Source organism: Bradyrhizobium sp. SZCCHNS3052, assembly GCF_032484495.1.
GTDB lineage: Bacteria > Pseudomonadota > Alphaproteobacteria > Rhizobiales > Xanthobacteraceae > Bradyrhizobium.
The window spans coordinates 164,056-622,929 of sequence record NZ_JAUETB010000002.1; the positions used below are offsets into that span (position 1 = coordinate 164,056).

Consider the following 458,874-nt stretch of genomic DNA (forward strand, 5'->3'; position numbering starts at 1 on the left):
TGTATCGACCGTCCAAATTGCGCGACATCGCGTGAACTCCACCACTGCAAGGTCGAGCTATACAGGCGGTCCTCCGATGGCTTAAAGGACAATATGCCCTCGAATTCTGCCAACTCTCCCCGGCGTGCTGCGGTGCGTCGAGATAGTGCCGAAAGGCGGCTGGCCATCTTTGCCTTTCCCGGAGTGACGTTGCTCGACGTTTCCGGCCCGGCGCAGGTGTTCGCCGAACTCAGCGAGATCGAGCTGCCAGGGCCGGGCTATGCGCTGAGCTACGTGTCCAAGGAGGGCGGACTGGTGCCGACCGATGTCGGCCTGATGATCGACACTGCGCCACTCTCGTCCCTGAAGCCTGAGGAGGTCGATACGCTGCTGATCCCGGGGGGGCCCGGCATCTGGAAGCTGCGGCAGGACGAGATGGTGATGCAGTGGATCGGCCAGGTGCTCCCCGGTGCCCGGCGCATCGCATCCGTCTGCCTGGGCGCCTTTGCGCTGGCCTGGGTCGGCGCGCTGGAGGGCAGGCGGGCCGCGACACATTGGCGCTACTGCCCCCGTCTGCAGGACAGTTTTCCGAACGTGAAGGTCGAGCCCGACGCGATCTTTGTGCAGGATGGCCGGGTCTGGTCATCCGCAGGCGTGAGCGCCGGCATCGATCTCGCGCTGGCGATGATCGAGGAGGATTTCGGCCATACGATCGCGCTCGACGTGGCGCGCCGGCTCGTCGTCTTTCTGAAACGTCCTGGTGGCCAGAGTCAGTTTTCGACCGTCCTGGCGGCGCAGGCGTCCGACGTCGAGGGTCGGTTCAGTGCGCTGCATGCCTGGATCATCGAGAACATCGCCAGCGACTTGCGGGTCGAGGCGCTGGCCGCGCGAGCCGGCATGACGCCGCGCACCTTTGCGCGCACCTATGTCAGCCGCACCGGCATGACCCCGGCACAGGGAGTCGAGGCGCTCAGGGTCGAGACGGCGCGCCTCCTACTCGAAAGCCGCCAGATCGAAAACGTGGTCGAAATCGCCAAACGGGCGGGCTTTGGCGACGACGAGCGCATGCGGCGGGCGTTCCTGCGGCATCTCGGTGTGTCGCCGTCGGAGTATCGGCGCCGCTTCTCGGGCTGAGCGGCGCTTGCCGCAACCGGGGCTGACAAGACTCGCCGGACTCGGCGCCCTTTCCTTTGCTTTCGGGTCAATCCCGCCGCTCGCTTTGAGGCCGGTGCGGCCATGCCTTATGCGAGCGCTCAAAGCCTTCCGTAAAAGGCCACGTGTATAATGCTGAAAATTTGATGCAGATCCGCCTCCGCCGAGGGGAAAGGCCAATGACCAACATCGTTCCCTTTCGCACGAGGACACTCTCTCCTGAGGCCGCCTTTGCGAGCGCTGAGCAGAAGGCGGTGGTTGTGGTGGCCGGTGCTGGCCTCATGGACACCGTGCGAGTCGGTGCATTCAGCGTCAGGGAGGATGCGAGAAAAACTGTCCTCCTCCTCGATCTTGCCCTGCAGCATGCGCGAGAGCTCTCGGGCCTGTTGCGGACGAGCGCGCGCGACGGATCTATGATCGTCACCTCGCTTCGATCGAATACGCTTTGCAGATTGCGCGTCAACGTATAGCCGCATTCTGACAGCCGCTGGCGGCTTTCCTCCGCATCCATTTGTACGGCGACGCAGGGAGTCGGATGTGGTAGTTGGATCTGTCGTGGAGGAAGCAACGATGACCCAAACCAAACTGGAAGTGCCCGCTGAACTGCGGGACCTGGCCGAAAAGACCATCTCGCAGGCTGAAAAAGCATTCGAGATGTTCTTCGACGCAGCCGGCAAGTCGATCGGCACAGTTCCCGGGCCTGCCGCCGACATGTCCAAGCAGGCGCTCACTCTTACCGAGCAGAACATCAAGACGGCCTTCGAGCACGCTCGAAAGCTCGTTCACGCCACCGAGCTCGAGGAGGCGATGCGGATCCAGTCCGAGTTCCTGCGCAGCCAGTTCACCAACGCCGGTGAACACATGAAGACGATCACGGCGAGCATCATGTCGGCCGCGAGCAAGGCGACCGAGCCCAAGAGCTGAAGCGCGAGCCTCGCCGTCGCAGGAGCGACGGTCTGCATGGACGGAACTCGGCGGCAGTGCTGCCGCCGAATGGATGCGAGCGGACGAGACGGGCGAAAGAGCCCAGCCCTATTTTCGCAGGCTGCCGATATAGGCGGCGATGTCGGCTGCCTCCAGCCGGTTGAGCGGGAAGCTTGGCATCTTCGGATGCGGGTCGAGCAGGAAAAACGCGACCTTCTCCGGCGTGAAATCCGTTCTCTGAGCAATCTGGGCGAAGGAGGGAACGTCCGCGCTGGCCTGCTTCTGCGTCCCCTCGATGAGGTGGCACGAGGCGCACCAGCGACGGGCCAGATCTCCGCCGTGATCCGGATCGGCGGCCCAGGCCGGTGTCGATGCCGCAGCCGCGATCGCGATCGCCATAACTCTCATCACCGAGGCGTGCATCAAGGAACTCCTGATCTTTGTCTGTTGGGTGGTGGCATACCTCGCCGGAGTGACGGCGGGTGGCTCACGAAGGAATGTTTCGCCCCCGGAGAGGAGCGATCTTGGCGGCTCCGTCTCGCAGGCACGCGCGGCACGTCGATGAATCTCGACGTCAATTACAGCATGATTTGGGAAAGTGGGACAGGTCGATCCGGCTGACGATTGCCTTCAGGAGCGCGGTCGCGCGGCGCAGCCAAGACATATCGGCCGGGCGAGACACGTCGGTCGAGGCGGTGATCGTCAACTCTTCCGCAACGTAGGACATGTCGAGCCCTCCCTGTCGCTCAGCATCTTTCCGCTCAGCCTGTTGACGAGATGCGTACCGCCACATGCTGGGCATGCGGCCGCCTCATAGGCATCGAACTGGTCGGCAAGAACCGGTGCGGCCAAGTCGATCTGAACGTTCGATCCCGTCTGGGAGCAGCGAAAAACGAGAGTTTCCATCATCTAAACATGACAAATGCCCGCATCGATGCCTTGATCTGTCTCAACAGACGATGAGGCGACCGGCGCGTGCCGGACTGCCGGAGGACAGAATGTCAGGTCAGGCTATGCGATGCGGCCTTCGCCCTGCCGATCCGTTCGGCAACGTTTACCGTGGACACGGAACCCGTCTGGGCCGCACGGAGGGCCGCATCGATCTTCGACTTCACGCGCCGCGCTGCGAGCGCAGCGAGTCTGGTCTGGGTGCGTCCGGTCTTGATCTGATCGCCAAACTCGTACCGCCATTCCCAAATGTCCGGTTCAGCAGTCGCCACGACGGTATATTGAACACCTCGGTGGATCACGGAACCCCCCCTGTCAACACTTCCACTCAAAGTCAATGTCTAACCAATCTACAATCAATCCGGGCAAATACGGGACTGGAACAATTGCCAGCTCCGCGGTGGTTAGAGGGTTAACACCACCATGCCGACAATGTTCCGCAGGTGCCCGGCTTCCGTGCACACTTTTCCGGTGCGGATATCGGCCGTGCACAATCGGCGGAAATCGCGGGGCAGCCTGAAGACGCAGACGGGGGCTGCGTTCAAGGGCCCGAAATCTGCCAGAAGGGCGGACGACGCGTGTGGCGGATTCGAGTTCCGATCGATGGCCGGCAGGAGATATCAAGGCACGACATGCCGGAGTCGATGTTAGTCCGCCATCCCGAGACGAGGTCCATCTTGCTTGCCGATGATCAAGAACTGGCGAAGACAGATAGCGTGGCAGCCGGTAACGGCAACGGAGGTCGTGACCTCCGGGTCGACGCGTTCCGGGGGCTCGCCCTTTGGTTCATCTTCATCGATCATGTTCCGGACAATTCGCTGGCGTGGCTGACGCTGCGCAACTACGGCTTCAGCGACACCTCCGAGGTGTTCGTCTTCGTCTCCGGCTACACCTGCATGCTCGCCTATGGCGGAGCGCTGCCGAAGCAGGGCTGGGCGACCACGGTGGTGCGGGCGCTGCGGCGCGCCTGGGAGATCTATGCGGCGTTCCTGGTGCTGCTGCTCGCCTATGCGGCGCTGGTCTGGGTGATCGGCGGCGGCACGCGCTTCGTCGACGAGACCAACACCGGCTTCTTCTTTCGCGAGCCCGGGCCCACGCTGGTGCATGTGGCGCTGCTGCAATTCGCGCCCGTCAACACCGACATCCTGCTGACGTTCGCAATCCTGCACATCTGCTTTCCCGTCATCCTGTGGCTGATGATCACCAGCGCGACGTTAACGCTGGTGCTTTCATTCCTGCTCTACATGATGGTTCAGCTGTTCAGCTGGCAGGTGCCGGCGTGGCCGAGCGGCGAACTGTATTTCAATCCGTTCGCCTGGCAGTTCCTGTTCGTGATCGGCGCCTGGTACGGCTGTGCCGGCACCACGCGCCTGCGTCCGCTCCTCGACTCGCGAGCGCTGTTGATCGTGGCGATCACCTATCTCGCGTTCAGCCTGTTGATGGCGCTCAGCTGGGAGTTCAAGAGTCTCGAGAACCTGATCCCGTCGGCCATCAACGGCCTGATCTATCCGATCTACAAGAGCCACCTGGCGCCGGTGCGGCTCTTGCACTTCCTGGCGCTTGCCTTCGTGGTGTCGCGGCTGGCGCCGCGGGACTGGAAGGGGCCGATTCGTCCGCTGATGACGGCCATGATCAGGTGCGGCGAGAACTCGCTCCCGATCTATTGCCAGGGTGTGCTGCTGGCCTTCCTCGGCCAGGTCATTCTGACCGACGTGGCGAGCGGGTTGGCGATGCAGCTGCTGATCAGTGTCGCCGGGATCGCGATCATGACCATCGCGGCCACGCTGCTGACATGGGAATCACAGCTCGACCGGCGCGGGCCGCGGCTGTTCTGACCACCGCTCCTCAACGCCGGCGTGCGACGGTGACCCCGAGCAGGAAGGCGACGAACAGGCTCGCGAGCGGCGCCTCGCGGGTGATCGCGCTGATGGTCGACAGGGCGGTCCCCGGCCGCCGCGCGGCCCTTGCCGCTTCGCTCAGTCGGTCGACGGCCGCTCCCAGCGTGCCCACCACCTCGCCGAGTGTGTGTGACATGTCCGTCGCGGTGTCGAGCGCGCGTTCGGCAACGCCCGGCTGTGGAGGTGTTTCGAACGTTTCGCTGTTCACTGTCGTTGCCTTCTTGCCGCGGCTCGTCGGATTGGCACCCCCGTGCCGACGCGATTCGGCCGAGGGCGAATGTAATGCTCCTGAAAATGCCGGCTGATGCGATTGGTTCCCATGGACCGAGACGTCGCTGGCGAAGCATGCGGTGCAAAATCGCGCTACGCTGGGCGACCGGCCGTCGATGAAAGGATTCCGTCTTGGCTTCTCCAGACCTTACAGCGCCACATCGCATCGCCGTCCTTGGTGCGCCGATCGATCTCGGCGCGTCGGTCCGCGGTACGCTGATGGGGCCTGCTGCGCTGCGCACCGCAGGTCTCGTCACCGTGCTGGAAAGTCTCGGGCTCGACGTCACCGACTACGGCGATGTCGGCATCGCCGACATCACGGAGCAGGTTGACGAGCCGCCGATGAAGGCCAAGCACTATCGCCAGATCCAGCGCTGGTCGCTGGTGCTGGCGCGTCGCAGTCAAGAGCTGGCGCAGACCGGCGCCATCCCGGTGTTTCTCGGCGGCGACCATTCGCTGTCGATGGGGTCTGTGAACGGGATCGCGCGCCATTGCCACGAGATCGGGCGGGAGCTGTTCGTGCTCTGGCTCGACGCACATGCCGACTACAACACGCCTGAAACCACCATCACGGCGAACATGCACGGCATGTCCGCCGCGTTCTTGTGCGGCGAGCCGGGTCTCGATGGTCTGCTCGGCGACGAGGCACGCACGTCCATCACCCCAGATCAGTTGGAGCTGTTCGGCATCCGCTCGATCGACAGAGCGGAAAAGGAACTGCTGCGTCTCCGGCGTATCAGCATCGCCGACATGCGCGCCATCGACGAATTCGGCGTCGGCGTGCTGATGCGCCGGATCCTCGACAAGGTTCGTGCGCGGAACGGCGTCCTGCATGTGAGCTTCGATGTCGACTTCCTCGACCCCGAGGTCGCCCCCGGCGTCGGCACGACCGTACCGGGCGGCGCGACCTATCGCGAGGCGCATCTCATCATGGAGATGCTGCACGATTCCGGCCTGGTCCGTTCGGTCGACATCGTCGAGCTCAACCCGTTCCTCGACGAGCGCGGCAAGACCGCGCGCGTCGCCGTCGAACTGGTCGCCAGCCTGTTCGGTCAGCAGATCACGGACCGGCCGACGCCGAGCAATGCGATCGTTCCGGATCAATAGAGCGGATGCCTCCTCACTCGACCTCGGTGAGCCCGAGGCATCCGCAATCTCGGGCTCAGTAGCGTGCGTCGTACATCTTCGACTCGACGAAGCCGAGCAGATCGTTCGGCGCAGGCCCTGTGGCGAGCCCGTTCTGATAGGCAACGCCGGCTACCGCGGCGCCGATATAGGCAGACACCTCGCGGATGCGCGGCAGCGCCGGGTAAAGGCTGCCCTGCTCGAGATCGGCGCCGGTGACGCAGTTCGCCAGGGTATGCGCGGCGGCCATGAACATCTCGTCGGTCACCAGCCGCGCGCCGCTGGCGATGGCACCCAGGCCGACGCCGGGAAAGATGTAGGAGTTGTTGCCCTGGCGCGGCACGAAGGTCTTGCCGTCGAGCTTGACCGGATCGTAGGGGCTGCCGCAGGCGAACAGCGCGCGGCCCTGGGTATAGCGATAGGCCGACTCCGCGGAGCATTCCGCCTTCGAGGTCGGGTTGGAGAGCGCGAAGATGATGGGTCGCTCGTTCAGTTCGGCCATGGCCTGCAGCACTTCTGGCGTGAAGGCGCCGCCGACGGCCGCCACGCCGATGATCGCGGTCGGCTTCAGCGTCCTGATCGCGGTCAGGAAGTCTGCGATCGGCGCCTGGTCGTGCGCATAGCGCAGCTTGTGGCCGTGCAGGTTCTCTCGCCCCTTGATGACGAGGCCGCGCGAGTCCGTCAGCCAGTTGCGCCGCAGCGCCTCTGCTTCGGACAGGCCCTCGGCCATCATGGCGGAGACGACGAGATCCGCGATGCCGGTGGCCGCCTCGCCGGCCCCGAGGAACAGCACCGTCTGGTCGCGGAGCTTGCCGCCGGTGATGCGCAGCGCCGAAAACAGGCCGGCAAGCGCCACCGCCGCCGTGCCCTGGATGTCGTCGTTGAAGACGCAGGCGTCGTCGCGATATTTGTGCAGCAGCTTGAATGCGGCGTGGTTGGCGAAGTCCTCGAACTGGATCAGCACGCCCGGGAAGGCGGCGCGGGCCGCGGTCATGAACTCGTCGACGAACGTGTCGTAAGCTTCGCCCGTAAGGCGCTTCTGGCGCAGCCCAATGTAGTAGGGGTCGGCCAGAAGCTCTTCGTTGTTGGTGCCGACATCGAGCATGACGGGCAGGCACTCTTCCGGATGGATGCCGGCGCAGGCCGAGTACAGCGACAGCTTGCCGACCGGAATGCCCATGCCGTTGGCGCCGAGATCGCCGAGCCCGAGAATGCGCTCACCGTCGGTGACGACGATCAGCTTGGCGCGATATGGCCAGTTGGCGAGGATCTCCGCGATCCGGCCGCGGTCGTTGGCCGAGATGAACAGGCCGCGCGGACGCTGGAAGATCAGACCGTATTTCTGGCAGGCGAGGCCGACGGTCGGCGTGTAGATCAGCGGCTGGATCTCGTCGATGTTGTCGCAGACCACCCGGAAGAACAGCGCTTCGTTGCGGTCATGCAGTGCGTTCAGTGCGACGTACTTCTCGAGGTCGCTGGACAGGCTGCGAAGATTGACCAGGATCCGCTCGGCCTGGGCCTCCATCGACATGACCCCGGCGGGCAGGAAGCCGCGCAGGCCGAGCGCATCGCGCTCCTGCTCGGTAAAGCCGGTGCCCTTGTTGAGCAGCGGATCGCGCAGCAGCGCGAGTCCGCGCGGAGAATAGGGGGGTAGCGTCGATGCGCTCATGCGTTGCGGCTGGGTCAAGGCAGTCTCCGAGGTCCTTTGTTCGAGCACCGCCATACCGGAGCGCGCCCGGCGTTGATCGGCATCAATCGCGGCGGGATGGCGGGAACGGGACTGTTAACACAGTTTACGTTCCGCATTGCACCAATGACGTTGTGCAACTGCGTTGCAGCCCACGCAAAGGAAAATGCGATGGCCGCTAGGCGCGGCCCGTGACGAATGACCAAAGCAGCGCCAGCACGGCGATGGCCATGATACCTGTCCCCATCCACCCCAGGGCGATCAGCCAGGTCCGTCCGCGGAAGCGGCCCATCAGCCTGGGATTGGACACGATCACCATCATCATCGCCATGATCGGCACAGCGGCGATGCCGTTGAGCACGGCGCTCCACACCAGCATATGGATCGGGTCGATGCCGGTGAAGCCGAGCCCGAAGCCGATGATCGTGGCGGCAGCGATGATGCTGTAGAAGCCGACCGCCTCGTCCGGCTTGGCCTCCAGGGTCGCGTGCCAGCCGAAGATCTCGGCGACGGCGTATGCCGCCGAGCCCGCCAGCACCGGGATCGCCAGCATGCCGGTCCCGATGATGCCGAGCGCGAACAACAGGAAGGTGAAGTCGCCCGCGAGCGGGCGTAGGGCTTCGGCCGCCTGCGTCGCCGAGTCGATCCTGGTGATGCCATGCGCGTGCAGCACCGTGGCGGTCGTCACGATGATGAAGAACGCGATCGCGTTCGAGAAGATCATGCCGATCGTGGTGTCGATCCTGATCCGTCGGAGGTCGGGGTGGTCCTTCTTCGACAGCTCGCGCAAGGGACGGTCGACCTTGCCCTGGTTCATCTCCTCGACCTCCTGCGAGGCCTGCCAGAAGAACAGGTAGGGGCTGATGGTGGTGCCGAGCACAGCCACCACCGTCAGCAGATAGTTGGCCTCCGTCGAGAAGCTGGGCCAAACCGCCGCGAGCAGCGCCGTGCTCCAGGGCACTTTGACCATCAAGGCGGTCGCGACGTAGGCGAACAGGCTGAGGGTCAGCACCTTGATGAAGGGTGCGTAGCGGCGGTAGGGCAGGAATACTTGGAGCAGCGTCGAGCCGGCGGCGAAGATCAGCGCGTGCTCATGATTGAGACCGCCGATCACCAGCGACAGCGACTCCGCCATCGCCGCAATGTCGGCTGCGATGTTGAAGGTGTTGGCGCCGACCAGGAGCGCGACGAGGCCGAAGACGATGCCGCGTGGCGCAAGCGCGGTGATGTTGGCCGCCAGCCCTTTGCCGGTGACACGGCCAATGCGCGCGCTCACCAGCTGGATCGCGATCATGAAAGGCGCTGTCAGAAAGACCGTCCACAACAGCCCGTAGCCGAACTGCGCGCCGGCCTGGGAGTACGTCGCTATTCCCGACGGATCGTCGTCGGCGGCACCGGTCACGAGACCTGGACCCAACAGCCGGAATACGCTCCAGAGCGACCGTTTCGGCTTGTTCGGTTCAGATCCGATGGTCGTGGTCATGGCAGCGCTCCCCCGGCGGTGTATGTCTCTCGAAGTCGCACGACCCCTTTTTGTTCCCGGCTCCGGAACCGGAGGAGATTACCAGCGTTCCAGATCACGTCGGATTTCGACCAGGGGGAGCGCGTGCCGGACCAGCGACAAACAGGGCACGATCAGGAGCTCGGCATGGCCGAGCGCGAGAGGCTTTTTTCCGGAGGCAGTGAGCTGGCCGGACTGATGTTGCGGTTCGATTGGGAGAGCACCTCGATCGGACCGCCGGCGCGTTGGCCGCAGAGCCTGAAGACGGCCGTCAGGATCATGTTGACATCCCAACAGCCGATCTGGATCGGTTGGGGCAGGGAGCTGATCTATCTCTACAACGATGCTTACAAGACCATCATCGGCGGCAAACATCCGTGGGCTCTCGGCCGACCGATCTCTGCAGTCTGGCACGAGATCTGGGAGGACATCGGTCCGTTGCTGGCCAAGGCCGGCGGCGGTGATCAGGGCACCTATGTCGAGGCGCAACTCCTGATCATGGAGCGCAACGGCTTTCCCGAGGAGACGTACTACACATTTTCCTACAGTCCCATTCCGGACGACGATGGATCACCCGGAGGAATCTTCTGCGCGAACACCGATGACACTCAGCGCGTGATCAGCGAGCGCCAGCTCTCGTTGCTGCGCGAACTGGCAAATGCCGGGGCCGGGGCCCGCAGCATCGATCAGGCCTGCGCAAGCTGCGCGGACGCCTTGGCGCGGGAGTCGCGCGACCTGCCGTTCGCAATGATCTACATGACCGACCCGGACGGCGAGGCGGCGCGACTGGAGGCCCTGACCGGCATCGACCGCGATCATCCTGCCGTTCAGCCGAGGCTGAGAATTCAGCCGGAGGGAACGTGGCCTCTGGCTGAAGCGCTGAAGCTGCAGGATGCGGTGCTGGTTCGTGACCTTCCGCGGCGGTTCGGCCTCAGTTTTCCGACCGGCGGATGGCGTCAGCCGCCACAGCACGCCGTTGTGCTTCCGCTGCCCGCGTCGGGGGAAGCCGGACGGGGCGGATTCCTCATCGCAGGTCTCAATCCGTTCCGTCTCTACGACGAGAGCTATGCCCGCTTCCTGAACCTCGTCGCGGGGCAGATTGCAGCGGCCGTCAGCAATGGCGGGGCCTATCAGGCAGAGCGCCGTCGGGCGGAAGCGCTGGCCGAAATCGACCGCGCCAAGACGACGTTCTTTTCCAACATCAGCCACGAGTTTCGCACGCCGCTGACGCTGATGTTGAGCCCGCTGGAAGACCTGCTCGGCCGCGACGAGGCCCAACTCACCTCCGACGCGCGATCCGTCCTCAGCCTGATCCACCGCAACGGCATTCGCCTGTTGAAGCTCGTGAACACTCTGCTCGACTTTTCGCGCATCGAGGCCGGCCGCATGACCGCGCACTTCGAGCCGATCGATCTTGCGGTTTTCACGGCCGAGCTCGTGTCCAACTTCCGCTCGGCGACGGATCCTGCCGGCCTGCGCCTCACCATCGACCCAACGCCCCTGTCCGAGCCGGTGTATGTCGACCGCGACATGTGGGAGAAGATCGTTCTCAATCTGGTGTCGAATGCGTTCAAGTTCACCTTCGAAGGTGAAATCGCGGTGTCGATCGGCTTGTCCACTGACGGCAATCATGCCGAGCTCAGGGTTCGCGACACCGGCACCGGCATCCCGCCCAGTGAACTGCCGCACCTGTTCGAACGGTTCCGTCGCATCGAAGGCGCGCGCGGCCGATCCTTCGAGGGCAGCGGCATCGGTCTCGCTCTCGTGCAGGAGCTGGTGAGGCTTCATGGAGGGGAGATCGCTGTAGACAGCGAGCTCGGTCGCGGCTCGGTTTTCACCGTGCGAATTCCGCTAGGCTCGGCGCATCTGCCAGCGGGCCAGATCGGACCTTCCCGTGTCCTGGCCGTTACCAACGTCCGTGCCGAAGCCTACATCGAGGAGGCGCTCGGGTGGTTGAACGGCGGTGTGCCGTTCGAGCTTCCTCACCCGTCATCATCCGACGACCTGGGAGTTCGCTCCGCGACGGCATCGGCCCGTGATCGCGTGGTGCTCGCGGACGACAATCCTGATATGCGCGACTACGTCCGCCGTCTGCTCGGCGAGGATTATGACGTGGAGGCGGTCAGCGATGGCATGGCGGCCCTGGAGGCCGTCCGACAGCGCCGCCCCGATCTCGTGCTGACCGACGTCATGATGCCGGGGCTCGACGGCTTCGGCCTGCTGAAAGCGCTGCGTAGCGATGCGCAGCTTCGCGACATTCCTGTGGTCATGCTGTCGGCGCGCGCCGGAGAGGAGGCCAAGGTCGAGGGGCTTGATGCCGGGGCGAGCGACTATCTCACCAAGCCGTTCAGCGCGCGCGAGCTGCTGGCGCGGGTGCGCGCCAATATCGATCTGTCGCGGGTGCGGCACGAGGCCGAGATCGCGCTGCGTGAGCTGAACGAGCGTCTGGAAACGCAGGTCTCCGAGCGTACCGCGGAGCTGCAGGCCAAGGAGGCGCGGCTGCGGACGATCTTCGAGGCGAGCTACACGTTCCAAGCGCTGCTCTCGTCCGATGGGACGCTTCTGGACGCCAATGCGACCTCGCTCGAAGCGATCGCTGCGCCGCTGCACGAGGTCGCAGGGCTGCCATTCTGGGAGACGCCGTGGTTTGCGGGTACGCCCGGCATGCCCGAGGTGATCAGATCCCTGGTCGACGCCGTCGCTCGCGGCGACGGGGCGCGCCAGGAGCTGCAGCTCGAACTGCCGGTCGGCGGCTCGCGCTGGTTCGACTTCCAGATGCGGCCGGTGCGGGACGAGACCGGACAGGTGGCCGCCATCGTGCCCGAGGCGGTCGAGCTGACCGAACGGCGCACGGCGGAGGAGGCATTCCGCCAGGCCCAGAAGATGGAGGCGATCGGCCAGCTCACCGGCGGCGTCGCGCACGACTTCAACAATCTGCTGACCGTGATCCGGTCGTCGGCCGACCTGTTGCGCCGGCGCCAGCTGTCCCCGGAGCGCATGCGGCGCTACGTGGATGCGATCTCGGACACGGCGGATCGCGCCGCCAAGCTCACCGGACAGTTGCTCGCTTTCGCGCGGCGGACGCCGATGGAGCGCCGCGTCTTCGATGCCGCGGGGCATATCGAGCGGATCGAAGAGATGCTGCAGACCGTCCTCGGAGCGCCGGCCGTGATCGAACTCGACCTCGCATTGCGGCCGCTTCCGGTCGACGTCGACATCAATCAGTTCGAGACGGCGCTCGTGAACCTCGTCGCCAATGCGCGTGATGCGATGGAGGGGCAGGGCGTCCTGACCATTCGCGGCGAGATCGTCCGAGAGGACGGTCAGTCCGGGCAGTCGTCGTTCGTCTCCATCGCCGTCAGCGACACCGGATCCGGCATTCCTCCGGATCAGATCGACCGGATCTTCGAGCCGTTTTTCACCACCAAGGGCGTTGGGCGCGGCACCGGCCTCGGCCTGTCTCAGGTCTACGGCTTCGTTCATCAGTCCGGCGGACGGGTGCTGGTCGACAGTGAGCTCGGCAAGGGCACGAAGCTGACATTGTTGCTCCCGCTGACGCACAAGCCGCTGGGACCGCGCGAGCGGAGCGAGCAGGGTCCCGAACAGCTCGCCGCGCGCTGGAATGTGCTGGTCGTCGAGGACAATCCGGAAATCGGCGAGTTCTCCACGCAGTTGCTCGAGGATCTCGGCTACCGAACGGTGCTCGCGCGCAGCGGAACGGATGCGCTGCGGATGATCGACGAGGATCCCGAGAGCTTCGATCTCGTGCTCAGCGACGTCGTGATGCCCGGCATGGACGGGGTGACGCTCGGCCAGGAAATCCGCCGGCGGCTGCCGATGATCCCGATCGTGCTCAACAGCGGCTACAGCCATGTCCTCGCCGACGGCGACCGCCACGGATTCAGCCTGATCCAGAAGCCTTACTCGGTCGACGAGCTGTCGCGCGTGCTGCGGCAGGTCATGGCCGCGCGAGCCGCAGGCGCGAAGCCGGCGTCGTCGGCATGAGAACCGCGGCAGCTTTCCCCTGACCATGGTGGGCCTCGCGCGATCCGCACTTGAAGGATCGCGCCGGACCGGCGTATTTTCGGTCACCGGGGGAAGTCTCATGGCAGACGAGAAATGGCGGCTGCGTGGCGGTCGGGCGCAGCGGCGGATATTCGCTCTTGTCTCGGGCGCGGCGCTGGTGACGAGCGGCGGCGCCCTTGCCAAGGACGATGAGGCGGACGCGCCGGCGCCGGGCCTTGCCAACGTCTACATCGATTTCCGCACGAACTACGCCTATGTGCCCGGCGGAGCATTGTCGACGGGCCTTGGCGACACCTCCCTGTTCGGAACTCTGTCGCAGCTCGCGACCTTGCGCAAGCTGCTCGACCGTCCAGCCTTGCCAGGACGGCCGCAACTGTCGGCTCCGACCAACCAGGGCCTTGGCGTCGACGTTCCGCTCACGGTCGATCTCGGCGACGCGTTGTCGCTCTACGCGGGCTTCACCGGCAGCACGTCGTACAACGGCCTGTCCGGCTGGTCCGACGTGGCGGTCACGAGCTGGTTCCTCGGCTTCCAGGCCGATGTCTATCAGCAGAACGGCGGCGCGCTTCCGACGCTCACCTTGCAGTCGACGCTGACCCGGTCGGTGCCGGACGCGCCGTTGGCGACGACCTCGTTCAACACCGTCATCGAAGCCAAATACGCGCTCGATCCGGATGAGATGAAAGGCTGGCTCGCCGGCGTTCAATATACCCATGTCGAGGTCGACTCAGTGCTAGCGCATGTCGGCAGCACGACGGCGGGCTATGTCGGCGGCTTCTATCAGTGGGAGAACAACTGGAAGGTCTCCGCGCGCGTCGGCCTCCAGTCGTTCGGCGGTGCGCAGCTGCTTGCTGTCACGCCGATCGCGCCCTACACGCAGCCGCTGGTCAGGCTGGATCTCGACCGCATGGACGATGACGACAACCGGCTGTTCGGCATCACCGCGCAGATCGCCTGGGCGCCGAAGCCGGTCTACCAGCTGACGGTGAGAACGCCGCTCTACGCGATCAAGAACTGACGGGTTGATCGAAGCTTCGCGCCGGCTCGTGTCAGCGCATGCTCACGAACTTGCCCCAGAGGGCGGCCAGCAACGCGCCCGTCATCATGTAGTGCGGCTTGTCGCAGAACAGGCTGCCATATTGACAGACATCGGCGCCGACCGCTCCGAGCTGGTGCTGGCTCGCCACATAGAACAGGGCGGACAAGCCGGCGAGCACGACCGCAACGACATACATCGGAAGATCTCCTCCGCCGGCCGCGCCCGACGGGCTGAAGTTGCGTTGCCGGCCGGCGCAACTATCTGCGCTTGACACGTCGGGCAAATCAGGCGCATTTTGCCATCGTCGAAGAAATCATAGAGCCCGCGCCGCGAACTCGGCAGCGGGCTTTTTGTTCGCTCGGACCGGATTTGGAGCGGCGGTTATCGAAATCGCAAGGCCTGACTGCTGCATTTCGATCAAATTTGACACGTCGGGCAAATCACCGGCATAGTGTTATTATCGAATTTTCCGAAAATTTGATGCCGGGTTGTCCGCGGGCATTTGACGTGAGCAGCGCAGGCCGGCATCGGCTGTCGACCATGATCGCCGGCAATTCATCGCCGCGCCGGCGCGAAGACAACTTCGAACATCCGGTTACTCGCTGGCCCGCGCGAACGGGCCGGCGCGTGGGCGTGGCGACCGTCGCTCCGCCCGCAGCGGTCCCTTGCTTGAGCCGAGGGATAGGGTTCGCGCCTGAAACGATCGCGCGTTCGGCTGCGATCTGCCGCACTTTTCCTTCGCCCAGGAGAGAGAGGAAGATGACCGCCTATCTCATCGCGCTCGCCCTGATCGGCCTGGTGATGATCGCAGCCGCCGATGCGATCTCGTGACGATCACCAACCTCGCATTCACCATCCATGATACCGGACTTGACCATGTCGAAGACGATCACCGAACTGAGAGCCGATTTCCAGCACCTGCGGCGCTGGCGCAAGAGCGTGGAGCAGGCTCAGAGCTATACGTTCAAGGCCGTCATCACGGTCATCGCGACCGGTCTGATCGGTGCGATCTGGCTCGGCATCAAAGTCGTGCTCGGAAGGTGATGCCGTGCCAGCCAGGATCTCACGGCGAGGCCGCCGCTTCCGCATCAGGGAGGTCGACGCTTGCGAGCCTGACGTCCTCGACACCTTGAAGGAGCTCCATGCGCGCACATTCCTCGATTGCGCGCCTCTGCCCGATTTCGAGAGCGGACAATGGTGGATATCGACCGAGCTCGGACGGCCCGTCGCCTTTGCCGGAATGGTGCCGTCATCCCTCGGCAAAGGCATAGCCTATCTTTCGAGGGTTGGTGTTCTCCAAGAGCGCTGTGGTTACGGCCTGCAGCGGCGGCTGATGCGTGCGATCGAACTGCGCGCGCGTCGCTCGGGCCTGGATTGCATCGTTTCGGAGACGACCTGCAACATCGTCTCCGCGAACAATTTCATTCGGTGCGGATATGTGTTGTTCCAACCGGGCCGGCCCTGGGCCTGGGGGAACTCGCTCTATTGGCGCAAGATGATCGGCCGGTGAGCTGTCGACCGACGCCTCATGCAGATTGCATTGCGCTGCAGCAGAATTAAGCCGGTCCGACAGCTCCGACCCGCGCCTTTTTTTGCGGCTGTCGTTGAGCTAACCATGCGTTGTCGGACGTTGGAGACAAGCCGCGCCCGGCAGTTAACGGAAGATCGCTTCAGACGATCAAAGCAGCGGGAAGGACTCTGGGATGCCGGCCGAGGTCACCCTGCCAGAGCGTGCGCCACGGCCGCCTGACGCGCCAACCGCGCTGGCGGGTCTGCTGGTGATCGACTTCACGCGCGTTGTCGCAGGGCCGGCGTGCACACAGACGCTGGCCGATTTCGGCGCCGAGGTGATCAAGATCGAGCAGCCGCTCACGGGAGACGATACCCGCGCATACGAGCACGCCGAGCTCGGCGGAGAGAGCGCGGCGTTCCTCAGCCTCAATCGGAACAAGCGCGGCATGGTGTTGGATCTCACGATACCGCAGGCCAGAGACGTCGCTCGTGCGCTGATCGCCAAGGCCGACATCGTCGTGGAGAATTTCTCGTCGTCCGTCATGGAGAGGTTCGGGCTGGACTATCAAACGCTGTCCAGCACCAATCCCGGGCTGATCTATTGCTCGATCTCGGCCTACGGACGCTCAGGTCCATTCGCGTGGCGATCAGGGTTCGATCCAATCACCCAGGCGGAAAGCGGGTTCATGTCCCTCAACGGTTTCGCCGACGGTCCGCCGGTGCGGACCGGTCCTCCGATCGTTGATCTGGCCACCGGCATGTCCGCCTGCAATGCCATCCTGCTGGCACTTGCCGCCCGGCAGCGGCTCGGTCGCGGGCAGCACGTCGAAGTGGCGCTGTTCGACATCGCCTTGGCGATGACGGGCTTCTCCGGAATGGCGTATTTGATGAGCGGCGTGAACCCCACGCGAACGGGCAATTCGCCGAACGACTCTCCGACGGTCGGCGTCTTTGAAGCGTCAGATGGCCCGCTCTACATCGCATGTGCCAACGATCGACTCTACCGCCGGTTGGCAACGGAGGTACTTGGTCGTCCGGATCTCCTGAGCGATCCTCGCTTTGCCACGCGAAGAGCGAGATGGGTCAACCGTGCGCAACTGCGCGGCCTCATCGCCGACATCCTTGCCGCGGAACGGATGGATGTCTGGATATCTCGGATGAACCAGGCTGGAGTTCCGGTTGGACACGTTCGAACGGTCGAGCAGGCGTTCAACGCGGCCGAGGTCCGGATGCGCGACCGCACCTGTCGTATTCCGCACCCGACGGCAGGCTCGATACCCAACGTCGAGCCGGCAATCACCATGAAGCTCACACCGACCGTCGAGCCCACGGCGGCGCCGCGGCTGGGAGAGCATACGGCCGCAATTCTGCGCGACAGGCTTCGGTACACCGAGCAGGAGATCGAAGCCCTGCGTCAGGTAGGGGCGTTCGGACGCAACGATCCGGGAGCCTAAGGCATCGTCACTGGTGCCGGACACGGAAGAAGAGCGGCAGCGTCCTCAGCAGCCATCAGCCGGCTTTGGCCATCTCATCGTCTTCCGGTGAGTTCAGATACATGCCCGACATGGTGTCGACCCAGCACAGATGATCATGCACCTTCTTGACGCCAGAGATGTTCTCGGTGGCAACGATCGCCGCCTGCCGCGACCGCTCTTCGGTAATGACGCCGCTCAGATGAACGATACCGTCCTTGACGATGACGGACAATCCGAACGGGCACCAGTCGTTCTTCTCGAGGGCGTCGATCACGCGGTTGCGGATGTGATCGTCGTCGGCCGTTGGATCTGGAACCTGCCGCCCGAGCGCGGCAACCGCTTGCAGCAGGTTCGCCCGTGACACGATGCCGATCACCCGGTCTCCCTTGACCACGGGCAACCGCTTCACGTGGTTCTTTTCCATCAGTTCCACGATCTCAGCCAGCGCGGCGTCTTCGGTGATCGTCAAGGGAGACTTGGTCATCACCTCTGACACTTTGCGACCATGCTCGTGGACGAAGTCGGCGGCCGACTTTCCGGGCCCGAGAATGAATCGCAGCCAGCGGCCGCGCTTTCGCCCAGTGCCGATCTCCGTTCGGCGAATGAAATCGCCTTCCGAGACGACGCCCACCAGCTTCCCGCCGGGGTCGACCACTGGAAGGCCGCTGACGTGCCGTTGAAGCATGATATTTGCCGCATCCACGATGGAAGTGTCAGGGGTGACAGTGATGACGGGACGGGTCATGATCTGATGGGCGCGCATGGCGAACTCCAATGTCAAAAGCTAAGAAAAAGTAACCCGCTGCGACGGTCTTGAATTGACGCAGGTCAAAGGAGATGCCGCCGCCGTCATTGACGCAGCTCAAGGTCTTGGCATTGAATTGCAGCTATAAGGCAATCTGATCCAGCGCGAGGAGAGGTGCCTATGTCCGAGTTCTCCGGGACCAAGATCCTGGCCGACGAAACGGCCGAACTGTCCGAACGTGTCGCTCTCTCCAACAAGCACGCACTTGAGCTGCTAGTTGGTTCGCAGCAGATCGTCATGGAGGAGGTTCTGTTTGCCAGCAACGAAGTGCTGGATCGCGCGCGCACGGAGACGCATCTGCTGGCCGAGTTCGTGTCGAAGCTGGCTGGCGTGCATTCCGTGACGGGAATCCAGGCGATGGTTCAGGAATGTGGACGGCATCAGATTGATTTCGTCAGGCGGGATTGCGATCGACTCTTCAAGCACGGGCAACGCCTGATTGATGCCAGCGTGAATCTTATGGGGCAACGGTGGCGAAACTGAAGAGTGCGGGTGTGTCGCGTCTCGAGGCGCGGGAGCGTGAGAGAACAACCGACAACGACCGGAGCAAGGCCGTTGTCTCCGTAGAGACCTCTTTGAAGCCGGCGGGGGGGCTCGCTGCATCGAACGCAAGGTCGCTCTGTCAGGAAGCCGACGCGGGCTCCGGGGCATTTCGGCGCGAGGACCACGAGCTGGACAAGGCGTTCAGCGCGATGCTGGCTCGACTCACCGCGGGGATATCGCCGGCTGCTCTGTCGATGGCGTATCTGGATTGGGTTTGCCATCTGGCGGCTGCGCCTCAGCGTCAAATCGAGATCGTCCGAGACGCCTGGAACGGCGCGAAGCTGGTTGCCGAACGGTCATTGCATTTTGCGGATCCCAATCGCGGTCCTTGGGATCTGATCAGGCCGCAGGTCAACGATCATCGCTTTTCCAAGCCGCAATGGACGGCCCAACCGTTCAACTTGTTCGCCCAGGCGTTCCTGCTCGGAGAAGATTGGTGGCACAAGGCGACCACCGGCATTCGTGGTGTCGACCCCGCCAACGAAGCCGTCGTTGACTTTTCAATTCGTCAACTGCTCGACATTTTAGCGCCATCGAACTTTGCAGCGACCAACCCGGAAGTTCTGGAAAGGACGTTTCAAAGCGGTGGCGAGAACCTGATCTTCGGCTGGCAGAACTGGCTCGCCGATATCATGCAGGTGATGCAGCCGGGAAAGATATCGAGCAATGGTGAGTTCGTCGTCGGCAAGACTGTCGCGACCGCACCGGGCAAGGTTGTGCTTCGCAATCAGTTGATTGAGCTGATTCAATACATGCCGACGACCGAGAAGGTGCGACCAGAGCCGGTCCTGATCGTACCGGCTTGGATCATGAAGTATTACATCCTGGATCTGTCGCCGCACAATTCGCTGGTCCGATACCTGACCGACCAGGGCTTTACGGTTTTCATGATCTCCTGGCGAAACCCCGGAGCGGAAGACCGGGATCTTGCGTTTGACGACTACCGCTCGCTGGGCGTCATGGCTGCCCTGGACATGATCGGAACGATCATTCCGAATACGCCGGTCCATGCCGCAGGCTATTGTCTCGGGGGAACGCTTCTTTCGATCACGGCGGCAGCCATGGCACGGGATGGCGACCAGCGTCTGAAGACAATCACGCTGTTTGCGGCCCAGACCGATTTCACGGAAGCGGGAGAGCTGACGCTCTTCATCAATGAAAGCCAGGTCGCCTTTCTCGAAGACATGATGTGGGAGCGTGGATATCTCGATACCACCCAGATGGCGGGCGCATTTCAATTGCTGCGCTCCAACGATCTGATCTGGTCTCGTGTCTCGCGCGACTATCTTCTCGGCGAGCGCGCAAACCCGAGCGACTTGATGGCATGGAACGCAGATGCGACGCGGCTGCCGTATCGGATGCACTCCGAATATCTGCGCAAGCTCTTCCTGAACAACGATCTCGCCGAGGGGCGGTATCGGGTCGAGGGGAAGCCTGTTTCGCTCTCCGATATCCACACGCCGATGTTCGTCGTCGGGACGCTGCGTGATCACGTTGCGCCTTGGAAATCGACGTACAAGGTCCATTACGAGGTTGATGCTGACGTCACTTTCGTGCTCGCGAGCGGCGGCCACAATGCCGGCATCGTGTCGCCGCCGGGCGAGCAGGGGCGCTCCCATCAGATGCGGACCAAGGCTGCCGACGCTCCTTATCTCGGGCCGGACGAGTGGCAGAGCAGCTCTCCAAAGCTGGAGGGATCGTGGTGGCCGGCCTGGACAGCATGGCTCGGACAGCAGTCGGGAGCGCCGGGCGCGCCGCCGCAACTCGGGACAGATCGTTCGAATGATCTCGGAGACGCGCCGGGCGACTACGTGCACACGTGATCGCCGCATGTTGCGGCCAAGGAGCACCATCCCGTCGGGCTTAGGCGCTGGCCCGGAGCAATGAAAGGCTTCGGTCCAATGTCGTCTCAGCCGTGCCTGACGCATCGACCTGGAGCCAATCGAGACCGCCGATATCGTAGTGTTCCTGATCCTCGGCAACCCCGACCGTTGCATCGGACGCATCGGCGACTCGATGGTGAATCCGCTCCTGCCGGCTGCGCAAATCTGCAACGAGGAAGAGGCCGGCAAAGGGCACCTTCAGCCGTTTCGCGAGATCATGGATATCCTGCCGTTCATCCGAACGTGCAAACACGGCGTCGACGATCACCGTGAAACCTTGTGAGAGCACGCGGCTGGCCCGCGTCGTCAACTCTCGATAGACTCGTGCACTCGATTCCGGCGTATAGGCCTCAGCTGGGAGGCGTTCGGTTTCCTTCACGCCAGACAGTTGCTTGCGCAGCACATCGCTGCGCAACACGATTGCTCCCGGTGGAGGAACCAAGAGAGGAGCGAGAGCCCGGGCGAGCGCAGATTTCCCCGTTCCCGACAGGCCTCCGACCGCGATCATCCTCGGCTCCGCCGGCCGAATCAGGCTGCGCGCAAGTTGAAAGTAGCTCTCTGCGGTCTCGATCGTTGTGGAGCGATCTGCGTCCGAGTGTTCAGCATCAAGGCGGTCGAACCTTGCGACAAAGACTTGTGCACGGATGGCGGCCCGGATCGCCATGAACAGAGGCAGAGCAGCCAATCCTCCGGTCTGGTCGGGCGCCGCGGTCGAGAGGTAGCGGTTCAAGAGGTGGCTTGCAGCGACCGGCTGCGCGAAGTGCAAGAGGTCCATCAGTGGAAAGGCGAGGTCGTACAGGACGTCGATCGTGGCTATTCGGTCGTCGAACTCGATGGCGTCGAACAGCACCGGCTTGTCGTCAATGAGGACAATGTTGGCCAGATGGAGGTCGCCATGGCAGCGTTTCACGTGCCCGTCCTTTGCACGTTGCTCGAGCAGGGGGCGGAGCCGCGCGAAGGCCGAGTGGCAAAGGACGCGGAGTTCTTCGACCTCCGTTTCGCCAAATCGCGAGACTGTCCGAAAGCTGGCGACGAATGCGTCGATCCAGATTGGAATGGAGTCCGTCCACAGATTGGAGGAGCTCCGAACGGCGACTGCATGCGACGCCGCGATCGTCTCTGCCAGATGCTCGCCCAATCCGACGTCCAACTGCTGGCGGCGAGAAAGATGATCAAGCGTCTGGCTGTCATCGAAGCGACGCATCTCGACGGCATATTCGACCGGAGTGCCGGATCCACCGACATCGAATGACCCGTCTGGCGCCTTGGTGATGGCGACGACACGCAGATAGATGTCCGGAGCAAACGGGTGATTGATCTCCATTTCCTTTACGCACGCGGCCTTGCGCCGATCGAGCGTCGAATAGTCCAGAAATGGCAGCCGAACGGCGCGCTTGATCTTCAGGGCGCGGTCGCCGATCAGAAACACGGAAGCCGCGTGCGTGTCGATCCGGCGGACACCTGGATGTCGGGCGGTATTGCCCAAGAAGGAGAAGACCAGTTCCTGATCGGATGGTGATGCCATGGGCGGTGTTGCCGCGTTCAATTCAAAAGTCCGGGATGAGCACCGCCGCGCCGACGACGTCACCCCGCCTCAGGCGAGCCAGAACGTCATTTGCGTCGGACAGCGGATAGGGCGTCGTATGGGTCCGTATTTGAGCCTGCTGCGCGACTCGCAGGAAATCGAGACCGTCTTGCCGCGTCAGGTTGGCGACGGACACCACCTGGCGTTCTCCCCAGAGGAGGGAATACGGGAACGTCGGAATGTCGCTCATATGGATACCTGCGCAGACCACCCGGCCGCCCTTCCGAACAGCCCGCAGAGCGGCCGGAACAAGCTCGCCAGCCGGCGCGTAGATGACCGCCGCGTCCAGAGCAACATCGGGACGCTGGCCCGCCGCTCCGGCCCATGTGGCGCCAAGTTGGCGCGCCAAATCCTGCGCAGCCTCGTCGTGCTCGCGGGTGAACGCATAGATCTGGCGCCCCTGCCAGCGGGCCACCTGGGCAACGATGTGACCGGCCGCGCCGAATCCGTAGATGCCAAGCCTCTCGGCGTTCCCTGCCATGACCAGCGATCGCCAGCCGATCAGGCCGGCGCACAACAGCGGTGCGGTGGCGACGTCATCCTCCAGACCTCCGAGCGGGAACGCATAATTTGCGTCGACGACGGTGTGGGTCGCATAGCCGCCATCGCGCGTATAGCCGGTAAACGTCGGCTGGTCGCAGAGATTTTCCATACCACGTGCGCAGAACGTGCAGTGGCCGCATGTATGCCCCAGCCATGGAATTCCGACCCGCTCGCCGAGCCTGTGCGTCGTCACACCAGGACCAATCTGATCGACATGACCGACGATCTCGTGTCCGGGGATGATCGGATACCGGATGTTGGGAAGCTCACCGTCGAACACATGCAGGTCAGTGCGACACACACCGCATGCCCTGACCTTGACGCGGATCTCACCGGGACCAGGATCGGGGTCCGCGAGTGTCTCGGGCTGCAGAGGCGCTCCAGGCTTTCGCAGAACCATCGCTCGCATCGGAGATGCCTCCCGGACGAATTTGCAGGGTAATAAGATAATCAGCCCGGCAATCGTTTGATGCTCATCAAGGACTTGGTTCGAATACTGCGGCCTACCGAGCAGAGCCGGCAGGTGCGGTCGGGGAACGGAGCGGTATTGCATCCGTCACTATGCTGGGATGATAAGTCGCGCTAGACCCGCTGCGGATTGAAACTAAGATCAATCTCCGGGATTCACCCGCCTTTCACCAACTGATGTTGGACGTGCAAATGTCGACCTACCGATTGCGGAACCTGCTTTTGCCACGCTCCATCGCTCTGATCGGAGGGAGTCCGCGACCGAACTCGGTGGGGAAGGCCATTCTTGACAATATCGTCAAGGCGCGGTTCGAGGGCAAGCTTGGCCTGGTCAATTCTCGCTATCGGGAAATATCCAACATCGCAGCCGTTGGCAGTCTCGCCGAATTGGCGTTTGTGCCGGAACTGGTGGTGATCACGACGCCACCTCCTTCGATCCCGGATCTCATTCATCGCGCAGGCGCGTTGGGGACGGCAGGGGCTCTGATCATTACCTCGGGTCTCGGGCACGGAGAGGGATCGCTCGCCGATCAGGCAGAGAAGGCAGCGCAGAAATACGGCATGCGTCTCATTGGGCCGAACTGTCTCGGCATCATGATGCCGACCATCAAGCTCAATGCGAGCTTTTCGGCGCACATGCCGGTTGCAGGCAGCCTGGCGCTCATTTCACAGTCCGGCGCTATCGCGGCGGGGATGGTAGATTGGGCTGCTCAGCGCGGTGTTGGGTTTTCTGGAATCGTCTCGATCGGCGATCAGTTGGACGTCGATCTCGCAGATCTTCTGGACCACTTCGCGTTGGACGGTGGGACCCGCGCGATCCTGCTCTACATCGAAGCCGTCAAGGACGCTCGAAAGTTCATGTCCGCGGCGCGAGCGGCGGCAAGGGTCAAGCCGGTTGTGGTCGTGAAATCGGGCCGCGGTGCCGTCGGTGCGCAAGCTGCCGCGACACATACGGGCGCGCTGGCGGGAGCGGATGCCGTCTACGATGCGGCTTTTCGTCGGGCCGGCGTTCTGCGGGTCTCCGATCTGCGCGAGTTGTTCGACTGCGCCGAAACGCTGGGGCGGGTGGAGTCGCCCATGGGCAAGAGGCTCGCCATTCTCACGAATGGCGGCGGGATCGGCGTGCTCGCCGTGGATCGACTGGTCGAGCTCGGAGGCGTGCCTGCCGCACTCTCGCCGGTCGTCCACGACAAGCTCGATGCCATCTTGCCGCCGACCTGGTCCGGATCCAACCCGGTCGACATCGTCGGCGATGCCGATGCCGCACGCTACACGCTCGCGCTCGAGGCGCTGCTCGCCGATCGAGCCAACGATGCAATTCTCGTCATGAACGTTCAGACCGCGATTGCATCCGCGAGCGCCATTGCCACGGCTGTCACCGAGTTCGTCAGTACCTATCGAAAGCAGCACCGGCGCTGGGCAAAGCCGGTTATGGCGGCATGGGTCGGTGCGGAGCAGTCGGTCATCGAGACCTTGAGCGGGGCAGGAATTCCGAACTACCCAACGGAGGATGATGCCGTTCGCGGCTTCATGCATCTCGTTCGTCATCGGGAGGTGGTCGAATCGCTTGCCGCTGTGCCGCCGGCCATGCCGAGCTCTTTTGCGCCCGACGTCGATGCAGCCCGCAGAATTGTAGCGACAGCCCTCGCCGACGGGCGGACCTGGCTCGATCCGGTCGAGATCAGTCGCCTGCTGGAGGCCTATGATATTGCGATGGTGCCGACGTTCGCTGCGTCCTCGGTCGACGAGGCGGTCGGATATGCGGAGCAGTTGTTCGCTCAAGGCACAACTGTCGTGCTCAAGATCTTGTCGAGAGATATCATTCACAAATCCGACGTCGGCGGTGTCGTGCTCAATCTCACTACGGCCGAGGCCGTGCGTAACGCCGCGAACGAGATCATGGCCCGCGCGAAGGCCGTTCGGCCCGACGCACGGATTTCCGGCGTGATCGTGCAAGCCATGATCGTCCGCGCCAAGGCGAGGGAGCTGATCATGGGCATTGCCGACGATCCGACCTTTGGAACCGTGATCGTGTTCGGCAGGGGCGGTACCGCCGTCGAGATCATCAACGACAAAGCGCTCGGTCTGCCTCCGCTCGATCTCCATCTGGCGCGAAACCTCATCGAGCGGACGCGCGTCTCACGATTGCTGCGCGCCTATCGTGATGTCCCAGCGGTCAAGCCCGATGCAGTCGCACTGGTGCTGGTCAAGCTTGCGCAGCTTGCAGCAGACGTTCCCGAGATTCGCGAACTCGATATCAATCCGCTGCTCGCCGACGAGAGCGGCGTCATGGCCGTCGATGCGCGCGTCGCCGTCGGCAGGGTTCCGCCGAAATTCAAAGGCTCTGGTCCGTCGAATTTCGCCGTTCGGCCCTATCCGAGCCAATGGGAACGGCATCTCCAGGTCAAGGACGGCTGGCGGATCCTTGCGCGGCCGATCCGACCCGAGGATGAACCAACCATTCATGAGTTCCTCAAGCATGTCACTGCGGAAGACCTGCGTCTTCGATTCTTTGCCCCAATGAAGGAGTTCACGCACGAGTTCATCGCGCGCCTGACGCAGCTCGACTATGCGCGCGCGATGGCTTTTGTGGCTCTCGATGAAGCGACAAACGAACTGGTCGGCGTCGTGAGGATTCACTCCGACTCGGTCTACGAGAGCGGGGAATACGCGATCCTGTTGCGGTCGGATCTCAAGGGACGCGGACTCGGCTGGGCATTGATGCAACTGATCATCGAATACGCCAAGTCGGAGGGCCTGAAGATGATCTCCGGCGACGTCCTGCAGGAGAATGTCGTCATGCTGGAGATGTGTAGGAATCTCGGTTTCGAGGTCAAAACCGATCCAACCGAGCGCGACCTTTGCAATGTCAAACTCAGGCTCTAAGCTCAGATCTTCGGTGTCCTCTCACCCGGTCCATCGGTTCAGGTCGGATGGTGGTCGTCATTGGACGGCGGACTCGCCGCCTCGCCTTCGGAAGCGCCATGCGAGCGGAGAGTTCTGATGATCATCGTCGCAATGGGAACGATGAGCAGCGGAATGAGGCTGTTGAGCGGATGGTTGACCACGCTCGAGATTCGGGACTGCAAAGCTCGTGCTTCCAATTGCAGCGAGTCCATCGCCGAGGAGTGAATCTCGTTGGCTAGTTCGAGTTCCCGGCCGGACGGTGCACGGGATGCGATGATCAGCAGGATCGCCGCAATCGCGATATTGCAGGCTCCGAGTGCCGCGGCTGCCACGACCGCGGAGGTGACCTGGACCAATGCAAGATAGGCCGCCAGCTCGAACATCAGGAGGCCAAAGACGGCGATCAGCGCCGCAAAGGCCCGGAGGCCAAGCCCGACGAGCAAGTGCCGAAGCCTGATTTCGGCAATGACCCGGTCCGTCCGCCAGAGAAGGCGTAAATGTTTAACGACATTTTCGGTATCCACTTAAGTTCTCCGCAGCAGGAGGCCAACGGCAAGCCCGAGGGCGAAGGCCGAAGCCGTCGCCACGATCGGACGATCCCTGATCATTCGTTCCACCTGAACGTCTGTCTCGCTTAGACGCATGTCTAGCGCCTCGATCGCTGCAGCGAGCATTCCGGCGGCTGGTTGCGCGTCCGGGTTGTCACGCGGCGTACCCGCGCCCCGCAACAGCTGGCTTAGCTCTCGCGTCAGGCTCTCCAGCTCGGTCCGGAGGGGCGTCGGGTCGATGGCCATGTTTTGTCCTTGCGTCAAAATCACTGTAGAACGTAGCTCGGCACGATGCTTGATTTCGCTCAACCCGTTGCGCTGACGGGATTGACGCAGATCAAGCGAGGCAGATCGGCGCGATTTAGGAACGGGTGTGCCTCGGCACGCCGACTGAGGGAGACATCCAATTGCGTGCTCATCCGGGACTGACCGCGGCGACGACGGAGGATGTGCTCGAGCTTCGTCCGAGCGGATCATGGGTGTCCCTGAACGTGGCAGAGCTCGAGAGCTTGACCAGCTCTGTCGGCAACAGCATCAACAGCGCGACCGCCGTGAAGCTCGATCTTGGGGCCGTCAGCGAAATCGATACCGTCGGTGCTTGGTTGCTTGAGAAGCTCGGCCGCCGGGCTGCTGCGGGCGATCGTCGGGTCGAGATGATCGGGGTAGCAGAAAACTACATCGGCCTCGTCGAGGAGGTCCGGCAGGTCAATCGACGAGTCGTCGAGCCGGCACCGAGACTTAACCCGATCCTCGCCAAACTCACCGACCTCGGTCGTTCGAGTCTGGGGGCCGCCCAGGACATCAAGGTGTTTCTGGACATGTTGGCCGCGCTGTTCTTTGCGCTGCTGCGCACGCTGCGCCGGCCTCAATCTCTGCGCGTGACCTCCCTCGTCTATCAGATGTACCGCATCGGGTGGCAGGCCATTCCAATCGTGGTGTTGATCACATTCCTGATCGGCGCCATCATCGCCCAGCAGGGGATCTTCCATTTTCGACGTTTCGGTGCCGAGTCTTACGTCGTCGACATGGTCGGAATTCTGGTCCTGCGCGAGCTTGGCGTTCTGATCGTCGCGATCATGGTGGCAGGGCGGTCGGGAAGCGCCTACACGGCCGAGCTTGGATCGATGAAGATGCGCGAGGAGATCGACGCGCTGGTGACGATGGGACTTGATCCTGTCGAGGTGCTGATTCTGCCCCGTATCGTTGCGTTGATCTTGACCTTGCCAATTCTCGCCTTCATCGGCTCGATGGCTGGCCTGTATGGAGGAGGGCTGGTGGCCCAGCTCTATGGCGGCATGGGACCGGCAATCTTCATCGCCCGGCTACACGATGCCATCTCGGTGACGCACTTCGAAGTGGGAATATTGAAGGCGCCGTTCATGGCCCTGGTGATCGGCATTGTTGCCTGCAGTGAGGGACTTCGTGTGAAAGGTAGTGCCGAATCGCTGGGGCAACAGACTACGACATCCGTGGTGAAATCCATTTTCCTGGTCATCGTGCTCGATGGTCTTTTCGCCGTGTTTTTTGCGTCCATTGGAATGTAGCGATGGATGATCTTGGCGTGTCCAGCGCGATCCGCGTGACCGATCTCGTTGTCGGGTTCGGCCGGCAGCTCGTTCTGAACAATCTTTCGCTCGACGTTCGTCGCGGTGAGATTCTCGGGTTGGTTGGCGCGTCAGGCGGCGGAAAATCCGTCCTGATGCGGACGATCATCGGACTCATTCCTCGGCGCAGCGGGACCATTGAGGTCATGGGGACAACCGTTGGGGGCGCCGAGGAGCGGACGACGCAGGCTGCAGCGAAGCGCTGGGGAATTCTGTTTCAGCAGGGTGCTCTGTTCTCGTCACTGACGGTCAAACAGAACGTACAGTTTCCGCTGCGCGAGAGCCTGCAGATGTCGCAGGAGTTGATGGATGAGATCGCGATAGCCAAGCTCGAAATGGTCGGCCTTCGCGCAGAGGACGGTGATAAATTCCCAGCCGAGCTATCCGGCGGCATGACGAAGCGCGCCGCGCTGGCGCGCGCCCTCGCTCTCGATCCGGCGATCGTATTTCTTGATGAGCCGACCTCCGGCCTCGATCCGATCTCCGCCGGCGACTTCGACGCCCTGATCAAGACGCTCCAGCTGACGTTGGGATTGACGGTGTTCATGGTGACCCATGACCTCGCCAGCCTCAACACGGTCTGCGACCGTGTCGCTGCGTTGGCCGATGGCAGGATCGTGGCGATTGGTCCTATGAGCGACCTCCTCCGATCAGAACATCCATGGGTCAAAGCCTATTTTCACGGCAAGCGATCCCAGATGCTGCAACCAAAAGCGAGTTGAAAGATGGAAACCCGTGCGCCCTTCGCTGTCATCGGCGGCTTCGTGCTGGCGGCCATCGTCGCGATCTTTGGCTTCGTTTACTGGCTCAACAACACCGGAGGACTCGGGCCTCGCACGACCTATCACGTGCAGTTCGAGGGCTCGGTGCCCGGCCTGCTGGTCGGGGCTGCCGTTCTGTTCAACGGAATCCGGGTCGGCGAGGTGACTGAGCTCGGTCTGGCGCCGAACGATCCGCGTCGGGTCAACGCAACGATTTCCGTGGCGTCGACGACCCCGGTGCGCGCCGACACCAAAGTAGGGTTGGAATTTCAGGGGCTGACCGGAGTGCCGGTGATCGCGCTGGAGGGCGGCGCGTCTGCAGGAGCGGCGAGTGCCGTATCGACCTTGATTGCAGAACCAGGCGCCGGACAAAGCATGACGCAGGCCGCCCGGGACGCCCTGCGGCGTGTCGACGCAGTTCTTGCGGAGAATGCCGGGCCGCTCAAAGATACGATCGCCAACCTCAAGACATTCTCGGACGGCCTCGCGCGGAATACCGGCAAGCTCGATGGAATCGTCTCGGGTCTGGAGAAAATGACAGGAGGCGGTGCTCCAGCACAGAAAGTCACCTATGATCTGAGCGCGCCAAGAGAACTGGGGCCGGTCAACAAGACCATCAAGGGTCAGCTCTCGATACCTGAGCCCACGGCCGTGGCGATGCTGCAGACTCAGCGCATGCTGTTCACGCCCACAAAGGACTACCCCGGGTTCGGTGATTTCCTGTGGGCTGACAGCATCCCCAAGTTGTTGCAATCACGTCTGATCGATGCCTTCGAGAACTACGATGTGGCCCACGCTCCGCTGCGGACATCCGATCTGGGCCAGCCGGATTTTCAGCTGCTGATCGATGTCCGCCGTTTCCGGATCAATGGCGATACCGCCGCGGTGCAAATTGGCCTGTCGGCTCGCCTCGTCGACAAGAACGGCAAGGCCATCGCGTCTCGGCTGTTTGACGAAAGCCAGCCCGTTGCCCGGCTTGATCCTGCTGATGCCGTGTCCGCCTTCGATGAGGCCTTCGGCCGGATTGCCAAATCGATTCTGACCTGGACGATACAGGCGCTCTGAATCGATCGGGCTATTCCAAGCTCTTCAAATACGAGAGCAGATCGTGGATCTGCGGCGGCGCAAGCTGGAATTGGGGCATGGCCGGGTGACCAGTCATGATCCCCTCCGCGAGCGCTTCGCCCAAAGATTCGATCGGGTAGCGGAGATGGAGGCTTCGGAACGGAGGAGCCGGTTCGAACGGGCTATCTCCCGTTCGACCAATGGCGTGGCATCGTGCGCAGTGGGCCTTCGCGAAAGCCTGTCCGCGTTGCTGCGCCGTCGACGCCGCGTATGACGGGGTGGCTAACGCAATCGCGGCGAGAAGGTGGCACAGAACAAGCCGCTGCATTCACGATATCCATTGGTTGGGAGTGGCGGCCACGATAGGGCCCGGATTGTTGGTTCGTTTGATTTGAATCAATCGGAACTTCGAGCGTCCGTTAGAATGCAATCATTCTCTTTGCGCTTGGCCCACCGGAGCCCCCGTATGAAGACGTCTCTTGTTGCAATCGATTTCCACGGGCAGGCCTGTGCCGATTGTGCCGTGCGGGGATTCAGTGTCTGTGCGTCGCTCGACCAGTTCGAAATGCGCGAATTCGAGCACCTCAGCCGCCGAGCGCATTTTGCGACCTGCGAGACGGTTTTCGCGCAGGAAGACACGTCGTCCTGCTTCTACAATTTATTGGATGGAGTCATGAGGCTCTACAAGCTTCTCCCCGACGGACGCAGGCAGATCGTCGGATTTGCGCTCCCCGGTGACTTCGTCGGCATGACGACGGAGGAACGGCACGGATTTTCGGCTGACGCGATCGGTCCCGTCACCGTCTGCCAGTTCGCGAAGGGACCGTTCGGACGCTTTGCCGAGGACAAGCCGAATCTGCTGCGCCGGATGAACGAACTGGCCGTGCAGGAGCTGAATCAGGCGCGTGATCACATGGTACTTCTTGGGCGCCGATCAGCCGAGGAGAAGGTCGCGACATTCCTCGTTGGCTGGAGGGATCGGCTGGTGGAGCTTCGGGGGCCCTCTAACATGGTACCGTTGCCGATGAGTCGGCAGGATATCGCCGACTATCTCGGGCTCACCATCGAGACCGTCAGTCGAACGTTCACGAAGCTCGAACGGGAGGGCATCATCGCGATCCTGCCCGGGGGCGTCTCGCTTCGGGACTCGGCACGAGCCGAAGCAATGGCTGCTGCCTGACATCGTTGGCGAAATCCGCATTGCATTGATCTGGATCAAGGACTGTCGCGCAGCCGGTAGGGAACTGTATCTCAAGCTCGAACAGGGGAGAGAGACATGCCGCTCGACGCTATGTTGGTCAGCTTTGCAGTTGTGGGGGTCTTTGTCGGGTTCGCCGCGGTCCTGCTTTGGGCTGATTCACAGACAAGGCATCGGGTGTGAGGTACAGGCTGCCCTTGGACTGCGGCATCTTGCGCTCAGAAGAGTAGCGCTGCTGGTCCGACGGGCGGCTGGACGATTCCCACGCGCTGCACAATGTATGCCGGGCCCGTCTCGGCGGCGGAAACGCCTCCGGCGTCGATTGGCACATGGCTTCGCCGTTGAGCGTTCGCTGCATTTTCCTGGACAATCCGCCGATCTGCCGTATTCCGAGGTGCAATGAAATCGAGGATCGGTGGTCGCAAGTCTGAGGGATCGTCTTTGCTGGTGGCTGTAGGCGTGTCCATGGTCCCCTGATATTCGCGGGGCTTTGGCCACCGGCTTTGGACCTCTCCCTTGGGCGGCGGTATTCGGACGCCTGGGAGATGCGGTGTGGCTGAGGAAAAGCGGGCGAGCGTCCGACCTACCAACAACGGCAAGCTGTCGGTGCTGCGTCAGCATCCGATTTTTCGTGAACTCGAGGCTGATGCAGTCGATCAGCTCTGCCGCTACGCCAAGCCGACATCGCTCAAGCGCGGTGCAACCATCTTCTCAAAAGGCGATCCCGGCTCGAGCTTGTATGCCGTGATCAGTGGCACCGTCAAAATCAGTGTCTCGTCGCCCGACGGCCGCAATGCTATCCTGAACCTGATCAGCGCCGGCGAGATATTCGGCGAAGTCGCCGTGCTCGACGGACGAGAACGTACAGCCGATGCAACGGCCAATACGAACTGCGAGATCCTGGTCATCGATCGGCGCGAATTCCTGCCGTTCGTAAAGAGCCAGCCGGTGCTGGCAATGAAGTTCATCGAGCTGCTTTGCGATCGGCTGCGCTGGACCAGCGACCAGGTCGAGCAGGTCATCCTTCAGGATCTTCCCCGCCGCCTTGCCAGTGCGCTGCTCGGCCTGACCGACAAGCGCAAGCTGGATGCCGCGAGCCGCACCATTGCCATCACGCAGCAAGAGATCAGCGAAATGGTCGGCATGACGCGGGAGAGCATCAACAAGCAGTTGCGTGCATGGGCCGCGCGGGACTGGGTCCGCCTCGAGCACGGGGCGATCGTGCTTCTGAACCCCGAGCCGCTACGCGGATTGGCGGAGGCTGGTCAAGACGAAGACGAGTAGGGGCGGCGAGGCATTTTCCGGCGTCCTACCTAGCCGATGATGGCCGTATCTCGCCGGCGGCGAGCTGGATTTCGGGGGGCGGCGGACGACCAAATCCTTGGCCGGACCCGCTGGCCGTGGGGGATGGCCCTCGCGATAGGCGATCACGATGCAGAGCAGGATCAGCGAGAAGCCGAGCAGCGGCCCCGGGAATACACCCGCCATGAACAGCGCGCTGATCGAGATCGTCCCGCCGGTCGCGAGCGCGTGAAGGACGGCGTTAGGGCTTGGTGGCACCAGCACAACAGGACGGCCATCGCCTCGGGCCAGGAAGCGGCGCCGTTCAGGACGTCGCGGGTGAAGACCGCCCAAGGGATGACGGCTCAGATCAGCACGAGCGCCGTTACGCCCACGATGACGCAAGCGGGATACAGTGCATCCATCGCCCGGCGATAGAGTCCGGCCATCGTAAGCCTCCTGATCGTCCGAACCGAGCGTGCGGTCTATGCGATGTCCTGAATGCGCTTGATCATTTCTTGGTACTTCGGACCGTATTTGTCCCAGACCGGCTTCACGGCCTTCTGGAACGGCGCCTTGTTGGCGATTTCGACGATCTCGGAGCCACCGGCCTTGGCCTTCTCAATCGCTTCCCGCTCGTAGGCCTTCCAGAGTTCGCGCTCCTCCATCTGCGCTTCGCGCGCGAACTTCTTGATCAAGGTCTGGTCGTCGGTCGACAGGTTTGCCCAGGACCGCTTCGAGAACACGAGGATTTCCGGAATGACGAGATGCTGGGTGAGCGAATAGTACTTCGCGGCCGTGTAATGATTGCTGGAGACGTAGCTCGGCGGATTGTTTTCGGCCCCGTCGATCACGCCGGTCTGCAGCGCGCTGAAGACCTGATCGTAGCCCATCGCGACGCCGTTGCCGCCGAGCGCGTTCATCATGTCGATGAAGATGGGATTGCCGATCACGCGGATCTTCAGCCCCTTGACGTCCTCGACCGTCCTGATGGGCTTCTTGGTGTTGTAGATGCTGCGCGCGCCAGAATTCATCCAGCAGAGTGCGACGAGATTTGCGCTGGCATTGGCGCTGACGCGGTCCAGAAGGTCCTGACCGATCGGACCGTCCATCATCTTTTCAGAATGTTCGATGCTCTTGAACAGGAAGGGCATGTTGACGACGTTGACGTCGTCGACGATCGGGCCGAGCGCGCCGGCGCTGACCCGCAGTATCTGGATCGCCCCGATCTGGGTCTGCTCGATAGTCTCTTTCTCGCCGCCGAGCTGAGCGGAGGGATACATCTGGATCAACAGCCTGCCGTTGGTTGCCGCTGCAAGCTTCTTGCCGAGGTTTTCTGTTGCTGCAACCGTCGGATAACCCGGCGGCTGAACGTCGGATGCCTTGAACACCGCCTTCGATTGCGCAAGGGCGGCCGAGATCGGCGGCAGCGTTGCAACGCCCGCAAAGCCCACGCTCAGTCTGATGAAATCGCGTCTTTTCATGGCGTCTCTCCGACGGAATGATCGTGTCGCCGCAAGGTTCGATGCGATCATCTCGTTAGCCTGGTTGATCGAAATACTCTGGATTCTTGGTCTGAATTTCAGAGATGTCGTCGAGCAGGCGTTCCAGATGACTCGCCATGGCAGCCCTGGCACGATCCGGATCGCGCCGTTCGATGGCCTGGAGAATTGGTTCGTGCTCTGCGATCACTTCGGCCATCCGTCCGATCTGCGGCAGGGTCAGTCGACGATAGCGGTCGACGTGAACCTTGACCTGAACGATCAGCTTCCAGATCCCGGGATAGCCGGCGACCTCGGCGATGCCAGCGTGAAACATCTCGTCCGCCTGGTGGAAGGCTTCGCGATCCTTTGCGGCGCAGGCCTCGCGCTGACGTTCGAGGGTCGCATGCAGGTTGAGCAACTGGCTCGATGTCGCATGCTCGGCCGCCATCCGTGCGGTCGTCTCTTCGAGAGACTTTCGGATGATGATGGTCTCGGGGAGTGCTGCGACCGGAATGCGCGAGACGAAGATGCCGGACTGCGGAAAGATCTCGACCAGCCCTTCGTCCGCGAGTTTCAGAATGGCCTCGCGGACCGGTGTCCTGCTGACGCCATAGGCCGTCGCGATCTGCGCTTCCGAAATCGGTTCGCCCGGCAGGCGCACGAGCGACACGAGTTCGGACCTGAGATCGGTGTAGATGCGTGACGCTGCTGTCGCGCCGCGGGGGCGACCATTGCGGCGCATGCGGGCGACCACGGGCCGTGGCGCTGCGGCCAATTTCCTCGGGGGTCGACCGGACATCTTCGTTTCCTCAGCTGATATATTAATATATGAAACTGGCTTTGCAATCGAAATTGCCGTCAGCTGAGGACTCGCGATGGTGCACTGCGCTGTACGCAGGCAGCAACCACGAGCACGCAACAGAGCCTATCGTCTTTTCTTGCCGTCTTCATCTCGCCCCTAACGCCGGATCGGCCGTTGTCGGCGGCGACTTGTCCACATCCAGAAGCAAATCTGCGGTGGAGCAGACACGCACGAATCTCGTTCGTGCGAATGCCTCGCGAATGCTCTCGGCGGATGCATTCTTTGATGCTACCAATCGGGCATGAACCAGCAGACTCGGGTCGATATCCGCCATTCTACCTGCCCGCACGATTGTCCGTCGGCCTGCGCGCTCGACGTCGAAGTGCTCGATCGGAAGACGATCGGCCGCGTTCGCGGCTCGAAACGGCAGACCTATACGGCTGGCGTGGTTTGCGCCAAGGTCGCGAGATATGCCGAGCGGATTCATCATCCTGAAAGGCTGATGCATCCGATGCGTCGCATCGGTCCGAAGGGCTCAGGGCAATTCGCACGCATGTCCTGGGACGAGGCATTGGACGAGATCGCGGAGCGATTTCTCCAGGCGGAGCGCGACTTTGGCGCTCAGTCGGTCTGGCCGTATTATTACGCGGGCACGATGGGGCTCGTGATGCGCGATGGCCTCAACCGTCTCACCCATGTGAAGAAGTATTCGCGGTTCTACTCGACGATCTGCGCCAATGTCGCGCGTATCGGCTTTGCCATCGGCACTGGGAAGATCGCCGGCGTCGATCCGCGGGAGATGGCGCTCTCGGACCTGGTCGTGATTTGGGGCACGAACCCGGTGAACACGCAGGTCAATGTCATGACTCATGCCGCGCGCGCCCGGAAGGAACGAGGCGCCAAGATCGCGGCGATCGATGTCTACGACAATGAGACGATGAAGCAGGCCGACATCAAGATCATCCTGCGCCCGGGCACCGACGGCGCCTTTGCCTGCGGCGTGATGCACGTGCTGTTTCGCGATGGCTTTGCCGACCGCGCCTATATGGAGAAGTACACGGACTGTCCTGCGGAACTCGAAGCGCATCTGCAGACGCGGACGCCGCAATGGGCATCGCAAATCTCCGGCGTTCCCGTGGCCGAGATCGAGGCGTTCGCCCGTCTGGTCGGAGAGACGAAGCGGACCTTCTTCCGACTGGGTTATGGCTTCACCCGCAGCAGGAACGGCGCGACGCAGATGCATGCGGCATCCTGCATTCCCGCGGTGACGGGCGCCTGGCAATACGAAGGAGGCGGTGCCTTCTTCAACAACGCGGCGCTGTGGCATTTCGACGAGTCCATCATCGAGGGCCACGACGCCGTGGATCATTCCACTCGCTTTCTCGATCAGTCCCAGATCGGGCGCATCCTGACGGGAGACGCGGTGGCCCTCTGTGGCGGCCCGCCAGTCAAGGCGATGCTGATCCAGAACACCAATCCGATGACGGTGGCACCCGAGCAGGAGCTGGTTCGCAACGGATTTGCGCGCGAAGACCTTTTCGTCGCCGTCCACGAGCAGTTCATGACCGAGACGGCGCAGATGGCGGACATCGTGCTGCCCGCCACGATGTTCATGGAGCATGACGATCTCTATTACGGCGGCGGCCATCAGCACATTTCGATCGGACCGAAGCTGATCGACCCGCCCGGCGAGTGCCGGTCCAATCATGAGGTGCTGCAGGGCCTGGCGCGCCGGCTGCGGGCGGTGCATCCGGGCTTCGAGATGTCGCCGCGCGAGCTGATCGATGCGACGTTGAAGAAGAGCGGCCATGGCGATATCGCCGGGCTCGAGGCCGATGTCTGGCGCGACCTTCAGCCGGACTTCCGCACCTCGCACTATCTCGACGGCTTCGCGCACAGCGACGGGAAATTTCACTTCAAGGCCGACTGGGCGCATCCACCATTCGGCCGCGTCATGGGCAATCCTGAACGCATGCCGTCGTTGCCCGACCATTGGGCGGTGACCGAAGAGGTCGATCAGCAGCATCCGTTTCGGCTTGCGACCAGCCCCGCGCGCTCGTTCCTCAACACCTCCTTCAACGAGACGCCATCGTCGCAGGCGCGGGAAGGGGGACCCTCCGTCATGATCCATCCGCTCGATGCAGCCCCGCTCGGCATCGTCGACGGCGATATCGTCACGCTCGGCAACGAGCGTGGCCAGACCTCGCTTGCGGCCCGGCTGTTCGACGGAGTCCGGCGCGGGGTGCTGATCGCCGAATCCATCCATCCCAATCGCGCCCATGTCGGGGGGCGGGGCATCAACGTGCTCACCGCTGCCGACACCGTCGCGCCGATCGGGGGCGCGGCCTTTCACGACAACAAGGTCTGGCTGCGCAAATCGGCCGGGTGACGCCGACCTAGGCGGGTCATCGGAAATATTTTTTTATAATCAATGGCTTGATGCCCTGCTTGGTGTACTGGCCGCGGCCGGGAAGACTTCGTTTACCCAATCGCTCCGCCTTATCGAATTTTCTTGAGCGGCGCTCATTTTTGAGATATGAATTTTGAGCGTTGCTCAAAATTAGAGGAGTAATCCCATGCAGGTTCTCAGCTTTCGCGGTCCGCAGCTTTTTCCCGTCGTCGATCTCCAGCCGTTGCTGAACGGTTTGGCTCGGGCTGCGTCTCACCTTGTGGCGGCACGCGTTGAGCGCATCGCCAACGCCTGTGACGTTGCCGGCCTGCTGGCCGCGCGGCGCGCAAGGCGGGTGCCCGGAGACCGGCTTTTTCGCGCAGCTGCTCGCGAGGGACGCCGGCCTCGCCGCGGTGGCCTGTTCGGCCGCTTCCACTACCTGAGTGAGCTGAGTTGATCACGGCTCAAATCCCCGGCTCATACGCAAGGAAGCGGTCACCATGTCCTCGCGTCCCATAACCTCCGTCCAGCTGCCCTCGGTCTGGATAAGCCTTTTGCACACGACCTTCGGGCTACTCTTCGTGCTGGTCGGCGGCCGACAACAGAACGGCAGACCGCATGACCGCGTCTAACAGGGTGCATCACCGGCACCACCTCATTTCATCACCAACCTTCAAGACTCTTGCCATCCTTGCGGCCGAGCCGCCGCAGCACACCAGGAAACGACCATGATCAAGCAGTTGATGTCGTCGCGCCGTTTTGCCCCGCTGTTCTGGGCGCAATTCTCCTCGGCGCTGAACGACAACGTCCTGAAGAATGCGCTCGTCATCATGCTGCTCTATGGCGCCATGGCCGTGCATGGCGATGCGCTGGTGACCGTGGCCGGTGCGGTGTTCATCTTCCCATTCTTCATTCTTTCGGGACTCGGCGGCGAGTTGGCCGACAGGTACGTCAAGGGCATCGTCGCGCGCAGGCTGAAGTTCGCCGAGATATTCGCTGCCGGCTTCGCGGCGCTGGGTTTCTTCATGCATTCGATCCCGCTGCTGTTCGTCGCCCTCGGCATGTTCGGTGTCATCGCCGCGCTGTTCGGCCCGGTGAAATACGCCATGCTGCCGGACCAGCTGACGGTCGGCGAGCTCGCCACCGGCAATGCGCTAGTGGAAGGTGCGACCTTCATGGCCATCCTGATTGGCACCATCGCCGGCGGCCAGCTTGTCTCCGGCTCCTCGCACATGGGCTGGGTCGCTCTCGCGGTGATCGGCCTTGCCGTCATCTCCTGGGCCTCCGCCTCGCGCATCCCGCACACGGTGCCGTCCGCGCCGGATCTGCGGATCACAGCCAACCCCTGGACCTCGACCTTGCACCTTCTGAAGTCGTTACATGCCGCGCCCCGACTGTGGGACGGCATGGTGATCGTGTCCTGGTTCTGGCTGGTGGGTGCCGTCGTGCTGTCGCTGCTGCCGGCCCTGGTCAAGGACGTCGTCGGCGGTACCGAGGGCGTCGTCACCCTGTGTCTCGCCATCTTTGCGGTCGGCATCGCGATCGGCTCGCTGTTCGCCGCGCATCTTAGCCACGTCAGGCCGAACCTCGCGCTGGTGCCGATCGGCGCCATCATCATGGGCGTGCTCGGCCTCGACTTGTCCTGGGCGATCGGCACGACGGAGATCGCGAAGGGAATCACGCCGCTGGGATTCATCGGCTCCTGGTCAGGCTCGCGCATGCTGTTCGATTTCGCCTTGTTCGCCTTCGGCGGCGGCCTCTTCGTGGTTCCTGCGTTCGCCGCTGTGCAGGCGTGGTCGGAGCCCACCGAGCGCGCCCGGGTCATCGCCGCCGGCAACGTGCTGCAGGCCGCTTTCATGGTGGTCGGCTCGCTGGGCGTGGCTGGCCTGCAGGCTGCAGGCGTCTCGATCGCCTGGATCTTCTTCGGTCTGGCCTTGGCGAGCTTCGGCGCCGTCTGGTTCGTGCTCACCAAATGGGGCAGGGAGGGCGTGCGCGACTTCGGCGCGATGCTGTTCCGCGCGCTGTTCCGCACTGAGGTGCGTGGGCTGGAGAACCTGCCGCCGGTCGGCACCCGCATGCTGATCGCGCCGAACCATGTCAGCCTGATCGACGGTCCGCTGCTCCACGCGGTGCTGCCGATCGATACCACCTTTGCCGTCGACACCGGGATCTCCAAGGCCTGGTGGGCGAAGATCTTCCTGAAACTGGTGAGCCACATCACGATCGACCCGACCAAGCCGCTCGGCGCGCGCGACCTGATCAAGCTGGTCGCCAGCCAGGAACCGGTGGTGATCTTCCCGGAGGGCCGCATCACGGTGTCGGGCTCGCTGATGAAGGTCTATGACGGCACCGCGATGATCGCCGACAAGGCCGATGCCGTCGTGGTGCCCGTCCGCATCGAGGGCGCGCAGCGCTCGCATCTCAGCTATCTCAAGGATGGCCAGATCAAGCGCTCGTGGTTTCCCAAGGTGACGGTGACGATCCTGCCGCCGGTGAAGCTCACCATCGATGCAGCTCTCAAGGGCAAGACCCGCCGCAACGCGGCTGGCGCTGCGCTGCAGGACGTGATGATCGAAGCCATGGTCAAGAACGCCATGCTGGATCGGACACTGTTCGAGGCGCTCGCCCATGCCCATCGCGACCACGACACCGGCAAGGTGATGATCGAGGATCCGCTCGGCACCAAGCTGACCTATCGCAAGCTGCTGCTTGGCTCGCAGGTGCTCAGCCGCAAGCTCGAGCAGGGCACGATGGTGGGCGAGAACATCGGCCTGTTGCTGCCGAACTCCGCCGGCGTCGCCGTGGTCTTCATGGCGCTGCAGTCGATCGGCCGCGTGCCGGCAATGCTGAATTTCTCTGCCGGCCCGGTGAACGTGCTGGCGGCGATGAAGGCGGCGCAGGTCACGACCGTTCTGACGTCGCGGGCCTTCATCGAGAAGGGCAAGCTCGACAAGCTGATCGCGGCGATCGAGGGGCAGGCCCGTCTGGTCTATCTCGAGGACGTCAAGGCCTCGGTCAGCCTGGCCGACAAGATCAAGGGAATGATCGACGGCACCAGGCCGCGCGTCGCCCGCAATGCCGACCACCCCGCCGTGATTCTGTTCACGTCCGGCTCCGAAGGCACGCCAAAGGGCGTCGTCCTGTCCCATCGCAACATTCTCGCGAACGCCGCCCAGGCATTGGCGAGGGTCGATGCCAACGCTAACGATCTTGTGTTCAATGTTTTGCCGGTGTTCCACTCCTTCGGCCTCACCGGCGGCATGATGATGCCCATGTTGGCGGGCATTCCGATCTATATGTACCCGTCGCCGCTGCATTACCGGATCGTGCCCGAACTGATCTATCAGACTGGCGCCACGATCTTGTTCGGCACCGACACCTTCCTGACTGGTTACGCACGCTCCGCTCATGCCTATGATTTCCGCACGCTGCGGCTGGTCATCGCCGGCGCCGAGCCGGTCAAGGATCGGACACGGCAGATCTACATGGAGCGTTATGGCATCCGCCTGCTCGAAGGCTATGGCGTCACCGAGACCGCGCCGGTGCTGGCGATGAACACGCCGATGGCCAACCGGGTCGGCACCGTCGGGCGCCTGTCGCCGCTGATGGAGTACCGGCTCGACAAGGTGCCGGGCATCGAGGAGGGCGGGCGGCTTTCGGTCCGGGGGCCCAATGTCATGCTCGGCTATGTCAGGGCCGAAAATCCCGGCGTGCTCGAGGCGCTGCCGGAGGGCTGGCACGACACCGGCGACATCGTCACCATCGACGCGCAGGGCTTCATCACGATCAAGGGCCGCGCCAAGCGCTTTGCCAAGATCGCCGGTGAGATGGTGTCGCTGACGGTGGTCGAGCAGATCGCCGCGACCTTGTGGCCGCAGGCGGCTTCGGTCGCGGTGTCGATCCCCGATCAGCGCAAGGGCGAGCGCATCGTGCTGATCACGACGCAGAAGGATGCCGAACGCTCCGCGATGCAGCGCCAGGCCAAAGGCCAAGGTGCGCCGGAGCTTGCGGTGCCGGCCGTCGTGATGGTGGTCGACAAGATCCCGCTGCTCGGTTCCGGCAAGACCGACTATGTCGGCGCCAAGGCACTTGCCGAGGCGAGTGCGGCAACCGCTACGACGGAGCGTGAGCCGGAGGAGCGGGAAGTCGCGTGATCGCATCGCTGCGCCGGCGTTCTCAGCACAGTGGCCCCCGCGGCGCGGGGGTTGTGCTGCTGCATGGCATCGCCGGCCGATCATTGATGCTGCGTCCACTGGAAAAGCGGTTGCAGCGCGCAGGTTTTGCGACGCTGAACCTCGACTATGAAAGCCGCAAGAAACCGCTCGAGTTTCTTGCCGACGACATCCGCCCGGCGATCGCCGATTTCACAGCCAGGATCGACGGTCCGATCCACTTCGTCACCCACTCGATGGGCGGGCTGCTGGCACGGGTCGCGATTGCGAAGCATCGGCCGGCGCGGCTCGGCCGTGTCGTCATGTTGGGAACGCCCAATGGCGGCAGCGAGCTTGCCGACCGGCTGCAGAACGTCGGGCTCTATCGCGCTTATTTCGGTCCAGCCGGCCTGCAATTGGTGACCACGAAGGACGTCACGCTCGCCTCTCTGCCACCCGCCGACTACGAGATCGGCGTGATCGCCGGCAACCGCTTCCTCGATCCGATCGCCGGGCTGTTCCTGCTGCCGTGGCCGAACGACGGCCGCGTCTCCGTCGAGAGCTGCAAGCTCGCCGGGATGACGGACCACACCACCATCAAGGCGTCGCACATGGGCCTGCTGGTGCATCCGACGTCGTTCCGGCAGACCATCGCGTTCCTGCGCACTGGCCAGTTCGAGCCGGTGCGTCCGCTGCTGCACGGGGTCATCGCCGAGATCGGCCGCCGCGCGGCCTCTTGACGCAAGTTTTCCTTGCCCGCGGCAGCTATCCCGCGACAATCTCGCATCCGACATCAAGCGACAGGCAAGGCGATGACCGACGACAGCGTGATTCTCGACAAGCGCGGGCAGGCCCTCTGGATCACCATCAATCGTCCGGAGAAGCGCAACGCGCTGAATGGCGACGTGATCGCCGGGATCTCGCGCGGCTATCGCACGGCACATGACGATCCCGAGGTGCGCGTGATCGTGCTGACCGGCGCAGGAGACAAGGCGTTCTGCGCCGGCGCCGACCTGCAGAACTCCGGCGCGGCCTTCGCGATGGATTTCTCCCGCCCGAATGTCGATTACGCGGACTTGCTCCGGCTGTCGCAGAATTCCACCAAGCCGGCGATTGCGCGCGTCGGCGGCGTCTGTATGGCCGGCGGCATGGGCTTGCTGTGTATGACCGACATGGCGGTCGCAGCCGATCACGTCGTCTTCGGCCTGCCGGAGGTGAAGGTCGGCGTGTTCCCGATGCAGGTCCTGAGCCTCTTGCAGAGTATCGCGCCGCCGCGTCTCGTCAACGAATGGGCGCTCACGGGCGAGCCGTTCGACGCCAAGACTGCACAGGCTGCCGGGCTGCTCAACCATGTCGTTCCCGCCGCCGAGCTCGACGGCAAGATGGACTGGCTGATCGGCCGTCTCGTCGACAAGTCGCCGACCGCCATCCGCCGCGGCAAATACGCCATGCGCGCCATCGCCTCGATGTCGTTCGACGAGTCCATCGCCTATCTCGAAAGCCAGATCGCGCTGCTGGCGATGACCGAGGATGCCAAGGAGGGCCTGAGGGCGTTTGCCGAGAAGCGCAAGCCGGTGTGGCCGGGGAAGTAGCTCGCTGCGGGTAGAGTGTGTGACGGCGGCTCTGTTGTTGCCGCTGTCATGCTCCGCGAAGGCGGAGCATCCAGTACGCCGAGGCCTCCCGGTTCGATGACCACGGCCTCTGGAATACTGGATAGCCGGCTTTCGCGGGCGATGACAGTGGAGGGGTGGAAAGGTTCTTTGCTCCAACAATATTTGTCCACATAGGGTGATACATGGATCCGCGATCTCGCGACGCTTCGCGTCCGAGTCTTGCGTCAGATTTCGCCCTCTGAACGAAGAGGGCGCAGGGAAGGCCGGGCGCTCGCCGCCCCCATGCCCGCCTGCAGGAAGAAAAGCAGGCGGCAGTGACCACAGGTTTGGCCGCAACTACCGGCCTTCCCTGCGCGACGGGCTTACGGCTTATACGTGATCTCCCTGGTGCGCCGGGCTTTCTGGCCACCATCCCCGCGCGAAGCAAAGCCTCGTCGCGAGTTGACATCAGCGTCGGGATGTCAGGACCACACGATTTCGCCGTCCGCCACGCCACCAGTCGTCTTGCGCAAACGCGCCTGATGCCGCGACGGCCATCGCATCACCGGCCCAACGCTTGTGACGATCGCGAGGCGCCCCTCTCGTAAGCCGCGACGCCGTGAAATGTGCAGCTGATTTGCCCGACAAGACAACACCCACCGGGGTGCGACATAGTAACCCGACGGGCAAAGTCGTGTCAGGAGTGCGGCCGAAGCCGCATCGGCTGCAGCTTGTTGTACATCAGGCTGCGCCACAGCCATTCGATGGGGCCGAACTGAAACAGCCTCAGCCAGCACCAGCTCGCGATCACCTGGAGCACATAGACGACCACGCCGATGCCAAGTGCGAGCGAGACGCTGAGCCGGCCGAACAGGCCGAGGCCATAGCCGTAGAACACGACGCCGAAGATGACGGACTGCATGAGATAGTTGGTGAAGGCCATCCGGCCGACGAGAGCCGCCCAGCCGAGCAGGCGGGCGCCCCAGATGGTGCTTGCAGCCGAAAGGATCAGCGCACCATAGGCAAGCGCCAGGCTCACAGTCGCAAGCGATGCGCCGGCGTCGATCGTGACAGCGAGTGCGGCCAGGGCCGTCAGCAGCAGCATGACGCGGTGATGCGGCATATCGCGCAGAAGGCCGGATCGCCAGATGACGATGCCGGCGAGGAAAAGTCCGAGCGTGCGCGGAAAGATCCACAAATGCAGCGGCGCGATGGCGCTGATTTCGGACAGCCGGAACACCAGGATCTGCGAGAAGTTGCCGTTGGCATAGATGCGATTGGCATCGACAACATGCTGCATCATCCAGGAGGAGCTTAGTAGCGGCAGCACGGGAATAAGCCAGCTGGTGAAGTACAGCCCGAGCAGGGTGAGGCTGCTCGCGATCACCAGCCAGCTTGGCGCGAACAGGAACGGCAGCACGAGCAGTCCGGCAAGCGCATATTCGGTCAGGATGTCACCATTCCACAGCAGCGTCAGGTGCAAAATGCCGATCGCGAGCAGGACGAGCAGCCGCCGGAGCAGCAGGGGGATACGTCGCTCCGGAGCGATCCGGTCGAACTGCATGGCCAGCCCGATGCCGAACAGCAGCGAGAACAGGGCAAGCGCCTTCATGGAGACGGCGCGCGCGAGACCATCTTCGATGGCGCGATTGAAGGGCGAGTCTCCGACGATGGCCCACAAAAGCTTGACCGTCTCCGGTGATGACGATCCGGCGAAGAAGGTCGTGCCCGCTTCGTGCGCTCTCGGCGTCGGCAGAAATTGCTGGAAGATCGAGATACGGAACTCAAATACGACGTTGATGGCCATGACGCCAAAGAGGGCGAGGCCCCGGAGGATGTCGATGGCTGGCAGCCGGTCGCCACCAGAGGCAGGCCCCGTCGGATTAGCTGATCCGATCGTCGCAGTCATAGGGCTGAGAACTCATAAGCAGGGAATGGACTGACTTCCGCGTTCACAGGCAGGCGTCATGATGGCTTGCTGTCACCTCTGTGATCGCTCCTGCATCGTCTGACTTCCAGGTCACGTCGATCGTCTGCACACAGGCTGGATTGCCCCATCGATAGAAATGGACATTGGCGGTCTCGGACGTTCGGCATGGTGCATGAATCTCTCCCAGCCGCACCACGATATGTCCGTCGCGGACGCAATCCGGGAACGGTTCGAATCCTTGCTTCAGCAGCGTTGCTGTCAACATCGCGGCTGGTGTTCCGGATGGGAATTCCGCCTGAAGGTGGGCCGTGAGCCGTTTTCCGCTCTCCACTGATTTGAGCCAGGAGTCCGCAACGTCGTTCTCGAACATCGGAGGTGGCCGTGTATTCATGAACAGCGGCGAGGTGAGTATTGAAAGAAATAGAACGGCGGCCGGTGGATTGAAGATGGCGATGAAAGCTGACCCCGTCGCGAGCAATGCGGCACTGGCCATGAGGCCACGCAGCATCCATGTCAGCCACCGAGGGCGCATGCGATCGGTTTGTGCGTTTCGTCGTATCATGGGAGATGAACGTTAGCCCTGCGCAGCGTTGTGCGCAACGATCGCAATATTCCCGCCCAAGGGCATCTTTGTTGCTGCGAAGGACGGCAGTTGGCGCTAGCGTTGTGAGATGATGCAAAGTGGCCCAATTGCAACCGACGGTCTTCTCATCCGGCCGATGCGGCCGGAAGAGATTCCGCTGGCCATCGACTGGGCGGCGGCCGAGGGCTGGAATCCCGGCCTGTCCGATGCCGCGTGCTTTTCCGTGGTCGATCCGCAGGGATTTCTCATCGCCGAACGTGACGGTGTGCCGGTCGCGACGGTGTCCTGCGTCAACTACGACGGACGCTTCGCGTTTCTGGGCTTCTACATCGTACGTCCTGATCTGCGCGGGCATGGCTATGGCCTGCGGCTCTGGCAGGCTGCGATGGCGCATGCGGGATCGCGTGTCGTCGGCCTCGACGGTGTCGTCGCGCAGCAGGACAATTATCGAAAGTCCGGCTTCAAATATGCCTATGCCAATGTCCGCTACAGTGGGAAGGCCGCTACGGTGCTGCCCGCTGCTGCGCGATCGGACTTCGTTGCGCTGAGCGACGTGCCGCTGGCCGACATCGAGGCCTCCGACGCGGCTGTGTTTCCGGCGTCGCGCCGCGCGTTCCTGCAGGCCTGGATCGGAGCCCCCGGCCATGTCGGCCGCGCTGTCATCCGTGATGGCGCGCTTGCCGCCTGGGGCGTGATCCGGCCGTGCCGCACCGGCTCTAAGATCGGTCCGCTGGTCGCGCACAGCCGGGCCGATGCCGAGGCCATCGTCTCGGCGCTGCTGAGCGAGATCGGCGACTCCGAGGTCTTCCTCGATGTGCCGGCGATCAACCCGGAGGCGGTGGCGCTGGCGGAGAGTCTCGGGCTGAAGCCGGTGTTCGAGACCGCGCGCATGTACACCCGCCCGATCGCGCCACTACGCATCGAGCGGCTGTTCGGCGTCACCACTTTCGAGCTCGGCTAGCTCATTTGTCGAGCGGCCGCGCGAAGCTCAATTCGTGACCGTCGGGATCGGTGAGATGGAAGTAGCGCTCGCCCCATTCGGCGTCGCGCGGCGTGGTGGAGGGCGAGAAGCCGGCGGCCAGCGCCTTGGCGTAGACGGCGTCGACGTCCGAGACATGAAAGATGATGCGGCCCCACCAGCTCCACTGCTTGTCCTCCGGCATAGCGATCAGGTTGAGATAGCCCGCGCCGACTCGGAAGGTCGTGAACGGGGTGTCGGCGCCGCCATACGGGATGTCGTCGAAGCCGAGCGCGCGATAGAAGGCGACCGCGCGGGCCATGTCATGGGTGGCAACGGTGATCGCGCTGATGCTTTCGATGGTCATGCAGGCGCTCCGGACGGGAATGGATAGCGCGGAGCAGAAAAGCGCATCTCGCCGGTGTCACGCAAGCACCGCGTTGCAACGCGCGGCCTAGCGCCTCCCCCGCCGGCTCAGCGTCGCTCCCAGCGCAAAGAAGACAGCGGCCCCGATTGCGACGGTCGCGGCGCGGGCCACATCGCCGGGCACGAGCATCGCGTGCAGGGCCGCGCCACGGCTGAACGAGCCGCGGGTACGGTGCAGGCGTGTAACCGGGTGATCGAGATTGTCGGTGCGGTCGGGCACCAGCGGCACGTCGGTCTGCTGCCCGGCGATCGCCTTGGCGGCGAGGTAGCGGTCGAGCAAAGCCGGGGCGATGGCGTTGCCGAGGATGGTCAGCAGCGTCGGCCAGCCGATCCAATATTCGCGGAAGCCGCCATCGGCAACGCGATAGACGGCGTCAGCGATCACCTCAGGCTCCACCGGCCGGCCCATTGGCCGTGGCGTATGCGCAAGGTGCGCGCGAGCCCAGTCGAATTGCGGTGTGTTCACCGCGGGCAGATCGACGATGCAGAGCGTGATGCCTGAGCGCTCGTGCATCAGCTCGGCCCGCAGCGAGTCGGTGAAGCCCCGGATCGCATGTTTGGCGCCGCAATAGGCCGCCTGTAGCGGAATGCCGCGATAGGCGAGCGCCGAACCGATCTGGATGATGCGGCCTTCGCCGCGTCGGCGCATCGATCGCAGCGCCGCCATCGTGCCGTGCACGAAACCGAGATAGGTCACCTCGGTGACGCGGCGGAATTCCTCCGGTGTGATGTCGGCCACGGTCGAGAACACCGTTTCCATGGCGTCATTGATCCAGATGTCGACCGGACCCAGGCGCTGCTCGAGCCGCTCGGCAGCGTCGAACAGGGCCTGCGCATCGGCGACATCGACGGCCTCGTATTCGGCATGGGCAAACCGCGCCTGCAGCTCGCGCTGGACGTCGCGCAGCGCATGCTCATCGCGCGCGATCAGGCCGATGCGATCGCCGGCCTCGCCGAAGCGGTTCGCGATGGCACGGCCGACGCCGGCGGAGGCGCCAGTGATGATGATGGTGCGAGCTCGTCTGCGAGGCATGTCCGGTTCTCCACGCGCCCCGTCGTACAAACGTGCAGCAGCCGGCAATGTTTCGGGCCGGTCAAGCCGGCCGAATGAATTCTCCGTCAGCCGCGATCTGAGCCGTGGAATTCGACGCATGATCGATCAGGCTTCGAGAGGGCGGCCAGCCCCCTCGAGATTGTGGGACGGAAAAGCTCGCTGAGCTTTGCAGGTGCGACCGGAGCTCAGCCCGGATTGGCCTTGAGGCCGGCGGCCTCGATACCGGCGACGGCGCAGATCTCGTCATTGTCGGAGCTGTCGCCGGAGACGCCGACGGCGCCGACGAGCGTCGTGCCGTCCATGATCAGCACGCCGCCGGGCACCGGGACCATGCGGCCCTGGGCCAGCGTGTTCACGGCGTCGATGAAATAGGCCTGCTCCTGGGCGCGCTGGAACAGGGCGCGGGAGCCGAGGCCGAGCGCCAGCGCGCCATAAGCCTTGCCATGCGCGACCTCGGCCCGCATCAGGCTGGTGCCGTCCTGGGCGGCGGCCGCCTTCAGGCAGCCGCGGGCGTCGAGCACCATCACGGCGAGCGGCTTGAGCTTCTTCTCGATGCCCTTCGCGAGCGTGGCATCCAGAATCTTGCGAGCGGCGTCGAGCTTGAGATCGGCCATGTCGGTGTCCTTTGCGATTTGTGATGAAAAGTCGGCTCTATCATCCGTCATTGCGAGCGAAGCGAAGCAATCCAGGACGAAAGAAAAGGTCTGGATTGCTTCGTCGCTACGCTCCTCGCAATGACGAACATTGAGGTCGCGCTCCGCGGCGTCCGGTCTCTCGTGACCTACGTTGATGCTTGCGCCCGCTCCAGGCTCATCGCCAGGAGCTGCGCGGCGTGAACGGCACCGCGGGCGGCGCCGTCCTGGATCTGGTGGCGGCAGGAGGTGCCGTCGGCAACGATGAACGTTGCGGCGTCGGCGTTGCGCACGGCGGGCAGCAGCGACGCCTCCGCCATCTGCTGCGAGACCTCGTAGGTCTCCGCGCCATAGCCGAACGCGCCGGCCATGCCGCAGCAGGAGGATTCGATGGTCTCGACCGTGAGCTCCGGAATGAGTCGGAGCACCTGCTCGACAGGCTTGAAAGCGGCGAAGGATTTCTGATGGCAATGGCCGTGCAACAAGGCCTTACCGGGCAGGGGGGCGAGCGGCAGCGCCAGCCTGCCGCTCTCGGCCTCGCGCGCCAGAAACTCTTCCAGCAGCAGCGCGTGTGCGCTGATCGTTTTCGCGGTGGCGTCGTTGCGCAGCGACAGCAGTTCGTCGCGCAGCGTCAGCAGACAGCTTGGCTCGAGGCCAATGATCGGCACGCCGCGCGAGGCGAACGGCGCGTAGGTCTCGACCAGGCGCTGCAGCTCGGACTGGGCCTCGTCGACGAGGCCGGCGGAGAGGAAGGTGCGGCCGCAGCACAGGGCGCGGCCGCCATCGGCCGGCTTGGGCACGTAGACGCGATAGCCGCCGGCGATCAGCACGCGCAGCGCGGCGTCGAGATTTTCGCGCTCATAGACGCGGTTGAAGGTGTCGCCGAACAGCACGACCTCGCGGCCATCAGCCGGACCGAACGCGTCGGCGTCGACGCGGAAGGTGTCGGTGCGGAAGGCCGGAAGCTTGCGCTTGGCGCTGATGCCCGCAACGCGCTCCATCAGCACGCGCAGGGGCGCAACATGATTGCGCAGGTTCACGAGCGGCGCGATGCGGGCAGCCATATCGGCATAGCGCGGCAGATAGGCGACGAGCCGGTCGCGCAGCGTGAGGCCATGCGTCGTCGCCCGGGCCGCCAGCACCTCGATCTTCATCTTGGCCATGTCAACGCCGGTCGGGCACTCGCGGCGGCAGGCCTTGCAGGAGACGCAGAGCTTCAAGGTCTCCATCATCTCGTCGGACGACAGCGCGCCGGGACCGAGCTGGCCGGAGATCGCGAGCCGCAAGGTATTGGCACGGCCGCGCGTGACATCCTTCTCGTCGCGGGTGGCGCGATAGGACGGGCACATCACGCCGCCGTCGAGCTTGCGGCAGGCGCCGTTGTTGTTGCACATCTCGACCGCGCCCTGGAAGCCGCCGGCGGCACCCGGATAGGCCGACCAGTCGAGCACCGGCTTGATGTCGTCGACGATGCGGTAGTCCGGCGGATAGCGGAACAGCGAGCGGTCGTCCATCCTGGGTGGATCGACGATGCGGCCAGGATTGAGCACGTTCGCCGGATCGAAGCGCTGCTTGACCTCCTTGAAGTCGGCGACGATGCGGCTGCCAAACATCTGCTCGTGGAATTCCGAGCGCACGATGCCATCGCCATGCTCGCCGGAATGCGAGCCCTTGTACTCGCGCACCATGGCGAAAGCTTCCTCGGCGATTGCGCGCATCGCCTTGACGTCCTTCTCCAGCTTCAGGTTCAGCACCGGGCGCACATGCAGGCAGCCCTCGGAGGCGTGCGCGTACATCGTGCCGCGCGTGCCGTGCCTGGCGAACACCTCGTTGAGCCGCGCGGTGTAGTCGGCGAGGTGGGGCAGCGGCACGGCGCAGTCCTCGACGAACGACACCGGCTTGCCGGCCTCCTTCATCGACATCATCACGTTGAGGCCGGCGGCGCGGAAGTCGGCGACGGCGGTCTGAAGCGCAGGGTCTGATATCTCGACGACGCCGCCCCATTTGCAGATCTCGTTGCTCCAGGAGAAGCCGAGATCACCCATCAGCTCGGAGAGCTGCTTCAGCTTGGCGAGGTTCTCGTCCTTCGTCTCCTCCGCGAACTCGACCACCAGGATCGCGTCGGGATCGCCGCGCACCGCCGCCGCGATCACCGGCTGGAACATCGCGATGTCGCGGCCCAGCCCGATCATGGTGCGGTCGACCAGCTCGACCGCGATCGGCTTCAGCTTGACCAGATGCTGGGCCGCATCCATCGCCTGATAGAAGCTGCCGAAATGACAGACGCCGAGCACCTTGGTGCGGATCAGCGGCCACAGCTTGAGCTCGATCCGGGTGGAGAAGGCCAGCGTGCCCTCGGAGCCGACCAGCAGATGCGCCAGGTTGTTGGCGGCGTTGCGCGGCGTCAGTGCGTCGAGATTGTAGCCGCCGACGCGGCGCTGCACCTTGGGAAACCTGTCGGCGATCTCCGCGGCCTCGCGCTCGCCCAGCGCCAGCATGTCGCGAAACAGCGTGCGCGCGCTCTCCGGCGCGCTGACGTCACGAAGGTCTCGCGCCACCTCGCCGAAATGCGCCAGCGTGCCGTCGGCCAGCGCGGCGTCGATGGCGATGGTGTTGTCGCGCATCGTGCCGTAGCGCAGCGAGCGGCCGCCGCAGGAATTGTTGCCGGCCATGCCGCCGATCGTGGCGCGCGACGCCGTGGAGACGTCGACCGGAAACCACAGGCCGTGCTTCTTGAGCTGGCGATTGAGGTCGTCGAGCACGATGCCCGGCTCGACCACGCAGGTCCGCCCCTCGACATCGAGCGAGACGATGCGGTTCAGGTGCTTGGAGAAGTCGACGACGATCCCCTCGTTGACCGTCTGGCCGCATTGCGAGGTGCCGCCGCCGCGGGGCGTGACGATGCGGCCGTCGTCGCGGGCGATGGCGAGCGCACGCAGCGCCTCGTCCATCGTGCGCGGCACGACCACGCCCGCCGGAATGACTTGGTAGAACGAGGCGTCTGTGGCGTAGCGGCCGCGGTTGAAGCGGTCGAAGAAGACGTCGCCTGTCATCTCGGCGCGGAGCTTCTGTTCGAGCCTGGACGGACCGGCTTTGGCGTTCGGCATGGTGATCCCTGGTGGGGCCCGGCTGTCGTCCGGCGGGCGCTGTTCCGCCCGGTGTCATTCATTTCCGCAAATGCGTCAATCTGATTGCATGCAAATTTGCGCAATCCCCGGCGTTATTCGACCTTGTCTGGCTTGGCTGCCGCCAGCGGCGGCTGGCTCTCGGCGAAGTACGCGATCGCAGCCGCGCCCTTGTTGCGCAGATGCTGGAACAGGATGTCGGACAGCTCGCTTCCGGCGCGCCGGCGCAGGGCATCGAGGATCAGCTCATGCTCGCGCATGGCCTCGCTCCAGCGTTCGCGCTTGCGGGCGAAATTGGCCGAGAAGCGCACCCGGCGGATGCGGCCCGCCAGGCTCTCATAGGTCGCATGAAGGGTGGCGTTGGCGGCGGCGTCGACGATCGCCCGGTGGATCAACTGGTTCATGCGGAAATAGCCCTGCATGTCCTGCCGCATGTAGAATCCGTACATATCATGATGAAATTGCTCGATTTCCGCGATCGCTTCATCTGAAATCTTCTCGCAGGCGAGGCGTCCGGCGAGGCCTTCCAGGCCTCCCATCAGGTCGAACAGTTCGTGGATGTCGGCGGCGCTGAGCGGGCGCACCCGGGCGCCGCGATTGGGCAGCAGCTCGACCAGCCCCTCGGCTGCGAGCACCTTGAGCGCTTCGCGCAAGGGGGTGCGGGACACCCCCAGCATTTCGCAAAGCTGCCGCTCGGACAGGCGTCCGCCGTCGGCGACATGGCCCTCGACGATGTAGTCGCGCAGCCGCGCCAGGATTTCGTCATGCAGCGAGGTCTCGTCCCGCGCAGGCACGGATCGACCGCTTGGCCCTGCCAAGGGTGGCGTCTCGATATCGGGAATCGTGGAATTCATCTTACGCATTGTAGCGGTAGTTACAGATGTGGTCGACCTCGTGCGTGCATGCGATTGAGCTCTTGCATGCTGAAAGATTGAATGCAATCATGGGTGCCAGAATGCCGTCGTCGCCCGGAGCTCTGTCGTGACCCGTCCTCAAGGCCGTCATTTCTTGCATATTCCGGGCCCGAGTCCGGTGCCCGAGCGGGTGCTGCGGGCGATGGACATGCCGGTGATCGATCACCGCAGCGCCGAGTTCGCCGAACTCGGCAAGGCCGTGCTCGGCGGCTCGCAGGCGATCTTCAAGACCACGAGCCCGGTGATCATCTATCCGTCTTCGGGCACCGGCGCCTGGGAGGCTGCCATCGTCAACACGTTGTCGCCGGGCGACAAGGTGCTGATGGTCGAGACCGGCCACTTCGCCACGCTGTGGCGGCAGATGGCGGCGCGGTGGGGAATCGAGGTCGACTTCATTCCCGGCGACTGGCGCCGTGGCGTCGACCCTGCCGTCATCGAGGAGGCGTTGGTCGCCGACGCCGGTCATCGGCTCAAGGCGGTGATGGTCGTGCACAACGAAACCTCGACCGGCGCGACCAGCCGGATCGGTGAGGTGCGCGCCGCGATGGACCGCGCCAAGCATCCGGCGCTGCTGATGGTCGACACCATCTCCGGTCTCGCCTCGGCCGACTTCCGCTTCGACGAGTGGAAGGTCGATGTCGCCGTGTCCTGCTCGCAAAAGGGCTTCATGCTGCCGCCGGGGCTCGGCTTCAACGCCGTCTCGGACAAGGCGCGCCTTGTTGCCAAGGCCAACAAGATGCCGCGCTCGTTCTGGGATTGGGAGGACATGCTGAAGCTGAACGCGAACGGCTTCTTCCCCTATACCCCGGCGACGAACCTGCTCTATGGCCTGCGCGAAGCGATTGCCATGCTGCTCGAGGAGGGACTCGACCAGGTGTTCGCGCGCCACCAGCGGCTTGCGGCCGCGACCCGCGCCGCGGTCGAGCATTGGGGTCTCGAGGTGCTGTGCCAGGAGCCGAAGGATTTTTCCCCGGTGCTGACCGCCGTGCTGATGCCGCCGGGCCATGACGCCGATCAGTTCCGCCAGGTCGTGCTCGACAATTACAACATGTCGCTCGGCTCGGGCCTGTCCAAGGTCGCGGGCAAGGTGTTCCGCATCGGCCATCTCGGCGAGTGCAATGCGCTGACCCTGATGGCGGCGCTGAGCGGAGTCGAGATGGGGCTGCGTGCGGTCGGCGTGCCGCATCGCGCGGGCGGTGTCGATGCCGCGATGCTGCTGCTGGATGAGCCATCGCAGGGCAATGCGCCGCGCCAGCTTGCGGCGGTGAAATGAGGCTAAACCGCGTGCAGCAAGCTGGGGCGTCCCGCTATGCCGCACTGCACAGAAGAAGGGGATTTGTGTGCATCTGAGGGATGTCAGCCCGGAGCGATCGGTGCTTGCGTCTTCTTTATTGACGCCAGCGGTCTGGCGGGAGAAAAGCGCGGCCAGCGCGTGGGATGCCACGTCCGCGCACCAACCAAATGACCGGGGATGGACGCCAATGACTGTGCACACGGGACGGCATTTTCTTCAGATTCCGGGACCGACCAACGTGCCCGACCGCGTGCTGCGCGCGATGGACATGCCGACCTTGGACCATCGCGGTCCGGAGTTCGCGGAGCTCGGCTTCGCCGTGCTGGCGGCCAGCCAGCGCATCTTCCGCACCAAGCAGCCGGTGATCATCTATCCGTCGTCGGGCACCGGCGCGTGGGAAGCCGCGATCGTCAACGCGCTCGCGCCCGGCGACAGGGTGCTGATGGTTGAGACCGGCCAGTTCGCTGTGCTGTGGCGGGGCATCGCCGACAAGTTCAAGCTCGACGTCGACTTCATCCCCGGCGACTGGCGTCATGGCGCCGACATCGCGGCGATCGAGCAGCGTCTGGTCGACGACAAGGCGCACAAGATCAAGGCCGTCTGCGTCGTGCACAACGAGACCTCGACCGGCTGCCTAACGCCGCCGCTCGAGGTGCGCAAGGCGCTCGACCGGTCCGGCCACCCGGCACTCCTGATGGTCGACACCATCTCCGGCCTCGGCTCGATGGAGTATGAGCACGACGCGTGGGGCATCGACGTCTCCGTTGCGGGCTCGCAGAAGGGCCTGATGCTGCCGCCGGGCCTCGGCTTCAACGCCGTCTCGGAGAAGGCGCTCGCCGCCGCCAAGGCCAATCCCGGCATGCGCTCCTACTGGGACTGGCAGGAGATCATCACCTTCAACAAGCTCGGCACCTTCCCGTACACGCCGGCCTGCAATCTGCTGATGGGCCTCAACGAGGCGCTGAAGATGCTGGAGGAGGAGGGGCACGAGAACGTGTTCGCCCGCCACCGCCGCCACAGCCTTGCGACGCGCGCCGCCGTGAAGGCGTGGGGCCTCGACACGCAATGCGCCGATCCGCAGGCGCATTCGCCGGCGCTGACCGGCGTGGTCATGCCCGAAGGCCATGACGCCGATCAGTTCCGCAAGACCGTGCTGGAAAACTTCGACATGTCGCTCGGCACCGGCCTCAACAAGATCAAGGGCAAGGTGTTCCGCATCGGCCACATCGGTCATTTCAACGACCTGATGCTGATGGGGACGCTCGCCGGCGTCGAGATGGGCCTTGCGCTCGCCAATGTGCCGCATCGTGCCGGTGGCGTGCTCGCGGCAATGGACGTCCTGAAGGCGCGCGAGGCGGCGCCAATCCCGAAGGTGGCCTGATGACCGCGCCTGTGACCGGCTCCGACGATCTGATCTATGCCGTCGACGACGGCATCGCCAAGATCACCTTCAACCGGCCGCAGGCGCGCAACGCGATGACCTTCGCGATGTACGACCGGATGGCCTCGATCTGCGAGGCCATCAACGCCGATCGGTCGATCAAGGCGCTGATCCTGACCGGTGCGGGCGACAAGGCGTTTGCCTCCGGCACCGATATCTCGCAATTCCGCGCCTTCAAGACCGCGCAGGATGCGCTCGACTACGAGGCGCGGATCGACCGCGTGCTCGGCACGCTGGAGCTGTGCCGTGTGCCGGTGATTGCGGCGATTGCGGGCGCCTGCACCGGCGGCGGCGCCGGCATTGCCGCCTGCTGCGACATTCGCATCGGCACCGAGACGGCACGTATCGGTTTTCCGATCGCGCGCACGCTCGGCAACTGCCTGTCGATGTCGAACATCTCGCGCGTGGTCTCCTTGATCGGACCGGCGCGCACCAAGGATCTGATCTTCAAGGCACGGTTGGTCGAGGCGCCGGAGGCGCTCGCGCTCGGTCTGCTCAACGAGATCGTGCCTGACGTCGAGACGCTGCAGACACGCGCGCTGGAGACCGCGAGGCTCATCGCCTCGCACGCGCCGATCACCCTCGAGGTGACCAAGGAGGCGGTGCGCCGCATTCGCCGGACCCTGTCGCGGGACGAGGGCGAGGATTTGATCCTGCGCGCCTATATGAGTGAGGATTTCCGCGAGGGCATGGAGGCGTTCCTCAACAAGCGGACGCCGAACTGGAAAGGCAAGTAGTCCAATGCCGTGCTTGCGACCTTATGCCGAGGAACATGAGGCCGCATCATGCTTGTGTTCTTGAACTGACCACAATAAGCCAGCAGTATCCTGGTAGGATGCAAGCTGGCGCTTCGAACGGGGAAGAAAACACGTGCGCAAACTCATCAAGATCGCGGCCGCAACGGCGGCCTTTTTTGCAACTGCGCCCGCCTTTGCCGGCTGGGAGCCGACCAAGCCGGTCGAGATTGTCGTCGCCGCAGGCGCTGGCGGTGCATCAGACCAGATGGCGCGGATGATGCAGGCTGCCATTCAGAAGAACAATCTTCTGAAGCAGCCGGTTGTCGTGTCGCTGAAGGGCGGCGCGTCGGGCGCCGAAGCCCTGATGTACATGAAGTCCAGCGACGGCGATCCGAACAAGATCCTGATCGCCTATTCGCTGATCTACATGCTGCCGCTGTCGGCCAAGCTGCCGTTCGACTGGCACGAGCTGTCGCCGGTCGCGGTGATCGCACTCGATCAGTTCGTGCTGTGGGACAACGTCAACGGCCCCAAGACGGTGAAGGAGTTCATCGAGGCTGCCAAGGCGTCGAGCTCGCCGTTCAAGTTGGGCGGCACCGGCTCCAAGCGCGAAGATCACGTGCTCACGGTCTTCATGGAGAAGAAGACCGGAGCCAAGTTCTCCTATCTGCCCTACAAGTCGGGCGGCGAGGCTGCGACCCAACTGGTCGGCGGGCACACCGAAGCGAACGTCAACAATCCGTCCGAGAATCTCGAAGTCTGGCGCGCCGGCCAGGTGCGTCCGCTCTGCGTGTTCGACAAGGAGCGCATCTCCTACACGACCAAGGTCACGGAGACGCAGTCCTGGAACGACATTCCGACCTGCAAGGAGGAGGGGCTGGACGTGCAATACCTGATGCTGCGCGCGATGTTCCTGCCGGGCAAGGTGACGCAGGAACAGCAGGAGTTCTACGTCGACCTGTTCAGCAAGCTGGTGCAGACACCGGAGTACAAGGACTACATGGAGAAGCAGGCGCTGAAGCCGATCTTCCTCACCGGCAAGGACATGCTGCAGTTCCTCGAAGAGGACGGCTCGCTCAACAAGCAGCTGATGACGGAAGCCGGCTTCGTCGCCAAGTGAGGCCGGGCGGGGCGAGGGGATGAGGAGGATCGATGTCCAACGCTGAGCTCGAGATTGCCGTCGACGATCCGACCGCGCCGGAGGAGAATTCTCCGGCCGTCACCTCCACCCGGACCGTCGACGTCGCGGTCTCGCTGCTGCTGCTCGCGCTCGCGGCCGTACTCGCCTGGGACAATTGGCGGACCGGCGCGTCCTGGGACTCGACCGGTCCGGAGCCCGGCTACTTTCCGTTCTATCTGTCGGTGATCCTCGGCGGCGCCAGCCTTTACGGGATCGGCGCGGCGTTTCTGTCCAGCAAAGAAGCGGTCGAGACTTTCGTGACGCGCGCGCAGCTGCGCCGTGTGATGGCGGTGTTCGTGCCGACGCTGCTGTTCTGCATCGCCATGCAGTTTCTCGGCATCTATGTCGCGAGCTTCCTGCTCATCGCCGGGTTCATGCGTCTCGTCGGCAAGATCGCGATCTGGAAATCGCTGCTCACGGCGTTCCTGTTCAGCGCCGTGATGTTCGTGACGTTCGATGTCGTGTTCGACGTGATCATGCCGAAGGGCCCGCTCGAAGCGGCGTTCGGGTACTGACACCGGTCTCTCCGCCGTCATTGCGAGGAGCAACGCGACGACGCAATCCAGGGCTGCGCACTCGACTCTGGATTGCTTCGCTGTGCTCGCAATGACGAGGAAACAGTTGGAATGAAATCATGGAAGCCTTGGGTCTGCTGCTGCACGGGTTCGCGGTCCTCCTGACCTGGAAGACGCTGCTGCTGATGATGGTTGGGCTCGTGCTCGGCGTCTTCGTCGGCGTGCTGCCCGGGCTGGGGGGGCCCAACGGCGTCGCCATCCTGCTGCCGCTGACCTTCTCGATGGACCCGACCTCGGCCATCGTGATGCTGTCCTGCATCTACTGGGGCGCGCTGTTCGGCGGCGCCATCACCTCGATCCTGTTCAACATTCCCGGCGAGGCGTGGTCGGTGGCGACTACTTTCGACGGCTATCCCATGGCGCAGCAGGGCAAGGCAGCGGAGGCGCTGACGGCCGCCTTCACCTCGTCGTTCATCGGCTCGCTGGTCGCGGTGATGCTGATCACCTTCCTGGCGCCCTGGATCTCGTCGTTTGCGCTGAAGTTCGGTCCGCCTGAATTCTTCGCCGTGTATCTCCTGACCTTCTGCTCGTTCGTGGGCTTGGGACGCGAGGACAAGCACAAGACGGTCATTGCGATGGCGCTCGGCCTGCTGCTTGCCGGCGTCGGCATGGACACCGTGTCCGGTCAGTTGCGGATGACCTTCGGCTCGACCGATCTGTTGCGCGGCATCAACTTCCTGGTCGCGGTCATCGGCCTGTTCGGCATCAGCGAGATCCTGCTGACGATGGAGGAACGCCTGGCGCTGCGCGGTCACGCCGCAGCGATCTCCTTGCGCACGGTGCTCGCCGTCTGGAAGGACCTGCCGAAATACTGGATGACCCTGCTGCGCTCCTCGGTGATCGGCTGCTGGCTCGGCATCACGCCGGGCGGCGCGATCGCGGCCTCCTTCATGGGCTACAACCTCGCCAAGCGATTCTCCAAGAATCCGGACAGTTTTGGCAAGGGACGCATCGAGGGCGTGTTCGCGCCCGAGACGGCCGCGCATGCCTCGGGCACCGCGGCGCTGCTGCCGATGCTGGCGCTCGGCATCCCCGGCTCGGGCACCGCGGCGATCCTGCTCGGCGGCCTGATGGTGTGGGGCCTCAATCCCGGCCCGCTGCTGTTCGTGGAGCACAAGGACTTCGTCTGGGGCCTGATCGCCTCGATGTATCTCGGCAATGTCGTCGGCCTCGTGCTGGTGCTTTCCACCGTGCCGATCTTCGCCTCGATCCTGCGCGTGCCGTTCGCGGCCGTGGCGCCGATGATCGTGGTGTCCTGCGCGATCGGCGCCTACGCGATCCAGAACGCGATGTTCGACGTCTGGCTGATGCTCGGCTTCGGCGTCGTCGGCTATGTCTTCAAGAAGATCAAGATCCCGCTGGCGCCGTTCACCTTGGCGCTGGTGCTCGGCAGCCGTGCCGAGGACGCGTTCCGGCAGTCGATGATCATCTCCGGCGGCAACATGAAGGTGTTCTGGGCGAACGGGCTGGTGGGCACCATCACGACGCTGGCGATCGTGCTGCTGTTCTGGCCGCTGATCGATCGTGTGATCGCGAGCTTCAGCAAGTCGGGAGCGCCGGCCGCGAAGGCCGAGGCTTAGTACGGTTGTCGCTGATCACCCGTGCCCTGCCAGCTGGATGCCTGCGCTCGATCGGCTACGCCGTTCCTACCACGAGTAGCGCACGCTGCCCTTGCCGGCATAGGAACGGGTGACGCTCGAGAACTCGCCTTCGAACGTCGCCATGGCGCTCCAGCCGTTCTGCCAGCTCATCTCGACCGAGGTCGTCGTCAGCGCGGAGTCGCGCGCCTGCGCGGCGCCGTTGACGACGAAGCTTGCGCCCGGCAGCGTCTGGAACGTCGCCGCGACCGAACGATCGGGATTGAAGTCGTGCGCCCAGGCGAGGCGGCCGCGCAAGGTGAGGGCGCCGTCTGCCAGCGCATGGGACTTGTCGGTGCGCAGGCCGAACTCGGTGCGTGTGTCGGTGACGGTCTTGCCGGTGTAGCTCAGCGCGAAGGTCGACGTGCCGGAGATGGCCTGCTCCACATAGGCCGGTAGGCGCAGGCTCGTCACCTGCGCAGCCGCGTAAGGCGTCAGGCCGATGCCGCCGATGGGAGCGACGAAGCGCGTGCCGCCCTCGATGCGGCCGATCCAGGCATTGGCTTGATAGGTCGCGCGCAGCCGGTCGACACCGGAGATGGTGACGGTGCGATCCGCGGTGACGTCCTGCCAGCCATAGGCCAGGGCCGCTCTCAGATAGCTCGGGCCGATATGATGATGCAGATAGGCGCCGGCCTGGAACAGGTCGGAGCGGCCGGAGCCGAGGCCGTTGACGCTGAAGCTGGTGCCGCCGCCGCCGAGCGCGAAGCCCGCAATCGTGCGCGGTGCGATCCGGTAGTCGGCGCCGACGGCGGTGCCGGCGATGCGGCTGGTGGTATCGTTGGAGCCGACGACTGCATTGCCGCTGGTCGTTTGCGAGCCGCCGAAGCCCGCCGCCCAGACATTCCAGCGCTGCGCAAACTCGGCTGGCCTGTCGTCAGTCAGCATCGCGAAAGCATCGGTGCGCTTGCGGGATGTGTCAGCATAGCTGATCGCGCCCCCGCCGCTGGCTTGACGTTGTGCGAAGGGATCGGTCAGCAGGCTGGCGAACTGGCTCATGGCGTTGAACGTGGTCTGTTGCACGCCGGTGGCGCTCTCGCCGGACGCCTGCGTAAGGCCCGCCTGGTTCAACTTGCCGAACACGACGGGAATATCGCCGGTGCGATCGAAGAACGCCGACAGCGTATCGCCGACCGTCTTCTGATTGCCGTTGAGTCCGCCGGGCACGGCGAAGGCGAGGATCAGATCGAGATAGACGTTGTTGGCGTCGTAGCTCAGGCTGGTCTTGAAGCCGGAGGGCAGGTTGGTCTTCACCACCGATCCGAAGCCGCCCGAGATGCCGCCGCTCGTGGTCAGGATGGTGTAGCGCTTGTCGATATAACCGCCGCCGGTGCCGAACACGGCGTTGACGGTGGCGCCGCCGAGGGTGGCCGATCCGGTGACGCTCGCGAATGAGGCCGTGGTCGGATCGAGCTGCACCAGATAGTACGCACCGGACTGGAAGGCGAGATTGCCGACGATGGTCATCGACGAGCCGGCGGTGCCATTGCCCGGCGCCAGCGTGCCGCCGGCATTGATGCCGACCGTCATCGGCGGATCGACGAGACCCGCACCCGTCAGGGTGCCGCCGGCATTCACGGTCACCCCAGAGGTGTTCGTGATCGCACCTTCGACGTCGAGCACGCCGCCGTCGATGGTCGTCGCCCCGGTGTAGCTGCTGGTGCCTGACAAGGTCAGGATGCCTACGCCGACCTTGGTGAGCCCGCCCGTGCCCGAAATCGTCCCGCTGAGTGTCGCGTTGTTGCCGTTGGTATCGAACGTGCCGCCGCCGGCATTGAGGGTCACGGTCCGGCTGGAGCTGAAGCCGGCGAGATATTGCAGCGTGCCGCCACCGAACGACACGCCGCCGGAAGCATCGCCGAGATTGGCATCTGATGACACCGCGAGCGCGCCCTGGTTGATGCTCCACGGCGTAACCTCGGTCGTCGTGCCGGTCAGCGTCCAGGTCGCGGTGCCCGTCTTCACGAAACTCGAGAAGCCCTGGTATTGCGCGGTCGCGCCGATCGTGGAAACGTCGAAGCTGCCGTTCGCGGCGCCGCCGAGCCGGAACGTATCGGTGCCGGTGCCGACGACATTGCCATTGATGATCGAGCTCGCCCAGATCTCCAGCACGTTGCTGCCGCCGGTGAAGCTGATGGCGGCGGGGGCTACGAAAGATCCAAAGCCGTTACCGCGCGAGATCGTGCCGCTGTTGATGATCGCGAGATTGGCGCCGATGACGCCCGCACCGGCCCTTCCAGCCGTGCCGGAGTGACTTGTATCCGTCGCGCCGGCCACGCCTGCGTCGCCGCCGGTGATGGTGCCGGAGTTGATCAGCGTGCCGTCCGCGGCGAAGGCGACGCCGGCGGCACCACTACCACCGTCGCCACTCGCATTCGGTTGGGTGCTGGATGGCGCGTCACCACCATTTCCGCCGCCACCGCCTTTGATGGTGCCGGCGTTGGTCAGCACGACGCTGCTTCCCGTCAGAAAGATACCGTAACCGCCCTGGCCGCCATTGCCACCCCAGCCATTCACGACGACATTTAGCGAGGCAGCCGCGCCGCCATTGCCGCCCTTGCCTCCCGTGATGCTGCTGCCATTGCTGTAGGTGAGCCCGCTGCCATCGACGACCACCCCGTATCCGCCGGCGCCGCCGCCGCCACCGCCGAAATCCCCGGTGGTGGCGCCGCCACGTCCACCATTGCCGCCGGACACCGCTGCGGAGTTGCTCGTGTCCGTGGTTACGACGGCGCCATGTGCGCCACCGCCACCTCCGCCTCCGCTGTGAATCGAGAAGCCGCTTTGACCGCTTAGTCCGTTGGCGCCCGGACCGATCCCGCCGCTGCCACCCGGTGCGGCACCGGTCGAATCGCTGCCGCCGGCCCCGCCGAGTGTGCCGGCGCCGCCACCGCCGCCGCCTCGGGTAGGAATAGGTGCATTGGCGCCGACATTTCCAACGGCCGTGGCCGAGCTGGCACCGCCATTGGCGAAGGTGTCCTGGCTGCTGCCGCCGGCGCCGCCTCTGGTGGCCTGCGCAATGGCTGGCGCCGCCGCAAGCACCGGGGTGACCAGCGCGGCCGCTGACAACCAGCACAACCGCCTCGAGCGCGAGACCGTATGGGGACCGGATCGGTTTGCGATCAGCACGTCAGCCTTTGCATCTTCGCGATTGAATCCATGTCATGCAGGCGCCGTCAGGCGCCTCCAATCGTGCCAGACCGCATATCGCAGCCAAGATCGCCTCGGCGGGTACTGTGATTTTTTGGGTGGATTTCGAGATGGCCTAAGTTCGTCGCTGCCTGTGACCGTCGTGCAACATTCGATACGAACCAGCCTCCGCCTCCGGTTGTGCGTGGTCGTTCCGCAACCGAATGGCGCGCATGCGGCGGGCTTGTGCAGCATGGGCTGTGGCATCAGCGATCCTGCCTCAAACGCTGCGGATAGACCGCGACGAGCACCTGAATTGCCCAGATTCTCCCTGCGCGTCAGCCTCGCGGACCGAGCCGGCCAAACGCGGCGGGTGAACAGGCCACAGGCTGAGGCTCCCACGACCATCGGCATCAGTTGCGAGTTTCTGATTGGGACCATGCCGTAATTGGTTCACGGGTTGTGGTGGATAGGGCTTGGCTGGGGATACCAAAACAATCGTACCGATGTTCGAAGCCGTCCGGCGCTTCTCCAGAGGTTGTGTCTTTGCGATGACAGCATTTTAGGCAGAGCGGTGATAGGCTCCATTCATGGGCAGATATCGTTCTGCTCACGCGCGGTGCCTGATCTCTGGTCATCGCGCCCTGATGTTTCCTCCCGAGACGATCACCTTGCCCGGCGCGTGCGTCGGGCTTTTTTTTGCGTTCGGCGGATCAGAGTTCGCAGCTCATCCCGCCGCCCTCGAAAAGAAAAAGCCTCCGTCCGGCTTTCGGAACGAAGGCTTCGAGCAAAGATGATTCAGGTCAGCGAGCGCGCGGACCCGAGTTAAGTCAGCCTCAGTGGGCCTTCTCCGCAACCGGCATGTGGTACCAGTCGGACTCGTTGTCGAGCATCGTTTCGTCGAACGGCAGAACGCCGACGTGATTCAGAGCGGCCGCGTTGACGTCGCGCACCATGTCCATCGCCGTCAGAAACTCGTTCAATTCCGTCGCGCTCATGGAAGGCTACTCCTCACACGCGCGGGCCGAAGGGGTCCGCGATCAACTGATGCGAAGAGATTAACGCGGTCTCGCTCTGGCCTCAATCCCGCCCAGGTCGAAGTTCCAACGTGGTGACATCTGGGCCACAGCGGCGGGATGCCGCAGCTTGGTCATATTGCACCTGCTCACACGACGCGGTGCAGCCGCAGATCGGCGATCTCGCCATCGGTGAAGCCGAACTCGGAGAGGATCTCCTCGGTCTGCTCGCCGAACTCCGGCGGCCGTGCCGCCATCCGGCTCGGCGTGCGCGACAAGGTGAAGGGCTGCGCCACCAGCGTGATGTCGCGGCCGTCGTCGCTGGCGACCTGCTGCGCCATGCCGAGATGCTTCACCTGCGGGTCCTCGAACATCTGATCGATCGCGTAGATCGGCCCGCAGGGCACGCCGGCGGCATTGAGCTCGGCGACCCATTGCTCGCTCGTCTTCGCCAGCGTGCGCGCATTGATCTCGGCGTTGAGCGCATCGCGGTTCTTGGAGCGCGCCGGCGCGGTCGCGTAGTCCGGATTGTCGATCCATTCGGGCGCGCCGAGCGTCTGGCACAGCCGCTCCCAGATCCGCCCCCCCGTGGCGGCGATGTTGATGTAGCCGTCGGAAGTCTTGAACACGCCGGTCGGAATGCTGGTCGGATGGTTGTTGCCGGCTTGAGGGGCGACCTCCTTCTCCATCAGCCAGCGTGCGGCCTGGAAGTCGAGCATGAAGATCTGCGCCTGCAACAACGACGTCTGCACCCACTGGCCCTCACCGGAGACCTCGCGCTCGAGCAGCGCGGTGAGGATGCCCATCGCGCAGGACAGGCCTGCGGAGAGATCGGCGATCGGGATGCCCGCGCGCATCGGGCCCTCGCCGGGCGCGCCGGTGATCGACATCAGCCCGCCCATGCCCTGCGCGATCTGATCGAAGCCCGGCCGCTTCGCATAGGGGCCGTCCTGGCCGAAACCGGAGATGCTGCCATAGACGATGCGCGGATTGACGTTGCGCACGGCCTCGTAGTCGATGCCGAGCTTGGTCTTCACATCAGGGCGATAGTTCTCGATCACGACATCGGCCCGCTTGGCCAGTCGCATGAACACGTCGACGCCCTTTGGGTCTTTCAAGTTGAGCGTCATCGCGCGCTTGTTGCGATGCAGGTTTTGGAAGTCGGAACCGCGGCGCGGGCCGCCCAGGGCCTCGCCACCATCCTCCATCATGGCGTCGATCTTGATGACGTTGGCGCCCCAATCGGCGAACTGCCGCGCGCAGGTCGGGCCGGCGCGCACCCGCGTCAAATCGAGGACAGTGAAGCGGGACAGGGCTTTGGACGCGCGCGGAAAGGCCATGCGACGAACTCCGAGAGAACGTGACATGGCTGTATAGGAGAGCGCGCGGGAGGCGACAATTGCGTGCGGGTGGTGCGGGCCGCCCCGCTCATGCCGCTGGCGCAGGGCTTCCTGCTACGGGAACAACGCGAGGACTTCACCGCTCGTCGGCGATCACCTTGCCGTCGTTGGGCAGCGTGCCTGGTGCGATCAGCTCGATGCTGCCGCCGAGCTTGGTGATGTTGCGCAGGCTGGCGGCGAGCGCGTCCTGCAGGCCATCTGATGGCGAGGCGCATTCCGCCTTCAGCGTCATCGCATCGGTCTCGTCGGCGCGGGTGACGACCAGGCGGAGGCGGCCGAGCTCCGGGTGGCGCTTGCCGATCTCGGCGACCTGCTCGGGGCGCACGAACATGCCCTTGATCTTGGTCGTCTGGTCGGCGCGGCCCATCCAGCCCTTGATGCGCATGTTGGTGCGGCCGCAGGCGCTGGTGCCGGGCAGGGCGGCGGTGAGGTCGCCGAGGGCAAGGCGAATCCAGGGATGGTGGGGATCGAGCGAGGTGACGACGATCTCGCCGACATCGCCTGGCGCCACCGGATCGCCGGTGCCGGGGCGGACAATCTCCAAGATCAGGTCCTCGTTGACGACCATGCCGTCGCGCGCTGCGGTCTCATAGGCGACGATGCCGAGATCGGCGGTGCCGAACGCCTGATAGGCATCGATGCCGCGCGCCTTCATCTCGGCCTGCAGTGACGGCGGGAACGCCGCGCCCGACACCAGCGCGCGCTTGAGCGAGGACACGTCGCGGCCGGCGCTGGCGGCGCTGTCGAGCAGGATCTTCAGGAAGTCGGGCGTGCCGCTGTAGCCGATCGGGCGATAGGCCTCGATCAGCTCGAACTGCGCCTCGGTGTTGCCCGGGCCAGCCGGGATCACCGCGCAGCCGAGCGCGCGCGCTGAGGCGTCGAAGATGAAGCCGCCTGGCGTGAGGTGATAGCTGAAGGTATTGAGCACGATATCGCCGCTGCGGAAGCCCGAGGCGAACAGGGCGCGGGCGCCGCGCCAGGGATCGCTGTGCGCCGCCTCCGGTTCGAAGATCGGCCCCGGCGACGTGAACAGACGCGAGAACGCGCCGGGCGCCTGCGCGACGAAGCCGCCGAATGGCGGGGCCGCCTTGTGCAGGGCAGGCAGCTCGGATTTGCGCAGCACCGGCAGTTGCGCGAGCGCAGCGCGCGTCGTGATGTCCTGGGGATCGATGTCCTGCAGCAGCGCGGCATAGGCCGGCGCCTTCATCGCCGCGTGCAGCACGTCGGGCAGGCGGCCGAACAGATCCTGCTCGCGGGCTGCGGGATCACGGGTTTCGAGGGCGTCGTAGTGGGTCATCGTACCCAGTCCTTGAATCTTGCGGTCGTCATGCCCGGGCTTGTCCTGGGCATCCACGTCGTTCATCGTTGCGGCTCGTGCGTGGATGGCCGGGTCAAGCCCGGCCATGACGAGGAGAGAGTTCGGCTACAGCCACCGCTTCCGCCGCTTGAAGCTCTTCAGGTTCTTGAAGCTCTTGCGCTGGTCGCCGGCGCCGCCGAGGTAGAATTCCTTGACGTCCTCGTTGTCGCGCAAGCTGTCGGCGGTGCCGTCGAGCACCACCTTTCCCTGTTCCATGATGTAGCCGTGGCTGGCCACCGACAGCGCCGCGCGCGCATTCTGTTCGACCAGCAGGATGGTGACGCCGAGATCCCTGTTGATCTCCTTGATGATCGCGAACACTTCCTTCACCAGCAGCGGCGACAGGCCCATCGACGGCTCATCCATCAGGATCATCTTCGGCCGCGCCATCAGCGCCCGTCCGATCGCCAGCATCTGCTGTTCGCCGCCGGAAAGATAACCCGCAAGGCCGGTGCGTTCCTTCAGCCGCGGGAAATAGTTGAACACCATCTCGATGTCACTGTTGACCTCGCGATCGGATCGCGTGAACGCCCCGAGCTTGAGGTTCTCCAGCGACGTCATGTCGGAGACGATGCGGCGGCCCTCCATGACCTGGAAGATGCCGCGGCGGACGATCTTCTCCGGATCGATGCCGTCGATGCGCGTGCCGTCGAACATGATCTCGCCGCGCGTGACCTCGCCGTCCTCGGTCTTCAACAGGCCGGAGATCGCCTTCAGCGTCGTCGACTTGCCGGCGCCGTTGGCGCCGAGCAGCGCAACGATCGCGCCCTTGGGCACGTCGAGGCTGAGGCCGCGCAGCACCAGGATGACGTCGTCATAGACGACCTCGATGTTGCGGACGGAGAGCAGGGGGGCTGCGCTCGCGGTCGCATTTGCATTGGGCTTATCGAGGGTCTCAACCATATCCGTTCACCTCACTGTCGTCCCCCGCGGTAGGCGGGGGGCCCAGTATTCCAGAGCCGCCGATGCTCGGTGGAGAAGCCGCGGCGTACCGGATCCCCCGCTTTCGCGGGGGATGACGATGGCGTGCGGAGCGGCTGCTGAGTTGATTCAGCGGCCGCCTGGCAACCTACCAACCCGCCCATTCCGCCTTGCGCGGCAGCTCGATGGTCTTGACCTTCTCGAGCTTGATCGTGCCCTTGGCCATGAGATCGTTGAGGTCGCCATCGGTCGGGCCGGTCACCTTGGCGCGATAGAGGTCGACCTTCATCGTGCCGCGGTGATCCTTGTCGGTCCAGGTCGAGGGGCTGCAGACGCCTTCCATCCCTGCGGGCACCCAGTCCTTCTTCTGGTAGAAGCCCTTGGCGACGTTCTCGCCGGTGGCGCCGCCATTCTTCGCAGCCCACTCGATCGCCTCCTTCATGTAGAGCGACGAGCAGACCGCGGCGACATAGTGCACCGGTCGATAGACCTTGCCGGTCGGGTCGGACATCTTGGAGATCTCCTGCACCGTCTTCATGCCCGGCGCATCGCCGCCCCAGGCCACCGAGGTGCGCAGCGGAAAGACGACGCCGTCGGCGGCATCGCCCGCGGTCTTGGCGGCGTTCTCGTCCATGCCCCAGACGTTGGACAGGAATTGGACGTCGACGCCGGCATTCTTGCAGGCCTTCATCACCGAGATGTTGGAGGCCGCGGTGTTGCCCAGATAGGCGTAGTTGGCGCCGGAGCTCTTCAGGCTCAGGCACTGCGCGCTGTAGTCGCCGGGCGCCAGCGCGAACACCAGCGGCGGCAGCACCTCGAAGCCGAGCTCGGTGGCGAGCGCTTCGCCCGCGGCCTTCGGCGCGTTGGGATAGGGATGGTTGGCGCCCATGTGCACGAATTTCGGCTTGCCGGGCTTGCCCTTCGACTTCCAGTCCTCGGCCGCCCAGGTCAGCTCGGCGCGCAGTGCGTCCGAGTAGCTTGGGCCGTAGAAGAAGTTGTACGGCGCGGCCTTGGCCTTGCCGCTGGTGCCTTCAGGGTCGGTCAGCGCGGCGGCGTAGGAGCCGGACATGTCAGGGATCTTGTCGTTGGCGAGGAAGCCGGTCAGCGCCTCGGTGTCCGCGGTGCCCCAGCCCATGATCGCCGCGACCTTGTTGTCCGGGGCCGACCACTTCTTGTACAGCGCGATCGCGCGCGGCACCTGGTAGCCGTAGTCGTTGCTGTCGACCGCGAGCTGCTTGCCGCCGATGCCGCCGTTCTTGTTGACCCAGGCGAAGGTGTCCATCACGGCCTGGCCATAGGGCGTGCCGACGTCGGACGTGCCGCCCGAGAGATCCTGCAGATGTCCGATTGCGATCTGCTGCGCCTGCGCCGTTGAGGCGAAGGCGCCTGCGAGCAGCGCCAGCGCCGCCGAGCCGAGCAATGATTTCATCGTCATAGTGCTTCCTCCTGTGATGCGTTCGGGCCGGATTGTCGCCGGTCCCTGTTGGTTGAGTTCAATGTGAGAACGGATAGAGCTTCCAGTATGTCTTGATCTGGCGCCAGCGATGCGCCAGCCCGTCGGGCTCGAACATCAGGAAGGCGATGATGATCAGGCCGATCGCGATCTCGCGCAAAAAAGTGATGTTGTTGTTGAGCGCGAGCGCCTTGTCGATCGCGCCGCCCTTGAGGTGGTGGCTCAGCCATTCCATCGATTCCGGCAGCAGAACGACGAATGCTGTCCCCATCAGGGTGCCCATGATCGAACCGGTGCCGCCGATGATGATCATGGCGAGAAACAGGATCGAGCGCTCGATGCCAAAGCCTTCCTGCGAGATCACCAGCTGGTAGTGCGCGTAGAGCGCGCCGGCAATGCCGGCGAAGAACGCGGCGAGGCCGAACGACAGCGTCCGGTACTTCGTCAGGTTGATGCCCATGATCTCGGCCGAGAGATAGTGGTCGCGGATTGCGATCAGCGCGCGGCCGTCGCGGGTGCGCATCAGGTTGGTGACCAGGAGGTAGCACACCACGACATAGGCCAGCACGACGTAGAAATATTGCCGGTCGCCGCGCAGCGTATAGCCGAAGATCGAGAACGGATTGGCGGAGGCCGGCACCGAGCCGCCGGAGAACCACTCGGCGCGGGAGAAGAAGTCGAGCAGGATGTATTGCGCGGCGAGGGTGGCGATGACGAGATAGAGACCCTTCAGCCGCGCCGCCGGAAGTCCGAAAATCAGCCCGACGAGTGCTGTGATCACCCCGGCGAGCGGGATCGCGAAGAACACCGGGATCGCGTAGGTGTTGTTGATATAGGCCGAGGTGAAGGCGCCGAGCAGGAAGAAGCCGGCCTGTCCGATCGAGATCTGGCCGGTGAAGCCGACCAGGATGTTGAGGCCTAGTGCGGCGATGGCGAAGATGCCGATCTGGATCGAGACCGACAGCCAGTATTCGGAGAACACCTGCGGCGCGAAGCACAAGAGGATCACGCCGGCGATCGCGAAATTGCGGCTGGTTCTGGTCGGGAAGATCGTGGTGTCGGCCGCGTAGGAGGTGCGGAAGTCGCCGGCGGGTATCGTGGAGCGCGCAACCATGATTCAGATCCGCTCGATGTCTTTGGTGCCGAACAGGCCGTAGGGCTTGATCATCAGGATGATGATCAGCACGTAGAATGGCGCGATCTCGTACAGATTGCCCCAGTGCAGATACTGGCTGTCGACATACTGCGCGATGTTCTCGAGGAGGCCGATGATGATGCCGCCGAGCACGGCGCCACCGACCGAGTCGAGGCCGCCGAGGATCGCCGCCGGAAAAACCTTGATGCCGTAGGCCGACAGGCCGGAGGAGACGCCGTTGACCACGGCGACGACAACACCGGCCACGGCCGAGACCGTTGCCGAGATGGCCCAGGCCATCGCGAACACGTTCTTGACGGAGATGCCGAGCGATTGCGCGACCTGCTGGTTGAAGGCGGTCGCCCGCATCGCGAGGCCATATTTGGAGGCCTTGAAGAACCAAGCCATGCCGAGCATCATCAGGATCGATACCACGAGGCTCATGACGTAGACCGTCTGGATTTGAAGTCCGAACAGGTCGACGGACGTGCTGGCGAACACTGGCGGGAACGGCTGGGGGTTGACGCCGAACATCCATTTCAGCGCCGCCTGGAACACGGTCGACAGGCCGATCGTGACCATGATGACGGAGATGATGGGCTCCCCGATCATCGGACGGAGGATCACGACCTGGATCGCGATGCCGAACGCGAACATGAAGACCAGCGTGAGCGGCATGCCGACCCAGAACGGCACCTGATATTTCGTCAGCAATGCCCAGCACACCCAGGCGCCGATCAGCAGCAGCTCGCCTTGCGCGAAATTGACGACCTGGGTCGCCTTGTAGATCAGCACGAACGACATCGCGACCACGCCATAGAGCGTTCCGACGACGAGGCCGTTGACGAGGAGCTGGATGAGGAAGGCGGTGTTCATGATCGTTCTCACTCGTCACCGCCGGGCTCGACCCGGCGATCCATCGCGAAGGAGATTTTCGGAAGAGGATGGATGCGCGGGTCAAGCCCGCGCATGACGACCTCATGTGGCAGAAGGCGCATCACTCCGCGGCCTCCGCCATGGCGCCATGTCCACCCAGATCCACCACCTTCAGCGTCGTGCGGATGCGCTGGGTGGTGCCGTCCTGGAAGCGGATGACGGTATCGACGGGGATGGCAGGCTTGCCGCCATAGATGCCGTCGATGATATCGGCGTACTTCTCGTTGATGACGCTGCGACGCACCTTGCGCGTACGTGTGAGCTCGCCGTCGTCGGCGTCGAGCTCCTTGTAGAGCAGGAGGAAGCGGGCGATGCGCTGCGCCGGCGGCAGGTGGGCGTTGACGGTCTCGACCTCCTTCTGCAACAGCGCGTAGACCTCGTTGCGCGAGGCGAGATCGGAGTAGGTGGTGAACGCGATGCGGTTCTTCTCCGCCCATTTCGAGATGATCGAGTAGCGGATGCAGATCATCGCGGCGAGATGCTCGCGGCCGGCGCCGAGCACGACGGCCTCGGCAATATACGGCGAGAACTTCAGCTTGTTCTCGATATATTGCGGCGAGAAGCGTTCGCCGCGCGCGGTCTCGGCGAGATCCTTGATGCGGTCGATGACGACGAGCTGCTTCGCCTCGTTGAAATAGCCGGCGTCGCCCGAATGCATCCAGCCGTCCTTGACGTCGGCGGCCGAGGCTTCCGGGGCCTTGTAGTAGCCCAGGAACATGTTCGGATGGCGTACCAGGATCTCGCCGATCCCCTGGCTGTCGGGCTGGTCGATCTTGATCTCGATGTCCTCAGCCATCGGCACGCCCGTCGTGTCCGGATCGACCTTGTCGGCCGGGTGCAGCGTGTAGGCCCCGAGCAGCTCGGTCTGGCCGTAGAGCGTGCGCAAGGGCACGCCCATGGCGCGGAAGAACTTGAACGTGTCGGGCCCGAGCGCGGCGCCGCCGGTGGCGGCCGAGCGCAACCGGGTGAAGCCGAGCCGGTCGCGCAGTGCCCGGAACAGCAGCATGTCGGCAAGGCTCGAATGCTGGCCCCTCTCCAGCGCGGCAAGGCCGGTCGACATGCCCAGATGATACAGCCGCTGCTTCAGCGGCGAGGCGTCCATGACGGCGGCACGGACGTCGGCCGCGATCTGCTCCCACACCCTCGGTGCGAACAGCACGAAGGTCGGCGCGATCTCGCGGAAGTCGTTCATCATCGTATCGGGCTCTTCGACGAAGTTGACCTTCATCCGGCAGAGCAGACCTTTGCCGAGCACATAGACCTGTTCCATGATCCAGGGCAGCGGCAGCACCGAGACGTATTCGTCCTCCGGTCCCTTGGGATCGAAGGCGAGATAGGTGGCGCAATGCTTGAGCACGCGCGCGGCCGAGAGCATCGCGAGCTTTGGATGCGAGGTCGTGCCCGAGGTGGTGCAGAGGATGGCGACGTCGTCGCCGACGGTTGCATCGACCATGCGGTCGTAGAGATCGGGCTCGCGCGCCGCCCGGTTGCGGCCGAGCTCGGCGAGCTTGTCCGCCGGCAGCAGCCTGGGATCGTCATATTTGCGCATGCCGCGCGGATCGGAATAGACGATGTGCTTGAGCGCCGGCACGCGCTCGGCGAGGTTGAGCAGCTTGTCGACCTGCTCCTCATCCTCAGCGAACACCAGTCGCGCCTCGCCGTAATTGAGCAGGTAGGCGGCCTCGTCGTCGAGCACGTCCCGATAGAGCCCGAGGCTCATGGCCCGGATCGCATGCGTCGCGACCTCCGCGGCAACCCAGTCCGGCCGGTTGTCGCCGATGATGCCGATCACGTCGTCCTTGCCGAGGCCGAGCTCCACCATGCCGAGCGCGAAATCGCGCACGCGCGCCTGGTAGTCGGCCCAGGTGAAGGTGCGCCACAGCCCGAGATTCTTCTCGCGCAGCGCGATCTCCGTCCCGTGCTCTTTCGCGTTCAGCCGTAGCAGCTTCGGATAGGTGTCGGCCTGCTTGACGCGACCCGCATAGTCCATCATGCCGCGTCCTCCGCGATGGACGGCGCCTCGTCGGGATCGACCAGCAGTTCGTCCTCCTCGCCGAGATAGGCACGCTTGACGTGAGGATCGGCGAGCACGGCGGCCGGGTCGCCCTCGGCGATCTTGCGGCCGAAATCGAGCACCATGACGCGATGGGAGATGTCCATGACCACGCCCATGTCGTGTTCGATCATCACGACCGTCATGCCGAATTCCTCGTTGAGGTCGACGATGTAGCGCGCCATGTCCTCTTTCTCCTCGAAGTTCATGCCGGCCATCGGCTCGTCGAGGAGGATCAGATGCGGCTCCAGCGCCATGGCGCGCGCCAGTTCGACGCGCTTGCGCAAACCGTAGGAGAGGGTGCCGGCGGGCGCCTTGCGCACCGACTGCAGGTCGAGGAAGTCGATGATCTGCTCGACCTTCTCGCGATGCTTCAGCTCCTCGCGCCGCGCGCCGGTGAGCCAATACAGAGAGCCGGTGAGGAAATTGTTCTTCAGCAGGTGATGGCGCCCGACCATGATATTGTCGAGCACGCTCATGTGGTGGAACAGCGCGAGGTTCTGGAAGGTGCGGCCGATGCCGATGTTGGCGCGCGCGCTCGGTGGCAGGCCGGTGATGTCGCGGCCGCGATGGAACAGGCGGCCCTCGGTCGGCTTGTAGCGGCCGGAGATGCAGTTGACGATCGAGGTCTTGCCGGCGCCGTTCGGGCCGATGATCGAGAACAACTCGCCCTCGCGCACGCCGAAGCTGACGTCGGTCAGGGCTCGCACCCCACCGAAACGCAGCGACACTCCGCGCGCTTCCAACGTATAGTCCAAGTCGTCCTCCCGAACTGTCTTCGGCGCTTGGCGCGCTCTTCAAGGCATCGTGTCGCGCGACGTTGAGTTCGTCGCATTGGGTGCAATCCTATCCCGGGCATCGGTTCCGCGCCATCCGACGAATGACGGGCCACCCGGGCGGGCGCATTTTGCCGCATCTCGATGCGCCTCGTCCGTGTCCAGAGGCGCGAGTCGAAGACGGTGGTCCTCGATAGGGGAAAGCGCTATCAGGAATTGTCTTGCGCCTGACAATTCCCAGGCAATATTCACTGCAGGATTGTTGCGATGCAATATGGTCGCCGCGAGCTTCGACGAGACGAGATGCCGGCTTGATCTCTCCCGATACCCTTCTGCGCATCGCGCCCTGGTCCCGCCATCTGAAGCCCGAGGAAATCGACACGGCTGCGGCCGGCATCGTCGAGCGGTCGTTTGCGGCCAACGAGCACATCTTCCTTCGCGGCGATCAATTCGACTACTGGACCGGGATCGTCACCGGTCTCGCGCGGATGAGCACGGTGTCGCGCGGCGGCAAGGCGACGACATTCGCCGGCATGTCGGCGGGCGCCTGGTTCGGCGAGGGCAGCGTGCTGAAGAACGAGCTGCGCCGCTATGACGTCGTGGCGCTGCGCGATACGCGCGTCGCGCTGATGGAGCGGCCGACCTTCATGCGGCTGTTCGAGAACAGCGTCGGCTTCAACCGCTTCCTCGTCACCCAGCTCAACGAGCGGCTCGGCCAGTTCATTGGCCTCGTCGAGGTCGGCCGCACGCTGGATGCGACGGCGCGGCTCGCCCGCAGCATTGCCTCGCTGTTCAATCCGATCCTCTACCCGAATACGACCCGCCATCTGGAGATCACCCAGGAGGAGATCGGCGCGCTGTCGGGCCTGTCGCGGCAGAACGCCAATCAGTGTCTCAAGACGCTGGAGCGCGAGGGCCTGCTGCGGGTGGAGTATGGCGGGGTGACGGTGCTCGATCTCGACCGCCTGCGCTGCTACGGGGATTAGGTCCTGCTTTTCGTTGCGCCGATACGGGATTGATCCAACGCCTGTTTTCCGTTGAGCTTGACCGGCGGCTTCGGCTGTGGACTGCTCGCCGGGAACTTCGGCCCGAGGGGGCGCGACGGTGTTGGAGTGAGCATGGCGGGGAAGGATTGCAGCGGCCGCGTGGCGCTGATCACGGGCGTCACGGGCCAGGACGGCGCGTATCTGGCCGAATATCTGCTCGGTCTCGGCTACACCGTGCACGGGATCAAGCGGCGGTCATCGTCCTTCAATACCGCGCGGATCGACCATCTCTACCAGGATCCGCACGAAGGCAACGTGCCGTTCCTGCTGCACTACGGCGACATGACCGATTCCACCAACCTGATCCGGCTGGTGCAGCAGATCCGCCCCGACGAGATCTACAATCTCGCCGCCCAGAGCCACGTCGGCGTCAGCTTCGAGAGTCCGGAATACACCGCCAATGCCGACGCGCTCGGGGTCCTGCGCTTGTTGGAAGCCATTCGCATTCTCGGCATGGAGAAGCAGACGCGCTTCTACCAGGCCTCGACCTCGGAGCTGTACGGCCTGGTGCAGGAGATCCCGCAACGGGAGACCACGCCGTTCTATCCGCGCTCGCCCTATGGCTGCGCCAAGCTCTACGGCTACTGGATCACGGTGAACTATCGCGAGGCCTACGGGATGTTCGCCTGCAACGGCATCCTGTTCAACCACGAGAGCCCGATCCGTGGCGAGACCTTCGTGACCCGCAAGATCACCCGCGGCGTCGCCCGCATCGAAACCGGCCTGGAGGAGACGATCTATCTCGGCAATCTCGAGGCCAAACGCGACTGGGGCCATGCGCGCGACTATGTCGAGGGCATGCATCGCATCCTGCAGGCCGATACGCCCGACGATTTCGTGCTGGCGACCGGTGAGACCCATTCGGTGCGCGAACTGGTCGAACTCGCCTTCGCCGAGGTCGGTCGCCGCATCGAATGGCGCGGCGAGGGGGTCGAGGAGACCGGGATCGACGCCAAGTCCGGCAAGGCGGTGGTGCGGATCGACCCGACCTATTTCCGACCGACCGAGGTCGACCTCTTGATCGGCGATTGCAGCAAGGCGCGCGACAAGCTCGGATGGAAACCAAGGACGAGCTTCGCCCAACTGGTCAAGGAGATGGTCGCCAGCGATCTGTGCGCCGCGCGGCGGGAGGCGAGCAGTGGCCACGCCGTTTGATCTCCGCGGCAAGCGTGTCTTCGTCGCCGGCCATCGCGGGATGGTCGGCAGCGCGCTGGTGCGGCGGTTGGCGAGCGAAGGCGTCGAGTTGCTCACGGTGCCGCGTGGCGAGGTCGATCTGCGCGACCAGGCGGCGGTGTTCGCATGGTTCGCGCGCGCCAGGCCGCAGGTCGTGTTCCTTGCTGCGGCGAAGGTCGGCGGCATCGTCGCCAACAACACGCTGCGCGCCGAGTTCATCTACGACAACATTGCCATTGCTGCCAATGTCATCCACGCCGCGCATGTGAATGGCGCCGAGAAGCTGATGTTTCTCGGTTCCTCCTGCATCTATCCGAAGCTTGCCGCGCAGCCACTGCGCGAGGACGCCATGCTGACCGGGCCGCTGGAGCCGACCAACGAGCCCTATGCGATCGCCAAGATCGCCGGCATCAAGATGGTCGAGGCCTATCGCAGCCAGTACGGCGCCGACTTCATCAACGTGATGCCGACCAATCTCTACGGTCCCGGCGACAACTACCATCCTGAATACAGCCACGTCGTCGCGGCGCTGATCCGCCGTTTCCACGAGGCCCGGCTCGCCGATGCGCCCGAGGTGGTCGTCTGGGGCACGGGAACGCCGCGGCGCGAATTCCTCTATGTCGACGACATGGCGGATGCCTGCGTGCACCTGATGAAGACCTATTCCGACGCCGGGCTGGTCAACATCGGCACCGGCGAGGACATCACGATTGCCGATTTCGCCCGTGTGGTCGCGGCAACGGTCGGCTATCAGGGACGGATCAGCTTCGACACCTCGCGGCCAGACGGCACGCCGCGCAAGCTGCTCGACGTGTCGCGCCTCGCCGCGCTCGGCTGGCGCGCGACGACGTCGCTGAAGGACGGCATCGCGCGCGCGTATCAAGCGTTCCTGCAGGAGAGGGGGCACGCGCAAGCGTAACCCTCCGCTGTCGTCCCGGCCTTGAGCCGCGACCCATAACCACCGAATGCTGTGAGACGCGCGGAATGTGCCGTTTGCCCATGTCAGACATCACGCGGTACGGGTCCCGGCGTTCGCCGGGACGACACCATTAGTTTGGTGAAGCGCGTGGCACTTTCACGCCCAGCGCCGTGGCCATCGCCGAAATCAGCGGCTTCATGAAATAGGCCTCGCCCGCCGGCGTGATCGACGGCGCCAGCCCATGCGCAGCCAGCTCCTCCGTCACCACGGGCCCGACCGAGGCGATCTGCGTGCGTGCCAGCCCCTCGCGCAGGCGTGCCTCGACGCCGTGCGCCCTGGCCACGTCGAACAGCCGCCGCGGCTGGCCGGAGCTCGTCAGCGCGATCGCATCGACCTTGCCGGCGATCATCTCGTCGATCGCGGTGAGGATGTTCGCATCCGCCGCCTTGGCGTCATAGACGTAGGGCAGCACGGGATCGACCTCGGCGCCCGCGGCCTTGATGGCGCCGATCAGTGCCGAATGGTCCTTGTCGGGATAGAGCTGCAGGCCGAGCCGATGACCCTGGAGATCGTAGCGCGACAGCAGCTCAGCCACGCCTTCGGATGTCGGCTTCTCGGTCGTGACCTGCGGCTCGAGCCCGAGCTCGCGCAAAGCGCGACCCGGCTTCGGGCCACGGGTGAACTTGCGTGTTTTGCCGAGCGCGGCGATGAACTCCGCTTGGAGGCCGATCCGGCGCACCACGGTCATCAGCCGCCGCAGGCCTTCGCCGGTCATCAGCACCACGTCATCGAACGGCCGCTCGATGCAGCGGCGGATCCAGGCCTCGATCGGCACCGGGTCCGGCGCATCCTCGATCGTGAACATCGGACATTGCAGCACGTCGGCGCCCTGCTCGGCGAGCAGTCGCGAGAACTGCGCCTCCTCGCGGGTTTCCAGGATCAGGATGCGGTTGCCGGTCAGCCTGTCAGCCATGGCGATGCTCGAAGTTTGAGAGTTGATGTTTTGTTCATCCTGCCCCCGCGCCGGGCGTTGGCGCAAGCGCGCGGAGGGTGGTAGAGCAGGGCCCGAACGGGCGCCAAGCCTGCCGCATCATTCCCCTCATATCATCCGCCCGGTACGTCATCGCCATGTCCGACCACCAATATGTCCTGACCCTGTCCTGCCCGGATCGTCCCGGGATCGTCTCGGCCGTTTCGACCTTCCTCGCCCACAATGGCCAGAACATTCTCGATGCCCAGCAGTTCGGCGACTTCGAGACGGGTCACTTCTTCATGCGGGTGGTGTTCACGGCCGCCGATCTCGCCGTCAACCTGCCGGCGCTGCAGACCGGCTTCGCCGCGATCGCCGAGCGCTTTGCGATGGACTGGCAGATGCGCGACCGCGCCGGGCAGCGCCGGGTGATGCTGCTGGTGTCGAAGTTCGACCATTGTCTGGTCGACATCCTCTATCGCTGGCGCACCCGCGACCTCGCGATGATTCCGACCGCCATCGTCTCCAACCATCCGCGCGAGACCTATGCCGGGCTCGATTTCGGCGACATCCCGTTCCACCACATGCCGGTGACCAAGGACACCAAGCGCGACCAGGAACAGGCGATCCTGAAGCTGGTCGATGAGACGAAGACCGATCTCGTCGTGCTGGCGCGCTATATGCAGATCCTGTCGGACGAGATGTCGGCGAGCTTGTCGGGCCGCTGCATCAACATCCATCATTCGTTCCTGCCGGGCTTCAAGGGCGCAAAACCCTATCACCAGGCCTATGAGCGCGGCGTCAAGCTGATCGGCGCCACAGCTCATTACGTGACCCGGGATCTCGACGAGGGTCCGATCATCGACCAGGATGTCGAGCGCATCAGCCATCGCGACACGCCGGAGGACCTCGTGCGCAAGGGCCGCGACATCGAGCGGCGCGTGCTGGCGCGGGCGATCCGTTATCACCTCGAGGATCGCGTCATCCTCAACGGGCGCAAGACCGTCGTCTTCATGGATTGATGTCGCGACCGCCCGTCAGCGGCCGGGGACGGTCGCCTGCGCGTTGGCGTTCGACTGCGTCTCCTTGTCGCGTTCGGCGGCCGGCATCTGCCGCTGCCGCTCGCGCTCCTGCATGAAACGGTCGTATTCCGGGGTTCCTGGACGGGGCGGCGCACCGGCCGGCAGGCCGCCGGCCCATTGCGGCATCAGGTCGCCCATCCCCGCGCCGACCTTCTCATTGATCGACGAGCAGCCGGCGAGGATCGGCCCAGCCATGGCCAGAAGCATCATCGCGGCCGGAAACAGTCTGGTCCGGTGGGGGTGTCTGGCCGGCATTGACGGGGGACCTTTCGTGCTGCGGGAGATCCGCGGCCCGGACCCTAACGACTTGCCATCAATTGGCAAAATTTGGCCGTTCGATGATTGGGGTATTAATATACCTATCACGGATTGGTGGTCCGTTGCGGAAACCTACCGTTCACGAAGCCTCCCATGATCGCCATTGACAACGGGGTCCCGAGTCCGCAGCGATGCGCCCGCGATATCGCGAACGAGATCGCACGGTTAAGACAACAATGGCCGGGGGCTGCGGTCCTGATCCGACCAGGGAGGTAGTTTCAATGTTCGTGCGAAACAAGACACTGACGCTCGCCAGTGCGGCTCTTGCCGCGGCTGCGCTCGCGTCGGGTGCGGCGCGGGCCGAAGACGTGTTCAAGATCGGCCTGATCGTGCCGATGACCGGCGGCCAGGCGTCGACCGGCAAGCAGATCGACAATGCGATCAAGCTGTACATGCAGCAGAACGGCGACACCGTCGCCGGCAAGAAGATCCAGGTCATCCTCAAGGACGACGCGGCGCTGCCCGACAACACCAAGCGTCTGGCGCAGGAGCTGATCGTCAACGACAAGGTCAACGTGATCGCCGGCTTTGGCGTGACGCCGGCGGCCTTCGCCGCCGCGCCGCTCGCCACCCAGGGCAAGATCCCGGAAGTCGTCATGGCGGCCGGCACCTCCATCATCACCGAGAAGTCGCCCTACATCGTCCGCACCAGCTTCACGCTGCCGCAGTCCTCCACCATCATCGGCGACTGGGCGGTCAAGAACGGCATCAAGAAGGTCGCCACGCTGACCTCGGACTACGCGCCCGGCAACGACGCGCTGGCCTCGTTCAAGGAGCATTTCACCGCTGGCGGTGGCGAGATCGTCGAGGAAATCAAGGTTCCGCTGGCGAACCCCGACTTCGCTCCCTTCCTGCAGCGCATGAAGGACGCCAAGCCGGACGCCATGTTCGTGTTCGTGCCGGCCGGCCAGGGCGGCAACTTCATGAAACAATATGCCGAGCGCGGCCTCGACAAGAGCGGCATCAAGGTGATCGGACCGGGTGACGTCACCGACGACGACCTGCTCAACGACATGGGCGACGCCGTGCTCGGCGCCGTCACCGCGCACATCTATTCGGCGGCGCATCCGTCGGCGAAGAACAAGGAGTTCGTCGCGGCCTACAAGAAGGCGTTCAACAGCCGTCCAGGCTTCATGGCGGTCGGCGGCTATGACGGCATCCATCTGATCTACGAGGCGCTGAAGAAGACCGGTGGCAAGACCGACGGCGATTCCCTGATTGCTGCGATGAAGGGCATGGCGTGGGAGAGCCCGCGCGGTCCCATCTCGATCGATCCGGAGACGCGCGACATCGTTCAGAACGTCTACATCCGCAAGGTCGAGAAGGTCGACGGCGAGCTCTACAACGTCGAATTCCAGACCTTCGAGGCCGTCAAGGATCCGGGCAAGGCGAAGAAGTGACGCGATAGGCGTCATCGAGGGACGCGCAAGGACCGTGCGCTCCCTCCCCCGCCCGCGGGGGAGGGCTGGGGAGGGGGCACCCCACGGCACACGCGTCATGTGGAGAGATTTCCCCCACCCGGATCACATCGTTCCGATGCGATCCGACCTCCCCCGCAAGCGGGAGAGGCGCAGACCGAGCAAGCGTTGTATGCATGCCCTTCGGATGAAGGGATGACCGGGGACTGAAACTAGACTCCATGACCGCCATCCTCACCAACCTGTTCGACGGCGTCGCCTACGGCATGCTGCTGTTCGTGCTGGCCTGCGGGCTCGCCGTGACGCTCGGCCTGATGAACTTCGTCAACCTCGCCCATGGCGCCTTCGCCATGGCCGGCGGCTATGTCTGCGCCGTGCTCGTCAACCGGATGGGATGGCCGTTCTTCGCGGCGCTGCCGCTGGCCTTCGTCGCGAGCGCCATGATCGGCGCGCTGCTGGAGCGGACGCTCTATCAGCATCTCTATGCGCGCAGCCATCTCGACCAGGTGCTGTTCTCGATCGGGCTCGTCTTCATGACGGTGGCCGCGGTCGACTACATCATGGGCTCCTCGCGAATCTTCATCAATCTGCCCGACGTGCTGCAGGGCCAGTTCGACGTCTTCGGCGTCGGCATCGGCCGCTATCGGCTGATGATCATCGTGATCTGCGGGCTGCTCACGGTGGGGCTGCAGCTGGTGCTCTCCAAGACCCGGTTCGGCAGCCGACTGCGCGCCGCCGTCGATGATCCCCGCGCGGCGAGCGGCCTCGGCATCAACGTGCCGCAGGTGTTCGCCTTCACCTTCGCGTTCGGCTGCGGGCTCGCTGGCCTGGGCGGCGCGCTCAGCGCCGAGATCCTCGGCCTCGATCCGTACTTCCCGCTGAAGTTCATGATCTACTTCCTGATCGTGGTCACCGTGGGCGGCTCGTCCTCGATCACCGGGCCGTTCCTGGCCTCGCTGCTGCTCGGCATCGGCGACGTCGCCGGCAAATACTACGTGCCGAAGCTCGGCCCCTTCGTCATCTACACCATCATGATCGTGATCCTGATCTGGCGTCCGAACGGCCTGTTCGGTCGCACGGCGACGCGGTGAGGATCGCATGACCACGAACGCACAAGCCGAGGTCGGATTTCACGCCAGGCAGCATGGCCGCTGGCACTGGAGCGAGTTCGCCTTCTGGATCGTCGTGCTGGCGGTCGGACTGGCGTTTCCCTCGCGCTACCTGATCATGACCGAGATCCTGCGGCTGGCGCTGTTCGCGCTCTCGCTCGACCTGATCCTCGGCTATGCCGGCATCGTCTCGCTCGGCCACGCCGCCTTCTTCGGCGTCGGAGCCTATTGCGCGGGCCTGCTCTCGGTGCACGGCATCATCAACGAGCCGGTGCTGGCGCTGATCGTGGCCGGCCTCGCCGCCACCGTGCTTGGCTTCGCCACCAGCTTCCTGGTCATCCGCGGCGTCGACCTGACGCGGCTGATGGTGACGCTCGGCATCGCGCTGTTGATGGAGGCGCTGGCGGAGCGCTTCTCCAACATCACCGGCGGTACCGACGGTCTCCAGGGCATCGACATCCAGCCGATCTTCGGCGTGTTCGCCTTCGACATGTTCGGCAGGACCGGCTTCTTCTATTCGCTTGCGGTGCTGTTCGTGCTGTTCCTGTTGGCGCGGACCATCGTCCACTCGCCGTTCGGCCTGTCGCTGCGCGCGATCAAGAACAATCCTTTGCGCGCCGCCGCCGTCGGCATTCCCGTCAACAAGCGCCTGATCGCGATCTACACCGTCGCGGCGTTCTATGCCGGCATTGCGGGGGCACTGTTCACCCAGACCACGGCGCTCGCCTCGCTCGACGTGTTCGCGTTCGAGCGCTCTGCTGATCTGGTGCTGATGCTGGTCATCGGCGGCTCCGGCTATCTCTATGGCGGGCTGATCGGCGCCGCCGTGTTCCGGATGTTGCAGGAACTGTTCCAGTGGATCACGCCGCAGTACTGGATGTTCTGGATCGGCCTGGTGCTGGTCGTCATCGTGCTGGTCGGCCGCCACCGCATCCACGCCTATGCGCTGTGGTTGCCCAACCTCGTCCTGCGCCAGATCGCCGGCCGCAAGGCCGCGGTGGCCCTCACCGATAACGAGGCGCCATGACCTACGCATTGGAAACCCGCGGCCTCGACAAGCATTTCGGCGGCCTTCACGTCACCCGCGATCTGTCGCTGCAGATCGCGCCCGGCGCGCGCCACGCGCTGATCGGTCCGAACGGCGCCGGCAAGACCACGGTCATCAATCAGCTCACCGGCGTGCTGGAGCCGAGCGCCGGCCGCATCCTGCTCGAAGGCCAGGACATCACCGATCTGCCGGTGCACAAGCGCGTGCTGCGCGGCCTGTCGCGCACCTTCCAGATCAACCAGCTGTATCCCGACCTGACGCCGTTGGAGACCATCGGGCTTGCGGTCTCCGAGCGGCTCGGCGGCGGCGGCAATTGGTGGCGGCGCATGGGCACGCGCGACGACATCAATGCCGAGATCGCCGAGACGCTCGAGCGCTTCCGGCTGCTCGACGTGATGAACGACCGCACCTCGACCTTGCCCTATGGCAAGCAGCGCCTGCTGGAGATCGCGGTCGCGATCGCCGCGCGCCCGCGCGTGCTGCTGCTCGACGAGCCCGCCGCCGGCGTGCCCGAGGGCGAGCGCAAGGACATCCTCGCCGCCGTCGCCGCGCTGCCGCGCGACGTCACGGTGCTGCTGATCGAGCACGACATGGACCTCGTCTTCTCCTTTGCCGACCGCATCTCGGTCCTGGTCTCCGGCGCTCTGCTGGTTGAAGGCACGCCCGACGAGGTTGCGCGTGATCCGCAGGTCAAGGCGGTCTACCTCGGCGAGGCTGCGTGATGACCGATCTGCTCGCGATTGAAAATCTTCGCGCCGGCTACGGCCAGGCGGTCGTGCTGCCGAACATGTCGCTCAAGCTGCCCGAGGGCCAGGTGCTGGCGCTGCTCGGCCGCAACGGCACTGGCAAGACCACGTTGATCAACTCCATCGTCGGCGTCACCCGCCGCTTCTCCGGCAAGCTTGCGCTCGCCGGCACCGACATCACGGCTCTTCGCGCCGACCAGCGCGCCCGCGCCGGCATCGGCTGGGTGCCGCAGGAGCGCAACATCTTCCGCTCGCTCACGGTGGAGGAGAACATGACGGCGGTGGCGCAGCCGGGACCCTGGTCGATCGAGCGCGTCTACCAGATGTTTCCGCGGCTCAAGGAGCGACGCAACAATTTCGGCAATCAGCTCTCCGGCGGCGAGCAGCAGATGCTGGCGATCGGCCGCGCGCTCACCCTGAATCCCAAGGTGCTGCTGCTCGACGAGCCGACCGAGGGCCTCGCGCCGATCATCGTCGAGGAGCTGCTGGCCGCGATCGGCACCATCAGCCGCGCCGGCGGCCTGTGCTCCGTGATCGTCGAGCAGCACGCGCAGAAGCTGCTCGCGCTGGCTGACCGCGTCGTCATCCTGGAGCGTGGCACCATCGTGCATGACGCGCCGTCGAGCGCCTTGAAGGCCGATCCGGCGCCATTGGAGCGGCACCTCGGCGTCGCGAGCGCGGCCGCGCATTGACCTGATCGTCGGGCTTGAACGCTACGGGGCGAAGCGTCATCCTTGGTTGCAGGGACGGTGTGGCTCGCGCAGTCAGCGTGAAGGCCATGCCGGAAGATCCGGCGGTATGGTGCGGCCGCCGTGGACACCGGTATGCAGGATCCGGTCGTTACAGCAGGAAGGCTGGCCAGCGCCGTTGTCGCGATGGCACTTCACCTGGAGGCGGATTTGATGGGTTCACCTCAGGATGCCCCATTGAACGAGGTCAGGGTAGGTCAGCCCATTGCACGGGCCATGGATTGCGCCATGCCCCTCCACGATCTCTCCTCGATAGAATTGTATACCGACCGGATACGGGGTAGGGGATGGACCCAGTCCATCACGCTTTGCCCAGGTAACCAGCCAGGACAGATCGCAGCCGGTCCAACAACCCTATCCAACGAATCGACGCCTTCCAAGGAGTGAGCACATGCAACGCACCAAGCCCCCATTCCGCGCCGACGAAGTCGGCAGCCTCTTGCGGCCGCAGAAGATCAAGGAAGCCCGCGCCAAGCTCGAGAAGGGCGAGATCTCGGCCGACGATCTCCGAAAGATCGAGGACATGGAGATTGAGAAGGTCGTGCATCGCCAGGCCTCGACCGGTCTCAAGCTCGCCACCGACGGAGAGTTCCGTCGCTCCTGGTGGCACTTCGACTTTCTCGCCAAGCTGACCGGATGCGAGCTGTTTCACCCGGACACCGGCATCCAGTTCACCGGCGTGCAGACCCGTCATGACGCGGTGCGCGTGATCGGCAAGCTCGACTTCCCGGATAGTCATCCGATGCTCGACCACTTCCGCTTCCTCAAGAAGCACGCCGACACCGCGCATGTCACGGCGAAGATGACGATCCCGTCACCGGCGGTGCTGCACTTCCGTGGCGGCCGCAAGTCGATCTCCAAGGACGTCTATCCCGATCTCGACGCCTTCTACGAGGATCTCGGCAAGACCTATCGCAAGGCCGTGAAGGCCTTCTACGACGCCGGCTGCCGCTACCTGCAGTTCGACGATACGGTCTGGGCTTATCTGTGCTCGCAGGACGAGCTCAAGAAGGCGCGCGAGCGCGGCGACAATCCCGACGGTCTGCAGCAGATCTATTCGCGCATCATCAACTACGCGATCGCCGAGCGGCCCGCCGACATGACGATCACCACGCATGTCTGCCGCGGCAATTTCCGTTCGACCTGGATTTCCTCGGGCGGCTACGAGCCGGTCGCCGAGACCATGCTCGCCAATACCAATTACGACGGCTATTTCCTGGAGTATGACAGCGAGCGCGCTGGCGGCTTCGAGCCGCTGCGCTTCCTGCCCAAGGGCAACAAGGTCGTCGTCGTCGGTCTCGTGACCTCGAAGGTCGGCGAGCTCGAGAAGAAGGACGACATCAAGCGCCGCCTGGAAGAGGCCTCGAAGTTCGCCCCGCTCGACCAGCTCGCGCTGTCGCCGCAATGCGGCTTCGCCTCGACCGAGGAAGGCAACATCCTCTCCGAGGAAGAGCAGTGGGCCAAGCTGCGCCTCTGCGTCGAGCTTGCCGAGGAGATCTGGGGGAAGTAAGCGCGCCGTGAACACTGCACGCCTCGACATGGGGCGTGCTGATCAGTGATGCGGAAGCGGGGCCGGAGCAATCCGCTCCGCTTCTTTTTTGCGCAGCAGCGCGCGGCGGATCAGCCGCTGTGCCGGGGCCTCGAACCCGGAATAGGTGAGATACGCCGCGGTCAGGGTCAGCCCCATGAAGCCGACCCAGAACGAGGGGCTGCCGTAGGGGATCGCTCGTCCAAGCGCGCCGAAAGCCAGCGCGATCGTGAGCTGGATCGGGAAGTGCAACAGGTAGCACGAATAAGTCATGTTGCCGGCGGCCTGCAGCAGGACTTCGGTGCGCCGCGGCAGCGTGATGGGCGTCGCGCAGACGAACAAGAGGATGGGTGTATAAACGAGCAGGAGCGCTGCGGAGCGCTCGGCAAGCTCAACGCCGGAGAGCCAGAGGGCCGGCGGAATTGTAACGACGGCGCACGCGGCGAACGCTTCCAGCCGCGCGCGGTACGGGGCATCGGCGACGCTCTGCCGCACCATGGCGGCCAGTCCGCCGGCATAGAAGAACACGAAACACTTGCCGACCAGTGTCCCGCTCGCGATGCCGGCCAGGATCATCGCCAGGTTCAACAGCGGTGATGTGGTGACGAAACGCAGCGCCAGGAAGAAGGCCGCATAGACCAGAACCTCGATCGAGACCGACCAGATCGGGCCGTTGAAGCTGACCCCGGTCGGCGGCAGCCAGTCGCTCGCCATGAAAAGCTGGGTGACGAAATGAGCGAGATCGTTGCTCTGGTAGACGAAGAAGACGCCGTGCTGCGCGGCATAGAGGGCCTGCAGCCCCGCGACCAGCAGCAGCGTTGCGAGATGCAGCGGATAGAGCCGCGACACCCGGTTGACGAAGAAGGTCCAGCCATCGACCGTGCCATCCGGGATGATCGCGCTGTACTTCCAGAAGAAGATGAAGCCCGAGATGCACCAGAAGATCACCACGCCGTATTCGCCGAGCTCATAGAACGGAAACAGGACATTGTAGAACGGCAGCTCGCTGCGGACGAGATCGACAGGGGCATCGGCGATGTAGGCGAAGTGCGGGTAGTGCCACAGCAGCACCGAGATCGTGGCGAGGAAACGCAGCAGCTCCAGTCCGAGCAGCTTGTGAGTCCCAGGCGATGTCGATGTGTGAAGCGGGGCCATGCGGTGATCGTTAACCGTCTCGACGGGATGTGCGCCCCCATCCTAGCCGGCGCGAAGTGAAGGATTGTTTTCGCAGCCTGCGGGATCAGCGGCAGGCGAGCTCGGTTCCCTGCAGGATCGCCTGGTCCCAGGACCGATAGCCCATGGCATTCAGGTGGATGCCTTCGAGCGTGAACGGCGATTCCATCGGCGGCAGGGGCAGGAAGGTCGCGCCGGTGCGCCTCGCGAGGTCCGGCAGCATGGCGCGATAGCCGGTGATGTTCGCCATGGCGGCCTTCTCCATGGCCGGCGTGAATGGCCCGCGCGCCTCGACGGAGGGAAACTCGGTGACGAAGATGCGCGTGGTGAGGTTTGATAGCTCGCGCAGCAGGGCCTCGTAGCGCCCGGCGAAGGCCTCGCCGGAGTCGGACTTGGCGGTCAGCGCATCGTTCACGCCGAGGGAGACGATGATCGCGAACGGCCGTTTCGGGCCGAGTGCGGGCTTGAGCCAGCCGGCCAGGTCGCTGCGCGTCCCGGCGCCGGCGAGACCGGCGTTGACGATCGGATGTCCGCAGGCGCTGGCCGGCAGCGTCGCCGCCTCGACGATGCTGTCGCCGAGCACGACGATCGGGTCATCGGAGCGCGCCATCAGGTTGTAGTGGACGATGAGCTGGCGAACCGTGCGGTGGTCGCTGCCCGACGGCGTCGCGGAGCGGCGCGCCAGCACGAACGTCGCGGCTGCTGCGGCAATCACCGCAAACAGCACGAATCCCAGCCGCGCCTGCGTCTTTGCTGCCATATGGACGATCGATGCCTTGATGCGACCCGACCGTAGTCTGAATTCGCAAACGGAGCTCTAATTCGCCCGCGTCCAGGTCGAGGAACGGCAGATGACGCCGCCAAAGGCGCAACCGGCGGTCGTCAGGGTGCCGCCGGTGAGCGTCATCTTGGCATCATAGGTCTTGCCGTCATCGGGATTGCTGTAGCTGCCGGCCCAGGCATTGGGGCCGGTCGGCTTCATCCCGGAGAACAGCCGCTGTCCGACCTTGGCGGGAGTGTCGGTGCCTTCCTTGATCCAGACCAGCGTGCCGCAGACGGCGCCGCCGCAGGGCGCGAATTTGACCTTGGAGGCGCCGCTTTCGCGCAGCCAGACGCCGGTGACATCGTCGGCGAGCGCCGGGCCTGCGGCCAGCACGACTGACAGACCAAGTCCAACAACGAAACGACCGATCATGCGAGCCTCCCTGATCCTTCGAGACGAGCTTGTTGCCGGCGGATCGTGTCGGCGATTGGGCGGGCCGACGGCGATACGCTTCGTCTCCATTGTGCGGCAGCATATCAGGATTCGGGCATGCTGCACCTGACTCCCCGAGGGCCGTGACGGTCGGGCTGGAGCAGCGCCTGCCCAGCCGCAGATCTATCTCGCCGCCAGATAGACCTCACCGAGCAGCGAGGAGTTCGACCACGGCACCTGCTTGTTCTTGGTGCCGGCCACGACCTCGGCGCGAACGCGCGTCAGCATCTGCTGTACCTCGAGACCGGGCGTGCCGATGTGGCGGGTCAGCGCCGCCGAGAACGGGCTGTTGTCGCCGTCGCCGTCGAGCGCGACCTTGCCCGGCGCCGTCGCGAACGCGATCAGCGTGCCGGCCCCGGACGTCGCGCCGGTACCGAGCGACGTTGGTGCGGCGAGCCCGCTGGCGCTGAGACCCCGGCCGGGGCCGGCGCCTGCCGTCTCCGGCGGGGCGAACGGATTGTTGCGGCAGGCATCGAGGATCAGGATGTTGGTGCGGACCTGGTCGTCGAGCCCGGCCAGGATCTGGTCCATGTCGACCATCGCCGTGACCACGTCGCTGCCTGCAGACGGCGCAATGTCGGTGGGGACGAGATAGTTGCGGCCGTCGATCTGCACGCCGTGGCCGGCATAGAACACCACGGCGACCTGCGCCCGCGCCGCCTCGCGCAGGAAGTCGCGCGTCTTCGCCTGCATCGCCGCGCGGTCGAGATCGAGGCCCTCCGTCACCGTGAAGCCGATGTCGCGCAGGCTCCTGGCGATGGCTCGCGCGTCGCGCGGCGGATTGGGCAGCGGCTGCACGTGCGTGTAGGCGCCGTTGCCGATGACCAGCGCCATGCGCTGCCCGGTCGGCACCGCTGCGGCCGAGGAGGGGGCCGGGGATTCCGGCCGCTGCTGGGGGCGCGCCGCCGGCTCCGACAGCAGCGACAGCCGCACCCTGGCGGTGGCCTGGCTGGCCTTGCTGCCGGCATCGGATGCGGTGGGCTTCAGCGCCGCGGCGTAATCCGCCTTGGCCGCATCGAACTCGCCCTTGGCCTCATAGGCCAGCGCGCGATGCACGTGGGCTGAGATGACGACGCTGCCCGGCGGTGTCATCACGTTGGCCGGCGGATTCTGCGCCAGCCGGACCGCCTCGGAGGCGTCGGCAACGGCGCGGTCGAGATGGCCCTTGGCGCGCCAGATCACGCTGCGGTTGATCAGCGGCGAGGCCAGCGCCGGATCGAGCCGGATCGCCTCGTTGATGTCGCCGAGCGCGCCGTCGAGGTCGCCGGTCGCTTCCTTGGAGATGCCGCGATTCTGCCAGGACAGCGCGGATTTCGGCGTCAGCCTGATCGCCTGGTCATAGTCGGCAATCGCCCTGGCGTAGTCGCCGGTGCCGCGATAGGCGTTGCCGCGGTTGTGGAAGAGCGTGCCGCTCGGCGCGCCGCTCTTGATGGCGTCGTTGAAGTCGGCGATCGCGATCTCGTACTCGCCCTTGTCGTAATAGGCCGAGCCGCGCAGATTGTAGATCGCCTGCGCCGGCTGCAGCCGCAGCGCCTCGGTGGCATCGGCGATGACGTGGGTGTAGTCGCCCTTCTTGTTCCAGCCGACCGCGCGCCAGAAATAGATCGTGGCGAGCTGGCTGCCGGAGAACACCTTCAGCGCGATGATCTTGGTGCAGGCGGCGATCATCTGGTCGGCCGGCGTCGTCTCGGTGGTACAGAGGGGGCCAAGCTGGGACTTCGACTGGGCGAGGCCGGGAGACGCCCAGAGGGCAGCCAGCAGCGGTATCAGCAGCAGGAGGGAGCGGCGCATCGGCACGGACCGTGGGGGACGAGAGGCGGGAACCCATCCGGTTTGTTGCGTCCGGAAGGTTCCGGGTTCAGGCTCTTTCCAATGGTGGGCAGATGGTGCTAGGAGGTTGGGCCAAGGGCGCGTTGCCCACTCCTGTTTCCCACCCGTCGAGCCGAATGAAGAACGACCAGCTGCTCGCCCAGATCACGGAGTTCTGCCGCCAGTCGGACATGGCGGAATCGACGTTCGGCCGGCGCGCCGTGAACGACGGCAAGCTCGTGCAGCGGCTGCGCGAGGGCAAGCGCATCACCATCGACACGCTGGATCGCATCCAGGCCTATATCGCGGCCTCGACTGGCACGCTGCCGCCGCCGCGGCTCGACGTCGTGCCCGAAAAGCGCGATCCCAAGAGCAATTTCCGCTTCTTCGAGAACCGTCAGAAATACCTGCTTTTCGTGCACACCTGCAGCGAGAAGCGGGTGGTGGCCGAGCGCGTCGGTCTCGAACTCGCCAGCATCCATCCGCGGCCGCCGGCGCTGCGGCTGTTCGACGCCGGCGTCGGCGACGGCACCGTGCTGTCGAAGGTCCTGCGCACCATGCACGGCCGTTTTCCACACATTCCGTTCTATGTGGCCGGCAAGGAGCTGAGCCTCGAGGATGTCAGGCTGACACTGGAGAAGGTCCCGGACCGGCTGTTCGAGCATCCGGCCAGCGTGTTCGTGTTCACCAACATGAACTATGCCGAGGCGCCCTGGCTGACGCCGGCGTCGCCTTCGGTAGCCGCCTCGATGATCTGGCACGAGGTCGTGCTGCAGGGCGATTCGTCCGGGGATTTCGAGGCCCAGATCACGGCGCTGAAGCCGTTTCTGGAGCAGAACTGGCGCGCCAACGTCTCCCCGCGCACCGGCATGCCGGTCTATGAGCGGCCGATCGCCTTGGTGCTGTATCGCGAGGATCACCGCTTCCTGCTCGACGGCATCATCCCGCGGGCCGGTCGGGTCGAGGCCAATTTCGACCTGATCATCGCCTCGCAGCCCTACCGGGCCCGGTCCTCGGTCAATTTCCGCGCCAAGCGCATCATCGCACCGCTGGCGCGGGCGCTGAAGCCGGGCGGCCGGCTGATCGGAATCCACTCCCACGGCCAGGATCCGGGCCTGGACATCATCCAGGCGGTCTGGCCGGGAGAAAATCCTTTCTCGGTCAGCCGCCATGAGCTATTGCGCGCCGTGAAATACGAGCTCGGCTCCAGTGGGCGGGACTTAAATTTTAACGCCTATGCGGACAATCGCTCGATTTTCAGGTATGAGATGGAGGCTCTGCCCAACGAGGTCACCGGTGCGATCGGAACCTCGACGGCCTTTGCAGCCTGGAACGCGGCGGTGTATGTCGCGCAGATCGAGGAAGACCGCCTGACCGAGGTGGCCCACTCGTCCCGCGCGCTCGACGCCGCCAGAGAGGTTCTGCGAAAGCACAACGGGCTGTGGTTCTACGATGAATCCTACGTCATCTCGCGGCGTCGCGACTGACATTCCTTAGGGATCAATACAAACGACCGCCGTGGGCGGCGAAGAAGGGGTTGCTTGATGCGCGCGTCATATCTGTTCACCTCGGAGTCGGTGTCCGAAGGCCACCCGGACAAGGTCTGCGACCGTATTTCCGACGAGATCGTCGACCTGTTCTACCGTGAAGGGCCGAAGGCCGGCATCGACCCCTGGCAGATCCGCGCCGCCTGCGAGACGCTCGCCACCACCAACAAGGTCGTGATCGCCGGTGAGACCCGCGGCCCGGCTTCGGTCACCAACGAGCACATCGAGCACGTCGTCCGCGAGGCCATCAAGGACATCGGCTACGAGCAGGAAGGTTTTCACTGGAAGACCTGCGACATCGAGATCCTGCTGCATCCGCAGTCGGCCGACATCGCCCAGGGCGTCGACGCGCTGCAGCCCGGCGAAGTCAAGGAAGAGGGCGCCGGCGACCAGGGCATCATGTTCGGTTACGCGACCAATGAAACGCCGGATTTGATGCCGGCGCCGATCTTCTATGCCCACAAGATCCTGCGGCTGATCTCGGAAGCCCGCCACGCCGGTGTCGAGAAGGTGCTCGGTCCGGATTCCAAGAGCCAGGTCACCGTGCAGTATGAGAACGGCAAGCCGGTCGGCGTGCGCGAGATCGTGGTGTCGCACCAGCATCTGGTCGAGGACATGACTTCGGCGCAGGTCCGCGAGCGCGTCGAGCCCTATGTGCGCAAGGCGCTGCCGGAAGGCTGGATCACGCCGAAGACGATCTGGCACATCAACCCGACCGGCAAGTTCTACATCGGCGGTCCCGATGGCGACGCTGGTCTGACCGGCCGCAAGATCATCGTCGATACCTATGGCGGTGCTGCCCCGCATGGCGGCGGCGCGTTCTCCGGTAAGGATCCGACCAAGGTCGACCGCTCCGCCGCCTATGCCGCGCGCTACGTCGCAAAGAACATCGTCGCCGCTGGTCTCGCCGACCGCTGCACCCTGCAGCTCGCCTATGCGATCGGCGTGGCGCGGCCGCTGTCGATCTATATCGACACCCACGGCACCGGCAAGGTGCCGGAGGAGGTGCTCGAGAAGGCGGCCGCTCAGGCGATGGACCTGACGCCGCGCGGCATTCGCACCCACCTCGACCTCAATCGCCCGATCTATGCGCGCACCTCGTCCTACGGCCATTTCGGCCGTACGCCGGACAATGAGGGCGGCTTCTCCTGGGAGAAGACTGACCTCGTCGAGGCGCTCAAGCGTGCGGTGTAGCTCTTAGTGCCGTCATTCCGGGGCCGCGCGACAGCGCTGAACCCGGAATCTCGAAGTGATGGATTCCGGGTTCGCGCTGACGCGCGCCCGGAATGACGCCTTTTACAGACAGGAACCCCACATGACCGCCAAGCCAGGTTTCAACGACTACATCGTCAAGGACATTTCGCTCGCCGAGTTCGGACGCAAGGAGATCTCGCTCGCTGAGACCGAGATGCCCGGCCTGATGGCGACGCGCGAGGAGTATGGCCCGAAGCAGCCGCTGAAGGGCGCGCGCATCGCAGGCTCGCTGCACATGACCATCCAGACCGCGGTGCTGATCGAGACGCTGAAGGCGCTCGGCGCCGACATCCGCTGGGTCTCCTGCAACATCTATTCGACCCAGGACCACGCCGCCGCCGCGATCGCCGCCGCCGGCATTCCGGTGTTCGCCGTCAAGGGCGAGACGCTGGTCGACTATTGGGACTACACCGCCAAGCTGTTCGATTGGCACGGCGGCGGCCATCCCAACATGATCCTTGATGACGGCGGCGACGCCACTATGTACGTCCATCTCGGCCTGCGCGCCGAGAACGGCGACACGGCGTTCCTCGACAAGCCGGCATCCGAGGAAGAGGAGGTGTTCTTCGCGCTGCTGAAGAAGCAGCTCAAGGAAAAGCCGAAGGGCTACTTCGCCGAGATCGCCAAGTCGATCAAGGGCGTCTCGGAAGAGACCACCACGGGCGTGCACCGCCTGTACGACATGCAGAAGGCCGGCACGCTGCTGTGGCCCGCGATCAACGTCAACGACAGCGTCACCAAGTCGAAGTTCGACAACCTCTATGGCTGCCGCGAGTCGCTGGTCGACGGCATCCGCCGCGGTACCGACGTGATGATGTCGGGCAAGGTCGCGATGGTCGCCGGCTTCGGCGACGTCGGCAAGGGCTCGGCCGCCTCGCTGCGCCAGGCCGGCTGCCGCGTCATGGTGTCCGAGATCGACCCGATCTGCGCGCTGCAGGCGGCGATGGAGGGCTATGAGGTCGTCACGATGGAGGACGCCGCGCCGCGCGCCGACATCTTCGTGACCGCCACGGGCAACAAGGACATCATCACCATCGAGCACATGCGCGCGATGAAGGATCGCGCCATCGTCTGCAACATCGGCCACTTCGACAACGAGATCCAGGTCGCCTCGCTGAAGAACCTGAAGTGGACCAACATCAAGCCGCAGGTCGACGAGATCACCTTCCCTGACGGCAAGCGCATGATCCTGCTGTCCGAAGGCCGCCTCGTGAACCTCGGCAATGCGATGGGCCACCCGTCCTTCGTGATGTCGGCGTCCTTCACCAACCAGACCTTGGCCCAGATCGAGCTCTACGCCAACAACAAGGACGGCAAGTACAAGAAGGAAGTCTACGTGCTGCCGAAGTCGCTGGACGAGAAGGTGGCGATGCTGCATCTCGCCAAGATCGGCGTGAATCTCACCAAGCTGCGCCCCGACCAGGCCTCCTACATCGGCGTCAAGCCGGAAGGCCCGTTCAAGTCGGACCACTACCGCTACTGATATCCGGCGCACCGCGCGGCTGACATGGCGAAGGCCGGGGCATTGCCCCGGCCTTTTGCTTGCTTCGGCGTAGTTGTGAGTTGAATCTGCACCTGCCTCCGATCGTCATTGCGAGCCGCCGGGTCCCCGCGGGTGCGCGGCCCGATGACAAGCTCCGCGAAGCAATCCAGAGTCGTGGATGGGATTCTGGATTGCTTCGTCGCTTTGCTCCTCGCAATGACGGAGACCGCGGCGCACTCTATGAAATCAGCGGAACGCCGCGACCTGCGGTGAACGTGACAATCAGCTCGTTCGCCGCGAGGCCAGCGCCGACGCGCGGATCGCCTTCGTACGCTTCGCCGCATGATGCTCAGGCCGTGCCGCGATCCGCTTGTGCTTCTTCGTCTCCGCCGCTGCCACCTTCACGGCCGGCGCGCGATGCTTGGCATATTCCTCGCCGTCGACCGGGCCGACATGCGGCGGGTCGTGATCGAGATAGGGCCGGCCGATGCCGAACGTCTTGCCGTTGGCATCGACCCATTTCCACAGCGCCTCGGTCGCCACCCAGCGCTGTGCGCGCGTCGCGCCGTTGACGCTGACGATGTCGGCCGCGAGTCCGTGGCCGTAGCCGCCGCGCAGGCTGCCGCCGTGATAGGAGCGGTTGCTGGCGGCCTTCAGGCCGCTCGCGATCTCCTGCCGGTAGTCGTCGCGGAAGCCGCTGGTGATGCCGGGCGCGAGCCCTGCGGCCTCGGCGGCATGCAAGGTGTGAAACAGCTTCAGCTTGAAGCCGCGGTCCATGCCGCCGATCACATACTCCATCATGCTGCGGCCGACGCGCTCGGCCGCCTTCGGATCCTTCCAGGTGAAGTCGTTGTCGACGAGCTTGGTGAAGCTGCGCGTCACCTTCACCATGCGCCCCTTGCGCTTGACCGTGACGACGCGGCGCTCGGTCTCGCGGATCTTGTCGAGCTTCGGCGCGCGCTCGTACAGCGCCCACAGATAGCGGTCGATGCAGGCATCGATGTCGGGGCACTCGTCGAGGATCTCGATGCGGTCGGCGCTGGCGACGGTGGGCCGGGGCGGTTCGGTCGCCGCGCCGGGCGCGGCCTGTTCGTCCGCCGGCAGAACAGCCGATGGAGTGATCGACGCGGTCGTCAGCGCAGTCTCGGCTGCGGTCGGCTGCGGCGACGTCGCGATCGGCTCCGCGGCGACGGGCGGCGTCGCTGCCTCGATCTCGGCGGCGGACGCGGGCCAAGCCGCCGCACAAGCTACCAGGACAACGGACCGACACAACGCACGCGTCAGAAACTGCTGCGAGCTCATCATCCGGCCTCCCCAAAATCCGAGCCCCTGCTGGTGAGGGGCGGTCAGGCATCCGAGACCTGCGATTGTTCGGCGCAAGACGGCCCGGCGCAATAACACACCTCCGCACCCGTGCAGCTTTTGCGAGAACTGTGGCCTGCGTGCAACGATCGTGAGTTCCGTGTGTGGCGCGACTCGCTGCGAACGATCGTTCAGCGATGACAGGTGGCGGAGACCGCAGGGCCTTCGGCCGACGCTCGGTTGCCAACGACAGCCGCGCCGCGTACTCTCTTGGAACTCGTTCGTGGAGCTGGCTACATGAGCACCATCGAGATCATCGTCGGCGGCACGAGGTTGATCCGGGACTACGCGCCCGAGGACTCGATCTGGTCGCTGCCCGAGGAAAAGCGCGAACGCAAGGCGCTGGCCGATGCGCAGCGCGATCTCGCCGTGGGGGCCGACCATCTGGCGCAGACGCGCTACGCCGTGCGCGGCTGAGCCGCCCGGTCAGCGCGAGCCGCGCCGCAGCAGCTTGCGCCCCGTCAGCATGGCGCGGGCGAGATTCTCGCGCTGCAGGCGGCTCACCAGCACGACGCCGGCGACATGCAGCACCACCAGCGGGATCAGGAGATATGACGTCACCTCGTGGGTGTCCTCGACCCACCAGATGCCGAAGAAGCGCACGGTCACCTGCATCGCGCCGGTCATCGCGGAGACTATGAGCAGAAGCAGCAGTGCGAGCTGCATCGCCGTGCCCGCGGGATTCAGCCCGAGATAGCGCCCGGTCTTGCCGCGCCGCAGATTCCACAGGTAGGCCGGCGTCGCGCGCAGCCGGAGCTTGAGACTGCGGAAGCGCGAATGGCGGGTACCGATGATGCCCCAGATCAGGCGAAAGGCGAGCAAGCCGAGGATCGCGTAGCCCGCGATCCGGTGCAGGCCGTCATGGACGTTCGGCGTCACCCAGGCGATGAGCACCAGCACGACCAGCATCCAGTGCCACAGCCGCAGCGGCAGGTCCCAGACCTGCACGGTCTCGGCGGCGTCCTGGCGTTTCAGGCTGGCTCGAGGGGCTGTGCCGTGCATGGCTCTCACGTCACGTCGTCCAGCCCGCTGGGCGACGCTTGCGCCAACTACTTGGCGATCGTGTGCTTCAGGCTGAGATCCTCCGGGCTGTAGAACAGCTCATACAGCTTGCCGCCCTTAACGCCGTAGACCTCGTAGCAGGAGCCTTCGACCTTCGAGCGGCGCACCTCGTAGCCCGCTTCCTTGGCCTTGGCTTCCGCCTCGGCGGCCGGCTTCCACTGGGCCTTGTCGAGCTTGGTGCAGTCCTTGTAGCCGTCGGCCATGGCCGGCGAGATGGCAAAGCCGGCGAGTGCGGCACCGATCACGGCTGCGATGGTCAGTCTCATCAATCCCTCCAATGAGCAAATTCAAATACGATGCATCGTGGGAGCAGTGGAGACGGCAACCGCCCCGATGTGTCAACGGAGCGGCGGCTGGAATCGCTCTTAGAGCTTTTCCAAGTTCGTGAGAGCGGCGATTTTGGCCGAGAATCGCAGACGGCGTGATGCGCGACGTTACGTCTCGCTCGTGCCGCTCGTCGCGACGCCGTGTCGTCTGGCGCCCGCTCTCGCCCTGTCCCGCTGGCGGGACAGGGCGAGATGCGAATGCCGGCGTCAGAATTCCAGGTTCGCACCCAGATAGAACGAACGTCCGGGGCCGGGAACGGCGGTGCCCCACATCGTCGCGGTGCCCGATACGCCGCCGCCGGTGGCCGCGACGGTGCCGGCCTCCTTGTTGAACGACATCGATGCGCCCTCGCCGATATAGGCGCCGCCGAGCGGCAGGTAGTAGAGCTTGTTGAACAGGTTCTCGACGCCGAAGCTGATGCGCAGCCTCTGCCAGGTGTAGTTGCTGCGCAGGTTCACCAGGCTGTAGCCCGGGGTCTTGAGCTCGTTGCGCGCGACGGAGACGTCGGACTTGCGGCCCACCATCACCAGCTCGAGGCCGCTGTCCCAGCCGTCGAGCCGGTGCGTGAGCGTCAGCCTGCCGTTGATCGGCATGATGTTGTAGAGACCGCTTCCGGTGTCGAGATTCCGGCCATTGGTATAGCTCAACACTCCTTTCAGGCCGAAATCGCCGATCGACGTCGTGCCCAGCGGCACCTTGCCGGACAGATCGAACCCGTACAGCCGCGCCTGCTGGTTCATGTATTTCATGATCACGAACTGGTTGGCGACGGCAGGCACGGCGGCGGTGTTGGTGGTGGCCTTCCACTGCACCGCATCGATGTAGTCGCGTACATGGGTGTAGTAGGGCGTGAGCCGGATCTCGGCCTCATGGTCGGCGCTGTGCCAGGCGCCGGTGAAGCTCACGGTATGGGCGACCTCGGGTCTCAGATTGGGGTTTCCGAGATAGCCGTTGCCGTCGCCGACGAAGTTGTTCATCTCCAGCGCCATGGTGTTGCGCGACCAGGAATAGCGCTCGTAGAGATTCGGCGACCGGGTCTTCTGCATCGCGCCGAACTCGAAGGTGAGATGGGCGCTCGGCGTGTTCCGGAACAGCGCCGTCAGATCGACATTGTTGTCCTTTCGCGAGCGATCCATGGCGTTGAACGCCGCGCGGGAGCCGACCGAGCTCGTCTCGTACATGCCGGACATGAATCCCGATGTCAGCGGCGTGGTGCTGGTGTTGTAGCCGACGACCGGTCCGGTGTCGGTCTCGACGCGTTCGAACCGCACGCCCAGCAGCGACAGCCAGGACGGGCTCCACTTCGCCTCCCACTCGCTGAACACGCCGGCCCGGTCGCGCTTGCCGCCGTTGATGTTCCAGAACGTCAGCGGCGCCATGCCGCCGATGCAGTTGCCGACGCCGCAATCGGGGGCCGGCGGCCACCAGTCGTCGAGACGGTAGGTCTGCAGGTCGACGCCGACGCGGACCACGTCGCGGGGCGACAGCGTGATGTCGGCCTTGGAGGTCAGGCCGTTGGTCTTGGTGCGCGTATACATCGGCATGCCGTTGACCGGATAGCGCGCACCCGTCGTGTTCGGCGGGCTGAGCGTGCCATACGAGAACAGCCGATCACCGCCGAAGTTCATGTAGTGATCGACGGACTGGTGATAGAGGCGGGTGTCCAGATCGCCCCAGTCGAACCGGCCGAGATGGTGCAGGTTGAAGCTGTAGGCATCGTTGCCCAGCATGTCCATGCGCTGGTTCGGGTAGAGCTGATAGGGCACCTCCTGCACTCCCGCCTTCAGCTCGATGAGCTGGCCGTCCTTGCTCCAGGCGATGCCCATCAGATGATTCCTGGTCTCGTAGGCGGACGAGCCGACCTGATCGAGGGGAAGCACCGGCGTGATGGACCTCCTCAGGGTGAAGTTCTTGAAGTTGCCGCCGGCCGTATAGTTGTCGGCCTTGACCGCAGCGCCGCTGTAGCTGACGCTGTAGTTCTCGGTGGCCATGGTGGCCGACAGGTTGACGCCGCGCACGTTGCCGTTGCTGCGGTAGAAGGTGCCGATGCTGCCTTTGGTCAGCAGGCTCTGCCCCGGCGCCGCGAACAGAGCCGCCGGCGAGCTGACGGCGACGGTGCCGCCGATCGAATCGCCGCCGACGCTCACGGGCGTGATGCCCGCCCAGACCTTGGCCGCGGCGACCTGGGCCGGATCGATGTAGGACAGCGCCGGATTCATGTGATTGGGACATGAGGCGATGGTGTCCATGCCGTCGACCTTGACGCGCAGGCGGTCGTCGGCGAGGCCATGGATCGCCGGCAGGCTCGAGGCCCCGCCGGCCGAATAGAGGCTGACGCCGGGCACATCGGCAAACAGCGCAGCGGTGTCGTTCGTGATGGCGCGCTTCGCCAGGATGTCACCCGGCGCAACCGAAGTGGCGCCGGGAGGCGCGTCGACGCCGTCGGATGAGGCCGCCTGCGGCGGTGGCGCGCTGGCCGGATTGGTCGCCGCATGTGCGCCCCTGCGGCGGACTGCCGTTCGCGCGGCCGGGCGGGGCTTCGGGACAGCGACCGTCACCTGCGGCAGCGTGGCGGCGGAGCGAGCCTGCGATGGGTCCTGCGCGAGCACGGGACTCGAAAGGGCGAATGCCAGCAGCGCCGGCGATGTGAGCACAGTGGTTGAGCGGAGCAACCGCCGCCGGACGGGTGTCGAACAATGGTCCATGATGGATCTCGGAATAGGAATGGGAGAGGCGCCCGGCTGCGAGCGCGCCGTGGCCTCGTGAACATGTCGCGACGAGGCGGCTGCGGGCACGGCTGCGGCGACCGCCGGACGGCAGCCCACAGCGCGCGCGGACGAGACCGGCCGCATCGTGACGGGATGAGATGTCTGGAGTATCGGCCTAGAGGGCCGCCGGTGGTCCGCGAGCGACCGGCAGTTCGAGCGTAGGCCGAGGCGCCGCAACGAGGTCTGTCCGCTCGATCAGGATCGCCACGACCACCGGCATCGGCCGCGCCACGGCGGGGACGTGCGGGACAGTGACGCCGCGCCCGAGCGCACAGAACGGACAACTCGCGCATTGCTTGGCCGCAGTGCCGATGTCGTCCGACGTCGGACCGTCGACGGAGCTCTGACAGATGATGGCGACGGCATCGGGAGCCGCAACCGCAGCGCTCATCGCGGAGAGCGCCAGCGCGGACTGGAAGATCAGGGCCCATGCCGCGAACCAGACGAGAGCGCCGCCGAGCCGCGACAGCGCTGCGCGCCGCCGCGCCGAGCGCATGCGCGCCTCACGTCGTCCTGATGCGATGCCTTGTAGTTGACGCCCTTGACGAGCCACCGACTGACGCCCCCGTCCCTCGCAACTACCTACAGGAGCGGACATCCGGTTGGCAATGGACGACACGCGGCCGGCTCGACTCCCGTCGCAGTGGATCAATTCGGCCACAGTGAAGTGACTTCAACTCATTCGCGAGCGGCCGGTGCGACTGAAATGCGCGCGGGCCATTCTTGCGAGTCGAACTCAATCGCGGCGCGGTCTCGCGACGGATGACGGCCGGGCCTGGACGCCGTCAGCGACATCTGTCAAATATATCCTCATGACCTTCCGCATTCGCATCGCAGGCGCTGCCGTCAGCAGCCGAATTACCGACCCGGCCTGATCCGTCGGGCCGGGCGCTTCCGCCTGCGAGAATTGCCTGTGAATGCTCTTGGCGCCCGAAGATGCGCCGTATGCGAGGTCTGTATCCGTGTCTCCCAACCAACCGACGCTGCACCTCGTGTGCGGCAAGATCGCTGCCGGCAAATCGACGCTCACCGCGGAGCTCGGCCATCGCCCGGCCACCGTCGTGGTCGCCGAGGACGACTGGCTGTCGCGGCTCTATCCCGGCGAGCAGAGCAGCCTGGCGGACTACGTGCGCAATTCGTCACGGCTGCGCAGCGTGATGGGGCCGCACGTCGTCGCGTTGTTGCGAGCCGGCGTTTCGGTCGTGCTCGACTTCCCCGCCAACACGCCGGCGAGCCGCGCCTGGATGCGCGGTCTGTTCGAAGCCGCCGGCGTGCCGCACCAGTTGCATCACCTCGACGTCCCCGACGAGGTCTGCAAGGCACGGCTGCGCGCGCGCAACGCAGAAGGCCGCCACGCCTTCACCGTGACCGACGAGGAGTTCGACCTGTTCACTTCATACTTCGTGGCGCCGACCCCGGAGGAAGGATTCGACGTGATCTTGCATCGGCCGTGACCTTGCGGCGGCGACTGGGACTGCTGTCGTCCCGCTGGCTTGTTGGCGGCAATCCTGGCGGTGCGCGTCGCCGCGCAACCGTCAGCCGTGCCGCGGCGATCACCGCCTGGTCTCAGAAGATTGCGTCCAGCGCGCTTTCGGCAGCGGAGATGAGCTCGCGCACCTTTGCGCTCTCAGACAGTAGCGCGGCGAATGACGGGTCCGCGCCGATGTGCTGATCCAACTCATCCAAGGCGTTGCGCCACTGCTGCAACTCTTGCTGGAGGCGTTCGGTCTGGGGACGCAGGAGTGCCCGACAAGCCGCCACGGCGTGCTGTTCGACGAATCGCGAGGAATCGGGAGCAGGAAAATGAATGATGTCGGCCACGGTCTTCTCGTCAGCGCCTTCTTGTGAACGCCCCCATTCGATCGCTTATGGGGCGGCGGCCCGCCGGGCTCCGCCGCCCTGGTCGCGCGCAGCTAAGCCGCGGTCCGGGCGGCCAAGGCCTGAGCTTCGGCTGCGGCGCGGGCCATGCTGGACGACATCTCGTTCGTCACCGTGCTCTGCTCTTCCACCGCCGCCGCCGTCGAGGTGACGTATTCGCTGACGCTGTTGATCGCCTGCTTGATCGAGTTGAGCGCCGTCACGACGTCGCCCGAGATGCCGTTGAGGTTCTCGATTTCCTGGGCGATCTTGTCGGTGGCCTGCTTGGCCTGGTTGGCGAGGTTCTTGACCTCGGCGGCGACGACCGCAAAGCCACGCCCGGCTTCGCCGGCGCGGGCGGATTCGATGGTGGCGTTGAGCGCGAGCAGGTTGATCTGCCCGGTGATGTTGTTGATCATCTCGACGATGCCGCTCATCGCCTGCGTGGCTTCGGACAGCCGCTGCGCCTGGCCGTCGGCGGATGCTACCTGACCGACGGCGCCCATCGCCGTCTCGCGGGACTTGGTCATGGCTTCGGAAATCTCCCGCACAGACGCGTTCAACTCCTCGGAGCCTGCTGCGACGGATTCCATCATCGCACGGACGCGCTCGTTGCCTATGCGCACCAGCACCTGCCTGGTGACGTCGGTCGCATACTTCACGACCTTGAACGGCTTGCCGTTGAGATCGAGGATCGGATTGTACGAGGCCTGGATGTAGACCTCCTTGCCGCCCTTGCCGATGCGTTTGTATTCCGCCGCCTGATACTGCCCCCGGTTCAGGTCGGCCCAAAACTCGCGATATGCGGCACCATCGCGCTCCGAAGGCTCGACGAACATGCTATGATGTTTGCCTTTGACCTCGGCCAGGGTGTAGCCGAGCACATGCAGGAAATTGTCATTCGCGGTGATGATCGTGCCGTCCATGTTGAACTCGATCACAGCCTGCGACTTGCCGATGGCATCGATCTGGCCGGCCAGATCCGCGTTCCTGAGCTTCTGCGCGGTGACGTCGGTCGCGAACTTGACCACGCCGAACGGCTTGCCGGCGGTATCGAGCATGGGATTGTAGGTGGCGAGAATCCAGACCTCCTTGCCTCCCTTGCCGATGCGCTTGTATTCGCCGCCTTGATATTCGCCGCGATTGAGGGCCGTCCAGAACTCGCGATACGCCGCGCTGTCGCGCTGTGACGGCTCGACGAACATGCTGTGATGCCGGCCCTGGATCTCGTCGAGCCGATAACCCAGAACGTCGCAAAAGTTCTGGTTCGCCGTCACGACCGTTCCGTCCAGCTTGAACTCGATCACGGCCTGGGCGCGATCGATGGCAGCGATCTTGGAGCCGTCCGCCATGCTGCGCAGCTTTTTCGCGGTAACGTCGGTCGCGAACTTCACCACCTTCACCGGTCGGCGGTTGCCGTCGAGAACCGGATTGTAGGACGCCTCGATCCAGACCTCGCCGCCGCCTTTGGTGATCCGCTTGAATTCTGCGGCCTGGAATTCGCCGCGGTTGAGAGCCGCCCAGAATTCGCGATAGGCCGCGCTGTCCCGCTCGGCCGGCGCCACGAACATGCTGTGATGCTTGCCCTGGATCTCATCCAGCCGGTATCCGAGCGTATCGAGGAAGTTCTTGTTTGCCGTGATGATCGTGCCGTCCATGTTGAACTCGATCACGGCCTGCGAGCGGCTGATCGCGTCGAGCATGGCCTGTGCGTCACCCTTGGCGTGTCTGCGGCCGAACATTCTCTTTCCTCTCTAGGTCTGCTCTGCCGGGGTTTCGGCACATGCACGTCTGTCGATTTCCAGGACCTTGGTTCGCTGGGGCCAAACGCCGCCGCGAGGCCCGACTCTGGTCCAGAGTGAGCGGATCGTAGTTGAATCGAATTATCCAAGTATTTGTCCGATCCCCGACAGATCGGCCGTATGCTGCCGCTCCGATGACCCCGATACCCATCGCATTTGGCCGCTTGGTACGCCGTTGTTCCGAGCGAGCCATTGGACGACCCGGCGCAGACCACGGCCAGCCCCGCGAGGCAGCATTCTGTCCGTAACAATACGGGGTGTTCGGTTATCACCGCGAAAATCGTACGCCCCCTTGCGCCGGGACGTTGTCCGAACTGTGGAACTGAACGAAATTCGTGCTTGCCACGTGTCCTAACGCACGGCCTTGTGCTCACGCGCCTGACGATTGCACGAGGGTTGACCAGGTGGTGATGCCGATCGGGCGGAGGAGCTGTTTGGGTCAAATCTCATATCTCGATCGATATCCGCTGTTTCGCTCGCGTGATCGCGAGTTCGCGCGCGATCGCTTGTTCAGCATCTACGCCGTCGATCGTTTCGACAGCTCCGACTCCAGCTTCGGCATCGAGGCCAATCTTGCGCGGCTCAGCACCGCGGGGCTGGCGTTCTGCTCATATGCGGGCGCGGCGTCGGTGTCGTTTCCGGAATCGACGATCTACAGACAGTTCTTCTCGATCCAGGGCACTGCCGGATACAGGACTGCGCGAGGCCACCAGGCGATCGTCGCCTGGAGTCCCCTGATATCCGGGGATTCAAGACTGGATCTCGAATTTCCTGCCGGCTACTGCCAACTGGTGGTCAGGGTCGAAAGCGCGCCTTTGCACCAGCTGTTGAGAGCCATGCTCGGCGATGACAGAGATACGAATCTGACCTTTGACGAAGGCCCAACCGATCCTGCTGTCATGGCTCTCGTCCGCCAGGACGTTTTCAGGCTTGCCGGTGAGTTGCAGATGTTCGGAGCGGACTACTCGCCGATAGCCATCGCAGAGCTCGAGCGGAGCTTGATGATCCGGCTGCTGCTTGCAAATCGGCACAGCTTTAGCAGCCGCCTGCTGAATGCGCCCCAGCGAGTCAACCGTATGGTTGTCGATACCGTCGAGTCCTATATCGAGGCACATTGGGACGAGCCTCTGGACCTCGAGAAGATTGCCGCGATCGCGGGGGTCAGCGTCCGGTCGATTTTCCGCGAGTTCTCGGAGTCGGGACGCGGATCACCCGGCCAGTTTGCCAAGCGCGTCCGACTTCAGCGGGCATCTGAACTTCTGCGACGGCCCGATGCCAACACAAGCGTCGTGTCGATCGCCTTCAAATGCGGCTTTGGCAATCTGGGCCGCTTTGCCAGCGAGTACCGCCAGATGATGGGTGAGTTGCCCTCGGAGACGTTGCGGAACGCAAGGAAGACGTGAGCTTCCATGGGATCACGGACGCGCCTGCGTTACAATCGTATCGGACGTCGAGCGATGATATACGCGTTTGACAATGTGCATTGCGACGCCGGCCGTTTCATCGCGAGCCGCGCGATTCTCAAGCCGTGACGAATCCGATCCTCAACCGCCGGTTCTGCCGGCCCTTGTTGTCGACCTTGAGAATGCGGATCCGCCGCGCCTGCGCCGTCGAGACCAGGTGCGTGCCGCCGCAGGCCTGGCGGTCGAGGCCGTCGATGTCGACGATGCGGATCAGGCCGTCGGCCTGGCGCGGCGGGGCGACCGATTTGGCGCGAAACAGGCCCGCGGTCGCCTGCGCGTCGTCATAGGGCATGTCGAAGGCGCGTACCGGGCGATCGTCCGAGATCGCCGCGTTGACCGCGTCCTCCACCGCGCGCAGCTGCTCCGGCGCCAACTTGGGCAGGTCGAAGTCGACGCTGAACTCGTCGGTCTCGGTCATGCGGACGCCGGTCAGCAGCGCGCCGTCGAACAGGGTGTAGACGGCGCTGTTGACGAGATGCGCCACCGTGTGCTGCTCGCTCATGCGCTGCCGGAACGCCGGATCGACGTGCAGTTCGATCGCCCCGTCCGGGATGGCGTCATCACCGATCAGGTGCCAGATGCCGTCGGCGGTCGGCTCGAACCCGGTGACGACGCGGACGATCCCGTTCCACGTGATCGTGCCGCGGTCCGGCAATTGTCCGCCACCGCCGGGATAGAACGGCGAGCGCGCCACCAGCACCGCGCCGGGTCGCGCGTCGAGCGCGGTGATGTCGAGCTCCAGCACGTCGGGACGATCGACAGCGAAAGGGCGGGGCAGGAAGTCGGTCATGCAGAACGGCTCGCAATCGCATCGCCCGGATGAGCGGAGCGACGTCCGGGTTCATCGAGACGGCGCGTGAGGCCCCGCATATCGCTGCGCTCATGCGGGCCACGAAGCTACGACGATACGCAGCATCGCCGCGCTGCGCAAATGGCCGTTCCTGTCTCGGCCGCAGCGCCGGGTCTCAACGGCATGCGGCCACCGTGAACCACGCCATGCGAAACGCGCCATCGCCCAGGCGCAGGCACACGGTGTCGCCCGGCTGCAACCTTTCGTACAGCGCCTGCGCAACATGTGCATCGGTGGCTCGCGCGAACGGGCCCCACGGCTCGAGCGTCACCTGATGCGTGGCGAGCCGGCTGTGGCCGAGATGCTTGGCGAGCACACGGCTGCGCAGCAGCGCCGGCGCCGAGCGGTCGAGTGCGGTGTTGAACTGGCCAAGCGTCCCGAACGCATAGGCGGCGACGAAGAGAGCGGCGAGCAGCAGCCGCCAGCCGCGGCGGCGGAGCTGGGTTTCGAACCGCGCGGCGACGATGAGGAAAATGATCGCGACCGCGGTCGCGAAGGCTGTCAGCGGCAGCCAGTCGACGAGATTGATGTCCGACAGCGTGCGCGCGGCGAGCGTGCCGGCCGCCACGATGCAACCGGTGCCGAGATTGGCGCCGTAGCCGGAGCCGAGGCCGATGCGGAACCGCCCGGGAAAGCGCAAGGTGAGGATGAGCGCCACCAGCGGGATGACGGTGACGACCGCGATCAGCTGGCCGGCCGGAAAGCTCGGGAAGAGCGACCAGGCTGCGAGCCCGATTGCGAACAGCGAAAAGCCCAGGGCGATGCGCTGCGACGGCGCACCACTGCCGTCCCGGCTGTCGCTGTCGCCGGGCCTGTCGTCGCGCGGGTGGGGAGCGTTCATCACCAGATCCGTATCGAGGGTGTTTCCCGCTGATAGCGGAGGAGGGTTGACCGACGACGAATGCGCCGGCGATTTGACAGCGACGAGCCGGGTTGCGACTGTCCGCAGCCAGAGCAAGAAAGCCGCACCAGGAAACGCCAGGAACACCTCATGTCAACAGAGCATGTCGACGTGCTGATCGTCGGCGCCGGGCTGTCCGGCATCGCCGCCGCCTATCATCTGCAGCACAAGTGCCCGGGCAAGCGCTTCGCGATCCTGGAGGGGCGGGGCGCGATCGGCGGCACATGGGACCTGTTCCGCTATCCCGGCATCCGCTCCGACAGCGACATGTACACGCTGGGCTATTCGTTCAAGCCGTGGACCGATCCGAAGGCGATCGCCGACGGGCCGCAGATCCTGAAATACGTCCAGGACACCGCGACCGATAACGGCATCGACCGCCACATCCGGTTCAACCATCGGGTCCGGCGCGCGTCGTGGTCGAGCGCGGACGCACGCTGGACCGTCGAGGCCGAGCGCCGGACGGAGCAGGGCACGGTCGAGACCGTGCGGATGACCTGCGGCTTCCTGTTCATGTGCTCCGGCTACTACCGCTACGAGTCGGGCTATCTGCCGGACTTCAAGGGCATGGCCGATTTCAAGGGCCGCATCGTGCATCCGCAGGCGTGGCCGGAGGATCTCGACTATGCCGGCAAGCGCGTCGTCGTGATCGGCTCCGGCGCGACCGCGGTCACATTGGTGCCGGCGATGGCCAAGTCCGCCGCGCATGTGACGATGCTGCAGCGCTCACCGACCTATGTGGTGTCGCGCCCGGCGCAGGATGCGCTTGCCAACAAGCTGCGCCGGCATCTGCCCGCTGGCCTCGCCTATCACCTGATCCGCTGGCGCAACGTGCTGTTCGGGATGTACTTCTTCCAGCTCAGCCGGCGCAAGCCGCAGCGGGTCAAGCAGCTGATCCTGGGCGGGGTGCGCGCCGCGCTGGGTCCCGATTACGACGTCGCCACCCATTTCACGCCGCGCTACAACCCGTGGGACCAGCGGTTGTGCCTGGTGCCGGATGGCGACCTGTTCAAGACCATTCGCGAGCAGCGCGCCTCGGTGGTGACGGCCGGGATCGAGACCTTCACCGAGCGCGGCTTGCGCCTCACCGACGGCCGCGAAATCGAGGCCGATATCGTGGTCACCGCGACCGGGCTGGTGCTGCAGGTGCTCGGCGGCATCGAGGTCGTCGTGGATGGCCGCACCGTCGATTTCGCCAAGACGCTCAACTACAAGGGCATGATGTATTCCGACGTGCCGAATCTGGCGGCGACGCTCGGCTACACCAACGCGTCCTGGACGCTGAAATGCGACCTCACTTGCGAATATGTCTGCCGTCTCCTGAACTACATGGACCGGCACGGCTATCGCCAATGCGTGCCGCACAATGACGATTCCACCGTTACGCCGCTGCCGTCGCTGAGCTTCAGCTCCGGCTATGTGCAGCGCGCGGTCGCCGACCTGCCGAAGCAGGGCTCCAAGCGGCCGTGGCGGCTGTACCAGAACTACGCGCTGGATATCGTCTCGCTGCGCTTCGGCAAGGTCGACGACGGCGTGATGCGGTATTCATGAGGGCAGGGGGAATCGGCAACGTGGTGTGAGTCTGCGTCGAGATCTCTCCACGGCGTCATGGCCGGCCTTGTCCCGCCCATCCACGCCGACATGCCGGGCAACCACGAGATGGATGTCGGGGACAAGCCCGACCATGAGCAACTAGGTCGCAGTTCGCCCGGGGTGAAAGGCACTTTCGGCGTGCGCCCCCATGTCCGAATGCAATGCCCTCCATCACCGCTCCGCCGCCCCCTCCCGCAGCGGCGCGCGGCTGAGATCGTTGCCGGCGGCGATCGCCTTCTGCATGAGGCGGATCAACTCCTTCGCCTCGGCCTCGCTGAGGCCGCGCACCATCAGCCGCTGCGCCGCCTCGACCGCCGGCGTGATCGCCTCCAGCGTCCTTCTCCCCTCGTCGGTGATCAACAGCTCCCGTGACCGGCGGTCGCGCGCGCTCGCACGGCGGACGACGAGGCCCTTCTGTGCGAGCCGGTCGATCACGCCGGTGATCGTGGTGCGGTCATAGGCGATCAGGCCGGCCAGCGTGATCTGGTCGATGGCCGGGTTGGCCGCGATCGCCGCCAGTGCCGCATATTGCACCGGCGTCAGGTCGAAGCCGGCGGCTTCCACCTCCGCCAGGAACACCGCCACGGCGATCTGCTGAAACCGGCGCGCCAGGTGCCCCGGCATGTCCCGCATCTCGGTCAATTCGAATCTCCTGTCACCAGCTTGACAAGCATACTGATGATCAGCATACTGATCAATAAGAATGGCGAGGGAGGGTGGTCACGTGCAGTTTCATCTCAACGGCTTCCAGCCGGGCGATCCCGAGATCTTCGACGCGGCCGAACGTGTCGCGAGCGCCGGCGCGACCGGCCCGCTGCCGCCCGAGGCCGATGTCCTCATCGTCGGCTGTGGCCCCGCCGGGTTGAACCTCGCTGCCCAGCTTTCCGCTTTTCCGGACATCAGGACCTGCATCGTCGAGCAGAAGCCGGGCCGGCTGCTGCTCGGTCAGGCTGACGGCATCGCCTGCCGCACCATGGAGATGTTCCAGGCCTATGGTTTTGCCGAGAAAGTGCTGAGGGAAGCGTGCTGGATCAACGAGACCACGTTCTGGAAGCCGAGCGACCAAGACAGCAAGCATATCGCGCGCAGCGGTCGCGTGCAGGACGTCGAGGACGGCCTGTCGGAGATGCCGCATGTCGTGCTCAACCAGGCTCGGGTCCACGATTTCTTCCTGGACGTGATGCGCCGTTCGGCCGCGAAGCTCGAGCCGCACTACGCGCGGCGACTGCGTGATCTGCGGATCGATCCGGCCGCGGGCATCGACGCGCACGGCGTGACAGTCAGCTTCGATCGCATTGATCCGGAGCATGAAGGCCAGGTGGAGACGGTGCGCGCGCGCTACGTCGTCGGCTGTGATGGCGCGCGCAGCGTCGTGCGCAAGGCGATCGGCCGCGAGCTGCACGGGGATTCCGCCAACCACGCCTGGGGCGTCATGGACGTGCTCGCCGTGACCGACTTTCCCGACATCCGCTTCAAGTCGCTGATCCAGTCCGCCAAGGACGGCAGCCTGCTGGTGATCCCGCGCGAGGGCGGCTATCTCGTCCGGCTGTATGTCGAGCTCGCCAAGCTCGAGGTCGGCGAGCGCGTGGCCGGGCGCAACATCACCGTCGACGAGGTGATCGCCAAGGCGCAGCGCATTCTCGCGCCCTATACGCTTGAGGTGAAGGAGGTCGCGTGGTGGTCGGTCTACGAGATCGGCCAGCGCATCACCGACAAGTTCGACGACGTGCCGGAGGCCGAGGTCGCAACGCGGCTGCCGCGCGTCTTCATCGCCGGTGACGCCTGCCACACCCACAGCCCGAAGGCGGGGCAGGGCATGAACGTGTCGATGCAGGACACGTTCAATCTCGGCTGGAAGCTCGCCGCCGTGCTGGGCAGGCGTTGCGCGCCGCAGCTCCTGCACAGCTATTCGGCCGAACGGCGGGCCATCGCCCAGGAGCTGATCGATTTCGATCGCGAATGGTCAGGAATTCTTGCCTCCGCCGCCAAGCAGGGCGGCGCCGATGCGGCCAGGACGCAGGACTATTTCGTCCGTCACGGCCGCTACACGGCGGGCACCGCCACGCACTATCGGCCCTCCGTCCTCACCGGCGACGACACCTTCCAGCCGCTCGCCACCGGCTTCGTCATCGGCAAGCGCTTTCACTCGGCGCCGGTCATCCGGCTCGGCGACGCCAAGCCGGCGCAGCTCGGACATGTCGTGCAAGCCGACGGCCGCTTCCGCATCTTCGCTTTCGCGGCCGCGGAGGATCCGGCCGCGCCGGGGTCCGCGATCCGCCGCCTGTGCACATTCCTCAGCGAGGATTCGGCCTCGCCCGTGCGCCGCCACACCCAGGTGGGCGCCGACATCGACTCCGTGATCGATCTGCGCGCGGTGTTCCAGCAGGGGCATCGCGAACTCGCGCTCGAACGAATGCCGGAGCTGCTGCTGCCGCGGAAGGGCCGTTACGGTCTTATCGACTACGAGAAGATGTTCTGTGCCGATCTGAAGAGCGGCCAGGACATCTTTGCGATGCGCGGCATCGATCGCGCCGCGGGCTGCATCGTGATCGTGCGGCCCGATCAGTATGTCGCCGACGTCCTGCCGCTCGACGACGTCGGGAGGCTGTCGGCGTATTTCGACGGCGTGCTGCTGCCGGTCCGCTGAGGGATGCAGAGGGTAAACGAAACCCAAATCCGGTCGCCGGATTTCCGGGCTTGGCGCTAGCCAGATCCCAAGGTTTCCTCGCTACAAACGAGGTCTCCGGATTGGACGATTGAGTGGGTGAGACGTCGAAATGTTGATGTTGGCGAACCGTCGCAAGAGTGAACGTCGGCTGTGCAGGAGGATCGCGAAGATTCACTATGGCAACGGCAGCCTGCCGCGGGACTGCACGGTCACGGATATTTCCGACGGCGGCGTCAAGGTGATCGCCGAATTCGTCGAGATTCCCCCGCAGTTCACCATCGTCTTCGCGCCCGACCACCAGCGCAAGTGCCGGCTGGCCTGGCGCATAGGCTGCGAGTTCGGCGCCGAATTCATCGATTGAGGCGGGCCGGCCGCGCCCGCTTAACGGGACCTTAGGGTTAATCTGCCAGCGTGCAGATCATCTGGTCCCGAAGTAGTTCAGTTGCATGCGTACGCGGCCCCTTCGCTCTCTCCCTCTGCTCCGGCCGGCCGCGTTCGCGCTGTCGTTCACGGCCGTGCTGCTCGGTCTCGGCGCCTGCCAGACCACCGATCTCAGCGAGGTCACGGGGGCACTGGGCGGCAATCCCGAAAAGAGCCGCGCGGCCGCCGCCGACCCGCGCGCCGAGATCGACCAGCTCCGCGAGCGCTTCCGCGCCAATCCCAACGATCCCGAGGTGGCGCTGCGCTATGGCAGCGCCCTGCGCGGCACCGGCCAGCGCTCGCAGGCGGTCGCCGTGCTCGAGCAGGCGACGATCGCCAATCCCGGCAACAAGGCGCTGCTGGCGGCCTTTGGCCGCGCGCTCGCCGACAACGGCAATTTCCAGCAGGCGTTCGACGTGCTCAGCCGCGCGCATTCGCCCGAGGATCCCGACTGGCGCATCCTGTCGGCGCAGGGCGCCACGCTCGACCAGATGGGGCGCAACGAGGAGGCCCGGCAATACTACATGACGGCGCTGAAGATCGCCCCTGACGATCCTTCCGTGCTGTCCAATCTCGGTCTCTCCTATGCGCTCTCGAACGAACTGCCGAAGGCCGAGGAGCAGTTGCGCAAGGCCAGCGCGCACCCCGACGCCAGCCCGCGGGTCCGGACCAATCTCGCCGTCATCGTCGGCCTGCAGGGCCGGATGAGCGAGGCCGAGAGCATCGCGCGTTCGGGGCTGCCGCCGGAGCAGGCCAGCGCCAGCGTCGCCTATGTCAAGCGTATCCTGGAGCGCCGCAAGATCGCGCAGCGCGAGCTGTCGCCGCGCCGCGACCGTCCGGTGGCCGGCGAGCCCGACAAGGCGCTGGCGCGGGCACTCAGCCGGTCCGACGACTAGAGCATGATCCGGAAAGTGGAAACCGGTTTTCCCTCGCGACAAACGCCAACGGCGTTTGCGCGGAGATCATGCTCAAACAAGGAGATGAGATCATGATGCGAGTCCCTGGAATCGCATCATGATCTCAGGCGCTATTTCGCGCCGAGCAGTTTCGCGATCGGCGCCAGCAGCGAGCCGCGCTGCGGTTTGTGGTCGATCCGGCCGGTGAGCCGGTTCGCGATGTCCTGGAACAGTTTTGGCGTGCGGCTCAGCCCCGATATCTCCGCGATCATCTGGCCGTTGTTGGCGGCGGTGCCGAACAGCTTGCAGTCGAACGGGATGACCGCGACCGGCTCGGCCTCGACGGTCTTGGCGAACCGCTTCAGGTCGATCTCCGGCCGCTTGGGCATGCCGACCTGGTTCAGGCAGTACAGCGGCGGCCGGTCGTTGGGACGCGAGGCCTTGAGCACGCCGAGCAGGTTCTTGGCGTTGCGCAGGTTCGCCAGATCGGGCTCGGCGACCACCAGGATGTCGTCGGCATTGATCAGCGCATGCCGCGTCCAGGCCGACCATTGGTGCGGCACGTCGAGCACGATGCATTGCTGGGTCATGCGCAGGGTGTCGAAGATCGCGTCGAATGCGTCGGCGCCGAAATCATAGACGCGGTCGAGCGTCGCGGGCGCGGCGAGCAGGTTGAGATTTTCGGTGCATTTGGCGAGCAGGCGCTCCATCAGCGCCGTATCCGGCCGGTCCGGCTGGAACACGGCGTTGGCGATGCCCTGCAGCGGATCCTGGTTGTAGTCCAGCCCCGCGGTGCCGAACGCCATGTCGAGATCGATCACGACCGAATCCAGCGTCAGGTCGCGCGCCATGCTCCAGGCGACGTTGTGGGCGACGGTGGAGGCGCCGACGCCGCCCTTGGCGCCGACCACGGCGATGATGCGGCCGGTGATGACGGCCTCTGAGGCCGAGAACAGGCTGCAGACCGAGCGGATCACGTCGATGGTCTCGACCGGGCCGAGCACGTAGTCGTTGACGCCGCGCCGGACCAGCTCGCGATAGGCGACGCCGTCGGACGGGCTGCCGATCAGCACCACGCGGGTGCCGGGATCGCAGACGCTGGCGAGATCGTCGAGGCCGCCGAGAATGTCGCCGCCGGGCCTGGTCTCGATCACGATGACGTTCGGCGTCGGCTGCGAATGATAGGTCTCGATGGCGCGCGGCATGCCGCCCGCCTTGATCGTGATGTGCGCCTTGCCGAGCCGGCGGTCCTGGCTCGCGGCGAGGATCGCGGCCGAGGTCTGGTCGGTTTCGCAGAATGCCTGCACCGAGACGCGCGGGACCGGCGCGATGTGATCGTCGAGGGCCGGGCCGGTGGGGCCGGGCTGCTCATCCTGGCTCTGACGGGACGCGTTGATCATTTGCCTGTATCGCTGAGCTTGGCCTTGTCGGACTCCGGATACGCCACCGCCGTCGACTCGCCCTTGCGGTACTTCTCGAACAGGGCGGAGCGGCGCGGCGTGTAGGCGGCCATCTCCGAGCGCGGCTGCTCGAGATCGGCCGGGTTGTCGATCATCGCAGCGAGGTTGCGCTGCGTGGCGCAGCCGAAATTCTGATAGTGCTGGTTGCTGCTGTAGCCGGGATTGCTGATGTTCGGCCCGAGGTCGTCGGGCCACAGCCCGCAGGGACCGGCGACGGCGGCGATCTTCGGATAGCTCAGCCGGATGACGGCGAGCTGCCGCGGATCGTCGGGCATGGTGTTGCGCAGGGTGATCGCGTGCGAGGGAACGCCGCCGGCGGTCAGCACGGCGCGGATCTCGCGGTAGGCGTCGGCCGCGGCGCGCGCATTCGACGTGCCCGTCGGCACCTCCGCCATGATCCCGCCGGTGCCTTCGCGCAGCCATGAGCGCGCGAGCCCCGCGACATCCACGCGCTGCTGGTAGGTCAGGCCGCCGCGGCCGCTGCCGATGAAGACGACGGTCGACTGCCGGCCTTCCTCGATCGCGATCGGATGGCGGATCTTGTAGTCGTCCGGGATCGTCGCGACGACCTCACCGGTGGTGGTGTTGCAGGCGCCCAGCGTGAGCGCCAGCCCCGCGATGGCGACGATCCGGCGCAGCGCGCGCCTGCCGTCTGGTATGGATGTTGCCGACATGATCGTTCCCCCGTGCCCCGTCGTCCCGCAATCTCAGTCGATGATGAAGCCGAAGCCGGCCGGCTGCCCCGTGGCCGCGTCGACCCTGGCGGCGATGCCGTACAGCCGGTTCATGCGGCCGAGCAGCGCCGACTCCGAGTCGGTGGCCGGCGCGAAGCCGTCGTCCGGACGCGACAGCTCCTTCTGGGCGACGGCGCGCACGACATAGGGCGTCACCAGCACCATCAGCTCGGTCTCGTTGTTGACGTAGTCCTGGCTGCGGAACAGCTGGCCGAGCACCGGCAGCTGGTTGAGCCCGGGCAGGCCGTTGATCGCCTGCTTGGTCTGGTTCTGGATCAGGCCGGCCATCGCCATCGAGCCACCGGAGGGGATCTCGACCGTGGTCTCGGCGCGGCGGGTGCGGATCGCGGGGATCGTCACCGACGAGGTCGAGGCCGAGGTCAGCGCATAGGAGACCGTGATCGCGTTGTCGTTCGACAGCTCCGACACCTCCGTCATCACCCGGAGGCTGATGCGGCCTTCGCCGAGCACGACGGGCGTGAAGTTGAGCGAGATGCCGAACTTCTTGTAGGTGATCGACGTGCTGCAGACCCGCGTGGTGGGATCGCAGGAATAGCCGCCGGGAATCGGGAATTCGCCGCCCGCGATGAAGGTCGCGGATTCGCCGGAGATCGCGGTCAGGTTTGGCTCGGCGAGCGTCTTGACGACACCGGCCGTCTCCATGGCGCGCAGCGTCGCCGAGACCGACGACAAGCCGCCGCCGGTGGCGGAAAGGCCGTTGGGGCCGACCAGCGACTTGCCATAGGCGGTGAACGGGTTGGTGTTGTTGAAGTTCACCACCGCGGTGCCGTAGTTCAGGCTGGCGCTGAGATCGATGCCGAGCTGCTTGACGATCTCGCGCCGGACCTCCGACACGTTGACCTTCAGCATCACCTGATCGCGGCCGCGCACGACGATCGAGTTGACCACCTTGTCGGCACCGCCGACCAGGCGTGCGGCGATCTCGCCGGCCTGCTGCGCCTCGACCGGGCTCGACACCGATCCGGTCAGGATCACGCCTTCGCCGACGCCGTCGATCTTGACGCCGGGAATGCTCTGGCTCAGCGCCTGGCGCACGCCGTTGAGATCGCGCTTGATCGCGATGTCATAGGCGGCGACCTGCTGTCCCTCGCCGTCGAAGAACACGACGTTGGTCTGGCCGACTGCGGCGCCGATGATGTAGGCGCGCCGGGCCGAACGGACGACCGCGTTGGCGACCTTGGGATCGGCGACCAGCACGTCCTTGACGTCCTGCGGGAAGTCGACGACCACCGACTTGCCGATGCCGAGCGAGAGGAAGCGCACCTTCGACGAGCCGACCGAAACCACCGGCGTCTCCAGCCTGTCGTCGGCCGCCTTCACCGGCGTCAGCGCCGGATTGAGCGCAAGCCCGATCACGGCCGATGTCGATAGCGCGCGGACGACCCACGTCCCGAACTTTGCGCGTTGATGCCCACCCATCATCTTCCTCGTCCTTTCGGTCACTTCTGCGCCGTCAGCGAGCTCGTGATCCCATAGCGAATGATCTCGATGGCGCTGCCCCGTCGCGCCATCTGCTGCTGCTGTTGCTGCGCCTCGGTCTTGTTGCCGTCGGCGGCGTTCACGTCGGCGATGCTGCGCAGCGCCAGCGCCAGCGAGCCGGCCTGTCGCGCGCGCGCCAGGGTCTCGGCCTGCTCGGGCCTGAGCTCGAGCGTCACCGTCTTGCCGACGACGGTGTTCTGGCCTTCCTTCTCCTTCGGCGCCTGATCGATCGCGAGCACGCGGACGTTGGAGAGAATGATCTCGGAGCTGACGAAATCGGCGGCGCCGGGCTTGTCAGGGTTCTTGTCGCGCTTCGACAGGATGACGTCGACGCGGTCGTTCGGCAGGATGAAGCCGCCCGCGCCGGTCTCGGGTGAGATCTCGGTGGAGATCGCGCGCATGCCCGCGGGCAGGATCGCCGCCATGAAGCCGGAGCCGTCCGCCTTCACCAGCTTCTGCTCGCGGATCGGCTCGCCGATCACGAACGGCGAACGGGCGATGGTGCCGACCAGCTGATTGGCCGCCTCGGGACGGTCGCCGCGCCGGATGAAGATGTTGCTCGCGGCCTCGGGCCAGGTCTGCCAGATCAGGTCGCCGGGCTTGATCGCCTGTCCGAGCCCGATGTCGGTCTTGGCGACCAGCACCTCGACCGTCGGCAATTGCACGACCGGGGCCGCCGGCGTCTGCCGCTGGCCGTCGGAATTGCTGACCAGATAGGCCGCAACGCCGCCCGCGCCGAGAGCGATGGTTAACACCACGATGCGTGCGGTCATCATACGCGTGACTACTCTGCTTACTCATACGCCCGGGGCGACGCGCGAGCCGACTGACAGCCGTCCCCCTCACTTACGACTAAGCGGCAATAGTATAAGCGAAATTGAACGGCATGGGCTGCAGCAGCTGCCGTGCGGACCGATTGCGCAAGTGGTGAACAGGTTGTTAGCAAGCAAATAGCGAAACGACGCGAATGTGTTAGCTGTTTGCTCGCAGCGCGGTTGCGCGCGCTGATAGTTGCTCACCAGATTGAATGAAATTGTGAGTTGCAGCCGCGCCTCGGTGGTCGCGCGTTAGGATGAATCATTGACTAATCACGTTGGACGCGAACGCACGCTCATCGTGAGACGGTGTGCGTCGTGGCGCGATGGCGCCGCGGCTGATGCGATCAGCCGCTCGTGCCCGCGACGAACAAGTGCCGCGCCGCACCGTAGTCCGACGGGCCGGCATTTTTAGAAAGCGGAAACGGGTTGGACATACGATTCCGTTGAGCGGGATTTCCGTCTCGGATTCAGATTTCCTCAACAATTTGCGCGCACGGTCCGGGCATGGCGGCTTTGCCCAATTCGATTTAGTTCGACCGAAAATGCACGCAGAAATTGTAACAGGCATATCGTGCCGCGGCGTCGGCCGGGCCATCGTCGGGGACAGCATGGGTTCGGGGGGAGACGTGCAATGTCGGTTGCTCGATTCCTGAAGCAGCGCGCGGTCAGGATTCAGACGGTCGGGTCCTACACGCTTCCGAACTGGTATTCCCCTGAAGGACGGCTGCGGTCTTTCGCCTGCCGCACCACGCGGGTGTCGCCGTTCCGCGCGCTGCTCGAGGTGCCCGTGGTCGGCAAGGTCGGCGATCGCCTGACCTCGTATTTCCGTGACTTCGGCAAGTTCGAAGGCGAGATCAGCGACACCGTGCATGGCGGCTTTCTGCTCGAGCTGGAGATGACGCGCGCCGAGCGCGCCAAGCTCGCCGAGAAGCTGGTCTGGCTGGAGAAGAAGCAGAAGGATCCGTCGATCCGCGATTCCCGCCGCGACGCGCGCTTCGTGCCGAACTCGCCGCATTCGGCGCTGACGCTCGCCGACGGCAGCTGCATCCCGTGCTTCGTGATCGATGCCTCGATGTCGGGCGCCGCGGTCTCGGCGGAGATCCAGCCGGAGATCGGCACGCCGCTGGCGGTGGGCAGTTGCATCGGCCGTGTCATCAGGCATTTCCCCGATGGCTTCGCCGTCCGCTTCGTCGACCAGTTGCCAGGCGCCAACGAGCTCGAACGGCGGGTCATCACGCCGCCGGTGCGCCCGATGCGGCGGAAGCTCGTGGTCCACGGCGATGACCGCCTGATCGGGGCGCCGGAGGACTTCTTCCTGGTGTGACGGCGGCGCTCCTGCGGCGCTCGACGGCGGCCGCTCCGGCCTGCGCGGTTTCGCGTATGGAGCGGCGGCAGGAATCGCGGCATGGGAACCGGCGGCCGTCCGCACGGTTAACGCGATGTTAATCGGCATCGTGAAAGCTTGCGTTGCCGGGTGCATTGCCAGGAGGACCAGTCCCATGGAGGCCCAGAAGACCGCGGTGGATGCCATCGTCGTTCTCACCGGCTGCGACCGCGACGCGGTGGTCGCCTTCATCCGCCGCATGTATCTCGCCGGCGTCCGCGACCCCAAGCGGCTGACCTTCAAGGGCCTGCAGGAGCTGACGCGGGCTTAGCGCGATCGCGAGCCGGGGCCGGCGGCTGTTGCAGCCGGGTCACGCCGCAGAACTTTCAACCCCGATTCCCGTTCACAACCCTCGTGCGAAGGGATGCGGCCGGTCGCGCTTGCGGCTAAATTGAGGCGCTTGGCCGGCATCAGAGCACCCCTTCGATCTCGCCCAGAAGGCGACACATCTGCGCAACACGCTCTGAGCGGCCGGATCATGGGTCCCGGACATGCTCAGACAGCTCTTCGCGCCACAGCTCATCGGCCTCTACATCCTGATCGGGGCCACCATCTACGTCCACTTCCGCGGCAAGCAGCGGCTGCGCTTCGCCCGCCAGCTCGGCGACCACTCCACCTATCTCGCCCCCTACAACGTGCTGATGTATGCCGGCTCGGCCGTGCCCAACACGCCGGTGATCCCGGTTGAGCGGTTTCCCGAGCTGAAGACGCTCACCGATAACTGGCAGACCATCCGCGAGGAGGCGGTACGCCTGTTCGACGAGGGCTTCATCCGCGCCGCCGCCGCCAACAACGACTGGGGCTTCTACTCGTTCTTCAAGAGCGGCTGGAAGCGCTTCTATCTGAAATGGTACGACGACTTCCTGCCGTCGGCGCGTACGCTGTGTCCGAAGACGGTCGAGCTGCTGAACGCCATCCCGAACGTGCACGGCGCGATGTTCGCGATGCTGCCGCCCGGCGGCAAGCTCGGCGCCCACCGCGATCCCTTCGCCGGCTCGCTGCGCTATCATCTGGGGCTTGTCACGCCGAACTCCGACAAGTGCCGCATCCTGGTCGACGGCGTGCCCTGCGTCTGGCGCGACGGCGAGGCCTTCATGTTCGACGAGACCTTCATCCACAGCGCCGAGAACGCCACCGACGTCAACCGCATCATCCTGTTCTGCGACGTCGAGCGCCCGATGAAGCTCGGCTTCATCGCCGCCATCAACCGCTGGGTCAGCCACCACATCGTCAAGGCCTCGGCGACGCAGAACGTCGAGGGCGAGCACGTCGGCGTGCTGAACAAGGTGTTCGGCAAGCTGTATGAGTTTCACTTGGCGACACGGAAGGTGAAGGCGTGGAACAGGACGGTGTATTATGCGGCGAAGTACACGCTGACGGTGGCGATCGTGGGAGCGATCGTGGTATCGGCGTTTCGGTGATGGACGGCGTAGGGCGGATTAGCGGAGCGTAATCCGCCGCTTCTTCTCCGCGGAGGGACGGCGGATTACGCCTTCGGCTAATCCGCCCTACGCCTGCTGCCAAGTCAGGCTAGACAAGCGCCCCGCCGTTGGGGCGCCCAGCTTTGCTGGCAGGCGGGCCTATCGAGGTGGATGTCTCTTGAAGGACAAACCAGTCACCGCCGACGAGCTATTAAAGCGATTGCATGCCGACCCCGCGTGGCTGGCCGCAGAGCGGGAGCGCGAGCGCGTGTTCGCGGAGAAGCGGGCACAGAGTGCGCTGGCGGAAGCACCATTGGTGGCCGATCTCAGATCGGCCGGCATCCCGGTCTCGTCGATCTGGGACCTCGTCAACGATCGGCGGCGTTGGCCGCGGTCCTTTCCGATCCTGCTTGCCCATCTGGACCGTCCCTATCCCGACGCGATCCGCGACGGTATTGCCCGCGCGCTTGCCGATCCGGAGCTGCGTTTCGCCTGGCACATCCTCGCCGATCACTACTTGAAGGCCGCGCGAGGAAGCCGGACAGAACAGGGGCTTGCCGTCGCCCTTGCGAACAGCGCCGACGATGAAGTGATGCCGGAGCTGATCGCGCTTGTTCGCGATTCGAGCCTCGGCGATTGCAGGGGCCTCTTGCTCGATGCGCTGACGCGCTCGCGTCTGTCGCTCGTCGATGATGCCCTGCAAGAGTTTCTACACGTGCCGACCTTGGCCAAGGAGGCGACGCGGATACTCAAGGTGAGAACGAGCCGCAGAGCGCGCTAGTAGGCACGGCCGCTGCGGGAAGCCTCTATTCGTAGATTTTGCCGCGATCAGCATCTCTGCCATGGTCTTCCAACTCGGGGAATTCGGCGGGGTGACCCGACGGGCAAATCAATTCGTCTTTACAGAATCGAGTCAAGTCGTTCCGATAAACATAAATCGCTTGGATGCTCCCCCAAATCAGCATTATCGTCCTCGCCATCCCGTTGCACGGTAGGGGACGGTTCGCGGTCGTCACGGACGTTGGCAGCGGGGAGCGGTGGACGCGGGGCGGCGGCGTGTGATGAGCACGGACGAACGTTTGCCTCGCGGACGGTGAAGGCGTGTGGTTCTGATACTCCGACGCTAGTATCAACGTTGCGACAAAGCTTCGCTTTGCGCAGCGGATGGTGGCCAGAAAGCCCGGTGCACCAGGAAGAGCGCGCTATAGCCTGTTAAAACCATCGCGCGGGGAGGGCCGGGTGTGTTCGGCCAGACCTGTGGTGACTGCCGCCTGCTTTTTTTCTGCAGGCGGGCCACGGGCGCGGCCAGCGCCCGGCCTTCCCTGCGCCCTCCATCTGGAGAGGGCGAGAGTTAGAGCATCACTCGGGCGCGGAATGCGTCGCGAGAAGGTGGGTGCTCGTCTCAGCCTGAACGCTGTTTGAGATTGTGGATCAGTGTAGCCGCAAGGGCGGTGCCCACCCTCCCCTGGAGGTGGAGGGTCGCTCGCGCGCAAAGCGGGCGAGCGGGGTGGGGTGATCTCTCCACGCGCACCGGTGCCAGAGGAGAGATCACCCCACCCCGCCTCACGTGTCGCTTCGCTCCTCGTGAGGCGACCCTCCCCCTCCAGGGGAGGGTGAACCAGTCCTCGGCTGCGATTGGGCTTCAATGAAGGAAAGCCGTTCAGGGCGCGGACTGCGTCGCGAGAGCGTGGATGCTCGTCTCAGCCTGAACGCTGTTTGAGATTGTGGATCAGATGATGTCGCAAAGCAGGTCTCACCCTCCCCTGGAGGGGGAGGGTCGCTCGCCCGCGAAGCGGGCGAGCGGGGTGGGGTGATCTCTCAGCGGGCGCCGGTGCGAGCGGAGAGATCACCCCACCCCGCCTCACGTGTCGCTGCGCTCCTCGTGAGGCGACCCTCCCCCTCCAGGGGAGGGTGATCCCGGCGCTTGGCTGCGATTGGGCGCCAGACCAAAAAAAGCCGCGCAGAGCGCGGCTTTTTGGAAGTGTTGCGAGGACCGTGGGCGCGTCGGCTTACGCCGCCGCAGGCCCGATCGAGACCTTCAGTGTGCCCACGCCGTCGACGCCGCATTCGATCTTGTCGCCCGGAACGACCGCCGCGACGCCCGCGGGCGTGCCGGTCATGATGATGTCGCCGGCGGCGAGCTCGACCTGCTGGGACAGCTTCCAGATGATCTCCGGCACGTTCCAGATCAGCTCGGAGAGGTCGCCGGTCTGGCGCTCGGTGCTGTTGACCGACAGCCAGATCTTGCCCTTCGCGGGGTGGCCGATCTTGGCCGCGGGCACCACCGCCGAGCAGGGCGCGGAATGGTCGAACGATTTGCCGACCTCCCAGGGGCGCTGCATCTTGCGGGAGGCGAGCTGCAGGTCGCGGCGGGTGAGGTCGATGCCGACGGCGTAGCCGTAGACGTGGTCGAGCGCCTTGTCGGTGGGGATGTTGAGGCCGCCGCTCTTCAGCGCGACCACCAGCTCGACCTCGTGATGCATGTCCTGGGTCAGCGGCGGGTAGGGGATCACGGCGCCCTCCGGCTCCAGCATGTCGGCATGCTTGGCGAAGAAGAACGGCGGGTCGCGCTCGTCATTGCCCATCTCGCGGATGTGCTCGAGATAGTTGCGGCCGACGCACCAGATGCGGCGGACCGGGAAGACACCGGCTTCGCCGACGACGGGAAGCGAAGGCTGCGGGAAGGCCGGGATGACGGTGGAGGCGCTCATGAAATGGATCTCGGGTGCGGTGAAATAAGCGGTTCAGGACGTCGCGGTCATGGGGATGACGTTCGGCCCCATGTCGCGCTGTTGCAGGCGGAAGAACGAAGCATAGCGGCCGCCACGGCGCAACAGATCGTCATGCCGGCCGCGCTCGACGATCTCGCCGGCCTCGACCACCAGGATGGCGTCGGCGTTCATGATGGTGTGCAGGCGATGCGCGATGACGATGGTGGTGCGGTTCTGGCAGAGATGCTCGATCGCCTCCTGCACCTGGCGCTCGGATTCGGAATCCAGCGCCGCGGTGGCCTCGTCGAGCAGGATGATCGGCGCGTTGCGGATCAGCGCGCGGGCGACCGCGATGCGCTGGCGCTGGCCGCCGGAGAGCTGGGTGCCGTGCTCGCCGACCGGCGTGTCGTAGCCAAGCGGGAAGCTCATGATGAAGTCGTGCGCGCAGGCCGCCTTCGCCGCCTCGATGATCTCGGCCTCGGTCGCGCCCGGCTTGCCGAAGGCGATGTTGGCGCGGATCGAGTCGCGGAACAGGTAGACGTCCTGGCCGACATAGGCGGCCTGCTCGCGCAGGGAGCGGCGCGAGACCTGCGCGATCGACTGGCCGTCGATCAGGATGTCGCCCGCGGTCGCCTCGTAGAAGCGCAGCAGCAGCGCCAGCACCGTCGACTTGCCGCCGCCGGACGGGCCGACCAAAGCAGTGACCTTGCCGGGCTCGGCCGTGAAGCTCATGCGGTTGAGCACCGGCTCGTTGTCGCGATAGGCGAAGGAGACGTCGCGCAGCTCGATCTTGGCCTGCGTCAGCTTCAGCGCCGGCTTGTCGTCGTCAGGCTGCTCGCTGGCGGGGCTGTCGACCACTTCGAGCAGCATGCGCGCGCCGACGAGCTGGCTGTTGAGATCGATGTTGAGCCGCGCCAGCCGTTTGGCCGGCTCGGTCGCCATCAGGAAGGCGGTCATGAAGGAGAAGAACTGGCCGGGCGTGGCGTTGAGCGCGACCACGGCATAGCCGCCATACATCAAACAGCCGGCGACCGCGAAGCCGCCCAGCATCTCCATCAGCGGGTTGGAACGGTTGGAGACGCGGGCCATCTTGTTGGCGTTGCGCTCGACCACCGCGATGTTCTCGTCGATGCGGGCGCGCATCGCGTCCTCGAGCGTGAACGCCTTGACGGTGCGGATGCCCTGCAGCGATTCCTGCATGGTCTCCAGGATGTCGGCATTGCCGGTGAACTGGCTGTGGGCGAGGCCCTTGATGCGCTTGACCAGCTTGCGCAGCACCAGCATGGCCGGCGGCACGACGACGAGGCCGAGCAGCGACATCCAGGGGTCCTGCGCGACCATCACGGCGATCATGCTGATCAAGAGCAGCAGGTCGCGGCCGATCGCGTTGATCAGCATGGTCAGGACGTCGGTGATCGACTTGGCGCCGGCGGTGAGGCGTGCCAGGAACTCCGACGAGTGCCGCTCGGAGAAGAAGCCGATGCTCTCGCTCATCAGCTTCGCGAACAGCGCGCGCTGGTTGTTGGCGAGGATCGCGTTCGAGATCTTCGACAGGATCACCGCGTAGCCGTAGGTCGAGACGCCCTTGACGAACAAGAGCAGCACGGTGACGCCGGAGAGCACCGCGATGCCGGGGATGCTCTTGTCGACATAGGCCTTGTTGATGACCTGGCCGAGGATGTAGGCGGCGCCGGCGCTGGCGCCGGCCGAGACCGCCATCAGCGCGAAGGCGGTGAGATAGCGACGCCAGTAGAGGATGCCCTGTTCCATCACGAGGCGGCGGATCAGGATCGCGGCGCCATAGGGATCGTCGGTGATCTTCTTCGGAAATTCGGCCATTCTGGTCCCTGGCCGCCGGGACAAATCGCCGGGCGGACAGCAGTGCTTGCCCGCTCGGGGCGGCTTTTTCAAGCCCCCCGGCCTCCGGCTAAGTCGTTGATTCTAGGCCGAGGCCCGCTGCAGCGTGCCGCTGTGGCGTTCCAGGAACAGTTTCTCCTCCCAGGCCAGCGCATGGGCGGCGATCGTTTCCAGATCGTCATAGATCGGCGTCCAGTCGAGCAGCGCCTTCAGACGGCTGGTGTCGGCGACCATGCTCATGATGTCGCCGGGGCGCCGCGGCGCGTATTGGACGGGAATGGCGCGGCCGGAGACGCGCCGGACGGCCTCGATGGTCTCGAGCACGGAATAGCCGCGGCCGTACCCACAATTCAGCGTGACCGAGCTGCCGCCGGCGCGCAGATAGGCCAGCGCGGAGCGGTGCACCTGGGCGAGATCGCAGACATGGATGAAATCGCGGATGCAGGTGCCGTCGGGGGTCGGATAATCGGTGCCGTAGACGTCGATCTTGGCGCGCTGGCCGGTGGCGACCTCCATCGCGATCTTCATCAGGTGCGTCGCCCCGACGGTGGCAAGCCCGGCTCGTCCGAAGGGATCGGCGCCGGCGACGTTGAAGTAGCGCAGCACCACGTAGTTGAGGTCATGTGCCGAGGCCACGTCGTGCAGTATGATCTCGGCCATCAGCTTCGAGGTGCCGTAGGGCGAGGTCGGACGGGTCGGCGCGCTCTCGGGCACCGGCACCTCGTCCGGATTGCCGTAGACGGCCGCGGTCGAGGAGAACACGAAGCGGCTGACGCCGCGCTTGACCGCCGCATTCAACAGGCTGCGCGTGGTCATGGTGTTGTTGCGGTAGTAGAGCAGCGGATCGCGCACCGATTCCGGCACCACGACCGAGCCCGCCAGATGGATGATGCTGTCGACGCCGTGCTGGCCGATGACGCCGTCGACGAGATTTTCATCGCCGGCATCGCCGATGAACAGCGGCACGCCGTCGGGCACGAAGGCGGAAAAGCCGCTCGAAAGGTTGTCGATCACCACGACGCTTTCGCCGGCTTCCGCCAGCGCGAGCACCATGTGGCTGCCGATATAGCCGGCGCCGCCGGTCACGAGCACGGTCATTGTTTGACGCGATCCCTGTTTGTTTTGCTGCAGACTAACGCCCGCGAAATGAACGACCTGTTGCGTGCATAGCGAACTGGCGGCGATGCTTAATGTTGCGTATAGGGAACCGCTGCAATTGGAGTTGAGTGTGCAAGCCGAGCCGTTTTCCGCCGCAGATCTCGACGTGATCGTGCCCAACCTGCACCGGCGCTATTCCGGCGTGACGGCGACCAACCGGATGGTGGCGCCGAAGCTGGCGAGGCTGGTGCGCGCGGCGTGGCTCGGCTCCTACGCGCCCGAAGGGATCGCGCGGATGCGCGCGAGCGATCTGTTCAAGTTGTGGGGCCGGCGGCGGCCGCTGATCTGGCATGCCCGCCGCAACGACGAGATGATCGTCGGCGTGATCATGCGGGCGCTCGGCTGGCCGTTGAAGCTGGTGTTCACCTCGGCCGCGCAGCGCCATCACAGCTGGATCACGCGCTGGCTGATCCGCCGCATGGATGCGATCATCGCGACCAGCGACATCTCGGCGTCCTATCTGAAGGGCGAAGCGACGGTGGTGACGCATGGCGTCGACACCGACGTGTATTCCCCGCCGGCGGATCGCGCCGCGGCCTTCGCCGAGAGCGGACTGCCGGGCAAATTTGCCATCGGCTGCTTCGGCCGCGTCCGCGCGCAGAAGGGCAGCGACGTGTTCGTCGCGGCGATGTGCCGGCTGCTGCCGCGTTTTCCGGATTTTTCCGCGGTGCTGGTCGGCGCCGTGACGCCGGAGCAGATGCCGTTCGCGAGCGAGCTGAAGAAGCAGATCGCCGCCGCGGGCCTGGAGCAGCGCATCGTCATCACCGGCGAGCTTGACATCGCCGACGTGCAGCGCTGGTACCAGCGTCTCACGATCTACGCCTTCACCTCGCGCAACGAAGGCTTTGGTCTCACGCTGATCGAGGCGATGGCGGCAGGAGCCGCCCTGGTCGCGGCGCGCGCCGGCGCGGCGGAGATCGTGGTCGAGGAGGGCCTCACAGGCGTGCTGGTCCCGCCCGGCGACGTCGATGCGCTGGTCGCAGCGCTCGAGCCATTGATGCGGGATCCGGATGCCGCACAGACGATGGGCGCGCGGGCCCGGACGCGCGTGGTGGAGAAATTCAGCCTCGAGGCCGAGGCCGACAAGATCGCAGCCGTCTATCGCGAACTGGTCTGAGCGATGATTTCGGCGACGAACGCATCGAGATCGCCGCCGGCGAACAGGAAGCCGGGCAGGCCGGCGGCTTCGGCCGCCGCGATGTCGGAGGCGCGGTCGCCGATCACGAAGCTGCCCTCGCGCCTGATGGGCCAGTGCTGCATCAGGTCGAGGATCATGCCGGGCGCCGGCTTGCGCCAGGGATGCTCGCGCAGATAGCGCTCGACGGAGCCTTCGGTGTGGTAGGGGCAGTAGCGGACGTCGTCGATGACAGCCCCCTGCGCCGCGAGCTCGGCCCGCATCCAGTCGTGCAGGCCCGTGACGTCATCCTCCGAGAACAGCCCGCGCGCCACGCCGGACTGGTTGGTGAACAGGAACACGTGATAGCCGGAGTCGTTGAGCCGCCGGATCGCCTGCGCCACGTTCGGCATCCAGCGGATGCGATCGGGCGAGCCGATGTAGTTGTCGTCGTGGTTGATGACGCCGTCGCGGTCGAGAAACGCCGCCGGCTTGAGCTGAGCGGTCGTCATCTAGCCCTCGTCCTGCATCAGCGCCGCCTCGATCATCTCGCAGATGCCATGCGCCGTCGCGAGATGGATCTGCTGGATCAGCGGCGTGTCGTCGCTCGGCGCCACCAGCAGCTCGTCACACAATTCGCCCATCGGGAGGCCCTTGGCGCCGGTGAAGCCGACCGTGACCAGTCCGCGCTCGCGCGCCTTGCGCAGCGCGTTGAGGATGCTCGGCGATCGACCGGAGGTCGAGATCGCCAGCAGCACGTCGCCCGGTGTACCGAGCCCTTCGACCTGGCGGGCGAAGACGTGATCGAAGCCGTAGTCGTTGCCGATCGCCGTCAGCGCCGAGGTATCGGTCGTCAGCGCGATCGCGGCATAGGCGGGCCGCTCCTGCCTGTAGCGGCCGACGATCTCGGCGGCGATGTGCTGCGCGTCCGCCGCGCTGCCGCCATTGCCGACGATCAGCAGCTTGTGGCCGCGACGCAGCGCAGAGATGATTTTCGTTGCGATCCGCCCGGCGCTGGCGAGCATCGCGGCATCGTCGGCCGCGCGTTCCATGGCGGCGCGGGAGCGGGCGAGATGGTTGGCGATCGGGTTGAGGGCGCGGGTCACGTGGGCGGCTCAGGTTACGTCAGGGCCGGTGTATGGGGCGCGGTGTCGCTTCGCAAGCTAGTGCACGACCCGTATTGCCGCGTCGGCAAGGACCTGCTGGGCGATGGCGGCGACATCGGTCGCCGGAATGTCGCGCATGCAGCGGTGGTCGTTCATCCGGCAGACCGGCCGGTGGCAGGGCTGGCAGGGGACCTGTGTCCTGGTCTGGACCGTCGCCGCGAGGCCGTTCAGCGGCGCCCAATGGTATGGGCTGGTCGGCCCGAAGATGCCCATGGTCGGCGTCCCCAGCGCCGCGGCGATGTGCATGAGCCCCGAATCATTGGAGATCGCGACGCTGGCCGCCGCCATGGCCAGGATGCCGTTGCGAAGGTCGGTTCCGGTGAGGTCGCGGACGTCCGGGCCGCCGGCGGCGACGATCTCGGCGGCGAGCGCCTTCTCGCCAGGGCCGCCGACCACCCAGACGTCGAGGCCGGCCTCGCGCAGCAGCCGGGCCGCCTCGCCGTAATAGGGCCAGCGCTTGGCGGCACCCACCGATCCCGGTGCCAGCGCCACGGCCGGGCGGGTCCCCAGGCCATTGGCCTCGCGCCAGCGCGCGACGTCCTCAGGCGGCACCCGCAGCTGCGGGACCGGCCATTCCGGCGGCAGCGGCGCCCCGTCGGGCAGCGCCAGCGCGGCATTCTTGTCGATGAAGCGGGGCAGCGCCTTCTCGCCCCAGCGCCAGCGGTTGAGCAGGCCGAAGCGGATCTCGCCGACGAAGCCCACCCGCTCGGGGATGCCGGCCAGCGCCGGTGCCAGCGCCGATTTCCAGGTCCGCGGCATCACCAGGGCGGTCCGATAGCGACGTTCGCGCAACATCGCGGCGAGCTGCCATTGTCGGCCGAGCGCCAGCCGGCTGCGCGGCAGATCCCAGACGATGCCGGAGCGGACCCCGGGCATGTAATCGACCAGCGGCGCGCACAGCGACGTCACCAGCAGGTCGACCGGCCGATTCGGCCAGCGCTCCTTGAGCACCCGCACCACGGTGTGGCCGCGCACGAAATCGCCGATCCACATATAGGGGATGATCAGGATCGGGCTGGTGTCCGCCGCGTCCACCTCGACCTTGGCCGAATTCGAATTCATTCTTTGTCTGCCTAGCTCAGGCGCGCTGGTAGCCGCTCGGCCGCCGCAGGTAAAGTGGGCCGAGCGGGCCGTCACCAAAGCGCTTACACTTTGCCGCCGCATGCGCTACGCGAGGGCCGGGGTTTTCGGGATCAGGACGGGTTGCGGAATGTTGCTGGTGACCGGCGGCGCCGGGTTTATCGGATCGAATCTGGTCGCGGCGCTGAACGACGCCGGCCGGACCGATGTCGTGGTCTGTGACACGCTCGGCAGCGAGGGCAAGTGGCGCAACCTGGCCAAGCGGCAGCTGGCCGACGTCGTGCCGCCTTCCGATCTGGACGTCTGGCTGAAGGGGCGCCGGCTCGAGGCCGTCCTGCACATGGGCGCGATCTCCGCGACCACGGTGGTCGACGGCGATCTCGTGATGGAGCGCAACTTCCGCAGTTCCTTGCGCCTGCTCGACTGGTGTACGGCCAACACCACGCCGTTCATCTACGCCTCGTCGGCGGCGACCTATGGCGACGGCGCGCAGGGCTTCGTCGATGAGCCGTCGCTGGCGGCGCTGAAGACGTTGCGGCCGATGAATCTCTATGGCTGGAGCAAGCATCTGTTCGACATGGCGGTGGCCGCGCGCGCCGAGCGCGGCGAGAGGCTGCCGCCGCAATATGCCGGGTTGAAGTTCTTCAACGTGTTCGGTCCCAACGAGTACCACAAGGGATCGATGATGAGCGTGCTGACCCGCCGCTTCGACGACATCAAGGCCGGACACACCCTGCAACTGTTCAAGTCGCACCGCGAAGGCATCGCCGACGGCGACCAGCGCCGCGACTTCATCCATGTCGACGACGTCGTCCGCGTGATGCTGTGGCTGTTGGCCTCTCCCTCCGTCTCGGGCCTGTTCAACGTCGGCACGGGCCAGGCGCGCAGCTTCAAGGACATGATGCTGGCGGCCTATGCTACGCTCGGTGCGACGCCGCGGATCGAGTACATCGACATGCCCGAAGCGATTCGCGGCAGCTACCAGTATTTCACCCAGAGCAAGGTCGACCGGCTGTTGGCGGCCGGCTACAACGGCGGCTTCACGTCGCTCGAGGATGCGGTCGCTGGCTATATCCGGAACTATCTCGATTCCGCCGACCGCTTCCGCTAGACGATCTGGTTCCGACCATTGCACCGAGACTGCCGCTGATGTTCGACTTTGACGATCTCTCGCAAGCGATCGCCCGCCAGACGGTGCTGTGCATCGGCGACCTGATGCTGGACGAGTTCGTCTATGGCGAGGTGTCGCGGATTTCCCCCGAGGCGCCGGCGCCGGTCATCGCGGTCCAGCGAAGCGAGACCACTATCGGCGGTGCCGGCAACGTCGCGCGCAACATCGCCGCGCTCGGCGCCCGCTGCATCTTCGTCGGTCTCGTCGGGCAGGATGCGGCCGGCGACCAGCTGGAGGCCGAGCTCGCCAAGGAGGGCGGCATCGAGAGCGTGCTTGTCCGTGATCCTTCGCGGCCGACGACGCGCAAGGTGCGCTTCGTCTCCGAGCATTTCTCCACCCACATGCTCCGCGCCGACTGGGAGCGCGCCGCACCGGCGGCCGGCGAGATCGAGCAGAAGCTGATCGAGGCCATCCTGCCACTGATCGCGCGGGCCGATATCGTGCTGCTGTCGGACTACGCCAAGGGCGTGCTCACGGCGCGCGTGTTGCGCAACGTGATCGACGCGACGCGCAAGGCCGGCAAGCGCGTCATCGTCGATCCCAAGAGCGCGAATCTCGCGATCTATCGCGGCGCGAGCGTGCTGACGCCGAACCGCAAGGAGTTTTCGGAAGCGACCCGCAGCCGCGCCGAGACCGAACAGGAGATCGCCGCGGCCGCGCAGGATGCGATCTATCTCGCGGACTGCGAGGCGATCCTGGTGACGCAGAGCGAGCGCGGCATGACGCTGGTCCCGCGCGAGGGCGATCCGATTCACGTGCCGGCCTATCCCGTGAAGGTGCGCGACGTCTCCGGCGCCGGCGACACGGTTGTTGCGGTGCTTGCCGCGACGCTCGCGGCCGGCGCCGCCTGGGCGGATGCGTTGCGGATGGCGAGCGCCGCGGCGGCGGTGGCCGTCAGCAAGCACGGCACCGCCAGCGTGACATCGGCCGAGCTGCGCCGAAAGATCCTGCCGCATGCCTATCGTGCCGCTGAGGAGAAGATCATCGAGAGCGATGACGAGCTCGCCGCCCGCGTCGAGGTCTGGCGGGGAGAGGGCCTGCGCGTGGGCTTTACCAATGGCTGCTTCGACATTCTGCATCCCGGCCACGTCAAGGTGCTGACCGCGGCGCGCGCCGCCTGCGACCGGCTCGTGGTCGGGCTGAACAGCGATGCCTCCGTCAAGCGGCTGAAGGGCGAAAGCCGGCCCGTGCAGGACGAGCGCGCGCGCGCCGAGGTCCTGGCCGCGCTCGAGGCGGTGGACCTCGTCGCCATCTTCGCCGAGGACACGCCGCTCCGCTTGATCGAGCTGGTCCGGCCGAGCGTCCTGGTCAAGGGCGGCGACTATACGCGCGAGCAGGTGGTGGGGCATGAGGTCGTCGAGGCCGGCGGCGGCGAGGTGATCCTGATCGACATCCTGAAAGGGCACAGCACGACCGCGCTGGTCGATCGCGCCCGGAGCGAGGCGCGATGAGCGCGCTGGCAGGTCATCCCGGCCCGGCGCTGCTGGCGCGCCGCTGGCGCGATCCGGCGGCGTGGCGGACGACGGTCGATGTCGTGGCGATTCTGCTGGCGGCCTCGCTGCCGTGGTCGACCTCGCTGGTGTCGATCCTCGGCGTCGTCATGCTGATCACGATGGTGCCGTTTCTCGATGTCGAGCGTCTGCTGCAGGTCCTGAAGCGGCCGATCGCGCTGGCGCCGATCGCGCTGTTCCTGCTGGCGCTGGTGGGAACGCTGTGGTCGGACGTCGCATGGGGCGCGCGGTTCTACGCGGTGGGACCTGCGGCCAAGCTTCTGGTGCTGCCCGCGCTGCTCTACCATTTCCAGCGGTCGGAGCGCGGCCTGTGGGTCTTCACCGCGTTTCTCGCCTCCTGCGTGCTGATGGTCGTGGTGTCGACCGCGGTCGCGTTCAATCCTGCGCTCGCGCTCAAGGCCAATGCCGATCGCGGCATCTTCGTGAAGAACTACATCGACCAGGGCCAGGAGTTCTCGCTCTGCGCCGTGGCGCTGGCCTATCCGATCGCCCGGTTGCTGCGCGCCCGCCGCTTCCTTCCGGCCGGCCTGCTCACTGCGATCATGATCGCGTTCCTCGCCAACATGATCTTCATCGTTGTCTCGCGTACCGCGCTGGTGACGATCCCGATCCTGCTTGCGGTGTTCGGGCTGATCCACCTGAAATGGCGTGCCAACCTGCTGATCGCGGCCGTTGCCCTTGCGCTGGGCCTCGCGGCATGGACCGTGTCCCCGCAATTGCAGGGCAAGGTGGCGACGTTCACGAGCCAATATCAGGACTACAGGAACGATCGCGCGGTGACGTCGATCGGCGAGCGGCTCGAGTTCTGGCGCAAGTCGTTGCGGTTCCTGGCCGACGCGCCGCTGATCGGGCACGGCTCGGGCTCGACGCGTCATCTGTTCGAGCTGGCCGCGAGCGGGTCGCGCGACCTCTCCTCGAGCCAGGTCGTCAGCAATCCGCACAATCAGACGCTCTACGTGGCGGTCCAATGGGGGGCGCTCGGGATCGTGATTCTCTACGCGATGTGGGCCGTGCACCTTCTGTTGTTCCGCGGCGACGGGCTGGTGCCCTGGATCGGGCTGCTCGTCGTCGTGCAGAACATCTTCACCTCGCTGTTCAATTCCCACATCTTCGATTTCCACGAGGGGTGGATGTACGTGATCGGCGTCGGCGTGGCCGGCGGAATGGTGTGGCGATCGCGGACGCCGCCTGATGCTAGGCAGGGGACGCTCGAACCATGACGCGTCCGTCTCAACTGACCTACCGGAATATGCTGATCGCCGCGCATGACCTCCTGGTCAGCGTCGTCGCGCTGTTCGCGGCGTTCTATATCCGCTTCGAAGGCGCCAGCACCTTCTGGGAGCGGGTGCCGCTGCTCTTGCAGATCCTGCCGTACTTCATCGCCTTCAGCTTCGTCGTCTTCTACTTCTCGAGCCTTCTGACGACGAAGTGGCGGTTCATCTCGCTGCCGGACGCGCTGAACATCGTCCGAGTCGCGACCGTGCTGACGCTGGCGCTGCTGGTTCTCGACTACATCATCGTTGCGCCGAACGTCCGCGGCACCTTCTTCTTCGGCAAGCTCACGATCATTCTCTACTGGTTCCTGGAGATCTTTGCGCTGAGCGCGCTGCGTTTCGCCTATCGCTACTTCCGCTACACGCGGGTGCGACGGCACGCGCGGTCCGAGGACGCTGCCCCCGCGCTCCTGATCGGCCGTGCTGCCGACGCCGAGGTCGTGCTGCGCGGCATCGAGAGCGGCGCGGTCAAGCGGATCTGGCCGATCGGCATTCTCTCGCCATCGGCCGCCGACCGGGGGCAGTTGATCCGCGGCGTGCCGGTGCTGGGCGGCATCGACGATGTCGAGGATGTCGCGGCCGACTTCGCCCGCCGCGACCGGCCGATCGCGCGCGCCCTGATGATGCCGACGGCGTTCGATCCGGACTGTCATCCGGAAACCTTCCTGATGCGGGCGCGCCGGTTGCGCCTGATCGTGAGCCGCCTGCCGTCGCTGGAGAGCGGCGATGCGCCGAGGCTCGCGCCGGTCGCGGTCGAGGACCTCCTGCTGCGGCCGAGCGAGAAGATCGATTACGGACGTCTCGAAGCGCTGGTGCGTGGCAAGGCGGTGGTCGTCACCGGCGGCGGCGGCTCGATCGGGGCCGAGATCTGCCAGCGCGTCGTGGCATTCGGCGCGGCGCGGCTGCTCATTCTGGAGAATTCCGAGCCGGCGCTCTACGCGATCACCGAGGTGCTCGCGGCCGATCCCGAGGCTGCCGTCGCCGTCGAGGGGCGCATCGCCGACATCCGCGATCGCGACCGGGTGTTCGCGCTGATCGGCGAGTTCAAGCCGGATCTGGTCTTCCATGCCGCCGCCCTGAAGCATGTGCCGATCCTCGAGCGCGACTGGAGCGAGGGCGTCAAGACCAACATCTTCGGCTCGATCAACGTGGCCGATGCCGCGGTGGCCTCAGGGGCCGAGGCCATGGTGATGATCTCGACCGACAAGGCGATCGAGCCGGTGTCGATGCTCGGCCTCACCAAGCGCTTCGCCGAAATGTACTGCCAGGCGCTCGATCGCCAGCTCGCCGACCGGCCGGTGGGACGGCCGCCGATGCGGCTGATCTCGGTGCGCTTCGGCAACGTTTTGGCGTCGAACGGCTCGGTGGTGCCGAAGTTCAAGGCCCAGATCGAGGCGGGCGGTCCTGTCACGGTGACGCACCCGGACATGGTGCGCTATTTCATGACCATCCGCGAGGCCTGCGATCTCGTGATCACCGCGGCCTCCCATGCGCTGGCGCCGCAGCGCCCGGACGTCTCGGTCTATGTGCTGAACATGGGCCAGCCGGTCCGCATCGTCGAACTGGCCGAGCGCATGATTCGCCTGTCCGGCCTGCAGCCGGGCTACGACGTCGAGATCGTGTTCACGGGCATCCGGCCCGGCGAGCGCCTCAACGAAATCCTGTTTGCGAGCGAGGAGCCGCCGGTCGAGATCGGTGTCGCCGGCATCATGGCCGCCAACCCGAACGAGCCGCCGATGCCGACGCTGAAGGCCTGGATCGCGGCGCTCGATCAGGCGATCGCGCGCAATGATCCAGTGACGATCAAGTCGGTGCTGAAGGATGCGGTGCCGGAATTCGGCTCGAGCGCGGCCTGAGTCTTCAATGGCGCCGCCGCGAGAAGCGGCTCAGCACCCAGGTGACGGCGCCGAGACCGAAGACGAGCAGGATGGCGTCGACCGTCATGGAACGCTGCGCGACCGAGATGGCTGCGAGCGTCGCAAGCACGATATTGAGAATGAACACCTCGCTGACGACGCGCGAGACGGTGAAGCCGTTATCGGTGGCCTGTTGATAGAAATGCGTGCGGTGCGCCGCCCAGAATGGCTCGCGCTGCGCCATCCGCCGCAACAGGGTGAAAGTGGCGTCGATCAGATAATACAGCGGCAGCAGCAGCGCCGCTGCGACGTCGCCCTGCCAGGCAAGATGGAGCAGGCCCCAGCCGAGCAGCAGCCCGATCGGCAGGCTGCCGACATCACCGAGAAAGACCTTTGCGACGGGACGGTTGAAGGGCGCAAAGCCGAGCATGGCGCCACCCAGCGCCGCAGTGATGGCAGTCGCCGGCCAGGGCAGTTCACCGGAGAGGCCAAACAGGACGAGCGCCGCCGTGATCGGCACCGCCTCGGCCACGGTCATCAAATCGAGCCCGTCCATGAAGTTGACGAGGTTGACGAACCACAGGCCGGCGATCAGCAGCAGCGCGCGCTCGACCGCCAGCGGGATCGGAAACAGCCTGAGATCGTCAGGCGCGGTGAATACGACGAGGCCGACGGCCAATCCCTGCAGGACCAGGCGCGGCAGCACCGGGATCGGCCTGATGTCGTCGATCAGGCCGACCAGCGCCAGCATCGGCACGGCGATGAACAGCATCAGCAGCGGCGCGAAACCGGCCACGGAGGCGAACGCGCCGCCGACAACGATCGTGGCGCCGATCACGGCAATGCCGGCCCCCTGCGGCGTCGGGATCTTGTGCGACGAGCGCGCATTCGGCCGCGCCAGCGCGTAGCGTTGGAGCACTGGACGCAACAGCACGATCAGGATGGCGCACATCGCGGCCGCGAGCACGGCGATGGCGGCAAGGACCGCGGTGGGATCGGCGATCATCCGCAGACCTCTGCGGCCGAGATGAGGCGATCATAGAGCGCCACCACCGAACGGCCAATGATCCTGGCCGAGAGCTTGTCCTCGACCAGTTGACGGGCCGCCGCGCCATAACGTGCGCGCATCTCGGGCGACGCCGCCAGCTGCGCCATCGCCTGCGCGAGCGCCGCCGCATCCTCGACCGGCACGGCGAGTCCGGTCTGGTCGTGGATCGCAATCTCGCGGCAGCCGGGTGCATTGGTGGAGATCAACGGCCGGGCGCAGGCGGCGGCCTCCAGCAGGCTGACCGGAAGTCCTTCGCGATGCGACGGCAGCACGGCCACGTGGCAGCGGCGCCAGAGCTCGGTGATGTCCTTGATCTGGCCGAGCAGGGTGATGCCGGGTTCCTTCCGCCAGGCCTCGACCTCCTCGGCCGAGACCGAGGCAGGATTGGCCGGATCAGGCGAGCCGGCGATCAGCAACTGGTCGTCGCGGCCCTGCTGGCGCAGCATGCGGTGCGCAGCGACCAGGGCGCGGACGCCCTTGTCGGTCAGCAGCCGTCCTGCGAAGCCGAAGGTGATCGGCCCGTCCGGTTCTGGCAGCGGCTGGAAGCGGTCGGTGTCGACGCCCGAGCCCGGGATCAGCGTGATCTTGTCGCCCCGGACGCCCATGGCTTGAAGCGCCTCGCGATCGTCGGGATTCTGGACCAGCACGCAGCTCGGTGTCCGGTTCATGAGCTGCGGCAGCAGCCACAGCAGGCCCTGCTTGAGCAGACGCGAGCGCCAGCTCGCCGATGTGAACACATAGCCGAGGCCGGTCATGGCGTTGACGACCGGAGTGGTGCGTCCAAGCGCGGCGAGCGAGCCGAGCACGCTCGACTGCAATCCGGAATGATGCACCACGTCGGGGCTGATCGCAGCCTCGACGGCGCGGATCGCGCGGATCGTGGGCAGGGCTGATGACGGTGACAGCCCGCCGCGTTGGAACGGGATCGGATGCAGCACGAACCGCTCGGCGGCGATCGCGGCGGCGCCGGCATTGACGTTGGTCGCGACATGCACCTCGTAGCCGGCCTCGCGCGCCGCGCGCGCCATCGGCAGGCGATGCATCAGGAAGGCGTAATCCTCGTTGGCCACATAGAGCAGGCGGCGCGGCGAAGCGGAGCGGGGCGGGGGCATCAAACTCACGGTGTAGGATGATCGAAGCGCCGTATAGGGCAAGAGCGGCCCTCGCGCGAGCCGTTATCTGTCCTGCGGCGGGCGGAAACCGCCCGCCGGGCACCCTTCGCCCGCGGAATGGCGGAGACGACGCCTCGAATGCCGCCGGTCTCAGACCAGATGGAAGCTCGACAGATGAGACAGCAGCTCGGCCGTCGACACGTGCTGAATCGTGATGGTGTCGAGTGCCGGATCGGTGATGACGGCGTTGCCCGCGGCGTCGTCATGGATGGCGGCCTGCAGCGTGGACGGGTCCGCGAAGATGCTCTGGCTGAACACGATCTTGTCGGTGCCGACCGCAAAGTCGGCGATGTTCACCTGACCGAAATGCTCAGCGAACACGAAGGTGTCGTGTCCCTGCAGCGACACCGATGAGGATGCCGCGCCGGAGATCGAGGTCCCGGAGATCAGAGTGCCGCCCTGGCCGTCCGCTGCGAAGTGAAAGCTGTCCTGCGACAATGGGCCGACGAAGTGCAGCGACGCGCTGTTGGACCCGTCGCCCAGCGACAGCATTCCGCTCGTCTCGTCGAAATGCATCTGAAGCGATGTGAATGCGATGCTCTTGAGATCGATCTGAGCGGCGGTGCCGCCGAATCCGATGAGATTGCCGCTGAAGGAAGGCGCGGCGAGGACCAGGTCGGTCGCACCCGACGTCGTGGCCGTCTCTGCGCTCGCCGTCACCGAGCTGACGGTCGGGATCCCGATCGTGCCGTCGCCATTCAGATCCTGATGGAAGCTGCTCTCGAGGGCTTCAAGGGACGTCGAGCTGCCGGAAACGGCGCCGATGGCATTGCCGGTGTAGTTGCCGCTGCTATCGGTGTTCCAGACCGTGTAGAGGTCGGCGCCGGCCATCTTCCAGGCGACCTGATAGCCGCCGCCCGAGACCTCCGCAGCGATCGCCGCCCAGCCGCCGAGCTGGCCGGCAACGATGACGTTGCCGCCGAACATGACCTGCGTTGCGGTGCCTCCCGACACCGGCGCCATCAGGTAGGTCGTGCCCGACAGCGACAGGCTGGTAGACCCGAGCGCTTCGATCACGCTGCCGCTCGGTGTCACGCTTGGGGCGCCGATGGTGCCGTCGCCGTTCAGATCCTGGTGGAAGCTGGGCTCCAGCGCTTCCAGGGCTGCGGAGCTTCCCGCAACCGCGCCGATGACGTTGCCGGTATAGTTGCCGCTGCTGTCGGTGTTCCAGACGGTGTAGAGATCGGCGCCCGCCATTTTCCAGGCGATCTCATAGCCGCTGCCGGACGGCTCCGCGGCGATCGGCGCCCAGCCGCCGAGCTGACCGACGGTCACGATGCTGCCGCCGAACATGATCTGCGGACCAGTGCCGCCGCCGACGGGATTGAGGAAATAGCTCGACCCGGCCAGCACCAGGCTTGTCGATCCCGCGGCCTCGATGACCGTGCTCGGAACGCCGATCGTGCCGTCGCCGTTCAGGTCCTGGTGAAAGTTCGGCTCCAGCGCCTCGAGCGCGCTGCTGGCGCCATTGACCGCGCCGATGGCGTTGCCCGTGTAGTTGCCGCTGCTGTCGACGTTCCAGACGGTGTAGAGGTCGCTGCCCGCCATCTTCCAGGCGATCTGATAGCCGCCGCCGACGGCCTCTGCAGCGATCGGAGTCCAGCCGCCCAGCTGCCCGGGGCTGACGGTGCTGCCGTTGAAGCTGATCTGCGGTCCTGTCCCGCCCGCGACCGGATTGAGGAAATAGCCGTTGCCGGACTGGACCAGGCTCGTGGCCCCCGCGGCCTCGATGACCGTGCTGACAATGCCGATCGTGCCGTCGCCGTTCAAATCCTGATGGAACGCCGTCTCGAATGTTTCGAAAGCGGACGAGCTTCCGGAGACGGCGCCGATCGCGTTGCCGATGTAGTTGCCGCTGCTGTCCACGTTCCAGACGGTGTAGAGATCCTGCCCCTGGAATGTCCAGGCGACTTCGTAGCCGCCGCTTCCATTGGCTTCGACGCCGATCGGCGTCCAGTTGCTGAGCTGGTGAACGACGACGTTGGCGCCGTTGAACCGCAGCGCCACCGATGTGCTCGCACCGATGGTGTTGAGATCGTAGATGACGCCGACCTGGGCGAGGCTGATCGATCCGAGCGCCTCGACGATGGTGTTGGCGAAATAGGGGGCCGATCCGACGGCAGGATTGATCTGGGCGAGACCCGCGCCGGCGACCGCCGGATTGGCCATCGGCACCGCCGTCTGCTGCAGGATCTCCGAGACGTTGGCGTAGCTCAGCGTCGGGTTGGCCGTCAGGATCAAGGCCGCGATCGCGGCAACGCTCGGTGCGGCTGCGGAGGTGCCGTAGAAGTCGGTCATTCCGGTGACGGTCGTCGAGATGTTGTCGATGCCGGAGACCACGACTGGGCTGAGCTGGAGCGGCGTCGTAAGGCGCGTGCCGTCGTTGGCGAACAGGATCTCGGTCCCGGCGCCGGACGATGAAAAGCTTTCCGAGACCGGTGTTGCGCCAAAGGCAGGCGTGTTGGCGGCATCGACGGCTCCGACGGTGATGACCCCCGGGGTCATCGCGTGACCGAAGACAGTTCCGATATTGGCGCCGCTGATGGAGACCGGGAGGCCGTTGCCTGCCAGGATCTCCTTGATCGTCGATGGCGTGGAGCCGGAAACGTCCGCAATGACGATCTGGTAGGTGCCGGAGACCGCGAAATGCAAGCCGATCCACGGGTTCTGATAACTGTTGGGAACGTGTCCGAGATATTGTCCATTCTGGTACACGTTGACCGAGAGATGAGACGCGGCTTGACCCCAAGCCTCGTCCCATTGCACGAGCAGGTTGGCGCCCGCGGTCACGGTGATGGTTTGCGCGATGTTGCCGCCGAAGCTCAGCGCATTGCCATCGTAGTACATTCCTCCGATGCTGCCGGAGATCGAGGTCCAGGACGTCTGATAGGCCGTGCTGCCGTTGTTGCCGGCCGACGTCACATAGGTCACGCCCATGGCCTGAACGGTCTGAATGGCCTGGGCGACAACGCCGTTCTGGAAGAACGGCTCGTCCGAATAGCTCACATCGTCGACGATGACCTTGCAGCCGGCATTGGCGAGCGCGATGATGCCGTCGGCGAAGTCCTGTTCGCTCTGGAACGCGGTATAGAAGGCGAGACTGGCGTCAGGCGCAATGTCGTGGATGACCTGCATCATCGCACGGCCTTCGTCCGTCCCGCCCGATGGCATATCCTTGAGGATCTGAATCTTGGAGGCCGAAGGCAAGGCTCCGCCGGCTTCGTCCGCAGCGGCGCCGCCGAGATTGTTGAAGCTGCTGGAGAGGACGCCGATCTTGATGCCGGCTCCCGTCACGCCCGTGGAGTTGCCGCCGAGCGCCTGAACGACCTGGGCGCTGGTCGCACCTTGTGCACTGACCGCCGAGGCGATGGCTTCCGTCACTGCGTCCTGAAGCGACGGCGCGGGCGCGCCGCTCGGCCCGGCCTGCGCTGTCGCGGGCTTTCCGAGGCTGCTGAACGACCATGTCTGCAGCGATGCGCTGGCGCTTGACCACATCTCGACGCTGATCGAGAGGACGAATCCGGTCTCGTTGGTGCTTGGCCCGGCATACGCCGGTTCGACGGAGACGTTGCCCGCAATCGCTGGGGCCGGATGGAAGGACGTCTCGGTGACTTGCCAGGTCGAGCCGGCGACCACCGTCCGAGCCGTTAGCTCGGCCGCCTCCTGGGCCGACGTCTGGGCCCGCGCGCTCACGTCGAAGAGTTGTGCGACCACCGTTGCCTCGCCGTCGCCGTGCGCGAGGAGGCCCGGCGCCTCGCTCGGAGCATCGGCGCTCGGCGCAGGAGGGGCAGGATCGATCTGCCCGGCCGGGCCAAGCAGCGTCTGCGCGATGGCGGAGGCCGGCTTGAATTCGTACTCGGCGGGCGCGGCAGGCTGCTGCACATGCGACTCGTGACGGCCGCCAGCAACAGGATCGAAAATGAGGGACTCGGCAGCTTCCCGCCAACGGTCAGGAATGTCTTCGGTACGGCCAGATTGGTAAAGCATGCATGCAGCGATGGTGATCCTGTCCTCGAGGCCGACAGGCGAAATGGGATTGAAGCATCGCGCAGTGATGCCCCTCGATCTTGTATAAAATGGTACCGAAGAATGGCGGCTCCGGCCATACGTCATTGTTCGATCTGTTTGATCGATTTCAACCATTGATTGTGTTCGGGGGTGGCAGCTCCGGACGGTCGCGGAGATCGGAGCGTGCGCCGCAGCGGATCGCTCCCGCCAGCCTGCCCCGAAGACCGCTGGCGCGCCGATCAGACCAGGTGGAAGCTGGACAAATGGGTCAGCAGGTCTGCCGTCGTGACGTGCTGGACGGTGATCGTGTCCTGCGCGGCATCGGTGATCACGGCGTTGCCGGCCGCATCGTCGTGAATCGACGCCAGCAGAGCCGCCTGACTTGCGAAAAGGTCGTGGCTGATGACGATCGCGTCGCTGCCCAGATGGAAGTCGGCGACGCTGACCTGGCCGAAATGCTCGGCGAAGACGAAGGTGTCGTGTCCTGCCAGGGAGACGGCCTGCGGAGCAGGGCCGCTCGCCGGACCCGCGGCCGCCGAGATCATCGTGCCGCCCTGGCCGTCATTGGCGAAGCGGAAACTGTCCTGCGACAGCGGTCCGAGGAAATGCAACGAGGTGCTGCTCGCGCCGTCGCTGAGCGACAGCAGCCCGCTGCTGTCGTCGAAATGCGCCTGCAGCGAATGAAAGGCGATGCCGTTGAGGTCGATCTGATCGCCGCTGCTGCCGAACCCGATCAGAGAGCCGCCGAAGCTGCCGGGCACCGTCAGGACCACGTCCGGGCCACCGGCCAGCGTCACGGCTTGCGTGCTCGCCGCGACGTGCGCGGGCACACCGATGGTGCCGTCGCCGTTCAGATCCTGATGAAAGCTGGTCTCCAGCGTCTCCAGCGCCGCCGAGCCGCCCGGAACGGCGCCGATTGCATTGCTGACGTAAGCGCCGCCGCTGTCGGTATTCCAGACCGTGTAGAGGTCGACTCCCGCCATCTTCCAGGCGACCAGGTAGCCGCCGCCGGAGCTCTCTGCGCCGATCGGGTTCCAGCCGCCGAGCTGACCAACGGTGACGACGCTGCCGCCGAACACGATCTGTGGCCCGGTGCCGCCGCCGACCGGATTGAGGAAGTAGGTCGAACCGGATTGCACCAAGCTCGTCGATCCCAGCGCTTCGATCACGGCCGAGGGGATGCCGATCGTGCCATCCCCGTTCAGATCCTGATGGAGGTTCGTCTCCAGTGCTTCCAGCGCGCTGTTGGTGCCGTTGACGGCGCCGATCGCGTTGCTCGTATAGGCGCCGCTGCTATCGGTATTCCAGACCGTATACAGGTCCGCGCCCGTCATCTTCCAGGCGATCTGATAGCCGCCACCGACGGTGTCCGCCGCGATCGGCATCCAGCCGCCGAGCTGACCGACGACGAGAACGGAGCCGCCGAACGTGACCTGCGGACCGGTGCCGCCGCCGACCGGGTTCAGATAGTAGCTGGATCCGGATTGGACGAGGCTGGTCGATCCCAGGGCTTCGATGACGGTGGTCGGAATGCCGATCGTGCCGTCGCCGTTCAGGTCCTGGTGGAGGTTGGTTTCCAGCGCTTCCAGCGCACTGTTGGTCCCGCTGACCGCGCCGATCGCATTCGTCGTATAGGCACCGCTGCTGTCGGTATTCCAGACCGTGTAGAGGTCGGCGCCGGCCATCTTCCAGGCGATCTGATAGCCGCTGCCCACGACGTCGGCTGCGATCGGCGTCCAGCCTCCGAGCTGACCGACCACCAGGTTGGCGCCGCCGAACTTGACCTGCGGGCCGGTGCCGCCGCCGACGGGATTGAGGAAATAGCCGTTGCCGGCCTGGACGAGACTCGTCGATCCCACGGCCTCGATGACCGTCGTGGGAATGCCGATCATGCCGTCGCCGTTCAAGTCCTCATGGAACGACGTCTCGAACGCCTCGAATGCAGCCGTGCCTCCCGAGACGGCGCCGATGGCATTGCCGGTGTAGTTGCCGCTGCTGTCGACATTCCACACCGTGTAGAGATCCGCCCCCGACATCTTCCAGGCGACCTGATAGCCGCTGCCGCTGGTCTCGCCCGCGATCGGGGTCCAGCCGCCCATTTGTCCGGGCTGGACGATGCTGCCGCCGAACTTGATCTGCGGTCCGGTACCGCCGCCGACCGGATTGAGGAAGTAGCTCAGTCCGAGCTGCACCAGGCTGGTCGATCCCAGCGCCTCGATCGTCACCGGCGTTGCGGAAACGAGATGGAAGCCGAGCGCGTCCATCTGCTTGAGATCCACGGCCGTCAGCGTCTGCAGCGTGCTGTAGGTGTAGAATTCGTTGAACGGATCGTTGCCGCCCTGCACGCCGCTGTTCAGGAAGTCGCTGGGGTCCGAGGACTGGCCGTAATCCGCGAGCTTCGTATAGCCGCCGTCGACCGAGAAATACGCGGTCCCCGCCGTCGCGCCGCCGGTCATCAGCCGGACGCCCGGGCTGGAGAAGCGGAACAGGTCGAACACGTCCGGCTGCGGCCCGTAGGGCACGCGGCCGAACGCGTGCGTCAATTCGTGCAGCGCCACGCCGACCAGCAGGTTTGAATTGATGTCAGTCGCGAAGGTCGCGCTGCCGTCGTCCGTGGTTGCATCGTTGGCGCCGAGGCCGCCCCACAGCTTCAGCTGCGAATTCCACACCGCGACGTAGGACTGTCCCTGGATGCTGGATCCCGCCGGCAGGGCATTGAAGGTGGTATCGCCTGGGCTGGCATAGTTGATCAGGTTGGACCTGACGCTCGAATAGCTCATCCACTGGCCGCCGTCAGGACCGGCCGCCGCGCCGCCGCCGACGCCGCTATAGTCGATCTTGATGTTGACGGTGATATGATCCGAGATCATCGAGGTGAGGATCGCGGCGGCCTGCTGAATGCCGGCGCGAAAGCTTGCCGGTGCATTCATCGCCGCCGTGTCGAACAGCAGATTGATTGTCAGTCCGCCGGCGCTCACCGCGGTGACCGCGCCGATCCCGCCGAAGTCGCCCTGCGCGAGCTGGGCCTGGACCGCCTCGTCGGGCAGCTCCACGGGATTCGACGGCGGAGGGACCCCCGCGTCGTACGGAGGTGAGGTCGTGACCGACTGTAAGGTGGACACTCCGGGCATTGCCTCAGTTCCGGCTAATCGCATGAGCGGCGCATGGCTCGACCGTATCGACGCGCTGCCGAGCCGAATCGCGACCATCCCAAGTTACAGGGCATCGATCTTGCTCGGAGGTTAACGGGAGCCCCGAAGCACTGGAAAACGACCCGCTATGGCCGTCGCGGGCGTTGATCGAACCGAGGCCGGGTTACGCGTTCAGTGCAGCAGCTCGGGCAGACGGTCCAGGAACGCGGGGACCGGTAGCGCAGCACCAAAATTGTAGGGGTTGCTGCTGAGCGCTGCGCGATAGCGATCAAGCTGCGGGCCGCCCTCACGCAGGGATCTGCCGGTTCCGTCCAGGCAATCGAGCTTGTAGCGGACGGCTGCCGTGATGTCCTGTGCGGTATTGGGGTGGATTTCGAGCCCGTGACGGGCCAGCACGGCGGTGTCGATCAGCAGCGCCTGCAGCGGCTGGCGGTAGGTCTCTCGCAGCGAGAGGTAGCGCCGTCCACGCCGGTCATAGACCGGCCGCACGGTGAAGTCGGTGCGGTCATGCCAGAACTGGCAGTCGTTGGAGATGCAGTTGACCAGCAGCATCGGCGTTCCCAGCGCCTGCACGGCCGTGGTCAGGCCCGATGTCGTGCCGACGAACAGACGAGCTGCGGCGCAGAGATAGAGGTCCATCTCCGCCGATTTGATGTCGCTGTGCGCGTAGTCGAACACGCCGGCCATGCCGCGCAGCGGCGTCATGCTGCGATCGCCGAGCCTGACCACGGCGCCGCCGCGTGAGGTGATTGCGGCGATGGCGTCCAGGTAGTCGCCGACATTGGCGGAGCGATGCTGGCGCGTGGTGCCTGGTCCGTCGCCATGATAGCCGCCCTCGCGGATGTGCATCGCGACGAACCAGTCCGCGGTGACACCTGCGGCGCGCAGCCTGGCAGCCCCGGTGTCCATCAGCTCCGATGGGACCTTCACGATCGGCAGCCGCCGCTGTTCGGCCCAGGCGACCTGCGCGCGCGACGCCGCGTGGGCCCATGGCTCGGCCAGGCCGTCCTGGCCGCGGACGGCGATGAACTGGTCGCCGACCAGCCGCTGATAGGGCAGCAGGTCGTCGACGAGAGCAGGGTCCTCGACGATCGTGACATGCGGCGCGAACAGCCTGAGGAACGGTTGGTTGACCACCTTGCTCGCCGGAGCAAGCAGGACGTAGTTGGCGCGCGGCAGCATGCCGAGCGCGGCCATGCGCAAATGGCAGTCGATGAAGCCGATGTGGCCGATCAGCGTCACCCATTCGTAGCCGAGCAGCCGGACCGGGAGCGCGGGATCGAAGATGCTGCTGGCGCCGGCAATCCGATCGATCAGCGCGCCGGGAATCGACCATTTGGCCGCCAAGGCGTCCTGATGGTCGAGCGCGGCCTGATAGCAGCGGAACGTGTCGTCGTAACGGCCCTGGTGATAGAAGTTCTCGCCGAGCTGGATCAGATTGTCGTAGATCAGGAGCTCGCCGGCATGCTCCAGCTCCCAGGCGCTCGGCGTGTAGGTCGACGGATCATAGCCGCCGGCATAGTTCTGGTGTGCCATCACCGAGCGGGGATCGCGCGCGACCGACGCCCTGAAGCAGGCGGCGGCCCGGACGTGGTCGCCGGCCAGGGCGTGGACGGCGCCGAGCTTGCGCAGCGCGTTGCCGTCGCCGGAGGCCGCAGCTGCTGTCAGGAAATGGGCCGCGACCGGCAGATTGCCGCGATACATGTGGGCGACGCCGACCGCGAAATTGATCGCGAAGCTGTCGATCGTCTCGGGCCGTGGCACGTCGCGCACGATCCGGTCATAGGCGCTGCACAGCGCCAGCGTGGTGAAATAGGCCTGCGCGCCCATACCGGCTCGCGCACGCACGTTGCTGCGGAAGATCAGGTTCAAGATCCGCACCGCACGCAGCGCACTCGGCTTGCGGCTGGCGGCCAGATGAACCTGCGCGGCGGCGGCCAACGTGGTCGAGGTCGTCAGCGCCAGCAAACGGCCAAGGCGCGATCCCCTTGCCAGTTGCCGGTCCATCAGCCGGAGCAGCGTCGCCCCGGCCGGCGCAACGATGAGCCTGCTGTCGACGATGTTCGCGGCGCGAGTGGTCAGCGGCAGCAATTGCCGGCGCCGCGCGCTCAGGAACGCATAGAGACGAAATGCGGATGCCGTCAGCCACGTCCGCGGCGACCAGCGGCTGCGCGGCGCCTGCGGCGATGGTTGCGCCGTCGGCGTCGCGCGGATCGGCGCAGGCGCCGCCTTCGCACCGAGGCGGCGCCGGAGAGAGCCGAAGGGGGCGCGGACCGTCATGACGCGCGATAGCCGGGCGTGGCGGACAAGATCGCCCGCCGGGTGGCGGTCTGGGCGAGCAGGCGAGACAGCGACATCGGCCGCGTCCGCAAGGTGATCCAAGCCAGCGCAGCGAGGCGGCCGCTTGAGCCGAGGCTCAACATCAGCCCAAGCAGGTGCGTATCGAGCGCATTGCCGTCGAGCAAGGCGGATACGCGCGCAGCCTTGGCCGACGCTGCCGTATCGCCGCCCAGTACCATCCGCGCGGCGCCGAAGCGATTGCGCCGGGCGAACACATCCTCATACCCCTTTGGGAACAGCCTGCTTTGCGCAATCAGCGCGCCGATCTCCGCGAGCTTGGCGTTGAGCGAAGCCGGATCGGTTGCGGTCGCCGTCGAATAGTTCTGGCCGTGAATGCGCCAGTAGCCGAGCGCCTCGGCGATGAAGCAGCAGCCATAGGTCAATGCCAGCCGCCGGGCGAGAAACGCGTCCGAGAACGAGCCGAGCTTGACGTCGAATCCGCCGAGCGCCTGCAAGGCCGTGCGGCGGTAGAGCGAGGTGGTGCCCGAAAAGTAGTTGTCGCCAAAACGCAGCGCGTGGCGAACGTCGGCCGGCGTCAGCATCGCCGATGCGGAAGCCGGCAGCATCACCGGCCGCAGCATCCGTTTTGCGGACGGTCCCTGAGGGCCGATGATCTCGCAGCAGGCGAAGACCAGACCGGCTTCGGGATGGGTGGTCGCCTGCGCCATCGCCTTTTCGAGATAAGCCGGATGCAGCGCATCGTCGGCCCCGAGAAAACCGATCCATTCGGTGTCCGCGATCGCCAGGGCCTCGTTCTGACCGCGCACGACACCCTGGTTGGTCTCGTGGCGGATCAGTCGCCAGCTCGGCCGTTCCGCCACGAAGCGTGAAATGACCGCGATGCTGTCATCCGTCGAGCAGTCATCGATGATGATGACGCGGTCGGGGGCGCGGGTTTGGTTCGCGATGCTGCCGAGCGACTCGGGCAGGTAGTGGGCGTGGTTGAAGTTCGGGACGACCAGCGTGACGGTCGGGGAGGCAGCGCGGGCGGGCGTCGTGGTCATGGTTCAGCGAGCTTCCTGCCGCATGCTGTCGAGCCCGGCCGCTCAAACCTTGGGCAGCTCTTTCAGAACGTCGTCCAGGGCGCCGAAGGCCCGCACGCGGCCGCCATCGAGATAGAGCCCGAGATTGCAGGTGTCGCGCAGCAGGCCATGATCATGGGTGGCGAGCACGACGATTCCCGAGCGCATCGTGATGTCCTGCAGCCGGCCGTGAGTCTTCTTGCGGAACTGCGCGTCACCGACCGCGATCCACTCGTCCATCAGGATGATGTCGCCGTGAATCGAGGCTGCGATCGAGAACACGAGACGCAGCAGCATGCCCGAGGAATAGGTCCGGATCGGCAGTTCCAGATAGTCGCCGAGCTCGGCAAATTCGGCGATCTCGGGCACGCGCTGCTCGATCTCCTCGGGCGAGAGCCCGAGGATGAGGCCGCGGGTGCGAATGTTCTCGTAGCCCGAGGCCTCTTCGTCCATGCCGAGACCGATGTCGAACATCGGAACGTTACGCCCTACGGTCCGCAGCGAGCCGCGCGTCGGCTCGTAGATGCCGGCGAGCACGCGGATCAGCGTGGTCTTGCCGGCGCCGTTGTGGCCGATCAGGCCGAGCCGGTCGCCCTGCTTCAGGGTGAAGCTGATGTCATCGAGCGCCTGGACGAACTGGAACGAGCCGTCGCTCTTCGAGACCCGGCCGCCGACGCGCGAGGCCGCCTTGATGGCCAGATGCCGGAATGATCGTGCGTTCGGCGGCGCGACCGGAAATTCGATGCCGATTTGCTTGGCTTCAATGAGAGTCATTCGAGGCGGATCCAGAGCTCCCGGCCATGATGTCAGGCCCAATACACGACGCGCGACCGATAGCGCGTGTAGATATAGATCATGGCGGCGGTCAGGACCGCGACCGATCCAATGGCACCGGCCCAGGTCGCAAGGCCGGGAACGTCGCCCATCAGCGGACCGCGCGTGACCGACAAGAGATAGGCGATCGGATTGAGCGTGACGATGAGCTCGCCGCCGCGGATACTCGACGGTTCCCAGATGATCGGAGAGATGAAGAACAGGAGCTGCAGCACCGCCGCCATGACGGGCGGCACGTCGCGATAGCGCACGCAGATCATCGAGACGATCACCGAGGCGCTGACGACGAAGACGTAGACGATCATCAGGCCGAGGATGGCGAGGACCATTCCGAACCCGACCGACCATGGATAGACGAGCCAGATGAACGGGATCACCGCGATGTTGTGCAGGAAGATGATCAGGTTGCGCTGAACCATGCGCATGACATGGATCAGGATCGGCATGTCGACGGCTTTGATCATGCCGCCTGCATTGATCATCGTGTAGCAGGCCTCGCTGAGCGAGGACGAGATGAAGCTCCAGATGGTCATGCTGACCATGAAGTGGGGCAGGTAGGTCTTCATGTCGGCGCCGAGGAAGCGGCCAGCCACCGTGCCCATGATCAGGGCGGTGATCGCGTTGGTGGCCGTGATCCACCACGGGCCCAGCATGGTGCGGCGGTATTTCGATCGGATGTCACCGGCAGCGAGCGCGCGCCAGGTGACGTGACGGGTGATGAAAGGCGCGATGTCCTCGCGGCAGCGCGCCCAGGAGATGCGACGCCGATCCGCAACCACGAACCGCTCGACCTGTCCATCGGTCAGGGTGGTCATCCTTGTACCTCGCGAGAGCCGTAAGTGTTTGTCTTACCAGCTGAATGCGGTTGGACCCCCGCCACGCCGGCGGCCCATCGCCGGGGCTTGCTGGACCATGTTACGAGGGCACTGTCAACCGGTCAGCTCAGGCCGCCGCCGCGGCTCAGATCGCGACCGAGCCCGAGGCGTCGACGATCCGCGGCTCCGGCAGCGGCACCAGGAATCGACCGCCTGCGTCCAGGTAGGCCTGGTTGCGCTTCAGGATCGGGTCCGCATAGATCCAGGCGAGGACGACGACGATGTCGGGCTTTCGCGTCGCGAGCTCGCTGGAGGGCAGCACGGGGATGTGGGCGCCCGGGCTGAAGCGGCCGTGCTTGAGCTGGTTGTCGTCGACGATGAACTTGATCCGGTTCTCCAGCTCGAAATGGTAGAGCAGGGTGGTGGTGGTGGTCGAGGCGCCGTAGGCCGCGACCAGCTTGCCCGCGGCGATGGCCTCGTCGAGAGTAGCGAGCACCCGGCGCTTGCAGTTCTCGATGGCGACGAACCAGTCACGGTAGATCTGCGGCTTGGTGACGCCGCGCCGTTCCTCCTCGGCGATCAGCGTCGACAGCTCCGCCGAGCGCGGGCGCTTGCCGGTCGATTTCGGCTGCGCAAAGGCGCGGATCGAGCCGCCCTTGGTGCCGGTGCGTTCGACGTGGAACAGCGTCATGTCGTGCCGGTTCAGGAAGGTCTCGAGCGGGATCAGCGCGTGATGCGAGACGTGCTCGTGGTAGATCGTGTCGAACACCATGTTGTCGATCATGTCGACGATGTAGGAGACCTCGAACACGAAGGCGCCGTCGTCGGCGAGCAGGAGGCGGATGCCCTTCACGACGTCGGACATGTTGTCGATATGCGCAAACACGTTGTTGGCGCAGAACAGCTTGGCTTCGCCCTGCTCCGACTTGATGCGGGCCGCCAGCGCGCTGGTGAAGAAATCCGGGATCGTCGGCACGCCTTCCTTGGTGGCGGTCGCCGCGATGTCGCGGGCGGGGTCGATGCCCTGCACGCGCATGCCCTCGTTCTTGAACGCCTTGAGCAGCGAGCCGTCATTGCTGCCCATCTCGGCGACCAGGCTGCCCTTGGGGATGGCGAGCGAGGACACCACCGATTGCGCATAGCGCTTGAAATGCTCGACGAGGCCGAGCGAGACCGAGGTGCGGTAGGTGTAGTCGCGGAACAGGATGTCGGGATCGACGACGTCGAGATTCTGCAGATGGCCGCAGTCGAGGCAAAGATAGCAGTCGAGCGGGTAGAGGTCCTGCTTCTCGCCCAGCCGGTCCGCCGTCACGAACGCGTCGCCGATCGCCGAAGGCCTGATCGGCAGCACGTGATCGAGCGAGGTCGAGCCGCAAAGGCGGCAATCGGTCTTGTGCTTGACGTGCTGCATGAGGTGTCGATCCTGGGTTGGCGATCCCGCAGGCGGGACGGTCGGCCGAAGAGGAATTTGCGGCGGGTTTTACAGGCCGGCGAAGCTCTTGGCGACCTCTTCTTGCCAGACTGTGGACACTCCGCCATCCAGAAACAGGCTCTGCCCGTTGATGAACGAAGCGCGCGGGCTGCAGAGGAAGTCGAGGGCGTCGGCGCATTCCTCGGCCGTCCCGAGCCGGCCCAGCGGGACCAGCTTGCGGTAGGTCTCCATCAGCTTCTCGTTCTGCTCATAGAAGATGCGCGATTCGCGCTTCAGATAGGTCAGCGGCATGATCGCGTTGACGCGGATGCCGCGCCGGCCGAGCGTCGCGGCGTAATGCCGGACCATGGCGTTGAGGCCGCCCTTCACGACATGGTAGCCGACCGGCTGCGAACTGCCGACGAATTCGGCATAGACCGAGCTGACCACGCCGATGGCGCGGTCGCCATCGTCAGCGAAATGGCCGGAAAAGCCCTCGATCAGGTCGCGCGAGGCGGTCAGGCCGACCTGGATTTCCCCGGCCCAGGGATCGCCCTGGCCGCGAAAGCGCTGGCTCAGGACGAGGTAGCGGACCGGGCCGTTGGCCTCGGCGATCTCACCCCAGAGCCCGGCAAAGCTCTCGCTGCGCTCGAGATCGGCGGAAAAATGCTTCAAGCCGGGCTGATCGGGAAAATCGGCCGGGCGCTGCCGCGACACGACGCTGACGGCGCAGCCGCGCGCCAGGAAGCGTTCGACGACCACGCGGCCGAGGCCGCGGGTGCCGCCGACCACGACGGCATGGCTGGTCATGCGGCAACGCCCTGCCGTGCGGCGACACGCCGGACGAGATCGGCCTGATAGGCCTCGGCCCCGGCGGCGTCGCTGTCCTCGGGCGCGAAGTTGGCGAACACGCTGGCGCCGGGGCGGAACGGGCCGTTGGTGATCTCGTGCACGATCAGCAGGTCGCTGCGGATGATCAGGGTGTGAAAGAATGCATTCGACATGCGATAGTAGAAGGGGCGCGCACCGCCCGGCGGCCCCAATTCGACGACACGCTCGATCTGGCCGTCATCGTCGAACACCACGATATCGACCTCGCCCTCGATGATGTGGAACGCCTCGCTCTTGCCGGGGTGCTTGTGCGGACGGATGTAGGAGCTGGAATCGATCGCGATGATCATTTCATGCAGGCTGTCATCGCCGTCCGGATGGGCGTTGATGCGGGCCCGCCGCTTCGGGCTGGCCTTCACCGCGGCCTTCAGGGTGTTGATCTCGGCCGCGCCCACCGATGAAATGGGGCCCTCGGCCAGGAATACCTCGGGGGATTTCTGGACGAGCGTCATGCGTGATCCCTCATGATCGAATTGTCGAGCGCCGCGTAGATCGAGCGGAATTCCACGCCCCTGGCAGCGAGCGGCGCGAGCTTTTCACGCACCTTGCCCTCGATGTGCGGCGCGATCGCAAACAGGCAGAGCCTGATCCGCTCGTCATCCAGCAGCCGCTGGGAGCCTACCACAGGTGTACGGAAGCCGGGGGGGAAAAAGCCTGTCTTGTCCGCATCATCGTCGACGGCCACCGCGATCAGGTCGGCCAGGCCGAAGGCGTTGACGAACATGATGGCGTGATGGCCGATGCCGAACAGCGCGATCCGGTCGCGGTCGGGACCGGCCAGGTCCGTCAGCTTGCTGCGCAGTCGCGCGCGGGCGGGGGCGAAATTGTCACGATAGACCTGGAACAGGCTGGAAGGTCCGCGGGGCTTCACCGGAGTGGCGGGAATATCGGCCGGGGTGAGGACGGCGACCAGGGCATCTTCCAGGGCGCCCGGATAGCGAAGCAGGGCCAGAACGCGATAGCCGCTCACCTCAGCCAGGCGCCGCAGCGTGTCCTCGACGAAGTAGCAGCTATGCTCCTCCCACAGGAAGCAGTAGTCGCGCGCCGCGAGGAACTTGCTGCTGTCGGGGACTTCGATCAGCAGCAGGCCATCGGGATTTAGAAGAACCCTGAGCGCTTGCAGCGCCTGCACCGGCTCCGGCGTGTGCTCGAGGATGTAGCGGCACGATACGATGTCGAAAGTGCCAAGCTGCGTCGCTTCTGCAGCCAGCCGGTCGGCACGGAGGGTGGCCTGCCAGGTTTCCAGATAGGGATAGCGCCCCGGAGCGCCGGCGGCGCCGAGCGCAAGGGCGCTCGCGGTGAGCCCGCGGGCCTGCAACCTGCCCAGCAGGGGCCCCTCGAACGGACCGGTCCCGAGGGCGGTGCAGGCCCGCGGCTTCAACGACAGCAGTTCTCCGACCAGGGCGTCGAGATGGCCTTCCGGCTCCCGGTAGCGGATCCATGGCACCTCGGGAACAAGCACGTCTGGCGGTGGAGGCTCGCGGAGCTGGACGAGCTGACACGTGTCGCACGCGACGATGTCGAGGGTTATCCGAAGCTGGACATGGTTCTCACGCGCGAACCGGTTGCAGACCGGGAGCTCACCAAGCGGGAGCGCCTGCGGGGAGATCGGCTGACCGCACAATCGGCAGCCGGATCGTGGTCCGGTGGACATGGCTCGGCTGGATCGCTCGATCAATGGACACGCTCAGGCTCGCCGCTGCGTCCAGCGCGCCGGCTGCTATGGATGTTGCCATCTGGAGGCAACCTCCATAGCAGTGTAATCGGGAACATGACAACGTAAAATGTTCGGCTTGGCACAGACCCTGGAACTCGCGTCATTTGTGATGTTTCGCGTTACTATTGCTCTTTGAGCGCTCGCATCACTCCTTCTCGGTTCAACCGACGAATCAGTGTCAAGAACGCCAGTAGATATTTGTTCTACAGTAGCGGGGATTGTGCGACTGGGCAGTCTTCCAGCGAAGATGCTACACATGATGACCAGGGGCTTTGGCGGCTATTGTTCCGCCGCATGAGATCTAACGTTGGTAAGAGGGGGCGCCGGCGTGAAGGATATGGTTTTCGTTTTAAGATCGATCTTGCGCACCGTCTGCGTGAGCACGGTCCTCTTCTGTGTTCTTCTTGCAGTCGGCGCAGGGTTCCTCAACGCCTTGCTTGCGGGATTTGTGGCTTTCGTCTTCATCTTGCTGGGGATCGGCCGGCTCGTGCTCGAGCGGCTGGCTCTGTGGTCGACAATTCTGCTGATTGTCGACAGGGCAGGGCTGTTGCCGATCACCGAGTGGGTTCACGGGATCATCACGCTCATTGGTCGCGGGTTGGCTTGACAGCCCGACAGGCATGCGGCGTGTATTGCCGACAGCCAATTCGAGACAGGCGACAAACGGCATAGCCTTCTCCTGGTCTGCCGCAGGGCGGTCTGGATGTTCGAGAACGGGGGCCTGGCCGTGAGCCGAAGACGGATTTGGGGTAGCCGATGCAGCGCTTCAAGGAGCCGCTAGTTCTGCAGAGCCCAGTGCGCAGACGCGGATTCCTTGAGCTGTTCAACGCACTGGAGACTCTGCCAGCCGAATCGGCCCGTTGGGGAGAGCGGTCTCTGCTGGGGCCGCAGCGATGGGCGCGCATCCTGATCGTCGGGACTGCCAAGCTGCTGCGCCTGCTGCCGCCGCGGCTGGCCTTCCTGATCCTCGCCTTGTTCGAGATCGGAGAACTTCGCGATCGCCGCCTGCTGCAAAGAGCCTATCAGGTCCACTGCGCGTCTCTGCTGGCGAAGGATCCGGACCTGCGGTTTTCGGGATTGCTCGGACGGTGCTTTCCAATGCTGTCAGCGGAACTGCTGCTTCGGATCGGGGCCGATTGGGAAGCCTATGATCTGGTCCTCCAGGATCAACTCGCAGCCCGCTCGCCGGAACTGGCGAACATGATGATTCGCGCGCTCTTCGAGTTCGGGGAGTTCGACAAGGCCTATCGGCTGGCCTCCCAGCTGGATCTGACGGCAAGGTCGGAATCGGAGATACATCTCGCCTTTCTCAAGGGCATGCTCGAGATCATGGTGGGCAATGAGGCCCGCGCCGTCGAATGCATGTCGGACGCATGCCGTGGCATTCCCGACTACATGCGTCCTCACCAGAACATGGCGTCGCGGCCGGCGCGGAACTATCATCCCAACCCCCTCGATTTCACCTGCGGCTCCGCGGGCAGGCTGTTCGATCTCTGCAACTTCACCGGCCAGCGCGTGACTCATGTCGGCTCTGGCGACGTCGGCATCGGTCTGTTCACGAGAGCGCTTGCGGCGCAGTCGGAGCTGCTCGGCAAGGCGGCGCCGGCCGTATCAGCGGAGGCCAGCCACCTGTTGCGCAGGTTGGGAATTCCACTGGAGCAATTGCGGGTCCTTCCCGAGGAATGGACGACCCAGATCGGTCACCTCGGGATGCTGGACATCCTGTTCCGAATGCGCGACCTGGGGTGGTGGTCGGGACGACCGCTGATCGTCGTGCGACCGAACTGCGTGGCGAACAGGGCGTTTCTTCGGCTGTTCGAAAGGTTCGCCGATATCGTCGTGATCGGGGAAACCATCTCTCACGCGCTCGGCGAAGAGCTGCTGTCGCTGCAGCGTTGGTACGGCATGAACTTCAACGTGTTTCGACTGCCGAACGGCGACGTGGTGCCGTGGCAGGAAGCCGGGGCGCTTGCCATCCTGCAGTGGGAGCGGGATGGCCGCGGGCATCCCTTGCGCGACGAGTACGACCGCATCTACGAGGCGGCGCCGAAATTGCAGGACGACTATCGGCGGATGCGCGAATCCTGGGGCATGAAGCCGGACGACTGGTACGTGTGCCTGCACACCCGCGACGGTTCCCATTATTCCGAGGTCGACGGCACCGGCCAGACCCATCGCAATGCGCCGATCGAGACCTACCTCGATGCGATCCACGCGGTCACCCGCAGGGGCGGCTGGGTGATCAAGCTCGGTGGTCCAAATTCACCCGGACTTCCGCCGCTCGACCGTGCAATCGATTATGCTCAGAGCAAGTTCAGATCCGAACTGATGGACATCTGCCTCATCCGGAATGCCAAAGCCTTCATTGGCACGACTTCAGGGTTGACGAATGTCGCGATCAGCTTCGGCATTCCAAGTGCCCTCGTGAATTGCATCACCACGGATCCGCAATTGTGGAACAGCGCTGTTCGGTTTGCGCTGAAGCCGGTGCGTCTCGCCGACGGAAAGATGCTGACCCAGACGCAGCTCACCTCGCCGCCTTGGCGCTGGCGCCTGTTCGACGCCTGCGTTCTCAGCCGCAACGGAGCGCAGCCGTTGAACAACACGTCAGACGAAATCCTCGCGGTCGTCGAAGAGGTCGTCGATCTCGCTTGCGGACATGCGGCCGACACAGCCTCGCAGCAACTCTTGTCGCTCTGGAGGGAGCAGCTTGTGCCGCCTCACTATTACGGCGGCGGCACGATCAGTGCCCACTATCTCGCGAAGTACGAAAGCGCATTCTTGGTGCCTGGAGCGGCCCCGCAGAGGAGCCTTCCCGAGGTCGCCAGGGCGCGACAACGTTAGTCCGACAGCACGGCCCTACTGTTCGCGGCCGACGTCCTCAGGTGCGCGCCAGGTCCGGGCGGCATCGCTTGATGCATCGCGCTGTCCTCACGGTTCTCTCAGCAGGTCCTGAGCGTATTTCTCGAGGAAATACCTGCTCGGCCGTGAACTGCCGAAGAAGCCCGGCACCTGGACGTGACGCTCCCATTTGCCGACCACGCCGGGGGCGGGTCCTTTCCGCCGGGGATCGGAGATTTCGAGCACCTCGCGCACGGCTTCCAGGATTTCGTCCGAGCTGCTCTCGCTCACGACGAGTTTGGCACGCGCCATGGATTCATGGGTAGGGTAAGCCCAGCGATACTCTTCCGAGGTCCATTCGCTCAGCGAAAGCATCTGGCCATCCGCCCTGTGCACGGGCTTGAGCGCGAAGCGGGTGTCCGTCGACCATAGCAGGCCGATCGAGCTCAATGCATTGACCATCGCAGTCGGGATGCCGAAGCTGCTTGCCACATAGGCGAAGCCGGAGGTCGTGCCGATGAACATGCGGGCACGGCGCATCAAGTGAATGTCCATCTCCGGAAACGCGTCGTCGCTGCGGGCGTAGTCCACCACGCGTTCCATTTGCGGGAACGGCGGCACCTTGCGACCGCCCATCCGGACAACCCATCCGCCGCATTCGGTGATGTGGCGGACGGCATCGAGATAGCTCGCGAGCGACGCGTTGCGGATGGATTCGCCGACGCCTTCGGTATCATTCCGGGTCTGGGCATCCCGCACGTGCAGGCAGACGAACCAGTCGCCGTCCGCCATGCCCCACTTGCGCCGGTAGTCTTGGTACGTCTGCTCGACGCGGTTGTCGGAAAGCAGGCGGCGGTCGTAGATGTCGCGCAGCGGAAAGCTTCGCTGCCGGCTTTCCCATTGCTTGAGCGCGAGTGAGCCCGCATCGTTCCAGTACACCGCGCGTCCGTCCTCGAAGCGGAATGCCTGGTGGGAGTCGCCGATGAACGGGGTGAGGCTGGCGAGTTCGTGCCAGACTCCGGCCGTGACGTTCTCCCCCAGGGTGAGCGTCGGACAGATCTCCGAGAACAGCGATAGGAACGGCTTGTTGGCGATCCGGTCCTTGTAGGCCAGGAGCAGCGGCTGGCCCTGCCACCACCCCATCTCGCGCATCATCAGATGAACGTTGAGATGGCCGTTATGGCCGATCAACGCGCTCCAGTCCGGCGAGAGCAGCCTGACGTCCGACAGATCGGTGTCGAGCTTCTTGAGAAGGGCCTTGAGCTCGGGGCTGGGCGCGGGAAGATGACGGCGCAACCGCTTCTGTGTCTCCGTCAGCTTGGTGTAGACCTGCGGGACATGGAAGCCCTCGCCGCTGTGATATGTCGTCAGCAGCAGGTGGCGATAGGCGTAGAACAGGTTGATCTCCGACAACACCTTGCGCTGCGGATGATCGGCGGGAAAGCGCTCCCAGTATTGGCCGCGGTCCTCGCGTGCGGCGAGGATATCGTCGTGCCGGGGGAGACCGAGCTGAGTGACGAGGGTCTCGATCAGCTCCTTGTCGCAGAAGAAGTCGGGAACATAGCGGTCGAGCGGGGCTTCGAACGGCTCGGGGTCGCCGTCTCGGCGCGCATCGTATTGCCGTCCTTCGAAGGACGTCTGCTCGAAACGAAAATTCCGGTGCTCCAGCATGATCTTGATCAGCTCGGCAAACCGGCGCAGGTCCTGCGGACGAAGCGCGGTCCAATTGATGGTGTGGGCCTGCGCCAGCAGCTCCATGAAGTAGCCGGATGTCAGCTTTTTCGTCAGCTTGCCGATCGCCTCCATGAACTCGTCATCGACCCGGTCCCAGTCGATTCTGGGAAACAGCTCCAGAACGCGCTTCTCCTTCTCGCACATGAGAAGGAAGAGGATCAGCTCGTTGCAGTACTGACCCGAGTGGCCGCGGGTGAGCACCCATTGCATCTCTTTTTCGATGTCGGGACCGCAGAAATAGCGGAATTGCCGGTCAAACTCGTTCCGGTGTGCATAGCGGTGGAAGACGAGCGCCACCATGAAGGCCTGTCTGAAGGTCAACAGGGCGAAGATCAGGTCCTTCAACGATTCCGCGCGTTCCTGCCCGGCTGCATTCAGAAACCAGCCGATCGCCCTCGCGGCACGGCCGGCGAGGTTCGACTTCAACGCCTGGACCCGACTGCGTTGGCGTGGCGCGGGATGCCCGGCTGGATTTGAGTGGACGGACTCGACGAACATTTCCAAGGCCCCATGACGAAAGCGAAGGTTTCACCGGCGCACTGCTTCGGCAGCACAACCGCCCGGCATTGAAACAGGCCTGCCAGCTTTCCGGACTGGACAGGGATCGCGCCCAAGCGTGGCACGAGCATAGAGCGCGCGTGGGTTGGCCGCCAGTCCAGGCGCTCGCCGCCCGTCAGGAGAGGGGGACCTGAGCGGACCACCGCCAGCGACACGCGAGGACGGCGGCTTTCCGACGGGAGGTGGCGGCTTCTTTCGCCCGATTCGGGTTGATCGGGTCGGGCCTTCACAGTAATCGTTGCCTGCTGTTTCCGAGGTTGCGCCGGAGGTGCGGTTTGCCGCTCGACACCATTTCGACCGAGGGCCGGCCCGTCGGCAGCGCTCCGGTCCACGACCTGACTCGCGCGGAACGTACATTCGGCCGATATTATCCTCTGTTGCGCCTTCTCGCGCGGCTTCCGGGTCGGCATTTTCTGCGCAATCTGGCATTCACGGTGTTGCCGTTCAGGGCGAGATTTTGGCTGACGGTACAATTCCGCCACTTCTTCCAGCATCCGGGCCTGGACCGCCACTTCGTCTTTTTCTGCGGTCCCTTCCTGGGCCGGCACCTGCCCTGGATCTTCAACAGCTCTGTTTGGGAGCGCTACCCGAACGAGGTTGCATTCTATCTTCTACTCGCGGGATACCGGAAAGAAGCGCTGCCGCTGTTCCGCCGGTTGAGGTGGGACGGGGAGCGCCCGATCGCCGAGCTCGCCTTGCACGGAACGGGCGTCGTCGGTGACGGCTACTCGATGGATCTGCTGACGCAGATTCATTTTCTCGACTGGCAGCAGGTTGCCGAGCGGTCGCCGGCGATGCGGACCTTCGTCCGGATGATGTTGGAGCATCGCAACTTTCAATATGAGGAACGGGCTTTTCGCGGGCGTGTCGAGTTCGATCACGTTCCGAGGGACGTCCCGGTCGAGCAATTCATTCCTTATTTCTTCCGCGACCGCGAGGTGATCGTCCGCCTGATGCAGGAACTCGGTCTCGTCGATTCGACGGGCGTCCTTCGAAAGCTGGACGCGTCCGGGCAGTACTGGGAAAGCCTTCCCAGATATCTGCCTGACCGCATGGTCTGTCTCGACATCTACCTGTTCTATGCTTATCGCGAACTCCTGCTGAGGACCTACCACAACGGGGAAGGAGACAAGGTTCCTCTCGTGTACAGCCGCGGTCTGGACACGCAGCGTCGCCTTCGCCGTCAGCTTCCGAAGCCGTCCGCCGAGCTGAAGCGCGTGCTCGACGGGATCGGTGTCGAGCTCGGCGACGTCAGATTGCTTTCACCCGACTGGAGCGCGCTGATCGGTCACAATGGTCATCTGAACGTGCACCTGATGATGCGGAGCATGGGCTGGTGGAAGGGACAGCCGGTCCTGCTCGCCTACAAGGATCGGATCGCCAACAAGCCGTTCCTGTCGCTGTTTTCCGAGATTTGTCCGACGCTCACCCTGGGTGAGAACGTTTCTCCCGGTGTCTGGTACGAGCTCGCCAGCCTGACGCCTTTCCTCGGTGACTCGCATCAGGCGTTCCAGTTCGAGGATGGCCGGACGATGTATTGGAACGATGCAGGTGCGATGGCGCTCCAGCAGTGGGAGCGCGAGGGCAAGGGGTTCCCGTTGTGCGACATCTATGACGCGCGCATGCAGGCGGACGACAGGACCGAGCTGCTGTACCAGTCGCTGCGTCGGAAATGGGGGCTCGCGCCCGGTGATTGGTTCGTGTGCCTGCACATGCGCGACGCCGAGGCGCGCGGCGAGACCCTCGGCACGGGCGAGTCGATCCGGAGCGCCACCATCGGCAACTATCTCGAGACCGTCCGCTACATCACCCAGCAGGGCGGTTGGGTGATCCGCATGGGCGGACGCAAGGCGCCGCCGCTGCCGGACATGCCGCGCGTGGTCGACTACGCGCGAAGCGAGGATCAGGTGGCGGAGATGGACATTCACCTGATGCGCCGTGCCCGCATGTTCATCGGCACGACCTCGGGCTTCGCCTATGTCGCGACCAGCTTCGGCATTCCGACCGCCATGGTGAACGCCTTGAGCTCCGTCGGCTTGCTGTGGTCGAAGGATACGCGCTTCTCGCTCAAGCCCGTGCATACGCGCGAGGGGCGCATGCTGTCGTTGAGCGACGTCACCTCCGAGACATGGCGCTGGACGTTCCCGACCTATGAGACGGTCAAGGCGGCCGGCCTCACGGTCGGCGAGAGCTCCGCCGACGAGATCCTGGAGACCACCCGGGAGGTGCTGGATCTGTCGTCCGGGGCGGCGCCCGTCATTCCGCCGGTCGACGATGCCTGGGAGAAATGTGTGAACATCCAGGGATTCTTCGGCAATTCACGGCCGTCCCGCTATTTCCTGGACAAATATGCGGCGTCGCTGCTCGATCGCTCCTGAAACGAAACGGTCCGATGAACTTCGCCCAACCGAACATGTCCCTGGAAGAAGCCCGCGCTACCCCGCTCGGCTATCGCGCCGACATCGACGGCCTGCGTGCCGTCGCCGTGCTGCCGGTCCTTCTCTACCACGCGTTTCCCGCGGCCGTCCCCGGCGGCTTCTACGGCGTCGACATCTTCTTCGTCATTTCCGGTTATCTAATCACCGGGATCATCCACAAGCAGATGCTGTCGAAGACGTTCAGCATCGCCGATTTCTATGCCCGCCGGATCCGCCGCATCTTTCCGGCGCTGATCACGGTGGTGCTGGTCACCTTCCTGATCGCCTGGTTCTTCCTGCCGCCGCGCGAGCTGAAGTCGCTCGGCACCAACATTGCCGGCGGCGCCGTCTTCATCCAGAACTTCATCCTGCTCGGGCAGGTCGGCTATTTCGACCTCGCCGCCGAGAAGAAGCCGCTGCTGCATCTGTGGTCGCTGGCGATCGAGGAGCAATACTACATCGTCTGGCCGCTGCTGCTGATGCTGATCGGCTCATGGCGGCGCAGGAGCCTGGCGATCACGGTCGCGCTGGCGGCGGCGTCGTTCGTCGCGTGCCTGATCGTGCAGCCGCGCGCGCCCGAATATGCGTTCTATCTGCCGGTGACGCGGGCGTGGGAGCTCTTGGTCGGCTCGGGACTGGCGCTCTGGGTCAATGGGCGCAGTGCGGAGGCTCGTCCGCTGCCGCTAATCGACGTCCCGCTCGTTCGCGAGCTCATCGCGCTGGCCGCGATGCTCGCGATCGTGGTCGCGTTCTGGCGCTACGGTCGGCTCACCCCGCATCCGGGCGTTCACACGTTGCTGCCCGTGCTGGGCGCAGCCGCCCTGATCGCGACCAGCGGCACGCTGGTGCATCGTTATGTGCTGTCCGCGACGCCGGCGATCTTTGTCGGCCTGATCAGCTATCCGCTCTATCTCTGGCACTACCCGCTGATGGCCTATGCGCGCATCCAGTTCATCGATCCCGTGCCGGCGTGGGTCATGGGTGCGATCATCGTGGCCAGCCTGGTGCTTGCCTGGGCCACCTACCGCTTCATCGAGCGGCCGATCCGCTTCGGCCGGCGCCTGGTGCCGCTCAAGGTCGGCGGACTCGTCGGCGGCATGGTCGCGCTGGGCATCGTCGGCGTGGTCGCCGACCGCACCAATGGCCTGCCGGCGCGCATTCCCGCCGAGCTTCGCGGCTTCATGCTGGACGGCAGCGAGACGGCCCGCTTCTGGCGGGCCGACAAATGCCTGCTGAAGCCGGATCAGAGCGCGTCCGAATTCTCACCGGAATGCGCCGGCACCGGCCGCCATCCGCTCATTTTGGTCTGGGGCGACTCCTATGCCGCCTCGCTCTATCCGGGACTCGCTCATTTCGGTGCCGAGCGAGGATTCGAGGTCGCGGAATACACAGCCTCCGCCTGCCCGCCGCTGCTCGGTTTCGTCCATCCGGAACGGCGGTTCTGCAAGGGCGCGAACGACTTCGTCATCCAGAAGGTCGCCGAGCTGAAGCCGGATCTGGTCGTGTTCTATTCGACCTGGAGCTATGGTCCGGACGACCTGCGCAACGGGCTGGACAGAACGGTCACGGCATTGAAGGAGCTCAACGTCCCGAAGATCGTCCTGCTCGGGCCGCCGGCGACCTGGCTTGGCGAAAGCCTGCCGGCGAACATTCTCGACTATTATTTCCGGACGCATTCGCTGCTGCCGGCGCGCACCAAATTCCGCTCCAACGACAATTGGACGCGGGCGCTGGACGAGTTCCTCGAGGCGCAGGCGCAGCGCGTGGGCATCCAGTACATCTCGGCACGCCGCATGATGTGCAACGATGACGGCTGTCTGGCGCGGATCGGCGCGGACGGATCGGACCTGACCGCGTATGACAGCGGCCATTTGACTAACCCCGGCTCCCTCTTCATTGCCAGACAGGCGCTGGAGGCGTTGCCTGGCTTCGATAAATAGCCGCGTCGTCCGCCCCGGGGCCACCATGGATCGTCGGACAGAGCAGAGCGGTCGCGCCGGATACGAGGCCGGGAACGACGACCTCGGCCGCGCGGGAGGCCGCTATCTCGCTAGCGTGCTTGGACTGGTGGCGGCGATGCTGGGCGGTGTCAGCCTGTGGCTGGCAGCGCAGGGCGGCGACCATTTCAGCGCGATCAGCAGGGCCGGCGATCGGTCATGGTACCGCAATTTCGGCGGCGACAGCGTCACCGAGATCCAGGACCAGGATCTGTTCTACCATGGCATCGGCCGGTCGATCGACAACGCCCGCCAGGCCGACGTCATCATCCTCGGCTCATCCCTGGTGTCGTTTGCGCTCGACGAGACCGTCATGCGCGAGCGCCTCGAGCAGCCCTACGGCCTGAAGTTCTACAACATGGCGTTCGTCGGCGTTGCCAGCGGCGAGTTCGCGCGGCAGATCGCGCTGAAGTATCACCTCCATCCGCGCCTGTGGATCTTGAACGCCGACGATGGCGGCGGCGGCGGCAACTTCTTCCACCGCAACCTGACGCGCGCGTTCGGCGCCGACGTCCGTCCGATCCCGAGCACGAAGCTCAGTCGCTACGGCGCGACCTACGAGATCATCCGGCGCAATCTGCGCTGGCGGTTCGAGGACGTGACGCGGCCATGGCGCCAGGCGCTCACCGGCCCGCGATCCGGACCGCTGCCGCGCTTCGACCGCGATGATCGCACCGGCGCGGCCGACATGAGCACGTTTCCGCGCTTTCTCGCCGACGGCAACCCGGGCGTGAAGATGACGCGCGATCCCGATTGTCACACCACGCCCGACGTGATCGCCAATGCGCGCGACCTCGTGCAATCGCTGGGCGCGCCCGTGGTCCTGACCCTCGTTCCCAATTTTCACGGCTGCCTGACCCAGGTTCGTGAGATCGCGGCTGCGCTCGGCGTCGAGACGGCCTTGCCGGCGCGGACCGACTATTCGAGCTGGGATGGCGGCGGCCATCTCGACGCCAGGGGCGCGGCCGATTTCACCCGCGACCTCGTCGGCGCTCTGGAAAAGACGCGAGCGTTTCAGGGAATGCGTGAGAATGGCGATCACCGAAAGCCTTGATCATGCGGCCGCAGCGGATCGCCATGCGCGGCCGATCAGCCGGGCGCACGCGCTGCTCTATCGTCCCGACATCGACGGCCTGCGCGCGATCGCCGTCGTCGCCGTGCTCGTCTTTCATACCTTCCCGCGGCTGCTGCCCGGCGGTTTTGCCGGCGTCGACGTGTTCTTCGTGATCTCCGGCTATCTGATCACGGGCATCATCGATCGGCAGTGCGAGGACAACAGCTTCAGTTTCGCGACCTTCTACGCCCGCCGCATCCTCCGGATCTTCCCGGCTCTCATCACCGTGGTGCTGGCGACGTTCGTGATCGCCTGGTTCGTATTCCCGGTCGCCGAGATGGAAGCGCTCGGGTCCAACATCAAGGGCGCCGCCGCCTTCATCGAGAACTTCATGCTGCACGAGCAGATCGTGGGCTATTTCGATCCCGGTGCGGAGCGCCTCCCGCTGCTGCATCTGTGGTCGCTCGGCATCGAGGAGCAGTACTACATCGTCTGGCCCGCGATGTTCGTGCTGATCGCCCGATGGCCGTCACGGAAGGCGGCCATCGTGGCCGCACTCGCGTGCGGCTCTCTGGTGGTCTGCCTGTCGACTCCCGCAAGAGAGGCGGCGTGGGCGTTCTATTCCCCGACCACGCGGGGCTGGGAGCTGCTGGCCGGCTCGCTCCTGGCGGTGTGGCTGCGCCGGCGCGCCGATCGCCCGATCGATGCGGCCACCAGCAATGCGCTCGCGGCTGTTGGCGTGGTGGGCATCGCCGTCGCCTTCTTCGCGTTCAGCGCCGCCTCGCCTTGGCCCGGCATTCGCACCACGGTGCCCGTGCTGGCGACCATGGCCCTGATTGCGGCCGGCGGTACGCTGGTTCAGCGGGTGTTGGCGTGGCCCGCACTGGTGTTCGTCGGCCTGATCAGCTACCCGCTCTATCTCTGGCACTTTCCGCTGATCGCCTTCACCAAGCTGCAGTTCGGCGGCGCGGCTCCGGCGTGGATCCTGCTCGCGGTGCTCGGGCTGAGCGCCGTGCTGGCCTGGCTCACCTATCGCTTCATCGAACTGCCGATCAGGTTCGGAGCCGCGCCCGTCGCGTGGCGGGCGGGATCTTTGCTGGCCGTGATGGCGGCCATGATCCCGATCGGCGTCGCGGCGACGAGCACGCGCGGCCTGCCGGTCCGATTCGCGCCGGAGATCAGGGGCTTCATGCTCTCGGGCTCCGAGACCTCCTCGCACTGGCGCCGCGGCCGCTGCCTGCTGCTGCTGCAACCAGCCTCCGCGTTCGGCGCCGACTGCGCCGGGCAGGGGCGCCGGCCGCTGCTGCTGATCTGGGGCGATTCCTACGGCGCAGCGCTCTATCCAGGGCTGCTGCATCTGTCGACGGAGCGCGGCTATGACGTCGCGCAATATACGGCCTCTGCCTGCCCGCCGCTGATCGGCTACACGTTGGAGGCCCGGCCGTTCTGCAAGAGCATCAACGACGACGTCGTGTTGCGGATCGGCCGTCTCCGGCCGGACGTCGTCATCCTCGACGCGACCTGGGGCCACGCCGAGTCCGTGCTGCGCGAGGATCTGCCGCGCACGGTCGCGCTGCTCAGGGCCAACGGGATTGCGAAGATCGTGCTGATGGGACCGCCGCCGAGCTGGCAGGGCGTCGGCCTGTCGCACAACGTGCTCGACTACTACCGGCAGACCGGAACCGTGTTGCCGGAGCGGACCCTGTTCCGCTCCAACGACGAATGGACGCGCGGCCGCGACGCGCTGTTTCGCGAGCTGACCCGTCAGCTCGGCATCGACTACATCTCCGTGCGCGACGTGTTCTGCAACGACGAAGGCTGTCTCAGCCGGATCGGCCCGGGCGGCTCGCAATTGACGGCATTCGATCCCGGGCACCTCACGGTGCCCGGGGCCATCTTCCTGGCGCGCCACACCATCGACAGCCTGCTCGGCCCGGCCCAGCGGCCGCCGCCGTGAGCAGCGTCAGGTCGGATCGGCCGGGATGCCGCGATAGGAGTGGATGATGAAGCGAGTGCCGCCGACCGAATAGTCGCCGCCGTTGGAGGCCTCGATCGCGAACATCTCGACCAGCTCCTTCCAGGCCTGCCGTTCGCCCGTGGTCGGAATGGCACGATTGGCGTTCCAGTCGTCGAAGCAGATGACGGCGCCAGTCGAGATCATGCCGCGCTCGAACAGCGGGACGAGCGCATCCATGGTCGACTGGTAGAGGTCGCCGTCGAAATGGATCATCGCAAACCGCGTCTCGGGCGGCAGCGTCTTCACGGTGTCGGCGAACCAGCCTTCGTAGAGTTGAAAGCGGTGCGGCGGAATGATCTTGCCGATCAGCGCGCTCAACTGCGGCGCGGCCAGCACCTTGCAGCCGCCCTTGGCCCACGCGCCGGAGATGACGTGCGGCGCGACCTGGTCGACCGGCGAGGTGATCTCGGGAAGGCCCTCGAAGCTGTCGAACAGGCGTAGAATACGGAACGGGTTTTCACCGGACGCGCTCTTGCCGAGCGGCTGGCGCTGCAGGTCGAACACCATCGACGTGGCGATTGCGCGGGCGCTGAAGCCGCCCATCGTGCCGAACTCCGCGATGTCGCCGTTCACATGGGCGCTGTTGATGTACTGGACGCACAGCGTGAGCGTCTTGGCGATCTCCTGTGCCGGCAGGATCAGCACGTCGGCATAGCTGTAATACGCGCCGGGCGAGGGAAGCTGCCGCGCGCTGTATTTCTCCAGTGCGATGTCCTGGATGATGCGTCCGTCATCGACCGTGTCGGCGGACGGGGCTGCGATTGCGACGGCCGGAGGCCTGTCCTGCACGCTGGCGCTGCTGCTGCCGTTTCCATAGGGCCAGGGCAGCGGCGGCTGGAACAGGATCGCCCGTTTCACCGAGCGCATCCAATACAGCACGTCCGGCGGCAGCGAGGTGGCGAGCGCATTCTTCAACGGTTGCAGCATTCAAATCTCCAACGCGGCGCTGTTCGATGACCGCAAAACGACCTTGAGGGATGGCGCAGACATGATGCTGCGCCGAACAGGGGTGTTCGCCTGGCGACGCCCAACAGGCGGCGTTACGCCGAGACGGGATTCCGCGCTCGGTGGCGGTGCCGGCTCCGCATGCACCGGCCGCAACGGGATGAACATCCGAAATCTCCGAGCGATCCCGCTCATGGCCACCCAGAGGTCGGCATCGGCGGTGAGCGCGCCGTCGCGCGCAAGCCCACCTGCTGCCTCCTGGCTTAGCCGTCCTCCATTCCTGGTGCAAGCGGGCGGCCATGCGTCAATAGAGGCTGGCAGCCCGGCGTCCGTCGGCCAGCGCGTCGTGGACGTCTGCGGTCCGCTCCTTCGGCAGCTTGACGAAGAAGGGGTCCGCCGGCCAGTGGTTCATGCCGGCGACCATGATCGTCATCTCCTCGTCGGGCATGCGCGGCATGAATACCAGATCGATCGCGGAGCGTGTCTTGTGCGACGGCGGGCTGCCGCGATGCATGAGGCGGGTTGCGTCGAACACCAGCAGATCACCGGTCTTGCCCAGAACCGTGTGCTCCCGGTAATTGGCGTCGCGATACTGGAACGGACCGGTCTGCTCGTCGACATCGCAGAGATAGAGCACGCCGCGAATGACGCCGGCGGGACAGTGGTCGCTATGCCATTCCTGGGGGCCGACGCCCTCGGTCACATGCGGCTTCGAGCGCACCAGCCGGACATTGGCGACCTTGGCCGGGCAGCCGAGCACACCGCGGAAGAAGGAATCGAAATCGCCGCCGCTGAACAGCGCGTGCAGATAGTCGACGAGGGCGGCCGACGGCATCCCGGTCTGCAGATCCTGCGTGTAGGAGGCGACGCTGTTGCCGGCCCAGTCCCACGCCGAGTGGCGATTGCTGACGTCGCGATCGAAGCTCTCGGTTTCCCGGAACATGGTCGCCTTTTCCGGATTCGTGCTGATCACCGTGACGCCGTTCTGCTGGAACGCGACGATCTTGTCGGCGAGCTGGCTGGGCGTCTTCTGCGGATCGAACTTCGGCGCATGGGCCGTGCACAGCGGCGGGGCGCTGTTCGCGGCCGGCAGCAGCGTCAACTGGCGTGGCTGCGCCGTGCCGTTCTTGTCTGCGGGGGCTGCGTCAGGACTGAGATGTCCATTCAGGCGGTCGAGCGTGTCGGCCCGCACCAGGCGGTAGCCGAGAGCGCCGAGCGCCTGGTTGACGCCGCCCTTGAGCCGCTGCTTGGCGGTGCTGATCATCGATCCCAAGGCCATGCTGTCCTCATGCTGCGTTCGGCTTGGTCGGCTGGAACGGGTCCAGGCCGCACGCCATTCGATAATACAGTTCGTATCGCGGATGATTGGCGACGAGGCCGCGGCTGTCGATCGCGTGATCGATCAGCGCCTCGAGCAGGAGACGGGCGCCCTTCGGCGGCAGATGCACCCCGTCGAAATCGAACTCCGGACGCAACAGATCGCCGTCCGTCAGGTCTGGCCAGCGGTCGATCATGAACAGGTTCACCGAACGCACCTTCTGCGCCAGCTTCCAGTTGAACGCCTGGACCAGCTTGGTGCGCACCGACACCGGGCAGTCGTAGTTCTGCAGTTCGCGGATGCGCGCTTCCTGCCGGGTCGGAGGAACCACGCTCTGCACGTAGACGCGCTTGAAGCCGGCTTTGACCAGCTGGTCGAGCCCGGCGACGAACGGCCCGAGCCGGGCCTCGATCGCCTCGTCGATGAGATCCCACGGCACCAGCGGCTTGTCGAGCAGAGGCAGCGTCGTGGCGAACGGCGGAACGAAGTCGTGGGTGTCCTTGAGGAGTTGCAGGAGCGGACCGCGAACGTCGATCTCGCCGACGGTGATCATGATCAGCGGCGGCCGCACGGCCTGGCCGACCGCCTTGGCAATGGCGAAATCGACCTCGTCCATCGACAGATGCGTCGCGCGTCCGTTCCGGATCAGGCCTTCGTATTCGAGGAAGGCGATGAAGTCGGGATGAAACTCGCCGGTGGCGGGATCGTAGAACTCCCGCGCCGTGGCGCCGGGGATGTACTTGGTGCGGGCCATCACCCAGGCGCCGGTCCAGCGCTCGCGGAACACCATGTTCCGATACGGCAGGGAATGGCTGTCGCCGACGATATAGACCGGCAGAACCGCTTCGAGCTCGGTGTCCACGCTGATACTTCCCCTCACATCACAGGCTCGGCCGCAGCCGCCGCTCGTCCTCAGTGTTTACGGCTCGCGGCCAGTGCGCGGTAGAACTCGTCCTCGTCGCAGATGATCTGCGGCGCGGTCGGAGGAGCCGCCGGTTGCGTTCGTTCGTCATCACGTGCGGATCGCACCTCTGCGCCAGCGTCCTCGCCGGTGAACTGCGCGAAGAACAGCTTCATCGCGCGCGCGACGCCCTCGGACGTGACCGAGCGCGCATCGTCGGCGAAATACGCTCCCGCGTTCTTCGCATTGGTGATGATCTCGTAGGATGCGAAGTAATGCACGTTGTCGTAGCGCCGGACCATCTCCTCCGCGGCGACGCGCAGCACGCTCTTGGAATAGGTCGTGGCCTGCAGCACGTGGCGCGGCTCCATGGTGGCCGCAAGCGGGACCGGCGAGACCGTCAGGATGATCTGCAGGCGCGGATTGGCTGCCGACATCAGGTTGATCGCCTCGGCAAGATAGCCGGTGGTCTCCATGACCGAGAGATTGTGGAACGCGTATTTTGCATCGTCGAAGTCGCCGGCGCTGCCGCACCCCGGACAGGTCGGATACACCGTGCCGTCGAGCTTGGACACCCAGCTCTCGGTCAGACCGAGCGTGAAGATGAAGATGTCGGTGGTTTCGAAGAGCCGCCGCACCGCCTGCAAATGCTGCTTCAGATCGACTTCGGCCTCGACCATCGAGACGTAGCCGCGCGGCGTGATGCGGGGGCGCAGCAGATCGAACACCCAGCCGTCGCTGTTTGTCCAGAACTGATCGGCTGGCCGGAAAGCTCCGAAGGCGCGTTGCAGCAACTGCAGAAGCTGCAAGGTGCTGTAGATGTTGCCGTAGCGCGCGGAGAACGCGCCATAGCCGAAGCGCTCCTCCTGCTCGGGCGTGAGATGCGGCGGTGCGGGCTCGGTGACATGGTAATTGTAGCCCCGCTCCTTCAGGGCGCGCGAGATGTGCTGCGCGAAGCAACTGCCGGCCGAGGCGACGCGCTGATCTGGACCGAAGCGGAGCCGCGCGGTCAGATGAGGATCGAGATCGGATGGGCTGCGCTCGGCAACGGCCTGCCGCCAGAAGCTGCTCGTGGGCAGCGTGGTGTAGGGACAACTCATGCACTCACCCTCTGACCGCATGGGGCCGCGACGCAATGAAAGCGAAGCGCATGCTGCTCAAGCCCTCGGCTTCATTCCGAGATAGGAATGAATGATGAACTTGGTACCCTGGATCGAGTAGTCGCCGGAATGGCTGGCGACGATATTGAAGCGGCTGACGAGGTCGGCCCAGGCCTTGCGCTCGCCGGCCTCGGGGTCGGCCTCGTTGCAGTTCCAGTCGTCGAAGCAAAGCACGGCGCCCTTCGAGATGAAGCCGCGTTCGAAGCACGGCACCAGCGCGTCCATGGTTGACGAATACAGGTCGCCGTCGAAATGGATCAGCGCAAAGCGCGTGTCGTCCGGGAGCAGCTTCACCGTGTCGGCGAACCAGCCCTCATAGATCTCGACCCGGCTGGGCGGGATGATGGCCTCGACCATGGTCCGCAGATCCGCGGCGCTGAGAATCCGGCAGCCGCCCTTCGACCAGGTGCCCGATTTCACGTGCTGCGACTCGAGGTCGACCTGCGCCGTGATTTCCGGCAGGCCCTCGAAGCTGTCGAACAGGCGCAGTTTGCGCAGCGGCTGGTTCGGCTGATAGCGCGGGTCGAACACCATCGCGTTCGCCAGGGTGCGTGCGGTGAAACCGCCCATGGTGCCGAATTCGGCGATATCGCCTTTGACGTCGGCGCTGTTGATGTACATCACGCTCAAGGTCAGCGTGCGCGCGATCTCCTTGGCGGGGAGGATCAGGACGTCGTCGATGTCGAAGAACAGGTACGGTGCGCTGATCTTGTGGGCGTCGAGCCGTTCCAGGGCTTCGGTCTGCCGCGTCCGCGGCTCCGACACCGCTTCGACGACCGGCGCGGGGGCCGGTTGAGGCTCGGGCTGGGGCTCTGGCTCCGGAGCAGCCTGCGGCCGTTCCGGGGGCGGCTGCCCCATCAGCGCGCGCTTGATCGAGCGCAGCTTGAACAGCGTCTGGGGGGGCAGGCCTTCGGCAATCGCCACCTTCAATGACTTCGTCATGACAGCCCCGTTCCCCGCCGTTCGCGATGTCCGCCGCCAATTTATAGATACATTTTGCAAAGATCGCAAAAGCGGCATGCGGGCTCTGCACTCGTTTTGCGTGGGTGTCGGCCGGCGAGGCGCCGCTGATGGTCGAACCGGTCCTGCGTGCGCGTCAAAGACGAATTGGTCCGCATCTTCAGGTGCATCACCCCTGTCCAGTCCTGCCGGGAAAAATATTCTTCTTTCGTTTTATCGGAAAATATGGTTCTCTCGCGTCATCCCGCCTCATGCAGAGGGACGTACGCGTCGTCACGATACGTGGAGGTGTGCTGCGATGGACGTGACGGCTGCGCCAGACGAGCGCAATCGGCGCGGACGGCGAAGTCGTGTGGTCCTGGCCTCTCGACGCTGAGGTCTGCGCAACGCGCCAAAGGCGCGTTGTCGCAAAATGGGGGCAAGAACGCCGATCCCCAGGGAGAGCACGAAGGACACCGTTAAAACCAGTCGCGCGGGGAAGGCCGGGATGTCCCAGCCGAACCTGTGGTACCTGCCGCCTGCACTTCTTTCTGCAGGCGGGCCATGGGGGCGGCAGGCTCCCGGCCTTCCCCGCGCCCTCTCGTTCGAGAGAGCGATCGTCGACTGATAGCTCGGACGCCAATGCGTCGCGAGAGCGCCTGTCGACGCTCTCAGCTCACACTCATTCGAAGAAGATGAATTCGTGGTCGCCGGTGTAGCCGGAGCGCTTGAACTCGAAGGCCCATTCCTCGGGGGTGTGGAAGATGCGGCAGGTGAGCTGCCAGTACATCAGGTTCACCTTCTCGCGCTCGTTGCGGTAGCCCTCGACGCAGAGATACTTGGCGCCGCGGCTGACGCGCTCCATCTCGCGCAGGGCGGCATCGAGATCGTAGTTGTAGAGGTTGTGCAGCGTGTTGATCGAGATGACCAGATCGAAGTGCTTGTCGGGGTAGGGCAGCTTGGCCGCGGTGCCGACCTGGCAGAACGGCTTCACGCTCTCCATCGTGTGCTCGATGCCGTAGGAGGAGACGTCGATGCCGGCGACCTCGAGATCCGGGATGGCTTCGCGGAAATCGTGCAGGATGAAGCCCTTGCCGGAACCGACGTCGAGCACGCGCATGCCGGGCTTGATGCCGTAGGTCGCGATCATCGCATCGGCGACCTTGCGCCAGCGGCCGTCATATTTGTAGCCGCCATAGCCGGTCTCGCGGCTGCCGTCCCAGTAGTCGTAGTCGTACTTGATCGCCATCTCCGCGACATCGGCCTTGTCGCGCTGGGTAACGCGCGCGAGATAGTCGCGCTTGGTCGATTTGTGGACGAGACTGACGAACTCGCGATAGGCCATGAAGATCTCCGGGCGTTACGATGTCGGTTAGTCGGATGTGGCGCCGATGAGGTCGAGCTTGGCGTCGGCCTTGGCGAGCTGCGCGGCGCAACGCTGCGCCCAGGCGCCTGTGTCGGCGAAGGCGCGCCTGGTGGCGCCGAGCGGCAGGAAGTCGTTCAGGATGATGCAGGTCCACTTGACCTGGTAGGCGTCGAGCAGGAGCCGGCAGCGCGCGACGCTGGCCGCGTCCAGTCCGAGGCCGTCCGTGAGCCGGTCGATGAAATGCTCGTGCACCGCCAGCGGCACCGGCACCTCCGGCTGGCAGAAGAAGTCGGAGACGAGCTTGGCCGGATCGTCGCGGCCGGCATATTCGAAGTCGAGGAAGGTGAGCTTGCCCTGGTCGTCGATCAGTGCGTTGTGGAAGCCGAAATCGGACGGCGACAGGCAGACCTGATCGGCGGGGATGGCGGTCTCGAAGGCGAGCCCTTCGGCCGCGGCGCCGCGCAGAATGGTCGCCTTCACCTCTGCCCAGGCCGGCTGCAGCCGTGCGGTCACGAACTGTCGGGCGTCGGCCACATGGGGCACGTCGCCATCGAGCGTCGCCAGCCGCGCCACCCGGCGCTCGACGGTGGCGAGGTGCTCGGCGAGGGAGAAGCAGGCCTCGGATCCGGCCGCCAGCGCCGGGCGGGGCGGAGCATTCACGGCGAGCACGAAGTCGATCGCGGCATCGACATGAACGGGCGCCAGCTCCGCGACCGTCAGCTTGCGTCCCTCGACGAAGCTGTACAGGCCAGCCTGTTCGGCGCGGTCGCAGGCCAGGGGCTCCGGCACGACACGGACCCCGTGCGACCAGGCATGGCTGACAAAACTCCATTCGGCGCCGAGCCGGTCGCGGGTGTCGCGAGCGTCGGTGAAGTAGCGCTTGAGGACCAGCGGGCCGTCGGCCGTGTCGAGACGGAAGACCTGGTTGTTGCGGCCGCCGGCCAGCCGCGTCAGTCCCGTCGGGCTGGCCTTGCCGGCCTGCACGGTGAGGCGCTGCGCCAGCGCCAGCAGGGCGGCATCGGCATCCGGGCTGGGCTCAGCCGCGGTCACGGACGACATCCGCCGCGATCTCGGCCCACGAGGCGCGGCGCTCGTAAGGGACGGCCGTGGTCGCGAACTGGTTCTCCGGGTCGAACAGCACCTTGCGCATCCCTTGCGGGAATCCGGTCATGCCCAGGATCTCCGGCAGGTCGTCGACAAAGACCTCGCAGGCCAGCGCATGCGCACGGGCGACCTTCTCGTCCTTGGTCAGCTCGAAGAACACCCGGTCCGGCGCGATCTGGCTGGCGGCCGATCCCATCAGCCCGCGGTCGGTCAGGAAGCCGCGCGCGGCGGCATGCATGTCGTGCTTCGGACCGAGAATGGGGTGTCTGGTCTTATGACTGACGATGAACAGGTCATGGCCGGCGCGGCGGGCCGCGGCGACGAACTCCGCGAAGCCAGGGTAGGGCGACACCAGGTCCATCCGGGCGCCGTAGACATAGCCCTGCAGCTCGGTGAAGTCGTCCTTGCGCCCGCTGCCGTTGAGATGGTCGCGGACGCTGTTCTTGTCGCGGCCGAGATCGGCCGGGATCAGGCCGCGCTCGAGCGCGGCCGCATGAAACACGCCGTCATAGCAGGCGATCGTGTTGTCGAAGTCGATCCCGATCCGCATGGCCTGGACTTAACGCAGCGACATGTCGATCAGCGGACGGCCGACCTTGCCGGCGGCCAGATCCTGCAGCGCCTGGTCGGCCTGGGCGAGGCTGTAGGGCTTCGACAAGAGATCCCGCACCGGGAAGCGGCCGGAGCTCAGCAGCCGGCCGTAGCGGCCGTAGTCGCGATCCGGAACGCTGTCGCCGCCCCAGGTGCCGAGCAGGCTCTTGCCCTGATTGAAGACGCCGGGATTCAGCGTGAGCGCCGCGCCATGCTTGGCGTTGCCGATCACGACCGCGCGGCCGCCCTGCTGACGGGTGGAATTGATCGCCTGCTCCATCACGGCCGGAATGCCGGAGGATTCGACCGCGAGATCAACGCCCTGCGGCACGATCTTCTTGATCTCGGCCAGCACGTCGCCGGATGCATCGATGACATGAGTTGCGCCGTAGATCTGGGCAAGCGCACGGCGGGTCGGGTTCGGGTCGATGCCGATCACCGGCATCGCGCCGGCCAGCGCGGCGGCCATCAGCGCGTTCAGGCCGATGCCACCGGTGCCGAACACGGCGACTGCGTCGCCGGGCTGCACCTTGAGCACGTTGTAGACCGCGCCCATGCCGGTCGGCGCAGCGCAGCCGAGCAGCACTGCGACATCCATCGGCAGGTCCGGCGGCAGCAGGGTCAGGCGGTTCTCGCTGACGACAGCGTGGCGCTGGAAGGTGGTGACGCCGCCGGCGTTGACCTTCTTGCCATCCCAGTCATAGACGGCGCCGCCAGCCTCGATGCCCGTGCCCTTGATCCAGGACAGCACGACCTTGTCGCCGACCTTGACCTTGGTGACGGCGCTGCCGGCCTCGATCACCGTGCCGGTGCCCTCGTGGCCGAGGCAATGCGGCACCCATTTGTCCTCGCCCTTGTCGCCGCGCCACTCCATGACCTGGGTGCCGCAGGCGCCGGAATAGGCGATCTCGACCAGCACCTGGCCCGGCTTGAGGGCGGGGGTCTCGATCTCGGCCAGCACGAGCGGCTGGCCGGTCTGGACCAGGAGGGCAGCTTGGGTCTTCATGTGATGTCTCAGCTCAACGCGTGGATGATCTTGTCCGCGATCTGGTGGCCGGTCAGTCCCAGCACCTCGCGGGCATATTCCTGTTCGCCTGATTTCTTGAAGAACGCATCCGGCGTGCCGAAGCGCAGGAACTTCTGGTGCTTCGTCTCGGTATCGGCGAGCCATTCGGACACGGCGGAGCCGAAGCCGCCGATCAGCGAATGCTCCTCGATGGTCGCGACCAGCTTGAAGCGGCTGAAGGCCTGCTTGAGCTTGTCCTCATCCAGCGGCTTCACGGTGTGGAAGCTGACGACCTCGGCGGAGATGCCCTTCTCCTTCAATCTGTGTGCGGCTTCAATGACTTCCGGCAGCATGTTGCCGGTCGAGAGCAGGCAGACGTCGGAGCCTTCCTCGATCGTGATCGCCTTGCCGATCTTGAAATCCGCGAGGGGGCCTTTGTGAACGACAGGCTCACCCTTCTTGCCCATGCGGATGTAGACCGGACGGTCCTGCTGCATCGCAGCGCGCAGCGCGCCGCGCACCTCGAAGGCATCGCCCGGGCAGATCACGACCATGTTCGGGATCGAGCGCAGGAACGAGATGTCCTCGCAGGCGTGGTGGGTCGGGCCGAGGCCGGAATAGGCGAGGCCGGCGCCGACCGCGACGATGGTCACGGGGACTTCGTGATAGCAGACGTCGGTGCGGATCTGCTCCAGGCAGCGTGTCGTCACGAACGGCGTGATCGTGTAGGCGACCGGGCGAAGGCCGTTCATGGCCATGCCGGCGGCGACGCCCATCATGTTGGCCTCGGCGACGCCGCAGTTGAAGAAGCGGCTGGGGTGCTTGTCCTTGAACTTGTCGAACAGGCGGTTGCCGATGTCGCCCGAGAGCATGACGACGCGGCTGTCCTCGTTACCGAGCTTGGTCAGTTCGTCAGCGAAAGCGTTTCTCATGACAGGCCGAGCTCCTTGAACGCCTTCGTCACTTCGTCTGCGGTGGGGGCGCGATAATGCCAGTTGTTGTCGTCTTCCATGAACGACACGCCCTTGCCCTTTACGGTGTGGGCGATCAGCGCCACCGGCTTGCCCGAGCCGTTCGGGATGTTCTGCATGGCTTCCGCCAGCGCGCCGACGTCATGGCCGTCGATCTCGTGCGCGTCCCAGCCGAAGGCGGCCCATTTGTCGCGCAGCGGTGCCAGCATCAGGGTTTCGTTGGAGCGCGCGGTCGCCTGCCACTTGTTGTAGTCGACGACGACGCAGACGTTCTCCAGCTTCTGGGCGGCGGCGAACATCGCGGCCTCCCAAACCGAGCCCTCATTGTTCTCGCCGTCCGAGAGAAGGGCGAACACGCGAAAACTCTCGCCCTTGATTCGACCGGCGAGCGCCATGCCGCAGCCGAGCGGCAGGCCGTGGCCGAGCGAGCCGGTCGCGGCCTCGACGCCGGGCAGCAGGTTGGCCGGCGGATGCTCAGCGAGACGGCCGCCGTCCTGGCAGTAGGTGTCGAGCTCCTCGATCGGGAAGTAGCCCTTCATCGCCAAGGTCGCGAACAGCGCTGCGGCGGCGTGGCCCTTGGAGAGGATGAAGCGGTCGCGCAGCGGATCGCTCGGGTTCTTCGGGTCGATGTTGAGCACATGCCAATAGGCCGCTGTCATCGCATCGGCGCAGGACAGCGACGAGGCCAGATGCGCGGCCTGAGCCTTGTGCGACATCTCGATGATCTTGCCGCGCAGCCTTGCTGCCTGCGCCTTCAGGGCGGCGGCGTCAGGCTTGGCCGCGGTGCTCCGGACTGCAACGTTCATCGTGCTCTCCAGTCGCGCTTCCTCGGGGAAGCGCAGGGGTCTCGATCAGGGTTTATGTTCGTACTTGGTCGGCAGCTTGGCCATGACATCCTCGAAACGTCGCGCCCAGGCGATGACGTCGTCGATGCCCTGTTCCAGCGAGAAGGTGTCGCGCCAGCCAAGCTCGGTGCGCAGCTTGAAGCTGTCGAGCGTATAGGCGGTATCCTTGCCGGGACGCTCGGGTCCGATCTCGACGCAATCCTCGAACGACTTGCCGAGCCTGGCCAGGATCATCTCGACCAGGGTGCGGATCGAGACCAGCTCATAGCCCGAGATGTGATAGGTCTCGCCGAGCTTGCCGCTGCGCCCGATCTTCACCGTCGCGTCCGAGACGTCGGTCATGTGGATGAAGACGCGGATCGACTTGCCGCCGCCGTCGAGCCGGAGCTTCTGCCCGGTCATCGCGGCCACGATGGTGCGCGGCACGATGCGGTAGAGCTGCTGACCCGGACCGTACACGTTGGCGGCGCGCGTGAAGACCACCGGGAACTGGTAGTTGGCGAAATAGGTCCGCAGGCTCATGTCGCCAGCCGCGCGCGACACCGCGTAGGGCGTCGACGGATTGAACGGCGCGTCCTCACGGACCCAGCCCTCGGTCGAGCCGTAGACCTCGGGCGTCGTGACGTGGACGTAGCGGTCGAGGCCGTCATAGTTGCGCAGGATGTCGTGCAGCCGGACCGCGGAGACGACGTTGGTCATCATCCAGTGGTCCGGATGCAGCCAGCTCTCGCCGACCATGCTCTGCGCAGCGAAGTTCACGACGTGGGTCGGCCGCTCGGCTGCCAGCAGCGCCTTCAGCGCATCGAGATCGTGGTTGAGGTCGACGCGCTGGAAGCGGACCTTGCCGGCCCGCTTCTGCCATTTGTACGGCAGGAACGCGTCATGCGGCTCGTCCGAGCGGCTGGTCGCGATCACGTCGTGACCGGCCGCAGCCAGGAAGTCGACGAAGGTTGCGCCCGAAAACGAGTTCGAGCCGAGGATCAGGTACTTTTCGTTCGCAGCCATCGTCCTTGCCCGTCAGACCTCGCGCGTCGTGATGATGTCGCCGCGCTGGGCGTACAGCCACTGCATGATCATGTGGCCGATCACCATCTGCGCGTCCTCGGCGATCTGCATGTCGTCGACCGCGAAGTGGATCGGCACGTCGGCGAGCGCCTTGGCCTTGCCGCCGGAGAAGCCCAGCACGGCATAGCTGGTCATGCCGATCTTCTTGCCTTCTTCGAGCGCCTTCAGGATGTTCGGCGAGTTGCCGGAGCCGGAGAAGGTGATCAGCACGTCGCCCTTGCGCGCGAGCACCGCGAGCTGCAGCGAGAACACCTGGTCATAGCCTTCGTCATTGGCAAGGCAGGTGATCACGGACGGGTTCGACGACAGCGAATGCACGCGCAGGCCGGAGCCGGGCGTCTTCGACAGCGCGTAGAGGAAATCGTTGGCGAGGTGGTTGGCGTTGCCGCCGCTGCCGCCATTGCCGCAGAAGAACACCTGCCGGCCGGTCTGCCAGCAATCGCGCAGATCATAGGCGAGCTTCTCGACCGGGCTCCAGTCGAAATCCTTCAGCACGGTGCTGAAGCGGCTGGTGTAGTCGGCGAACAGGCTGCCGGGGGTCTTGAAGGCCAGGACGTTCATTTCACGACCTCCTTCTCCATCCATTTCAGATTGTACCAGCGGTCGTCGTTCTTGAGCTGGCCTTGCGAGTACATGCCGATGATTTCCTTGATCGCGTCCTCCACCGTCTTCTTCGGCCGGAAGCCGGTCGCAAGCAGGCGATCGGAGTTGACACGATAGCTGCGCGGGTCGTTCGAGGGCGTCACGATGACCTCGGCCGGCACGTGCTTGGTGACGAGCCTGGCGATGTCGAGGATCGAGATGTTCTCGAAGCCGGCATTGTAGATCCCGGTGTGCTCAGGATGATCGAGCAGGAAGAGATACAGATCGGTGATGTCGTCGATGTGAATGTTCGGGCGAGTCTGGTCGCCGCCGAACACGGTGATGCGGCCGTTCATCAGCGCCTGCATCGTCAGCATGTTGACGGAGACGTCGAGCCGCTGGCGCGGAGAGTAGCCGCAGACGGTCGCGGGGCGCACGATCTGCACCACCATGTCGTCCTTGTAGGACAGCACGATGCGCTCGCCGCACATCTTGGTCTTGTTGTACTCGGAGATCGGCAGCAGCTCGAGATCCTCGGTGACCTGCTCCTCTTCCTTGACGCCGTAGACGCTGCCGGAGGAGGCGTAGATGAAGCGCTTGATGCCGTGGCGATAGGCGCGATCGGCGAGCTGCATCGTGGCGAGGCAGGAGATCTCCCAGGTCAGCTTCGGGTCGAGATCGCCGCAGGGATCATTGGCGACGCTGGAGAGATGAATGATGGCGTCGACCCCGGTCAGGTCGATGGCGTCGGGATTGCGGACGTCGCCCTGGACGACGGTGAGATCCGGATGCGGCTCGAGAAAGTTGCCGAACCACATGATGTCGAATGCAACGACCTTATGGCCGGCCTTCAAGAGCTTCGGCACGAGCACGCTGCCCTTGTAGCCGCACGCTCCGGTCACGAATATCTTCATCTGAGCAATCCCCGTGGCTCGCCTGTCGTGTCGCCGGCTGGCGCGTCGCGCGCACCTTTATACAAATTGGCAGAAGAAGGTGACCAGCCCGGCGGCGAAACCCGCCCGTCAAGCGTCCCCGCCACGGCGTGGTTCGTGATTAAACTCCAAATGGGCCCGGCGCAAGCTTTCCGGGTTGCCGATGTCCCGATGATAACCGCTGGTTTCCACGCAGAAAATGCGTCCCAAATAGTTGGGGATGATTTCCGTGGAGAGATCGACGATCGGCTTTCCCAGCGCGGCGATGTCGGCGATGACGGCGGGATCGAATACATAGACCGCGCCATTGGCGAGGTTCCCGGGCGGATTCTTGACCTTCTCGTGGAAGGCGATGACCCTGTGCTGATCGTCCAGCTCGAGAATCCCGCACGAGCTCGGATCATCGGTGCGGAACGCGAGCATCGTCATGATGCAGCCGGGCGGGCGGTTGCGATGGGCGGTGAGCAGCCCCGCGACGTCGAAATCCGTCAGATTGTCGGCGTGAGCCACCAGGAAGGGCTGGTCGCCGAACCAGGCGCGGTTGGCGAGCACGGTGCCGCCCGTCCCGAGCAGTTCATCTTCGTGAACGAGATCGATGCGGTCCCGCCAGCGCGATTGCGCCACGTGGGCGCGCACCTGTTCGGCGAGCCAGTGTGTGTTGAGCAGCGCGCGCTCGATGCCGCCTTCGAACACGAGATCGAGCCAGTAGTCCAGCAATGGACGGTCGTGCACACGCACCAGGCATTTCGGCGTCGTATTGGTCAGCGGGCGCAGCCGGCTTCCGATCCCCGCCGCGAGCAGGAGGGCACGCATGACGACATCCTACTCCTGGCTGAATCCGGTCTCGTCGATTTCCCGCACCAATTCCGCCGTCGTCAACGGCAGATTGCCGACGCGGGAAACCTGGAGGGCAGCCGCCAGCGATCCGAGATAGGAGGCCTGCCAGATATCGGCGCCCGCGCGCAGGCCCATCGAGCAGGCCATGAAGAAGCTGTCGCCGGCACCGGACACGTCCTTCGGGGATGGATTGAACGCCGGCAGGCGGTCCGAGGTGAAGGTGCCGTCCGCCATGGTGTTGATCAGCGCGCCCTCGGCGCCGAGCGTGATCACGAGATTCTTGGTGCGGGCCCGTTCGACCAGCCGCTCGCTGATCACGGCGAGACCCGAAATGAAGTCGTTCAGTGCGACGCGCGCCTCCCGCTCGGTCGGCGTCAGCAGGGTCATGCCCTTGAAGCGGGAGACGTCGCCGGTCTGCGACGACACCTGGCTGTCGGCCGCCATCATCACGCCCTGGGCGCGGGCGCGATCGGCGATCGCGTCGACCAGATCCTGCGGCAGGCAGCCGTAGTTGAAGCAGGAGAACAGCAGGAGATCGCAGGTCTTCAAGGCGCGCTCGACCGAGGTCAGCATCTGCCGCTGCAGGTCGGCATCCGACGCGTGCTGGCGCAGATGATTGACGCGCAACAGCGTCTTGTTGAGCGCGCGAAAACGCTGCTTGCGCGTGGTCGGCCGGCTCTGGTCGGTGAAGGCGTTGAAGTTGACGCCATGCTGTTCGAGCGTGTTGCGGGCGAACCGCGCCGCTTCGTCGTCGCCGACCAGGGTGAAGAATTTCACGTCGGCGCCAAGCCCGTGCGCATGCGCCGCAACCGCACCCGCGCCGCCGACGAAGGTGCGGGTCATCAGCGGCGTCACGACGATGGTCGGGTCCTCCTGGGACATGCCGACCGCATCGCAGGTGACATATTCGTCGACGATCAGGTCGCCGATGACGGCGACCCGCATGCCGGACAGCTTGCGGAGCAGATCCTTCAGATTTGCGATCTCGAAGCCGTGGCGCCTGGGAAATTCCTGCGGCTTGCGGACCGTGGAGATGTCGATGTTGGCGTCGCGTTCCAGCAGCGACAGCGACGCAAAGCGCAATTCACCGGACGAGAAGATCAGCCGTCCGCCATAGGCGTCCACGGCCTCCTGCTCGGGATTGGCGCGATCCTCGAACTCCTTGCCCTTGACGACGACCGTCGGCTTCAGATGCGCGATGAAGTCGGACGCCGATGTTTCCAAGCGCACGACATGGTGCACAAAGGCGATGGAACGCACATTTTCGAGGCGCATGTCCTGCGCCAGGGTCACGCCAGGCGTCGAATCGGGATTGACGCCCACGACCAGCACGTCGGCCTGCTCGGCGGCGAACTTCAAAAGCCGTAAATGTCCGGGGTGCACGACGTTGAAGTTGCCGGACACGAACGCAATCGTCTGCCCGGAGTCGCAGGAGGCGCGAACAGTCTGACAGGCCAGATCCATCTCACTCATATCGATCACCTGATCCAAGGAATTCGCCTCCGGTTCGATCGGGCTGAGGTCGGATAATCGGCCACCGTGTCATTCGCGGGCCGAGGAACTCCGATGCAAAGCGTCGCTGTCGCCCGGCACATCTGCACCGCGAATCCCGTTCCGATCTGCATCTTTCATGCTCGACATTGATTTCGTTGCGAAAAAACAAGCACGGTCCCCCGATCGGAGCGATGGAGGGGCCGGCGGCGGTCATTTCCAGCGGTCTCTTTATCAGGTGTGCGCAGCAGCACAAACAGTCCTGTTAGCTTACGGTTGTGTGGTCGCGTTGGAATGCGGCTTCCGGAGAGCTCATCATCCTTTCTCCGCGATGCTCAGCATCTTTGCTGACGAATCAGGCGGAGGATGGATCCGAGGATGCTCCGACGAGAGACGGACTGCGGCGCGTTGGTGGGCGGGCCAATTGGAAAAGCCTCGGAGGACGCAAGTCTCTCGCAGCATGCCTCAGTGATAGAGATCGAACTGTTCACCCTGTCCCTTTTCGAGATCGGCTGCCAAGGCGCTGCGGTCGATCCGCGGAAACAGCTTGCTGAACTCGGTCCGGTCCAGCAGGGCGAGGTAGGTCTTGAGCATGCCCCTTTCCGAGGGATGCGCGGGATCGAAGAAGTTGCCGGAATCGCGCGATATCTCGGTGCGGCTCATATCGAAGAACTGGATGCCAAGCTGCGCAAATCTTTCGACGGTCTGTGGACTCCTGATCTCGCGCCAGAGCCCGGAATAGGGCCAATAGGCCTCGTCGGCGTCGAGAAAGGCGCCAGCGCTCTCCAGGAACGGATATTGGATCGCAACCACCGAGAACCCGCGCTCGCGGGAAAGCCTGGAAAGTCGCTCGATCTCGCCAAATTCGCGTTCGCTGAGATGAGGGGCGCCCGGAAACGAGGAGGTGACGTACTGAGCGCCGCGCGCCAAGGTTTCGGCCGCCGCATTTCGATAGGGTGGCGCGACCATGACGGAACCATCCTTGCGGAATCCGAACTTGCCGCGGATTGCCTCGGTGCCGACGAGCCTGTTGTTGTCAACGGGCTCGAGTTGCGGCGTCATCATGGCCGAACGGATCGCATCGAGATCTCCGTGATTCCGCATGACGAAGTCCGCGACGTCGTGCAGCTTCCGCCGATGCGAATCGATGCCTTGGGCGAAGTCCATCGTGCGCTCTTTCCGCCAGACGTCAGCGAGGAAATCGCCAAAGAGGAAGTAGTCCAGCGCCACGACGACCACGCGCGGCTTCGCCACCGTGGTCGCGCGATCGACGAAGTCCACAACGTGCGTGAGAGGCCAGGCCGTCAGGCACGCATTGTAGGCCACATAGGGACGGAACATCTGCTCGCGCGCCTGACCGCAGCGCGAGCTTCCCACCAGCAGAACCTCGGGCTGGACCTGTTTGATTCGTTCGAGCTTGTAGGGAGCGTAGTCCTTGAAGGTGCCGAGCCAGACTATCCGTTCGGTGTGCGATTGCTCGGCTGCGAGCACCGAGAGCGGGACGGTCGCGCCCAATCGCCAGCCGACCCATTCGAAAACAGCCAGCAGCGGCAGGAAGACGATGGCGAACAAAGCCACTACGATCGCAAGATACCGCGCCAAAGTTCGAGCCCGCCTTGGTGATTGTGCTTCGGGAGTAAGCGAGTTTGGCTCGCAATCCGCGTCGTGCTGGAAGTTGATTGCGCCAGAATCAGGCTAATGGCTGGGCGTAGCCGCTGCAAGCGGACGATGCGCCGTCGGCACGCCGCCCGCCTGGACAGCTTCGACAAGAACATATCCGCCTTCATAAGGCCGAATGTCGGTGGGAGGGTCCGAGGCCCGTCGCTCGCCATCTCCTGCGCGTTCAGAACTGGAAGTAGAGGAACTGGGAGGTGTCTCCGGCGATGATGTTCATCAGAACCGCCGCCACGAGCGCGATCGAAGTTCCGATGGCCCACGGCAGGGACGGTCGCCACTTCAGGTTCAGAATGCTCCAGGGACGAGGGTTGTGGTAGGTGTCCAGCCCGACCTTCCAACGCTCGAACATCGTGTTCACGTTGGGCAGGGTGAAACAGGCGACATAGCCTGCCAGGATTGCGATCATGAGGCGCGGATCGACGAGGTTCGTTGCCGTGATCTTCTCCGGGTTGGACAGGGCGAGCATCCCCTTGATGAGCCTGACCGCGGCATTCGGATTGTCGGCCCGGAAGAAAACCCATGCCAGAACCACGACGAACTGTGTCAACAAGAGCGCCGCCACCGCATACCAGGCGGTCGTCGACAGGCGGGTGAGGGCCGGTCGCTGTGCGACGAATTTGCTCCAGCGATGATTGACGATCAGAAACAGCCCGTGCAGCGCTCCCCAGATGATGAAGGTGAAGCCTGCTCCGTGCCAGAGACCGCCGAGCAGCATGGTGGCAAAGAGGTTGGCGTTTCTCCGGTGCTCGCCGTAGCGATTGCCGCCAAGCGGGATGTAGAGATAGTCGCGGAGGAAGCGCGATAGCGAGATGTGCCAACGGCGCCAGAACTCGACGATGCTCAGCGACTTGTAGGGGGAATCGAAGTTGAAGGGCAGCCGGATCCCGAACATGATCGAAATGCCGATCGCCATGTCGGAGTAGCCCGAGAAATCGAAGTAGATCTGCAGCGAGTAGGCGAGCGCGCCGCCCCAGGCGTCCATCAGGTGAAGGTGGCTCGAATTGGCGGCGTGGAACACGGGATTCGCGATCAGGCCGAACCCGTCCGCGATGAACGACTTCTTGAAAAGTCCGATGGTCAGAATCGTAAGGCCGACCGCGACCTTCTCGATGGAAATTCGTCGGCTCTCCTCCGAGCCGAATTGCGGCATCATCTCGCGGTGATGGAGAATCGGGCCGGCGACCAGATGCGGAAAATACGTGACGAACAGGCCGTACTTCACAAAGCTTCGTTCATCGGAATACCCGCCATAGACGTCGGCGAGGTAGGCGATCTGGGTGAAGGTGAAAAACGAAATGCCAAGCGGGAGAACGATCGCAAGCGAGGGGTGCTTCGACGCGGTGATCGCATTGAGGATCTGGATGCCGAAATTCGTATATTTGTAGAACGCGAGCGCGGCCAGGTTGAGCGTGATGGCAGCTGAAAACAGGCCGGTGCGTAGCTTTCCGGTCTGTCCGGCAATCAGCAGACCCATCGTATAATTGAAGACGATGGAGATTAGGATGATCGGGACGAAGTGGATGTCCCAATAGCTGTAGAAGGTGAGCGACGCCGCGGCGAGCCAGCTGAGGCGCACGACAGGGGCGGCGAAAAAGCGAGCCAGCAGAAAATAGCCGACCAGGGTCACCGGCAGGAACAGGAACAGAAACTCAAACTGCGTGAAGAGCATAACAAGTTTCTTGATGTTGCTGCATATTGCGCTGCTTTATCAATGATTGAGGGCGCTGCCAAGTTGCGTGCGCCGCTCCAGCTGCGAATTTCGGGGGATGCCGCCTGCTGACGGCAGCGACGTGCGGCCGGCCTCTCGAACAGGGCGGACCCTTTTCGATCAATGATTCTTCTGCTATGGCAGCTCAAAATTCGACCCAATGACGCCAATCCAACGCCGCCATGATGGGGGGCGCGCAATCACTCTCGCCGACGACCGCAGCGGCGAAGAAACCCCTCGATGGATCATGCAGATGACATCCCGATAGGTCTGCGCTCCCGCGCAAAGCAAACTTGGGAGGAGTGGGAAGCCCTCTGTTCCACCGGCTGACGTCGTGTCTAGACTCTCGTCGTCGAAGCCGAAAGCAGCTGCCACGACACCCACCGAGACAACCTATCGAGCGGAAATTGCGTCATGTCGACAGTCGGCCGGTCTGCACCGGAAAAGTCAGCTGAACCGGCCGGATTCGGGCGCTATCTCATCGCAGTCGGAATTGTCGGCCTGGCGGCCGCGTTCGCGTTTTCGCTCGGTTTGTCGCTCTTCTCGTTCGACGCGTGGACGTTGCGCGATGGGCTGTTGCAGATTCCGCGCCAAAGCGACACCAACTGGTATCGTAATTTCGGAGGCCGCAGCATTCCGCAGATCCAGGACCAGGATATCTTCTACAGCAATCTGGGAGGATCGGTCGGAGCCGCCGAGCAGGCTGACATTGTCTTTCTCGGTCCGTCCTTCGTCAGCTATGCCGTAGACCGGCAGACGCTCGCGCAATCGCCGGTGCTCGGTCGATTGGGGATCTACAACATGGCCTTCGTGGGAATTCGCGGCGGTGAGTTCTCGCGGCTCGTGATCCAACGCTGGAAAATCCGTCCGCGTCTGTGGATCATCAATGCCGACGATCAGTTCGTGCACTTCTTCAGCAACGACCTCAACGTCACTCTTGGTCCGCAGAAGCAGCCCATTGCCGCCGTCCAGCGCAACCGACTACGGGGGTACCTGACGGTGGTCGGCCGCAATCTGCACTGGCGTATCGAGGACTTGATTGCGGCGTATCAGAATGGCCATTTCTCGCCCACCGGCCTCTATCGCAACATCGCTGATGGTGACATGGGGCTGGATGACAATCCGGGCTATGTCGCCTTGGGCAACAAGCCGATGCTGTCGGCCCGCGATCCCGACTGCCATACGACCCCCGCGATTGTCGACTATGCGAAGAGATTTCTCCATGAAGTGGGCGGAGAGGCCGTGCTCACATTGGTCCCGCATAGCCAGTCCTGCGTCCAGCAGGCGGCAGAACTGGCGAAGGAATTGAACATCGAACTGATCGCGCCGCCATTCGATGGCCTGACGACGATCGACGGCGGCGGCCATTTGGACAGGCACGGGGCGCAGATCTTTACGAGCTATCTCGCTCGCGAGATCGTCAAGACGGCGGCTTTCAAGCGGGCATTTCCCGTTGGAGCTGGCGACGGCAAATGATGCCGATTTTGCTGAATTCCAACCAAGGAGGAGCCGGCCGGCTCCACGCGGGGTCGTCCGACACGCTTCGTCCGAGCCCTCGCGCATCAGGTGGGGCTCCCCGAGACCAATCGGCGCCGGGCTTAAGATTCTGAATTCTCATTTCATCCGGTTATGCTCGCGTTCATCCCCATGTTCGGCTTGGAAAATTCCCGGCACCTCTGTTATAGCTGCGATCCAATCGGCTCAATCCTTGGTTGGCATTTGCGGCGGCGATGTCTCCACGGGGAATTCTCCCATTGGACCCGGCGAGCGTACTGTCCTTATCCCGAGACGTGATCCTTGGCGCGCAGGCGACTTGAATGGCCGGTCGTCCAGGCTCCGCCTTGATCCGAACGCGCGGAATCCGGGATTTCAAGGTTGTGTGGAACTTGGTCGTATGAAACTGCAAAAGCAAAGGCCGATGCGCGGCGGCCGCCGACGGTTTGTCTACCAGGTCTTCGTCATAGTCGGAGCGACCCTCAATCTGCTGCCGCGACGCGCGGTGTTCCTTGGTCTGGTCATCGCTTTCGCCGCGAGACTTCCACTCCGGCGGCGCCTTGCTCAGGCCTATTTTCCCTATGCGACGTCGCATCTTGCAGCTCGGCCGGAGTTTCGTTTTTCGACGGCTCTCAGCCGATATTTCCCCGGCGCTTCGATTCAAGCCCTGAGCAGCATCGGCGCCTATCGCGAGGCGGCCAGGACTGTCGGCCGCGAAACCTTGGCGTTCGATGATGCGGACACCAGATACGCGCTGGTTCGATCCTTGTTCGAACTGGGCGAGTTTTCGGAAGCGCGCGATGCCGCGGCGGGAGCGAAGCCCGAACAGCTCGAAGCGACGGTCGATCTCGCCTTCTACAAGGCCATGGTTGACGTGATCGAAGGGGATGAGGCTGCGGCGCTCGACGCGATGTTCTGGGCGGGCCGGAGCAGCCTGCATTTTTTCCGTCCCCACCAGAACATCGCAGCTCGGAATTCACCGCGCTATGTTCCCAACAGCCTCGATTTCCTCTGCGGCGCTCCCGGCCGGCTGTTCGACCTGTGCAACTTCACGGGCCAGCGCGTGATGCATGTCGGTCGCGGCGAGATTGCAATTCGGTTGTATGAGCGCGCCTTGGATGCGCAGCGGGAACTGCGGGCATCGCCGCCACCGCTTTCTGATGAGTTGAAGCGTCTGCTCGACCGGCTCGGCGTCACCTTCGATACGCTGCGGCTCGTTCCTGAGGAATGGGCGACGCAGATCGGCCATCTCGGCATGCTCGACATTCTGTTTCGGATGCGAGAGCTGGGCTGGTGGTCAGGCGAAGCCGTGATCGTCGTCCGTCCCGATAGCATCGCCAACGCGGTCTTCTTCAAGCTGTTTGAAGGTTTCGGCAAGGTCGTGGTGATCGGCGAAACCGTATCGGAGCGACTGGGTGAGGAGCTGCTGTCCTTGCAGCGCTGGTGCGGGTTGAACTTCAACGCGTTCAGGCTGCCGGATGGGCGGGTCGTGCCCTGGCAGGACGCGGGTGCGATCGCCATCGAGCAATGGGAGCGTGAGGGCAGAGGGCATCCGTTGCGTGATGCCTACGACCGGAGTGCGGCCGCCGCTGCGGCTCGCTTCGATGCGTTCCGTTCCAGGTACGGCATGAAGCCCGACGACTGGTATGTTTGCCTGCACACCCGGGACGCAGCGCATTATTTCGAGTTCATGGGCACAGGGCAGACCCACCGCAATGCGCCGATCGAGACGTCTTTGGACGCCATTCGTCTGATCGCCTCCCGTGGCGGATGGGTCATCAAGCTCGGTGGTCCGAACTCGCCGAGGCTTCCGCCGATGGCTCGCACGATCGATTACGCGCTGAGCGAATTCAGATCGGAGCCGATGGACATCCACCTGATCCGCCACGCCCACGCCTTCATCGGGACGACGTCCGGGTTGACGAATGTCGCTGTCAGTTTCGGCATTCCTTGTGCGATCGTGAATGCGATCACGACCGACGCCCAGCTGTGGAACAGCAACGTCCGTTTTGCCCTCAAGCCCGTCAGACTGGCAGACGGCACCGTGCTGACGCAGCACCAACTGACAACGTCGCCCTGGCGCTGGCGCGTGTTCGATGCAGCCGTGCTGGGCCGGAGCGGCGCGCATCCGGAGACCAACTCGGCGGACGACATCCGCCACACGGCGGATGAGGTCCTGGCCATCGCCGACGGTCGGTTGGCTGAATTCGAAGGCGATCACGATGGCGCACGACTGCTGTCGCGCTGGAGGCGTGCGCTGGGGCTGCCCTATTACTACGGCACCAGCCGTCCGAGCCTCGGTTTCCTGGCCAATCATGAGACGGAATTGCTGCACGACGCTGGTGAGGGTCACTGAGCCATGCAGATGGGGGACGAAGCAGCGGAGCGGGGACCATGTGCGGCATAGCCGGCCTGTTTCGCCCCGGCGGAGCCGACCAGGCCCAACTGGCCGGGATCGTCGAACGGATGACGGCAGCGCTGGCGCATCGCGGCCCCGATGCGTCCGGCAGTTGGATCAGTGCTGCGAAGGGGCTTGCCTTCGGACATCGCCGTCTGGCGATCCTCGATCTCTCCGAGGCCGGGGCGCAGCCGATGCACAGTGCCTGCGGACGCTACACCGTCACCTTCAACGGCGAGATCTACAACCATCTCGATGTCCGTGCAGAACTGGAGGCCGCCGGCGCCGCGCCGAATTGGCGCGGTCATTCCGACACCGAAACGCTGCTCGCCGCGATCAGCCGATGGGGCGTTGAGCCGGCGCTTCAGCGCCTGATCGGCATGTTCGTCTTCGGGCTCTGGGACGCCGAAACTCGGCAGTTGATCCTGGCGCGCGACCGCTTCGGCGAAAAGCCGCTGTTCTACGGCTGGAGCGGCGCCGATCTGGTGTTCGGCTCCGAGCTCAAGGCGCTGGCGGCGCATCCCTCCTGGGCGCCGTCGCTCGACCGCGCGGCGCTCACGGCGTTCATGCGCTATTCCTACGTGCCTGCGCCCGCCACGATCTGGACCGGCATCCGCAAGCTGCCACCGGCGTCGTTCGTGAGCTTCGCCTCGGATGCGGCTCCCGGCGGCTGGCCACTGCCGCAACCCTATTGGTCGCTGCGCGATCGCGTCGCTGCCGCCCAGGAGGATCGCATCGCCGACGAGCGCGAGGCCGTCGATCGGCTGGAGCAGTTGCTGTCGGTCGCCGTGAAGCGGCAGTGCCTGTCGGACGTGCCGCTCGGCGCGTTCCTGTCCGGGGGCGTCGATTCATCGACCATCGTGGCCTTGATGCAGGCGGGGGCGAGCCAGCCGGTCCGCACCTTCAGCATCGGCTTTGCCGAAGGTGGCTACAACGAGGCCGAGGACGCCCGCAGGGTTGCCCAGCATCTCGGCACGGATCATACCGAGCTGTACGTCGATGCGCGGACCGCGATGGACGTGGTGCCGAAGCTGCCGCGGATCTATGACGAACCGTTCGCCGACTCCTCGCAGATCCCCACGCATCTGGTCGCGCAGCTCGCGCGCCGGCATGTGACCGTCGCATTGTCAGGTGACGCAGGCGACGAGCTGTTCGGCGGCTACAACAGGCATGTCTGGGGCGGCGCGCTGCAGGCGCGTCTTGGTCGCGTGCCGATGCCGCTGCGGCGTGCCATTGGCGCCGTTCTCGGCGCGATCGCCCCAGAGCCGGCCGAGACGGTTCTCAGGGCGCTGCAGCCGGTGTTGCCGGCCCGATTGAAGGTTCGGCATGCCGGCGATCAGGTGGCCAAGCTCGGCCGCGTCATTGCCGCCGACGGCTTTGATGGCCTCTACCGGGCGCTGTGCTCGATCGATCAGGATCCGGCCGGCACGGTGGTGGGTGGCAGGGAGCAGGAGAGTTGGGCGGGGAGCGAGATGCGGCAGCTCGCGGCGCGGCTCGATCCGCTCGACCGCATGACCCTGGCGGATTCCCTCAGCTATCTCAGCGACGACATCCTTCAGAAGGTCGATCGCGCGGCGATGGCGGTTGCGTTGGAGACGCGTGTGCCGTTCCTCGACAAGGACGTCGTCGAGTTCTCCGCCAAGGTGCCCGCCGGCATGAAGGTGCGGGACGGCCGCGGCAAATGGCTGGTGCGGCAGGTGCTGTATCGCCACGTGCCGGCCGAGATGATCGATCGGCCGAAGACGGGCTTCAGCATTCCGCTCGACGCGTGGCTGCGTGGGCCGTTGAAATCCTGGGCCTCGGACCTGCTGTCGCCGGAGCGGCTGAGGCGGCAGGGCCTGTTCGATCCGGTGCGGGTGACGCGCATGTTCGACGAGCATCTCAGCCGCCGCCACAATCATTCCTACTGGCTGTGGAACGTGCTGATGGCGCAGGCCTGGCACGACGAATGGGCGCGCGCCGCTTAGAGCATGATCCGGAAAAGTGGAAACCGGTTTTCCGAAAAGATCATGCTCAAACAAAGAGATGAGATCATGATGCGATTCCGTGGAATCGCATCATGATCCAGGTCAGTCTTCGACCGTCGCGGGAACGGCGAGGCGGCCGGCGCCTTTTTCGGCGCTGAGAATCCACACCAGCCCGCCCATGCCGCCGACGATGAAGTAGACCGCGCCGAACAGGATCGAGACCACGGTGCCGTCCGCCGGCGCCAGGCCGGCATAGCCGAAAGCCACCATCATCGTCGCCTCGCGCACGCCCCAGCCGGCGATCGAGATCGGCAGCATCGTGATCAGCATGATCGGCGGGGTCAGCAGGAACAGTTGTTCGAATGCGGCTGGCGCCGCGATGGAGCGCACCGCGCACCAGGCAATGACGACGGCCAGCACGTGAATTGACAGTGACAGCGCGGCGATCTTCGCAGCCGTGGTTCGGCCGAAGATCACCTTGTTCGCGATCACCGAGCAGGCATAGACGTGACGCGTCGGCCACCACGCCTTCATCCACGCCGCCGGCAGATGGCCGATGGTGAGGAAGCCGACGCCGGCCGCCAGCGCGGCGGCGTCGACCAGCACCAGGGCCAGCCGCCCGTGCTCGTCGGCGATCATGCCATAGCTCCACGGCAGGCTCGAGACGATGATCAGCGCCAGCGCAATGAAGCCGACGGCGCGGTCGGTCAGGATCGAGTAGCTGGCCGCGCGCCAGCCGGCGCCGGTGCGCCCGATCAGCCAGAGACGCACGGCATCGCCGCCGATCGAGGACGGCAGGGTCTGGTTGAAGAAGGCGCCGATCATGTTGTAGCGGAACGCCTGCAGGTCCGTCAGCGGCGCGCCGCACAGCGCGGAGATCTCGCGCCACCGCAGGGCGCCGATGAAGATCTGCACCAGCGTGATGGCTACCGCCAGCCCGATCCAGCCGATGTTGATCTGGCTGAGCCGCTCGCGGATCGCCGCAAAGTTGATCCCGCGCAGAGCGAGATACAGCAGGGCCAGCGACACCACGATCCGGAGGAGAAGAATCAAAAACGCACGCATGCCAGGCTGGCTTCGCTCTTGGTTGAAACGGTCCAAGCCGAGTGCGATACGCGCAACTCCCGTCCTGGCAAGGCCGGACCCCGGTCGAGGGGGAGCCTTAGCCGCCCCTTGCGGTCCTGATGCCCCGGTGGCTAAACAGTCGCAGGGGTGGCGTCAATGGCCTCCGAAACGACCGGAATATCAATTTATGTCTCATGGCCGGAAGATTGCGGTGATAGGCCTTGGCTATGTCGGCCTGCCGGTCGCGGCTGCGTTCGCGCGGACAGGCTGCCCGACGATCGGGTTCGATATCGATGCGGTCCGGGTCGCGGAGCTGAAGGATGCAAGGGACCGGACCTGCGAGGTCGATGCGGCCGACCTGCGCCGGCCAAGCCTGCGCTTCACCAGCGAGCCGGATGATATCGCGACTGCCGATTTTTTCATCGTCACCGTTCCGACCCCGATCGATAGCGCGCGGCGGCCCGATCTCGGCGCCATGCTGGCCGCGACGCGCATGGTGGGAGCCGTTCTGAAACGCGGCGACATCGTCGTCTATGAGTCGACCGTGTACCCGGGCGCCGTCGAAGAAGACTGCGTCCCGTTGCTGGAGAGCTGCTCGGGGCTGAAGGCGGGGACGGATTTCAACGTCGGCTATTCGCCGGAGCGCATCAATCCTGGCGACAAGACGCATCGCTTCGAGACCATCACCAAGGTGGTCTCGGCACAGAATCCGCAGACGCTCGCGATCGTCGCCGCCGTCTACGGCTCGGTCGTCACCGCTGGCATCCATCGCGCGCCATCGATCAAGGTCGCCGAGGCGGCCAAGGTGATCGAGAACACCCAGCGCGATCTCAACATCGCCTTCATGAACGAGTTGTCGCTGATCTTCCAGGCACTGGAGATCGATACCGGCGACGTGCTCGCGGCTGCCGCGACCAAGTGGAACTTCCTGCCGTTCACCCCCGGCCTGGTCGGCGGCCACTGCATCGGCGTCGATCCCTATTACCTCACCTACCGCGCCGAGAAGGCGGGCTACCATCCCGAGGTGATCCTGGCGGGCCGCCGCATCAATGACGAGATGGGCCGGCGCATCGCGCGCGAATGCATCCGCGGATTGCTGCGGCGGAAGGGCCGGGGGGGCGTCGTCACCATTCTCGGCATGACGTTCAAGGAGAACGTGCCGGACATCCGCAATTCGCGGGTGATCGACATCATCAGCGAATTGCAGTCGTTCGGCGTCGAGGTGCAGATCGCCGATCCCCTCGCCGATGCAGCGGCGGTGCACGAGGAGTATGGCATCGGCCTGACGGCGATCGAGGCGCTGCGCCCAGCCGACGCGGTGGTGTTGGCCGTGTCGCACGATCAGTATCTCGCCGGAGGCTGGGCTCTCGTGCAGGGCCTGCTGCGCGAGGAGAGCGGCCTCGTGCTCGACGTGAAGATGAAGCTCGACCGCGCGAGCAAACCCGCCGCCATCGAACTGTGGCGACCCTGACGGAGCGACCATGGCAGATCATCCCATCCTCGTGACCGGCGCCGCCGGCTTCATCGGATTCCACCTGTCGCAGCGGCTGCTTGCGGAGGGGCGCCGGGTCATCGGCATCGATAACGTCAACGCCTATTACGATCCGAAGCTGAAGGAGGCGCGCCTCGAGATCCTGAAGGCGCAGCCGGGTTTCGTCTTTCATAAGCTCGATCTCGTCGACCGCGCCGGCATCAAGGCGCTGTTCGCCCAGCATCGCTTTCCGGTCGTGGTGCATCTCGCCGCCCAGGCCGGCGTGCGCTACTCGCTGGAAAATCCGCACGCCTATGTCGACGCCAATCTTGAAGGCTTCATCAACGTCCTCGAAGGCTGCCGCCATCATGGCTGCGAGCATCTGCTGTTCGCCTCGTCCTCGTCGGTCTATGGCGCCAACACCAAGCTGCCGTTCTCGGTCAAGGACAATGTCGATCATCCGATCAGCCTCTATGCGGCGAGCAAGAAGGCCAACGAACTGATGGCGCATTCCTACAGCCATCTCTACCGCCTGCCGGCCACCGGGCTGCGCTTCTTCACCGTCTACGGCCCCTGGGGCCGTCCCGACATGGCGATGTTCATCTTTGCGAAGGCCATCCTCGCCGGGCAGCCGGTCAAGCTGTTCAATCATGGCCGGATGCGGCGTGATTTTACCTATGTCGATGACATCGTGCAGGCCATCGTCCGCCTGATCGGCCGCCCGCCCCAGGGAAACCCGGATTGGGATGGAAACAGGCCCGATCCGTCGAGCAGCCGGGCGCCATGGCGGATTTACAATATCGGCAACAATCATCCCGAACAGCTGATGGACGTGATAACGTTGTTGGAGAAGGAATTTGGGCGGCCGGCCATCAGGGAGATGCTGCCGATGCAGCCCGGCGACGTCGAGGCGACCTACGCCGATGTCAGCGACCTCGAGCGCGACATCGGCTTCCGGCCGGCGACGTCGATCGCCGACGGCATCGGACGTTTTGCGAAATGGTACCGCGACTATCACCGAATTTAACGGGTTGATTCATGACCGGACGCATCATTCCTCTCATCATGTGCGGCGGCGCCGGGACCCGGCTCTGGCCGGCCTCGCGCGAGGTCAGGCCGAAGCAGTTCCTGCCGCTGTTCGGCGCCCGTTCCACGTTCCAGGACACGCTGCTGCGCGTCTCCGATGCCGATCTCTTCGAGCGGCCGATCATCATCACCAATCTGGCCTATCGCTTCATGGTGCTGGAGCAACTGGCCGAGATCGGCATCGAGGCCGACATCCTGCTGGAGCCGATGCGGCGCGATTCGGGCCCGGCCATCGCCGCCGGAGCGGCGTTCGCCCAGTCGCGCCATCAGGACGCTGTCGTGCTGGCCCTCGCGGCCGATCACGTCGTCCGTGACACCCCCGCTTTTCTCGCGGCGTGCCGGCAGGGGCTCGCGGCCGCCGAGGCCGGCCGCATCGTCACCTTCGGCGTCAATCCGGAGCGCGCGGCCACCGAATATGGCTATATCAGCCCGGGTGCATCGGTATCCGGGGAAGTGCGGGCCGTCGCGAAATTCGTCGAGAAGCCGGATCAGCCGACCGCCGAGCGCTACATTCGCGAAGGCTATCTCTGGAACAGCGGCAACTTCATGTTCCGCGCATCGGTCCTGCTCGATGAATACCGCAAGTTCGATGCGGGCAGCGTGCAGACGGTGATCGACGCTGTCTCCAAGGCCGGCCGCGACCTCGGCTTCATCATCCTGGACTCCGATGCCTTCGCGGCGGCCAAGCCGATCTCGATCGACTATGCCGTGATGGAAAAGACCGAACGTGCCGCCGTGGTGGCGGTGTCGTGCGGTTGGTCTGATGTCGGCTCCTGGCATGCGGTCTGGGAACTGTCCGACAAGGACGGGCAGGGCAATGCCGCGCGCGGCACCGCCGTGTTCGAGGATTCCCGCAACTGCAACGTGGTCACCGACAAGGCGCTGGTCGCGCTCGAGGGCGTCGACGACCTCGTCGTGGTGGCGGCGCAGGATGCCGTGCTGGTGTCGCGCCAGCGCGATGCCAACGGGTTGAAGCGGCTGGTCGCCAAGCTCAAGACCGTCGCGCCCGAAGTGACCGAGGCGCACATCAAGGTGCATCGGCCCTGGGGCAGCTATCAGTCGGTCGACAATGGCGAGCGTCACCAGGTCAAGCGCATCATCGTCAAGCCCGGCCAGCGGCTGTCGCTGCAGAAGCACTATCACCGCTCCGAGCACTGGATCGTAGTGCGCGGCGCGGCGCGGGTCACCATCAACGAGACGGTCAAGACCGTGCACGAGAACGAATCGATCTACATTCCGATGGGCGCGGTGCACCGGCTGGAGAACCCGGGCAAGATCCTGCTGGAACTGATCGAGGTCCAGACCGGGTCCTATCTCGGCGAGGACGACATCATCCGCATCGAGGACGATTACCGTCGCGAGTAGGGCGGGGTCTCGCCGCGAATCACGCGAGCCGTGCTAGATAGCCCCGGACGTCGTCCGCCGGAGAGCTTCCTTGCAAAGCACGATCGGATCGCGCGCGTTCCAGAACGCGCGCCTGCAGAAGAAGAACCGCAAGCAGGCCGACGGCCTGCTGCCGAAGGCCGTCGAGGCCTACCGGTCGGGCCGGCATGCCGACGCCCAGGCCATCTGCGGTCAGGCGCTGGCCCTCGTGCCCGATCATTTCGACGCCCTTCACCTTCTCGGCGCCTCCGCGCTCGACAGCGGTCGGCTCGACCTCGCCGAGCAGGCCCTGACCCGCGCCGTCGCGGTGGAGCCGCGCAATGCCGAGGCCCTGGCCAATCTCGGCCTCGTGCTGTTCAGCATGAAGCGCTACGAGGAGGCGCGCGCGGTGCAGGAGCGCGCCGTCGCGCTCAAGCCCAATTTCGCCACCGCGCTGACGAGCCTCGGCAACACCCTGATGAACATGCAGCTGTTCGCGCAGGCGATCGAGGTGCATGACCGCGCCATCGCGCTGAAGCCCGACTTCGCCGACGCCTACTGCAATCGCGGCATGGCGCAACTGCTCCTGCTGCGCAACGAGGAGGCCAGACAGAGCTTCGACCGCGCCTTGGCACTGGCGCCGCGGCACATGCAGGCGACCTTCGGCAAGGGGTTGGTCAGCATCAATCTGCGGCACCTCGAGCAGGCGCTCGCCGCCTTCAACGCCGCCCTTGCCATGAAGCCGGGCACGGCGGCCGTCATCGCGCAGCGTGGCCGTCTCTATGTGCAGATGGGACGGTTCGCCGAGGCCGAGGCCGATTTCGATGCCGCGCTGGCGACCGACCCCGGGCTCGAGGCGGCGCTGCTCGGCAAGGCGCATGTCTGCGTGCTCACCGAGCGGATCGCTCCGGCGATGCTCGCCTGCAAGCGGGTGCTGGAGCAGAATCCGGCGTCGGAGGTCGCGCTGATCTGGCTCGGCACGTGCCTGGCGAAGCAGGGCGACACGGCCGGCGCCATCCAGCACTTCGACCGCGCCCTCGAGATCAAGCCGGATTTCGAGGATGCAATGATGAAGAAGATCTTCGCGCTCGATTTCTATCCCGGCGCCGACGTCGCCGTGCATCAGGCCGTCCGCCGCGAATGGTGGGAGCGGATCGGCGCGCACATCCCGCAGCGCCAGCTCGCCGCCATCGACCGCGATCCGGATCGCCGCATCACGGTCGGTTACGTGTCGTCCGACTTCCGCAGCCATTCGGCCGCGCTGACCTTCCTTCCGGTGCTGCGCCATCACGACCACGCGGCGTTCAAGGTCATCTGCTACTCGTGCTCGCCGCTGGTCGATTCGGTCACCGAGCAGTGCAAGGCGGCGGCCGACGGCTGGGTCGACGGATCTCAGCTCTCCGACGATGAGTTGGCCGATCGCATCCAGGCCGACCAGGTCGACATTCTCGTCGACCTCTCCGGTCATTCGGCCGGCAACCGGCTCACCGTGTTCGCCCGCAAGCCCGCGCCGATCCAGGTCACCGCATGGGGCAATGCGACCGGCACGGGATTGCCCACGATGGACTACTTCTTTGCCGATCCGGTGACTGTGCCATCGGCGGTGCGGCCGCTGTTCGCCGAGCAGGTCTACGATCTTCCGGCGCTGATCACCACGGATCCGCTGCCGGACGCGCAGCCGACGCCGCTGCCGATGCTGCGCAACGGCTACGTCACCTTCGGTGTCTTCAACCGCGTCGACAAGATCTCCGACGAGGTGCTGAGGGTGTGGTCGGCGCTGCTCCAAGCGTTGCCGGACGCCCGCGTCGTCATCAAGAACGGCGCGCTGGAGGATGCATTCCTGCGCGACACGCTGATCGCCCGCTTCGCCGCGCACGGCGTCGGCGAGAGCCGCCTCACCTGTCTCGGCGCTTCGATGCGCCATGAGCACATCGCGGCGTTCGCCAACATCGACATCTCGCTCGATCCGTTCCCGCAGAATGGCGGCGTCAGCACCTGGGAATCGCTGCAGGCCGGCGTTCCCGTGGTTGCCAAGCTCGGCAACAGTGCAGCGTCGCGGGCCGGCGGCGCGATCGTCAAGGCGATCGGGCTCGACGACTGGGTGGCCGAGGACGACGAGGGGTACATTGCGATCGCCCTGAAGCACGCGGCGCGGCCGGCCGAGCTCGCTCAGCTCCGTGCGGAGCTGCCGATGCGGGTGGCCAACTCGGCCGCCGGCAACGTCGAGACCTACACGCGCAAGGTCGAGGAGGGGTATCGCCAGTTCTGGCGCCGCTATTGCGCTACTGGCGGCTGAGGCCCATCCGTCGCGGCCTGAAGCAAGGTCGCGCGTGAACAAGCCCGATATGTAGATCCACGCGTTATTCGGAGGCCGTCTTTGGCAAGCGATGTCGGTTCCCGTGCGTTTCAGAATGCGAGGCTGCAGAAGAAACACCGCAAGCAGGCCGACGCGATGATGCCCACGGCCGTCGCCGCCTATCGCGGTGGTCGGCGGGCCGAGGCCCAGGCGATCTGCGGCAAGATCCTGGCGTTGCTGCCGGACCATTTCGATGCCCTGCATCTGCTCGGTGTGACGGCGCTCGACGGTGGCCAGATCGATCTCGCCGAGCAGGCCCTGACCAGGGCCGTGGAGATCGAGCCGCGGCATGCCGAGGCGCTCTCCAATCTCGGTCTCGCGCTGTTCAACCGCAAGCGCTTCGAGGAGGCGCGCAAATGCCAGGAGCGCGCCGTCGCGCTGAAACCGAATCTGCTCGTGGCGCTCACGGGCCTCGGCAACACGCTGATGCGCCTGGGCCGGCCGGAGGAGGCGATCACCGCGCATGACCGGGCGATCGCGCTCAAGCCCGACTATGCCGACGCCTATTGCAATCGCGGCATGGCGCTGCTTCCGCTCGCCCGCAATGCAGAGGCCAATGCGAGCTTCGATCGCGCGTTGTCGCTCAACCCGCGTCACATGGAGGCGATGTTCGGCAAGGGGCTGGCCAGCATCAATCTGCGTCACGTGACCGATGCGCTCGCGGCCTTCGATGCGGCGCTCGCCATCAAGCCCGGTGCACCGCAAGTGCTCGCCCAGCGCGGCCGGCTGCATCAGATGGCCGGGCGTTTCGACCAGGCGAAGGCGGACTACGAGGCGGCGCTGGCGCGTGATCCGATGCTGGAGATGGCGTTGCTCGGCAAGGCCCAGCTCGGCCATTTCAAGGACGTCGCCCAATCCGTCGACGCCTGCCGCAAGGTGCTGGAGCAGAATCCGCGCTCCGAGGAGGCCTGGCTGTGGCTCGGCGTCTGCTATGGCAAGCAGGGCGAGGTCGCCTCGGCCGTCGCACATTTCGATCGCGCCCTCGAGATCAGGCCCGATTTCGCCGAGGCGATGACCGCCAAGATCTTCACGCTCGAGTTCATGCCGGAGGCCGATTTCGCGCTCCAGCAGGCGGCGCGGCGCGAATGGTGGCAGCGGATCGGCGCCCACATCCCGCGCCGGCCGGCGGCCAAGCGCGATCTCGACCCGGAACGACACCTGACGATCGGGTACGTCTCGTCCGACTTCCGCAATCATTCGGCCGCGCTGACATTTCTGCCGGTACTCAGGCATCGCGACCCGCAGAATTTCGCGATCGTCTGCTACGCCTGCTCGCCGGTGCAGGACAGTGTGACCGCGCAGTTCCGTGCCTGCGCCGATCTCTGGGTCGACGCCGTGCAGATGTCGGACGACGAACTCGCCGACCGCATCACGGCCGATGGCGTCGATATCCTGGTCGATCTCTCCGGCCACTCCGCCGGCAACCGGCTGCCGCTGTTTGCCCGCAAGCCCGCACCTATCCAGGTCACGGCCTGGGGCAGCGGCACTGGCACCGGCCTGCCGACCATCGACTACTTCCTGGCCGATCCGGTGACGGTGCCCGACGCCGTGCGTCATCTGTTCGCCGAGCAGGTCTACGACCTGCCGGCGGTGATCACCACCGAAGCGTTGCCGGACATCGCGCCGACACCGCTGCCGATGCTCAATAACGGCTTTGTCAGCTTCGGCGTGTTCAATCGGCTCGACAAGATCTCCGACGCTGCGCTGATCGTCTGGACCCGCATCATGCAGCAGCTGCCGGACTCGCGCATCGTGATCAAGAGCAGCTCGCTCGATGATCGCTTGTTGCGCGACCGTCTCCTGGCGCGCTTCGCCGCCCATGGTGTCGCGCCGGAGCGGGTCGTCTGTCTCGGCTGGTCGACGCGCGAGCAGCAGATCGCGCAGTTTGCCCAGGTCGATATCTCGCTCGATCCGTTTCCGCAGAATGGCGGCGTCAGCACCTGGGAATCGCTGCAGGCCGGCGTGCCGGTCATCGCCAAGCTCGGCCACAGCGCGGCGTCGCGCGCCGCCGCCGCGATCGTCACGGCGGTCGGGCTCGGCGAGTTCGTCGCCGAGGACGACGAGGGGTATGTTGCGCTCGCCGCGAAGTGGGCCTCTCAGCCGGCGGAGCTCGCCAAGCTGCGGGCTGCTCTGCCGGCGATGGTGGCAAGCTCGGCCGCGGGCAATGTCGAGACCTACGCGCGCAAGGTCGAGGAGGGCTACCGCCTGTTCTGGCGCCGCCATTGCGCCGGCGCCGGCTAGTCCTGGTGTCGCGGCATCCGCTCGTGCCGCGTGTGAGTTCACCGCGTTCCCGCGATCTGCACGCTCCTCGTGGAGGCAAGTCTCTTGGCAAGCAATGTCGGCTCTCGCGCCTTCCAGAATGCGAGATTGCAGAAGAAGCATCGCAAGCAGGCCGATGAGCTCATGCCGCGCGCCGTGGCGGCGTATCGTGCCGGCCGTCACGCCGAGACGCAGGCGATCTGCGGCCAGATTCTGGCGCTGCTTCCCGACCATTTCGATGCGCTGCACCTGCTCGGCGTCACGGCGCTCGACGGCGGCCAGCTCGACCTCGCCGAGCAGGCCCTGACCAGGGCCGTGGAGATCGAGCCGCGGCATGCCGAGGCGCTCTCCAATCTCGGTCTCGCGCTGTTCAACCGCAAGCGCTTCGAGGAGGCGCGCAAATGCCAGGAGCGCGCCGTCGCGCTGAAACCGAATCTGCTCGTGGCGCTCACGGGCCTCGGCAACACGCTGATGCGCCTGGGCCGGCCGGAGGAGGCGATCACCGCGCATGACCGGGCGATCGCGCTCAAGCCCGACTATGCCGACGCCTATTGCAATCGCGGCATGGCGCTGCTTCCGCTCGCCCGCAATGCAGAGGCCAATGCGAGCTTCGATCGCGCGTTGTCGCTCAACCCGCGTCACATGGAGGCGATGTTCGGCAAGGGACTCGCCAGCATCAATCTGCGCCATTCCGACGAGGCGCTCGCGGCCTTCGACGCCGCGCTCGCCATCAAGCCCGGTGCACCGCAGGTGCTCGCCCAGCGCGGCCGGCTGCATCAGCAGGCCGGACGTTTCGACAAGGCGATGCCCGATTTCGAGGCCGCGCTGGCGCTCGATCCGCGGCTGGACGTCGCGCTTCTGGGCTTCGCGCAGCTCAGCGCCATCAAGGACAATATCGCGCCGGCGATGGATGCCTGCCGCAAGGTGCTGGAGCAGAACCCGCAGTCGGAGGTTGCCTGGACCTGGCTCGGAGAATGCTTCTGCAAGCAGGGCGATCTCGCGACGGCCTTGCAGCACTTCGAGCGTGCGCTCGAGATCAAGCCGGATTTCGGTGATGCGATCACCGCGAAGATATTCCTGCTCGACTTCATGCCGGATACCGATTTCGCTCAGCACCAGGCGGTACGCCGGGAATGGTGGACCAGGATCGGCAGCAAGATCACGCGCCGGCCGCCGCCGGTCCGCGACCGCGATCCGGAGCGGCGGCTCACCATCGGCTACGTCTCGTCCGATTTCAGGAATCACTCGGCTGCCCTGGTGTTCCTGCCGGTCCTGCGCCACCACGACCATCAGGCGTTCAGGGTCGTCTGCTATTCCTGCTCGCCGCTGCAGGATGGCATGACCGAGCGATGCCGTTCCGCCGCCGACCTCTGGGTCGACGCCTGGCAGATGTCCGATGAGGAGCTGAGCGATCGCATCGAGGCCGATCAGGTCGATATCCTCGTCGACCTCTCCGGCCATTCCGCCGGCAACCGGCTGCCGGTGTTCGCGCGCAAGCCGGCGCCGGTGCAGGTCACGGCGTGGGGCAGCGGCACCGGCACGGGGCTTCCGACCATCGACTACTTCTTCGCCGATCCGGTGACCGTGCCGGAGGCTGTGCGTCCGCTGTTTGCCGAGCAGGTCTATGATCTGCCGGCCGTGATCACCACCGATCCCTTGCCGGGATGGCAGCCGACACCGCTGCCGATGCTGCGCAACGGCATCGTCACGTTCGGCGTCTTCAACCGGATCGACAAGATCTCCGAGCCTGCGCTCGCGCTCTGGTCCCGCCTGATGGGCGCGCTGCCGGGCTCGCGGATCGTCATCAAGAACGGCGCGCTCGATGCCCCCTTGCTGCGCGACGGCCTCGTCGCGCGGTTCGTGGCGCATGGCATCGCGCAGGAGCGCATCACCTGCCTCGGCCTGTCGACGCGCGACCAGCACATCGCGCAGTTCGCAGGCATCGACATGTCGCTCGACCCGTTCCCGCAGAATGGCGGCGTCAGCACCTGGGAGTCGCTGCAGGCCGGCGTCCCCGTCATCGCCAAGCTCGGGCAGAGCGCCGCGGCGCGCGCGGCCGCGGCGATCAACACGGCGGTCGGGCTCGGCGACTTCGTGGCCTCCGACGATGACGGCTATATCGCCATCGCCCTGAGATACGCCGCCCAGCCCGAAGTTCTGGCGAAGCTGCGGACGGAGCTGCCGGCGATGGTCGCGAACTCCGCCGCCGGCAACGTCGAGACCTACACAAGAAGGGTGGAGGAGGGCTATCGGCTGTTCTGGTGTCGCCATTGCGCCTCGTCCTGACCTCGGTAGCTACAGCCGCGCCGCGCCGACGATGCGCCCGTCCGCCGCTTCGAGAATCACGGCGGCATCCTCGCCCTCCGGCATGGGTTCGGTGAGGCGCAGCGCGGTGCCGCTCCAATCCCCGAGCGGACGCACCGAGCGCACCACGTTGAGCTCCTCCAGCGTGCGGCCGCCATTCTCGCCGCGGCGGATCGCCGTTTCATGCCGATGATCGAAGCCGACCAGGAGGAGGCGTCCGCGTCCTTCGCCGCCGTCGACCTCGACCGTGAGCCTGTCGCCATCGCGCGCGAGCTTGAGCCGCGCCGCCGTCGCGCTCGCGCCCCTGGCGCGATCGATCGCGGCTCCCACCTCGGCCCTGTTGGAGCCGACATGACCCGTCACCCCGTCGACGACGATCTCCGGCGTGTAGGAGCCGTCGCCGAAGCGGCTGCCGTAGCGGGCCTGGCGGTCGGTGGCGGCCGGCAACGAGAACGGATCCTTCCAGCCCAGCCGGTCCCAATAGGTGACGTGAAAGGCGAGCGGCAGCACGTCGCGGCGCTGCCGCACCAGCTCGTTCAGATAGGCATTTGCAGGCGGGCAGGAGGAGCAGCCCTGCGAGGTGAAGAGCTCGATGACGACAGGCCGATCCACCGCGGCCACCGACGGCGACCACGGAGCAAGCGAGGCGAGCAGCACGGCGAAGGATGAGGCGTAGCGGAGCGAGGCAAGGCTGAGGGTCATGGGTGTTCTCCCGCGATGTGACGTGATCTCCTTCGCCGGCGGGATCCACCGTGTTACCTCCCGCCGTAGCCAACACGCAGGCGTGAAGACGCATCGACCGTGACCTTCGCGGCCTGTCGTGACGCGTGAGCAGGGCGCTCGCCACACGTGAAGGGCATCGTGCACGCCGTTCAAAAGACAGCGCTTTTCGTCCGCACCCGATGTAACTTTCTGAATCAAATCGTGTCCTGAAAAAGGTTTCCGCATTCGCCTCGCTTCAAGCGGCATGCTAGGAGAGCTTCGACCGGTGATTTGCCGTTCGTTAACCGTTGCGGCCAATCCGTGACGTCGCAATCCGGGGACATTGATGGGGTCGATGACATGAGTTCCAAGGGGGCGGGCCACAAGGCCGAGCTGAGGCAGGCGCTGCGAGTCGGCGTGATCGGAGCCGGCGTGATGGGCAGCAATCATGCCCGCGTGCTCGCCGGTCTGCCCGACGTGCACCTCGTCGGCGTCGTCGATCCGCTGCCGGCGCATCGCAGCCGCGTCACCGAGCTTGCTAACTGCCCGACCTTCGAGACGCTCGATGAGCTCGTCGCCGAGGGCGTCGACGCCGTGACGATCGCCGCGCCGACCCATCTGCATCACGAGCTCGCGCTCGCCTGCATCTCCCGCAAGGTGCATCTGCTCGTCGAGAAGCCGATCGCCTCCACGGTCGAGGAAGGCAAGGAGATCGTCTCGGCCGCGCACCGCGCCGGCGTCACCCTGATGATCGGCCATGTCGAGCGCTTCAATCCGGCGGTTGCCGCGATCAAGAAGGCGATCGCGGGCGAGGACATCCTGTCGATCGCGATCACCCGCGTCGGCCCGTTCCCGCCGCGCATGTCCAATGTCGGCGTCGTCATCGACCTCGCCGTGCACGACATCGACCTGATCCGCTGGTTCACCGAGTCCGACATCATCGAGGTGCAGCCGCAACTCTCCAGCGCGGTGGCCGAGCGCGAGGACATCGCGCTTCTGCAGTTCCGCACCGCCTCGGGCGTGCTGGCCCACATCAACACCAACTGGCTGACGCCGTTCAAGGCGCGCAACGTCACCGTGGCGACGCGCGGCAAGTACATCATGGGCGACCTGCTCACCCGCCAGGTTACCGAATGCTTCGGCTTCAAGCCGGACGGCAGCTACTCGATGCGCCATCTGCCGGTCGGCCATGACGAGCCGCTGCGCGCCGAGCTGATCGCGTTCCTGCATGCGGTGCGCTCGGGCACGTCGCCCGCCGTCACCGGCGACGAGGGCGTCGCGAGTCTGGCGATCGCCACGCAGTGCCTGGAAACCTCGAGCCATCGCCCGGCCGAGGCCGCCGCCACCAAGCTGCGCGCGGCCGGCTAGCCGGCCCGGCCTTCGCTTCATCCTCATTTCCGTTTGCGAACATGTGTCAGAGCTCATGAACCAGCACCTGCGTCATCAGCCCATTCCGTTCATCGACACCGCCGCGCAGCGCCAGCGGCTCGGCAAGTCGCTCGATGACGCCGTCGCCCGCGTGCTCGCGCATTGCCAGTTTCTCGGCGGCCCCGAAATCATCCAGCTCGAGAAGGAGCTGGCTGAATTCTGCGGCGCCAAATACGCCGTGAGCTGCTCCAGCGGCACCGACGCGCTGCTGATGGTGCTGATGGCCCAGGGTATTGGCCCCGGCGACGCGGTGCTGTGCCCGTCCTTCACCTTCTGCGCCACCGGCGAAGCGGTGGCGCTGACCGGCGCCACGCCGGTGTTCGTCGACGTGCTGGAGGACACCTTCAACATCGATCCGGCCTCGCTCCGCCGCGGCATCGCCACCGCGAAGCGGCTCGGCCTGAAGCCGAAGGCTGTGATCCCGGTCGACCTGTTCGGGCAGAGCGCCGACCACGATTCGATCGCCGCGATCGCGCAAGCCGAAGGCCTGTTCGTGCTCGACGACGCCGCCCAAGGTTTTGGCGCCAGCTACAAGGGCCGCCGCATCGGCACCTTCGGGCTCGCGACCGCCACCAGCTTCTATCCGGCCAAGCCGCTCGGCTGCTTCGGCGACGGCGGCGCCATCCTCACCGACGATGCCGGCCTGCTGGAGCGCCTGCGCAGCGTGCGCGCCCATGGTGGCGGCAGCGACAAATACGACAATGTCCGCCTCGGCCTCACCGCGCGGCTCGACACCATCCAGGCCGCGGTGCTGATCGAGAAGCTCAGGATCTTCGAGGACGAGATCGCCGCGCGCAACGCGGTTGCCGAGCGCTACACCGCGGCGCTGGCCGACGTCGTGAAGGTGCCGCGCCTCGTCGACGGCTGCACCTCGGTCTGGGCGCAATACACCATCCGCCTGCCCAAGGGCGTCGACCGCGACACTTTTGCTGCCGCGCTGAAGGCGCAGGGCATCCCGACCGCGATCTACTATCCGAAATCGATGCATCAGCAGACCGCCTACCGCATCTTCCCGAGCGCCGATGGCGGCCTGCCGGTCAGCGAGCAGCTGTCCAGCGATGTCATCAGCCTGCCGATGCACGCCTATCTCGACGAGCCGACGCAAGGGCGCATCATCGACGTCGTCCGCGGCGCAGTCCGGGCCTGAGGCCTTACGCATCCTTGACGTCACGCCGCTTGCTGCGGCGCGGCTCACAGCGCCGGCGGGCGATCTGCCCCGTTGGCAGCCCCAAATCACACTGTCGTCCCGGCGAACGCCGGGACCCATACCGCGTGATCTCTGAAACGGGCAGGCGGCCCGATCCACGCGCACCATCGGCCGCACGGCGTATGGATCCCGGATCAGCGCCCGCCGCCGCTTTGCGTCGGCCGGCTTGTCCGGGATGACAGTGGAGTGCTTGGCGCGCGTCTCGCTCCTTCTCCGGTGTTGTTCGTGCTGACGCCGCATCGACACACTCATCGTCATTGCGAGCGAAGCGACTTGTCCGCCATAGCCCGAAGGGCGACGGCGGAAGCAATCCAGAGCCCCGGGTGCGACTCTGGATTGCTTCGTCGCTGACGCTCCTCGCAATGACGGTGGTGAGTTGCGTGCTCGCAGCAAGCCTCGCCCCGATGAGCGCATCGACATCCGGAGTACTAATCGGCCCTACGGGCTGAGCGAGAGATCGTTGGCTACTGCGAACCGTTGATCACTCGGCCAGCTCTGAAGAGAACAGGGATGAGGGCAACGATGGCAATCACGACCAGCGGTCCGGCCCAAACGAACGTGCCGCTGTCAATGTAGCCCTCCGCCAACGCCGTTCGCAGCAGCGTGGCGGTGACCGGCAAATTGATGAGCACTGCAGTTGCAGTCCCCGGCGCATAGCGGCGCATCGCCAGTGTCGACAGAACATGCGGGACGGCGACGTTCAGCAGCATGGCCAGTGCGTAGCCACACAACAAGTAGGATCCGAGACTTTGCTTGCCCTGCAAATTCGCGAGAACGGCCGCGACCGCTGCCACCAGCGTCAACACCGCCAACGCAAACCGAAACTCACTGCTTCCTACGGTATGGTGCCATCTCCCAGCCGTTGCCGACCATCCCGGCAACCAAACGGCCTCTTCGGCGTTGTGAACGGCAATTGCCGCTACAAAGAACCATGCGAGAGTTGAGTAGCTCACTCTGGGAACCAAGCTTCTAACAACGCCACATTGCATGCCTACCTTGGTCGGGACATGACCCATTTGACATGTCTCAAGTGTCCGCGAACCGGAGGTCGGACATCGGCCCGAGCATGCTTGCCAGCCGGCGGAGCGCAAGATCCGAGACGATATGTGCTGGCGCTGGCCGCAAGTCGGGAGAGGGGGCCGCGACCGGGTCGCCACAATTTACCCCCAAGCAGGCATCGCCCGCGTTCTCCGCTTCAAACCCGCCCCCCAATGCTCTAGAAGCCCCCCATGCTCGGACGTATCTTCACCGTCGGCGGCTATACGCTGCTGTCGCGCCTCACCGGCTTTGCCCGCGACATCATGCTGGCGGCGATTCTCGGCGCCGGGCCGGTCGCGGACGCCTTCTTCATTGCGTTCCGGCTGCCGAATCATTTCCGGGCGATCTTCGCCGAGGGGGCGTTCAACGCGGCCTTCGTGCCGGCCTATGCGCATGTCCATGGCGAGAAGGGGCCGGCCTCGGCGAGCCTGTTTGCCGACCGCATCTTCACCCTGCTGCTGGCCTCGCAGATCGTGCTGCTGATCCTCGCCTGGGTGTTCATGCCGCAGGCGATGACGATCCTGGCGCCCGGCTTCACCGACGATCCGGCGCAGCGGGACCTGGCGATCACGCTGACGCGGATCACCTTTCCCTATCTGCTGCTGATCACGCTGGTGACGCTGTATGGCGGCATGCTCAACGTGATGCAGCGTTTCGCCAGCGCGGCGGCGGCGTCGATCTTCCTCAATCTCGCGATGATGGCGACCTTGGCGCTGGCGGCGTTCTTCCCCGGCGTCGGTCATGCCGCGGCCTGGGGTGTGCTGATCTCGGGCTTCCTGCAATATTTCCTGCTCGCCGGCGATCTTGCCCGTCATGGCGGGTTGCCGCGCTTTGCGCCGCTCAAGCTCGACGACGACATCCGCGCCTTCTTCAAGGCGCTGGGGCCCGCAACGCTCGGCTCGATGGGCACGCAGGTCGCGATGTTCGCCGACACCATCATCGCGACGTTCCTCCCCGCCGGCGCGATCTCGGCGCTGTATTATGCCGACCGCCTCAACCAGCTGCCGATCGGCGTCATCGGCATCGCCATCGGCACCGTGTTGCTGCCGGAAATGTCGCGGCGGCTGACGGCGAACGATCATGAAGGGGCCATGGAGCAGCAGCGCCGCGCCTTCGAGTTCACCTTGCTGTTCTCAGTGCCGTTCGTCGCCGCCTTCCTCGCGGTGCCCGACGTCATCACGCGGGCGATGTTCGCGCGCGGCGCCTTCACCAAGGGCGATGCCGCGGCGGCGGGTGCGACGCTCGCCGCCTATGCCGTCGGCCTCATTCCGTTCGTGATGATCCGCAGCGCGGTCTCGACCTTCTACGCGCGCAAGGACACCGCCACGCCGGTGAAGGCCTCGCTCACCGGGCTGACCGCCAACGTCGTGCTGAAGGTCCTGCTGATGGGCTCGCTCGCCCAGGTCGGCCTCGCGCTGGCGACGGCCGTCGGCGCCTGGATCAACCTGCTGCTCGTGCTCGGCTTCGCCGTGCACAAGGGCTATCTGCGCTTCGATCGGCGGCTCACCATGTCGCTGCTGAAATTTGCCGGAACCGGCGTGGTGCTCGCGGCGGCGCTGTGGGCGACAGCGTTGGTGGCATCGGCCCATCTCGCTTCGCTCGGCCGCTTGCAGGACGAAGCCGTTCTCGGCCTGTTGATCGTGGCGGGGGCCGTCATTTATGCCGGCGCCATTCTGGTGCTGTTCGGCCCGCGCTGGCTCAAGGCGCTGGTGCGGCGCTGACGTTTGCGCTGCAGCATCGTTTGCTGGCATGCCTGCCGAGAGTTGACCGCGCGTGGGTCCAGGGGCGGCCATATGGCGTTTGCGCGAGTCTTCGTTCCGCTGCAATATGCCGTCCAATAGTCGCGACAATGCAAGCGGGAAGTGAAACCAGATGGCAGCTCCTATCAAGTTCGGCGTCGGACAAAGCGTTCTCCGGAAAGAGGACGACGCGCTGATTCGCGGCAAGGGCCGCTATACCGATGATCTGGCGCCGGCTGCCGCCTTGCATGCGCTGGTGCTGCGCTCGCCGCATGCCCATGCCAAATTCACCCTCGATGTCACCCAGGCGCGGCTCTTGCCGGGCGTGGCGCTGATCCTGACCGCCGCCGACACCGCGGAGCTCGGTGGACTGCCCTGCCTGTTCAATCTCGAGACCGATCCGTTCACCGCGCCGCCTTATCCGATCCTCGCCAAGAACGAGGTGCGCCACGTCGGCGATGCCATCGCCTTCGTCGTCGCCGATACGCTGGATCACGCGCGCGACGCGCTGGAGGCGATCAAGGTCGAGTGGACGACGCTGCCGGCCGTGACCGGCGTCGTGAACGCGATCAAGCCGGATGCGCCGCAGGTGTGGGCCGAACACAAGGGCAACGTGCTGTTCGACGTTTCGATCGGTGACAAGTCCGCGACCGAGGCGGCCTTCGCGAAAGCGCATGCGGTGGCCGAGATCCGCATCGTCAATCCGCGCGTGGTGGCGAGCTTCATGGAGACGCGCGCCGCGGTGTGCGAATACGACACCAAGCGCGATCATCTGACCCTGACGGCGGGCAGCCAGGGCAGCCACCGGCTGCGCGACATCCTCTGCCAGAACGTGCTGAAGATCCCGACCGAGAAGATGCGGGTGATCTGCCCCGACGTCGGCGGCGGCTTCGGCACAAAATTGTTTCCCTACCGGGAGTATGCGCTGCTCGCGGTCGCCGCGCAGCGGCTGCGCAAGTCGGTGCGCTGGGCCGCCGACCGCTCCGAGCATTTCATGGGCGACGCGCAGGGCCGCGACAACGTCACCACGGCGAAGATGGCGCTGGCCGAGGACGGCAAGTTCCTCGCCATGGACGTCGACCTGATGGGCGACATGGGCGCCTATCTCTCGACCTTCGCGCCCTACATCCCGCACGGCGGCGCCGGCATGCTGCCGGGCCTCTACGACATCCAGGCCTTCCACTGCCGGGTGCGCACGATCTTCACCCACACCGTTCCGGTCGACGCCTATCGCGGCGCGGGCCGCCCCGAGGCAGCGTATGTCATCGAGCGCCTGGTCGATGCCTGCGCGCGCAAGCTCGACATGAGCGTCGATGCGATCAGGCGCAAGAACTTCATTCCGCCGCGCGCGCTGCCCTACAAGACCGCGACCGGCAAGGTCTATGATTCCGGCGACTTCAACGCGCACCTCAAGCGGGCGATGGAGATCGCGCAGTGGAAGGAGTTTCCGAAGCGCGCCAAGGCTGCGAAGAAGCACGGGCTGATCCGCGGCATCGGGCTCGCGAGCTATGTCGAGGTCTGCGGCACCATGGGCGAGGAGACCGCGAATGTGCGGCTCGATCCCAACGGCGACGTCACCATCCTGATCGGCACGCAGTCGAGCGGGCAGGGCCACCAGACCGCCTACGCCCAGATCGTCGCCGAGCAGTTCGGCCTGCCGCCGGAGCGCGTGCACATCCACCAGGGCGACACGGCCGAAATCGCGACCGGCCTCGGCACCGGCGGCTCGGCCTCGATTCCCTCCGGCGGCGTCAGCGTGCAGCGCGCCACCCATGAGCTCGGCGACAAGCTCAAGCAGATCGCGGCGGAAGCACTCGAAGCCGGCCTCGGCGATCTCGAGATCGCCGACGGCGTGATCCGCGTCGCCGGCACCGACCGCGCGATCTCGTTCGCCGATCTCGCCAAGCGTCCGGGCACAGATCCCGCCAAGCTCAACGGCAGCGCCACCTTCGCCAGCGCCGATGGCACCTATCCGAACGGCACGCATGTGGCCGAGGTCGAGATCGATCCGGCGACCGGCATCATCAAGATCGTCAACTACGTCATCGTCGACGATTTCGGCGTGACGCTGAATCCGCTGCTGCTGGCCGGCCAGGTGCATGGCGGTGCGGTGCAGGGCATCGGTCAGGCGCTGATGGAGCAGGTGGTCTACAGCAACTCCGACGCTCAGCTCGTCACCGGCAGCTTCATGGACTACGCGCTGCCGCGCGCCGCCGACGCGCCGTCCTTCACCTTCGAGACCCACAACGTGCCCTGCAAGACCAATCCGATGGGCGTCAAGGGCGCCGGCGAAGCGGGCGCGATTGGCTCCTGTCCGGCCGTCGTCAACGCGATCGTCGAAGCCCTCTGGCGCGAGTACAAGATCGATCACATCGACATGCCGGCGACCCCGGAGCGCGTCTGGATCGCGATCCGGGAGCAGCATCGCCGTCATAGTCTCTGAGTACTCTCCCTCCGGATCTCCTCCGATATCCGCCTCAATTCCGGAATAACCCGCCGGCTGAGGGGTTGACCAACCAAGCGACCCGTCCAGGTGGGCTGGACGGGATTGTGACAACAAAGGAGCGAATTGATGAAGCGGACTGTCGTGGCTGTCGCAGCTTTGCTGCTAGGGGCCGGCGCCGTGATGGCACAGCAGGATCTGGTCAAGCATAGCCAGGACACGATGAAGGCCAACGCCAAGAACCTCGGCGGTGTCCTGATCGCGATGGTCAAGGGCGAGAAGCCGTATGATCAGGCCGCCGTCAATGCCGCTCTGGCGCAGCTCGAGGAGACCGCCAAGAAGCTGCCGACGATGTATCCGGCGAGCCTGAAGGGCGCCAAGTTCGAAGGCGACTACGGTCCGTCGCCGAAGATCTGGGAAGACCAGGCCGGCTTCAAGGCCAAGATCGAGACCTTCGGCAAGGTCGTCACCGAGGCCAAGGCCAAGATCAAGGATCTCGACAGCCTGAAGGCGACCGCGCCGGGCATCGGCAAGGAATGTGGCGGTTGTCACGAGACCTTCCGTCTCAAGAACAGTTGATCTGACCAGCCATAAACGGGGGCGGACGCGACATGGCGTCCGCCCCCGTTTGTTTGCGCCGCGCGGGCGTCCTGACGTATCACGGCGCCGCCGAGCTCCGGTGATGATCGCCGGGCCGACGATATCCTCCTGCTGTGACGGAGCCACCATGCTACGCCGCCTCCTGCTTGCTCTCTGCGTGCTCGGCGCCGCCGGCCTGGCGGTGTTCTGGTGGCTGACCCAGCCGTCGACGATCACGCTCGCAGCGGCGACGCGCGCGCCGGATCTCGCCAACGGGCAGGAAATGTTCAACATCGGTGGCTGCGCGTCCTGTCACGCGGTGCCGAACCAGCCGGATCGACTGAAGCTCGGCGGCGGTCTGCCGCTGAGCTCGCCGTTCGGTACCTTCTATGCGCCCAACATCTCGCCCGATCCCACTGACGGTATCGGGCGCTGGAGCGAGGCCGAGTTCGTCAATGCGGTGGTGAGGGGCGTGTCGCCGGACGGCAGCCACTACTACCCGGCGTTTCCCTATCCCTCCTACGCGGCGGCGAAGATCGACGACGTCCGCGATCTCTTCGCCTACATGAAGACGCTGCCGCCGGTCGCCGGCGCCTCGCGCGCGCACGACATGCCATTCCCGTTCAACATCCGTCGCACCGTTGGGGTCTGGAAGCTACTGTTCTTCGACGACAGGCCGTTTGCCGCCAACGCCGCGCGCCCGGCGGAGTGGAATCGCGGCGCCTATCTGGTCAATACGCTCGGCCATTGCGCCGAGTGCCACAGCCCGCGCAACGCGCTCGGCGGCATCGTTTCGGCGCAGCGTCTGGCGGGTGGGCCGGATCCGGAAGGTCAGGGCTTCGTGCCGAACATCACCCAGAAGGGCCTGGCGGACTGGAGCGAGAGCGACATCAGCTATTTCCTCGAGACCGGACAGCTGCCCGACGGCGACAGCGCCGGCGGCTCGATGGCGCGGGTGATCCGCAACACCTCGCAGCTCACGCCCGAGGATCGCAAGGCGATGGCGGTCTATCTGAAATCGCTGCCGCCGGTTGAAGGCCCGCCGAAGCCGAAGAAGCCGGCAAGCTGATCAGTTCGGCGAGCGCGCGCACGCAGGTCAGATCGGCTTGAAGCTGCCGTCGCTCTGGATCACCGTCAGCGATACCGGCGGTGGATTCTCCTTGCGCGCGTTGCCGAAGCTGACCACCAGTCCGCCGATGTCGAACTGGCCGACCTCGTTGATGATGCGGAGCAGCTCGGCGCGGGTCGGGTTCGGCCCGGTCATCGCCAGGGCGCGGGCCACCAGGCGGCCGGTGATGTAGCCCTCGAGCCCGATGAAATCCGGCGTCTGGCTCGGATCGAGCGTCTTCATCGCGGCCTGGTAGTCGGCGACGACGCGGAGGTCGGTGTCCCACGGAAACGGGACCACCTCGGAGACGATGACGCCGCGTCCCTCCGGACCGAGCTCCTTTGCAAGGGCATTGCCGCCGACAAAGGACACCGCCGAGAACGTCGGGTTGAAGCCGCTGCGATGCGCCATCTTGATGAACTCGGCGCACGGGCCGTAGGTGCCGACCAGGATCACCGCTTCCGGCTCCGCGCGCCGGATGACCTTGAGCGCCGCGCCGACCGCGCGCGTGTTGCGCTCGAACGTGCCTTCGGCCGCGAGCTCGAGGCCGCGGCGATCGAGATGCGTCTTCACGCCGGCCAGCACGTCGCGGCCGAACGAGTCATCCTGATAGAAGATGGCGATGCGGGTGAGGTGAAGCTCTTCGGTGAGATGCTTGATCGTGGCTTCGGCCTCGGCCGCGTAGCTTGCGCGGATGTTCACGACGTTCTGGAATTCGGGCGCCCGCAGGAATTCGGCGCCCGAGATCGGCCCGATGAAGGGGACGTCGTTCGACGCCGCGATCGGCGCGGTGGCCATCGCGGTCGGGGTGCCGACGGCGCCGATCAGCGCGAACACCTTGTCCTCGTAGATCAGCTTGATGGTCTCGACGACCGAACGATCGGGGTCGTAGCCGTCATTGCGGCTCGCCAGCTTGAGCCTGCGGCCGTAGACACCGCCCTTGGCGTTGAGCTCGTTGAAGGCCGCCAGCAGTCCCTGGCGCGCCGCCTGGCCCAGCGCGGCCGACGGGCCCTCCAGCGCCGCCACCTGGCCGAACATGATGGAGTCGTTGGTGACGCCGAGCTCGTCGGCGCGCGCAGACCCGGGCGGGAGCACGCCGGCGATCAGGGCGAGAACGATGGAGATCCGAAGGCTTGAAAACCAGTTCATTGCGATCTTCGATGCACGAGTACGCTTGATGACAACTCAGTCTAGGCGTGTTGAATGAAGACCTCGCTAAAGACGTGGCCCGCGCTTGATCGCGTTTTGGGCGGCCCTCAACAGTCAGCCGTTAACCAAGCCCGGTTTCTGGTACGCCACGACGGATCATCTTTGACCGTCCTTAACTTACCGCGGCCAGCATCGGCCGCATCGTGGTGAGGGGCAGCCGTTTGGCGGGGGCCATATTGCAGGTTGAAGAGTACAGCGCACCGACGCTGCAGGAAAAGGATGATGCTCGCAGCGGTAGCGGGCGCGAGAGGCTGCGCGCGTCGCTATCGCGATACCGGCTTTATCGCCCTGCGATCATCGCGGCATGCGTCGGCGTCGTGCTGTCGGTCGTCGGGACGGTTGCCGTGGGACGCTGGGAAAACCGGCTGGCGCGGACAGATTTCGAAGGCGTGGCCGAAGCTCAGGCGATCCTGGTCCAGAACGGTGTCAACGAATATGTCAGCCGGCTGACCGCGCTGCGCACCCGCTTCGAATCCGCCAACGACGACATCACCCGCAGCGAGTACCAGACCTTCAGCGCGCGCCTGTTCGAGGCGCATCGCGGCATGCTGCGCTTGGCGTGGCTGCCGCGGATCAAGCGCAAGGAGCGCGGCGAATACGAGGCGGCGGCGATCACCGATGGCGTTCCCGCCTTTCGCATCAAGTCCTATCCCGACGGCACGGTCGCGCCGGAGAGCGACGAATATTATCCGGTCTACTTCTCCACCGAGGCGAAGACCTCGCCGGTCTACGGTCTCGATTATTGGAGCATTCCCGACCATCGCGCCGTGCTGGAGCAGTCGCGCGACTACGACGTGATCGGCGCATTGCGCACGCGTCAGAACCTGATCAATCAGAACGAGCGCAACAACGCCGTGATGATCGGCATCCCCGTCTACGCCAAGGGGACGTCGCGCACGACGGTCGCCGACCGCCGCCGCAATCTCAGCGGCTTCATCATCGGCGTGTTCGACCTGCCGACGCTGTTGCAGTCGGTGCGCGCGAACAATCCCAACAGCCCGGCGCTCGCGATCAACCTTCTGCCGCCCGAGCGCGTGATCAACGCCTCCGGCGTGGACCCGCAGCGCTGGCCCGCGGACCCCAGCATCTGGTCGACGACCTTGCGCATCGGCGATGCCGACTGGGTGTTCCAGGCGGCGCCCGCCGGTGGCAGCCTGATGGCGAGCCACAACCGCGCGCTGGCGCTGTATGCGGCCGGCATGGCGACGACGATCTTCCTCGCCGTGTATCTCGCGCTGTCGAGCCGCAACGCCCTGCAGCTCGCGCTCGCCAATCGCCGCGTGCTCGAGCTGGCGCAGACCGACGCGCTGACGGGCCTTGCGAACCGCGCCTTCTTCCTCGAGGAAATGGAGCGCATCAACGACGAGAAGAGCGGCCGCTTCACCGTCTTCCTGCTCGACCTCGACCGCTTCAAGAACGTCAACGACTCGCTCGGCCATGGCGCCGGCGACGAACTGCTGGTGCAGGTCGCTCAGCGGCTGAGATCGCAGCTGCGCGACGAGGACGTGCTGGCCCGGCTCGGCGGCGACGAGTTCGCCCTGATCCAGGCCGGATCCGCCGACCAGCGCGCCGCCGCGATCGAGCTTGCGCAGCGCATCACCAAGCTGATCGCCGAGCCGTTCCAGCTCGGCGGGCAACGGGTCGAGATCGGCACCAGCATCGGCATCTCGCTCGCGCCCCAGCACGGCCGCGACCAGGAGCACCTGCTCAAGAAGGCCGACCTCGCGCTCTATCGCTCGAAATCCGCCGGCCGCAGCTGCTACACGCTCTATGACGATGCGATGTCGGCCGAGCTCGAGGCGCGCAACACGCTCGAGGGTGATCTGCGCGACGCCATCGCGCAGTGCCAGTTCGAGGTGCACTATCAGCCGTTCTACGACGCCGAGACACGCGAGCGCCGCGGCGTCGAGGCGCTGGTGCGCTGGCGTCATCCGGTCAAGGGGCTGGTGCCGCCGGACAAGTTCATCCCGCTTGCGGAGTCGACCGGCCTGATCGTGCCGCTCGGCGAATGGATCATCGGGCGCGCCTGCGACGACGCCACCGCATGGCCGGACGACGTCAAGATCGCCGTCAATCTGTCGCCCGTCCAGTTCAAGCAGGCCGAACTGTTCGACGTCATCCAGTCGGCGCTCGCGAGGTCCGGCCTCGATCCGAAGCGTCTCGAGATCGAGATCACGGAGTCGGTGCTGCTGGAGCGCGCGGCCGAGAACGAGAGCTTCATCGACCGGCTGAAGGGCCTCGGCATCTCGCTGGCGCTCGACGATTTCGGCACCGGCTATTCGTCGCTGCGTTCGCTGACGGCGTTCCCGTTCAACAAGATCAAGATCGACAAGTCCTTCGTCGCCAATCTGAGCGTGCGCGACGAAAGTGCCGCCGTCATCTCCTCGGTCGTGACGCTGGCGCGGGGGCTTGGCATCCAGATCACCGCCGAAGGCGTCGAGACCGAAGAGCAGCTGGTGCAACTTCGCGCGCTCGGCGTCAACTTTGCGCAGGGCTATCTGCTGGGCCGGCCGATGCCGGTCGAGCAGCTCGAGCAGCATCTGGAGATCGCGCGCGCTGCGTCCGATGCCGACGAGCCGCAGCCGGCCGAAGACGCATCTGAGGACGACGCATCCGAGGACGACGACCCGCACTCGGCGGCCGTCGTCGCGCTCATTCCCCGGTCCGGGGCGCTGCTATCCCTCGCATCCAACGGCTGAGCGGCGAGGCGGTTTCGGCGTCCGCGTCGACCGGCAGGCGTGGCGAGCCCAGCATGGCGGCCTCGCGCGCGGCGCTCGGCGTGATGCCGTAGGCGGCCTTGAACAGCCGCGTGAAATGCGCATCGGTCCCGAGCTGCCAGCGCCGCGCGACCTCGCTGATGCGCTGCGTCCGCGATCCCGTCCCGGCGAGATCGAAGAATGCGCGGTGCAGGCGGCGGCTGCGGATGTAGTCGGCGATGCCGCCGATCGGCGCGAACAGGCGATAGAGCGACGCGCGAGACATCCCGAAATGCAGCGCCACCGCGTCGGCGCTGAGTTCAGGGCTCGACAGCCGCGCTTCGATATATTGGCGGACGCGGAGCAGCGAGGCGTCCGGCGTCACGCTGCGGTCGGCATCGCGGCGTTCGAGCTCGCCGCGCAGGCACGCCGAGATCAGCGCGATCGTGCCCTCGACCGCGGCCTGGCACTCGTCGAAACTCATGCGCGGTGCACAGTCGAGCAGCGCGCCGAAATGCCGCGCCAACAGCGGCGCCAGCGCGCCGCTGCGCGGCAGCACCAGGCCGTGCAGGTCGTCGACCTGCAGCAGGCGCGCATCGAACATCGGACGCGGCACCACCAACGTGACGTTCTCGAACGGTGTCGCGCGCGTTTCGAGTGTCTGGGCGAGATCGAGCACGCAGAGGTCGCCGGCCTCGACCCGGATCGGCGAGGCGCCCGCGACGCCCTCATAGCTGCCGTTCACGTAGAGCTGCAGGATGATGTGATCCACGCCGCTGCGGGCGACGGTTTCGGCCGATCGCCGGAACCGCTGGCCGCTCGCACGGGCCGATCCCAGCAGCACGGAGCCCAGCGCATAGGACAGCACGTCCGCTCTGAACGGAGCGGCCTCGCCGGCCGCGAGCTGGTCGACCTCGAAGAACGTCGACGTGGCCTCGCGCCACGCCGCAATGTTCGCCTCGGTGTCCATCTGCTCGGCGCAAAAGCCGTAGCTCGGCAGCAGGGACGAAACGGCTTTGATCTCACTCTTCACGCGGCGCCGCAGTCATTCTTGAGTTTTCGTCTCAACTTCTTGATCGACCGTATCGGATCGGCCGCCCGCCTTGACCCGGTGCTCCGCGTACCCGCTATAGAACGCCTGTCGCCAAGTTGCCGAAGGGAAAGCCGGGCCGTTCGACGGTCCCCCCATTGCCCCTCACGATCGAAAGGTCCGGCTTTCCGGCCCACTGGTGCGAATTGGCGGACAACGGTCTCCGGCCGCCACCGTCTTTCATGACGAAACCATGCTTGACTCATTTTCAGGACCTCGGCGCCCGTCGGTCACGACGGGCGCCTTTGTCGTGAGGCAGGTGTTGAGGCAGGCGCCCGACGGGCAGGCCGCGCCGGGTGAGAAAGCGCGCCTCGTCAGGTGGCGCCGAAGGCCTTGAACGTGATGATGGTGTGGGTGTCCTGAATGCCGGGCAGGATCTGGACCTTCTCATTCACGAAGTGGCCGATGTCGGTGGCATTGTCGACGTAGAACTTCACCAGCAGGTCGTAATTTCCCGCCGTCGAGTAGATCTCGGAGGCGATCTCGGCTTCCGCCAGCGCATTGGCGACCGTGTAGGACTGGCCAAGCTTGCACTTGATCTGGACGAAGAAGGGAACCATTGCGGGCTGTCTCCGGAAGGCATCTTTCGCCTCAATATAGCGTTTTCCGACGAAGTCGATACGCTTTCTCCGGTGGGCCGGCCTGCTTGCCGGGCGCGGCCGGCCCGCGCTAGGAAGGGGGCATGAGCACCCCCGTCGCACTTACCATCGCCGGTTCGGATTCCTCCGGGGGAGCCGGTATCCAGGCCGACCTCAAGACCTTCGCGGCGCTCGGCGTCTATGGCGCCTCGGTGCTGACGGCGCTGACCGCCCAGAACACCAGGGGCGTGACCGGGGTGCATCTGGTGCCGCCCGATTTCGTCGCCGCGCAGATCGATGCGGTGTTCGATGACCTCGCGGTCGGCGCGGTCAAGATCGGCATGGTGGCGCAGGCGCCGATTGCCGACGCCATTGCGGCAAGCCTCGCGCGCTGGCGGCCGCGGCACGTGGTGCTCGATCCGGTGATGGTCGCAACCTCGGGCGCCCGGCTGTTGCCGGAGGATGCGATCGACGCGCTGCGCCGCGGGCTGATCCCGCGGGCGTCGCTGATCACGCCGAACCTGCCCGAGGCGGCCGCGCTGCTCGACGAGCCGGTCGCGACCTCGGACGAGGCGATCGCCGCGCAAGGCCGCCGGCTGCTCGCGCTCGGCTGTCCGGCCGTGCTGATCAAGGGCGGCCACGGGCAGGGCGCCGACAGCACCGATTACCTGATCACATCAGCAACCAGCATCCCATTGCCGTCGCCGCGCATCGACACGACGAACACCCACGGCACGGGGTGTTCGCTGTCGTCGGCCGTGGCCGCAGGGCTGGCGAAGGGGGAGAGCCTCGAGGCGGCCGTACGCAACGCCAAGGCCTTCATCTCCGGCGCGATCGCGGCTGCCGATCGCTTCACGGTCGGACGCGGCCACGGCCCGGTGCATCATCTCCACCGCTATTATTGAGGTCACTCATCTTTGAGGTCACTTCCCGTGGGAAGTCCGCTTAGCTGGCGACAGCCGAAATAGCTGGGGTGGGCAACGGCTGCATCATGTCTGCGCCCCGGGGGAGATGACGGAATGATGACGCGTTTCGCCGCGGTGGCCGCGGTGCTGTTCGCCACGGTCGCAACACCGGTGCTGGCTCAGCGGGCCTATTCGGCCCAGGAGGAGCGCAACAAGGCGATCGTGCTCGACTTCTATGAGCAGGGCCTCAATCGCAAGGATTTCGAGGCGGCGTCGAAATATCTCGGCACCTACATCCAGCACAATCCGAATGCCGAGGACGGCCCGGAGGGATTTCGCAAGTTCATCGAATTTCTGAAGGCCAAATTTCCACAGTCGCACAGCAGGATCACGCAGGTGCATGTCGACGGCGACTTCGTCGTGCTGCGCGTTCACGCCGTCCGCGAGCCCGGCACGCGCGGCAACGCCATCGTCGACATCTTCCGTCTCAAGGACGGCAAGATCGAGGAGCATTGGGATTCGGTTCAGCCCGTTCCCGAGCAGTCGGCCAATCCCAACGGGATGTTCTGAAGAACGCGTCTGAAGCCGTCTCCCGCCGGCGGATCATGGTCCGCGCGCGACAGCGACTTCCCGCCGCACGCCCTCCATCAGCCGCGAGCGGTATTCGCCCGGTGATTCGCCGAACCAGCGATTGGATGCGCGGAAGAAGGTGCTCTGGTCGGCATAGCCGAGCAGATAGCCGATGTCGGTGAGCGTCATGCGGAAATCGGCGAGATGGCGCTGGGCGAGCTCGCGCCTGACATCGTCGACGAGATCGCTGAAGGAGAGGCCTTCGTCCGCCAGCCGGCGCTGGAAGGTTCGGTCGCTCAAGCCCAGCTCGGCTGCGATGGCCGAGCGCAGCGGGCTGCCGTCGGGCAGCAGCCTGACGATCGCGGCGCGGGCGCGATACGCAGTGTCGGCCTTGACCAGACGCTCCAGCGCCTCGTCGGCGATCCGATCGTGGATTGCCGAAAGCTCGGGCGCCGAGGTCGTCAGCTTGCAGGCGAGATCCTGATCCGACACCAGGAAGCCGTTGAATGGCGCGTCGAATTCGAGTGGGGATTGGAACGCCCTGTTGTAGCACGCGATCGATAGCGGCACCGCATGCGAGAAACGCGTGGCGAGCGGCGTCAGCGGACGATCCAGCATCCACCGGCATAGATTGAGCAGATTGACGACGCCGTAGTCATAGCGCTGCCGCGGAATCGGGCATTCACCGCCGAACACGTCGGTCCGCACCCAACGGCCGCCATTGCCCTGCTCGAGCGTGATGGTCACCGCGTCGCTCACCAGGCACATGTAGCGGATCAGTCGCGTCAGCCCGGCGAGGAGCGTGGGGCTCGACATCATGGCATAGCCGGCGACGCCATAGTTGTCAGGTCGCGGCGCATCGAGCTTTGCCAGCCCGATGTCCGGATTGCCCGAACGCTCGGCCGCCAGCACCCACAACCGGCTCAGCGCCTCGGTCGGCCAGCGGCGATCGCAATCGTCGAGATCGTCGATCGACAGGCCTACGTCGGCGAACAGCGCAGCCGCATCCAGACCTTGCTCGTTCAGCGTCGTCGCGACGCCGCGCATCCAGGACGACGATGTGGTTCGAATCTGCTGAGCCATCCCTTGGCCTTCTGGGGCCAGTGCTTTGGCCTCCTCGGGTCATTGTGCAGATGCACATGAGATTGCATAGCACCGGGTATTGGCGATCGCGACACGAAATTCGTTGGTGCGACCGCATGGCTGGCGCGCAGGAGAAAATCATGCCCGTTCTGAAAACCAATGACGGCACAGAGCTTTACTACAAGGATTGGGGCTCCGGCCAGCCGATCGTGTTCAGCCATGGCTGGCCGCTGTCAGCGGATGATTGGGATGCGCAGATGCTGTTTTTCCTCAATCACGGCTTTCGCGTCATCGCCCATGATCGCCGCGGCCATGGTCGTTCGGCCCAGGTCGCCGACGGTCACGACATGGACCACTATGCCGACGATCTCGCGGCCTTGACCGCGCATCTCGATCTCAAGCGCGCGATCCATGTCGGCCATTCCACGGGCGGCGGCGAGGTGGTGCATTACCTCGCGCGCCATGGCGAGAGCCGCGCGGCCAAGGCTGCCATCATCGCCGCGGTGCCGCCGCTGATGCTGCAGACCGCGGCCAATCCGGGCGGGCTGCCGAAGTCGGTGTTCGACGACTTTCAGACCCAGGTCGCCACGCGCCGCGCGGAATTCTATCGCGACGTCGCCGCTGGGCCGTTCTACGGCTACAACAAGCCCGGCGCCAAGCCGTCCGAGGCCGTGATCCAGAACTGGTGGCGGCAGGGCATGATGGGCAGCGCCAAGGCGCACTACGACGGCGTCGTCGCCTTCTCGCAGACCGATTTCACCGAGGATCTCAAGAAGATCACCTTGCCGGTGCTGGTCATGCACAGCGAGGACGACCAGATCGTGCCTTACGCGGATTCCGCGCCGCTGTCGGCCAGGCTGCTGAAGAACGGCGTGCTGAAGACCTACAAGGGCTTTCCGCACGGCATGCCGACCACGGAGGCGGAGACCATCAACGCCGACCTGCTGACCTTCATCAAGGGCTGATCAGAGGAGGCTTGCATGACCTGGGGAATTCCGACGGCCCTGTTTCTTCAGATCCACGTGGTGCTGAGCCTGATCGGAATCGCGACCGGGCTCGTCATGCTCGCCGGCATGCTGGCAGGCCGCCATCTGGCGGCCTGGGCGGCGCTGTTCCTGGTCACGACCTTCCTCACCGGCGTGACCGGCTTTCCGCTGCCGCCGTTCGGTCTCGACCCGCCGCGCATCATCGGCATCATCCTGCTCGCGCTGTTGATTGCGGCCAGCGCCGCACTCTATGCGTTCGCGCTGTCGGGATGGTGGCGACGGGTCTACGTCGTCACCGCGCTGCTCTCGCTCTATCTCAACGTCTTCGTCGCGATCGTGCAGTCGTTCCAGAAGATCGGCGTGCTCAATGTCCTGGCGCCGACGCAGAGCGAGCCGCCGTTCGCCGCAGCTCAGCTCGTCACGCTCGCTCTGTTCATTGCTTTCGGTGTCTTCTCGTGGCGGCGTTTCGCGCCAACCACGCTGGCGCCGCGAGCTTCTCTCACCTGATCGATTCGACCCTTCAAGGAGAACCTCGTGTCCAAGCTCGAAATGCTGACCCCGCAGAACTGCGCCGTGGCGCTGATCGACTATCAGCCCGCGATGTATCAGGGCGTGCAGTCTCATGACCGCCTCGGCGTGTTCAACAACATCCAGATCGTCGCCAAGGCGGCCAAGCTCTTCAAGATTCCGACCGTGCTCACCACGGTCGCCAAGGACTCGTTCTCCGGTCCCTTCATGCCGGAGGTGACCGAGATGTTTCCAGAGCACGACATCGTCGACCGCACGGCGATGAACTCCTGGCTCGATGCCGGCTTCCGCAAGCAGGTCGCTGCCACCGGTCGCAAGAAGTTCATCATCGCGGGACTCTGGACCGAGGCCTGTGTGCTGTTCCCGACGCTCGACATGCTGCGCGAAGGCTATGAGATCTACATCCCGGCCGATGCCTGCGGCGACCTGTCGCTCGAGGCGCACAACAGGGCGATGGACCGCGCGGTGCAGGCCGGCGCGGTGCCGATCACCTCGTGCCAGTTCGCCTTCGAGCTGCAGCAGGACTGGGCGCGTGCCGAGACCTATGACGGCATGATGGAGATCCTGAAGGCGCATTCGCCCTACGGCATCCAGATCCGCTTCTCCAAATGGGCGCTTGGAGAGCACGCCTCGGAGGGCGGGGCCAAGTAGTCCCGGGACGAACGATGAAGATCTATCTGTTTTCGCTCGGGGCAGGGCTGCTGGTCGGCGTGATCTACAGCCTGCTTCAGGTCCGCTCGCCGGCGCCGCCATTGGTGGCGCTGGTCGGCCTGCTCGGCATCCTCGTCGGAGAGCAGGTGATCCCCGTGGGCAAGCAGCTCCTGAACGGGACCACGCTTGCTGCCGCGTGGCAGAAGGCGGCCTGCGCCACGCACATCTTCGGCCTGCTGCCTGGCCACCACGGCCGGGCAGAGACGACCAATTCTACTGTGCAGAATGAGAAGGCCTCATGAGCGATTACCCCGATCTCATCCTCCATCACGGCCTGTTCACGACGCTCGATCGGTCCAATCCCACGGCGAGCGCGGTGGCGATCAAGGACGGCGCCTTCACCGCGGTCGGCCACGAGCAGGACGTGATGAAGCTCGCCGGTCCCCGAACGAAGATCATCGATCTCAAGGGCCGTCGCGTGCTGCCGGGGCTGATCGACAATCACCTGCACATCATCCGCGGCGGGCTCAACTTCAACATGGAGCTGCGCTGGGACGGCGTGCGCTCGCTCGCGGACGCGATGGCGATGCTCAAGGCCCAGGTCGCCATCACACCGCCGCCGCAATGGGTGCGCGTGGTCGGCGGCTTCACCGAGCATCAGTTCACCGAAAAGCGCCTGCCGACGATTGACGAGCTCAACGCCGTCGCGCCCGACACGCCCGTGTTCCTGCTGCATCTGTACGACCGCGCCATCCTGAACGGCGCCGCGCTGCGTGCCGTCGGCTACGACAAGGATACGCCGCAGCCGCCAGGCGGCGAGATCGCGCGTGACGCACAGGGCAATCCGACCGGCCTGCTGCTCGCCCAGCCGAACGCCGCGATCCTCTACGCGACGCTGGCCAAGGGTCCAAAGCTGCCGTTCGACTATCAGCTCAACTCGACGCGGCACTTCATGCGCGAGCTGAACCGGCTCGGCGTCACCGGTGCGATCGATGCCGGCGGCGGCTTCCAGAACTATCCGGACGACTACGCCGTGATCCAGAAGCTGGCCGATGACGGCGAGCTCACGATCCGACTCGCCTACAATCTGTTTACCCAGAAGCCAAAGGGCGAGAGAGACGACTTCCTGCGCTGGACGCAGAGCTCGACCTACAAGCAGGGCAACGACTATTTCCGCCACAACGGCGCCGGCGAGATGCTGGTGTTCTCTGCCGCCGATTTCGAGGATTTTCGCGTACCGCGGCCGGACATGCCGGCCGAGATGGAAGGCGAGCTCGAGGAGGTCGTGCGCATCCTGGTCCAGAACAAGTGGCCGTGGCGGCTGCACGCGACCTATGACGAGACCATCTCGCGCGCGCTCGACGTGTTCGAGAAAGTCAACCAGGATACGCCGCTCGAGGGTCTGCACTGGTTCTTCGACCATGCCGAAACGATCTCGGACCAATCGATCGACCGCATCGCGGCGCTCGGCGGCGGCATCGCCGTGCAGCACCGCATGGCCTATCAGGGCGAGTACTTCGTCGAGCGCTACGGCTTCGGCGCGGCCGAGGCGACGCCGCCGGTGAAGAAGATCCTCGACAAGGGCGTCAAGGTCTCCGCCGGCACCGACGCGACCCGCGTCGCTTCCTATAACCCCTGGGTGTCGCTGTCGTGGCTGGTGACCGGCCGCACCGTCGGTGGCCTGCGGCTGTATCCGCAGCGCAACTGCCTCGATCGCGAGACCGCGCTCAGGATGTGGACCGAGAACGTCACCTGGTTCTCCAACGAAGAAGGCAGGAAGGGCCGCATTGCGGTCGGGCAGTTCGCCGATTTGATCGTGCCGGATCGCGACTTCTTCTCCTGTGCGGAGGCCGAGATCGCCGATATCACCAGCGACCTCACCATGGTGGGTGGCCGCATCGTCTACGCCGCCGCCGCGTTCAAGCCGCTGGACGACGCGGCTCCGCCGCCGGCCATGCCGGAGTGGTCGCCGGTGCGCCGCTTCGGCGGCTACGGCGCCTGGCTGGAGAAGGACGATCACGGCGGCATCCGCGCCCAGGCGATGCAGATGTGCGGCTGCGCCAGCGGATGCGGCGTGCACGGCCATGACCACGCGCGGGCTTGGTCCTCCAGCCTGCCGGTCTCCGATCTCAAGAGCTTCTGGGGTGCGCTCGGCTGCGCCTGCTGGGCGGTCTGAGATGGCGGGGATGTCCGACACGCCACGGCCGATCGCCGCGGTGCTCGACTGGCGCTGGCTGTGGCACGCGGCGCGGGTCGCGCTGGTTTCAGCCTATCTGATCGGCGGCGTCCAGAAGTTCATGGACTTCCCAAGCGCGATTGCCGAGCAGGCGCATTTCGGCCTGGAGCCGGCGGCGCTGTGGGCGGCGGCCGCGATCGCCGTCGAGCTGATCGGCTCGGTGCTCGTCATCGCGAACCGGTTCGTTTGGCTCGGCGCCGGCGCGCTCGGCGTGCTCACGCTCGTTGCGATGCTCGCCGCCAATGATTTCTGGCACATGTCCGGCCATGACCGGTTCATGGCGCTGAACGCCTTCTTCGAGCATCTCGGCCTGATCGCCGGCCTCGTGCTCGTCTCGATCATCTCCTGGCGCACGCACCGCGCTTGATCCACATCTGCTCATTCGAGGTCGTCATGGTCCGTTCCTGTCATCTGCTCGGCGCCGTCATCGCCACCACGCTGCTCGCCGCCCCCGCGCTCGCCAAGGACGCGCCGCCGCTGATCGGCGTGGGCGCGCAATACGACACCACGCATGTCTATGTCGCGCCGGACGACGTCGAGAAGTTCGCCACCAGCTTCCTCGCCACCTTCGGCGGCCAGAGCACCAAGCAGGTGGTTGCGACGGTGACGCCTGCTCCGAGCAGCACGACCTCGCAGCTGTTGCAGACGCCAGTCGGCACGGTCTCGCTGTTCGGCTTCAAGACCGGAATTCCGTATCCGTTCGGGGCCGAACGCACCGGCTATCTGGTCACCGATCTGGACGCGGCGATCGAGGCGGCCAAGGCCGCCGGCGCCGACGTGCTGGTCGCGCCATTCCCCGATCCGATCGGACGTGATGCCGTGATCCAATGGCCGGGCGGCGTCAACATGCAGCTGTACTGGCACACGACCAAGCCGTCCTACACTGCGTTCCAGACCGTTCCCGACAACCGCGTCTATGTCTCGCCCGATCGCGCCGAGGCCTTCACCCGCGCCTTCCTGCGTTTCTCGAAGGGCAAGGTTGTCTCCGACGATGCCAAGGCGCCCGGCGTCGAGATCGGCCGCCCGAATGATCACTATCGGCGCATCCGCATCGCGTCGGTGTTCGGCCGCATGACCGTGCTCGTCACCGACGGCCATCTGCCGTATCCGTTCGGACGCGAGACGACCGGCTACGAGGTGACTGATCTCAAGGCGACCCTGGACAAGGCAAAAGCAGTAGGCGCCACTGTGCTGGTCGAGCCGTTCAACTCGGACAGGCGCGAGCAGGCGGTGGTGCAGTTTCCCGGCGGCTATGTCGCGGAGATTCATGCGCTGGTAAAGTAGGCGCACTCAACGATGAGGACGCGCGTGCGAATCGGTTGGGCACTGACGGGGACGGCGGCAGCGGTTGTGATAGTCGCTGCGTCATGCGGCGCGGCACTCGCGGAGGACACCGCCACACGTCCCGCCATCCGCACCAACCGCTGGCAGGAGGATTGGTCGGTGCTGGCCGATCCGGCGCTGCGCACAGGGCCGTTCGATCCCATCAAGTACATCCCGCTGCACACCGGCGTGCCGCAGAGCTATGTCTCGTTCGGCATGAACCTGCGCGAGCGGTTCGAGAGCCTGGATGCCGCGAGCTTCGGCATCGGTGGAACGAGACCCGATCAGCATGTCCTGCAACGGCTGCAGATCCATGCCGACGCACATCTCAATGAGCACTGGCAGCTGTTCGTCCAGCTCGAGGACATCAGAGCCTTCGGCAAGGCCAAGATCACGTCCGTCGACCAGGACCCGCTCGACCTCCGGCTCGCCTTCCTCGCCTATGTCAATGCGACGGACAGCGGCACGTTCAAGGCCCGGGTCGGGCGGCAGGATTTCGACTTCGACCTGCAGCGCTTCGTGTCGTCGCGCGACGGACCGAACGTGCGCCAGTCCTTCGATGCGCTGTGGGCCGACTGGGAAAGCGGCCCATGGCGCTTCATCGGCTTCGTCAGCCAGCCGGTGCAATATAATCTGGTGCGTCCGTTCGACGACACGTCGAACGGATCGTTCCTGTTCCACACCTTCCGCGTCGAGCGCCAGGTGCTCGGCACCAACGAGCTGTCGTCGTATTATTCCTACTATCAGCGCGACAGTGCGCGCTTCCTCGACGCAGCCGGCCTCGAGCAGCGCCACGTGCTGGATATCCGCTTCGCCGGCAAGCTCGCGGGCTTCGACTGGGATCTCGAGGCGATGGGGCAGGCGGGCTCGGTCGGGGCGAAGCAGATCCGCGCCTGGGGCGCCGGCGCCCGCGCCGGCTACACCTTCGCCGACCTCGCCTGGCAGCCGCGCATCGGCCTTCAGGTCGACGGCGCCTCCGGCGACCGCCATCCCGGCGACAACAGGATCGAGACGTTCAATCCGCTGTTCCCGAACGGCTATTACTTCACGCTGGCCGGCTTCACCGGCTACACCAACCTGATCCATCTCAAGCCGTCGCTGACGGTGAAGCCGACCGCCGCGCTGTCATTCATGGCCGCGATCGGCCTGCAATGGCGCGTGACCGATGCGGACGCGATCTACGTCCAGCCCAATGTCGCGGTCGCCGGCACCGCGGGGCAGGGCAGCTCGTGGTCCGGCGTCTATGCGCAGTTGCGCGCCGACTATCGCTTCAACGCCAACCTCACCGGAGCGTTGGAAGCCGTGCACTATGAGATCGGCCAGACGCTGCGCCGCGCTGGCGGCCATGACTCCGACTACATTGGCATCGAATTGAAATACGCGCTCTGAGCAACGAAAGTAGGACGACATGTCGCAATTCGAGTCCCGCAACGTGGTGCCGCTGCTGCTCAGCGTCAATGCCGGCTATGTCGACACCGCCGGGTTCCTGGCGCTGCAGGGCCTGTTCACGGCGCATGTTACCGGCAACTTCGTGACGTTCGGCGCGGCGCTGGCGCTCGGGACCTCGGGCGCGATAGCCAAGCTGCTGGCGCTGCCGGTGTTCTGCGTGGTCGTGATCGCGACGCGGCTGACCGGCACGTTGCTGTCGCGGCGGTGGTCACGCGCCTTCGAGATCCTGATCGGCGTCAAGCTGGTGCTGCTCGTCCTCGGCGCCGTGCTCGCCATCCATTTCGGCCCGTTCCACAATGGCGACAGCCGCGAGGCAATCATCACCGGCATGGTGCTGGTCGCGGCGATGGCAATCCAGAATGCCGTGCACCGGATCCATCTGCCGAGTTCGCCGCCCTCGACCCTGATGACCGGCACCACCACGCAGGTGATGATCGACCTCGCCGACAGGATCTATGTCGGCGACAAGGGCCAGGCGTCGCCGCCGGCGCGGCTCATGCAGATGGCCATCAACGTGCTCGCCTTTGCGCTCGGCTGCGGCGCCGCCGCGCTGCTGTTCGTGCGGCTGGGCAGCTGGTGCTTCGTCGTGCCGCCGGTCATCGGCGCGCTGGCTCTCGCCGTGCGTCTCGCCGGGCCGGAGCCGGCGCGCTGAGAACGCCGTCAGGGGCCGGTGCCGCGCGCCGGCCGGACGTGCGGTGCCGGCGCCGCCGGCGGCAGCCGTGTGCGCGTGTTGTATTTGCCCGAGTTCATCGAGCCATCGCGATGACGTGAGACTGCAACCGCGGCGGCGGAACGCAGTTGACGTTGCTGACGGCGGACCGCGGTGAAGGCGCAGCGGAACGCGCGCCGGCGGCCTTCAATGACGAAAAGTTTAGCCGTCCGCATCGCGGCTCGCCATTGCGTCCCACCTGCCTTACGCCCAATTATAGAAACGAAACGGTTCCGTTCTATTCAAGGAGACGTGATGACACGGCAAGCTCTGTCGTCGGCCGAGGTCCCATCGGCGGCCAACGACGATCCGGCGGTCTCGGCCCGCGATCGGGCCGTGCAGCAATGGCGCGGGCGGGCCTCCGGCGAGCCTCGGCAGCAGGTCGAGGCCAAGATGCCGGCGGCGGAGCCCGGCCCGCCGCCGACGGAGCACGGGGAGCGCCAGGAGGGGTCCCGGAGGAGCCTGATCCGGCGGCATCCGCTCGGGGCAGCGCTGGGTCTCGTGCTGCTGCTCGCCGTCGGCGCCGGCGGCTACGTCTACTACGATGCGGCCGGTCACTATGAGACCACCGACGACGCCTTCATCGCGGCCCGCCAGTTCTCCATTGCGCCGAAAGTCTCCGGCTACATCACCGCCGTCCCGGTCACCGACAACCAGCACGTCAAGGCCGGCGACGTGATCGCGCGCATCGACGATCGCGACTACAAGACCGCGCTGGCGCAGGCCGATGCGCAGGTGAAGTCGGCGCAGGCGGCGATCCGCAACATCGATGCGCAGATCGACGTGCAGCAGGCGCAGATCACCGCGGGCCAGGCCCAGGTCGAGCAGGCCCAGGCCGGGCTGACCTTCGCAGAGCAGCAGGCCAAGCGCTATCAGGACCTCGCCCGCACCGGCTCCGGCACGGTGCAGAGCGAGCAGCAATACACATCGCAGCTCCAGCAGCAGAAGGCGGCGCTGACCTCGGCGCAGGCCAACCTCTCGGTCGCGCAACGCCAGTTGGAGTCGCTGAAGGCGCAGCACGAGAGCGCCGACGCCAATCTCGCTCAGGCGCAGGCCCAGCGCGACCAGGCCCAGCTCAATCTGTCGTACACGACCGTGACCGCGGCGCAGTCCGGCCGCATTGTCAATCTCAGCGCCGCCGATGGTCAGTTCGCGGCACAAGGGACGGCGCTTTCGATGTTCGTGCCCGATGACGTCTGGGTGACCGCCAATTTCAAGGAAACCCAGCTCGACGAGATGCGACCCGGCCAGCCCGTGACCCTCGAGATCGATGCCTATCCGGAGCGCGAGATCCGCGGCCACGTCGCGAGCGTGCAGTCCGGCTCGGGCCCGGCATTCTCGCTGCTGCCGCCGCAGAATGCGACCGGCAACTACGTCAAGATCGTGCAGCGCGTGCCGGTCAAGATCGACATGGACGATCCGCCGACGGACGTCGCGCTCGGCCCGGGCATGTCGGTGGTGCCGACCGTTCGCGTCGATCCCAAGCCGTCGCTCTATGAGCGGCTGAAGGCCGTGCTGTGAGAGAGGTCGGCCATGAGTGAGGCTGCTCCTCTCGCCGCGTCGCGATCCGCAGGCAGTCCGTGGATCATCGCGGTGCTGGTGGCGCTCGCGACCTTCATGGAGGTGCTGGACACCACCATCGCCAACGTCGCACTGCCCTATATCGCCGGCGGCATGGGCGTCAGCCAGGACGAATCCTCCTGGGTGGTGACGACCTATCTCGTGTCCAACGCGATCATCCTGACCGCCTCGAGCTATCTCGCCAAGCGCTTCGGCCGCAAGACCTTCTTCCTGCTGTGCCTCGGCCTGTTCACCTTGAGCTCGGTGCTGTGCGGCTTCGCCTGGAATCTGCAGGTGCTGCTGCTGTTCCGGATCATGCAGGGCCTCGGCGGCGGCGGCATGGTGCCGGTGGCGCAATCGATCCTCGCCGACTCCTTCCCGCCGGAAAAGCGCGGCCAGGCGTTCGCGCTGTTCGGCGTCGCCGTCGTGGTCGCGCCCGTCGTCGGTCCGACGCTCGGCGGCTATCTCTCCGACAACGTCTCCTGGCACTGGTGCTTCCTGATCAACGGCCCCGTCGGCGTCGCCGCGATGATCCTGATCGGGCTCATCCTCAAGGAGCCAGAAGAGGTCACGGCCGAGCGGCGCAAGCAGGCGCATGGCTTTGACGTGGTCGGCTTCGTGCTGGTCGCGACATTTCTCGGCGCGCTCGAGCTGATGCTGGACCGTGGCCTGGAGGACGACTGGTTCGACTCGCGCTTCATCATGGTGACCGCCGCGGTCTGCGTCGCGGCCTTCATCGCGATGATCCCGTGGGAGATGAACCAGAAAAATCCGACGGTCGATGTCCGCATGCTGGCGTCGCGCCAGTTCGGCGCCAGCTTCCTGGTGATGCTGGCGACCGGCGCGATCCTGCTCGGCACCACGCAGATGCTGCCGCAGATGGTGCAGCAGGATTTCGGCTACACCGCCACCTGGGCCGGCCTCGTGCTGTCGCCGGGCGGCCTCGTCACGATGGCGATGATGTTCGTCGTCGGACGCCTCTCGGGCAAGGTGCAGCCGAAATACATGATCATGACGGGCGCGGCCGTCGTGGCGTTCGCAATGTACGACCTCACCCGGGTCTACGCCAATGTGGATTTCTGGTTCTTCGCCGAATCCCGCATGCTGATCGGAATTGGCCTGCCGCTGATCTTCCTGTCGATCACGACCGCGTCCTACAACGGCATTCCGCCTGAGAAGACCGACCAGGCCTCGGCGCTGATCAACGCCGCGCGCAACACCGGCGGCTCGATCGGCGTGTCGCTGGCCGCCAACATCCTGGCGCATCGAGGGCAGTTCCACCAGAGCCGGCTGGTGGAGAATGCGATTCCATCCAATCCGGCCTATCAGGACACGCTGCACCAGGTGACCAATTACTTCACCGCGCATGGCAGCTCGCTGGTCCAGGCGCAGCAGCAGGCGCTCGCCTGGATCGGCCAGACCGTGCAGATGCAGTCGTCGCTGCTCGCTTATGTCGACGTCTACTGGGCGCTGATGCTGATCTCGCTGTCGGCGATTCCGCTGGCGCTGACGCTCCGCAAGGTCAGGCTCGGCGGCGGGCCGGCGATGGCGCATTGAGTAGGCACTGTTGTTCGGCTGTCATTCCGGGGCGATGGCAAGCATCGAACCCGGAATCTCGAGATTCCGGGTTCAGCCCTGACGGGCTGCCCCGGAATGACGGTCAAGAACATCAGGGGCGCTTACACCGCCTCGTCGGCGATGCCGTTCCGCAACAGCCCGATGCGGTCGATCTCGACCTCCACCACGTCGCCCGGCTTCATCCACAGCGGCGGTGTTCGGCGCGACCCCACGCCGCCCGGCGTCCCCGTGGCGATCACGTCGCCCGGCTCGAGCCGGGTGAACGACGAGCAGTATTCGATCTGGCGCGGGATATCGAAGATCATCTGGCTGATCGTGGCGTCCTGCACCACCTCGCCGTTCAGTCGGGTCTGCAGCCGCAGCGGACCGAGATCGTCGATCTCGTCCGGCGTGACCAGCCACGGGCCGAACGCGCCGGTCGCGGGAAAATTCTTCCCCGGCGTGAACTGGTGGGTGTGGCGCTGGAAGTCGCGCACGCTGCCCTCGTTGTAACAGGCATAGCCGGCGATGTGCTGCCAAGCCTCGCTGCGCGGGATGTAGCGGCCGGGCTTGCCGATGACGATGGCGAGTTCGCCCTCGAAATCGAGATCGGTCGAGACGCGCGGGCGGATGATGTCGGTGAGATGCCCGGTCTGGCTGTTGGCGAAGCGGCCGAACACCGTGGGGTTCTCGACCTCGGAGCGGCCGGTCTCCTTGCGGTGCGTCTCGTAGTTCAGGCCGATGCAGAGGATCTTGTCCGGGTTCGGAATCACCGGCAGGAAGCTGATGGCCGAGAGCGGATACCGCCTTGCGCCCGAGGCCGCTGCAGCCGCTTCCTTCAGCGCGTCCGCTGCGATCGCCGATTTCAGATCCGGGAAGCGGTCGCGCAGGATAGCACCGAGATCGGCGATGTCAGTGCCCTCGACCAGTCCCCAGGTCGGCGCATTGTCGATGGTGAAGCTTGCAAATCTCATCCGATGTCCTCAGGTCGAAACCGCCGCTACGGCGGAGGGAGAAGCCGGTTCTTGCGCCGATTTCGCGAAGCGCGCGATGGTGCGCTCCGGGAAGATCAGCGCGAAGGCCGAGATGGCGCCAACGATCAGCACGCCGGCGGTGAAGGTCATGGCGTGGGCGTAACCAAGCGGCGCGTTGCCGCCGGCCTCGCCGACGATCCAGCCGGTGAGCGCATTCGACACCAGCGCGGATGCCGCGTTGCCGGAATAGATCACGACGATGAGCCGGCCGCGCTGGATCGCCGGCGCCACGGCGCCGAGCGCGACGGGGCCGAAGATCGTGGTGAGGCTCGGTGCGGCGAAGGCGATCGCGATACAGGCGAGCTGCAGCGGGCCCGAGGTGACGATGCTCAACAGCAGTGCGCAGCCGGCGGCGAGCAGCGCGAGACCGGAGGCGTGGCCGAGGCAGGCACGCAAGCTGAAGCCTTTGCGCTGCAGAACTTGCGTCAGCCAGGAGCCGCCGAGCAGCAGCGGCGACTGGAACAGATAGATCCCTGAGATGATCCAGCCGACATCGACCTGCTTGTAGCCGAGCCCGAGCTGCAGATAGGGCGGCAGCCAGGTCGCGGACATGCCGACGATCCAGTACGACGCGGTCGACATGATGATGACGCCGATCACGGTCGGATCGGCCCACAGCACGCGCGCCGGCAACGCCTTGTCCTTGGCCGCCGCAGCCTCCGGCGCATGGGCGGAGTAGGGTCCTTCGCCGCCGATGAAGAACCAGCCGAGCATCCAGGCCAGCCCGAGCAGGCCGCAGAACAGGAAGCCGGTGCGCCAGCCATAGCTCACGATGACATAGGTCAGGATCGGACCGCCGGCCAAGAGGCCGACGCTGATGCCCTGCAGCACCACGGCGCTCGGCACGCTGCGCCGGTCGGCGGGAAACCAGTTGTAGCAGGCGTGCAGCGCGGTCGGCAGCCCAGGCCCTTCGCCGGCGCCGAGGATGATGCGGCAGATCACCAGCACGGCGATCGAGCCGGAGAAGAAGATCGGGATCTGCGTCGCCGACCAGACGCCGGCCATGATCAGGAGCAGCCATTTCACCGGGAAGCGTCCGACGACGAACATGCCGACCGCCATGCCCGACAGCGAGAACAGCAGGAAGAAGCTGCTGCCGATCAGCCCGAACTCCTTCGGGCTCAAGCCCAGCTCCTTCATCATCGGCACGGCCGAGAGGCCGAATACCAGCTTGTCGAAGAAGTTCAGCGTCTGGAACAGGAACAGCATGATGAGGACGGCGATCGCGCGTCCTCCCACATTGGGTCTGGCGGTGTCCGATGTTGTCGTCATGGCGTTTCCCCGTTTGATAGTCTCTTGTTATGATGAGTGCAGTCGTTGGTTCAGCTCGCTCAGCAGCGCGGCGAGCTCTGGCGTGTCGGTCGCGACGCCGTAGACATAATGGTCGGGTCGCACCAGCGCGGCGCCGCAGCCGTGGCGTTCGAACCAGCGTGCGACGACGGCGCTCTCCTCGTGCAGGCCGTGACCGCCGATGGCGATCAGACTGATCCCGGCGTCGCGGGTGGCAGCGTCGATCGCGCTCGAGTTCAGCGTGCCCCGCCCGTCGAGGACGAGCCGCCATCCGGTGCCGGCCACGCTATCGAGCAGGGCCCGCCCACCGTCGCCGACGATCCAGGGCTGCGGAAACAGCGTGCCGTTGGCCGCATTTGCCTTGGTCGCGAGCAGTCCCTGCGTCAGCGGCGGCACGATCTCCTGCCGGGTGATGGTGCGCGGCGCGCCGCCGCCTTCGGCAAGGATACGCGCGTCGCGCGCCGCTGCGGCCTCCGGATCCTGCTCGCAGATGACGCGGCCGATCGCCTTGATGCGCGTGGTCAGCTCGCGCACATGCGTGCTGCGCTCGATCTCGTAGCTGTCGAGCAGCGCCGCGGTCGATTGGCCGCGCAACACGCGCGCGAGCTTCCAACACAGATTGGCTGCATCGCGCAGGCCCTGGCACATGCCCTGGCCGATGAAGGGCGGCTGCTGATGCGCGGCGTCGCCGGCGAGCAGGACGCGCCCCTGGCGCCAGCGGCGTGCGACCAGCGCATGGAAGCGGTAGCTGGCCGCGCGCCACAGCGTTGCGTCCTCGGGCCTGAGCCAGGGTGAGAGCAAACGCCAGACCTGCTCCGGCTGCTCCATCGCGTGGCGGTCTTCCCCCGCTCGCAGCATGATCTCGAAGCGGCGATGGTTGCCGGGGCCGATTATGTAGGTGGTCGGACGCGCGGGATCGCAGAATTGGGCCGCGGTGGCCGGAAGCTTGCCGACACCGCCGTCATTTACGAGAAGATCGACCACCAGCCACGGCTCGTCGAAGTCGAGATCGTCGAAGCTGATGTCGAGCTGCTGGCGCACGGTGCTGGAGGCGCCGTCACAGCCGATCACGTAGTCGGCGGTGACCTCGCGAACTGTACCGTCCGCCCGCTGCAGCACGACGGTCGCCGCCGTCGCATCCTGCAGGATCGTGACGAGGGTCGTGCCGAGCTCGACCGTGACGGAAGGACAGCGGCGAGCACGATCGCGCATCACCTGCTCGACCGGCGGCTGGGTGAACACCATGCTCGGCGTGTAGCCGAGGGGATAGGGCGGGCCTACCATGTCGATGCGGCGGATCAACTGCCCTTGGGCGCCGAAATGCTCGGACGCCGGGAACGGCGCGACGTACCGGCTGACTTGTTCGGCGATACCGAGATTGTCGAACAGCCGCATGATCTCGTGATCGAGCGCGATCGCGCGCGGCTTGTCGTAGATCTCGACAGCGCGGTCGATCGCGAGCGTTTTGATGCCCTGCATGCCGAGCAGGCTCGCGGCGATGGCGCCGGTCGGACCGAAGCCGACGATCACGACCTCGAAATGCTTGTGATCTGACGTGGCGGACATGGATCTGGAAACTCTGGAGTTGGAAAGCGAGTCAGGCGGCGTAGCCGACCGCGAGCTGCGCGGCCTTGACGTGCTCGGCCTTGGGCGGCGCGATGCCCCATTGATCGGTGCGGCCGGGCGGCCAGACCCAATGCTCCGGCCCGCGCACGACGTAGTCGTCGTCGACCTGCAGCACCTCGGCGGTGTATTCGATCACGGTGCCGACAGGATCGATGAAGTAGGCGAAGACATTGTCGCCGGGGCCGTGGCGTCCGACGCCCCACGCGATCGGATGGCCGGCATCGATCATGCGGCCCGCACCGCGCATCACGCCTTCCCAGGTCGGCATCAGGAAGGCGACATGGTTGAGCCCGTTGACCTTCGCCGCAGCGATCACGACGGCATGGTGGTCCGAATTGCAGCGAACGAAGGCCATCGCCGCGGAGCGGTCGGTCAGGCGGAAGCCGAGCGCCTTCTCGTAGAAGGCCGCCGAACGATCGACATCGGTGCTGTTGAGATTGACGTGGGCGAGCCGCTCCGGGAGCTCGGGCCGCGGCGGCCTGGCGTCGTGCCTGATGTCACCATGCACGAAGCGCAGCACGCCGCCCTCGGGGCCGCGCAGGCTCATGATCACGCCGCCGTCGGGGCCGGGGTTCGGCGCCGGCGCTGCGATCAGCGTCGCGCCTTCATGGATGGCGTTGCGGCTGACGGCATCGAAATCACTGGACTCGGCGAGGCGGAAAGTCACCGCCTGCAGCTCGGTGCGCTCGCTCTGGTGCAGCGCCACGACGTGATGATCGCTGCCGGTCGCACGGAGGTAGACGATGCCGTGGGCCTCCGCGACGCGCTCCAGCCCCCAGGTCTGTCGATAGAACGCTTCCGAACGCGCGAGATCTGGCGTGCCCAGATCGACGCTGCGCAGAGCCGCGACCGGAAACCGGGTCATGAGCGTGTCCTCCTGCGCGATGCCCGGATGAGGACGCGCGACGTTTTCTGTCCCTGGCCGGCGAAACCGGCTCGTCCCTTTTATTACATAAAAAATCGAAATCAATCAGAATTTATAAATTTTATGTTCTGCAGCCTCGCTCTATACATGTCGTCTGATTCAGAGGAGATCGGGCGTGGATGCGGTTTTGGAGGCCGAGGGGCAGGGCCCGTCGACGCAGGCGAGTCATGTGTATGACCGGCTGCGCGAGGACCTGCTGTCCGGCCGGCTGGCGCCGTCGCGCAAGCTGCAGATGCGGTTTTTGACCGAGACCTATCAGACCGGGCAGACACCGCTGCGCGAGGCGCTCAACCGCCTGACTGCCGACGGACTGGTCGAGGTGCGCGAGCAGCGCGGCTTCTACGTCAAGGACATCAGCCGCGCCGAGCTCGCCGAGCTGACCAAGACGCGCTGCTGGGTCGAGGCGCTGGCGCTGCGCGAGTCGATGGCGGCGGCGACGCCCGATTGGGAAGAGCAACTGGTGCTGGCGCAGCATCGGCTCAGCCGCGCGCCGCGCTCGCTCAGCGCGACAACGTTCGAGGACAATCCGGAGTGGGAGAGGCTGCACCGGATCTATCATCGGGTCCTGATCTCGAACTGCGGCTCGCAGTCGCTGATCGCGTTCTGCGGCCAGCTTGCCGACCAGCTCTATCGCTACCGCCGGCTGTCGATCCGCAAGGCGTTTCCGTCACGCCCCGTCGGCGACGAGCACGCCGACATCGTGAACGCCGTGCTCGACGCCGACACCGAACGCGCGGTTGCGCTGCTCACGGCGCACTATCAGCGCACCGCGGACGTGATCCTGCAGGACGAGACGATCTTTCCGGAGCTGCGCAAGGACAGAAAGATTTAGGATCACGTCGTCGCGGCGAGGAAGAAGTCGACGCGCTTCTCGACATGCGCCTGGGCTTCCTTCTTCAGGGCGCGCATGTCCTCGCCGAGCAGGCTGCGGATCAGCACGGCGAACACGACGAGATCGAGGAAGATCCGTGCGCTGTCCTCGATGCGGTCGGCCGAGAACGCGCCCTTGCCGGCGAGACCTTCGGCGCGCGCGAGCTCGCCGATCGCGTGGCTCACATTGCAGGTGGCGCGCTTGCGCGCCGTGTCCTGGATCTCGAGCGTCAGCTCGGGAAAGCGCGGACTTTCCGCAATCGCGGTGCGCATCAGGCCGATCGTGTCCTCGACGAAGGCGCGCTCGATCAAGGTGAGCCCGAGGCTGATCAGCCGGGCGCGGAAGGTGCGGCCCTGCGGCACCAGGTTCTCATACTGCGTGTTGCGCGCGGCCTGGCGGCCGATGACGGCCGCGAACAGCGCGGCCTTGCTGGGAAATCGCGCGTAGATGGTCGGCTTGCCGGCGCGCGCGGTCTGCGCGATTTCGTCGACGCTCGCGCCTTCGAAGCCGTTTGCGAGGAACACCGTCTTTGCCGCGTCGAGAATGCGCTCCTCAACCTCGCCGGCACGTTCGAGCGGAGGCCGCCCCACCTTGCCGCGCGCCGTCCTGGAAGCAACCATTCGATCCGCCATGGCTTTCTTTCGAGGCCTTTGTGTTCCCGTCCTGTTTGGCACAGGGGTCGGGATTGTTCAATCAACGCGGCCGGGGCCGCTGCTCATGCCTGGGGTGTTAACGCGTTCCACGGAATATCAGCTTGCCCGTGGGGTCTCGAACACTGAAACTGCACGTAACGAATTAGGAGGAAAACCATGGGACGGACATTCGTTCATTTGGCGTTGCTCGCCGTCGCGTGGGTCGCGGCCGCGCCGATGGCTCGCGCCGAAACCGTTGTCTTGAAGTCCGAGCTCAAGGCCGCCAACGAGGTGCCGCCGAACGCGTCCGCCGCGTCGGGCGCGGCCGAAGCGAGCTTCGACACCGCAACCAAGACGCTGAGCTGGAAGGTCACCTTCTCCGGCCTCAGCGGGCCGCCGATCGGCGCGCATTTCCACGGTCCCAGCGAGCCCGGCAAGAATGCCGGCATCGTGCTGCCGTTCAAGAGCCCGGAGCCGCCGATCACGGGCTCCGCCGTGATCACCGATGCGCAGGCGGCCGATCTGCTGGCCGGCAAATGGTACGCCAACGTCCACACCCAGGCGAACCCGGGCGGCGAGATTCGCGGACAGATGACCCGGCAGTGAGGCGCGTGCCCGACGCGCGCGGGCTCGCCGTCAGGCGGCCAGTTCCGGCTCGCCGGCCTGGCCGGGAGCGGCCGAGGCCCGGCGCACGTCGAGGAACTGCTTGAAGCGGCCGAGCGACAGCGGCGGCGCGACCAGGTAGCCCTGGCCTTCCTCGACGCCGCAGGCGATCAGCGCATCGACCTGCTCCTGATGCTCGATGCCCTCGGCGACCACGGACATGTCGAGCTCGCGCGCCAGCGCCACCAGCATCTGCACCACCACGATGGCGGACTGGTCGCGGGTGATCGCGTCGACGAAGAACTTGTCGATCTTCAGGATGCGCGCGCCGAGCCGCTGAATATAGGACAGGCCACTATGGCCGATGCCGACGTCGTCGAGCGCGACGCGGAAGCCGAGCTCGCTGAGCTCCTTCACGACATCAGTCGCCTTGGCGAGATCGGCGAGCTCCTCGCGCTCGGTGACCTCGAGCACGACCTGGCGGGTGGAGACCGATGACGACGCGACCGTCTTGCGCAGATCGTCGATGAAGCGGTCGCCGAGCAGATGGCGCGGGGTGATGTTGACGGACAGCTTGAACAGCTTGTCCTGCTTCATCTCCGGCTGCAGCTCGCGCAAGGCGGTCTTGAGAAGCTGCCAGGTCAGCTTCTCGATGCGGCCGGTGGTCTCGGCGAGCGGGATGAAGCTCATCGGCGGGATCAGCCGGCCGTCCGGCTTCTCCCAGCGCGCCAGGATCTCGCAGCCGACGATGTCGCCGGTCTTCAGTCGGAAGGTCGGCTGCACATAGGGCTTGAACTCGTTGGCCGCGAGCGCGCGGTCGAGCTCGGCGACCGGGTCCACCGGCCGGCTGAGATAGCTCGCCAGCAGCAGGCCGAACATGCCGCCCAGCGTGCCGGCGGCGAGCATCGTCAGGAGATAAGCGAGGTCGCCGCGCGTGCTCAGGCTCTGCGGCCGCACATGGATCGTGGCCCGCAGCGGATAGCGGTCGGACACGGTGGTGAACGCGACGGTCTGCGCCGGCGACTTGGCTGATGCATCGGGATGATAGCCGGCCACCTGCTCGCCATCGGGCAGGGTCAGGGTGACGTTGCTCTCGGCGCGCAGGCCGACCGGCATCACGTCCAGCAGGTTGCCGTCGATGCGCAGGATCGCCGCCAGCGACCGTTGCGCGTCGATGTCGCGCATCACGCCGAACGCGGCGCCGGTGAACTGCTCGACGCGGAACAGCCGCAGCTCGCCGTCGGCGGACTTGAACATCTCGTCGCGCCGCGCCCAGCCATTGTCGAATTCGAGCGTTTCGGAATAGGCCGCGCACTCGACCGCGCCGTCGCGGTCGACGGTGCGGATGTCCTTGATGATGGTGCCTTGATAGACGTGAAGGCGCAGCGCCTGCAGCGCGGCGGCGCTGCAGTCCATCGGACCTTTCGCGATCAGGCGGTTCAGGATCGATCCGGCCGAGTCGATGGCCGCCTCGGAGCGGCGCAGCGCCACCTTGCTGAGCTCGCTGAGCTGCCGCGCGGTCTGGTTGCCGATCAGCGCGGTCACGGCGAAATCGGCGCCGGCCAGGAAGATCCCGACGCAGGCGGCCACCGCCCCGACGCGAAGCATGTGTTTGCGCTGCAATGCCATCGTGTCGTGAATGACCCCCGTATGACCACGGGTATCCTTCAATCCAACCTTCAACTTTCCGTATATGCGCTCATGGATGCCCGTCCGCAGCGGCACGGTGAGCGGTGGGCGCAGAAAGCTGGTTAAGAAAGGGCTACCGGCTCAAGCCGCCTTGTCGGTGGTGTCGAGCGGCACCGCCGTCTCGGCGCGCTCGGCCGGCAGCAGCATCAGGGCGGCGAGCGCCGACAGGCTGAGGCTCGCTGACACGATCAGCACGCCGCGGCCGAGCCCATCGATCAGCAGGCCGAACAGCAGCGGCGCGAAGGCCTGGCAGATCCGCGACGGCGCCCCGATCAGGCCGAGCCGGTAGGCGTAGTTGACGGGGCCGAAGATGGCGAGCGGCAGGGTGCCGCGAGCGATCGTCAGGATGCCGTTGCCGGAGCCGTGCAGCAGCGCGAACGCCGCCGCGGCGCCCCCGCCGAACAGCCCGATCGTCACGGCGCCGATCGGATGGGTGATGCAGGCGAGCCGCGCCGAGGCGAGCGGATGGAAGCGGCTGAGGAAGCCGGCCTCGAACACGCGCGCGGCGACCTGCGCCGGCCCGATCATCATGCCGGCGAACAAGGCTTGCGCGGGCGTCGCGCCGAACGCCTGCATCAGCCGCGGCAGATGCACCGCCATCGCCGCGGTCACGGTCCAGGCCGCCGCCATCGCGAACGCGATCAGCACCATCGGGCGGTCGAGCGGGATGTTGGGCTTGCCCGTCGGGATATCGCCGGGCGCCATCACGGTCGCCCGCGGCAGCGACAAATTGAGCGGCAGGCCGATCACGAGATGCGCGATCGCCCAGGCGAAGCAGGTCTCGCGCCAGCCGATCGTCGCGAGCCCCAGCGTGCTCAGCGGCCAGCCGACGGTGGAGGCGAAGCCCGCGATCAGGGTGATGCCGGTGATCGCGCCGCGTGCATCCTTGCCATAGATGCGCCCGAGCGCGCCGAACGCGGCGTCATAGAGGCCGAGCCCCATGCCGACGCCGAGCCACAGCCACGCCAGCGCCATCACCCACAGCGAATGCGACAGGCCGAGCAGTGCGAGCCCGATCGCCAGCACGATGTTGGAGGCGCACAGCACCTGGCGGCCGCCGACGCGGTCGATCTGGCGGCCGATGCGCGGACCCAACAGGCCGGAGATGATCAGCGAGGCGGAAAAGGCGGCGAAGAACCAGTTGTTGGACAGGCCGAGATCCCTGGCGATCGGGTCGGCGAGGATGGCGGGAAGATAGTAGCTCGATCCCCAGGCCAGCGTCTGGGCGGTGCCGAGAGCGATGACCACGCCCAGCCGTCTTGCCTGCATTCCCGTCGACCTCTCCTTGGCTCGGCGTCATGAGCAGCCGCGGCCGCTGCGGCCAGCCAGCTTGGCTTTGGCGTCATCGGCACAGCAACTGTCTACGCCCGATGGCGCTGGTCCGCCACAGCAGCCGGGCAGGGCTGCAATGCTCTCCACTCCGCCGCGGGTGCAGACGCCGGTCTCCGGCAGTTTCAACTCGACACGATGCGCGGCGGCCTTGTCCCCGGCGATGTCGGCGGTGATCGAACGGACCTGCTCATAGCCCGTCATCATCAGGAAGTTCGGCGCGCGGCCATAGCTCTTCATGCCGGCGAGATAGAGCCCCGGCTCGTCGGCCTGCGCCAGCTCGCGTGCGCCATGCGGCCGCACCGTGCCGCAGGAATGCTCGTTCGGATCGATCAATGGCGCGAGCGCAACAGGAGCCTCGATCGCGGGATCGAGCCGCAGGCGCAGCTCCGCCAGCAGCGACAGATCGGGGCGGAAGCCGGTGGCGACGATCAGCTCGTCGGCGATGATGCGGCGGTCGCCGTCCGCGGCGATCCGCAACCGGCCGTCCTCATCGGTGATCCCCGTGACGCCGAAGCCGGGCTCGAGCCGGATGCGGCCCGAACGTACCAGCGCGGCGAAGGCCAGGCCGAGTTCGCCGCGCGCGGCGAGCTGGTCGGCGCTGCCGCCGCCGAACGCCCTCGCGGGATCGTCGCCGCGCAACAGCCAGATCGCCTGCGTGCCCGGCGCGACCTCGGCCAATGCGGCCAGGTCGATCAGGGTGCCGATCGCCGAGTGGCCGGCGCCGAGCACCGCGACCGTCCTGCCAGCATAACGGCTGCGCTGCGCGCCTCGGACATCCGGCATCGCGTAGGCGATGCGCGCCGCATGCGCGGCTTCGCCGAGCGCGGGCAGTCCGCTATGGCCGGCAGGGTTGGGCGAGAACCAGGCACCGGAGACATCGATGACGGCGTCGGCCTGCAGCGCCGCCTCGCCCTTGCCGTTGTGGATGCGGATCTCGAACGGCGCATCGGCGCGTCCCTTCGACGTGGCCTTGTCGAAGCCGGCCCGGCTGATCGCGGTGACGCGATGCGAGGTCCTGACGACGTCGCGCAGCGCAGTGCGCGTCGCCAGCGGCGCGAGATAGGATTCGATCAGCTCGCGCCCGGTCGGATAGACCTCGGGCTCGGGCGAATTCCATCCCGTCGCAGCGAGCAGCCGCGCCGCCGCGCTATCGATGTTGTACTTCCACGGCGAGAACAACTGGACGTGCTGCCATTGCCGCACCGCGTGCGCGGCTTCCGGACCCGCTTCCAGCACGACCGGGGTCAGGCCGCGCGCCAGCGCATGGGCCGCTGCCGCCAGCCCGACCGGGCCGGCGCCGATGATAGCGACCGTCTTGGCGTCCGTCATGTACGTCCTCCTATACTTCTAGAATAATCGAATTAAAGGGCGAAATCATCAGGCCGCCGGCCTCGCGGTGCCGCAGTCGCGCTCCTCGACGCAGCATTCTGAGACGAGAAAGCCGAGCAGGGAGCGCATCACGTCGTATTCGGCATGGCAGACCAGCGTCGTGCCCTCGCGCATTTGCGAGATCAGCCCGACCGCGACCAGCGTCTTGACGTGGTGCGACAGCGTGGAGGCCGGGACCTTCAGCAGCTCCTGCAGCCGGCCGACCGGCATCCCGGCATGCCCGGCGCGCACCAGCGCGCGGTAGATCTTCAGGCGCGTGGTGTTGCCGAGGGCTTCCAGGCGGGCAGCGGCGTCATCGAGCTTCATGGTGAGGAGGATGCGGCATGCGGCCCGCCGGAGTCAAACGATATTTCTAGAATATTGGAAATATCCATGAGTGCGCGCCGCGCGCGGTCGGTTGTCCGGCGCGCTATCGCAGCCGGTAGCCGGCATGGCAGCCGACGCAGGCCGCCATCGTCTGGCCGAGCGCCTTCAGCGCCGGCTTGAGGTCGCCGGTCACACCCGCATTCTGCGCTTCGATGGCGAAGCGGCTCGCCGCTTTGTGCATGGCGGTGCCGGCCTCCTGCATGCCCTGGGGCATGAACCCGGCGACCTCGGCGGCGCCGTGCAGGCGCAGTGAGCTCATGCCCAGGCGTTGCTCGGCGATCTGGCCGGCTTTGTCCGGCTCGCCCGCCGCAAGCGCGTCGTTGATCTGCTGCAGCGCCAGCAGATGGTCGCGCATGTTGGCGAGGGTGTGCTCGGCGAGATCGGGCGGAAACGCCACCCGCTCGCGCTGGTCTGGCGGAAGCGCCCCATGGCTGCCGTGGTCGTGATGGCCGTGGTGCTGCGCCGTGGCGATGCCGGCGGACGCAACAAGGGCCAGCGTGATGGCGGCGAGACGCAGGCGCATGAGGACCTCCATTTCAGCGAACGCGGTGGCGTCTTCCCTAGACCGCGCGGCCTGGCGGCGCATATGATCCTGATCATATGCCGAGGACCTTCCATCTCTCGCCCGAGGGCACGCGCCCGTCGCTCGACTGGCGCGCTCTTGCACGGCTGTCGCCGTTGCTCGCCGCGCTGCCCGCGGCCGCGCGGTTGCAGGCCCGGCGCATCCAGGTGCCGCGCCAGGGCACGGTGTTCTGCCGGGGGGATCGGCCGCGGGCGATGTTCTTCGTGCTGACCGGGGAGGTGAGGCTGGTGCGCCGCTCGCGCGCCGGCGACGACATCGTCCTGCAGCGGGCCCGCCGGGGCTTTCTCGCCGAGGCCAGCCTCGATCAGTCAACGTATCATTGCGACGCCGTCGCGACACAGGACTCAGCGCTGCTCGCGATCGACCGCAAGGCCTTCGCCGAAGCGTTGCGTCGTCCCGAGATCGGGGACCGATGGTGCGATCATCTCGCCCGCGAGTTGCGCAAGGTCCGGGCGCAGTCGGAGCGGCTCAGCCTGAAGACGGCGCGCGAGCGGATCGTGCATTTCATCGAGACCGAGGGGGAGGGCGGCGAGGTCGAGCTCGGCCGGTCGAAGAAGGACTGGGCCGCCGAGCTCGGCGTCACCCATGAGGCGCTCTATCGTGCGCTGGCACGCATGGAACGGGACGGCGAGCTCACCGTCGATGGCACCCGCCTGCGCTTGCGGTGAGCCTTCGGGCGCCGCGTCTCCCGATCGTCGACACGGACCATTCGAACTCGTCAGCCTTGACGCCGGATCATCATATCGATAGTTCTGGATATATGGAAAACGAGCAAGCCGTTCTGGCCTTGGCGGCGCTGGCGCAGCCGACGCGCCTGCAGGCCTTTCGCACCCTGGTGCAGCACGAGCCCGACGGTCTGCCGGCCGGCGAGCTCGCACGTCTGCTGGAGGTGCCGCAGAACACGCTGTCGGCGCATCTGTCCGTGCTGGCGCGCGCCGGCCTCGTCAGTTCGATCAGGCACAGCCGCTCGATCGTCTACCGGGCCGATCTCACGCAGTTTCAGAAGGTCGCGCTGTTCCTGCTGCAGGACTGCTGCGGCGGCCGGCCGGAGGTCTGCGCGCCCGTCATCGCAAGTCTCACCCCGTGCTGTCCGCCGAAGCGCAAGGAGAAGAGCCGTGTCTGACCGCATCTACAATGTATTGTTCCTCTGCACCGGAAATTCGGCACGCTCGGTGCTGGCCGAGTCGATCCTGCGCAAGGACGGCGCGGGCCGCTTCCACGCTTTTTCCGCCGGCAGCACGCCGAAGGGCGCGGTGCATCCGTTGGCGCTCGAGACGCTCGCGCGCATGGACTATCCGACCGACGATCTGCGCTCGAAGAGCTGGAGCGAGTTCGCCGCCGCCGGCGCGCCGGCAATGGATTTCGTCTTCACGGTCTGCGACAACGCCGCCGGCGAGGCGTGTCCGATCTGGCCGGGGCAGCCGATGACTGCGCATTGGGGCATCGAGGATCCGGCGGCGGCCGCAGGCACGGAGCTGGCGAAGCTCGCGGCGTTCACGACCGCCTTCCGCTATCTGAAGAACCGGATCGACGCCTTCATCAATCTGCCGCTCGGTCGCATCGATTCGATGTCGCTGGGCACGCGGCTGCGCGAGATCGGGACGGGCGAGGGCGCAACGTCGTTCCGCTCCGACGTGGCCTGATCCGATGACGATCTTCGAACGCTATCTGACGGTCTGGGTCCTGCTCTGCATCATCGTCGGCATCGGTCTCGGCCATCTGATGCCGGGGCTGTTCGCGGCTGTCGCGTCGGCGGAGGTGGCGCGGGTCAATCTGCCGGTCGCGGCCCTGATCTGGCTGATGATCATTCCGATGCTGCTGAAGATCGATTTCGCCGCGCTCGGCAACGTGAAGGAGCATTGGCGGGGCATCGGCGTCACCCTGGTCGTGAACTGGGCGATCAAGCCGTTTTCGATGGCTTTGCTCGGCAGCGTTTTCATCGGCCACGTGTTCGCGCCGATGCTTCCCGCAGGCCAGTTGTCGTCCTACGTGGCCGGTCTGATCCTGCTCGCGGCGGCGCCGTGCACGGCGATGGTGTTCGTCTGGTCGAATCTGTGCGACGGCGAACCGCACTACACGCTGAGCCAGGTCGCGCTCAACGACGTCATCATGGTGTTCCTGTTTGCGCCGCTGGTGGGCCTGCTGCTCGGCGTCGCCTCGATCTCGGTGCCCTGGACCACCCTGCTGCTGTCGGTGCTGCTCTATATCGTCGTGCCGGTCATCGTCTCGCAACTCTGGCGCCGGGCGTTGCTGCGTAGCACGGACGGGGCAGTGGAGCGCGCCTTGCGGGTACTGCAACCGGTCTCGCTCGTGGCGCTGCTCGGTACGCTCGTGCTGCTGTTCGGCTTCCAGGGCGAGCAGATCCTGAAGCAGCCGGTCGTCATCGCGATCCTGGCCGTGCCGATCCTGATCCAGGTCTATCTGAACGCGGGGATCGCCTATTGGCTGAGCCGCCGGCTCGGCGTGGCCTGGTGCGTCGCGGCTCCGGCCGCCTTGATCGGCGCCAGCAATTTCTTCGAACTGGCGGTTGCCGCCGCGATCAGCCTGTTCGGGCTCGACTCGGGGGCTGCGCTCGCGACCGTCGTCGGGGTTCTCGTCGAAGTCCCCGTGATGCTCTCGGTCGTGCGCATCGTCAGGGCGACGCGTCGCTGGTACGAAGCGGGACTGCCGGCTTAGCTCCGGTCAGTGCTTCGGCAGAGCCGGTTTGCCTCACCGCCGCGACTCGTCCTGATCGTCGTCGTCGCCTTCGCGCTCCCGGCGGGCCGGCTCGTAGCTCAGCGGCTCGCCGTCGGCCCGCGCATGCAGCGCCGCAAGATGCGGGTAGGCCCCAAGACCAGCTCCAAGACCAGCTTCAAGACCGCCGTCAACGGCACGGGCCACCGGCACCAGCGTGGGCGCTGCGTTCCGGCTGGCTTGTGACATGGCCAAGAGGCCGCCCAGCCCCGCCAGCACGGCTGCCAATGTCATCGTCTTACGCATTCTCGTCTCCGAACTCACCGCGCCCCCGGCTCGCTCCGTCCGGACGCGATGATGTCGCAACGAGCGTGACAGCATCCTGTCAGGTTGAGTCAGCGAGACGTCAGCTTGTCTCGGGCAGGATGCCGATCCCTTGGAGTTTCCCACCCCCGCATCGGCCTGAGCGCAATTCCGACATCGGAAGTTCAAACTAAAATCCGCACCATCTCCTTAGCATTTGCGAACGCTCCGCAAGTCGACCCCCGCAAGTCGACCTCCGCAATTCGAACCCAGTGGCGAGAGCGCAACAAATCACGACGAGCTTTGAAGATCAGAGCGTCAGGCCCCGGGAAGATCATGCATTTGCCTCAAATCGGACGGTTCATGCGCATCACGGTATTTGCGATGCTGATCTCGACGGCGGCATCCGCGGCGACGGTGGCGCGCGAGGATGATCGCGAGCGCCGTGACGCCGTGCGCCGCGCCGTCGAGGCGGGCGACGTCCTGCCGCTATCGGAGATCCTGCCGCGATTGCGCGGCCGGGTCGCCGGCGACGTGATGGGAATCGATGTCGACCGCCAGCGGGGCCGCTGGCGCTATGAGTTTCGGGTGATCGGCCGCGATGGCCGCGTGCGCGAGGTCTATGTCGATGCGCGCAGCGGCGAGATCGAACGGATCGAGGAAAAATAGATGCGAGTGCTGCTGGTCGAGGATGATCCGCGGCTGGCGTCCGACCTGGCCCGGACGCTTCAGGCGGCGGGCTATCTGGTCGAAACGTCCGACAACGGCGAGCAGGCCTGGTTTCTCGGCGACACCGAGGACTATGGCGCCGTGATCCTCGATCTCGGCCTCCCCGGCATGGACGGGTTGTCGGTGCTGAAGCGCTGGCGCGGCGCCGGGCGGCACGTGCCGGTGCTGATCCTGACCGCGCGCGCGAGCTGGGCGGAGCGGGTCGATGGCATCGACGCCGGCGCCGATGACTACCTGCCGAAGCCGTTTCGCAATGAAGAGCTGTTGGCGCGGCTGCGCGCGATCGTGAGGCGCTCCGCCGGCCATGCGGCGCCGGTGCTCTCGTCCGGCGATCTGGCACTCGACGAGCGCCAGATGAAGGTCAGCCTGTCTGGCGTGCCGGTGACGCTGTCGCAGCTCGAATACCGGCTGATCGCCTATCTGCTGCGGCAGAGCGGCCGCGTCGTGCCGCAGCATGAGCTGGAGGAGAACGTCTACGGCCTCGGCCACGAGCACGACTCCAACGCGCTCGAGGTGCTGATCCGGCGCGTCCGCAAGAAGCTCGGCGCCGAGATCATCGAGACCCGCCGCGGCTTCGGCTACATGATCCCGGAGACGGCGGAATGAGGCTCGGCTCGCTGCGGCTGCGGCTGGTGGCGGCGGGCACCATCGCGCTGCTGGTCGCGCTCGGCGTCGCCGGCTTCGGCATGGTCGTGCTGTTCAAGCGCCACGTCGCGCGGACGCTCGCCTCCGATCTCGACATTCATCTGCGCCAATTGCTGAACGGCCTCGAGGTCGATGCGGAAGGGCGCATCGTGGTCGCGCGGCCGCCAGCCGATCCGCGCTTCGTGGTCCCGCTGTCGGGGCTGTACTGGCAGATCTCGGACGATCATGGCCAGTTGCTGCGCTCGCGCTCGCTGTGGGACACCATCCTGCCGCTGCCGATCGACGAGCCCGGACCGAGCGACGTGCATCAGCATGAGCTTGCCGGGCCGGATGGCGAACACGTGCTGGTCGCCGAGCGCGGCATCCTGATGAATCCGGAAAGCCAGATCCGCGTGCGCGCGGCTGTGGCCTACGACCTCGACGGCGCCACCAGCGCGGTGCGGACCTTCGCCAAGGATCTGTCGATCGCGCTCGCCGTGCTGGCCGTCATCCTCGCCGTCGGCACCTCGGTTCAGGTCACGCTCGGCCTGCGTCCGCTCGGCGTGCTGCGCCGTGGCGTCGCCGAGATCCGCAGCGGTCGGCGCCAGCATCTTCCCGTGGACGTGCCGACCGAGGTGGCGCCGCTGGTTGACGAGGTCAACGCGCTGCTCGATGCGCAGAGCCGCGAGATCATGCGCTCGCGCAGCCGTGCGGCCGATCTCGCCCACGGCTTCAAGACGCCGCTCGCCGCACTCGCGGCCGACGCCGCGCGGTTGAGGGAGCTCGGCCAGCTCGAGCTGGCGCGCAATGTCGAGGATGTCGCCGAGGCGATGAGCCGGCAGGTCGATCGCGAACTGGCGCTGGCGCGGCTGCGCGGTAAGGCCCGCGGCGGGCCGGAGGCCGCGACCGAGCTGGCGCCCCTGGTGAATGCGCTGCTCGGGACGCTCGGCCGCACGCCGGCGGCCGCCCATGTCAGCTTCGATGGCCAGGTGCCCCCAAGCCTGCGCGTCGGCATGGATCGGACGGATCTCGCCGAGGTGCTCGGCAATCTCTTGGAGAACGCCGCGCGTCATGCGGCGAGCACGGTTCGCATCGTCGCCAGTGCGACCCCTCTGATCGTCACTGTCGAGGATGACGGTCCGGGCATTCCGGACGCGAAGATCGGCCGCGTGCTCGAGCGCGGCGGCCGCCTCGACGAGCAGGGGCCGGGCAGCGGGCTGGGGCTCGCGATCGTGCAGGACGTGCTCGAAGCCTATGGCTGGCGGCTGCAGATCGGCCGTTCCCAGCTCGGCGGCGCCAGGATCACGATCGCGCCGGCCATCGTCTCGGCACTCCGCTGGCCGCAGCCCGCGACGTCCCAGGCCACCCCGGCGCCGTCCATTCTGACAGCAGGCTGACATCCCGCGTCAGCGGCGCGACGCCCCCGGTCGGCTATTGCCTCCGGCCATGCCACCCCGTGCTCCGGCGTGCCGGCGCGGGATGCCCAATGGTCGAAGGAAGCTGATCATGCGCATTCGAAACTCCGCCAAGACGTATGGCTCCGTCGCGATCGCACTGCACTGGATCGTCGCCGTGCTGGTGCCGGCGGCCTGGATCTCGGGCCATCTCGGCGACATGCTGCCGCGTCCCTCTCATGACACGGGCCTTTTCATGCACGTCTCGCTCGGGCTGGCGATGCTGGGCTTTGCGCTCGCGCGCCTGGCCTGGCGTCTGGCCGATCCGCCGCCGGCGCCTGAAGCGACCAAACTCGGCCCGTGGACGGTTCATGTCGGCGAGATCACGCATCTGCTGATCTACGGCATCATGTTCGCCATTCCGGTCCTCGGCATCGTCACCCAGTTTGCCCGCGGCTACGGCTTGCCGGTGTTCGGCCTGTTCGAGATCGCCTCACCCTGGGTCGGCGACCGCGGCTTCGCCCACGACATGAAGGAGATGCACGAGGCGCTGGCCAATGGCCTGATGATCCTGATCGGCCTGCACGCGGGCGCTGCCTTGCTGCACCATTACTGGCTGCACGATCGCACCCTGCGGCGGATGGTGCCGGGACTGCGGTGATCGCTCCTGTCATCCGGGCCTGCTAAAAGGCCTCCGTCGATCGCGCCATCGGAGGCCGCCATGCCGGCAACGCCGCATATTGAAAAGCACTTCACCGCGTCGGAGGTGGTCCGCGACGTGGTCATCGGCATGGCCGACGGGCTCACCGTGCCGTTCGCGCTCGCCGCCGGTCTTTCGGCGGCGGTCGCCAAGACCGACGTGATCGTCACGGCCGGCCTCGCCGAGGTCGTCGCCGGCGCGATCGCGATGGGGCTCGGCGGCTATCTCGCCGCCCGCTCCGACGCCGAGCATTATGCCGCCGAGGAGACGCGGGAGCACGACGAGATCGAGAAGCTTCGCGGCCGCGAGGTCGAGGAGGTCGCGGCGATCTTTCGCGGCTATGGTCTCGAAGGCCAGGCCTTGACCACCGTGGTCGACGCCATCGCGTCCGATCGCAAGCGTTGGGTCGACTTCATGATGCGCTTCGAGCTCGGTCTCGAACGCCCGGATCCGAAACGTGCGCCGGTCAGCGCCGTGACCATCGGCGGCTCCTACGTGATCGGCGGCCTGATCCCGCTGATCCCCTACATGCTGGCGCCTGACATTTCGTCCGCGCTCCGGATCTCCGTGGTCGCCACCGGCATCGCGCTCCTGATCTTCGGCGCCATCAAGGGCCACTTCACCGGCGTCAACAAGATCAAGTCCGCGCTGCAGACGGCGCTCGTCGGCGGCCTCGCCGCCGGCGCCGCGTTCTGGCTGGCGCATCTGTTCGGGTAGGGCGGGACAGGATTGCGGCTGCGATATTCGCCAGCCCGTCACGGGTCTTAGTGGTTCCGCCTGCCATGCGGCGCAACGCGTCCGCACGTTGCTTTGCCCACGGCAGCGGAGATATCTCCCGATGTCAATCCGGGGCATCGCGAAGCGATGAGCCCGGAATCCATAACCACGAACTGCTGAGGAGTGCGCGACGGCGGCGACGAGCTTCTCGGGCCCTACGGCCATCCTGAGTATGGATTCCTGGCTCGCGCAGACGCGCGCCCCGGAATGACGACGAGGAGAGAGTTGCGAAGCGCACTTGCATCCGTGCGCAGGACCATTCCACGTAGATCGTCAATCCATCGGGGACGAGGAAGCATAGGCGACAGCGCCGCGTCGCATCGCGGCCCACCACATTCGGGCGGTGGCAATGGTGGGCGCGCGCGGCCTGACGGCAGGGCGTGCCATCTCGACGCAAGCGTCAAGAGCGGTGGCACGCTGGATCAACGAGCACGGTGTCGTCGCGGCGAACGCCGGGACCCATAACCCCAGGGAGACCATTCGTCAGCCTTGAATTGGCACAGCTCAGCTTTAGGCCAGAGAGCCGATCGTCTTGGTCGGGATGCGGCGGCTTTGGCCACAAGCGGAATCCTGCTCGGCTTGATGAGACGCTTTCGCATAAGATTGACTCCTGTCAGAATGCGTGCGCGCAGGGCCGTGATGCAAACCGCCGCAAACAGGTGACGAGTTGAATCTCTCGAAGCAAGCATTGCTCGTAGTTGATGTTCAGCCGAGCTTTCATGTGCCCGATGCGATCGTCGCGGGTATCACCGAGCTCACACGGAAGGTTCCTACGATAGCCACCGTGGAACGGCATAACGAGGCCGTCACGCCCTTTCTAGGTCAGTTGGGCTGGACCCCCAGTGCAAACGACAAATGTTTGGTGCCTGCTGACAGGGTCTTTATCAAGCACGGCTATCTTCCGCCTAAGGCCGCCATTGACTATCTAAAGGACCTTGCTGTGGACCGAGTGCTCGTCTGCGGCATACAAGCCGATACCTGCTGTCTGGCTGCGGGCTTCATGCTGTTTGACGCAGGCCTAAGGCCGACGCTCCTGAAGTGGCTCAGCGTAGGGTCGTCCCTCGATCGATCAGCTACCTTAGGAGCTAAGCTCTGGAAACATCATTTTGGATGCGTGCTGAGCGAGCCTAGTGAATTGCAGATCTAGACCACCGCGTTGGAACGGACAAACCGCAAAGTGTTTGGGGGAGCGAGGTTCACTACAACTAACAATACTGAGCGGAGACCATTGCATCACAGGAATACAGGGACGCTCAGACCGACCATGTCTGATTCGGGTCGCTGTCGAGGAAGGCTGGTCGGCTTCACCCAGGACAGCCATACGTCGGCGGGCAGCCCCCCATCAGCTTCGGTCGGCGGGCGTGTGCACCGGAGCAAGAGATGGTCACCTGACAACGCGGATACCGAAACCCGCCGCGCCTGCAGATCAAGCCCGCGTGGACGTGGCCGCGCCGGCAGACCCTTTCGGATTGGTCAGCCTCATGCCATGATGTGTGATGATGCGCGCGCTTCTCCTCATGACTTCGATCATCGTGCTTGCAACCGCTCCAGCCGCAGCTCAGCGGTTCGATGGCAATGATCCGGTGTGCCTCCAGACATGGGAATGGGGCGGTTCCAGCACAATCTCGTGCCAGTATCGGTCGTGGGAGGCGTGTAGAGCGGGGGCTGCGGGCCTTTCGGCCATGTGCTTGCCGAACCCCTATGCACAACGCCCGCCGGAGCCAAGCCGCCGTCGGCCTCCCCGATAGGCGCCGGTTGCGGTCTGACAACACCCCAAGCTTCAACGGAGCTGGCACGTGCCATCCGATGCTTGCTCGGGCTGATTGGATCCGGTCTTCGTTCTGAGAAAAATAAATCGATTGCTATTTTTCAGAATGCATGCTTGATTGTCGCCATCCCGTGCTCCTCGAGAGGGGCGCTTCGCGATCGTCACGGAACGTTGGGCGCGGGATGCGATGGCTGCAGGATGCCGCAGCGTGGGGCGACCCGCGCGGACGAACGGCAGCTTGCGGACGCGAAGTCGCGTGGTCCTGGCGCCCCGATGCTGGCGCCAAGTCGTCGGGCGATGATCCCGAGGGCGACGGTGGCTACCAAGCCGGACACCGGGGAGATCGCGAAGTAAGCGTGAAAACCATCGCGCGGGGAATGCCGGGATGTGTCGGCTGAACCTGTGGTGACTGCCGCCTGCTTTTTTTCTGCAGGCGGGCCATGGGGGCGGCCAGCTCCCGGCATTCCCTGCGCCCTCTGCCTGATCAGGGGGCAACACCGATGACATCACTCGGGCGCATGGCGCCGCGAGAGCAGTGACGCACGTCCTCATGGCGATGCCCAGGGGGGAGGGAGCCCGTCGCGGGAACCAAATTCCGCAGCCAAGGTTAGCTGGCATGCAGGAGGACTCCCGATGCGCCGTCCGAAGATTCAGCCATCCCGCAACAAGCTCGACATGACCGATCAGGCCCAGGTCCGCGTGGTGACCAAGCGGCTGAAGATGTCGCCCGGGGAATTGACCGAGATGGTCGAACGCATTGGCAACTCCATCGCAGCCATCACCAAGGAAGTCGCGCAGCAGCGGGCCGCGAAGGCTGCGCCGGAAGGAGCCGTGATCGCCTCGGTGACGGTGACCGAGACCAAGGCGGAAGTCATCGTGCCGGACGAGACGCCAGCGGCAACCTAGCAATCGACGCTGATCATCGAGACCCCCGGCAATCGATCTGGGGACTCGGACGAAGGGGGCAAAGGATGGACCAACGCACCGACCTCGGTGACGCTTTGACGCAGGCGGCGTTCAATCTGCGCAAGACCAGGATCAGCGAAGGCCGTCCGTTTCCTCTCGGCGCGACCTGGGACGGGCTCGGCGTCAACTTTGCGATCTTTTCCGCGCATGCGACCAAGGTCGAGCTGTGTCTGTTCGACGACACCGGCGAGACCGAGCTCGAGCGCATCGAGCTGCCCGAATACACCGACGAGGTCTGGCACGGCTACCTGCCGGCCGCGCGGCCCGGCACGGTGTATGGCTATCGCGTGCACGGACCCTACGAGCCGGACGCCGGTCACAGGTTCAATCCCAACAAGCTCGTGATCGACCCCTACGCCAAGCAGCTCGTCGGCAACCTGTGCTGGGGGCCGGAGCTGTTCGGCTATCGGCTCGATCATGCCGACAAGGACCTGTCGTTCGACGACCGCGACAGTGCGCCCTTGATGCTGAAGTGCCGGGTCATCGATCCCGCTTTCACCTGGGGAGGCTCGCGCAAGCCGGAGATTCCGTGGGAGCGAACGATCTTCTACGAGATGCACGTCAAGGGGTTCACCAAGCTGCATCCAATGGTGCCCGAAGCCGATCGCGGCACCTTCGCCGGTCTCGCGCACCAGGACATTCCGGCCTATCTGCGTTCCCTGGGCATTACCTCGGCCGAGCTATTGCCGATCCACGCCTTCATCGATGACAGCTATCTGGTCGAAAAGGGCCTGCGCAACTACTGGGGCTACAATTCGATCGGATTCTTTGCGCCGGAGCCGCGCTATCTGAAGACGCCGTTCGCGACCGAATTCAAGACCATGGTCAACCAGTTCCACGCCAACGGCATCGAGGTCATCCTCGACGTGGTCTACAACCACACCGCCGAAGGCAACGAGCTCGGGCCGACCTTGTCGTTCAAGGGCATCGACAATGCCAGCTACTACCGGCTGATGCCGGACCAGAAGCGCTACTACATCAACGACACCGGCACCGGCAACACCGTGAACCTGTCGCACCAGCGCGTGCTGCAGCTCGTCGCGGACTCGCTGCGCTATTGGGCGACCGAGATGCGGGTGGACGGCTTCCGCTTCGACCTCGCCACCATCCTGGCGCGCGAGCCCTATGGCTTCGACGAGGGCGGCAGTTTCCTGGATGCCTGTCGTCAGGACCCGGTGCTGTCGAGCGTCAAGCTGATCGCCGAGCCCTGGGACATCGGTCCCGGCGGCTATCAGGTCGGCCAGTTTCCGCCGGGCTGGGCGGAGTGGAACGACAAGTTTCGCGACACCGCGCGGGCATTCTGGAAGGGCGACGGCGGCACGCTCGCCGATTTCGCCAAGCGCATCTCGGGCTCGGGCGACCTGTTCAACAAGCGCGGCCGCCGGCCCTGGGCGAGCGTGAACTTCATCACCGCGCATGACGGCTTCAACCTCAACGACCTCGTCTCCTACAACGACAAGCACAACGAGGCCAATGGCGAGGATAATCGCGACGGCCACAGCAACAACCACTCCTGGAATTGCGGCGTCGAGGGACCGACCGACGATCCCGAGATCACCGCGTTGCGGGAGCGGCAGAAGCGTAATCTGCTGGCCACGATGCTGCTGTCGCACGGCACGCCGATGCTGCTCGCCGGCGACGAGTTCGGCCATACCCAGAACGGCACCAACAACGCCTATGCGCAGGACAATGAGACCACCTGGCTCGACTGGATGGGCATCACGCCGCAGGGGCGGGCGTTGCGCGAATTCACGCGCAAGCTGATCGCCATGCGCAAGGCGTTTCCGATCCTCTATCGCAGCCGCTTCCTGATCGGCTCGCACAATGAGGACCTCGGCGTCAACGACGTGACCTGGCTCGACCCGTCGGGCGAGGAGATGACGACGGAGCAGTGGACCGACGATCACGCGCGTTGCTTCGGCATGCTGCTCGACGGCCGCGCCCAGGAGACCGGCGTCAAGCGGCGTGGCTCGGATGCGACGCTCCTGCTGGTCTACAACGCGCATTTCGACGTCGTGAACTTCACGCTTCCGTCCGTGCCCGAAGGCCACAATTGGCTGGCGCTGCTCGACACCAACCAGCCGGATGCTCAGCCGCAGTCGTTCCCGTTCGGCCACGTCTACGCGGTGACCGGGCGATCGCTGCTGGCCTTCGGCCTGTCGTCGGAGCAGCAGCCGATGCGCGGCCTGCGCCATGGCCTCGGCGCGCTGCTCGACGTCGCGGAGGCGCCGCTGGGGTAGGATGTTCGGCGGATCTTGCGGTCAGGCACCGCGGGCGTATTTCGCAAGCCGCGCGTCGAGCACGCCGAGCATGGCCTCGCGCGCCGGATCGCGCGAGCCGCGCAGCCAGACGGCCGCGAGCGGAAGCCGTCCGGCGGTGCTGCCGCGTGTCATCCGCAGCGGCACGAAGCGGACGCCGGAGACCGCGAGCCGCGAGGTCCAGCGCGGCACGATGGCGATGCCGAGCCGCGCGGCGACGAGATGCACGATGGTCTGCTTCTCATCGGCGAACTGCGCGATAGCCGGCGACAGCCCGGCCTGTGCGAACAGCTTCATGGTGAGGTCGTGGCTGTGCGGCCGCGACCGGCGGTCCGGGACGATCAGCGGCTGGTCGGCGATGTCGGCGAGCGAGACCACAGCACGCGAGGCCAGCCGGTGCCGCTGCGGCAGGGCCACCACGGCGCTCTCGCTGAGCAGCGCGCGGAATTCGAGCCTGATATCGGTGCGCTCGGGCGGCCTGACAAAGGCGAGGTCGAGCGCGCCGGACAGGATCCTGGGCAGCAGCCGGATCGTCTTCTCCTCCGTGAGCTGCACCGCGATGTCGGGATGCCGCGCGCGAAAATCGTGCAGCAATTGCGGCAGCAGCCCGGCGGCCGCGCTGTCGATGGCGCCGACGCGCAGCCGCTGCGCCTTTGTGCTTCGGGTACGGCGGCGGAAGCCGGTTTCGACCGCCTCGACCCGGGCCAGGATCGCCCGGGCATCGCGCAGCAAGGTCGTGCCGTGCTCGGTCAGCGACACCGCGCGCGTCGTGCGGGCGAACAGCGGCGTCGCGAGGTCTTCTTCCAGCAGCTTGATCTGGCGTCCGAGCGCCGAGGGCAGCATCTGCAGCCGCTGCGCCGCCTTGCCGAAATGCAGTTCCTCGGCGGCGGCCACGAAGCAGCGGAGCTGGTGCAATTCCATGGTGGGGTCCTGAAGAGGCGATGGGCCGGATTATATCATTTTTTTGTATAATGATGCGAGCATTGAAGCCGGCCTGGCTCGACGCCTACGCTTGTCAGATCAACGACAAGACGGGACAGGGAGGTAACGATGGCCGGAGAGCTGGAAACGCGCGTGCTGCGCAGGATCACGTTGCGCATCGTGCCCTTCATCATGCTGCTCTATTTCGTAGCCTTCATCGACCGCGTCAACGTCGGCTTCGCAGCGCTGACCATGAACAAGGACATCGGGCTGTCAGCCTCGGCCTATGGGTTCGGCGCCGGCATCTTCTTCTGGGGCTATTTCCTGTTCGAAATCCCCTCCAACCTCGCGCTGGACAAGTTCGGCGCGCGCATCTGGATCGCGCGGGTCATGATCACCTGGGGCCTCGTCTCCGGCGCGATGGTGTTCGTGCAAGGACCGACGAGCTTCTATGTGCTGCGCTTCCTGCTTGGTGCTGCGGAAGCAGGCTTCTTCCCCGGCATCATCCTCTATCTCTCCTACTGGTTCCCGGCGCGCCAGCGCGCAGCCGTCACCGCGCTGTTCATGGCCGCCGCGCCGCTCTCCACGGTTCTCGGCTCTCCGGTTTCCGGCGCGCTGCTGGAGATGGACGGCATTCTCGGCTTCAAGGGCTGGCAGTGGCTGTTCCTGATCGAGGCGCTGCCGGCGGTGCTGCTCGGCTTCGTCGTGCTCGCCTACATGACCGATCGTCCGGAGCAGGCGCGCTGGCTCGCCGACGACGAGCGCGACTGGCTGGTGCGCACGATGAATGCCGAGCTGGTGAGCAAGGCCGCCACCGCGAGCCACAGCATCTGGCGCGGGCTGGCCGACATCCGCGTGCTGGCGCTCGCGCTGGTCTATTTCGGCACCTCGGCCGGCCTCTACACGCTCGGCGTCTGGGCGCCGCAGATCATCAAGCAGTTCGGCCTGTCGTCCTTCACCGTCGGCTTCCTCAACGCGGTGCCACCGACCGTGGCCGTGGTCGTCATGATCCTGTGGGCGCGCCATTCCGACCGTACCGCCGAGCGCACCTGGCACGTCGTGCTGGCCTGCGTGGCCGCAGCCGTCGGGCTCTGGTTGGCCGGGCTGTCGACCAGTGTCGCCGCCGTCCTCGCTGCGCTCACGCTCGTCAATGTCGGCATCTCCTCCTCGAAGCCGCCGCTGTGGAGCATGCCGACCATGTTCCTGTCCGGCTCGGCCGCCGCGGCGGGCATTGCAACCATCAACTCGATCGGCAATCTCGGCGGCTTCGTCGGTCCCGCGATGATCGGCTGGATCAAGGACCAGACCGGCAGCTTCAATGGCGGGCTCTATTTCGTCGCCGGCCTGCTGGTGGTATCGGCGGTGCTGACCCTGTTGCTGTCACGTTCACAAAGTGCGAAGGCCCAAGCAGCCACGCCGTCCTGACCTCATCAACGGAGCTCTTTCATGCGCACCCATTCCATCGCCGCCATTCCCGCCGACGGCATCGGCCCCGAGGTCATCTCCGAAGGCGTCCGCGTGCTCGAGGCGCTCGCCAAGCGCGCGGGCGACATCAGCTTCAACGTCAAGACCTTCGACTGGGGCTCGGACTACTACAAGAAGCACGGCGTGATGATGCCGTCCGATGGACTCGCGGAGCTGAAAAAGTTCGACGCGATCTATTTCGGCGCGGTCGGCGCTCCCGACGTGCCCGACCACATCACGCTGTGGGGCCTGCGGCTGCCGATCTGCCAGGGCTTCGATCAGTACGCCAATGTGCGCCCGACCAAGATCCTGCCCGGCGTGGCCTCGCCGTTGCGCAATGTCGGCGTCGGCGATCTCGACTGGGTGATCGTGCGCGAGAATTCCGAGGGCGAATATGCCGGCATGGGCGGGCGGGCGCATCGCGGCCTGCCAGAGGAGGTCGGCACCGAGGTCGCGGTCTTCACCCGCGTCGGCGTCACCCGCATCATGCGCTACGCGTTCAAGCTGGCGCAGTCGCGGCCGCGCAAGTTCCTCACCGTCGTCACCAAGTCGAATGCGCAGCGCCACGGCATGGTGATGTGGGACGAGATCGCCGCCGAGGTGGCGCGGGAATTCCCCGACGTGACCTGGGACAAGATGCTGGTCGATGCGATGACCGTGCGCATGACGCTGCAGCCGAAGAGCCTCGACACCATCGTCGCGACCAATCTGCATGCCGACATCCTGTCCGATCTCGCCGGCGCGCTGGCCGGCAGCCTCGGCGTGGCGCCGACCGGCAACATCGATCCGGAGCGGCGCTTCCCGTCGATGTTCGAGCCGATCCATGGTTCGGCGTTCGATATCACCGGAAAGGGCATCGCCAACCCGGTCGCGACGTTCTGGACCGGCGCGCAGATGCTCGAGCATCTCGGCGAGACGGACGCGGCCGCGCGGCTGATGGCTGCGGTCGAGAAAGTCTGTGCAGCCGGCATCCTGACCCCCGATGTTGGCGGCACGGCGACGACCAAGCAGGTGACCGACGCCGTCATCGACGCGATCCACGGCTCCAACGCCTGAGGCGTGCTGTTCTCTTGCACAATTCTGGCGTGTTCCGTGTCGCGCTTGCAATGGACGCTGCGGGGCGTATATCAGCGCTTCCGCTGCGTCCGCGCATGCCAATCACATGCGTGTCATAGAGACGCGAGACACGGCTTAAGGAGAAAGGACACATCATGCGTCGTCACCGTCGAGCCAAGATCGTCGCGACTGTCGGTCCCGCGAGCAATTCTCCGGAGATGCTGAAAGCGCTGTTCCTCGCCGGTGTGGACACCTTTCGTCTCAACTTCAGCCACGGCACCCAGGCCGATCACGCCAAGGTCCATGCCGCGGTCCGCGCCCTCGAGAAGGAAGTGCAGCGGCCGATCGGCATCTTGATGGATCTGCAGGGTCCTAAGATTCGCGTCGGCACGCTGCGCGACAAGAAGATCCAGGTCGAAGCCGGCGAGACGATTCGATTTGTTCTCAACGGCACCGAGGGCGACAAGACATCGATTCCGTTGCCGCATCCGGAAATCTTTGCGGCAGTCTCGCCCGGTCACGATCTTCTGATCGATGACGGCCGCGTGCGCGTCCGCGTCACCGGCCTCGGCGACGACTGGATCGAGGCCAAGGTGATCGTCAGCGGCGCGATCTCCAATCACAAGGGCGTCAATCTGCCCGGCACAATTCTGGAGCTATCGCCGCTGACGGCCAAGGACCGTTCTGATCTTGCCTTTGGGCTCGACCTCGGCGTCGACTGGGTGGCGCTGTCGTTCGTGCAGAAGCCGTCCGACGTGCTGGAGGCGAGGGGCCTGATCAATGGCCGCGCCGGCATCATGTCCAAGATCGAGAAACCGGCGGCGCTGGAGCGGATCGACGACATCATCCAGCTCTCTGACGCGATCATGGTTGCGCGCGGCGATCTCGGCGTCGAGATTCCCAACGAGGACGTGCCGGGCAAGCAGAAGGAGCTGGTGCGCGCCTGCCGGCTCGCGGTGAAGCCGGTGATCGTCGCGACGCAGATGCTGGATTCGATGGTCGCGACGCCGACGCCGACGCGCGCCGAGGTCTCCGACGTCGCGACCGCGATCTATGACGGCGCCGACGCGGTGATGCTGTCGGCGGAATCGGCCAGCGGGCAATATCCGCGCGAGGCGGTGGCGATGATGGACAGCATCATCAAGGCCACCGAAGGCCACAAGATGTACCGCTCGATCGTCGAGGCGACGCAGCCTGGCGAGGAGCAGACGCCGCCGCATGCGGTGGCGACCGCGGCGGCCGATCTCGCCTCGGCGATCCACGCCAAGGCGATCGTGGCCTATACGTCGAGCGGCACCTCGGCCTCGCGCGTTGCGCGCAAGCGGCCGAGCCTGCCGATTCTGGCGATCACGCCGAATGAGGACACCTCGCGGCGGATGTGCCTGCTGTGGGGCGCGCACAGCGTGCTGTCGCAGGACGTGCAGAGCTACGAGGAGATGGTCGAGCGCGCGACCTTCTTCGCCGTGCAGGAGGAGTTCGCTGAAGCCGGCGACCTGCTCGTCGTCGTCGCCGGCATTCCGTTCGCGCAGACCGGCACCACCAACAATCTGCGCGTCGTCACCGTGCCGAGAGGAGGCTGATTTTCCCTGTTCGCGCTGCCCGCCTGTCGCCTGATTGTCGCACCCCGCTGGTATCGCGGGGCAGTGACGAGGGACATCGCGAGTCGTCAAACGAGCGGTGTCCGGTCGCGGTCCGGCAGGATGGGTTCTGCCGGTGCGGCGTTTCGTCATCGCGGTGTCATCAGGGACTGTTAGGTGGGCGCGCATGGGACTTGAGACTGCTGGTGAAGAAAGCCCGGCTCGGCGCTTTCGGACGTTGTTCATCTCGGACGTTCATCTCGGAGCCCGCGGCTCGCAGGCCAATCTCCTCGTCGATTTCCTGCGTCACCATGATGCCGACACGATCTATCTGGTCGGCGACATCATCGACGGCTGGGCGCTCAAATCGAGCTGGCATTGGCCGCAGTCGCATAACGACCTGGTGCAGAAGATGCTGCGCAAGGCGCGCAAGGGCGCCAAGATCGTCTATGTCCCCGGCAATCACGACGAGTTCCTGCGCGGTTATTACGGCACGCATTTCGGCGGCATCGACGTCGTCGAGAACATCGTCCACACCGGCGCTGACGGCAAACGCTATCTGGTGATCCACGGCGACATCTTCGATCTGGTCGTGCAGAATGCGCGCTGGCTCGCCCATCTCGGCGACAAGGCCTATGACTTCGCCATCCAGATGAACCGTCTGGTCAACTTCTTCCGTCGCATGTTCGGCGTTCCCTATTGGTCGCTGTCGCAATGGGCCAAGCAGAAGGTCAAGAACGCCGTCAACTACATCGGCGCGTTCGAGACGGCGCTGGCCTCGGAGGCGCGGCGGCATGGCGCTGATGGCGTGATCTGCGGCCACATCCATTGCGCCGTCATCCGCGACCAGGACGGCATTCGCTACATGAATTGCGGCGACTGGGTCGAGAGCTGCACGGCGCTGGTCGAGCACGAGGACGGCCGTTTCGAGATCCTGACCTGGACCGATCCGCAGCGGCAACCCGCGCCGGTTCCGCAGCTGGCCGCCCGCGCCGCCTGACACCGGTTCCCTTGCCTCTCGGCAATCGGGCGCGGTAAAATAGGGGTATGACAGCTCATTCCCCGATCCTGCCCGTGACCGCCGCCGACATCGAGGCGGCGGCACGCGTCCTCGCGCCCGTGGCCGTGCGGACTCCGCTGCTGCCGGCTCCCGTGCTCAACGAGCGGTTCAAAGCGAACGTCTTCGTGAAGCCGGAGGTGCTGCAGCGGACCGGCTCGTTCAAGTTCCGCGGCGCCTACAACAAGCTGGCGTCGATCCCGGAAGCAGCGCGCGGCAACGGCGTCGTCGCATTCTCCTCCGGCAATCATGCGCAGGGCGTCGCCCATGCCGCCACATTGCTGGGCATGGACGCCACGATCGTGATGCCCTCGGATGCGCCAGCGGCCAAGCGCGAGCGCACCAAGGCGTTCGGTGCCGACGTCGTGCTCTATGATCGCGATCGCGAGGACCGCGAAGCGATCGCGCGCGACATCGCAGCAAAGCGCGGCTCGACGGTGGTGCCGCCCTATGACGATCCCTACGTCATCGCAGGGCAGGGCACCGTCGGTCGTGAAATCGCCGAAGATCTCGCGGCGCTCGGCCTGTCGCCGGATCTGGTGATCGTCCCGGCTTCGGGCGGTGGACTGCTTGCCGGCGTCTCGACCGCGGTCAAGGCGCGCTTTCCCAACACCCGGATGGTCGTGGCCGAGCCAAAGGGTTTTGACGACCATGCGCGCTCGCTACGGGCCGGCCACCGCGAGGCGCACGACGCAAAGGGCCGGACCATCTGTGACGCGCTGATGGCGGCGATTCCAGGCGAGATCACCTTCGCCATCAACAGCCAACTGCTGTCGGCCGCGGTCGAGGCTTCGGATGAGGAGGTGGGGCGCGCGGTCGGCTTTGCCTTCCGGGAGCTGAAGCTCGTGGTCGAGCCCGGCGGTTCGGTCGGGCTTGCAGCATTGCTGGCCGGCCGGCTGGATGTGGCGGGCAAGACGGTGGTGATCGTTTTGTCCGGCGGCAATGTCGATGCTGAGCTCTACGCCAGGCTGATCGCCTGACGATCAAGCCTCAGTGAAAGCTGAGGCCGCCTTTTGCAAATCCCCCGCCGCCCATCCGCAGTCCGGACTGCGCGACGTGCGGCGTGCTCCGCGCCGGGCCGCCCTGCATCCCGCCTTGGCCACGCGCCATCGACGGATGCGACGCGTTGATGTTCGGCTTGAACGGTCCGGAATTGCCGGGGAAGGGACGCCGCACTTCGCGGGCGTCGAATGGCCGCCCAGGACTGCGCTTCAGTGGATCGCGCTGGATTTTCGTAGCCACAGGCGGATTTGTCGGCGGCACGATCCTGTCGCGCAACTTGGTCTGAGCGATAGGCCCGGGATCGACGACCTTGTTGGGACCCGCGTTGTTGATGGCATTGCCTTTCGTGACCACCGTTGGCGGCAGCGGTCCGTGCGGCACGGTGGCGGCCGGCAGCGTCGGTTGCGGGGCTGGATGGCTCTGGATCTGCGGACCGGGATTGAACGGTCGCGCGATCGGTGCCAGTTGCGGTGGCATCATGAGACGGCTCGGTTGCAGCACGGGGATGGGCCGAGGCTGTCCCTGCAGCCGCAGTGCGACCGGCGCATATGGGCTGTCGGCATAGGATTCACGGAAGCTCTGATAGGCGGCCGGCGAATTCGCCAGCACGGCTTGGTGCCACGCCGCGGCCTGCACGAGGCCGGCGAGCAGTGCGCGGATGCGGTCGGCGAGCGGATCGCGCGGATACAGCTCGATGAACTCGCGATAATATTGCGGACGGTTCTCCGACAGCACGTAGTCATAGGCCTGCCGCACGGAACGGCTCGGCAGGTTGGCCGCCATCTGGATCACCGGCGCGTTCTCGGCAGGGCGCGCCGCCGCGACCAGCGTATCCCCGAAGAAGGTGAAATCACTGGTCAACGAGGAGCTTTCCCATGGCGTCTGTCGTCCGTCGGTGCTCTGGTTCACCTGTAGGCGAATGCGCTTGAACAATTGCTCGATCGGCAGGTTCGGCTGCCGCGCCAGGTTCAGGAACGCCTGCGCGTACGGGCTGTGCTCGCCACGCCCGTCGAGCGCCTCCGCGCCAGGCGAGGTCGAGTATCCGAGGATCGAGCCGTTCGGCGCGTCGACGATGGCAAGTCCGCGTCCGGCATCGTTGATGGCAGGGAATGGATTGTTGCGGCAGGCGTCCAGCACGACGATCCGCATCCGGCTCGGGATGGCGTCGAGCGTTGCCATCAGGTCCACCAGACGGATGGTCCCCGTCGTCAGGTCGGAGGGCGCTGAGATACGGGCATCGATCGGGATCAGATAGTTCTCGCCCGCGAGCTGAACCCCGTGGCCGGCGTAGTAGACCATTGCCACGGTGTTCGGGCCGTGTGCTGCCACCCGGCTCGAGAAATCCTCGACGACCTTGAGCATCTCGTTCTGCGTCAGATCGGTCGCCGTGATCACCTCGAAGCCGGCCGAGTTCAACAGCTTGGCAACAGCATGGGCGTCGTTGTCCGGGTTCTCCAGCGGCGGCGCGTTCTGATAGCTCGCATTGCCGATCACGAGCGCGACGCGTGGCTCGGCTCCTTGAGGGATCGCGGCGGGCGTGTTGCTCTCCTTTGCCGGTGAGGGAGCTGCCAGCGCGCGCGGTGGTGTGTGAAGGATGTCGAGCTCACTGCCGGCGGCGAACGCCGAGTCCGGGCCGACCCAGGCCATCAGGCCCAGCAGCGCGGACATGAGCAGGGATTTCCAGGCGGATGTTACAGCGCGAAATTTCGGAACGGACACGGCGTTCTCCTCGAGCATGCGCAAAGCGAATGGCTTGAGGATCAGGCTACGCAGATCACGCAGCAGCGTACGTGATCCGCGTCACCCATCAACGCGGCACCTTTCGGTGCTCAGTGATCGAGGTTCAACAGGAGGCGGCCGAGATGCACTCGCCCTACGAGAAGAATGCGATCTTCTCAGGCTGGGTCATGCGACGGATCGGCGCCAACGAGTCGTTGGCGGGTGCCTGCGGCCGCTGCAGAAGGCCGTTCGACAGCAGCGTCGATCCCAGCGACGGCTCGTAGGCAGGCTTGGGCATCGCGGACGCGCTGGTGCTGTGAGCCGCGGCGGCGGTCGGGCGGACCTGCTGGCTCGGCGCAACGTCGGCCTTCGGGGCCTCTGCGGGAGATTGAGCTGCGACCGCAGCCGCCACGGCGGCCAGGGTCTCGATGGTGATCGCCTCCGGAAGCGGTGGCGATACGGGCACGCTGGGGACCGGCACCGGGGCTGCACGCGAGGCCATGCGCGGGGCCGCCGCGGGCGGGGCCGGCATCGGAGGGGAAGACATTGGCGGAGCCGACATCGTGGGCGCAGCGGGAGCCGGCGCTGCGCTGGCAACCGGGGCTTCTGCCGTGGTCAGCACGAGGTCCGGCTCCGACGGCGCCGTCTCGCTGAAGCTCGCGACGATGTCGTCGTCGACCGAGGTCGGCTCCTCAATGTCGAAGCCGAGCGTCCTGGCCCGACTGAACTCCTCCTCGTCGATCGGATCTGGGGCACCCATCTCCGCCGCGACCAATTCCAGGATGGCTTCGTCGTGGGCTTCTGCGGCGACGGCGTCATCCAGGGCCGCCGCCGCGTGCTGCTCGATCTCGAGCAGGGCTTCGTCCACCGACGGCTCGGTCGCAGCTTCCGGGGGCTGCACCACCGCCGAAGCGGCGGTGTCGACCATCCTGGCCTCAACCGCTGCAGCCGCCATGATCACAGCATCAGCGCCGGAGGATGTCTCGACCGATTCGATCGCGGCCACTGCGGCAACGAGCGGAATGGTCATCTCGAGCCCGGCTTGGGCCGCCTCCATCTGTTCCGGCACGGGCTGCGGCTCCGGAGCCACCTGTGGCTCAGCCGAGACCGTCGCCGCCGCAGTCGGACCCGATGCGACATCGGGTGTCGGCGGGGCCGCAGCCTCGGTCGCCGGTTCGATCTCGTCAGCCGCGGGCGGAATGCTTGCTTTCTCCGCGTCGAACTCCTTCAGCCGCGTCTTGATGATCTCGAAGGCCGCAAGCAGCGCGACCTTGGGGTCGGCGCACGCAAGCTGGTCGCAGGCGGCCTCGATCGACGTGACCTGTGAATCGATCAGGTCGCAGATCCGCGAGTCCGCACCGATCTCGCGCCAGCGCCAGGAAATTTCCTTGATGATTCGGATGCCCTTGCGCACCGGCGCCAGGTTCTGCTCGAGGGCCATGCTGTCGACCGCAGTGGCGGCGGCGAGTGCGGCGTCTTCGACCGTGGCGCGGATCGCGGCCAGCGCTTCGGGCAGCGCCTTGCTGTCGGCCTGCTCGAACTCCTGCTGCTGCTGACGCTGTGAGGCCAGCGCATGCTCGATGCGGGCCACCGCGTCGAGCACCATGCTGGTGTCGGCATTGCGGTTGCGCTTGGCGTATTCGCCAAGGAACCAGCGGCCTCGGGACGTCTCCATGAAGGCGTCGCGGATCGCCTCGTAATCGGCCTCGTTCGGCTGAGCCGCACGGGCGGATATCGGCGAGAGGGCGAAGACTTCATCGACCATGGCAAACCTATCGCGCACATTGCTGCGCGTTGGCATAACGATCACCATGATATTGATCGAATCGCAATTGAATTGATGCCACTGTCCCGACAAATCTCCACCACATCGCCGGTATTGTCGCGCCGATTCGCGGACAGGTTGGGGCTGTTCTATGGCGCTGTGTTCGTGCTCTCGGGCACGCATCTGCCGTTCTTTCCCGTATGGCTACGGGCGATCGGGCTGGATGCCGCATGGATTGGGGTCATCGTTGCGGTTCCCGCCGTAACCCGCTTCACCGTCCTGCCGCTGATCACCGCGGTTGCCGAGCGCCGGCAGGCCCTGCGCGCCGCGATGCGGCTGACCACCTTCGCAACGGCATCGGGCTTTGTGGTTCTTGCCTTCCAGCGCGAACCCTGGCTGGTATTCCTGGTCTACGTGGCAACCTGCTGCCTCTGGACACCCGTTGTCCCGCTGACGGACGCTTATGCGCTCCGTGGCGTGATGAGCTATGGCCTGAACTACGGTCGCCTGCGGCTGTGGGGATCGGCCGCATTCATCGCCGGAACGCTGCTGTGCGGCGGGCTGGTCGACCTCGCGCCGTCGTCCGAGCTGATCTGGATCATCGTCTCGGTCGCGCTGTGCGGTGCGGCAAGCAGCCTGCTGCTGCAGGCGCTGCCGCCGCTGCCGCATGGCGCCGGCCTGGCCCGGGACGGGCGCAGTCTGCTGGGCAATCCGAGCTTCCTCTGCATCATCGCCGCTTCGGCGCTGATCCAGGCAAGCCATGCGGCCTACTACACGTTCTCCGCCATCGAGTGGAAGGCGCAGGGCTTCAGCGGGCTGACAATCGCTTGGCTCTGGACCATGGGCGTGCTGGCCGAGATCGTCGTGTTCGCCCTGTCGCCCCGGTTCACGCTGGCGCCCGCGAGCCTGGTCATGATCGGCGCGATGGCGGCCGTGCTGCGCTGGAGCCTCACGGCCCAGGAGCCCCATGCGGGTGGGCTCGCCGCGGTCCAGATCAGTCACGGCTTCACCTTCGGGCTGACCCTGGTTGGAACCATGGGGCTGTTGGTCCGCCAAGTGCCGGCGCAGCTGACGGCGCGCGGGCAGGGCTATTATGCGGCTGCGAGCGGCGTGGTCGGCTCGGCGGCATCGGCCCTCTCTGGGCCGGTCTATGCGGCCTATGGACCCGGTGTCTACTACGTGATGGCCGCGATGGCCGGAGCGGGCGGCGTCCTGATGTGGATCGCGCACCGAAGCCTGTCGTTTCAGCCCCACAACGCCTGATCGGGCGGATAGACCAGGCTGTCCTCGTAGTGCAGGCCGTGCTCGCAATCCTCGGCGAGCAGCAGCGGACCGTCCAGATCGACGAAACGGGCGAAAGGCGTCAGCAGCATGGCCGGTGCCATCGACAGCGATGTCGCCACCATGCAGCCGACCATGATGTCGAAGCCGAGCGCGCGCGCGGCTTCGGCCATCGCAAGCGCCTCGGTCAGTCCTCCGGTCTTGTCGAGCTTGATGTTGACGGCGTCATAGCGTCCGCGCAGCGCTTCGAGCGAGTCGCGGTCATGCACGCTCTCGTCGGCGCAGACGGTGAGCGGGCGCGCGATCTTTCCGAGCGCTTCGTCTTTCCCTGCGGGCAGCGGCTGCTCGACCAGCGTGACGCCGGCGATGGCGCAGGCTGCGAGATTGGATTCCAAATTCGCTTCGGTCCAGGCCTCGTTGGCGTCGACGATCAGTTGTGACTGCGGCGCCGCCGCTCGCACGGCTGCAATCCGCGCAGGATCGCCGTCGCCGCCGAGCTTGATCTTGAGCAGCGGGCGATGCGCGGCCTTGGCCGCAGCTTTGGCCATCACATCGGGGCTCCCGAGCGAAATCGTGTAGGCCGTGACGCACGGTGCCGGTGCGCGACGTCCGAGCAGGTCCCAGATGCGCCGGCCGCTCCGCTTGGCTTCGAGGTCGAGCAGCGCGCAGTCGAGCGCATTGCGCGCCGCGCCCGGCGGCAACGCCGTCTGCAGGGCGTTGCGGTCGAGACCAGAGGCGACCGCATCGCGCATCGCGAGCAGGGCGCTCAGCGCCGCATCGGGCGTTTCGCCATAACGCGGATAGGGCACGCATTCGCCGCGGCCAACCATCGTCCCGTGTCGCAGCTCCGCGATCACTGTCACGGCTTCGGTCTTGGCGCCGCGGCTGATCGTGAAGCTGCCGGCGATCGGCCAGTGGCCGATCCGGGCGTCCAGTATTGGAAAACCGTTGGAAGTCATTTGAAAGTCTGGCGCTTTGTGAACCGGAATGAGGCGCTTGGGACTTGCGCGATCTGACCGACTATGGCTGTTGATAGTGGTCTCCGGCAAGGTGGTAGCGACGCGGTGGGATTTTTCTCGTCAAGGAGCGGACGTCCAAGGCTCCGAGGATGGCCGTCGTGAAGGGCGGCCCTGATTTGCAGCGCAGTGGCGATGGCAACGCGCTGTCGCTGCGCGCGACTGGCGCCTGGACTGCGCCCTTTGCGCCGTCGCTCGAACGGCTCGTCGCCGATGCCGAAAAGCTCGCCGGCAAGAAGATCGATGTCTCCATCGACGTCTCCCAAGTCTCCAAGCTCGACACGTTCGGCGCCTGGCTGATCGAGCGGCTGCGCCGCAGCTTCACGACCGGAACCGTCGAGGTCCGGATCGATGGGCTCTCTGCGAACTACGCCAGCCTGGTCGACGAGGTTCGACGCGTCAGCACCGCGCCCAATGGCGACGCGACGATGGTGACCATCACCGGCATGCTCGGCCAGATCGGCCTCAGTGTCGCCGGCATCTTCGGCACGATCGCCGCGCTGATCGACATGCTCGGCGCCGTGATCGTCGCCAGCGGCCGGGTCCTCATTCATCCCCGCAGCTTCCGATTGACCTCGACCATCCATCATCTCGAGCAGGTGTGCTGGCGCGCGGTGCCGATCATCGTGCTGATCACCTTCCTGATCGGCTGCATCATCGCTCAGCAGGGCATCTTCCATTTCCGAAGGTTCGGCGCCGACATCTTCGTCGTCGACATGCTCGGCGTGCTGGTGCTGCGCGAGATCGGCGTGCTGCTGGTGGCGATCATGATCGCGGGCCGGTCGGGTAGCGCCTACACGGCCGAGCTCGGCTCGATGAAGATGCGCGAGGAGATCGACGCGCTGCGCACAATGGGCTTCGATCCGATCGAGGTCCTGATCCTGCCGCGCATGCTCGCGCTGGTGATCGCACTGCCGATCCTGGCCTTCCTCGGCGACATCGCCGCGCTCTATGGCGGTGGGCTGGTGGCCTGGTTCTATGGCGGCGTCGATCCCGAGGCCTTCCTGCTGCGCCTGCGCGATGCGATCTCGATCGATCATTTCAAGGTCGGGCTGCTCAAGGCGCCGGTGATGGCGGCGGTGATCGGGATCGTCGCCTGCGTCGAAGGACTGGCAGTGCAGGGCAGTGCCGAGTCGCTGGGGCGCCACACCACTTCGTCGGTGGTGAAGGGCATCTTCTTCGTCATCGTGATGGACGGCGTGTTCGCGATCTTCTTCGCCGCGGTCGGGATGTGAGCTGAGATGACGCAGGAGGTCTCCGATCCGATCATCCGCGTGCGTGACGTTACCGTGCAGTTCGGCAAGACGCGCGTGCTCGACGGGCTCGACCTCGACGTCAAGCGCGGCGAGATCCTGGGCTTCGTCGGTCCATCCGGCGCCGGCAAGTCGGTGCTGACGCGCACCATCATCGGCCTCGTGCCGAAGCTGTCGGGCAACATCGAGGTGTTCGGCGTCGATCTCGACGCCGCCGATCGTGCCGGCCGCCGCGCCGTCGAGCGGCGCTGGGGCGTGCTGTTCCAGCAGGGCGCGTTGTTCTCCTCGCTCACCGTGCGGCAGAACATCCAGTTCCCGGTCCGGGAGTATCTCAAGGTCTCGCAGCGTCTGCTCGACGAGATCATGATCGCAAAGCTGGTGATGGTCGGATTGCGGCCCGATGTTGCTGATCGTTTCCCGAGCGAGCTGTCGGGGGGCATGATCAAGCGCGTGGCGCTGGCACGCGCGCTCGCGCTCGATCCGGAGCTGGTGTTCCTCGATGAGCCGACCTCGGGGCTCGACCCGATCGGCGCCGGCGATTTCGACGAGCTCGTCCGGACCCTGCAGCGCACTTTGGGACTGACGGTTTTCATGGTAACCCATGATCTCGACAGCCTGTATACGGCGTGCGACCGCATCGCCGTGCTGGGCGACGGCAAGATTATCGCCGCGGGATCGATGGCCGACATGCAGGCCTCGGAACATCCGTGGCTCCGACAGTATTTCCACGGCAAGCGTGCCCGAGCCGTGATGGGGTAGCGCGACGCGCCCCAGGGACGATTTTTGTGAGCGGGAGTGGGGACTGCCGCGACAAAGTTGATGGGGTGGGTGCCGCTGTCCGGCGCCAACCGACAGTGCACGGAAGCGGGGGCCGGATGACCGCCGCGACGTGCCGGTACCGGAGTTGGTAATGGAAACGCGGGCGAATTACGTCCTGATCGGGTCGTTCACGCTGGCTGTGATTGCCGCGGCGATCGGATTTGTCCTCTGGTTTCAGAGCCTGCACACGACCAAGCAGCGCAGCCCGCTGCGGGTCGTGTTCGAGGGTCCGGCCGCGGGTCTGCGCAACGGCGGCAGCGTCAACTTCAATGGTATCCGGGTCGGTGAGGTCATCTCGGTCAAGCTCGACAATCCGCGCCGCGTCGTCGCGCTGGCGATGGTCGAGAACAACGCGCCGATCCGCAAGGACACCCTGGTCGGGCTCGAGTTCCAGGGCCTGACCGGCGTCGCCGCGATCTCGCTGAAGGGCGGCGAGGAGGCTGCGCCGCCGCCGCCGCTCGACGAGGATGGCGTGCCGGTGCTGCGTGCCGATCCGACCCGGCTGCAGGACGTGACCGAAGCGATCCGAGCCACCTTGCAGAACATCAACAAGGTGGTCGCGGACAACCAGGACGCCGTGAAGAACTCGATCAAGAATCTCGAGGTGTTCACCCAGTCGCTGGCCCGCAATTCCGAGCGCATCGATGGCGTCATGAGCCGTGTCGACGGCATCATGGGCAAGGCCGATACCCTGATGCTCGGTCTCAACACGCTGGCCGGCGGCAAGGATGGCGGCGAGCTGTTCCTGACGGTGAAATCGATCCGGGAGCTCGCCGAGGATCTGGACAAGCGCTCCGGCGCGCTGATGGCCGATGGACGGCGCACGCTGTCCGACATCAGCCGCGCCGTGAACAATTTCGACCGCAATCCGACCCGGGTCCTATTCGGGGCCAGCAACGCCAGCCCGAGCAACGCCCAGGCCTCGCAGCCCGCGCCCGCGGCGCCCACCAGCGGGCGGCGGTGAGGGAGGCGGGCGGGCGCAGGGCGTAGCGAGAGGCAGCGCCTCGGTGCCCTCCGCGGCGATGCACCGATTGCTCCACGCTCGGCTTGGCATTGTCCCGTCTCATGCTGACTGGCATCCCGGGCGCCTGCAACGACGGCTGCCGTGCCGGTCGGGCCGGCGACGGGCAAATCCGAAAACGCTTCACTGGACCCCGATAAGCGAAACGGAGGCCTCGCGGCCTCCGTTGTCTATTCTCATCGCGGTCGGCTCCTCGCCATCCGCTAGTCGCTGTTCGCTGCTCCCGTCACGCCAGCCTTCCGGCGGCGTGGGCGAGCAAGGTGTAGACCAGCCCGGTCTCCGAGGTGAGCTGGGCACGCAGCGCCTGCGGATTGCGGTCGTCGCGTGCGACCTCGTCGAGCAGCCGCTCGAACTCGGTGATGTAGCGGTCCACCGTCTGCTTGAAGGTGCGGTCGGCGCGGTACTTGCGGGCGACCTCGTCGAACGCCTTCTGGCCGGCCGGGGTGTAGAGACGCTTGGAGAACGCCTTGGTCTCGCCGCGCTGGTAACGGTCCCACATCTCGGCCGCGAGATTGCGGTCCATCAGCCGTGCGATGTCGAGCGACAGCGACTCCAGCGGATTGCCCGACTGCTGCGCCGGACCGCGGCCACGCGGCGGCTGGGGCTGGCCGGCGGTGCTGTTGTCGGCCCGGTTGAGCAGGTCGGACAACCAGTTGTCGCTGCGCTGATCGGCGACCGGACCCATCGGCGGCGCCTCGACCCGGCGTGGCTGCGGCGGCGGGGCCGGCGGCTGCATGCCGAGATCCGGCGGCGGCAGGTTGGCGACGCTGGTCGCAGCCGGCTCGCGCAGGCGCATGTCCGGCCGGCCGCCGACGGCTGCGGCGACGATCGGCTCTTCCTGACGGATCACGGCCGCGGGGGCGGCGACCGCGGCGGGACGCGACGCGCTGACCACGTCGAGACCGCGGCCGTGATGCGCGACGATCCGGTTGAGTTCGGCCAGCGCCTCGATCTGGTCGACGATGACCTTGCGCATCTGCGCCGTGCTCTCGGCGGCCTCCTGCGGCATCTCCAGCACGCCGCGGCGCAGCTCGTTGCGCGTCGCCTCGAGCTCGCGATGCATCTCGGCGGTCATCTGCTTCATGCTCGACACCAGCGTGGCGAACTTCTCCGCCGACTGCTTGAACATCGCATCGGCTTCCTGCGTGCTCTGCTGGTAGATCTCCTGCATCTGCGACGTGGTGAGGCGGCGTTCCTCCTCCGCGTTGGCGCGGATGGCCTCGAACTGGCGGCTGAGCGCGGTCGAGCCGGCCCCCGCCGTTTCCGCCACGACCCGGGCGATGTCGCGGGCGCGCTCCTCGGCGGCCGCCAAGGACTCGTCGAGCAGGGTGGTGAAGCGCGTCAGACGCTGGTCGAGATCGGCGGTGCGCAGATCGATGGTGGTGACCAGCGATTCCAGCGTCGTCTTGCGATCCGAGATCGAGACGGTCGCATCGCGGTTGCTCTGCTCGACGATGGCCGCCGCCTCGATCAGCGCCTTGCCATGCGCGTCGAACTGGCCGGACAGCGAATTGAGATCCTCCAGCGCCCGCGAGGTCTTGGAGTTGAACACGTTGAGCTGGTCCTCGAGCGTCTGCGTCGCGGTGCCGTTGCGCGCGGTGACGTCGTTCATCGCTGTGACGAAGTCGGCCACCCGGGTGACCAGCGCCCGCTCCAGCGAGTTGAGGTTGTCGTGGGCGCCGGTCAGGACCTCCTGCAGCAGGATGTTGCCCTCGCGCAGACGTTCGAACAGGGCGACCGTATCGGTGCGCAGGATCTTGCTCGTCTCCTGCATCTCGGTGACCGCAGCCACCGAGACCTGGCGCGACTGCTCGATCGCCGCGCGCGAGGCCTGCTCCAGCTCCTTGAGCGACTTGGTGATCGCGGTGGTCGCGAGCTCTCCCGCCGAGGTGATGGTGCGGGCGACCTCGGAGCCGTTGCCATTGACGCTCTGGGCGAAGTTCTGGCCGCGGACCTCGATCGCCTTCAGCGCGTCGGTGGTGACGCGATCGATCTCGATCGTGAGCTGGTTGGTCTTCGAGTTGAGTGCCTCCACAAGGGTGCCGCGCTTGCCGTCGAGCATCTGCGACAGCCGCTCGCTCTGCTGCTGCACATAGGTGACGATCTCGTCGGTCTTGCCGGTCATGGCCGAGCCGAACGAGTTGCCGGCGGCGAGCACCGAGCGCTCGATCTCGGTCGAGGTCGACTTGACCCGCGTGGAGACCTCGTTGGAGGCGGCGACGAGCGCGCTCTGCGCATTGAGCGCGCTGCTCTGGATCGCATCGGTGGTGTTCGCCGCGACGGAATTGATGACGCGCTCGATCTCCGACGACATCGCCTTGAGCTGGCCCGCGGTGTCGGTGGAGGTGGCGGTCAGCAGGTTCTGTGCCTCGCGCGCGCCGCCGACGATCACCGCGACCGTCTCGGTCGTGGTCGTCGTCAGCACCGCCTGGGCTTCGCGTGCGCTGCCGACCAGGGTGGCCGCGGTGTCGGCCGACGTGGCGGTCAGCGACATCTGCGCCTGGCGCGCGCTGTTGAGGATCGAGGTCGCGGTATCGGCGCCGACGGACGACAGCGTCCGCTCGACGTCGACGGCCAGCGACTTGACGTGCTCGGTTGCTTCCGTCGAGGCGGTGACGAGCTTCGACTGGACGTCGCGGGCGCTGTCGACGATCGCTGCGGCGGTGCTGGTTCCGACCGCGGCGAGCGTGCGCTCGACGTCGGCCGCCAGCGACTTGACGTGATTGGCCGCTTCGGACGAAGCGCTGATCAGCGTGCTCTGCGCTTCCCGGGCGCCGCCGGTGATCGTTTCCGCGGTGGTCGTCCCCGCGATCGACAGCGAGCGCTGGACGTCGACGGTCAGCGCCTTGACCTGTTCGGCCGCTTCGCTCGATGCCGCGAGCAGGGCATGCTGGGCATCACGGGCGCCCGCCGTGATGGCTTCGGCGGTTTCCGTCCCGGCACTGGTCAGCGAGCGCTGCACGTCGGCTGCGAGCGACTTCACGTGCTCGGCCGCGTTGGAGGAGGCGGACACCAGCGTGTTCTGGACCTCGCGTGCACCGGCGAGGATCGAGGCTGCCGTGGCCGAGCCGGCGGCCGTCAGCGCCTGCTCGACGTCAACGGCGAGCGACTTGACGTGGGTGGCGGCATCGGAGGAGGCGGACACCAGCGTGTTCTGGGCCTCGCGCGCACCGGCGAGGATCGAGGCTGCGGTGGTCGAGCCTGCCGCCGTGAGCGTGCGCTCGACGTCGGCCGACAGCGACTTGATCTGGTCGGCGGTCTCGCCGGAGGCCGCGACCAGCGTGGCCTGGGCCTCGCGCGCACTGGTCAGCACGGCCTCGGCCGCGCTGCTGCCTGCGTTCGACAGGGCACGCTCGACCTCGGCGGAGGTGTTCTTCAACTGCGATCCGACGTCGGTCGAGACGTTGAGCAGCGCCTGCTGTGCCGAGCGGGCCCCGGTCTGGATGGTCTCGCTGGTGTTGACCACGAGGTTGGTCAGCGCCCGCTCCGCATCTTCCACATGCGACTTGATGCTGGCGGACAGCAGCTCGGCGCGGGTCATCAGTTCGTCGCTCGCCTGGCGACCGCTGCTCTCGATGCGGCCGGCCACGGCCTCGACGCGCGAGCCGAGCAGGTCCTCGAACTGCGACACGCGATGGTCGATGTCCTTGGCGATCGAGCCGACGCGGGTCTCGATGCCCTGATGGATGTCCTGGAAGCGCGCGGTGACGGCTTCGGTCAGCTCGTAGCTGCGGCCGTCGATGATGTTCGACAGGCTGTGGATGCGCTGATCGATCGCTTCGAGCGCCTTGTCGGTGCCGTCAGTCAGCGAGGAGGTCAGTATGTTGAGGCGGGAATCGATCGACTGGATCGCCTGCGCCGAGCCATCGGTCAGCGAGGAGGTCAGCACGGTCAGCCGCGAGTCGATCGCGTGCAGCACCTGGGCAGCGCCGTCGGTCAGCGAGTTGGACAGAGTGCCGAGGCGGCCTTCGATCGTCGAGGTGACCGAGGTCGCGCGGTTGTCGAAGTTCTCCTCGAGCGACTTGAGGCGGCCCTCGACGCTGTCGTCGAAGGTCTTGATCTTCGCATCGAGCGAGGTGTCGAGGGTGGTGATGCGGGCCTGCAGATTGGTCTCGAACTGGTTCAGCCGCTGATCCAGCGTCGCCGTGATCTCACCGCTGTTGGACGACAGCCGCGTATCGAACGTATCGACATAGGACTTGAGATTGTCGGAGATTTCCTGGGTCCGCTGGCCCATGCGCTCGACGATCTCGCCGCCATAGGTCTTCACCGTGCGGTCGAATTCGGTGATGTGCCGGGTGATCAGCGCGCCCAGCGTCGAGCTGTCGCGTGCGAAGCGCTCGGCGAGCTCGGTGCCCTGGTTCTTCACCAGCTCGTCGAAGGCGCTGATCTGGATCGACAGCGTGTCGTGGGTGCTCTCGGTCTGGCTCACGACCTTGGCGACCAGTGAATTGACGGTCGCATCGAGCGACTCGCTCGCCTTCTCGCCTGACGTGACGATGTGGCCGGACATGCGCTGGCTCGCCTCGTCGATCTTGGTGACGAGATCGCCGCTGCGCAGCTCGAGCTCCAGCAGGAGGGACTCGCCGGACGCCTTGAGCTGGTCGTGAACCTGCTCGGTTCGCACCGAGATGCCGTCGACGATGGCCGCCGTGCGCTGCTCGAACTCGCTGGTGATGCGGTCGATGCGCTCGTTGAGCATCTCGTGGACTCGGTCCGACAGGTCGGCGAACTCGTCGTGGACGTGGCCGGTCTTGAAATTGAGGCTGGTGGTGAGCCGCTCCGAGGCGTCGAGCACGGCGCGGGTGGTCTCGGCGCTGGCCTCTTCGAGCCGGTCGAGCAGATCGCCGCCGCGCTCGCCGAGCGCGAGGATCATGTTGTCGCCGGCGTTGCCGAGCGCGGCCGTGATGTGGGCGCCGCGCTCTTCCAGCGCGCCGGTGATGCTCTTGGCGACCTCGTCGACCCGCGAGGCGATCGCGTCCGAGATCAGCGCGATGTCGTGGCGAAGGTCGATCTGGACGCCCGAGATGGCGCTCCGGACCTGCTCGGCCTGGCCCACGAGGTTGTCGCGCTGATGGGCGATGTCCTGGAGCAGGGCGCGGATGCGGACCTCGTTGTCGCTGTAGGCGCGCTCGAGCGCCGCAACCTCGTTGGCGACCAGCATCTCGAGCTCGCCGGCACGCGCGATCGCGCGTTCGACGCCGTCGCCCATCGCCGCGACCTCGCGGCGGATGGCCTGGCCGACGGTCACGATGGAATCGCTGACGGCGCCTTCCGGCTCGGAGAAGCGGATCGCGACCTGCGCCATCGACTGCGCGATCATGCGCAGCTCCTGGCCGCGCCAAGCGAGGCTCGCGAGGAAATAGAACAGCAGAACCGGGGCAAAGAACACTGCGGCGAGGCCTGCCATGACCAGCACGCCGCCGCTCTGGCCGATCAGGGTCTGCAAAGCGGGCAGGAAGCCGATGGTCAGCAGGACGCAGCCGACGATCCAGATGCCTGCAAAGGCGGTTGCCAGCGTGTAGACGCCGCGTGACGGGCGGCCCTTCTGGATCGCCTGCAGCAATTGGCCGATGGTCTCGCGGTCGTCGTTGGCCGGGCGGCGCGCGGCGAGCGGCGGCGGCTCGATCTCGTCAAGGCTGCTGCGGTCGATGCCCGGACGCGAGTCGAACGAATCCAGACTGGACACGCCGTTCGGCATGACGGGCGGAGCCCCGTCAGCGTGGACCGAGCCCTGCGAGTCCGTGGGCGCGGACGAATCGCTGATGTTCAAAGCCTCCTGAATGGCGGACAGCGCAACTTCAGTCGGGTCTTTGACCTTTTTCGGAGTGTTCGCCATGTTGAGTCCGAGCCCTCGTCTTAATTTCGATCCGGCGAGCCGCGTACGAGTGCCCTCTCGCAACGCTCGAACCGGACGTCATCCCTCGCAGGCACCAGGGGTGGCAAATTCCGCCAGGTGACCCACTCCATCCGGGCATCATCCTATTGGCTGTGCCTGTTGAAAGAAATGGCCGTGGTTAAGAGATTCTTAATCATCGTTAACAGCAGCCGCCGTTAACACTCTAGAAGTTCTGCGAATTCCCGTTTCTGCCGTGATTGGGGCAGAGCCGGGCCCAAATCACGGCAAACCCGCGGCAATTGGGCCGGTAACAATGCATTAACCATTGTCGTGCTTGGCTTACCACAGGCGCGCGCGGCGCGCCCGGACCGGATTGCCGCCATGATTCCCGACCTTTCACGGATCGAATGGATGCCCTCGCCCCCGCTGGTTCCCGATGACGGGCCGATCAGCCTGGACCTGCTGCGCCGGATGACGCTCGGCGACAGCGCGCTCGAGCGCGAGGTGCTCGCCATGTTCTCCAGCCAGGCCGTCCGCCTGCTGGAGCGGTTGCAGGTGATGCCCGAGGACGCCGCCACCGTTGCCCACACGCTAAAGGGCTCGGCCCGCGCCGTCGGCGCGCTCGACGTCGCCGACGCGGCGGAAGGGCTCGAAGCGGCGCTGCGGGCGGGCGACCCGGCCGATGCGCTGGCCTGGCTCGGCACGGCGATCGCGCAGGCCCGCGCGGCGATTTCGGAGATGCTCGGCGCGGCCTGAGCGGCCGGCCGCAGCACTAGCGCGGAGCGGAGCGGTCCGTTATAGGACAGCCCGACCTCATTTCCTGCGCAGCACGAGCACACATGGCCAAGATCACCTTTGTCGACCATACCGGCGAATCCCGAACCGTTGACATCGAGAACGGCGCGACCGTGATGGAAGCGGCGATCCGCAATGCCATTCCCGGCATCGAGGCCGAATGTGGCGGCGCCTGCGCCTGCGCGACTTGCCATGTCTATGTCGACGAAGCCTGGCGCGAGAAGGTCGGCCCGCCGACCCCGATGGAAGAGGACATGCTCGATTTCGGCTACGACGTCCGGCCGAATTCCCGTCTTTCCTGCCAGATCAAGGTCTCCGACGAACTCGACGGCCTCGTCGTCTCCACCCCCGAGCGTCAGGCCTGACGGGTCGCCTCGCGCCCTCGTCGCCGCGCCTCCGATGATCGCCGCCAGGCCTACGCCGGCGGCGCGACCGCCACGCCGCGACGAGCCCAGGGCTGTAGCGCCGCGATGAGCTTCGGCGTCAGCGGTGCGGGCTTGCGTGTGACCTCGTCGATCAGAACCATCACGGCGGTGGCCGACGCCACGCAGCGCCCGTCCGAGAACACGACCTGCTCGCAGGTCACCGACGTACGCCCCAGCCTCACGACCCCCAGTCCCAGCTCGATCGTGCCCGGCCAGCGCAGCTCGGCCCGGAAATGCATGTCCAGCCGCACCATGATCCAGGCCAGCCCGTCCTGGGTCAGGCCATGGCGCGGGTCTTTCATCAAGGTCACCCGGCCGGTCTCGAAATAGGTCGCGTAGACCGCATTGTTGACGTGCTGGTTGGGATCGAGGTCGCCGAAACGGACATTGTCCGCGAGGCGGTAGGGAAAGTCCTCCAGGCGTGGCGCGTGGTCGCGGCGGGCCGTCTCTGTCACCGATTGATCTCCATCATTCATGTCCCCTTCAAACCCGGCTAAGCCCGCCGCTGCAAGCCGCGCGCGAGCCAGGGGCGGCTTTTGTGCCTTCCCTGCGACCACACCGTTGGCTACAAATTCGGAACCGCCATCTTGCGCCATCCGTCGAGCGGCGCCTCCAACGAGAAGAGCGACATGAGCGAAGCGATCAAGACCGATGTGCTGATCATTGGCGCGGGCCCTTGCGGACTGTTTGCCGTTTTTGAACTGGGGCTGCTCGACATCAAGGCGCATCTGATCGACATCCTCGACAAGGTCGGCGGCCAATGCGCCGAGCTGTATCCGGAGAAGCCGATCTACGACATTCCCGGCGTGCCGATGGTGACGGGGCAGGGCCTCACCGATCAATTGATGGAGCAGATCAAGCCGTTCAGTCCGACCTTCCATCTCGGCGAGATGGTCGAGAAGGTCGAAAAGATCGGCGATCCCGGTTTTCGCGTCACCACCGATGCCGGCAAGGTGTTCGAGTGCAAGGTCGTGGTGATCGCGGCCGGGGGCGGCTCGTTCCAGCCCAAGCGCCCGCCGGTGCCGGGCATCGAGGCCTATGAAGGCACCTCGGTATTCTATGCCGTGCGCAAGATGGAGCAGTTCCGCGACAAGAATGTCGTCATCGTCGGCGGCGGCGACTCCGCGCTCGACTGGACGCTCAACCTGCACCCCATCGCGAAGCGCATTACGCTCGTTCATCGCCGCGACGACTTCCGTGCCGCGCCCCACAGCGTCGAGCAGATGCGCGCGCTCGTCGCCGGCGGCAAGATGGATCTGCGCATCGGCCAGGTAACGGCGCTCGAAGGCGCCAATGGCCAGCTGTCGGCTGCGACGATCAAGGGCAACGACAACGCGGTCGAGACCGTCCCCTGCGAGATGATGCTGCCATTCTTCGGACTGACGATGAAACTCGGTCCAGTTGCCGAGTGGGGCCTCGCGCTCGAGCACAATCTCATTCCGGTCGAGACCTCTGCCTTCGAGACCTCCGTACCCGGCATCTTCGCGATCGGCGACATCAACACCTATCCTGGCAAGATCAAGCTGATCCTGTGCGGCTTCCACGAGGGCGCGCTGATGGCGCAGAAGGCGCACCGCTACGTGTATCCGGAGAAGCGGCTGGTGTTCCAGTACACGACGTCGTCGTCGAGCCTGCAGAAGAAGCTCGGCGTCAACTAATTTGTCGGCGGTATGGAACCTTCCGCCGCCGGACCAACTCAAATGTGAAGAAATGTTTCCTGCGCGTGCCGGTTTCACCGGCGCGCCAGACCTGTTATGGGGCTGGAACGATGCATGAAACGGCCGTACTGTGCGGCCATTCATTTTGTGACTTGGTCAAGGTGAGATGATGATGCGCAATGCGTTTCCCCGACTTCGGCTGGTGCCTGATGTGACGAAGCTCGCGATCGGCGCGCTCGTCGTTGCCGGTGCTCTGCTGATGCGGCCTGCGCTAGCGGCTGAGCCGACCGCGGCCGGTCTGTGGCAGAAGGTCGAGGATGGCAGGCCCGTCGGCTGGTTTCTCTTCATCGACCACGACGGCGTTTTCGAGGGCGTGATCGCCAAGACGTTTCCGCGTCCCGGCGACAATCCGAACGAGGTCTGTTCGAAGTGCAGCGATGACCGCAAGAATGCGCCGGTGCTCGGCATCTCCTTCGTGCGCGACATGAAGCGCGAGGGCCTGAAATACGAAGGCGGCAACGTGCTCAATCCGCGCGACGGCAACATCTGGAAGGCCAATATGCGGGTCAGTCCGGACGGGCAGACGCTGATCCTGCACGGCTATCTCGGCATCTCGCTGTTTGGCAAGGACGAGACCTGGACCCGCCTGCCGGACAGCAACATGGCGCAGATCGATCCTGCGATCCTCGCCAAATATCTGCCCTCGCAGGCGACGACGGCAACCGGCTCCGCCACCAAGCAGGCGCCTCCGATGATGAAGAAGCCGGCTGCAGTCAAGTAGACTGCTTCCGAACTGCGACCGTCCTCGCTCCTGGCCGACAAGGGATCGCGATCTCGGACACCGCGTCGGCGAAGAGCTTGATCCAGATCAACCGCGTGGTCGAGGACAAGGTCTCCATGATCATTCGAGCGTTGCTTGCCGGTGATCGTGCAGGCCATTGGCCGCAGCGGTCGGAATTCGACGAGGGAGCGATGCTGATGCTGCGTTGGATAATCGCGGGGAGCGCGGCCATCTCCATGATCCCGATCGCCGCTGCTCAGACCTATGAGTCCAATTATCCTGTCTGCCTACAAAGGTGGGAATGGGGTGGTAGCACCTATGTCGAATGCACCTATACGTCCTGGGATCAGTGTCGAAGGGCAGGCCGGGGCCTCGCGGCCATGTGCGTGAACAACCCATATTGGGTACAAGGACAATCAGGATCGCTTGGCGGTGGTCGCCGTCGATTTGCGCGCTGAGCGTTGGGACGTCGAGGCCGACACGTTCTTTCGAGGCGGCCCGGCTCTCCATCCGCTCCCAACTCCCCATGAGGCTCTGCAATCTCGCCGCTCCACAGCCTTTGTTCCTGAGCGCCCGCTCACGGAGGGCGTCCCGAAAGACGGTATGCGGAGCGGAGCGCTTCAGGCTGTTCTTCCTCTGCGATCCCTACCCGAATGGCCGACTACTGCCTCACCATGCCCGCCGGCGGCAGCGGCTGGCTGGTGACGTTGGGCTCGGCCGCATCGAGGTTGAGCACTTGCGCCGCGGCCGGAAAGGCGGCGTCGGCCATCGCGGCATGGCCCTCCGCCGTCGGATGCACGGCGCCGCCATAGACCGCGGACAGCACGCCCCAGCTCGCATCGTGGATGTCGGAGGGCTGCATCGCCGCCGGCAGCCCTTGCGGATAGGTCATCGCCGAGAAGTAGCTGTCGTTGGCATCGCGGATCCAGCGCGCGCGCGGCAGATAGGGACGATACTCGCTGGCGCCGCGGCCGCACAGCAGCGGCTCGTTGGCGGCGCTGACGATGTTCGGATCGAAGCTGGCGCCGTCGGCCGAAAAGCATTCGCGGTCGAACGGCGGATCCTGCGTCGAGCGGGCGCAGAAGCCGTGATCGGCAAACGCGGCCTGATGCGCGTCAACGAAGGTCATGCGGTCGGCCTGCGGATCGCGGCACAGGACTCCCGCGGTACATTGCGCCAGCCCGCGTAGTGACGGCAGGAACTCGTTCTCGACGAAGCCCGCGACCTTGGCGAGCCGCTGCGGATTGGCATTGAACGATGGGTGGATATCGAAACCGGCCGGACCACCCGGGCAGGGCGTGCCGGGGCCGCTCAGTGCCGGGTTGCCGTAGGAGGTGTAGATGACGTGCGAGAGGTCGCCGACCAGCGGCTTCAGCGCCTCGCGCAGCTTGGCAAAACCCTGCGGCAGGTCGCGCGCCAGCTCGCTGCGCGATTCCTCGACCGAGCCGATCACGCCTGAGCGTTTGAACAGCGTGCGTTCGGTCGGCGTATCGACGATGACGTCGGCGACGAGACCGGAGAAGTTGATGTCGTTGGCGCCGATCGACAGCAGAATCAGATCGAGCTTGCGGTCCGGCTGGCGACGCTTGGCCGCGGTCAGCGCCTCGCGCAGCTCGCCGAGCTGGCCGTTGACGCTGCCGGCGCAGGTGGTCGCGGCGCGGCCCGGCGTGCATTCGCGCGCGCGCTGGCTGCCGAACAGGCCGTCGGCGATGGTGGCGCCGGTGCAGGCGAGCGGCAGGTAGGTGACCGCGACGTGCGGATAGCGCACCGCGAGCGCCAGCGCCGTGCGGGTCTGGTAGCTGTAGAGCGAGCGATGGCAGGCCGCGTTGAGCCAGACCGCGCTGTGCTTCTGCCAGTTCTGCAGCGTGTCCGGCGCCTCGCAGGCGCGGCCGCCTTTGAAGCCGGCCCGGCTCGGCCGATAATATTGCGCGGTCGGGCCGCCGAGATAGGAGCGGAAGCAGAAGCCGTCGTCGGCGAGCGCGATCGGGCGGTCGGGATTGCCCTCGCCGGAGGCGATGCTGTCGCCGAGGCCGGCGATCAGGACGTCGCGGACCTGGATTCCGGTCGAGACCTGCTGCGTGCCTTCCGGGCTGGCGACATCGACGGATGCGACGGTCTGGCGGCCGTAGCGGACGCGCAGGTTGACCGGTTCGGCGCAGTCGAATGTCGAGGTCTGCGGCCCGTCGCCGTCGTCGAACGACCACGCGCAGGTGGCGCCGACCGGGACCGGGCCGGTCAGGCGCACCGTGACCGGATGGTCGATCGGCGTGAGATAGCTTTCCTTGACGTTGTCGCGCGTGCACGGCTCGTTGATGCGGCCGGCGAGGTCGATGCAGAGCCGGTTGACGACGTTCCGGGCCCAGCCGCGGCCGTCGCTCTGCACCGCCAACGCCTGCTCGGCGGCGAGGATGGAGCGGTCGCGCGTGCTCTCGGTATGCAGCAGGAAGTCGCGCTCCTCCCGGAAGAGACGGAAGCGGTTGCGCACCTCCCAGCTGATCTGCAGCGGCGCTGCGCCGAACTGCGCGGCCGCCTCGGTGGCGGCGAGAGGGGCGAGCAGGCCGGCCAGGACGCAGGCGGCGAGCAGCGGACGAAGGGGCATTCGGGTCATGCGCAAGGATTCACGTCAGCGATGGGGCGGAAATAAGAGGATCGCACGCGAGTTCAACCGGTCGAGGGTCGAACCGTCGCGTCATCCGCGAGACGATTGTTGCTCAGCGCTGGGAGTGGCGCTTGATGCGCTGGGGAACCGCGGCGGGCGCCGTGGCTGCGGCGCGCTTGGCGGCGACCTCGTCCTCGCAGGCTGAGTTCAGCCGGCGCCGCTCCTGCCACGGCTTCACGACGTTCAGCCAGAGTTCCCTGATGCCCATGATGGAGATCGCCGTCGCAAACGGGATCACGAAATACAGCACGCGGAAAACGAGCAGGGTGGCCAGCAACTGCTCGCGGCCGAACTGCGGCAGCGCCACGAGCATCGCGGCATCGAACACGCCGATGCTGCCGGGCGCGTGGCTGGCAAAGCCGAGCAGGGTGGCGAGGATGAACACCACCGACAGCGACAGGAAATCGATCGGCGGAGCGGCGGGGACGAGGAGGTACATCGCCAGCGCGCAGAAGCCGAGGTCGACCACTCCGATCAGGATCTGCACGAGCGTGAGCTGCGCCGAGGGCAGCACCACCTTCCAGCCGTTCTGGCCGAGCTGGCGCCGGTTCTTGCCGGCGGTCAGCCAGCCGAGATAGGCGAAGATCGCCCCCAGGATGCCGATCGCGATCAGCTGGTTCACCGCCGGGGGCAACTGGTCCATCGCGGTGGCGGCGGCCGGATGCAAGGTCATGCCGATGCCGAGTACGAACAGATTGCCGAGCCAGAAGGTCAGGCCTGACAGGAAGCAGATCTTGGCGACGTCGATCGCGGACAGGCCGTAGTCGGAGTAGATCCGGAACCGAATGGCGCCGCCGGTGAACACGGTGGCGCCGATGTTGTGGCCGATCGAATAGCTGGTGAAGGCGCTCATCGCCGCGATGCGATAGGGCACGTGTTTCTTGCCAATCGTTCGCAGTGCAAAATAGTCATAGAAGGTCAGCGTGCAGAACGCGCCGACCACACACAAGGCCGCGAGGGCGATGTGACCGGGCGGGATTTCGGTGAGCGCGGTCAGGATGACGCCGGCATCGACGCCCTTCAGCGTACGCACGAGTGTCGTGATCGCGAAGGCGATGATCGCAAGGCTCGCTGCAATCCCCAGCCGCTTCCAGCCGATCCATTTCTTGAAGCCACGCCCAAGCGTGGTCAGCAGGCGCTGCATTCATCCTCCCGGCGGGGCGGTACTAGATCTTGGAAAAGAGGCGAAACCATTGATCGATGGGGCGGGCAATTCGTGACAGCCTGTTCCTTATGCTAAAATGCGCGCCTTGTGCAGTCCTTGACACAGCTCAGCTCCGACCCATGCGGCGCGGGTCTGTCACACTCCGGTCACATAGCTGGCGGCCCGTCCGCCTCAATTCGGTCCAACTGGTCGCCCGCGCGGTTCACGAGAACCCTCGTCCCTGCGACCGGTTCGGCAGGGGCGGTACGCCGGAACAACCGCCGTAGCCGCCGGTTAGCGCACAGCGAACATGGCGACGATCGGTCAGGGGAGGGACCTCCCATGTTCCGAACCGAGAGGACGTGAAACAAATGGGACTGTTCACCAAGGACATCAAGACGATGAACGATCTGTTCGTTCATCAGCTGCAGGACATCTATTACGCCGAGAACCAGCTCGTCAAAGCGCTGCCGAAGATGGCGGACAAGGCGACGGATCAGAAGCTCAAGCAGGGCTTTCTGACCCATCTCGACGAAACCAGGACGCATGTGAAGCGGCTCGAGCAGGTGTTCGAGATGCACGGCATTGCGCCCAAGGCGGTCGACTGTCCGGCGATCGACGGCATCATCGAGGAGGCCGAGGAGGTCGCCGGCGAGGTCGCGGACAAGACGGTGCTCGACGCCGCCCTGATCAACGCCGGTCAGGCGGCGGAGCACTATGAGATCACCCGCTATGGCAGCCTGATCGCCTGGGCCAAGCAACTCGGCCGCAGCGACTGTGCCGCCGTCCTGCAGAAGACGCTCGACGAGGAGAAGGCGACCGACATGAAGCTGACCAAGCTCGCCGAGACCAGCGTCAATCTGCGCGCCGCGAGCTGATCGCGCCATCGTTGATGAGACAAAACGCCGCGCGGACATCCCGCGCGGCGTCGTCGCATCCGGATGCCGCGCGTCAGCTCTTACGCAACGCGAAATTGGCGCCGCAGAACGCCATCAGGGCGCCGAGGCAGAGCGCGGCGAGGCCGGCCAGCACACCCGAGGCCGATGGCACCGGGCTCGGGCCGGAGATCGCCTGGCCGATGCCGGCCAGCATCAGCACGCCGACCACGACCAGGAAGTTGCGCATCCGCTGCGGGATCTCGCCCGATACCGCGCTGTGCATGATGTTGGCGATGAAATAGCCCGAGGAGAAGCCGACGGTGGCGATCAGCCACCAGGCGATCGCCGATCCCGCCGGCATGAAGGCGCCGCTCTCGGTCTGCCACAGGCCGCCGAGATCGAGGCCGTAGCGGGCGCCGAGCATGTGCACCGCCAGCGCCAGCAGCACGCCGGCGGCCATCGCTCCGGCCAGGATCAGGTGGCGCGGAAAATAGATCGTTTCGCTCATGCTCCGTTTGTAGGATAAGGCGCGCGCCACACGCAACAGGACCGATCCATTTCCGAGCGCACCACCACGGCCGGCGATGATGCGATCCGCTACGCCTACAAGGCGTCGCTGATCGGGGCCGCGCACCAGTTCGAGCTGACCGGGCAGGGGCTGTCGTGGCGGTTCGCCGGCCGGACCGGCCTGTGGCCTTACGCCGACATCGCCGCGATCCGGCTGTCCTACCGACCGGTGTCGATGCAGGCGAGGCGTTTTCGGGCCGACATCACCCATCGCGATGGCCGCCGCCTCAGCATCATCTCCGTCTCGTGGCAGACGGCGGCCCTGATGGCGCCGCAGAGCGAGGCCTATCGTGCTTTCATCCTCGGCCTGCATGCGCGGCTCGCCTTCAGCGGCAGCAGCGCCCGGCTGACCGCGGGCCTCGGCCGCGTCACCTACGGCGCGGCGCTCGCCGCGATTGCGCTGCTCGCCGTGGCGATGGCCGGGCTTCTGGTGCGCGCGCTCGTCATCGCCGAATGGTCGGGCGCGTTGTTCCTGATCGGATTCGCCGCGCTGTTCGCCTGGTATGTCGGCGGCTTCATCACCCGCAACAGGCCGCGCAGCTACACGTTCACGGAGATTCCGGCCGCGCTGCTGCCGTGATCACGCAACCTCATCGCCGGTCACCGAATGTGATCATGCAGATTTCGCGCGCCATGCCAGAGTGAGCGAGTCGCTTTCGGAGAGGACCGATGCAGGATCGCGCGCTGCGCAGACCGGATGACGCCGAGATCGCCGCGGTCAACGCGCGGCATTTCGCCGATACGCCGCTGCGGCCGGCCGATCTCCTGTTCGTGTTCGGGACCCGCGTCGACGAGGAGCTGCGTGCCGAGACGGCGGTGAAGCTGTGGCAGCAAGGCTACTTCCGCCACGCCATCGTCAGCGGTGGGATCACGCCGGGCGCTGATCTTTCGGAGTGTACGCTGATCAAGGCCGCCATGGTGGGGCGCGGCATTCCGGCCGAGCGCATCCTCGAAGAGCACCACGCCACGAATACCGGCGAGAACGTCGCGTTCGCGCTGCCGGTGATCGACGCCGCGCTCGGCCTCGCCAATGTCGGCAGCGTGATCTGCCTCGGCAACAGCTGGACCGCTCGGCGCTACGCGATGACCCTGCAGCGCCACTGGCCCGAAGTCGAGAAGATGCTGCTGACGGTCGATAGCTTCGGCGTACCGCGGCAGTTGTGGCACACCCATCCGGAGTTCCGCCGCCGCGTGCTCAGCGAATGGGACAAGATCGAACCTTATAAGGCGAAGGGCTTCATCGCGGAGTGGCCGTGATCTCAGAGGAAGCCGGAATGGCAGCAACAAGCTCCGTCATTGCGAGGAGCGAAGCGACGAAGCAATCCAGAATCTTCGCGGAGCCCTGGATTGCTTCGCTTCGCTCGCAATGACGGTTAGCACCAAATTGAATCCATTAAACCCGACATGCAGAACGTTTGGACGCCTGCACCGTTACGGGCCAGCATTCACTTCAGACCAAAGAGGGAGCTTATATTTGCGAGCGCCATAACGATAGTGGGCCGCCATGATCAAGCCGAACAGAACCCCGGCAACGACGGCTCCGGTGATCGCCACGACACCGGACCCGCTCACCTTGGACCAAACGAATATCCACATGATGGCTCCCCAGGCGGTGCCAAACCACGCCGCCGTAAAGGCGAAGTTGAAGCCGAAGCTGGCGAAATGCGGTGGTGGCAAGGGCAATCCGAGGCGCCAGAGCAAGCGATAAAGCGGAGGCTCGTAACTGCTTCGCCACATGCCGGTTGCAGCCAGGATGGCCAATGCGGAATCCAGTCTTGACGGGGAGCTCATGGGGTATCTGCACTCGAATTCGCAACCGACCGTTTCATCTGCCGAGCTTAAGGAACCCGTTTGCGTCAGCCAAGTCTTGATATCAGCCAAGTCTTGATATCGAGGGGAGCTGACGCTCAAGGCCTGACCACCAGCACCGAGCACTTCGCGTAGCGCACCACGTGCCCCGCGTTGCTGCCGAGGAAGTAGGTGCGCATCGCCGGGCGGTGCGAGGTCATCACGATCAGGTCGGCGTTGACCTTGGCCGCCTCCTCGAGGATCTCGTGATAGATGCCGCCCTGGCGTACCGTGTAACTGATGCGCTCGGCCGGGATGCCGGATTCGCGCGCCACGATCGACAGCGCTTCCTCGGCGGTCTCGCGCTGCTGCGCATCGAAATCGGCCGGGACGTATTCGGCGAGCATCACCGGCGTCATCGGCATCACGTTGAGCAGATGCACGGTGCCGCTCCAGGTCTGCGCCAGCGTGGCCGCGGTGGCGATGGCCGGCTTGGCGAGGTCGGTGTCAGCCAGATCGATCGGCACCAGAATCGAGTTGAACATCGAAGGTCCTCCTCTGTCCGCCGGCATTACGCGCCGGACCCGACCTGCCTGTCAATCGACCGAGCCGTGCTTGAGCAGCTTGGGCGTGACGAACCTCAGGAGATGGCCGCGGGTGAAGCTGATGTCGCCCCAATCGTCGGTGTCGAAATCGAGCACCGCGAGTCCCGCGGTCGGCATGTTGCGCATCAGCTCGTGGCGGGCCTCGGAATCGCCCTCGCCGGTCAGTGCCAGCGCCAGCTCGTGCATGCCGGGATTGTGCCCGACGAGCAGGAGCTGCTTCGGATCACGCGCTGCCGCGAGGCGGATGTGATGCAGCATCTGCATCGGCTCGGCGCCGTAGAGCTCGGGAACGGTCTCGACCTGCGGGGGCGGGACGCGGTCCTTCATCGCCGCAAGCGCGAGATCCCAGGTCTGCTGCGCCCGAACCGCGGTCGAGACCAGCACCAGCTCCGGCACCGGCGGGTGGCTGGCGATGAAATCGCCGATCATGGCGGCATCCTGGTGCCCGCGCTCGTCGAGACGGCGGTCCTGGTCGCGGCCGGTCGGCGCGTCAGTCTCGGTCTTGGCGTGGCGCAGCAGCATCAATCGGCGCATGGAATTCCGTCTCGAATCGTTCAGGCTGGGTCAGCCTGTACCACGTCTCTTTATCGCCATTAAAAGCGTCATGACGTCCGGCGCAGGGTTCGCTAAGAAAACGCCATGAACGAGACTTCCACAAGCGTGAACGATGACGCGGATGCCGCAGGTGCACACCGCCGCACCAGGCTGAATTTCGACCTCGATGTCGACGTCTGCGTCGTCGGGGCGGGATTGGCCGGCTTGACGGTGGCGTTGTGCGCGGCCCGGCAGGGGGCGAGCGTCGCGGTGCTGGAAGGCCGCCAGGTCGGATGGAACGCATCCGGTCACATGATCGGCACGGTCATGCCCGGGTTCGACCTGCCGCTGCCGGATCTGATCGAGCGCGTCGGGCTCGCGCATGCCCGGGCGCTATGGGCGTTGTCCTGGTCCGGTGCCGAGTTCATCCGCGCCCAGGCCACCGCGGCGATGCCGGGCATCGGGCTCAGCGAAGGCGCGCTCGAAGTCTCCAATGTCGACGCCGGCGACGCCTTGATCCGCCGCCTCCAGATGCTGCATGAGGACTTCGACACCGAGGTCGAGGGCTGGCAGGTCGAGCGCGTCAGGACCGAGCTCAAGACCGACCGCTACTTCCATGGCGTCCATTACCCCAAGGCGTTCCAACTCGACGGCCGCAGGTACGTTCACGCGCTGGCGCGGCTCGCGCACCGGGCCGGGGCAAGGATCTTCGAGGACACGCCGGTGGTCAGCATCGACGCGTCGGGCGTGCGCAAGCGCATCGTGACGCCGTCGGCGCGGATGCGCGCCTCGCACATCGTGCTCGCCGGCAACATCCATCTCGGCGCGCCGCTGCAGAAGCTGTCCGATACGCTGCTGCCGGTGTGGCGCTATGGCGGCGTCACCGCGCCGCTCGGCGAGCGGCTGGCTGATGCGATCGCCTTCCGGGGCTCGGTCAGCGACACCGACGGCATCGATCATTTCCGCGTCGTCGACGGCGACCGGCTGATGTGGGCGAGCCCGGAGACGACCTGGGACGCCCGGCCCAGCGGATTTGCCGCGGCGCTGCAGCGCCGGATCCGCACGGTGTTCCCGCAACTCGGCCGCGTCGAGATCGCCGAGACCTTTGGCGGCGTCACCGGCCAGACCGTGCACGGCATGCCGCAGATCGGCCAGCTCCGCAAAGGCCTGTGGGTCGCGAGCGGCTTCGGCCGGCAGGGGCTCAACACCTCGGCGATGGCCGGGCAGTTGATCGCGCAGGCGATCCTCGCTGGCGACGACCGCTGGAAGCTTTTCTCGCCGTTCGAATTGGTCTGGGCCGGCGGCGTCAGCGGCCGGGTCGCCGGCCATGTCGTCAATCTGTGGATCCGGGGCCGCGCCGCCGCGGCCGGGACGCTGGCGCGGCACCGCGAGCGCGTCCGCGCGCAGGAGCGTGTGCGCGAGATCAGGGCGGCCGAAGCGCGGCGCCGGGCGGCCGAGCGGCCCGGCTCGCGGCTGCCGCTGCGGCCGCAGCCGTCCGATCTGAACCACCGTCCCGACGCCGGGGAGGGCTGACACCTCGCAAGAAAGTGAGCCGTCGCGCCCGCGCCTGACGTAACTTCGCGGGATCCCGTCCGTAGATCCGGTAACCCATCGCCGCACGGAGACGTCCATGATCGACCGCCGCATGATGTTCACCACCGCCGCCGGACTGTTCGGCTTCTCCGCCCTGCGCTGGCTCGGCGGTTCCGCGCCGGCCCGCGCCGCCGAGAAGTTCGAGATCGAGAAGACCGAGGCCGAGTGGCGCGCGCAATTGACGCCGCAGCAATACGAGATCCTGCGCGAGGAGGGCACCGAGCGGCCCTGGACCAGCCCGCTGCTGAAGGAGCATCGCAAGGGCACCTTCGCCTGCGCCGGCTGCGACCTGCCGCTGTTCTCCTCCGACACCAAGTTCGACAGCGGCACCGGCTGGCCGAGCTTCTTCAAGCCGCTCGACAATGCCGTGGCGACCCGCCAGGACAAGACCTACGGCATGGTCCGCACCGAGGTGCATTGCCGCCGCTGCGGCGGCCATCTCGGCCATGTGTTCGACGACGGCCCCAAGCCGACCGGCCTGCGCTACTGCATGGACGGGCTCTCGCTCACGTTCCACCCGGCAAATCCGTCGTCGACCTGACAGGAATTTGCGCCAGGATATTCCGGCTCGTCCGTTCAAGGCTCGATGGGGGTCTTCAGGACGCGCCGGTAGCCGTGACGAGCGGCCGCGCCGGAGCGCGATTTGGCGCGTCCGGCCCGGCAAGAACTGCCGGCTCGGCAATTGTTCACCAGTTTTGACGCCGGTTTTTTTACGTTGTTGTTTTACAACGCGCTGATTTCAAAGCATTTTCTCATCTGGCACAGCGATTGCGACAGCTCTCCACGAAACGCGGTGCGGGCCGACCCGCCACCGGCATCACAGTGGAGAGATTGGTATGGGTATCTTCGACGCGATGAACACTTCGGTGAGCGGTCTGTCCGCTCAATCATTCGCGCTGCAGAATATTTCCGGTAACATCGCGAACGCGTCGACCGTCGGCTACAAGGGCATCGGCACCAGCTTCGAAGACCTCATTCCCAACGCGACCAACCCGACGCGCCAGAACGCCGGCGGCGTCACCGCCTTCGCCAAGGCCACCATCACCACCCAGGGCACCGTCTCGACGTCCTCGGTCGCCACCAACATGGCGATCAACGGCGACGGCTTCTTCAACGTGCAGAAGGCCTCCTCGGTCGTCGACAACGTGCCGGTCTTCACCGGCGTCACCAACTACACCCGCCGCGGCGACTTCCAGCTCAACGCCAACGGCAACCTGATCAACGGCGCCGGCTATTACCTGATGGGCGTTGCGGTCGATCCGAAGACCGGCAACGCCACCGGCAACGTGCCGACCGTGCTGCAATTCGCCAACAATTTCGTGCCGGCGCAGGCGACCACCGCAATCCAGTACGCGGCCAACCTGCCGACGCAGCCGAAGACCGCCGCCAGCGGCAACGCTGCGACCGGCACGCTGGTCGCGGCCGGCGGCCTCAACTCGGCCGACCTCTCCAACGTGCCGCTGCCGGTCGGCACCAATTTCTACGCCGACTCCACCGTCACCGGCGCCACCGCCGTGAACAAGGTGCCGGCGCAGATCACGACCTCGACATTGTTGAGCGGCGCCAGCGGCGATTCGATCTCGAGCAATTTCACCACCGGCGACACCATCACCATGACCGGCAGCGCCGGCGACGTCGTCACCTTCACCTTCGTCGCCTCCGGCGCCTCGGGTACCCAGATCAATGTCGGCGACTCCGTCGGCACGCTGCTGGCGAAGATCGCGGCCGTCACCGGCGTGCAGCCGACCATCACCGCCGGCAAGATCACGCTGCATTCCGGCAGCGGCGAGGACTGGAACTTGAGCAGTGCCTCGCCGGGTTTCACCGCGCTCGGCCTCACGTCACCCGTGGCACTGACGCGCACGGCGAGTCCCGGCACCGGCATCGTGATCGGCAACGATCTCACCAACTTCAACAACGAGACGATCTCGGGCGGCGCGGTCACGGCCTACAACTCGTCGGGCACGCCGGTGAACGTGCAGCTGCGCTGGGGCAAGGTCGACAGCTCGACGCTCGGCACGGGCCACAAGGACACCTGGAACCTGTTCTACCAGACCAACTCCAGCGCCACTGGCTCGACCGTGGCCTGGCAGAACGTCGGCACCAATTTCACGTTCGCCTCCGACGGCTCGCTGGTGTCGCCGACGACCTCCAACATCTCCATTCCCAACGTCGTGGTCGACGGCACCACGCTCGGCACCGTCAGCCTCAACATCTCCTCGGGCGCGCTGACGCAATATGCGAGCACGATCGGCTCGGCGACGATCAATCAGATCAATCAGAACGGCTTCGCCGCCGGCCAGCTGCAGTCGGTCGCCGTCAACAACAGCGGCGTCGTCACCGGCACCTTCTCCAACGGCCAGACCATCAACCTGGCGCAGGTCACGCTGTCGCACTTCAACGGCACCAACTACCTGAAGGCGCTCGACGGCGGCGCCTACGAGGCGACCGACCAGTCCGGCCAGGCCATCATCGGCGCGACCGGCAAGATCTCGGGCGGCTCGCTGGAAGGCTCCAACACCGACATCGCCGACGAGTTCACCAAGCTGATCGTGACCCAGCAGGCCTATTCGGCCAACACCAAGGTGATCACGACGGCCAATTCGATGGTGCAGGATCTTCTGAACGTGCTGCGCTGATCGCGCTGAGACGTGGCAGTTGAATTGACATAAGGCTACCGAACATGGGTTTGAGTTCTGCCCTCGCCACCGCGATGTCCGGCCTGCGCTCGACGCAGGCCGCGCTCTCGATCATCTCATCGAACGTCGCCAACGCGAACACGCCCGGCTACGTCGCGCAGAACCCGAACCAGATCGAGGTCGCCAGCGGCGGCTTCGGCTCGACGGTGACGACGACGGGCGTCAACCGTCAGCTCGACTTGTTCGTCCAGAACCAGCTCCGCACCGAGACCTCGGGTGGGACCTATGCCAATCAGATGGCCAACATCCTGAGCCAGCTGCAGACCGTGTACGGTACGCCCGGCGGCAGCGGCACGCTCGAGACGGCGCTGAACAATTTCACCACGGCGCTGCAGTCGCTGTCGAACAATCCGAGCAACCAGTCGGCGCAGTCGGTGGCGCTGTCGGCGGCGCAGGGCGTGGCGCTGCAGCTCAACGCGACCACCAAGGGCATCCAGACCCTGCGCACCAATGTCGAGCAGGACATCGGCAATTCGGTCACGCAGGCCAACGCGGCGATCAAGCAGATCGCGACGCTCAACACGCAGCTGCAGGGCCTCGACAGCTCCGACCCGCTGGCGGCGACCCTGCAGGACCAGCGCGACAACGCGATCAACACGCTTGCCAAATATGTCGACATCCGCGTCGTGTCGGATCCGACCAACGGCACGAGCGTGTTCACCAATTCGGGCATCCAGCTGGTCGGCGCAGGCCTCAGCTCCGAGTTCACCTTCTCGTCGCCGGGGACGCTCGACGCCACCTCGCTCTACAACAGCGATCCGACCAAGACCGGCGTCGGGCAGCTCAACATCAAGCTGTCGAACGGCGTGTCGCTCGACGTCGTGTCGAACAATCTCCTGAACTCGGGTCAGATCGCGGCCGACCTCAAGCTGCGCGACCAGACCCTGGTGCAGGCGCAGACCCAGGTCGACCAGCTCGCGGCGACGATGGCCTCGGCGCTGTCCGACAAGACCACGGCGGGCACCGCGGTGGCCGGTCCGCCGGCCGGCTTCGACGTCTCGACCAGCGGACTGCTGGCGGGCAACACCATCAACCTGACCTACACGGATTCGAGCAACGTCCAGCGCCAGGTCAAGATCGTCAACGTCAACGATCCCGCGGCGCTGCCGCTGAAGAACGCCTCCGGCGCCAACCCGTCCTATGTCGGCGTCGACTTCTCGCTCGGCATGGCCTCGGTGGTGTCGCAGCTCAACAGCGCGCTCGGTGGCGCGCATCTGCAGTTTTCCAATCCCTCCGGCACCACGCTGCGGATCACCGATGACGGCACCAGCCAGGCGGCGGTCAAGGCGGCCTCGGCCACCACCACCGTGCAGACGCTCGCCAGCGGCAACGCGCAACTGCCGGTTTTCACTGACGGCGGTGCGCTCTACACCGGTGCGATCACCTCGACCGGCTCGCAGATGACGGGGCTCGCGGGGCGGCTCAACGTCAACCCGGCATTGCTGAACGATCCGACCAAGCTGTCGACCTATTCGACCTCGCCGCAGACCGCGGCCGGCGACGCGACGCGACCGGACTTCCTGTTCGCGCAGCTCACCTCGGCGACCTTCAGCTACTCGCCAACCACCGGCCTCGGCTCGGCGGCGCAGCCATTCCAGGGCACGGTGTCCGGCTATCTGCAGCAGTTCGTCAGCCAGCAGGGCAGTGCCTCGACGCTGGCGACCCAGCTCAGCCAGGGCCAGGCCGTCGTGGTCAGCACGCTGAAGGAGAAGTTCCAGGGCACGGCGGGGGTCAACATGGACAGCGAGATGTCCAACCTGATCCAGGTCCAGAACACCTATGCGGCCAACGCCCATATCATGTCGGTCGTGCAAAGCATGATGCAGAGCCTGCTCCAGGCATTTTAGTGAGGCGCGTGTAAGATGTCGATCAGCAGTGTCAACTACGGAAATTCTCTGCTCGGCCTGTCCGTGCGGAATATCTCGAACCAGCTCGCGGACCTTTCCACGCAGCTCTCGAGCGGCGTCAAGGCGAACAACTACGCCGGCATGGGCCCCGACGAAGGCTTCGCGATCGCGGCGCGGGCGCAGCTCTCGAACATCTCGGCCTTCACGCTGACGATGACCCACGTCAATACCGTGATCGGCGCGGTCAATACCTCGCTGCAGTCGCTGTCCAAGATTCATGACCAGGTCCAGAGTGGCGCCTCGGCGACGCCGCAGAACCTGACCAGCACCGGCCAGACCACGGGACAATTGACGGCGCTGTCCAACCTGTCGGCCATCACCGGCATCCTCAACACCCAGGTCGGCGATCGCTACATCTTCTCCGGCAGCGCCACCGACCGGCCGGCGATCGCATCGGCCGACGACATCCTGAACGGCACCACGACGCAGGCCGGCCTGAAGCAGGTCATCGCCGAGCGGCAGCAGGCCGATCTCGGGCTCAACGGTCTCGGGCGTCTGAACCTGTCGGCGTCGGCCACGATGCCGATCACGCTGGCGGAGGACGTCGCCGGCTCGCCGTTCGGCTTCAAGCTGAGCGGCGTCACCTCGTCGCTGACCAATGCCACGGTGACCGGACCGTCCGGCTCGCCCGCGGGCATCTCGGTCGATCTCACCGCCGGCAATCCGAATGCGGGCGACCAGATCAGCTTCACCTTCAAGCTGCCCGACGGCACCTCGGAATCGATCAAGCTGACGGCGTCCACCACGACGCCGGCGCCGACCAATACGTTCGCCATCGGCGCCACGCCGGCGGCCACCTCCGCCAATCTCAACGCGGCGCTCAACACGGCGCTGTCGACGCTGGCCAACACCTCGCTGACCGCTGCCTCGGCGGTCGTCGCCGGTGACAACTTCTTCAACACGGCGAGCTCCGTGTCGGGCACGGTGGTCAACAACAAGCTCGCAACGCCGGCGCCGATCACGGGAGCGACGCTGCTGTCGGGCGGGGCGGGCTCCGACTCGATCGCGACCAGCTTTGCGACCGGCGACACCATCACCGTCAACGGGCAGACGCTGACCTTCGTCGCCTCCGGCGCCAACGGCAACAACCAGATCAATGTCGGCGACAGCGTGCAGACGCTGCTGTCGAAGATCGATACGCTCAGCGGCACGTCGACGCCGTCGACGGTCAGCGGCGGCGTGATCACCTTGCGCACCAACGACGCCGCCGGCTTCTCGGTGTCGAGCTCGAACGCGGGTGCGTTCGGGGCGCTCGGCTTCTCCGGCACCGTGACGGCGCCGACGCCGCCGTTGCGCGTCTCGGGCTCGCCGCTGGGGTCGGCGACCAGCCTCGTCAACGGTTCGGCCAACACCGTCGCCTGGTACACCGGCAACAGCGGTCCCGGCTCGGCGCGGTCGAGCGCGACCATCCGGGTCGACACGGCGCAGAGCATTCAGTTCGGCGCCCAGGGCAACGAGTTCGCGATCCGCAACCTCGTGCAGCAGACCGCGGTCTATGCCGCCGTCAACACGCCGCCAGCGGGAGCAAATGCTCCGCAGCAGATCGGCGCGCTCAGCCAGCGCATCGCCGCCAACCTGACGCCGCAGCTCGGCCAGCAGGCGATCTCGGACATCCAGACCGAGTTCGCCAACGCCCAGACCACGATGAAGGACGCCACGGCGCGCCAGACCCAGGCCAAGGCGGCCATGCAGGCCATGGTCGACCAGACCGAGGGCATCTCGCAGCAGGAGGTGGCGAGCCAGATCCTGCAGCTCCAGACCAACCTCCAGGCGTCCTACCAGACGACGGCGATGCTGGCCCAGTTGACGCTGGTGAAATATCTGTAGCGCCCCGGGGGCGGCGGTTAGGTTTTCGTTAACCACGTCTCTTTAGCTTTTGTTCAGATCTGGGGCGAGAGCCTCTTTGTCTGGAGGCGGACGTGAGTGACGGAACCGACGAGCGCATTCATCTGGTGGTCGCGACACCATGCTTCGGCGGCCAGGTGTCGAGCATCTATGCGAGCTCGATCTTCGCCCTGCAGCGCGAGTTGCGCGCCGCGTCCAACGTCGACCTCACCGTCCACATGCGCGACGGCGATGCGCTGATCACCCGTGCCAGGGCCAATCTCGTCACCCTGTTCCTCAACGATCCCTCGGCCACGCATCTGCTCTTCGTCGATGCCGACATCGGCTTCACGCCGAAGCAGGTGTTCCGGCTGATCGCGTCCGGCGGCGACATGGTCGCCGGCGTCTATCCGGTCAAGAAGGTCAACTGGAACAAGGCGCGCCGCGCCATCAATTCCAACCGCATGGACGTGCCGGCGGCATCGCTCGACTACGTGCTGGAGATCGACAATCCGGATCACGTTGCGGTGGTCAACGGCTTCACCCGCGTGCGCTATGCCGGCACCGGCTTCCTGATGGTCCGCCGCCGCGTCATCGAGACGATGATCGCGCATCCGGCCTACGCGCCGCTGCAGTTCTTCCGCGAGCATTCGCAGGATGCGCTGGCCGGCAGTCCGAACCGCTTCGCGCTGTTCGAATGCATGATCGACCCGGCGACCGGGACCTATCTCAGCGAGGATTTCGCGTTCTGCAGGCGATGGACCGATCTCGGCGGCGAGATCTGGGCCGATCTCGACAGCCGGCTCGATCACGTCGGTCCGTCCGTGTTTCACGGCAATGTCGCCTCGCAATTCGCGTCGGCGGTGGCGGTTCCCACCGCCGCCGCGGCCGACGCAGCCTGACGATCCGCGCGATGACCCCGGCGGTAACCCGGTCGCAGATATCCCAGTCATCCCGGATCGACCGGCGCGAGCAGGGCGCCGCGACCGGACTGCGCGATCTCTTTGCCTTGCTCGGCGATCTCCTGATCGATGGCGGCGATACCCGCCTGGCGCTCGATCGCCCCTGGGGCCGCAACGTCTATGGCTGCGGGCCGTCGCCCGAACCCGATGTGCTGTGCTTCGCATCGAGCACGGCTTCGCCGATTTCAGAACGCGCCTATGCGCGCGTCGAGCTGGCGCGCGAGCAGCTGATGCATGCGGCGATCTCGCTCGGCCTCGACGCCGCGCTCGACCGGCGCACCGAGGAGATGCGCTGCGAATTGCGCGGATATCTCGGCCTTGCCGACGAGATCGACATCGTGTTCTCGCCGTCCGGCACCGACTCGCAATTGCATGCGCTGGCGCTGGTGCGGGCGGTGCTGGGCGAGGCCGTCACGAGCATCGTCGTCGGCTGCGACCAGACCGGAAGCGGCACCGCCGCGAGCGCCCGGGGACACCATTTCAGCACGCGGACGGCGAACGGTCTGGCGGTGCGGACGAACACGCCGATCGAGGGGCTCTCGGGCGACGTCGTGTCGCTGCCGCTGCTCGACGGCGCATCGATGCAGCCGCGCGCTCATATCGATGCCGAGGTGCTCGACAGCGTCGAGGCGCTGGTGCGAAGGGGCCGTGGCGTCCTGCTGCAGGTCATGGATTCCTCCAAGCTCGGCTGGCGCGCGCCGGACATGGCCTGCCTGGACGAGGTGGCGCAGCGCTGGCCGGGGCGCGTGCAGGTCGTCGTCGATGCCTGCCAGATGCGGCTCGGCGCGGCGCGGCTGCGCGATCATCTCCAACGCGGCCATCTGGTGCTCGTCACGGGCTCGAAGTTCTTCGGCGGGCCCGCCTTCAGCGGCGCGCTGCTGGTGCCCGCGGCCGCATCGGCTGCGCTGCGCTGCGGACATCCGATCGCGCCCGGCCTGTTCGACTATGTCAATCGCAGCGATTGGCCGCTCGCCTGGACGGATCTGCGCGCGCGCACGGCGCCGCGCGCCAATATCGGCCAGTGGCTGCGCTGGGAGGCCGCGCTGGAGGAGATCGCCGCGTATCACGCCGTGCCCGAGACGTTCCGCCGGATGGCGATCCGGCAGCTCGGCGAGTCCATCGAAAGCCTGCTGATGCTGTCGCCGGTGCTGCGTCCGATCGCCGCCCGCGCGCCTGCGCCGGATGGGAGCGATGGCGAGTTCGGCTTTCCCACCATCTTCCCGTTCGCGCTCCAGCGTGACGGCGGCCCGCTCGGCCTCGGTGAGACGCAGGCGGTGTATCGCGCGCTGCAGCGCGATCTCGGCAGCCGCTTCAGCGGACGCGCAGTCGAGATTGCCGCGCGCCAGTGCCTGATCGGCCAGCCGGTGCGGATTGAACGCGCGGGCGAGGCGCCGTCGGCCGCGCTGCGGCTGTGCATCGGCGCGCGCCAGGTGACGGACGCATGGTGCGACGACGTCACCGCGGCCCGGGTCAATCTCGAATCCGACATCGACCGCGTCGCCGACATCGTTGCCAAAACAGAGCTGCTCTTATCGGATCTGAGCAGCCAGGATCTCAGGGACATCTGCAATGCCGACTGATTTGCTCGCGCTGGCCGACGCCACCGACGCAGGATGTGCCGACCGGATCGGCATGGCCAAGCTCGCCAAGGCCGCCTTCGACGGCCAGGACCTGAAACCGATGTGGGCCGCCTTGCTCGCCAAGCTGCTCGACGGCCGCGCGGAGCCGGGCGAGGGGCTCGATCTCGCGCTGATCGCGCAGCTCATCGGCGAGAAATCGTCCGGGCTCGCGATCCAGCACGACGTTCTGCAGTCGCAGCAGCTCTACCGCGTTGCCTGCAACAGCGCGACGCCGCGGCTGCGCGTGCTCGCGCTCGCTGCGGCCACCGACATGGGCAGCAACACGCCGATCGAATTCCTGCTCGAGGACACCGACTTCGAGCTGCTGCTGCTCTATGTCGTTCCGGGCGCGGACCTGCTGGCGCCTTTGCCCGCTCATGACGTCGCCATCGTTATCGCGTCCGATTCCGAGGATTGTCAGCACGCGTTGCGCGAGATCGATGCCGTCGCGGCGCGCTGGCCGCGTCCGCTGCTGAATCCGCCGGAGCGGATCTGGCATCTCGATCGCGACAAGCTGCATGCGCGGCTCGCCGGCATCGACGGGCTCACCATTCCGGCGACCATTCCCGTCGACCGCGAGCGCCTGATCGGGATCGCCGACGAGCGCGAATGGATCACGGACGTCGACCACTCGCTCGTCTTCCCGGTCATCGTGCGGCCGCGCGGCTCGCATGCCGGCGTCGGCCTGGAGAAGGTCGACGAGCCGCTCGAGCTGTCGCTCTATCTCGACGAGCGCAGCGAGCAGGAGTTCTTCGTCTCGCGTTTCGTCGACTATGCCAGCGAGGACGGTCAGTTCCGCAAGTACCGCATCGTGTTCGTCGACGGCACGGCCTACGCCTGCCACATGGCGATCGCGCGACGCTGGGACATCTGGTACCTCAACGCCAACATGGCCGGTAGCGAGAGCAAGCGCCTCGAAGAGGCGACCTTCATGCAGACCTTCGACATCGGCTTCGGCCGCCGTCATCGCAGCGTGCTCGATGCGATCGCCGCGCGCGTCGGTCTCGACTATTTCATCATCGACTGCGCCGAGACCAGGGACGGCACGCTGCTGGTGTTCGAGGCCGACAATACGGCCGTCGTCCACAACATGGATTCGCCGGAGGTCTTCCCCTACAAGCCGCCGCAGATGCAGAAGATCTTCGCGGCCTTCGCGGCCATGATCGAGAAGCGTGCCGCGTCGCGGGCGGAGCAGGCGGCGTGACCGCCGGGCTGCGCATCGATCCTGCGTCGCGGACGGCGGAGACGCTCGATCCGCAACATTGGGACGAGATGCGCGCGCTCGGTCATCGCATGCTCGATGACATGATCGACTATGTCGCCGATATCCGCGACCGGCCGGTGTGGCAGCCGATGTCGCCGACGACACGGCAGAGCTTCCGCAGCGCGCTGCCGCATGCGCCGACCGATCTCGCCGAGGTCTATCGCGATTTCAGCGAGCTCGTCGTTCCCTACGCGACCGGCAACGTGCATCCTGGATTCATGGGCTGGGTGCATGGCGGCGGCACCGTGGTCGGCATGCTCGCCGAGATGCTGGCTGCCGGATTGAACGCCAATCTCGGCGGCCGCGACCACGCGCCGATCGAGGTCGAGCGGCAGGTCGTCGACTGGACGCGCCAGTTGTTCGGCTTTCCGGCAAGCGCCAGCGGCATCTTCGTCACCGGCACCTCGATGGCCAACCTGATGGCGGTGCTGGTCGCTCGCCGCAACGCGCTCGGCGCGTCGGTTCGCTCGGCGGGTCTCGGTGAGGAGGGGCGGCGCTTGCGCGCCTACACGTCGAAGGCGGCGCATGGCTGCATCGCCAAGGCGATGGACATCTGCGGACTGGGCAGCGACGCGCTCGGCTGCATCGCGGTGGATGCCGCACATCGCATCGACGTCGGCGAGCTGCGGACCGCGATCGCGCGCGATCGCGCCGCGGGACTGCATCCGTTTCTCGTCGTCGCCTCGGCGGGCACCGTCGATATCGGCGCCATCGACGACCTCGCTGATATTTCCGAGCTCTGCCGTGCCGAGGGGCTCTGGTTTCACGTCGACGGCGCCTTCGGTGCGCTCGCGATGCTGTCAGCGGAGCTCGCACCGAAGCTCGCCGGCATCGAACAGGCGGATTCGATTGCGCTGGATTTTCACAAATGGGGGCAGGTGCCCTATGATGCGGGCTTCCTGCTGGTGCGCGATGGCACCAAGCATCGCGACGCCTTCGCCTCGCCGGCCGCCTATCTGCGCCGGGAAACCCGTGGTCTCGCGGCGGGCGCCGAGTGGCCCTGCGATCTCGGTCCTGATCTGTCGCGCGGCTTCCGGGCGCTGAAGACATGGTTCACGCTGAGGACGTTCGGCGCGGATGCGCTCGGCGCCGTGATCGCGCGAAGCTGCGAGCTCGCGCGCCATCTCGAGGCGCGGGTGCGCGCCGAGCCCGAGCTCGAGCTGCTGGCGCCGGTCAATCTCAACATCGTCTGCTTCCGCTATCGTGCCGACGATGCCGATGCGCTCAACGGCGAGATCGTCGCCGACATCCACGAATCCGGCCTCGCCGCGCCGTCGACCACGATGCTCGACGGACGGCTGGCGATCCGTGCCGCGATCGTCAATCATCGTACCGGGACGAGCGACATCGACCGGCTGATTGCGGCGGTCCTCATGTTCGGCCGCCAGCGCGCGGCCGGTCTCACGCCGTTGATCGAGGTCGATGCGCCGCCGCTGGCGCTCTGAGCGCAAACCGCATCTCGGCGTCGTCCGCTGGTCGATGACGACCGCCGGCAGAATGTCGCCGCGCGTCGAAACCTTTCCAAAGGTGGTTGACGCGTTGTGAACGACGGGCGCGTTTGTTGAATCAACGAGCCTTTTCAAAGGGCGTTCTTGCGCGATGACGCGGCAATCAGCAGCGCCGATGCGCCTGTTCCGCTGATTGAGGCGGCTGCGCACCACAACCCTTCAGCGTTTGTTAGCCACTGCCATTCACCGTGACGCCCGTCGTCCGGGGTCGTTCAAATCGACCTGGGCTGCACCCTGATCTCGAAGGGATCGGGGTTTATTTCACACCAGAAGGGTATGAAAATGTCAGGTATAGTCCTCTCGGCGTCGGTGCGCCAGAATCTGCTGTCGCTTCAGTCGACAGCTCAGCTCCTCGCCACCACCCAGAACAATCTCTCCACGGGCAAGAAGGTCAACTCGGCGCTCGACAATCCGACCAACTTCTTCACCGCCCAGGGTCTCGACAACCGCGCTTCCGACATCTCCAATCTGCTCGACGGCATCGGCAACGGCGTGCAGGTGCTGCAGGCCGCCAACACCGGCATCACCTCGCTGCAGAAGCTCGTCGACAGCGCCAAGTCGATCGCCAACCAGGTTCTGCAGAGCGCGGTGGGCTACTCCACCAAGTCGAGCGTGACCTCGGCGGCTCTGACCGGGGCGACCGCCACCGACCTGCTCGGCTCCAGCTCGACGGCTGTGACCGGCTCGGTCGTGAACAACGACAATACCTCGAGCGCGGTGGCGATCACCGGCTCGACCAAGCTGTCGGGCACGGCAGGCACCGCGTCGAACAACCTCGCCTCCGGCATCACCTCGGGTGAGACGCTGGTCGTCAACGGCACCACCTTCACCTTCATCACCGGCACGTCCTCGACGGGCACCAACATCGGCATCGGCGACAGCGTCAGCAACCTGCTGTCGGCGATCCAGACCCAGACCGGCGTGACCGCGTCGATCACCGCGGGTGCGATCACCCTGACGCCGCCGGCGGCGGGATTGACGCTCTCGGGCAGCACCGGCACCTTGGGCAAGCTCGGGCTGACTGCCGTCGGCGACGGCTTGTCAGGTCAGACCTTGACGGTCGGCGCCACAGGAGGTGGCACGGCGACAAGCATCACGTTCGGTCTAGGGACAGGACAGGTCAAGTCGCTGAACGATCTCAACGCGAAGCTCGCAGCCAACAACCTGCAGGCCTCGATCGATTCGTCGACCGGCAAGATCACCCTCAGCACGACCAACGACGCGGCGTCCGCCACGATCGGCGCGATCGGCGGTACGTCGGCTGCATCCAGCCAGGCCTTCAACGGTCTGACGGCGGCGGCTCCGGTGGCGGACGTGACCGCGCAGACGCAGCGCGCGAGCCTGGTCTCGCAGTACAACAACGTGCTGGCGCAGATCAATACGACTGCGAGCGATGCGTCGTTCAACGGTGTCAACCTGCTGAACGGCGATACGCTGAAGCTGACCTTCAACGAAAACGGCAAGTCGACGCTGTCGATCACCGGCGTGACCTTCAACTCCGCGGGGCTCGGGCTGACGACCCTGACCTCGGGCACCGACTTCCTCGACAACAACTCGGCGAACAAGGTCATCGGCGTGCTCACCACCGCCAGCTCCACGCTGCGCAACGAGGCCTCGACGCTGGGTTCGAACCTGTCGGTGGTGCAGGTTCGTCAGGACTTCAACAAGAACCTGATCAACGTGCTGCAGACCGGCTCGTCGAATCTGACGCTGGCCGACACCAACGAGGAAGCGGCCAACAGCCAGGCGCTGTCGACCCGCCAGTCGATCGCGGTGTCCGCGCTGTCGCTCGCCAACCAGTCGCAGGCGAGCGTGCTGCAGCTGCTGCGCTGATCCGCAAGCATCGCATCTCGACGACCAGGGCGGCGGGGGAAACCTCGCCGCCTTTTTATCGGAGGATAAGGTCCGACATTGCTGCGGCGTAGCTTGGCGATCGCGCAAAAATCGGAAGGCCCGGCCTCGCGACTGGCGAGCCGGGCCTTTCGATGTCGGGTGAGGGGGCGAAAGCTCAGGCCGCCGAGCTCACCGGCTTGTCCTGCTGTTCGGCTTCAGCCTGCTCGATCAGCTTCTTCTCGTAGGCGACGAGCTTCTTGGCTTCCTTCAGCGCCTGGTAGAGATCGCCGTTGAGGATATGGCCGTTGATCGCCTCGATGATCGGCCAGGCGCTCGGCACCGTGGTGATGATGTCGCGCAGCAGGTTGAAATAGGTGCCGTGATCCGCGTCTGCCCCCGGCGAGATGTACATCAGCTGGACCGCAAGATAGACGAGCTTCGCCGGCGTGTCGGCCGTCTCGGGCGTCAGGATGTCCTTCTCGCGCAGGATCGGAATGTTCTCGCCGTCGATCAGGAGGCGCGCGCGCTGATCGGTATTGGTGATCACGCAGGAGCCGATGATGATGCGCTCATGCGGCTTCAGTTCGACTTTCAGGGCCATTCTCATTCTCCGTTGCCGCAATCGGCGTGGCGCCGAACCTGCTGCGTCGAGGCCGATGACGGGTCCAGCTGCCAGTCTAGGTCGCGCGGGGAGTCTGCGCGCTCGATCGGTCGGTGCGCAGCAATCCTTTCCGATCATGGTTAACGGACGGTAAACGGCCGCGCCCGCCTGGCGAATATGCGGTGTTTTCAAGGTGATCCGCGGCGAATCGCCGATGCGCGGCCGTGCCGATGCCACGCATCGGGGACCGCGAGCGGTCGTGACTTCACTGTTTGTTAGCCGCTCGCATTTACCTTAACGCCCGTCGCCCAGTGGTGCAGTCACCGACGGGCTTCGCCTTGATCCTGAATGGATCGGGCCGTTTGTTTCACACCAGAAGGGTATGAAAATGTCAGGTATTGTTCTCTCGGCGTCGGTGCGTCAGAATCTGCTCTCGCTTCAGTCGACGGCTCAGCTCCTCGCCACCACCCAGAACAATCTCTCCACGGGCAAGAAGGTCAACTCGGCGCTCGACAATCCGACCAACTTCTTCACCGCCCAGGGTCTCGACAACCGCGCTTCCGACATCTCCAATCTGCTCGACGGCATCGGCAACGGCGTGCAGGTGCTGCAGGCCGCCAACACCGGCATCACCTCGCTGCAGAAGCTCGTCGACAGCGCCAAGTCGATCGCCAACCAGGTTCTGCAGAGCGCGGTGGGCTACTCCACCAAGTCGAGCGTGACCTCGGCGGCTCTGACCGGGGCGACCGCCACCGACCTGCTCGGCTCCAGCTCGACGGCTGTGACCGGCTCGGTCGTGAACAACGACAATACCTCGAGCGCGGTGGCGATCACCGGCTCGACCAAGCTGTCGGGCACGGCAGGCACCGCGTCGAACAACCTCGCCTCCGGCATCACCTCGGGTGAGACGCTGGTCGTCAACGGCACCACCTTCACCTTCATCACCGGCACGTCCTCGACGGGCACCAACATCGGCATCGGCGACAGCGTCAGCAACCTGCTGTCGGCGATCCAGACCCAGACCGGCGTCACCGCGTCGATCACGGCGGGTGCGATCACCTTGACGCCGCCGGCGGCGGGATTGACGCTCTCGGGCAGCACCGGCACCTTGGGCAAGCTCGGGCTGACTGCTGTCGGCGACGGCTTGTCAGGTCAGACCTTGACGATCGGCGCGACAGGGGGAGGCACGGCGACGAGTGTCACGTTCGGTCTAGGGACAGGGCAGATCAAGTCGCTGAACGATCTCAACACCAAGCTCGCGGCGAACAACCTGCAAGCCTCGATCGATACCACCGGCAAGATCTCGATCACCACGACCAACGACGCGGCGTCGGCCACGATCGGTGCGATTGGCGGTACGTCGGCTGCATCCAGCCAGGCCTTCAACGGTCTGACGGCGGCGGCGCCGGTGGCGGATGCGACCGCGCAGACGCAGCGCGCGAGCCTGGTCTCGCAGTACAACAACGTGCTGGCGCAGATCAACACGACCGCGGCCGACGCCTCGTTCAACGGTGTCAACCTGCTGAACGGCGATACGCTGAAGCTGACCTTCAACGAGAACGGCAAGTCAACGCTCTCGATCACCGGTGTGACCTTCAACACTGGCGGTCTTGGCCTGTCGAACCTCACCTCGGGCACCGACTTCCTCGACAACAACTCGGCGAACAAGGTGATCACCCTGTTGAACTCGGCGAGCTCGACGCTGCGGTCGGAAGCCTCCACGCTGGGTTCGAACCTGTCGGTGGTGCAGATCCGTCAGGACTTCAACAAGAACCTGATCAACGTGCTGCAGACCGGCTCGTCGAACCTGACGCTGGCCGACACCAACGAGGAAGCGGCCAACAGCCAGGCGCTGTCGACCCGCCAGTCGATCGCGGTGTCCGCGCTGTCGCTCGCCAACCAGTCGCAGGCGAGCGTGCTGCAGCTGCTGCGCTGATCCGCAAGCATCGCATCTCGACGACCAAGGCGGCGGGGGAAACCCCGCCGCTTTTTTTCGCCTGGTTTGGCCGTCCGGCCCGTATCAATACTGGTCTGGAACCGGACGCGAGTGGAGCCAAGGATCGCAACCAGTCGTTAAGCAAGAAATTTAAAGTGCCATTAACCATGTTTTAAAAGTGGGTGGACTAGAACCCCCTGGTGAATAACTAGGAAGGTTTCACACACATGTCCGGTATCGTTCTCTCGGCTTCGGTTCGCCAAAACCTGCTGGCGCTGCAAAACACCGCATCGCTGCTGGCCACGACTCAAAACAACCTGGCCACCGGCAACAAGGTCAACACGGCGCTCGATAACCCCACCGAATTCTTCACCTCGCAATCGCTCAACAACCGCGCGAGCGACATTGCGAATCTGCTCGACAGCATCGGCAACGGTGTCCAGGTTCTCCAGGCTGCGAATACCGGTCTCACCTCACTTCAGAAGCTTGTCGACAGCGCCAAATCGATCGCGAGCCAAGTGCTTCAGGCGCCGACGGGATACACCACCAAGTCGAGCGTGACCTCCGCGGTCATCTCAGGGGCGACGGCGAACAACCTGCTCGGCAGCTCCTCAAACAATTTCGTGACCGGCAGCACGGTCAACAACGACAACCTCAGCTCGGCCGTTGCGATCACCGGATCCACCAGGCTGTCGGGTACGGCGAGCTCGACCTCGAACGACCTGGCGAGCAGCGTCACCACCGGCGATACGCTCGTGGTCAACGGTGTCGTGTTCACCTTCGTGGCCGGCTCGGTCTCGGCCGGTACCAATATCGGCGTCGGCGACACCGTCAGCAACCTCCTGGCTGCCATCGATTCGGTAACCGGAGCCACCGCAACGCCGTCCACGGTGGCAGCGGGCAAGATCCAGCTGGCGACAGGCACGGCGCAGGATCTGACAGTATCGGGCACGGCCCTGGCCAAGCTCGGATTGACCGCCGGCACGACCACACGAAATCCGCCAGCCTTGACAGGACAGACGTTGACAATTGCCTCGACAGGGGGCGGCGTCGCAACGAACATAACGTTCGGCACAGGTGCTTCGCAGATCTCGACGCTGGCACAGCTCAATACGGCGCTCGCGGCCAACAACCTGCAGGCCAGCCTGAGCACGACGGGCCAGCTTACGATCCTCACCACCAACGAAGCGGCATCGTCGACGATCGGCGCGGTCGCCGGCTCTTCGACCGCGGCCAGCATGGCCTTCAACGGCGTGACGGCCTCGACCCCGGTGGCCGACACCAACTCTCAGACGACGCGTGCCGGCCTGATCGCGCAGTACAACAACGTCCTGGCGCAGATCAACACCACGGCGCAAGACGCCTCGTTCAACGGCATCAACCTGCTCAACGGCGACACGCTCAAGTTGGTGTTCAACGAGACCGGACGGTCCACGCTGAACATCACCGGCGTGACCTTCAACAGCACCGGTCTCGGCCTGTCGGCGCTGGTGGTCGGAAGCGACTTCCTCGACAGCAACTCGGCCAACAAGGTGCTGACGACCTTGAACAGTGCATCGACCGCGATCCGCTCTGAAGCGTCGTCGCTCGGTTCGAACCTCTCGATCGTGCAGATCCGTCAGGACTTCAACAAGAACCTGATCAACGTGCTGCAGACCGGCTCGTCGAACTTGACCTTGGCCGACACCAACGAGGAGGCGGCCAACAGCCAGGCGCTGTCGACGCGCCAGTCGATCGCGGTCTCCGCGCTCGCGCTGGCCAATCAGTCGCAGGCGAGCGTGCTGCAGCTGCTGCGCTGACGCGCGAACGTACCGGAATAATATCTCATCGAAGCGGCGGGCCATGCCCGCCGCTTCTGCGTTAGGCTATGCCGAGCGTGCCGGCACTGGTCTCCGTTCGATGTCGGGGCAGTGAGTCAGCTCTGTGAGAACGCCGTTGTTCGTGTAGTTCGCGCCGCTCGGGCGGGATGAACAACGTACGAGCTTCGTCCGGACATTTTGAATCACCGCGTTCGCAAGAAATTAAGAGGTGCACCAAACAAAGCGATTTGCGGTGCTCCGTGACGCTACGAAACAAATTCCGCTAACGGCCGCTAACCATATTTTAAAGGCACACAAAGTACAAAACCTGAGCAGTTTGGTCGTGTCCCTGCGTCAGTCCGGAGTAGTTGATGTCATATGCCGCTCAAGCCTATGCCCGCACGTCGCAGACGACGGCATCACCACGGGAGATCGAAGCTCAGGCTCTGTTGAAAGCGGCACGGCAGCTGCAGGAAGTCCAGGCCAATTGGAACGGCCCTGATCGCAACATGTACAAGGCTCTGCTCTTCAATCGTCGCTTGTGGACGATCTTCATGAGCGCGATGGAGGCGGACGACAATCCGAATCCGCTCGACATCCGCCAGAACATCGCAAATATCGGCGTGTTCGTGATGAAGCAGACGATCGAGATGCAGATGGACCCGGATCCGGCGAAGCTCAAGTCGCTGATCGACATCAACTGCCACATCGCCGCGGGGTTGTCCGGGCGGAGCTGACCGTCGGGGGCAGGGCGGGAGGCGCGTCGTCGTGACCGATATCGCCAGCATCCTGTCTGCGTCCTACAAGTCGAACCTGCGCAGTACGGCGCGAAGCAACAGCAGATACGTGGCCGTCTATCCGACGCTCTATATCGGGCGGTTGGAGCGGAAGACATGCCAACGGGAAGTCGTTCCCGGTCTCATGCGTTCAGGATCGGCGATACGAAGTTCACGCCGACCGGCAACGGCAAGGCCCAGATCAAGAACGTGGTCGCCGACGCCGCCTCGGGCCGGACCTATCTCGACACCGCCTACGCGATACGGAGCCGTTGATCCGCCAAAGCTGCGCGGCTCGATACGGCAATGCCGCCCGGTGGGGCGGCGTGCGGGCGGCGGAATGAAGCGGCCCGGTTCCGCGGGGGCTCAGGCAGTGCGATCGGTCGCCACGACGCGCGGCACGTCCGCCCTCTGCATATCCTTCTGCAGGTCGAGCGTATTGAAGTAGGCCCGGCGGCGCAGCACGGCCTCATCTGGATATTGGGTCACGACCTGGTCGGTCTTGCGGTTGACCACCTGGAACACCAGAGCGGCAGCGGCGCGATCGTAATAGGCTTGGCGTGACACGGACAGATCGTTTGCGATGTTGACCGGGATGTCGTTGCGCACGGGGACGCCGGGCTCGGCCGCGGTCACGGTCTGGCTGGGAGGAAGGTCCGTCGGAACAGCGCTCACCACCGCCTGGCTCGACGGCGGAATTATCGGAACGGACGCAGGCGTCCCTACCGGTCTTACGCTGAAATCGGAACTCATGGCAGCCTCCTCATGGCCATCGAGTCAATTCCCAACCCATCCCGCTTGCAACTATGCCGATGACCAATCAACGTTATGTTAGGAAATAGGATGAACACCGCGTTGTGATTCGCGCCGGCCTTTTAAGCTTATCCGAGCGTTAAACGGCGGCGGCCGCGCGGCCCTCGAGGCGGCGCGGCGCTGCGATGCAGATGGGGGCTGGCGGTGAGGCTCAGAGCGTCCGGCTGACGGCGAGCGGGGTGAGGTGCCGTGCGCCCGGGGCGGCGCGGCGGCCGCCGGCGGTATAGGTGCTGGGGATGTTCTTGCGCTGAACCTCGGCATTGACGCCGCGCACGATCTTTTCCGAGATCGCGTGCGCCGTCGCCAGCACGGTCAGGTTCACCTGCAGCATGGCGCGAAAGGTGTCGTGGTGACGATGCAGGGTGGCGAGCAGCTCCGGCGCGGTCTGCTTCATGAAATTCTGGCTCGCCTTGAGGCGGCCCACGGTCGTGACGTAGTGGCGGGACAGCTCGGTCTTCTTGGGGCCGAACGCCATGCCTTCGCGCAGCTTGCCGGCGCGGACCAGTTCGGTCTCCTGCTCGATGACCGCGATCAGCTCGCTCATGACGCTCACCATCTCGTCGGCGAGCGCGCGTGCCTCTGCGGCGCTGGTGGCGGCCGTGTAGGTCGTCTTCTTCGCTTGTCCCTGTGCGGTCATTTCATAACTCCCTTCGGCGTGAGCGTTTGCCGCCCACGCGCTCGTCACGCGAACATCTACGCTTTGCCGTTGGCGCCGGAGCTGCTGCCGGCCTGTTGCAGGATGAGAGTGCGGAAGACGTCGTTTGAGATGCCGACGCCGCCGGCCTTGGCGAAGTTCTTGGAATATTGCTCCGTCAGCATCGAGCGCCAGACGCCGGTGCCCGGCGTGTCGCCGAACGGACCTTCGCCCTTCACGCCGCTGGTCATCTGCGAGAACATGCTGTTGAGGAACATGGCTTCGAAGTCGGTTGCAGTCGCCTTGGCCCTGGCCTGTGCCTTGGGCGAGACCTTGGTCAGAGCCGCCGCGAGATCGAGATCGGTGCGCGGCGCGGTGACGGCCGCGGCCGTCGGCATGCTGAGAGCGACGCGGCCATGATAGGAGTCGATGAAGGACGTCGCCATCACATCACCTCGATGTCGGCTTCGATCGCGCCGGCCGCCTTGATGGCCTGCAGGATGCTGATCAGGTCGCGGGGGCCGATGCCGAGGCCGTTGAGGCCGTCGACCAGTTGCTGCAATGACACGCCGTCCCTGACGACCGCGAACTTCTTGCCTTCCTCGGTGACGCCGACGCTGGTGCGCGGCGTGACCACGGTGCGGCCGCGCGACAGCGGATTGGGCTGGCTGACCTGCGGACTTTCGGAGATCGTGACGGTGAGGTTGCCCTGGGCCACGGCGACGGTCGCCACACGCACGTCGCGACCCATCACGATGATGCCGGAGCGCTCGTCGATGACGATCTTGGCGGCGAGATCCGGGTCGACCTGCAACTGCTCGATCTCGGTCAGCAAGGCGACGACGTTGCCCTTGAACTCCGGCGGGATGCTCAGCTGCACCGTCGACGGATCGATCGGCTCGGCAGTCTTGACGCCGAGGAAATCATTGACCGCGGCCGCGATGCGCTTGGCGGTGGTGAAGTCGGCGTTGCGCAGCGCAAGCCGCACGTTCGGCAGCCGGTTCAGCGCGAACTCGATCTCGCGCTCGATGATGGCGCCGTTGGCGATGCGGCCGACCGTCGGCACGCCGCGCACGATCTTGGCGGCCTCGCCCTCGGCCTGGAAACCGGAGATCGCGAGCGAGCCCTGCGCCACCGCATAGACGTTGCCGTCGGCGCCGAGCAGCGGGGTGACGAGCAGGGTGCCGCCCTGCAGGTTCTTGGCGTCGCCGAGCGCGGAGACCGTCACGTCCATGCGCGTGCCTTGCGTGGCGAATGGCGGCAGGTTTCCGGTGACCATGACAGCGGCGACGTTGCCGGTGCGGATGGTGGCGCCGCGGATGTTGACGCCCATGCGCTCGAGCATCGCCTGCAGCGACTGCTTGGTGAACGGAATGTTGTTCAGCGTATCGCCGGTGCCGTTGAGGCCGACCACGAGGCCGTAGCCGATCAGCTGGTTCTGGCGCACGCCCTCGATATTGGCGAGATCCTTGATCCGCGAGGTCGCATTCGCAGACATGACGGTAGATGCCAGCGCCAGCACCGCGGCGCAGGCGACCTGAAACAGGCGCGTAGTTCGGACGCGTCGCATCCTATGCTCCCCTCGAACTCTTCAAGTGATCACTCGGCCACTCCCATGACCGCATGATCGGCATTAACTATGCGAGGGCCGTGCCACAGCGATGCTCCGGGCTAACTCATTGAAAGAGTGTGAAATCGACTCGAAGCTTTGTCGCGGTCCAGGGTTACTCCGGGGGAACGAAGCTGCCGCCCCGGCAGAATTTGCCGGGCCGTTTACGCACCGTTAACCACGGCGGAGCCAATCTCCCGCTCGACACGCGAAGCTTGCGGGAGCCATCGATGCGCATCTACGGACCGAACGGCACGACCCTGGGCTCGTCGACCAGCTCCACGCGGAAGACCTCGTCCAGCGGCTTCAAGCTGCCTGACGTCGGCACCACGCAGGACACGCGCGCGACCCTCGCGCCGAAGCAGACGGCGAACATCGATGCGCTGCTGGCGCTGCAGGGCATCGAGGAGGAGCCGGCGGAGCGCCGCAAGCGCTCGGTCCAGCGCGGCAAGCGCGCGCTCGACGTGCTCGATGATCTCAAGCTGACGCTGCTGTCCGGCAAGCTCGACACTGCGATGGCGCTGCGGCTTCGCGATGCCGCGGCCGACCTGAAGCAGACCTCGGGCGACCCGGGACTGGATGCGATCCTCTCCGAGATCGAGCTGCGCGTCGAGGTCGAGCTCGCCAAGGCCGGGCGGGGCTGAGACGCATCGCGCGTTTCAAGCCGCCTTCGACGGCTGCTGCGCGTCGTAGCGGCGCTGCGCGGCGGTGACCTCCTTGAGATGACGCTCGGCCCAGTCGCGCAGCGGATCGACCGCGGCGGCGAGCGTCAGCCCGAGCGGCGTGATCGAATATTCGACGGTGACCGGGACGGTCGCGATCGCGCGCCGCCGCACCAGGCCGTCGCGCTCCAGGCTCTTCAGCACCTGGGACAGCATCTTCTGCGAAATCCCTTCGATCGACCGCCGCAACTGATTGAAGCGCAAGGGTTCGTTGCGCAGCAGGATCAGGATCAGCACGGCCCATTTGTCGCCGACGCGATCTAGGATCTGTCGCGTTGGGCAGTCGGCCGAATAGACGTTCGCGGCTCTCATCGGTTACTCCGGCGTGACCAGGTGATCTTAAAGTGCGCTCTTAACACCAGCATTCGTTCCGCTATCTAGTCACTATCGGATACCGAGGCGGCTTCGTCCAGACCTCGGATCCGACCTCGTGATCTCGAACATAGGAGTTTCCCCATGAAGATCGCCGTCGCCGGCGCCTCCGGCCGTGCCGGGTCCCGCATCACCGCCGAGCTGGCCAGCCGCGGCCACCAGGTCACCGGCATTGCCCGCAACCCGGACAAGATCGAGAAGCACGCCAACGTCACGGCGGTGCGGGGGGACGCCAACGACCGCGCCGCGCTGGCGAAACTCTGGGCCGGCCATGACGTCGCGATCAGCGCGATCCATTTCTCGGCCAGCGATGTCGAGACCCTGATCGGGGCGGCCAAGGACTCCGGCGTATCGCGTTACCTCGTGGTCGGCGGCGCCGGCTCGCTCGAGGTCGCGCCGGGTGTGCGGCTGGTGACGACGCCCGGCTTTCCGGCCGCCTACAAGGCCGAAGCGGAGAAGGGCGCCGCGTTCCTCGACCGCCTGCGCCAGGAGAAGGAGCTCGATTGGACCTTCCTGTCGCCCTCTGCGATGATCGATTTCGGCCCCCGGACGGGCAAGTTCCGGCTCGGAACGGATCAGCTGCTGGTCGATGCCGACGGCAAGAGCTTCGTCACCTTCGAGGACTTCGCGGTCGCGATGGCCGACGAAATCGAGCGTCCAGCCCACCGGCGGGCCCGTTTCACGGTCGGTTACTGACGCCGTCCACGGCGTCCCGCCGGCTGGGGCCGAATTTGCCTGTGCAACGGCCCGAACGGCGGGGCGCCCGTGCCGATGGAAATATTGTCTGTCACATGAGGCCGCTATATAACGCGGCCGCGAACGGGCGTATTCCGTCCGCCGGTGCCGAAACCGGCGCCAGCACGTACAGATGGGCTGACCTTGGAAAAGTTGAAGAACTACAAACCTTCCGAAAAAGAGCCTTTCATGAACGAACGCCAGCGCGACTATTTCCGCGCCAAGCTGCTGGCATGGAAGGAGGAGATCCTGCGCGAATCGAAGCTCACCCTGCAGGCTCTGCAGGAGGAGAACGTGAACCATCCGGACCTCGCCGACCGCGCGTCGTCGGAGACCGATCGGGCGATCGAGCTTCGCGCCCGTGATCGCCAGCGCAAGCTGATCTCCAAGATCGACGCGGCGCTCCAGCGCATCGAGGACAACACCTACGGTTATTGCGAGGAGACCGGCGAGCCGATTTCGCTGAAGCGGCTCGAGGCCCGTCCCATTGCGACGCTGTCGGTGGAGGCGCAGGAACGCCACGAGAAGCGTGAAAAGGTCTATCGCGACGAGTAGGTCGCGACATTGACCTGAACGAGCGGGGATTGCGGCCGCTTGCCTGGTGCGGCCGCAGCGTCTGTTGCTGAGACGGCGCCGGTGTGCGCGAGGTCGACTCGTCACCTGAGCGGTCTGCGGGCCGGCAATGCCGGCACGACCGCTAGCGCTGTTGTTTTCCAAGCGTCCGGAACTTTTTCGCCGCTGCTGAATTATCGGCGGTTCCATCTCGGAACGCCGCGGGGAATCATGGGCGAGCCGGACATAGCCAGGGGCGCGCTGGCAACGATGCAGCGTTCCTATGGCGCCTTGAGCATCAAGGGGCGCCTCCTTCTCCTGGCCGGCATTCTGTTCCTGCCCTGCGTCGGGCTGATCGCCTATGTCATCGTATCGATGGCGCAATCCGCCGACGCCTCGATCCGGCGCGGCCTGTCCTATGCCGCCCAGACGATCTCCGGTGCCGTCGACGCCGAATTGCGGCGTTACATCGCGCTCGCCGAGGTGCTGGGCAAGTCTCCGGATCTCAGTGCCGCCGATCTCAGCAACTTCGAGGCGGAGGCGCGCCGCGTCGGTGCGGTCAGCGGCGAAGGCTGGATCATCGTGTCGGACGCGAGCGGCCGCATCCTGCTCAACACCGGGGCGACGCCGGGCAAGCCGCTCGGCGAGCGCGCGCCCGAAGGCTGGGGCTCGCAGGAGCGCGCTTTTCAGTCCGGAAGGCCGTCGATCTCCGACATCTTCACCGGTCCCAATTCCGGCGCGTGGGTGGCGACCGTCGATGTCCCCGTCTTCAAGGACGGCAAGCCGTTCCGCTGCCTTTCGATTGCCATGCCAGCCGCGAACTACACCCGGCTGCTGGCCCAGCAGCAGCTGCCGGCCGACTGGCTGGTCGGCATCATGGACGGCCAGGGCCGCTACATTTCGCGCATCCCGAAGAACGCCACCTCGACCGGGCAGCCGGCGTCGGCCGGATGGCGGGCGACTGCCAAGGCTGAGGGGATCGCGGAGTTTCCGTCGATCGAGGGCGATCGGATCATCAACGCCAATGCGCGTCCCCAACTGAGCGACTGGACTGTCGGGGTCGGCATCAAGCAGGCGGCTTTCGCCCAGGCGATCTCCTCGACGGTGCAGACCGCAACCATCGTGGCGACGACGATCTGTGCCCTGGCGCTGCTGCTGGCGGCCGGCATCGGCCGAAGCATCGCCCGGCCGCTCGAAAGCATCGCCGTCAAGCGCGCCATCCCCGGCGAGGCCGCGCCCTCCGATCCCCCGGAGGTCCGGGCGCTCAACGCCCGACTAGCTGCGGCCGAAAAGGCGCAGGCGGAGAGTGCACGCGTCATCCAGGAGAATTTCGGGATGCTCGCCCAAGCCAGGGACGATGCGTCGCGCACGGCCGGGCAGCTCAAACTCGCCGCGAAATACGGACGGCTTGGCACCTTTACCTGGGACGGCAGATCCGGCGCCAGCCACTGGTCCGATGAGATCGAAGAGCTCTATGGACTTGCGCCGGGCACGTTCCCCGGGACCTATGACGCCTGGCTGGCGCTGGTGCATCCCGAGGACCAGGCGCGTGCCGACCGGGACAACAAGCAGGCGCTGACAACCGGGGAGCTCGATTCGGAATGGCGGGTGCCGCTGCCCGACGGCTCGATCCGCTGGATCGAGGCGCGCGCCCGCATGTTGGGCGGCGAGGGCGGCGGCGATCCGTACATGATCGGCGTCAACATCGACGTCACGGCCGCGAAGGAAGCCGACCGCAAGCGCGAGCTGCTCGTGCATGAGCTGGCCCATCGCGTCAAGAACAGCCTTGCCGTGGTGCAATCGCTGGCGCATCAGCTGCTGCCGCGGCACGACGCCAAGGTCCGCGATTTCACGTCACGCCTGCATGCGCTGGCGACGGCGCACACGAGCCTTGCCGAGAACGACTGGCAGGGCGCCGATCTCGCCGCCCTCATCAGGAGTCAGGTCGCGCCGTTCGCCAGCACACCGGATCAACTCGCCACCAGCGGCCCCAACATCCTGGTTCCGGTCGAGCTGACGACGCAGCTGGCTCTCGTCATCCACGAGATGGCCTGCAACGCCAGCAAATATGGCGCGCTCACCACGCCCGACGGCCACGTCGATGTCAGCTGGTCGTTGGCGCAGGACGCGCTGCATGTTCGCTGGCAGGAAAGCGGTGGCCCGCCGGCAACGGAGCCGCCAGTGGTCGGCTTCGGCAGCCGGCTGCTGACCCGCACGGTCAGGCATCTGCAGCGGACGTTTGCCGAGAGCGGGCTGATCTGCCAGTTCGAGCTGCCCTGGCTCAAGACGCCTGGCGAGAGTTCGGTGGCCGCAACGGAGGCGAGCTGAGCGCCGGCGCGCGAAACGCTGCGCGGCTGGAGTTCGCGCTCCAACGAGGACGCGATCGTCGCCACTGCGGAAAGTTTGCTCGAACTCGGCATCGTGAAACGTGAAATCGGTTGAACGAGCCGCTTGCGCTGCGGCCGCGCCGTCTCAAATTGTTGATGAAGCTGAGATGGGAGCCCAAAACTCGTTTATAAACAATCCGTTCACCATAGATCCTGCGATGCCGGTTCGGACCGCGGGCCAAGGGAGTTGAAGGGCCATGGGAGCAGACGAGATACTTTCCGCTGCGCGACTGATCGTAGATGCCCGCAAGCAGCGGGCGCCCTTGGGGGCTCTGCCGCCTCAGCTTCAGCCGAAGGATGAAGCAGCCGGCTATGAGATCCAGCGCGAAGTCCATTGGCTGCTCGCCGAACAGGCCGGTGACTTCGCCGGCTACAAGATCGGCTGCACCAGCAAGGTGATGCAGGACTATCTTGGCATTCCGCATCCCTGTTCCGGCGGAGTGTTCGCGTCCGGTATTCACCAGACAGGTGTCGAACTGCGCACGGCCGACTTCGTCCGCGTGGGCGTCGAATGCGAGATCGCCGTGCGGCTCAAGCACGACCTGCTGCCGTTGGACGCGCCGTTCACCATGGATCGTGTCGTCGAGGCGATCGGCGACTGTCACGCGGCGATCGAGATCGTCGACGACCGTTATGTGCAATGGCAGACGCTGGGCGCGCCGACGCTCGTCGCCGACGATTTCTTTGCTGCCGGCTGTGTCCTCGGCCCTGCGCTCCCACGCGCTGCCGTAGCGGACTTGGCCGCGGTGCAGGGCCGTGCCATCGTCAACGGCACCTTGGTCGGCGAGGGCACTGGCGCGGATGTGCTGGGACATCCGGTCCATGCGCTGGCCTGGCTTGCCAATCATCTCGCCGCCAGTGGTGACGGGCTCGAGGCCGGGCAGCTCGTCCTGACCGGCAGCCTGGTCAAGACGATCTGGCTCAAGGCCGGCGACCGGGTACGGATGGAGCTGGACGGCCTCGGTGTGGTCGAGGCGACGTTCGGGTGAGCCGAGGTAGGGCCGGAACGTCTTGAGCTGGGGTCCGTCAGCTCGGGTGTGACAGCTAAAACGAACGCGGCCTCCGGCAGGGGAGCTACCGGAGGCCGCGTATACATCACCCGCCGCGCCTAGGTTCGCATTGGGCAATGTGGGAGCTCGTTTTCAGAGAAGGGCGGCGGCTGCGGGGGTCATGCGCCGTGACCCATATCGCGCTCGGCCATCCCTTGTCCGACCCTCCCGCGCGGGGAGGGATTTCGGTCGTGTCCTGGTCCTCGTTTCGATTTGCGCCTTGCGAGGTCATCGCATGGGCGGCTTCCCGAGCGACCGGGCGGCGCTCCGCCCGGTCATTGATGCTGAGGTTTGCCTCAGAACGGCAGCAGGATATCCATCACCTGCTGGCCGTAGCGCGGCTGCTGGACGTCGGAGATCTGGCCGCGGCCGCCGTAGGAGATGCGGGCCTGGGCGATCTTGGTGGAGTCGATGGTGTTGTCGCTCTGGATGTCCTCGGGCCGCACGATGCCGGCCACGATCAGCTCGCGGATCTCGTAGTTGACCCGGATCTCCTGCTTGCCTTCGACGACGAGGTTGCCGTTCGGCAGCACCTGCGTCACGACCGCGGCGACGCTGGTGGTCAAGGACTCCGACCGCTGGATCGTGCCCTTGCCGTCCGAGGACGAGGTGCCGTCGGCAGTCAGGATGCGGCCGGGCAGCACCTTCTGCGCCTGCACGCCGAGCGTCTTCGCGCCGATGAAGTCGGTGATGCCCGAATCCTCCTTGTTGGTGCGGCTGCGCTGGGTCTCGTTGGCGAAATTGGCCTTGTCGGAGATGCTGACCGTGACGGTCAGGAGGTCGCCGACCTGACGGGCGCGCTGGTCCTTGAAGAAGGCGCGCGAGCCGTTGCGCCACAGCGAGTTCGGCGCGTAGGACACGGTTTCGGGCTTCGGCATCGGCATCTGCACCGGCTTGTAGCCCGGCTGCGTGGTCGGATTGTCGATCTCCGTCAGCTTCGGCCGCTCGCCAATCTGGCTGAGACGGTCGATCGAGGAGCATCCGCCGGCGATCGACAGCACCGCGAAGGAAACCGAGATCAGCGCGACCCGGCGCAGGCTCGAGACGCCCCGATCATCAAACTTGAACTTCGACATGAAACTTACTCGGCTTTCGGGGTGGCGGAGGTGGGAAGGCGGCTGGCGACGGCGACGGGTGCGGCGATGTCGGCTTCGGAGGTCTGCGCCGGCTTGGCGACGGCGATGTCGACGGAGACCTGGCCGCGACCCGAGACGCGACCGGTCACGGTGCGCTTGGACTGCAGATTGAGCACGCTGACGACGTCGCCTTCGGTGCCCGACTCCAGCGCCTTGCCGCGCGTGGTGAGATAGATGCCGGCGGTCTGGAAGATCAGCGTGACCGCCTGGTCGCGCTGCACGAGGTCGGGCTTGGCGAGGTCGGTGGTCTTCAGCGCCTGGCCCGCGCGCGCCGGGCGGCGCATCTGCATGCCCACTGCGAGCTCGCGCGTGGCGGGGTCGCCGCCGCCGAGCTCGGCGCGCGGCCGCCGCTCGGTCTGCAGGTCGCCTGAGCGGATCATCTCGTTGCGGTCGATGTTGCGGGTCAGCACCACGGCCTCGACGGTTTCGATCGCCGTGCCGGTGTAGCGCAGCTTGGTCGGGCTCGCGCCATTGGCATGGCCGAGCTCCAAGGTGATGTCGAAGCGGCCGCTGCGCGGGTCGAACCGGACGCTGGTCGGCGCCAGCGTGCCCGACGTCGAGGCCTCGAATTTGAGGTCCTGCACCGGCTGGTCGAAGCTGATGCTGAGGTTGGCGGCATCGCCAAGTCCATTGCGGTGATCGAGCGCCTGGGCCACCGTCGTGCTGATCTCCTTGGCGTCGACGGCGCGCGCCAGCCGCGTGACCGCGACCTCCTTGATGTCGCGGACCTCGACGCCGATCACCTGGTGGGTGCGCAGGGTTGCGATCACCTGCGCGGCCGGCAGCACGCCGGTCGTGCCGAGGTCGGGCGCGCGATAGACGGCGACGTTGGCCGCGACGCCCGCATTGTCGATCAGGTCGCCGACGCGAACGATGTCGCCGGTGACGTTCACGGTGGAGCGCAGCACGGGCGCCTTGATCTGGTCGTCGGCCTCGCCGGCCAGCGCCGACAGCGCAGTCGAGGCGAGCAGGGCGGCTGCGACCAGGAAGGGACGGACGGTGCGGGTCATGATGGCGATCTCCCTTCGAACCTCAGCGGAACAGCGCAGTGGTCGACTGCAGCATCTGGTCGGCGGCCGAAATGACCTTGGCGTTCATCTCGTAGGCGCGCTGGGCGGCGATCAGCTCGCTCATCTCGCTGACGACATCGACATTGGCCTGCTCCAGGCTGCCCTGGGTGATGCTGCCGAGACCGTCCTGGTTGGCGACGCCGTCCTGCGGCGGCCCGGAGGAGGGGGTGTCGGTGAACTGGTTGTTGCCGACCGGCTGCAGGCCGGCCTTGTTGATGAAGCGGGTGACCTGGAGCTGGCCGATGATGTTCGAGGTGGTCGAGCCCGGCAGCGTCACCGAGACCTGGCCCTGCGCGTTGACGGTGATGCCCGAGGCGTTCTGCGGGATCGTGATGGTCGGCTGCACCGGGTTGCCCTGGGCGGTAACGATTCGGCCCTGATTGTCCATCTGGAAGGTGCCGTCGCGGGTGTACTGGAAGGTGCCGTCGGGCATCAGCACCTTGAAGAAGCCCTCGCCCGAGATCGCGAGGTCGAGATCGTTGCCGGTCTGCGACAGCGTGCCCTGCGTCATCGAGCGCGGCGTGCCGACGGTCTTGACGCCGCCGCCGATGTCGATGCCGACGGGCAGGATCGTGCCCTGGTCCGACGACTGCGCGCCGACGCGGCGCATGTGCTCGTAGATCAGGTCCTGGAACGCCACCGTCTGCTTCTTGAAGCCGGTGGTGCGCAGGTTGGCGATGTTGTTGGAGATCACCTGAACGTTGAGTTCCTGTGCCGCCATTCCGGTCGCAGCGGTGTGAAGCGCCTGCATGTCACGTCTCCTTCAAGATCTGTCAGGCCGGAACGTCGGCGAGTTTCTCGATCGCGTTCTTGCGCAGGTCGCTCTGGACCTGGAGCATGTTGGCGACCTGGGTGTAGGCGCGCATCACTTCGACCATCTTGCTCATCTCGCCGACCGCGCTGACGTTCGACTTCTCGATGTAGCCCTGCTGCACGGTCGACTTGGTGTCCTGCTGCGGGGTGGCGCCGCCGGCGGCGGCGTAGAGGTTGTTGCCCTGCTTCTGCGCGGCCTGCGGATCGGCGAAGTTCACGATGCGCAGCTTGCCGCGGATCGAGTCGGTGCGGTTGACGCCCTCGACCACCGTCACGGTGCCGTCGGGCGAGATGTTGATGTCGTGGTCGGTCGGCTGAAACACGATCGGACCGCCGGTGCCGAGCACCAGGTCACCGGCGGCGGTGACGAGCTGGCCGAGATTGTTCATGTGCAGATTGCCGTCGCGGGTGTAGCGCTCGCCGGCCGCGGTCTGCACCGTCAGGAAGCCGTCGCCCGTGACGGCGACGTCGAGCGCGTTGCCGGTGCGCTGCATCGAGCCCTGCGAGAAGTCGCGATAGGTGCCGCGGTCCTGGACATAGGACACCCTGCGGGCGGCGCCCGGAAAATTGTCTTCATGCGCGCCGGAGGAGAGATACTCCTCGAACAGCTGCTGATCGGCCTTGAAGCCGTTGGTGTTGACGTTGGCGACGTTGTTGGCAACGACGTCGAGTTGCCGCTCCAGCACCATCTGTCGCGACAATCCGATGAGAAGCGCGTTCTCCACCGGTCGATCTCCCCTCTTAACGAATCCCGTTCGCGGCACCTCTCCCAAGGCGGTCTCGACCGGGTCTTCAACGAACCGTTCAGCTCTCCCAAGCCGGCGGGTTCGCAAGGGGTACAGCGAAAGCCGTGCCACTATGAAAATCGTATTCTTATCAATGAATTAGAGTTTCGATGGCGTCCGAAACGCCCGGCAATAACGTCTCGCTAACCATAATTGCCCGGCAAGATTTTCCCACCGCCTCGGCAAAAGAAAGCTTCCGTTAACCATTGTTACCGTAGCGTTCACTCAACAAAGCGCAGATGCGCTGGGAGCGTTGGTTTCGCGTCATTAAGCTTTCTGGCGGCATCGGCTCGATTTTCCGGAAGGATCCGAAAGCTATGGCCGAGAACGACGCCGGAGCAGGCGAAGGCGAGGAGCAAGCAGGCTCGCCGAAGAGCAAGCTCAAGCTGATCATCATGGTCGTCGGCGCGCTGGCGCTGCTCGGCGTCGGTGGTGCGGCCTATTTCTTCTTCTTCAGCCACAAGAACGACGAGCATCACGCCGAGGCGGCGCCGCCGCCGAAGCCGCCGGCCTTCGTCGAGGTGCCGGACCTTCTCGTCAACCTGGTCGGCAATCCCGGTGACCGCGTCCAATATCTGAAAGTGAAGATCGTGCTCGAGGTGAAGGAGGAGAAGCAGGTCGAGTCGATCAAGCCGACGCTGCCGCGCGTCACCGACATCTTCCAGACGTACTTGCGCGAGCTCCGGCCGAGCGACCTCAACGGCTCGGCGGGCCTGTTCCGGCTCAAGGAGGAGCTCACCAAGCGGGTCAACGTCGCGCTGGCGCCCAACCAGGTCAACGCGGTGTTGTTCAAGGAAATCGTGGTCCAGTAAGGCAAAGAAGCTCAACGATCATGGCGGGCAACGATCAAGTCGACCAGGATGCGATAGCCGCGCAATGGGAAGCCTCGCTCGACTCGGAGGATCCCACAGAGGCCGCGGAAGCCGCAGCAGCCAATGAACTCACCGAATCGATGGCCCTGCAATGGGCCGCGATGGTCGAGGACGGCAGCCGCGATTTCGGCGCCACCAAGAACGGCGGCGAGCGGGTGCTGTCGCAGGAGGAGATCGACAATCTCCTCGGCTTCACCGCCGGCGAGGTCAGTCTCGACGACCATTCCGGCATTCGCGCGATCATCGATTCGGCGATGGTCTCCTACGAGCGTCTGCCGATGCTCGAAATTGTCTTCGACCGCCTGGTGCGGCTGATGACGACGTCCTTGCGCAACTTCACCTCCGACAACGTCGAGGTCTCGCTCGATCGCATCACCTCGGTGCGCTTCGGCGACTACATGAACTCGATCCCGCTGCCCGCCGTGCTCAGCGTGTTCAAGGCGGAGGAGTGGGAGAATTTCGGGCTCGCCACCGTCGACTCGACCCTGATCTATTCGATCATCGACGTGCTGCTCGGCGGCCGCCGCGGCAACACCCAGCTCCGCGTCGAGGGTCGCCCCTACACGACGATCGAGACCAACCTGGTCAAGCGCCTGATCGAGGTGGTGCTGAGCGATGCCGAGCAGGCGTTCCGGCCGCTGTCGCCGGTGCGCTTTACCATCGACCGGCTCGAGACCAATCCGCGTTTCGCCGCGATCAGCCGGCCCGCCAATGCCGCGATCCTGGTGAAGCTGCGGATCGACATGGAAGACCGCGGCGGCAACATCGAGCTGCTGCTGCCCTACGCGACGATCGAGCCGATCCGGCCGGTGCTGTTGCAGATGTTCATGGGTGAGAAGTTCGGCCGCGATCCCGTCTGGGAAGGCCACTTCGCCACCGAGATCGCCAAGGCCGAGATCGCCGTCGACGCCGTGCTCTACGAGGCCGACGTGCCGCTGAAGCAGCTCATGAAGCTGAAGGTCGGCGACACCCTGCCGCTCGACATCCGTCCCGATGCGCTGGTCGCGGTCCGCTGCGGCAGCACCATGCTGACGGAAGGACGGATGGGCCGGGTCGGCGACCGCGTCGCGATCCGTGTCACCAAGAATTTGCGCAAGCCGAATACGACGCTTGCGATGTTCGAAGGCGCAGAAGGCCAGAACAAGTTGATGGAGGCCCAATGAACCACTCCCTCGGATTGATCATCGAAAGCCTGGTGGCGGTCTTATTGGTGCTGACCATCGGCTATTGCATGCTGCTGAATTCCAGGCTTAAGCGGCTGAAGGCGGACGAGCATTCGCTCAAGGCCGTGATCGCGGAGCTGATCACCGCGACCGAGATCGCCGAGCGGGCGATCGGCGGCCTCAAGCTCGCGGTGCGCGACGTCAACGACAATCTCGGCAATCAGCTCGCCGCCGCGACGCAGATGTCCGACCAGTTGCGCAAGCAGCTCGCCGAGAGCGACGGCGTGGTGCGCCGGCTGTCGCGCATCGCCAGCGCCGCGCGACCCGTCACCTCGCCTGAAGCCGCGCCGGAGCCTGCGCCTGCGCCGGTGCCGGCGATCACGACCGAGCCAGTGCGCGTCTCCAGTGCCAAGGCGGTTGCCGCCGCGGCCCAGGCATTCTCCGAACGTCGAAGGACTGGTGGCCTTGCCGCATGAATGCGTTTCGTAACATCCGCGTCATTCCCGTCGTCCTGATCGCGGTGGCCTGCCTTGCGGTCCTGAAGGTGGCCGGCCTCGTGATCGATGGCGGCTACGTTTTCGACTATGACCCTCACCCGACCAAGCGGTCCTGGGCCCAGGAGAACCTGGGCTATCCGGGCCGCGAGGACAACGACATCGTCACCGGCTCCACGCACGGCGCACCGAAGGAGAAGAAGGAGGAGGCGCCCAAGCCCGCCGCTCCCGACACCAAGCCCGAGGGCGTGGTGATCAAGCCCGAGGAGAACCAGCAGCAGGTGTCGCCGGCGGAGAAGGCGATCCTCGAGCGGCTGCAGTCCCGCCGCCAGGAGCTCGACGCGCGCGCGCGCGAGATCGACATCCGCGAGAGCCTGTTGCGCGCCGCCGAGCAGCGCATCCAGTCCAAGACCGAGGAGATGAAGGCGATCGAGGGCCGCATTTCCGGCGCGCAGGCCGCCAAGACCGAGGCCGACAACGCCCGCTTCAAGAGCATCGTCACGATGTACGAGGGCATGAAGCCGAAGGATGCCGCCAAGGTGTTCGACCGGCTCGAGATGTCGGTGCTGATCGAGATCGCCTCGCAGATCGCCCCGCGCAAGATGTCGGACATTCTCGGTCTGATGACGCCGGAGGCCGCCGAGCGGCTCACCGTCGAGCTCGCGCGCCGGGCCGGCGCCGACAGGCCCGAGACCAGCGCCGAGCTGCCGAAGATCGAGGGCAAGATCGTGCCTGTGAAGAGCAATTGAGCCGCATGTTTAATGCGCCCTTAAACGCCGGCACCTAGATTTCCGGCGTGGCGGGGCAGGCGTATCCGTCAAGTTGCGGATGTCGAACCGGAAGCTTGTGACCATGGCGCGCACGACTCCCATTGGATTGCGGTCGAAGGCCCGCGCACGGGCGCGCGCCGGCCTTGCCCTGCTGTCGGCCATCGTCATCGGTCTGGTGCTGTCCACGGTCGCGGCAGGCGCTGCGCCGGTGCCGGGCGAGGCGAGCCTGTCGGCTCAGGACGGCTATGCGCGGCTGGTGCTGAAATTCGCCGAGGACGTCAGCGCCGACGTCACCACCGCCGGCTCGATTCTGCTGATCAGGTTCGATCGCGCCGCCACCGTTCCGATCGACCGCTGGGTGGATGCTGCGCCCGACTATATCTCATCGGCCCGCGGCGACCCCGACGGCTCGGCGCTGCGGTTGTCGCTGTCGCGCAAGGTCCGCGTCAACACCATGACCGCGGGCGAACGCGTCTTCATCGACCTGTTGCCCGACAGCTGGACCGGCCCGCCGCCGCCGCTGCCGGCCGAGGTCGTGCGCGAGCTCGCCGAGCGCGCGCGCGCCGCCGAGAAGGCGCTGCGGCTGCAGCGCGCCGAGGCGGAATCGAAGAAGCGGCCGCCGATCCGCGTCCGCGCGCTGGTGCAGCCGACCTTCGTGCGCTTCGTGTTCGAGATCCCCGACGGTGTCGGCATCTCCTCGGTGCTCAACGACCAGAAGCTGTCGCTGTTTTTCACCGCGCCGCTGTCCTTCGATCTCGCCGACGCCAAGCTCGTCGCGCCGCCGAACGTCGCCGCGATCAACCAGCGCATCGACGGCAGCAGGACCGTCGTCGAGCTCGGCCTGGTCGGCGAGGTCGACGTTCGCGCCTTCCGCGAGGAGAAGAACTACAACATCGACGTCGCCTATCAGCAGCCGGACAAGAAGGTTTCCGCAGTCTCCTCGGACACGCTGCCGGGCGCCAAGGCGGCCGCGGCCGACAAACCCAACGGCAGCAAGCCCAATGGCGACAAGCCCAAGCAGGCTGCGCAGCCCGAGATCGTGCCGCCGACCTCCGACACCATCGCCAAGGAGATGAAGGCGGAGACCAAGCCGGCGCCTGCGGTCGCGGCGCCGGCCACCGAGCCCGCAGCCCAGCCGGCGCTGTCGGCAGCGGCTGTTGCCGCGCCCGCCGCCGCGAAGGCCGAAGCCGCGCCCGAGGCCGCCAAGCCTGAAGCTGCTGCGCCCGAAGCCGTCAAATCCGAACCAGCGAAGCCCGAGGCGATGAAGCCGGAGGCCGGCAAAGCCGAAGCCGCCAAGCCCGTCGAGACCAAGTCTGCCGAAACCAAGCCTGCCGAAACCAAGCCGGCCGAGAAGGCAGCCAATGGAGCCGCCACCCTGGAGGCCCTGCGCGACAGTGAGGGCCTGCGGCTCACCTTCGGCTTCGGCCAGGTCACGCCGGCGGCGCTGTTCCGCCGCGGCGATACGGTATGGATGGTGTTCGATTCGACCAAGCCCGTCGACGTCGAGCCCATCCGCGCCAAGGGCGGCGCCATCATCGGCGAGGTCAACAGGATGTCGCTCGATAACGGGCAGGCCATCCGGATCCGGCTCAACCGCCCGCAGATGCATTCGCTCGGCAGCGATGACGGCGGGCGCAGCTGGATGCTGTCGTTCGCCGACAAGGGCCAGGCCAATCAGCAGCCGCTGATGGTGATGCGCAACGTCACCGATCCCGCGCTTGCCAATGTGATGGTGCCGCTCGCCAATCCCGGAGCCGGCATGCTGCACCGGGTGACCGACCCGGATGCCGGCGACACGCTGCTGGTCGTGACGGCGCCGCCGCCGATCCGCGGCTTCATCAAGCGCCAGGATTTCGTCGATCTGTCGCTGCTCGATTCCATCCACGGCATCGCGGTTCGTCCGAATTCGGATGACGTCGCCGTCGAGATCGCGCCCGACAAGGTGATCCTGGGCCGGCCGGGCGGGCTGACGCTGTCGTCGATCGGCTTCTCGCCGGAGCGGGCGCCGACCGCTGTCAGGCCGATGTTCGACATCGACGAATGGCAGCAGAACCAGACCCAGCCGTTCGTGCCGCGCGAGGATCTCCTGATCAAGGCCGCGGCCAACGCCGAGCCGGAGCGGCGGGCGCAGGCGCGGCTGGCGCTGGCGCGCTTCTACATGGCGCGAGCGATGTATCCGGAAGCGCGCGGTGTCACCAATCTGATGATCTCCGACGCCGACCCGCGCACCGACGAGACCGCCATGCTGATGATCCACGCGGTGGCGAGCATCCTGATGGGCCGGCCGGACCAGGGGCTCAAGGATCTCGCCACGCCGTCGATCGGGAACAATTTCGACTCCCAGATGTGGAAGGGCCTCGCCTTCGCCCGGCAGGGCAAGTTCGCGGACGCGCGCGAGAAGCTGAAGAACGTCGAGTTCGCCATCGCCTCGCTGCCGCTCGACCTGCAGCGCGTCGTGATCGCTGACGCGATGAAGTCGGCGCTCGAGATCAAGGATTTCGCCGGCGCCGCGAAGCGGCGCGCCGAGCTCGACGTGATCGGCGTGCCCGCGGACATGAAGCCCGACATCGCCGTGCTGCGCGGCCGGCTTGCCGAGGCGATGGCGCAGGAGAAGGATGCGCTCGACGACTATCGCTTCGCCGTCAATTCCGACGACCGCATGGCGGCCGCGGAGGCCAAGCTGCTCGAGATCAAGCTTCTGCAGAAGCGCGGCGAGATCAAGCCGCCCGACGCGTTGAAGGAGCTGGAGATCTTGCAGGCGATCTGGCGCGGCGACGCCATCGAGGTGCAGACGTTGCAGATGATGGCGCAGCTCTACGAGGAGGCCGGGCGCTACGCGGACTCGCTCGAGGCCGCGCGCCAGGCCACCCGCCTGATGCCCAACTCCGACTTGGCGCGGCAGGCCCAGGATGCAGCCTCCCGCCTGTTCTCGCAGTTGTTCCTGAGCGGCAAGGCCGACGAGCTTCCGCCGGTCGATGCGCTCAGCATCTTCTACGGGTTTCGCGAGCTGACTCCGATCGGCCGCCGCGGCGACGAGATGATCCGCAAGCTCGCCGACCGCCTGGTCGGCATCGATCTGCTCGACCAGGCCGCCGAGCTTCTGCAATACCAAGTCGACCACCGCCTCGAAGGTGCGGCGCGCGCCCAGGTCGCCGCGCGTCTCGCCATGGTCTACCTCACCAACCGCAAGCCGGACCGCGCCATCGAGGCGCTGCGCACCACCCGCATCGCCGATCTCGCGGGCGAGCTGCGCCAGCAGCGGCTGCTCTTGGAGGCGCGCGCCAACAGTGACATCGGTCGTTACGACCTCGGGCTGGACATCATCAGCAACATCGGCGGCCGCGAGGCGATCCGGCTGCGCTCCGACATCTACTGGGCGTCGCGGCGCTGGCGCGAGGCGTCCGAGCAGATCGAGCTCTACTACGGCGATCGCTGGCGCGATTTCCGCCCGCTCAATCCGGCGGAGCGCGGCGACATCCTGCGCGCCGTGGTCGGCTATGCGCTCGCCGACGACGCCATCGGCCTCGCCCGCTTCCGCGAGAAATATGCGCCGCTGATGACCGGCGAGGCGGACAAGATCGCGTTCGACGTCGCCAGCAAGCCGGCGAGCGGCTCCAGCGCCGAATTCGCGCAGATCGCGAAGATGGCAGCGAGTGTCGACACGCTCGACGGCTTCCTCCGCGACATGCGGGCGCGCTTCCCGGATGCCACCGGCAAGGGACCGGACGGCGGCAAGGATGCCGCGAAGGCCCCGTCGGAAGCGACCGGCGCCTTGCCGCGCATCCAGGGCGTCAAGCAGGCGATCGCCGGCCGTTGATCTCAACGCCGCACGCAGAGCCGGAGAGCCACCAGATGAGCCGACCAAGGCCGAAGCCGAGCTCATCGCGATGCTGTCCGCAATCCGCCCGACGCGCGTCCAGACGAAAGGTCGAGACTGCCTTGCGACGCCATTGTCTCGTTCGTTCAGTCAGAGCGATGCGGCGCAAGCGCTTCGATGATGCGGCAGTCGGCAACGGTGCCGTGCTTGCAGCGCCCGATGACATCGGCAAGCTCGTCGCGCAGCGCCACGAGGTCCGCGATCTTGCGTTCGATCTCTGCCAGGTGTTGGCCGGCGATGACGTCGACCGCGTCGCACGAGCGGTCTCGCTGATCGGCGAGGTCCAGCAGGTCACGGACCTGGTCGATGGAGAAGCCCAAGTCGCGGGCACGCCGGATGAAGCTCAGTCGCCCCAGTTGGTCGTTGTCATAGGCTCGGTAATTGCCCTCGGTTCTCGCCGGAAGAGGTAGCAGACCGATCCGCTCATAATAGCGGATCGTTTCGACTTTGGTGCCGGTCCGCTTCGCGAGGTCGCCGATGGTCAGTCGTGACATGGCTTGACCCTATAGTGGCTACAGGGTCCATATAGGACGTCGCATCATCTTGTAAGAGGCGACGATATGCCTGGTTGTCATGACGACTGCTGTTCCTCTTCCCCTCCGAGGGAACTGGACAGCCCCCGCTGGCGTCGTGCGCTCTGGATTGCGCTGGCTATCAACGCAGCCATGTTTTTGACGGAGATCGCAGCAGGCGTGGCGGCCGGGTCGGCCTCGCTGCAGGCGGACGCGATCGACTTCCTCGGTGATACGGCCAACTATGCGATCAGCCTCGGAGTGGCGGGACTGGCGCTGAGCTGGCGAGCGCGCGCCGCCCTTCTGAAGGGCTGGTCGCTCGTCCTGCTTGGCGTCCTTGTCCTTGCCTCCACTGTCTGGCACGCAATGACCGGCACCCTCCCGGAGGCGAAGGCGATGGGGATCGTCGGCATGCTCGCCCTTGTCGCCAATGCGGGCGTGGCCCTCATGCTCTACCGCTTCCGGATCGGCGACGCGAATATGAGGTCGGTCTGGATCTGCTCCCGGAACGATGCGATCGGCAACGTCGCCGTACTCGCGGCCGCAGCCGGTGTGTTCGGCACCGGCACGGCATGGCCGGATCTCATTGTGGCGGCGATCATGGCCGCGCTTGGTTCGAGCGGTGGCTGGCACATCATACAGCGAGCTCGCATCGAGTTGCGCGGCTCCCCCACATCGCGCCCCGTCGCAAGCCCAATCCGGGCGAACTGATCGAGGGCACGTGTCAATGGAAAGTCACGACCGACTGGCTTTCGCTCACACCGAGAGGTGAAACCTACCCGCCGTAGCTCTGCACCAGGCTGCCGGCCACCAGCGACCAGCCGTCGACCAGCACGAAGAAGATCAGCTTGAACGGCAGCGACACCACGACCGGCGGCAGCATCATCATGCCCATCGACATCAAGACCGACGCGACCACGAGGTCGATGATCAGGAAGGGCAGGAACAGCAGGAAACCGATCTCGAAGGCGCGCTTGAGCTCGGAGATCATGAAAGCCGGCACCAGGATGCGCAGCGACAGGTCGTCGGGCGTCGCCGGCGGCGGCTCGCCGGAGAGGTCCATGAACAGCTTCAGGTCCTTCTCGCGCACGTTCTTCTGCATGAAGCCGCGCAGCGGCACCGAGGCGCGCTGCAGCGCGTCCTCGACGCCGATCTGGTTTTCCACCAGGGGCCGGATGCCGTCATCATAGGATTTCTGCAGCACCGGGCCCATCACGAACGCCGTGAGGAACATCGCGAGCGCGATGATGACCGAGTTGGGCGGCGCGGTCGCTGTGCCCATCGCCGTGCGCAGCAGCGACAGCACGACCACGATGCGCGTGAACGACGTCATCATGATCAGGATCGACGGCGCGATCGACAACACCGTGAGCAGCGCGATCAGTTGGACCGCGCGTTCGGTGACGCCGCCACCGCCGGCGCCGAGATTGATGCTGATGTCCTGCGCAGCAGCACGTCCCGCCAGTAAACCGGCGGCAGTCAGAACAGCGGTGAAGACAACTCTACGCGGGGGAAGCAGCGATCTCACTGAGACGACTTCGGACGTCCGAGCAGCGAGGCCATCTCGTCCTCCAGATTCTCGAAGCTGGTCTTGACCGGCGCGGCCTGCGCCGCAGGCGGCTCGTTGCGCGCGGCCGCCCGGAGCGCCGGGGGACCCGAGGCCGGAGCAGCCGACGGATCGGCTGATGGACGCCGCAGTGCGGCCTCGAGCCGTTGTGCCATCTCGGCCAGATTGGCTTCGGCGCTCGAATCGGCCGCTGCGGGCGGCGGGGCAGCCGGGGGCGGGGGCGGCGGCATCTGGGCCACCGGCGGCAGCGGCGGCGCCGCCGCGCGCTCGACGCGCTCGGCTGCGCGCTCAGCGCTCCGCACCGGCGGCAGCCGGGGCCCCTCGGAAGGGCGCTGCGCCTCGGCCTGACGCTGCGGCTCGGCGGGGCGCAACGGGCGCGGCATCACTGGTTCACCGCGGGCCACCCGCTCGGGGCGCGGCTCCAGGCGGGCTTCGTCTCCGCCGCGCGGTTCTCCACGGACGTCCGCCCGGAGGTCCTGGCGGGGGTCGGGACGGCGCGGAGGGAGCGGTGGTTCCGGCGGAAATGCCGGTGCCGGCTCACGCCGCTCTGCGGCAGTCGGCGCCGTGCGGCGAACCTCATCGATGAACGACGGCCGCATCGGGCGCTGCGGCGGCTCCGGCATCTGCAACTCGGCATGCTCGGCGGCCTCGGTCTTCGGCTCGTTGTCGGCCCAGGACGGCGCATCCGGCAGCGGCGCGATGCGCGCCGCCGGCGGCTCGGCACTGATGCCCGGCCGCTGCGGCAATTGCTCGCGCGCCGGCATGGCGCGCACGATATTGGATTCGACCACGATGTCGGTCGGCCCGCCGATCATCAGAAGATGCTCTATGTTATCACGGCGCACGAGCACGAGACGGCGGCGGCCATCGACGGCGGCGGCATCGATCACGGCAAGCCGGGGCATGCGGCCGCGATTCGGGTTGGTGCCGAGACGATTGCCCGCGAATCGACGGACCAGCCAAGCGGCGAGGCCGATCAGCGCCAGCACCGCCACGAATGCAAAAAAGAACGTCAGTGCCTGCATCTCTGTCCCCGGCAAATACCGCGTCCTTTCGAAGTCTTTCGTCTGTCCAACGCATCGCCGGCAGCGAACGGAGCTTCAGAACCGGAACCAACCTGTTAACGCATGACGGCAGGAACTGCCGCTCCGCCTCTTAATAACCCATGAATCGGCCGGGCCAAAACGACTTCTTGGCGAGCCGCGCCGTCCCGGAATGATGCATCGGTCGGCTGGGACCCCGGCACTTTCCTAAGAATTCGTCAAGACACCGGGATAGTCCCGGTGGGCATCGCACCCTTTCTTAACTCCCTGTTAACCATATGCACGGCAATTTCTACCTACCCAAACCGTCCGGTAGTCGGACACAACCGAGCAGCGCCATGTCCATCAACGATCTCCCCGTGTTGTCGGCGTTGCGGACCAAGATGCAATGGCATCAGGAGCGCCAGCGCGTGCTGTCCGAGAACGTGTCCAATTCGGATACGCCAAACTTCAAGCCGAAGGATCTGGTTGAGCCGAAGTTCGATTCAACCGGCCAGGCGGTCGGCGGCTTTGCGCCGCTGTCGCTGACCCGGACCAGCACCGCGCACATCGCCCCGTCATCGGGCGAGAGCGCGAGCTTCGACCAGAACCGCAAGGTCGGATTTCAGACGAGGCCCGCCGGCAACGCGGTGAGCCTCGAAGAGGAGATGCTGAAGGTCTCCGCCAACCAGATGGACTACGCCGCGGCGACCTCGTTGTACGGCAAGAGCCTGCATCTGTTGAAGACGGCGATCGGCAAGGGCTGAGCTCGGGTTAAGGACAGAGACCGACAAGCATGGCAAACGACTCCAGCGATTTCCTCCGCTCGATGAGCATCGCGACCTCCGGCCTGCGTGCGCAGGCGGGACGTATGCGCGTCATTTCCGAGAACATCGCCAATGCCGATTCGACCGCTGCCAAGGCGGGCGGCGATCCGTATCGCCGCAAGGTCCCGACATTCACCTCGGCACTCGATCGTGCGCTCGACGCCAAGGTGGTGGCACTCGGCAAGGTGGTGCCCGATCAATCGTCGTTCCGCGTCAAATACGACCCCAGTAACCCGGCCGCGGACGCGTCCGGCAATGTCAAGTACCCCAACGTCAATCCGCTCATCGAGATGACCGACATGCGTGATGCGCAGCGGTCCTACGAGGCGAATTTGAACATCATCGGCGCCACGCGCCGCATGATCCAGCGCACGCTCGACATTCTGAAGACCTAGGACAGGAACGAAAGTCATGGCCTCCCCAATCTCCGCAGCGAATGCCTACGCGAATTCCGCGCGCGTGCTCGACACCGGCGGCTCGAGCGGTGCCTTCGGCAGCCTTGGGCGCGTGCGCGACGTGCTCGGTAGCGGCAACGGCGCCGACAAGGGTGGTCCGTCATTCAGCGCGGTGCTGAAGGACGCGATCGGCAGCGTGATGGAGGCCGGACGCAAGTCCGACAGTCAGGCGGTCGCGATGGCCGCGGGCAAGGCAAACGTCATGGATGTCGTCACGGCGGTCGCCGAGACCGACGTCGCGGTGTCGACGCTGGTGTCGGTGCGCGACCGCGTGATCCAGGCCTATGAAGACGTGATGAAGATGACGATCTAGGCGCAGCTCGTGACGCTTCAGGCCGCCACGTGCCTGATGCGCCCAGGGGATTTGCCGTCTGCCGCGACTGCGCGCGATGAGGCGGGTGCCGGACCGGAGCCGATTGACAGTGAGGAACGACAGGACATGACGGGAGCTGAAACGCTCGATGTGGCGCGCGATGCGATCTGGACCATCGTGCTGGTGTCGTCGCCGCTGATGGTGGTCGGCCTCGTGGTTGGCGTGGTCGTCTCGCTGTTCCAGGCGCTGACGCAGATCCAGGAGCAGACGCTGGTGTTCGTGCCGAAGATCATCGCGATCTTCGTGACGCTGCTGCTGGCGCTGCCGTTCATGGCGGACGCGCTGCATTCGCACATGATGCGGATCTCGTCGCGAATCATCGGCGGATGAGGCAATGTCCGGGGCGGCAGGGCAGGCCTGCGTGAGGGCGCTGCGAGCGGTCGTAAGGAGCAGTGCGGGGGGCGCTGCTGCTTTCGGGCGCGCGCGGGCAGCCTTTCGGGCAAGCTCTTCGCAGGTTGCCTCGTCGGAGGCTGTCTTTTCAGAGGCTGTCTCTTCAAAGACCGTCGTGCCGCACCAGCATGCGGTCGAAAGGGCCGTGACGGCGGACGATGCGCATCGATATATCCTTCCTTCCGGCGCTGGCCGCCGTGTTCATGCTGGCCTTCGCGCGCGTCGGCGCCATGGTGATGCTGTTGCCGGGCCTCGGCGAGGTCAACATCCCCGTCCGCATCAAGCTCGCGACCGCGCTGCTGCTCACGATGATCGTGCTGCCGCTGCACCGTCAGGCCTATCAGGTCGACCTGCAGGCGTTGTCGCCGCTCCTGGTGATGATGGTGCACGAGATCGTGATCGGAATCGTGCTCGGCGCGACGGCGCGGGTGACGCTGTCGGCGCTGCAGGTCGCGGGCTCCGTGATCGCGCAGCAGATGGGACTCGGCTTCGTCACCGCGGTGGATCCGACGCAGGGACAGCAGGGCGTCCTGATCGGCAACTTCCTCACCATGCTCGGCGTGACCCTGCTGTTCTCGACCGACAGCCATCACCTGGTGATCGCCGCGCTCAGCGACAGCTACAAGATCTTCGCGCCGGGCGAATTGATCCCGAGCGGCGACGTCGCCTCGCTGGCGACCAAGGCGTTTGCCGCGGCGTTCAAGATCGGTCTGCAATTATCGGCGCCGTTCCTGGTGTTCGGCCTGGTCTTCAACATCGGGCTCGGCGTCTTGGCGCGGCTGATGCCGCAGATGCAGGTCTATTTCGTCGGAGCGCCGCTCTCGATCCTGATCGGCTTCCTGATCTTCGCGCTGGTCCTGACCGCGATGATGGGAACGTTTCTCGGCTATTTCGAAGGCGTCATGCACGAGATGATGCCGCGGTGAGAGGGCCGATCGATGTCCGATGAGGCCGATTCCGAAGACAAAACAGAAGACCCGACGCAAAAACGGCTGGACCAGGCGCTCGAACGCGGCGACGTCGTCAAGAGCCAGGAGCTCAACACCTGGTTCGTGATCGCCTCCGCGACCTTGGTGATGTCGACCTTCTCGGGCTCGATCGGCACCGCGGTGCTGGTGCCGATGCGCAACCTGATCGCCAATTCCTGGATGATCCACACCGACGGCGCCGGCCTGCTGGCGCTGGCGCGCAGCCTGTCGTTCGCCGTGATCGCGGCCATCGGCGTGCCGATCCTGATGGTGATGCTGGCGGCGATCGCCGGCAACATGATGCAGCATCGCCTGGTCTGGTCGGGCGAGCCGATGAAGCCGAGCCTGAGCAAGATCTCGCCCCTGGCCGGCGCCAAGCGCCTGTTCGGCAAGCAGGCCGCGGCCAATTTCGCCAAGGGGCTGTTCAAGCTCGTGCTGCTCGGCACGGTCATGGTCATGATCCTGTGGCCGGAGCGGCTGCGCCTCGAATCGCTGCTGCATATGGACGTCAGCGAGCTGCTCGGCGTCACGATCTCGCTGACGACGCATCTGATGGGCTCGGTGGTCGCGCTGCTCGCCCTGGTCGCGATCGGCGACTACCTGTTCCAGTATCGGCAATGGTACGAGCGCCAGAAGATGTCGGTGCAGGAGATGAAGGAGGAGTTCAAGCAGTCGGAAGGCGACCCGCACGTCAAGGGACGCATCCGGCAGATCCGCCAGCAGCGCATGAAGAAGCGCATGATGGCCGCGGTTCCCAAGGCCTCCGTGATCATCACCAACCCGACCCACTACTCGGTCGCGCTGTCCTACGAGCGCGGCATGGCGGCGCCGGTCTGCGTCGCCAAGGGCGTCGACAACATCGCCTTCAAGATCCGGGAGGTCGCCAAGGCGCACGACATCCCGATCGTCGAGAACGTGCCGCTGGCGCGCGCGCTCTATGCCACCGTCGAGATCGACGAGGAGATCCCGGTGGAACATTATCATGCCGTCGCTGAGATCATCGGCTACGTGATGGGGCTGCGGCGCAACCTCTCGGGTCGCCCGCGATGACAACCGATTCGGTCCATGGACGGACCGCAAAATACGGATAAATCATGGAATATCGGCTTGACGGGCTTGCGCTTGACCCGTCGATTCAGGCAGGTGGAAGGGGGAGCCGCGCGAACGGGCTGGGGCTCCCAGCCGACAGGTCGCGTCCCCGAGCCATGAGCGCCGATTCCGACAACGATGGGTTACAGGATCAGGTGAGCCTGCCGGAGCGGCCGCGCCGCAGCGGCAGCATTCTGCTGATCCTGCTGGTGGCGTTCGGCCTCGTCGCGGTCGCGATCGCGCTGATGACGATCGGCCGCGCCCAGGCGCAGCCCTATATTCTCGGCCTGCTGTCGCTGCTCGCCACCGTCGGCCTGTTCAATCTGTTCGCGTTCGCCGCCGGCATCGTCCGCTTCGCCGACAAGTCGACCGACGATCCGGTGTTGGGCGCGATCGCCGATCACGCCTTCGATGGCCTCGCGGTGACCGATCCGCGCGGCCATGTCGTCTACGCCAACGCCGCCTATCTCAACATGACGGGAGCGGCGACCGCGCAGGAGGCGCGTCCCGTCGAGCGCGTCTTCATCGGCAATCCCGACGTCTCCGAGGCCGTGTTCCGGCTGTTGAAGGCGGCGCGCGAGGGCAAGCGGCAGCAGGAGGAGGTGCGCATCACCGCGGCCGAAGGCGCGCAGGGGCGCTGGCTGCGGATGCGCGTGCGCCCGCTCGGCCAGACCAAGCGCCACGCCCGCTACGCGGTGTGGTCGATCGCCGACATCACCCGGGATCGCGAGCGCCAGGAGGACGTGTTCCAGGAGCTGCAGCACGCGATCGAATATCTCGACCATGCGCCGTGCGGCTTCTTCTCGGTCAATCCTGAAGGCAGCCTCGTCTACGTCAATGCCACGCTCGCCAACTGGCTCGACTACGATCTCGCCGAGATCGGCTCGGGCGGCCTGAAGCTCGCCGACGTCGTCTCCGGCGACGGCGCGTCGCTGCTGACCTCGATCGTGGCGGTGCCCGGCGAGGTCCGCACCGAGGTGTTCGACATCGACCTGAAGATGCGCGGCGGCAAGACCATGCCGGCGCGGCTCTACCACAAGCTCGCCTTCGGCGCCGACGGCAAGCCGGGCGCCTCGCGCACCCTGGTCATCAGCCGCGCCCGCGACGAGCGCTCCGATCCGGAGCGCGCCGCCGAGGTGCGCTTCATGCGCTTCTTCGACCATACGCCGATGGCAATCGCCACCGTCGACCGCGGCGGCGCCGTGGTCAGGGCCAATGCGCGCTACGCCAAGCTGGCGCAGAGCGTCAGCGGCGACGTGGCTGCGGCGAAATCGATCTTCCGCACCGTCAGCCAGCGCGACCGGCATCTGCTGATCGCCGCGATCAACCAGGCCTCGGAAGGGCAGGCGGACATTCCGCCGGTCGAGGTGATGCTGGAGGGCGCGAAGGAGCGCTTCGGCCAGTTCTTCGTCACCGCCGTCGACGAGGACGAGCGGGAGACCGAGGCCGCGATCGTCTATCTGCTCGAGACCACCGAGCGCCGCGCGCTGGAAAACCAGATCAACCAGTCGCAGAAGATGGAGATGGTCGGCCAGCTCGCCGGCGGCATCGCCCACGACTTCAACAACGTGCTCTCGGCCATCATGATGGCCAACGACTTCCTGCTGAACGCGCACAAGCCGACCGACCCGTCGTTCCAGGACATCATGCAGATCAAGCAGAACGCGACCCGCGCCGCGACGCTGGTGCGGCAGCTGCTGGCGTTCTCGCGCCGCCAGACCCTGCGGCCGCAGGTGCTCGATCTCGGCGACGCACTGTCCGACCTGACGATGCTGTTGCGCCGGCTGATCGGCGAGAAGGTCAAGCTCGACCTGGTTCACGGCCGCGACCTGTGGCCGGTCAAGGTCGACGTCTCGCAGTTCGAGCAGGTGGTCGTGAATCTCGCGGTCAACGCCCGCGATGCGATGCCCGATGGCGGCAAGCTGTCGGTGCGCACCGCCAACGTCTCGGCCGACGAGGTCGCGCAGGCCGCCTACAAGGGCATGCCGGTGGCCGACTACGTCCGCATCGAGATCAGTGACACCGGAACCGGCATTCCGGCCGAGATCCGCGAGAAGATCTTCGAGCCGTTCTTCTCGACCAAGGAGGTCGGCAAGGGCACCGGTCTCGGACTGTCGACCGTCTACGGCATCATCAAGCAGACCGGCGGCTTCATCTACGTCGACAGCGAGGTCGGCAAGGGGACTTCGTTCCAGATCTTCCTGCCGCGGCACATCGTCGTGCCGGAGGTCCAGGCCGAGCCGCACGCGGCCAACGGCGCCGTCAAGGAGCCGGCCGTCGCGGAAGCGTCGAAGCCGCGCGCGGACCTGACCGGGCAGGGCACCATCCTGCTGGTCGAGGACGAGGAGGGCCTGCGGGCGCTGAACGCGCGCGGCCTGCGCTCGCGCGGCTACAGCGTCATCGAGGCGTCGAACGGCGTCGAGGCGATGGAGGCGCTGGACGAGTGCGACGGCGTGCTCGATCTCGTGGTGTCCGACGTCGTGATGCCGGAGATGGACGGGCCGACGCTGCTCAAAGCGATGCGCGAGCGCAATCCGGAGATCAAGATCATCTTCGTCTCGGGCTATGCGGAGGATGCGTTCGAGAAGAGCCTGCCGGAGAACCAGCAGTTCGCGTTCCTGCCGAAGCCCTTCACGCTCAGCCAGCTCGTGGCGGCGGTCAAGGAAACCATGGCGCCGCAATAGGTTACCGGAGTTCCTTGGCAAATTCCTTGGCAAGCCGGCCGGGCGCGTTCATCCCGCGACCCCGCGCCGCAGCCGCGCGGCCTCGTGCCGCCTTCCCTTTTCGCGGGTTGTGCCCATCTTACAGGCATCCCCATTCCGGGGAGTTATGGGAAACACAGATGAGCTTCATGCAGCGCAAAAGCGGCCTCCTCAAGGCGATGGCCGTGGCCCTTTCACTGGCGCTGCCGACGGTGCTCGCCGTCTCGGCGGCCGACGCCCGGATCGGCGGCGGCTCCAGCTCGGGCTCCCGCGGCACGCGCACCTTCTCCGCGCCGCCTCCGACCGCCACCGCGCCGGGACCGGCGTCGCAGTTCAACCGCACCATCACCCAGCCGGGCCAGCCCGGCGGCTTCAACACGGCTGCGCCCTCCCGCGGCGGGCTGTTCGGCGGTCGCGCCGGTGGCCTGCTGGGCGGCCTCGCTGCCGGCTTCCTCGGCGCCGGCCTGTTCGGCATGCTGTTCGGCGGCGGCCTGTTCTCGGGGCTCGGCGGCTTCGCTTCGATCATCGGCCTGATCCTCCAGGTCCTGCTGGTGGTGTTCCTGGTGCGCATGGGGATGGCCTGGTGGCAGCGCCGCAACCAGCCGGCCTATGCCGCCGGCCCGGCGCCGACGCCCACCGACGGCCAGCCGAGCTTGCGCTCGGGCCTGAGCGGCCTTGGTGGTTTCGGTGGCTTCGGCGGTGGCAGCAACACGCCGCCGCTGCAGATCCTGCCGGCCGACTATGAGGCGTTCGAGCGGCTGCTCGGCGAGATCCAGTCCGCCTGGTCGAACGAGGATGTCGGCCGCCTGCGGCTGCTGTCGACGCCCGAGATGGCCTCGTATTTCGAGCGCGATCTCGAGCAGAACCAGGCCCGCGGTGTGGTCAACAAGGTCAGCGCCGTGAAGCTGCTGCAGGGTGACCTCGCCGAAGCCTGGCGCGAGAATGGCGCCGACTATGCCACGGTCGCGATGCGCTTCACCTTGGCCGACAAGACCATCGAGCGCGCCTCGGGTCGCGTGGTCGAGGGCTCCGACCAGCCGCAGGAGGTCACGGAGATCTGGACCTTCCTGCGCCACGCCGGCGCCGATTGGCAGCTGTCGGGAATCCAGCAGGTCAGCTGAGCCTGACTTGAGATCCTCATCAGGCGCCGCGGAGCAATCCGCGGCGCTTTTGCTTTGCGCGTGGTTATAGTGGCGTGCCGCGATGAACAGGCAACGAGGATGGGCCCATGCGTTATGAGCTGTATTACTGGCCGATGATCCAGGGCAGGGGCGAATATGTGCGGCTCGCGCTGGAGGAGGCGGGCGCCGCCTATCGCGACGTCGCGCGCGAGGACGGCATCGGTACGATGACGGCGATGATGGAGGCGGTCAGCGACACGCCGCCCTTCGCGCCGCCGTTCCTGAGAGCGGGCCGCCGCGTCATCGGCCAGACCGCCAACATCCTGCTGTTTCTCGGCAGCCGCCATGGCCTCGCGCCGAAGGCCGAAGCCGGCCAGCTCTGGGTGCATCAGCTGCAGCTCACCGTGACCGACTTCGTGGTCGAGATCCATGACACGCATCATCCGCTGGGGCCGACGCTGTACTACGAGGACCAGCGCGCGCCGGCCAGGAAACGCACCGCCGAGTTCTGGAGCGAGCGGGTGCCGAAATTCCTCGGCTATTTCGAGCAGCTCCTATCGAAAAGCGGTGGCGCCTACGTCACCGGGCGCCGGCTCACTTATGTCGACCTGTCGCTGTTCCAGATCGTCGCCGGCCTGCGCTACGCGTTCCCGAAGCGCATGATGGCGTTCGAGCGCAACATCCCGGGCCTCATCGCGCTGCATGACCGCGTCGCCAGCAGGCCCAACATATCAGCCTATCTCGGCAGCGAGCGCCGCATCGCCTTCAACGAGGACGGCATCTTCCGCCACTACAAGGCGCTGGATGCGTGAGGCGAGGCTCCGCGGCGCCACCCGTTGACAATGTATAAGTGTTGACTTATACATTCCGCATGACCGTCGAAGCCCAGTTGACATCCGTCATGAAGACGCTTGCCGACCCGACGCGGCGGGCCGTGTTCGAGCGCATCGCGCGCGAGGGGGAGGTGGCGGCCACCGGCCTGGTGCAGGGCTCGCGGGTATCCCAGCCGGCGATCTCACAGCATCTCAAGGCGCTGCGCGACGCCGGGCTGGTCAGCGAACGGCGCGACGGCCGCCACAACTATTACAGCGTCGCGCCAAAAGGGCTGATGCCGCTGGTCGACTGGCTCGGTCATTACCGCGCATTCTGGCATGAGCGCATTGCCGGCCTCGAGGCACTGTTGAAGGAGACCGAGTGATGGGTGAGACGCATGCGATCGTGGTGGAGAAGCATCTGCCCCATTCGCCCGACAAGATCTGGCGCACGCTGACCACGAGCGACCTGATCGCGAAATGGTTGATGCCGAACGACTTCGTCGCGGCCACCGGTCATCGCTTCACCTTCCGCACCAAGCCGGTGGGCGACTGGGATGGCGTCGTTCATTGCGAGGTGCTCGCCTGTGAGCCGCCGCATCTGCTGAGCTATTCCTGGAAGGGTGGTTCGGACTCCAATCCGGCCTACGGCTTACGGCTCGACAGCGTCGTGACCTGGACGCTGACGGCGGCCGAGGGCGGCACGCATCTGCGAATGGTCCATGACGGCTTCGTCTTCCCGGGCAACAAGTTTCAGTTCGACATCATGGGACAGGGGTGGAGTCGTATCGGCGATGCCATCACACGTATAGCGGCGGATGCCTGAGGCGCCGCCGCTATACGAAGTTGGCCTGAGGGTGTGGGATCGTCAGGCGAGAATGTCGACGCGGGTGCCCTGGCCGGGCGGCAGCGGCGGACGCGAGGCCTGCTTCTCCGCGGCCGCCTCGTCGCCGGTCTTGGCGGGATTGACGGCCTGGCTCTGCTGCGTCTGGTTCCGCGCCTGCGTGTCTTGGGTCTGCGGCTTGGTCGTCTCGGTCGAGATCGGCGGCGGTGAGGGCGGCGGCGATGACGACGAAACGCTCGAAACGGACATTGTCCAGCTCCTCGCTTGGTGTTGCGACAAGCGTGGCCATCGCTCACGAAGACTTCGTCAACCGGATCGTTCGAATTGTCTGCAACTGTCGGTGGCGCGGCGAATAGTGAACGGATCGCTGCCGCCGGCGTGGAAGCGACAGGGCTATCGCTTCACCCCGGCCTATTGGTCCTTGCTGCGGCTGATCGTGATCGAGGACTCGGTCTTGGTCCGGGCGCAGCGCATGTCGAGCCGGCGGTAGCGGCTGGCGACGTCGTCGCCGCGGAAAATCCCGAGCCGGCGGTAACAGCGTGTGACGCCGCGCTGCATGTCGTCCTTCGGCAAGGTGAACACGATCGCCGCCGCGCTCGCCATCAGCTCGATGAAGGCCGGTGTCGGCTTGCGCTCGGATTTTCCGAACAATTGATTGCTGACATTCTTCGATGAGCAGCCGAGCGTGATCTCGCGCGCCTTGGGATGGGCGAGATAGACGGTGCCGGCCGCGGTCTGGCCGATCTTGATGCCGTCGATGCCGTTCTTCAATTCCTTGGCGATGTCGTCGCAGCGATCCGCCCGCGCGGCCTGCGGCAGCAGCGCGCTGCTCAACGCAACGAGAATAACAAAACCGGCCAAGCGGCCAAATGAGCAAAGCGATGACTGCATTCCAAATTCCCCCGCGCCATTGAAGCCTGCGCGCGGAGGTCATGCAAGCGCGATGCGCCGCGGCCGCACAAGATCGTCGGCCGACGTGACCGCGTGTTGACGGGCCGCGGTCACCTGCCGGCGGCAGCGGCGCGATCGCGTCGTCAGAACCAGCAGCGGCCCGAATGCGACAGCGATACGCCGGCGGCGCGGCGCTCGCAGTCGTTGCCGTAGGTCTGGAAGTTGCAGCCGCACACCGGCATGTAGATGCGCGGGCAGAGCGTCGGCTTTCGGCGGCAGACGCCCATCATGTCGAACCGGCCACACTGGCCGGCTAGGAATTCGCAATAGAGACCGGCATCGCAGGGAATGCCGATGAAGCCGCCGCACGCACGGCCGGGACCGACCGCGCCGGCGCTGCCGGGGGCCATGGTGATCAGGGCAAGAGCAAATGTGATGGCAACGAAGAGACCTCGTTTCATGACGCCTCCAGGAGGAAAATGAATAGGTCAACAATCTAAGGTTACATAATTCGGCGACCGATCGCAATCGATCTCGCCGTACGACATTGCGCTGGTCGCGGCGTCATGTTGCGGCGACCTCGCGGGCCGTCTCGATCAGCAGGTCGAACGTCTCGTCGGGTGCGTGCTGCACGACATCGTGCCCGCACGCAAATGCGTGCACGCGCCACGCGGGATCGCTGCGCAGCCGCTCATATTGCGCGGTGAACGGCGTTGCGCTCCATCCGCTGGCGTAGACGAAGGTGCGCTGCAGAGCCGCCGGCGCCGGACTGTGGAGGTTCAGGGCCTGGATGAAGGTCCCGAGCGGATGCGGCCGGCGGCGCGGATCGGAGCCTTCGCGCGGCAGCGCCGTCAGCCCGTCATGCCCGGCACGTTCGATCACGAACCGGCGATACGCATCACCGGCGAGATCCCACCATGACTGGCCGTTCTCGGGTGCGAAGGCATCGAGATAGATCAGTGCGGCGAGCCTTTCCGGCACGCGGTCGGCGACGCCGGTCGCGACCATGCCGCCATAGCTGTGCGCGCACAGGATGACCTCGGACAGGTCCTCGATCGTCAGCAGATCAATGACGTCAGCGATATGGGTGTCGAGATTGACGGCATGGGCGGCGCGGGCCGGTGTCTGCTCCAATCCACTCAAGGTCACCGCATAGGCGTCATGGCCGGCCTGCTGGAGCCTGGCCGAGAGCGCAGCGTACATCCAGCCGCCGTGCCAACCTCCTGGAATCAGGACAAAACTTGCCATGATCGTACCCCTCTGCCGCTGTGCCGAGACATGTCTTGCAAGGCTTCCGACGGGTAGCGTATCAGACCTGTCAAGACCGCTTTGGGCGGCCATCTTTAGAACCCCACGAGCTCGCCATGAACGCGCCGACCGCCTTCCCCGACCAGTCCAAGCCCGTCCCGCCCTACAAGCACACGCCGCTGTTTCCGCTCGGGCCGGACACCACGCCCTACAAGAAGATCACCACCGACGGCGTGCGGGTCGAGAAGGTCTTGGGCCGCGACATGCTGGTGGTGTCGCGGGAGGCGCTGCGGACCTTGTCGGAAGCCGCGTTCGGCGAGATCAACCACTTTCTGCGCCCCGGCCATCTGAAGCAGCTGCGCAGCATCCTGGAGGATCCGGAGGCCAGCCCGAACGACAAGTTCGTCGCGCTCGACTTCCTGAAGAACGCCAACATCTCCGCCGGCGGCGTGCTGCCGATGTGCCAGGATACCGGCACCGCGATCATCATGGGCAAGAAGGGCTGCAACGTCATCACCGATGGCGACGACGAGGCGGCGCTGTCGCAAGGCGCGCGCGACGCCTATCTGCGCCGGAACCTGCGCTACTCACAAGTCGCTCCGCTGTCGATGTACGAGGAGAAGAACACCGCCAACAACATGCCGGCGCAGACCGAGATCTATGCCGAGGGCGAGGACGCCTACAAGTTCATGTTCATGGCCAAGGGCGGCGGCTCGGCCAACAAGAGTTTTCTGTTCCAGGCGACGCCCTCGGTGCTCACCAAGGACCGGCTGCTGGCGTTCCTGAAGGAGAAGATCCTGACGCTGGGCACCGCGGCGTGCCCGCCTTATCACCTCGCCATCGTGATCGGCGGCACCTCGGCCGAGCTGTGCATGAAGACGGTGAAGCTGGCGTCTGCGCGTTATCTCGACGCGCTGCCGACCCAGGGCTCCCCGGATGGCAATGCCTTCCGCGACGTGGAGATGGAGCAGGAAATCCACAAGATGACGCAGTCGCTCGGCGTCGGCGCGCAGTTCGGCGGCAAGTATTTCTGCCATGACGTCCGCGTCATCCGCATGCCGCGCCACGGCGCGTCGTTGCCGATCGGTCTCGGCGTGTCGTGCTCGGCCGACCGCCAGGTGCTCGGCAAGATCACCAGGGACGGCGTCTATCTCGAGGAGCTCGAGCATCATCCGGCGCAGTATCTGCCGGAGGTCGAGCAGGCGCTTGGCGGCGAGGTCGTGAAGATCGACTTGAACCAGCCGATGAAGGACATCCTCGCCACTCTGTCGAAGAATCCGATCAAGACGAGGCTGTCGCTGACCGGCACCATGATCGTCGCGCGCGACGCGGCGCATGCCAAGCTGCGCGAGCGCCTCGATCGCGGCGAGCCCCTGCCGGACTACTTCAAGAACCATCCGGTCTACTACGCCGGCCCCGCCAAGACCCCCGAAGGCTACGCCTCCGGCGCGTTCGGTCCGACCACCGCGGGCCGCATGGATTCCTTCGTCGACCAGTTTCAGGCGGCCGGCGGCTCGATGGTGATGGTCGCCAAGGGCAACCGCGCGCCGGCGGTGCGCGAGGCCTGCAAGAAGCACGGTGGCTTCTATCTCGGCTCGATCGGCGGCGCCGCGGCCAACCTCGCCGAGCACTGCATCAAGAAGGTCGAGGTCGTCGAATATCCCGAGCTCGGCATGGAAGCCATCTGGCGCATCGAAGTGGTGGACTTCCCGGCCTTCATCATCATCGACGACAAGGGCAACGACTTCTTCAAGGAGCTGAACCTCGGCTGAGGTGAGCCGGGCGTGATGTTTGTTGCGGCGGCCGGGAGCGATCCCGGCCGTTGGCGTATGGGGGAGGCCCATCTCGCCTGAGCGCGTAGCGTGGCAACCGAATTCGCACGCCGACGGTGCGCTCCCCTCCCCCTTGCGGGGAGGGGTTGGGGGTGGGGTCCACGAGTCGCGCTCTATCTGATGGGCGAGGAAACGCAGCGCGATGCGACCTCGCTCTCTCGATAGTTTGGTGGTTGATGTGTGTGCGCGCCCATAGCGTTCAGCGCCCGGAGACCCCCACCCCCGACCCCTCCCCGCAAGGGGGAAGGGAGCTCACTGCTGTTGTGGGGCCAGCTCGGCTCCGACTACCGTGGGGCTCAGCGTGCGTTCGTGGCAAGAGGAGCACGATGCTGAACGAAGCAACTGGTAGTCTGATGTAATGCACGCCAACCGCATCATCGGTCTCGACGGCTTCTCCCGCGGCTGGGTCGCGGTGTCGATTGCAGGCGACCGGCGCGACATCGCCTTTCCCGCCGACGTTTCGACGGCACTATCGGCTCCTTTTACCCGCGCCGCGATCGACATCCCGATCGGCATGACCGACGACGGCGAGCGCACCTGTGACCGGCTCGCGCGCGACAAGCTCGCGCCGCATCGCTCCCGCGTCTTCACCGGCGCGCGACGCTGGCTGTGGCAGGACTACACCGATCCAGACGAGGCGAACATCGAGGCGTCGCGGCGCGGGCAGACGCGCGCCTCGCGTCAGCTCTGGCATCTCGGCCGCAAGATCATGGAGGTCGACGCCTTCGTCCGTGCGCATCGCGACCGCGACATCCGCGAGGCCCATCCCGAACTGGTGTTCCTGCGCCTCCACGGCGCGCCGTTGCCGTCGAAGAAGACGGAACATGGCGCCAGGCTGCGGCGCGACTTGTTAGTTTCTGCAGGCTTCGCCGCCATCGACGACTGGATGACCCGCGCGCGCATCGGTACCGGTGCCAAGCCCGACGACGTCCTCGACGCCTGCGCGGTCGCGCTGGCCGCTCGCGACTGCGCGGGCTGCGTACCGGAAGAAGCTGCGCCGCGCGACGCGCATGGCGTGCCGATGCAGGTCTGGTTTTGAGGGGCGGCCCGGCCAAGTTTTTCCCACATCTGCTTCAGCGCGGAGGGCTGGCGTACATGGGGTAAGCGATCAACGGACGGGTTTCCGCTTATCCCTGCATAGGGCTAGGCCGTCGAGTTTCGAGATGCTGCTAGCGGAAATCGCGTGCGTTGAGCGGGTGCTTGTGGTTGGGCACCGGGCCGAATTCGCTGCGTGGTGCAAGAGGGAGCGTCTTTGTTGAGCACTGAACCATGTTCGTGCTGAGATTCAGGTCGCAGTCGTCATAATCCAACGTCACCCGCCGCTTGCAGCTGTTCTTCAGGCTGTACCAGTTGACCCCAGGAGCTTTCGGCCACGCCTTCTCTACCACGCACTGGCTTGGATCTGATTGTGGGGCCGAACTGACGGTCCGCGGCGGTCGAACTACGCTTGATGGTGGCTCGGCAACGGGCTTGGTAATGGGAGTTACTGCCGGATTCGGCTGCGTTCTGTCCACGCCGAGAATGTCAGCGGTCACATTCTTCGCTGCAGAGCCAAGATCCCGGGAACGAGCGTTTGCCGGTACCGCTCCGATGCGGACAGCGGTGGCGGCCCCGCCATTCGTGGACATGGACTTTCCGTCCGGCTCGAGCGTGTAGTTCCATGTCCCCGCGCTGTTCGTATAGGTCAACACGTTTCCCGAGCAGGTCCACGTACCCTGGACACAAGCCGGGTGTTCGCTGCACAATGCTCTGCCGTCAGGGAGTAGCGTACCTCTGTTGCCACTGCCTGAGTGTCGCCAGTCACCGATAAACTTGGCTGCGCAACTCGATTGCGGAGCGGCCTCTGCCGCGGCGGTGCCGGAAAGTAGTACCGAAAGAAGTAAGAGATATCTCATTGTAGTTCCAATGAAGCAGGTTGGACTATGATTACCCAATTCCTAGCTCGAATGTGAGTTAGGTGATCCAATCAGATTCCGATCGCGACCGCAACGATGACTGCTTGAGCCATTGCGGCAGCCGTAGCGATGGATATAGGAAGGCCCCGCCTCACGGTTGATGGCTTCGATGCCTGCCAGGGGTCGAAATACAAACAAGTGCGCGCACCGTTCCGCTGGTCGGACCTCAATGAGGGGGGCGCGGCTTCCCTGACGGGCCATAGGCCAATGTTCGATCCGATTTCCAAGGAGAAGGTTCTAAAAAAAATAAATCACTTGTGATTTTTCCGAAATCGTGATCTTATCTCGCCATCCCGCCTCACTGCGGAGGGGCGTTGCGCGCGATCGTCACGACACGCGAGGCGGGGAGGCGATGGCCGCGATGGAGCCGCAGCGTGTCTTCGGATACGCGGACGAACGGCTTGGCGCGGACGCGAAGTCGCAGCGTCCTGACACCCCGAAGCTGGTGTCACGTTCGTGCGGTGCTGAGCGCATCGCGCGGATCATGGTGGCCAACAAGCCGGCGCACCAGGGAGACTGCGTATAAGCGTGAAGCCATCGCGCAGGGAAGGCCGGGCGTTTCCGGCTGCACCTGTGGTACCTGCCGCCTGCATTTCTTTCGCAGGCGGGCCGCAGGCGTCAGCCGACGCCTGGCCTTCCCTGCGCCCTCTGCATTTGGCGAGGGACATGCCGATGCCATCCCTCGGGCGATGTTCGCCGCGAGTGCGCGCACGCTTGTCGATGCTGTTTGAGATGTGAAGCGGATGAAATTCGGTGATCAAACCGCGATGTCGTCCCGACGAACGCCGGGACCCATGCGCCGCGGCGAATGTGTGTGGAATGTCTAACGACGCGCCTGCCTCGAACTGCTCCCTGGGAGTATGAGTCCCGGCTCAAGGCCGGGACGACAGGAGCGGCTGTCGCGCCGGCGGTCGCCTCACCAGCAGACGTAGGGTGGGCAAGGCAGCCGCCCGCAGGGCGGTTGCGTGCCCGCCATCTGTCTACGCATTCCCGTGCGAATGGTGGGCGCGGCGCGCGAGAGGGCGGGGCGATGGAGCGGCGGCGGGGCGCGCCTTTGCCCACCCTACGGATTCAGGCCCGCGCGCCGGTGAACGGGAAGCTGCCCATGAAGCCGATGCCCATCTCGCCGGAGATGGTGTCGCCGGCGACCTTGCCCTTGAAATCCAGCGTCAGCGGCATCGGGCTGGTGATGGAGACCTTCCAGGCGACGTCGTCGCCGTTGACGGTGCCGTCGAAGATCTCGGCGGAATCGCCCTCGGCGGCCTGGGTGCCGGTCAGCGTCGCGCCCGAGCTCTTCAGGCTCAGGGTCGCGCTGCGCTCGCCCATGGGCGTGTTCAAGGTCAGATTCCAGTTGCCGTCCACAGCCATCGATCGTTCTCCTGGCATTGCGATTTTGCGGACCTCGAGGCAACGACCTCGAGGATGCGTTCGGCCGCCCCTATAGCGCATCTTTGCGCGTAAGCCCATTGCGGCGATCGGATGCAGCGATCAGGCCCGCGCCGCCCTGAGGCGGTTGGCGACCACGAAGCGGAAGGCCATGAACTGCAGCGCGAAGGCCGCGACCTTGGCGCCGCCCGCGACCACGGTGATGTAGAGCACCCACAGCTTGATGTCGCCGGTCATGGCGACCGCGATCGTGCCGAGACCGAGCGCGAACATCAGCGCCGCCCAGGCATAGCCGGCGATGGTGACGTATTCCGGAATGGTCTCCGACACGATCGGCGGCACGTAGCGCAGCATCCAGCCGCGCTTGAGCATGATCAGCCCGATGGCGAAATGGCCGATCGCGGGCTTGGCGAACATGAAGCGCGGGTCATTGGTCAGCAGCGTCACGCCGCCGAGCACGATGACGAGGCCGACGCTGGCATAGGCCATGAAGCTGAGGTTCACGCCCCTGATGCGCGCCCAGACCACCTGCACCACGGCGACGGCGACCGCGGCGGCGGTGGCCAGCACGACATCATCGGTTGCGATGTACAGGATGAAGAACACCGCGGCCGACAGGAAGTCGGCAATCAGCTTGGCAAACACGATTTTCACGCACGTCTCCTGGAGCAGACCCCGGTCACGAATCTTGGCCGGACATTGCGGCGGCAGTCTGCGCTGCCACGTCCTTTGTTCGGCGGTAGTCAGGATACCAGCGCGTGAAATAAAGTGCACTATTGCGGGCGGCAAAGGCGATGGCGAGGCCGGTCCAATAGGGCAGGCCCGGCACGTAGAGCGTCATCAGGTTGCCGACGATCATCAGCAGCGCCGACACGGTCCAGGCGCCGGTGATGACGTAATTGGCGCGCAGGAAGCCCGGAATCGCCGCGGTTTCCGGCGGTACGGCCTCGAGCGCATATTGCAGCGTGAACGGCGCGCGCAGCAGCATCGAGCCGAGCGACAGCGCGAAAATGCCGCAGTCGACCGCAAGACGCACCGCGGATGCGCTGAGGGTCGGATCGATGAGGCCGAGGTAGGCGGCTACGCTTGCGAACACGATCGCCGAGCCCAGGCCGAGAATCTTGATCGAGCGTCCCTTGACGACGTCGACCGCGACAACGACCAGGCACATCGCCGTGGCCACGGCCAGGCTGAGCGTGGCCGAGACCACCATCATCAGCGCCGCGTAGACGCCGTAGGGCGCAAGGATGAGGAAGATCGTCATAGAAACTCGCCCGGCCAATCTTTACACTGCCAAGATTAGTAGGATCCCGGCGGAACCGGGTCAAGCAAATCTTGACAGTGTCAAAATTTTGTGAAGCAACATATTTAGCTAAGCTTTATCAATGGCTTGCTTCGTCCGCGCCGACCCAATTGCCGTGGAAGCCATCGGGCACGCGGTGGCCGAGATGAACCAGGGCCACCGGACCGCTGCCGATGTCGGTGGCGTTGAACACGGCGAGGTCGCTGGTGTTGGAGCCGGCACGCCAGACCACGGTCAGCAGCCAGCCGTCGCCCTCGGCGGCATCGCGGCTGCGCGGCACGAATACCGGCTCGGACAGGGTGTCGCCGGCGGGCAGCAGATGCGTCGCCTGGCGCGTGCCGGCGCCGTCGACATGGACGAGGCCGGACAGCGCCCCGAACAGCGGGCCGTCCGGATTGGCGCAGGCGTACCAGCCATGGCCGTTCTTGAGCCCGGCGCGGCGGTCGTCGATGCGGGGGAATTCACCGGTGAGGTCGTCGAGATAGCTCTGCGTGAAACGGTCGGTGTTGCCGGCGAGATCGAAGCTCCAGCGGCACAGCCGCGCGACCGACTTGGCCGGATCGGTCGGACGTCCGTCGGGATGCGGAAACAGCGGCGCTTCCTCGAACTGCATGACGTCGGCAATGATCCGGCTGCCGTCCTCCCAGGCATTCATGATGTGGAAGACGTAGCAGGCGTCACCGCGAAACCAGACGATGTCCTTGATGTCGCCGCTGCGCTTCATCACACCGACATAGGCGCCCTTGTCGGGCTCCCAGGCATAAGGCGGCTTGCCGGACATTGCGCGCTCGATGCTGCCGGTGAGCGGCAGGATTGGAAACAGCACGTGATTGGCCGTGACGATGAAGTCGTGCACCATGCTGGCATAGGGCGCCTCGAAACGATTGAGACGCGTCAGCTTGCCGGCCGCATCGACCGTGCCGTAGGACAGCGCCGGCGTCAGCGGACCGGCGGCGTTGTAGCCGAAGAACAGCAATTCGCCGGTGACCGGATCGGTCTTCGGATGCGCGGTGAAGGCGCCGCGCAGGCGGCCGCCGAAATCGTGATAGCCGCGGGTGGCGAGCGTGCCGGGCTCGATCTCGGTCGGCAGGTGCGCCTCTTCGAGCGCGAGCAGGCGGCCGGCATGGGCGATGATGTTGGTGTTGGCAACGCCGCCATCGGTGACCTCGGCTGGCGCGTCCGGCAGCCTGCGGCCGAAGCCGCCGAACAGCGCGCGCCCCGCGCGGCGCTCGGCCTCGAATTTCGGGGTGCGGATCCAGCGGTTGCGATAGGACGCGCGGCCGTTCTCCAGATGGAACGCGTGCAGCATGCCGTCGCCGACGAACCAGTGCGAACCCGGCGAGTCGAATTGCGGATTGGGGCCGTTGCGATAGAGCGTGCCGTTCAGCTCACGTGGCAGTTCGCCGGTGACTTTCAGGAACGGCGCGTCGCATTCGAACGGGATCGGCGCGATGTTGTCGCGCGGTGTGGGGCGCTGGCGGGCTGTGTCGTGCAACGGTCCCTTCATCGACTGTCCATTCATGGCGCTTCCTTCCCCTTGGATTCGGCCTTATCTTTACGATGTAAAGATAAGGCTACCGGCCGAGCGCCTGCAGGTCAAGGCTAATCTTTACGATGTCAAAATTGCTTGTATAAGGAGAGGCATGACGAAGATCGAACAGGCAAGACTGAGCAGGCACCGGACGGCTACGGCGGTGGCCCGGACGCGGTCGCGCCGCGCGGTGAGCGCGGGCGAGCCGGCGGCGCCCTATCATCACGGCGCGCTGCGCGATGCGCTGCTCGAAGCGGCCGAGCGCGTGCTGGAGCGCGACGGGCTGGCCGGACTCACCTTGCGCGCGGTGGCGCGCGAGGCCGGCGTGTCGCATGCGGCGCCGACGCATCATTTCGGCGATCTCACCGGGCTGGTCAGCGAGCTCGCGGCGATCGGCTTCACGCGGTTCAATGCGGCGATGAAAGCGGCCGGCGAGCAGCCCGGCACGCCGATCGAGCGGGCGATGGCGCGGGCCCGCGCGTATGTCGCCTACGCACAGGCCAATCCCGGCATGTACGGACTGATGTTCCGCACCGAGCGTCTGGATTATTCGCGCCCTTCGCTGCACGAGGCCGCGGAAGCCTCGTTTGCCGGACTCGCGGGATCGGTCGCCGCGCGCAGCGAAGGCCCGGTCGGTGACGAGGAATTGTCGCTCGATCAGTCGGCGGCGATCGCCCGCGCCTGGTCGCTGGTGCATGGCTACACGATGCTGCTGCTCGACGGCCGCCTTGCCGACATTCTGCGCCGTTCGCCGCCGGGCACCACGGCCGAATCGCTGCTGGAGGCGATGCTCCGGGCCACCGTGCCGAAGCTGCCGCCGGGCGCGTAGTTCGACGCACCGGAAACCGGGTAGGGGATCATGCGTTGGCAACGCATGGCACGAACCCCACGCGCTCCCTGGAGCAAGGCCAATCCGCGCAAGCGCGCCGGCAAGGCCTCCACCGTCTCACCCCGGCCGAAAAGGCGGCGGCCAAGGCGCGCGCCCGTCGGGCCGGGCGGCGCTATCCCAACCTGGTCGACAATATGCGCGTCGCGGCCAGGAAGGCGGCAAAGACCAAGACCAGCGGCCGCAAGCGGGCGGCGAAATCGAAGACCGGGAAGGGCGCATCGAAGACGGCGAGCAGGCGCACATCCGCCGTGCGCAAGACCGCAAAGTCCGGACGGAAGTCGGCGCGCTAATTGGGCGGCAACGCCAGATCGACGGCCCGGCCGCGCGTGCCGACGATCTTCACCCTGTCCTTGCCGCAGGCAAAGCCTCGCGCCGTCTGGTCAGCCGCCTGCCGCGCCAGCTCGTTGGCATTGGAGTTGGCGGCAGCGTCGACATAGGCGACATGACACACTGGTCCGGGCGGCAGCCGGGTCACCACCAGCATCGGCTTGTCCTTCGGCCCCTTGCTGCCTTGATCGTCGTTGTCGGCGATCTGCCAGCGCTGGATGATCGCGAACGGCTTGCCGTCAGCCAGCCTCCATTCGACAGCGTTGCCGGCGGAGTTGAACGGTCCGAACCAGGTCTGAGCAGCCGGCTCCTTGGCGGCCGCGCGGACATTGCGCCCCACAGACACGGTCTGGCGAAGATCGCCTTCGTTGACGAGCAGAATCAGGCCGTCCTTGCCAGGGCAGGTCTCAGTCGAGCTGTCATCCTCCTGCTTGCCGCCGATGGTGCGGCAGTCCTTGGCGGCGGCCGATGTATAGGCGCTGGCGATGGTCTCTGCAGCCGCCTGTCCGATCCACGCCGTGCAGAGCATCAATGCGACACCGATTCGTCGCGCCACGACGCGATGTGGGAGGAATTCGGACATGCGAGGGCCCCTGATGACCGGAATTCGTCCCTGCGCAGGACGCTGCAAACTGGGGACGGCGCGAAACGGCGGCGGGAAACACCTGACATCGTCGCGAATTTATCCTAGAACGGCGGCCTCGCGAGGTCCATGTCTTCTCATCACTCATGCCTGTCATTCCGCAATCCAAACCCTATCGCATCGGCCGCTCCAAGACGGGGCTTGGTCTGTTCGCCACCCAGCCGATCAAGAAGGGCACCAAGATCATCCGCTATTTCGGTCCGCTCTTGGATTCGAAGAAGGCGGACGAGGACGCGATCGAGAACAAATATCTGTTCGAGCTCGACAAGCGCTGGACCATCGACGGCTCGATCCGAGAGAACGTCGCCCGCTACATCAATCATTCCTGCAAGCCGAACGCCGAGTCCGACGTCAAGCCGCGCAAGAAGAAGATCTTCATCCGGGCCATCAAGAACATCGAGCCCGGCGAGGAGATCAACTACGACTACGGCACGGACTACTTCAAAGCCTATCTGAAGCCGATCGGCTGCAAATGCGACGCCTGCGAGAAGAAGCGGGCCAAGAAGAAGGCCGAGGCGCGCGCCGAGCGGGCGCAGGTGAAGGCGAAGGACGTGCGCAAGGCCGAGAAGAAGGCGAAGAAAAAGGCCGAGAAGCTCGTCAAGGACAAAGCCAAGCAGCGGCCCAAGGCCAGAGCCCAATCGGGCGAGGCGGCTCGCGGCAAAGCCAAAACCCGGCGGCCGGCTGCCGGCAATCATGGCAGGACCAAATCCACCCCGGCGAAGACGCAGACCAGCCGCGCCAAGGCGGCCTGATCCGATCGGCTCGTGTCCGGATCTCTCAGGACGGCTTCCCGAAGGCCAGCGTCGTCCAGGTGACGCCGGCCGCCCGGTTCTCCGCGCCGAGCGACTCGCCATGCCGGTTGAGCTTGAGCGTCAGCCCGAGCTGCCGCGCGGGCTCAACGATCGTCTCGGCCGCGATCTCGAACATCCGGCGGCCCGGCGGCACCGGACCATGCCGCAACGTCATGATCAGCAGTCCGCCGGGAGCAATCCGCACCGCGATGTTGGGAAGCGCGCGTCGCCGCTGTGCCTCATCGAGATGCATCAGGACGGCGGTCAGCATGACGAGGTCGAACTGCTCGCCACGAGCGGCCAGTGCGGCGAGCTCCGGAAGGCTGTCGTCGATCCAGGTGATCGCCGGCGAGGCATGCAGTTGCATGGCGCCGACGCGCAGTGCTTCGGTCGGCTCGACGGCCACCACCTGATGTCCAAGGCCCGCGAACCAGGCGGCGTCGCGGCCCGTGCCCGCGCCGATGTCGAGCACGCGCGCGGGCGCGTTGGGCAGCAGATGAAGCACGGCGGCATGGACCTGTTCCGACGGGATGCTCTCGTAGCGCAGGAAGAGATCCTCGGCCTCGGTAGCGTAGCCCTCCGTTCCGATCACCTGAGGCTGCATCGCTACGATCTCCCGTCGATCTCCAATTATGCAGAAGAGGCGTTCGCCGCGCATGTCCAAATATCGGTTTGGCCGTGAGCGCCGGGCCGCTCGATCATGAAGCCCGGCGCTCACCACCGGTCAGGCCGTGACCGCGGCGGTGCTCCGGCGCAAGCCCATATACTGCAATTCGGCGAATAGGCCAGTGCCCAGCGCCTGCACTGCGACGAAGATCTCGCCGAGCACGTTCGGTGCGACCAGGCCCGAAAACAGCAGTGCGATGCTGCCGACCGTCCACGCCGCATTGCCGCCGATGACCAGGACGATCAGCGGCCTCGGCGCCACCGGCCGCCAGCCCAGCCAGCCGACGAAGCTCGCGTAGACGACCAGGAACAGGCCGGTCTCGCGCAGCAGCGCGTCGGGCAGTTGCAGCAGCGCCGCCAGCGGCGAGGCGCCGAAGGTGAGCGCGAGCCCGGCAACGCCGCTGAAGGCGGCATCGGCGAGCAGAGCGCGGCGGAGCAGGGCGGACGAGGTGATCATGTCGGGTCTCCTTCGGTTGGGGGCGGTTCAACGGAACCAGGCCAGGAGCTGACGGCGCAGGCGCGCTGGGCGCAGCGAGCGCGCTGCTCTCGTCTCGATCGCGTACACCTGTGCAAAGACGAGGCTGCCCGTGACGTACAGCAGCGGTTCCGGCATGTTGAGCGAGCGCGCCAACAGCGATGTCGCGAGACCCGCCAGCCATTGGCTGGCGGCGGTGAAGGGAAGGGTCTCGAGATTGCGCTGCCTGCTCATCGTCATCTCCTGTGGTGAGGACGATGACCTGCGCCGGGAGGCATTTCGATTACCTGGCAGGTCATGGAGGTGCTGACGTCAGCGTGATAGGTCTTGGCTCATGAATGCACAGCTTGCTTCGGCGCGCGCCGACCGCGCCAGACCCGTTCATGTCGGCGAGCACCTGCGGCAATGGCGGCAGCGCCGGCATCTGTCCCAGCTCGATCTCGCGCTCGATGCCGAGATATCGGCGCGCCATCTGAGCTTCGTGGAAACCGGCCGCGCCGCGCCGTCGCGCGACATGGTCCTCAAACTGGCGGAGCGACTGGACGTGCCCCTGCGCGAACGCAACGTTCTGCTGGTGGCGGCCGGCTACGCGCCCGCCTTTCAGCAGCGCCCGCTGGATGATCCGGCGCTCAAGCAAGCGCGCGAGGCGATGAACCTCGTGCTCAAGGCCCACGAGCCCAACCCTGCGCTCGCGATCGACCGGCACTGGAACCTGGTCGCGGCGAACCGGATGATCGCGCCGCTGCTGTCCGGTGTCTCCGAGCGGCTGCTTGCGCCGCCCCTGAATGTGCTGCGCGTGGCGCTGCATCCGGAGGGGTTGGCGGCGCGGACGGTGAACCTTGCCGAATGGGCCGGCCATCTGCTGGAGAGACTGCACCGGCAATGCGAGGCAACCGCCGATGCCGGCTTGCTCAAGCTTTATGAGGAGCTGAAGTCCTATCCGATCCCCGCGCGATCGGCGCCGCTCGCGGCCGACAGCGTCGCGATCCCGTTGCGGCTTCGGGTCGGCGATGATGTGCTGAGCTTCTTCTCGACGACGATGGTGTTCGGCACGCCGGTCGATATCACGCTGTCGGAGCTGGCGTTGGAGACCTTCTTTCCGGCCGATGAGCTCACCGCGCTCAGGCTGAAGGAGATGGTTACCTCGCCGTGACCCCGCTTGTGTTGGCCGTGCGCGGGTTTATCTTGGGCGCAGCCATGGGAACCCGGAGGCACGCACATGAGCACCTTGAAGCCGCTGATCATCGATGTCGTCTCCGATGTCGTCTGTCCCTGGTGCTACATCGGCAAGAAGCGCATCGAGGAGGCGCTGAAGCTCGTGCCTGACGTGCCGGTCGAGGTGAACTTTCGGCCGTTCTTCCTCAATCCCTGGGTGCCGCGCGAGGGCATCAGCCGCGAGCAGTACCTCACGACCAAGTTCGGATCGGTTGAAGCCTACAAGGGCATCGCAGGCCGCGTGGTCGCGGCCGCGGAGCAGGAGGGGCTGAGCTATCATCCCGATCGTGTCGCCCGTCAGCCCAACACGATCGATTGTCATCGCCTGATCCGCTGGGCCGGCGAGATCGGCAAGGCGCCCGAGATGAAGCAGCGGCTGATGGAGTTGTATTTCCGCGACGGCGGCGATCTGACCGATGTCGAGGTGCTGGTACAGGCCGCAGCGGAGTGCGGGCTCGATGCCGAGGTGGTCCGCAAGATGCTGGCGACCGACGAGGATGTGGCGCTGGTCTCGGCCCAGGCGCAGGAGGCCGCAGAGAAGGGCATCTCCGGAGTGCCGACCTACGTCTTCGCGCAGAAATACGCCGTCTCCGGCGCGCAGGATCCGCAGATGCTGGCGCGCGCCATCCGGCAGGTGTCGGCGGAGGTCAACGCCGAGGCGGCTGAGTAGTCGGCCGGCGCTTTCGGATGGCGCGGACCGCGTGCACGGCGCGGCGTGCCACGGCGAGGCCTTCGCGTCGCGCAGTCAATGCGCCGTGAATAAGCTCGACGACCGGATCGCGCGTATAGAGCGGGATAATCACGTCGCCGATGGCAAGGCGTTCGCGCCAGATCGGGTTGATCATGGGATGGTCGGGACCGGCGGTGGAGTCGGCGGCGTTGATCTTCGGATCCGCGCAAAGGTGCCGCGTCAGGTCGAGCGTCAGCTGGACACCGGGCGAGTATTTCGCGAAGCGCTCGTCGACGCCGAGCTTGAAGAAAAAGGCGCGATCCTGATGCCGCAATACGACGCCTGCGGCGACGGTGGTGTCGCCCGCGATGAGGCTGATGATCTCGCAGGCCTCGTGCTGTGCCAGCGCCGGTGCAGCGCGTCGGATGAACGCCGCGTCGCCGTCGTGCTGGATCAGCGCAGTGCCGCGACGCCCCTTCCAACCGCTCGCCTCCAACACCAGAAAAGTCTCCAGCGCAGTGGAAACGTCGCCGGGAGAGCGCGCGACCTCGAAGCGGACGTCGCCATGCTCGGCCAGCCGATGACGCAGGCGGCGCAACTCCTTCAGCTTTTTGGCGCCGAGCGCATCATGCAGCACCGTGTCGGCGTCCCCGCTCGCATCGAGCAGGGCCCGGTCATAGGATTGCAGCACGCGCGGGCGCAGATCCACGCGACGAAGCGCCGCCTCGAACGCCTGCATCACGGAGCCTGCCAGCGACATGTCTCGCAGCAGCAGGGCGCGCGCGCCTGTTCGTCGCGCAGCGTCGAGCAGTTGCGCCGCAGCCCGCTCCGCGCTCCTTCTGTCGAGCAGCGGCGTGCACAGCGTGCCGTAGGGATGGCCGCTGGCGAGCGCGGGCAGGGGAAGCTTGCAGGCATGCCATAGAGAGGTCGTGGGCATCAGGCCGATGAGACGCGAGGGCTGATCGTCATCCCATGCGCACAGCGCCGATGTTCCGGTGCGGCCGCGTGCCGTGGCGTTCACCGCGCGTTCCCAGCCGGGCAGGTAATAGCCGTTCGGCTCCCGCGCATGCTCCGCCAGATCCTGCCACGCCTGCGGTGAAACGGTATCGAGCGGCACCAGGTCAGCGGCGCGCACGCGTTCGAGCGGACCGGCCTGCTGGTTCCTTGCCGTCGATGAAGCAGTCGCAATCGCGCGATCGATGATCTCGGCCACGTCCCGATGGTCCCCTCGCGGCGCGGACAACCCACACCGCGCGCGACACTAGCGCAAAGCTGACAAGAGACACTTGCCGTTGGCAGACAATTCGAATCGATGCGTTAACGGCCGGTTCAGCACGTCGCCTGATGCGGTCAGCGGATCAGCGCCACCTCGCGGAAGGCGCCGATCAGCGGCTTCTCGAGCTTGCCCTCCATCCCCCGGAGGATCTCGTAGGCCTTCTCGCGCGTCATCATCGGCTTGTAGCTGCGGTATTCGATCAGCGCCGAGAAGATGTCGGAGATGGTGAGGATGCGCGTCAGGTCCGGGATGCTGTCGGCCATCAGCCCATCGGGATAGCCGCTGCCGTCGAGAAATTCGTGATGGTTGCGCACCGCCTTCAGCACTTCGTCGGTGATCGCTGCGTTGTCCTTCAGTGCATCGTAACCGGCCACCGGATGGGTTTCCACCAGCGTACGTTCCTTGACGTCGAGCCGGCCCGGCTTGTCGAGAATGGTGAGCGGGATCTTGGCCTTGCCGATGTCGTGGAACATCGCGGCCATGTAGAGACGCTCCAGATCCGAACTGTGGACGCCGAGGCTCAAGCCGAAATCCACGGTGATGCCGGTCACGAGCAGGCAGTGTTGATAGGTGCCTTCGTGATGGCGGCGAACGGTGGCAAGCCAATCGGACAGACCGTTTTCCGCTATACAGTCGGCGATTCGCTTGCCCGCCCGCCGGGTCTCCTCGACGTCGATCGCTGCACCGCCCAGCACGGCTGCAAACATCGAGGCGATGCAGGACGCGCCGGCAAATGCGGCCTGTCGGTCGTCGACCGCGATGCTCTTGGCCGCAGAACCGGGACGCACATCGAGCAGCTTTCCGAGCAACTGATTGCGGCTCGGCGTGCTCGACAATACACTTGTCGCACCGAGCGCATAGGCCTGGACCGTTGACAGACGGGATTTGTTGTTGGTCAGGAAGATCCGCCGCGGAATACGCGAGAGCCGCTCCGAGATCTCCTTCAATGCGGTGATGTTGTCGACGTGGCGCAGATCGGCGGCCACGACGATCGCGTCGATGTCGCCGCCTTTGAAGTCGGCATCACCGATCAGTTCAGATGTGAGCGAGCAGCGTTCGGCCAGCATGCCGCGAAGCATAGCGAGCTTGGCCGTGTCATCGCCGACGAGGTGAACGTTCATGGAAAACCAGGTCCAGGGTCATTCCGCGTTTAGGCCCCGATGTTCCGCAGGAATTGTTAAATTTGAGCCATTCGTTCGCTGTGCGGTTGCGGATTTGCGTTAGCTAAGAACTAACAATCTGCGACCGGTGCGGTAGCCCGTTCCTGTACGCCCACCGACAGGGCGAGTTCCAGCCGACGTGGCCGATCCAGCTTGTCTTCGGAGGGAATTACTTCGTCGGCAGGACGGCTTTGTAATCTTCAGAAACACAGTCGTCGCCGGTCGCCGCGCGCCGCCGGTCGATGATCTCGTTGTGCCTGATCAAGAGCCGATAGGTCTGGCGCCGGAGCGCGGTCCCACTGGCGGATATGATCTGAGCCCGCACGCAGGCGGTCCATGTATCGCCGGCATCGGCATGTCGGGCGGATGTTGCCTCGACATCACGTGGCAGCGTCGTTGCGACGAAGATCATGTCGAGATTCTTGCGCACGAGAAGCGCGACATCTGGCGCGGCTTCGGGCTGCGGCGGCTCGGGCGCCTTGGCCCGCATGAAGGCCGGCAGGCGCGCATTGCTGTCGGCGGCGCAGCCGATCAGGAGCAGGGCCGAGAGCAGCCCCGAGAGCAGCCCCACGCGTGACGCAATCCGCCGCATGCCGCATCGTCCCCCATTGCGGCGCGCACGCTAGCGAGAGATCGCGGCATTGCTGCGGGAAACTCGTGCAGCAACGATGTCCGGTCGCGGCCGGCGGCAGTCATGCGCGCGCGAACGGCGCCGGCCGTCCGGCATCGTGCTCACCGGATTGTGCTCGTCGGGATGAACCGGGCCGCGAACCGGCTCGACCAACAGGCACGCCATGAGCAGATTGGAGATCCCATGTTTCGGCACGCTCTCAGGGCTGCATTGCTCGCCGGCGGCCTGTTTGCCGGCCTTGCTCCCGCATTGGCTGAAAGCAGCAGGCTGGCGCTGGTGATCGGGCAGTCGGCCTATCGTTCGGTGACGCCGCTGCCGAATCCCGCCAACGACGCCAAGGCAATGGCGAAGATGCTGGGTGAAGCGGGGTTCGACGTGACGACCGCCGCCGATCTGTCGCAGCGGGACCTCAACAGGGAGGTCGGCGACTTCGCCGCCAAGATCGCGGCCAAGGGACCCGACACGGTGGCGCTGGTGTTCTATGCCGGCCACGGACTGCAGATCGATGGCGAGAACTATCTCGTACCCGTGGACGTCGATCCGCGACGTGAAGCCGACATTCCGCTGCAGGCCGTGCGTCTCAACGATCTCCTGAACACGCTCAATTCGGTGCCGAGCCGGATGCGAATCCTGCTGCTCGATGCCTGCCGCAACAATCCGTTTCCCGCCATCAGCCAGAACGCGGGCCGTGGCCTTGCGCTGGTCGACACAAAGACGGGAGCGCCGGGCACCTTCCTGTCCTACTCGACCTCGCCCGGCGCGGAAGCCGAGGATGGCACCGGCGCCAACAGCCCCTATACCACCGCACTGCTGCAGGCGGCGCGGGAGCCGGACCTTCCCATCGAGCAGGCGTTCAAGCGCGTGCGCGTTGCGGTGAACAAGGTCACCGAGGGCCGGCAGACGCCGTGGGATTCGTCGTCCTTGACGGAGGATTTTCGCTTCGTCGGGTCGGCGGATGGGGGCGCTGCCAATGCCGGCCCGCGGCCGGTCGTCGCCAAGCGCAGCGTCGACGAATGGAAGCGCAGCCTGGAGGGCAAGCCGATCGAGGCCGCCAACGAAATCATCGTCGGCGACGGCAGCGTCGAGGCGTATGAGGCCTTCGTGACGCTCTACACCGCGCCGCCCTATGGCCCGCAGGCGCGCGAATGGCTCGACCTCCACAACAGGATGGCAGCCTGGAACGAGGCGGTGCTGATCAATACGGTGGCGTCCTATCAGGGCTTTCTCGACCGCTATCCGAACAGCGACCTGACCCCGACCGCGCGCAAGCTGATCGAGCGCCTGCGCAACCGGCCCGTGGTGACGCCGGTGGTGGCGGCCGCCAATGCAGCGACCCCGGCCGCCACTTCGGCAACCCTGCCGGTCGTGCCGGCCGTTGCCGCGGCAGGCCCGACCTGCCCATGCTCGCAGACGCCTCCGCCGGCTCGGAAGTCTGAGACGCCGAAGCGGGTCGAAGAGAAGCCGGCGAGGAAGCGCGACGAGGACCCTCCCAAGCGCGCCGGCCGCACGCCCCGACGCGACCCTGACGACGATGTCGTCGTCTACGCGCCACCGCCTCCGCCGCGCGCGTATTATGGACCGCCGGTGCGCGTGGTGCCGCCGGTCAGTATCGGGATCGGCATCGGCGGCGGCTATGGCGGTGGCTATGGGCGGGCACCTCAGAACTATCCGACACGGCGCGGCTATGGCTACTGAAGCTGGCTGACGTCTGCGCATCGATGTGGCCGCCCGCAAGGGCGGCCACTGATGTTTGGCGGGGGACGTCCGTTCGGGTCATCCTCTCGGTTCTGCCATTCGTCATCGCTCCTCACCACTCGTCCCGCGGATGCCGCCGCCCGTCCCATCCTGCTCGATCCGCCCGCGAAGGCTGCTTTCATCGTCCCGGTGCGTCGCTTCGGATGCAGTCTGCGGGAGGGAAGGGTCATGTCGTTGCGTCGAGCAGGTGTTTGCGCGGTCCTCGTCGGGAGCCAGTTGACGGTCGTGCCGGCCCTTGGCTGGCAGCACTGGGGCGGCGATGCCGGTGGAACGCGGTTCTCGCCGCTGGCGCAGATCACGCCTTCCAATGTCGATCGGCTGGTGCCTGCCTGGGACTATCACACCGCGGATCTGCAGCGCCGGCCGCCCGCGGCAGCCTTGCGGACCAAGTTCGAGGCGACGCCGATCCTGGTCGAGGACAGCCTGGTGTTCTGCACGCCGTTCAATGAGGTGGTCGCGCTCGATCCCGGCACCGGCGTGCAGCGCTGGCGTTTCGATCCCAAGGTCGGTGACGGGCGGCGCCCGGCCAATCGCTATGCCTGCCGCGGCGTTGCCCATTGGGTGGACGAGCGGGCGCCGGCCGGCGCGGCATGCCGCAGCAGGCTGTTCATGGGCACGGTCGATGCTCGCCTGATCGCCCTCGACGCGCAAACGGGACAGCCCTGCGCCGGCTTTGGATCGGACGGCGAAGCGCGGATCGACATTTCCAAGGATCTGCTATGGCCGGGCGAGTTCCAGATCACCTCGGCGCCGGTGGTGGGCGGGGGTGTCGTGGTGGTCGGCTCATCGATCGGCGACAATGTGCGGGTCGATGCGCCCAAAGGCACGGTCCGCGGTTTCGATGCGCGCACCGGCGCGCTGCGTTGGAGTTTCGATCCGTTGATCCATGACGGCATCGCGGCGGGACATGCGAACGTCTGGGCGCCGATGTCGGTCGACGAGACGCGCGGCCTCGTCTTCCTTCCGACCTCGTCGCCCAGTCCGGATTTCTTCGGCGGTGCGCGTCCGGGTGACAACCGGCATGCCGATTCCGTGGTCGCTTTGCGGATTGAAAGCGGCGAACTGGCCTGGTCGTTTCAGACCACGCACCACGACGTCTGGGATTACGATCTGCCGGCGCAGCCGACGTTGGCCCTAATCGATGCCGGGCAGGGGGCGCGTGACGTCGTCATACAGCCGACCAAGCAGGGCTTCGTGTTCGTGCTCGACCGCGACACCGGCGCGCCGGTCTGGCCGGTGGAGGAGCGCGCAGTGCCGCAAGGCGCCGCCGAGGGTGAGGTTCTATCACCGACGCAGCCATTCCCGACCCATGTGCCGCCGCTGCTCGATCAGCGCTTCGCAGCGGATGATATTTTCAGGGCCGTGCCGCGCGTCCTGGATTCCTCCTGCGACGATCAGCTCGCGCCATTGCGCAATGAGGGTTTGTACACGCCGCCCACGATCCAGGGCACGTTGCTGTTTCCGATGACCGGCGGCGGCGTGAACTGGGGCGGGGCGGCGTTCGATCCCGTCCATCAGATCCTCTACGCCAATGTCAGCCGTGCCATCCACATCGTCCGGCTGATCCCGCGTGCGGAAGCTGACGGGATGACGCCGCCGCGTGGTGTCGATGTCGGGCTGCAGCGCGGGTCGCCGTTCGCGGTGACGCGGGTGGTCGCCATGTCCAAGCTCGGCCTGTTGTGCAACCGGCCGCCATGGGGCGAAATGGTCGCGGTCGATCTCAAGGCCGGCAAGATCCTGTGGCGCTCGACCGTCGGTACCACCGAGGATCGCGCACCGCTCGGGCTGGCGTTCAAATGGGGCACGCCGCTCGTCAACGGCGTCGTGGTCACAGCCGGCGGCCTCGTCTTCACCGGCGCAATGGACGCCTATCTGCGCGCCTTTGATGCTGTCTCAGGTCAGGAGCTCTGGCAGGGCCGGTTGCCCGCGCCGGGCGTCGCCAATCCGATGACCTATGAATGGAAGGGCGAGCAATTCGTGGTGACCGCAGCCGGCGGCCATTCGGAGGCGGGAACGTCGCTCGGCGACAGCGTCGTGGCGTTTCGGCTGGCGCGCGATGGCGAAGGGCCCTCGCTGTGGTCACGGACGATTGATCGTCCGGGCGGACGGTTCGCCGCCGGCTCCCTGCTCGCGGCCGGGGTGCTGGCCGGCCTGTTGGTGGTGTTGTGGCGATGGCGCCTGCGGTGGGTCTAGCCCGCCGCGCCGCTATCAGTCGAATGCCACGCCGATCCGCTTGTCGTGGCTCCAGACTGCGTGGCAGCGCCGCGTGAATTTGTCGGCCGGGATCACCAGCGTGAAGGCTTCGGGCAGACCGACCGGACTGACCACCTCGACCCTGGCGCCGGTGTCGGACATGTTGCGGACCATGCAATCGACCGCGCCGCCGCCGTCGAATGCCAGCCTGCCCTGCTTCAGCACCCGATGCCTCGGTGCAATGCGCTTGTCACTCGTCTCGCTCATGGCCTGTATTCCGGTGCCGGACGGCGTCACCTTTCGCGTCAAAAGCACCTAAAATAAATCAGGCTCGCGTTTCGATCAGATGAATCCGGCGTGCGAAGCCCGGGCCCTCGCCTTCACGTTTCGTTAACCCGGCCAGGCCGCGGATCAGAGCATCGCGAAGGCGCTCGACACCATGGCCACTGGCTTGCCATCGCCGGCGCTGGTCAGTGTGACCCGGCCGAAGCTCATGGTGCGGCCCATCCGCACCACGCGCGCATCGGCCATCACGTCGGCGGAGGCAATGGCGCGCATGAAATGCGTGGTCTGGTCGACAGTGGTCATCGGCCGGTAGCCGCCGCTGGCGGTGACCATCCCGATCACCATCGCGGTATCGGCAAAAGCCATCAGCGCCTGGCCGCAGACGACGCCATTGTCGCGGCAGAGCCGCGGCGAAAACGGCATGCGCAGGATGGCGCCGGCTTCGCCCTGCGGAGACGGCGCGATGTCCTCGACGATCAAGCCAAGATCCTTGATCCAGGGCGCGAACACGTCATCGAGGATGCGCCTCGCGTCGTCGGTGGTGAAGTTCAGGGTCTCGTTCGGCACGCGCGGAGGTCCTTCCATGATCGTGTCATCGACGTGTCTTGGCATCGACTTGCCTCGCCGCGATCGGCGGAGCTGCCGGAATGTTGCCGCAGAGCGGCGGCTTGAAAAGGCCGGAGTTGGAAAACTATGATGATGGCCTGCCGTGGAACAGACGGGAGGTGCGCGCAGACGATGCGGCCGTGAACATCCCGACCTGCGCTCCACCGTTCCGGCACAGTGCCGCGGGCTTGGCGCATGGCGAAGCGATGGTATAAGGCGCCTATACCGGGGAGTAACCAATGAAGAAGCTGATCGTGACGATGGCGGTCGCCGTGCTGGCCGGCTGGGCGGTGCCCGCAATGGCGCAGATGCCCAACATCAACCTTCTCGCCGACGGTCCCTCCAAGTCGCCCGAGGAGAAAGAGGCCGAAGCGGCGCGGGAGCAGGCCTACAGGGACACCATGCGCAAGATTCCGGACGCCAAGACGAGCACCGATCCCTGGGGCAACGTCCGGGCGGCGGAGCAGCCCAAGGCGGCGCCTGCCATGAAGACCACCGCGGCCAAGAAGCCGAAGGCTGTCGGCAGCACCAACTGAGATTTATCGCGCTCGGGTCGGGCGGGCTCTGACCCTTCGGGGCCCATTTGCCGATTGCGGACTCGGATTCCTCGCGGCCCCGTCTATATTGACGGTGTGGCAGCGCGTTGGAGTTCGTCGATGGGGATGCGCCCCCGGGACATTGCCAGCCGGATGGCGGCCCGGCGCCAGAAGGGCGCCGTGGGGGCTCGCGACGGCTACGTTCGCGACACGTTCACGCTGCCGCGCGAGCAAGCGCGCGCCAAGGCCCGTGACTATCTGACCCGCTATCCCAAGGCCGGCTACATGAGCGCGGTCGAAAGCTGGCGCGAGCTTCCCGATGGGGCCATCGAGTTCACGATGCGACGGCTTCCCAGCGCCGATTGAACGATTGCCGCGAGCGCCTCATTCCTTTTCGCCAAGAAGCTTGCGTGTATCGCGATTGATGAAATGAAGCCGCGTGCAGGCCTTGCAGACCACGGTTTCATAGGAGCACGTGGGATCGCCCGGCTTCGGCTCTTCCAGCCAATGCTGCACGTTCATCCCCGTTCGCGGACATTTGAAGATCAGATTACCCATACAAATTTAAATGTCTGCCAAGATGCAGACAGGCATTTTGATCTCGATCAAGTTCGGCTGCCGAAATGACGCGCAGTCAACCTCGTTGACTGCAATCTTAGGTTGCGTCTTTCGCCTGCGACGATCCACAAGAGGTGTGGCGAGCCGTCAGGCCTGATCCAGCGACTCGGCGACGATCCGGATGCGGAAGACCGGCTGCCTTGCCTCGTCGAGCAGCTCCATCTGCCATTCGGAGTTTTCGGCGAGCTTGCGCGAGATGCTGCTGGCCATGTCGGCACAGACGGTGGTCATCTCTTTCCAGGCTGCATTGCGGTCGGCGCACTCGGTCCCATACTCGGACGCGCCTGAGAAGTGGCCGTTGCGGATACGAAAGAAATAGAGCGGCATTGCCAAAACCGGTGAGCCCTGACCGCCCCAGGCCGCTGGGTTTGATGTACGCACCACAAATGGAAGCGCAAAACCCACTCGGATCAATTCCGGTAAAATACGGTCGGTCGCGCTGATCGCTTCGGTTAGGCTGATTGCCGTTGGTGATGTGCGGCGCAACCGGACGAATCGCGGGCCAACGAATGAGCCTCGGACCGCTGCGGTCCGAGGCTCGGCGTCAACGTCGTAGCTTCCCAGCGAGGGCAGTTCGGCAGTGACACGATTAAATTAGTGCGAAATCTGTAGGCGTGCCTTGCGTCAGATCAAGGTTGCAATCTCGATCGGCCGCCGTGGGACGCGCACCTGGCTGTGGTCGAAGATCCGTTCCGGCACGACTGTCAGTCGGTAGGCGATCTGCGTCGCGCCGTCGACCATTTCCAAGAGTTCATCGCAGGCCGGACAACGCCTCTCTCCCGCGGCGTCTTGCTGCGAGTGAAGCTCGATCCTTTGAAGGCCGGCCCTGCAGGACGGGCACGTCACGTCATTTGTTGTCATCGCCAATATGAAGCGCAACGCACGCGATCCGTTCCCCGACATCACGACAATGACGGAGGGAGATGCATCCCGAGCGGAGCTATCAACGTCGAAAGCCCCGGACGTCGTCCGGGGCTTTCTTTCGGCGCGGATGGTTTCAGGGCCGTGCGCCTACGTGTGACGGAGCCTGCAAGTGTCGGAGCTGGCAGGCTGCAAGGGATCGGTCGACGGCACACCAAAGGCGATACACTAGAGGATGTGCGGCGACCATCATCGCAACGAACAAACAAATCCGGGGCTGATCAAAAATCTGCTCAGACGTACGACAACCACGATTCTATAACGCAACCCAAAGTTTATGACAATGGTTTGTGGCTTGAAGATGTCGTGAGCGCCGGCGCGCGTGATGCGGATCACGCGGGTTTTTTCCGGGCCATTCCTCGGGCCGGCATGAGGAGCCGCGCCAATGGCGCGCTAACGCATCCTTGGGCAGGGTCCGACACGGGGGCGTCCGAGGTTCGTCGCTTCATCTGTCGTCCGTCATATGGTGGCCGTCGAGTGCTTGCACGCCACGTGATGCGGAACCTGATGGCCGGCCGCCGCTTGCGCGCGGCTGCGCGTCTGCATCGAAATCGTGCGCCTGCACGCACGACGAGCCGAACAAAAGCAGAAGAGGCGATGGAACTTCGTTCCTCTCAGGAGAACCACGGAATGTGCGATCTACGCACGCGTGTAGGAGTTGGTAGTTTCAAGGAAAAGACCTGACAAGCACGATCGGTCCAACGATTGCGGCGTTGAAGTCGGCGAGGTCTTCGCTGGGAATCCAGTACTCGCGATGCTTGCGGCCGCCGGCCTCGCGCACCTCGTAGGTGTCGATGAAGCCTCGCAGGATCGCAAAGCGCAGCACGTGGCCGGCGCCGCTCGCCGGCACGTTCCAGTCCCGTGCGATCTTCACGGCATAGTCCTCGGTCAGCACCGGGTAGAAGATCGGCTGCTCCGGAAGGCGCGGCGGAAACGCACGCATGCCCGACGCCTCGATCAAGGCAAGCTCCTTTGGGCCGACAGGGCGCCACAGCGTGAGGGTCTGTTCGTTGTTGGATCCGGTCATGCTGGTTCCGAAAATTGGAAGCAGTCTGCGAGGCTCACAGAGAAGGACCAGCAGGATGATGGGACACGGCCGAGACGACAATAACAATTTATAGTTGGGTCGGCGTCTGCCGCTGGTGCGGGAGATGAGGTTGGAGCGCTCGGACAGTTTGGTTTTAATCCGCGTGATCGCCGGTCGGCGGCTGCGCCGCTCGCGCGCATGGCTTCCGCCTCCAGCTGGAATCGGGATCCCTTCGCAGTCGCCGTCATCCAGCATCCAGCATGCCGTACTTCGCTTCCGGGCGCGCTGATCGGGCAGCGCTCCCTCGCTGGTGCTCGGTGCACTGCGCGCCGGCCCTCGGCCTTCGAGCGGCAGGCGTGTCTCCCGCGGGTTGCCAGGGGTTTGTGAAAGAGAGGTGTGAATGTCGAGAAGAACATATTGCGAACAAAGAACGGATGGAGTACATTCGCCTCAAGATTGCTGGCCGACCTCGTTAACCGTTTGTCCATCCCGCGAATCCCCGCCATAAGGAGCGCCAATGTCCGCCACCGCCCTGCGTATCGTCGAAGGTTCCTCCATGGATAAGAGTAAGGCGCTCTCCGCTGCGCTGTCCCAGATCGAGCGTCAGTTCGGCAAGGGCTCGGTGATGAAGCTGGGCAAGAACGACCGTTCGATGGATGTCGATACGGTGTCCAGCGGCTCGCTCGGGCTCGACATCGCGCTCGGCATCGGCGGTCTGCCGAAGGGCCGCATCGTCGAGATCTACGGGCCGGAATCCTCGGGCAAGACCACGCTGGCGCTGCACACGGTGGCGGAAGCGCAGAAGAAGGGCGGCATCTGCGCCTTCATCGATGCCGAGCATGCGCTCGATCCGGTGTATGCGCGCAAGCTCGGCGTGAACATCGACGAGCTTCTGATTTCGCAGCCGGATACGGGTGAGCAGGCGCTGGAGATCTGCGACACCCTGGTGCGTTCCGGTGCGGTCGACGTGCTGGTGGTCGACTCCGTGGCGGCGCTGGTGCCGAAGGCCGAACTCGAAGGCGAGATGGGCGAGTCGCTGCCGGGCCTGCAGGCCCGCCTGATGAGCCAGGCTCTGCGCAAGCTGACGGCCTCGATCAACAAGTCCAACACGATGGTGATCTTCATCAACCAGATCCGCATGAAGATCGGTGTGATGTACGGCTCGCCGGAGACCACCACCGGCGGCAATGCGCTGAAGTTCTATGCTTCGGTCCGCCTCGACATCCGCCGCATCGGCGCGATCAAGGAGCGCGACGAGGTGATCGGCAATTCCACCCGCGTGAAGGTGGTGAAGAACAAGCTGGCGCCGCCGTTCAAGCAGGTCGAGTTCGACATCATGTATGGCGAGGGCGTCTCCAAGATGGGCGAGATCCTCGATCTCGGCGTCAAGGCCGGCATCGTCGAGAAGTCCGGCGCCTGGTTCTCCTACGATAGCCAGCGTCTCGGGCAGGGACGTGAGAATTCGAAATCGTTCCTCAAGGCCAATCCGGACATGACCGCCAAGATCGAAGCCGCGATCCGCCAGAACTCCGGCCTGATCGCCGAGCAGATCCTGGCCGGCAACGCCGAGCGCGACGCCGACGCCGACGGCGAGGAGCCGGCGGAGGAGTAGAGGCAAGACGGCAGCGGGTGCCGTGGACGTTGCGTTGCCGACGTTCCGGCGCCCGTTTGCAGATGTGTGGTGTTCTGCCGAAATCTGCGGTTGCTGCATGATCGAATGCAGTGAGCCTGAGTTTCCGAACGCCGGATACGATCTTCAGCGCGAATAGTCGAAAGCGCGTGCGCGGGCGAGCGGACCGGATCCGCGCGGCGGCACCGACATTTCCGACGCCAGCCCTGGGCGCCGGGAGCCGATCGCGAGCGTGTTGATAGCGTCTTGAGCCAATCAGGTCGTGCCGGAGCCAACAGCATGACGCGTTTGATTCTAGCGGCCGATGATCCCAGCGCCGGAGCGCTTCGGAGAGGCGGCTTTGCCGACCTGGTGGTGCCAATTCTCCATCGTTTCGTATGGGGACCGTTGCCATCAGATGCCGAGTTATCGGCTTATCTCGTCCAGCGCACCGCGCGACCGAAGCGCGGGCATTGGTTGGATTTCGCCTCGCGTGGCGACTTCATGGCGGTCGGCGGGCGGAGTCAGAGTTTTCTCGAACTTGTCGACCGTTGCGATAGCGTCGAGCTGTGGATGGGGACCCGTCCGAACGACCAGTTGGTGCTGATCTGGCTCTTGGACTATCTGCGCCATCACGCGGAGATCGCGACGAAGATCGTATTGCGGCATGTCGATGTCCCGCTATCCGATGCCCCGGCCGGGCGACTCGCCGGTCGGGCCATTGCCGGCGTAGAGCTTGCGCGTGAGCATCTCGATTTGGGCCATCTGGCATGGCAGGCGTTTCGGGCGCCCACGCCGCAAGCCTGGCTCGATCTGTTGAAGCAGGATCTCAGTGCACTGCCGCAGCTTCGCCGCTGCGTGCAGGAGATGCTCGATGAGCTTCCCGGTGTTGCGACGGGCCTGGGAGCATCGGAGCTGAGAATCCTCGAATTGCTGTCAGCCGGCTATCAGCACCCATTCGACCTGTTGCCGCATCATCGGGATCGCTTTCAACGCCGCGTCTATGACTATTGGGAGGGAGGCGCGTTGCTCGACGGTCTGGCACTGGCGCCGGCGCCGGCAATTTCGGGCCTCGCCGAACGGCCGTTCTCGGTCGAGATGCACGACAGCCGTGAACGCCTCGAGCGCTACAAGGCGAGCACGCTGTCGCTGACGCCGCTCGGCAAGGCGATCCTGGCCGGCGAGGAGGATTTCAGCAGCCATAATCCGATCCGGCGCTGGTGGGGCGGCACCGAATTGATCAACGCCAATCTCTGGCGTTGGCATGCGGTGCTCATCGCTCCGGATCCCGGCACGCCTCACGTCATTGATTGTCGCGAGCCGTGGCGCCCGATCCACTGGAACATGCGTGAGGAGGCTTACTCCGCCGCCTGGGCGTAGTCCGCCACCGGCGGGCATGAGCACACCAGATTGCGGTCGCCGTAGACGTTGTCGACGCGGCCGACCGGACACCAGTACTTGTCGGTGCGCGAGGTGCCCGCGGGGAAGCAGCCCTCGCTGCGCCGGTAGGCCCTGTTCCAGTCGTCGTCGGCGATGTCGTGCACCGTGTGCGGCGCGTGGCGCAGCGGCGAGGCCTCGATTCCAAAGCGGCCCTGTTCGACCTCGGCGATCTCCTTCCGGATCGCGATCATGGCGTCGCAGAAGCGGTCGAGCTCCGCCTTGGACTCCGATTCCGTCGGCTCGATCATCAAGGTGCCCGCCACCGGGAAGCTCATGGTCGGCGCGTGGAAGCCGTAGTCGATCAGCCGCTTGGCGATGTCGTCGACGGTGACGCCGCTGCTCTGCTTGAGCGGCCGCGGGTCGATGATGCATTCATGCGCGACGCGGCCGCGCTCGTTGCGGTAGAGCACCGGAAAATGCGCATCGAGCCGCGCCGCGACGTAGTTGGCGTTGAGGATCGCAATCTCGGTGGCGCGGGTCAGGCCGTCGCCGCCCATCAGCAGCATGTAGATGTAGGAGATGGTCAGGATCGAGGCCGAGCCGTAGGGTGCGGCCGAGACCGGCCCGATCGGATGCGCGCTCGCGCCGTCGGTCGCGGGGTGACCGGGCAGGAAGGGCGCCAGATGCGCCTTAACGCCGATCGGGCCCATGCCCGGGCCGCCGCCGCCATGCGGAATGCAGAAGGTCTTGTGCAGGTTGAAATGGCTGACATCGGCGCCGTAATCGCCGGGTCTGGCGAGGCCGACCTGCGCATTGAGGTTGGCGCCGTCGAGATAGACCTGTCCGCCGTGGGCATGGACGACGTCGCAGATGTCGCGGATGTGCTCCTCGAACACGCCATGCGTCGAGGGATAGGTGATCATGATGGCGGCGAGCTTGGCGCTATGCGCTTCCGCCTTGGCCTTGAGATCGGCCAGATCGACATTGCCGCCTGCATCGCAGCCGACCACGACCACCTCCATGCCGGCCATGTGCGCGGAGGCCGGGTTGGTGCCGTGGGCGGAGGAAGGAATCAGGCAGATGGTGCGATGGCCCTCGCCGCGGGCGGCGTAGTAGCCGCGGATCGCCAGGAGGCCGGCATATTCGCCCTGCGCGCCCGAGTTCGGCTGCAGCGACACCGCGTCATAGCCGGAGATCCGGCACAACCAGTCGGTCAGATCGGCGAACATCGTATGATAGCCGGCGGCCTGCGCGCGCGGCACGAACGGGTGCAGGCTGGCGAATTCCGGCCACGTCAGTGGAATCATCTCGGTCGTCGCGTTGAGCTTCATCGTGCAGGAGCCGAGCGGAATCATCGCGCGATCGAGCGCGAGGTCGCGGTCCGCGAGCTTGCGCAGATAGCGCAGCATCTCGGTCTCGGAGCGATGCGCGTGGAACACCGGATGGGTCAGGAACGGCCGCTGCCGCTTGAGCTCGGCCGGCAGAGCCTCGCGCGCTTCCGCCTCGATCGTCGTGTAGGAGAGCTCGCCGCCGAAAGCGCGCCAGACGGCTTCGACGACATCGGCCGTCGTGGTCTCATCGAGCGCGATCCGCAGCCTGCTGCCGTCGCGCCCGAGATTGATCCGCTCGCCTTCCGCGCGGGCGATGATCGACTCGGACTTGGCGCCGGCCTCGACGGTGACCGTGTCGAAGAAGGCCTCGCTTTCCGGCGCAAAGCCGAGCTTGCGCAGCCCTGCAGCCAGCACCGCGGTCCGCCGATGCGCGGTGCGGGCGATCGCCTTCAGCCCGTCGGGGCCATGATAGACCGCGTACATCGCGGCAATCACCGCCAGCAGCACCTGCGCCGTGCAGATGTTCGAGGTCGCCTTCTCGCGGCGGATGTGCTGCTCGCGGGTCTGCAGCGCCAGCCGATAGGCGGGAGCCCCGCGTGAATCGACGGAGAGGCCGACGATGCGGCCGGGCAGCGACCGCTTCAGCGCATCGCGCACCGCCATGTAGGCCGCATGCGGTCCGCCATAGCCCATCGGCACGCCGAAGCGCTGCGCCGAGCCGATCGCGATGTCGGCGCCGAGTTCCCCCGGCGAGGCAATCACGGTCACCGCCAGCAGGTCGGCGGCGAGGATCGCGAGCGCGCCCTTGTCATGCAGCTTGGCAATCGCGGCGCGCGGATCGCGCAGCGCGCCCGTCGTGTCCGGATATTGCAGCAGGCCGCCGAACACCTCGGTGCCGTCCAGATCCTCGGCGGGGTCGCCGACGATCAGCTGCCAGCCGAGCGGCTCCGCGCGGGTGCGCAGCACCGCCAGCGTCTGCGGATGCACGTTCCGATCGACGAAGAACGCCTTGGTCTTCGCCCGCGCCGAACGCTCGGCCAGAGCCATCGCTTCCGCCGCCGCCGTGGCCTCGTCGAGCAGCGAGGCGTTGGCGACGTCGAGCCCGGTGAGATCGCAGATCATGGTCTGGAAGTTGAATAGCGCCTCCAGCCGGCCCTGGCTGATCTCCGGCTGATAGGGAGTGTAGGCCGTGTACCAAGCCGGGTTCTCCAGGATGTTGCGCTGGATCACCGCCGGCATGAGCGTGCCGGAATATCCCTGGCCGATCAGCGAGGTGAAGACCTGATTCCGCGCCGCCAGTGCTCGCATGTGCGACAACGCTTCGGGCTCGCTCAGCGCCGGCTCCAGGGTGAGCGGCGCCGTCTGCCGGATCGTGCCGGGCAGCGTCTGCGCCATCAGTTCCGACACGCTCTTGGCGCCCACGGTCTCCAGCATCGCCGCGACGTCGCGCGGCGAGGGGCCGATATGGCGGCGGGCGAAGCTGGTGGCGGCATCATCGAGCGGCTTGAGCGGCGTGGTCATGAGCAAATCCTCTATGCCTCGTCATGCCCCGCGACGGCGGGGCATCCAGTAAACATCGATGGTGAGATCAGGCGGAGAGAGCGCGGCGTACTGGATCGCCCCGTCGAGCCGGGCGATGACAGTGGTGAGTGTCGCCGCACCGCACGTCTCACGCCGTATGCGCCTTGTAGGCGGCCTCATCCATCAGGCCGCCGAGTTCGCCCCGGTCGGCGATCTTGAGCTTGAAGAACCAGGCCTTGCCGCCGGCGTCGGTGTTGACGAGCGCAGGTTCGTCGACGATCGCCTGGTTGACCTCGACCACCTCGCCGGTGATCGGCGCGTAGACGTCCGAGGCGGCCTTGACCGATTCGACCACCGCGGCGGCTTCCGACTTCTTCAGCGCGCGGCCGACCTGCGGCAGCTCCACGAACACGACGTCGCCGAGCTGGGCCTGCGCATAGTCGGTGATGCCAATGGTGGCTGTGTCGCCATCGATGCTGAGCCATTCATGGTCGGAGGTGTAGAGCGTGGTCATGGACGTCCTTCAGCGCTTGTAGGTGTTGGGAACGAAGGGCATGGCGGCGACGCGCAGCGGCAGGCGTTGGCCGCGCACATCGGCGAACAATGGGGTGTCGAGCGCAGAGAGAGTGGTCGGCACGTAACCCATCGCGACCGGAGCATTCAGCGTCGGGCCGAAGCCACCAGAGGTGACCTGGCCGACCGGCTCGGCTGAATCGGCCGACGCGAACAGCGCAGCTCCCTCGCGCACCGGCGCGCGGCCCTCGGGCCTCAGGCCGACGCGGCGGCGTGTCGCACCGCCATCGAACTGGGCAAGGATCTTGTCAGCGCCGGGGAAGCCGCCGGCGCGCGCGCCGCCGCTGCGGCGGACCTTCTGCACCGACCACTCCAGAGCGGCCTCGACCGGGGTCGTCGCCGTGTCGATGTCGTGGCCATAGAGACAGAGCCCGGCCTCGAGCCGCAGGCTGTCGCGGGCGCCCAGTCCGATCGGCAGCACGTCCTTGTCCGACAGCAGCGCTTCGGCGAGCTGCTCGGCCTTGGCGGCGGGAACGGAGATCTCGTAGCCGTCCTCGCCGGTGTAGCCGGAGCGCGAGACGTAGCAGGCGAGCCCGTCGACCGTACGCGGGCCGGAATCCATGAAACGCATGCCCTCGGCATCAGCGCAGAATTTCGCCAGCACGCTCGCGGCCTTCGGCCCCTGCAACGCCAGGAGTGCCCGGTCGGTCAGCGGCTGCACCTCGCAGACGTCGGACAGCCCGTCGCGCAGCAGCTCGATGTCGGCGTCCTTGCAGGCGGCGTTGACCACCAGCACCAGGTGCTCGCCGAAATTCGCCACCATCAGGTCATCGAGAATGCCGCCCTCGGCATTGGTGAACTGGGCATAGCGCTGCCGGCCCGGGGGAATGCCGATGACGTCCTGAGGCACCAGCCGCTCGAGCGCGGCTGCGGCGTCGGCGACCTTGCCGGATTTCGGCACCAGCGCGACCTGCCCCATGTGGGACACGTCGAACAGCCCGGCCGCGCTGCGGGTATGGAGGTGTTCCTTGAGCACGCCGGGCGCGTACTGCACCGGCATCTCATAGCCCGCGAAGGGCACCATCTTGCCGCCAAGGCTGACATGCAGCGCATGGAGCGGCGTTCGCTTCAAAAAAGGGGGGGCAGCCGGTTCAGCCATCGATCAGGGATCCTCGCGCGGTTCCTCGGGACCAGTCCCGAAAAACGCCACCGAAGCCCCATCTGTCGCTGTGCCTGAGAGTATTATCCCGTCGGCGGACGCGTCCCGGTCAAAACCGGACAAGCGTCTCTTTCCAGATGCAGTTGCAGTCGCGAGGGTCCTTTTGCCTGAGAGTTTCCGGGGCGGTTGCTCCTTCGGCGCCGACCCTTGACGTTCAACCAGAACCTCAAAGGCCAGTCTCTCCCGACGCGACTGTCGTCTATGTCCGGGACCAAACACCAGCCCGCGCAAGCTGTCAACGCGTCACGGCGGCTTTCAACCAGCTTTAGGAGCCGTGCAGCAAGCCCATGATGTTTCTGCACAGTTTCTGGACACGCGAAGTCGCCTTGTCTAAAAGCATTGCCGCCGAATTCCCGGACTTCTTCGATTGGATTGCTATGAGCGGCGTCAACGAGATCAGGTCGACCTTCCTCAATTTCTTCGCTGCGAACGGCCATGAGATCGTGCCGTCCTCGCCGCTCGTGCCGCGCAACGACCCGACCCTGATGTTCACGAACGCCGGCATGGTGCAGTTCAAGAACGTCTTCACCGGCGTCGAGAAGCGGCCCTACAACCGCGCCACGACGTCGCAGAAATGCGTGCGCGCCGGCGGCAAGCACAACGATCTCGACAATGTCGGCTACACCGCCCGGCACCACACCTTCTTCGAGATGCTCGGCAACTTCTCCTTCGGCGACTATTTCAAGGAGAACGCCATCGAGCTCGCCTGGAAGCTCGTCACCAAGGAGTTCGGCCTCCCGAAGGACAAGCTGACCGCGACCGTCTACATCGATGACGACGAAGCGTTCGGGCTCTGGAAGAAGATTGCCGGCCTGCCGGAATCGCGCATCATCCGGATCGCCGGCTCGGACAATTTCTGGCAGATGGGCGACACCGGCCCGTGCGGCCCGTGCTCGGAGATCTTCTACGACCACGGCGACAAGATCTGGGGCGGCCCGCCCGGCTCGCCGGAGGCCGATGGCGATCGCTTCATCGAGATCTGGAACCTCGTGTTCATGCAATACGAGCAGCTCGAAGGCGGGGTGCGCAATCCGCTGCCGAAGCCGTCGATCGACACCGGCGCCGGCCTGGAGCGCGTTGCCGCGGTGCTGCAGGGCAAGCACGACAATTACGACATCGACCTGTTCGTCGCCCTGATCCGCGCCATCGCCGACCTCACCAATGCCGACCCGCAGGGCCCGCAGAAGGCGTCGCTCCGCGTCATCGCCGACCATTTGCGCGCCTCGTCGTTCCTGATCTCGGACGGCGTGCTGCCCTCGAACGAGGGCCGCGGCTATGTGCTGCGCCGGATCATGCGCCGCGCGATGCGCCACGCGCAGTTGCTCGGTGCCCGCGAGCCCTTGATGCACAAGCTGGTCGGCACGCTCTCGCGCGAGATGGGCCAGGCCTATCCGGAGCTGATCCGTGCCGAGGCGCTCATCAAGGAGACGCTGCGGCTCGAAGAGACCCGCTTCCGCAAGACGCTGGAGCGCGGGCTGGCCATCCTCGACGAGAAGTCGGCCTCGCTCTCGAAGGGTGACATGTTCGACGGCGACGTCGCCTTCACCCTGTACGACACCTACGGCTTCCCGCTCGATCTCACCCAGGACGCGCTGAAGTCGCGCGGCATCAGCGTCGACCAGGCCTCCTTCACCGACGCCATGGACCGCCAGCGTGCCAAGGCGCGTGCGGCCTGGGCCGGAAGCGGCGAGGCTGCGACCGAGACCGTCTGGTTCCCGCTGCGCGAGAAGCTCGGCGCCACTGAGTTCCTCGGCTATGAGACCGAGACCGCCGAAGGCGCGGTCACCGCGCTGGTCAAGAACGGTGCCGAGGTCGACAGCCTCAAGGCCGGCGAGAGCGGCGTCATCGTCCTGAACCAGACCCCGTTCTACGGCGAGTCCGGCGGCCAGGTCGGCGACACCGGCCTCATGACCGGCGACGGCGTCCGCGTGCGCATCACCGACACCCAGAAGAAGGCTGGCGACCTGTTCGCGCACATCGGCACCGTGGAGCAGGGCACGCTCAAGCTCGGCGCGGCGCTGCAGCTCGACGTCGACCACACCAGGCGCTCGGCGATCCGCGCCAACCACTCGGCGACCCACATCCTGCACGAGGCGCTGCGCCAGGTGCTCGGCGACCACATCGCCCAGCGCGGCTCGCTGGTTTCTCCGGACCGCCTGCGCTTCGACTTCGTCCATCCGAAGCCGATCACCCCGGAAGAGCTCGCCCGCGTCGAGGACATCGCCAACGACGTCGTGCTCGAGAATGCCGAGGTTACGACCCGCCTGATGGGGCTCGACGATGCCCGCGAGGCCGGCGCCCGCGCGCTGTTCGGCGAGAAATATGGCGACGAGGTCCGCGTCGTCTCGATGGGCAACGCCGCGCGTGATCACGGCAATAACGCCCAAGGTTCTAATACATTGGGCTGGTCGGTCGAGCTGTGCGGCGGCACCCATGTCAGGCGCACCGGCGACATCGGCCTGATCGCGGTCACCTCGGAGAGTGCGGTGGCGTCCGGTGTCCGCCGCATCGAGGCGCTGACGGCGCGCGGCGCCCGTGCGCATGCCAACCACAACCTCTCGCTCGCCAAGGCGGCGGCGGCCGAGCTGCGCACCACGGTCGAGGACGTGCCGGCGCGCATCACCGCGCTGATGGAGGAGCGCAAGAAGCTTGAGCGCGAGCTGTCGGACGCGCGCAAGAAGCTCGCGATGGGCAGCGGCACCTCGATCGGCAATGGCTCGCCTGCTGCCGGCGTCCGCGACGTCGGCGGCGTGAAGCTGATGGCGCGCGCGGTCACCGGCATCGAGATGAAGGATCTGAAGTCGCTGGCCGACGACGCCAAGAAGCAGCTCGGCTCCGGCGTGGTCGCGCTCGTCGCAACCTCGGAGGACGGCAAGGCCGGGGTCGTGGTCGGCGTCACCGCCGATCTCACTTCGCGTTTCAATGCGGTCGACCTCGTGCGGGCTGCGTCCGAGGCGCTCGGCGGCAAGGGCGGCGGCGGCCGTCCCGACATGGCCCAGGCCGGCGGTCCCGACGGCTCCAAGGCGGAGGCTGCGCTGGCCGCGATCGAGAGCGCGATCAGCAAGGCAGGCTGACCGTGCCGACGCTCGGGCCGGGCGAGAGCGTTCGCGATCCCAATCTGCGCGACCGGCTGTACGAGCTGCTCGAGCACGACCATCTGCCGAGCACGCACGGCTCGCGCGTCGTCCAGTTCATCGTGCTCGTCATCACGCTCGACGTGCTGGCGGTGGTGCTGGCCTCCGACCCGGACATCGCGGCCGCCATTGGCGGATTGCTGCGAGCGATCAAGGTCTGTTCGCTGATCGTGTTTGCCGCGGAGTATGTCGCTCGGCTCTGGAGCGTGGCGGGGCACATGCCGCGGCGCCAGTCGCCGCACCGGGAGCGGCTCGCCTACGCCTTGTCAGCGCTCGGCCTGATCGATCTCCTGTCCTTCGTGCCGGCCGCGATTGCGCTCGTGCTCGGCGACCGCAGCCTGGAAGCGGTGTGCATCGTGCTGCCGTTCCTCAAGCTGGTGCGCTATTCGCCGGCGCTGCGCTCGCTGCTGTCGGCGGTGCAGGCCGAGCGGCGCATCCTGATCGGCTGCCTCGTCATCCTGGCCGGCGCGGTGCTGCTGTTCGCCTCGCTGCTCTATGCGGTCGAGCGCGACGTCCAGCCCGACAAGTTCGGCACCATCCCGCACGCGATGTGGTGGGCGATCGTGACGCTCGGCACCGTCGGCTATGGCGATGTCGTGCCGGTGACGCCGCTCGGCCGCATCATCACGGTGTTCGCGATCATCTGGGGCTTCGCCATGATCGCGCTGCCGGTCGCGATCATCTCCACCGCGTTCGCCGAGGAGATCAAGCGGCGCGACTTCGTCGTCACCTGGGGCATGCTGGCGCGGGTGCCGCTGTTCTCGCATCTTTCGGCGTCCGAAATCGCCGACATCATGCGGCTGCTGCGCGCGCGCACGATCGAATCCGGCGAGGTGCTGGTGCGGCGCGGCGATGCCGCCTCCTCGATGTATTTCATCACTGCCGGCGAGGTCGAGATCGAGCTGCCGACGCAATGCGTCAAGCTCGCCGACGGCACGTTCTTCGGCGAGATCGCGCTGCTGCACCGGACCAAGCGCTCGGGCACCGTGACGGCGACGCGCAAGACCCGGCTGCTGGTGCTCGACGCGCAGGATTTCCATGCGCTGATCGCGCGGATGCCGGCGCTCGCCGCGCATGTCCGGACCATCGCCAAGGCGCGCATGGCCGATTCCGGCGACCTCGCCCTTGCCGAGCTGTCGCAGGCCGAGCACGACGACCAGACGGACGAGTAGGGGCTGCGCGCGGATTCCGTACGTCGTTGGCGACGGCAGGCGCGCGTCTCATTCCATCTTCCAACGAGTCAAACAGCCGGGCGCGCGCGCACCATCCCGCGGCGCGATTGCACCCAGGAGATGCGGAAGACGTCCGCCCTCGAGAGTGATGAGGGCGCAGGGAATGCCGGGTGAGGGCCTCACCCATGGCCCGCCTGCGGAAAAAAATGCAGGCGGCAGGTACCACAGGCAAAGCCGGTTCATCCGGCATTCCCTGCGCGGCGGTTTTAACGCTTATACGCGATCTCCTCGGTGCACCGGGCTTGTTGGCCACCGTGCGCGACGACGCGCTTCTCGCTCGCCGCCGCGGGGACACCAGCTTCGGGGTGTCAGGACCACGCGACTTCACGTCCGCGAGCGCATCAATCGTCCGCGCATGAAGCGCGCTGATGCCCTCACGTCCACCGCATTGCCGGCCCAACGTTTCGTGACGACGCGTACGCCCCTCATCCGGACCGGAACGTGGAGAGAATAGACATGATTTGCTGATTTTCGGAAGTGATTTATTTTTGCGCGAAGCCCTTGAAACGGGCGATGGCGTTGAGGCCGCTGATGAAATGCGCCCTTCCGGCGAAGGCCGATTTGGGGTGGCCGAGACCAATTTCGTTGCATGAACGGCCGGGACGCTGCTCGTCGGGCAAATCAACGACGACAGGTCACGACCGAATTTGGCCCGATCGCTCCGACCCGCCCGGTGCAGCAAGTCGGCGGCCGTCTGCGGCACAATGGCCCTGGCGCTCAAACGTTCGAGACGGCGGCTTGTGCGGACGTTGCAAACGCAAGCGTTACAGGTAAATCGCGCAACCTCGTTCCTTGAGCTCAGCGAACCAGTCCGGGTGGGAAATCGTCGTCACCCAGCGCAGATCGAGCTTTTCGAGGCGTGGAAGCTTGAGCAGCGCTTCCGGCAATGCGGCGACAGGGTTCCCTCTCAAGTCGATCTGCCGCAGCTCCACCATTGAACCGATCTCTTCCGGCAAATGGGTCAAGCTGTTGTTCCTGAGATGCAGCTCACGCAGCCGCGTCAGCTTGGAAATGGTCGTCGGCAGAGTCGTCAGGCGATTGTCGGTCACGCGAAGTTCGAGAAGTCCCGACATCTCGGTAACCGCGTCGGGCAGCCTCTCGAATTCGTTTGCACTGATGTTGAGGTAGCGCAACCGGGTAAGTCGCCCCAACGACGGCGGAAGCTCTTTCAGCACGTTGTCGTGCAAGTACAGGAAGTCGCTCAGGCCGACGAGTTCGCCTAGCGCAGCCGGAATCTGCCGCAACAGGTTATGGCCCAGGTCCAGCGTTCTCAGGGCGTGTAGCTCGCCGACCCTGTCCGAGAGCTCCACCAGGCGATTGTCGGCCAGCACGAGCGATTGCAGGTTCGTCCGATCCCAGACATGATCCGGTACGGCGCCGAGCGCCTGTTTCCACAACGACAAGTGCAAGTCCGACGCGTTCCTCACGGCCGGATCATGCCTCGACTTCACCCGGAGACCAAGGGCGCTTCTGGCCCGTCTCGGGCCTTTCGGTCCGCGGCGGAAGTTTACGCTATCAGGGTGCAACTGGAAGTAAGCTTGCAGTGACGCCACAAGGCAGTTTTTTTCTCCGAAGCTGGCTGACCCTCGGCTGACGCGTAACTGGTGTTTACACACTTAAACCGCATAACTGCCGATGCAATTCTGATGGGCTCGATGTCATGGGGATCGATGCCTTGAGAACGGCAATTGCATTGCTGCTTGTTGCCGCTGCGCTGTTAGTATCAGCACGGGCTGAGAACGACAGACTGCGTCAAGTGGTCTCTAACCTCAAAGCCTGCGTCCGCACGTATGCACCGACGGCCAAAGCCGCTGGGGTTGAGACAACAGACGATGCCGTCAATTTCCTGATCGAGACATGCAGCCCACAGCCTAGTCATCTTGCGCCAGAGAACGTGGGCGCGATCCCTCCTGGTCTGCTTCGGGACGCCGTTCGCGATGAGTGGAATGCCCTCGTTCAAGATGCGCAGCCTCGCTAGGAAGTTGTCTCGGCCCGAGAGCTCTCGAACTCGCAGCTCCTCTCCAATGACGCGCGGAGACATCGTGCTTCCAGGCGAGCCGCTCGTGAGCGTAGCGACATACGGCCGGCTTCACGTGGTCGGATCTGAACAGCAGATATTCCGCAATGCGGCATGTGACGCTGATGTCACAGTTACGGTTATACCGACTCCCAAATATAATATGACTATTCAAAGGCGCCTCGGCGCTTGCTAGGATTGCCATCCAATCTCAGGTTGACGAAATCGCCCCTCGAATGGGCGGCTGCCGGGGATGAGCCGTGGGGAAGCGCGTGCCGGGACGGAGGCTCTGGGCCGGCCGCGACAGAACAACATCCAGAGCCTGGGGACGCTGCGAGGAGCAGGAAAAATGAGTGGGTTTGCGACGACCGCGCGCATGTGCGGCGTAGGGGTTGCTTTGTCTTGTTTGTTGGGTGGCGGTGGTGCGGTCGCGGCCGATCTGCCGATGAAGGCGCCGCCGATTCCCTATGCGGGTGTCGATGATTTCTGGACGCGGCCGTATCTGTTCGGCGATCTCGGCCGGACCAGGCTGAAGGAGCAGGGCATCTCGCTCGCGCTCACGCTCGGCGACGAAGCCGTCACCAATCTGTCGGGTGGCTCGCGCAACACCGCGGCCAATGCCGGGCAATTGTGGTTCGAGGCCAAGTTCGACATGGCCAAGCTCGCCGGCATCCAGGGCGGCATGATCGGCGTGACGCTGGTCGATCGCTTCGGCAAGAATCTCAACAGCGAGGCCGGCATTCCGGCGCTGCAACTGACCAACGAGGTGTTCGGCCGCGGCAACATCCTGCGCCTGACCGAGTTCTACTATCAGCAGAAGCTGTTCGACGATCGCCTCGTGCTCAAGGGCGGCCGGCTGCCGGTCGGCTCCGACTTCTTCTTCGGCCAGTGCGAGTTCATCAACCTGACCTTCTGCGGCGGCCAGCCGGGCAACATCCAGGGCGGCTACATCTACAACTGGCCGGTGAGCCAGTGGGCCGGCGTCGTGCACTACAACTTCACCAAGGAGTGGAAGCTGTCGGTCGGCGTCTACGACGCCAATCCGAACTATCTGACGACGTCGGACGCGGGCGTCTATCTCGCGCCGGGCATTCCGCGCTCGAATCCGGCCGCAGGCGTCTTGGTGCCGGTCGAGGTGGTGTATGAACCGAGCGGTCCGCTCAACGGCACCTGGCGCGTCGGCGGCTGGTATGACAGCGCCTCGACCATCGACGGCGGTCTGCCCGGCATCACCGGCGTGTATGCCGGCGGCCCCGGCGTCGGCGATCAGAACCTCAGCAGCCAGCGCGGCCGCTACGGCTTCTACGAATCGATCCTGCAGCGGTTGACGGTCGAGGGTCCCAAGGCGCAGGGCTGGTACACCTTCCTCAACACCAGCGTCGCCGATCACCGCACCGCGTATCAGGACTACCAGATCTCCTGGGGCGTCAAGCACACCGGCACCTTCTCGTTCCGTCCCGACGACGAGGTCGGCTTCGCGGTCGGCACCACGCATGTCAACTCGGCGGCGCTGACGCCGAATGCGGGCGGCAACGAGGTGCCGATCGAGGCCTGGTATGGCTGGCAGGCGACGGGCTGGATGAACCTGAAGTTCGACGCCCAGTATGTCATCAATCCGGGCGGACGCGGCTTCAACGCCGCCGGCTTGAAGACCGGCAATGCGGTGGTGCTCGGCCTGCGGACGGTCGTCCACTTCTGATCTTGCGACGTGAGCCGATGGGGTGGATGTGCAGCATCCGCCCCATCTGCGCGAGGCGTCTCGGCTGTCCCGGCTCGCCGATCCGATGAGGAGCTGGCGTATCCTGCCCATCCGGGTGGGCCGCGATGCGATGACGTCGATTGACTCTTTCGCATTGCGGCACGACATCTCCTGGACCGCGACGCCGAGCCGCCAGGAGATCGCCATGACCGCAACAGACGTCCATCTCGCCCCTGGCCAGCGCCTGGGCGACGAGGTCGTGGACTGGCTCACCAACGGCACCCGCCACGAGCGCTTCATCGACAACATCTTCGCGCAGATGTGCATCCGGCTGCAGCGCGCCGGCATTCCGCTCAAGCGCGCCTCGCTGCACGTTCAGATCAACCATCCGCAATGGCTCGGCGCCCGGATGCTGTGGAGCGACGGCATGCAAGGGGCCGAGATCGCCCGCATCGACTACGACGTCCGCGAGCGGTCCGAATTCATCGGCAGCCCCGGCGCCGAAATCTACGGCGGTGCCGAGGAGATTCGCGAAGATCTGGCGCGCGATCCCAGGCTCGGCCGTCAGCATGCGATCTATGACGAGATGCGGGCGCAGGGCCTGACCGACTACGTCGCCTGGCCGATATATCACACGCTCGGCAAGCGGCATTTCGTGACGTTCGCGACCGATCGCCACGGTGGCTTCGACCAGGCCGACATCGACGCGCTGCAGCGGCTGCTGCCGGTGCTGGCGCTGGTGAGCGAGATTCGCATCAAGAACCGCCTGGCGCGGACGTTGCTGGAGACCTATGTCGGGCCGCATGCGGCCGAGATGGTCCTGGCGGGAGCGACGCGGCGCGGCAGCGGCACGACGGTGCGCGCGGCGATCATGATCTGCGACCTCAGAGACTTCACCAGGATCTCCGACAACTGGCCGCGCGACGATGTCATCGATCTGCTCAACGGCTATTTCGACGCGATGGTGGAACCGATCACGCAGCACGGCGGCGAGATCCTGAAGTTCATCGGCGACGGCCTGCTCGCGATCTTTCCGCTCACCGAGCCCGCAGCCTGTGCCAACCTGCTGCATGCCGTGACTGGCGCCAGGCAGGCGATGGCGGAGCTGAATGCACGCCACGCCGAGAGCGGCCGGGCGCCGCTCCGCTACGGCATCGGCATCCATGTCGGTGACGTGATGTACGGCAACATCGGCTCGCAGACACGTCTGGATTTCACGGTGATCGGACCCGCGGTCAACATGGCCTCGCGCATGGAGGCGCTGACCAAGCAGGTCGGCCGTCCCGTGCTGATGTCGCGTGCGTTTGCCGAGCTCGTCGAGGGCCCGTTCGCGCTGGAGCGCGTCGGCGAATTTCCGGTACGCGGCTTCAGCGACCCGATCGAGCTGTTTTCGTTCGAGGGGTAGCGAATTCGGGCAGGGCCGTGTCGATCGACTGAGCCTAGCCCAGCCGGGGCGGGTGCCAGAAAACAACATCCGGCGCGAACAAGACGATTGCGATGGCGATGGGCCCTCCGGCAACCAAGATCATGATGATCGCCCGCGACGACAGTCTTTGGGCATGCGGAAGGAAGGTCAGTGCGCGGATCGCTGCTCCGGTCAAGAAGCCTGCTCTCGCAATCGGCAGCAGCGGAATGGCGAGCAGATCGTTGAGTGTACAGGTGCTGTGACAACGATCCGACGCTGGCGACCACCAATGCCGTATCCCGTCGAACGCAGTCAGCAGCACGACGATCAGCGTCGCCACGAGCAACGCCCGCCACGACGGCATTAGAACAGCGATCGCGTAGGAGACGATGCATGCGGCGAGCACCTGCGTCAGGATGTCGAGCATCGTCCGCCCGCGAGTGGATTCTCATCCAAAAAGGGCGCCACCACCTCGCGCGTCTCCGCGCTGGTCACCACCGGCACGATCTCGAAGGTCATGCCGGTGTCGCGGGCGTTGGCGAGAACCCATTGCTGCAGCAGGCGGGCGTCGTCGCATTCCATCAGCTGGAAGCAGCGGTCGAAGTTCGGCTCGATCCAGCTGCCGAGATATTTGAGCCCTTCGGGAAACGTGATGCCGGGATCGCGCACGCGGCGGTAGACCGGAATCGGATCGCGGTCCTTGAAACGTTCGATCACCATGAACAGCATGCGCGCCTCCGGTTGCCGCCCATTGTGGGCGAGTTCGCGCGCCTGTTCCAGATCGCCCCGGTTGTCTCGTCTCCGGACGCGGCCGTCCGCTCAGCGCCGCCCGGCCATCATCCGGCCGATACAGTTGTTGAACGACATCGTGTTGCCGCCGGCGCCGTTGCGGCCGTATTCCCAATGGCCGGTGGCGGGATTGCAGCGGCCGCCGATCTCGATCGCGCAGCGCTGGCTGATGCTCGTGCAGCGGCCGCCGCCGCTGACGCGCTTCGGCTCCGGCTCGGAGCGCGCCGCCACCGGTGGCTCCTTCTTGCGCGCCGGCTCGTCGTGCCTGAGCGCCTCGTCCGGCTTCTTCGCGACCGGCTCGTCCTTGCGCCTCACGCAGTCGCCGTCGGCATCGCGCGCCTGACCGGCGGGGCAGGCGATCGCGACGCAAGCATCGCCGTCGGCGCGCTGGCCCTTGGGGCAGAGCAGCGGGCAGACACGGGCCGTCTTCGCCTTGACGGCGTCGAGCGCGTCGAGGCTGGCGAGCTTGGTATCGAACCGGGTGCCGGCCTGCTTGTTGAAGCGCTCCAGCGCCCGGCGCGCGTTGAGATCCCAGGTGCCGTCGCTGTCGGAGGTGCTGCAGCCGACGCGCCGCAGTTCGCTGGCAAGCTCGCGTGCCGGGTCCGGCGGCGCGACCTTGTCCGCGGGCGGCGGCAACGCCGCGACCATCGCGGGCTTGGCTGGCTCGGACGCCGCGGGCGGCTTGTCCGCACGTTGCCCTGACGCTTCGGGCGGGCTGCGCGTGACGTCGGTCGTGGCGGGCGCGGCGACGTTGGCTGCCGCCGGCGCGAGCTTGGCGCGCTGCGCCCTGGCGAGCGCGGCGTAGAATCCGCTTGGATATTTCTCGATGAAGGCATCGAACGCCGCCTCGCTGCCGATGCGCTCGGCGAGCTCGTAGTCGCGCCGCATCGCTGCGTCGGAATCGGCCGCCGCGCTCGGAGCTTGCACGACCGGCACCAGCGCCACGTCGTTGCCGCCGAGCGATCCGTAGACATAGGGCTCCTGGCGATAGCCGGTCGCCTTCAGCACGTCGTCGCGGACGAAGCCGAACGCGCGGCGCAGATCGAGGCCGGGCTTTGGCAGATGCGCCACCAGCGCCGTTGCGAACGGGCTGTTGCTGGCGTCGCCGTCGGCGGCGGTCGACCCGGCCTTGGCCGAGAATGCGATCATCGTGTTCGGGCTCGACGGCTCGACCTTGGCGAGGCCGCGTCCGATGCTGCGCGAGGCGACGCTGCGCTTCATCGTCTTGGCGAACGGATTGTCGCGGCAGGCGTCGAGCACGACGAGGCGCAACTGCTTGGCCGGCTCGATCGCGAACAGCACGCGCTCCAGCGCGATCGCCTCGTCGAGAACGTCGCTGTCCGCCTCCAGCGCGGCATCGGTCGGGATCAGATAGTTGGTGCCGTCGAGCTCGATGCCGTGGCCGGCGTAGTAGATCACCGCGACCTCGGCCTCGCGCGCCCGCGCCCCGAACTCGCGCAAGGCCCGGCGCATCTCCTGCACGCCGAGATCGAGCCTGACGTCGACGCGCTCGAAGCCGGCGTTGCGGAACATGTCGCCGACGAGCTTCGCATCGTTGGCCGGGTTCGATAGCCTGGCGACAGTCTTGTAGGCGGAGTTGCCGATGATCAGCGCGACGCGCTTGTCCGCCAGCGCGGCGGTGCTGCCTGAACTGATGAGAACGAGAACAAGCAACAGGTAACGCAATGCCGTCATGACAGCCCCGGAGTCGGTCGTGCGTCAGACTATCCGGCAATATCGGCAAAGCAAGGTCGTCGGCCTTGAGCGATGACCGCTCGCACTACTGTCCGGAGGGCGTGCGCAGGCCGTGCCAGGCGTCGCGCACCTGGTGGTAGTGCACCTCGGGCAGATAGTCCGGCGTATTCAGATTGAGGTTCTTGACGTCGAGCCGGCCGATCGCGCTGAGCAGCGTATAGGAGGCGATGACGCGGTCGCGCTGCGCGCCGATCAGCCGTGCCTTGGCCTGGATCAGATCGGCCTGCGAGTTGAGCACGTCGACGGTGGTGCGCTGGCCGCCCTGGGCCTCGCGCGACACGCCTTGCAGCGCGATGGTGGCGGCCTTCACCTCGGCCTCGGAGGCGCTGACGGCGACCTTGGCACCCTCGTTGGCAACCCAGGCGCTGACCACCGCAGTTCGCGCCTGGTTGCGGACCTGGTCGAGCACGAGGCGGCTCTGCGCCGCGAGCTCCTTGCTCTGGCGGGTCTGCGACGCCGCCGTGCCGCCGTCATAGATCGGCGCGGTGATGCTGCCGACGATCGAGGCCTGGTCGGTGCCGAAGGTACCCAGCGTCTGATCCGAATCGCGGCTGCGGCTGACACCGCCCTGCAGGGTCACGCTCGGCAGCAGCGCGCCCTCGGCGACCTTGATCGAGGTCGAGGCCACGTCGACGTCGAAGCTCGCCGCAGCCACGGCCGGATTTTCCTTGTTGCCGAGCGCAATCGCGTCCTCGCGGCTGCGCGGCAGCAGGCGATCGATCGGGTCGGCCGCGCGCAGCTGGCCCGGCGCCATGCCGATGACCTGGGCATAGGTCGCCTGGCTGATGGCGAGGTTGACCTCGGCGGCGTTGAGATCGGACAGCCCGCGCGACAGCCGCGCCTCGGCCTGCGAGGCGTCGGTCGGCGTGACGTCGCCGGCATTGAGACGGCGCTGCGTGACCGAGAGCGTCTCGCGCAGGAAGGCGACGTTGGAGCGCTGTGCCTCGACCAGCGACTGGTTGGCGAGCACGTTGGTGTAGGCGGTGACGGCGTCGAGCAGCACGCCCTGGCCGACATTGCGCAGCGCCTCGCGGCCCGACTGCACCTGCAGCTCGGCCATGCGGACGCTGTTGGCGGTCCGGAAGCCGTTGAACAGCGTCTGCGTAACGGTGACGCCGATGGTCCAGGGCTTCAATGTCGCGGTCTGGATCGTGTTGTTGGGCAGCAGATTGCGCACCGCCTGCAGGCCGGCGCCGAGGCTCGCGATCAGTTGCGGACGATAACCGGCAAGCGCCTGCGGCACGTTCTCGTCGGTGGCGCGCTGGCGCGCGCGCTCCGCATTCAGCGCCGGATTGGTCTGATAGGCTTTCGCGAGCGCGGCGGCGAGATCCTCGGCGCGCGCAGGCGAGCACACGACGACAAGGCTGCCCGCGAGGGTCAGGCCGAGGCCGATCCTTCGCACACGCATCTTGCCGACGCCAAATTCTTTGGCTCGACCCACCATCCGACTCCGCCGCGTCTCACTGTCTTAACCAGTTGTTTACCTGTTTAGGGCGGATGGCGGCCACACACAAACCGCCGATGTGGAATCCGGCGGGCTTTTCCATGGTTTGTTGTGGCGTGCTCGCCACAGGCCGTTTGTCGCAGTGCTGCGGCCCGGCGCGCGGATACGCGCTTGGTAAGCGGGTGAGGTGCACCCGTCGACATGAGAGGCAGATCGATTCGTTCAGCTGCGAGTGACCCGCAGCAATCTCACCGGTTCTTGTTCACCGGCTTGCGCTTCTCGATGAACGCAGCCATGCCCTCGGCGCGGTCTTCCAGCGCGAAGGTGGCGTGGAACAGGTTGCGCTCGACATTCATGCCTTCGGACAGCGGGGTCTCGAAGGCGCGGTTGACGGCCTCCTTGGCCATCGCCGCTGCCGGGCGCGACATCGATGCGATCTTCTCGGCCGCAGCCATCACCTCATCCATCAGCCTGTCGGCCGGCACGATGCGGCTGACGAGGCCGGAGCGTTCGGCCTCGGCCGCATCCATCATGCGGCCGGTGAGGCAGAGGTCCATCGCCTTGGCCTTGCCGATCGCGCGCGTCAGGCGCTGGGTGCCGCCGATGCCCGGAATGGTGCCGAGCGTGATCTCGGGCTGGCCGAATTTCGCGGTGTCGGCAGCGATGATGAAGTCGCACATCATCGCGAGCTCGCAGCCGCCGCCGAGCGCGTAGCCGGCGACCGCTGCAATCGTCGGCTTGCGGCAGCGCGCGACGCGGTCGCCGCCGATCGCGGTGAAGTCGCTCGAGAACATGTCGATGAAGCTCTTGGGCTGCATCTCCTTGATGTCGGCGCCCGCGGCGAACGCCTTCTCGCTGCCGGTGATCACGATGCAGCCGATGGCGTCGTCGGCCTCGAGGTCATCCACGGCGGCGGCGATCTCGCGGAAGACGCCGAACGACAGCGCGTTGAGCATCTTCGGCCGGTTCAGGGTGATGATTCCGACCGCGCCTTTGCCTTCGACGATGATGTGCTCGTAAACGCTCATGATCCCACCCCGAGAAATCAAAACAGCGGGCAATGTGCCCGCTGGATCGATGCGCATCAAGTAGGTGCGGCGCCGCGCGGCGCCTCAGATCATGAACATCCGTGCCGCCGAGCCCAGGGTGAGCAGGGTGCCGCAGGCGATGAAGATCTTGCCGATGATCGAGGCCTTGTCCCAGCCGGAGCTGTCGTCATTGCTGACCGTGACCATGTTCACGGTGACGTCCGAGGCCGCTGGCGCATCGCTCGGCGCGGCGTCGGCCGATTCCGCCGCGGGTGCGGCCTGAGCCTGGGCTTCGACCGGCATCGGCGCCGGGAATCCGTCCTGCTTCGCCGCCGGAGCGCTCTCGGAGCCGACCGGCAAGAACGGACTGTAGCTCTGCTGTTCGGCCGCGCGGGCGAATCCAGTGCCAACGAGGCCCAGAACGAACGCGGCGGCAATGATCAATGCTGAACGTCCACTGGCTTGGATCGTCATCGTCGGCTCTCTCCCCATCCCGCCAGCCCAGGCCGGAGTGAGACCCCGACAGATGTCGAGAACGGGGCAGAAAATGGGTATCTTCCTGCCGCTCACGGCAAAAGCTGGGCGGCGCCGCACTTTGCGGCGCGGCCCATTAAACCTGATCATGCACCTTTCGATTCGGTGCTATGGAGCGGTTCCAAGACTTGCCCGGTGGCGTGCTCTCGTTGTGGCGTAACTCGGATGGTTCCGAGGCCAATGTCCGCATCACGAATTAGTGATCAGGATGTCGCGAGAGTAACAAGCTGACGATTCGGGCGAATTGCTGGGGGTGGAGCGGAGTTGCGCGAGCGTGACGACGAGTGGACGGGCTGGATGCGCCAGGCCGTCGCCGGTGACGACGAGGCCTATCATCGCCTGCTGAGGGCGATCACGCCGGTGTTGCGCGCAGCATCACGGCGCGGGCTGGCGCGCGCCGGTCAGCCCCCCGACCAGGCCGAGGACATCGTGCAGGAAATTCTGTTGGCGGTTCATCTCAAGCGGCACACCTGGGACGTCGACGCGCCGTTCGCGCCCTGGCTGTTCGCGATCGCGCGCAACAAGCTGATCGACATGCTGCGCCGGCGCGGCCGGCGGGTGTTCGTCGACATCGACGATTTCTCGGAGACGCTGGCCGACGAGCCGCCGGCGCCCACCGTCTCGGCCGGCGAGGTCGAGGCGCAGCTGAAGACCCTGCCGCAGCGTCAGCGCGACGTGCTGCAGTCGATCGCAGTCGAGGCTGCCTCGATCAAGCAGACCGCGGAGAAGTTTTCCATGAGCGAGGGCGCGGTGCGGGTGGCGCTGCACCGCGCGCTCGCAAGCCTCACGGCCAAGCTACGGGATACCTGACCATGGACACCGATCAGCTCATCCGCACCCTCGCGGCCGACAATGCGCAGCGCGCGCAGCCGGTCGGCATCGTGCTGGCGCTGGCCCTGATGGCGGCAACGCCGGTCTCGACCGCAATGCTGCTCATCGGCCTCGGCGTCCGGCCGGACATCTGGCTCGCGGTGCGCAATCCGTTCTTCGACCTGAAGTTCGTCGTCACCACGGCGCTGGCGATCCCGGCGCTGATCATCAGCCTGCATCTGTCGCGCCCTGAAGCTTCGCTGCAGGGCTGGAGCTGGCTCCTGATCGCGCCGATCCTCGTCCTCGTCGGCGGCATGGTGGCGGAAATGATGCTGCCGCAGCGCACGCCGATGATGGCGCGGCTGGTCGGCCACAATTCGATGGTTTGCATGAGCGCCATTCCCGTGCTGTCGCTGCCGCTGCTGGCCGCCGCGCTGTTCGGCCTGCGCCATGGCGCGCCGTCGCGTCCGGCGATGACGGGCGCGATCGCCGGGCTGGTCTCGGCGGGCATGGCGGCAACGCTCTATGCCGCGCATTGCACCGACGATTCGCCGCTGTTCGTGGCCACCTGGTACACGGTGGCCGCGCTGATCGTGGCCGGGCTCGGCGCGCTCATCGGCGCGAGGGTGCTGCGCTATTGACCGGGGGGGCGGCTACGCCTGCACCGGCGTCGCGGCGTCCTGGACGCGATGGAAGCGCAGCACCTGCTGCGCGGTGGACCGCCGGAGCCGGTCATAGGTGGCCTTGCAGGCGTCGAGATCGGTCGTCGCGGTGGTGGCGAGCCCATCGCGCATCAGGATGATCGACTTCACCGTTGGCCATGACAGGCCTGCGACCTTGGCGAGGATCATGACGCCCTCGGCGCGGCTTTCGATCATGATGCTCTCGGCGACCGCGACCGGCACGTTGGCCATGGCCGCCACGGCGGCATTGGCCTCGTCGAACTTGCGCTGCTCGGTGAACTGCACGACGAGACGGTCGTCGAGCCGGCCCTCGGCATGCAGCGAGCGCACCAGCGCGTGCGCGATCTCGGTCTGGCTGGTCAGCGCCACCGCGCTCGATCGCGCCCGCCGCCCTGCCGTCCGCACCGCCGAGGAGACCTCCTGCGCGAGCTTCGGGTTTGCCGCCTCGAGCCGCGCGCGGACCGTGGCCGATGCCTTGGCGACCAGCTTCAGATAGAGGTGGCGCGGCAGATTGGGCCGCATGGCGAGGCACGCGGCGAGGTTTTCGTCCAGCGCGGCGCGATCGGCCAGCGTGTCGAGGCTGGCCTCCGAGACGTCGGCGCCGGGATTGCTGACGGTGCTGTGAACGACCTCGTCGTTGCCGCGCCTGAGCAGGATGTCGGTGACGGCGCGGCTGAGCACGCGCCGGAGCGAGATCGCGAGCAGATGCGCCTGGCTCTTGGTCTCGGCTGTGCGGATCAGCGCGGCCTCGTCGAGCCGTTCGGACTTCGACAGCACCGGGCCTGCGACATCGATGGCGTCGTCATCGGCCAGCCGGTAGAGCGTTCGCGGCGGCGCCGACGCCAGCGGCGCCAGCCGCCGCGCGAGCAGCGCGCGGGCCGAGATCTCGATGTGCTCGATCAGGCATTCGAACACGTCGTCGAACAGCGCGACCTGATCATCGGCGAAGTCCGTCGCGCCGTCGACGAACAGGTCCGTCACCTTGCGCAGGGTCTCGACCCGCCGGGCGACGGTGCCGTGCGCGAGCGTGTCCTCGAGCTCATCGAGCAGGCTTTCGTTCGGGGCGGGTTTCGGGGTCATGCCGGGACGGCGCAGGCGCTGGTGACGCGATTGCGGCCCTGCGCCTTCGAGTCGTAGAGCGCACGATCGGCCCGGGCGAGCAGCGAATCGGCGGTCTCGTCGCCACGCGGGGTGGCTACGCCGGCCGAGAACGTGACCTGCAGGCCGGTCGAAAACGCACTCCAGTCGAGGCCGGCGATGATCTGGCGCAATCGTTCGGCGAGCCGCGCCGCGGCGTCGGCCGGTGCGCCCGGCAGCACCAGCAGGAATTCCTCGCCGCCGTAGCGGCCGAAGCGGTCGCTGCCGCGAATGTTGGCGAAGATGGTGATGGCGAAGGTGCGCAGCACGTCGTCGCCGGTCGGATGACCATGCGTGTCGTTGATGCGCTTGAACCAGTCGAGATCGATCAGCACGACCGAGCAGGGCTGGCCGCCCTGCCGCGCCTGCGCCATCTCCTCGTCCAGCACATCCATGATCGAGCGCCGGTTCAGCGCGCCGGTGAGCTCGTCGATCTCGGCCAGCTCCTCGATGCGGCGATAGGCTTCCTTGAGCTTCTGTCCGCGCTGGTACAGCGTCTCGCGCAGCGCGCTGGAGAAGATGCCGAGGAACATGCAGCCGGCGATGGTGAGGAGGAAGACCAGGAGCGTCGCGAGCCGCTCGAGGCCGCTGTCGTGCGGCATGCCGAGCGGCTTGTCGGTGAGCAGGAACAATCCCGCCAGCCCGATCGCGAGGAACGTCCAGCAGATCGCGCTCTGGCGCGGCGTCGCCCGCAGCGAGGCAAAGGCGACGACGATGTACAGCGTGCACAGGAAGAGGATGCTGACTTCGGGCGCGATGTAGCAGAACGCGACCGTGATCATCATGCTGGCGAGCGATTGCGGCACCACGAGGTAGTGGTCGCGGAAACGGTCGTTGAAGCCGCTCTCCGACAAAGCGGTCCACAGCGCGACGGTCAGAATGCCGGTCGCTGCGTAGGCTGGCGCGATCGCGACCGGGACGGTTCCCGCCTCTGCGTAGATCAGCAGGATGACGGCGTCGATCAGGTAGCATCCGGCGACCAGCGCCAGCATCTGCCGGCGCCGCCCGGCACGACGCGCGCGCAGGTCGCTGGCCGGAGACGGTTGCGCGTCCCCGGCCTCAGCGACATTCGGACTGGGAATAGGCGGTGCCGTCGTGCCCATGTGCTCGCGATTCTTCGTCGTTGGCTTAAAATCTACGTGGGAAAGCATTTAACTTTGGTATCTATGGGCATGGACGAAGAGGCCGCCGGCGTCGTGCTGCGACGGGGAATCTACGGCTTTCAGGGCGTGCAGTTGGCGGGAACGGGCGGAACATGGTAGGCGGGAACCCGCTGGTCACGATCGACCTGGGCGCTGCAGCGAAATCTGCAAGTCTGTGCGCCAACTCACATTTCGGGACGTATCTTTCCGGTATTTTGAAGATTTTTGCGGTTGTGTTCGAACCGCGACGTCAATCCTCCAGACCAATCTTGCGAGACGGCCATTGAGCGTGACAGCAGCGGCGTCAGATGAAACCCTGATTGCCCGGATCGCTCAAGGCGACCGGCTCGCCATGCAGGTGCTGTACGGACGGCACCATGTCAGGGTGTACCGTTTCGGGCTCCGGCTCGTGCGGGACGAGCAGGTCGCGGAAGACCTCATCAGCGAGGTCTTTCTCGACGTGTGGCGTCAGGCCGGCAAGTTCGAAGGCCGTTCTGCCGTCTCCACCTGGCTCCTGGCGATCACGCGGTTCAAGGCCCTGTCGGCCCTTCGGCGCCGGAAGGACGTTGAGCTGGAAGACGAGGCCGCGAACGCGATCGAAGATACCTCCGACGATCCGGAGGTCGCGGTCCAGAAGAAGAATACCGGCGAAGCATTGCGCAAGTGCCTGACGGCGCTTTCGCCTGATCACCGGGAGATCGTCGATCTCGTCTACTACCACGAGAAGTCCGTGGAGGAGGTGGCCGAGATCGTCGGAATTCCGGAAAACACCGTCAAGACGCGCCTGTTCTATGCGCGCAAGAAATTGGCCGAACTCCTGAAAGCGGCCGGCATTGAGAGAGGCTGGCCATGATGGCTTTGAGCAAGATGCTGGAGCAAGAGCCCGGAGAGATCGAACTCCTGCTGCCGTGGTACGCCGCCGGCACGCTGAGCGCGCGCGACATGCGCCGGGTCGAGGAGGCTCTTGCCAACGATGCCGATCTCGCCAGGCAGTATGCGGAGATCCAGAAGGAGTATGCCGAGACCATCGCGCTGAACGAAAGCCTCGGCGCGCCGTCGATGCGTGCGATGCAGAAGCTGTTCGCGGCGATCGAGGCGGATCCGGTGCAGAAGCCTGCCGCGCCGCGCGGCTTCAGCGCGCGGCTGATGGATTTCTTCGACAGCCTGTCGCCGCGGACCCTGGCGTGGACCGTCAGCCTCGGCGCGCTGCTGGTGCTGACGCAGGCCGGCGTGATCGGCGCCGTGCTGATGCGCTCGCAGACTGCGACCTATCAGACCGCCTCGGTCCAGGACAAGACCGCGGCGCCCGAGCCCGCGAGCAGGCCGATGGCCGCGCCGCCGCCGCCGAGCGCCGCTGCGCCGGCCCCGGCGGAGCGGGCGCCCGAGAGCATGACGCGTTCGCGGATGGCCGAAGCACCGGCCCCGGCCGCACCGCTGATCCGCGGCCTTGGACCGCAGGTCGCCGGATCGACCGCGCCCGCCTATGCGCTGGTGCGGTTCGCGCCGGATGCGCGCATGGCCGACATCTCGGCGCTGCTCGACAGCTACCAGGCCTCGATCGTCGAGGGCGCCAAGGGCGGCCTGTTCAAGCTGCAACTCGGCGACCGGCCGTTGTCGAAGGCCGAGGCCGACAGCCTGATCGGCCGTCTGGCGCGCGAGAAGATCGTCAGCCTCGCGGTGGCCGCGCAATAGGCCCGCGCCGTCCGAACGTCATTCGGAGGCTCCATGTCGTCTACTTCGCCGCTACAGTTCGCCAGATCGGTCGCGATGCTGATTGTCGTCGCAATGCCTGCTTTCGCAGGTGGCGACCTCAGTGCCCATGCCCAGGCGATGATGCGTTCGCCCAACATCAACATCCCGAGCCGGGTGCCGAGCATCAACCCGGGCACCGCGATGCGTGCGCCGCCGCCGACGGCGATGACCGTGCGCCCGACCTTGCCCAATGCGCGATTTGCACCGAACCTGCAGACCTCCTGCGACCCGGCGGATCGCAGCGCCTCGGGTGAATGTCTCGACCGCCGGCCGGTGACGACGGACGGGCAGGGCCGGCGGTCCCAAGGAAGATTGGACAAAGACAAGTCCGCCAAGGTGACGCAGCGGGGCGAGCCGAAAGCTGCGGCCGCGGTCGACCCGCGGACCATCGCCAACGAGATCGTCGCCGAAATCGATGACGGTCTCTCGACGGACCAGGCCGACGCGCTGGCGCGCCGCCATGGCCTGCAGCGCATCAGCTCGCAGCGCTTTCCGCTGATCGGCGCCACAATCGGTCTGTTCCGGATCACCGATCGCCGCTCGGTGCAGGCGGTCAGCCGTGCGCTCGCGGCAGATGCCAGGGTGCGTTCGGTGCAGCCGAACTACCGCTACACGCTGCAGCAGCAGAGCGCGCCGCCCGTCGAGGGCGACCCGGCGCAATACGCGCTGGCGAAGCTGCGGCTGCCCGAAGCGCACAGGCTGGCCCAGGGCTCCAACGTCACCATCGCAGTGATCGATTCCGCGGTCGATCTCAAGCACCCGGAATTCGCCGACGCGTCGTTCGACGCGTTCGACGCACTCGGCGGTGACGAGGGGCCGCATGTGCACGGCACGGGCATCGCCGGCGTGATCGTGTCGCACAAGCGGTTGATGGGCAGCGCGCCCTATGCACGCATCATCGCCATCCGCGCCTTCGGCATGGCCAAGAAAGGCGGCGGGCCGGAGAGCAGCTCCTATGTGATCCTGAAGGCGCTGGACTACGCGGTTCTGCACGGCGCGCAGATCGTCAACATGAGCTTCGCCGGCCCGAAGGATGCGGTGATCGAGCGCGCGATCGCGGCGGTCGCTTCCAAGGGCGTCGTGATGGTCGCCGCGGCCGGCAATGCCGGGGCCAAGTCGCCGCCGCTGTATCCTGCGGGCAATCCGAACGTCATCGCCGTCAGTGCGACCGATGACAGGGACCAGTTGCTGCCGGCGTCGAACCGCGGCAATTACATCGCGCTGGCCGCGCCCGGCGCCGAGATCTTCCTGCCGGCGCCGGACGGAAAATATCAGATCATCTCGGGCACCTCGTTTTCCGCGGCCTATGTCAGCGGGCTTGCGGCGTTGGTGCTGGAGCGCAATCCGGCGCTGAAGCCGGAAACGGTGCGGACCGTGCTGACCGGGACCGCGCGCGATCTCGGGACGCCCGGACGCGACGATCTGTTCGGGGCAGGGGAGGCGGATGCCCTGGCGGCGGTCCAGGCCGTGGCCGCGCCGCAGGATGCGCCCGCTGCTGCTGTGCCTTCCGCGGGGCTGCAAACGGAGCCCACGGCGGCCCGTGAGTTGCGCCCGGCGTCGGCCGCGGTGACCGCGGCATCTCCAGCCGGCGACGCGCTTCGGCCCGCGCAGCAATGACGCCAACGTTTTCGTGAACGTTCCGAAAATCTCCCGCTCGCCTTGAACGTGCAGCGGGGCGATCACGACAGAAAGCATGTGGGAGCGGTGATCCCCTCCCCAAGGCTATATACGGCGCGAGCGCCCATCCACCCCAAGCGCCCATATGGCTCGACCCGTCCGGTTGTCCCCCCGGACGGGTCTTTCATTTTAGGCGAGGTCGAAGCCCGGCAACGTCGATATCCGGCAGTGTCTCGCGCACCCCGAGTCGAACATCCTTGGGTTGTCTAGGGATGCCGTTGGTCGCGTTAGCGCTCCGCGCCTGGCCAAAGCCCGAAAAAACACGGACAAAATTTCCGCACGACTACGGTTTGGCCGCCAAACAACATGGCATTAGCTAGACTTTGTTAACCTTTTCCACAAAATATTCACGTCACGTTGCGTTGATTCGTGCCGAGTGCGTCCGTCCCCTTATCTCACGGGCTCCCCCATGACACATCGACCGGACGTGGCTTGCAGCCGCGAACTGGCTGCACGCTGGTGCGCGCTTGCCGAAAGGCGCCTGGACCATCTCACCGAGCTGTTCCAGAGCGGCCGCTGGCGCCGCTACTACACCGAGCAGTCTCTCCTGGACGATATCCGCCAGGCCAAGGCCGCGGTGCAGACCTGGCAGGCGCTATCCCGCGCCGAGCCCGAGCAGGTGAGCATCGTGCCCAGCCAGACGCCGGCTGCCGTTGTGGCTGCGCCACCGGCGCCCGCGCGCCCCGCCGAGCCTGAGCCGATCAAACTCCGTCTCCATGAAAATCATCCCATCGAGCGGCGCCCCATTGCGCTGCCGCCTTCGCTCGAAACCATCCTTGCGGAGTCCAAGATCATCGTCGAGCCCGAGATCGAGCTGGCCGCGGATGATCTGGAACTGGACGACGTCATCGAACCCGACTATGTGGCCGAAGACGACATCGCGCCCGAGCCGACCGTCGCGCCGTCCCGCATCGACATGTTCGCCCTGGAGCAGGCCTTGAGCATCGGCATTCAATCCGACGCCGAGTATGACGAGCCGGTGGTCGATCTCGATGCCATCGAGCGCCGCTATCCAGCGCTGGCGGTCGCTTATTAGTCTGTTACCGGCTGACGGCGTTGCCGTTGACAGTCAGATGGGCAAATCGCTGCGCACCGTCCTGCGTCAGGTCCGATGTCACCGGCTTGATGTGATCGAGCCCGATGACCGCGCCACAGGGCGTGCCGGAGATGACGTTGTTGCTGACGAGCGCCGTGCCCGCGCCCGGCACGACCGAGAGGCCGACGCCGGCCAGAGCGTTGCGGACGACGTTGCCGGAGATCACCACGTCGCGCAGATATCGACCCCAGCCGGCGACGATGCCGTAGGACGGGGCATTCTCGACCACGTTCCCGGTCACCGCGGAGTCCGCCTCGACATAGATGCCGATGCCGGCATCGTCGTCGGGTGCTGTGCCGATCGGCCGCTTCGGGATCAGATTGCGGATGATGTTGCCCTGGACCACCGCGATGCGGCCGCCTTCGTTGAAGTTGCATACGGAGACGCCGAAGGCGGCACCATCCACCGTATTGCCTGAGATGACGGCGCCCTCGAATGCGAACTCAGAGTAGAGCGCGACCTCGCGCACGTCGCTGACGCTGTTGCCGACGATCTGGATGTTCGAGGCCGAGTTGCCCCGCACTGCCGAGTAGTCGCAGTTCCTGATGCGGTTGCCGCGCACGATCACGTTGCCGGCGCGAAAGGCGTTGATGGCGTTGCCGTACTGGCCCGAGCCGCCGGGGCCGGCCTTGATGTCCGTGATGCTGTTGTCGAGCACCATCGTGCCGTCGTCGCCGATCGCGGTGCGCAGGATCTCGATGCCGTTGTCGCGCGTCCCCTTGATGGTATTGCGCGACACGATCAGCCCGAGGGCATCGAACGACACGATCGCGGTGACCGCGATGTCGGTGAGGACGTTGCCGCTGACGTCGCCGGAAACCTGCTCGAGCCAGATGCCGCTGCCGCCGGAGCGGGTGATCTCGCAATCCAGGATTCTGACATCGTTGCCGGCTGCAACGTGAAGCAGGCCGCGCCGCTGGGGCAGGGCAATGCCACCGCCGTCGAGCGCGACGCCGCTGACGCCGAGGCCGTCAGCGCCTTCTGCTGACAGCATCGACGGGCCGCCACCGGTGAACACGAGCTTGGTGGCACTCCGGACGCCGACCATCTGGCTGCCCCTGGCAAGCCGCAGCATCGAGGTCCTGTAGGTGCCCGGCGGCAGCGCCAGCGGCACCTGGGCGCGGGCGGCCTCGTCGATCGCACGCTGCAGCGCGCGGGTCTGGTCGTCGGGACTGTTGGGCTTGACGCCATATTGCGTGGCGTCGCGGCCGAGTGTGGAGATCAGGAGGGTGGCCTGCGCGGCATCCGCCGGCAGGGCCAATGCCCCGGCGACGCCGGCAGCCGATCCAGCCAGAATGCGGCGGCGATTGACATCCATGGTCAGCGTCTCGCGCAAAAGATGATGTGCGGCCACGACTTAAGCTGAAAGTCTCAATGCTGATGCCGAGGATGAGCGCCTGCGCCCGGGATTGTTGGCGGTAGGGTTAAATCTTCACGTCAGATCGCCCGCCGGCGTGGGTTGCCCGTCGAACCGGTGAGCCTCTCCCGAGGGAACCAATGGGACTCGGGGACATTGTTCCCGCAATGGATCGGCGAGGAGAGGGTCATGCATCTGTCAAATGAGAGTCTACTGGTTATTCTGTTCGTGGGCATTGTCGCGGGCTGGCTCGCAGGCCGCGTCATGGAAGGCGGCGGCTTCGGCCTGATCGGCGACCTGATCGTCGGCCTCCTCGGTGCCTTCATCGGCAACTGGCTGTTGCCGCAGCTCGGCATTCATCTGGGTGTCGGACTGGTCGCCGCGATCATCAACGCCTTCATCGGCGCCGTGGTCCTGTTGCTCCTGCTGCGCTTGATCGGTGGGGGATTTGGCGGTCGGCGCCGCTGGAGCATCTGATATCCCGCGCTGACCGTCAGCGGTCATACCACCATCAGCGTCAGCTCGTGCGACAGGACGCCTGTCGCACGAGCTTGACCAGCTCCGTCAGCATCGCTTCGCCGGCATCGACGAGCCCCTCCAGCGTGATGCGCGAACTGCCGTGCGGCAACGCCGTGCCGGCACGCGGCAAGGGAGGAATGTGGATGAAGGCGGCGAGCCGCGGCCCTTCGGCGGCCTTGGTCGCCTCGATCGCGCGCCAGCTCAGATAGTTGCAGAGATAGCTGCCGGCATCGCGCGAGGCCCGGGCATCGATGCCGGTGGCGCGCGCCGCGCGCAGCAGCCGCGCCATGTGCGGGCCGAACGGCATCGGATGTGCACCCGGGACGATCACGCCCTTGCGCGCGACGTGGCGGTCGGCATCCGGGAAGGTCGTGGTGATCGCGTTGCGGGCGCGCGTCTCGATCCGCAGATAGGACGTTCGCCCGGCGAGGCCGAACATCATTAGCGCATGCGGGCGCCGCTCGGCGATCAGCGCGGGCAGCTCGCGATCCACGGTCGCATAGGTCACGTGAAAGATGTGGCTGCTGATGGCGACGTCGTCCAGCGCTGGCCGCCGCAGCTCGGACAACCGCTTCACCAGCGGCATGGTCGGATTGGACGGCGCGCCGGGAAACGGACCGAATCCGGTGATCAGGATGCGCGGCCGCTCGCTCATGTCAGCATCTCCGCGAGCTGCTCGGCGGCGAGCGCCGGCGCGACGCGGCCCTCGGCGACGTCGCTCTCCAGCTTCTTCACCTTCGCGCGGATGGATGGATCGGTGCGCAGCCGCGCCATCAGGCGCTGCTCCAGCATGGTCCACATCCATTTCACCTGCTGGTCGCGCCGCCGCGCGGCGAACTCCCCGGAGGCGATCATCGCCTTGCGATGATCCAGGACCTTCTGCCACAGCTCGGCGATGCCCGTGCCTGATATCGCCGAATAGGTCACGACCGGCGGATGCCAGTGCTCGGAGCGGGGGCTGAGCAGATGCAGCGCGCCGCGATAGTCGGCGGCGGTGATGTTGGCGCGCTTGACGTTGTCGCCATCGGCCTTGTTGATCGCGATCATGTCGGCGAGCTCGACCAGGCCCTTCTTGATGCCCTGCAGCTCGTCGCCGCCGCCCGGCAGCATCAGGGCGAGGAAGAAATCGGTCATGTCGCAGACCGCGGTTTCGGACTGGCCGATGCCGACCGTCTCGACCAGGATCACGTCGAAGCCTGCGGCCTCGCACAGCAGCATCGCTTCGCGCGTCTTGGCGGCGACGCCGCCGAGCGTGCCCGACGATGGCGAGGGGCGGATGAAGGCGTGCTCGTGATGGGACAATCGCGCCATCCGCGTCTTGTCGCCGAGGATCGAACCGCCGGTGCGCGCCGAGGACGGATCGACCGCGAGCACCGCGACCTTGTGGCCCTGTCCGATCAGGAACATGCCGAGAGCATCGATCGTGGTGGACTTGCCGACGCCGGGCGAGCCGGTGATGCCGACGCGGATCGCGTGCCCCGTCCGTGGCAGCAGCGCCTGCACCAGTTCGCGCGCGGCGGCCTGATGGTCGGCGCGGCGGCTCTCGACCAGCGTGATCGCGCGCGCCAGCGCCGCGCGGCTGCCGGCGCTGATATCGTCGGCCAAGGTCGTGGTATTTGGCGAAGGAGAACGAGAGGACATGCGCCCGTTATAGCGGATGCGAGCGGCCCGGCCAGCTAGTTCTCCTCCGCATCCCCCTTCGGCCTCGCGCCGCCGAAGATCGCCTGCCCCTCCGCGCTGAGATAGGGCTTCAGCGTTTCCCAGGGCACGAAGGCGACATAGTCGCCTTCCGCGTAGGCGCCAACGGCGTAGGGCGGATAGTGGAAGGTGAGGCCCGAGCTCTTGCCGGCCAGCGTCGAGGGCGCGAGCGTGACGGCGCCATTGCCGAGCAGCTTCGGCTCGACGCTCTTCAACCACCACTCGTCAGTGTCGCCGGCGTCGCGCGCCTTCTTCTCTGCTCGCAGCGAGGCGATGATCGCCTTGCTGATCGCGGTCATGGTCGGACCGTTGTCGGCGGTCTCGTTGAAGAACGGGCGGATCGAGATGCGCTTGGCGGCGGCCTTGTCCCAGAGGATGGTGTCGACCGTCCGGTTGGGATGGGCGCCATGCGTGTCCATGTAGTCGTTGCGCAGCACGCTGACATAGCGATCGGCGACCATCGAACGCACCGAATAGTCGCGGCCATAGGTGTAAGGGCCGTCGCGGAACAGTTCCTTGTCCGCCTTGTAGTCCTTGGCGGCGTCCGCGGCCTGCTTGTCCATCCACTTGCGGCCTTCGGCGAGGCAATTCGCGGCGAGCGCCGGATCGGCCTTGATGTCGGCACTCAGCGTGACGCTGGCCTCGGCGGCCTTGGTCTTGATCGACGCATCGGGCTTGGCTTCGGCGGCGATCGCCGGCGAGAGGGTGAGCAGGCCGAACAGGGCGGCGACAAGCAGTTTGGTAGAATACATGAGGCTTGTGATCCGGGTTTGGTTGTCTGTGCGCGCACGTACCGCAAAGGTTCGATCGTGCCCAGATCGAACGCGCGGCCATTGATTACAGCGCGTCAATAGCTCGACGCTCTCGGGAATGGACGCAAGACAATGTCGAGATTCCGGGCTCAAGGCCTTTGGCCTTGCCCCGGAATGACGGTGGGGTGTGACGCAGTCGGACTATTCCGCCGCCTCGCTGTGCCCCAGCCGCGCATTGAGCTTTTGGATCAGCTCCTCGGCGGCGTCGGCGATGACGGTGCCCGGCGGGAAGATCGCCTCGGCGCCGGCCTTGTACAGCGCATCATAATCCTGCGGCGGCACGACACCGCCGACGATGATCATGATGTCCTCGCGGCCCTGCTTCTTGAGCGCGGCCTTCAGCTCAGGCACCGCGGTGAGATGCGCGGCCGCCAGCGATGAGACGCCGAGAATGTGCACGTCGTTCTCCACCGCCTGCCGCGCCGCCTCGTCGGCGGTGGCGAACAAAGGTCCGATGTCGACGTCGAAACCGATGTCGGCGAAGGCCGACGCGATCACCTTCTGGCCGCGGTCGTGGCCGTCCTGGCCGATCTTGGCGACCAGGATGCGTGGCCGGCGGCCCTCGGCCTCCTCGAACGCCTCGATCAGCGCCTGCAGCTTCTCGGCTTTGCCGGACATGGCGGCGATCTCCCGCTTGTAGACGCCGGTGATGGACTTGATCTCGGCGCGATGGCGGCCGAACACCTTCTCCAGCGCGTCGGAGATCTCGCCGACGGTGGCCTTGGCGCGCGCCGCGTCGATCGCGAGCGCCAGCAGGTTGCCGTTGCCGTCGCCGGCCGAGCGCGTGAGCGCCGCCAGCGCCGCATCGACCTCGGCCTGCCTGCGCTCGGATTTGAGCCGCGACAGCTTGTCGATCTGCAGCCGGCGCACGGTGGAATTGTCGACCTTGAGCACGTCGAGCGGCGGCTCGTCGGTCGGCTTGTATTTGTTGACGCCGATCACCGACTGGCGGCCGGTGTCGATGCGGGCCTGGGTCTTGGCCGAGGCTTCCTCGATGCGCAGCTTCGGCACGCCGGCCTCGATCGCCTTGGCCATGCCGCCGAGCTCCTCGATCTCCTGGATGTGGCCCCAGGCCTTGGCGGCGAGGTCACGGGTGAGGCGCTCGACATAATACGAGCCGCCCCAGGGATCGATGATCCGGGTGGTGCCGCTCTCCTGCTGCAGGAACAGTTGGGTGTTGCGGGCAATGCGGGCGGAGAAGTCGGTCGGCAGCGCCAGCGCCTCGTCGAGCGCGTTGGTGTGCAGCGACTGCGTATGGCCTTGCGTCGCCGCCATCGCCTCGACCGCGGTGCGCACGACGTTGTTGTAGACGTCCTGCGCGGTCAGCGACCAGCCCGAGGTCTGGCTGTGTGTGCGCAAGGACAGCGAGCGCGGGTCTTTCGGATTGAAGGGCTTCAAGAGCTTCGCCCACAGCAGGCGCGCCGCGCGGAGCTTGGCGACCTCCATGAAGAAGTTCATGCCGATCGCCCAGAAGAACGACAGCCGCGGCGCGAAGCGGTCGACGTCGAGTCCGGCGGCGATGCCGGCGCGCAGATATTCGACGCCGTCGGCGAGCGTATAAGCGAGCTCGAGATCCTGCGTCGCGCCGGCTTCCTGCATGTGATAGCCGGAGATGGAAATGGAATTGAACTTCGGCATCTTCTGCGAGGTGAAGGCGAAAATGTCGGAGATGATCCGCATCGAGGGCGAGGGCGGATAGATGTAGGTGTTGCGCACCATGAACTCTTTCAGAATGTCGTTCTGAATGGTGCCCGACAGCTTCTCCGGCGGCACGCCCTGCTCTTCGGCGGCGACGACGAACAGCGCCAGGATCGGCAGCACGGCGCCGTTCATGGTCATCGACACGCTCATCTGGTCGAGCGGAATGCCGGCGAACAGGGTGCGCATGTCGTAGATCGAGTCGATTGCGACGCCGGCCATGCCGACGTCGCCGCCGACGCGCGGATGATCGGAATCATAGCCGCGATGGGTGGCGAGATCGAAGGCGACCGAGAGGCCCTTCTGGCCGGCGGCGAGGTTGCGCCGGTAGAAGGCGTTGGAATCCTCGGCCGTGGAGAAGCCGGCATATTGCCGGACGGTCCATGGCTGGTTGACATACATGGTCGGGTAGGGGCCGCGCAGATAGGGCGCGATGCCGGGCCAGGTGTCGAGGAAGTCGATGCCGGCGAGATCGGCCTCGCCGTAGGCTGATTTTACCGGGATGCCTTCCGGCGTCAGCCACGGCTCGGCAGCGCCTGCGGGCGCGGGGGCTGCGATCGGCGCGAACGCGATGTCGGCGAAATTCGGAATCCGGGTCATTCCCTGGCGTCCTCAAACCTGCGGTTTCTCTCGATCAGCTCTTGGATGTTCTTCTTGTAGACCGGATCATTGCGTGGATCCGTTGTCATGCTGCGCGTCCAGAGGCCGTGGACCGCAGTTTCGATGAGCGCGGCCAGCCAGTTGATCATGAGGTGGTCCTCGGACGCTCGCATGTCGCGCGCTCAGTCATGATCCGGATGCTGATGACTGACGATGGACGCCATCTTCTCCGGTCCATAGTTCTGTTGTGTCGTCTGGCTCGGCAGATTGGCGATCGCGACCACCCAGCCAAGTCGCGACTCCGAGCCATATTGTCGCGTCGGCACCACCCGGTCCGGCCGGTCGAAGCTGCCGGTCATGATCTCGATCCGCGGCCCATCAATACGCCCGAAGCCGAGCGGCGTGCCGCAGGCGGGGCAGAAGAAGCGCTCGGCGATCGTGGATGAACGGAACGCGGCGGGCTGACCGCGCGTCCAGGCGAAGTGCTCGCGGTCGATCTCAGCGAACGAGGCGAACGGCGCGCCGGAGGCTTTCTGGCACATCCGGCAATGACAGATGCTGACCTTGTTCGGCGTGGTCTTGAACGCGAAGCGGACGGCACCGCATTGGCAGCCGCCGGTCAGGAGAGGCTTGGTGTCGTCGGTCATGCTCACTCCAGATGCGTATAGGCGTCCTCGAGCGTCTTCAGCGCGTCGCCGCCGGCGAACACGAAGCTGCCGATGCCTGCTTCGCGCAACGCAGCTTCCCGCTCGCCGCCCCGGCCTGCCAGATAGATATGTCGTGCGCCCGCGGCCTGAAGGGCCTTGGCCGCCGGAACCGCGGCGTCGGCATAGACCTTGTCGGACGAGCAGAGGCAGGCGACCGCGGCGCCGGAGGCGCGGTATGCATCTGCGAGCGCGGCCGGATCCGCGCCGCCCTGGCCGTCGATCGCGGCGATGCCGCCGGCCTCGAAGAAGCTGCGGACGAAGGTCGCGCGCGCGGTGAAGTCGGCGGCGGTGCCGATATTGGCGAGGAAGACCGAGGGGCGCTGTCCCTGGCTCTTCAGCAGGCTGTCGGAGCGGTCACGCAGCCGCTCAAATCCTTCAGCGAGGCGGATCGGCGTGAGCGGTGCGAAGCTGAGCGCAGCCTTGGCCGCCAGCGGCGCGGCCAGAGGGGCGACCGCTTCCACGGCGACTTCGGCCTCGTTGAGATTCGGAAACTCGCTGGCGCCGGTCAGCACGTCGCGCCGCTTGGCGATGTTCGCATCGCGCGCCTGCTTCACCGCGGCGACCTTGGTCTGGATGAGGCCCGCCTGCAACGCCGCAACGACGCCGCCGGCCTTCTCGATCTCCTGGAACAGTGCCCAGGCGGCGCTGCACAACTCGCTGGTCAGCGCCTCGATGCCGCCGGCACCGGCGGCGGGATCGGCGACGCGGGCGAGATTGCTTTCCTCCAGCAGCACCAATTGCGTGTTGCGGGCGACACGGCGCGCGAACGCGTCGGGCAGGCCGAGTGCGGCCGTGTGCGGCAGCACCGTCACGGCATTGGCGCCGCCCAATCCGGCCGCGAACGTCGCGATGGTGGCGCGCAGCATGTTCACGTAAGGATCGCGCCGGGTGAGCATGCGCCAAGCCGTCTCGCCCGAGATGAAAAGCGGCTTTGGCGCCAGGCCGCAGGCCTCCTCGATGCGCGCCCACAGCCGCCGCAGGCTGCGGAATTTCGCCAGCGTGAGAAACTGATCGGTGTCGGCGGCGAGCCGGCCATAGATCATGCCGCGCGCGGTCTCGAGCGCGATGCCTTCGGCTTCGAGCGCCCGCAGATAGGCGACGGCGGAGGCGAGCACGAAAGCGAGCTCCTGCGCCTCCGACCCGCCGGCGTCGTGCACGACCCGGCCGTCCGCGGCGAAGAACGGGCCCTTGAAGCCGGCCTCGTGCAGTTGCTTGACCAGCGCGCCCGAGTTGCCGCCGAGCGTCGATGCGTCATGCGAGCTTGCGCCGCGAGCGGCCGCATGCCCGATCGGATCGAGGCCGAACCGGATGTCGCAGGCCGCGGCCTTGATGCCGCGCTGCTTGACGGTGTCGGCGAGAAGCGAGGCGGGCGAGAGCGAGTCGCCGAGGTGCAATTCAATTGCAATCGCAGCATCGAGATGCACGCCATCGAGCGCGCGCGCCACTGCGTCGGGGCTGGCGGCGAGGCCGAAGCCGTGCGCGGCATTCGACCCGGCAAACACCAGCGACAAGCCGGTCGCGCCATTCTCGAGGTCGATCAGCGCCTGCGCATTGGCCTTGGTCGGATCGGGATGATCGACGCGCTGCATGATCTGCCAAGGCGCCGATGGCGCGCGGCCGGCGACCGGCGCGGCATGCTTGGCGCGCGGATAGATCGGCTGGATCTCGAGCCCGTCATAGGTCTTGCCGACCAGCTTCTCGAAGGCCGCGCCCTTCAGCACGCCATCGACCAGCTTGCGCCAGTCCGCCTCGCCGGCCGGCGCAAAATCGGCGGCCAGTCGCAGATCGTCGGTCTCGGTCGTCATGCGGATCGCGTCTCCCGGGCGTCTGTTATCGCGATTGTTGTGGTGCAAAATGCCACGTCAGGACGGCCAAGCCAAACGGTTGTTTGGCCGGAGATGTCAGCTATTCGGCTGACGGCAACGGCCGGATTCCGTCGCGCGAAACGGCGAGCATGGCCTCATCGACGCGGCGGCCGGCAATCTGTCGCGCCGGCACGATCTCGGCCAGGGGTACCAGCACGAAGCCGCGTTCGAACAGGCGAGGGTGCGGCAGCGTGAGATCGGGGGTGTCGATCGCGAAATCGTCATAGGCGATCAGATCGAGGTCGAGCGTCCGCGGACCCCACCGCGTCTCCTGCGCGCGATTGCGGCCGAACATGCGCTCGACCGCGTGCAGAACGCCGAGCAGCGGCCGTGGAGGCATCGCGGTCGCGATCTCGATGCAGGCATTGATGAAGGGCGGCTGCTGCTCCTCGCCCCATGGCGGCGTGATGTAGTCGGACGAGCGCGCGATAAGCGCCGCCGACGCGCGCGCACAGATCTCCGGAATGGCGCGCCGGAACGTCGCCCTGACGTCGCCGACATTGCCGCCGAGAGCAACCAGCGCGCTCGCCATCGCCGTCATGGATGCCGCGAGCGCATCAGCACCACGCCGACATCCTCGAAGATGGCGGCGATCGGCGCATGCGGCTTGTGCACCGTGACCTTGACGGCGCGAATGCGGGCGAAGGTCGACAGGATCGCATCGGCCACCGCGCCGGCCGCGCGTTCGAGCAGGCGGTAGTTGGAGTCCTTGAACGCCGCCGTCGCCGTCTCCACCACGTCGGAATAGGACACGGTGTCGGCGAGGCGGTCGCTGCGCGAGGAGTCCGAAAGGTCGGTGTAGAGCTCGAGGTCGATCACGAAGCGCTGGCCGACCTCGCTCTCATGCTCCATCACGCCATGACGCGCGTGGATGAGAACGCCCTTGATGAAGATCGTATCGGTCATCGCAGTGCCTCGATTGCCGCAGCCACGCGTACGGCCTGAACCGTTTCGGCGACGTCATGCGCCCGGATGATTGCAGCACCGCGCCGAGCCGCAATCAGATGCGCCGCGATCGAGCCGCCGAGCCGCTCCTGCGGCTCCGACGCCACCACGGTGCTGATGAAACGTTTTCGCGACGCGCCGACCAGCAGCGGCAGCCCGAAGCATGCGAATGCATCGAGCCGGGCCAGCGCAATCATGCTCTGCTCCGCCGTCTTGCCGAAGCCGATGCCTGGATCGAGCACGATGTTCCCACGGGGAATGCCGGCCTTGGCCGCGATGTCGAGCGAGCGCGTGAAGAAGCCGATCATGTCGGCGACGATGTCGATCTCCGGATCGACGGCAGCACGGTTGTGCATCACCACGATCGGCGCGCCATGCGCGGCGACGACATCGGCCATCGCGGGATCGCGCTGCAGACCCCACACATCATTGGCGATCGCAGCACCATGGTCCAGCGCGTAGCCTGCAACTTGAGATTTCATGCTGTCGATCGACACGGGCACGCCGAGTGCGACGACCGCGGGCAGGATCGGCTGCAGGCGCGCCAGTTCCTCCTCGGCCGTGACCGGCACCGCGCCCTTGTAGGGCCGGGTGGACTCGGCACCGATGTCGATGATGTCGGCGCCGGCCGCGATCAAGCGCTCAGCCTGCGCAATGGCGCGTTCCGGTGCATCGAAACGGCCGCCGTCCGAGAACGAATCCGGTGTGACGTTGAGAATGCCCATCACCGCCGGGAATGGACGCGAAAGCCAGCTCCGCAGCAGCGGGTGGCTCGACGCGAGGTCCGGGGCGGAGTGCAGCGAAATGGCGCTCATGGGCGCCGCTTTGCGCGGTTGCCACCCTCAAGTCAAGGTGTCGCACTGCACAAGCGCGGTCAATCTAGAGGCTGGTCAATAGCTGATCTTCGGCTCCAGCCGGCGTGCCCTTTCGATGAGCTGGCCGACCGACTTCTCCGATGGCAGGATGCGAACCAGTTTCCGCCGGGTGTTCACCTCCTTGATGTTCTGCGCCAGCCGGGCGGGATTGCGGTGCGCCAGCTCGCGCACGGTGGTCACCCCGGCTGCGCGGACGAGGCAGACCTTGGCCTTGCCCATGCCGGGAATGCGCATGTAATCGGCGGCGTTTGCCCAATCGAGCAGTTGCTGCTCGCTGATGCCGGTCTTGGCGGCGAGCGCCTTACGCCCTTTCACGGTCCGGGCGGCTTCGAGAAATGTGTCGGTGGTCCGGATGCCCAAAGCTTTCAGCTTGGCGGCATAGAAGGTCGTCATGCCTTCGAGTTCGGTGATCGGATATGTCATGATACTCGGCGCGCGCGAAGGTGCTTCAGGTGATATGGCCCGGGCGGTCGGGCTTGGGGCAACCGGGCTCAGGCCGGGTGTGCCTGTCGCGATCGTGCCAACTGATCGGCTTCGATTTGGTCGCGGCCGAACGCAAAAAGTTCACCGGCTGACGGCTGCGGCGCCTGCCATTGCCGTCCATTGCCGCTGAGGAAGTCAGGCCCGATGCCGATGATTTCAGCCACGACTTTACTGACGCCGGCCGTTCTGGCCAGCGGCTCAATCAACTCGTTCATGTGAACCCCGTCTCATCCGGTCCCCCACGACCGGATGTCCTCTCGCTGAATTCATCTTGATCGGACGATCCGTGAATTACAAGCGAGGAGCCGGCTCGGTGCGCGAATCGATTCGCGATCGACGATGAACTGTTGCAGCGATGCAAGACCGGATGTTGAATCCACGGATCAAACGTGCGCATCGCGCAGCACCAATGCTAAGAAGAGTGCGTGCCGTGCGAAGAGGTGAGCACCCTGACGCTGGTTCCAATTCGCGAAACTCAACTATGTTATCGCGCGCGATGCTCCGCACCACGTGTGATGCGAAACATTCTCTCTCGAAAGATGGATCATCATGGCACCATCCGGAAAACCCGTGGCTGATACCGACGACAAGATCTTCGTGGGTGCCGGCGAGCAGCCGGCCTGGTTGACGCTTGCGCTTGCCAATCGCCATGGACTGGTCACCGGCGCGACCGGCACCGGCAAGACAGTCTCGCTACAGGTGATGGCCGAAGGTTTTGCCCGTGCCGGTGTTCCGGTCTTCGCCTCCGACATCAAGGGTGATCTCTCGGGCATCTCGCAGACCGGCGAAGCGAAGGACTTCATCCTCAAGCGCGCCACCGAGCTCGGCCTCACCTATCAGCCCGATCAGTTCTCGACGGTATTTTGGGATGTGTTCGGGGAGCAGGGCCATCCGGTGCGCGCCACCGTTACCGAGATGGGACCGCTGCTGCTGGCGCGGATGCTCGACCTCAACGATGTCCAGGAAGGCGTGCTCAACGTCGCGTTCCGCGTGGCCGACGAGAACGGCCTCGCCCTGATCGACATGAAGGATCTGCGCGCGCTGCTCGACGCGATCATTCCGGAGGCCGGCAAGAAGGGTGCGGATGCGGAGGCCGATCCGCTGGCGCCGATCCGGAAGGCGGCGCAGTCGTTCGGCAATGTCACGCGCGCGACCGTTGGCACGATCCAGCGGCAGTTGCTCGTGCTCGAGAACCAGGGCGGCACGAAGTTCTTCGGCGAGCCGGCGCTGATGCTCACCGACTTCATGAAGACCGACCGCGACGGCCGCGGCATGATCAACATCCTCGTCGCCGATAGGCTGCTGGAGAGCCCGCGGCTCTACGCGACGTTCCTGCTGTGGATGCTGTCCGAGCTGTTCGAGGAGCTGCCGGAGGTCGGCGATCTCGCCAAGCCCAAGCTGGTCTTCTTCTTCGACGAGGCGCATCTGTTGTTCAACGATGCGCCGAAGGCGCTGATGGACAAGATCGAGCAGGTGGTGCGGCTGATCCGGTCGAAGGGTGTCGGCGTCTATTTCGTCACGCAGAATCCGCTCGATGTTCCTGACCGGGTGCTCGGGCAATTGGGCAATCGCGTGCAGCACGCGCTGCGCGCCTTCACGCCGCGCGATCAGAAGGCGGTGGCCGCGGCCGCCGACACCTTCCGCCCCAATCCCAAGCTGGACACCGCCAAGGTGATCACCGAGCTCGGCAAGGGCGAGGCGCTGGTGTCGTTCCTGGAGGGCAACGGCACGCCGGCGATGGTGGAGCGCGTCCTGATCCGGCCGCCGTCGGCGCGCATCGGACCCGTCACGCCCGAGGAGCGCAAGGCGATCATCGCCGCGAGCCCGGTCAAGGGCAAATACGACACCGCGATCGACGCCGAGTCCGCCTACGAGCTGCTGCAGAAGCGGATCAGCGGAACCGCCGCGACGACGGAAGCCTCCTCCGGCAGCGTGCTCGGCAAGATCGGCGACATCGCCGCGACGATTTTCGGCACCAACGTCAAGCGCGGCCAGCTCTCGACCACGCAGGTGATCGCGCGCAACGTCGCCCGCTCGGTCTCCGACAAGGTGGTGGGCGGGATCGCGGCCGATCTCGGCAAGCAGGTCGGCGGCTCCTTGGGCAGTTCGATCGGCCGCTCCCTCGTGCGTGGCGCGCTAGGTGGACTGCTGCGGCGTTGATATGGTGTCGTGTTCCCGGTCGGCGTGATGGCCTTGTCATGTCATCTGCGCCGATTGGGGGGCAGGCGGCATTTGCTGCCTTTGCATGAGGCTGGCCCGGACCGCGCAACGGAGCTACAAGCGGGCCGATAGCCGTTACATGCGAAGGATCCGGTGGCCATGGCCAATGCGCAGCTTCAATCCGTTCTCGACCACATCGACGCCGACTTCGACAATAGCCTGGAGCGGCTGTTTGCGCTGATCCGGATCAAGTCGATCTCGGCCGATCCGGCCTTCGCTGGGGATTGCAAGGCAGCAGCCGACCATCTTGCCAAGGATCTTGCGACGCTCGGTTTCGCCGCCGAAGTGCGGCCGACCGCCGGCCATCCGGCCGTGGTCGGCAAGAGCAACGGCCATGGCGCGGCCAAGCCACATGTCCTGTTCTACGGCCATTACGACGTGCAGCCGGTCGATCCGCTCGAGCTGTGGCATCGGCCGCCGTTCGAGCCCGTGGTCGCCGACCATGCCGACGGCCGCAAGATCATCGTCGCGCGCGGCGCCGAGGACGACAAGGGCCAGCTGATGACCTTCGTCGAGGCCTGCCGCGCCTGGAAGAAGGTGACGGGCGCGCTGCCGCTCGACATCACGATGCTGATCGAAGGCGAGGAGGAGGTCGGCTCCAAGAACTTCGTGCCGTTCCTCGAAGCCAACAAGGACGAGTTCAAGGCCGACTTCGCGCTGGTCTGTGACACCGGCATGTGGGACCCGAACACCCCGGCGATCACGACCTCGCTTCGCGGGCTGCTCTATGAAGAGGTGAAGATCAAGGCCGCCAATCGCGATCTGCATTCCGGCGTGTTCGGCGGCGGCGCGCGCAATCCGATCCGCGTGCTGACCGAGATCCTCGGCGGCCTGTTCGACGCCGACGGGCGCATCACCATCCCCGGCTTCTATGACGGCGTGAAGGATGTGCCGCCGGAGGTCCTGGAGCAGTGGAAGAAGCTCAACCTGACGCCCGAGAGCTTCCTCAAGCCGATCGGCCTGTCGATCCCCGCCGGCGAGAAGGATCGTCTGCTGATCGAGCAAATCTCGTCGCGGCCGACCTGCGACATCAACGGCATCTGGGGCGGCTATATCGGCGAGGGCTCCAAGACCGTGATTCCGTCGCTGGCGCATGCGAAGATCTCGTTCCGCCTCGTCGAGGGCCAGGACCCGCTGAAGATCCGCAAGGCCTTCCGCGACTACGTGTCGGCGCGCATCCCCGGCGACTGCTCGGTCGAGTTCGGCGATCATTCGGCGGGCGCTGCGATCGCGCTCGACTGGACCATGAAGCCGTTGGCGGCTGCCAGGCAGGCGTTGACCGAGGAGTGGGGCAAGGAGACCGTCCTGATGGGCTCGGGCGCCTCGATCCCGATCGTCACGGACTTCAAGAAGACGCTCGGTCTCGATTCACTGCTGGTCGGCTTCGGTCTCGACGACGACAACATCCATTCGCCGAATGAGAAATACGACCTCAAGAGCTATCACAAGGGCATCCGCTCCTGGGCCCGCATCCTCGCCGCGCTCGCGGAGATGCCACGGTAGTGCAGGCGCTCGTCCGGGCTACGACCGCGACGGCGCTGATTGTTTGCACGAGGCTGAACTCACGCCGCGCTGGCGACCGACTTCGCCGCAAGATCGCCGCCGGCGATCTTGCGCAGCGCTGCGAGATTGGCTTCGGCCGAAGCCAATCGCCAGCAGGATTTCCCGCTCGACTTGGCTTCATACAATGCGGCGTCCGCCGCGAACAGCAGGGCTTCCGGATCGGTGCCGTGCTCGGGCGCGACGGCGATGCCGATGCTGATGCCGATCTGGACATGCGCGCCGCCCGGCAGGGCCATCGGCGAGGTCATCACCTCGATGATGCGCTCGCCGAGCGCCAGCGCGTGGTCGAGCGCATCATCGCCGGCGAGCACCACGAACTCGTCGCCGCCGATCCGGGCGATGACGTCGCCGCGAGAGGCGGTCTGCCGCAGCGTCCGGCCGACGATCTTCAGCAGCTCGTCGCCTGCGGCGTGACCGAAGGTGTCGTTGACCGGCTTGAAGCCATCGAGATCGAGATACAGGACGGCGAAGCTCCGATCGCCGCCGGCGTCGAGCCTGCTCTGCAGCGCATCGACCAGGCCGGCGCGGTTGGACAGGCCCGTGAGTGGATCGAGCCGCGCCCGCTCGTCGCTCTCGCGCTTGGCCTGCATGACCGCCACCAGCATCTTGTTGAGCCGGAACGCCGCGCCGGTCATGGCGAGGAAGTAGACCGGCATCTGCAGATACATCGCGAACAACAACGGCTCATGCGACGTCGCGACGCCGGGGATGACGGGGCCGATGCTGAACAGGATCATCGTGCCGACCAGGCGCGGCGCGCTGAAATTGCGAAAGCAGATGCCGCCCACCATGGCGGCCGAGGAGATGCAGGTCAGTGACGCGGCCACCCAGTCGCCGGACGCGAGGCTGATGCCGACGCCGAAACCGACGCTGGCGCTCCAGGCCACCGACAGCAGGATGTGGATGTCGGTCGGCGTCGCCAGCCGCTCGCGGGCGCGGCGGTAGGCAATGATCATCACGATCAGCCGCGACAGGCAGATCGCGACTTCGAGCACGAACCAGGTGATGAAGAGCGGGCTCGGCGTACGCAGTGCGAGCGCTGCGGCGACAGCAACGGTGTTGATGGCGCCGCCGGCGAACACCGACCAGCAGCCGTAGAGCTCACGTGTCAATGCGCGGCGGATATCTGATGACACCGGATATCCCGGGTCGGCCAGCCAGCGCGTCACGCGCCAGCGTGGCAAACTGAACGCCAAACCATCACCCCGCATTTCAATACCTCCGCGGGGTTGCAATAAGCGCGATGGCACTTAACAGGCGTTTAGAGAGGTATCGGCGTCTCGCTGCATGCTTGATGCACGGTAAAAATTTACTCCACGTGGTATGTGCAGCTAACAGCGAACAGAAGTTGAATTCTCAGCCCGAGGTTCTCGCGCGCGCACGTTCTTCGGTGACTGGCGCGACCTCCACCGTCGCGTTGCCGAGCGCGCGGTCGCGCTCGAACACGAGACGGACGCGCTGCCCGACCGGTGTGAGGCCGATCAGGTTGCGAACCTGCGTGGCGCTGCGCACCGGCATGTCGTTCGCCTTCACGATGATGTCACCCTTGCGCAGTCCCGCGCGTTCGGCCGGCGAGCCCACGGTGACGTCGGCGACGCGCGCGCCCTGAATCCGGCCATCGGCCGGCGCATCCAGGTCGAGCAGGGTCACGCCGATACGCCCGCGGTCGACGCGGCCGTTGGCGACCAGTTGCTCCATCACCCGCCGCGCCATGTTGATGGGCACGGCGAAACCGATGCCGACATTGCCGCCGCCGGGCGAGATAATCGCGGTGTTGATGCCGACCAGCTCGCCGCGCAGATTGATCAGCGCGCCGCCGGAATTTCCGGGATTGATCGCCGCGTCGGTCTGGATGAAGTCCTCGTAGCCCTGCTTGCCGAGGCCGGTTCGCCCGAGCGCGCTCACGAGACCCGAGGTGACGGTCTGGCCAAGACCGAACGGGTTGCCGACGGCGATCACGAAGTCGCCGACCTCGAGCGCATCACTGTCGCCAAGCGCGATGGCCTTGAGGTCGATGGGGTCCCTGATCTGCAGCAGCGCGATATCAGTGGCGGGATCGCGCCCGACCAGGCGGGCGGCGAATTTGCGGCCATCCTTGGTGCGGATCTGCGCTGTCGTGACGTGCTCGACGACGTGATTGGCGGTCATGACGTAGCCGCGCTGCGCATCGACGATGACGCCCGAGCCGGTGGCGCTGATCTGCTTCTCGACCTGCTTGGGGACGTCAAAGAACTCGCGAAACAGCGGGTCCTGGTAGAGCGGATTGTCCTGGCGGACCTTGCCTTCGACCGAGATGTTGACGACGGCGGGCGTCACTTCCTTGACCAGCGGGGCCAGCGTCGGCACCCGGCCGAGCTTGAGATCGGGAATTTGGGCCAAGGCAGGCCCGGTCATCAGGCAAAGCAGAATGGCAGGCGCCAGGACGGCCCGGAGAAAAGGCGGAAGCTGCATCGTGATCCCCAACAAGCGCGATCAGGATTTTTTGGCGACGACAGAACTGGGAAAGCGGCCGGCCCGGTTCAAGAGCCGCACTGGCAATCGTTCCCCGAGAGTGCCAAAAAATTTACGTGACCCTCTTGAACGAAAAGTTCGGCTTTCCTAGGTCGTTGCTCGCTCGGGGGCCTGATGGGACCCGAGGCTTATGACATCGCTGATCTGTAAAGGAGGATGTGCATGCATTTCCGTCCATTGCACGACCGCGTGCTCGTGCGCCGTATCGATGCCGAGGAGAAGACCAAGGGCGGCATCATCATTCCCGACACCGCCAAGGAGAAGCCGCAGGAGGGCGAGATCGTTGCCGCGGGTCCTGGCGCGCGGAATGAGCAGGGGCAATTGGTGCCGCTCGAGGTCAAGCCCGGCGACCGCGTGCTGTTCGGGAAATGGTCGGGCACCGAGGTCAAGATCGACGGCAAGGATCTCCTGATCATGAAGGAGAGCGATCTGCTCGGCATCATCGAAGCTCCCGTGGCGGCGAAGAAGGCCGCTTGAGTCCCTCAACTGACAGTCATCGAGAGAAAGGAGACGACGAACATGGCTGCCAAGGACGTGAAGTTTTCGACCGACGCGCGCGACCGCATGCTGCGCGGCGTCGACATCCTCGCCAATGCCGTGAAGGTCACGCTCGGTCCCAAGGGCCGCAACGTCGTGATCGAGAAATCGTTCGGCGCGCCGCGCATCACCAAGGACGGCGTGACGGTCGCCAAGGAGATCGAGCTGGAGGACAAGTTCGAGAACATGGGCGCGCAGATGGTGCGCGAGGTGGCCTCGAAGACCGCCGATCTCGCCGGCGACGGCACCACCACCGCCACCGTGCTCGCCCAGGCCATCGTCAAGGAAGGCGCGAAGTCGGTCGCCGCCGGCATGAACCCGATGGATCTGAAGCGCGGCATTGATCTCGCCGTCGACGCGATCGTCAAGGATCTCAAGTCGCACGCCAAGAAGATCACCAGCAATGACGAGATCGCGCAGGTCGGCACCATCTCGGCCAATGGCGACAACGAGATCGGCCGCTTCCTCGCCGAGGCCATGCAGAAGGTCGGCAATGAGGGCGTGATCACGGTCGAGGAGGCCAAGAGCCTCGACACCGAGCTCGAGGTGGTCGAGGGCATGCAGTTCGACCGCGGCTACGTCTCGCCGTACTTCGTCACCAATTCCGAGAAGATGCGGGTCGAGCTCGAGGATCCCTACATCCTGATCCACGAGAAGAAACTGTCGGGTCTGCAGACCATGCTGCCGCTGCTCGAAGCCGTGGTGCAGTCCGGCAAGCCGCTGCTGATCGTCGCCGAGGATGTCGAAGGCGAGGCGCTGGCGACCCTGGTCGTCAACAAGCTGCGCGGCGGCCTGAAGATCGCTGCCGTCAAGGCGCCGGGCTTCGGCGATCGCCGCAAGGCCATGCTGGAGGACATCGCGATCCTCACCGGCGGCACGACCATCTCCGAGGATCTCGGCATCAAGCTGGAGAACGTCACCTTGTCGATGCTCGGCCGCGCCAAGAAGGTCGTGGTCGACAAGGAGAACACCACGATCGTCGACGGCGCCGGCGCCAGGAAGGACATCGAGGCGCGCACCCAGCAGATCAGGCTGCAGATCGAGGAGACCACATCCGACTACGACCGCGAGAAGCTGCAGGAGCGGCTCGCCAAGCTCGCCGGCGGCGTCGCGGTGATCCGGGTCGGCGGCGCCACCGAGGTCGAGGTCAAGGAGCGCAAGGACCGCGTCGACGATGCGCTGCACGCCACCCGCGCCGCGGTGGAGGAGGGCATCCTGCCCGGCGGCGGCGTCGCGCTGCTGCGCGCCACCAAGGTGCTCGACGGCGTCAAGACTGTTAACGCCGACCAGAAGGCCGGCGTCGACATCGTCCGGCGCGCCATCCAGGTGCCGGTGCGGCAGATCGTGCAGAACGCCGGTGACGACGGCTCGCTGGTGGTCGGCAAGCTGCTGGAGAAGGATACCTACAGCTGGGGCTTCAACGCCGCGACCGGCGAGTACCAGGATCTGGTGCAGGCCGGCGTGATCGACCCCGCCAAGGTGGTCCGTACCGCGCTGCAGGATGCGGCCTCGGTCGCCTCGCTGCTGATCACCACCGAGGCGCTGGTGGCTGACAAGCCGAAGAAGGCGGACGCCGCCGCGGCCGCGCCGTCGATGGACTTCTGATCTGATGAAGCCGGGGCTGGCCGCAGCCAGCCTCGGCTGCCTGAAGGAAATATCTACAAACAACTGATCGCTGCCCTGTGCGGTCGTGGATCGGCCACAACGGGCAGCTATCAATCAGGTTGGCGATCGCAGTTCGTCCAGAACCGGCCACAATTGCGTTCAGTGAGCCGGCTGTGATCGGACCGACGGTCGACGGGAGGTGTGGTTGAGCGCTGCCGCGCCGCCCGGTCTCATCAGCAGCGCGAGCTCGCAGGCCCGATCATGCCAGCCTGGCAATACGATCATCCGCCGCCCAACCCGACCTCCGTCATGAGCATGGGCGATCCCCGTCGCTTGACGCGGTTCTTGATCGAGAGCGAGCAACGCGTGGTGGCGCACTGCCAGGCCGTGTTGTCGCGTGGCGACATCGATCAGCGCGAGCGCGACCGGCTGGTCAGCGTGCTGCGGGAGGCGACGATGCGGCTGCAGCGGCTGTCCGCCGTGGCCGCCTGACGGGTTTTGCGCTGCGAAAAAGGCTGCGAAAAAAATCGATCCGTTCCTCTTGAAATGGATGCCGGCTTTTCTAATTCGTCTGCTGCCGCTTCGGCGGCGCCGGGTGCCATCAGGGCCCGGTCGAAATCTGGGCGCTGACCGGTTGTCTGGTACTCAGAAGTCTCTTGGTACTCGGACATCTCCGGGACTTTGAAGTCCGCATCGGCTCGGCGCTCCTTCGTATCCATCTTGCTCCTAGGAGGACTTGGCTATGAGGACCTACGACTTCTCTCCGCTGTGGCGTTCGACCATCGGCTTCGACCGTCTGTTCGACCTGCTCGACGAGACCCAGCGCGCGGTCGAGGACCACTATCCCCCGTACAACATCGAGCGGATCGGCGACGACCGCTACCAGATTTCGCTGGCGCTGGCGGGCTTCGCTCCGGACGAACTGTCCATCACCGCCGAGCACAACGTGCTCACGGTGGAAGGACGCAAGGGCGACAAGGAGACCCGCGAATACCTCTATCAGGGCATCTCGTCGCGGCCGTTCAAGCGGCAGTTCAATCTCGCCGACTACGTGCAGGTGACCAACGCGGCGTTCGACAACGGCCTGCTGCGGATCGAGCTCGTGCGCGAGATTCCCGAGGCGATGAAGCCGCGCCGCATCGCCATCGGCACGGCGCCGGTCGAGAAGATCGCGCAGCAGAAGGCGGCCTGACGCCTTGTTCGAGCTACGGCGCGGGCGGCGTGTCGCCCGCGCCGTTGCAGCATCTGTCTCTGGTGAAAGGAGTGGAAGAGGAGAGACGCCATGAGCGAGCACCGTTTTTCGATCACCGCGGGCAGTGCCGGATTCCATTCGGTCTCGCACTACGAGTCGCCGGCGGACCTGCTGAATGACCGCAAGCTGTCACTGGCCGAGAAGCGGCTGATCCTGTCGTCCTGGGCGTCGGACATGTATGCCGTCGAGTCGCAGCCGGGCCTGCGCAAGATCCCGGGCATCGCCAGGCCGCTTTATCTGGCCGACGTGCTCGGCGCGCTGCGTCAGCTCGACCGCGAGGATCAGCCGCCGCGCCCACGCGGCGGGGCAGCCATGCGCATCGTTCCGCGCGTCGATGTCGAAGCCGATGGCGCCGCGATGGAGAGCGCCGCGAGCGGCAGGATGCGGCCCGCCGCCCGCCTGCGGTTCTCGCGCGAGGCCAATGTGCGGCGCTATCGCAAGCTGCTCGCCACCCGCCTTGCCGAGCACGAGCGGCGCTTCGTCGAGCGGCGGCTGGCCGAGGAATTGCAGCAACTGCATGGCCCGTCCGAGCGGCAGGGCATGGCTCGGGCAGGATGCTGCTGACGGGGCACGTCATCGCACGAATAAAAACGCCGCCCGGAATTGGGCGGCGTTTCATTCCGAAAAGCGTAGAGGGTGATGGGTTCAGACTAGCCGATCAGCGGGCGACAATCAATTGCGGTAGCCCGGATTGAGGCGATCGAGCCGGCGCAGCAGCGGCGGCCAGACCAGCTGGGTGGAGCGCAGCTCGACGCGATCCTCGTTGTCGAACAGCTTCGCATTCTTGTCGATGACCTCGTCGCGCACGGGATAGGCCGAGGGACCGAGCGTGCGCGTGCGGACCTGGATCGAGCAGGCACGCTCCAAGTGATACATGCGCTCGAAGGCGGAGGCGACCGAGCGGCCGACCGTCAGGGTGCCGTGATTGCGCAAAAGCATGTGGTTCTTGCTGCCGAGGTCGCGCTGCAGCCGCGGCCGCTCGTCATGGTCCAGCGCCACGCCCTCGTAGTCGTGATAGGCGAGGTCGTGGGTCACGTATTGCGCGATCTGGTTGAGCGGCAGCAGGCCGTCGGCGCAGCTCGACACCGCGACGCCGTCGAGCGTGTGCAGATGGATCACGCAGCCGGCATCCTCGCGGACCTCATGGATCGCGGAATGGATGGTGAAGCCGGCGGGATTGATGCTGTACTCGCTCTCGGACAACTGATTGCCGTAGAGGTCGACCTTGATCAGGCTGGAGGCGGTGATCTCCTCGAACAGCAGGCCGTAGGGGTTGATCAGGAAGTGATGCTCGGGGCCGGGCACGCGGGCCGAGATATGAGTGTCCACCAGGTCGTCCCAGCCGAACAGTGCCACCAGGCGATAGGCGGCGGCGAGATTGACCCGCTGCGACCATTCGGCCTCGGACATGTTCGACGGCACTTCCTTGAGGCGCGCTTCGGCGGGCGACATGGCATTCTCCGATTTCCAGGGCTGACCCGAGCCTAGGCGGCCCGCCGCCGCGCGACAAGGCGCGGGGCAGGGGGAGCAGTCATGTCGTTTGGCTGAGCAGGCCGCTCAGGGCGCCGGGATCGACAGCAGGCTGGAGATGCTGCGGCCGCGGATGTCGTAGACCCGGGCGAACACGACGTCGTCGCGCTTGATCTCGACCATCACAGGGGCAGTCAGTCCCTTGCAGTAGAACTCGCCGAGCGTCATGGCGAAGTCGGCCGCGTGGCTGTCCCAGCCGATGGTGAAATCGGGGCCGAGTGCGACCTGGGCCGGCCGCTGCGGGCCGCAGACCGCGACCTTCCATTTGTGCCCGATCGGCGGCACCTCCTGGCGCTCGTCGAGCTGCTCCTTCAGCCCGTCGGAGGCCTGCTTCAGCGCCAGCCCCCAATAGTCGAGCATGAAGCGGGTGTCGGCCTCGCGCACCGTGCCGGCGATGAAGTTGAAGTGGGTGTACTGATAGGGATGCAGCCGGATCATCTCCGCCAGCGGCAGCAGCAGGCCGAAGCAGAACGCGGCGATCGCCACCGGCTGCCAGCTGCGACGCTCGTCGGCGTTGAGCCACGACAGCAGCCAGGAGAACGCGATGCCGCCGAGCAGCGCCATCGGGGGGATCACGAACACGAAGTGGCGGATGCCGTTGTAGAGCGCCGGGCGTTTGACGATCGCGATCAGGATCGGCAGCGTCGCCGCCAGCGTCAGCATCAGCAGGATGCTCTTCCGGCGCGCCGGCACGTCGGGCCGCGACAGCGACATGATCGAGGCCACGACGCCGGCGACGAACAGCGCGATCATCAGTTCGGGCAGCTGCAGCGCGAACAGCGTCGGCAAATACGACCAGGGCATGTCCGGCACCGAGACCAGCGCCCCGTCGAACATCTCCTTCCACGGCTTCTCGAAGAAGTGTGAGAAATAGGTCAGGGCCCGGAACGGGTTGGCCGGCTCGATGATCGACCAGGGCCAGATCAGCCCCATGATCAGGTAGCCCAGGATCAGGCCGGGGATCAGCACATAGAGCACGTGGGCGAAGCGGCGGATCGTCTCGCGCGGCCCTTGCGTGCGGTACTCCTCCAAGAACAGCGGCATGAAGCCGACCATCGCATAGACGACAGCCATGCCGCCCAGGATGCGGGAGCCGATCGAAAAGCCGGAGCCGAGGCCGAGGATCAGGATGGTGCGCGGCGAGGGGTAGGGGTACTCCTCGGCAAGGCGCACGAGACCCATCAGCAGCACCACCATGGCGACCGCGAAGGGGGCGTCCTTCGGGTTCATGAACATGTGGCCGTAGAAGATCGGGCACAGCGCCAGCAGCAGCAGCGCGGCGAGGCCGGCCACCGGACCGCCGATGCGACGCGCCAGGCGCCAGGTCACGCCAAGGCCGATCAGCCCGACGACGGCCCCGACCAGCCGGCGCGTCTCGAACAATTCCAGCGGCAGGATCTTGTGCAGCAGGGCTGCAACCATGTCGAAGCCGCCACCGTACATATACAGGTTGGCGAACGACAGCGCCGCCTGGTCCCTGAAACCGGAGCCGTACATGCGCAGCAACAGATCGGCATATTCGGCATGGGTGTAATCGTCCCAGCCGAGGCCGTAATCCCGGAAGGTCAGTCCGGCCACCACCGCGACCGCGGCAAGCACGAACAGTGCAAGATCGTCATACGTCCGCTCGAGGGACCGCCGCGTCGGGGTCTCAAGAACCGAAGTGGTTATCGTTGTCATGGCTGAGTGTGACCCGGCGTCCCCTGGCGACCCCGCTTCCGCGTTTCAGGCCTGTGTTCCCCGCCTCCGTATAGCGCGTCCCGGCTTCCGAGGTGTCGGAATTATGGGAAGGTATGCTTCTCGCAGCGCAGCGGGGACCCGAATTTCGGCTGCTGAGCGCCATATTGGCACAGTCAAATGAACGCCCGCTGAACCACAGGGGCCGGAAGAACCCGGGAGGAACCTCAATGAATGCCGAGGGTTGGCCGATGTATATTGTGGCGGCATCATGACGATGGCTGCACGGCGGACGAGAACTTCAGCAGGATTGGCCGAACTTCCGCTGCAAATTGTCGCGGATTTGGACTAGAAACCGGATTCAAGGACGCGCGCAACCGCAGCTATCTAATGTGATTTCGGTCGGGACACCGTCCGGAACCGGCGCATTAGGGGATGAGTTCGATGATGAGTGCAATGTTGGCCGCCGGAGCCCTCGCCGTGTTGGCCGGGCTCGGGGCGATCGCCTGGGGAATTCCGGTCAAGGAGTTCAGCGTCGGCAATACGCTGATCCTGTCGGGGACCCTTGGCGTCTGCAGCGGGCTGATCCTGTTCGGACTGGCGGCCGTCCTCAGCGAGCTGAAGGTGATTTCGAGCCGGCTGAGGTCGCGTCCGGACGCCGAGTCCGAGGCCAAGCCTCTGCAGCTCCCGCTCGGCGCCAGCAAGACCGACTTCGAGACCGCCCCGGTGCCGCCGACGGAGGACGTCTGGCGCGAGGGGGGCTCGCCACGTCCGCGTCCCCGCATGCCGGACCTGTCGTCTCCCCTGTCCTCGGGGTTGTCGTCGTCGCCTCTGTCCTCGTCTCCTTTGTCAGGCTCGCTGCGCGCCTCCGAGCCCTTGCCGGCGCCGGACGAGCCGCCAGCCGAACCCGCCGAGCGGCCCAAGCGCAACCTGCTGTTTGCGTCGTCGTCGCGGCGGGAACGGGAGCGCGCGGAGAAGCGCGGCGCCGAGCCGTTGCCGACGGATTTCCGGTCACCGCCCCTCAGCGCACCGCCGCCCGTGCCGCTGGACGAGCCTGCCGCGACCGAGTCGGGCCCGTCGGACGGCTGGTCTCGACCGGAGCGGACGCCGGAGCCTCTGCGCCCGCCGTTCCCGCGGCGCTTGGCGCGGGCCGCGCCGGCCTTCGTCGAACCCGAGCCAACCCCGCCGCTGCCTGAGCCGAAGGACCTGGACGCGCCGGCCGTCAGCATCGTCAAGTCGGGTGTGGTGGATGGGATGGCCTATTCGCTCTATTCCGACGGCTCGATCGAGGCGCAGATGCCCGAAGGGATGATGCGCTTTGCGTCGATCGACGAGCTGCGCACCCATCTCGAAGGCCGGACCTGACGCGGCCGGATCACACGGTCAGGTTGAATTCGGCTGGCGTACGGTACGCAGTACTTGGCGGGTGACAGACTTCTCAAGAAGAAGTCCTCACTATCTTGTTATTTTGCCAGTCATTTGCCCATATTGCTTGCAGAATCGCGAGACAACGCTGCCACTCGGCGCGAGTGATACTTGCGATCGAGGGATACTTTGCGATCGACGGTCGCAGGGCGGAGCGGGATGAGGGTTCGATGACCGAAGCGGTCGGCAAGAGCTTTATCGATCTGACGGCCGACATCGTGTCGGCCTATCTCAGCAACAACCCGACCCCGGCGGCGGAGATTCCCTCTCTGATCAGCCAGGTGCATGCGGCGCTGACGCGGGTCGCAGCGGGACGAAGCGAGCCCGCGCCGGAGCCGGCGCGGCCAGCGGTCCCGGTGAAGAAATCGATTCACCCGGACTATCTGGTCTGTCTCGAGGACGGCAAGCGCTTCAAGTCGCTGCGGCGACATCTGCGCACGCAGTACAACATGACGCCGGAACAATACCGCGACAAATGGAACCTGCCGCCGGACTATCCGATGGTGGCGCCGAACTACGCGGTCACCCGCTCGCAGCTCGCCAAGAAGATGGGCCTGGGCCAGCAGCGGCCCGAGCGGGAGAAGTAGCCGAACCGATCAGGACGCCGTGGCGAGCGCCTCGCGGGCGTCGGCGCGGATGCGCTCGACCATCGAGCGCAGGCCGTTGGAGCGCTGCGGCGTCAGGTGCTCGCGGAACCCGAGTTCGTCGAACACCGCGGCCGCATCGATGGTCATGATCTCCTGCGGCGTCCGCCCGGAATACAGCGTCAGCAGAATTGCGATCAGACCGCGAACGATGTGGGCGTCGCTGTCGCCGAGATAGTTCAGCACGGGCACGGCGCCGCTGTGATCGACGTGCTTCGACAGCCAGACCTGGCTGGCGCAGCCCTGCACCTTGTTCGCGGCGGAGTGCTCGTCCTCGGGCATCGGCGCCAGGGTGCGGCCGAGCTCGATCACGTAGCGGTAGCGGTCGTCCCAGTCGTCGAGCAGGGCGAAATTGTCGCGGATGTCGTCGATCGTCATGATGCTCTTCGGTCCCGATGTCGGCCTTCATATAGGCGTTCGGGAGGACGAAAGCGACAGTCGGTTCCGCCGCTTCAGGGCGTCGGCGGCAGATGCCATTCGGCGGCGAGATCGTCGGCCGAGAGCGTATCGGCCGGCGCGTCACCCAGCGGAATCTCCTCGAGCACGGGGGCGTCGATCGAGCCGGTGTGATCGTTGCCGCGCTTGTCGAGACTGGCCGGCTTCACCGGGCCGATGAACTTGTCGGCGCCGGCCGGCTTCTCCGCGGCGTCGGACTTGTCGGTGATGATCTGGTAGATCTTGCGCGCGCCTTCCTGGGCACGGTGGCCGATTACGGTCGCGGCCTGGCCGCCGACCTCGCAGGCCTGCGGCTGGCGCTTGCAGAACTGGCTCATGTCGGAGACGGCCGCGGTCGCGGCCTGCACGGCTTCGTGCGCATTGATCTGCGGCAGCTTGTCGGCGTCCGGGCTCTTCTCGCGCGGCAGCAGCACCAGCACGAGTCCGAGCCAGAATGCCATCCGAAGCAGAAAGAACATCACGCAACCCCGACCGTGCTGCTGATCTCGCGTGCTCAAGTCGCGCAACGGGATCGCAGCTGATTGTTCTATGTCGCGACTGCTTGCATTGGGCTTAATTGGTTGAGATTTCGCGAAGTCGGGCGCTGGATTTTTTTCGGAGTAAATTTTTCATTGGCGCCGGGCGCACGCACCGTGCAACCGGCTGTAGATCGCGCCGCTTTCGCAACCGCAGGCCCGGCCGGAAACGATGCATTCACCATCCCGGCCGAATGGCGGGCTCACCGCAGTCTGGCCCTTAGCGTTCGCTTAATGCGAGTCTGACACGGTGACTTCCGACGACAGGGGGCGTCCCGGCGCGTTCTCTTTGTGAGAACCACCGACAGGCCGAGGCGCGAGAGCCGTGAGTGTGTTGAGTATCATCCGCGATTGTCTCGATGCGTTATTGCATCCATCGGCTCGAACTGATGCGATGACGCGTGCGCGCCATCGCGCCTTCATCGCGCCGCGCCTGCTGGGCAGCCTCGCCGCCTTCGCCGTGTTTCCTGCCTTTCTCGCGATGCGCGGTGCGCCGAGCGCGCTCGAGGTCGGCGCGCTGTCCTGGCTGATCGCGCCCATTCTGCTGTCCTGGTATCTGTCGCGCACCGGCCGCTACGAGAGCGCCTGCGCGCTGTCGTCGCTGGCACTGTCGGCGCTGATCATGGCGGTGTCGATCGAGACCGGCGGCATCGAATCCTTTGCCGCGGTGTGGCTGATCGTCGTCCCCCTGGAAGCCTCGTTCTCGGCCTCGCGCCGCGTCGTCGTGTTCTCCGCGGGGCTCGCACTGTGCTGCGCGCTGCTGCTGATCCTCATCGGTCAATTCGGCTGGCTGCCGAAGCCCGAGACCAACCCCGCCTTGCGCACCGGGCTGCTCGCGTTCGGCGTCGCCTCAGCCACGCTCTATGCGGCCGTGCTCGCGTTTGCCGCCGACACGCTCGCGCGCACCAGCGTGACGCTGCTGTCGATGGAGGAGGAGCGCTATCGCCTGCTCGCGCGCAATATGAGCGACGTGATCTCCCGTCACCGCCGCAACGGCGCGGTCATGTTCATCTCGCCGGCGGCCGAGACGCTGCTCGGCGCGCCGGTCGCGCAGCTGCACGGCCACGGCCTGTTCGAACGGGTCCATGTCGCCGACCGGCCGGCCTATCTCACGGCGCTGTCGGAAGCGGCGGGCGGCAGCGAAGCCTCGAGTGTCGAGTTCCGCCTGCGTCGCGATGCGCCGGGCGAGGGCCGCGGCTTTCATCATCCGGTCGATTTCATCTGGGTCGAAATGCGTTGCCGCCCGCTCGACCGCATCGGCGTGGCGCCGGGCGGGTCGGAGCAGGAGGTGGTCGCGGTCATGCGCGACGTCACCGATCGCAAGCTGCAGGAGCAGGCGCTCGAATTGGCGCGCAGCGCCGCCGAGCGCGCCGACGCCGCGAAGACGCGATTCCTCGCCACCATGAGCCACGAGCTGCGTACGCCCTTGAACGCCATCATCGGCTTCTCCGAGATGCTGATGCAGGAGCAGGTGCTGGTGCTGAACGCGGCGCGGCGCCGCGAATATGCGCAGCTCATCAATGATTCCGGCCAGCATCTGCTGTCGGTCGTGAACGGCATCCTCGACATGTCGAAGATGGAGTCCGGCAATTTCGAGCTGACGCCGGAGCCGTTTGCGCCGCGAGTGGCGCTTATCAATTGCTGCAACCTGCTGGCGCTGCGGGCGCGCGAGAACGGTGTCGATCTGTCGGCCGACGTGCCGCAGGACCTGCCGATGGTCACCGGTGATCCGCGCGCCTTCAAGCAGATCGTGCTCAACCTCGTCTCCAATGCCATCAAGTTCACCGAGCGCGGCGGCCATGTCACAGTCTCGGCTGGCGTCGACGGCGCGCGCCTGCTGCTGCGAATCACCGACACCGGCGTCGGCATCGCCGCCGATGATCTCAAGCGCATCGGCGATCCGTTCTTCCAGGCCGGCAAGACCTACCAGCGCCGTCACGAGGGAACCGGCCTCGGGCTCTCGATCGTCAAGAGCCTCGTGACCTTGCACGGCGGCGAAATGTCGATAGAAAGCAAGATCGACGAGGGGACCACGGTCACGATCGCGCTGCCGATCAACTTCGTGGCCGAGGCCGCTGCGGGCGCCACCGTCACGCCGCTGTCACCCTCGCGCTCCGCCCAGCCAGGGCAGGTCATGCAGGTGAAGAAGAGTGCCTAGACGAGCTGCAGAGGATGATCCGGCGCCGCCGCGCCGTCGCAAGCGCGCCGCTGCGGCCGTCGTCGACGTGGCGGAGGGGCGCGGCTGGCTGCTGCGGGCCATGCTCTACAGCCCGAAGGATCTGTTTGCGGGCCTGCTGGCCTGCGCGGCTGGCAGCGCCATCATCGTCAATGCCGTGTTCCTGCAATCGGGACCGCATCCGGCGCCGATGTTCGGGTCGATTGTGACCATTCCGCCCCATCTGACGAGCTCCAATCCGCTGCCGCGGCCCCGGCCGATGGACATCTCGCCTTTGGATCCGAAGGTGATCGAGACGCGGCCCGCCGAAACCAGGGCGGCGGAGCAGAGGGCGGTCGAGCAGCGCGCCACCGAGCCGCGTCCGGATCAGAAATATGCCGATCCTCTGGCCGATCTCGTCCGCTCGGTCAGCGGCGGTCAGGGCAACGTGCCGCGTCCGCAGCCGACGCAGCAGGGCGGCAATGTCCGTCGTGTCGCCGCGGTCCAGCGTGCGCTGACCGAATACGGCTACGGCCAGTTGAAGCCGACGGGGATGGTCGGCTCCGACACCCTGGCCGCGATCCAGAAGTTCGAGCGCGAGCGCAAGCTGCCGGTAACGGGCCAGGTGTCGGACCGCCTGGTGCGCGAGCTTGCGATTGTCATCGGTCATCCGATCGAATAGAGCAGGGGCGGCTGCGACGTGCAGCGCGCTTGCACCTGCATCGAACCATCATGCGATTGAAGAGCAGCATCTGGGTGAGCGCCTATCTGCGGCGTTGCCAGTCGGCCGGCGCGTTCAGCGCGATCCGCCACCGTGGCGCGGAGGAAGCCGGCGCGGTCTTCGTCAAGGTCGCAATGATGGATGGCACGGCCCAGCTCTATGTCCCCGCTCCGCAGACCGTCTATGACGACAGCCAGCCGATCGACCGCTTCTTCGTACCGATATCGCCGCAACCGATCGCGGAAGCGCAGATCGAGGAGCGGCTCGTCAAGGAGCTGCGCTTCGATCCCGACGCCTGGATCATCGAGACCGAGGACAGGCAGGGCCGTCATTTTCTCGATCTCGTGCGCGAGCGTCCCTGATCATCGCTAAGAGTCGGGACAGCGATCGCGCGTCAGCGCTTGAAGCCATCGGTCCCCGTGCGCACGATCGGCCTCGTCGCGGTGCCGGCCCGCGCCGTGCTGCCACGGACGTGCTGACGTTCGTCGTCATAGAGCGCCGTGCGATGCTTGGCCCTGATCGCGGCCATCCCGGAGCCGCGCCAGGCCGCCAGCATGATCAGCGCCGCGCGCTCGCTGAGCCGCTCGTAGAAGCGTGACAGCCGAAACACGGTCTGGACGGACTGGCCCATCTCGGGCTTGAGGAACAGCAGTACGCGCTCGAACACCGGCGCCGGCATGCCGAGCGCCTTTGCGGCGCAGGCCAGCGGCTCGCCATGGGGATCGTTGACAACCTCGTGGGTCATGCGTGAGGGCAGGATCAGGCTCTCGCCGAGCTCGATCGTGAACGTCTCGACGTCGGCGTTGAACGCGGCCATCTCCAGCGCCTCGATCGCATGCACCGCGCGGTGCAACGGCGTCGGCGCGGCGGGCCTCAGCGGCGTGGTGGCGAGGTTCTGCAGGATGGCGATGCGTTCGTGCGAGGCGGCGCGCATGAACATCTCGCTGAGCTCGGCGGCATCCTTCGGCTGCATCGACAATCCGGACGCCGCGTCGTCGCGCGGCGGGATCGGAGGCGACGAGCGAAGCGATGCGGGAATGGGGCCGGCGAGCGGCGGCGCCGGCTCGCTCTGCACCGGGCGCAAGCCCAGCTTGTTCAGGATCTCGATCGGCGTCGCCGGATAGATCGCCAGCCGGGCACGCACCGCCGCACGGGTCGCATCGTCGACGTCGTCGACCAGACGGGAGGCCAATTCGACGAACTGCCGCTCCTCGTCGGCGGAATGCGCGCTCGCCTGGACATAGAGGTCGGTCAGCACGCGCAGCAGAGTGGGCTTGATGTCGACGCCCTCGCGGCGCGAGAGCGTGAGCAACCCGTCGAAGCCGGGGAACAGCGATGATCTTGTCATGTCGGGGTACGCAACTTCGGCAATCGTTGCGCCGATTAGAGCGGAGTTGTTTTAATACGGCGTTAAGGAAAACAATCGGTGAAGATGGGCCGAAATGACCCGGTGAGACAAAGGCGCAACGCTGGCTTGCCTTCTCTCCCGCCGGTGCACGCGATCCGTGTCGGGCGGCCCGCGCATTAATATCCTCTTAACCACGTCCTGATCTTAATCGATCCGTTCGATGATCTCGCCTTGGCCGCGTCACGCGGCCAGCCTGATCTTCGCCGCGCCGAATGCCAACGTGCAGCTTCATGCGCCGGCATTCGTGATCGTCAGTTCTGCGTGCCCTCTTGCCTGCGAAGTTCGGGCGACGGGGAGTTTTCAGGGGGTAAGAACTTCGGGCACGAAAGAGAGTGGACATGGCGACCATCATTGAATTCCCGGCGGACGTTGCGCGTCGCGCGCGGCCTGCCGTGACCGGCGCGCCGCAGGAGGGCATGGGAACGATCCTGATTCTTCCCGTCGTTCGGATCGAGCGCGAGACCACGACCGACGATAGCGGACCCCGCGAGGGCACAGCGCCAAGCCGCCGTCGCCGTCGCCGCTGACAGGTCGGGGGAAACGGGAATGCCGGCCATCGTGAATCCGGTCCGGCGCGCGCTGCCGGTGTTCGTACTCGTTCTCGTCGGCGGACTGCTCGGCGCCTGCAGCGGCGGCGATTTCGGCCGCACCCGCGCCGACATGCGCAATGACGACATGCACAAATGGATCGGGGCGGAAGCCACCGCCAGCGTCGGCGTCAGGCCGTCGCAGTTCCAACTGACCGACAATGAGCGCCAGCTGCGCGATCTCGCTTATCCGCTGATCGAGCCACCGCATTCGCGCCCTGCCTGGAAGAGCGTGTTCGGCGACTATCAGCCGTCGGCCTCGCCGTGGCGCCAGAAGGTCGTGTTCGACCGCACAGCCTATGGGCGGGCCTTGATCGACGAGCCGCACCGCTCGCACGCCTCGCGCTACACCCAGCTGATCGACGACGTGCGCGACGACATCACCCGCTTCGAGCCGTTCTTCGCGTCGGCCATCCGCGTCATCGATCTCGATCGCAAGCGCGATGCCAGCATGAAATACATGACCGAGCTCTCGCCGCGCGAGCAAGCCGATGCCGTCGCGCGCATGCAGGAGAACTCGCTGATCGTGCAATGGGTGCAGATCAGCCTGGAGCAGCGCGTCTCGTCCTACCGCTGGGCCTTGGAGCGCCTGGTGCTGCAGGCGCCCGACGGCATGGCCGCCGAGGCCGATCGCCTGATCCACGAACTGGCGGCTCAGACCGCCAATCCGCCGGTCGCCGCGCGGCCCCTGATCGAACGGCCGCTGACGACGCGGGGCTAGCCCGGCGCGATCTTGCTCCGGCGCCGGCCTGGCTTGGCCGGTGCTCCCTTTTGCCGCCCTGCTGTCGCACGGAGCTTCTGCGGCGCTGCCGCGCGCAGCGTCGCGATCAAGATCTTCAGCGCCTCGGATGGAGCGCGCGCGGCGGAGTAGGCGAGGCCGACCTGGCGCTTCAACGTCATCTCGATCTCGCGGACCGCAACGTCGCTTCGGCCGTGCACGACGCCTTCGGGAACGATCGCGACGCCGACGCCGGCAGCGACCAGCGCCAGGGCCCAATCCTCGGTTTCGGCGATGGCGGCGATCTCGCGCGGCCCGCCGCTGCGTCGCGCCAGCGCGCTGTGCTCGCAATGGCAGCGGTCGATCATGGCGACGTCGGCGAGGTCGGCCGCGCGCAGGCGCGGCTTCAGCGTGAGCGGATGCGCAAGCGGCAAAGCCGCGACATAGCGCTCGCTCCACAGCGGCAGGAAATGCTCGCCGTCGTCGACCAGGCTTTTTGAGACGATGCGTCCGTCGGCCCGCTCGGTCGGACCGACGATGTGAAGCCTGAGATCCTCGCGCGCCGTGAGCGGCTTGAGCAGCGCGGTCACGCGCCGGCCGTCGAGGGTGCGCATGAGCCCGAGCTTGAGCGCCTGCTTCGGCGCGCCGTGCCGGAACAGGTTGCGGGCGGCATCGGCTTCGCCGACGATCCGGCGCGCGATCGGCTGCAGGCGCTCGGCCGCCTCCAGCGGCACGACACCCTTGCGGTGGCGGAGGAACAGCTCGGTGCCGAGCTCGGCCTCGAGGTTGGCGATCGCCAGCGAAATCGATGGCTGCGAGACGAAGCAGCGCGCCGCTGCCCTGGTCAGGCTGCGTTCCTCGAACACGGCGGAGAAATAGCGGAGCTCGCGGATATCCATAGGAGCAGCCTATGATGCGTATCACTGATCAATATTTTACTTATCTCTGCCCGGCCCGCAAGGATGCGCCCGATATCGGCAATGAAGGAGAAGATCGATGCGCGTCCACCACCTCAACACCGGCACGATGTGTCCACGCGGCGGTCGGCTGGTGAGCGGCAGCGGCGGCCTGTTCGCGCGCGCCCGCCTCGTCTGCCACTGCCTGCTGATCGAAAGCGATGACGGCCTGGTCCTCGTCGACACCGGCATCGGCACCGGTGACATCGCCGCGCCCGCACGATTGGGGGCACGCTGGGTGAGGCAGGCTGCGCCGCTTCTCGATGCGTCGGAGACGGCGCTGCAGCAGGTAAAGGCATTGGGCTTCTCGCCCGACGACGTCAGGCACATCCTGCTCACGCATCTCGACCGGGACCACGCCGGCGGCATCGGCGATTTCCCGAAGGCCAAGGTGCACGTTCATCGCGGGGAGCATGCGATGGCCGTCGAGGGGTCGCCGGCGCCGCCGCGCGGTCGCTATGTCGCCGGCCAATGGCGGCATCGTCCCGACTGGCAGTTCTACGGCGACGACGGCGAGGACTGGTTCGGCTTTCGCGGTGTCCGCGCTGCCGTGGATCGCAGCGGCGACATCCTGATCGTTCCTCTGCCGGGCCATACGCGCGGCCATTGCGGCGTCGCCGTGCGACGCGGCGACAAATGGCTGCTGCACGCCGGCGATGCCTATTTCTTCCACGGCCAGCTCGACGCGCGGCCACGCATGCCGCTGCTACTCGGGCTGTTCCAGCGCAAGGGCGATCAGGATCGCACGATGCGTGTCGCCAACCAGGAGCGGCTGCGGCGCTTGAAATGCGACCATGGCGACCGGGTCACGATCGTGAACAGCCACGATCCCGTCGCCTACGAGGCGTGCCGCTGCGGTGATCGGGCCGCAGCGCTCATTCCGGCCTGAGCAGGCGGAACGCCTCCTCGAGCAGATGCGGCGTGTGCTTGCCGGTCGAATCGCGGCAGGCGCGTTCGAAATAATCCGCCAGCGCCGGCCGGAATTTTGGATGCGCCGCCTGATCGATGATGGTGCGGGCGCGCTGTTTGGGCGACAGGCCGCGCAGATCGGCGAGGCCGCGCTCGGTCACCAGAACCTGCACGTCGTGCTCGGTGTGGTCGACATGGGTGACCATCGGCACGATGCAGGAGATCGTCCCATTCTTCGCCGTCGAGGGCGTCATGAAGATCGACAGATAGGCGTTGCGGGCGAAGTCCCCGGAGCCGCCGATGCCGTTCATGATGCTGCTGCCGCGCACGTGGGTCGAGTTGACGTTGCCGTAGATGTCGGCCTCGATCATGCCGTTCATGGCGATGACGCCGAGCCGGCGGATCACCTCGGGGTGGTTGGAGATCTCCTGCGGCCGCAGCACGATACGGTCGCGCAGGAACTCGATCTCGCGGTTGAATTCGATCGCAGCTTCCGAGCTCAGCGACAATGCCGTCGCGGAGGCGAGATCCATCCGCCCCGAGCGGATCAGGTTCAGCATGCCGTCCTGCAGCACCTCGGTGTAGGCGGTGAGATGCGGGAACGGCCCGTCGTCGAGCCCGGCCATCACGGCGTTCGCGACGTTGCCGACGCCCGATTGCAGCGGCAGCAGGTTGCGGGGCAGGCGGCCCTGCTTCACCTCGTGCGCGAAGAACTCCAGGATGTGCCCGGCGATCGCGCCGGAGACGTCGTCGGGGGCGGCGAAGCTCGTGTTGCGGTCGGGCGCGTGGGTCTCGACGACCGCGATGACCTTGTCCGGATTGCAGCGATAGGTGGTCTCGCCGATGCGGTCGCCGGGCGCCAGGATCGGGATCGGCTTGCGATGCGGTGGCAGGCGGGTGCCGTAATAGACGTCGTGCATGCCGAGCAGCGCCGGGTTCATCCACGAATTGACTTCGATGATGACGCGGTCAGCCAGATCGAGCCAGGTCTTGTTGTTGCCGATCGAGGTCGAGGGGATCAGCCGCCCGTCTGGCAGGATGCCGGCGCATTCGATCACGGCGACGTCGAGATGGCCGAGAAAACCGAACCACACGAACTGTGCGACATGGCTGAGATGCAGATCGATATAGTCGATGCTGCCGGCGTTGATGCGCTGTCGTGTCGCTGGATCGGACTGATAGGGCAGGCGCAGGTCGATGCCATCAGCCCGGGCGAGCGCGCCGTCGAGCTCGGGCGCGGTGCTCGCCCCGGTCCACACGCCGACGCGGAACGGCTCGCCGCGCGCATGCGCGGCTTCGATCCGGCGCGCCAGCGCGAGCGGCACCGCCTTCGGGTAGCCCGACCCGGTGAAGCCGCTCATGCCGACATGGTTGCCGGGCTCGACCAGCGCGGCCGCCTCGTCGGCCGACATGATCTTGGCGCGCAGCGCCTGTGACATCACCTGCGATGAACTCATCGTGCAAACTCCATGCGCGATCGTTCAGACCGCCAAGTCCGCGCTGTTTAAGGTGTGCCCTCGACGGGTGATTTGACAGGGGTCAAGCCGCAACGGCCCGTGCGTGCATCACAGCCCTGCAAGGCGCGCGCGCCGCAGCTCCCGGACTTTCGCCGCCCGCGAGCGCTCCGTCAGCATGTTGGCCTTGCTGTAGCGCGGGTCGCCGGTGACCTCGTCGCCGACCCAGTCGGGAAGGGTCACGATGGTCGTCTCGGTCGGCAGCTCGATCTCGGCGATGACGACGCCTTCGAGCGCGTCGTGGTAGACGTCGACTTCCCAGACGCCGCTTTCGGCCGGCACATAGTGACGCGTCTTCTCGAGGATGCGTCCGTCGCAATGCGCGAACAGCATCGCGGCGTGGTCCGCGGGAATATCGTACTCGAATTCATCTCGGGTCAGGCCGCGGCGGCCGCTCTTCACGCACAGCGTCGTCCGGTTGCCATAGCAGCGAACGCGGACCTTGAGGCCGTCCTGACGTGCGACAAGGCCGTCGCGAAGGCGTTCACTGTGCGTCGCCTGATCCCGCCAAGCATCGGACTTGACGAGAAACTTCCGTTCGATTTCGAGAGGCATGACCTGATGTTGAGCGAAGCGCCGCCGTCCTGATCCATCATAGCAGCGGCGCGCGACAACGACTATGCCACCAAGGATGAAGAGAGTGTTGTCGAATTCATCCAGGACGTCGTATTGACTTATCGTTTGCCGCGCGGCTTCTCGGCCTTGGCCGGTGCCTCGGTCTGTACGCCGCAGCTTGCCGCTGCAAGGGAGGCCTGCGCCTGCGGCATGAGACCGGGCTCGGCGGCCAGGGCCTTCAGCACGATCAACCCGGTCGTCGTCGGCGAATCGATGATCAGCCGGTCGGCGGCCGTGATCTCCTCGTCCTCGGGCAGGTCTTCGTGCTGCGCCTCGGTCATCAGGTTGAGCTCGATCACGCGCTTGCCGGCGGAGCGGTCGTTGATGGCGTAGTAGGCGATCTCGTTGCGCGTGTAGAACGACACCGACGTATAGGCCTGGCTCACCGGAACCGTGAGCTTGAGCGGTCCGTCGGACAGATCATAGCGGCAGATCGCCATGGCGAACGCCGGATCCATGAACGGCATCGGTGAATTGCCGGGATCGGCCAATGGCAACTGCGTCACGGCGTTCAGCTTGGTCATCGGCGTCAGCCGGGAGTAGGCGTCCTGGGTCGAGATCCGCGGCAGCGCCAGCACGCTGACGAGATGGACCACGCCGCCGAGCAGCACGCCGACCACGACCGTGAACAGCAGCCGGATCATGATGGGCAACCTACTGTCGTGATCGACGGCATCGGCGCGTCGCGCTGCGTGCGGGTCGCGACGCCGACCGGCGTGTCGTAGAGCCGCAGCATCAGCGCGTAGCGCTCGATGCCGCCGGTCGGCAGCCAGTTGCCGGAGCGCGAGCGCGCGGCGACACGAATCTCGAAGGAGCCATCGGCACCTCGCACCAGCTCCTGGCTGGTGAAGCCGTAGCGCTGCAGCGTGTTGGCGACGAGGTGGCCCTTGCGGTCGTAGAGCGTGAGCGTCCAGAAGCGGGCGGGTGGCGTGACGCCGCTGACCAGGATGTCGCAGCGCCCGTCGAGCGGCTTCCTCTTGTCGTCCGTGGTGGCGGTGAAGGCCACGCCGTCGCCGGTGCCGATCGGCAATTCGCCATTGCGGGTGATGGTCGCGCGCGCATAGGGGTCGACATCGGCCGTGCCGGTTTTCGGACGCGCCGTCCAGGCGCCGATCGTCAGCGTACCAAACTCGGTGCCGCGGGTCGTCGTCATCCACGTCGCGCCGATGCCGACGCCGGTGGCGATCAGGAGCGTAACCAAGGTGATGAAGAGCAGCCGCACGGGGATCGCTGACGTCAGTTCTTGCGCAGGGCAGGGATGGTCACGCCGTCGGCCGTTGCCGCGGCGTAGTTCTCAGGGAAGGCCAGCGCGCTCGACGAGACCGGCTTGCCGGGCTTGCGCGGATCGGCAGGCGCGGCCTTCTCGGCGAGGCGCGCCGCATCGTCCAGCATCTTCTCGACCTGAACCAGCACCTCGGCGCCGCGGCGGGTCAGGATCGGCGGCGGACCGGGCTTGATCTCCAGCGTCTTCGGCTGGCCGGCCTGTGCCATCGCGGCGGACGCCGACTGCGGCAGCTTTTCGCCCATGCCGACGCCGGGCAGCTCCTTGACCTCGACGCCCTGATGCGCGGCGACCATGATGTCGTGCCACGTCTGCGCCGGCAGCGAGCCGCCGGTCATACGGTTGGTCGGCGAATAGTCGTCATTGCCGTACCAGACCGCGCAGGTGAAGTTGCCGGTGTAGCCGACGAACCAGGCGTCCCGATAGGCGTTGGTGGTGCCGGTCTTGCCGGCGGTTGGAATGCCGTCGAGTGCGGCGCGGCGTGCGGTGCCTTCGCTGACCACGTGGCTCATCATGCCCGCCATGTCGGCAGCAACCGAGGCCGGGATTGCCTGCTTCGGCTTCGGCCCGTCACGGTCCCAGCGCCAGACCAGGTCGCCGGCGCCGGTGCGGACCTCCAGCACGGAATGCGGCGTCACCGCCTTGCCCTTGTTCGGGAAGGTCGCATAGGCGACCGCATGCTCCAGCACCGTGACCTCGTCGGAGCCGATCGGCATCGACGGCGTGTCGGGCAGCGGCGCCTTGAGCCCGAAGCGCCGCGCGACCTCGATGATCTTGGCGCGGCCGGCCTTCGGACCCTCCTTGCCGCCGAGCGCGATCGACAGCTTGACCGGGACGACGTTGATCGAGCGGGTGATCGCCTGCGTCAGCGTCACCGAGCCGGAATAGGAATGGCCATAATTCTGCGGGCACCAGTTGCCGATGCAGACCGGGCCGTCGACCACGATCGAGGTCGGCTTGAAGCCGTTCAGCAGCGCGGTGGTGTAGACGTAAGGCTTGAACGACGATCCCGGCTGCCGGTAGGCGTCGACTGCGCGGTTGAACTGGCTGGCACCATAGTCGCGGCCGCCGACCATGGCGCGGATGCCGCCGTCGAGGTCGGAGACGACGGTTGCCGCCTGGGTCGCGTGATAGTCGCGGCCGAACTGGCGCAACTGGTTCTCGATCGCCTCGTCGGCCGCATGCTGCACGGTCATGTCGATCGAGGTCCGCACCACGAAGACGCGCTCGGTGTAAGACTTCGGGAACGTGTCGACCAGCTTGCGCATCTCGTCGAAGGCATAGTCGAGGAAGTAGTTCGGCGAGCTTTCGTCGCGGCGGTCGACTGCGAAGGCCGGGTTGCGGCGGGCGCCGAACACTTGGCCCTCGGTCATGAACCCGGCATCGACCAGATTGTCGAGCACGACGTTGGCGCGGGCGCGGGCGGCGGGCAGGTTGATGTGGGGGGCGAACTTGGTCGGCGCCTTGAACAGCCCGGCCAGCATCGCGGCTTCGGCGAGGTTGATGTCGCGCACCGACTTGTTGAAATAGAAGTGTGCCGCGCCGTCGACGCCGAAGGTGCCGCCGCCCATATAGGCGCGGTCGAGATAGAGCTTGAGGATCTCGTTCTTGGTCAGCCGGGTTTCCAGCCAGATCGCCAGGAACGCCTCGTTGACCTTGCGCTCGATGGTGCGCTCGTTGGACAGGAACAGGTTCTTGGCGAGCTGCTGGCTGATCGAGGAGCCGCCCTGGCGGACGCCGCCGGCCTGGGCGTTGGTGACGAGGGCGCGCGCCGTGCCGGCAATGTCGATGCCGAAATGGTCGTAGAAGCGGCGGTCCTCGGTGGCGAGCGTCGCCTTGATCAGATTGTCCGGGAAGTCCTCCAGCGGAATCGAATCATTGTGCTTGATGCCGCGGCTGCCGATCGGGTTGCCATAGCGGTCGAGGAAGGTCACGGCGAGGTCGGACTTCTTCAGCCAGTCCTCATCGGCAGTTTCCCGGAAGGCGGGGATCGCGAGCGCCAGCATCAGCACCAGGCCGCCGAGCCCGATCGTGGCCGCCTCCGAGAACGGCTCGACGAACACCCAGCGCTTCCAGCCGCCGACATAGAAGCGGTCCATGAACGCCGAATAGCGCTCATACAGCTCGCGGGTGCCGCGCAGGGAGGAGAACAGCGCCGAATCGAAGCGGGCGTCGAGATCCAGGCGGAAATTGTTGATCCGCTTCTTCCAATCGTCTGGAATGATCTGCCGCACGGGAACCCTGGTCGTTTCGAAAGCGTGTCAGCTGGCTTCGAAAGCACTCAGCAAGTGGGGCTGGGGGCCATCGAAGGGTCTTGCGCGATTGTTGCGGCAAACCCATGGCACTGCACAGTCAGCCGCCCGAACCCGAGCACCTGACCCCAAGCCGCATTGCCGGCGCCGCCGCCGGAGTGACTCAATCATCTATCTAGCCGAGCGGGGGTCACAAACCAATGGTTCCGCTCATAATTTGATGCACAAAGCTAACGTGCCGCCGTAATCGGCAAAGCCCCTTGCGCGGCTCGGGGCCGGGCACCTAGATGGCGGCCACCTCACGCCCTCTTTGAGAATCGCCCGATGACCGCACCGCTCAAACGTCCCTCGGGCCAGGAGGGAATGTTCTGGAAAACCAAGATCTTGGAAGAGATGTCCGAGGTGGAATGGGAGAGCCTCTGCGATGGCTGCGGGCGCTGCTGCCTGGAGAAGCTGGAAGACGAGGATACCGGCGACATCTACTTCACCCACATTTCCTGCAAGCTCTTGGATGCCGGGCTATGTGCCTGCAAGGACTACCCGAATCGTTCCGAACAGGTGTCGGATTGCGTTCGCCTGACACCTGAGAACGTCCGCACGCTGACCTGGCTGCCACCGAGCTGCGGCTACCGCCTCGTGGCTGAGGGGCGCGATCTCTACTGGTGGCATCCCCTGATCTCGGGCGATCCTCAGACGGTCCATGAAGCCGGCGTCTCGGTGCGCGGCCGGGTCGAGGGCACCGAGGACGACGTTCCGGACGACCAGCTCGAGGACCACATCGTGCAGTGGCCGGTGCTGCTGCCGAAGCGGGCCAAGTTGAAGCGACGGCCGAAATAGCGCGATCACCTCGCACCCGCAGCAAGTCACGATGATGCGACCGTTCCCGTGCTGTCGGAATGCACCCATGCACCCGACCCGCTGCCGCACGGGAAAATTATGCCTTAAGTAGTTCGCCAGACAGCGAATCCGCGCGGCGTCGTCGCGCCCGGGCACGGCATTCATCCCATGAACAAGTTTGATCGGCAGACGCATTACCCTGCCGCGTCCCAATCCCTGCCCGAAGAGATCGCCGCCGAGCTGCCGGCCATTCCGCCGCAGGTTCAGGCGATCGAGGATGCGCCGTCGCTTGCGCCGCCGGTGCCGCTGACCCAGGCCGAGGTGCGCACCATCCTGATGAGCCTGCTGCTGACGATGTTCCTGGCCGCGCTCGACCAGACCATCGTGGCGACCGCGCTGCCGACCATCGGCCGCGAGTTTCAGGACGTCACCAATCTCTCCTGGGTGATCACCGCCTACCTGCTGGCGTCGACCGCGGTGGCGCCGGTGTTCGGCACGCTCTGCGACATCTATGGCCGCCGCTCGATGATCATCACCGCGCTCAGCCTGTTCGTGGTCGGCTCGGTGGTCTGCGCGCTGGCGCCGAACATGCCGGTGCTGATCCTCGCCCGCGGCCTGCAGGGGCTCGGCGGCGGCGGCATCATGCCGGTGGTCCAGACCGTGATCTCCGACGTCGTCAGCCCGCGCGAGCGCGGCCAGTACCAGGCCTATTTCAGCGGGGTCTGGCTGCTCGCCGGCCTGCTCGGGCCGGTGATCGGCGGCTTCTTCGCCGACCATCTGCACTGGTCGATGATCTTCTGGATCAATGTCCCGCTCGCGATCGCGGCGCTCGCATTGCTGCTGCCCAAGATGGGCCGGCTGCCGGTCTATCACCGGCTGCGCAAGGTCGACTGGGCCGGCGGCCTGCTGCTGATGGCCTCGGCCGTCGTGTTCATGCTGGTGCTGACCTGGGGTGGCCACAAGCTGGCCTGGCTGTCGCCGACCCTGCTGGCGATGATCGGCAGCGCGGTGGCGCTCGGCTTGGCCTTCGTCTGGCACGCCAAGCGGGCCGATGAGCCGTTCCTGCCGCTGTCGCTGATGGGCGGAACGGTGGTGCCCTACGGCATGCTGGCGAGCGGCTGCGCACTCGGCGCCCTGATCGGGCTCACGGTCCATCTGCCGCTCTATTACGAGCTGGTCTATCATTTGACCCCGAGCCAGGCCGGTCTCGGCCTGATTCCGATCGCGGCGATCTCGACCCTCGGCGCCGCGGTTGCCGGCCGCACCATGGCCCGGGTCAAGCACTACAAGCGCGTCGCCATCGTGGGCACGATCATCGGCACCATCGCCGCCGCGGTCATGACGGTGACGACGCCCTCGCTCTGGGTGCTGATGGCGCTGCTGTCGATCTACGGCATCGGGCTCGGCACGGCGTTCCCGATCTCGGTGGTGTCGCTGCAGAACGCGGTGGACCGCTCCCAGATCGGCACCATCACCGGCGCCATGAACTTCTTCCGCTCGATGATGTCCTCGTTCACGGTCGCGGCCTTCAGCGCCATCCTGCTGATGGCGCTGGGCGCCGACATTTCGCTGGCGGAGGGCGCCCATGGCGCGGTCAGCGGCATCGCGGAAGCCGACATGATCCATGCCTTCCGCTTCGTCTATGCCGCGGCCACCGCGATGCTGGCCTGCGCCTCCGTCTGCATGATGCTGATGGAGGAGCGGCCGCTGGCCGGCCCGTCGCGCAGCGAGGCGGTCGAGCTCGCCGAGTAAGGAAAGCAGGGTGGGCACGGCGCCATCACCATCGCGCGTGACGAGAGGGCAAGTCAGCGCCTTTGCACACCCGACGATTCGTTGAGATCATGATGCGATTCCACGGAATCGCATCATGATCCACTTTTCCGGATCATGCTCCAGTTGGCGCCGCTACTCGCGTGGTTGCACGATCTCGACGTTGTCCTGCCCGCGGGAGCCGTCGTCGGCGGATGACTTGACCAGACCAGCCTCGACGCGGCGGGCGAATTCCGTGGTCCCGCCGCTTGCGAGCTCCTTGGCCTGCGCGACCCATTGCTCGCGCTCGATCCGTCCTGCGAACGCCAGATACGAGCCGACCCATTTGGCGTGCTCGGCGGTCCAGGCCGCGATCTGCGCGAAATGCCAGATGCCGAGGCCGTGCAGCCGCGCCTCGTTCTGCTTGCCGATGCCCTTGATCAGCTTGAGATCGTCGGCCTGGCCGCCGCGCGGCGCGACGAGCCCGAGCGGGCGGGCGCCGCCGTGGACGTCCTCGTTCTCGACGGGCGGCATCAGCGCCGGCAGGTGGGCCAGGAGGTAGCTCGCCTCGTCCTCGCTCAGCGGCGCGTCGGCGTGTTCGTCGATGGTGATCGCGCCGGACTTCACCGCGCTGGAATGCGCGGTGTCGAGGCCGGCCGCGAGCAGCTTGGCCTGCGCGATCCAGTGCTCGCGCTCGATCCGGCCGGGAAAGGCCATGTGATGGCCGACCCAGCTCGCATGGTCAGGCGTCCACGCCGCGATCTGGCTGAAATGATGCACGCCGATGTCGTTGAGGACGCGCTCATTCTTGGGTCCGATGCCCTTGATCAGCTTGAGATCGTCGGCGGCGCCCTCGGGGGCGGACAGGGCCGGCGGTCTGTCGTCGGCCGAGGCCGGGCTCTCCGGGGCCGATGATGCGGCGACCTCGGCGGCAAGCCGTTCCGCCTCGGCGTCGGCGGCTAGGCGATCGGCTTCCGCGCGTGCGGCCGCTTCGGCGGCGAGGCGATCGGCCTCGGCCTCGGCCTTGGCGGTCGCTTCGGCCGCGAGACGCCGGGCTTCCGCCTCGGCTTTCGCAACGGCCTCTGCCGCAAGACGGTCTGCTTCGGCTTTCGCCGCTGCTTCGGCGGCCAAGCGTTCGGCTTCGGCCTTTTCAGCCGCAACGCGATCGGCCTCTGCTTTCGCGGCTGCTTCCGCAGCGAGGCGGTCGGCTTCGGCTTTCGCGGCGGCCTCCGCAGCACGGCGCTCGGACTCGGCGTTCGCCGCCGCCTCGGCAGCGAGACGTTCGGCTTCGGCCTTCGCTGCGGCTTCAGCCGCCAGGCGATCAGCCTCGGCCCTTGCCGCGGCTTCCGCGGCGAGCCGCTCAGCCTCGGCCTTTGCGGCCGTTTCGGCGGCTAGACGCTCGGCCTCCGCCCTTGCAGCGGCTTCGGCCGCAACACGTTCGGCTTCAGCGTTTGCGGCAGCTTCAGTGGCAAGGCGATCGGCCTCGACGCTGGCTGCGGCTTGCGCAGCCGGGGATGGGCTGTCCGCCCAAGGACGAGCCGCCGCGGTTGCGCCGGCGAACGCGACGCTGCTTCCAGGCCCGCCCGGCGACATCGCACTGGTGTCACCCAACCCGACATATTCCCTGAGCTGTCCGCCGATCAGGCAGCCGAGAACATAGGCGCCGACCATCAGCAGGCCGACCTCGAGCCACAGGCCGGCACGTCCGGGCAGCACTGTCAGCAGCGCCATCAGGATCCCGATGACGAGGGCGAGCGTCGCCGGCAGCAGCCAGCTTCTCAGCCAGTCCGGCCGCGGCTCGTCCGACCAGGTGCGCCAGCCGACAAAGCCGCCGATGCCGACGGCGAGGATGATCCAGAACGGAAATGTCGCAAGGTCGTACATCATGATGTCAGCGCCTCACTTGACGACGAATTCGATGCGGCGGTTCTGCGCGCGGCCTTCGGCCGTGTCGTTGGAAGCGACCGGCTTGGTCTGCCCGTAACCCTCCGAGGTCATGCGCGAGGTGTCGATGCCGGCGTCGCCGATATAGCCGACCACCGCCGCCGCCCGGCGCTTGGAGAGGTCCATGTTGTCAGCTTCGTCGCCGACATTGTCGGTGTGGCCTTCGATCGCGATCTCGGCGTCCTTGCAGCGCTGCGCAACCTCGATCAGGTGATCGAGCAGCGCCAGCGAGGCGCGGCTCAGCTCGGCGCTGCCGGTGCTGAAGCGGATGCGGCCCTTGGCGAGCAGCCCGTTGAACGCCGGCTGGCACTCCGCGACCGCGAGCGGCGGGCTTTCCGGCTTGACGCCGATCTTGACGTCGTCGAGCTTGAAGCCGCTGCCGACCGCCTCGGCGAGCTCCTTGCGGACCTGCTCGGCCGACTTGTCGTAGATGGCGAGCCCGTCGACCGTGATCGCCGCGTCCTTCGCCGTCAGCGCGCCGGACCACAGCCGCGCCAGCGCCGGGAACGTCGCCTTCAGCGACTGCACGTAATCCTTTGGCGCACCGTCGCCGATCTTCAGACCGTCCTCGACCGTCTCGGTGATGAAGGTCGTTGTGGCGGCGTCGACGAGATCGCGGCGGGCGGCGTCATCAGGCACGTAGCCGCTCATCATGACACGGCCGTCCTGCTTCTGCAGTCCGAACGCGTAAGGCGAGACCGGGCCGTCGCGGACGTCGATGGACGCGAGCGCGAACGGCGCGGGCAGGGCGTCGGCCAGTTGCTCGCGCACGGCTGCGCCGGTGACGTTGGCGAGTCCGACGCCCCTGAGCGAGACCTGGGTGTCGTTGATCTCGGCGCGCCCCTGCGACAGCCTGGCGAGCTGCTGCAGCAGGCTCGCGCTCGCTTTGGCAAGGTCGCCATCCGGGGCGCCGCGGGCGATGCCGATCTGGCTCTTGATCGGCTTGCCGTCGAACTGTCCACTGGCGGAGCCCAGCATCGCATCGCGGGCCGCTCCGCTCGGCGCGAGACCTGTGAGGCTCAAGCTGGTGCCGTCGAACTCCGCCGACCAGCGATAGGGCTTGATTTCCGGCGGCAGAATCTCGGCTTTCGCCAAGCTCAGCCCGGTCGGCAGCTTGCCGATCCCGGCCATCGTTTCATCGTAGGCGGCGGTGGAGGGGGCCTCGCCCGAAATCGCGTAGGTGGCGTCGGAGATGACGACGCGGCCCGTGCTCAGCCTGGTAAGCTCCGCCAGCGCATAGGACGTGTAGGCGCCAAAATCGCCAGCAGGCGCGCCACGCGCGATCTGCATGTGATGCATCACCGACGCGCCGGGCCAGGCCTTGATCGCGGCGGCCTCGAGCGCGCGCCTGATATCGTCATTCGGAACGACGCCGGACATCACCAGCGTGTTGTCCTCGCGAACCGCGCTCCAGATGAACGGCTTTGCCTCCGGCGGTAGGATCGCCACCTTGTCGAGCAAGGCGCCGCCCGGCAGCTGCCGCGTCGCCGCGACGGCAGCCTCATAGACGTCCGATGAGGCGGCGGCACCTGCGATCGAATAAGCCTTGTCCGCGAGCGCGAACGTGCCGCCATTGAGCTTGGCGGCCTGGACCGATCCATGGCTCGCGATGGCCGCGAAGTCGGCCGGAGCTCCCAGCGCATAGGAGAGGCGATCGACCACTTCACCACCGGACGAACGGACGGCATTGAGCACGGCATTCCGAACGGCGGGCGTCGGCACCGCGCCTTCGAGCACGAGCTGGCCGCCGTTTCGCGTGGCGCGGAAGGCATAGGGCTTCGGTGTCGGCAGCTTGTCGTAGGTGCCGTCGACGAGCCGGACGCCATTGACCGTGGCGGCGTCTGCCAGTTTCGTCGACTGATCGGGACTGAACTCCGGCCCTGCGATGCGAACGTCGCGGCCCGCGACCGTGACCTTGAGGGCCGCGGCTGTGTCGGGGACGGCGGCCGCGACGGCGGCGCGTGCCCGCGGCGCAATGTCGTCCTCGACATCAGCCGTCTTGAAGCTCACGGCCGCGAGCCAGAGCACGGCAACAGCGATCAGTCCCGCCCACCATTTCGATGGTTGATGCATGTGAGAGCCCCTCGTTTCCCCACCTGCGCCCGGTTCACCCGGATCGTTCCGTTGTCATGAACCACGTGTCGAGCCTATCAGAACAGCTCTCGGAGACCAGCCGTCGGCACGTTGTGTGTTTCAATATGCACAAGCTGCGAGAGCGTCGCCGTCTGCGAGCTTCGCACCGCACCTGATGGTCCCTCAAGGTGCGATCAAAGTGTGACCGTTCGACGACGAACATCGCAGGCGCGGCCTTCGCGGCTACGCCGCTCGCATCACTCTTCGAGCGCCCGGCGCAGGCGGCGGATGATGACGCCGCGGGCGCGATCGTCGGCGGCTTGCTCGATCCGCTCGTGGATGTCGAGCAGCAGGCCCGACATGTCGTTGTGCCAGTCCAGCCGGGTGACCGCCTCCGGCGCTAGCCGCCGCCGGCGCGCGACGTCGAGCGGCGTCGGCACCGCGCTCGTCAGCTCGTAGACGTCGTCGAGCAGGGGGGAGAACACTTTCGCGGTCGGCACGATGCGCTCGGCGACGCGCGCCGCAAGCGCCGCGATCGCGGCATCCTCGCCGTGGGACAGAAACAGGCCGCGCGCGATCGGGCGGCGGGCCGCGATCCAGCGGGCGATCTCGGCGCCGTCGGCGTGGCCGGAATAGTCGTCGATCATGCGGATACGTGCCGCGACCTTGATCTCCTCGCCCTGGATGCGCACCGCCTTGACGCCGTCCTGCAGGAAGCGCCCCAGCGTGCCGTTGGCCTGATAGCCGACCAGCAGCACGGTGGCGCGGTTGTTCCACAGCCAGCGCTTGAGATGATGGCGGATGCGACCGGCATCGCACATGCCGCTGGCGGCGATGACGATGTGAAATCCGGTCAGCTTGGCGATCGCCTTGCTTTCATCGACCGTCTCGGTGAAGCGCAGATGCGACGACGACAACAGCCGGCCGACATCGCTGCCGCCGTCGAGGCTCTCGGTGTGCGCGCGAAACACCTCGGTGGCGTGGATCGCCAGCGGCGAGTCCAGGAACACCGGCGCGGCCGGAATCTCGCCGCGCTCCATCAGGCCGACCAGATCGACGATCAGCTCCTGCGTCCGCTCGACCGCGAAGGCCGGGATCAATAGCGCGCCCTTGGCCGCCGCCGCGTCGCGCACCTCGCCGGCCAGACGGCCGCGGCGCAGCTCCGGCGTGGTCGGCTCGCGAATCCGGTCGCCATAGGTCGCCTCCGAGATCACGTAGTCGAAACCCTCCGGCGCTTTCGGATCGGGCTGCAAGAGCTTGGCGTCGGGCCCGACATCGCCGGAGGCAAGCAGCCGCAGCGGTCCGCCATCGGCGCCTTGTCCTGCGAATTCGATCTCGATCGAGGCGGAGCCCAGCAGATGGCCGGCATTCCAGTAGCGGGCGCGAACGCCTGGAATGATCTCGGTCCAGGTCTCGTAGGGGACGGCTTGGAAGTATTGCAGCGCCGCGATGGCGTCGGCCTGGGTGTAAATCGGGCTGACCTCGCCGCGGCCGCGCGCGATGTTGCGGCGGTTCAGCGCCAGCACCTCCTGCTCCTGGATGTTGCCGGCATCGGGCAGCATCCATGAGCAGAGATCGATGGTGCCGCGCGTGGCGAAGATCTTGCCGTCGAAGCCCATGCGCACCAGCTTCGGCAGCAGGCCGCTATGGTCGATATGCGCATGCGTCAGCAGCACGGCGTCGATGTCGGCGGGACGGAATGGGAAGTCGCCGTAGTTGAGCTCCTTCAGCGTCTTCTGGCCCTGGAACAGGCCGCAATCGATCAGGAACTGGCTCTTGCCGCTCCGCACCAGATAGCAGGACCCTGTTACGGTATGCGCGGCACCGCAGAAGCGAACGGTCACACTCATGCGGTGGTCTCCCGAGGACGATGGATCGATGCTCGATGACGGTTCATCACGAACGACCATTCGCGCCGTCGGCGAAGCCATAGCCGTGGTTGGCGGCAGCTGCGGCTGCGGCCAGATCATGCTCCGACGGATCGCAGGTGAACACGCGATAGAGTGGTTCACCCTGGTCGACACGATCGCCGATCTTCTTGAACAGCATGATCCCGGAGCCCTTGTTCACCGGCGCGCCGGCGGTACGCGCCAGGCGATTGAGCCGCAGGCAATCGATCGCGGACACGACACCGTCGCGCTCCGCCTTGACGTCGAAGGCGAGATCGCCGAGCTCGCTGCGGCATTCCGGCGGGCCCTGCGCATCGATGATCTTCAGCATCTGCTTGAGCGCCGCGCCGTTGTCGAGCAGCTCGCGCGCCCTGTTATAGCCGGCGCCGCCGCGCAGCTTCGGATCATATTCGAGCAGATGCGCGGCGAGCCGCAGCGACTTCTCGCGCAGGTCCGCAGGCGCCGACGGCTCGTTGCCCAGCACCGCCATCACGTCGCGCGCCTCCAGCACCGGACCGATGCCGTTGCCGATCGGCTGGCGGCCGTCGGTCGTGATCACCTCGACCTTGAGCCCGAAACGGTCGCCGACGAATTCGAACAGCTTGCGCAGCCGCATCGCCTCCGCGCCGCTGGTGAGCTTGGCGGTCGGCCCGACCGGCAGGTCGAGCAGCAGATGCGTCGAGCCGGCGGCCAGCTTCTTCGACAGGATCGAGGCGACCATCTGCTCGCGGGTGTCGAGGCTGAGCGGGCGCTCGACCGAGATCAGGACGTCGTCGGCCGGCGACAGATTGACGTGGCCGCCCCAGATCACGCAGCCATTGCAGGCCGCGACGATCGACTTCATCTCGTCGGCGCCGACATTCACCCGCGCCAGCACCTCCATCGTATCGGCGGTGCCGGCTGGCGAGGTGATCGCGCGCGAGGAGGTTTTTGGAATGGTCAGGCCGTGGGCGGCGACGATCGGCACCACCACCATCGAGGTGCGGTTGCCGGGAATGCCGCCGATGCAGTGCTTGTCGACCACCACCGGCTCGGGCCATTTCAATTGCGTGCCCGCATTGGCCATCGCGCGCGTCAGCGCCAGCAGCTCGCCGGAGCTCATGAAGCTGGCTGAGCCGATCAGGAAAGCGGCGATCTCCATGTCGGAGTAGCGGTAGTGGGTGAGGTCCTCGATCACGGCAGCGATCGCCTGGTCGCTCAAGGTCTCGCCCCGGATCTTGGCGCGCACCGCTTCCATGCTCTCGGGCGGGGTCGCCGGCGACACCGTCGCCCGCGTGCCGGCCGGCTCGGCGAAGCGCCGCATCGCCGGCTCCGACAGGCCGATCTCGTCGGGGCCGACCAGTGCGTCGTCGTCGGTGATCAGAAGGGTCGCCAGCAGCGTCCGCGAGTTGCAGCGCAGCTCGACGCGGCTGAAGCCGCGGAACACCTCGGGCCGCAACGCCTTCGAGCGGCGGGAGATCACGACCACGTTCTCGCGGCCGGTGTCGAGCGCGACGCTGCGGATCTTGAGCTGGGGACGGGCGGAATCTGTTGTGCTCATAGCGATCAGGATAACCTTTAAGGCGGTCCACGCCATCGCCGTTGACCCAGATCATGACGTGGCATCTGGCGGATAAGCCGAATTTTTTCTGAATGTGTCGGACGAGGATTCAGCGGCTCGGCTTTGCCGCCAACCGGCCGGGGGCTGCGGACTGAGAATAAAGCGAAGCAAGTTCAGTTGCTTGCACTCCGGTTCGGATCTCGGAGGTCGGGCGAGGGCGGGCCTGCCATGGAATGCCGGCTCCGAATCTGGGCCGCGCAGGTACCTCATCGGGTTAACCGATTGTTCAAGCCGATGACGGAGGGTTTCCGGCGGGGCGTCCATCCCGGCCTCGGCGCGCCCTTCCGGCGCGTCAGATGATCGAGCCCGACCGGAGAGGTAGATGCGGCAGTTGATTGCGAGCTTCCTGAAGAATCAGGCTGGCGCGACCTCGATCGAATACGCCATCATTGCCGGCGGATTGAGCATCGTGATCCTGGCGGCCGTCAACGGCCTGGGCTCGGGACTGAGCAGCAAGTTCACCGCGATCAACACCTCGATCAAGTAGCCGGCCGGTCACGCCGCCGCGCGATCATCGCCGTCAGACAAGTCACAGGCGTCGTGATCCGCACGACGCCTGCCGCATTTCGCCCCATCCCTCGCGACGCGCCGCCTGTCTCCACGAACGAAGCTTCCGGCGGGGGCATCGCCGGAAGCTCGTCGAGCAGTCAGAGGTTCAACAGCCCAGCTTCAAAAGTTGCGCTGGGCGCGCAGCAGCATGCTCACCGTGTCCTGGTCCTTGAGCTGGTAGATCGCGGCCGGCTTCGCCGTGCTCGTCACGGCCGGAGCAATCGCCGTGCCCGAGTATTTCTGGTCGAGGTGGCTGTAGGTCACGTCGGCCGAGAAGGTGAGGCCCTTGACCGGCGTCCATCGGGTGATGAGGCCGATCTGTCCGAGATTGAAGTCGGGATTGCAGGTCGAGCCCGCGGTCAGCATCCCGGTGGCGGCGATGCCGGCACAGATGAGGCTCGATCCCGTCTGGCCATAGCGCACCTGGGCATAGGCGCCGTACAGCGCCGTATTCCAGCGCGGATCCCAATTGTGGGTGAAGGCGCCGCGCATGCCCCAGGTCTGCACGGTCGACAGGCCCGTGCCGGTGCCGAACACCGCGTCGCCGACGCCGGCGAAGCCGATGCTCTGATAGGCGCCGGCTACGCCCGTGCTGCCGTACATCGAATAGGTCGTGTTGGCGAGGCTCTGGAAGTTGTAGCGGCTCGCGCCGTCGGTGTAGACCGCCTGCAGGTTGACGACGTCGCCCGGACCGGTCGGGATGTTCTTGATCGACAGCGCCAGTTGCGCGGCCCAGCCCCACTTGTCGGAGGGATGACCCGAGGTCTCGGACGCGCCGTAATAGGCGGCATGATTGTCATGCGCGGCGAACGACGCCTGGAAGATGCCCCACGCCTGGTCGACGCGAACCATGCCGATGATGTCGGGAGACACCGTCCCGCCGAAGCTGCTCGAGCCATAATTGCCGCCGAGCACGCCGGCCGCGGTGATGCCCGAGGTGTTCCAGATGTTGGTGGTGAAGAACTGCGTCTGGTCTTCCAGCGAGACCGCGGCGGTGATGCCCTGGCCGAAATCGGCGGTGTAGGTGAACTGGTTGACGCCGTTGTTGGAGCCGCTGCCGCCGACCAGGCCGTCGAAATTGTTGCCAGGATAGTTGGTCCAGGGCGCGTCGAAGGTCGACACGGCCTTGCCCATCGTGAATCCGGCGAACTGGATGAAGGCGTAGTAGACGCCGACGATGCCGCCCGAGATGGCGTCGCCGGTGTAGGACGTCGCGCCGGCGCCCGCACCGCCATAGGAGCCCGAGGTCCAGTTCAGCACGGTCTCGAAATAGGTACGCACCACGCCATATTCGGTCGCGGTGCGCGTATCGATGTTCAGATCCTGGCGCGAACGGGTCTGATAGCGGTTGCTCAGGCGGTTATCGGCGCCGGCCTGGCCTGAATAGGCGCCACCATAGTTGCTGTTGGTCCACAGCGCGGTCTCGGCGCGCAGATAGCCGCCGAGCTTGATGCAGGTGTCGGTACCGGGAATGTAGTAGAAGCCCGTGCCGTACAGCGAGCACACCTTCACATATTCGACGGCTTTGGCCTTCAGTGGAAGATCCGCAGCCTGCGCCGCCGCGGCGGACAATATCACTGCTCCCGTTCCGAGTAGCAGGCCCCTCAACGTCTTCATTTCCCGTTTCTCCGGTTGACGGCGATGCACACGGCCCCCCGCGTGTCGCCTCTGGCTTCGCCAGATTGCCGCTCCCACACCTCTGATTCCGACGACGGCTCGATCAGCGCGGCCGGCGGAATGGTTGAATGAAGTGTGCATGAGCCAATTTCAATTTGATGAATGCGCTCTGCTTTGTTCGAAGCCCACTCGATCGTCGTTAACACGCTGCTCGCACGCACCAGCATCGACGCAGTCACGCCGCGTTTTGGCCTCGCGGTGTCGATTTGTTAATGGTGATAATCGTGAATAGGTTAGATGGGAATCCCGAACAATCCCGGTGCACATCGCAAGCTGCGCACATCATGGCGCGTTCGCAGCGCCGCTGCCGACGCGCGATTGACCTCTCCAGCCTCGCAACGCGATCTCAGCGACGGTTGGGCTCGACGTGAATCGACGTTCGATGTGACGTCGCTGCTACCAACCCGCGTGCGTCGTAATCCGCCGCGCGCGACATTGCTTCGAGCGTGACGCCGCTGCGCCAGCGCTTGACGAAGTCGAGAAAGACCTGCAGCGGCATCGGCGGTTGCCGGCGGCTCGGATGGTACAGGAACAGTCCGGGCGTCGCATAGCGCCAGCCGGGCAGCAGCCGCATTAGCCGTCCGTCGGCCAGATGCGACTCGATCATCGGCTCGACGAGATACGCGACGCCGATGCCGTCGAGCGCGGCATTCAGCGCCAGATCGAAGTCGTTGACGATAAGGGAGCCGTCCACGGCAATCTCGGTGCGCTCGCCGCCCTTTTCGAAGATCCAGGGCTGCAGCGTATCGTCGGCAGGGACCCGATGTCGGATGCAATTATGGGCCTGGAGATCCTCGGGCACGGCCGGCGCGGGATGCGCCGCGAGATAGCCGGGGGCGGCAACCGCAACGAAGCTGCACTCGTCGAAGACGCGGATGACCTTCATGTCGCGCTCCACCCGGTGGCCGGATCTGATGCCGGCATCAAAGCGATTGCGCACGATGTCACTGTTGGTGTCGTCGACAGCCAGTTCGATATGGATGTCCGGGTATTCGGCCAGGAATGACCTGATCAGGGGCCCGAGCCCTCTCACGGCGAACACACGGGATACGGTCAGGCGCAGGGTGCCCATCGGCTTGTCGCGGAACGCGTTGATGCTCTCGATGGCCTGGTCGACCCGTTCGAGAATCGGCTGGATCTCCGCCAGCAGGCGCTCGCCGGCCTCGGTGAGGGCCACGCTGCGCGTCGTCCGGTTGAACAGCCTGACGTCCAGCCGCTCCTCGAGGCTCTTGATGGTCTGGCTGATGGTCGGCAAGGAGCAGCCGAGATGAGCGGCCGCCTTGGTGAAGCTCAACGAATCCGCGACGGCTGCGAAAGCGGAAAGCTCGGACAGCTGAACCCGTGCCATCGCTAGGCGTACTGCGCCCGGCGTTGGTCCGCATCGTGCTGAAACATCCACATCCCCCTGATACGCCGCGTCGTGCGGCTGGGACGACTTCGCCAGCGTCGTCCCGACCGATCAGGCACATCAACCTTCCATCAGGAAGCTTACGCCCGGATCACCATCCCGCGCCGCAGAGCTAGGTGCGACGTGATCATTCCGCAAGCATCGAAGTGATGTCGAAACGATCACAAATCCGCGCCTGATCGCCGGATCACCATCGCAGGACCGACTTACCTGACCAAGGCAGATATTTTTTCCACCAATTGGGGCGGGCGATCGATGCGGTGTCCTTGGTGGATGACCCGCAACACCACGCGCGATGGCGTGCCCACGGCAACAGCTGGAACTCGAGGGAGTCGCGGTCGAGCGACCGTTATGCACAGGACCCGTGCGCCGCGCGAAGCTTCGGAGGTCGTTCGCCGTATCGACGCCTCAACTGGCCTTGCGTGAGCGTGCAGTGGTTCGTGCCGGCTTCTCCGACTTCTTCGGCTCCTCGGCCTTCTTCGGCTCGTCCTTGGCCTTCTTGCCGCTGATCGGCAGCAGCATCTCGCGCTGGCCTTCGACGCGCTTCTTCGGCTTCTTGGCCTTGGCCTTCGGCGCGGGGGCGACAGCGGCGGGCGCCTTGTCACCCTCGCTGGCAAGGCTGCGCTTCAGGGCGTCCATCAGGTTGATGACGTTGCCGCTCGACTTCGGTGCAGCCTTGGCGGCGATGGTCACGCCGCTGCGCTTCTTGTTGATGAGCTCGATCAGCGCGGCCTCGTAGTGATCCTCGAAGTTCTCCGGCTGGAAGTCGGCAGATTTCTTCTCGACGATGTGCTTGGCGAGATCCAGCATGTCGCTGGTGATCTTCACATCCTGGATGTCGTCGAAATATTCTTCCTCGTTGCGCACCTCGTAAGGGTAGCGCAGCAGCGTTCCCGTCAGGCCCTTGCCGAGCGGCTCCAGCGCGATGATGTGCTCGCGATTGGTGAGCACGACCCGGCCGATCGCGACCTTGTCCATGCTGCGGATGGTCTCGCGAATGACCGCGAAGGCGTCGTGGCCGACCTTGCCGTCGGGGACGAGATAATAGGGACGGATCAGATAGCGGCTGTCGATGTCGGTGCGCGGCACGAACTCGTCGATCTCGATCGTGTGCGTCGATTCCAGCGCGATGTCCTCGAGCTCGTCCTTGGTGACCTCGATGTAGGTGTCGGTGTCGACCTTGTAGCCCTTGACGATGTCGTCATTGGCGACTTCCTCGCCGGTCTCGGCATCGACCCTGCTGTATTTGATGCGGTGGCCGGTCTTGCGGTTGATCTGGTTGAAGGAGACCTTCTCGGACTCCGACGTCGCCGGATAGAGCGCGACCGGACAGGTCACGAGCGACAGGCGCAGAAAACCCTTCCAATTGGCGCGCGGGGCCATGACCTACTCCACTTAACTCCGAACTAACGGCTTGCTCCGAACCGGACTGCTGCGGGCGTCGTTCTCGCGGCAGCCGCGAGGATAACACCCGAGGCTGCGGATTCAACAAGCTGGCCGGCAGATTCTCGGATCGGCGTTAACCCGTCGCAGGGGGCGCCGCCCGGAACATCATCTGGCTGCCGACGTTGCCAACGGGAGTGCGTGACAGAGCGCTTCACCGCTCGGAATGCGAATAACAGTGAGCTGAGGGCACCATGGCAGCCAGACGACCGACGCAGATCGTCGAGACCCCCACCGAAGCGCGGCAGGGCGAGCCTGGACCGTCCGTCCTGGCGATCCTGGCCATCTCCACCGGACTGGCGCTGCTCGTCCTTGGCCTGATCTGGTTCGTGTTCTTCCGCACCTGACGCGAGGACCGTTCGATCCGCTCCATTGCGTGGCCGGGTAACGTCCGTCCGCGTCCCTCAGATCCGCGTTCGAGCCCCGCCATCCGTGCGGCGGGTCTTCTCATGCCCGTCTTTCAGAGCTTATATCCGCCCCAATTCTGTCGGCCCCTGCCGGCGGTCCCGATCGAGATGACCAAAAAGTAACCTGGTCGCTCGGGTTCCGTTCATGCACGGTTCACGGCCTTCCGGTTCATCTTGAGGGCGGAAATCGTGCAGTTCAGCTTTGGAGGCAAGCGTGCGTCTGCTCGTTGTCGAGGACGATCCGGATCTCAACCGTCAGCTCACCACGGCCCTGAGCGACGCCGGCTACGTCGTGGACCGTGCGTTCGATGGGGAGGAAGGGCACTATCTGGGCGACAGCGAGCCCTACGACGCTGTCGTGCTGGACATCGGCCTGCCCAAGATGGACGGCATTTCGGTGCTGGAGGCGTGGCGGCGCAATGGCCGGGCGATGCCGGTCTTGATTCTCACCGCGCGCGACCGCTGGAGCGACAAGGTCCAGGGCTTCGACGCCGGTGCCGACGACTACGTGGCCAAGCCCTTCCACCTGGAAGAGGTTCTGGCGCGCATCCGCGCGCTGCTGCGCCGCTCGGCCGGCCACGCCCAGAGCGAGCTGACCTGCGGGCCGGTCACCCTCGACACCCGCACTGGCAAGGTCAGCGTGTCGGGCAACCCCGTCAAGATGACCTCACACGAATACCGCCTGCTGTCCTATCTGATGCATCATTCCGGCCGCGTCGTCTCGCGCAGCGAGCTGGTCGAGCATCTCTACGACCAGGACTTCGACCGCGACTCGAACACCATCGAGGTGTTCGTCGGCCGCATCAGGAAGAAGCTCGACTGCGACGTCATCCAGACCGTGCGCGGCCTCGGCTACCTGCTGACCCCGCCGCCGGCCGCAGGCGCCTGATCCGTTTCCGGAGCCAGCCATTCGAGGTGGCCGGGCGCCGGCCGTTTCGCTAGTTTGCGGTCATGCGCCAGAGTTCACTTGCCACCCGGTTGTTCCTGTCCGCGACCGCGTGGCTCGTGGTCATTCTCGCCATCACCGGCATCGTGCTGTCCTCGGTGTATCGCAATGCGACCGAGCGCGCCTTCGATCGCCGGCTCAACCTCTATCTCCGCACCCTGATCGCCGAGGTCGCCACCCCCGACGATCCGCCGGACCGCCAATTCCAGTCCTTGGGCGAGCCGCTGTTCGAGCTGCCGCTGTCCGGCTGGTACTGGCAGATCACCCGTACCGACGCCGAGAAGCCGGAGGTACGGGCCTCGCGCTCGCTGTGGGACAAGAAGCTGCCCAAGCTGGAGGAGCAGGGGATCGAGCTGACGGCGGCCGGGATCCGGATCGGATATGTCGAAGGGCCGGAGAACCAGGACCTGCGCATGGTCGAGCGTCCGGTGGATCTCGGCTCCGACGGCAAGTTCCTGGTCAGCGTCGCCGGCGATGCCTCGGAGATCTTCGACGAGACCCGCAGCTTCGACTACTACCTCGGCGGCACCTTCACCGCGCTCGGGATCGTGCTGCTGCTCACGACCATCTTCCAGGTCCGCTATGGCCTCGCGCCGCTGAAACGCATCTCCGAATCGATCGCCGACATCCGGTCGGGGCGCGCCGAGCGGCTGGAAGGGGAGTTTCCGGTGGAGATCGCGCCGCTGGCCCGCGAGACCAATGCCCTGATCGACGCCAATCGCGAGATCGTCGAGCGGGCGCGCACGCATGTCGGCAATCTCGCCCATGCCAT

General features: G+C 65.7%; 409 protein-coding genes and 1 riboswitch (2 of these 410 cut by a window edge). Of the genes, 208 read left to right on the forward strand and 201 right to left on the reverse strand.

The window, feature by feature from the left end:
• Window positions 1-28: the beginning of a hypothetical protein gene (locus QX073_RS09005; RefSeq protein WP_315825136.1), read on the reverse strand. The gene continues 683 nt to the left of window position 1, outside the view; the window shows 28 of its 711 coding nt (coding positions 1-28); the start codon lies at window positions 26-28; the stop codon falls past the left edge of the window.
• A 65-nt stretch (window positions 29-93) separates the two neighbouring features.
• On the opposite strand from QX073_RS09005, the gene QX073_RS09010 reads away from it, so the two are divergent.
• The 3 genes from QX073_RS09010 (at window position 94) to QX073_RS09020 (ending at window position 2,055) form a co-directional block, all read left to right on the forward strand.
• On the forward strand, window positions 94-1,113 hold the full coding sequence (locus QX073_RS09010; RefSeq protein ID WP_315753489.1) for a GlxA family transcriptional regulator: 1,020 nt from the start codon (window positions 94-96) through the stop codon (window positions 1,111-1,113).
• Window positions 1,114-1,310: 197 nt separating this feature from the next.
• Window positions 1,311-1,601: a hypothetical protein gene (locus QX073_RS09015; protein ID WP_315712976.1), complete on the forward strand. Its 291-nt coding sequence runs from the start codon at window positions 1,311-1,313 to the stop codon at window positions 1,599-1,601.
• 100 nt (window positions 1,602-1,701) lie between these two features.
• Window positions 1,702-2,055 carry a phasin gene (locus tag QX073_RS09020; RefSeq protein WP_315713636.1) on the forward strand — a complete coding sequence of 118 codons (354 nt, stop codon included), beginning with the start codon at window positions 1,702-1,704 and terminating at the stop codon, window positions 2,053-2,055.
• A gap of 108 nt (window positions 2,056-2,163) precedes the next feature.
• Here the strand turns inward: QX073_RS09020 and QX073_RS09025 are convergent, their stop codons facing one another.
• Together QX073_RS09025 and QX073_RS09030 are read right to left on the reverse strand one after the other, a co-directional pair.
• Window positions 2,164-2,478 carry a c-type cytochrome gene (locus QX073_RS09025; RefSeq protein WP_315712974.1) on the reverse strand — a complete coding sequence of 105 codons (315 nt, stop codon included), beginning with the start codon at window positions 2,476-2,478 and terminating at the stop codon, window positions 2,164-2,166.
• A gap of 151 nt (window positions 2,479-2,629) precedes the next feature.
• A complete protein-coding gene (locus tag QX073_RS09030; protein ID WP_315712972.1) occupies window positions 2,630-2,782 on the reverse strand; it encodes a hypothetical protein in 153 nt (50 codons plus the stop codon).
• Between the two features lie 865 nt (window positions 2,783-3,647).
• Between QX073_RS09030 and QX073_RS09035 the strand changes: the two genes are divergently transcribed.
• Window positions 3,648-4,838: an OpgC domain-containing protein gene (locus QX073_RS09035; RefSeq protein WP_409998681.1), complete on the forward strand. Its 1,191-nt coding sequence runs from the start codon at window positions 3,648-3,650 to the stop codon at window positions 4,836-4,838.
• 10 nt (window positions 4,839-4,848) lie between these two features.
• Here the strand turns inward: QX073_RS09035 and QX073_RS09040 are convergent, their stop codons facing one another.
• The gene (locus QX073_RS09040; RefSeq protein WP_315712969.1) at window positions 4,849-5,109 is read right to left on the reverse strand and encodes a hypothetical protein; all 261 of its coding nucleotides are present in this window, start codon (window positions 5,107-5,109) and stop codon (window positions 4,849-4,851) included.
• Window positions 5,110-5,303: 194 nt separating this feature from the next.
• Between QX073_RS09040 and rocF the strand changes: the two genes are divergently transcribed.
• The gene (gene rocF / locus QX073_RS09045) at window positions 5,304-6,278 is read left to right on the forward strand and encodes an arginase (RefSeq protein ID WP_316192893.1); all 975 of its coding nucleotides are present in this window, start codon (window positions 5,304-5,306) and stop codon (window positions 6,276-6,278) included.
• Between the two features lie 55 nt (window positions 6,279-6,333).
• Here rocF and QX073_RS09050 read toward each other — a convergent pair whose 3' ends face one another.
• Window positions 6,334-7,965 (reverse strand): NAD-dependent malic enzyme, encoded by a 1,632-nt coding sequence (locus QX073_RS09050; RefSeq protein WP_316192948.1) that lies wholly within the window; start codon window positions 7,963-7,965, stop codon window positions 6,334-6,336.
• A gap of 196 nt (window positions 7,966-8,161) precedes the next feature.
• The gene (locus QX073_RS09055) at window positions 8,162-9,466 is read right to left on the reverse strand and encodes a divalent metal cation transporter (RefSeq protein WP_316192894.1); all 1,305 of its coding nucleotides are present in this window, start codon (window positions 9,464-9,466) and stop codon (window positions 8,162-8,164) included.
• Between the two features lie 165 nt (window positions 9,467-9,631).
• Here QX073_RS09055 and QX073_RS09060 point away from each other — a divergent pair, with 165 nt between their 5' ends.
• Both QX073_RS09060 and QX073_RS09065 read left to right on the forward strand, forming a co-directional pair.
• Complete coding sequence (locus tag QX073_RS09060) at window positions 9,632-13,489, forward strand: ATP-binding protein (protein WP_315825133.1); 3,858 nt, start codon at window positions 9,632-9,634, stop codon at window positions 13,487-13,489.
• A gap of 100 nt (window positions 13,490-13,589) precedes the next feature.
• Window positions 13,590-14,528, forward strand: coding sequence for a hypothetical protein (locus QX073_RS09065; protein WP_315753499.1), 939 nt, complete (start codon window positions 13,590-13,592; stop codon window positions 14,526-14,528).
• Window positions 14,529-14,559: 31 nt separating this feature from the next.
• Here QX073_RS09065 and QX073_RS09070 read toward each other — a convergent pair whose 3' ends face one another.
• Window positions 14,560-14,745 carry a hypothetical protein gene (locus QX073_RS09070; RefSeq protein ID WP_315753501.1) on the reverse strand — a complete coding sequence of 62 codons (186 nt, stop codon included), beginning with the start codon at window positions 14,743-14,745 and terminating at the stop codon, window positions 14,560-14,562.
• 71 nt (window positions 14,746-14,816) lie between these two features.
• Between QX073_RS09070 and QX073_RS09075 the strand changes: the two genes are divergently transcribed.
• From QX073_RS09075 to QX073_RS09090, 4 genes are all read left to right on the forward strand, one after another.
• Window positions 14,817-15,380, forward strand: a complete 564-nt coding sequence (locus QX073_RS09075) for a hypothetical protein (protein ID WP_316186991.1) — start codon at window positions 14,817-14,819, stop codon at window positions 15,378-15,380.
• A 45-nt stretch (window positions 15,381-15,425) separates the two neighbouring features.
• The gene (locus QX073_RS09080) at window positions 15,426-15,593 is read left to right on the forward strand and encodes a hypothetical protein (protein WP_315753630.1); all 168 of its coding nucleotides are present in this window, start codon (window positions 15,426-15,428) and stop codon (window positions 15,591-15,593) included.
• 4 nt (window positions 15,594-15,597) lie between these two features.
• Window positions 15,598-16,059: a GNAT family N-acetyltransferase gene (locus tag QX073_RS09085; RefSeq protein WP_316225640.1), complete on the forward strand. Its 462-nt coding sequence runs from the start codon at window positions 15,598-15,600 to the stop codon at window positions 16,057-16,059.
• 193 nt (window positions 16,060-16,252) lie between these two features.
• A complete protein-coding gene (locus QX073_RS09090) occupies window positions 16,253-17,515 on the forward strand; it encodes a CoA transferase (protein ID WP_315712958.1) in 1,263 nt (420 codons plus the stop codon).
• A gap of 55 nt (window positions 17,516-17,570) precedes the next feature.
• Here the strand turns inward: QX073_RS09090 and QX073_RS09095 are convergent, their stop codons facing one another.
• On the reverse strand, window positions 17,571-18,299 hold the full coding sequence (locus tag QX073_RS09095) for a CBS domain-containing protein (RefSeq protein WP_315753506.1): 729 nt from the start codon (window positions 18,297-18,299) through the stop codon (window positions 17,571-17,573).
• Window positions 18,300-18,461: 162 nt separating this feature from the next.
• On the opposite strand from QX073_RS09095, the gene QX073_RS09100 reads away from it, so the two are divergent.
• Window positions 18,462-18,824 carry a hypothetical protein gene (locus tag QX073_RS09100; protein ID WP_315712955.1) on the forward strand — a complete coding sequence of 121 codons (363 nt, stop codon included), beginning with the start codon at window positions 18,462-18,464 and terminating at the stop codon, window positions 18,822-18,824.
• 209 nt (window positions 18,825-19,033) lie between these two features.
• On the forward strand, window positions 19,034-20,707 hold the full coding sequence (locus QX073_RS09105) for a PHA/PHB synthase family protein (protein ID WP_410052366.1): 1,674 nt from the start codon (window positions 19,034-19,036) through the stop codon (window positions 20,705-20,707).
• Window positions 20,708-20,747: 40 nt separating this feature from the next.
• On the opposite strand, the gene QX073_RS09110 is transcribed toward QX073_RS09105, so the two are convergent.
• Together QX073_RS09110 and QX073_RS09115 are read right to left on the reverse strand one after the other, a co-directional pair.
• Entirely contained in the window at window positions 20,748-22,292 is a 1,545-nt protein-coding gene (locus QX073_RS09110; RefSeq protein ID WP_316225642.1) for an AAA family ATPase, read from the reverse strand.
• A gap of 22 nt (window positions 22,293-22,314) precedes the next feature.
• Complete coding sequence (locus QX073_RS09115; RefSeq protein ID WP_316225643.1) at window positions 22,315-23,304, reverse strand: zinc-dependent alcohol dehydrogenase family protein; 990 nt, start codon at window positions 23,302-23,304, stop codon at window positions 22,315-22,317.
• Window positions 23,305-23,555: 251 nt separating this feature from the next.
• On the opposite strand from QX073_RS09115, the gene QX073_RS09120 reads away from it, so the two are divergent.
• Window positions 23,556-26,249 carry a bifunctional acetate--CoA ligase family protein/GNAT family N-acetyltransferase gene (locus tag QX073_RS09120; RefSeq protein WP_316183866.1) on the forward strand — a complete coding sequence of 898 codons (2,694 nt, stop codon included), beginning with the start codon at window positions 23,556-23,558 and terminating at the stop codon, window positions 26,247-26,249.
• A gap of 38 nt (window positions 26,250-26,287) precedes the next feature.
• Here the strand turns inward: QX073_RS09120 and QX073_RS09125 are convergent, their stop codons facing one another.
• Together QX073_RS09125 and QX073_RS09130 are read right to left on the reverse strand one after the other, a co-directional pair.
• Window positions 26,288-26,794 (reverse strand): phage holin family protein, encoded by a 507-nt coding sequence (locus tag QX073_RS09125; RefSeq protein WP_316183865.1) that lies wholly within the window; start codon window positions 26,792-26,794, stop codon window positions 26,288-26,290.
• A complete protein-coding gene (locus QX073_RS09130; protein ID WP_315825128.1) occupies window positions 26,795-27,064 on the reverse strand; it encodes a hypothetical protein in 270 nt (89 codons plus the stop codon).
• Between the two features lie 161 nt (window positions 27,065-27,225).
• On the opposite strand from QX073_RS09130, the gene QX073_RS09135 reads away from it, so the two are divergent.
• Genes QX073_RS09135 through QX073_RS09145 form a run of 3 tightly spaced genes read left to right on the forward strand, consistent with a single transcriptional unit; the run spans window position 27,226 to window position 30,248 of the window.
• Window positions 27,226-28,362, forward strand: coding sequence for an ABC transporter permease (locus QX073_RS09135; RefSeq protein WP_316169724.1), 1,137 nt, complete (start codon window positions 27,226-27,228; stop codon window positions 28,360-28,362).
• 2 nt (window positions 28,363-28,364) lie between these two features.
• Window positions 28,365-29,144, forward strand: a complete 780-nt coding sequence (locus tag QX073_RS09140) for an ABC transporter ATP-binding protein (RefSeq protein ID WP_315712944.1) — start codon at window positions 28,365-28,367, stop codon at window positions 29,142-29,144.
• Window positions 29,145-29,147: 3 nt separating this feature from the next.
• A complete protein-coding gene (locus QX073_RS09145) occupies window positions 29,148-30,248 on the forward strand; it encodes an ABC-type transport auxiliary lipoprotein family protein (protein WP_316225644.1) in 1,101 nt (366 codons plus the stop codon).
• Window positions 30,249-30,258: 10 nt separating this feature from the next.
• On the opposite strand, the gene QX073_RS09150 is transcribed toward QX073_RS09145, so the two are convergent.
• Window positions 30,259-30,576 (reverse strand): cytochrome c, encoded by a 318-nt coding sequence (locus QX073_RS09150; protein ID WP_315712942.1) that lies wholly within the window; start codon window positions 30,574-30,576, stop codon window positions 30,259-30,261.
• 138 nt (window positions 30,577-30,714) lie between these two features.
• On the opposite strand from QX073_RS09150, the gene QX073_RS09155 reads away from it, so the two are divergent.
• Both QX073_RS09155 and QX073_RS09160 read left to right on the forward strand, forming a co-directional pair.
• Window positions 30,715-31,428, forward strand: coding sequence for a helix-turn-helix domain-containing protein (locus QX073_RS09155; protein ID WP_315712941.1), 714 nt, complete (start codon window positions 30,715-30,717; stop codon window positions 31,426-31,428).
• A 570-nt stretch (window positions 31,429-31,998) separates the two neighbouring features.
• Window positions 31,999-32,730 (forward strand): Crp/Fnr family transcriptional regulator, encoded by a 732-nt coding sequence (locus QX073_RS09160; protein WP_315712940.1) that lies wholly within the window; start codon window positions 31,999-32,001, stop codon window positions 32,728-32,730.
• On the opposite strand, the gene QX073_RS09165 is transcribed toward QX073_RS09160, so the two are convergent.
• The 3 genes from QX073_RS09165 to QX073_RS09175 all read right to left on the reverse strand — a co-directional run bounded on the left by QX073_RS09165 (window position 32,689) and on the right by QX073_RS09175 (window position 34,953).
• The gene (locus QX073_RS09165) at window positions 32,689-33,012 is read right to left on the reverse strand and encodes a TRAP transporter large permease subunit (protein WP_316225645.1); all 324 of its coding nucleotides are present in this window, start codon (window positions 33,010-33,012) and stop codon (window positions 32,689-32,691) included. The genes QX073_RS09160 and QX073_RS09165 overlap by 42 nt on opposite strands.
• Before the next feature lie 200 nt (window positions 33,013-33,212).
• Window positions 33,213-34,211: a TRAP transporter substrate-binding protein gene (locus tag QX073_RS09170; protein WP_315825123.1), complete on the reverse strand. Its 999-nt coding sequence runs from the start codon at window positions 34,209-34,211 to the stop codon at window positions 33,213-33,215.
• A gap of 55 nt (window positions 34,212-34,266) precedes the next feature.
• Window positions 34,267-34,953 (reverse strand): GntR family transcriptional regulator, encoded by a 687-nt coding sequence (locus QX073_RS09175; RefSeq protein WP_315713634.1) that lies wholly within the window; start codon window positions 34,951-34,953, stop codon window positions 34,267-34,269.
• A 361-nt stretch (window positions 34,954-35,314) separates the two neighbouring features.
• On the opposite strand from QX073_RS09175, the gene QX073_RS09180 reads away from it, so the two are divergent.
• Window positions 35,315-37,402 (forward strand): molybdopterin oxidoreductase family protein, encoded by a 2,088-nt coding sequence (locus QX073_RS09180; protein WP_316225646.1) that lies wholly within the window; start codon window positions 35,315-35,317, stop codon window positions 37,400-37,402.
• 16 nt (window positions 37,403-37,418) lie between these two features.
• Here QX073_RS09180 and QX073_RS09185 read toward each other — a convergent pair whose 3' ends face one another.
• Window positions 37,419-37,838, reverse strand: coding sequence for a hypothetical protein (locus tag QX073_RS09185; RefSeq protein WP_315825121.1), 420 nt, complete (start codon window positions 37,836-37,838; stop codon window positions 37,419-37,421).
• Between the two features lie 292 nt (window positions 37,839-38,130).
• Here QX073_RS09185 and QX073_RS09190 point away from each other — a divergent pair, with 292 nt between their 5' ends.
• The 3 genes from QX073_RS09190 (at window position 38,131) to QX073_RS09200 (ending at window position 43,145) form a co-directional block, all read left to right on the forward strand.
• Window positions 38,131-41,556 (forward strand): acyl-[ACP]--phospholipid O-acyltransferase, encoded by a 3,426-nt coding sequence (locus QX073_RS09190; protein ID WP_316225647.1) that lies wholly within the window; start codon window positions 38,131-38,133, stop codon window positions 41,554-41,556.
• Window positions 41,556-42,293 (forward strand): esterase/lipase family protein, encoded by a 738-nt coding sequence (locus tag QX073_RS09195; RefSeq protein WP_315753624.1) that lies wholly within the window; start codon window positions 41,556-41,558, stop codon window positions 42,291-42,293. Before QX073_RS09190 ends, QX073_RS09195 begins: the two co-directional genes overlap by 1 nt.
• 72 nt (window positions 42,294-42,365) lie before the next feature.
• Window positions 42,366-43,145: an enoyl-CoA hydratase/isomerase family protein gene (locus QX073_RS09200; protein ID WP_315753532.1), complete on the forward strand. Its 780-nt coding sequence runs from the start codon at window positions 42,366-42,368 to the stop codon at window positions 43,143-43,145.
• A gap of 697 nt (window positions 43,146-43,842) precedes the next feature.
• Here QX073_RS09200 and QX073_RS09205 read toward each other — a convergent pair.
• Both QX073_RS09205 and QX073_RS09210 read right to left on the reverse strand, forming a co-directional pair.
• Entirely contained in the window at window positions 43,843-45,054 is a 1,212-nt protein-coding gene (locus QX073_RS09205; RefSeq protein ID WP_316191411.1) for a DUF418 domain-containing protein, read from the reverse strand.
• A gap of 43 nt (window positions 45,055-45,097) precedes the next feature.
• The gene (locus tag QX073_RS09210) at window positions 45,098-45,583 is read right to left on the reverse strand and encodes a hypothetical protein (protein WP_315753536.1); all 486 of its coding nucleotides are present in this window, start codon (window positions 45,581-45,583) and stop codon (window positions 45,098-45,100) included.
• Between the two features lie 163 nt (window positions 45,584-45,746).
• On the opposite strand from QX073_RS09210, the gene QX073_RS09215 reads away from it, so the two are divergent.
• A complete protein-coding gene (locus tag QX073_RS09215) occupies window positions 45,747-46,619 on the forward strand; it encodes a GNAT family N-acetyltransferase (RefSeq protein ID WP_315825118.1) in 873 nt (290 codons plus the stop codon).
• 1 nt (window position 46,620) lies between these two features.
• Here QX073_RS09215 and QX073_RS09220 read toward each other — a convergent pair whose 3' ends face one another.
• From QX073_RS09220 to QX073_RS09240, 5 genes are all read right to left on the reverse strand, one after another.
• Complete coding sequence (locus QX073_RS09220) at window positions 46,621-46,983, reverse strand: VOC family protein (protein WP_316225648.1); 363 nt, start codon at window positions 46,981-46,983, stop codon at window positions 46,621-46,623.
• A gap of 87 nt (window positions 46,984-47,070) precedes the next feature.
• Complete coding sequence (locus tag QX073_RS09225; RefSeq protein WP_315753542.1) at window positions 47,071-48,075, reverse strand: SDR family oxidoreductase; 1,005 nt, start codon at window positions 48,073-48,075, stop codon at window positions 47,071-47,073.
• A 206-nt stretch (window positions 48,076-48,281) separates the two neighbouring features.
• Window positions 48,282-48,710 (reverse strand): GlcG/HbpS family heme-binding protein, encoded by a 429-nt coding sequence (locus tag QX073_RS09230; RefSeq protein WP_315753544.1) that lies wholly within the window; start codon window positions 48,708-48,710, stop codon window positions 48,282-48,284.
• Window positions 48,711-48,877: 167 nt separating this feature from the next.
• Window positions 48,878-51,835 (reverse strand): FAD-binding and (Fe-S)-binding domain-containing protein, encoded by a 2,958-nt coding sequence (locus tag QX073_RS09235; RefSeq protein ID WP_315825117.1) that lies wholly within the window; start codon window positions 51,833-51,835, stop codon window positions 48,878-48,880.
• Between the two features lie 113 nt (window positions 51,836-51,948).
• Window positions 51,949-52,707: a GntR family transcriptional regulator gene (locus QX073_RS09240; RefSeq protein WP_315753548.1), complete on the reverse strand. Its 759-nt coding sequence runs from the start codon at window positions 52,705-52,707 to the stop codon at window positions 51,949-51,951.
• A gap of 127 nt (window positions 52,708-52,834) precedes the next feature.
• Here QX073_RS09240 and QX073_RS09245 point away from each other — a divergent pair, with 127 nt between their 5' ends.
• The 6 genes from QX073_RS09245 (at window position 52,835) to QX073_RS09270 (ending at window position 59,574) form a co-directional block, all read left to right on the forward strand.
• The gene (locus tag QX073_RS09245; protein ID WP_316225649.1) at window positions 52,835-54,040 is read left to right on the forward strand and encodes an alanine--glyoxylate aminotransferase family protein; all 1,206 of its coding nucleotides are present in this window, start codon (window positions 52,835-52,837) and stop codon (window positions 54,038-54,040) included.
• A 208-nt stretch (window positions 54,041-54,248) separates the two neighbouring features.
• A complete protein-coding gene (locus tag QX073_RS09250) occupies window positions 54,249-55,442 on the forward strand; it encodes a pyridoxal-phosphate-dependent aminotransferase family protein (protein WP_315753552.1) in 1,194 nt (397 codons plus the stop codon).
• The gene (locus QX073_RS09255) at window positions 55,442-56,239 is read left to right on the forward strand and encodes an enoyl-CoA hydratase/isomerase family protein (RefSeq protein WP_315753554.1); all 798 of its coding nucleotides are present in this window, start codon (window positions 55,442-55,444) and stop codon (window positions 56,237-56,239) included. The genes QX073_RS09250 and QX073_RS09255 overlap by 1 nt, the downstream gene beginning before the upstream one ends.
• A 133-nt stretch (window positions 56,240-56,372) precedes the next feature.
• Window positions 56,373-57,359 (forward strand): tripartite tricarboxylate transporter substrate binding protein, encoded by a 987-nt coding sequence (locus QX073_RS09260; RefSeq protein WP_315825115.1) that lies wholly within the window; start codon window positions 56,373-56,375, stop codon window positions 57,357-57,359.
• 32 nt (window positions 57,360-57,391) lie between these two features.
• A complete protein-coding gene (locus QX073_RS09265) occupies window positions 57,392-57,934 on the forward strand; it encodes a tripartite tricarboxylate transporter TctB family protein (protein ID WP_315712922.1) in 543 nt (180 codons plus the stop codon).
• Between the two features lie 119 nt (window positions 57,935-58,053).
• Window positions 58,054-59,574: a tripartite tricarboxylate transporter permease gene (locus tag QX073_RS09270; RefSeq protein ID WP_316183848.1), complete on the forward strand. Its 1,521-nt coding sequence runs from the start codon at window positions 58,054-58,056 to the stop codon at window positions 59,572-59,574.
• Window positions 59,575-59,640: 66 nt separating this feature from the next.
• On the opposite strand, the gene QX073_RS09275 is transcribed toward QX073_RS09270, so the two are convergent.
• The 10 genes from QX073_RS09275 to QX073_RS09320 form a co-directional block, all read right to left on the reverse strand.
• Entirely contained in the window at window positions 59,641-62,700 is a 3,060-nt protein-coding gene (locus tag QX073_RS09275; RefSeq protein WP_316225650.1) for an autotransporter domain-containing protein, read from the reverse strand.
• A gap of 896 nt (window positions 62,701-63,596) precedes the next feature.
• Window positions 63,597-63,758, reverse strand: a complete 162-nt coding sequence (locus QX073_RS09280; RefSeq protein ID WP_315712919.1) for a hypothetical protein — start codon at window positions 63,756-63,758, stop codon at window positions 63,597-63,599.
• 167 nt (window positions 63,759-63,925) lie between these two features.
• Window positions 63,926-65,116: a CaiB/BaiF CoA-transferase family protein gene (locus tag QX073_RS09285; RefSeq protein WP_316191404.1), complete on the reverse strand. Its 1,191-nt coding sequence runs from the start codon at window positions 65,114-65,116 to the stop codon at window positions 63,926-63,928.
• Window positions 65,117-65,252: 136 nt separating this feature from the next.
• Entirely contained in the window at window positions 65,253-66,473 is a 1,221-nt protein-coding gene (locus QX073_RS09290; RefSeq protein WP_316225787.1) for a phenylacetate--CoA ligase family protein, read from the reverse strand.
• 126 nt (window positions 66,474-66,599) lie between these two features.
• A complete protein-coding gene (locus QX073_RS09295; RefSeq protein WP_315712917.1) occupies window positions 66,600-67,436 on the reverse strand; it encodes an ABC transporter ATP-binding protein in 837 nt (278 codons plus the stop codon).
• 166 nt (window positions 67,437-67,602) lie between these two features.
• Window positions 67,603-68,889 carry an ABC transporter substrate-binding protein gene (locus QX073_RS09300; RefSeq protein WP_315753568.1) on the reverse strand — a complete coding sequence of 429 codons (1,287 nt, stop codon included), beginning with the start codon at window positions 68,887-68,889 and terminating at the stop codon, window positions 67,603-67,605.
• A 58-nt stretch (window positions 68,890-68,947) separates the two neighbouring features.
• The gene (locus tag QX073_RS09305) at window positions 68,948-70,021 is read right to left on the reverse strand and encodes a branched-chain amino acid ABC transporter permease (protein WP_315712915.1); all 1,074 of its coding nucleotides are present in this window, start codon (window positions 70,019-70,021) and stop codon (window positions 68,948-68,950) included.
• 3 nt (window positions 70,022-70,024) lie between these two features.
• On the reverse strand, window positions 70,025-70,918 hold the full coding sequence (locus tag QX073_RS09310) for a branched-chain amino acid ABC transporter permease (RefSeq protein WP_315712914.1): 894 nt from the start codon (window positions 70,916-70,918) through the stop codon (window positions 70,025-70,027).
• A 121-nt stretch (window positions 70,919-71,039) separates the two neighbouring features.
• Window positions 71,040-72,971 (reverse strand): long-chain fatty acid--CoA ligase, encoded by a 1,932-nt coding sequence (locus QX073_RS09315; protein WP_316174085.1) that lies wholly within the window; start codon window positions 72,969-72,971, stop codon window positions 71,040-71,042.
• Window positions 72,968-73,789 (reverse strand): ABC transporter ATP-binding protein, encoded by an 822-nt coding sequence (locus QX073_RS09320; protein ID WP_315712912.1) that lies wholly within the window; start codon window positions 73,787-73,789, stop codon window positions 72,968-72,970. Before QX073_RS09320 ends, QX073_RS09315 begins: the two co-directional genes overlap by 4 nt.
• Before the next feature lie 329 nt (window positions 73,790-74,118).
• Here QX073_RS09320 and QX073_RS09325 point away from each other — a divergent pair, with 329 nt between their 5' ends.
• From QX073_RS09325 to QX073_RS09335, 3 genes are all read left to right on the forward strand, one after another.
• Complete coding sequence (locus QX073_RS09325; protein ID WP_315753574.1) at window positions 74,119-74,793, forward strand: Crp/Fnr family transcriptional regulator; 675 nt, start codon at window positions 74,119-74,121, stop codon at window positions 74,791-74,793.
• A gap of 132 nt (window positions 74,794-74,925) precedes the next feature.
• Window positions 74,926-76,008, forward strand: coding sequence for a GDP-mannose 4,6-dehydratase (gmd, locus tag QX073_RS09330; RefSeq protein WP_315768775.1), 1,083 nt, complete (start codon window positions 74,926-74,928; stop codon window positions 76,006-76,008).
• Window positions 75,992-76,945, forward strand: coding sequence for a GDP-L-fucose synthase (locus tag QX073_RS09335; protein WP_315753578.1), 954 nt, complete (start codon window positions 75,992-75,994; stop codon window positions 76,943-76,945). Before gmd ends, QX073_RS09335 begins: the two co-directional genes overlap by 17 nt.
• Before the next feature lie 130 nt (window positions 76,946-77,075).
• Here the strand turns inward: QX073_RS09335 and QX073_RS09340 are convergent, their stop codons facing one another.
• Window positions 77,076-77,918, reverse strand: coding sequence for a uroporphyrinogen-III synthase (locus QX073_RS09340; protein ID WP_315753580.1), 843 nt, complete (start codon window positions 77,916-77,918; stop codon window positions 77,076-77,078).
• A 155-nt stretch (window positions 77,919-78,073) separates the two neighbouring features.
• On the opposite strand from QX073_RS09340, the gene purU reads away from it, so the two are divergent.
• Window positions 78,074-78,937, forward strand: a complete 864-nt coding sequence (gene purU / locus QX073_RS09345) for a formyltetrahydrofolate deformylase (protein ID WP_315738990.1) — start codon at window positions 78,074-78,076, stop codon at window positions 78,935-78,937.
• A gap of 15 nt (window positions 78,938-78,952) precedes the next feature.
• On the opposite strand, the gene QX073_RS09350 is transcribed toward purU, so the two are convergent.
• Window positions 78,953-79,192 carry a hypothetical protein gene (locus QX073_RS09350; RefSeq protein WP_315753582.1) on the reverse strand — a complete coding sequence of 80 codons (240 nt, stop codon included), beginning with the start codon at window positions 79,190-79,192 and terminating at the stop codon, window positions 78,953-78,955.
• Window positions 79,193-79,536: 344 nt separating this feature from the next.
• Between QX073_RS09350 and QX073_RS09355 the strand changes: the two genes are divergently transcribed.
• The 6 genes from QX073_RS09355 (at window position 79,537) to QX073_RS09380 (ending at window position 85,895) form a co-directional block, all read left to right on the forward strand.
• Window positions 79,537-80,715 carry an ABC transporter substrate-binding protein gene (locus QX073_RS09355; RefSeq protein ID WP_316192901.1) on the forward strand — a complete coding sequence of 393 codons (1,179 nt, stop codon included), beginning with the start codon at window positions 79,537-79,539 and terminating at the stop codon, window positions 80,713-80,715.
• A gap of 239 nt (window positions 80,716-80,954) precedes the next feature.
• A complete protein-coding gene (locus QX073_RS09360) occupies window positions 80,955-81,824 on the forward strand; it encodes a branched-chain amino acid ABC transporter permease (protein WP_315712905.1) in 870 nt (289 codons plus the stop codon).
• 7 nt (window positions 81,825-81,831) lie between these two features.
• Window positions 81,832-82,869: a branched-chain amino acid ABC transporter permease gene (locus QX073_RS09365; RefSeq protein WP_315712904.1), complete on the forward strand. Its 1,038-nt coding sequence runs from the start codon at window positions 81,832-81,834 to the stop codon at window positions 82,867-82,869.
• Complete coding sequence (locus QX073_RS09370) at window positions 82,866-83,612, forward strand: ABC transporter ATP-binding protein (protein WP_315712902.1); 747 nt, start codon at window positions 82,866-82,868, stop codon at window positions 83,610-83,612. Before QX073_RS09365 ends, QX073_RS09370 begins: the two co-directional genes overlap by 4 nt.
• Window positions 83,612-84,328, forward strand: coding sequence for an ABC transporter ATP-binding protein (locus tag QX073_RS09375; RefSeq protein ID WP_315825106.1), 717 nt, complete (start codon window positions 83,612-83,614; stop codon window positions 84,326-84,328). The genes QX073_RS09370 and QX073_RS09375 overlap by 1 nt, the downstream gene beginning before the upstream one ends.
• Window positions 84,329-84,776: 448 nt before the next feature.
• Window positions 84,777-85,895: a cobalamin-independent methionine synthase II family protein gene (locus tag QX073_RS09380; protein ID WP_315712900.1), complete on the forward strand. Its 1,119-nt coding sequence runs from the start codon at window positions 84,777-84,779 to the stop codon at window positions 85,893-85,895.
• A gap of 42 nt (window positions 85,896-85,937) precedes the next feature.
• Here the strand turns inward: QX073_RS09380 and QX073_RS09385 are convergent, their stop codons facing one another.
• The 4 genes from QX073_RS09385 to QX073_RS09400 all read right to left on the reverse strand — a co-directional run bounded on the left by QX073_RS09385 (window position 85,938) and on the right by QX073_RS09400 (window position 90,132).
• Entirely contained in the window at window positions 85,938-87,068 is a 1,131-nt protein-coding gene (locus QX073_RS09385; protein ID WP_316187624.1) for an acyltransferase, read from the reverse strand.
• A gap of 85 nt (window positions 87,069-87,153) precedes the next feature.
• Window positions 87,154-87,846 (reverse strand): SGNH/GDSL hydrolase family protein, encoded by a 693-nt coding sequence (locus QX073_RS09390; RefSeq protein ID WP_316191402.1) that lies wholly within the window; start codon window positions 87,844-87,846, stop codon window positions 87,154-87,156.
• Between the two features lie 57 nt (window positions 87,847-87,903).
• Window positions 87,904-88,281 carry a DUF2147 domain-containing protein gene (locus QX073_RS09395; RefSeq protein WP_315712895.1) on the reverse strand — a complete coding sequence of 126 codons (378 nt, stop codon included), beginning with the start codon at window positions 88,279-88,281 and terminating at the stop codon, window positions 87,904-87,906.
• Between the two features lie 183 nt (window positions 88,282-88,464).
• The gene (locus tag QX073_RS09400; RefSeq protein ID WP_316191401.1) at window positions 88,465-90,132 is read right to left on the reverse strand and encodes a caspase family protein; all 1,668 of its coding nucleotides are present in this window, start codon (window positions 90,130-90,132) and stop codon (window positions 88,465-88,467) included.
• Window positions 90,133-90,287: 155 nt separating this feature from the next.
• Here QX073_RS09400 and QX073_RS09405 point away from each other — a divergent pair, with 155 nt between their 5' ends.
• The 3 genes from QX073_RS09405 to ahcY all read left to right on the forward strand — a co-directional run bounded on the left by QX073_RS09405 (window position 90,288) and on the right by ahcY (window position 94,434).
• A complete protein-coding gene (locus QX073_RS09405) occupies window positions 90,288-91,637 on the forward strand; it encodes a hypothetical protein (RefSeq protein ID WP_315712892.1) in 1,350 nt (449 codons plus the stop codon).
• 57 nt (window positions 91,638-91,694) lie between these two features.
• The gene (gene metK / locus QX073_RS09410) at window positions 91,695-92,891 is read left to right on the forward strand and encodes a methionine adenosyltransferase (RefSeq protein ID WP_315712890.1); all 1,197 of its coding nucleotides are present in this window, start codon (window positions 91,695-91,697) and stop codon (window positions 92,889-92,891) included.
• Window positions 92,892-93,012: 121 nt separating this feature from the next.
• Window positions 93,013-94,434, forward strand: a complete 1,422-nt coding sequence (gene ahcY, locus QX073_RS09415; protein WP_315712889.1) for an adenosylhomocysteinase — start codon at window positions 93,013-93,015, stop codon at window positions 94,432-94,434.
• Between the two features lie 282 nt (window positions 94,435-94,716).
• On the opposite strand, the gene QX073_RS09420 is transcribed toward ahcY, so the two are convergent.
• Complete coding sequence (locus tag QX073_RS09420) at window positions 94,717-95,739, reverse strand: hypothetical protein (RefSeq protein ID WP_316225651.1); 1,023 nt, start codon at window positions 95,737-95,739, stop codon at window positions 94,717-94,719.
• 294 nt (window positions 95,740-96,033) lie between these two features.
• Between QX073_RS09420 and QX073_RS09425 the strand changes: the two genes are divergently transcribed.
• Complete coding sequence (locus tag QX073_RS09425; protein ID WP_316225652.1) at window positions 96,034-96,213, forward strand: hypothetical protein; 180 nt, start codon at window positions 96,034-96,036, stop codon at window positions 96,211-96,213.
• Window positions 96,214-96,222: 9 nt separating this feature from the next.
• On the opposite strand, the gene QX073_RS09430 is transcribed toward QX073_RS09425, so the two are convergent.
• The 4 genes from QX073_RS09430 to QX073_RS09445 all read right to left on the reverse strand — a co-directional run bounded on the left by QX073_RS09430 (window position 96,223) and on the right by QX073_RS09445 (window position 100,449).
• The gene (locus QX073_RS09430; RefSeq protein WP_316225653.1) at window positions 96,223-96,798 is read right to left on the reverse strand and encodes a cytochrome b/b6 domain-containing protein; all 576 of its coding nucleotides are present in this window, start codon (window positions 96,796-96,798) and stop codon (window positions 96,223-96,225) included.
• Between the two features lie 47 nt (window positions 96,799-96,845).
• On the reverse strand, window positions 96,846-97,124 hold the full coding sequence (locus tag QX073_RS09435; RefSeq protein ID WP_316173051.1) for a PepSY domain-containing protein: 279 nt from the start codon (window positions 97,122-97,124) through the stop codon (window positions 96,846-96,848).
• Window positions 97,125-97,391: 267 nt separating this feature from the next.
• On the reverse strand, window positions 97,392-99,794 hold the full coding sequence (locus tag QX073_RS09440) for a TonB-dependent receptor (RefSeq protein ID WP_316225654.1): 2,403 nt from the start codon (window positions 99,792-99,794) through the stop codon (window positions 97,392-97,394).
• Between the two features lie 274 nt (window positions 99,795-100,068).
• Window positions 100,069-100,449 carry a hypothetical protein gene (locus QX073_RS09445; RefSeq protein WP_315768748.1) on the reverse strand — a complete coding sequence of 127 codons (381 nt, stop codon included), beginning with the start codon at window positions 100,447-100,449 and terminating at the stop codon, window positions 100,069-100,071.
• A 466-nt stretch (window positions 100,450-100,915) separates the two neighbouring features.
• On the opposite strand from QX073_RS09445, the gene QX073_RS09450 reads away from it, so the two are divergent.
• Window positions 100,916-101,407 (forward strand): ATP-binding protein, encoded by a 492-nt coding sequence (locus tag QX073_RS09450; RefSeq protein WP_315753608.1) that lies wholly within the window; start codon window positions 100,916-100,918, stop codon window positions 101,405-101,407.
• A 112-nt stretch (window positions 101,408-101,519) separates the two neighbouring features.
• Here QX073_RS09450 and QX073_RS09455 read toward each other — a convergent pair whose 3' ends face one another.
• Together QX073_RS09455 and QX073_RS09460 are read right to left on the reverse strand one after the other, a co-directional pair.
• Window positions 101,520-101,774, reverse strand: coding sequence for a hypothetical protein (locus QX073_RS09455; protein ID WP_315712878.1), 255 nt, complete (start codon window positions 101,772-101,774; stop codon window positions 101,520-101,522).
• A 92-nt stretch (window positions 101,775-101,866) separates the two neighbouring features.
• The gene (locus QX073_RS09460) at window positions 101,867-103,552 is read right to left on the reverse strand and encodes a PAS domain-containing methyl-accepting chemotaxis protein (protein ID WP_316225655.1); all 1,686 of its coding nucleotides are present in this window, start codon (window positions 103,550-103,552) and stop codon (window positions 101,867-101,869) included.
• A gap of 470 nt (window positions 103,553-104,022) precedes the next feature.
• Between QX073_RS09460 and QX073_RS09465 the strand changes: the two genes are divergently transcribed.
• A complete protein-coding gene (locus QX073_RS09465; protein ID WP_315825458.1) occupies window positions 104,023-105,015 on the forward strand; it encodes an AraC family transcriptional regulator in 993 nt (330 codons plus the stop codon).
• A 118-nt stretch (window positions 105,016-105,133) separates the two neighbouring features.
• Here the strand turns inward: QX073_RS09465 and QX073_RS09470 are convergent, their stop codons facing one another.
• Together QX073_RS09470 and QX073_RS09475 are read right to left on the reverse strand one after the other, a co-directional pair.
• Window positions 105,134-105,865 carry an alanyl-tRNA editing protein gene (locus tag QX073_RS09470; RefSeq protein ID WP_315825096.1) on the reverse strand — a complete coding sequence of 244 codons (732 nt, stop codon included), beginning with the start codon at window positions 105,863-105,865 and terminating at the stop codon, window positions 105,134-105,136.
• Between the two features lie 175 nt (window positions 105,866-106,040).
• Window positions 106,041-106,766 (reverse strand): hypothetical protein, encoded by a 726-nt coding sequence (locus QX073_RS09475; RefSeq protein WP_316225656.1) that lies wholly within the window; start codon window positions 106,764-106,766, stop codon window positions 106,041-106,043.
• Window positions 106,767-106,826: 60 nt separating this feature from the next.
• Between QX073_RS09475 and QX073_RS09480 the strand changes: the two genes are divergently transcribed.
• Window positions 106,827-108,377, forward strand: a complete 1,551-nt coding sequence (locus QX073_RS09480) for a flavin-containing monooxygenase (protein WP_410052364.1) — start codon at window positions 106,827-106,829, stop codon at window positions 108,375-108,377.
• A 213-nt stretch (window positions 108,378-108,590) separates the two neighbouring features.
• Here the strand turns inward: QX073_RS09480 and QX073_RS09485 are convergent, their stop codons facing one another.
• Window positions 108,591-109,043: a MarR family winged helix-turn-helix transcriptional regulator gene (locus tag QX073_RS09485; RefSeq protein ID WP_315753628.1), complete on the reverse strand. Its 453-nt coding sequence runs from the start codon at window positions 109,041-109,043 to the stop codon at window positions 108,591-108,593.
• 100 nt (window positions 109,044-109,143) lie between these two features.
• Here QX073_RS09485 and QX073_RS09490 point away from each other — a divergent pair, with 100 nt between their 5' ends.
• From QX073_RS09490 to QX073_RS09500, 3 genes are all read left to right on the forward strand, one after another.
• Entirely contained in the window at window positions 109,144-111,066 is a 1,923-nt protein-coding gene (locus tag QX073_RS09490) for an FAD-binding monooxygenase (protein ID WP_316225657.1), read from the forward strand.
• Window positions 111,067-111,202: 136 nt separating this feature from the next.
• Window positions 111,203-111,448 carry a PilZ domain-containing protein gene (locus tag QX073_RS09495; RefSeq protein ID WP_315712872.1) on the forward strand — a complete coding sequence of 82 codons (246 nt, stop codon included), beginning with the start codon at window positions 111,203-111,205 and terminating at the stop codon, window positions 111,446-111,448.
• An 85-nt stretch (window positions 111,449-111,533) separates the two neighbouring features.
• Entirely contained in the window at window positions 111,534-112,403 is an 870-nt protein-coding gene (locus tag QX073_RS09500) for a tetratricopeptide repeat protein (RefSeq protein WP_315712870.1), read from the forward strand.
• A 131-nt stretch (window positions 112,404-112,534) separates the two neighbouring features.
• Here the strand turns inward: QX073_RS09500 and QX073_RS09505 are convergent, their stop codons facing one another.
• From QX073_RS09505 to cpaB, 4 genes are read right to left on the reverse strand one after another with little or no spacing between them, the layout of a single operon-like run.
• Entirely contained in the window at window positions 112,535-113,803 is a 1,269-nt protein-coding gene (locus QX073_RS09505) for a CpaE family protein (protein WP_315712868.1), read from the reverse strand.
• On the reverse strand, window positions 113,800-114,537 hold the full coding sequence (locus tag QX073_RS09510; RefSeq protein WP_315753616.1) for a CpaD family pilus assembly protein: 738 nt from the start codon (window positions 114,535-114,537) through the stop codon (window positions 113,800-113,802). Before QX073_RS09510 ends, QX073_RS09505 begins: the two co-directional genes overlap by 4 nt.
• A gap of 33 nt (window positions 114,538-114,570) precedes the next feature.
• The gene (locus QX073_RS09515; protein WP_315712866.1) at window positions 114,571-116,040 is read right to left on the reverse strand and encodes a type II and III secretion system protein family protein; all 1,470 of its coding nucleotides are present in this window, start codon (window positions 116,038-116,040) and stop codon (window positions 114,571-114,573) included.
• A 17-nt stretch (window positions 116,041-116,057) separates the two neighbouring features.
• A complete protein-coding gene (gene cpaB / locus QX073_RS09520) occupies window positions 116,058-116,873 on the reverse strand; it encodes a Flp pilus assembly protein CpaB (RefSeq protein WP_316166163.1) in 816 nt (271 codons plus the stop codon).
• A gap of 673 nt (window positions 116,874-117,546) precedes the next feature.
• Between cpaB and QX073_RS09525 the strand changes: the two genes are divergently transcribed.
• From QX073_RS09525 to QX073_RS09540, 4 genes are all read left to right on the forward strand, one after another.
• Window positions 117,547-118,239 carry a PilZ domain-containing protein gene (locus tag QX073_RS09525; RefSeq protein ID WP_316186981.1) on the forward strand — a complete coding sequence of 231 codons (693 nt, stop codon included), beginning with the start codon at window positions 117,547-117,549 and terminating at the stop codon, window positions 118,237-118,239.
• A 175-nt stretch (window positions 118,240-118,414) separates the two neighbouring features.
• On the forward strand, window positions 118,415-118,570 hold the full coding sequence (locus QX073_RS09530) for a hypothetical protein (RefSeq protein ID WP_316201824.1): 156 nt from the start codon (window positions 118,415-118,417) through the stop codon (window positions 118,568-118,570).
• Between the two features lie 220 nt (window positions 118,571-118,790).
• Window positions 118,791-119,720, forward strand: a complete 930-nt coding sequence (locus tag QX073_RS09535; protein WP_316225658.1) for an aspartyl/asparaginyl beta-hydroxylase domain-containing protein — start codon at window positions 118,791-118,793, stop codon at window positions 119,718-119,720.
• Window positions 119,721-119,898: 178 nt separating this feature from the next.
• Entirely contained in the window at window positions 119,899-120,501 is a 603-nt protein-coding gene (locus tag QX073_RS09540; protein WP_316225659.1) for a hypothetical protein, read from the forward strand.
• Window positions 120,502-121,729: 1,228 nt separating this feature from the next.
• Here the strand turns inward: QX073_RS09540 and QX073_RS09545 are convergent.
• From QX073_RS09545 to galE, 3 genes are all read right to left on the reverse strand, one after another.
• Window positions 121,730-122,431: a fumarylacetoacetate hydrolase family protein gene (locus QX073_RS09545; protein WP_316225660.1), complete on the reverse strand. Its 702-nt coding sequence runs from the start codon at window positions 122,429-122,431 to the stop codon at window positions 121,730-121,732.
• A 33-nt stretch (window positions 122,432-122,464) separates the two neighbouring features.
• Entirely contained in the window at window positions 122,465-124,270 is a 1,806-nt protein-coding gene (locus QX073_RS09550) for an ABC transporter ATP-binding protein (RefSeq protein WP_316166166.1), read from the reverse strand.
• Between the two features lie 102 nt (window positions 124,271-124,372).
• A complete protein-coding gene (gene galE, locus QX073_RS09555; protein ID WP_315712853.1) occupies window positions 124,373-125,386 on the reverse strand; it encodes a UDP-glucose 4-epimerase GalE in 1,014 nt (337 codons plus the stop codon).
• Window positions 125,387-125,516: 130 nt separating this feature from the next.
• Between galE and QX073_RS09560 the strand changes: the two genes are divergently transcribed.
• On the forward strand, window positions 125,517-126,563 hold the full coding sequence (locus QX073_RS09560) for a glycosyltransferase family 4 protein (protein ID WP_316225661.1): 1,047 nt from the start codon (window positions 125,517-125,519) through the stop codon (window positions 126,561-126,563).
• Here the strand turns inward: QX073_RS09560 and QX073_RS09565 are convergent.
• The 3 genes from QX073_RS09565 to waaF form a co-directional block, all read right to left on the reverse strand.
• Window positions 126,545-127,072, reverse strand: coding sequence for an HAD family hydrolase (locus tag QX073_RS09565; RefSeq protein ID WP_316225662.1), 528 nt, complete (start codon window positions 127,070-127,072; stop codon window positions 126,545-126,547). The two genes, QX073_RS09560 and QX073_RS09565, sit on opposite strands and share 19 nt — an antisense overlap.
• Window positions 127,073-127,612 (reverse strand): D-sedoheptulose 7-phosphate isomerase, encoded by a 540-nt coding sequence (locus QX073_RS09570; protein WP_409998677.1) that lies wholly within the window; start codon window positions 127,610-127,612, stop codon window positions 127,073-127,075.
• A 111-nt stretch (window positions 127,613-127,723) separates the two neighbouring features.
• On the reverse strand, window positions 127,724-128,788 hold the full coding sequence (gene waaF / locus QX073_RS09575) for a lipopolysaccharide heptosyltransferase II (RefSeq protein ID WP_316225663.1): 1,065 nt from the start codon (window positions 128,786-128,788) through the stop codon (window positions 127,724-127,726).
• Between the two features lie 148 nt (window positions 128,789-128,936).
• On the opposite strand from waaF, the gene rfaD reads away from it, so the two are divergent.
• From rfaD to QX073_RS09595, 4 genes are read left to right on the forward strand one after another with little or no spacing between them, the layout of a single operon-like run.
• On the forward strand, window positions 128,937-129,917 hold the full coding sequence (gene rfaD, locus QX073_RS09580; RefSeq protein ID WP_315768713.1) for an ADP-glyceromanno-heptose 6-epimerase: 981 nt from the start codon (window positions 128,937-128,939) through the stop codon (window positions 129,915-129,917).
• A gap of 38 nt (window positions 129,918-129,955) precedes the next feature.
• Window positions 129,956-131,428 (forward strand): D-glycero-beta-D-manno-heptose-7-phosphate kinase, encoded by a 1,473-nt coding sequence (gene rfaE1, locus QX073_RS09585; RefSeq protein WP_316166172.1) that lies wholly within the window; start codon window positions 129,956-129,958, stop codon window positions 131,426-131,428.
• Window positions 131,425-132,708 carry an O-antigen ligase family protein gene (locus QX073_RS09590; protein WP_316225664.1) on the forward strand — a complete coding sequence of 428 codons (1,284 nt, stop codon included), beginning with the start codon at window positions 131,425-131,427 and terminating at the stop codon, window positions 132,706-132,708. The genes rfaE1 and QX073_RS09590 overlap by 4 nt, the downstream gene beginning before the upstream one ends.
• Complete coding sequence (locus QX073_RS09595) at window positions 132,705-134,618, forward strand: nucleoside-diphosphate sugar epimerase/dehydratase (protein WP_315825085.1); 1,914 nt, start codon at window positions 132,705-132,707, stop codon at window positions 134,616-134,618. Before QX073_RS09590 ends, QX073_RS09595 begins: the two co-directional genes overlap by 4 nt.
• A gap of 4 nt (window positions 134,619-134,622) precedes the next feature.
• On the opposite strand, the gene QX073_RS09600 is transcribed toward QX073_RS09595, so the two are convergent.
• The 12 genes from QX073_RS09600 to QX073_RS09655 form a co-directional block, all read right to left on the reverse strand.
• The gene (locus tag QX073_RS09600) at window positions 134,623-135,624 is read right to left on the reverse strand and encodes a glycosyl transferase (RefSeq protein ID WP_316166174.1); all 1,002 of its coding nucleotides are present in this window, start codon (window positions 135,622-135,624) and stop codon (window positions 134,623-134,625) included.
• Complete coding sequence (locus QX073_RS09605) at window positions 135,621-136,778, reverse strand: glycosyltransferase family 4 protein (RefSeq protein WP_316225665.1); 1,158 nt, start codon at window positions 136,776-136,778, stop codon at window positions 135,621-135,623. The genes QX073_RS09600 and QX073_RS09605 overlap by 4 nt, the downstream gene beginning before the upstream one ends.
• 150 nt (window positions 136,779-136,928) lie before the next feature.
• A complete protein-coding gene (locus QX073_RS09610; protein ID WP_316225666.1) occupies window positions 136,929-140,720 on the reverse strand; it encodes a S8 family serine peptidase in 3,792 nt (1,263 codons plus the stop codon).
• Window positions 140,721-141,085: 365 nt separating this feature from the next.
• Complete coding sequence (locus QX073_RS09615; protein ID WP_316225667.1) at window positions 141,086-143,977, reverse strand: NF038122 family metalloprotease; 2,892 nt, start codon at window positions 143,975-143,977, stop codon at window positions 141,086-141,088.
• Window positions 143,978-144,169: 192 nt separating this feature from the next.
• Window positions 144,170-146,278 carry a TIGR04372 family glycosyltransferase gene (locus QX073_RS09620; protein WP_316225668.1) on the reverse strand — a complete coding sequence of 703 codons (2,109 nt, stop codon included), beginning with the start codon at window positions 146,276-146,278 and terminating at the stop codon, window positions 144,170-144,172.
• Window positions 146,275-147,342 carry a glycosyltransferase family A protein gene (locus tag QX073_RS09625; RefSeq protein ID WP_316225669.1) on the reverse strand — a complete coding sequence of 356 codons (1,068 nt, stop codon included), beginning with the start codon at window positions 147,340-147,342 and terminating at the stop codon, window positions 146,275-146,277. Before QX073_RS09625 ends, QX073_RS09620 begins: the two co-directional genes overlap by 4 nt.
• Before the next feature lie 42 nt (window positions 147,343-147,384).
• Window positions 147,385-148,134, reverse strand: a complete 750-nt coding sequence (locus QX073_RS09630) for an ABC transporter ATP-binding protein (protein ID WP_315712834.1) — start codon at window positions 148,132-148,134, stop codon at window positions 147,385-147,387.
• Between the two features lie 32 nt (window positions 148,135-148,166).
• A complete protein-coding gene (locus tag QX073_RS09635; RefSeq protein ID WP_315712833.1) occupies window positions 148,167-149,009 on the reverse strand; it encodes an ABC transporter permease in 843 nt (280 codons plus the stop codon).
• A gap of 145 nt (window positions 149,010-149,154) precedes the next feature.
• Window positions 149,155-150,420 (reverse strand): class I SAM-dependent methyltransferase, encoded by a 1,266-nt coding sequence (locus QX073_RS09640; protein ID WP_315753257.1) that lies wholly within the window; start codon window positions 150,418-150,420, stop codon window positions 149,155-149,157.
• 69 nt (window positions 150,421-150,489) lie between these two features.
• On the reverse strand, window positions 150,490-151,230 hold the full coding sequence (locus QX073_RS09645; RefSeq protein WP_315712830.1) for an SDR family oxidoreductase: 741 nt from the start codon (window positions 151,228-151,230) through the stop codon (window positions 150,490-150,492).
• Window positions 151,227-151,763, reverse strand: a complete 537-nt coding sequence (locus QX073_RS09650; protein ID WP_315712828.1) for a WbuC family cupin fold metalloprotein — start codon at window positions 151,761-151,763, stop codon at window positions 151,227-151,229. The genes QX073_RS09645 and QX073_RS09650 overlap by 4 nt, the downstream gene beginning before the upstream one ends.
• Complete coding sequence (locus QX073_RS09655; RefSeq protein ID WP_315712827.1) at window positions 151,760-152,965, reverse strand: class I SAM-dependent methyltransferase; 1,206 nt, start codon at window positions 152,963-152,965, stop codon at window positions 151,760-151,762. Before QX073_RS09655 ends, QX073_RS09650 begins: the two co-directional genes overlap by 4 nt.
• Window positions 152,966-153,365: 400 nt before the next feature.
• On the opposite strand from QX073_RS09655, the gene QX073_RS09660 reads away from it, so the two are divergent.
• Both QX073_RS09660 and QX073_RS09665 read left to right on the forward strand, forming a co-directional pair.
• Entirely contained in the window at window positions 153,366-153,635 is a 270-nt protein-coding gene (locus QX073_RS09660; protein WP_315777190.1) for a hypothetical protein, read from the forward strand.
• A 149-nt stretch (window positions 153,636-153,784) separates the two neighbouring features.
• Window positions 153,785-155,872, forward strand: coding sequence for a TIGR04372 family glycosyltransferase (locus tag QX073_RS09665; RefSeq protein WP_316225670.1), 2,088 nt, complete (start codon window positions 153,785-153,787; stop codon window positions 155,870-155,872).
• An 87-nt stretch (window positions 155,873-155,959) separates the two neighbouring features.
• Here the strand turns inward: QX073_RS09665 and QX073_RS09670 are convergent, their stop codons facing one another.
• Window positions 155,960-158,029, reverse strand: coding sequence for a TIGR04372 family glycosyltransferase (locus QX073_RS09670; RefSeq protein WP_316225671.1), 2,070 nt, complete (start codon window positions 158,027-158,029; stop codon window positions 155,960-155,962).
• A 566-nt stretch (window positions 158,030-158,595) separates the two neighbouring features.
• On the opposite strand from QX073_RS09670, the gene QX073_RS09675 reads away from it, so the two are divergent.
• The 4 genes from QX073_RS09675 to QX073_RS09690 are packed head-to-tail and all read left to right on the forward strand — an operon-like array spanning window position 158,596 to window position 165,586.
• The gene (locus QX073_RS09675) at window positions 158,596-160,539 is read left to right on the forward strand and encodes a TIGR04372 family glycosyltransferase (protein ID WP_316225672.1); all 1,944 of its coding nucleotides are present in this window, start codon (window positions 158,596-158,598) and stop codon (window positions 160,537-160,539) included.
• Between the two features lie 14 nt (window positions 160,540-160,553).
• Window positions 160,554-162,518, forward strand: a complete 1,965-nt coding sequence (locus QX073_RS09680) for an acyltransferase family protein (RefSeq protein WP_315712821.1) — start codon at window positions 160,554-160,556, stop codon at window positions 162,516-162,518.
• A 25-nt stretch (window positions 162,519-162,543) separates the two neighbouring features.
• Window positions 162,544-163,629 carry a hypothetical protein gene (locus QX073_RS09685; RefSeq protein WP_316225673.1) on the forward strand — a complete coding sequence of 362 codons (1,086 nt, stop codon included), beginning with the start codon at window positions 162,544-162,546 and terminating at the stop codon, window positions 163,627-163,629.
• Window positions 163,607-165,586: an acyltransferase family protein gene (locus QX073_RS09690; protein WP_316225674.1), complete on the forward strand. Its 1,980-nt coding sequence runs from the start codon at window positions 163,607-163,609 to the stop codon at window positions 165,584-165,586. Before QX073_RS09685 ends, QX073_RS09690 begins: the two co-directional genes overlap by 23 nt.
• A 6-nt stretch (window positions 165,587-165,592) precedes the next feature.
• Here QX073_RS09690 and QX073_RS09695 read toward each other — a convergent pair whose 3' ends face one another.
• The 18 genes from QX073_RS09695 to QX073_RS09780 all read right to left on the reverse strand — a co-directional run bounded on the left by QX073_RS09695 (window position 165,593) and on the right by QX073_RS09780 (window position 185,045).
• Entirely contained in the window at window positions 165,593-166,573 is a 981-nt protein-coding gene (locus tag QX073_RS09695; RefSeq protein ID WP_315825070.1) for a TylF/MycF/NovP-related O-methyltransferase, read from the reverse strand.
• 322 nt (window positions 166,574-166,895) lie between these two features.
• Window positions 166,896-167,870: a hypothetical protein gene (locus QX073_RS09700; RefSeq protein ID WP_316225675.1), complete on the reverse strand. Its 975-nt coding sequence runs from the start codon at window positions 167,868-167,870 to the stop codon at window positions 166,896-166,898.
• 7 nt (window positions 167,871-167,877) lie between these two features.
• Window positions 167,878-168,771 (reverse strand): hypothetical protein, encoded by an 894-nt coding sequence (locus tag QX073_RS09705; RefSeq protein WP_316225676.1) that lies wholly within the window; start codon window positions 168,769-168,771, stop codon window positions 167,878-167,880.
• A gap of 50 nt (window positions 168,772-168,821) precedes the next feature.
• On the reverse strand, window positions 168,822-169,910 hold the full coding sequence (locus QX073_RS09710) for a GSCFA domain-containing protein (RefSeq protein ID WP_316225677.1): 1,089 nt from the start codon (window positions 169,908-169,910) through the stop codon (window positions 168,822-168,824).
• A gap of 57 nt (window positions 169,911-169,967) precedes the next feature.
• Window positions 169,968-170,912, reverse strand: a complete 945-nt coding sequence (locus QX073_RS09715) for a TylF/MycF/NovP-related O-methyltransferase (RefSeq protein WP_315712808.1) — start codon at window positions 170,910-170,912, stop codon at window positions 169,968-169,970.
• Window positions 170,913-171,591: 679 nt separating this feature from the next.
• On the reverse strand, window positions 171,592-172,254 hold the full coding sequence (locus tag QX073_RS09720) for a class I SAM-dependent methyltransferase (RefSeq protein ID WP_315712807.1): 663 nt from the start codon (window positions 172,252-172,254) through the stop codon (window positions 171,592-171,594).
• Window positions 172,255-172,281: 27 nt separating this feature from the next.
• Window positions 172,282-173,325, reverse strand: coding sequence for an aminoglycoside phosphotransferase family protein (locus QX073_RS09725; protein ID WP_316225678.1), 1,044 nt, complete (start codon window positions 173,323-173,325; stop codon window positions 172,282-172,284).
• Window positions 173,312-173,929 (reverse strand): hypothetical protein, encoded by a 618-nt coding sequence (locus QX073_RS09730; RefSeq protein WP_315828210.1) that lies wholly within the window; start codon window positions 173,927-173,929, stop codon window positions 173,312-173,314. The genes QX073_RS09725 and QX073_RS09730 overlap by 14 nt, the downstream gene beginning before the upstream one ends.
• A gap of 9 nt (window positions 173,930-173,938) precedes the next feature.
• On the reverse strand, window positions 173,939-174,976 hold the full coding sequence (locus tag QX073_RS09735) for a zinc-binding dehydrogenase (protein ID WP_315753230.1): 1,038 nt from the start codon (window positions 174,974-174,976) through the stop codon (window positions 173,939-173,941).
• A gap of 8 nt (window positions 174,977-174,984) precedes the next feature.
• On the reverse strand, window positions 174,985-175,908 hold the full coding sequence (locus tag QX073_RS09740) for a transketolase family protein (RefSeq protein WP_315753229.1): 924 nt from the start codon (window positions 175,906-175,908) through the stop codon (window positions 174,985-174,987).
• Entirely contained in the window at window positions 175,905-176,753 is an 849-nt protein-coding gene (locus QX073_RS09745) for a transketolase (protein ID WP_315753228.1), read from the reverse strand. Before QX073_RS09745 ends, QX073_RS09740 begins: the two co-directional genes overlap by 4 nt.
• Window positions 176,754-176,798: 45 nt before the next feature.
• Entirely contained in the window at window positions 176,799-177,797 is a 999-nt protein-coding gene (locus tag QX073_RS09750) for an NAD-dependent epimerase/dehydratase family protein (RefSeq protein ID WP_315753227.1), read from the reverse strand.
• A gap of 12 nt (window positions 177,798-177,809) precedes the next feature.
• Window positions 177,810-178,418 (reverse strand): SIS domain-containing protein, encoded by a 609-nt coding sequence (locus QX073_RS09755; RefSeq protein WP_315712798.1) that lies wholly within the window; start codon window positions 178,416-178,418, stop codon window positions 177,810-177,812.
• Complete coding sequence (locus QX073_RS09760) at window positions 178,415-179,353, reverse strand: SDR family oxidoreductase (protein WP_315712796.1); 939 nt, start codon at window positions 179,351-179,353, stop codon at window positions 178,415-178,417. The genes QX073_RS09755 and QX073_RS09760 overlap by 4 nt, the downstream gene beginning before the upstream one ends.
• Before the next feature lie 108 nt (window positions 179,354-179,461).
• Window positions 179,462-180,184, reverse strand: a complete 723-nt coding sequence (locus tag QX073_RS09765) for a nucleotidyltransferase family protein (protein ID WP_315768274.1) — start codon at window positions 180,182-180,184, stop codon at window positions 179,462-179,464.
• Between the two features lie 9 nt (window positions 180,185-180,193).
• The gene (locus QX073_RS09770; RefSeq protein WP_409977946.1) at window positions 180,194-181,681 is read right to left on the reverse strand and encodes a PfkB family carbohydrate kinase; all 1,488 of its coding nucleotides are present in this window, start codon (window positions 181,679-181,681) and stop codon (window positions 180,194-180,196) included.
• A gap of 483 nt (window positions 181,682-182,164) precedes the next feature.
• On the reverse strand, window positions 182,165-183,277 hold the full coding sequence (locus tag QX073_RS09775; RefSeq protein WP_316225679.1) for a hypothetical protein: 1,113 nt from the start codon (window positions 183,275-183,277) through the stop codon (window positions 182,165-182,167).
• A gap of 265 nt (window positions 183,278-183,542) precedes the next feature.
• Window positions 183,543-185,045 carry an MBOAT family protein gene (locus tag QX073_RS09780; RefSeq protein WP_315828204.1) on the reverse strand — a complete coding sequence of 501 codons (1,503 nt, stop codon included), beginning with the start codon at window positions 185,043-185,045 and terminating at the stop codon, window positions 183,543-183,545.
• 453 nt (window positions 185,046-185,498) lie between these two features.
• Between QX073_RS09780 and QX073_RS09785 the strand changes: the two genes are divergently transcribed.
• From QX073_RS09785 to asnB, 3 genes are all read left to right on the forward strand, one after another.
• A complete protein-coding gene (locus QX073_RS09785; protein ID WP_315828203.1) occupies window positions 185,499-186,560 on the forward strand; it encodes a hypothetical protein in 1,062 nt (353 codons plus the stop codon).
• Between the two features lie 418 nt (window positions 186,561-186,978).
• Window positions 186,979-188,934: a TIGR04372 family glycosyltransferase gene (locus QX073_RS09790; protein WP_316225680.1), complete on the forward strand. Its 1,956-nt coding sequence runs from the start codon at window positions 186,979-186,981 to the stop codon at window positions 188,932-188,934.
• A 38-nt stretch (window positions 188,935-188,972) separates the two neighbouring features.
• Entirely contained in the window at window positions 188,973-190,943 is a 1,971-nt protein-coding gene (gene asnB / locus QX073_RS09795; RefSeq protein WP_316225681.1) for an asparagine synthase (glutamine-hydrolyzing), read from the forward strand.
• A gap of 102 nt (window positions 190,944-191,045) precedes the next feature.
• Here asnB and QX073_RS09800 read toward each other — a convergent pair whose 3' ends face one another.
• Window positions 191,046-192,008 (reverse strand): lysylphosphatidylglycerol synthase transmembrane domain-containing protein, encoded by a 963-nt coding sequence (locus tag QX073_RS09800; protein ID WP_315712786.1) that lies wholly within the window; start codon window positions 192,006-192,008, stop codon window positions 191,046-191,048.
• Window positions 192,009-192,195: 187 nt separating this feature from the next.
• On the opposite strand from QX073_RS09800, the gene QX073_RS09805 reads away from it, so the two are divergent.
• The 6 genes from QX073_RS09805 (at window position 192,196) to QX073_RS09830 (ending at window position 202,828) form a co-directional block, all read left to right on the forward strand.
• The gene (locus QX073_RS09805; RefSeq protein ID WP_316201833.1) at window positions 192,196-193,479 is read left to right on the forward strand and encodes a nucleotide sugar dehydrogenase; all 1,284 of its coding nucleotides are present in this window, start codon (window positions 192,196-192,198) and stop codon (window positions 193,477-193,479) included.
• Window positions 193,480-193,489: 10 nt separating this feature from the next.
• Complete coding sequence (locus QX073_RS09810; RefSeq protein WP_315712783.1) at window positions 193,490-194,506, forward strand: NAD-dependent epimerase; 1,017 nt, start codon at window positions 193,490-193,492, stop codon at window positions 194,504-194,506.
• Between the two features lie 11 nt (window positions 194,507-194,517).
• Entirely contained in the window at window positions 194,518-195,930 is a 1,413-nt protein-coding gene (locus QX073_RS09815; protein ID WP_315712782.1) for a mannose-1-phosphate guanylyltransferase/mannose-6-phosphate isomerase, read from the forward strand.
• A gap of 70 nt (window positions 195,931-196,000) precedes the next feature.
• Window positions 196,001-198,223: a tetratricopeptide repeat protein gene (locus QX073_RS09820; protein ID WP_316225682.1), complete on the forward strand. Its 2,223-nt coding sequence runs from the start codon at window positions 196,001-196,003 to the stop codon at window positions 198,221-198,223.
• Between the two features lie 81 nt (window positions 198,224-198,304).
• Window positions 198,305-200,524: a tetratricopeptide repeat protein gene (locus QX073_RS09825; protein ID WP_316225683.1), complete on the forward strand. Its 2,220-nt coding sequence runs from the start codon at window positions 198,305-198,307 to the stop codon at window positions 200,522-200,524.
• Window positions 200,525-200,608: 84 nt separating this feature from the next.
• Window positions 200,609-202,828, forward strand: a complete 2,220-nt coding sequence (locus QX073_RS09830) for a tetratricopeptide repeat protein (protein WP_316225684.1) — start codon at window positions 200,609-200,611, stop codon at window positions 202,826-202,828.
• Between the two features lie 9 nt (window positions 202,829-202,837).
• Here the strand turns inward: QX073_RS09830 and QX073_RS09835 are convergent, their stop codons facing one another.
• Window positions 202,838-203,548 (reverse strand): DUF1223 domain-containing protein, encoded by a 711-nt coding sequence (locus QX073_RS09835; protein WP_315753213.1) that lies wholly within the window; start codon window positions 203,546-203,548, stop codon window positions 202,838-202,840.
• A gap of 360 nt (window positions 203,549-203,908) precedes the next feature.
• On the opposite strand from QX073_RS09835, the gene QX073_RS09840 reads away from it, so the two are divergent.
• Together QX073_RS09840 and QX073_RS09845 are read left to right on the forward strand one after the other, a co-directional pair.
• Window positions 203,909-204,916 carry a Gfo/Idh/MocA family oxidoreductase gene (locus tag QX073_RS09840; protein ID WP_316225685.1) on the forward strand — a complete coding sequence of 336 codons (1,008 nt, stop codon included), beginning with the start codon at window positions 203,909-203,911 and terminating at the stop codon, window positions 204,914-204,916.
• A gap of 55 nt (window positions 204,917-204,971) precedes the next feature.
• Entirely contained in the window at window positions 204,972-206,123 is a 1,152-nt protein-coding gene (locus QX073_RS09845; protein ID WP_316225686.1) for a DegT/DnrJ/EryC1/StrS family aminotransferase, read from the forward strand.
• 524 nt (window positions 206,124-206,647) lie between these two features.
• On the opposite strand, the gene QX073_RS09850 is transcribed toward QX073_RS09845, so the two are convergent.
• Window positions 206,648-207,136, reverse strand: a complete 489-nt coding sequence (locus tag QX073_RS09850; RefSeq protein WP_315712773.1) for an HXXEE domain-containing protein — start codon at window positions 207,134-207,136, stop codon at window positions 206,648-206,650.
• A gap of 276 nt (window positions 207,137-207,412) precedes the next feature.
• Between QX073_RS09850 and murJ the strand changes: the two genes are divergently transcribed.
• The 4 genes from murJ to QX073_RS09870 all read left to right on the forward strand — a co-directional run bounded on the left by murJ (window position 207,413) and on the right by QX073_RS09870 (window position 213,051).
• Window positions 207,413-208,942: a murein biosynthesis integral membrane protein MurJ gene (gene murJ / locus QX073_RS09855; protein WP_316225687.1), complete on the forward strand. Its 1,530-nt coding sequence runs from the start codon at window positions 207,413-207,415 to the stop codon at window positions 208,940-208,942.
• Between the two features lie 151 nt (window positions 208,943-209,093).
• Complete coding sequence (locus tag QX073_RS09860) at window positions 209,094-211,403, forward strand: xanthine dehydrogenase family protein molybdopterin-binding subunit (RefSeq protein ID WP_316225688.1); 2,310 nt, start codon at window positions 209,094-209,096, stop codon at window positions 211,401-211,403.
• Window positions 211,404-211,532: 129 nt separating this feature from the next.
• Entirely contained in the window at window positions 211,533-211,982 is a 450-nt protein-coding gene (locus tag QX073_RS09865; RefSeq protein ID WP_315753208.1) for a cytochrome c, read from the forward strand.
• Between the two features lie 148 nt (window positions 211,983-212,130).
• Window positions 212,131-213,051 carry a cytochrome c gene (locus QX073_RS09870; protein ID WP_315712767.1) on the forward strand — a complete coding sequence of 307 codons (921 nt, stop codon included), beginning with the start codon at window positions 212,131-212,133 and terminating at the stop codon, window positions 213,049-213,051.
• A 27-nt stretch (window positions 213,052-213,078) separates the two neighbouring features.
• Here the strand turns inward: QX073_RS09870 and QX073_RS09875 are convergent, their stop codons facing one another.
• Entirely contained in the window at window positions 213,079-214,239 is a 1,161-nt protein-coding gene (locus tag QX073_RS09875) for an ABC transporter substrate-binding protein (RefSeq protein WP_315753207.1), read from the reverse strand.
• A 236-nt stretch (window positions 214,240-214,475) separates the two neighbouring features.
• On the opposite strand from QX073_RS09875, the gene QX073_RS09880 reads away from it, so the two are divergent.
• Window positions 214,476-216,998 carry an EAL domain-containing protein gene (locus QX073_RS09880; RefSeq protein WP_315712764.1) on the forward strand — a complete coding sequence of 841 codons (2,523 nt, stop codon included), beginning with the start codon at window positions 214,476-214,478 and terminating at the stop codon, window positions 216,996-216,998.
• Here the strand turns inward: QX073_RS09880 and QX073_RS09885 are convergent.
• A complete protein-coding gene (locus tag QX073_RS09885; protein ID WP_315753295.1) occupies window positions 216,952-218,016 on the reverse strand; it encodes a helix-turn-helix domain-containing protein in 1,065 nt (354 codons plus the stop codon). The genes QX073_RS09880 and QX073_RS09885 overlap by 47 nt on opposite strands.
• A 383-nt stretch (window positions 218,017-218,399) precedes the next feature.
• A complete protein-coding gene (locus tag QX073_RS09890) occupies window positions 218,400-218,645 on the reverse strand; it encodes an Lrp/AsnC ligand binding domain-containing protein (RefSeq protein WP_315712762.1) in 246 nt (81 codons plus the stop codon).
• 122 nt (window positions 218,646-218,767) lie between these two features.
• Between QX073_RS09890 and thiD the strand changes: the two genes are divergently transcribed.
• Together thiD and QX073_RS09900 are read left to right on the forward strand one after the other, a co-directional pair.
• Window positions 218,768-219,568 (forward strand): bifunctional hydroxymethylpyrimidine kinase/phosphomethylpyrimidine kinase, encoded by an 801-nt coding sequence (gene thiD, locus QX073_RS09895; RefSeq protein WP_315712760.1) that lies wholly within the window; start codon window positions 218,768-218,770, stop codon window positions 219,566-219,568.
• Window positions 219,569-219,682: 114 nt separating this feature from the next.
• Window positions 219,683-220,138 carry an ester cyclase gene (locus QX073_RS09900; RefSeq protein WP_409977945.1) on the forward strand — a complete coding sequence of 152 codons (456 nt, stop codon included), beginning with the start codon at window positions 219,683-219,685 and terminating at the stop codon, window positions 220,136-220,138.
• A 33-nt stretch (window positions 220,139-220,171) separates the two neighbouring features.
• Here QX073_RS09900 and QX073_RS09905 read toward each other — a convergent pair whose 3' ends face one another.
• On the reverse strand, window positions 220,172-221,221 hold the full coding sequence (locus tag QX073_RS09905; RefSeq protein WP_315712759.1) for an AraC family transcriptional regulator: 1,050 nt from the start codon (window positions 221,219-221,221) through the stop codon (window positions 220,172-220,174).
• 140 nt (window positions 221,222-221,361) lie between these two features.
• Here QX073_RS09905 and QX073_RS09910 point away from each other — a divergent pair, with 140 nt between their 5' ends.
• The 11 genes from QX073_RS09910 (at window position 221,362) to QX073_RS09960 (ending at window position 232,220) form a co-directional block, all read left to right on the forward strand.
• Complete coding sequence (locus QX073_RS09910) at window positions 221,362-222,186, forward strand: alpha/beta hydrolase (protein ID WP_316169679.1); 825 nt, start codon at window positions 221,362-221,364, stop codon at window positions 222,184-222,186.
• Window positions 222,187-222,201: 15 nt separating this feature from the next.
• Window positions 222,202-222,714, forward strand: coding sequence for a hypothetical protein (locus QX073_RS09915; RefSeq protein WP_315753202.1), 513 nt, complete (start codon window positions 222,202-222,204; stop codon window positions 222,712-222,714).
• 27 nt (window positions 222,715-222,741) lie between these two features.
• Window positions 222,742-223,386, forward strand: coding sequence for a hydrolase (locus QX073_RS09920; RefSeq protein ID WP_315828191.1), 645 nt, complete (start codon window positions 222,742-222,744; stop codon window positions 223,384-223,386).
• A 14-nt stretch (window positions 223,387-223,400) separates the two neighbouring features.
• Window positions 223,401-223,688, forward strand: a complete 288-nt coding sequence (locus QX073_RS09925) for a XapX domain-containing protein (protein ID WP_315712754.1) — start codon at window positions 223,401-223,403, stop codon at window positions 223,686-223,688.
• Window positions 223,685-225,562: an amidohydrolase gene (locus QX073_RS09930; RefSeq protein WP_316225689.1), complete on the forward strand. Its 1,878-nt coding sequence runs from the start codon at window positions 223,685-223,687 to the stop codon at window positions 225,560-225,562. Before QX073_RS09925 ends, QX073_RS09930 begins: the two co-directional genes overlap by 4 nt.
• Window position 225,563: 1 nt before the next feature.
• Window positions 225,564-225,989, forward strand: a complete 426-nt coding sequence (locus QX073_RS09935; RefSeq protein ID WP_315753200.1) for a DoxX family protein — start codon at window positions 225,564-225,566, stop codon at window positions 225,987-225,989.
• A 26-nt stretch (window positions 225,990-226,015) separates the two neighbouring features.
• Entirely contained in the window at window positions 226,016-226,906 is an 891-nt protein-coding gene (locus QX073_RS09940) for a glyoxalase (protein WP_316225690.1), read from the forward strand.
• A 12-nt stretch (window positions 226,907-226,918) separates the two neighbouring features.
• Window positions 226,919-228,334, forward strand: a complete 1,416-nt coding sequence (locus tag QX073_RS09945; protein ID WP_316225691.1) for an alginate export family protein — start codon at window positions 226,919-226,921, stop codon at window positions 228,332-228,334.
• A gap of 19 nt (window positions 228,335-228,353) precedes the next feature.
• The gene (locus tag QX073_RS09950; RefSeq protein ID WP_315753197.1) at window positions 228,354-229,046 is read left to right on the forward strand and encodes a YoaK family protein; all 693 of its coding nucleotides are present in this window, start codon (window positions 228,354-228,356) and stop codon (window positions 229,044-229,046) included.
• Window positions 229,047-229,358: 312 nt separating this feature from the next.
• Window positions 229,359-230,624 (forward strand): HlyD family secretion protein, encoded by a 1,266-nt coding sequence (locus QX073_RS09955; protein WP_315753196.1) that lies wholly within the window; start codon window positions 229,359-229,361, stop codon window positions 230,622-230,624.
• Between the two features lie 12 nt (window positions 230,625-230,636).
• Window positions 230,637-232,220: a DHA2 family efflux MFS transporter permease subunit gene (locus QX073_RS09960; protein WP_316167155.1), complete on the forward strand. Its 1,584-nt coding sequence runs from the start codon at window positions 230,637-230,639 to the stop codon at window positions 232,218-232,220.
• Between the two features lie 122 nt (window positions 232,221-232,342).
• On the opposite strand, the gene QX073_RS09965 is transcribed toward QX073_RS09960, so the two are convergent.
• The 4 genes from QX073_RS09965 to QX073_RS09980 are packed head-to-tail and all read right to left on the reverse strand — an operon-like array spanning window position 232,343 to window position 237,035.
• Window positions 232,343-233,194, reverse strand: coding sequence for a fumarylacetoacetate hydrolase family protein (locus QX073_RS09965; RefSeq protein WP_316167153.1), 852 nt, complete (start codon window positions 233,192-233,194; stop codon window positions 232,343-232,345).
• 9 nt (window positions 233,195-233,203) lie between these two features.
• On the reverse strand, window positions 233,204-234,526 hold the full coding sequence (locus QX073_RS09970) for an MFS transporter (protein WP_316167151.1): 1,323 nt from the start codon (window positions 234,524-234,526) through the stop codon (window positions 233,204-233,206).
• Window positions 234,527-234,553: 27 nt separating this feature from the next.
• Entirely contained in the window at window positions 234,554-236,110 is a 1,557-nt protein-coding gene (locus QX073_RS09975; RefSeq protein ID WP_316225692.1) for a bifunctional 3-(3-hydroxy-phenyl)propionate/3-hydroxycinnamic acid hydroxylase, read from the reverse strand.
• Window positions 236,111-236,141: 31 nt separating this feature from the next.
• The gene (locus QX073_RS09980) at window positions 236,142-237,035 is read right to left on the reverse strand and encodes a VOC family protein (protein WP_316169669.1); all 894 of its coding nucleotides are present in this window, start codon (window positions 237,033-237,035) and stop codon (window positions 236,142-236,144) included.
• Between the two features lie 175 nt (window positions 237,036-237,210).
• On the opposite strand from QX073_RS09980, the gene QX073_RS09985 reads away from it, so the two are divergent.
• The gene (locus tag QX073_RS09985; protein WP_315828184.1) at window positions 237,211-237,927 is read left to right on the forward strand and encodes a GntR family transcriptional regulator; all 717 of its coding nucleotides are present in this window, start codon (window positions 237,211-237,213) and stop codon (window positions 237,925-237,927) included.
• A gap of 2 nt (window positions 237,928-237,929) precedes the next feature.
• Here the strand turns inward: QX073_RS09985 and QX073_RS09990 are convergent, their stop codons facing one another.
• Window positions 237,930-238,586: a TetR/AcrR family transcriptional regulator gene (locus QX073_RS09990; protein ID WP_315753189.1), complete on the reverse strand. Its 657-nt coding sequence runs from the start codon at window positions 238,584-238,586 to the stop codon at window positions 237,930-237,932.
• A gap of 189 nt (window positions 238,587-238,775) precedes the next feature.
• Between QX073_RS09990 and QX073_RS09995 the strand changes: the two genes are divergently transcribed.
• The gene (locus tag QX073_RS09995; protein ID WP_315712732.1) at window positions 238,776-239,204 is read left to right on the forward strand and encodes a CHRD domain-containing protein; all 429 of its coding nucleotides are present in this window, start codon (window positions 238,776-238,778) and stop codon (window positions 239,202-239,204) included.
• A gap of 30 nt (window positions 239,205-239,234) precedes the next feature.
• Here the strand turns inward: QX073_RS09995 and QX073_RS10000 are convergent, their stop codons facing one another.
• The 5 genes from QX073_RS10000 to QX073_RS10020 all read right to left on the reverse strand — a co-directional run bounded on the left by QX073_RS10000 (window position 239,235) and on the right by QX073_RS10020 (window position 244,500).
• Window positions 239,235-240,809 carry an EAL domain-containing protein gene (locus tag QX073_RS10000; protein ID WP_316225693.1) on the reverse strand — a complete coding sequence of 525 codons (1,575 nt, stop codon included), beginning with the start codon at window positions 240,807-240,809 and terminating at the stop codon, window positions 239,235-239,237.
• A gap of 162 nt (window positions 240,810-240,971) precedes the next feature.
• Complete coding sequence (locus QX073_RS10005) at window positions 240,972-242,159, reverse strand: MFS transporter (RefSeq protein WP_315712730.1); 1,188 nt, start codon at window positions 242,157-242,159, stop codon at window positions 240,972-240,974.
• Window positions 242,160-242,186: 27 nt separating this feature from the next.
• Window positions 242,187-243,551 (reverse strand): NAD(P)-binding domain-containing protein, encoded by a 1,365-nt coding sequence (locus QX073_RS10010; protein WP_316225694.1) that lies wholly within the window; start codon window positions 243,549-243,551, stop codon window positions 242,187-242,189.
• A gap of 48 nt (window positions 243,552-243,599) precedes the next feature.
• Window positions 243,600-243,917 carry a metalloregulator ArsR/SmtB family transcription factor gene (locus tag QX073_RS10015; RefSeq protein WP_316225695.1) on the reverse strand — a complete coding sequence of 106 codons (318 nt, stop codon included), beginning with the start codon at window positions 243,915-243,917 and terminating at the stop codon, window positions 243,600-243,602.
• A gap of 103 nt (window positions 243,918-244,020) precedes the next feature.
• Complete coding sequence (locus QX073_RS10020; RefSeq protein ID WP_316167147.1) at window positions 244,021-244,500, reverse strand: hypothetical protein; 480 nt, start codon at window positions 244,498-244,500, stop codon at window positions 244,021-244,023.
• Window positions 244,501-244,577: 77 nt separating this feature from the next.
• Here QX073_RS10020 and QX073_RS10025 point away from each other — a divergent pair, with 77 nt between their 5' ends.
• The 4 genes from QX073_RS10025 to arsB all read left to right on the forward strand — a co-directional run bounded on the left by QX073_RS10025 (window position 244,578) and on the right by arsB (window position 247,236).
• A complete protein-coding gene (locus QX073_RS10025) occupies window positions 244,578-245,228 on the forward strand; it encodes a Crp/Fnr family transcriptional regulator (RefSeq protein WP_316225696.1) in 651 nt (216 codons plus the stop codon).
• Between the two features lie 92 nt (window positions 245,229-245,320).
• On the forward strand, window positions 245,321-245,683 hold the full coding sequence (locus tag QX073_RS10030) for a metalloregulator ArsR/SmtB family transcription factor (protein ID WP_315712722.1): 363 nt from the start codon (window positions 245,321-245,323) through the stop codon (window positions 245,681-245,683).
• Window positions 245,676-246,203 carry an arsenate reductase ArsC gene (locus QX073_RS10035; protein ID WP_316192934.1) on the forward strand — a complete coding sequence of 176 codons (528 nt, stop codon included), beginning with the start codon at window positions 245,676-245,678 and terminating at the stop codon, window positions 246,201-246,203. Before QX073_RS10030 ends, QX073_RS10035 begins: the two co-directional genes overlap by 8 nt.
• 4 nt (window positions 246,204-246,207) lie before the next feature.
• On the forward strand, window positions 246,208-247,236 hold the full coding sequence (arsB, locus tag QX073_RS10040) for an ACR3 family arsenite efflux transporter (RefSeq protein WP_316225697.1): 1,029 nt from the start codon (window positions 246,208-246,210) through the stop codon (window positions 247,234-247,236).
• Window positions 247,237-247,269: 33 nt separating this feature from the next.
• On the opposite strand, the gene QX073_RS10045 is transcribed toward arsB, so the two are convergent.
• Window positions 247,270-247,539 carry a hypothetical protein gene (locus QX073_RS10045; RefSeq protein ID WP_316187543.1) on the reverse strand — a complete coding sequence of 90 codons (270 nt, stop codon included), beginning with the start codon at window positions 247,537-247,539 and terminating at the stop codon, window positions 247,270-247,272.
• Between the two features lie 360 nt (window positions 247,540-247,899).
• Here QX073_RS10045 and QX073_RS10050 point away from each other — a divergent pair, with 360 nt between their 5' ends.
• The 9 genes from QX073_RS10050 (at window position 247,900) to glgX (ending at window position 256,734) form a co-directional block, all read left to right on the forward strand.
• Entirely contained in the window at window positions 247,900-248,205 is a 306-nt protein-coding gene (locus QX073_RS10050) for a PepSY domain-containing protein (protein ID WP_315712717.1), read from the forward strand.
• Window positions 248,206-248,871 (forward strand): response regulator transcription factor, encoded by a 666-nt coding sequence (locus QX073_RS10055; RefSeq protein ID WP_315712715.1) that lies wholly within the window; start codon window positions 248,206-248,208, stop codon window positions 248,869-248,871.
• Entirely contained in the window at window positions 248,868-250,286 is a 1,419-nt protein-coding gene (locus QX073_RS10060) for a sensor histidine kinase (protein WP_315712714.1), read from the forward strand. The genes QX073_RS10055 and QX073_RS10060 overlap by 4 nt, the downstream gene beginning before the upstream one ends.
• Before the next feature lie 109 nt (window positions 250,287-250,395).
• Window positions 250,396-250,944, forward strand: coding sequence for a cytochrome b (locus tag QX073_RS10065; protein ID WP_315712712.1), 549 nt, complete (start codon window positions 250,396-250,398; stop codon window positions 250,942-250,944).
• 60 nt (window positions 250,945-251,004) lie between these two features.
• The gene (locus tag QX073_RS10070) at window positions 251,005-251,700 is read left to right on the forward strand and encodes a VIT1/CCC1 transporter family protein (protein WP_315712710.1); all 696 of its coding nucleotides are present in this window, start codon (window positions 251,005-251,007) and stop codon (window positions 251,698-251,700) included.
• 727 nt (window positions 251,701-252,427) lie between these two features.
• Complete coding sequence (locus QX073_RS10075) at window positions 252,428-252,907, forward strand: cysteine hydrolase family protein (protein ID WP_315712709.1); 480 nt, start codon at window positions 252,428-252,430, stop codon at window positions 252,905-252,907.
• Window positions 252,908-253,259: 352 nt separating this feature from the next.
• Window positions 253,260-253,508 (forward strand): DUF3551 domain-containing protein, encoded by a 249-nt coding sequence (locus QX073_RS10080; protein ID WP_409998352.1) that lies wholly within the window; start codon window positions 253,260-253,262, stop codon window positions 253,506-253,508.
• Between the two features lie 653 nt (window positions 253,509-254,161).
• Window positions 254,162-254,434 carry a DUF3606 domain-containing protein gene (locus tag QX073_RS10085; RefSeq protein ID WP_315712707.1) on the forward strand — a complete coding sequence of 91 codons (273 nt, stop codon included), beginning with the start codon at window positions 254,162-254,164 and terminating at the stop codon, window positions 254,432-254,434.
• A gap of 65 nt (window positions 254,435-254,499) precedes the next feature.
• Window positions 254,500-256,734, forward strand: a complete 2,235-nt coding sequence (glgX, locus tag QX073_RS10090; RefSeq protein WP_316225698.1) for a glycogen debranching protein GlgX — start codon at window positions 254,500-254,502, stop codon at window positions 256,732-256,734.
• A 21-nt stretch (window positions 256,735-256,755) separates the two neighbouring features.
• Here glgX and QX073_RS10095 read toward each other — a convergent pair whose 3' ends face one another.
• A complete protein-coding gene (locus tag QX073_RS10095; protein WP_316225699.1) occupies window positions 256,756-257,673 on the reverse strand; it encodes a LysR family transcriptional regulator in 918 nt (305 codons plus the stop codon).
• Between the two features lie 129 nt (window positions 257,674-257,802).
• Here QX073_RS10095 and QX073_RS10100 point away from each other — a divergent pair, with 129 nt between their 5' ends.
• The 5 genes from QX073_RS10100 to QX073_RS10120 all read left to right on the forward strand — a co-directional run bounded on the left by QX073_RS10100 (window position 257,803) and on the right by QX073_RS10120 (window position 263,807).
• On the forward strand, window positions 257,803-259,098 hold the full coding sequence (locus QX073_RS10100; protein ID WP_316225700.1) for an MFS transporter: 1,296 nt from the start codon (window positions 257,803-257,805) through the stop codon (window positions 259,096-259,098).
• Between the two features lie 21 nt (window positions 259,099-259,119).
• The gene (locus QX073_RS10105) at window positions 259,120-260,193 is read left to right on the forward strand and encodes a tartrate dehydrogenase (protein ID WP_316225701.1); all 1,074 of its coding nucleotides are present in this window, start codon (window positions 259,120-259,122) and stop codon (window positions 260,191-260,193) included.
• A 155-nt stretch (window positions 260,194-260,348) separates the two neighbouring features.
• Window positions 260,349-261,773, forward strand: a complete 1,425-nt coding sequence (gene pyk / locus QX073_RS10110; RefSeq protein WP_316225702.1) for a pyruvate kinase — start codon at window positions 260,349-260,351, stop codon at window positions 261,771-261,773.
• 184 nt (window positions 261,774-261,957) lie between these two features.
• Complete coding sequence (locus QX073_RS10115) at window positions 261,958-262,770, forward strand: UDP-2,3-diacylglucosamine diphosphatase (protein WP_315753173.1); 813 nt, start codon at window positions 261,958-261,960, stop codon at window positions 262,768-262,770.
• Between the two features lie 47 nt (window positions 262,771-262,817).
• Window positions 262,818-263,807, forward strand: a complete 990-nt coding sequence (locus QX073_RS10120; RefSeq protein WP_315828167.1) for a threonine/serine dehydratase — start codon at window positions 262,818-262,820, stop codon at window positions 263,805-263,807.
• Between the two features lie 10 nt (window positions 263,808-263,817).
• Here QX073_RS10120 and QX073_RS10125 read toward each other — a convergent pair whose 3' ends face one another.
• Together QX073_RS10125 and QX073_RS10130 are read right to left on the reverse strand one after the other, a co-directional pair.
• Window positions 263,818-265,497, reverse strand: coding sequence for a caspase family protein (locus QX073_RS10125; protein ID WP_316191387.1), 1,680 nt, complete (start codon window positions 265,495-265,497; stop codon window positions 263,818-263,820).
• Window positions 265,498-265,702: 205 nt separating this feature from the next.
• Window positions 265,703-267,313, reverse strand: coding sequence for a hypothetical protein (locus QX073_RS10130; protein WP_316191386.1), 1,611 nt, complete (start codon window positions 267,311-267,313; stop codon window positions 265,703-265,705).
• Between the two features lie 75 nt (window positions 267,314-267,388).
• Between QX073_RS10130 and QX073_RS10135 the strand changes: the two genes are divergently transcribed.
• A complete protein-coding gene (locus QX073_RS10135) occupies window positions 267,389-268,576 on the forward strand; it encodes an MFS transporter (protein WP_316191385.1) in 1,188 nt (395 codons plus the stop codon).
• Here QX073_RS10135 and dgcA read toward each other — a convergent pair.
• Window positions 268,558-269,553, reverse strand: a complete 996-nt coding sequence (gene dgcA, locus QX073_RS10140) for an N-acetyl-D-Glu racemase DgcA (protein ID WP_316167129.1) — start codon at window positions 269,551-269,553, stop codon at window positions 268,558-268,560. The two genes, QX073_RS10135 and dgcA, sit on opposite strands and share 19 nt — an antisense overlap.
• Before the next feature lie 158 nt (window positions 269,554-269,711).
• Between dgcA and QX073_RS10145 the strand changes: the two genes are divergently transcribed.
• From QX073_RS10145 to QX073_RS10155, 3 genes are all read left to right on the forward strand, one after another.
• Window positions 269,712-270,845: an ABC transporter permease gene (locus QX073_RS10145; protein WP_315713623.1), complete on the forward strand. Its 1,134-nt coding sequence runs from the start codon at window positions 269,712-269,714 to the stop codon at window positions 270,843-270,845.
• A gap of 6 nt (window positions 270,846-270,851) precedes the next feature.
• On the forward strand, window positions 270,852-271,622 hold the full coding sequence (locus tag QX073_RS10150) for an ABC transporter ATP-binding protein (RefSeq protein ID WP_315753168.1): 771 nt from the start codon (window positions 270,852-270,854) through the stop codon (window positions 271,620-271,622).
• A gap of 151 nt (window positions 271,623-271,773) precedes the next feature.
• On the forward strand, window positions 271,774-272,646 hold the full coding sequence (locus QX073_RS10155; protein ID WP_315753167.1) for an MlaD family protein: 873 nt from the start codon (window positions 271,774-271,776) through the stop codon (window positions 272,644-272,646).
• A gap of 283 nt (window positions 272,647-272,929) precedes the next feature.
• On the opposite strand, the gene QX073_RS10160 is transcribed toward QX073_RS10155, so the two are convergent.
• Entirely contained in the window at window positions 272,930-278,542 is a 5,613-nt protein-coding gene (locus QX073_RS10160; RefSeq protein ID WP_315753166.1) for a methyl-accepting chemotaxis protein, read from the reverse strand.
• A 381-nt stretch (window positions 278,543-278,923) separates the two neighbouring features.
• Between QX073_RS10160 and QX073_RS10165 the strand changes: the two genes are divergently transcribed.
• Window positions 278,924-279,298 (forward strand): Hpt domain-containing protein, encoded by a 375-nt coding sequence (locus QX073_RS10165; protein WP_315753165.1) that lies wholly within the window; start codon window positions 278,924-278,926, stop codon window positions 279,296-279,298.
• 83 nt (window positions 279,299-279,381) lie between these two features.
• The gene (locus tag QX073_RS10170; RefSeq protein ID WP_006609837.1) at window positions 279,382-279,702 is read left to right on the forward strand and encodes a 2Fe-2S iron-sulfur cluster-binding protein; all 321 of its coding nucleotides are present in this window, start codon (window positions 279,382-279,384) and stop codon (window positions 279,700-279,702) included.
• Between the two features lie 50 nt (window positions 279,703-279,752).
• Here the strand turns inward: QX073_RS10170 and QX073_RS10175 are convergent, their stop codons facing one another.
• Window positions 279,753-280,217, reverse strand: coding sequence for an acyl-CoA thioesterase (locus QX073_RS10175; protein WP_316225703.1), 465 nt, complete (start codon window positions 280,215-280,217; stop codon window positions 279,753-279,755).
• A gap of 174 nt (window positions 280,218-280,391) precedes the next feature.
• Here QX073_RS10175 and QX073_RS10180 point away from each other — a divergent pair, with 174 nt between their 5' ends.
• The 3 genes from QX073_RS10180 to QX073_RS10190 all read left to right on the forward strand — a co-directional run bounded on the left by QX073_RS10180 (window position 280,392) and on the right by QX073_RS10190 (window position 282,659).
• Window positions 280,392-281,420, forward strand: coding sequence for an NAD(P)/FAD-dependent oxidoreductase (locus tag QX073_RS10180; RefSeq protein WP_315712687.1), 1,029 nt, complete (start codon window positions 280,392-280,394; stop codon window positions 281,418-281,420).
• A 172-nt stretch (window positions 281,421-281,592) separates the two neighbouring features.
• Window positions 281,593-282,201, forward strand: coding sequence for a DUF2147 domain-containing protein (locus QX073_RS10185; RefSeq protein ID WP_316225704.1), 609 nt, complete (start codon window positions 281,593-281,595; stop codon window positions 282,199-282,201).
• A 77-nt stretch (window positions 282,202-282,278) separates the two neighbouring features.
• Window positions 282,279-282,659: a DUF3551 domain-containing protein gene (locus QX073_RS10190; protein ID WP_316225705.1), complete on the forward strand. Its 381-nt coding sequence runs from the start codon at window positions 282,279-282,281 to the stop codon at window positions 282,657-282,659.
• A 203-nt stretch (window positions 282,660-282,862) separates the two neighbouring features.
• On the opposite strand, the gene QX073_RS10195 is transcribed toward QX073_RS10190, so the two are convergent.
• Window positions 282,863-284,809: a hypothetical protein gene (locus tag QX073_RS10195; protein WP_316225706.1), complete on the reverse strand. Its 1,947-nt coding sequence runs from the start codon at window positions 284,807-284,809 to the stop codon at window positions 282,863-282,865.
• Window positions 284,810-284,912: 103 nt separating this feature from the next.
• Window positions 284,913-286,004, reverse strand: coding sequence for a YbhN family protein (locus QX073_RS10200; RefSeq protein ID WP_315712684.1), 1,092 nt, complete (start codon window positions 286,002-286,004; stop codon window positions 284,913-284,915).
• 371 nt (window positions 286,005-286,375) lie between these two features.
• Here QX073_RS10200 and QX073_RS10205 point away from each other — a divergent pair, with 371 nt between their 5' ends.
• Window positions 286,376-286,882 (forward strand): ferritin-like domain-containing protein, encoded by a 507-nt coding sequence (locus tag QX073_RS10205; protein ID WP_315712683.1) that lies wholly within the window; start codon window positions 286,376-286,378, stop codon window positions 286,880-286,882.
• A 73-nt stretch (window positions 286,883-286,955) separates the two neighbouring features.
• Here the strand turns inward: QX073_RS10205 and QX073_RS10210 are convergent, their stop codons facing one another.
• Window positions 286,956-287,390, reverse strand: a complete 435-nt coding sequence (locus QX073_RS10210) for a hypothetical protein (protein ID WP_315738812.1) — start codon at window positions 287,388-287,390, stop codon at window positions 286,956-286,958.
• Window positions 287,391-287,438: 48 nt separating this feature from the next.
• On the opposite strand from QX073_RS10210, the gene QX073_RS10215 reads away from it, so the two are divergent.
• The gene (locus tag QX073_RS10215) at window positions 287,439-288,029 is read left to right on the forward strand and encodes a hypothetical protein (protein WP_409998676.1); all 591 of its coding nucleotides are present in this window, start codon (window positions 287,439-287,441) and stop codon (window positions 288,027-288,029) included.
• An 89-nt stretch (window positions 288,030-288,118) separates the two neighbouring features.
• Window positions 288,119-288,706 (forward strand): YdcF family protein, encoded by a 588-nt coding sequence (locus QX073_RS10220; protein ID WP_316225707.1) that lies wholly within the window; start codon window positions 288,119-288,121, stop codon window positions 288,704-288,706.
• 174 nt (window positions 288,707-288,880) lie between these two features.
• On the opposite strand, the gene QX073_RS10225 is transcribed toward QX073_RS10220, so the two are convergent.
• The 3 genes from QX073_RS10225 to QX073_RS10235 all read right to left on the reverse strand — a co-directional run bounded on the left by QX073_RS10225 (window position 288,881) and on the right by QX073_RS10235 (window position 290,376).
• A complete protein-coding gene (locus tag QX073_RS10225; RefSeq protein ID WP_316225788.1) occupies window positions 288,881-289,240 on the reverse strand; it encodes a DUF6404 family protein in 360 nt (119 codons plus the stop codon).
• Window positions 289,241-289,356: 116 nt separating this feature from the next.
• A complete protein-coding gene (locus QX073_RS10230) occupies window positions 289,357-289,782 on the reverse strand; it encodes a universal stress protein (protein ID WP_315712676.1) in 426 nt (141 codons plus the stop codon).
• Between the two features lie 51 nt (window positions 289,783-289,833).
• Window positions 289,834-290,376, reverse strand: coding sequence for a histidine phosphatase family protein (locus QX073_RS10235; protein WP_315753157.1), 543 nt, complete (start codon window positions 290,374-290,376; stop codon window positions 289,834-289,836).
• 105 nt (window positions 290,377-290,481) lie between these two features.
• Here QX073_RS10235 and QX073_RS10240 point away from each other — a divergent pair, with 105 nt between their 5' ends.
• The 10 genes from QX073_RS10240 (at window position 290,482) to QX073_RS10285 (ending at window position 305,585) form a co-directional block, all read left to right on the forward strand.
• Window positions 290,482-291,909 (forward strand): FAD-binding oxidoreductase, encoded by a 1,428-nt coding sequence (locus QX073_RS10240; RefSeq protein WP_316225708.1) that lies wholly within the window; start codon window positions 290,482-290,484, stop codon window positions 291,907-291,909.
• Window positions 291,910-292,006: 97 nt separating this feature from the next.
• Window positions 292,007-292,510, forward strand: coding sequence for a peptide-methionine (R)-S-oxide reductase MsrB (gene msrB / locus QX073_RS10245; RefSeq protein WP_316175782.1), 504 nt, complete (start codon window positions 292,007-292,009; stop codon window positions 292,508-292,510).
• A 295-nt stretch (window positions 292,511-292,805) separates the two neighbouring features.
• Window positions 292,806-294,608 (forward strand): flagellar hook-basal body complex protein, encoded by a 1,803-nt coding sequence (locus QX073_RS10250; protein WP_315712671.1) that lies wholly within the window; start codon window positions 292,806-292,808, stop codon window positions 294,606-294,608.
• Window positions 294,609-294,652: 44 nt separating this feature from the next.
• Window positions 294,653-296,515, forward strand: a complete 1,863-nt coding sequence (gene flgK, locus QX073_RS10255) for a flagellar hook-associated protein FlgK (RefSeq protein WP_315753154.1) — start codon at window positions 294,653-294,655, stop codon at window positions 296,513-296,515.
• 15 nt (window positions 296,516-296,530) lie between these two features.
• The gene (locus QX073_RS10260) at window positions 296,531-298,402 is read left to right on the forward strand and encodes a flagellar protein (RefSeq protein WP_316225709.1); all 1,872 of its coding nucleotides are present in this window, start codon (window positions 296,531-296,533) and stop codon (window positions 298,400-298,402) included.
• Between the two features lie 92 nt (window positions 298,403-298,494).
• Window positions 298,495-299,301 (forward strand): hypothetical protein, encoded by an 807-nt coding sequence (locus QX073_RS10265; RefSeq protein ID WP_315712667.1) that lies wholly within the window; start codon window positions 298,495-298,497, stop codon window positions 299,299-299,301.
• Between the two features lie 11 nt (window positions 299,302-299,312).
• Window positions 299,313-300,941, forward strand: coding sequence for a hypothetical protein (locus tag QX073_RS10270; RefSeq protein WP_316225710.1), 1,629 nt, complete (start codon window positions 299,313-299,315; stop codon window positions 300,939-300,941).
• A gap of 52 nt (window positions 300,942-300,993) precedes the next feature.
• The gene (locus QX073_RS10275; protein ID WP_315753289.1) at window positions 300,994-302,184 is read left to right on the forward strand and encodes a hypothetical protein; all 1,191 of its coding nucleotides are present in this window, start codon (window positions 300,994-300,996) and stop codon (window positions 302,182-302,184) included.
• A 68-nt stretch (window positions 302,185-302,252) separates the two neighbouring features.
• Complete coding sequence (locus QX073_RS10280; protein WP_316175804.1) at window positions 302,253-303,689, forward strand: aspartate aminotransferase family protein; 1,437 nt, start codon at window positions 302,253-302,255, stop codon at window positions 303,687-303,689.
• Window positions 303,690-304,034: 345 nt separating this feature from the next.
• Window positions 304,035-305,585 (forward strand): flagellin, encoded by a 1,551-nt coding sequence (locus tag QX073_RS10285; protein ID WP_315715995.1) that lies wholly within the window; start codon window positions 304,035-304,037, stop codon window positions 305,583-305,585.
• 175 nt (window positions 305,586-305,760) lie between these two features.
• On the opposite strand, the gene flbT is transcribed toward QX073_RS10285, so the two are convergent.
• Window positions 305,761-306,186, reverse strand: coding sequence for a flagellar biosynthesis repressor FlbT (flbT, locus tag QX073_RS10290; protein WP_315715996.1), 426 nt, complete (start codon window positions 306,184-306,186; stop codon window positions 305,761-305,763).
• Between the two features lie 388 nt (window positions 306,187-306,574).
• Here flbT and QX073_RS10295 point away from each other — a divergent pair, with 388 nt between their 5' ends.
• The 4 genes from QX073_RS10295 to QX073_RS10310 all read left to right on the forward strand — a co-directional run bounded on the left by QX073_RS10295 (window position 306,575) and on the right by QX073_RS10310 (window position 310,973).
• Window positions 306,575-308,122 carry a flagellin gene (locus QX073_RS10295; protein WP_316225711.1) on the forward strand — a complete coding sequence of 516 codons (1,548 nt, stop codon included), beginning with the start codon at window positions 306,575-306,577 and terminating at the stop codon, window positions 308,120-308,122.
• Window positions 308,123-308,349: 227 nt separating this feature from the next.
• A complete protein-coding gene (locus tag QX073_RS10300; RefSeq protein WP_315715998.1) occupies window positions 308,350-309,921 on the forward strand; it encodes a flagellin in 1,572 nt (523 codons plus the stop codon).
• Window positions 309,922-310,292: 371 nt separating this feature from the next.
• Complete coding sequence (gene flaF / locus QX073_RS10305) at window positions 310,293-310,658, forward strand: flagellar biosynthesis regulator FlaF (protein WP_315715999.1); 366 nt, start codon at window positions 310,293-310,295, stop codon at window positions 310,656-310,658.
• Window positions 310,659-310,814: 156 nt separating this feature from the next.
• The gene (locus QX073_RS10310) at window positions 310,815-310,973 is read left to right on the forward strand and encodes a hypothetical protein (RefSeq protein ID WP_315753144.1); all 159 of its coding nucleotides are present in this window, start codon (window positions 310,815-310,817) and stop codon (window positions 310,971-310,973) included.
• Window positions 310,974-311,063: 90 nt separating this feature from the next.
• Here QX073_RS10310 and QX073_RS10315 read toward each other — a convergent pair whose 3' ends face one another.
• The 4 genes from QX073_RS10315 to QX073_RS10330 form a co-directional block, all read right to left on the reverse strand.
• Complete coding sequence (locus QX073_RS10315) at window positions 311,064-311,450, reverse strand: hypothetical protein (protein WP_315716001.1); 387 nt, start codon at window positions 311,448-311,450, stop codon at window positions 311,064-311,066.
• A gap of 211 nt (window positions 311,451-311,661) precedes the next feature.
• Window positions 311,662-312,147 (reverse strand): hypothetical protein, encoded by a 486-nt coding sequence (locus tag QX073_RS10320; RefSeq protein ID WP_315716002.1) that lies wholly within the window; start codon window positions 312,145-312,147, stop codon window positions 311,662-311,664.
• A 56-nt stretch (window positions 312,148-312,203) separates the two neighbouring features.
• Window positions 312,204-312,590 carry a flagellar assembly peptidoglycan hydrolase FlgJ gene (flgJ, locus tag QX073_RS10325; RefSeq protein ID WP_315716003.1) on the reverse strand — a complete coding sequence of 129 codons (387 nt, stop codon included), beginning with the start codon at window positions 312,588-312,590 and terminating at the stop codon, window positions 312,204-312,206.
• Window positions 312,590-313,714, reverse strand: a complete 1,125-nt coding sequence (locus QX073_RS10330; RefSeq protein WP_315828149.1) for a flagellar basal body P-ring protein FlgI — start codon at window positions 313,712-313,714, stop codon at window positions 312,590-312,592. Before QX073_RS10330 ends, flgJ begins: the two co-directional genes overlap by 1 nt.
• Before the next feature lie 269 nt (window positions 313,715-313,983).
• Between QX073_RS10330 and QX073_RS10335 the strand changes: the two genes are divergently transcribed.
• The gene (locus QX073_RS10335) at window positions 313,984-314,397 is read left to right on the forward strand and encodes a flagellar assembly protein FliX (RefSeq protein WP_315804304.1); all 414 of its coding nucleotides are present in this window, start codon (window positions 313,984-313,986) and stop codon (window positions 314,395-314,397) included.
• 15 nt (window positions 314,398-314,412) lie between these two features.
• Here QX073_RS10335 and QX073_RS10340 read toward each other — a convergent pair whose 3' ends face one another.
• Window positions 314,413-314,787 (reverse strand): helix-turn-helix domain-containing protein, encoded by a 375-nt coding sequence (locus QX073_RS10340; protein ID WP_315716006.1) that lies wholly within the window; start codon window positions 314,785-314,787, stop codon window positions 314,413-314,415.
• Between the two features lie 144 nt (window positions 314,788-314,931).
• Here QX073_RS10340 and QX073_RS10345 point away from each other — a divergent pair, with 144 nt between their 5' ends.
• From QX073_RS10345 to QX073_RS10360, 4 genes are all read left to right on the forward strand, one after another.
• On the forward strand, window positions 314,932-315,543 hold the full coding sequence (locus QX073_RS10345; RefSeq protein WP_315716007.1) for an NAD(P)-dependent oxidoreductase: 612 nt from the start codon (window positions 314,932-314,934) through the stop codon (window positions 315,541-315,543).
• Between the two features lie 228 nt (window positions 315,544-315,771).
• Window positions 315,772-316,137 (forward strand): RNA polymerase-binding protein DksA, encoded by a 366-nt coding sequence (dksA, locus tag QX073_RS10350; protein ID WP_170323279.1) that lies wholly within the window; start codon window positions 315,772-315,774, stop codon window positions 316,135-316,137.
• Between the two features lie 267 nt (window positions 316,138-316,404).
• A complete protein-coding gene (locus QX073_RS10355) occupies window positions 316,405-318,462 on the forward strand; it encodes a sensor histidine kinase (RefSeq protein WP_316225712.1) in 2,058 nt (685 codons plus the stop codon).
• 256 nt (window positions 318,463-318,718) lie between these two features.
• The gene (locus tag QX073_RS10360) at window positions 318,719-319,510 is read left to right on the forward strand and encodes a 2-keto-4-pentenoate hydratase (RefSeq protein WP_315753142.1); all 792 of its coding nucleotides are present in this window, start codon (window positions 318,719-318,721) and stop codon (window positions 319,508-319,510) included.
• Between the two features lie 356 nt (window positions 319,511-319,866).
• On the opposite strand, the gene flgH is transcribed toward QX073_RS10360, so the two are convergent.
• Genes flgH through flgF form a run of 4 tightly spaced genes read right to left on the reverse strand, consistent with a single transcriptional unit; the run spans window position 319,867 to window position 323,314 of the window.
• Window positions 319,867-320,646, reverse strand: a complete 780-nt coding sequence (gene flgH, locus QX073_RS10365; RefSeq protein ID WP_315716010.1) for a flagellar basal body L-ring protein FlgH — start codon at window positions 320,644-320,646, stop codon at window positions 319,867-319,869.
• A gap of 5 nt (window positions 320,647-320,651) precedes the next feature.
• A complete protein-coding gene (gene flgA, locus QX073_RS10370) occupies window positions 320,652-321,719 on the reverse strand; it encodes a flagellar basal body P-ring formation chaperone FlgA (RefSeq protein ID WP_316225789.1) in 1,068 nt (355 codons plus the stop codon).
• 19 nt (window positions 321,720-321,738) lie between these two features.
• Window positions 321,739-322,527, reverse strand: coding sequence for a flagellar basal-body rod protein FlgG (gene flgG, locus QX073_RS10375; protein WP_315716012.1), 789 nt, complete (start codon window positions 322,525-322,527; stop codon window positions 321,739-321,741).
• 22 nt (window positions 322,528-322,549) lie between these two features.
• The gene (gene flgF, locus QX073_RS10380) at window positions 322,550-323,314 is read right to left on the reverse strand and encodes a flagellar basal-body rod protein FlgF (protein ID WP_315828144.1); all 765 of its coding nucleotides are present in this window, start codon (window positions 323,312-323,314) and stop codon (window positions 322,550-322,552) included.
• A gap of 377 nt (window positions 323,315-323,691) precedes the next feature.
• Here flgF and fliL point away from each other — a divergent pair, with 377 nt between their 5' ends.
• The 5 genes from fliL to QX073_RS10405 all read left to right on the forward strand — a co-directional run bounded on the left by fliL (window position 323,692) and on the right by QX073_RS10405 (window position 330,490).
• Window positions 323,692-324,186 (forward strand): flagellar basal body-associated protein FliL, encoded by a 495-nt coding sequence (fliL, locus tag QX073_RS10385; RefSeq protein ID WP_315716014.1) that lies wholly within the window; start codon window positions 323,692-323,694, stop codon window positions 324,184-324,186.
• Between the two features lie 20 nt (window positions 324,187-324,206).
• The gene (gene fliM / locus QX073_RS10390; RefSeq protein ID WP_315716015.1) at window positions 324,207-325,409 is read left to right on the forward strand and encodes a flagellar motor switch protein FliM; all 1,203 of its coding nucleotides are present in this window, start codon (window positions 324,207-324,209) and stop codon (window positions 325,407-325,409) included.
• Complete coding sequence (locus QX073_RS10395) at window positions 325,406-325,885, forward strand: DUF6468 domain-containing protein (RefSeq protein ID WP_316225713.1); 480 nt, start codon at window positions 325,406-325,408, stop codon at window positions 325,883-325,885. Before fliM ends, QX073_RS10395 begins: the two co-directional genes overlap by 4 nt.
• Complete coding sequence (locus tag QX073_RS10400; protein WP_315716017.1) at window positions 325,882-326,652, forward strand: flagellar protein FlbB; 771 nt, start codon at window positions 325,882-325,884, stop codon at window positions 326,650-326,652. Before QX073_RS10395 ends, QX073_RS10400 begins: the two co-directional genes overlap by 4 nt.
• A 103-nt stretch (window positions 326,653-326,755) precedes the next feature.
• Window positions 326,756-330,490 (forward strand): tetratricopeptide repeat protein, encoded by a 3,735-nt coding sequence (locus QX073_RS10405; protein ID WP_316225714.1) that lies wholly within the window; start codon window positions 326,756-326,758, stop codon window positions 330,488-330,490.
• Between the two features lie 146 nt (window positions 330,491-330,636).
• On the opposite strand, the gene QX073_RS10410 is transcribed toward QX073_RS10405, so the two are convergent.
• Window positions 330,637-331,044, reverse strand: a complete 408-nt coding sequence (locus QX073_RS10410) for a helix-turn-helix domain-containing protein (RefSeq protein WP_315716019.1) — start codon at window positions 331,042-331,044, stop codon at window positions 330,637-330,639.
• Window positions 331,045-331,110: 66 nt separating this feature from the next.
• Here QX073_RS10410 and QX073_RS10415 point away from each other — a divergent pair, with 66 nt between their 5' ends.
• Window positions 331,111-331,773, forward strand: coding sequence for a cation transporter (locus QX073_RS10415; protein WP_315768207.1), 663 nt, complete (start codon window positions 331,111-331,113; stop codon window positions 331,771-331,773).
• 64 nt (window positions 331,774-331,837) lie between these two features.
• On the opposite strand, the gene fliP is transcribed toward QX073_RS10415, so the two are convergent.
• Both fliP and QX073_RS10425 read right to left on the reverse strand, forming a co-directional pair.
• Window positions 331,838-332,590, reverse strand: coding sequence for a flagellar type III secretion system pore protein FliP (fliP, locus tag QX073_RS10420; protein ID WP_315716020.1), 753 nt, complete (start codon window positions 332,588-332,590; stop codon window positions 331,838-331,840).
• Window positions 332,587-333,654 carry a flagellar biosynthetic protein FliO gene (locus QX073_RS10425; protein ID WP_316225715.1) on the reverse strand — a complete coding sequence of 356 codons (1,068 nt, stop codon included), beginning with the start codon at window positions 333,652-333,654 and terminating at the stop codon, window positions 332,587-332,589. Before QX073_RS10425 ends, fliP begins: the two co-directional genes overlap by 4 nt.
• 356 nt (window positions 333,655-334,010) lie before the next feature.
• Between QX073_RS10425 and flgB the strand changes: the two genes are divergently transcribed.
• The 11 genes from flgB to QX073_RS10480 all read left to right on the forward strand — a co-directional run bounded on the left by flgB (window position 334,011) and on the right by QX073_RS10480 (window position 343,214).
• Window positions 334,011-334,418, forward strand: a complete 408-nt coding sequence (gene flgB / locus QX073_RS10430) for a flagellar basal body rod protein FlgB (RefSeq protein ID WP_315716022.1) — start codon at window positions 334,011-334,013, stop codon at window positions 334,416-334,418.
• Window positions 334,419-334,447: 29 nt separating this feature from the next.
• Window positions 334,448-334,873 (forward strand): flagellar basal body rod protein FlgC, encoded by a 426-nt coding sequence (gene flgC / locus QX073_RS10435; RefSeq protein ID WP_315716023.1) that lies wholly within the window; start codon window positions 334,448-334,450, stop codon window positions 334,871-334,873.
• 16 nt (window positions 334,874-334,889) lie between these two features.
• The gene (gene fliE / locus QX073_RS10440; protein WP_315716024.1) at window positions 334,890-335,246 is read left to right on the forward strand and encodes a flagellar hook-basal body complex protein FliE; all 357 of its coding nucleotides are present in this window, start codon (window positions 334,890-334,892) and stop codon (window positions 335,244-335,246) included.
• Between the two features lie 126 nt (window positions 335,247-335,372).
• Complete coding sequence (fliQ, locus tag QX073_RS10445; RefSeq protein WP_008965881.1) at window positions 335,373-335,636, forward strand: flagellar biosynthesis protein FliQ; 264 nt, start codon at window positions 335,373-335,375, stop codon at window positions 335,634-335,636.
• Between the two features lie 218 nt (window positions 335,637-335,854).
• Entirely contained in the window at window positions 335,855-336,622 is a 768-nt protein-coding gene (fliR, locus tag QX073_RS10450; RefSeq protein ID WP_315716025.1) for a flagellar biosynthetic protein FliR, read from the forward strand.
• Between the two features lie 12 nt (window positions 336,623-336,634).
• Window positions 336,635-337,714, forward strand: a complete 1,080-nt coding sequence (gene flhB, locus QX073_RS10455; protein ID WP_316225716.1) for a flagellar biosynthesis protein FlhB — start codon at window positions 336,635-336,637, stop codon at window positions 337,712-337,714.
• Window positions 337,715-337,869: 155 nt separating this feature from the next.
• Window positions 337,870-340,437: a cell cycle histidine kinase CckA gene (gene cckA / locus QX073_RS10460; RefSeq protein WP_315716028.1), complete on the forward strand. Its 2,568-nt coding sequence runs from the start codon at window positions 337,870-337,872 to the stop codon at window positions 340,435-340,437.
• A 167-nt stretch (window positions 340,438-340,604) separates the two neighbouring features.
• Window positions 340,605-341,576, forward strand: coding sequence for a Tim44 domain-containing protein (locus tag QX073_RS10465; protein WP_316225790.1), 972 nt, complete (start codon window positions 340,605-340,607; stop codon window positions 341,574-341,576).
• A gap of 107 nt (window positions 341,577-341,683) precedes the next feature.
• Complete coding sequence (locus QX073_RS10470; protein WP_315716030.1) at window positions 341,684-342,388, forward strand: glutathione S-transferase; 705 nt, start codon at window positions 341,684-341,686, stop codon at window positions 342,386-342,388.
• Window positions 342,389-342,447: 59 nt separating this feature from the next.
• Entirely contained in the window at window positions 342,448-342,774 is a 327-nt protein-coding gene (locus QX073_RS10475) for a metalloregulator ArsR/SmtB family transcription factor (protein WP_316225717.1), read from the forward strand.
• Window positions 342,774-343,214: an SRPBCC domain-containing protein gene (locus QX073_RS10480; RefSeq protein ID WP_316225718.1), complete on the forward strand. Its 441-nt coding sequence runs from the start codon at window positions 342,774-342,776 to the stop codon at window positions 343,212-343,214. Before QX073_RS10475 ends, QX073_RS10480 begins: the two co-directional genes overlap by 1 nt.
• Before the next feature lie 42 nt (window positions 343,215-343,256).
• On the opposite strand, the gene QX073_RS10485 is transcribed toward QX073_RS10480, so the two are convergent.
• The 4 genes from QX073_RS10485 to QX073_RS10500 form a co-directional block, all read right to left on the reverse strand.
• Window positions 343,257-343,481, reverse strand: coding sequence for a hypothetical protein (locus QX073_RS10485; protein ID WP_315716033.1), 225 nt, complete (start codon window positions 343,479-343,481; stop codon window positions 343,257-343,259).
• Window positions 343,482-343,643: 162 nt separating this feature from the next.
• On the reverse strand, window positions 343,644-344,123 hold the full coding sequence (locus QX073_RS10490; RefSeq protein WP_316225719.1) for a hypothetical protein: 480 nt from the start codon (window positions 344,121-344,123) through the stop codon (window positions 343,644-343,646).
• A 143-nt stretch (window positions 344,124-344,266) separates the two neighbouring features.
• Window positions 344,267-344,584, reverse strand: coding sequence for a hypothetical protein (locus QX073_RS10495; RefSeq protein ID WP_316225720.1), 318 nt, complete (start codon window positions 344,582-344,584; stop codon window positions 344,267-344,269).
• 103 nt (window positions 344,585-344,687) lie between these two features.
• The gene (locus QX073_RS10500) at window positions 344,688-345,371 is read right to left on the reverse strand and encodes an alpha/beta hydrolase (protein ID WP_316225721.1); all 684 of its coding nucleotides are present in this window, start codon (window positions 345,369-345,371) and stop codon (window positions 344,688-344,690) included.
• Between the two features lie 116 nt (window positions 345,372-345,487).
• Here QX073_RS10500 and QX073_RS10505 point away from each other — a divergent pair, with 116 nt between their 5' ends.
• Together QX073_RS10505 and QX073_RS10510 are read left to right on the forward strand one after the other, a co-directional pair.
• Entirely contained in the window at window positions 345,488-347,143 is a 1,656-nt protein-coding gene (locus QX073_RS10505; RefSeq protein WP_316225722.1) for a fumarate hydratase, read from the forward strand.
• A gap of 418 nt (window positions 347,144-347,561) precedes the next feature.
• Window positions 347,562-348,242: a DUF429 domain-containing protein gene (locus QX073_RS10510; RefSeq protein WP_316225723.1), complete on the forward strand. Its 681-nt coding sequence runs from the start codon at window positions 347,562-347,564 to the stop codon at window positions 348,240-348,242.
• A 130-nt stretch (window positions 348,243-348,372) separates the two neighbouring features.
• Here the strand turns inward: QX073_RS10510 and QX073_RS10515 are convergent, their stop codons facing one another.
• The 5 genes from QX073_RS10515 to QX073_RS10535 form a co-directional block, all read right to left on the reverse strand.
• Window positions 348,373-348,891 (reverse strand): hypothetical protein, encoded by a 519-nt coding sequence (locus QX073_RS10515; RefSeq protein ID WP_316225724.1) that lies wholly within the window; start codon window positions 348,889-348,891, stop codon window positions 348,373-348,375.
• Window positions 348,892-350,229: 1,338 nt separating this feature from the next.
• Window positions 350,230-350,526, reverse strand: a complete 297-nt coding sequence (locus QX073_RS10520) for a hypothetical protein (protein WP_315716044.1) — start codon at window positions 350,524-350,526, stop codon at window positions 350,230-350,232.
• 120 nt (window positions 350,527-350,646) lie between these two features.
• Window positions 350,647-351,198 (reverse strand): septation protein IspZ, encoded by a 552-nt coding sequence (locus tag QX073_RS10525; RefSeq protein ID WP_315753122.1) that lies wholly within the window; start codon window positions 351,196-351,198, stop codon window positions 350,647-350,649.
• 25 nt (window positions 351,199-351,223) lie between these two features.
• Entirely contained in the window at window positions 351,224-351,808 is a 585-nt protein-coding gene (locus tag QX073_RS10530; RefSeq protein ID WP_315828219.1) for a hypothetical protein, read from the reverse strand.
• Between the two features lie 118 nt (window positions 351,809-351,926).
• Complete coding sequence (locus tag QX073_RS10535; RefSeq protein WP_316225725.1) at window positions 351,927-353,354, reverse strand: carotenoid oxygenase family protein; 1,428 nt, start codon at window positions 353,352-353,354, stop codon at window positions 351,927-351,929.
• Between the two features lie 136 nt (window positions 353,355-353,490).
• Here QX073_RS10535 and QX073_RS10540 point away from each other — a divergent pair, with 136 nt between their 5' ends.
• Window positions 353,491-354,207, forward strand: a complete 717-nt coding sequence (locus QX073_RS10540) for a TetR/AcrR family transcriptional regulator (protein ID WP_315716048.1) — start codon at window positions 353,491-353,493, stop codon at window positions 354,205-354,207.
• Window positions 354,208-354,242: 35 nt separating this feature from the next.
• Entirely contained in the window at window positions 354,243-354,557 is a 315-nt protein-coding gene (locus tag QX073_RS10545; protein ID WP_316225726.1) for a hypothetical protein, read from the forward strand.
• Here QX073_RS10545 and QX073_RS10550 read toward each other — a convergent pair.
• Window positions 354,554-355,177, reverse strand: coding sequence for a hypothetical protein (locus tag QX073_RS10550; RefSeq protein WP_316171175.1), 624 nt, complete (start codon window positions 355,175-355,177; stop codon window positions 354,554-354,556). The genes QX073_RS10545 and QX073_RS10550 overlap by 4 nt on opposite strands.
• A gap of 146 nt (window positions 355,178-355,323) precedes the next feature.
• Between QX073_RS10550 and QX073_RS10555 the strand changes: the two genes are divergently transcribed.
• Entirely contained in the window at window positions 355,324-355,989 is a 666-nt protein-coding gene (locus QX073_RS10555; RefSeq protein ID WP_316225727.1) for an SET domain-containing protein, read from the forward strand.
• Between the two features lie 25 nt (window positions 355,990-356,014).
• Here QX073_RS10555 and QX073_RS10560 read toward each other — a convergent pair whose 3' ends face one another.
• From QX073_RS10560 to QX073_RS10570, 3 genes are all read right to left on the reverse strand, one after another.
• Window positions 356,015-356,632, reverse strand: a complete 618-nt coding sequence (locus QX073_RS10560; protein WP_315828222.1) for a class I SAM-dependent methyltransferase — start codon at window positions 356,630-356,632, stop codon at window positions 356,015-356,017.
• Window positions 356,633-356,752: 120 nt separating this feature from the next.
• Complete coding sequence (locus QX073_RS10565) at window positions 356,753-357,151, reverse strand: hypothetical protein (protein ID WP_315828223.1); 399 nt, start codon at window positions 357,149-357,151, stop codon at window positions 356,753-356,755.
• Between the two features lie 27 nt (window positions 357,152-357,178).
• Window positions 357,179-357,403 (reverse strand): hypothetical protein, encoded by a 225-nt coding sequence (locus QX073_RS10570; RefSeq protein WP_315716053.1) that lies wholly within the window; start codon window positions 357,401-357,403, stop codon window positions 357,179-357,181.
• Window positions 357,404-357,503: 100 nt separating this feature from the next.
• On the opposite strand from QX073_RS10570, the gene QX073_RS10575 reads away from it, so the two are divergent.
• The gene (locus QX073_RS10575) at window positions 357,504-358,322 is read left to right on the forward strand and encodes a helix-turn-helix transcriptional regulator (protein WP_315716054.1); all 819 of its coding nucleotides are present in this window, start codon (window positions 357,504-357,506) and stop codon (window positions 358,320-358,322) included.
• 66 nt (window positions 358,323-358,388) lie between these two features.
• Window positions 358,389-359,054: a DsbA family oxidoreductase gene (locus tag QX073_RS10580; RefSeq protein ID WP_315716055.1), complete on the forward strand. Its 666-nt coding sequence runs from the start codon at window positions 358,389-358,391 to the stop codon at window positions 359,052-359,054.
• Here QX073_RS10580 and QX073_RS10585 read toward each other — a convergent pair.
• From QX073_RS10585 to QX073_RS10595, 3 genes are all read right to left on the reverse strand, one after another.
• Complete coding sequence (locus QX073_RS10585; RefSeq protein ID WP_315828225.1) at window positions 359,032-360,267, reverse strand: GNAT family N-acetyltransferase; 1,236 nt, start codon at window positions 360,265-360,267, stop codon at window positions 359,032-359,034. The genes QX073_RS10580 and QX073_RS10585 overlap by 23 nt on opposite strands.
• Window positions 360,268-360,404: 137 nt before the next feature.
• A complete protein-coding gene (locus tag QX073_RS10590) occupies window positions 360,405-361,451 on the reverse strand; it encodes an HD-GYP domain-containing protein (RefSeq protein ID WP_315716057.1) in 1,047 nt (348 codons plus the stop codon).
• Window positions 361,452-361,659: 208 nt separating this feature from the next.
• Window positions 361,660-362,082: a hypothetical protein gene (locus QX073_RS10595; RefSeq protein WP_315828226.1), complete on the reverse strand. Its 423-nt coding sequence runs from the start codon at window positions 362,080-362,082 to the stop codon at window positions 361,660-361,662.
• Window positions 362,083-362,304: 222 nt separating this feature from the next.
• Here QX073_RS10595 and QX073_RS10600 point away from each other — a divergent pair, with 222 nt between their 5' ends.
• Window positions 362,305-363,816, forward strand: a complete 1,512-nt coding sequence (locus QX073_RS10600) for a caspase family protein (RefSeq protein ID WP_315828227.1) — start codon at window positions 362,305-362,307, stop codon at window positions 363,814-363,816.
• A 228-nt stretch (window positions 363,817-364,044) separates the two neighbouring features.
• Window positions 364,045-366,069 (forward strand): pyrroloquinoline quinone-dependent dehydrogenase, encoded by a 2,025-nt coding sequence (locus QX073_RS10605; protein ID WP_315828228.1) that lies wholly within the window; start codon window positions 364,045-364,047, stop codon window positions 366,067-366,069.
• Between the two features lie 15 nt (window positions 366,070-366,084).
• Here the strand turns inward: QX073_RS10605 and QX073_RS10610 are convergent, their stop codons facing one another.
• Window positions 366,085-366,336, reverse strand: a complete 252-nt coding sequence (locus QX073_RS10610; RefSeq protein WP_315716061.1) for a PilZ domain-containing protein — start codon at window positions 366,334-366,336, stop codon at window positions 366,085-366,087.
• A gap of 144 nt (window positions 366,337-366,480) precedes the next feature.
• Window positions 366,481-366,939, reverse strand: coding sequence for a PaaI family thioesterase (locus QX073_RS10615; RefSeq protein WP_409977944.1), 459 nt, complete (start codon window positions 366,937-366,939; stop codon window positions 366,481-366,483).
• Between the two features lie 260 nt (window positions 366,940-367,199).
• Here QX073_RS10615 and QX073_RS10620 point away from each other — a divergent pair, with 260 nt between their 5' ends.
• Window positions 367,200-367,496 (forward strand): hypothetical protein, encoded by a 297-nt coding sequence (locus tag QX073_RS10620; RefSeq protein WP_315716062.1) that lies wholly within the window; start codon window positions 367,200-367,202, stop codon window positions 367,494-367,496.
• 120 nt (window positions 367,497-367,616) lie between these two features.
• Window positions 367,617-367,862 (forward strand): hypothetical protein, encoded by a 246-nt coding sequence (locus QX073_RS10625; protein ID WP_315828229.1) that lies wholly within the window; start codon window positions 367,617-367,619, stop codon window positions 367,860-367,862.
• A gap of 18 nt (window positions 367,863-367,880) precedes the next feature.
• Here the strand turns inward: QX073_RS10625 and QX073_RS10630 are convergent, their stop codons facing one another.
• The 3 genes from QX073_RS10630 to QX073_RS10640 form a co-directional block, all read right to left on the reverse strand.
• The gene (locus QX073_RS10630) at window positions 367,881-368,018 is read right to left on the reverse strand and encodes a hypothetical protein (RefSeq protein WP_315828230.1); all 138 of its coding nucleotides are present in this window, start codon (window positions 368,016-368,018) and stop codon (window positions 367,881-367,883) included.
• Window positions 368,019-368,201: 183 nt separating this feature from the next.
• The gene (locus tag QX073_RS10635; RefSeq protein WP_012045383.1) at window positions 368,202-368,441 is read right to left on the reverse strand and encodes a DUF6894 family protein; all 240 of its coding nucleotides are present in this window, start codon (window positions 368,439-368,441) and stop codon (window positions 368,202-368,204) included.
• A 1,261-nt stretch (window positions 368,442-369,702) separates the two neighbouring features.
• Entirely contained in the window at window positions 369,703-369,996 is a 294-nt protein-coding gene (locus QX073_RS10640; RefSeq protein WP_315716194.1) for a hypothetical protein, read from the reverse strand.
• A 583-nt stretch (window positions 369,997-370,579) separates the two neighbouring features.
• Here QX073_RS10640 and recA point away from each other — a divergent pair.
• Both recA and QX073_RS10650 read left to right on the forward strand, forming a co-directional pair.
• A complete protein-coding gene (gene recA / locus QX073_RS10645) occupies window positions 370,580-371,674 on the forward strand; it encodes a recombinase RecA (RefSeq protein ID WP_315828231.1) in 1,095 nt (364 codons plus the stop codon).
• Window positions 371,675-371,938: 264 nt separating this feature from the next.
• Window positions 371,939-373,051 (forward strand): DUF1835 domain-containing protein, encoded by a 1,113-nt coding sequence (locus QX073_RS10650; RefSeq protein ID WP_316225728.1) that lies wholly within the window; start codon window positions 371,939-371,941, stop codon window positions 373,049-373,051.
• Here the strand turns inward: QX073_RS10650 and gcvP are convergent.
• From gcvP to gcvT, 3 genes are all read right to left on the reverse strand, one after another.
• Window positions 373,030-375,903 carry an aminomethyl-transferring glycine dehydrogenase gene (gcvP, locus tag QX073_RS10655; protein WP_316225729.1) on the reverse strand — a complete coding sequence of 958 codons (2,874 nt, stop codon included), beginning with the start codon at window positions 375,901-375,903 and terminating at the stop codon, window positions 373,030-373,032. The two genes, QX073_RS10650 and gcvP, sit on opposite strands and share 22 nt — an antisense overlap.
• 148 nt (window positions 375,904-376,051) lie before the next feature.
• A complete protein-coding gene (gene gcvH / locus QX073_RS10660; RefSeq protein WP_315716067.1) occupies window positions 376,052-376,417 on the reverse strand; it encodes a glycine cleavage system protein GcvH in 366 nt (121 codons plus the stop codon).
• Window positions 376,418-376,426: 9 nt separating this feature from the next.
• Window positions 376,427-377,575, reverse strand: a complete 1,149-nt coding sequence (gcvT, locus tag QX073_RS10665) for a glycine cleavage system aminomethyltransferase GcvT (RefSeq protein WP_316202787.1) — start codon at window positions 377,573-377,575, stop codon at window positions 376,427-376,429.
• A gap of 145 nt (window positions 377,576-377,720) precedes the next feature.
• Window positions 377,721-377,831: riboswitch (glycine riboswitch) on the reverse strand.
• Between the two features lie 181 nt (window positions 377,832-378,012).
• Here gcvT and alaS point away from each other — a divergent pair.
• From alaS to QX073_RS10680, 3 genes are all read left to right on the forward strand, one after another.
• The gene (gene alaS / locus QX073_RS10670) at window positions 378,013-380,709 is read left to right on the forward strand and encodes an alanine--tRNA ligase (RefSeq protein ID WP_315753149.1); all 2,697 of its coding nucleotides are present in this window, start codon (window positions 378,013-378,015) and stop codon (window positions 380,707-380,709) included.
• A gap of 2 nt (window positions 380,710-380,711) precedes the next feature.
• Window positions 380,712-381,941: a cyclic nucleotide-gated ion channel gene (locus QX073_RS10675; RefSeq protein WP_316225730.1), complete on the forward strand. Its 1,230-nt coding sequence runs from the start codon at window positions 380,712-380,714 to the stop codon at window positions 381,939-381,941.
• 521 nt (window positions 381,942-382,462) lie between these two features.
• The gene (locus tag QX073_RS10680; protein ID WP_316202788.1) at window positions 382,463-382,594 is read left to right on the forward strand and encodes a hypothetical protein; all 132 of its coding nucleotides are present in this window, start codon (window positions 382,463-382,465) and stop codon (window positions 382,592-382,594) included.
• A gap of 171 nt (window positions 382,595-382,765) precedes the next feature.
• Here the strand turns inward: QX073_RS10680 and QX073_RS10685 are convergent, their stop codons facing one another.
• Window positions 382,766-383,404 carry a leucine-rich repeat domain-containing protein gene (locus QX073_RS10685; protein WP_316167069.1) on the reverse strand — a complete coding sequence of 213 codons (639 nt, stop codon included), beginning with the start codon at window positions 383,402-383,404 and terminating at the stop codon, window positions 382,766-382,768.
• Between the two features lie 963 nt (window positions 383,405-384,367).
• On the opposite strand from QX073_RS10685, the gene QX073_RS10690 reads away from it, so the two are divergent.
• Together QX073_RS10690 and QX073_RS10695 are read left to right on the forward strand one after the other, a co-directional pair.
• On the forward strand, window positions 384,368-385,717 hold the full coding sequence (locus QX073_RS10690; RefSeq protein WP_316167067.1) for a carbohydrate porin: 1,350 nt from the start codon (window positions 384,368-384,370) through the stop codon (window positions 385,715-385,717).
• Between the two features lie 205 nt (window positions 385,718-385,922).
• Entirely contained in the window at window positions 385,923-387,122 is a 1,200-nt protein-coding gene (locus tag QX073_RS10695) for an adenylate/guanylate cyclase domain-containing protein (RefSeq protein ID WP_316167065.1), read from the forward strand.
• A gap of 34 nt (window positions 387,123-387,156) precedes the next feature.
• Here QX073_RS10695 and QX073_RS10700 read toward each other — a convergent pair whose 3' ends face one another.
• From QX073_RS10700 to QX073_RS10725, 6 genes are all read right to left on the reverse strand, one after another.
• Window positions 387,157-387,549: a hypothetical protein gene (locus tag QX073_RS10700; RefSeq protein WP_315716076.1), complete on the reverse strand. Its 393-nt coding sequence runs from the start codon at window positions 387,547-387,549 to the stop codon at window positions 387,157-387,159.
• A complete protein-coding gene (locus tag QX073_RS10705; RefSeq protein WP_315828238.1) occupies window positions 387,534-387,851 on the reverse strand; it encodes a DUF3303 domain-containing protein in 318 nt (105 codons plus the stop codon). Before QX073_RS10705 ends, QX073_RS10700 begins: the two co-directional genes overlap by 16 nt.
• A 90-nt stretch (window positions 387,852-387,941) precedes the next feature.
• Window positions 387,942-389,606, reverse strand: coding sequence for a caspase family protein (locus QX073_RS10710; RefSeq protein ID WP_316225731.1), 1,665 nt, complete (start codon window positions 389,604-389,606; stop codon window positions 387,942-387,944).
• Window positions 389,607-389,691: 85 nt separating this feature from the next.
• A complete protein-coding gene (locus QX073_RS10715; protein ID WP_315753100.1) occupies window positions 389,692-391,110 on the reverse strand; it encodes a TolC family outer membrane protein in 1,419 nt (472 codons plus the stop codon).
• A gap of 248 nt (window positions 391,111-391,358) precedes the next feature.
• A complete protein-coding gene (locus QX073_RS10720) occupies window positions 391,359-392,138 on the reverse strand; it encodes an enoyl-CoA hydratase (protein WP_315716080.1) in 780 nt (259 codons plus the stop codon).
• Window positions 392,139-392,222: 84 nt separating this feature from the next.
• Window positions 392,223-392,612, reverse strand: a complete 390-nt coding sequence (locus QX073_RS10725) for a hypothetical protein (protein WP_315753098.1) — start codon at window positions 392,610-392,612, stop codon at window positions 392,223-392,225.
• A 324-nt stretch (window positions 392,613-392,936) separates the two neighbouring features.
• Between QX073_RS10725 and QX073_RS10730 the strand changes: the two genes are divergently transcribed.
• Together QX073_RS10730 and QX073_RS10735 are read left to right on the forward strand one after the other, a co-directional pair.
• The gene (locus QX073_RS10730; RefSeq protein WP_315716082.1) at window positions 392,937-393,482 is read left to right on the forward strand and encodes a sigma-70 family RNA polymerase sigma factor; all 546 of its coding nucleotides are present in this window, start codon (window positions 392,937-392,939) and stop codon (window positions 393,480-393,482) included.
• Between the two features lie 2 nt (window positions 393,483-393,484).
• The gene (locus QX073_RS10735) at window positions 393,485-394,123 is read left to right on the forward strand and encodes a DUF1109 domain-containing protein (protein WP_315716083.1); all 639 of its coding nucleotides are present in this window, start codon (window positions 393,485-393,487) and stop codon (window positions 394,121-394,123) included.
• Window positions 394,124-394,135: 12 nt separating this feature from the next.
• On the opposite strand, the gene QX073_RS10740 is transcribed toward QX073_RS10735, so the two are convergent.
• A complete protein-coding gene (locus QX073_RS10740; RefSeq protein WP_316225732.1) occupies window positions 394,136-395,245 on the reverse strand; it encodes a DUF2336 domain-containing protein in 1,110 nt (369 codons plus the stop codon).
• Complete coding sequence (locus QX073_RS10745) at window positions 395,242-396,405, reverse strand: GGDEF domain-containing protein (RefSeq protein WP_316202789.1); 1,164 nt, start codon at window positions 396,403-396,405, stop codon at window positions 395,242-395,244. The genes QX073_RS10740 and QX073_RS10745 overlap by 4 nt, the downstream gene beginning before the upstream one ends.
• 322 nt (window positions 396,406-396,727) lie before the next feature.
• Between QX073_RS10745 and QX073_RS10750 the strand changes: the two genes are divergently transcribed.
• From QX073_RS10750 to QX073_RS10765, 4 genes are all read left to right on the forward strand, one after another.
• Window positions 396,728-397,297: a sigma-70 family RNA polymerase sigma factor gene (locus tag QX073_RS10750; RefSeq protein WP_008961196.1), complete on the forward strand. Its 570-nt coding sequence runs from the start codon at window positions 396,728-396,730 to the stop codon at window positions 397,295-397,297.
• On the forward strand, window positions 397,294-398,136 hold the full coding sequence (locus tag QX073_RS10755) for a hypothetical protein (RefSeq protein ID WP_316187274.1): 843 nt from the start codon (window positions 397,294-397,296) through the stop codon (window positions 398,134-398,136). Before QX073_RS10750 ends, QX073_RS10755 begins: the two co-directional genes overlap by 4 nt.
• Before the next feature lie 33 nt (window positions 398,137-398,169).
• Window positions 398,170-399,813, forward strand: coding sequence for a S8 family serine peptidase (locus QX073_RS10760; protein WP_410051833.1), 1,644 nt, complete (start codon window positions 398,170-398,172; stop codon window positions 399,811-399,813).
• A 436-nt stretch (window positions 399,814-400,249) separates the two neighbouring features.
• Window positions 400,250-400,909: a TIGR03809 family protein gene (locus QX073_RS10765; protein ID WP_316225733.1), complete on the forward strand. Its 660-nt coding sequence runs from the start codon at window positions 400,250-400,252 to the stop codon at window positions 400,907-400,909.
• 4 nt (window positions 400,910-400,913) lie between these two features.
• Here the strand turns inward: QX073_RS10765 and QX073_RS10770 are convergent, their stop codons facing one another.
• The gene (locus tag QX073_RS10770; protein WP_316225734.1) at window positions 400,914-402,287 is read right to left on the reverse strand and encodes a TIGR03808 family TAT-translocated repetitive protein; all 1,374 of its coding nucleotides are present in this window, start codon (window positions 402,285-402,287) and stop codon (window positions 400,914-400,916) included.
• Between the two features lie 228 nt (window positions 402,288-402,515).
• Here QX073_RS10770 and QX073_RS10775 point away from each other — a divergent pair, with 228 nt between their 5' ends.
• Window positions 402,516-402,803 (forward strand): GlsB/YeaQ/YmgE family stress response membrane protein, encoded by a 288-nt coding sequence (locus QX073_RS10775; RefSeq protein WP_315716090.1) that lies wholly within the window; start codon window positions 402,516-402,518, stop codon window positions 402,801-402,803.
• 40 nt (window positions 402,804-402,843) lie between these two features.
• Here QX073_RS10775 and QX073_RS10780 read toward each other — a convergent pair whose 3' ends face one another.
• The 12 genes from QX073_RS10780 to QX073_RS10835 all read right to left on the reverse strand — a co-directional run bounded on the left by QX073_RS10780 (window position 402,844) and on the right by QX073_RS10835 (window position 412,743).
• On the reverse strand, window positions 402,844-403,500 hold the full coding sequence (locus QX073_RS10780; RefSeq protein ID WP_172131068.1) for a pyroglutamyl-peptidase I: 657 nt from the start codon (window positions 403,498-403,500) through the stop codon (window positions 402,844-402,846).
• Window positions 403,497-404,486 (reverse strand): methylmalonyl Co-A mutase-associated GTPase MeaB, encoded by a 990-nt coding sequence (meaB, locus tag QX073_RS10785; RefSeq protein WP_315753091.1) that lies wholly within the window; start codon window positions 404,484-404,486, stop codon window positions 403,497-403,499. The genes QX073_RS10780 and meaB overlap by 4 nt, the downstream gene beginning before the upstream one ends.
• Before the next feature lie 35 nt (window positions 404,487-404,521).
• Window positions 404,522-405,295 carry an RsiV family protein gene (locus QX073_RS10790; RefSeq protein WP_315753090.1) on the reverse strand — a complete coding sequence of 258 codons (774 nt, stop codon included), beginning with the start codon at window positions 405,293-405,295 and terminating at the stop codon, window positions 404,522-404,524.
• A gap of 201 nt (window positions 405,296-405,496) precedes the next feature.
• Complete coding sequence (scpA, locus tag QX073_RS10795; protein WP_315753089.1) at window positions 405,497-407,653, reverse strand: methylmalonyl-CoA mutase; 2,157 nt, start codon at window positions 407,651-407,653, stop codon at window positions 405,497-405,499.
• Entirely contained in the window at window positions 407,650-407,802 is a 153-nt protein-coding gene (locus tag QX073_RS10800; RefSeq protein ID WP_315753088.1) for a hypothetical protein, read from the reverse strand. Before QX073_RS10800 ends, scpA begins: the two co-directional genes overlap by 4 nt.
• A 33-nt stretch (window positions 407,803-407,835) precedes the next feature.
• Complete coding sequence (locus QX073_RS10805; protein WP_315753087.1) at window positions 407,836-408,300, reverse strand: GFA family protein; 465 nt, start codon at window positions 408,298-408,300, stop codon at window positions 407,836-407,838.
• A 2-nt stretch (window positions 408,301-408,302) separates the two neighbouring features.
• Entirely contained in the window at window positions 408,303-410,165 is a 1,863-nt protein-coding gene (locus tag QX073_RS10810) for a methylmalonyl-CoA mutase subunit beta (RefSeq protein WP_315828248.1), read from the reverse strand.
• Window positions 410,166-410,265: 100 nt separating this feature from the next.
• A complete protein-coding gene (gene folK, locus QX073_RS10815) occupies window positions 410,266-410,757 on the reverse strand; it encodes a 2-amino-4-hydroxy-6-hydroxymethyldihydropteridine diphosphokinase (RefSeq protein ID WP_315828289.1) in 492 nt (163 codons plus the stop codon).
• A gap of 5 nt (window positions 410,758-410,762) precedes the next feature.
• A complete protein-coding gene (folB, locus tag QX073_RS10820) occupies window positions 410,763-411,131 on the reverse strand; it encodes a dihydroneopterin aldolase (RefSeq protein WP_315828249.1) in 369 nt (122 codons plus the stop codon).
• Window positions 411,128-411,985 (reverse strand): dihydropteroate synthase, encoded by an 858-nt coding sequence (gene folP, locus QX073_RS10825; protein WP_315716099.1) that lies wholly within the window; start codon window positions 411,983-411,985, stop codon window positions 411,128-411,130. Before folP ends, folB begins: the two co-directional genes overlap by 4 nt.
• 75 nt (window positions 411,986-412,060) lie before the next feature.
• Window positions 412,061-412,468 carry a DUF4332 domain-containing protein gene (locus tag QX073_RS10830; RefSeq protein WP_315716100.1) on the reverse strand — a complete coding sequence of 136 codons (408 nt, stop codon included), beginning with the start codon at window positions 412,466-412,468 and terminating at the stop codon, window positions 412,061-412,063.
• 68 nt (window positions 412,469-412,536) lie between these two features.
• Window positions 412,537-412,743 (reverse strand): hypothetical protein, encoded by a 207-nt coding sequence (locus tag QX073_RS10835; RefSeq protein WP_315828250.1) that lies wholly within the window; start codon window positions 412,741-412,743, stop codon window positions 412,537-412,539.
• Window positions 412,744-413,077: 334 nt separating this feature from the next.
• Between QX073_RS10835 and QX073_RS10840 the strand changes: the two genes are divergently transcribed.
• On the forward strand, window positions 413,078-414,688 hold the full coding sequence (locus QX073_RS10840) for a helicase HerA-like domain-containing protein (protein ID WP_315828251.1): 1,611 nt from the start codon (window positions 413,078-413,080) through the stop codon (window positions 414,686-414,688).
• Window positions 414,689-414,847: 159 nt separating this feature from the next.
• A complete protein-coding gene (locus tag QX073_RS10845) occupies window positions 414,848-416,251 on the forward strand; it encodes a M20/M25/M40 family metallo-hydrolase (RefSeq protein ID WP_315828252.1) in 1,404 nt (467 codons plus the stop codon).
• Between the two features lie 59 nt (window positions 416,252-416,310).
• Here the strand turns inward: QX073_RS10845 and QX073_RS10850 are convergent, their stop codons facing one another.
• Together QX073_RS10850 and QX073_RS10855 are read right to left on the reverse strand one after the other, a co-directional pair.
• Window positions 416,311-417,522: a GGDEF domain-containing protein gene (locus QX073_RS10850; protein WP_316167041.1), complete on the reverse strand. Its 1,212-nt coding sequence runs from the start codon at window positions 417,520-417,522 to the stop codon at window positions 416,311-416,313.
• 145 nt (window positions 417,523-417,667) lie between these two features.
• The gene (locus tag QX073_RS10855; protein WP_315753079.1) at window positions 417,668-418,762 is read right to left on the reverse strand and encodes a trypsin-like peptidase domain-containing protein; all 1,095 of its coding nucleotides are present in this window, start codon (window positions 418,760-418,762) and stop codon (window positions 417,668-417,670) included.
• Between the two features lie 222 nt (window positions 418,763-418,984).
• On the opposite strand from QX073_RS10855, the gene groES reads away from it, so the two are divergent.
• The 5 genes from groES to QX073_RS10880 all read left to right on the forward strand — a co-directional run bounded on the left by groES (window position 418,985) and on the right by QX073_RS10880 (window position 422,780).
• A complete protein-coding gene (groES, locus tag QX073_RS10860) occupies window positions 418,985-419,299 on the forward strand; it encodes a co-chaperone GroES (RefSeq protein ID WP_316225735.1) in 315 nt (104 codons plus the stop codon).
• Between the two features lie 42 nt (window positions 419,300-419,341).
• Entirely contained in the window at window positions 419,342-420,964 is a 1,623-nt protein-coding gene (gene groL, locus QX073_RS10865) for a chaperonin GroEL (RefSeq protein ID WP_316167038.1), read from the forward strand.
• A 261-nt stretch (window positions 420,965-421,225) separates the two neighbouring features.
• Window positions 421,226-421,456, forward strand: coding sequence for a hypothetical protein (locus tag QX073_RS10870; RefSeq protein ID WP_315716108.1), 231 nt, complete (start codon window positions 421,226-421,228; stop codon window positions 421,454-421,456).
• Window positions 421,457-421,706: 250 nt separating this feature from the next.
• Window positions 421,707-422,156 (forward strand): Hsp20 family protein, encoded by a 450-nt coding sequence (locus QX073_RS10875; protein ID WP_315716109.1) that lies wholly within the window; start codon window positions 421,707-421,709, stop codon window positions 422,154-422,156.
• Between the two features lie 90 nt (window positions 422,157-422,246).
• Window positions 422,247-422,780, forward strand: a complete 534-nt coding sequence (locus QX073_RS10880) for a hypothetical protein (protein WP_316225736.1) — start codon at window positions 422,247-422,249, stop codon at window positions 422,778-422,780.
• Between the two features lie 108 nt (window positions 422,781-422,888).
• Here QX073_RS10880 and QX073_RS10885 read toward each other — a convergent pair whose 3' ends face one another.
• Both QX073_RS10885 and QX073_RS10890 read right to left on the reverse strand, forming a co-directional pair.
• Window positions 422,889-423,668: a class II aldolase/adducin family protein gene (locus QX073_RS10885; RefSeq protein WP_316167036.1), complete on the reverse strand. Its 780-nt coding sequence runs from the start codon at window positions 423,666-423,668 to the stop codon at window positions 422,889-422,891.
• Window positions 423,669-423,773: 105 nt separating this feature from the next.
• Window positions 423,774-425,426: a glycosyltransferase family 39 protein gene (locus QX073_RS10890; protein ID WP_315716112.1), complete on the reverse strand. Its 1,653-nt coding sequence runs from the start codon at window positions 425,424-425,426 to the stop codon at window positions 423,774-423,776.
• 441 nt (window positions 425,427-425,867) lie between these two features.
• On the opposite strand from QX073_RS10890, the gene QX073_RS10895 reads away from it, so the two are divergent.
• Both QX073_RS10895 and QX073_RS10900 read left to right on the forward strand, forming a co-directional pair.
• A complete protein-coding gene (locus QX073_RS10895; protein ID WP_316225737.1) occupies window positions 425,868-426,788 on the forward strand; it encodes a hypothetical protein in 921 nt (306 codons plus the stop codon).
• Between the two features lie 230 nt (window positions 426,789-427,018).
• Window positions 427,019-427,435, forward strand: coding sequence for a MucR family transcriptional regulator (locus tag QX073_RS10900; RefSeq protein ID WP_315716114.1), 417 nt, complete (start codon window positions 427,019-427,021; stop codon window positions 427,433-427,435).
• 9 nt (window positions 427,436-427,444) lie between these two features.
• On the opposite strand, the gene QX073_RS10905 is transcribed toward QX073_RS10900, so the two are convergent.
• Together QX073_RS10905 and QX073_RS10910 are read right to left on the reverse strand one after the other, a co-directional pair.
• A complete protein-coding gene (locus tag QX073_RS10905; RefSeq protein WP_316225738.1) occupies window positions 427,445-427,870 on the reverse strand; it encodes a SufE family protein in 426 nt (141 codons plus the stop codon).
• Window positions 427,871-427,944: 74 nt separating this feature from the next.
• Window positions 427,945-428,406 (reverse strand): DUF5330 domain-containing protein, encoded by a 462-nt coding sequence (locus QX073_RS10910; RefSeq protein ID WP_316171148.1) that lies wholly within the window; start codon window positions 428,404-428,406, stop codon window positions 427,945-427,947.
• A 451-nt stretch (window positions 428,407-428,857) separates the two neighbouring features.
• Between QX073_RS10910 and QX073_RS10915 the strand changes: the two genes are divergently transcribed.
• Genes QX073_RS10915 through QX073_RS10925 form a run of 3 tightly spaced genes read left to right on the forward strand, consistent with a single transcriptional unit; the run spans window position 428,858 to window position 431,701 of the window.
• Complete coding sequence (locus tag QX073_RS10915) at window positions 428,858-430,621, forward strand: PAS domain-containing sensor histidine kinase (RefSeq protein ID WP_315753073.1); 1,764 nt, start codon at window positions 428,858-428,860, stop codon at window positions 430,619-430,621.
• Window positions 430,614-431,300 (forward strand): peptidoglycan-binding domain-containing protein, encoded by a 687-nt coding sequence (locus QX073_RS10920; RefSeq protein WP_316171147.1) that lies wholly within the window; start codon window positions 430,614-430,616, stop codon window positions 431,298-431,300. The genes QX073_RS10915 and QX073_RS10920 overlap by 8 nt, the downstream gene beginning before the upstream one ends.
• A gap of 50 nt (window positions 431,301-431,350) precedes the next feature.
• A complete protein-coding gene (locus tag QX073_RS10925) occupies window positions 431,351-431,701 on the forward strand; it encodes a DUF1491 family protein (protein ID WP_315716119.1) in 351 nt (116 codons plus the stop codon).
• Between the two features lie 32 nt (window positions 431,702-431,733).
• Here QX073_RS10925 and QX073_RS10930 read toward each other — a convergent pair whose 3' ends face one another.
• Window positions 431,734-432,687, reverse strand: a complete 954-nt coding sequence (locus tag QX073_RS10930) for a DUF2336 domain-containing protein (protein ID WP_316225739.1) — start codon at window positions 432,685-432,687, stop codon at window positions 431,734-431,736.
• Between the two features lie 398 nt (window positions 432,688-433,085).
• On the opposite strand from QX073_RS10930, the gene QX073_RS10935 reads away from it, so the two are divergent.
• Together QX073_RS10935 and QX073_RS10940 are read left to right on the forward strand one after the other, a co-directional pair.
• On the forward strand, window positions 433,086-433,274 hold the full coding sequence (locus QX073_RS10935) for a hypothetical protein (RefSeq protein WP_315716121.1): 189 nt from the start codon (window positions 433,086-433,088) through the stop codon (window positions 433,272-433,274).
• 19 nt (window positions 433,275-433,293) lie between these two features.
• Window positions 433,294-434,055 carry a hypothetical protein gene (locus QX073_RS10940; RefSeq protein WP_315716122.1) on the forward strand — a complete coding sequence of 254 codons (762 nt, stop codon included), beginning with the start codon at window positions 433,294-433,296 and terminating at the stop codon, window positions 434,053-434,055.
• Here QX073_RS10940 and QX073_RS10945 read toward each other — a convergent pair.
• A complete protein-coding gene (locus tag QX073_RS10945) occupies window positions 434,052-434,951 on the reverse strand; it encodes a LysR family transcriptional regulator (RefSeq protein WP_315753070.1) in 900 nt (299 codons plus the stop codon). The genes QX073_RS10940 and QX073_RS10945 overlap by 4 nt on opposite strands.
• A 97-nt stretch (window positions 434,952-435,048) precedes the next feature.
• Here QX073_RS10945 and QX073_RS10950 point away from each other — a divergent pair, with 97 nt between their 5' ends.
• Window positions 435,049-435,897 (forward strand): MBL fold metallo-hydrolase, encoded by an 849-nt coding sequence (locus QX073_RS10950; RefSeq protein WP_315716124.1) that lies wholly within the window; start codon window positions 435,049-435,051, stop codon window positions 435,895-435,897.
• Here QX073_RS10950 and QX073_RS10955 read toward each other — a convergent pair.
• From QX073_RS10955 to QX073_RS10975, 5 genes are all read right to left on the reverse strand, one after another.
• Entirely contained in the window at window positions 435,884-437,374 is a 1,491-nt protein-coding gene (locus tag QX073_RS10955) for an acetyl-CoA hydrolase/transferase family protein (RefSeq protein ID WP_315753069.1), read from the reverse strand. The two genes, QX073_RS10950 and QX073_RS10955, sit on opposite strands and share 14 nt — an antisense overlap.
• Window positions 437,375-437,482: 108 nt before the next feature.
• Window positions 437,483-437,986 (reverse strand): CYTH domain-containing protein, encoded by a 504-nt coding sequence (locus QX073_RS10960; RefSeq protein ID WP_315753068.1) that lies wholly within the window; start codon window positions 437,984-437,986, stop codon window positions 437,483-437,485.
• Window positions 437,987-438,105: 119 nt separating this feature from the next.
• Window positions 438,106-438,690, reverse strand: coding sequence for a DUF1254 domain-containing protein (locus QX073_RS10965; RefSeq protein WP_315716127.1), 585 nt, complete (start codon window positions 438,688-438,690; stop codon window positions 438,106-438,108).
• Window positions 438,687-439,268: a DUF1214 domain-containing protein gene (locus QX073_RS10970; RefSeq protein WP_315716128.1), complete on the reverse strand. Its 582-nt coding sequence runs from the start codon at window positions 439,266-439,268 to the stop codon at window positions 438,687-438,689. Before QX073_RS10970 ends, QX073_RS10965 begins: the two co-directional genes overlap by 4 nt.
• Before the next feature lie 14 nt (window positions 439,269-439,282).
• Window positions 439,283-441,562 carry a PBP1A family penicillin-binding protein gene (locus QX073_RS10975; protein WP_315753067.1) on the reverse strand — a complete coding sequence of 760 codons (2,280 nt, stop codon included), beginning with the start codon at window positions 441,560-441,562 and terminating at the stop codon, window positions 439,283-439,285.
• A gap of 342 nt (window positions 441,563-441,904) precedes the next feature.
• Between QX073_RS10975 and QX073_RS10980 the strand changes: the two genes are divergently transcribed.
• Entirely contained in the window at window positions 441,905-442,417 is a 513-nt protein-coding gene (locus QX073_RS10980; RefSeq protein ID WP_315753066.1) for a YcgN family cysteine cluster protein, read from the forward strand.
• 168 nt (window positions 442,418-442,585) lie between these two features.
• Window positions 442,586-444,169 carry an MDR family MFS transporter gene (locus QX073_RS10985; RefSeq protein WP_315753065.1) on the forward strand — a complete coding sequence of 528 codons (1,584 nt, stop codon included), beginning with the start codon at window positions 442,586-442,588 and terminating at the stop codon, window positions 444,167-444,169.
• A gap of 153 nt (window positions 444,170-444,322) precedes the next feature.
• Here QX073_RS10985 and QX073_RS10990 read toward each other — a convergent pair whose 3' ends face one another.
• The 4 genes from QX073_RS10990 to QX073_RS11005 form a co-directional block, all read right to left on the reverse strand.
• Entirely contained in the window at window positions 444,323-446,053 is a 1,731-nt protein-coding gene (locus QX073_RS10990) for a cell envelope biogenesis protein TolA (RefSeq protein ID WP_316225740.1), read from the reverse strand.
• 12 nt (window positions 446,054-446,065) lie between these two features.
• Entirely contained in the window at window positions 446,066-448,183 is a 2,118-nt protein-coding gene (locus tag QX073_RS10995; RefSeq protein ID WP_316225741.1) for an OmpA family protein, read from the reverse strand.
• Between the two features lie 257 nt (window positions 448,184-448,440).
• On the reverse strand, window positions 448,441-450,033 hold the full coding sequence (locus tag QX073_RS11000; protein ID WP_316225742.1) for an MBL fold metallo-hydrolase: 1,593 nt from the start codon (window positions 450,031-450,033) through the stop codon (window positions 448,441-448,443).
• Window positions 450,034-450,079: 46 nt separating this feature from the next.
• Window positions 450,080-451,612, reverse strand: a complete 1,533-nt coding sequence (locus tag QX073_RS11005; RefSeq protein WP_316167022.1) for a thymidine phosphorylase family protein — start codon at window positions 451,610-451,612, stop codon at window positions 450,080-450,082.
• Window positions 451,613-451,994: 382 nt separating this feature from the next.
• Between QX073_RS11005 and QX073_RS11010 the strand changes: the two genes are divergently transcribed.
• Complete coding sequence (locus QX073_RS11010) at window positions 451,995-452,159, forward strand: Flp family type IVb pilin (protein WP_315716136.1); 165 nt, start codon at window positions 451,995-451,997, stop codon at window positions 452,157-452,159.
• Between the two features lie 182 nt (window positions 452,160-452,341).
• Here the strand turns inward: QX073_RS11010 and QX073_RS11015 are convergent, their stop codons facing one another.
• The 4 genes from QX073_RS11015 to QX073_RS11030 form a co-directional block, all read right to left on the reverse strand.
• Window positions 452,342-453,838 carry a porin gene (locus QX073_RS11015; protein ID WP_315753059.1) on the reverse strand — a complete coding sequence of 499 codons (1,497 nt, stop codon included), beginning with the start codon at window positions 453,836-453,838 and terminating at the stop codon, window positions 452,342-452,344.
• Window positions 453,835-454,065, reverse strand: coding sequence for a hypothetical protein (locus tag QX073_RS11020; protein ID WP_316175908.1), 231 nt, complete (start codon window positions 454,063-454,065; stop codon window positions 453,835-453,837). The genes QX073_RS11015 and QX073_RS11020 overlap by 4 nt, the downstream gene beginning before the upstream one ends.
• A gap of 179 nt (window positions 454,066-454,244) precedes the next feature.
• The gene (locus QX073_RS11025) at window positions 454,245-455,246 is read right to left on the reverse strand and encodes a LysR family transcriptional regulator (protein WP_316171138.1); all 1,002 of its coding nucleotides are present in this window, start codon (window positions 455,244-455,246) and stop codon (window positions 454,245-454,247) included.
• 468 nt (window positions 455,247-455,714) lie between these two features.
• Window positions 455,715-456,689 carry a Ku protein gene (locus tag QX073_RS11030; RefSeq protein ID WP_316225743.1) on the reverse strand — a complete coding sequence of 325 codons (975 nt, stop codon included), beginning with the start codon at window positions 456,687-456,689 and terminating at the stop codon, window positions 455,715-455,717.
• Between the two features lie 254 nt (window positions 456,690-456,943).
• On the opposite strand from QX073_RS11030, the gene QX073_RS11035 reads away from it, so the two are divergent.
• The 3 genes from QX073_RS11035 to QX073_RS11045 all read left to right on the forward strand — a co-directional run.
• On the forward strand, window positions 456,944-457,096 hold the full coding sequence (locus tag QX073_RS11035; protein ID WP_315756472.1) for a hypothetical protein: 153 nt from the start codon (window positions 456,944-456,946) through the stop codon (window positions 457,094-457,096).
• 274 nt (window positions 457,097-457,370) lie between these two features.
• Entirely contained in the window at window positions 457,371-458,045 is a 675-nt protein-coding gene (locus QX073_RS11040; protein WP_006614547.1) for a response regulator transcription factor, read from the forward strand.
• A gap of 62 nt (window positions 458,046-458,107) precedes the next feature.
• A protein-coding gene (locus QX073_RS11045) for a sensor histidine kinase (protein WP_315716143.1) crosses the window boundary here: on the forward strand, window positions 458,108-458,874 show its 5' portion. It continues 610 nt past the right edge of the window; the window shows 767 of its 1,377 coding nt (coding positions 1-767); its start codon is at window positions 458,108-458,110; its stop codon lies beyond the right edge, outside the window.

Bases quoted from the DNA above. Each gene is read 5' to 3' on its own strand.
- QX073_RS09375 (WP_315825106.1), top strand. From the start codon at position 83,612: ATGACCGATCTGCTCGCGATTGAAAATCTTCGCGCCGGCTACGGCCAG.
- QX073_RS10320 (WP_315716002.1), bottom strand. From the start codon at position 312,147: ATGACCGCACAGGGACAAGCGAAGAAGACGACCTACACGGCCGCCACC.
- QX073_RS10805 (WP_315753087.1), bottom strand. From the start codon at position 408,300: ATGACCGACGACACCAAGCCTCTCCTGACCGGCGGCTGCCAATGCGGT.
- QX073_RS09710 (WP_316225677.1), bottom strand. From the start codon at position 169,910: ATGAGTTGTCCCTACACCACGCTGCCCACGAGCAGCTTCTGGCGGCAG.
- QX073_RS10410 (WP_315716019.1), bottom strand. From the start codon at position 331,044: ATGTCACGACTGACCATCGGCGACCTCGCGAAGCGGACCGGCACCAAA.
- QX073_RS09470 (WP_315825096.1), bottom strand. From the start codon at position 105,865: ATGACCGACTTCCTGCCCCGCCCTTTCGCTGTCGATCGTCCCGACGTG.
- QX073_RS09980 (WP_316169669.1), bottom strand. From the start codon at position 237,035: ATGACCCGGTTTCCGGTCGCGGCTCTGCGCAGCGTCGATCTGGGCACG.
- QX073_RS09070 (WP_315753501.1), bottom strand. From the start codon at position 14,745: ATGTATGTCGTTGCGGTCGTGCTCGCCGGCTTGTCCGCCCTGTTCTAT.
- gmd (WP_315768775.1), top strand. From the start codon at position 74,926: ATGGCGGGGAAGGATTGCAGCGGCCGCGTGGCGCTGATCACGGGCGTC.
- QX073_RS09640 (WP_315753257.1), bottom strand. From the start codon at position 150,420: ATGCAGCACGTCAAGCACAAGACCGATTGCCGCCTTTGCGGCTCGACC.
- QX073_RS10020 (WP_316167147.1), bottom strand. From the start codon at position 244,500: ATGCGCCTGCGTCTCGCCGCCATCACGCTGGCCCTTGTTGCGTCCGCC.
- QX073_RS09395 (WP_315712895.1), bottom strand. From the start codon at position 88,281: ATGATCGGTCGTTTCGTTGTTGGACTTGGTCTGTCAGTCGTGCTGGCC.
- QX073_RS10830 (WP_315716100.1), bottom strand. From the start codon at position 412,468: ATGACATATCCGATCACCGAACTCGAAGGCATGACGACCTTCTATGCC.
- thiD (WP_315712760.1), top strand. From the start codon at position 218,768: ATGAGCACCCCCGTCGCACTTACCATCGCCGGTTCGGATTCCTCCGGG.
- QX073_RS10185 (WP_316225704.1), top strand. From the start codon at position 281,593: ATGCGCAATGCGTTTCCCCGACTTCGGCTGGTGCCTGATGTGACGAAG.
- QX073_RS09420 (WP_316225651.1), bottom strand. From the start codon at position 95,739: ATGATGAGCTCGCAGCAGTTTCTGACGCGTGCGTTGTGTCGGTCCGTT.
- QX073_RS10235 (WP_315753157.1), bottom strand. From the start codon at position 290,376: ATGCGCCGATTGATGCTGCTGCGCCACGCCAAGACCGAGACTGACGCG.
- QX073_RS10925 (WP_315716119.1), top strand. From the start codon at position 431,351: ATGCGATTGAAGAGCAGCATCTGGGTGAGCGCCTATCTGCGGCGTTGC.
- QX073_RS09180 (WP_316225646.1), top strand. From the start codon at position 35,315: ATGAACCAGCAGACTCGGGTCGATATCCGCCATTCTACCTGCCCGCAC.
- QX073_RS10690 (WP_316167067.1), top strand. From the start codon at position 384,368: ATGAGTGGGTTTGCGACGACCGCGCGCATGTGCGGCGTAGGGGTTGCT.
- QX073_RS10220 (WP_316225707.1), top strand. From the start codon at position 288,119: ATGCAGGATCGCGCGCTGCGCAGACCGGATGACGCCGAGATCGCCGCG.
- QX073_RS10755 (WP_316187274.1), top strand. From the start codon at position 397,294: ATGATGGCTTTGAGCAAGATGCTGGAGCAAGAGCCCGGAGAGATCGAA.
- QX073_RS10160 (WP_315753166.1), bottom strand. From the start codon at position 278,542: ATGGCGAACACTCCGAAAAAGGTCAAAGACCCGACTGAAGTTGCGCTG.
- QX073_RS10180 (WP_315712687.1), top strand. From the start codon at position 280,392: ATGAGCGAAGCGATCAAGACCGATGTGCTGATCATTGGCGCGGGCCCT.
- QX073_RS09605 (WP_316225665.1), bottom strand. From the start codon at position 136,778: ATGCCCCCGCCCCGCTCCGCTTCGCCGCGCCGCCTGCTCTATGTGGCC.
- QX073_RS09145 (WP_316225644.1), top strand. From the start codon at position 29,148: ATGGAAACCCGTGCGCCCTTCGCTGTCATCGGCGGCTTCGTGCTGGCG.
- flgB (WP_315716022.1), top strand. From the start codon at position 334,011: ATGTCCATCAACGATCTCCCCGTGTTGTCGGCGTTGCGGACCAAGATG.
- QX073_RS10870 (WP_315716108.1), top strand. From the start codon at position 421,226: ATGCCAGCCTGGCAATACGATCATCCGCCGCCCAACCCGACCTCCGTC.
- QX073_RS10570 (WP_315716053.1), bottom strand. From the start codon at position 357,403: ATGAGCAGGCAGCGCAATCTCGAGACCCTTCCCTTCACCGCCGCCAGC.
- QX073_RS10200 (WP_315712684.1), bottom strand. From the start codon at position 286,004: ATGCAGCGCCTGCTGACCACGCTTGGGCGTGGCTTCAAGAAATGGATC.
- QX073_RS09485 (WP_315753628.1), bottom strand. From the start codon at position 109,043: ATGCCGGGGCACCTGGCGCGCCGGTTTCAGCAGATCGCCGTGGCGGTG.
- QX073_RS09840 (WP_316225685.1), top strand. From the start codon at position 203,909: ATGAGTTCCAAGGGGGCGGGCCACAAGGCCGAGCTGAGGCAGGCGCTG.
- QX073_RS09720 (WP_315712807.1), bottom strand. From the start codon at position 172,254: ATGGCCTATCGCGAGTTCGTCAGTCTCGTCCACAAATCGACCAAGCGC.
- recA (WP_315828231.1), top strand. From the start codon at position 370,580: ATGTCCGCCACCGCCCTGCGTATCGTCGAAGGTTCCTCCATGGATAAG.
- flgH (WP_315716010.1), bottom strand. From the start codon at position 320,646: ATGTCGAAGTTCAAGTTTGATGATCGGGGCGTCTCGAGCCTGCGCCGG.
- QX073_RS09055 (WP_316192894.1), bottom strand. From the start codon at position 9,466: ATGACCACGACCATCGGATCTGAACCGAACAAGCCGAAACGGTCGCTC.
- QX073_RS10285 (WP_315715995.1), top strand. From the start codon at position 304,035: ATGTCAGGTATAGTCCTCTCGGCGTCGGTGCGCCAGAATCTGCTGTCG.
- QX073_RS10345 (WP_315716007.1), top strand. From the start codon at position 314,932: ATGAAGATCGCCGTCGCCGGCGCCTCCGGCCGTGCCGGGTCCCGCATC.
- QX073_RS10060 (WP_315712714.1), top strand. From the start codon at position 248,868: ATGAGGCTCGGCTCGCTGCGGCTGCGGCTGGTGGCGGCGGGCACCATC.
- QX073_RS10790 (WP_315753090.1), bottom strand. From the start codon at position 405,295: ATGTATTCTACCAAACTGCTTGTCGCCGCCCTGTTCGGCCTGCTCACC.
- QX073_RS09425 (WP_316225652.1), top strand. From the start codon at position 96,034: ATGAGCACCATCGAGATCATCGTCGGCGGCACGAGGTTGATCCGGGAC.
- QX073_RS09115 (WP_316225643.1), bottom strand. From the start codon at position 23,304: ATGCGAGCGATGGTTCTGCGAAAGCCTGGAGCGCCTCTGCAGCCCGAG.
- QX073_RS10045 (WP_316187543.1), bottom strand. From the start codon at position 247,539: ATGCGTAAGACGATGACATTGGCAGCCGTGCTGGCGGGGCTGGGCGGC.
- QX073_RS09405 (WP_315712892.1), top strand. From the start codon at position 90,288: ATGAAGAACGACCAGCTGCTCGCCCAGATCACGGAGTTCTGCCGCCAG.
- QX073_RS09310 (WP_315712914.1), bottom strand. From the start codon at position 70,918: ATGAACACCGCCTTCCTCATCCAGCTCCTCGTCAACGGCCTCGTCGTC.
- gcvH (WP_315716067.1), bottom strand. From the start codon at position 376,417: ATGACCACGCTCTACACCTCCGACCATGAATGGCTCAGCATCGATGGC.
- QX073_RS09730 (WP_315828210.1), bottom strand. From the start codon at position 173,929: ATGCGGATCGGGATCGACTTCGACAACACGATCGCCTGCTATGACGGC.
- flgJ (WP_315716003.1), bottom strand. From the start codon at position 312,590: ATGGCGACGTCCTTCATCGACTCCTATCATGGCCGCGTCGCTCTCAGC.
- QX073_RS09915 (WP_315753202.1), top strand. From the start codon at position 222,202: ATGACCTGGGGAATTCCGACGGCCCTGTTTCTTCAGATCCACGTGGTG.
- fliQ (WP_008965881.1), top strand. From the start codon at position 335,373: ATGACGGGAGCTGAAACGCTCGATGTGGCGCGCGATGCGATCTGGACC.
- QX073_RS09505 (WP_315712868.1), bottom strand. From the start codon at position 113,803: ATGATCAACGCGTCCCGTCAGAGCCAGGATGAGCAGCCCGGCCCCACC.
- QX073_RS09460 (WP_316225655.1), bottom strand. From the start codon at position 103,552: ATGTTCGGCCGCAGACACGCCAAGGGTGACGCACAGGCCATGCTCGAC.
- QX073_RS10465 (WP_316225790.1), top strand. From the start codon at position 340,605: ATGCAGCGCAAAAGCGGCCTCCTCAAGGCGATGGCCGTGGCCCTTTCA.
- QX073_RS10905 (WP_316225738.1), bottom strand. From the start codon at position 427,870: ATGACGATCGACGACATCCGCGACAATTTCGCCCTGCTCGACGACTGG.
- QX073_RS10340 (WP_315716006.1), bottom strand. From the start codon at position 314,787: ATGAGAGCCGCGAACGTCTATTCGGCCGACTGCCCAACGCGACAGATC.
- QX073_RS09250 (WP_315753552.1), top strand. From the start codon at position 54,249: ATGACTGTGCACACGGGACGGCATTTTCTTCAGATTCCGGGACCGACC.
- QX073_RS09110 (WP_316225642.1), bottom strand. From the start codon at position 22,292: ATGGCATCACCATCCGATCAGGAACTGGTCTTCTCCTTCTTGGGCAAT.
- QX073_RS09095 (WP_315753506.1), bottom strand. From the start codon at position 18,299: ATGCGCGCCCATCAGATCATGACCCGTCCCGTCATCACTGTCACCCCT.
- QX073_RS09235 (WP_315825117.1), bottom strand. From the start codon at position 51,835: ATGCCGAACGCCAAAGCCGGTCCGTCCAGGCTCGAACAGAAGCTCCGC.
- QX073_RS10425 (WP_316225715.1), bottom strand. From the start codon at position 333,654: ATGCAGGCACTGACGTTCTTTTTTGCATTCGTGGCGGTGCTGGCGCTG.
- QX073_RS09960 (WP_316167155.1), top strand. From the start codon at position 230,637: ATGAGTGAGGCTGCTCCTCTCGCCGCGTCGCGATCCGCAGGCAGTCCG.
- QX073_RS11025 (WP_316171138.1), bottom strand. From the start codon at position 455,246: ATGGCACGGGTTCAGCTGTCCGAGCTTTCCGCTTTCGCAGCCGTCGCG.
- QX073_RS09360 (WP_315712905.1), top strand. From the start codon at position 80,955: ATGACCGCCATCCTCACCAACCTGTTCGACGGCGTCGCCTACGGCATG.
- QX073_RS10210 (WP_315738812.1), bottom strand. From the start codon at position 287,390: ATGAGCGAAACGATCTATTTTCCGCGCCACCTGATCCTGGCCGGAGCG.
- QX073_RS09090 (WP_315712958.1), top strand. From the start codon at position 16,253: ATGCCGGCCGAGGTCACCCTGCCAGAGCGTGCGCCACGGCCGCCTGAC.
- QX073_RS10535 (WP_316225725.1), bottom strand. From the start codon at position 353,354: ATGAAGGGACCGTTGCACGACACAGCCCGCCAGCGCCCCACACCGCGC.
- QX073_RS11035 (WP_315756472.1), top strand. From the start codon at position 456,944: ATGGCAGCCAGACGACCGACGCAGATCGTCGAGACCCCCACCGAAGCG.
- rfaD (WP_315768713.1), top strand. From the start codon at position 128,937: ATGTTGCTGGTGACCGGCGGCGCCGGGTTTATCGGATCGAATCTGGTC.
- QX073_RS10935 (WP_315716121.1), top strand. From the start codon at position 433,086: ATGGCGACCATCATTGAATTCCCGGCGGACGTTGCGCGTCGCGCGCGG.
- gcvP (WP_316225729.1), bottom strand. From the start codon at position 375,903: ATGACCACGCCGCTCAAGCCGCTCGATGATGCCGCCACCAGCTTCGCC.
- QX073_RS10150 (WP_315753168.1), top strand. From the start codon at position 270,852: ATGACGCAGGAGGTCTCCGATCCGATCATCCGCGTGCGTGACGTTACC.
- QX073_RS09140 (WP_315712944.1), top strand. From the start codon at position 28,365: ATGGATGATCTTGGCGTGTCCAGCGCGATCCGCGTGACCGATCTCGTT.
- QX073_RS09270 (WP_316183848.1), top strand. From the start codon at position 58,054: ATGGAAGCCTTGGGTCTGCTGCTGCACGGGTTCGCGGTCCTCCTGACC.
- QX073_RS10360 (WP_315753142.1), top strand. From the start codon at position 318,719: ATGGGAGCAGACGAGATACTTTCCGCTGCGCGACTGATCGTAGATGCC.
- QX073_RS10395 (WP_316225713.1), top strand. From the start codon at position 325,406: ATGAACCACTCCCTCGGATTGATCATCGAAAGCCTGGTGGCGGTCTTA.
- QX073_RS09765 (WP_315768274.1), bottom strand. From the start codon at position 180,184: ATGCGTGCCCTCCTGCTCGCGGCGGGGATCGGAAGCCGGCTGCGCCCG.
- QX073_RS10080 (WP_409998352.1), top strand. From the start codon at position 253,260: ATGCGCGCGCTTCTCCTCATGACTTCGATCATCGTGCTTGCAACCGCT.
- QX073_RS10005 (WP_315712730.1), bottom strand. From the start codon at position 242,159: ATGCAGGCAAGACGGCTGGGCGTGGTCATCGCTCTCGGCACCGCCCAG.
- QX073_RS10595 (WP_315828226.1), bottom strand. From the start codon at position 362,082: ATGCGGCGGATTGCGTCACGCGTGGGGCTGCTCTCGGGGCTGCTCTCG.
- QX073_RS10330 (WP_315828149.1), bottom strand. From the start codon at position 313,714: ATGCGACGCGTCCGAACTACGCGCCTGTTTCAGGTCGCCTGCGCCGCG.
- QX073_RS10955 (WP_315753069.1), bottom strand. From the start codon at position 437,374: ATGAGTTCATCGCAGGTGATGTCACAGGCGCTGCGCGCCAAGATCATG.
- QX073_RS09465 (WP_315825458.1), top strand. From the start codon at position 104,023: ATGCCGATCGGGCGGAGGAGCTGTTTGGGTCAAATCTCATATCTCGAT.
- QX073_RS09025 (WP_315712974.1), bottom strand. From the start codon at position 2,478: ATGCACGCCTCGGTGATGAGAGTTATGGCGATCGCGATCGCGGCTGCG.
- QX073_RS09030 (WP_315712972.1), bottom strand. From the start codon at position 2,782: ATGTCCTACGTTGCGGAAGAGTTGACGATCACCGCCTCGACCGACGTG.
- QX073_RS09790 (WP_316225680.1), top strand. From the start codon at position 186,979: ATGAAACTGCAAAAGCAAAGGCCGATGCGCGGCGGCCGCCGACGGTTT.
- flhB (WP_316225716.1), top strand. From the start codon at position 336,635: ATGTCCGATGAGGCCGATTCCGAAGACAAAACAGAAGACCCGACGCAA.
- QX073_RS10475 (WP_316225717.1), top strand. From the start codon at position 342,448: ATGACCGTCGAAGCCCAGTTGACATCCGTCATGAAGACGCTTGCCGAC.
- QX073_RS10225 (WP_316225788.1), bottom strand. From the start codon at position 289,240: ATGAGCTCCCCGTCAAGACTGGATTCCGCATTGGCCATCCTGGCTGCA.
- QX073_RS09280 (WP_315712919.1), bottom strand. From the start codon at position 63,758: ATGAGCGCGACGGAATTGAACGAGTTTCTGACGGCGATGGACATGGTG.
- QX073_RS09065 (WP_315753499.1), top strand. From the start codon at position 13,590: ATGGCAGACGAGAAATGGCGGCTGCGTGGCGGTCGGGCGCAGCGGCGG.
- QX073_RS10880 (WP_316225736.1), top strand. From the start codon at position 422,247: ATGAGCGAGCACCGTTTTTCGATCACCGCGGGCAGTGCCGGATTCCAT.
- QX073_RS09735 (WP_315753230.1), bottom strand. From the start codon at position 174,976: ATGAAGACCCAAGCTGCCCTCCTGGTCCAGACCGGCCAGCCGCTCGTG.
- QX073_RS10875 (WP_315716109.1), top strand. From the start codon at position 421,707: ATGAGGACCTACGACTTCTCTCCGCTGTGGCGTTCGACCATCGGCTTC.
- QX073_RS09615 (WP_316225667.1), bottom strand. From the start codon at position 143,977: ATGCCCGGAGTGTCCACCTTACAGTCGGTCACGACCTCACCTCCGTAC.
- QX073_RS10335 (WP_315804304.1), top strand. From the start codon at position 313,984: ATGCGCATCTACGGACCGAACGGCACGACCCTGGGCTCGTCGACCAGC.
- QX073_RS09625 (WP_316225669.1), bottom strand. From the start codon at position 147,342: ATGACCACGACGCCCGCCCGCGCTGCCTCCCCGACCGTCACGCTGGTC.
- QX073_RS10130 (WP_316191386.1), bottom strand. From the start codon at position 267,313: ATGGTCGATGAAGTCTTCGCCCTCTCGCCGATATCCGCCCGTGCGGCT.
- QX073_RS09890 (WP_315712762.1), bottom strand. From the start codon at position 218,645: ATGGTTCCCTTCTTCGTCCAGATCAAGTGCAAGCTTGGCCAGTCCTAC.
- QX073_RS09665 (WP_316225670.1), top strand. From the start codon at position 153,785: ATGCAGCGCTTCAAGGAGCCGCTAGTTCTGCAGAGCCCAGTGCGCAGA.
- QX073_RS09935 (WP_315753200.1), top strand. From the start codon at position 225,564: ATGGCGGGGATGTCCGACACGCCACGGCCGATCGCCGCGGTGCTCGAC.
- QX073_RS10740 (WP_316225732.1), bottom strand. From the start codon at position 395,245: ATGACCCCGAAACCCGCCCCGAACGAAAGCCTGCTCGATGAGCTCGAG.
- flgC (WP_315716023.1), top strand. From the start codon at position 334,448: ATGGCAAACGACTCCAGCGATTTCCTCCGCTCGATGAGCATCGCGACC.
- QX073_RS09755 (WP_315712798.1), bottom strand. From the start codon at position 178,418: ATGAACGTCCTGGCCTTCAAGACCCCCGGCAGCCTGTTCGCCGACTAC.
- QX073_RS10000 (WP_316225693.1), bottom strand. From the start codon at position 240,809: ATGCTTCGCGTCGGGGCGGTGGCCGCCTGCGTCGGGATCTTCCTGGCC.
- QX073_RS10575 (WP_315716054.1), top strand. From the start codon at position 357,504: ATGAATGCACAGCTTGCTTCGGCGCGCGCCGACCGCGCCAGACCCGTT.
- QX073_RS10580 (WP_315716055.1), top strand. From the start codon at position 358,389: ATGAGCACCTTGAAGCCGCTGATCATCGATGTCGTCTCCGATGTCGTC.
- QX073_RS09800 (WP_315712786.1), bottom strand. From the start codon at position 192,008: ATGCGTGCGTTTTTGATTCTTCTCCTCCGGATCGTGGTGTCGCTGGCC.
- QX073_RS10135 (WP_316191385.1), top strand. From the start codon at position 267,389: ATGCCACTGTCCCGACAAATCTCCACCACATCGCCGGTATTGTCGCGC.
- QX073_RS09865 (WP_315753208.1), top strand. From the start codon at position 211,533: ATGAAGCGGACTGTCGTGGCTGTCGCAGCTTTGCTGCTAGGGGCCGGC.
- QX073_RS10115 (WP_315753173.1), top strand. From the start codon at position 261,958: ATGGGACTTGAGACTGCTGGTGAAGAAAGCCCGGCTCGGCGCTTTCGG.
- QX073_RS10280 (WP_316175804.1), top strand. From the start codon at position 302,253: ATGCGCGCGCTCGGTCATCGCATGCTCGATGACATGATCGACTATGTC.
- QX073_RS10400 (WP_315716017.1), top strand. From the start codon at position 325,882: ATGAATGCGTTTCGTAACATCCGCGTCATTCCCGTCGTCCTGATCGCG.
- QX073_RS10600 (WP_315828227.1), top strand. From the start codon at position 362,305: ATGTTTCGGCACGCTCTCAGGGCTGCATTGCTCGCCGGCGGCCTGTTT.
- rfaE1 (WP_316166172.1), top strand. From the start codon at position 129,956: ATGTTCGACTTTGACGATCTCTCGCAAGCGATCGCCCGCCAGACGGTG.
- QX073_RS09680 (WP_315712821.1), top strand. From the start codon at position 160,554: ATGAACTTCGCCCAACCGAACATGTCCCTGGAAGAAGCCCGCGCTACC.
- arsB (WP_316225697.1), top strand. From the start codon at position 246,208: ATGACGATCTTCGAACGCTATCTGACGGTCTGGGTCCTGCTCTGCATC.
- QX073_RS09545 (WP_316225660.1), bottom strand. From the start codon at position 122,431: ATGAGCGCCTCCACCGTCATCCCGGCCTTCCCGCAGCCTTCGCTTCCC.
- QX073_RS10500 (WP_316225721.1), bottom strand. From the start codon at position 345,371: ATGGCAAGTTTTGTCCTGATTCCAGGAGGTTGGCACGGCGGCTGGATG.
- QX073_RS09900 (WP_409977945.1), top strand. From the start codon at position 219,683: ATGATGACGCGTTTCGCCGCGGTGGCCGCGGTGCTGTTCGCCACGGTC.
- QX073_RS09020 (WP_315713636.1), top strand. From the start codon at position 1,702: ATGACCCAAACCAAACTGGAAGTGCCCGCTGAACTGCGGGACCTGGCC.
- QX073_RS09875 (WP_315753207.1), bottom strand. From the start codon at position 214,239: ATGAACTGGTTTTCAAGCCTTCGGATCTCCATCGTTCTCGCCCTGATC.
- QX073_RS09740 (WP_315753229.1), bottom strand. From the start codon at position 175,908: ATGAGAAACGCTTTCGCTGACGAACTGACCAAGCTCGGTAACGAGGAC.
- cpaB (WP_316166163.1), bottom strand. From the start codon at position 116,873: ATGATGACCGCACGCATCGTGGTGTTAACCATCGCTCTCGGCGCGGGC.
- ahcY (WP_315712889.1), top strand. From the start codon at position 93,013: ATGACCGCCAAGCCAGGTTTCAACGACTACATCGTCAAGGACATTTCG.
- QX073_RS09400 (WP_316191401.1), bottom strand. From the start codon at position 90,132: ATGCGCCGCTCCCTCCTGCTGCTGATACCGCTGCTGGCTGCCCTCTGG.
- QX073_RS09355 (WP_316192901.1), top strand. From the start codon at position 79,537: ATGTTCGTGCGAAACAAGACACTGACGCTCGCCAGTGCGGCTCTTGCC.
- QX073_RS10615 (WP_409977944.1), bottom strand. From the start codon at position 366,939: ATGGAAGGACCTCCGCGCGTGCCGAACGAGACCCTGAACTTCACCACC.
- QX073_RS09530 (WP_316201824.1), top strand. From the start codon at position 118,415: ATGGAGGCCCAGAAGACCGCGGTGGATGCCATCGTCGTTCTCACCGGC.
- pyk (WP_316225702.1), top strand. From the start codon at position 260,349: ATGCGTCGTCACCGTCGAGCCAAGATCGTCGCGACTGTCGGTCCCGCG.
- flgG (WP_315716012.1), bottom strand. From the start codon at position 322,527: ATGCAGGCGCTTCACACCGCTGCGACCGGAATGGCGGCACAGGAACTC.
- QX073_RS11020 (WP_316175908.1), bottom strand. From the start codon at position 454,065: ATGCTGGTGCGTGCGAGCAGCGTGTTAACGACGATCGAGTGGGCTTCG.
- QX073_RS10275 (WP_315753289.1), top strand. From the start codon at position 300,994: ATGGCCAAGCTCGCCAAGGCCGCCTTCGACGGCCAGGACCTGAAACCG.
- QX073_RS09590 (WP_316225664.1), top strand. From the start codon at position 131,425: ATGAGCGCGCTGGCAGGTCATCCCGGCCCGGCGCTGCTGGCGCGCCGC.
- QX073_RS10495 (WP_316225720.1), bottom strand. From the start codon at position 344,584: ATGAAACGAGGTCTCTTCGTTGCCATCACATTTGCTCTTGCCCTGATC.
- QX073_RS09475 (WP_316225656.1), bottom strand. From the start codon at position 106,766: ATGAACGCTCCCCACCCGCGCGACGACAGGCCCGGCGACAGCGACAGC.
- QX073_RS10105 (WP_316225701.1), top strand. From the start codon at position 259,120: ATGCGCACCCATTCCATCGCCGCCATTCCCGCCGACGGCATCGGCCCC.
- QX073_RS09050 (WP_316192948.1), bottom strand. From the start codon at position 7,965: ATGAGCGCATCGACGCTACCCCCCTATTCTCCGCGCGGACTCGCGCTG.
- QX073_RS09100 (WP_315712955.1), top strand. From the start codon at position 18,462: ATGTCCGAGTTCTCCGGGACCAAGATCCTGGCCGACGAAACGGCCGAA.
- QX073_RS09445 (WP_315768748.1), bottom strand. From the start codon at position 100,449: ATGCGCTCGGCGCGGCGGCGCGCAGCGCTGTCGCGGCTCGGCGGCGCT.
- QX073_RS09175 (WP_315713634.1), bottom strand. From the start codon at position 34,953: ATGCGCCGCAATGGTCGCCCCCGCGGCGCGACAGCAGCGTCACGCATC.
- QX073_RS09950 (WP_315753197.1), top strand. From the start codon at position 228,354: ATGTCGCAATTCGAGTCCCGCAACGTGGTGCCGCTGCTGCTCAGCGTC.
- scpA (WP_315753089.1), bottom strand. From the start codon at position 407,653: ATGACCCGGATTCCGAATTTCGCCGACATCGCGTTCGCGCCGATCGCA.
- QX073_RS10840 (WP_315828251.1), top strand. From the start codon at position 413,078: ATGGCACCATCCGGAAAACCCGTGGCTGATACCGACGACAAGATCTTC.
- QX073_RS09570 (WP_409998677.1), bottom strand. From the start codon at position 127,612: ATGGAACGCGCGGCCGACGATGCCGCGATGCTCGCCAGCGCCGGGCGG.
- QX073_RS10050 (WP_315712717.1), top strand. From the start codon at position 247,900: ATGCGCATCACGGTATTTGCGATGCTGATCTCGACGGCGGCATCCGCG.
- QX073_RS09205 (WP_316191411.1), bottom strand. From the start codon at position 45,054: ATGACTGCGACGATCGGATCAGCTAATCCGACGGGGCCTGCCTCTGGT.
- QX073_RS09940 (WP_316225690.1), top strand. From the start codon at position 226,016: ATGGTCCGTTCCTGTCATCTGCTCGGCGCCGTCATCGCCACCACGCTG.
- QX073_RS10125 (WP_316191387.1), bottom strand. From the start codon at position 265,497: ATGTCCGCGCTGCTGGGCCTGATGGCCTGGGTCGGCCCGGACTCGGCG.
- QX073_RS10555 (WP_316225727.1), top strand. From the start codon at position 355,324: ATGCCTGTCATTCCGCAATCCAAACCCTATCGCATCGGCCGCTCCAAG.
- QX073_RS09780 (WP_315828204.1), bottom strand. From the start codon at position 185,045: ATGCTCTTCACGCAGTTTGAGTTTCTGTTCCTGTTCCTGCCGGTGACC.
- QX073_RS09965 (WP_316167153.1), bottom strand. From the start codon at position 233,194: ATGAGATTTGCAAGCTTCACCATCGACAATGCGCCGACCTGGGGACTG.
- glgX (WP_316225698.1), top strand. From the start codon at position 254,500: ATGGACCAACGCACCGACCTCGGTGACGCTTTGACGCAGGCGGCGTTC.
- QX073_RS09835 (WP_315753213.1), bottom strand. From the start codon at position 203,548: ATGACCCTCAGCCTTGCCTCGCTCCGCTACGCCTCATCCTTCGCCGTG.
- groL (WP_316167038.1), top strand. From the start codon at position 419,342: ATGGCTGCCAAGGACGTGAAGTTTTCGACCGACGCGCGCGACCGCATG.
- QX073_RS09130 (WP_315825128.1), bottom strand. From the start codon at position 27,064: ATGGCCATCGACCCGACGCCCCTCCGGACCGAGCTGGAGAGCCTGACG.
- QX073_RS10635 (WP_012045383.1), bottom strand. From the start codon at position 368,441: ATGCCGCTCTATTTCTTTCGTATCCGCAACGGCCACTTCTCAGGCGCG.
- QX073_RS09190 (WP_316225647.1), top strand. From the start codon at position 38,131: ATGATCAAGCAGTTGATGTCGTCGCGCCGTTTTGCCCCGCTGTTCTGG.
- QX073_RS10230 (WP_315712676.1), bottom strand. From the start codon at position 289,782: ATGTTCAACTCGATTCTGGTGCCGATCGATCTGGCTGACACCGACCTC.
- QX073_RS10165 (WP_315753165.1), top strand. From the start codon at position 278,924: ATGATTCCCGACCTTTCACGGATCGAATGGATGCCCTCGCCCCCGCTG.
- QX073_RS09870 (WP_315712767.1), top strand. From the start codon at position 212,131: ATGCTACGCCGCCTCCTGCTTGCTCTCTGCGTGCTCGGCGCCGCCGGC.
- QX073_RS09495 (WP_315712872.1), top strand. From the start codon at position 111,203: ATGTTGGCGAACCGTCGCAAGAGTGAACGTCGGCTGTGCAGGAGGATC.
- QX073_RS10800 (WP_315753088.1), bottom strand. From the start codon at position 407,802: ATGATCAACTGGCTGGCCGCGCTCATCGAAACTGCGGTCCACGGCCTC.
- QX073_RS09760 (WP_315712796.1), bottom strand. From the start codon at position 179,353: ATGAAGATATTCGTGACCGGAGCGTGCGGCTACAAGGGCAGCGTGCTC.
- QX073_RS10715 (WP_315753100.1), bottom strand. From the start codon at position 391,110: ATGGTGGGTCGAGCCAAAGAATTTGGCGTCGGCAAGATGCGTGTGCGA.
- QX073_RS11015 (WP_315753059.1), bottom strand. From the start codon at position 453,838: ATGAAGACGTTGAGGGGCCTGCTACTCGGAACGGGAGCAGTGATATTG.
- QX073_RS09225 (WP_315753542.1), bottom strand. From the start codon at position 48,075: ATGCCTCGCAGACGAGCTCGCACCATCATCATCACTGGCGCCTCCGCC.
- QX073_RS11000 (WP_316225742.1), bottom strand. From the start codon at position 450,033: ATGAGTGTGACCGTTCGCTTCTGCGGTGCCGCGCATACCGTAACAGGG.
- QX073_RS10490 (WP_316225719.1), bottom strand. From the start codon at position 344,123: ATGCAGTCATCGCTTTGCTCATTTGGCCGCTTGGCCGGTTTTGTTATT.
- QX073_RS10270 (WP_316225710.1), top strand. From the start codon at position 299,313: ATGACCCCGGCGGTAACCCGGTCGCAGATATCCCAGTCATCCCGGATC.
- QX073_RS10695 (WP_316167065.1), top strand. From the start codon at position 385,923: ATGACCGCAACAGACGTCCATCTCGCCCCTGGCCAGCGCCTGGGCGAC.
- QX073_RS10530 (WP_315828219.1), bottom strand. From the start codon at position 351,808: ATGACGATCTTCCTCATCCTTGCGCCCTACGGCGTCTACGCGGCGCTG.
- QX073_RS10025 (WP_316225696.1), top strand. From the start codon at position 244,578: ATGCCGAGGACCTTCCATCTCTCGCCCGAGGGCACGCGCCCGTCGCTC.
- QX073_RS09230 (WP_315753544.1), bottom strand. From the start codon at position 48,710: ATGGCCGATCTCAAGCTCGACGCCGCTCGCAAGATTCTGGATGCCACG.
- murJ (WP_316225687.1), top strand. From the start codon at position 207,413: ATGCTCGGACGTATCTTCACCGTCGGCGGCTATACGCTGCTGTCGCGC.
- fliE (WP_315716024.1), top strand. From the start codon at position 334,890: ATGGCCTCCCCAATCTCCGCAGCGAATGCCTACGCGAATTCCGCGCGC.
- QX073_RS09390 (WP_316191402.1), bottom strand. From the start codon at position 87,846: ATGGCAGCAAAGACGCAGGCGCGGCTGGGATTCGTGCTGTTTGCGGTG.
- QX073_RS09010 (WP_315753489.1), top strand. From the start codon at position 94: ATGCCCTCGAATTCTGCCAACTCTCCCCGGCGTGCTGCGGTGCGTCGA.
- QX073_RS09200 (WP_315753532.1), top strand. From the start codon at position 42,366: ATGACCGACGACAGCGTGATTCTCGACAAGCGCGGGCAGGCCCTCTGG.
- QX073_RS09480 (WP_410052364.1), top strand. From the start codon at position 106,827: ATGCGCCGGCGATTTGACAGCGACGAGCCGGGTTGCGACTGTCCGCAG.
- QX073_RS11030 (WP_316225743.1), bottom strand. From the start codon at position 456,689: ATGGCCCCGCGCGCCAATTGGAAGGGTTTTCTGCGCCTGTCGCTCGTG.
- QX073_RS10485 (WP_315716033.1), bottom strand. From the start codon at position 343,481: ATGTCCGTTTCGAGCGTTTCGTCGTCATCGCCGCCGCCCTCACCGCCG.
- folB (WP_315828249.1), bottom strand. From the start codon at position 411,131: ATGACCGATACGATCTTCATCAAGGGCGTTCTCATCCACGCGCGTCAT.
- QX073_RS11010 (WP_315716136.1), top strand. From the start codon at position 451,995: ATGCGGCAGTTGATTGCGAGCTTCCTGAAGAATCAGGCTGGCGCGACC.
- QX073_RS10620 (WP_315716062.1), top strand. From the start codon at position 367,200: ATGAAGAAGCTGATCGTGACGATGGCGGTCGCCGTGCTGGCCGGCTGG.
- QX073_RS09155 (WP_315712941.1), top strand. From the start codon at position 30,715: ATGAAGACGTCTCTTGTTGCAATCGATTTCCACGGGCAGGCCTGTGCC.
- QX073_RS10630 (WP_315828230.1), bottom strand. From the start codon at position 368,018: ATGAACGTGCAGCATTGGCTGGAAGAGCCGAAGCCGGGCGATCCCACG.
- fliM (WP_315716015.1), top strand. From the start codon at position 324,207: ATGGCGGGCAACGATCAAGTCGACCAGGATGCGATAGCCGCGCAATGG.
- QX073_RS10835 (WP_315828250.1), bottom strand. From the start codon at position 412,743: ATGAACGAGTTGATTGAGCCGCTGGCCAGAACGGCCGGCGTCAGTAAA.
- QX073_RS09945 (WP_316225691.1), top strand. From the start codon at position 226,919: ATGAGGACGCGCGTGCGAATCGGTTGGGCACTGACGGGGACGGCGGCA.
- QX073_RS10885 (WP_316167036.1), bottom strand. From the start codon at position 423,668: ATGTCGCCCGCCGAAGCGCGCCTCAAGGAAGTGCCGTCGAACATGTCC.
- QX073_RS09350 (WP_315753582.1), bottom strand. From the start codon at position 79,192: ATGGCTGGGCCGATCCTCGCCGGCTGCTCGTCGATCAATGAGAAGGTC.
- QX073_RS09510 (WP_315753616.1), bottom strand. From the start codon at position 114,537: ATGTCGGCAACATCCATACCAGACGGCAGGCGCGCGCTGCGCCGGATC.
- QX073_RS09255 (WP_315753554.1), top strand. From the start codon at position 55,442: ATGACCGCGCCTGTGACCGGCTCCGACGATCTGATCTATGCCGTCGAC.
- QX073_RS09295 (WP_315712917.1), bottom strand. From the start codon at position 67,436: ATGGTTGAGACCCTCGATAAGCCCAATGCAAATGCGACCGCGAGCGCA.
- QX073_RS09215 (WP_315825118.1), top strand. From the start codon at position 45,747: ATGATGCAAAGTGGCCCAATTGCAACCGACGGTCTTCTCATCCGGCCG.
- QX073_RS10405 (WP_316225714.1), top strand. From the start codon at position 326,756: ATGGCGCGCACGACTCCCATTGGATTGCGGTCGAAGGCCCGCGCACGG.
- QX073_RS09715 (WP_315712808.1), bottom strand. From the start codon at position 170,912: ATGACGAAGTCATTGAAGGTGGCGATTGCCGAAGGCCTGCCCCCCCAG.
- QX073_RS10945 (WP_315753070.1), bottom strand. From the start codon at position 434,951: ATGGATATCCGCGAGCTCCGCTATTTCTCCGCCGTGTTCGAGGAACGC.
- QX073_RS09770 (WP_409977946.1), bottom strand. From the start codon at position 181,681: ATGAGTGAGATGGATCTGGCCTGTCAGACTGTTCGCGCCTCCTGCGAC.
- QX073_RS09810 (WP_315712783.1), top strand. From the start codon at position 193,490: ATGGCAGATCATCCCATCCTCGTGACCGGCGCCGCCGGCTTCATCGGA.
- QX073_RS09240 (WP_315753548.1), bottom strand. From the start codon at position 52,707: ATGAATTCCACGATTCCCGATATCGAGACGCCACCCTTGGCAGGGCCA.
- QX073_RS10520 (WP_315716044.1), bottom strand. From the start codon at position 350,526: ATGGCTGTGGACGGCAACTGGAATCTGACCTTGAACACGCCCATGGGC.
- QX073_RS10300 (WP_315715998.1), top strand. From the start codon at position 308,350: ATGTCCGGTATCGTTCTCTCGGCTTCGGTTCGCCAAAACCTGCTGGCG.
- QX073_RS09995 (WP_315712732.1), top strand. From the start codon at position 238,776: ATGGGACGGACATTCGTTCATTTGGCGTTGCTCGCCGTCGCGTGGGTC.
- QX073_RS10510 (WP_316225723.1), top strand. From the start codon at position 347,562: ATGCACGCCAACCGCATCATCGGTCTCGACGGCTTCTCCCGCGGCTGG.
- QX073_RS10070 (WP_315712710.1), top strand. From the start codon at position 251,005: ATGCCGGCAACGCCGCATATTGAAAAGCACTTCACCGCGTCGGAGGTG.
- QX073_RS10895 (WP_316225737.1), top strand. From the start codon at position 425,868: ATGATGAGTGCAATGTTGGCCGCCGGAGCCCTCGCCGTGTTGGCCGGG.
- QX073_RS09635 (WP_315712833.1), bottom strand. From the start codon at position 149,009: ATGACCACCCTGACCGATGGACAGGTCGAGCGGTTCGTGGTTGCGGAT.
- QX073_RS10845 (WP_315828252.1), top strand. From the start codon at position 414,848: ATGGCCAATGCGCAGCTTCAATCCGTTCTCGACCACATCGACGCCGAC.
- QX073_RS09645 (WP_315712830.1), bottom strand. From the start codon at position 151,230: ATGACCAGCCATGCCGTCGTGGTCGGCGGCACCCGCGGCCTCGGCCGC.
- QX073_RS10030 (WP_315712722.1), top strand. From the start codon at position 245,321: ATGGAAAACGAGCAAGCCGTTCTGGCCTTGGCGGCGCTGGCGCAGCCG.
- QX073_RS09035 (WP_409998681.1), top strand. From the start codon at position 3,648: ATGTTAGTCCGCCATCCCGAGACGAGGTCCATCTTGCTTGCCGATGAT.
- alaS (WP_315753149.1), top strand. From the start codon at position 378,013: ATGAGCGGCGTCAACGAGATCAGGTCGACCTTCCTCAATTTCTTCGCT.
- QX073_RS10540 (WP_315716048.1), top strand. From the start codon at position 353,491: ATGACGAAGATCGAACAGGCAAGACTGAGCAGGCACCGGACGGCTACG.
- QX073_RS09305 (WP_315712915.1), bottom strand. From the start codon at position 70,021: ATGGTTGCGCGCTCCACGATACCCGCCGGCGACTTCCGCACCTCCTAC.
- QX073_RS09750 (WP_315753227.1), bottom strand. From the start codon at position 177,797: ATGGCTGCGAACGAAAAGTACCTGATCCTCGGCTCGAACTCGTTTTCG.
- QX073_RS09990 (WP_315753189.1), bottom strand. From the start codon at position 238,586: ATGGTTGCTTCCAGGACGGCGCGCGGCAAGGTGGGGCGGCCTCCGCTC.
- QX073_RS10700 (WP_315716076.1), bottom strand. From the start codon at position 387,549: ATGCTCGACATCCTGACGCAGGTGCTCGCCGCATGCATCGTCTCCTAC.
- QX073_RS09380 (WP_315712900.1), top strand. From the start codon at position 84,777: ATGCAACGCACCAAGCCCCCATTCCGCGCCGACGAAGTCGGCAGCCTC.
- QX073_RS10100 (WP_316225700.1), top strand. From the start codon at position 257,803: ATGGCCGGAGAGCTGGAAACGCGCGTGCTGCGCAGGATCACGTTGCGC.
- QX073_RS10295 (WP_316225711.1), top strand. From the start codon at position 306,575: ATGTCAGGTATTGTTCTCTCGGCGTCGGTGCGTCAGAATCTGCTCTCG.
- QX073_RS09385 (WP_316187624.1), bottom strand. From the start codon at position 87,068: ATGGCCCCGCTTCACACATCGACATCGCCTGGGACTCACAAGCTGCTC.
- QX073_RS10605 (WP_315828228.1), top strand. From the start codon at position 364,045: ATGTCGTTGCGTCGAGCAGGTGTTTGCGCGGTCCTCGTCGGGAGCCAG.
- QX073_RS09620 (WP_316225668.1), bottom strand. From the start codon at position 146,278: ATGACGGTCCGCGCCCCCTTCGGCTCTCTCCGGCGCCGCCTCGGTGCG.
- QX073_RS09300 (WP_315753568.1), bottom strand. From the start codon at position 68,889: ATGACGATGAAATCATTGCTCGGCTCGGCGGCGCTGGCGCTGCTCGCA.
- QX073_RS09285 (WP_316191404.1), bottom strand. From the start codon at position 65,116: ATGGCCTTTCCGCGCGCGTCCAAAGCCCTGTCCCGCTTCACTGTCCTC.
- QX073_RS09685 (WP_316225673.1), top strand. From the start codon at position 162,544: ATGGATCGTCGGACAGAGCAGAGCGGTCGCGCCGGATACGAGGCCGGG.
- QX073_RS09925 (WP_315712754.1), top strand. From the start codon at position 223,401: ATGAAGATCTATCTGTTTTCGCTCGGGGCAGGGCTGCTGGTCGGCGTG.
- QX073_RS10625 (WP_315828229.1), top strand. From the start codon at position 367,617: ATGGGGATGCGCCCCCGGGACATTGCCAGCCGGATGGCGGCCCGGCGC.
- QX073_RS10250 (WP_315712671.1), top strand. From the start codon at position 292,806: ATGGGTATCTTCGACGCGATGAACACTTCGGTGAGCGGTCTGTCCGCT.
- fliR (WP_315716025.1), top strand. From the start codon at position 335,855: ATGCGCATCGATATATCCTTCCTTCCGGCGCTGGCCGCCGTGTTCATG.
- flgK (WP_315753154.1), top strand. From the start codon at position 294,653: ATGGGTTTGAGTTCTGCCCTCGCCACCGCGATGTCCGGCCTGCGCTCG.
- QX073_RS10505 (WP_316225722.1), top strand. From the start codon at position 345,488: ATGAACGCGCCGACCGCCTTCCCCGACCAGTCCAAGCCCGTCCCGCCC.
- QX073_RS10240 (WP_316225708.1), top strand. From the start codon at position 290,482: ATGAACGAGACTTCCACAAGCGTGAACGATGACGCGGATGCCGCAGGT.
- QX073_RS10890 (WP_315716112.1), bottom strand. From the start codon at position 425,426: ATGACAACGATAACCACTTCGGTTCTTGAGACCCCGACGCGGCGGTCC.
- QX073_RS10940 (WP_315716122.1), top strand. From the start codon at position 433,294: ATGCCGGCCATCGTGAATCCGGTCCGGCGCGCGCTGCCGGTGTTCGTA.
- QX073_RS09970 (WP_316167151.1), bottom strand. From the start codon at position 234,526: ATGACGACAACATCGGACACCGCCAGACCCAATGTGGGAGGACGCGCG.
- QX073_RS10775 (WP_315716090.1), top strand. From the start codon at position 402,516: ATGCATCTGTCAAATGAGAGTCTACTGGTTATTCTGTTCGTGGGCATT.
- QX073_RS10810 (WP_315828248.1), bottom strand. From the start codon at position 410,165: ATGACGACCGAGACCGACGATCTGCGACTGGCCGCCGATTTTGCGCCG.
- QX073_RS09435 (WP_316173051.1), bottom strand. From the start codon at position 97,124: ATGAGACTGACCATCGCAGCCGTGATCGGTGCCGCACTCGCCGGCTTT.
- QX073_RS09220 (WP_316225648.1), bottom strand. From the start codon at position 46,983: ATGACCATCGAAAGCATCAGCGCGATCACCGTTGCCACCCATGACATG.
- QX073_RS09265 (WP_315712922.1), top strand. From the start codon at position 57,392: ATGTCCAACGCTGAGCTCGAGATTGCCGTCGACGATCCGACCGCGCCG.
- QX073_RS09430 (WP_316225653.1), bottom strand. From the start codon at position 96,798: ATGCACGGCACAGCCCCTCGAGCCAGCCTGAAACGCCAGGACGCCGCC.
- QX073_RS09150 (WP_315712942.1), bottom strand. From the start codon at position 30,576: ATGCAGCGGCTTGTTCTGTGCCACCTTCTCGCCGCGATTGCGTTAGCC.
- QX073_RS10010 (WP_316225694.1), bottom strand. From the start codon at position 243,551: ATGACGGACGCCAAGACGGTCGCTATCATCGGCGCCGGCCCGGTCGGG.
- QX073_RS09535 (WP_316225658.1), top strand. From the start codon at position 118,791: ATGCTCAGACAGCTCTTCGCGCCACAGCTCATCGGCCTCTACATCCTG.
- QX073_RS10985 (WP_315753065.1), top strand. From the start codon at position 442,586: ATGAACAAGTTTGATCGGCAGACGCATTACCCTGCCGCGTCCCAATCC.
- QX073_RS10055 (WP_315712715.1), top strand. From the start codon at position 248,206: ATGCGAGTGCTGCTGGTCGAGGATGATCCGCGGCTGGCGTCCGACCTG.
- waaF (WP_316225663.1), bottom strand. From the start codon at position 128,788: ATGAATTCGAATTCGGCCAAGGTCGAGGTGGACGCGGCGGACACCAGC.
- cckA (WP_315716028.1), top strand. From the start codon at position 337,870: ATGAGCGCCGATTCCGACAACGATGGGTTACAGGATCAGGTGAGCCTG.
- QX073_RS10415 (WP_315768207.1), top strand. From the start codon at position 331,111: ATGCCTGGTTGTCATGACGACTGCTGTTCCTCTTCCCCTCCGAGGGAA.
- QX073_RS09815 (WP_315712782.1), top strand. From the start codon at position 194,518: ATGACCGGACGCATCATTCCTCTCATCATGTGCGGCGGCGCCGGGACC.
- folP (WP_315716099.1), bottom strand. From the start codon at position 411,985: ATGAGCGCCATTTCGCTGCACTCCGCCCCGGACCTCGCGTCGAGCCAC.
- QX073_RS09565 (WP_316225662.1), bottom strand. From the start codon at position 127,072: ATGACGACCGCTCAGCTCAAGCCGGCGGCGTTTCTCGACCGCGACGGC.
- gcvT (WP_316202787.1), bottom strand. From the start codon at position 377,575: ATGGCTGAACCGGCTGCCCCCCCTTTTTTGAAGCGAACGCCGCTCCAT.
- dgcA (WP_316167129.1), bottom strand. From the start codon at position 269,553: ATGACTTCCAACGGTTTTCCAATACTGGACGCCCGGATCGGCCACTGG.
- QX073_RS09060 (WP_315825133.1), top strand. From the start codon at position 9,632: ATGGCCGAGCGCGAGAGGCTTTTTTCCGGAGGCAGTGAGCTGGCCGGA.
- QX073_RS10710 (WP_316225731.1), bottom strand. From the start codon at position 389,606: ATGACGGCATTGCGTTACCTGTTGCTTGTTCTCGTTCTCATCAGTTCA.
- QX073_RS09805 (WP_316201833.1), top strand. From the start codon at position 192,196: ATGTCTCATGGCCGGAAGATTGCGGTGATAGGCCTTGGCTATGTCGGC.
- QX073_RS10780 (WP_172131068.1), bottom strand. From the start codon at position 403,500: ATGAGCGAGCGGCCGCGCATCCTGATCACCGGATTCGGTCCGTTTCCC.
- QX073_RS09655 (WP_315712827.1), bottom strand. From the start codon at position 152,965: ATGTCCACCGGACCACGATCCGGCTGCCGATTGTGCGGTCAGCCGATC.
- QX073_RS09650 (WP_315712828.1), bottom strand. From the start codon at position 151,763: ATGACGCTCGTCCAGAAATCCCCCGAGGTATTCCTGGCCGAGGGCCCC.
- QX073_RS10590 (WP_315716057.1), bottom strand. From the start codon at position 361,451: ATGAACGTTCACCTCGTCGGCGATGACACGGCCAAGCTCGCTATGCTT.
- QX073_RS09500 (WP_315712870.1), top strand. From the start codon at position 111,534: ATGCGTACGCGGCCCCTTCGCTCTCTCCCTCTGCTCCGGCCGGCCGCG.
- QX073_RS10990 (WP_316225740.1), bottom strand. From the start codon at position 446,053: ATGATGTACGACCTTGCGACATTTCCGTTCTGGATCATCCTCGCCGTC.
- purU (WP_315738990.1), top strand. From the start codon at position 78,074: ATGTCCGACCACCAATATGTCCTGACCCTGTCCTGCCCGGATCGTCCC.
- QX073_RS10720 (WP_315716080.1), bottom strand. From the start codon at position 392,138: ATGAGCGTTTACGAGCACATCATCGTCGAAGGCAAAGGCGCGGTCGGA.
- QX073_RS10195 (WP_316225706.1), bottom strand. From the start codon at position 284,809: ATGACCCGAATGCCCCTTCGTCCGCTGCTCGCCGCCTGCGTCCTGGCC.
- QX073_RS09630 (WP_315712834.1), bottom strand. From the start codon at position 148,134: ATGACTCTCATTGAAGCCAAGCAAATCGGCATCGAATTTCCGGTCGCG.
- QX073_RS09315 (WP_316174085.1), bottom strand. From the start codon at position 72,971: ATGATGGACTATGCGGGTCGCGTCAAGCAGGCCGACACCTATCCGAAG.
- QX073_RS10205 (WP_315712683.1), top strand. From the start codon at position 286,376: ATGGGACTGTTCACCAAGGACATCAAGACGATGAACGATCTGTTCGTT.
- QX073_RS10085 (WP_315712707.1), top strand. From the start codon at position 254,162: ATGCGCCGTCCGAAGATTCAGCCATCCCGCAACAAGCTCGACATGACC.
- QX073_RS10170 (WP_006609837.1), top strand. From the start codon at position 279,382: ATGGCCAAGATCACCTTTGTCGACCATACCGGCGAATCCCGAACCGTT.
- QX073_RS10960 (WP_315753068.1), bottom strand. From the start codon at position 437,986: ATGCCTCTCGAAATCGAACGGAAGTTTCTCGTCAAGTCCGATGCTTGG.
- QX073_RS09515 (WP_315712866.1), bottom strand. From the start codon at position 116,040: ATGATGGGTGGGCATCAACGCGCAAAGTTCGGGACGTGGGTCGTCCGC.
- QX073_RS09930 (WP_316225689.1), top strand. From the start codon at position 223,685: ATGAGCGATTACCCCGATCTCATCCTCCATCACGGCCTGTTCACGACG.
- QX073_RS10725 (WP_315753098.1), bottom strand. From the start codon at position 392,612: ATGACGATCCAAGCCAGTGGACGTTCAGCATTGATCATTGCCGCCGCG.
- dksA (WP_170323279.1), top strand. From the start codon at position 315,772: ATGAACGAACGCCAGCGCGACTATTTCCGCGCCAAGCTGCTGGCATGG.
- QX073_RS10155 (WP_315753167.1), top strand. From the start codon at position 271,774: ATGGAAACGCGGGCGAATTACGTCCTGATCGGGTCGTTCACGCTGGCT.
- QX073_RS09690 (WP_316225674.1), top strand. From the start codon at position 163,607: ATGGCGATCACCGAAAGCCTTGATCATGCGGCCGCAGCGGATCGCCAT.
- QX073_RS09905 (WP_315712759.1), bottom strand. From the start codon at position 221,221: ATGGCTCAGCAGATTCGAACCACATCGTCGTCCTGGATGCGCGGCGTC.
- QX073_RS09700 (WP_316225675.1), bottom strand. From the start codon at position 167,870: ATGGCCTTGGGATCGATGATCAGCACCGCCAAGCAGCGGCTCAAGGGC.
- QX073_RS09105 (WP_410052366.1), top strand. From the start codon at position 19,034: ATGCTGGCTCGACTCACCGCGGGGATATCGCCGGCTGCTCTGTCGATG.
- QX073_RS09910 (WP_316169679.1), top strand. From the start codon at position 221,362: ATGCCCGTTCTGAAAACCAATGACGGCACAGAGCTTTACTACAAGGAT.
- meaB (WP_315753091.1), bottom strand. From the start codon at position 404,486: ATGTCCTCTCGTTCTCCTTCGCCAAATACCACGACCTTGGCCGACGAT.
- QX073_RS10950 (WP_315716124.1), top strand. From the start codon at position 435,049: ATGCGCGTCCACCACCTCAACACCGGCACGATGTGTCCACGCGGCGGT.
- QX073_RS10850 (WP_316167041.1), bottom strand. From the start codon at position 417,522: ATGCGGGGTGATGGTTTGGCGTTCAGTTTGCCACGCTGGCGCGTGACG.
- folK (WP_315828289.1), bottom strand. From the start codon at position 410,757: ATGGCGAGCGCGCTGGTTGCTCTCGGCGGCAATGTCGGCGACGTCAGG.
- msrB (WP_316175782.1), top strand. From the start codon at position 292,007: ATGATCGACCGCCGCATGATGTTCACCACCGCCGCCGGACTGTTCGGC.
- QX073_RS09660 (WP_315777190.1), top strand. From the start codon at position 153,366: ATGGTTTTCGTTTTAAGATCGATCTTGCGCACCGTCTGCGTGAGCACG.
- asnB (WP_316225681.1), top strand. From the start codon at position 188,973: ATGTGCGGCATAGCCGGCCTGTTTCGCCCCGGCGGAGCCGACCAGGCC.
- QX073_RS09785 (WP_315828203.1), top strand. From the start codon at position 185,499: ATGTCGACAGTCGGCCGGTCTGCACCGGAAAAGTCAGCTGAACCGGCC.
- QX073_RS09845 (WP_316225686.1), top strand. From the start codon at position 204,972: ATGAACCAGCACCTGCGTCATCAGCCCATTCCGTTCATCGACACCGCC.
- QX073_RS10310 (WP_315753144.1), top strand. From the start codon at position 310,815: ATGCCAACGGGAAGTCGTTCCCGGTCTCATGCGTTCAGGATCGGCGAT.
- QX073_RS10065 (WP_315712712.1), top strand. From the start codon at position 250,396: ATGCGCATTCGAAACTCCGCCAAGACGTATGGCTCCGTCGCGATCGCA.
- QX073_RS09525 (WP_316186981.1), top strand. From the start codon at position 117,547: ATGTCGGTTGCTCGATTCCTGAAGCAGCGCGCGGTCAGGATTCAGACG.
- QX073_RS10760 (WP_410051833.1), top strand. From the start codon at position 398,170: ATGTCGTCTACTTCGCCGCTACAGTTCGCCAGATCGGTCGCGATGCTG.
- QX073_RS10120 (WP_315828167.1), top strand. From the start codon at position 262,818: ATGACAGCTCATTCCCCGATCCTGCCCGTGACCGCCGCCGACATCGAG.
- QX073_RS10480 (WP_316225718.1), top strand. From the start codon at position 342,774: ATGGGTGAGACGCATGCGATCGTGGTGGAGAAGCATCTGCCCCATTCG.
- QX073_RS11005 (WP_316167022.1), bottom strand. From the start codon at position 451,612: ATGAGCACAACAGATTCCGCCCGTCCCCAGCTCAAGATCCGCAGCGTC.
- QX073_RS10095 (WP_316225699.1), bottom strand. From the start codon at position 257,673: ATGGAATTGCACCAGCTCCGCTGCTTCGTGGCCGCCGCCGAGGAACTG.
- QX073_RS10470 (WP_315716030.1), top strand. From the start codon at position 341,684: ATGCGTTATGAGCTGTATTACTGGCCGATGATCCAGGGCAGGGGCGAA.
- QX073_RS10980 (WP_315753066.1), top strand. From the start codon at position 441,905: ATGACCGCACCGCTCAAACGTCCCTCGGGCCAGGAGGGAATGTTCTGG.
- QX073_RS09600 (WP_316166174.1), bottom strand. From the start codon at position 135,624: ATGATCGCCGATCCCACCGCGGTCCTTGCCGCCATCGCCGTGCTCGCG.
- QX073_RS09975 (WP_316225692.1), bottom strand. From the start codon at position 236,110: ATGTCCGCCACGTCAGATCACAAGCATTTCGAGGTCGTGATCGTCGGC.
- fliL (WP_315716014.1), top strand. From the start codon at position 323,692: ATGGCCGAGAACGACGCCGGAGCAGGCGAAGGCGAGGAGCAAGCAGGC.
- QX073_RS10315 (WP_315716001.1), bottom strand. From the start codon at position 311,450: ATGAGTTCCGATTTCAGCGTAAGACCGGTAGGGACGCCTGCGTCCGTT.
- galE (WP_315712853.1), bottom strand. From the start codon at position 125,386: ATGACCGTGCTCGTGACCGGCGGCGCCGGCTATATCGGCAGCCACATG.
- QX073_RS09120 (WP_316183866.1), top strand. From the start codon at position 23,556: ATGTCGACCTACCGATTGCGGAACCTGCTTTTGCCACGCTCCATCGCT.
- QX073_RS09290 (WP_316225787.1), bottom strand. From the start codon at position 66,473: ATGACCCACTACGACGCCCTCGAAACCCGTGATCCCGCAGCCCGCGAG.
- QX073_RS09365 (WP_315712904.1), top strand. From the start codon at position 81,832: ATGACCACGAACGCACAAGCCGAGGTCGGATTTCACGCCAGGCAGCAT.
- QX073_RS09955 (WP_315753196.1), top strand. From the start codon at position 229,359: ATGACACGGCAAGCTCTGTCGTCGGCCGAGGTCCCATCGGCGGCCAAC.
- QX073_RS10560 (WP_315828222.1), bottom strand. From the start codon at position 356,632: ATGCAGCCTCAGGTGATCGGAACGGAGGGCTACGCTACCGAGGCCGAG.
- QX073_RS10965 (WP_315716127.1), bottom strand. From the start codon at position 438,690: ATGATCCGGCTGCTGTTCACGGTCGTGGTCGGCGTGCTGCTCGGCGGC.
- QX073_RS10735 (WP_315716083.1), top strand. From the start codon at position 393,485: ATGGACACCGATCAGCTCATCCGCACCCTCGCGGCCGACAATGCGCAG.
- QX073_RS10705 (WP_315828238.1), bottom strand. From the start codon at position 387,851: ATGCTGTTCATGGTGATCGAACGTTTCAAGGACCGCGATCCGATTCCG.
- QX073_RS09595 (WP_315825085.1), top strand. From the start codon at position 132,705: ATGACGCGTCCGTCTCAACTGACCTACCGGAATATGCTGATCGCCGCG.
- QX073_RS10910 (WP_316171148.1), bottom strand. From the start codon at position 428,406: ATGTTCTTTCTGCTTCGGATGGCATTCTGGCTCGGACTCGTGCTGGTG.
- QX073_RS10915 (WP_315753073.1), top strand. From the start codon at position 428,858: ATGACGCGTGCGCGCCATCGCGCCTTCATCGCGCCGCGCCTGCTGGGC.
- groES (WP_316225735.1), top strand. From the start codon at position 418,985: ATGCATTTCCGTCCATTGCACGACCGCGTGCTCGTGCGCCGTATCGAT.
- QX073_RS09695 (WP_315825070.1), bottom strand. From the start codon at position 166,573: ATGCTGCAACCGTTGAAGAATGCGCTCGCCACCTCGCTGCCGCCGGAC.
- QX073_RS09745 (WP_315753228.1), bottom strand. From the start codon at position 176,753: ATGAACGTTGCAGTCCGGAGCACCGCGGCCAAGCCTGACGCCGCCGCC.
- QX073_RS10770 (WP_316225734.1), bottom strand. From the start codon at position 402,287: ATGGATGTCAATCGCCGCCGCATTCTGGCTGGATCGGCTGCCGGCGTC.
- QX073_RS09370 (WP_315712902.1), top strand. From the start codon at position 82,866: ATGACCTACGCATTGGAAACCCGCGGCCTCGACAAGCATTTCGGCGGC.
- QX073_RS09860 (WP_316225688.1), top strand. From the start codon at position 209,094: ATGGCAGCTCCTATCAAGTTCGGCGTCGGACAAAGCGTTCTCCGGAAA.
- QX073_RS10565 (WP_315828223.1), bottom strand. From the start codon at position 357,151: ATGATCACCTCGTCCGCCCTGCTCCGCCGCGCTCTGCTCGCCGATGCC.
- flbT (WP_315715996.1), bottom strand. From the start codon at position 306,186: ATGGCCCTGAAAGTCGAACTGAAGCCGCATGAGCGCATCATCATCGGC.
- QX073_RS09170 (WP_315825123.1), bottom strand. From the start codon at position 34,211: ATGAAAAGACGCGATTTCATCAGACTGAGCGTGGGCTTTGCGGGCGTT.
- QX073_RS09210 (WP_315753536.1), bottom strand. From the start codon at position 45,583: ATGCTGCGTGGCCTCATGGCCAGTGCCGCATTGCTCGCGACGGGGTCA.
- QX073_RS09340 (WP_315753580.1), bottom strand. From the start codon at position 77,918: ATGGCTGACAGGCTGACCGGCAACCGCATCCTGATCCTGGAAACCCGC.
- QX073_RS10930 (WP_316225739.1), bottom strand. From the start codon at position 432,687: ATGACAAGATCATCGCTGTTCCCCGGCTTCGACGGGTTGCTCACGCTC.
- QX073_RS10355 (WP_316225712.1), top strand. From the start codon at position 316,405: ATGCAGCGTTCCTATGGCGCCTTGAGCATCAAGGGGCGCCTCCTTCTC.
- QX073_RS09080 (WP_315753630.1), top strand. From the start codon at position 15,426: ATGTCGAAGACGATCACCGAACTGAGAGCCGATTTCCAGCACCTGCGG.
- flaF (WP_315715999.1), top strand. From the start codon at position 310,293: ATGTCATATGCCGCTCAAGCCTATGCCCGCACGTCGCAGACGACGGCA.
- QX073_RS10745 (WP_316202789.1), bottom strand. From the start codon at position 396,405: ATGGGCACGACGGCACCGCCTATTCCCAGTCCGAATGTCGCTGAGGCC.
- metK (WP_315712890.1), top strand. From the start codon at position 91,695: ATGCGCGCGTCATATCTGTTCACCTCGGAGTCGGTGTCCGAAGGCCAC.
- QX073_RS10015 (WP_316225695.1), bottom strand. From the start codon at position 243,917: ATGAAGCTCGATGACGCCGCTGCCCGCCTGGAAGCCCTCGGCAACACC.
- QX073_RS10260 (WP_316225709.1), top strand. From the start codon at position 296,531: ATGTCGATCAGCAGTGTCAACTACGGAAATTCTCTGCTCGGCCTGTCC.
- QX073_RS10900 (WP_315716114.1), top strand. From the start codon at position 427,019: ATGACCGAAGCGGTCGGCAAGAGCTTTATCGATCTGACGGCCGACATC.
- QX073_RS10855 (WP_315753079.1), bottom strand. From the start codon at position 418,762: ATGCAGCTTCCGCCTTTTCTCCGGGCCGTCCTGGCGCCTGCCATTCTG.
- QX073_RS10995 (WP_316225741.1), bottom strand. From the start codon at position 448,183: ATGCATCAACCATCGAAATGGTGGGCGGGACTGATCGCTGTTGCCGTG.
- QX073_RS10610 (WP_315716061.1), bottom strand. From the start codon at position 366,336: ATGAGCGAGACGAGTGACAAGCGCATTGCACCGAGGCATCGGGTGCTG.
- QX073_RS09550 (WP_316166166.1), bottom strand. From the start codon at position 124,270: ATGGCCGAATTTCCGAAGAAGATCACCGACGATCCCTATGGCGCCGCG.
- QX073_RS09015 (WP_315712976.1), top strand. From the start codon at position 1,311: ATGACCAACATCGTTCCCTTTCGCACGAGGACACTCTCTCCTGAGGCC.
- QX073_RS10550 (WP_316171175.1), bottom strand. From the start codon at position 355,177: ATGTCCGAATTCCTCCCACATCGCGTCGTGGCGCGACGAATCGGTGTC.